A 442,456-nucleotide genomic window follows, 5' to 3' on the forward strand; every position below is an offset into this window, starting at 1 on the left:
CATCGCTGAACAGCTACAGGAACCCCAAGGCCAATGGAGCGCACTTTCTCATCGACAAGGATGGGACGATCTATCAGACGGCTGCGATTTATCAGAGGACGAATCATGTGGGGCCGTTGAAGGCGAGGTGTCTGATAACAGGCAAATGCACCCCGCGGGACTTTCCGGCAAAGGCTGGAGCCACAGCGATTCATCGCATTGAAATGCGCAAGGCGCCGCATGAGCGCTATCCAGGCAACATGGAAGCCATCGGAATCGAGATGGTTGGCAGAGCCAGGTTGCCGCCGGGCTTCAAGGATCCGGATGTCCGAGCCAACCGCCCTCTCGAAAAGCTGCGCGCAGAATTCGGCATCTTTCCCACACCGTCCGCAGCACAGAATCAATCGCTCGCGTGGCTTGTCAGCGTGCTTGAGAGTTCCATGCAGATTGCGCCGGGCGAAGTCTTTCCACATTCCGACGTCAGTTGGAAGAATCCGACAGAGGCACAGGGTGCGAACTGGAATCTGAAGGTACCAACACCATGAGCAACGCCAGCATTCTTGGCATCGCAGCCCTTGTTGCGGCCGCAACGGCATTTCCTGCTCGCGCGGCCGACAAGCGATATCCGCTCGCCGACGTGGTGAAGATAGAAATCACCGAGCCTTCAATACGGTCCGCATGGGAAAACAAGAACTTTCTTGACTGCGACGACGTTGTCCTGACCGAGGAAGATGTTCGCCATGCACTCCGGTATATGCGCAAGGTCTCGGAGAAATCCTATTTCGACGAGTACGCGGAACGAACCGGATGCCTTGGCGGTGCGCGCGTCACGTTCAAGAACGGCAAAGCTATTGCGATCGGCATCGAGCCGACGGGACGCATCAATACCTTCGAACTCAACGCCAAGCTCAAACCCACGCCCGGCCCGGAAACCTACTATGAATGCGATCCTTGCAGGGCTCGCAAGATGGAGCTCCTGAAGGACGCGCTGAATCGGGCAGACGAACGGCGACTCAAGAAACTTGAAGCGGAAGGAAAAATTCCGCCGGGTGAAGCGGAACGTCGCCTGAAGACATTGAGGGCGAGCCGCTGACCCTTGTTCTCCACCCAACCCGCTTCTGCGGGTTTTCTTTCGCCCCACTCTCCCAATCAACCGCCCGTCGGCTGGCTACCATCACCCGATGCGAATCTCCCTCGAAAGCCCCGCCCAACCCGACGTCATCCGGCTCATCGACGACCTCGACGCCTACCAGAAGCCGCTCTACCCGCCCGAGTGCCACTACGGCATCGACATTGCGGCCCTGTCGGCGCCGAACGTGCTGTTCGCAGTCGCTCGCGATGGCGAAGGCACGGCCGTCGGCTGCGGAGCCATCGTGATGGAACCCGACTTCGGTGAACTCAAGCGCATGTACGTGCGGCCGGAGAACCGGGGGCAAGGCGTCGCGGCGAAGGTGCTCGGCTTTCTCGAGGGCGAGGCGGCGGCGCGTGGCTGCGCGGTCTTCAGGCTGGAGACGGGAATCAGCCAGCCGGAGGCGCTGTCGTTCTATGCGCGCTCGGGCTATGAGCGGCGAGGGCCGTTCGGGGGCTATCCGGATGATCCGTTCAGTGTGTTCATGCAGAAGGATGCGGCTTAGCCTGGAACGCCCGAGCCGGCACGTTCGCCGGCTTGCTCGCCCGGTCAAGCATCGCTGGATCGATGCTTGAGGCCGGGGAGTTGCGAAGGCTCGTCAGCTACCAATGACCATCAACGCAGCACGCATCGCATGGGCGGTCTCGTCGACGACCTCGACGCGACGCCCCATTTCTTCATTGACCAGACGCAGAAGCGCGCTCAGCTCACTGCGGGTCGAATTGATCTGCTCCGTATCGCCTAGCTCGAGCGGCGCGATGAGCTTTTCGAGGCAAGCGTAAGCACGTAGCACCTCGCGCAGGCTGTCGGCGTCGTCGCAAGCTTGAAGAGCAAAGGCTTCGGCAGTGCCGAAGTCGATCGATATGGATGGCGTGGGCGAACAGGTAGAAGCAGCCATGAATGGCCTCCGTTGAATACGCAGAGGTGCTTCGGGACGCCAATCCCAAGCGCGTCGGACTTCGACGCGCGGGCGCAGTGTATCGCCATGAGGCTGAGCTGATCTCTTCCAGTTCACAGCCGCATCCCAAGCCAGATCACTGTCTCCGTCGAAGCCGCGACCACAGGACTCAGCACCTTTGTCCAGACGTGCTCCGCACGCACATGCGCCGCCGACTGGTCATGGTGCAACTGCTCTTCCTCGACGATCTGCGAGATCACATGAACCGCCGCCTCATCCTTGCCTGACAGCTCCCGCAACTGCGCCTTCAGATGCACCAGCACCACGCGCTCGACAGCCACAGTGGTCGCTGAAATGGCATGCCGGCCCAACAGTCCGGTGAGCAGGCCCAACAGCCACCCGCCGACGCCGCACAGCCAGTAGCTGCGGCAACGACGCAATCCCCGGCGCTGCAGCTCCGCCCAGAACAGCGCCCTGTGCCCCTCTTCGTGTGACTTGAACTCCCGCAACTCCGGCACCAGCGATGGCGCCGTCCATCTCGCCATGAGGATCTGCGCCCTGTAAATGTTGACCGCACCTTGCTCTCCGGCATGGTCGACCTTGAGGATCCGCCCGCCAAGCGCAGACCTTCGATCCATTTGCTTTCCCTCGCTGATCACAGCCCCCTTGTGAGCCGTGATTCTTGCCGGGTGGTCCACCGCTGCGGCCATATCAGGGGAAATCCCTAGAAGCCGCCTCGCGAGCCGCCTGCGCGTGGCCTCCACGAGGGAGGCAGCACATCTCTGGCCTCCTCAAAGTCCCTTCCTTCCTGGCCCGTTACTTGCAGATGTGATCAAAAATGACAGAAAATTTTCTTATCTGACTTATATTTGTAAACTGGTTTTCAAAAAACGCACACTTTCGGGCGCATCGCACCCTCTATGAGCACCACTTTCGACCCCCCAGGCACCACCGTGGCACAGCGCATCGCGCAGGCTTTGCCGCGGCTGTCGCGCTCGCACCGGCAGGTGGCCGACTACGTGCTGGAGCATCCGCTGCAGGTCGCCACGCTGCCCATCGACGAGCTCGCTGCGGTGGTGGGTGTGTCGGTGGCCACGGCCAACCGCTTTGCGCGGGCGCTGGATTTCGACGGCTACGCCACCTTCCGCGCCGAGCTCGTGCGCGGCTTCGAGCCGCTGGTGGCACCGGTGGAGCGCCTGCGGGGCAATCTGGAGCGACCGACCACGGTGGCCGAGGTGTTCGCCACCGCGCTCGACGAGAGCCGCCGCAACATCGACGCGACGCGCCAGACGCTGGACTACGCCGCCTGCGAAGCCGCAGTGGAGCGCATCGGCAAGGCGCGCTCGGTCTACATCGGCGGCTTCGGCGCTAGCGCATGGCTCGCGGGCCTGTTGCAGCACGGGCTGGACGGCAGCTGCAGCGACGTGCGCATGCTCTCCAGCGTCAGCGGTGTCACGCATGCGGCGCGCACGCTGATGCACGCAGGGCCGCAGGACGTGTTCATCGGCCTGACCTTTCCGCGCTACCTGACGGACACCATTTCGCTCGCGCAGATCGCGCGCGGTCAGGGCTGCGCCGTGATCGCCCTCACCGACCGCCCCAGCTCGCCGCTGGCGCCGCTGGCCGACGTGGCGCTGTTCTGCCAGACCGAAACCAGCTACCGCCCGAACTGCGAGACCAGCGTGCTCGCGCTGATCGAGGCGCTGACCAGCGCGGTGTCGCTGCGCGCGCCCGACCCGGTGCAGTCGGCCGGCCGCATCCTGCATGCGGTGCGACCGTGGCTGCATGGCGCCAACGGCCTGCAGCGCATCAGCGGAACCGCCGCCGCAGCCCCCCAGACACCCGATGCCCCCGCCCCCAGCGGCGCGGGCAGCAAGAAGAAGAAAGCTTCCCGATGATCCAGACCCACGTGCCCGTGATCGCCATCCATGGCGGCGCCGGCACCATCAGCGCCGCGACGACGAGCGCGGAACAGGCGCAGGCCTATCACGATGCACTGAAGAACATCGTGGCCGCCGCGCAGGCGATGCTGCTCAAGGGCGCATCCGCGCTCGACGCCACCTGCCTCGCGGTGGAGATGCTCGAGGAATGCCCGCTCTTCAACGCCGGCCACGGCGCGGTGTTCACGCATGACGAAACCCATGAGCTCGACGCCGCCGTGATGGACGGCGCCACGCTCGCCGCCGGAGCGATCGCGGGCGTGTGCCACATCCGCCGCCCGGTGCGCGCCGCGCGCGCCGTGCTCGAAGACGGCGCCCATGTGCTGCTGGCCGGCGCGGGCGCCGAGACTTTCGCACGCGAACGTGGGCTGGAAATGGTCGAGCCTTCGTTCTTCTCCACCGAGGCGCGGCGCCAGCAGCTCTACCGCGTGCGCGGCACGGGCCGCGTGGTGACGGACCATGAAGGCGCCTCGATGACCGCAGCTTCGCCGCTCGACGAGGACAAGAAGTTCGGCACCGTCGGCGCGGTCGCGCTCGACATGCACGGTCACCTGGCCGCCGCCACCTCCACCGGCGGCATGACCAACAAGCGCGTCGGCCGCATCGGCGATTCGCCGCTCATCGGCGCCGGCACCTACGCCGACGACCGCACGGCCGCCGTGTCGTGCACCGGCAGCGGCGAGATGTTCATCCGCGTGGCCGCCGCCTACGACGTGTGCGCGCGCATGGCCTACGGCGGCGCGACGCTCGAAGCCGCCACGTACGCCGTGGTGCAGCAGTCGCTGCCGGCCATCGGCGGCTCCGGCGGCCTGATCGCCGTGGACCGCCACGGCAACCTGAGCCTGGCCTTCAACAGCGAAGGCATGTACCGCGGCCACGCGCGCGGCAACGAAACGCCAAACACGGCCATCTTCGCCTGACGCCGTACGCGCGCTCGTAGCCCTCTCTTTTCCTCGCACTCCCATGTCCACCCCTGCCCTCGCCCTGCCGGACGGCCGCGTTCTCGCCGTCGACGACCTCACCGTTCGCTTCTCGACTTCCGAGCGCACGGTCGATGCCGTGAAGAAGCTGTCATTCCACGTCGACCATGGCGAAACGCTCGCGGTGGTGGGCGAATCGGGTTCGGGCAAGTCGGTGACCTCGCTGGCGCTGATGCGCCTCGTGGAGCACGGCGGCGGCCGCATCCTGAACGGCAGCATGATGTTCCGCCGCCGCAACGGCGAGGTGCTCGACCTGGCCCAGGCGCGCGACACCGCCATGCGCAACATCCGCGGCGCGGACATCGCGATGATCTTCCAGGAGCCGATGACGTCGCTGAACCCGGTGTTCACCGCCGGCGACCAGATCGCCGAGGCGATCCGCATCCACCAGGGCAAGAGCGACGCGGCAGCGCGCGCAGAGGCGCTGCGCATGCTGGAGCTGGTGCGCATTCCCGAGGCGCGCAACGTGCTCGACCGCTTCCCGCACCAGCTCTCGGGCGGCATGCGCCAGCGCGTGATGATCGCAATGGCCCTGTCGTGCAAGCCGCAGCTGCTGATTGCCGACGAGCCCACCACCGCGCTGGACGTGACGATCCAGGCGCAGATCCTCCAGCTCATCCGCGAGCTGCAGAAGGAGATGCACATGGGCGTGCTCTTCATCACGCACGACATGGGCGTGGTGGCCGAGATCGCCGACCGCGTGCTGGTGATGTACCGCGGCGACAAGGTGGAAGAAGGCGTCTCCGACAACGTGTTCGCGGCGCCGCAGCACCCCTACACCCGCGCGCTGCTGTCGGCCGTGCCCAAGCTGGGCGCGATGCAGGGCACCGACCTGCCGGCCAAGTTCGAACTGCTGCGCACCGAGGCCAGCGCCGACACCGTGGCGTCCGACCGGGCCACCCCGCAGGACACGGTGCGCGCCGACGGCGGCCCGATCCTGCGCGTGCGCGACCTCGTCACGCGCTTCGACGTGCGCAGCGGCCTCTTCGGCCGCGTCAAGCGCCGCGTGCACGCGGTGGAGAAGATCAGCTTCGACCTGTACCCCGGCGAAACGCTGGCGCTGGTCGGCGAATCGGGCTGCGGCAAGTCGACCACCGGCCGCTCGCTGCTGCGCCTGGTCGAGAGCCAGAGCGGCGCCATCGAGTTCGGCGGCCAGAACATCCGCGAGCTGCCCACGCGCGAGCTGCAGGCGCTGCGCCGCAACATCCAGTTCATCTTCCAGGACCCTTTCGCCTCGCTCGATCCGCGCGTGACGGTGGGTTTCTCGATCATGGAGCCGCTGCTCATCCACAACATCGCCAAGGGCGCAGAGGCACAGCAGCGCGTCGACTGGCTGCTGCAGAAGGTGGGCCTGCCGCCGGAGGCGGCGCAGCGCTATCCGCACGAGTTCTCCGGCGGCCAGCGGCAACGCATCGCCATCGCGCGGGCGCTGGCGCTCAACCCCAAGGTGGTGGTGGCCGACGAATCGGTGTCGGCGCTGGACGTGTCGATTCAGGCGCAGATCGTCAACCTGATGCTCGACCTGCAGCGCGAGCTGGGCGTGGCTTTTCTCTTCATCTCGCACGACATGGCGGTGGTGGAGCGCATCAGCCACCGTGTGGCCGTGATGTACCTGGGCCAGATCGTCGAGATCGGCCCGCGCCGCGCGGTGTTCGAGGCGCCGCAGCATCCCTACACCCGCAAGCTGATGGCCGCGGTGCCGGTGGCCGACCCGTCGCGCCGCCACAAGCCGCGCGCGCTGCTCGAAGGCGAAATTCCCAGCCCGATCCGCGCCGTGGGCGACGAACCCGTGGTGCCGCCGCTGGTGCAGGTCGCGCCGGGGCACTTCGTCGCTCAGCACGCCATCGGCGGCGCGTTCTGAACGGTCAATCAATTTTTTCAACCCGCAGGCCCTCCTGCTTTTTTCCACGAACCGACTGGAGTTCTTCCATGACGCAACAAGCTTCCTCCTCCCTGCGATGGGCATCCGCACTGCTGGGCCTGGCCGCGCTGGCCGCCTCGGGCACGGCACTGGCCGCGAAAGACGTGGTGCTGTCGATCGGCTACCAGCCGGAAACGCTGGACCCGTACAACACCAACACCACCATCACCACGGCCGTGACCAAGACCTTCTATGAAGGCCTGTTCCAGTTCGACAAGGACCTGAAGGTGCAGAACGTGCTCGCCGAGAGCTACGAAGTGTCGAAGGACGGACTGGTCTACACGATCAAGCTGCGCACCGGCGTGAAGTTCCATGACGGCACCGACTTCAACGCCGACGCGGTGAAGTTCACGCTCGACCGCGTGCTGAACCAGGACAACAAGCTGCTGCGCTACAACCAGTTCAACCGCGTGAGCAAGGTCGACGTGGTCAACCCCAGCACCGTGCGCATCACTCTGAAGGAGCCCTTCGGCCCCTTCATCAACTCGCTGGCCCACGCATCGGCCGCCATGATCTCGCCCACCGCGCTGAAGAAGTGGGGCAACAAGGACATCGCCTTCCACCCCGTGGGCACAGGCCCCTTCGAATTCGTCGAGTGGAAGCAGACCGAAGCCGTCAAGGCCAAGAAGTTCGACGGCTACTGGAAGAAGGGCTACCCGAAGATCGACAACGTCTCGTGGAAGCCGGTGCTCGAGAACAACACCCGCGCCGCGATGCTGCAGACCGGCGAGGCCGACTTCGCATTCCCCATTCCCTATGAGCAGGCCGACCTGCTGAAGAAGAGCGAGAAGCTCGAAGTGGTCGCCACGCCCTCGATCATCACGCGCTTCCTGGCATTCAACATGCTGCAGAAGCCCTACGACAACCCGAAGGTGCGCGAAGCCATCGGCTACGCCATCAACAAGGAAGCACTGGCCAAGGTCGCCTTCGGCGGCTATGCCTTCCCGGCGCAGGGCGTGCTGCCCCAGGGCGTGAAGTACGCCGAGAAGATGGCTCCCATTCCCTACGACCTGAAGAAGGCCAAGGAGCTGATGAAGGAAGCCGGCTACCCCGACGGCTTCGAGTCGGTGCTGTGGAGCGCCTACAACAACACGACCTCGCAGAAGACGATCCAGTTCGTTCAGCAACAGCTCGCGCAGATCGGCATCAAGCTGCAGGTGCAGGCGCTCGAAGTGGGCCAGCGCACCGAGCAGGTGGATGCATGGCCCGACCCGAAGACGGCCAAGGTCCGCATGTACTACACCGGCTGGTCGTCGTCGACCGGCGAGGCCGACTGGGGCCTGCGCCCGCTGTTCGCCTCGGAAGCCTGGGCTCCGAAGCTGAACAACATGTCGTTCTACAAGAGCGAGGTGGTCGACAGCTCGTTGGCCAAGGCGCTGGTGACCACGGACGAGAAGGAACGCGCCGCGCTGTACAAGACCGCGCAGGAAGAGATCCGCAAGGACCTGCCGCGCGTGCCGATGATCACCGAGCAGAACCTGTCGGCGCACGCCAAGCGTCTCTCGGGCGTGTTCGTGATGCCTGACGGCAACATCAACATCGACGCCATCGCCGTGTCGAACTAAGCCCTCCCCCAGGCTACGCGCACTTCGTGTCGCTACGCCAACCCCCTCGCCGGGGGCAACACCAGCGGCCCGGCAAAGCCGGTTCCGCGGTGTTCCCCGGATGAGGGTTGACTGTTTGTATGCCATGCTGAATTACTTCCTCAAACGACTGTTGGGCCTGATCCCCACGCTGCTCATCGTGGCGGTGCTGGTGTTCCTGTTCGTCCACATGCTGCCCGGCGACCCGGCGCGACTTGCCGCCGGCCAGGACGCCGACGAGCAGACCGTGGCCATGGTCCGCGCGGAGCTCGGGCTGGACAAGCCGCTGCCGCAGCAGTTCGTGAACTTCTTCACCCACATGCTGCAGGGCGACTTCGGCACCTCCATCCGCACGCGGCGGCCGGTGGCAACCGAGATCGGCGAGCGCTTCTTCCCGACGGTGATGCTGACCATCACCAGCATGGTGTGGGCGGTGATCTTCGGCATGGGCATCGGCATCGTCTCGGCCGTGTACCGCAACAAATGGCCGGACCGGCTGGGCATGACGCTTGCCGTGTCGGGCATCTCCTTTCCCGCATTTGCACTCGGCATGCTGCTGATGCAGATCTTCTCGGTCCAGCTCGGATGGCTGCCCACGGTGGGCGCCAGCAGCTGGAAGCACTACATCCTGCCCTCGATCACCCTGGGCGCGGCCGTGGCGGCCGTGATGGCGCGCTTCACGCGGGCCTCCTTCGTCGAGGTGATCCAGGAAGACTTCGTGCGCACCGCGCGCGCCAAGGGCGTGCGCGAGCGCGCCGTGATCATCAAGCACTGCCTGCGCAACGCGCTCATTCCGGTCGTGACGATGATGGGCCTGCAGTTCGGCTTCCTGCTGGGCGGCTCCATTCTTGTGGAGGCGGTGTTCAACTGGCCCGGCCTCGGCCGCCTGCTGGTCGACGCGGTGCAGATGCGCGACTACCCCGTGATCCAGACGCTGGTGCTGCTGTTCTCGCTCGAATTCATCCTGATCAACCTGGTGGTGGATGTGCTCTATGGCTACATCAACCCGACCATCCGCTACAAGTGAGCAAGCAGCCATGACGCAACAAGCTTCCGGCGTGCCTGCCGAAACCATTCCATCTCCTGCAGTGACTGCCGTGCAGACCGCCGGCAAGGTCCGCACCCCCTGGGGCGAATGCTGGCGCCGCTTCAAGAAGCAGCCCGTGGGCATCGTCGCGGCGCTCTTCGTGCTGCTGCTGGTGTTCGTTGCGGTGTTCGCGCCGTGGATCGTGCCCTTCGATCCGGAGAACTTCTTCGACTACGACATGCTGAACACCGGCCCCTCGGCCGCGCACTGGTTCGGCGTCGACCCGCTGGGCCGCGACATCTTCAGCCGCATCCTGGCCGGCGCGCGCATCTCGCTGATGGCGGGCTTCCTGTCGGTGGTGCTCGGCGGCATCATCGGCACGGCCTTCGGCCTGCTGGCGGGCTATTACGAAGGCTGGTGGGACCGCATCGTGATGCGCATCTCGGACGTGCTCTTCGCCTTCCCCGGCATCCTGCTGGCGCTGGGCGTGGTAGCCATCCTGGGCAGCAGCATGACCAACGTGGTGGTGGCGGTGTCGGTGTTCAGCGTGCCGGCCTTCGCGCGACTCGTGCGCGGCAACACGCTGGTGCTGAAGCAGCAGACCTACATCGAGGCCGAGCGCAGCATCGGCGCCTCGGACTGGACCATCATCATGCGGCACATCCTGCCGGGCACCATCTCGTCGATCGTGGTGTATTTCTCGATGCGCGTGGGTACCTCGATCATCACGGCCGCCAGCCTCTCGTTCCTGGGCATGGGCGCGCAGCCGCCGACGCCCGAGTGGGGCGCGATGCTCAGCGAGGCCCGCGCCGACATGGTGACCTCGCCGCACGTGGCGCTCTTCCCCAGCCTGGCCATCTTCTTCACCGTGCTCGCCTTCAACCTGCTGGGCGATGCACTGCGCGACGCGCTCGACCCGAAAATCGACCGCCAGTAAGTTTCTTCTTTCCTCAATGTCCTCCAGCAAGCAGCAGGCCTCCCTCCCCTTCATCGGCAATCTGCTCCAGGGCGAACGCAACGCCATCACCGACGTCGCGGGTGTCACCGTGGGCCACCGCACGCTGGCCGACGGCCCCGTGCAGACGGGCGTGACCGTCATCCGCCCCCATGCGGGCGACCTCTTCCGCGACAAGGTGCCCGCCGCCGTGGCGGTGCTCAACGGCTTCGGCAAGAGCGTCGGCCTGATGCAGGTCGAGGAGCTGGGTGTGCTGGAGACGCCCATCGCGCTGACCAACACCTTCTCGGTCGGCACGGTGGCAGCGGCGCAGATCCGCCGCTGCGTGGCCGACAACCCCGAATGCGGACGCACGCTGCCCACGGTCAATCCGCTGGTGTTCGAGTGCAACGACGGCTTTCTCAACGACATCCAGCGCATGGCCGTGAGCGAGGCCGACTACCTGCACGCGCTGGCCGATGCCGGCTGCGACTTCGAACAGGGCTCGGTCGGCGCGGGGCGCGGCATGTCGAGCTTCCAGCTCAAGGGCGGCATCGGCAGCGCCTCGCGGCGGGTGTCGGCGCGCGAGGGCCTGTGCCACACGGTGGGCGCGCTGGTGCTGGCGAACTACGGCCGCCAGCCGCAACTGCTGCTGGCCGGCCATGCGCTGGGCGAAAAGCTCGCCGCGCAGCAGGCCGAACGCAGCCTGCCGGCGGTGAACGAGGCCGAGAAGGGCTCGATCATCATCGTGGTGGCCACCGACGCACCGCTCGACGCGCGCCAGCTGCGCCGCCTCGCGCTGCGCGCCGGTGCCGGGCTGGCCCGCACGGGCTCGGTCTTCGGACACGGCAGCGGCGACATCGTGCTGGCCTTCTCCACCGCCTACACCGTGCCTGACAGCGTCGAGCGGCCGATGCCCGCCGTGGCGATGCTGCACGACGGCCTGCTCGATGGCCTCTTCCAGGCCGCGGCCGACAGCACCGAGCAGGCGATCATCCATGCCCTGTGGCACGCCACCGCCGTCACCGGGCGCGACGGCAACCACCGCGCAGCGCTGGCCGACGTGCTGCCGGCCTCCGCCATCTTCTCAACCCACGCCTGAACGCGAGCCGCTTCACCCATGAAAGTCCTGATCTCCACCGACATCGAAGGCGTCGCCGGCGTCTACCACTCCGAGCAGGTGCGCGCGGGCAACCCCGAGTACGAGCGCGCGCGGCTGCTGATGACGCACGAAGCCAACGCCGCCATCGCCGGCGCCTTCGACGCGGGCGCCACCGAAGTACTGGTGAACGACTCGCACGGCGGCTTCCGCAACATGCCGCCCGACCTGCTCGACGCGCGCGCCCGCGTGATCCAGGGCAAGCCGCGCTACCTGAGCATGGTGGCGGGCGTGGAAGAAGGCGGCGTGGACGCCGTCTGCATGGTCGGCTACCACTCGCGCGCGCAGGGGCGCGGCATCCTCGCGCACACCATCAACAGCTTCGCCTTCGCGGGCATCTCGCTCGGCGGCGAAGAGCTGGGCGAGGCCGGGCTCTACGGCGCACTGGCGGGCGAATACGGCGTGCCGGTGGTGATGGCCAGCGGCGACGACGTGTTCATCGCCGAGAACCGCCCGCTCTTTCCGCACGCGACCTTCGTCGAGACCAAGAAGGCCACGGGCTGCACCAGCGGCATTTCGCTGTCGCCCGAGCAGTCGCGCCGGGCGATTCGTGCGGGGGTGGAAGAAGCGCTGGCCGCGCGTTCGAACGCGAAACCGCTCGTTTTCAAGGGGCCGCAGACCGTGACGCTGCGCACCCAGTCAACCGCGCTGGCTGACCTTTTCTGCCAGTGGCCGGCCTTCGAGCGCGTCGACGGCGTCACGCTGCGCTTCACAGCCGATACGGTGGAAGCGGCGGTGCGCATGCTGAACTGCTGTTCGGCAATGTCTTCGATGCTGCGCTGAGGCGCCAGCCCCCTCTTCAGGCCTGCATGGCGAAGCGGATGGCCGCGCGGCCAGGAACCCGCTCGCCCATCCGGGCCTTGTCCGGTTCCTAGAATTCCCGAGTCCGGTAACTCTTTTCCGGCCATCTCGCCTTATCCGGAATAAGCATCAAACCGTCCCGCAACCCGCATGGATGCTGGCGAATAAGCTTATCCGCATAAAGCGCGAACCAAAAAATAGTTTGTTTCCATAAGGCCGGCTTTCAGAATCTCGGCTTCTTGCTGGGGCGCTGGACGCACCGCACTTCAAGACATACGCACGCACGATGTACCAATACACAGAATTCGATCGCCAGTTCGTCCACCAGCGGGCTGCCCAATTCCGCGACCAGCTGGAGCGCTGGCAGAAGGGCAAGCTCGCAGAAGACGAGTTCCGCCCCCTGCGCCTGCAAAACGGCTGGTATGTGCAGCGCTACGCACCGATGCTGCGCGTGGCCGTGCCCTACGGCGAACTGTCGAGCCGCCAGCTGCGCGTGCTGGCCCGCATCGCCCGCGAATACGACGAGCCCGAGGCGGAGGTCTACAAGAAGGCCATCGAGACGCAGGGCCTGCTCGGCAGCCACAAGCTGCCCACCCACTACGCGCACTTCTCGACGCGCCAGAACGTCCAGTACAACTGGATTCCGCTCGCCAAGTCGGCCGACGTGATGGACCTGCTGGCTTCGGTCGACATGCACGGCATTCAGACCAGCGGCAATTGCATCCGCAACATCACGAGCGATGAGCGCGCCGGCATCGCGGTCGACGAGATCGCCGATCCACGTCCCTTCGCGGAAATCATGCGCCAGTGGAGCACGCTGCACCCCGAGTTCGCGTTTTTGCCGCGCAAATTCAAGATCGCCATCACCGGCGCCACCGAAGACCGCGCCGCCACCGGCTGGCACGACGTGGGCCTGCACGTGGTGAAGAACGAGGCCGGCGAGATCGGCTTCCGCGTGCAGGTGGGCGGCGGCATGGGCCGCACGCCCATCGTGGGCACGGTGCTGCGCGAGTTCCTGCCGTGGCAGCAGATCATGAACTACCTCGAGGCCGTGATCCGCGTCTACAACCGCTATGGCCGCCGCGACAACATCTACAAGGCGCGCATCAAGATCCTGGTGAAGGCCGAGGGCCAGCGCTACATCGACGACGTCGAGGCCGAGTACAAGCAGATCCTCGAGCACGACGGCGGGCCGCACACCATCACGCAGGAAGAGTACGACCGTGTGGCCGCCTCCTTCGTGCCGCCGACGCTCGCCACCCGCGTGCTGCAGAGCGCCGAGAAGACCGACGCCGAGCTGCGCAACCACGCCGCCGACGACGTGCAGTTCGCCCGCTGGCTCGCGCGCAACGTGGCGCCGCACAAGAACCCCGCGTTGCGCGCCGTGACGCTGTCGTTCAAGCGCCTGAAGCAGGCGCCCGGCGACGCATCGGCCGACCAGCTCGACACGCTCGCCGAGCTGGCCGACCGCTTCTCGGCCGGCGAAGCCCGCGTGACGCACGACCAGAACGTGGTGCTGCCCTGGGTGCATGCCGAAGACCTGCACGCGCTGTGGCTCGCCGCCCGCGCCGCCGGCTTCGCCAGCGCCAACGTGCACCTGCTGACAGACATGATCGCCTGCCCCGGCGGCGACTTCTGCGCGCTGGCCAATGCGCGCTCCATTCCCATCGCCGAAGCCATCACCGAGCGCTACCAGGACCTCGACGAGCTCGACGACCTGGGCGAGATCGACCTGCACATCAGCGGCTGCATCAACTCCTGCGGCCACCACCACAGCGGCCACATCGGCATCCTCGGCGTCGACAAGGACGGCAAGGAGTGGTACCAGGTCACCCTCGGCGGCTCCGACGGCTCCGCGCTCAGCGGCACGCCGCAGGCAGGCAAGGTAGTAGGCCCCTCGTTCTCGGCGGCAGAAGTGCCCGGCGTGATCGAGGCCGTGCTCAGCACCTACCGCGACACCCGCGAAAGCGGAGAGAACTTCATCGACACGCTGCGTCGCGTGGGCCACGACCCATTCAAGGCCGCTGCCAACGGTGCGCGTTTCAAGGTGGAGGAAGCAGCATGAAAAAAACCTTGAACATTCTCTCGGCGGAAGAACACATCGACGACGGCGATCCGAAGGTGCTGCAGCTCGCCAATGACGCCGACCCCCTCGCCATCGAGGAATGCCTGGCGGACATCGAGCGCATCGACCTGAACTTTCCGAAGTTCACCGACGGCCGCGCCTACAGCCAGGCCTTCCTGCTGCGCCGCCGCCTGGGCTTCAAGGGCGACATCCGCGCGACCGGCGACGTGCTGATCGACCAGCTCGTGCAGATGGAGCGCACCGGCTTTTCCAGCGCCGTGCTCAAGGAAGGCGTGGACGCCTCCGACGCGCAGCGCCAGTTCGACCGCTTCGCCGCCTTCTATCAGGGCGACGCGGTGAAGGCCGCGCCGCACTTCGCGGCCGGCAACTGAACCGGAAACGCAGGGAAACACAGGACATGAGCATCGACATCGAACGCATCAACGCCGAACTCGGCCGCAACGCGCAGGGCCTGGTCGACTGGGCGCTCGGCCTGGGCCAGAGCGCCATCGTCACCACCAACTTCCGCCCCTTCGAGGCGGTGATCCTGCACATGGTCACGCAGGTGAAGCGCGACGTGCCGGTGGTGTGGATGGACAACGGCTACAACACCGAGGCCACCTACCGCTTCGCCGACGAGGTGACCAAGCAGTTGGGCCTGGACCTGCACATCTACCTGCCGCGCCGCTCGCGCGCCCACCGCGAGGCGGTGGACGGCCCGACGCCGGCGCTGGACGACCCGCGCCACGCCGCCTTCACCGAAGAAGTGAAGCTGGAGCCTTTCGCCCGCGCGCTGCGCGAGACGGCGCCGAAGGTCTGGTTCACCGCGCTGCGCGCCACCGACACGGCCGTGCGTGCGCAGATGGACCCGGTCAGCATCAACCCCGACGGCCTGATCAAGGTCGCGCCGCTGCTGCACTGGTCGTCCAAGGATCTGCACGAGTACTGCGTGAAACACGGCCTGCCCAACAACTTCGACTACGTGGACCCGACCAAGGGCGAAGACAACCGCGAGTGCGGATTGCATCTCGCGCACTGAGCTCCTGCACCGCACCGACTTACCGCATCCAGCCACATCTCCGATGAACGCACGTACCGAAACCGAACTGCTGCTGCCGCCGGCGCACCTGTCCAACACGCACCTCGACGCGCTGGAGGAAGAAACCATCTTCATCCTGCGCGAAGTGGCGGCCGCCTTCGAGCGCCCCACCCTGCTGTTCTCGGGCGGCAAGGACTCGCTGGTGCTGCTGAAGTGCGCGGAGAAGGCCTTCGGCGTCGGCCGCATTCCCTACCCGCTGCTGATGATCGACACGGGCCACAACTTCCCTGAAGTGACGGCTTATCGCGACCAGCGCGCGAAGGAACTGGGCGCCGAACTCATCGTGCGCAGCGTGGAGGACTCGATGAAGCGCGGCACCGTGCGCCTGGCCCATCCGGGCGAGTCGCGCAACGCGCACCAGTCGGTGACGCTGCTCGAAGCGATCGAAGAATTCCGCTTCGACGCGCTGATCGGCGGTGCCCGCCGCGACGAGGAAAAGGCGCGCGCCAAGGAGCGCATCTTTTCGCACCGCGACAGCTTCGGCCAGTGGCAGCCCAAGGACCAGCGCCCCGAGCTGTGGACGCTGTTCAACACGCGCCTGGCCCCGGGCGAGCACTTCCGCGTGTTCCCGATCTCGAACTGGACCGAGCTCGACGTGTGGCAGTACATCGCCCGCGAGGAAGTCGGCCTGCCCTCGATCTACTACACGCACAAGCGCGAAGTTGTGGAGCGCCGCGGCCTGCTGGTGCCGGTGACCGGGCTGACCCCGGCGCGCGACGGCGAAACGGTGCAGGTGCGCGACGTGCGCTTCCGCACCGTGGGCGACATCACCACCACCTGCCCGGTGGAAAGCCTGGCAGCCGATGCGAGCGACGTGGTGCTCGAGACGCTGTCGGTCGACGTGAGCGAGCGCGGCGCCACCCGCATGGACGACATGACGTCCGAAGCTTCGATGGAAAAACGAAAGAAAGACGGTTACTTCTGATGAGCGCGACGACGACTGCAACCCCCGTGACCACCGCCGCCGATGCGCACGGCGACACCGGCACCGCCCTTCGCTTCATCACCTGCGGCTCCGTCGACGACGGCAAGAGCACGCTCATCGGCCGCCTGCTGGTCGACAGCAAGACTGTGCTGCAGGACCAGCTCGCCGGCGTGCAGCGCGGCGGCGAGACCGACCTGGCCCTGCTGACCGATGGCCTCTCGGCCGAGCGCGAGCAAGGCATCACCATCGACGTGGCATACCGCTACTTCTCGACAGCCAAGCGCAAGTTCATCATCGGCGACGCGCCGGGCCATGAGCAGTACACGCGCAACATGGTCACGGCCGCCTCGGCCGCCGACGCGGCAGTGGTGCTGGTCGACGCGACCAAGCTGGCCTGGGCCGCAGAGGTGGAAGACGGCACCGTCGTCAAGCGCGAACTGCTGCCGCAGACGCGCCGCCACACGCTGCTTTGCAACCTGCTGCGCGTGCAGTCGATCGTGTTCGCCATCAACAAGCTGGACGCCATCGCCGACGCGGGCCTGGCCTTCGAGCGCATCTCGACCGCGCTGAACGCCTTTGCCGAGGCAGCCGGCGTGAAGGTGGCGGCCATCGTGCCGATCTCCGCGCTCAAGGGCTGGAACGTGGCCACGCGCCATGCCGACTGGGTCGGCTACGAAGGCCCGAGCCTGCTCGAGCTGCTGGAAGACCTGCCCGTCACGGCGCAGGACGAAGCCGTGCCCTTCGCCTTCCCGGTGCAGTGGGTCGAGAAGTTCTCGTCGTCTGCCGACACCTCGCAGGGCCGCCGCGTGTTCTGGGGCCGCGTCGCCTCGGGCCACGTGGAGCCGGGCCAGCGCGTGACCGTGCTGCCGAGCAACCAGACCGCCACGGTCGCGCAGGTGCTGAGCCACACGCGCCAGCCGAAGGCGGTGCATGCGGGCCACAGCGCCGGCATCGTGCTGGACCGCGAGGTCGACGTGTCTCGCGGCGACTGGCTGCTGGCGCCGGGCGCCTTCGAGCCGGTGCGCGAGATCACCGCCACCGTGGCCTGGCTCGACGACGAGCCGCTGGTCGCAGGCCGCATCTACTGGGCGCTGCAGGGCCACCGCTGGGTCAAGGCCAAGGTGGCGCGCATCGTCGATCGCGTGAACATCACGACGCTCGAATCGGAGCCGGCGACGCAGATCGAGGCCAATGCCATCGGCGACGTGGTGCTGGCACTGCAGCAGCCGCTGGCGGTGCTGCCTTTCACGCAATCGCGCGCCCTGGGCTCGCTGGTGCTGGTCGATACGGCCTCCCACAAGACCGCCGCCGCCGTGCTCGTGCAGCCCTCCGCCGCAAGGGCCTAAAATCTAGGGTTTTTCCCGACCACTTCTGACGCAAAAAGACAAATGACCCACGTCGTCTCCGAAGCCTGCATCCGTTGCAAATACACCGACTGCGTGGACGTTTGCCCCGTCGACTGCTTCCGCGAAGGTCCCAACATGCTGGTGATCGACCCGGACGAATGCATCGACTGCGCGGTGTGCATCCCCGAGTGCCCGGTCAACGCGATCTACGCCGAGGAAGACCTGCCGGCCAACCAGATCGCCTTCATCAAGATCAATGCCGAGCTGGCCCAGGCCGACGGCTGGAAGAGCATCACCAAGCGCAAGCCCGCCCTGCCCGACGCCGAGGAGTGGAAGGACAAGACGGACAAGATCGGGGAGCTGGTGCGCTGAACCAGCCCGCCGCCCCTGCCGTTTCCCCGATCGAGACCGATGCGCTGATCGTCGGTGCCGGCCCCGTGGGGCTGTTCCAGGCCTTCCAGCTGGGCCTGCTCGAAATCTCCTGCCACATCGTCGATGCATTGCCCGCCGCCGGCGGCCAGTGCGTGGCGCTGTATGGCGACAAGCCCATCTACGACATTCCAGGCACGCCCATGACCAGCGGGCGCGACCTGGCGCAGTCGCTGCTCAAGCAGGTGGCGCCGTTCAAGCCGCAATTCCATTTCGGCGAGCAGGTTTCCACCCTGGCGCGCGAGGCCGATGGTCGGCTGCTGCTGACCACGTCGGCGGGCAAGGCATTCCTGGCGAAGACGGTATTCATCGCGGCCGGCGTCGGAGCCTTCGTGCCCAAGCGCATCTCGGTCGAAGGCATCGCGCAGTTCGAGGGCTCCTCGCTCTTCTATCACCCCGATTCGCTGGACCGCTTCGCGGGGCAGGCGGTGGTGGTCAACGGCGGCGACGACATCGCGCTCGAAACCGCCCTCGCACTCACCGCCATCGCGAAGCAGGTCACGCTGGTGCACCGGCGCGACGGCTTCCAGGCCGAGGAAGCCACCGTTTCGGCCATGCGCGCCCTCGTGGCCGCGGACAAGCTGGCCTTCAAGGTCGGCCAGCCCAGCGCCTTCGACGGAAAACAGCTCCAGATCACCACGCCCGACGCGACCACGCTCGACCTGCCGCTGGACGCGCTGGTCGCCTGCCTGGGCATCTCGCCGCGGCTCGGCCCGATCGCCGACTGGGGGCTGGAGCTGGAGCGCAAGCAGGTGCCGGTGGACACCGAGAAGTACGAAACCCGCGAACGCGGCGTGTTCGCGGTGGGCGACATCAACACCTACCCGGGCAAGAAGAAGCTCATCGTCTGCGGCTTCCACGAGGCCACGCTTGCAGCCTGGGGCGCCACGGCCATCGTGTTCCCAGGCAAGGCCGTTGCGCTGCAATACACCACCACCAGCACCCGCCTGCACGAGCTGCTGGGCGTGGCCGGCTCCCGCTAACTAGTTCGCGGCGCCGGGCAGCAACGCCCGGTATTCGCCGATGAAGCTGCCGATGGCGGCCACGTAGTGGTCGATGTCCGCATCCGTCAGCGGCAGCGACAGCACGACGAATCCGCGCGGCGAGGTGTAGATGCCCTCGCTCAGCAGATGAAAGAAGAGCAGCTGGCGCAGGCGGGCATCGACCGGCGCCAGGTCATCGGTGCTGCGCACCTCGCCGCCCACGAAATGCGCGTTCATCAGCGAACCGATGCCGGTGAACTGCATCGCGACGCCCTCCCCCGCGCACAGCGCGTTGAGCCGCGTGCGCATCGCGTCGCCCCTGTCGGCCAGAGCGCCCGCAGCCTCGGGGGTGAACAGCTTCGTGAGCCCCGCGTGGCCGGCCGCCATCGTCAGCACGTTGTTGTTGAAGGTGCCCGAATGGGCCAGCGGCCCGGTGCGCGGATCGAAGAGCGCCATCACGTCGGCGCGGCCGCCGAAGGCGCCGAAGGACATGCCGCCGCCGATGTACTTGCCCAGCGTGGTCAGGTCGCAGCGGATGCCCAGCTTGTTCGCCAGCCCGTGCGGCGCGAGGCGCGAGGTCATCACCTCGTCGAAGATGAGCAGCGCGCCGGCTCGGGTCGCCGATTCGCGCAAAGCCTGCAGGAACTCCAGCCGGCCCGGAATGCAGCCGCTCGCGCCCTGCATCGGCTCCAGGAGGATGGCGGCGATCTCGGGGCCATGCTTGTCGATCTGCTCGCGTGCCGTGCGCTCGTCGTTGTAGGGCAGCACCAGGAAGTCGAAGGGCACGGTCGTCGGCAGCGGCTTGGCGCCGAAGCCCAGCACGCCGCCGTGATAGCCGCCCGAGAACACGACGAGCTTGCGGCGGCCGGTGAAGTGCAGCGCCGCCGTCAGCGCCATCAGGTTCGCCTCGGTGCCGGAATTGGTGAAGCGCAGCTGCTCGATCTGCGGAAAGCGCTCGCAAATGAGCCTGGCGAGCCGGCCTTCGAGGAGGTTGTGGCCAGTGAGGTTGATGCCGCCCTTCATCGCCTCGGCGACGGCCTCGCGGATCTCGGGCGCCGAATGGCCGTAGACGCCGGCCGTGTACTCGGCGATGAAGTCGGCATAGCGATGGCCGTCGGCGTCCCAGAGCGTAGCGCCCTCGCCCCTGGCGATGGTCAGCGGGAACGGCGCGTAGAACAGCACCGAGCGGCTGTTGGCGCCGGGCATGTAGCGCGCCTGTTCCTCGAACTGGCGCAGGCTGGCGGGGTTGCTTTCGGTGAAGCGGCGGTGTGCGGCCGCGAGGGCCTGGTCGATGTCCGCATGGGGCATGGCGATGTCCTTCCGGGGTGGCGCGCCGATCGCGTGCAGCGCGGTTTATTGATCGATGCTCAATTTATTTTGTTTATACAGTCAACCCGACTGCCGCACAATGGCTGCAACCATGACGAAGACCCCGTCCTCCTCGCCCCCAAAGCCCCCCCAGCCCCCGAAACCCCGCACTGCCGGCCGCCCCTCCGGCGGCGGTGGCCTGACGAAGCAGCGCATCGCCGAAGAGGCGCTCGCGCAGATCGACGAATTCGGCCTCGGCGCCTTCAGCATGCGCGAGGTGGCGGCCCGGCTCGACGTCTACCCCGCCACGGTGCACTGGCACGTGAGCACGCGCGAGGCGCTCCTGGCCGAGGTGGCCGCGCTTGTCATGGCCGAGGTCGCGCCGCCGTCCGGCAAACTCGTCTGGAAGGACTGGATCGCCGAACTCTTCCGCCGCTGCCGTGCCGCCGTGCGGCGCCATCCGAACGTGGCGCAGCTGCTGGGGGCGCAGCTGGTGTCCAACGGCAGCCTGCCGATGGAGCTGGTCGAGGGCATCCTGGCCACGCTGACCGATGCCGGCTTCGAGGGCGAGCCGCTGCTGGAGGCCTACAACTGCGTGGTCGCCGCGATGCTGGGCTTCCTGACGATGGAGTTCTCGCCCCTGCCCGCCGACAACACCCAGGCCTGGGCCGAGGAGCTGCGCGAACGCGTGCACACGATCCGCCCGCTCGACCACCCGGTGCTCACACGCAACCTCTCGCAGCTGGCCAACAAGGCGTTCATCCTGCGCTGGGACAACGGCACGACGGTGCCGCTGGACAGCAGCTTCGAGCGCCACGTCCAGATCACCATCGACGGACTCGAAGCCTTCGCGCGCCGGGTCAAGCAGGCTTAGGTCCCAGCACCTCGTAGAGCACCATGCGCGTCTGCCGGCCGCGCAGCTCCGCGAGCTCCTCGATGCGGCGCGTGGCGAGCCGGCCGCCCAGCCCCTCGAAGGTGGCCTCGGAGATCAGCGTGCGCGTGCCCAGCTCCTTGTTGGCGCCCTCGATGCGGCTTGCCGCGTTGATTGCATCGCCGATGGCGGTGTACGACAGGCGATTGCTCGAGCCGAGCACGCCCGCGATCACGTGGCCGGTGTGGATGCCCACGCGCGTGCGGAACTCCTGCAGGCCCTCGGCGCGCCACTTCTCGTTGAGCGCGTTCATCTCGGCATGCAGCTCGATCGCCGCCACGCAGGCGCGGTACTCCGCGTCTTCGAGTTCGGTGGGTGCGCCCCACAGCACCATGATGCCGTCGCCCATGAACTTGTCGATCACGCCGCCGTGGCGCGCGAAGATGCCCGCGGCGAGGTTGAAGTACTCGGTCAGCTGGCGCACGAGCACGTCGGCCGGCATCGACTCCGAGATGCCGGTGAAGCCTTCCACGTCGGTGAACATCGCGGTGATGCGCCGCGGCGATCCGCTCGGCCCCAGCGCATGCCCTTCCGCGACGAGCTGCCGGATGATGTCGACCGGCACGAACTTGCTGAAGGCCTTGAGGCTGCGCGCCGACTCGTCCAGCGCCTGGTTGAGATGCTGCACTTCGAGCACCCGGCTCGGCTCGATCGGCAGGTCGTCGAGCTCCAGCCGACCGATGCGGCGCGCGACGCGCGAGAGGTTTTCGATGGGCCCGGTCACCAGCTTCGACAGCCGCAGCGAGATGAAGAGCGACAGTGCCAGAAAGCTGGCCGTCAGCAGCAACGACCAGAGCACCGAGCGATGCAGGCCACCGAGCAGCAGATCCTCGGGCTCCCAGCTCACAAGCTGCCAGCGGGTGTGCGGCAGGTGCGAGGTCTGCACGAGGTAGCGGCGCCCTTCGTACTCGATGGAGAAGGCGACGTCGTCGGCGCCACCTGCCGTGCTGGCCGCGAGCATGTGTGCGTGGATGGCACCGAGCACGCCGCTGTCGGGCGACTCGAGCTTGCGTACCGGCTCGGGGTGGTCGCTGCGCGCGATCACGTGATGGTCGGAGCTGAGCAGTGCGCTCTCGCCGCTGCCCAGCGCGCCGGAGACGCGTATCAGCTTCGACAGATGTCCCAGCGACACATTGACGTCGACCACGAGCCCGCGCTTGTGGCCCTCGTCGTCGACGCGCCCCGCAGGCCGCGCATGGCCGATGGCAAGCTCCTGCGCGTCGCTCATCAGGAAGGGCTGGGTCCACACTGGGCCCTTCGCCTTCATGGCCTCCAGGTACCAGGTGCGCTTCTCGGGATCGAAATCGCTGCGGTAGGCCGAGATCGAGGTCGTCGCGAAGCGCTGCTTCGCATCGCCGCCGTCCAAGTCCGGCGAGTCCTTGTAGTGCCAGGTCTCGGTGCTGAAATCGGGCCCGCGCAGCACCTGCCGGATGGCCGGCACAGGGTAGCGCACAGCCATCAGCACGTGACCATGATCGGTGGCCACGTTGATGCTGTCGAGCTCGGGGGTCTGCTCCAGCATGGTCCAGAGCATCTCGGCGGTCTGCTCGCCGTCCTCGCCGCAGACATGGACGCTGGGCGAATCCGCTATGGAGCGGATGACGCCTTCCGTCTTGGCGAGGAAGGCAAGCACGTTGTCCTCCACCCGGTCGTGGTTGATCTTGTGCGCGGTGGTGCCCACCTTGGACACCAGCTTCTCGGCCGCCCAGTAGCCGAAGGCCACCAGCAGCAGCGACTGCACCATCGCGACGGCGCAGATGATGGTGCCTACGTCGACCCTGAATCGTCGCAGGCGGGGGGCCTTGAAATCGTTATCGGCCATGCAAGTTCCTCTCCATTTCCTCTTCTGCATGCTTATCGGCATGCGCTCCCGTTTCTTCTGCTGTCGTTACTTCTTTGGCAGCGATTCTCGCGCGGTGCGCTGGTGCTCCAAGGGTTTTCCCTGCCTGCAAAGGCACGCCCGCCGTTGCGGCTTCCCGGCAGCGGATAAACTTCGGCCCGCGCCGCGGGTTCTCCCGGGGCGTACTTGCTAGGGGTGTTGGGCGGCTTGCCGTCCGGCTGAGAAAGTCCCTTTGAACCTGATTGAGGTAATCCTCGCGCAGGGAAGCTGGTCCGGTGGCCTCTCACGCCTTCTCGCGTGAAAGCCGCGCCACTGGGGCCTCGCCCACCTGCCAAACCTTTTGCACTGGAGCAAACGGATGGCACACGACGAAAAGAGCAACGACAGCACGGTCGTCTCGAACGAGGCGCTGACGCCCCTGCCCGCCTCGCAGCGCGTGTTCGGCTGGCACGACCATGCCTCGCTCTGGTTCAGCCTCGGCGTGGGCCTGCTGGTAATGCAGATCGGCGCCTACCTGGTGCCGGCGGTGGGCACGCGCGACGCGGCGATCGCCATCGTGCTCGGCTCGTGCATCGGCGCGGGCCTGCTGGCCTGGACCGCGCGGCTGGGCTGCCAGAGCGGCTTGGCGAGCGCCGGCCTCATGCACGCAACCTACGGCAGCGCCTTCGCGCGGCTGCCGGTGCTGCTCAACATCGTGCAGCTGGTGGGCTGGACCACCTTCGAGCTCGTGGTGATGCGGGAAGGCACGCAGGCCATCGGCCAGACGGTGGTGGGTCCGGCGCTGGGCTCCTTCTGGGGCGGCGTGCTGACGACGCTGCTGTGGGGCGCGGTGCTGCTGGCGCTGCTCGCTGGCTCGATGGTGAGGCTGGTGCGGCGCTTCGTGAGCCGATTCGGGCTGCCGCTGGTGGTGCTGTCGCTGCTCTGGCTCACCTGGCAGTTCGCGACGCAACTGCAGGCCAAAGGGCTGGATGCCTTCTGGGCACGCCCCGGCGACGGCACGATGGGCATGTTCAGTGCGCTCGACCTGGTGATCGCGATGCCTGTGTCGTGGCTGCCGCTGGTGGCCGACTATGCACGGCACGGCAAGCGCAGCTCAGGCGGACTCGGCGGCGCATTCGGTGGCACCTGGATCGGCTATGCGGTCGCGAACGTCTGGTGCTACGCGCTGGGCGTGATGGTGGTGAGCGTGGCCGAGCCGGGCACGGGCCTCGTCACCGCGCTGCTGCTGGCCCAGGGTGGCCTGGTGGCGCTGGGCCTGATCCTGATCGACGAGCTCGACAACGCCTACGGCGACGTGTACTCGGGTTCGGTCTCCACGCACAGCCTGCTGCCGCGCTGGAGCGTGAAGCGCTGGGGCCTGCTGCTGGCGGCCCTGTGCATCGCGCTGGCGCTGGTGCTGCCGATGCACACGCTGGAGCCTTTCCTGCTGCTGCTGAGTTCGGTGTTCGTGCCGCTGTACGGCGTGATCATCGGCCGGCTGGGCAGCGGCGAGACGGTTTCGCCGCATGGCGCGCGGCGCAAGGTCGACTTCGGTGCGGCGCTGATCTGGATCGCGGGCATCGCCGCGTATCACGCGCTTGCCAAGTGGGCGCCGCAGTTCGGCTCCGCGCTGCCGACGCTGGCCGCGACCTTCGCGCTGGCCTGGCTCAGCCGGCCTTCAACGGCAGCCGGTGCGTCGGCACTGGCGCAAAGCCGTGGTTGAGGGGGCCATGACCCGCGCCGATCTTCACGTTCGCTGCGGCGGCCATCGCGCCGAGGATGTAGGCGCGCGCGCGTTCGACCGCCTCGGGCAGCGTCGCGCCCAGTGCAAGGTGCGCTGCGATGGCGGACGACAGCGTGCATCCGGTGCCGTGCAGGTTGCGGCTTTCGATGCGGCCGGAGGCAAGTCGCCTGCGTTCGCCGCCGGCCTGCAGCAGCACGTCGACCACTTCGTTGCCCGGCAGGTGGCCGCCCTTGAGCAGCACGGCCTTCGCTCCGAGCGCCAGCAGTTCGTCGGCCGCGCCGTCGAGCGCGTCCACGCCTTCGATGGCATGGCCGATCAGCAAGGCGGCCTCGTCGAGATTGGGCGTGACGACCACGGCGCGCGGGAACAGCTCGCGCACCAGCACCTGCACCGTCTCGGCGGCGATCAGGCGATCGCCGCTGGTGGCGACCATCACCGGGTCGAGCACCACGTTCTTCAGCTGGTAGCGGTCGATGGCCCAGGCCACCACGTCGACCACCTCGGGCGCATGCAGCATGCCGAGCTTGACGGCATCGACGCCGATGTCTTCGACCACGGCCTGGATCTGCGCCTTGAGGAAATCGGGCGGCACGCCGTGGATGCCCGAGACGCCGAGCGTGTTCTGCGCGGTGAGCGCGGTGATGGCCGTCATGCCGTAGCAGCCCAGGGCGGCGAAGGTCTTGAGATCGGCTTGGATGCCGGCGCCGCCGCCGCTGTCGGAACCAGCGATGGAAAGCACGCGTGCGTAGCGCTGAGTGGGCTCTTGGATGGTGCCTTGGGTCATGCCGAAAATTATCGGCGACGCGAAGGAGCCCTGGCATGAGCCTTCCTTTCGACTCGGTAGCCATCCTCGGCGCGGGCCTCATGGGCCGGCTGATGGCTATAACGCTCGCGCAGGCCGGATGCAAGGTCGATGTGTTCGAGGCTGGCAGCGCCGAGGCCGAAGGCGCTGCCGCGCGCGTGGCCGCCGCCATGCTGGCGCCGCTGGCCGAATCGGCGGTGGCGCCGGTGTCTGTCGTGCGCATGGGGCAGCACGCGCTGTCGCGCTGGCCGGAGCTTCTCGCGCCGCTGGCACAGCCCGTGTTCTTCCAGCGCGAAGGCACGCTGGTGCTCTGGCACCGGCAGGATGCCGCCGAGGCCACGCGGCTCGCGCGCGTGCTCGCGAACACCGGTGCGCAGGTGCCCGAGCTGGCGCCGATGCAGTCCGTCGACGCCCGCGCGATCGCCACGCTGGAACCTTCGCTGGGCCAGCGCTTCGCGCAGGGCCTGTTCCTTCCGGGCGAAGGCCAGCTCGACAATCGCGCGTTGCTGGCCTCGCTGCGGGCCACGCTCGAGAGCAGCTCTCGCGTAACGCTGCACTGGCAATCGCCACGTGCGCCTTCGGACTTCTCGCCTGGCACGGCCGGCCAGCCCGACTGGGTGATCGACTGCCGCGGCCTCGGTGCCCGCCCGCAGTGGAACGCCCTGCGCGGCGTGCGCGGCGAGGTGATCCGCGTGCATGCGCCCGAGGTGCGCCTGCAGCGCCCCACGCGCCTCGTGCATCCGCGCTACCCGCTTTACATCGCGCCCAAGCCGGGCAACCTGTTCGTGATCGGCGCGACGGAGATCGAGTCGGACGACATGTCGCCCGCCAGCGTGCGCTCCACGCTGGAACTGCTGAGCGCCGCCTATGCCGTGCACAGCGGCTTCGCCGAGGCGCGCATCGTCGAGATCGCGACGCAGTGCCGGCCCGCGCTGCCCGACAACCTCCCCGCCCTGCGCCTGCCGCAGCCGCGCGTGCTGCAGATCAACGGCCTGTACCGCCACGGTTTCATGATCGCGCCCGCGATGCTCGACGCGGCGATGGAGATGCTGACGCAGGGCCGCTCGCCCCTCGCGAAGAGCTTCGGCATGGAGACCCGAGACACATGACGATGAACATCCTGATCAACGACAAGCCCTTCACCCTGCCCGACCAGGCGACGTTGACCGACGCGCTGGCTGCGCTGGAGGCCACTCCCCCCTTCGCGGTAGCCGTGAACCGCGAATTCGTGCCGCGCTCGGCCTACGCGTCGCGTGCGCTGCAGCCCGATGACCGAGTCGAAGTGATCCGCCCCGTGACGGGCGGCTGATTGATGGAGACAACAGAAATGACGACCACGAACGACCCCTTGGTGCTCTACGGCGAGACCTTCCAGAGCCGCCTGCTGCTGGGCACCGCGCGCTATCCCTCCCCTGATCTGCTCGAAGCCGCCGTGAAGCGCGCGAAGCCGGCGATGCTGACCGCCTCGCTGCGCCGGCAGACGGCCAACCAGGGCTCGGGCAACAGCGAGCTCGGCAACGGCTTCTGGGAGCTGCTGCGCAAGCTCGCGGTGCCGGTGCTGCCCAACACCGCCGGCTGCCACAGCATTCAGGAGGTGGTCGCCACCGCGCAGATGGCGCGCGAGCTGTTCGACACGCCGTGGATCAAGCTTGAGCTGATCGGCGACGACTACACGCTGCAGCCCGACACGCTGAACCTCGTCGAAGCGGCTTCGCAGCTGATCCGAGAGGGCTTCAAGGTGCTGCCCTACTGCACCGAGGACCTGGTGCTGTGCCAGCGGCTGGTCGACGTCGGCTGCCAGGCGGTGATGCCGTGGGCCGCGCCCATCGGCACCGGCCGGGGGCCCGTCAACCCGTATGCGCTGCAGGTGCTGCGCGACCGGCTCAAGGTGCCGATGCTGGTGGATGCGGGCCTGGGCCTGCCATCGCATGCCTGCCAGGTCATGGAATGGGGATACGACGGCGTGCTGCTGAACACCGCTGTCGCGCTGGCGCAGGACCCGGTCGCGATGGCCGGCGCCTTTGCCGACGCGGTGCAGGCCGGGCGCGATGCGCATCGAGCCGGCGCCATGGCCGCGCAGGACGCCGCGCAGCCGAGCACGCCCGTGCTGGGCACGCCTTTCTGGCATCACGAATCATGAGCGGCGCACTCGATTCGGGCGCCATCGCGCAGGCCATCGTCGCGGCGCACGGGTTGCGCTTCGGCGCCATCACGTCGGCGCCGGTGAGCGCGCCGAGCTTTTCCTCGGACGACCCCGTCTACCGTGGCGCCAAGCGCGCCTGCTGCGCACTCGGCTTCATCGAGATCGACGCCGAGTGCCTTGCCCACGCCTGGCGCGCCCAGACGCAGCGCCTGAGCAGCTTCGACGCCACGCTATGGCCCGACGCGCCGGAAGACTTCGGCATGCGCTCCTTTCCTCCCTCCGCGCGCGAGGACGCATTTCCGCACTGCCCCGAACGGCTCGGACTCTATGCCGTGCTGCCGGACGCGCAGTGGGTTGGCCGCATGGCACGCGCAGGTGTGCCGACGGTGCAACTGCGATTCAAGTCGGACGACGGCGCGGCCGTAGAGCGCGAAGTGCAGGCGGCCGTCGAGGCGGTGCAAGGCACTGGCGCGCTGCTCTTCATCAACGACCACTGGCGGGTGGCCATCGCGGCCGGCGCCTATGGCATCCACCTGGGCCAGGAGGATCTCGACGCGCTCTCGCCCGAAGACCTTGCCCGGCTGCGCGCTTCGGGCCTGCGGCTCGGCGTCAGCACGCATGGCTATGCGGAGATGGTCCGCGCCGACAAGGTGAGCCCGAGCTACATCGCCATGGGTGCCGTGTACCCCACCACGCTCAAGAAGATGGCGACCGCGCCGCAGGGCGTGGCGCGGCTGGGCGCCTATGCGCGGCTGCTGCGCGGCTATCCGCAGGTCGGCATCGGCGGCATCGACGCGGTGCGGCTGCCGGAAGTGCTGACGACCGGCGTGGGCTCCGTCGCCGTGGTGCGTGCGCTTGTCGCGGCCGACGACCCGGAGGCCACGGCCGCGCAATGGATCGCGGCCATCGATGCCGCCACCGGCAAATGAACAGAATGAAAAAGACCGAGCTCCCTTCCACTTTCTCCCGCCGACATCGGCTCTCGCCTGTTTCGCGTGCTCTCTGCACCGCGGCATGCTCATCGCATGCGCAGCAGCAGTCCGCGCTGCCCGAGATCACAGTCAGCGAGGGCACGACCGCGCCGCAGGCCGACGTGAGCGGATTCGGCGACGTGCCGCTGCGCGAGCTGCCGATCTCGGCCACGGTGATCGACAGCAAGCAGTTGCAGGCCAGCGGCGCGCGCCGGCTCGCCGATCTGACGCAGTTCGACGCCTCGGTGACCGACGCCTACAACTCCGCGGGCTACTGGGACTACCTCACGGTGCGCGGCTTCGTGCTCGACAACCGCTTCAACTACCGGCGCGAGGGCCTGCCGATCAGCGCCGAGACATCGATTCCGCTCGACAACAAGGAGCGCGTCGAGATCCTGCGCGGCACCAGCGGCATACAGGCCGGCACCAGCGCGCCGGGCGGGCTGGTCAACTACGTGGTGAAGCGGCCCACCGAGCAGGACCTGCGCACGGTGCGCATCGAGACCACGAGCCGCGGCAGCGTGCTCGGTGCCGTCGACCTCGGCGGGCGCTTCGGCGAGAACCGGCAGTTCGGCTACCGGCTCAACGTGGCGAGCGAAAACCTCAAGCCGCTGACGCACAACCTCGACGGCAACCGCAACCTGTTCTCGCTTGCTGCCGACTGGCGCATCACGCGCGACTCGGTGCTGGAGTTCGAGATCGAGCAAAGCCGCAAGACGCAGCCCAGCCAGAACGGCTACAGCCTGCTGGGCAGCATGCTGCCGGCACCGGTCGATCCGCGCATCAACCTCAACAGCCAGCCGTGGTCGCAGCCCTCGGTGTTCAAGGCGCTGACGGGCACGCTGCGCTTCAGCCAGGCGCTGAACGCCGACTGGCGCTGGAGCGCTCAGATCGGCCAGCAGCGACTGAAGAGCGACGACCGCCTGGCTTACGCCTTCGGCTGCGGCACCGAGGGCAACTACGACCGCTACTGCTCCGACGGCACCTTCGACGTCTACGACTTCCGCAGCGACAACGAGCGCCGCACGTTGACGGCCGGCAGCCTGAATCTCAAGGGCAACGTGATGACGGGCAGCGTTCGGCACGAACTCGGCTTCGGGCTGCTGCAAAGCCGCGTGCGCAACCGTTTCGACAACCAGGCCTACAACTACGCGGGCACCGGCAACATCTGGGGCACGGCCATCGTGCCGCCGGCTCCGGATGCCACCACGCCGCAGACCAATCGCGACGAGCGATCGACCGAGTTCTCGGTGCAGGACGCGATCCGCTGGAACGACCGCTTCACCACCTGGCTCGGCGCGCGCCACACGCGGCTCGACCGCAGCAGCATCGGCAACGACGGCTCGAGCCCGACCGGCTACAAGCAGGACGTGACCACGCCGTGGATCGCGGCGAGCTACGCCATCCAGCCGGGGCTGCTGGCTTATGCGAGCTGGGGACGTGGTGTCGAATCACAGGTTGTGCCGAACAGGGTCTCGCAGTACAGCAATGCGGGGCAGGCACTGCCCGCGCTGCGCTCGCGGCAGTGGGAGCTGGGTATCAAGGGCGGCAACGACGTCTTCAACTGGCAGCTCGCATGGTTCGACATTTCGCGGCCGCTGACCAACATGGACCTGTGCAGCGGCTTGTGCGAGGTGCGCAACGACGGCAAGGCGGTGCATCGCGGTCTCGAAGCTGGGGCACAGTGGAACCAGGAACCATGGCGCATCGGCGGCGGCGTGACGCTGATCGATGCCAAGCGGCGCGGGAGCACGGCCAATCCGGCGCTCAACGGGCAGTCGCCGACCAACGTGCCCAAGCAGGTGCTGCGCGCGCAGACGGCGTATCGCTTCGCGTCGGTGCCGGGACTCGAGGTGGCGGGGCAGCTGTCGTACGAAGGCCGCCGCAACGTCCTGCCCGATGGCTCGATCACCCTGCCCTCGTGGACGCGCGTGGACGCCGTGCTGCGCTACGACACGAAGCTGCGCGGCGCGAACGCGAGCTGGACGCTGTCGGTCGACAACCTGTTCGACCGCCGCTACTGGAAGGAATCGCCCTACCAGTTCGGCCATGTCTACCTGTTCCCCGGCGCGCCGCGCACGCTGCGTCTGGGGCTGAGCGTCGCGCTTTGAGAGTGTTGTCGGGAAGCCGCAAAAATAACGCTATAATCTAAGGCTTGTTCCTCGATAGCTCAGTCGGTAGAGCGCCGGACTGTTAATCCGTAGGTCCCTGGTTCGAGCCCAGGTCGAGGAGCCACTACAAAGCCGCAAGGCCTCTGGATGCCCCGCTACTCACAAGGTAGCGGGGCATTTCATTTGTGGTGTTGCACGGTGTTAGTTGCAGGCAATCGTCGCATCGATGCAAAAAATGCAGTCGGGCGGCCGAGATCGGCAAATCCATTGCATATAATTTAAGGCTTGTTCCTCGATAGCTCAGTCGGTAGAGCGCCGGACTGTTAATCCGTAGGTCCCTGGTTCGAGCCCAGGTCGAGGAGCCACCATCAAGCCGCAAGGCCTCTGAAGAGCCCGCTGTCTTTCCGGACAGCGGGCTTTTTCTTTTGGCCGGTCTGCTGCGCCGCGATCTGCGCAAAGTCGGCTAAGTGGCACTGGCACTCGCACGAAAGGCGCACACTCGCGCGCATGGAAAGCAGCCGCTGCATCGAGCAGGACTACCGCGCCCGCGTGGCGCGCGCCGTCGCGGCCATCGTTGCCGATCCGATGGCCGAGCACCGGCTCGAAGACCTCGCGCGGCTCGCGCACTTCTCGCCCTTCCACTTCCACCGCGTCTACGCGAGCGTGGCCGGGGAAACGGTGGCGGCCACGGTCCGCCGCGTGCGGCTGGCGCTCGCCACCCGGCTGCTGGAAGCCGGCGACCAGAGCATCACCCAGGTCGCGCTGGCCGTGGGCTACGAAAGCCCGCAGGCCTTCACGCGCGCCTTCGGCCAGTTCACCGGACAGTCGCCGCGTGCATTCCAGCAAAAGATGGTGCGGGCGATCCTAGACGTCGATGCATTGCCGCAACCCGACGACAGCATCGCCGCGCCGGCCGTGCGTATCGTCGAATGCCCGACGCGGCGGCTGCATGCGCTGCGGCACCAGGGGCCGTTCTCGACCATCCCCCACACCCACCGGCGATTGCGCCAGCACGCAGGCATGGCCCGGATCACGGATCGCTGGGGAGCGTCTTTCGACGAGCCGGAAGGCAGCATCGGCTTCAGGTACTACGCCGCCGTCGACTCCCCCGATCCCTGGCCGGACGCGCCCGAAGTCGAGATGCTCGACATTCCCGGCGGCTGCTACGCGGCGCATCGCCTCGCGGGCCCGTACTCGCAGATCAACGCCGCCGTACGCGCCCTCTATATCCGGTGGCTGCCTGCCAGCGGGTACGAACCCGATGACCGGCCCACGCTGGAGCACTACTTGAACTCGCCGCGGCAGGTCTCTCAGGCAGAGCTGCGCACCGACCTGCTGATCCCCATCCGCCGTACGGGCACGCGGTGAGAACGGCTACTGCGGCTGGAACGCGATGAGCCCCATGCCCGCCAGGCAAACCGCCACGCCCGCCACATCCCACCCCGTCGGCCTGATGCCGTCAACAGCCCAGAGCCAGGCAATCGCCACGCCGATGTACACGCCGCCATACGCTGCATAGACGCGCCCCGCCGCCGTCCCGTGCAGCGTGAGCAGCCAAGCGAACAGGGCCAGGCTGATCGCCGCGGGCACCAGCAGCCATGCGGAGCGGTCCTGCTTGAGCCAGAGGTACGGCAGATAGCACCCGACGATTTCCGCGAGCGCCGTCGCGACATAGAGAAGAAAGGTCCGCATCCGTCGATTGTGCGGCGCAGTCCGCGCCGCGCTTACCGGCAGGACACGCGGGGCCATTGCTTGATGGGCCCGTGGTGCATCCCTACACTCGCACGCATGGCCCGTTCGTTCCACTCCCGCAAACACGCTGCGCTCGAAGCAGCGCGTGCCGGTGTCGTGGCGACCATGGCCGCCTACCGACGCACCTGCGCACTTTCATGAGCCCGGCGGTCCGCTACCCTTCCTACTGATGCGCGAACCATTGACCGCCGGGCACCCGCCGCGCGGCCGCGTCGCCGTTCATTTCCTTCGTTCCTGACGGCGCCGCACTCAATTGGAGTGCCTCATGCTTGCAACCATTCACGGGGAGCGCACGCTCACCGAACTCGACTTCGTCCGCCTCGGCAAGCTGGCGGACCACCAGCTTCCTCCCGCGCTCGCCGAACTGCTCGACGCGGCGGACGTGCTGCCCTCGCGCGAAGTCCCGCCGGACCTCGTGACGATGAATTCCCAGGTCGAGATCGAAGACCCGGCCACGGGCCAGCGCCAGCAGATCACCCTCTGCTACCCCGGCGACTCGCAGCCGGGCGCGGGTTTCGTCTCGGTGCTGTCGCCCGTCGGCATCGGACTGCTGGGCATGAAGACCGGCGCGCTCGCCTGCTGGCGGATGCCCAACGGCGTCGAGCGTTCCGCGCGTGTGGTGGCGGTGCTCTTCCAGCCGGAAGCCAGCGGCGACTACACGCGCTGAGGCGGGTCGTTTCGCTCAGTGCTTGATCACCGCGTTGGTACGGTCCTTGGCGCTGTCGATGGTCGCGCTCACGGAGCTCGTGTTGATCGCCAGGGCCACCAGGATGGAGCCCACGAAAGCCGGGTCAGCGGGGCTGTTGAAGTTCGAAGCACCCGCAATGGCCAGGGCCTGCTGCACCTGCTGGCGGGTCAGTTCCGCGGCTGCTTCTCCAACGACGTTCTTCTTGGTTGCCATCTGAAACTCCTGGAAGTGAAGGCACGACTGTAACTTTCGGGACAGCGCATCCGCGGCCGTTTCCCTCGTGAGCCCACTGGTGCGAAAGCGCCCGTTGTTTCACGGTGTTCCGAAAAGTTTCCAGAGTAATAGAATCGCCGCGCTCCACCCGCCCCGTCCCCCAAGCGCAGTGCGCCTGCCCGACGTCGCGGCCAGGGCAATCGAGGACACGGGCTGCCGCAGCCCCCACCTCCCCCACTTCGGACTCCGGCCGATGCACCACCCGCGCGGTGGAAAGCGAACGGCCGGGTCGCGCGAGCGGTGCACATGACTTTCGGCACTGGTGTGCCTGAATCTCGGGTCGTATCGTCGCGCGGTCGCCGGCGGCGCGTCGAATCGGGAGGTCGTACAGGCCGGGGCAAATCCATCTTCGATCTTGACAAGTGACGTCCGCAACGGGCGCCGCATTCTTTTTCACTTGACTGATCCGGACATGGCTTTTTCCAAACTCTCTCTCGCAAGCGCACTCGCCGGCCTGCTGGCCCTTTCGGGCTGCCAGACCATGGACATGCAAATGGGCAGCCAGTCGGCCAAGACCGTGGCCACCGGCAGCGCAGCCGGCAGTGCCACCGCCGGCGAAAGCAGCCAGCTCGAACGCTGCGATTCGCCTCTGGGCACGGTCTCGCTGATCGAGAACGTGAACGCGGGCTGGTACACCATCCTCACCGGCGAATACAAGCTGCCTCCCACCGCCAACCTGCTGCGCCTGCTGGTGCAGCAGTCGAACTGCTTCGTGGTGGTCGAGCGCGGCGCGGCCGGCATGAACGCGATGACGCGCGAACGTGCGCTGATGCAGTCGGGCGAAATGCGCGGCGGCAGCAACTTCGGCCGCGGCCAGATGGTGGCCTCCGACTACGGCCTGTCGCCCGAGATCGTGTTCAGCAACAGCGATGCCGGCGGCCTGGGCGGCGCGCTCGGCGGCCTGGTGGGCGGCGGCCGTGGCCGTGCCATCGCCAACCTGGGCGCGAGCCTGCAGACCAAGGAAGCCAGCGCGCTCCTGACACTGATCGACAACCGCTCGGGCGTGCAGGTCGCGGCGGCCGAAGGCAGCGCCTCCAAGACCGACTTCGCGGGCTTCGCCGGCCTGGGCGGCCTCTCCGCCGCCGGTGGCATTGGCGGCTACACCCGCACGCCGCAGGGCAAGGTGATCGCGGCAGCCTTCATGGACGCCTTCAACCAGATGGTCCGTTCGCTGCGCAACTACAAGGCGCAGACGGTGCGCGGCCAGGGCCTCGGCGGCGGCGGCCGCCTGGGCGTGGACGGCGGCGCCGCTCCTTCGCAGACCTCGGCACCGGGCGCTGCTCCGGCAACCCGCCGCCGCAAGTAAGGCAGCAACCCGCCTGCCGGCCGACCGTCCTCGCTCAGAGGTAGCGCGTCTCGGCCGGCGCTTCGAACCAGTTGTTGTTGCGCCCGTCCATGTACCGGACGGGTGCCGTCGACAGTTCCTCCAGCGTCACGTCGTCCAGGCAGTTCACCGCGACGCTCACGTAGGCGCCACCGATCTCGGGCACGTTGCCGCGCCCGAACGAACGCACACCGCAGCTTCTGCAGAACAGCCACTCGGTGCTGTGGGAGTTGAACTGGTACAGCGACAGCTCTTCCTCCCCCGACAGCAGCGTGAAGGCATCCGGCTTCACGATCGCACCCCATGCGCGGGTCTTGGTGCAGATCGAGCAGTTGCACTTGCCCGTGCCCTCGGCAAGGTCGATCAGGGCCTGGAAGCGGACCTTGCCGCAATGGCAGCTGCCGTTGTACGTCTTCTTCATGGATCTTCGTCCTGTGTTCCGCTGTGCGGAGGTGGTTGAGAGAAGACCCGAGGCTACGATCCATTGCGGACAGATCCTGTCCTCGATTGCAGGCATGATGCACACATGCTGTCAGCCTCCGCACGCCTGATCCGGCTTCTTTCGCTGTTCCAGGCGCAACGCTCCTGGACGGGCGCCGACCTCGCCGCCCGGCTCGAGATCACCGAGCGCACATTGCGCCGCGACGTCGACCGCCTGCGCAGCCTTGGCTACACGGTCGACTCCACCTCCGGCGTGGCCGGCGGCTACCGGCTGGGCGCAGGCACCGCGATGCCGCCGCTGCTGCTGGAGGACGAGGAGGCCATCGCCGTCGCGCTCGGCCTGGGCAACCCCGTAGGCGCCTCGGGCGACATCGAGAACGCCTCGATGCGCGCGCTGGCCAAGCTCGAGCAACTGATGCCGCCGCGCCTGCGCCGCCGGCTCGACAGCGTCCGTTCGTCGGTGGTGCCGGTGATGCACGACAAGTCGCCGGTGCGCCTGAAGGCCGTGACCTTCCTTGCCGAAGCCTGCACCGACCGGCTCGAACTGCGCTTCGGCTACCGCGACCACCACGATGCACTTACCGAGCGCACCGCGCAGCCGCATCGCGTGGTGCAGACAGGACGGCGCTGGTACCTGCTGGCCTGGGACGTGGCGCGCGAGGACTGGCGCACCTTCCGCCTCGACCGCATCGTCGAGCCCTCGCCCACCGGCGAGCGCTTCACGCCGCGCCGGCTGCCCCACGGCGATGTGGCGGCCTACATGGAGCATGCGCTGAAGGTGTCACCCTACCTGCACCATGCGCAGATCGTGGTGCACGCGCCCGTCAAGGCGCTGGAGCCCTACCTCGGCTGGGTCGGCGGCACGCCGCAGGCCATCGGAGACAGGTCCACGCGCATCGCCACCGCCGCCAATTCGCTCGACGCGCTGGCCGTCTGGCTGGGCTGCCTGCCGCACGATTTCGAGGTCGAGTCGCCGCAGGAACTGGTCGAGCACATCGCGCTCGTGGCCGGGCGGCTCGGCAAGGCCGCATCCCATAGGCCACCGAAAGCGGTGGGCCGCCTCCCCCGTATATAGGATGGGCAGCGAGCGGGCAGCCCCCTACCCTTTGCGGCATCAGAAACCCAGGCCTTTCTCCCCATGCGCCTCATCACAACGTCATGCATGAGCGCATGCAGCTTCCCTACGGGCCCGGTTCACGCATGACCGCTGAAACACAGGTCGCCCTCGTCGAAGACGACACCGGCATGCGCGAGCGCATCTCGCGCGTGGTCGATGCCGACCCCTCCCTGAGCCTGGCCTACAGCGCTTCCAACGCCAGCGACATCCTGCATTGGCTGGTCGACAACCCGGTCGACGTGCTGCTGGTGGACCTCGGCCTGCCCGACCGCCCCGGGCTGCAGGTGATCAGCCAGTGCCGCAACATGCAGCCGGCCTGCGCGGTGATGGTCCTGTCGATCTTCGGCGACGAGGCCAACATGGTCCAGGCCTTCGAGGCCGGCGCCAGCGGCTACCTGCTGAAGGACGGCACCGAGGCCGACCTCGCCACCCACATCCGCCACCTGCGCGCCGGCGGCTCGCCGATGTCGCCGGTCATCGCGCGCAAGCTGCTGCGCCGCTGGCAGGCGCACTCGGGCGGCGCGCCCAGGGAACAGGCCGCGGCCAAGGCTGCCGGCACTCCGACGGTCGCGCCCGAGCGCCTGTCGCCGCGCGAGTTCGAAGTGCTCGACCTGGTCTCTCGTGGTTTCACCTATGTCGAAGTCGGGGTGCAAATGGGAGTCTCGGCCTCGACTGTCCAAACCCATATCCGCAATATCTACGGCAAGCTGGATGTGCACAACAAATCGGAAGCTGTGTTCGAGGCCCGCAACCTCGGCTGGCTTCCCTAGCGTGACCGCCGGCGGCCTGCGCCGCCTGCTGCTCGCCGCCCTGTGCCTGTGGCTCGCCCTGGCGTCGGCGGCCCCCCGCGCCGACGCGGCGGAAGCGTCCGACGCCTTCGATGTGGCCACGGCCGAGGCGGTGCTCGAACCCGACGGCCTGCCGGCGCAGCAGCGCCGCGTGGAACTGCCCTTCCGCTGGGACCACGAGTTCCCCGGCCGCGGCGGCAAGGCCACCTACCGCATCGAACTGCCCGCTTCTGCGGTGGCGGCCGGCAAACCTGCGGCCCTGCTGCTCTCGGGCGCGGGCAACCAGGTCGCAATCTCGTTCAACGACGCACTGGTGGCCAGCTACGGCACGCTGGGCGTGCCGAACTACGACGCGTCCAAGAGCAACCTGCTGGTGCCGGTGCCGGCCGTGCTGCATCAGGCAGGCCAGCCGCAGTCGCTGATGGTGCGCACCACCATCCAGCGCCAGCGCGGCGCGGGGCTGGCCAGCATCGACTACGGCCCCGAGGCGTCGCTGGCGGCGGTCTACCGTGCACGGCAGAACTGGCGCAACACCTCGGCCATCGTCTACGCGGTCAGCCTGCTGCTGATGGGCGGCATCGCCGGCGGGCTGTGGCTGCGCCAGCGCGACGCGCTCTACGGCTGCTTCGCGCTGGCCGCGCTCTCGGGCGTGGCGCGCAACCTCGACCGCGTGTGGCCCGACGTGGCCATTCCCTGGCCGCTGTGGGGCGCCATCGTGGCGGTCTGCTATGCCTGCCACATCGGGCTGATCGCGCGCTTCGTGCTGCTGGTGCTGGAGCGCAATCCGCCGTGGCTGGTGCGCTCCATCTACGCCGCGCTCGCGCTGTCGGTCACGCTGGCCTGCGCCTCCTTCGCCTTCGCGCAGCCGCTGCTGTGGACCGGCGGCCTCGTCATCCTGCAGTTCATCAGCATCATCTGCCTGCCCTACGTGGTGTACGGGGCGCTGGTGGACCGGCGGCGCATCGCGGGCGTGCTGATGGCGGCGGGCACGCTGGCCATCCTGGCCGGCGCGCACGATCTGCTGCTGGTGCGCATGGGCCTCTTCGGCGGCGCCTACTACACGCTGACGGCGCACGCGATGTTCTTCTTCGTGATGATCCTGGCGGGCCTGGTGGTGGAGCGCTACAGCCGCACCGTGGCCGACTACCGCGCGCTCAACGCCAACCTCGCGGCCCGCGTGGCCGAGCGCGAGGACCAGCTGCGCGGCGCCTTCGAGACCGTGCGCCAGCAGCAGCAGGAACAGGCCGTGCTGCTGGAGCGCCAGCGCATCATGCGGGAGATCCACGACGGCGTGGGCTCGCAGCTGGTGGGCCTGCTCAACGTGGTGACGCAGGCCCGACCCGACCGCGCGGTGATCGAGGAGCATGTGAAGCTCGCGCTCGACGAAATGCGCATGGCCGTCGATTCGCTGCAGCCCACGCACGACGACCTGGCGACCGTGCTGGCCACGCTGCGCTATCGACTGCAGCCGAGGCTCGACGCGGCCGGCATCGAACTGGTGTGGGACGTGGAAGTGATTCCGCAGCTGGAGCCCTTCGCCGCGCAGGCGGCCCTGCAGCTGCAGCGCATCCTGCTGGAGGCCTTCACCAACGTGCTCAAGCACGCGGGCGCCACGCGCATCGTGATGCATGCGAGCTGGCATGGAGAAGAGACGCCTTCGCTGGTGCGCATCATGCTCACGGACAACGGGCGCGGCCTGCCTTCGGCGCCGGTCAACGGCGGGCGAACGGGCCACGGCATCGCCAACATGCGGGCACGCGCCCAGTCCATCGGCGCGCGGCTGCAGATCGAAACGGTAGACCCGGCAGCGGGCGGCACGCGCATGCAGCTCGACTGGCCCTGCGCGCCTGCCTGAGCCCCTGATCCGTCAGCGCAAGGCAAAGGCCAGCGTCACGGCGCCCAGCGCCAGCAGCGCGAGCCCGGCGATGAAGACCATTTCGCCCCAGGACTCCAGCCGCGCACCCGAGCTGCGCGAGCGCATCGAGATGAAAGACAGCAACGCGCTGGCCAGGAAGACCAGCGCGTCGACGGCGAGCAGGCGGTCGATCAGCAAGCGCATGTCGTCGCGCGGCCCCAGGTGCCCGATGGACATCACCGTCATGCACACGCCGATCATGGTGGCCGACGTGGGCAGGATGTGCGCCGAGAGGCTCTGGGCGGGCGACGTCATGCCTGCAGCGCGAACTCAGCCGATGCGGACAGGGACGAAGATCTTGTCTTCACCGCGCTGGATCAAGAGCGCCACCGACTTGTTGCTGGCCTTCGCCACCACCTCGCGCACCTGCTCCACGCTCTGCGCCGGCGTACCGTTGATGGCCAGGAGTACGTCGCCCGCCTGCACCCCGGCCTGGGCCGAGGGACCGGCCGCATCCTCGATCAGCAAGCCGTTGTCGACGGAGGCTTCGCGCTTTTCCTGCGGCTGCAGCGGACGCAGCGCCAGGCCCAGCTTGCCCTGCCCCACGTCGGCGTCGGCCTTCGCGACCTTGGCGGGCTTGTCGCTCGCATCGCCGAGCTTGGCCTGCAGCTCCTGACGTTCGCCCTGGCGCCACACTTCGAGCGTGACCTTCTTGCCCGGCATCTGCTGGCCGATGACCGCGGGCAGGTCGCCCGAAGACACGATGGGCTGGCCGTCGACCTTGCGGATCACGTCGCCCGCCTTCAGGCCGGCCTTGTCGCCGGGGCCGCCCTTCTCGATGTTCGAGACCAGCGCGCCTTCGGGCCTGTCGAGCTTGAACGAATCGGCAAAAGCCTGGTTCACTTCCTGCACCGCGATGCCCAGGCGCGCGTGCTGCGCCTTGCCGGTGGCGACGATCTGGTCCTTCACCTGGATCGCAACGTCGATCGGGATCGCGAACGACACCCCCTGGTAGCCGCCGCTGCGGCTGTAGATCTGCGAGTTGATGCCGACCACCTCGCCGCGCGTGTTCAGCAGCGGGCCGCCGGAGTTGCCGGGGTTCACCGCCACGTCGGTCTGGATGAAGGGCACGTAGCTGTCGTCGGGCAGCGAGCGGCCCTTGGCGCTCACCACGCCGGCCGTGACGGTGTTCTCGAAGCCGAAGGGCGAGCCGATGGCCAGCACCCATTCGCCGACCTTCAGGTCCTTGGTGTTGCCCAGCGCGAGCACCGGCAGGTTCTTCGCGTCGATCTTCAGCACCGCGATGTCGGTCTTGGCGTCGGCGCCCAGCACCTTCGCGCGGTATTCGCGGCGGTCGGTGAGCTTGACAGTGACTTCCTTCGCGTCCTTCACCACGTGGGCGTTGGTGATGATGATGCCGCTGGGGTCGACGATGAAGCCCGAGCCCTGCGCGCGCACCGGCACCTCGCGCTGCTGTTGCTGGCCCCGCGGATTCATCTGGCCCTGGAAGCGGCGGAAGAACTGGAACATCGGATCGTCGGGGTCGATGCCCTGGATCTCTGCTGCGGCCTCGTCGTCGGAGGCCTTCATGGTGCCGGTCACGCTGATGTTGACCACGGCCGGGCCGTCGCGCGAGGTGATGGTCGAGAAATCAGGCAGCGTGACCATGGCCGCGGGCGCGGTGGCGACGGCGTTCGTGGTCGGAGCGCCCACGGCGCGGGCGCTGGTGTAGGCGCCGGCACCGACGGCACCGATCACGCCCGCGCTCGCCAGGGCAATCACCAGGGCGCGGGGCGAAGTCAGACGGGAGTTCATTTGTCGGTTCCTTTCTAGGCGTATGGACGCAAAACGATGAAAGGAATGTCGCGGGTCTGACTTAAGCGCCGCTTAAACGGCGCGGCCCCGGCCCAGGCTCAGGCGCGCGCCGGAAAGCGCACCATCACGCGCAGCCCGCCGAGGCTGGGCGACTGTTCCAGCGCCACCGTGGCCCCGTGCAGGTCGGCGATCGACTTGACGATGGCCAGCCCCAGGCCGCTGCCGGGCGCCTGGGATTCGCCCGAGCGGTAGAACCTGTCGAGCACCCGCTCCCGCTCCTCGGGCGGCAGGCCCGGCCCGCTGTCGTCCACGGTGAGTTCGGCCGTGTCGCCTTTGCGTGCGATGCCGATGTCGACTCGGCCCTCGACCGGCGTGTACTTGATCGCGTTCTCCAGCAGGTTGCGCAACAGCATGCGCAGGGCCTCGGACTGGCCATGGACCACCGCCGCTTCGTCGGCATGTGCGATGCCGATGTCGATGCCGCGCGCCTGCGCGGCCGCCACCGCGTCGGACACCGCGAGCCGCGCGACCTCGGACAGGTCCACCGGCTCAGGCTTCGCGCCTGCCGCCATGCTGGCTTCATGACGGGCCAGCGCGAGCATCTGCTCGACCAGCCGCGTCGCCCGGTCGATGCCCGCCACCAGCCGGCTCACCGCCAGCTCGCGCGAGGCATCGTCGGGCGCGCGCTGCAGGCCCTGCACCTGCAGCTTGAGCGCAGCCAGCGGCGAGCGCAGCTCGTGCGCGGCATCGGCGACGAAGTGCTTCTGCGCATCGAAGGCATGGCGCACGCGGTCGAAGAGCAGGTTCAGCTCCTGCACCAGCGGGCGAACCTCCTCGGGCAGGTTCTCCTCGCTCACCGGAGAGAGATCGTCGGCCTGGCGCGAGGCCACCTGCTTTCGCACCCGTGCCACCGGCGCGAGCGACTGGCTCACAACCCACCAAACGACTAGCATCAGGAGCGGCGCCATCAGCGCCACCGGCGCGATGGTGCGCAGCGCCAGCGTGCCGGCCATGTGGCGCCGCGCCGCCATGTCCTGCGCCACCTGGATGACCAGCCCGCGCGTCTGCATCGAGAACACGCGGTAGGTGGTGCCGCGCGCGTTCACGTCGGCGAAGCCCAGCACCGCGAGCTGCGGCAGCGCGGCCTGCTCGGCGGATTCGAAGATGCGCACGCCGTCGGCCGTCCACACCTGCACGACGAAATCGAAGTTCTGCTCGGTGGGCCCGAGCCCGCCCACCGCCGCGCTGGGCGGCAGGCCGGCGCGCAGCGACAGCGCCATCTGCTGCATGTGGTAGTCGAAGATGTCATCGGCCTCCGCAAGCACCGTGCGGTAGGCCACCAGCGCCTGCGCCCCTGCGGCCAGCACGATGGCTGCGAGCAGGAACCACAGCAGCCGGGCGCGCAGGGAGCCTGTGAGCGAACCAATGACTCTGCTCATGCACGCCCCCTTCGCGGGACGACACGGAACCGGCTTTGCCGGGCCGTAGGCGTCGCCCCCGGAAGGGGGTTGGCGAAGCGACACGAAGTGCGCGAAGCCTGGGGGCGAGTCATAGTTTCGGCACCATGTAGCCGACGCCTCGCACGTTGCGGATGAGTTCGGCGCCCAGCTTCTTGCGCAGGCCGTGCACGTAGACCTCGACGGCGTTGCTGCTGATCTCGTCCTTCCAGCTGTAGAGCTTCTCCTCGAGCTGGGCACGCGACAGCACCATGCCGGGCCGGGCCAGCAGGGGCTCCAGCACGGCCCATTCACGGGCCGACAGCACCACGGGCTGGCCGGCCACCGTGACCTCGCGCGTGGCCGGGTTGATGCTCACGCCCATGTGCTCGTACACCGGTTCCGCACGCCCCGCCGCGCGGCGCAGCAGGGCCCGGATGCGCGCCAGCAGCTCGTCGAGGTCGTAGGGCTTGAGCACGTAGTCGTCGGCACCGGCGTCCAGGCCTTCGATGCGCTGCTGCACCGAGTCGCGCGCCGTGGCGATCAGCACCGGCATGCGCTGCTTGCGCGCACGCAGGTTGCGCAGCACCTCGAGGCCGTCGCGCCTGGGCACGCCGAGGTCGAGCATCACGAGGTCGTATTGCTGGGTGCGCAGGGCCGATTCGGCGGCCTCGCCGTCTTTCACCCAGTCCACTGCGTATTGCTCGGCGCGCAGCAGGTCGAGCACCGCTTCGCCGATCATCACGTCGTCTTCGAGGAGTAGGAGTCGCATGGTCGTGTCCGTTTCGGGGATTCGAGGCGCGGGCCGCTGCCAAAGTTCAGATCAGAGAAGCGAACGGACTTCTCGTGCGGCCTCGAAGAGTAGCGGCAGCATCTCGCGCTGCAGCGTCTCTTCCTGGTAGCGCGTGCCCGAGAGCACCACGTTGAGCGCAGCCACCGTATGGCCCTGCATGTCGCGCAGCGGCACCGCCAGTGCTTGCACGCCAAGCTCGTGCTCCTCGCTGGCAAAGCAGTAGTCGTCCTTGCGCGCGCGGGCGATCAGCTGACGCAGGCCGCGCGCCTGCGTCACCGTGCGGGGCGTGAGCCGTGCGAGGTGCCGGCCCTTGAGCCATTGCGTGAACTGCGTCGGCGCCATCGCCGCGAGCAGAACGCGGCCGGTGGAGGTGGCATGCGCGGGCAGCCGCGCGCCCAGGTGCAGGCCGTAGGCCAGCACGCGCGTCGGCGTGCCATAGCTGCCGCTGCGCGCGACGATGACCACCTCTTCCCCATCGAGCACCACGGCCGAGAACGACTCGCCGGTCTGCGCCGCGAGCCGGTTCAGCGTGGGCTGCAGCGCGCGCGGCAGGCGGGAAGACGCGAGATAGCTGCCCGAGAAGCGCAGCACCTTCGGAGCCATCCAGAAATAGCTGCCGTCGGTTTCCAGGTAGCCCAGATGGGCCAGCGTCAGCAGGTGGCGGCGGGCGGCCGCGCGCGTGAGGCCGGCGCGCTCGGCGGCCAGCGTGGCGTTCAGGCGCTGGCGCTCGGTGTCGAAGCTTTCGAGCACGGCCATGCCCTTGGCGATGCCCTCGATGAAGTCGGCCTTGGCGATGCTCATTCTTCGGTGCGGTTCGTCGTCTGTGGAAGTGTTGCGCGATGATCGCGCACGCATTCGCATGATCGCACACAGCCGCACGGGCGGCTTCCACGGAAAGCCCCGTGCGCCCTACGCTCCGTGAAACCCTCTCGGAGACACGAACATGCGCACCCAGGTCGCCATCATCGGAGCCGGCCCCGCCGGCCTGCTGCTCGGACAGCTTCTGTACAAGGCCGGCATCGACAACGTCATCGTCGAACGCCAGAGCGGCGACTACGTGCTCGGCCGCATCCGCGCCGGCGTGCTGGAACAGGTCACGATGGACCTGCTGGCGCGTGCCGGCGTCGAGACCCGCGCCAAGGCCGAGGGGCTGCCGCACGAAGGCATCGAACTGCTCTTCAAGGGCGCGCGCCACCGCATCGACATGCACGGCCTCACGGGCGGCAAGCAGGTGACGGTGTACGGCCAGACCGAAGTGACGCGCGACCTGATGGAAGCGCGCGCGGCCGAAGGGCTCGCCACCATCTACAGCGCGGCGAACGTGAGCCTGCACGACTTCCAGTCGGGCAAGCCGCGCGTGCGCTACGAGAAGGACGGCCAGACGCACGAGATCGAATGCGACTTCATCGCCGGCTGCGACGGCTACCACGGCGTGAGCCGCGCCAGCGTGCCGGCCGACGCGATCCAGACCTACGAGAAGATCTACCCCTTCGGCTGGCTCGGCGTGCTGGCCGACGTGCCGCCGGTCTCGCACGAACTCATCTATGCCAACACCGGGCGCGGCTTCGCGCTGTGCAGCATGCGCAGCGCCACGCGCAGCCGCTACTACGTGCAGGTGCCCACCGAGGAGCGCGTGGAAAACTGGAGCGACGAGGCCTTCTGGAACGAGCTTCGCGAGCGCCTCGACCCCGAGGCGCGCGAGCGGCTGGTGACCGGCCCTTCGCTGGAAAAGAGCATCGCGCCGCTGCGCAGCTTCGTCGCCGAGCCGATGCGCTTCGGCTCCCTGTTCCTGGCGGGCGACGCGGCGCACATCGTGCCGCCGACAGGCGCCAAGGGGCTGAACCTCGCCACGGCCGACGTGGGGTATCTCTCGCGCGCTTTCGAGATCTACTACGGCGAGAAGTCGGCCTCGGCACTCGACCGCTACTCCGACCTGTGCCTGCGCCGCGTCTGGAAGGCCGAGCGCTTCTCGTGGTGGTTCACCTCGCTGATGCACCGCTTTCCGGAGACGGGTGCCTTCGGTCAGAAGATCCAGGAAGCCGAGCTCGACTACCTGGTGCACTCGACCGCCGCCTCCACCGCGCTGGCGGAAAACTACGTCGGGCTGCCGCTCGAAGACTTCTAGGCGGCACCAACCGGCGCGGGAGCCGGCCGGCCTTCCAGCGCGGCCTTCATGGCCGCTCCGCCCTGCTCCATCATCGGCGCGATGTAGGCCGCCATGGCATCGGGCAGCACGTCGGTGATCCAGACGAAGCGCGAGCGGCCTTCGCCCTCGGCGAACACCTGCGCCGTCGCGTGGTGATGCCAGGCCTGCCCGCCGGTGACGGTGTAGGCCAGCCGGCGATGGGCTTCGTCGATGCCCACCAGCACCTCGCGCGCGACAAGGCCGTTGGCGAAGGTCAGGATGCGCGCGCCTTCCGCGTCGATCGTGCAGGCCGTGAGAAAGCCGGGCGCCAGTCGCGTGTGCACTGCTTTGAAGTCGCGCAGCGCGTCCCAGACCTGCGCCGCATCGGCCTCGACGATGAATTCCTTGTAGACCGTGGCCATGGCGATGAACCTCGCTTCAGGGGCAGACCGCCTCGACGTTGTTGCCGTCGGGATCGATCAGGAAGGCTGCGTAGTAGGTCGGGCTGTAGTCCGGCCTCGGGCCCGCGCCGCCGTTGTCGGTGCCGCCGGCTTTCAGGCCGGCCTTGTGGAACGCGGCCACGGCCTCGTGGTTCGGCGCGCGAAAGGCGATGTGCGTGCCCAGGCCCTTCGCGCCCTTGGCGGCGTAGAGCCATAGCGCGGGCTCGTCGGCAGGCCCGATGCCGGCGTAGCTGTCGTCGCTCGGGCCTGGCACATGCCCGAGCGGTGCGAGTGCGGCTTCGTAGAAGCGGCGGCTCGCGGCGAGGTCTTTGACTTTCAGTCCGATGTGGTCGTACATGATGGCTTCCTGCTCGATGGGTTGATCAGGAGTCCATCATCGAAGAGCGCCGCGATGCGATCTTGGAGAATCTTGCGGTCGCCTTTCGCCGCCTTGCGGAAGCCGCCCGGCGACACGCCCGCTGCCCGATGGAAGGTGCGCACGAAGTTGCTGAGATCGGCAAAGCCCACGTCCAGCGCCACCTCGGTTACAGGCCGGGTGTCGTCGTCGGCCAGCAGGCGCGCGGCATGCCGCAGGCGCGAGCGCACGAGGTACTGGTGCGGCGTGACGCCCAGCACCTGCGAGAACAGCCGCAGGAAATGGAAGGAGCTCAGGCCGGCTTCGGCCGCGGCGCCGTCCAGGCCGATGTCGTGCCGCGAATTGGCGTCGATCCACATCGCCGCATCGACCGCGCGGCGGCGGTCGCGTGAGATCGCCAACGAAGGTGCAGTGGGCATCGACCGGCCGGAGACGACGTCCACGAAGCGGCTCGCGAACCACATGCCCAGTTCGTCCAGCCCCATGTCGCTCCGCCCGTCGGCAGCGGCCTGGGCCAGCTCGCCGATGACCACCAGCTCGGCCAGTGGCGGCACGCCGCCGGTGCGCCAGGTCTTGCGGTCACCGCCGATCAGATCGACGAAGCCCGGCGAGAGGTGGAAGGCCAGGCACTCGTCGCCGCAGACATGGTGGTCGTGCGTGCAGACGTACTCGTCGCCGGGGCAGCCGACCAGCACGGAGCCAGCGACCAGTTCATAGGCATTGCCGCGCGTGCGGTAGCCGAAACTGCCCTTGCGCACGTACGAGACCGAATAGCCTTCGTGCAGCTCGGTGAAGGGCTGCGCGTCGGGGCCCGCGTCGCAGCGGTAGCTGGCGATGCGGATCGCATCGGTCTGGACCTCGGTGGTGACAAGCATGGCCGGTGCCCTTCTGCCCCACGGAAACGATTGCTCAATCGACGGTTTGCATCGCCTGCCAGACACGCGCAGGGCTCAGCGGCATGTGAAGCCGCGGTGCGCACGTGGCGAAACCGTTGCGCGCGAAGGCGTCGGCCACCGCGTTCACGATGGCCGGCGTGGCGCCGATGGTGCCGAGCTCGCCCACGCCCTTCACGCCCAGCGGGTTGTTCTTGCAGGGCGTCGACTCGTCCATTTCCATGTTGAACATGGTGTCGACGATGTCGGCGCGCGGGGCGGCGTAGTCCATCAGGCTGCCGGTGACGGGCTGGCCGGTCTCGTGGTCGTACACCACCTGCTCGTAAAGCGCCTGCCCGATGCCCTGCACCGCGCCGCCTTCGAGCTGGCCGCGCACGATCATCGGATTGATGACGCGGCCCACGTCGTTGACCGAGCTGTAGGCCACCACGCTGATCTCGCCGGTGGGCGGATCGATCTCGATCTCGCAGATGTGGCAGCCGTTGGGCCAGGTGGGGCCCGCCACGGTGCTGGTGGAGTCGACGAAGATCTCGCGCCCCGGCTGCTTCGCCGCGAGCGTGAAGAGGTCGAGTTCGAGGTCGGTGCCGGCCACGTTGAAGACGCCGCGGCTGTAGACGATGTCGTCGATGGAGGCTTCGAATTCCTGCGCGGCCAGCTCGCGCGCCTTGTCGATGGTGCGCTCGGCGCCGATGCGAACGGCCGAGCCGCCCGTGAAGAGCGAACGCGAGCCGGCGCTGCCGAAGCCGTCGCCGCGGTCGGTGTCGCCGAGCACCACGCGCACCTTCTCGATGGGCACGCCGAAGGCATCCACGGCCAGTTGGGCGAGCGAGGTGGCGATGCCCTGCCCCATGGCGTTGACGGCCGAGAAAACCTCGATCACGCCGTCGGCCTGCACCGAGACAGTGACGCGCTCCTCGAACACGTTGCCGCCGGTCCATTCGAGGAAGGTGGCGATGCCCAGGCCGCGGTGCTTGCCCCGGCCGGCCGACTCGGCGGCGCGGCCCTCGAAGCCCTGCCAGTCGGCGAGCGTGAGCGCCTGGTCCATCACGGACTCGAAATTGCCGGTGTCGTAGGTCTGCGCCATCGGGTTCTTGTATGGCATCTGCTCGGGGCGGATGAAGTTGCGGCGGCGCAGCACGACGCGGTCGATGCCGGTCTGGCGCGCGGCCTCGTCCATGAGCCGCTCGATGGTGAAGATGGCCTCGGGGCGCCCCGCGCCACGATAGGCGCCGGTGGGAGCGGTGTTGGTGAGCACCGCCTTGAAATGAAAGTCGATGGTCTGGATGTCGTAGACGCTGGTCTGCACCCAGGGGCCGATGAGCAGCTGGATCGCGACGCCGGTGCCGGTGGCGTAGGCGCCGACGTTGGCCAGCGTCTTGATGCGCAGCGCGAGGATCTTGCCGTCGGCGTCGAGCGCCATCTCGGCGCGCGCCTCGATGTCGCGCCCGTGCGCGCTCGAGAGGAATTCTTCGCTGCGGTCGGCAACCCATTTCACCGGCCGGTTCACCTGCAGCGCCGCGAAGGCGACGGCGATGTCCTCGGGGTAGGCGCCGGTCTTCATGCCGAAGCCGCCGCCGACGTCACCCACCACCACGCGCACCTTTTCCTTCGGCAGGCCGATGGCGGCGCAGATGGAATCGCGCACGCCGGAGGGCATCTGGGTGCTCATGCGGATCGTGAGGCGGCCGGTTTCGGCGTCGCGCGCCGCAAGCACCGAACGCGGCTCGATCGTCAGGGCGACCACGCGCTGGTTGTTCACGTCGAGCGCGACCACGTGGCTGGCCCTGGCGAAGGCTGCCGTGGCGGCCTCGCTGCTGCCGTGGCGCATTTCGGCGGAGATGTTGCCGGTGGCTTCCTCGCACAGCAGCGGCGCGCCGTCGGCAGTGGCGCTGGCGAGGTCGACCACCATGGGCAGGTCTTCGTACTCGACCATGATGGCTTCGGCCGCGTCGCGCGCCTGTTGCACGGTGTCGGCCACCACGGCGGCCACCACTTCGCCGACGAAGCGGGTGCGCTCGTGGGCGATGGCACGGCGCGGCGGGCTGGCGCTGTCACTGCCATCGGCGCGCTTGAAGCCCGCGGCGCCCGGCAGGGGCTTGACGCCGGCCTCGACCATCTCGGCACCGGTGATCACGCGCAGCACGCCGGGCATGGCAGCGGCGGCGCTGGTGTCAATGGAGACGATGCGCGCGTGCGGGTAGGAAGACCGGAGGAAGACGAGGTGCGCCTGCTCGGGGAGCGTGACGTCGTCGGTGTAACGGCCGGCGCCCGATAGCAGGCTTTCATCTTCCAGGCGACGCACTGCCTGGCCGCTGCCGAAGCGTGTGGGGTTGGGTTCGGTGGTCAACGTTGTCCTCTTGTACTTATCCCCGGCGCGTGCTCGGGCCTGCCTGATCTATTCGTGGGTGCTGCGGATGCAAGCTGTGCACTATAGGGTTTCCAGCGGGTCTTGTGGTGCCGTGGCGTGTGGGCCGAACGCTGGTGGCGATGTCGGCGACTCGCGATTTTCGCCCACTGGATTGGTGTTTGCGAAGCCGTGTATACCTACGCCCATGCGACAACTGCCTTGGCTAGAACCCGGAGATGCCCTGCCCGACCCCGCCTCGGCCTGGGGCACGGCCGACCCGGTGCCCGGTCTGCTGGCCGCCGGCGGTGCGCTCGACGTCGATACTCTGATGCAGGCTTACGGCAACTGCGTCTTCCCCTGGTTCAGCGAAGACCAGCCGATCCTGTGGTGGAGCCCCGACCCGCGCATGGTGCTGCAGGTGGCCGAATTCAAGCTGCACCGCTCGCTGCGCAAGACCTTGTCGCGCTTCGTGGAGACGCCCGGCTGCGAGGTGCGCATCGACCATGATTTCAAGGCCGTCATCAAGGCCTGTTCGAGCTCGCCTCGGGTGGGTCAGTCGGGCACCTGGATCGTTCCGGACATGGTGGCCGCCTATACGGATTTGCACCGTGCGGGCCACGCCCACAGCGTCGAAACCTGGATCGACGGCGAGCTGGCGGGCGGCCTGTACTGCGTTTCTCTGGGCCGCGCGGTGTTCGGCGAGTCGATGTTCACCCGCCGGCCGGACGCATCGAAGATCGCGCTGGCCGCGCTGGTGTCGCTGTGCCGCCACTTTGGCGTGCGGATGATCGACTGCCAGCAGAACACCGCCCACCTCGCGAGCCTGGGCGCCCGCGAAATGGCCCGCAAGCGCTTCGTCGCGCACGTGGCGGGGGCACGGCAGCAAGAGGGCCCACGGTGGCGATTCGAGCCCGTATACTGGTCCGAACTCCTTTCAGCGCGACCTCCTTCCCTGACGTGACGCACCTCAAGGACCTCCCGCTTCACACGCTGCAGTTCTACGCGACTGCGCCCTACCCCTGCAGCTACCTGCCCGACCGGCAGGCCCGCTCGCAAGTGGCCACGCCCAGCCACCTGATCCACAACGACGCCTACTCCGACCTGGTGCTCAGCGGCTTCCGGCGCAGCGGCATGTTCACCTACCGGCCGTACTGCGACGGCTGCCGGGCCTGCATTCCGCTGCGCGTGCTGGCCAACTCCTTCCGCCCCACCCGCAGCCAGCGCCGCGCCCTGAAGCAGCACGCCGACCTGCAGGCGCGCGTGCTCAAGCTGTGCTTCATGCCGGAGCACTACCAGCTCTACCTGCGCTACCAGAACGGCCGCCACGCGGGCGGCGGCATGGACCACGACAGCATCGACCAGTACACCCAGTTCCTGCTGCAGAGCCGGGTCAACTCGCGGCTGGTGGAATTCCGCGAAACCCTGCCCGACGGCAGCGCGGGTGCGCTGCGGATGGTGTCGATCCTCGACGTGTTGAACGATGGCATCTCGGCCGTCTACACCTTCTATGAGCCCGATTCGAGCGCCGGCTACGGCACGTACAGCGTGCTCTGGCAGATCGAGCAGGCCCGCAAACTCGGGCTGCCACATGTCTACCTCGGCTACTGGATCGAGCACAGCCCCAAGATGAACTACAAGGCGCGCTTTTCCCCGCATGAAGTGTTGTTGGATGGCCGCTGGCAGGCACCAGGCGATTTCACAAGGTAAAATGGCGCCCGGTCTTCACCGCAAAGCGCCATGAGAAAAAACCAATCCGACATTCCCGCCGTTCCCGTGATCCAGGTGATCGAGCGCATGTTTGCGCTGATCGACGTCCTGGCATCGCGCGAGGACGCAATTTCGCTGAAGGAGATCAGCGAAAAGACGGGGCTCCACCCGTCGACGACGCACCGCATCCTCAACGACCTGGCAGTCGGCCGTTTCGTCGACCGTCCCGAGGCCGGCAGCTACCGGCTCGGCATGCGCCTGCTGGAGCTGGGCAACCTGGTCAAGGGCCGGCTCAACGTGCGCGACGCCGCCCTCGGCCCGATGCGCGAGCTGCACAAGCTGACGCAGCAGCCCGTCAACCTCAGCATGCGCCAGGGCGACGAGATCGTGTACATCGAGCGCTCCTACAGCGAGCGCTCTGGCATGCAGGTGGTGCGCGCCATCGGCGGCCGCGCTGCGCTGCACCTGACTTCGACCGGCAAGCTGTTCCTGGCGGCGGACGATCCGCAACGGGTGCGCAGCTACGCCACCCGCACCGGCCTGGCTGGTCACACGCGCAACAGCATCACCCAGCTGCCGGCGCTGGAGCGCGAACTGTCGAAGGCGCGCCAGTACGGCATTGCCCGCGACAACGAAGAACTGGAACTGGGCGTGCGCTGCATGGCCGCAGGCATCTACGACGACCAAGGCAAGCTGGTGGCGGGTCTGTCGATCTCTGCGCCGGCCGACCGGCTGGACGAGGGCTGGCTGCCCAAGCTGCAGGCCACGGCCAATGAAATCTCGGGGGCGCTGGGGTTCAAGGAAGGCATGTCGGCCACGCCGTCGCCTTCGGGTGGTTCCTCTTCTTCGGCTGGCGTCTGACCGGCGCCAGAACGGTCTCCCAAACAAAACAGGCCCGCGAGGGCCTGTTTTTCGTTGGGGAACTGGATTGCTTTACCGGATCGATCAGCCCGCCACCTGGTACGCCGCATTGCGCGACGAAGCTGCTGGCGAGCCCACCGAGTGCGTGGCTTCCACCCAGCGGCGGACGCGCTCCGCATCGGCGATACGGCTGAACTTGCCGGCCGAATCCAGGAACACCATGATCAGCTTGCGGCCGGCCACCCGAGCCTGCATCACGAGGCACTGGCCGGCTTCGGAGATATAGCCGGTCTTCTGCACGCCGATTTCCCAATCGGGGCTCTTCACGAGGCGGTTGGTGGTGTTGAACTGCAGCACGCGGTTGCCGACTTCGACCTGGTATTCAGGCGAGGTGGACAGCGAACGCACGGTCGCATCGGCATAGGCGGCGTTGACCAGCAGCGCCAGGTCTTGCGCGCTCGACTGGTTGCGGCTCGACAGGCCGGTGGGCTCCACGTAACGCGTGTCCTTCATGCCGAGCATCTTGGCCTTGGCGTTCATGATGCTCACGAAGGTCGTCAGGCCACCCGGGTAGGTGCGGCCCAACGCGTGCGCGGCGCGGTTTTCGCTCGACATCAGCGCCAGGTGCAGCAGTTCGCCGCGCGAGAGCGTGGTACCGACCGTCAGGCGCGAACTGCTGCGCTTTTCGGTGTCGACGTCGTCCTGGGTGATGGTGATGAGCTCGTCGTTCGGCAGATGGGCCTCGCTGATGAGCAGGCCGGTCATGAGCTTGGTGAGCGAGGCGATCGGCAGCACGGCGTGGTCGTTCTTGCTGAACAGCACTTCGTGGGTGTCCTGGTCGATGACCAGGGCGACGCTCGACTTCAGGTCGAGAGCGTCTTCGGTTCCATGCAGGCCGGCCATCTGGCCGAAGGATTGGCGCGCGGGCGCCTCGACGACGCGAACCACCGAGCGGCGCTGCACGGCCACCACGGTCTTGCCGTTCTTCTTGTGGATGGTGGCGACGACGTTGCGGCCACCGCGAACCACCTTCTCGGCGCGCTCGGCCTTTTCGGCACGGCCGCCGCGCTTGGCGACAGTGGCGGTCTTGGAGGAAGCGGCGTTGCGCTTGACTTCAACCGGCACTGGCCCCTTCGCCTTCTTGGAGGCGACGGCGGTCTTGGCGGCGGCGGGCTTTTCCTTCTTTGCGGCCTGGGCACCAGGCAGCAAAAACGCCGTGGCGCAGAGCGCGACGGCGAGGGCTTTGAAAGCGGGCAGGAACCGCTGGCTGGAAACTCGGCTTAGGCGGGCTTCAGGCATTAAAAAATCTCCAGCGGCGACAAACGAGGACCGCAGTGTATCGAAATCAAAAAAGACACGCAATATCAGTTACTTGCATCCTCTTCTTCATTCGAATATCAAGGATCGCCCGAAAACCTAACCTTGTGCCGCAACTCTCTCAGCTTGGCTCTGTAACTTGTTGAGCGCACTCAAATAAGCCTTAGCCGAAGCGACAACGATGTCCGGATCCGCACCCACACCGTTGACCACCCGCCCTGCGTTTTGTAACCGGACTGTAACTTCTCCCTGGCTTTCCGTCGAGCCGCTGATGGCATTTACAGAGTAAAGAACCATCTCGGCACCGCTCTTGACATGCGACTCGATGGCCTTCAGGGAAGCATCAACCGGGCCATTTCCATCGGATTCGCCGGTGACTTCCTTGCCCTGGACGGTGAACACGATTTTCGCCTGGGGGCGTTCACCGGTTTCGCTGTGCTGGGAGAGAGAGACGAAAGCAAACTGCTCACCAACGTTCGACACCTCTTCGGCGCTGACGAGCGCAAGGATGTCCTCGTCGAAAATCTCGGACTTCCGGTCGGCCAGCTCCTTGAAGCGCAGGAAGGCGGCGTTGATCTCGCCCTCGCTGTCCATGGCCACGCCCAGCTCCTGCAGGCGCTGCTTGAAGGCGTTGCGGCCGCTGAGCTTGCCCAGGACGATCTTGTTGGCGGTCCAGCCCACGTCCTCCGCGCGCATGATCTCGTAGGTGTCGCGCGCCTTGAGCACGCCGTCCTGGTGGATGCCCGAGGCGTGCGCGAAGGCATTGGCGCCCACCACCGCCTTGTTGGGCTGCACCACGAAGCCCGTGGTCTGGCTGACCATGCGGCTGGCGGCCACGATGTGCTGGGTGTCGATGCGCAGGTCGAGCCCGAAGTAGTCCTTGCGGGTCTTCACCGCCATGACGACTTCCTCGAGCGAGCAATTGCCCGCGCGCTCGCCCAGGCCGTTGATGGTGCACTCCACCTGGCGCGCGCCGCCGATCTTCACGCCGGCCAGCGAGTTCGCCACGGCCATGCCCAGGTCGTTGTGGCAATGCACCGACCAGATCGCCTTGTCGCTGTTGGGGATGCGCTCGCGCAGCATCTTGATGAAGTTGCCGTAGAGCTCGGGAATGGCGTAGCCGACGGTGTCGGGCACGTTGATGGTGGTGGCGCCCTCGTTGATCACGGTTTCGAGCACGCGGCACAGGAAGTCGGGGTCGCTGCGGTAGCCGTCTTCGGGGCTGAACTCCACGTCGCCGATCTGGTTGCGCGCGAAGCGCACGGCCAGCTTGGCCTGCTCATGCACCTCGTCGGGCGACATGCGCAGCTTCTTTTCCATGTGAAGCGGCGAGGTGGCGATGAAGGTGTGGATCCGCCCGCGGGCCGCGCCCTTCAGGGCCTCGGCCGCGCGCCCGATGTCGCGGTCGTTGGCGCGCGAGAGGCCGCACACCGTCGAATCCTTGATCGCGTTGGCAATCGCCTTCACCGCCTCGAAATCGCCGTTCGAACTGGCCGGAAAACCGGCCTCGATGACATCGACCTTCAGCCGCTCCAGCAGCTTGGCGATGCGCAGCTTCTCGTCGCGCGTCATCGAGGCGCCCGGCGATTGCTCGCCGTCGCGCAGGGTGGTATCGAAAATGATCAGCTGGTCGGTCATCGTGGTTCTCCTTCGTACGCGCCCTTCCTGCGCGTCCGGACCGGACCAGCGCTTCAGCGTCAGGCGACTTCAACCACCGATTGTGCGCTGTGTGCGCCCCGGGCACGCGCACGCTGCACGCCCGAGACGATCGCCTTCAGCGAGGCCGTGACCACGTTCGCGTCCATGCCCACGCCGAAAAGCGTCTGGCTCTCGTCCACGCGCAGCTCCAGGTAGGCCACGGCCTTCGCATCGGCGCCTGCGCCAATGGCGTGCTGGTGGTAATCCATCACTCGAACGGTGTGGCCGGTGGCCTTGCTCAGCGCCTGGGTAAAGGCGTCGATGGGTCCATTGCCGCGACCCTCGATGGCGCGAACTTCACCGTCCCAGACCAGGTCGCCGCGCAGAACCACGGAAGCGTCGGCGCCCTCGCCCTCTTCCTCGATCACGCGCTGCTGGAGGGCTTGCGCCGTTTCGATGCCGTATTCGCGCACGAACAGCTGCCAGAGGTCGGCGGCCGTGAGCTCCTTGCCGGCCACGTCCATCACGCGCTGCACCGACTGCATGAACTCCATCTGCAGGCGGCGCGGCATCTCGATGCCGTATTCGCTCTCGAGCAGGTAGGCCATGCCGCCCTTGCCCGACTGGCTGTTCACGCGGATCACGGCTTCATAGCTGCGGCCCACGTCCTTCGGGTCGATGGGGAGGTACGGAATCTCCCAGATGTCGCCGTCCTTGCGCGCGGCGAAAGCCTTCTTGATCGCGTCCTGGTGCGAGCCCGAGAACGAGGTGTAGACCAGGTCGCCCACGTACGGATGGCGCGGGTGCACCGGGATCTGGTTGCAATGCTCGACCGTGGCGCGGATCTCGTCGATGTTCGAGAAATCGAGCTCTGGCGAGACGCCCTGGGTGTAGAGGTTGAGCGCGACGTTCACGAGGTCGAGGTTGCCGGTACGCTCGCCGTTGCCGAAGAGGCAGCCTTCGATGCGCTCGGCACCGGCCATCAGGGCCAGCTCTCCCGCCGCCGTACCGGTGCCGCGGTCATTGTGCGGATGCACGCACAGCACGATGGAGTCGCGGCGAGCGAGGTTGCGGTGCATCCACTCGATCATGTCGGCGAAGATGTTCGGCGTGGAGTGTTCGACCGTGGTGGGCAGGTTGACGATGCACTTGCGCTCGGGCGTCGGCGCCCAGACTTCGGTCACCGCATCGACCACGCGCTTCGAGAAGTGGACGTCGGTGCCCGAGAACATTTCGGGCGAGTACTGGAAGGTCCACTGCGTGTTCGGCTGCTTGGCGGCCAACGCGTTGAACATGCGGGCGTGGCTGCTGGCGAGCTCGACGATCTGGTCCTCGTCCATGCCGAGCACCACGCGGCGCATCACGGGGGCGACAGCGTTGTAGAGGTGCACGATGGCGCGCGGGGCGCCCTGCAGCGATTCGAAGGTGCGGGCGATGAGATGGTCGCGCGCCTGCGTCAGCACCTGGATCGTCACGTCGTCGGGAATACGGTCTTCCTCGATGAGCTTGCGCACGAAATCGAATTCGATCTGCGAGGCCGAGGGAAAGCCGACTTCGATTTCCTTGAAGCCGATGGCCACGAGAGTTTCGAACATGCGCATCTTGCGCGCGATGTCCATGGGCTCGACCAGGGCCTGGTTGCCATCGCGCAGATCGGTCGACAGCCAGATCGGCGCCTTGGTCAGCACGGCATCGGGCCAGGTACGGTCCTTGAGGCCGATCGGGGCGAATGCGCGATATTTGCTTTGAGGTTGCTTGAGCATGTCGATTTCTCTTAGATGGTTGGTAATCGACCAGCAACCCCAAAAAACAAACGGCCCGTTGCTGGTGCGAACGGGCCGTGGTGAGGGATTTGCGCGTGCGCTACCGTCTCCGCCCGTGAGGGAGGGCTAGTAGGGCCAGCAGCGAAATCTTGGTCATGAGGCTGACGAATGTAGCACAAGCCACGCTCAGTTATGCAAGCCCCGCTCGTCGGGCTCTTCCGTCGAAGTGCTGATCACACTGGCCGGCTGGCCCTTGGCCTTGCGCCACGCATAGACCACGTAGCCGCTCAGGCCATAGACGACGAAGAGCCCGAACAGCACGGTCGGCGGATGGATGTTGATGACGGCGATGCCCAGCGCGATCAGCACGATCACCGCGAAAGGCACGCTCTTCTTCATCTGGATGTCCTTGAAGCTGTAGAACGGCGCGTTGGTGACCATCGTGAGGCCCGCATACAGAGTGAAGGCGAAGGTGACCCAGGTGATCTGCGTCCACGAGAGATAGAGCACCTCGCCGCCGCGCTTGCCCCACTCGTTGACGAGCCAGATGAAGCCCGCCACGAGCGCCGCGGCCGCGGGCGACGGCAGGCCCTGGAACCAGCGCTTGTCGACCACGCCGGTGTTGACGTTGAAGCGCGCGAGCCGCAGCGCCGCGCAGGCGCAGTACACGAAGGCCGCGATCCAGCCCCAGCGGCCCAACCCCTTGAGCGACCATTCGTAGGCGATGAGCGCCGGCGCCGCGCCGAACGACACCATGTCGGACAGCGAATCCATCTGCTCGCCGAACGCGCTCTGCGTGTTGGTCATGCGCGCGACGCGGCCGTCGAGGCTGTCGAGGATCATCGCGGCGAACACGCCGAGCGCCGCAAGGTCGAAGCGCGCGTTCATGGCCATCACGACCGAATAGAAGCCGCCGAACAGCGCCGCCAGCGTGAACAGGTTCGGCAGGATGTAGATGCCCTTGCGGCGCTTGCGCGGCTGCACATCGTCGGGGAGCGTGTCGTCATGCATTGAATTTGCCTCCGTCCCTCATGGGCACTGCGCTGGCAGCTATCCATTCGATAGCATCTTGATCTTTGAGTCGCATGGTTCGCAGTGTAGTTCAGGGGCCGTGGAGCCCCTCGTCAAACAAAAGGGCCACCGCAACGGGTGGCCCTCGGGAAACGGGCGCCGAAGCGCCCTCCTGGCTCGCAGATCAGTTGCGGGTCTGGTCGACCAGCTTGTTCTTCTTGATCCAGGGCATCATCGCACGCAGCTTTTCGCCGACGACTTCGATCTGGTGCTCTGCATTCAGGCGACGGCGGCTGATCAGCGTGGGAGCGCCAGCGGCGTTTTCCAGCACGAAGCTCTTGGCGTATTCGCCGGTCTGGATGTCCTTCAGGACCTGCTTCATGACCTTCTTGGTCTCTTCCGTCACGACGCGCGGGCCGGTGACGTACTCGCCGTACTCGGCATTGTTCGAGATCGAGTAGTTCATGTTGGCGATGCCGCCTTCATAGATCAGGTCGACGATCAGCTTCAGCTCGTGCAGGCATTCGAAGTACGCCATTTCGGGCGCGTAGCCGGCTTCCACCAGCGTTTCGAAGCCGGCCTTGATCAGCTCGACCGTGCCGCCGCACAGAACCGCTTGTTCGCCGAACAGGTCGGTCTCGGTTTCTTCGCGGAAGTTGGTCTCGATGATGCCGGCCTTGCCGCCGCCGTTGGCGGTGGCGTAGCTCAGCGCGAGGTCACGCGCCTTGCCGGTCTTGTCCTGGTGCACGGCCACGAGGTGGGGCACGCCGCCACCCTGGGTGTACGTGCTGCGCACGGTGTGGCCCGGGGCCTTGGGAGCGACCATCCACACGTCGAGGTCGGCGCGCGGCTGCACGAAGCCGTAGTGCACGTTGAAGCCGTGCGCGAACACCAGCGAAGCGCCTTCCTTGATGTTGGGGGCGACGTCGTTCTTGTAGACGTTGGCGATCTGCTCGTCGGGCAGCAGGATCATCACGACGTCGGCGGCCTTCACGGCGTCGGCGACTTCGGCGACCTTCAGGCCGGCCTTCTCGACCTTGGGCCACGAAGCGCCGCCCTTGCGCAGGCCGACCACGACCTTGACGCCGCTGTCGTTCAGGTTCTGCGCGTGCGCATGGCCTTGCGAGCCGTAACCGATGATTGCAACCGTCTTGCCCTTGATGAGGCTCAGGTCAGCGTCCTTGTCGTAATAAACCTTCATGTGTATCTCTCCTAAAAAATCTCGAGCATCCGCGCGAGGATGCACTTCACTCAAAGGCCGGAGGAATTCCGGTCCTTCATTTGCTGGTTGATGGACACGAGGCTGTCGTGGATGCGAAACAGCACGATGAGCAGCTCGCTGTAGATGCGAACGCCGATGGCGCCGAAGATCAGGACCGTGAAGGCCGGCAGGTACTGCCGCTGGTACAGCGCGGCCACCGCCAGCACGAGCACGCCCAGCAGGCCGAGAAAGTAGAGCACCCGGACGATCGCCGGGGTCACCATCCTGTCGAAACCGAGCAGACCTCGCATCACTCTTGCCTCATGTGTGGATGAACGTATGAACTGAGGGCGCCTTCACCCTCCTACACGCGCAGGATGCGCTCGCCGCGCCCGATGCCGCTGGCACCGGTGCGGACAGTCTCGAGGATAGCGCTACGCTCGATCGCTTCCAGGAAAGCGTCGTTCTTGCCATGGTCGCCGGTGAGTTCGATGGTGTAGCTCTTGTCGGTCACGTCGATGATGCGGCCGCGGAAGATTTCCGCCATGCGCATCATCTCCTCGCGCTCCTTGCCAACCGCGCGCACCTTCACCATCATGAGCTCGCGCTCGGTGTAGGCGCCTTCGGTCAGGTCGACGACCTTCACCACTTCGATCAGCCGGTTCAGGTGCTTGGTGATCTGCTCGATCACGTCGTCCGAACCGGTGGTGACGATGGTCATGCGCGAGAGGCTCGCGTCCTCCGTGGGCGCCACCGTGAGCGATTCGATGTTGTAGCCGCGGGCCGAGAACAGGCCCACCACGCGGGAAAGAGCACCCGGCTCGTTTTCCAGCAGCACTGCGATGATGTGTTTCATGTTTGCGTGACTCCTCTTTTCGCCGCCCTCCCCCGTGCACGGTAATGCGCGGGCTTGGCGGGCAATAGATTCGTCAGTAGTAAAGAGTTGAGCGAATGTCCGTTCCGTCGATCGGTCAGAGATCTTCGGAACCCAGCAGCATCTCGGTGATGCCCATGCCGGCCTTCACCATCGGGAACACGTTTTCGGTCGGGTCGGTGCGGAAGTCCATGAACACCGTGCGATCCTTGAGCTTGCGCGCCTCGCGAAGCGCCGGCTCCACGTCTTGTGGACGCTCGATCAGCATGCCGACGTGGCCATAGGCCTCGGCGAGCTTCACGAAGTTGGGCAGCGCATCCATATAGCTGTGGCTGTAGCGGCCGGAGTATTCGATCTCCTGCCACTGGCGCACCATGCCCAGGTAGCGGTTGTTGAGCGAGCAGATCTTGATCGGCGTGTTGTACTGCAGGCAGGTTGAGAGTTCCTGGATGCACATCTGCACCGAGCCTTCGCCGGTGATGGTGAACACTTCCGAATCCGGCTTCGCGAGCTTGATGCCCATGGCGTAGGGAATGCCCACGCCCATGGTGCCCAGGCCGCCAGAATTGATCCAGCGGCGCGGCTCGTCGAAGCGGTAGTACTGGGCCGCCCACATCTGGTGCTGGCCGACGTCCGACGTGATGTACGTGTCGGCGTCCTTGGTCATGTTCCAGAGGGTCTCGACCACGTACTGCGGCTTGATCACGTCCTTGTTGCCGCGGTCGTACTTCAGGCAGTCGCGCGAGCGCCAGGCCTCGATGGTCTTCCACCAGTCGGCCAGAGCACCTGCGTCCGGCTTGGCGGTGCTCTCGCGGATCATCGAGATCAGTTCGGTGAGCACGTCCTTCACGTCGCCGACGATCGGGATGTCGACCTTCACGCGCTTGGAGATGCTCGACGGGTCGATGTCGACGTGGATGATCTTGCGTTCGTTCTGCGCGAAGTGCTTGGGGTTGCCGATCACGCGGTCGTCGAAGCGCGCGCCCACGGCCAGCAGCACGTCGCAGTTCTGCATCGCGTTGTTGGCCTCGATGGTGCCGTGCATGCCCAGCATGCCCAGGAACTTGCGATCGCTCGCCGGATAGGCACCCAGGCCCATCAGCGTGTTGGTGACCGGGTAGCCCAGCATGTCGACCAGCGTGCGCAGTTCGTTGCAGGCGTTGCCCAGCAGCACGCCGCCACCGGTGTAGATGTAGGGGCGCTTGGCGGCCAGCAGGAGCTGCAGCGCCTTGCGGATCTGCCCGCCGTGGCCCTTGCGCACCGGGTTGTACGAGCGCATCTCGACCTTGTCGGGATAGCCTGCGTACGGGACCTTCTTGAACGAGACGTCCTTGGGCACGTCCACCACCACCGGGCCCGGACGGCCACTGCGAGCGATGTGGAAGGCCTTCTTCATCGTCATGGCCAGATCCTTGGGATCCTTGACGAGGAAGTTGTGCTTGACGATGGGGCGGGTGATGCCGACCGTGTCGCATTCCTGGAAGGCGTCGAGGCCGATGGCCGCCGTCGGCACCTGGCCGGAGATGATCACCATCGGGATCGAGTCCATGTACGCCGTCGCGATGCCAGTGACCGCATTGGTCAGGCCGGGACCGGAGGTGACCAGCGCCACGCCGACTTCGCCGGTTGCGCGCGCATAGCCGTCGGCAGCATGAACGGCGGCCTGCTCATGGCGCACCAGCACATGCTGGATGGTGTCCTGCTTGTAGAACGCGTCGTAGATGTAGAGAACCGCGCCGCCCGGATAGCCCCAGACGTACTGGACGCCTTCGGCCTGCAGTGCCTTGACCAGCACTTCGGCGCCCATGAGTTCTTGAGTCGAGTTGCCGGCGCCAGCGGACGCAGCGGCTGCGGAGACGATTTCCGCCTTGGAGATTTCCATGATCAACCTTTGTTTATTTCGGGAACGAAATACCTTGGGTGCCCCTTGCCAACCCTTGTGAGGTCGCGCCAGGACTTGAGGCCAAAGCCATGAGCGGACTGATGTTCCGCCGGACCGTGACCCGTTTGCCTTTTGACTTGCGACCTGGATTATGACATTTCCGGGCGTTCATATTCGCTTCAGCTGCCTTGTAAAGCTACAAAGGCATAATCCGCGGCGATAAACGTAGCGATCGCTAGACCCCATTCCCACGCGGCGCGCCCTGCGCGCCCCCTCTCGCTTGGCCACTGAACAAGAACTCTCCGACTTCCTGAAAAGCGTCGAACGACGCGCTTTCAAGCGCTCGGTCTATCACGTGCGGGATGAAGAAGCGGCCCTCGATATCGTGCAAGACAGCATGATGAAGCTGGCCCAGCACTACGGCGACAAGCCCGCGGCCGAGCTGCCGATGCTGTTCCAGCGCATCCTGTCGAACTGCACGCTCGACTGGTTTCGCCGCCAGAAAACCAGGCGCGCCCTGTTCTCCAATCTCAGCGATTTCGAGTCGGTCGACGAAGACGGAGATTTCGACCTCCTGGAGAACTTCGTCTCGCCCGCCGACTCTAGGGAGTCGGAGAGCGCCGAAGACACGACCCGCCGCGCCCAGATCTTCCGGGAAATCGAGGAGCAGATCGCAGCATTGCCGGGCCGTCAACGCGAGGCTTTCCTGATGCGTTACTGGGAGGAAATGGACGTCGCAGAGACGGCCGCCGCGATGGGCTGCTCCGAGGGCAGCGTCAAAACCCATTGCTCGCGAGCCGTCCACGCTCTGAGCAAGGCGCTCAAGGCCAAGGGAATATCGCTATGAACACTAAGGTTCCAACCTCGATCAACACCGTCGCCGAAGACCAGTTCGGCCAGCGTCTGGCTGCCCGCCTTTCGGCCGGCAATCGCGAGCTGCCGCACGACATCAGCGAACGGCTGCGCGTGGCGCGCGCGCAAGCCGTGGCGGCGCGCAAACAGGCGCCGCAGTTGAGGACCGCGCCTGTGGTGGTGCAGTCGGGCCATACGCTCACCATGGGCGGTGGCTGGTGGACCCGTATTGGCTCGGTAGTGCCATTGATCGCCCTCGTCGCAGGTCTGATCACCATCAGCGTGATGCAGGACGATGACCGCGCCAGCGAACTGGCCGAAGTGGATTCCGCGCTGCTGACGGGCGATCTCCCGCCCGCCGCCTATACCGACCCCGGTTTTGCTCAATTCCTCAAGGCCGAAAACGCCTCCGACTGAATTTCATCGATCGAATGCGACGCCGTTCCACTTCCAGCGCGAACAGCCCCCGCCCGTTGCGCCCGCTTCCGGCGGGCGCAGTCGTTTGGGCAGGTGCGTTCGCTGTCGCGGCCTTCAGCCTGACGCTTGCCTGCGCCCAGCCTCACTCCGAGGCAGCCTCGAAGGCGACCGGAAGCTCCGCCTCGGCCAGCAGCTCGGCGGCGGCCACCAGCCCCAAGGCGGTGTCCACGACCAAGCCGCTCTGGAGCGAACTCACGGCCGAGCAGCAGCAGGCCCTGAAGCCGCTGAATCCCCACTGGAACACGCTGAACGTCGGACAGAAAAGGAAGTGGCTGGCGCTCTCCCGCAATTTCGAGAGCATGTCGGCGGACGACCAGTCCACCCTGCACAGCCGCATGATCGAATGGGCAGCCCTGAGCAACCAGCAGCGCGCCCAGGCTCGCCTGAACTTCGCGGAAGTCAAGCGCATTCCGGCCGATGAGCGCAAGGTCAAGTGGGAGCAGTATCAGGCGCTGAGCGAGGAAGAAAAGCGCAAGCTCGCCGAACGCGCTCCGGCGAAACCACGCGGCGCCGCAATTCCCGCGCGACCGATCTCGTCCCAGAAGCTCGTGCCGGTGCCTGCAATCACTCCCGGCGGGCAACACACCCCCCGCATCCTGCTGGCTCCGCCTCCCACACCTGCCACCACGCCAGCCACGACCGTACTTGTGGCGTCGCCGCCGGAACGTGCTCCTGCAGCGGCAACGACAACGCCGGCGGTTTCCATAGTGCCGATCGCACCCGCCCCATCCAGCGCCGCGGTTCCGCCGGTTCCCGCCGAAGCCCAGGTGCCGGCGCCGTCGTCGGCAGCCGAGCAGCCGTCCTCCTCTGCTCCCTGACCGCAAGGCTTCGATGGTTTCCAGCTCTCCCGAAGCCTCGGGCTCCGACCAGCCCGCCTTGCCCACTTCTGCTGCAACCAGTGCTCCTGTTTCGATAGTGCCCGGCCTCTGGCGCCGCATGGCCTGCTGGCTCTACGAGGGCATGCTGCTGTTCGCGGTGGTGTTCGTCTCGGGCTGGCTCTTCAGTACGCTGGGCCAGATGCGCGACGCCATGGATTCGCGGCGCCATCTGTTCCAGGCTTTTCTTTTCGTGGTTTTCGGCGTGTACTTCGTCTGGTTCTGGGCCAAGGGCCAGACCCTCGCCATGAAAACCTGGAACATCCGCATCGTCGACGTGCACGGCCAGCCCATCAGCCAGCGCCGGGCGCTCGCGCGCTATCTGCTGAGCTGGGTCTGGTTCCTGCCGCCGCTGGCCGCCATTGCGCCCTTCAAGCTGTCGGGCGGCGAATCGACCGTGCTGATCTTCGGCTGGGTGGCCGTCTGGGCCCTGCTGGCACGCTTTCACCCCGACCGCCAGTTCTGGCACGACGCCTGGGCCGGTACACGGCTCATCACCTCCAAACCGATGAGCCGCCGATGAGTGCCGTGCCAAAGCTTCCCGATCCCGCCGTCAACCCACAGAAGGCCCGCAAGGGCTTCGAGCGCGTCTGGCACGCCACGCTGATTTCGCTGCACGGCCTGCGTGCCGGCTGGAGCGAGCCCGCGTTCCGGCAGGAAGCCATCCTGTCGATCGCGATGATTCCGGCCTCCTTCTGGCTGGGGCGCAGCTGGGTCGAAGTGGCACTGCTCGCGGGCAGCGCCATCCTCGTGATGATCGTGGAGCTGCTCAACACCGCCGTGGAAGCCGCCATCGACCGCATCGGACCCGAATGGCACGACCTCTCCAAGCGCGCCAAGGACATGGGCAGCGCCGCCGTGCTGCTGTCGCTCACGCTGTGCGGTGGCATCTGGGTGGCTGCGCTATGGCAGCGCTTCATGTCATGAGAAGGCCCACCGCCTGCGGCATGATGGCGGGATGACTCCTGAATTTTCGATCTGTGTGTACTGCGGCTCGCGTCCCGGCGAGCGCCCTGAATTCACTCAAGCCGCGCAGGCGGTCGGCCAATGGATCGGCCAGCGTCGCGGCCAATTGGTCTACGGCGGCGGCCGCACCGGGCTGATGGGCACGGTGGCCGAGGCCACCCGCCAGGCCGGCGGCCGCGTCGTCGGCATCATTCCCAAGGCGCTGGTCGACAAGGAACTGGCCAACCCCCTGTGCGACGAGCTGCATGTGGTCGACACCATGCACGAGCGCAAGGCCATGATGGGCGAGCGCGCCGACGCCTTCATCGCCCTTGCAGGCGGCATCGGCACCTTCGAGGAACTGTTCGAGATCTGGACCTGGCGCCAGCTCGGCTACCACGACAAGCCCACCGGCATCCTCAACACCGCCGGCTACTACGACGGCCTGCTGAGCTTCCTGGCGCACAGCGTGCGCGAGGGCTTCATGGGCGAGTGGCAGATGGGCCTGATCCGCACCGGCACCGACGTGCCCGAACTGCTCACCGCGCTGCGCGCCGAGGTGCCGCTGCACCCGCGCGAGGACAGGCTCTCGGAAAACCTCTGATACGCCCCAATGAAAGCCCCGCAAGCGGGGCTTTCCTGCGCTTAGACAGCGTTTTCGTTCTCTTCGCCGGTACGGATGCGCACGATGCGCTCCACGCCGGTTACGAAGATCTTCCCGTCGCCGATCTTCCCGGTGCGCGCGGAATTGACGATGGCCTCGATGCAGCGCTCCACGTCAGCCTCGTTGACGACCACTTCGACCTTCATCTTGGGCAGGAAGTCGACCACGTACTCGGCACCACGGTAGAGCTCGGTATGCCCCTTCTGGCGGCCGAAGCCCTTGACTTCGGTCACGGTCAGGCCGGTGACGCCCACTTCGGCCAAGGCCTCGCGCACGTCCTCGAGCTTGAAGGGTTTGACGATGGCGGTGATCTGCTTCATGGTTTTTGTGCTCCGGCGGTTTCGTTGAATTTGCTGGTGATAGGGTAACGCCAATCCTTGCCGAAGCTTCGATGGGTGACCCGGATGCCTACGGGCGCCTGGCGCCGCTTGTATTCGTTGATCTTGATCAGCCGCGCGACCCGCTCGACCACCGCGCGCTCGTAGCCGGCCGAAATGATCTCGTCGATGCCCTCGTCGTCCTGCATGTAGCGTGCCAGGATTCCATCGAGGATGTCGTAGGGCGGGAGGCTGTCCTGATCGGTCTGGTCGGGCCGAAGCTCGGCGCTCGGGGGCCGCGTGATGATCCGCTCGGGAATCGGCTCGCTGCCCGTGCCGTACGGATCGTGGGCGTTGCGCCAGCGCGCCAGCGCGAACACCGTGGTCTTGAGCAGGTCCTTGATGACCGCGAAGCCGCCCGCCATGTCGCCGTACAGCGTGCAGTAGCCGGTGGCCATCTCGCTCTTGTTGCCGGTGGTGAGCACGATGGAGCCGAACTTGTTCGACAGCCCCATCAGCAGCGTGCCGCGGATGCGGGCCTGGATGTTCTCCTCGGCCGTGTCCTCGGGCCGGCCCTTGAACTCCTCGGCCAGCGCACCCTTGAAAGACTCGAAGGTATGCCTGATGGAAATCTCGTCGTAGCGCACGCCCAGCCGGGCAGCCATGTCGCGCGCGTCGATCCAGCTGATGTCGGCGGTGTAAGGCGAAGGCATCATCACCGCGCGGACCTTGTCCTTGCCAAGCGCATCGACCGCGATGGCGAGCACCAAGGCGGAATCGATGCCGCCCGAAAGCCCCAGGATGGCGCCCGGAAAGCCGTTCTTGCCGATGTAGTCGCGCACGCCGAGCACCAGCGCGTCCCAGAGCTGGGCTTCGGCGTCGCGCGGCGGCGCCACGGCAGCCGGATCGGCCACGAAGCTCACGCCGCCCTGCGACTTGCGCTCAAGCTGCGCGAAAACCAGCTTCTCGCGGAAGCTCTCGGCCTGCATCGCGGTGGATCCGTCGGCCTGCAGCGCGAAGGAGGCACCGTCGAACACCACCTCGTCCTGCCCGCCGACCAGATGCGCATAGACCAGCGGCAGCCCCACCGCGCGCGCCCGGTCGGCCATGCGCGCGACGCGCTCGCCTTCCTTGCCCACGTGATAGGGCGAGGCATTGATCACCGCCACCACCTCCGCACCACTTTCGCGCGCAAGTTCGGCCGGCTGGTCGAACCAGGCGTCCTCGCAGATCAGCAGGCCGACCGAGACGCCCTCCACGTCGAACACGCAGGTGCCCTGCCCCGGCGTGAAGTAGCGGCGCTCGTCGAACACCTGGTAGTTGGGCAGCTCGCGCTTGGCGTAGGTTTCGAGAATGCGGCCTTCCTTGATGACGCTGGCCGCGTTGTGGCGCATCTGCACCGCCACCGAACGGCTGCGCAGGCTGCCGCCGGTCGGATGCCCCACCACCACGACCATGTCTTTGAGGTCGGCCAGAGCGGCGGCAATGCCTTTCACGGCATCATCACAGGCTTCGGTGAAGGCGGGGCGCAGGAACAGGTCCTCGGCCGCGTAGCCGGCAATCGAGAGTTCGGGCGTCAGCAAGAGGCGCGCACCCTGGGCATGGGCATCGCGTGCGGCATCGACGATCTTTTTCGCGTTGCCGGCGAGGTCGCCCACCACAAAATTGAGTTGCGCGATGGCGAGCTTGAGCGTCATACAGAAGGAAGAAAAAGGCTTGAACGATTATGTCATTCGGGTTCTGCCGTCTCCGTCGGACGTGAGCCCGGAAGCATGGAATGCGCTGCTGGCCGCCGAGGCCGAGCCATCGCCCTTCATGCGCCACGAATACCTCTCGGCCCTGAGCGACAGCCGCAGCGCCACGCCCGAGAGCGGCTGGATGCCGCAGTTCGTCACGCTGTGGCAAGGCGAGCAGTTGCAGGCAGCGTGCCCGCTCTACGTCAAGGACCATTCCTACGGCGAATACGTCTTCGACTGGGCCTGGGCCAACGCCTATGAGCAGCATGGGCTCGCGTACTACCCGAAGGCGGTGGTGGCGGTGCCCTTCACGCCAGTGCCCGGCGCACGGCTGCTGGCGCGCGACGCGGAAAGCCGCACTCTGCTGGTGCAGGGCCTCGTCGCGCTGTGCAAGCAGCTGGAGCTGTCGTCGCTGCACCTTCTTTTCGGGGCGGATGCGGACATCGCCGCATGCACCGAGTCCGGTCTCATGCTGCGCAATACCGTCCAGTTCCATTGGACCAACGCCCAGTACGCCGACTTCGACGCCTTCCTCGCCAGCCTCTCCCACGACAAGCGCAAGAAGATCCGCCAGGAGCGCCGCAAGGTCACCGATGCCGGCGTGAGCTTCCGCTGGTCGCGCGGCGCGGACATCAGCAAGGCCGACTGGGACTTCTTCTACCGCTGCTACGAGCGCACCTACCGCGAGCACGGCAACCCGCCCTACCTCACGCGCGACTTCTTCCGGCGCATGGCCGACACGATGCCCGAGGCCTGGCTGCTCTTCATCGCCGAGCGCGGCGGCAAGCCCATGGCGAGCAGCCTGATCGCGCTCTCGACGGAGCCCGACAGGCCACTGGTGGCCTACGGCCGCTACTGGGGCGCTATGGAGCGCGTCGACTGCCTGCACTTCGAGGCCTGCTACTACCAGCCGCTGGCCTGGTGCATCGAGCATGGCGCGCAGCGCTTCGAGGGCGGCGCACAGGGCGAGCACAAGATGGCACGCGCGCTGATGCCGGTGAAGACCACCAGCGCCCACTGGCTGGCGCATCCGTCCTTCGCCGACGCGGTGGAGCGCTTTCTCGAACGCGAGGGCGCGGGCATCGAGAACTACATGGACCACCTGGGCGAGCGCAGCCCCTTCAAGTCAGTCTGAGTGCCATTCGGGACTGCTATAAAAGCGCCCGACATCCACAACAACTCAGAGAGAAATCGATGCCATTCCTGGGACTGGGCCTGCACGTCCTCATTGCGCTGTTCTTCGCCGTGCATGCGATGCGCCACGGCAAGCAGATGTACTGGCTGCTCATCCTCTTCAGCTTTCCGCTGCTCGGCAGCATCGTGTACTTCGTGGTCGAGTACCTGCCCGCCTCGCGCATGCAGCGCACCGCCGGCAAGGTGGCGAACGCGGCCATCGGCTTCATCGACCCCGAGCGCGAGTACCGCGCCGCTTCCGAAGCCTACGACCTCGCTCCCACCGCCCAGAACAAGCTGCGCCTCGCCAAGGCCGCGCTCGACAAGGGCCAGGCCGCCGATGCCGTCGGCCACTACCGCGATGCACTGAAGGGCCCGCTGGCCTCCGACCCCGAGCTGCAGTTCGGCCTGGCCAGCGCCCTGCTCGCCGCAGGCGGAGCCACGGCCGGGAGCGACGCCCTGCAGGCGCTGCAGACGCTGCGCTCCACGCGCGATGACTATCGCAAGGACGAAGTGGCAGTGCTCACCGCACGCGCCCTCGCCGCCAACGGCCAGCAGGCCGAAGCACGCGCAGCCTTCGAAGACGCGCTCAGCCGCTACAACACCGTCGAGGCCCGCGCCCGCTACATCGCATGGCTCGCCCAGCAAGGCGATGCCGCCGGCGCGCAGCGCCAGTGGGACGAGCTCCAGCAGGCCGCGCGCCACTGGAACTCGCACGCACGCTCGGTCAATCGCGAATGGATGCGGCTGGCCGGCGACGCGGTTCGCGGCTGACACGCTTGCCTCTCTGCCCAAGGGCATATCGCCCTTGTCCTTTTGGCACATCGACGGCGCTCCGCGTCTCTCCTAGCATCGGCTTCGAGGAGAGAACCCAGCATGCAGACATTCACACGCCAGGCCGTCGCGGCACTGTGCTTCATGGCGGCCGGCCCGTGGGCCATGGCCGCCAGCTTCGACTGCGCCAAGGCCGGCAATGCCACCGAGAAGGCCATCTGCGCCGACCCCGGCCTGTCGCGGCAGGACGAAGCAATGGCGGCTCTCTACAAGCGGCAGGTCGAGATGCCCGGCACCGGCCAGTGGCCCACCCTCCTGAAACGCGACCAGCGCGACTGGATCGCGGTTCGCAACCGCGAATGCAAGGGCAACGCCGAGTGCCTGAAGCAGGATTACGAACGGCGCATCAGCTACCTGAGCCACCCTCTGCTGCAATGGATGGGCCGTTACGTGGAGGGCCGGTGCCCGAAGGACGGCCGCTTCCTCGATGTGACGCCCGGTTCGAGCGGCATGCTTGATATCGAGCTCTACATCTGCCCCGATCCACGCGGCAACATGCTGCTGCAGGGCAAGAACGTGCTCGACGGGCAGCGGCGCCTCGTGGTACGGGAGGCCGGGGGCTGCACCCGCACGCTCCAGTTCGACACCGACCGCGTCACCGTCTCCGACGGGCCGGGCTGCGCGCCGTCGCTCGCCGGCAGCTTCGCGCGCGACCCGCGGCGCTCGCCCTTCCTGAACGAATAGGCGAGCTTCTTACTTCCGGATTCCTACTTCTTGTAGTTGGCGACGCCGTCCAGGATTTCCTTCTTCGCCGAATCGATGCCTTCCCAGCCCAGCACCTTGACCCACTTGCCGGCTTCCAGGTCCTTGTAGTGCTCGAAGAAGTGGCTGATGGCCTTCAGGCGCATCGGGTTCACGTCGTCCACCGACTTCCAGTGGCTGTAGATGGGCAGCACCTTGTCGGTGGGCACGGCGAGCACCTTGCCGTCGACGCCGGCTTCGTCTTCCATCATCAGGATGCCCAGGGGGCGGCACGGCACCACCACGCCCGGCAGCAGGGGGTACGGCGCGATCACCAGCACGTCGACCGGGTCGCCGTCGCCCGACAGGGTCTGCGGCACGTAGCCGTAGTTGGCGGGGTAGTACATGGCCGTCGTCATGAAGCGGTCGACGAAGATCGCGCCCGATTCCTTGTCCACCTCGTACTTGATCGGGTCGGCGTTCATCGGGATTTCGATCACGACGTTGAAGGCATCGGGCAGGTTCTTGCCGGGGGAAACTTTGTCGAAGGACATGACGTTTTTCGAGTAGTTGAAAAGTATGAGAGGGACGGGGACAAACCCTGAGTTTACTTTCCGTGTCACCGGCCGGTCGCACATGCATCTGTTTTTGCCTGTAAATTGCAACCGTTGGCCAATCGGCTCCTCACCCCCGGTGCAGCGAGCTTCGAGGAAGCAACGCGGCGGAAAACATGGTCCCGTACGCGTTGCACGCAAAGGGCCCGTGCTGTCCGTCTCCACTAGTCACAACGAACGAATGGAGAAGCAAAGCATGATCGGCAACACCCCCCTGATACTGGCCATCGTCTGCGGTCTCGTGGCCGTGGCCTACGGTTTCTGGGCCCGAAGTTGGATTCTCGCGAAGGACGCGGGCAACGCCCGCATGCAGGAGATCGCGGCGGCCATCCAGGCCGGCGCATCGGCCTACCTTGCCAAGCAGTACAGCACCATCGCCATCGTGGGCGTGGTGCTCGCCATCCTGATCGCCGTGTTCCTCGACCTCACCACCGCGGTCGGCTTCATCGTGGGCGCGGTGCTCTCCGGCGCCTGCGGCTTCATCGGCATGAACGTCTCGGTGCGCGCCAACGTGCGCACCGCGCAGGCGGCCACGCATGGCATCGGCCCGGCGCTGGACGTCGCGTTCCGCGGCGGCGCCATCACCGGCATGCTGGTGGTGGGCCTGGGCCTGCTGGGCGTGTCGGCCTTCTACTGGGTCTTGATCGGCAGCAGCACGCCGGCAGCGGGCCACAGCCTCGCTGCCACCCTCAATCCGCTGATCGGCTTCGCCTTCGGCTCCTCGCTGATCTCGATCTTCGCGCGGCTGGGCGGCGGCATCTTCACCAAGGGCGCCGACGTCGGCGCCGACCTGGTGGGCAAGGTGGAAGCCGGCATCCCGGAGGACGATCCGCGCAACCCCGCCGTGATCGCCGACAACGTGGGCGACAACGTCGGCGACTGCGCCGGCATGGCGGCCGACCTGTTCGAAACCTACGCCGTGACGCTCATCGCCACCATGGTGCTGGGCGCGCTGATGGTCGCGGCGGCGCCCACCAACGCGGTGCTGTATCCGCTCGCGCTGGGCGGCGTGTCGATCATCGCGTCGATCATCGGCTGCTTCTTCGTGAAGGCCTCGCCGGGCATGGTCAACGTGATGCCGGCGCTCTACAAGGGGCTGGCGGTGTCGGGCATCCTGTCGCTGATCGCCTTCTGGTTCGTCACCAACTGGCTGATTCCCGACAACGCCATCGCCGCCAGCGGCAGCCAGTTGAAGCTCTTCGGCGCCTGCTTCGTCGGCCTCGCGCTGACGGCCGCACTGGTGTGGATCACCGAGTACTACACCGGCACGCAGTACAAGCCCGTGCAGCACATCGCGCAGGCCTCGACCACCGGCCACGGCACCAACATCATCGCGGGCCTGGGCGTGTCGATGCGCTCCACCGCCTGGCCGGTGATCTTCGTCTGTATCGCGATCCTGGCCGCCTACTCGCTGGCTGGCCTGTATGGCATCGCCGTGGCCGCCACGTCGATGCTGAGCATGGCCGGCATCGTGGTGGCGCTGGACGCCTACGGCCCCATCACCGACAACGCCGGCGGCATCGCCGAGATGAGCGAGCTGCCCGACAGCGTGCGCGCCGTGACCGACCCGCTCGACGCGGTGGGCAACACCACCAAGGCGGTGACCAAGGGCTACGCCATCGGCTCGGCGGGCCTTGCGTCGCTGGTGCTCTTCGCCGACTACACGCACAAGCTGGAGAGCTTCGGGCTGAACATCAGCTTCAACCTGAGCGACCCGATGGTGATCGTCGGCCTCTTCATCGGGGGGCTGATTCCCTACCTGTTCGGCGCGATGGCCATGGAGGCCGTGGGCCGCGCGGCCGGCGCGGTGGTGGAGGAAGTGCGGCGCCAGTTCCGCGACATCCCCGGCATCATGGAAGGCACCGGCAAGCCCGAGTACGGCAAGGCCGTTGGCATGCTGACCGGCGCGGCCATCAAGGAAATGATGATCCCCTCGCTGCTGCCGGTGCTGGTGCCGATCGTCGTCGGCCTGGTGCTGGGGCCCAAGGCGCTGGGCGGGCTGCTGATGGGCACCATCGTCACCGGCCTGTTCGTCGCCATCAGCATGTGCACGGGCGGCGGCGCCTGGGACAACGCCAAGAAGTACATCGAGGACGGCCACTTCGGCGGCAAGGGCAGCGAGACGCACAAGGCCGCCGTCACCGGCGACACCGTGGGCGACCCCTACAAGGACACGGCCGGCCCGGCGGTGAACCCGCTGATCAAGATCATCAACATCGTGGCGCTGCTCATCGTGCCGCTGGTGGTGAAGTTCCATGCGGGCGATGCGGCTGCCGCAGCTCCGGCGAAGGTCGAGACACCGCCCGCCGCGGTGGCGCCGGCGGCCACGGCTCCAACGACGCCTGCCGCGGTGGTTGCATCGGGCGCGGTATCGGCCGCCGAGGCCGCCGCGGTGAAGGTGGAGAACGGCGTCGTGAAGTTCTACTTCGCGAGCGCCAGCTCCGAAGTGGCGCCGAACGCCAAGGAGGCCCTGGCCGACGTCATCAAGGCCGTGCAGAGCGGCAGCACCGTGCTCGTAAGCGGCTACCACGACGCCAGCGGCGATCCGGCGAGAAACGCCGAACTCGCCAAGCAGCGCGCGATGGCCGTGAGCGATGCGCTCAAGGCAGCCGGCGCTCCCGCCGACAAGATCGAGCTGGCCAAGCCCGAGCAGTCGCAGGCCGACGGCCCTGCTGCGGAGGCACGCCGCGTCGAAGTCAAAGTAAAGTCCTGAGAATGCCCACACCCGAACGACTCGAATCATTCATCGCCGCCGTCGAAGGCGGCGCGCATGCCAAGGCCATCGAGGACTACTACACCGAAGATGCCACCATGCGCGAGAACCAGGCCGAGCCCCGGCGCGGCCGCAGCACGCTGGTGGCGCAGGAAACCGCCGTGCTCGACCGCACCGAAACGGTGGTCTCCACCTGCGTGCGGCCGGTGCTGGTGAACGGCGACCACGTGGCGATCCACTGGATCTTCGAGTTCACGTTCAAGGGCGGCGGCAGGATGCGCATGGAAGAAATCGCCTGGCAGCGCTGGGAAGGCGACCGCATCGCCGAAGAGCAGTTCTTCTACGACCCCGCGCAGCGAAAGCCGGGCTGACCAGCGCTTTCTTCGCGCGACCCACCGCCATGGCGCTGCTGGCAGCCTCCTAGCCCCATGCGATACCTCCAGGCACTGTTCGCCGGCACCTGGGCCATCGCCCGGGCCGAGCTGGCGATCGTGCAGCGCTTTCCGCGCATCCTGCTGGCCGTGGTGGCGGTCGGCGTGGTGCCTGCGATCTATGCGCTGATCTATCTCTCAAGCGTGTGGGATCCGGCCGGCCACACGGCCGACCTGCCCGCCGCCATCGTCAACCAGGACCAGGGCGTGACCTACATGTCGCGCACGGTCAACGTGGGCGACGAGCTCACGCACACCCTGCTCGACAAGCGCGCCTTCGGCTTCCGCACGATGACCGACGCCGAGGCCGCGCGCGCCGAGGTGCGGCGCGGCACGCTGGCCTTCGCGCTGCTGATCCCGCCCGACTTCAGCGCCAACGCGGTGCCCGGCACGCAGCGCGGCGCGGGGCAGATCGTGGTCTACACCTCCGAGGGCAACAACTACAGCTCGGCCGGCCTGGCGCGGCGCTTCGCGGGCGAGCTGGGGCACCAGGTCAACGAGATGCTCAACGAGCAGCGCTGGGGGCTGGTGCTTAGCGCAGCGTCCGGCTCGCAGGCGCGGCTCGACAAGCTCAAGCAAGCCCTGCTGGAACTGCGCGACGGCAGCCAGACGCTGGCCAGTGGCGCCGCCCAGTACAGTGCGGCCGCGCAGCAGCTGGGCAGCGGATTCAAGCAGCTCAACGGCGGCATCCGCACCATCGAGTCGAAGCTGCCGGCCGATGCCGACCTGCGAGCGCTCAAGGCCGGCTCGCAGCAGCTCGCGTCGGGCCAGCGCGAACTTGGCAGCGGGCTCGCGCAGATCGGCGACGGGCTCGAGCAGCTCGAAGGCGGCGCCGGCCAGCTAGGCGACGGCGCGCGCAGGATGCAGAAGGACACCGCCGACATCCCCTTCGTGGGCGATCGCATCGCCAAGGGCGCGGGCGAGCTCGCCGCCGGCGCCGACAAGCTTCGCGGCGGCATCGAGCAGGCGCAGGCCGCCATGACGAAGGCGCAGGACGGCAGCCACAAGCTCGCGACCGGCGCGACGGCCCTCGACGGCGGCGTGGGCAAGCTCACCGACGGCATGACGGCGCTCGCCGCCGGCATCCACACCATGTCCGGCAAGCTGCCGCCCGACCGCAAGCTCGACGAATTCGTGCAGGGCGGCGCGCAGCTCGCCCAGGGCGCGGAGCGCCTGTCGACCGGCGTGCGCACCATCGAGGCCGCCCTGCCCGCTTCGATCACCCGCATCCAGGGCAGCGCCTCGGGGCTGGCCGACTCGGTCGAGCCCAAGGTGGAAGTGGTGGCGCCGGTGGCCAACAACGGCAGCGCCTTCGTGCCCAACATGGTGTCGGTGGCGCTGTGGATCGGCGCGGTGATGGCGGGCTACCTGTTCAACATCCGCATCGTGCTGTCGGAGCACAGCCACTATCCGAAGCTCGCGAAGACGCTGGGCAAGATCACCATGCCGGCGCTCATCGTGCTGCTGCAGGTGGCGCTGGTACTGGCGACGCTGGTCGGCGTGCTGCAGGTGCAGGCGCCCGACGTACCCGCGCTGGCGTTGACGATGGCGCTGGCCTCGCTGGTGTTCCTGGTGGTGCTGTTCGCGATCCTGCATGTGTTCGGCGACTTCGGCCGCATCCTCACCGTGCTGCTGCTCACGCTGCAGCTGTCGGCCGGCGGCGGAGTGCTGCCGGTAGAGCTTTCGGCCGGCTTTTTCCGCGACGTGCACGGCTGGCTGCCCTTCAGCTGGGTGGTGCAGGCCTTCCGCGCCGTGATGTTCGGCGCGTTCGACAACGGCTGGGCGCATGCCTGCGGGGCTGTGCTGCTGTCGGGTGCGGTGGCCGTCGGGCTGATGGCGCTCTTCGGCAAGTGGAACGAAGTGCTGCCGGCGGACTACAAGCCGACGATCCAGGTCTAGGCACGGCCATGTGACATCGATGATGTAACATTCAATCCGTCACATGAACACGCCAGCCGTCACCGATGCCGCCGAGGAACTCTCCATCGAGGAGCTGGCGGCGCGCACCGGCGTGACGGTGCGCAACATCCGCGCCTACACCACCGCCGGCCTGCTGCCGCCGCCCAGGCTGCGCGGCCGGCTCGGCCTGTACGGCGAAGAGCATGCACAGCGCCTCGCGCTGATCCGCGAACTGCGCGACCAGGGTTTCGGCATCGAGGCCATCCGCCGCATCTTCGGCCGCGCGCCGGCCTCCGCCTGGCGCGACCTGGTGGCCGTGGCCCGCTCCGTTTCGGGCAGCCTCTTCGCCGAAGAAACACCGGTGGTGGTCTCGGCCGACGCGCTGGCCGCCAAGTGGAAGGGCCAGATGACGCCCGCCCTGCTTGCCCGCGCCACCAAGGCCGGCCTCATGCGCGAGCTGCCCGACGGCCAGGTGCAGATGCTCAGCCCCGCGCTCGGCCAGATCGCCGAACAGCTCGCCGCGCTCGGCCTTCCGCTGGAGGAAGCGATCAGCATGCAGGAAACCATGGCCCGCACGCTGCGCACCGTGGCGCGCCACTGGCTGCGCACGCTGGCCGACAACCTGCTGAGCGGCGACGCCATCGAGGCCGGGCGAACCGCCCAACTGCTCGAACAGGCCCGAGGGCTCGCCACCGGCGCGGTGCAGGCCGCGTTCCCCGTGATCCTGCAGCAGGAGCTCGACGCCCTGCTGCGCCGCAAGGCCAGCTGAAACGATGACGACACGAACCCGCCACGCCACTCGCCCCTTCCTGCCGAGCCTGCTGCCGGCGCTGCCGGCGCTGCTGGTGCTGTGCAGCCCGGCCTTCGCACAGACCCAGCCGCAAGCCGGCCGCGACGACGCTCTCTCCCTCAGCTTCGACGCCGCGCGCGCCCGCATGATCGACCGCTCCGACAAGCTGGCCGCCGCCCGCGCGGCCGTCGACGCCAAGGAACTGCAGAGCCAGGGCCTCAAGGGCCTGGGCGGCCCGTCGATCAGCGTCTCGGGGCTGGCCTATGCCTACAACGCAAACCTGAATCTCGACCTCGACCCGCTCAACCAGAAGCTCGGGCAACTCGGCTCCTCGCTGCCGACCTCCATCCAGAGCGTGATCGCGCGGGTGCCGATTCCGCAGCTGCCCAACAGCTACACGCTCAACCGCCACGACACCGGCGCCAACGCGTCGATCTCGGCCGTGTGGCCGCTCTACGTGGGCGGCGCGACGGACGCGGTGCGCGGCTTCGTATCGGCCCAGACGCGCGAGGCGCAGGCCGATGCCGAACAGGCCGGTCACGAGGTCGATACCCTGCTCGTGCAGCGCTACTTCGGCGCGCAGCTCGCACGCCGCGCTGCCGCCCTGCGCCTGCAGGCCGAGCGCACCATCGCCCAGCACGACTCGGCGGCGCAGAAGATGCTGGCGGCCGGCGTGATCTCGCGCGTCGAGCGGCTGCAGGCGAGCGCCGCGTATGAAGAAGCGCGCCGCAACGCGCGCAAGGCCGAGAACGACGCAGCGCTCGCGTCCGTCGCGCTGGCCCGCACGGTGCGCGCCGACGGCAGCGTGGCGCCCCAGACGCCGCTCTTTCTCATCAGCACGCCGATCGAGCCGCTGAACTACTTCATCGACTCGGCGCTCACGCGGCACCCGGGTCTCGACAAGGTCGCGGCCAAGAAATCGCAGGCCGAGCAGTTGCACGAAGGCGAAGAGGCGCTGCGCCGGCCGCAGGTGATCGCCTTCGGCACGCGCGAGCTCAAGAGCGGCAATGCGGACTGGGTTGCCGGCGTCGGCGTGCGCTGGACGCTGTACGACTCAGTCGACCGCGACAAGCTCTCGGCCGCCTCGCTCAAGCAGGTAGAACAGGCCGAACGCACCGACGCGCAGGCGCGCAGCGACATCTCGCTGCTGGTCGAGCGCAACTGGCGCGCACTGGAGAACGCGCGGCGCCAGTACCTGGAGATGAAGGCTTCGGTCGAGCTGGCCCAGGAGGTCGTGAAGCTGCGCACCGCCGGCCTGCGCGAGGGCACGAGCACCACGCTCGACCTGATCGACGCCGAGACCAACCAGGCCAAGGTGCTGACCGAACGCGCGCAAGCCGCCAACGACTACGTGCAGGCGCTCGCGCAGCTGCTCGAGAGCGCGGGGCTTTCCGAGAAGTTTTCCGACTACATCGCGCGTGCCGACGTGAAGGTGAATTGATGATGAGTGCCAAGACCCGAAAACTGATCGCGATCTTTGCCGCCCTGCTCGTGCTGGCGCTGCTCGTCTGGGGTTTCTGGCGCGCGTCGCGGCCCGCGCCGGAAGTGTTCCAGGGCCAGATGGAGGCGCGCGAGACCGACGTCGCCGGCAAGGTGACGGCGCGCATCGCCGAGGTGCCGGTGAAGGAAGGCGACCGCATCCAGGCCGGCACCGTGCTGGTGCGAATGGACAGCCCCGAGGTGCGTGCCAAGCTCGCACAGGCCACCGCCGCCGAACAGGCCGCGCAGGCCGTCGCCGAGAAGGCGCAGAACGGCGCCCGCCCGCAGGAAGTGGAAATGGCGCGCATGCAGTGGCAGCGCGCCGAAACCGCTGCGCAGCTCGCGCAAACCTCGTTCCGCCGCGTCGACGGACTGGCGCGCGACGGCCTGGTGGCCGACCAGAAGCGCGACGAAGCCGAGGCCAACTGGAAGGCTTCGCGCGACGCAGCCATCGCGGCCAAGGCGCAGTACGACATGGCGCGCACCGGCGCCCGCCCCGAGGACAAGGCCGCAGCCAGCGCGCAGGCCCGCCAGGTCGCCGGCGTGGTGGCCGAGGCCGAAGCCGCCAAGGCCGAGACCGAGCTGCGCAGCCCCGTGGCTGGCGAAGTGGCCAAGGTGCTGGCGAAGGTCGGCGAGCTTTCGCCGCAGGGCGTGGCGGTGGTCACGGTGGTCGACCTGAGCGACCAATGGGTGGTGCTGAACGTGCGCGAAGACCGGCTCTCCCGCTTCGCGCTGGGCGACGAGTTCGACGCGCACCTGCCCGCGCTGCCCGAGGGCAAGCGCACGGCCCGCTTCAAGGTCTACTACAGCGCCGTGCTGCCCGACTTCGCGACGTGGCGCGCCACGCGCGGCGGCACCGGCTTCGACGTGCGCACCTTCGAGGTCCGCGCGCGGCCGCTCAAGCCCATCGACGGCGCGCGGCCCGGCATGAGCGTGCTGGTGGACTGACGCGGTTGCACGGATTTCCGCGATGAGCCTCCGCGGCTTCTCCACCGCCAGCGCCAGGCGCGAGTTCGCGCTGCTGCGCACGCGCCCGTGGGACCTCGCGATGATCTCGTGGGTGCCGCTGCTCGGGGTGTTCCTGATCTGGTGGATCTTCTCGGCCGGCCTGCCCGAGCGACTGCCGATCGGCGTGCTCGACCAGGACCACTCCTCGCTCTCGCGGCAGGTGGTGCGTTTTCTCGACGCCACGCCCGGCCTGCGCGTGGCGCAGCGCTACAGCGACGAAGGCGAGATGGCGCGCGCACTGACCAGCGGCGCCGTCGACGCGGCAGTGCAGCTGCCGCGCGAGCTGAGCCGCGACGTGAAGCAAGGCCGTGCCGGGCAGGTCGTGCTGCTGCACAACGCGCAGCTGGGCACGCATTCGAGCCTGATCCAGCGCGACGTGCGCACCGCCGTGGGCACCGTCTCGGGCGGGGTCGAGCTCACTGTGCGCAACAAGCGCGGCGAGTCGATGAAGGCGGCGCGCGTGAGCATGGAGCCGATCAAGGCGAGCATGGTGGCGCTCTTCAACACGTCGACCGACTACGAGCAGTTCCTCGGGGCCGCGCTGATTCCGGCGCTGCTGCACATCCTTGCGATGACGGCCGGCGCCTGGGCCGTGGGACGCGAGCTGCGCGACCGCAGCATCGGCGAATGGCTGGGTGCCGCGCCCCGGTGGCACGAGGTGCTGGCCGCACTGGCGGGCAAGCTGGTGCTGCCGTTCGCGAGCCTGTCGGTGGTGGCGCTGGCGGCGATGCTGTGGATCACCGCGGGCCGGGGCTGGCACCCGGTCGGCTCGCTCGGGTGGACGCTCTTCGCGCTGCTGGTCTTCCTGGCGCTGTCGATCGCGCTGGGGGCCTTCGTGGCGGCGCTCACGCGCTCGCTGCGCACCGCCCTGTCGGCCACGGGCTTCATCACCGCGCCTGCCTTTGCGTTCGGCGGCGTGGGCTTTCCGCTGGTGGCGATGCCGCTGCTGGCGCAGCTCTGGGCCAACCTGCTGCCCTACACGCACTACATCCGCGTGCAGATGGAGCAGCTGCAGATGGGCGCGCCGGTGGCGTACTCGGTGGCGACACCGCTGTGGATGGTGCTGGGCACGGGCGTGCTGATGGCAGCATGCGCCGGGGCGCTGGTGAAGGCCGCCAAGGCGCCCGAGAGCTGGGGTGGACGCTGATGGCTGACGAAGGCCTCCGCTTCGGCTCCGCATGGCGCGAAACCGCGCTCGCGGTGCTGCGCGACAAGGGTGTGCTGCTGATCATGCTGCTCGCCCCCATCATCTACGGCTTCTTCTATCCGTGGCCCTACGGCACGCAGGCCGTGACGCGCGTGCCGGTGGCGGTGGTCGACCAGGACCACACCGGCCTGTCGAGGCAGATCGCGCGCTTCGCCATGGCCAACCCACGTCTGGACGTGCGCATGGTCACCGGGGACGTGGGCGAGGCGCAGCAAGCGCTGTGGCGCGGCGAAATCGAGGGCTATGCGCTGCTGCCGGCCGACCTGAAGCGCAACGTGCTGCGCGGCACCTCGGCCGTGGTCACCATCGAGGGCAACGGCGCCTATGCGCTGCTCAACAAGGCGGTGCTGTACGGCTTCTCGGAGGCCGTGGGCACGGTGTCGGCGGGCGTCGAGATCCGCAAGCTGCAGGCCGGCGGCCAGAGCGCGGTGCAGGCGGCACGCAGCCGCAGTCCGCTCAACACGCAACTCATCGCGCTGTTCAACCCCACCGAGGGCTACGGCAGCTACGTGGTGCCGGCGGTGGCCTTGCTGATCCTGCAGCAGACGCTGCTGATGGGCGTGGCGATGCTGGCCGGCACCTGGGCCGAGGCTGGGCGGCTGCGGGCCTCGATGGGCGCCTGGCTGGGACGGCTGGGAGCGCTCTCGGCGTTCGGCTTCCTGAGCGGCCTCTTCTACTTCGGCTGGGTGTTCTTCCTGCAGGACTACCCGCGCGGCGGCAACCCCTTGGGCGCGCTGGTGCTGCTGGCGTTCTACGTGCCGGCGATCTGCACGGTGGGGCTGCTGCTGGGCTGCTGGTTCCGCGACCGCGAGCGGGCCTTGCAGGTGCTGCTGTTCACGGCGCTTCCGATGGCGTTTCTCTCGGGCTTCTCGTGGCCCGTGGAGGCCTTGCCGGAGCCATTGCGGGCGTTGCGCTGGCTCTTTCCGAGCACATCGGGCATCCAGGCCTCGCTGCGGCTCAACCAGATGGGCGCGCCGCTGCATGACGTGCTGCCCTATCTGGGCGCGCTGCTGGCGTTGACCGTGGCGGGGCTTCTGACGCTCCGGCTCGTGGCCACAACGCCGAAGCAGGCCTAGCGTCGGCTCTCTGCGGCCACGGCGCGCACCAGCCGAGTGGCAGGCGCCACCAGTTCGCGCAGGTCGCCCGCGCGGTTCTGCTCGATGGCCTGCAGCACCAGTTCGTTGATGCCGCCCACCACCGTCATCGCCATCTCACTCGTGAGATGCACAGCGGGGCCTTCCGCGTCGCCGTTGCCGCTGCTGTTGATGGCGGCCTGGATGAAGTTGGCGATCTCGTCGTTCACCCGTCGCCGCACCACGAGCCCCGGCATTCCGAGGCCCAGGATTTCCACGAACAGCGTGCGCAGCAGCACCGGGTCTTGCGCGAGGTAATCGAAATACGCCGTCATCGCCTGCTCGACCTGCGCATGCCACGGCTGCGCCGGATCGAAGGCCTCGCTCACCGCCTGCAGCGCCAGCCGGCTGGCGGTTTCATAGAGCGCGATCAGGCACTCGGTCTTGGTGCTGAAGTGCTCGTAGAAAGTGCGGCGCGACACCGCGGCCTCGCGCACGATGTCGGCAATGGTGGTCTCGGCATAGCCCTTGGCCGCCACGGCATGCGCCATGCCCTGCAGCAGGCGCGCGTAGTGCTCGCTCCCGGGGCCCTCCGCGGACTTGGAGGGAGCCGGTCTTTCGATGGTTTCGCTCATGGAGGACACATTTTCCTACGCCCGGGTACTTGACAGTACCAATTCACAATTGCAACATGGCAGCACGCGGTACGCAGATGTACCAACAGACCCGCCCCACGCAATCCATGCTTTTCCAAGGCTTGTTCCCATGACCGACCTCGTTGTACGCCGCCTGCTGATCGACCTGCAACCGCCCTTCGCGCGCAACTGGTGCGGCGGCGACGCATTCTCGACCGCTTTCTTCAACGCCCTTTCGATGAGTTTCCCCTTCGGCGAGCAATTCTTCATCGACGCGGTGCGCGACGCCGTCGCCACGCTGCCGCCCGAGACGCAGGAGCAGCACAAGGCCGACGTGCGCGGCTTCATCGGACAGGAGGCCACGCACCGGCGCATTCATTCGCTCTTCAACAACCATCTGGAGAACCAGGGGCTGGTCGACCGCTGGACGGCCCGCGCCAGCAAGCGCATGGAGCTGATGGAAGGCGCCGACCCGCGCCACGCGCTGGCGGTGACTGCGGCCACCGAGCACTTCACGGCCATGTTCGCCGAGTGGCTGCTGGCCCATCCCGGCATCCTCGACGGCGCCGAGCCCCGGCTGCGCACCATGTGGCTGTGGCACAGCGCCGAAGAGCTGGAGCACAAGAGCGTGGCCTTCGACATCTACAAGGCCGCGGGCGGCTCCGACGAATGGCGCACGCGCTGGTTCCGCCGCGTCACGATGATGTTTCTGGGCGACCTGATGCGCCAGACCATCGACAACCTGCGCCACGAAAAGCAGCTGTGGAAATGGTCGACCTGGAAGAGCGCCGCGCGCATCCTGCTGAGCCGCGACGGCCTGCTGCGCGGCAACATCGCCGGCTGGCGCAGCTACCTGCGCACCGATTTCCATCCGATGCAGCAGGACAGCAGCCTCTCGGAGCGCTGGCTCGCGGACAACCGCGCGCAATACACGCCGGTGGGCGTAGCGCCTGAGGCGGCGGCCGCGCGCTGACGGCGCCGGCCCGCGCTCAATCGCTCAGAAGAAGGTCGCGCGGGTCGTCGTGTTGCCGCCGGCCTGCTGGTGCTCGGGGCGCATCTGCAGATCGTGCAGGGTGTCGAAGTCGGACGGGGCGTCCGGCACGCGCATCACCACTTCCAGCTCGTGCATCGACGCGACCCAGCGGCCGGCCGGCGATTCGGCCGGTTCGTCGTTGGCGAACACGCCGTCGCGGATGTAGAGCGTTTCGCCCTCGGGGCGCTCCGCGTGCAGCTCGATCAGGCGCGCGATCGAGAAGTTGTATGTGACGAGCTTCTCGCGCGTCTTGCGGTCCTTGCCGCCGCAGTTGAACGAGCCCTCGGCGGCGATGACGATGCAGGAGCCGTCCACGCCGCCATCCATCTCGATCTCGTTGCCCGAGCGCCAGATGGCGTTGGGCAGGCGCACGCGCACCTTGTCGATGACCAGGTCGCGCTGCTTGTTGAGGCTGCCCAGCGGCGGCACCAGGGAACGCAGCTGGCGCAGCCGCTCGGCGAAGTTGTCGTCCATCAGGAACTCGACATGGTGCGTGGCGCTGCCGGAGGAGCGCCTGACCACCTGCATGACCACGTGGCGCGACTTAGCCATGGCAGAGCCCCTCAGCAAAGGTTGAATTCCGTGGCCCGCACGGGGCGTGGACGGCTTGGCAGCAATTCATTGGAAATCGGCGACTGAATGGATTTTTGATTACATGCAATTACATGCATCATTTGTGTCCAACTGTATAGCGATTACCGGGAATGTGGAAGGCCATTCCGTGACTTATGCACGAGGAAATGTCGCCAAAATGCCTCGTCGATGTGCTAGCAGCTCGCCCGCACCAGAGGCAGAAAGCCCTTATTCGAGGGCTTCGTCGAGCGCCTTGCACGAAGGCGCGCAGACGGTCTGCGACTTGCCCAGCACCTGGCGGGTTCGCAGCTGCGAGCGCACGCGGTGCTTGCCGCACATGAAGCACGACATGGTCGCCCCGCTGAAGGAGGCCGAGGCGCGGAATGGCGAACCCGGCGCCTTCGACTTGTAGCGCAGGCCGTCCGCCACCACTGCCGTCTTCACTTCACCCTTCGCCATGCATTTAGTCCTTGCTGTTTGGTTCGGCACGGCGCATCGCGCGTGCAATGGCTTCCCGGGCACCGATTTCGGCCGCCAGGGAAGCGTCCAACGCCGAGCGGCAAAGCCCGGCGTGCTGGTAGTTGAGGTTCTCGTACACCTCGGCCGCGGCCGGATAGGCATCGAGCAGGCGACCGAGTTCGGCGCCCTGCTCTATGTCCTCGAACTCGTGCACGAGGTGTTCGACCACGGAGCGGTACTGCTCCGCACCCACGGGTACGGGGCTGTGCTCGAGCTTTTCCAGCAGTTGCGCCAAAACATGGGTCACCGCCAGATCGGCCTTGGGAGACGGATTATCGGTCGTGTTCATGATCGGCATCTGGGGGCAGCATACGCCTATGCAAGTGGCTGCTCGTACAGGGTTGTCTCCGGCGGGTCGGCAGTTGCGGCCTTTCCGGCCTTCTGCTGGGCCGCCTGCATCCGCTGCAGCAGGCTGTGAAGCATTTCAGTGGACAGCCCGTGGATCACCAGCCGGTGCCCCGCTCGCAGGGTCGACAGCGGCACCAGCGGGTGCTTGTTGTTGACCAGAATCAGGTGCTCCGGCGCGTTCAGGATCGTCGCCGCGTAGATGCCGATGGTTTCATCGAGCTGCAGGGAATTGGCTGCCCGCCAGAAATCGTTGTCCGTGAGCATCAACTGGTACAGCGGCGTGAAGAGTTCGATGGCGCTTTGCAGATCCAGAAAGTTGAGCCTGCCCTGCGGCATGTCTTCCAGCCGCAGCCCTGGCTCCTTGATCATCGAGAAATCGACTTTTTCCGCCTTGCCCAGCGCCAACCCCTTGTCGCGCAGCGCGGTGTTCAGCCTGATCACGAAGTTGAAGAGGTTCAGGTCGTGCTTCAGGAACATCTCGTCCTTCAGCGCGTCGATGTCGGCCGGCTCCAGAGGGCTGGTGGCCACCGGCGCCGGCGAATTGCGCCCGATGAAGGCCAGGATCTGCGAGCCCAGGTGGAAGTGCCGCAGGATCAGCCAGTTGGCCTCCGGCGACACGAAGCGCTTGAGCCCCCAGGCCAGCAGCCGGTGCAGCAGGAGCGAATGCGACCAGTTGCGCGGCACGAACACCTTGGCGATCTGGATCAGGATGATGGTCAGCCGCGCGATCGGCCGCAAAAAAGGCAGCAGGTACTGGCGCGAACCCGAGCTCGAATCGGCCAGCCAGGCGGACTTGACGTCGTCCGGCAGCGGTGTGCTCTGGTCGAGGTAGAGCGCCAGCCAGGGGCTGGGGTCGCGCTCGTCGTGGGCTTGCTTCAGAAATTCAGGCGTTCGATCCATGGGGCATCCGCTGCGTGATGTGTTGGAACTGCATCAGGTACAGCGCGGCCGTGTGGCGCGCCGTCTCGACGATCTGGCTGGCGGCGCGCGGCTGCCCTTCCACCGCCATCACCATTTCCACCGCCGTGAGCCAGCGGCTCAGGTGGTTCTCGTCGTTGTGGCCGTGGTACTCCAGGAAGCGGAAGGCGTCCGGCGGCAGCTTCAGGCTCGCCTTGAGCAGCGGCAGCAGCGCCGGCACGATGCGCTGGCCCGTGCCTTCGATGATGTAGATCGCGCCCAGCAGGCCGATCGGGTCGCGCGTGGCGGCAAGGCCGTGCAGGTAGGCGTTGAGGGCCTCGCCGCCGGGGTTGCGGCGCAGGTCCTCGATGTTCTCGACCGTGCCACCCGCCTTGCGGTAGTCGCTGAAAAGGATGTTGAAGTCGTTCTGCTCCTCGCCCGCGTGCACACCGATCAGCGAGGCCAGCACCTGGTACGGCTCGCTCAGCGAGGCAGCGCCTTCGCGCATCCACTTGCTGCCTTCGCGCACCTGCGGCACCCATTGCTCCATCCAGTTCAGGTAGTCGGGCACGGCAAAACGGCGCTCGCGGATCTGGCGGATCAGCGGCGTGCGCCACACGCGCGAGCGGTAGTCGTGCCAGATGGCGGCCAGCTCGGTCAGCAGCGCGCCCAGCCCTTCGGGCGCGGCGGCGGGGTCGTGCGGGGGCGCTATCACGAGATCGTCGTCCGACACGGCCGCGGCGCGTGGCGCCACCGCGACGGGCGCCGCATCGACGGCCTCCACCTCCCACAGCATGTACGCCGCCATGAAGCGTCCCGATTCCGGCACGTAGCAGAAGATCTGCTCGCCCGGTTTCAGCGCCTTGGTGTGCAGGAACTCCGCCAGCATCACCAGGATCGACGCCGCCCCCGTATTGCCGCGCCACGCGAGGTTGCTCCACCAGCGCTCGCGCGGGATCGACAGGTCGGCCTTGGCCATCAGGTCCTCGACCACCGGGATGAATTTTTCCGACGAGTAGTGGCACAGGAAGTGATCGACCCGCTTCGGATCGACCCAGCCGTCGCGAACCAGCCCCGCGTACTCGTGGATGCCGATGTCGAACAGGTGCGGCAGCAGCCGGATGTCCTGCCGCAGCGACAGCGCCCCCGCCGCTTCGGCCTCCGCCCAGGAGCCGAAGTCGAGATGCCCGCGCGCCCGATCCTCGGTGAGCCCCAGCTGCATGCAGACCGGGTAGTCGCCCGAGAACGCGCGCTGGTGCACCCACTTCAGCTTCAGCCGCAAGCCCGGCGAGCCTGCCAGGACCGATGCGCCATCAGACAGCATCAAGGCCCCTGCCCCATCGGACAGCATCCAGCGCAGGAAGTGCGAGTCGAAGTCGGTCTCGTAGCCGCGGGCCGCGAAGCGCGAACGCTTGAAAAGGCGCGATGGCATCTCGCTGGCAACCGCCATCGCCGAGCGGTGCGCGCCCAGCTCGATGCCCTGCGCAGCGGTCTGGATCGCCGACACGCCCGCGGCGCAGATGCCGTGCACCGAATGTGTTTCCATCGGCTGCGCCGCCAGTTCGCCCTGGATCATGTTGGCGAAGCCCGGCATCAGCGTGTCGCCGCCGGAGGAGCCGCTGGCCAGCAGCGACACCCGCGAGAGCTCCGCCCCGCCGCGCCGCAGGCAGTCGCGGATCGCGCCGGCCGCCATCTGCGCGTTGGTGTGCCGGGTCATGCCCTCGGCGTCAATGGCGTAGTGCCGCGTGAGGATGCCGTTCTCCGCCAGGATGCGCCGCTTGATGCGCTCCGACATGCGGTTGAGCGGCGCGATGTACGCGTCCATGTGGTCGTTGGAGACGGGCTCGCCCGGCATGAAATAGCCGGCGCTTTCGAGGTACACGCGTTGGAATGGGACAGGCATGGTTCAGTGGGTTGATGGATCGCGGGGCATCAGCGGGCGGCTGCGAAAACGCGGCCACACGGCCCCCAGCACGAAGACGCGCACCATGTAGGGCACCAGCCCGCCCTCGTTGAGCACAGGGTCCACCCGCGCGCGGTAATGCGCGCGATGCAGGCGGGTGAGCTCGGACCAGTGGGCATGCGGGTTCTCATGGTGTGCGGTGTGCAGGCCGATGTTGAACAGCAAGGGGTTCACCAGCCCTTCGAAATTGCGCGCGTAGTTCAACCGGCTACCCGCGGTATCGCGCGGCGCCTCCTTCCGCGCGGGTTTGCGGCCGTCGGCGTGCGCGTGCTGCAGGTAGTTGGTCGCCAGCAGCCAGTGCAGGCCGTGCAGCTGCGGCACGATCACGAACAGCAGGGCCTTGCGCCAGTCGATCGCCAGCAGCACCGCCCAGCTCGCCAGCCACAGCGCGTACTGCGCCATGCAGTAGCGCCAGGCGCCCCGCCGGTGCCGCCGCAGCCGGCCGAGCCACGCGAAGAACAGCGGCATCAGCACCCAGACGGCCTGGAACGGATGCAGCAGGTACCCCCACAGGTGATTGGTGTCGCCGCCGAAGCGGTAGGTGCGCGCCACGTCCTTCGGCCCGTGGCGGTGGCGATGGTGGTTGGCGACGTGCGCGGGCCAGAACACGAAGGTCGGATGGCCCTGCAGCAGCGTGATCCAGAAGTCCGTGATCCGGTTCATGCGCCGGCTGCGCCACATGCGCAGGTGCACATGGTTGTGGTGGATCACGCCGACGCCCAGCGTCAGGAACAGCATCAGCCCGTACAGCACCACGTTGAAGCCATGGAACCACTGCCACGCCGCCAGCGCGGGCAAGGCGACGAGATAGGCAAGGCTCTGCCAGTCGCGCCAGTGACGCAATCTCGGCAGGCGGCGGCTCACCTCAGGCCGTGGTCGCGCCATGCTTCTTGCGGAAAGCCTGAAGAACCGGTTCGGCCGCATCGGCCGCCACGCGCGTGCCGAACAGCCGGTCCATGAAGGTGAACTGGAAGCCGTAGTTGCCGTTGTGCACCGCGTGGTGCAGGTGGTGCCGGCGGCTCGCCGCGAACCAGTGGCTGTACGACACGCCCGTGAAGAAGTCGTAGTTCGAGTGCCCGACGCAGTTGAAGAACAGGCTGAACACCGGCACCGCCGCCAGCGACCAGAAGCTGAAGTCGTGCACCACCATCGGCAGCAGGATCACGTTGCCCAGCATCAGCGCCTCGATGGGGTGGAAGCTGTAGGTCGACCACGGCGTGGTCACGAAGGAGCGGTGGTGCGGCCCGTGGAAGCGCCGCAGCCAGCGCGTGTGCAGCAGCCGGTGGTTGATCCAGAAGTGCACGTCGTTCCAGATTGCCAGCACGACGATCTCCACCGCGATCTGCCGCCAGCCCGCATCGGGATCGAGCCGCGCCCAGCCCAGCTGCAGCAGCCCCCAGGGAAACACCATGCCCAGCCCGAAGATCAGCACCGACACGCCCGACTGCGTCAGCTCGCGCCGAAGCTGCCCCGGCTGCAGCGGCCGCGGATCGAGCACCCGCCCGATGCCCAGCGCCGGCAGCACGCGCCTGGTGAGCAGCCAGGTGGCCGCGCCGAAGCAGAGATAGATGCCGCCGAAGAAAAGCAGTCCCCACAGCATGACCTGCGGGGCGGACAACGAAGTGAAAGTCTGCGCCATCCCCCGAGGCTACAACAGCATCTCGGGGACGATCGGCGCGATCAGCATGTTGTAGAAGCGCTGGAAGAAACCCGACTCGGGCTCCGAGGTCAGGATCATCTCCTTCTCGCCGTCGTTGGTCAGCCATTGCAGCGTGCCGGTGTCCTTGGCCAGCCGCAGCCGGTAGGAGTTCTGCAGCTTGCTGATGTTGATCACCCGCAGCATCTCGCGCGCCAGCTGCGGGCTGTCGACCACCACCCCCATCTCGGTGTTCTGGCTGGCCGAGCGCGGATCGAGGTTCATCGAGCCGATGAAGATGCGCGTCTTGTCGATGGCCGCCGTCTTCGCGTGCAGCCGCCCGAGCGACTTGCCGAACATGCCGAAGCGCTCGCCCGCGCTGGTGCGCTGCGGGCTCAGCTCGTACACGTCAGCGCCGCTTCGCAGCAGCCGTTCGCGGTAGCGCGCGTAGCCGGTGTGCACCAGCGGCTCGTCGTTGGCCGCCAGCGAGTTGGTCAGCAGCGTGAGCTTGACCTTGCGCCGCGTCAGGTCCTGGAAGGCCTCCATGCCGCGCTCGCCCGGCACGAGGTAGGGCGAGGTCAGGTCGACCTCCGTCTTGGCGTCCATCAACAGCCCCCAGACCTTCATCGTGACGCTGGTGGCGATGGCCTCGTCGGCCGTCATGGTCGTGGGCTTGGTGGGTGGATCAGCGATCGCGCGGGCCTCGCCCCACAGGAGCCCCATGCGGCCGGCGTCGAGCTCCTCCGCTATGGGGCCGTAGCCGAGGATGTCGGACGGCGGCAGCACGATCTTCGGCGGCGGCGCGGCCATGCCAACCCAGCCATCGAAGTCGGCGCCGGTCGGCTTGCGGCCACCCTCGCCCGTCACGATGTCGGCGATGGGCCAGACCTGCTCGCTGTTCCAGTAGGCATCGAAGATCGATTCGAGCTGCGGCACCACCTTGCCGACCACCAGCGCGTCCATGTCGATGAAGTTCTGCGCCTCGCTCAGCACGAAATATTCCTCGGCGATGTTGCGCCCGCCCACCACCGCCATCACGCCGTCGGCGATGAAGAGCTTGTTGTGCATGCGGTGGTTGAGCCGCGAGATCTCCCAAGGCGAGGCCGCGAAGCGCGACAGGAAGCCGTTGCGCCCGCAGCAGAACGGGTTGAAGAGGCGCACGTCCACGTTGGGCGTCTCCGACAGCGCCAGCAGCAGCTGCTGGCTTTTCACGGTGTACAGGTCGTCCACCAGCACCCGCACCTTCACGCCGCGCATCGCCGCCTCGCGCAGCGTGCGCAGCAGCAGCCGGCCGACGGGGTCGTTCTCGAGCTGGTAGTACTGCACCACCAGCGAGCGCTGGGCCCGCTGGGCGAGCTGGATGCGCGCGTCGAGCGAGTACACGCCCAGCGGCATCAGCCGGAATCCCGAGTGCTCGTCGGGCGGCGTGGAGGCGGAGGCAATCTTGGCGAGCGTGGTCGAGGGATCGGCGGATGCGGCGAATTCGGCGGGCCGCTCGCGGACGGGTGGCAGCGAGCCGCAGGCGCCAAGCAACGCCATCAGCGCACCCGCGAGCGCGACGCGCAGAAATGATTGGAGCCAGGCGTTCATGATCGTGTTTCCATGAGGTCGTGTTCTTGTGGTTTTCTGTCCTTGTTCCTGCAGTACGCCGGCCGGTCCGCTCCGGTTTCAAGGCGCTTTTTAGCCTCCTTTTCGGGAAGGCTCCGGCCTAGAATTCGATCCACACCGCTGCGGAGTTACATCATGGCCCGTTCACTCCCCCACCGCATCGCCTGCCTCGCCTTTTTTGCGGCTCTTACGAATACAACCTGGGCCGCCCTCGACATCGGCGACCCGGTGCCCAAGTTCACCGCCAACGCCGCCCTCGGCGGCAAGACCTTCCGCTACTCGCTGGCCGACGCGCTCGCCAAAGGCCCGGTGGTCGTCTATTTCTTCCCTGCGGCCGACTCCAACGACTGCTCCATCGAGGCCCACGCCTTCGCCGAGGCCATCGACCAGTTCGCCGCGCTGGGCGCCAGCGTGATCGGCGTTTCGGCGGACGACATAGGTACCCTGTCGAAGTTCTCGGTCAAGTCATGCCAGAGCCGCTTCCCGGTCGCCTCGGATGAAGGCAAGACCGTGATCCAGGGCTTCGACGCCCTGATGCAGACCCGCCCCGACTTCGCCAACCGCCTGTCGTACGTGATCGCGCCGGACGGCAAGGTCGCCTACTACTACCAGAACCTGAATCCGGACAAGCATGTGGAGCGGATGCTGAATGCGGTGAAGGCGCTGCCGAAGGCGAGCGCGGCCAAGTAGCGCCCGGGGTCTGAGTCCCGCCGGGCCGCGGGTTTGGAATGCTTCGCGCAAAATCCAGCCCCATGCAGCTCAACTACATCGCCAACGCGGACGTCCCGTCCTCCTCCGGCCGCACCCTGCCGGTCATCGACCCTTCCGACGGCCAGCCCTTCGACGAAATCCAGCGCAGCAATGCCGCCGACATCGACTCCGCCGTGCGCGCCGCGCGCGACTGCTTCGAGGGCGTGTGGCACAAGGTCAGCGCCGCCGACCGCGGCCGCCTGCTTTTCAAGCTCTCGCAGAAGATCGCCGAGCACGTCGACGAGCTCGCGCTGATCGAGCAGCGCGACTGCGGCAAGCCGGTCAAGCAGGCCCGCGCCGATGCGGTGGCGCTGGTGCGCTACTTCGAGTTCTATGCCGGCGCCTGCGACAAGCTGCACGGCGAGACCATTCCCTACCAGGACGGCTACAGCGTCTTCACCTGGCGCGAGCCGCACGGCGTCACCGGCCACATCATTCCCTGGAACTACCCGATGCAGATCTTCGGGCGCAGCGTGGGCGGCGCCCTGGCGGCTGGCAACGTGTGCGTGGTGAAGCCGGCGGAAGATGCCTGCCTCTCGCTGATCCGCGTGGCGCAGCTGGCGGCCGAGGTCGGGTTCCCGGCCGGCGCACTGAACATCGTGACGGGCTACGGCCACGAGGTGGGCGACGCGCTCGCGCGGCACGCGGGCATCGACCACATCAGCTTCACCGGCAGCCCGAAGATCGGCACGCTGATCCAGCAGGTGGCGGCCGAGCGGCATTGCCCGGTCACGCTGGAACTGGGCGGCAAGAGCCCGCAGATCATCTTTGCGGACGCCGACCTGGACGCGGCCATTCCGGTGGTCATCAACGCCATCGTGCAGAACGCCGGCCAGACCTGCTCGGCCGGCTCGCGTGTGCTGATCCAGCGCGACATCTACGAGCCGCTGCTCGAGCGCCTGGGCCACGCCTTCGAGGCGCTGCGCGTCGGCCCCGCGGCCATGGATCTCGACGTAGGCCCGCTGATCCGCCAGACGCAGCAGCAGCGCGTGTGGGACTTCCTGAGCGACGCCCAGCACGCCGGCATCCCGATGGTGGCGCAGGGCATCGTGGTCGAGGAAGCGCCCGAGACCGGCTTCTACCAGGCCCCCACCCTGCTGCGCGACGTGCCGGTGAGCCATCGTCTCGCGCAGGAAGAAGTGTTTGGCCCGGTGCTGGCCGCGATGCAGTTCGCCGACGAGGACGAGGCTGTCGCACTGGCCAACGCCACGCAGTTCGGCCTTGTTGCCGGCGTGTGGACGACTGACGGCGCACGCCAGTTCCGCATGGCCAAGCGCGTGAAGAGCGGCCAGGTGTTCATCAACAACTACGGCGCCGGCGGCGGCGTCGAGCTGCCCTTCGGGGGCGTGAAGTCGTCGGGCTATGGCCGCGAAAAGGGCTTCGAGGCGCTGTACGGCTTCACCACCCTGAAGACCGTTGCCGTCAAGCACGGCTGAGCCCCTTGGCGCGCCGCGCGGGCAGGCGCGTCAGCCTAGCGCTGTGTCGAGCAGCATCATCAGCACGAAGCCAATCATCAGCCCGCTCGTGGCGAAGGCTTCGTGCCCCTTGCGGTGCGACTCGGGAATGATCTCGTGGCTGATCACGAACAGCATCGCGCCCGCCGCGAAGCCCAGCCCCCAGGGCAGCAGCATCGCCGAGTGGCCGACCACGGCCGCGCCCAGCACGGCACCCAGCGGCTCGACCAACCCCGAGAGCATGCCAATGAGCACGGCGAACCCACGGCCGTAGCCCGCGGCCAGCAGCGCCACCGCGACGACCAGGCCCTCCGGCACATCCTGGATCGCGATGCCGGTGGCCAGCGCGTCGGCGCGCAGCCCGTTGTTGGCGGCGTAGCCGACGCCGATGGCCAGGCCCTCGGGCACGTTGTGCAGCGCGATCGCAAACACGAAGAGCCAGGTGCGGCGCAGTTGCTTGGCCACGTTGCCTTCGCGGCCCTTGATGAAGTGCTCGTGCGGCAGCACGCGATCCATCAGCATCAGCGCGAGTCCCCCGAGCAGGATGGCGGAGCCGATCACCCCGCCCGCCGCCCAGCTTCCGCCGCCGAAGGTGCCTGCGTTCTTCGCGGCCTCCAGGCCCGGAATGATCAGCGAGAAGGCGCTCGCCGCGAGCATCACGCCGGCGCCGAAGCCGAAGAGCGTGTCCTGCAGCCGCTCGGGCAGCTTCTGCGAGAACAGCACCGGCAGCGTGCCGAGCGCCGTCGCCAGCGCCGCGACCGAGCCGCCGAGCAAGGCGTTCCACACCAGCGGATCGGATCGCACGAACTGCCAGAACTGCAGGGCGCCTACCAGCACGCCGGCCGCGACGATGGCGAAGCCGATCCGCTCACGCACTGGCCGCACCGGCCGCCCGGGCCTCGGCTGCAGCGCCTGCGCCACCGTTCCCTGTTGCGGCTCGTTCATGCCTCTGCCCCTCAGCCGCCTGTGGCGGCAGCGTGGCGCCGGGCCACTTCGGCCCAGTTCACGACGTTGTAGAAGGCCGCGATGTACTCGGGGCGGCGGTTCTGGTACTTGAGGTAGTAGGCGTGCTCCCAGACGTCGAGCCCGAGGATCGGCATGTTGCCCGAGCCGATGCCGCGCATCAGCGGGCTGTCCTGGTTGCCGCTGCTTTCCACGGCGAGCTTGCCGCCGGGGCCCACCGAGAGCCACGCCCAACCGCTGCCGAAGCGTGTGAGGGCGGCCTTGGTGAATGCGTCCTTGAAGGCGTCGAAGCCTCCCAGGTCGGCGTCGATGGCCTTGGCAAGCGCCCCGGTGGGTACCCCGCCGCCGCCCTGCCCGACGGGCGCCATCACGGTCCAGAACAGGGTGTGGTTTGCATGCCCGCCGCCGTTGTTGCGCACCGGCGCGCGCAGCGCCCCGGGCAATTGCTCGAGGCCGGCGATCAGATCTTCGACCGGCGTTCCCTCGTGCAGCGTGTCTTTCAGCGCCGCGTTGAGGTTGCTCACATAGGTCTGGTGGTGCTTGCCATGGTGGATTTCCATCGTCTGCGCGTCGATGTGGGGTTCGAGCGCATCGAAGGCATAGGGCAAGGCTGGCAGGGTGTACGGCACGGTCGGGAAGCTCCTTGGTTGAAAGAGCCCTTTGCGTTGTCGACGTGTGCGTACTCAGGCGCTCAAATGATAGGAATTCTCATTGTCCATGTCAAGACAACCATGGCACGGATGACGCAAATCAGCCAATTCCGGAAGCTTTCGGCAACGATCGATACACTGCCCTACGGCATGTTTTCCGGGAGATCTCCAACGATGAAGCTCGCACGATCCATCCTTCTTCCCCTTGCACTGCTCCTTGTCACCGGCCTCGCCGTCGCGCAGAACGCCACGACGCCGCCAGCAGGCGACTACATCTACGAAGGCGGCAGCGGCTCGCTGCGCATCAAGCCCAACGGCCACTTCGACATCACCACCATCGGCGCCAACGCCCACACCTGCGCGCTCGACGGCACCATCGCGCGCGGCAAGGCCAAGCTCGACGACACCGGCTGCGTGGTGAACTTCGCGGCCAATGCCGACAAGCTGCAGGTCACGACCAACGGCTCGGACGAGTGCCGCGGCTACTGCGGCATGCGCGCGGCTTTCGAAGGCACCTACATCCGCCCCATTCCCTCCTGCACCGACAAGGCCGTGGCCGGCTCGCGCAAGACCTTCAAACGCCAGTACGACGCCAAGGACTACGCCGCCGCGCAGACCACCCTCGCGCCCGTGCTCTCGGACTGCGACAAGACACTCGACTGGATCACCAAGGCCTGGTTGCGCAACGACCTCGCCCTCACGCAGTACAAGCTGAACGACCGCGCCGCCTGCCTCAAGACCCTGCAGCCGCTGGCCGAGGACGCCGCGCGCACCGACGACGGCATCAAGGAAAACTACCCGCCGGCCGACGCCGACATCTACCTGCCTGTAGTCCGCGCTACGCGCACGAATCTGAAGCTCTGCCGCGGATAGCGCCGGGCGGTTCAGGCACGGACAGCGCCGGGACCGCCGTGCACGGTTTTCGTTTTTTCACTCACCACAACAAGACGGAGACGACACCATGAGATTCCTGAAACGCAAGCTGCGCGCCGCCGTGCTCGGCCTGGGCCTGGCCCTTCCCCTGCTTGCGGCGGCGCAGCAATTGCCTACCGCCAGGCCGGAGCAGGTAAGCCTCTCGACCGAGCGGCTGCAGATGCTCGGCGACGTGCTCAAGGCCGACGTGGCTGCCGGCAAGATCCCCGGCGCGGTGCTCTTGGTGGCGCGCCAAGGCAAAGTGGCGTGGTTCGAGCCGGTCGGCAAGCTCGACAGCGCCGCCGGCACGCCGATGCCGCGCGACGGCATCTTCCGCATCTACTCGATGAGCAAGCCCATCACCACGGTGGCCGCGATGATGCTCGTGGAAGACGGCCGCCTGAAGCTCGACGACCCCGTCTCGGCCTACCTGCCCGAGTTCGCCAACATGACCGTCGGCGTCGAGAAACCCGGCGCCGACGGCAAGCCGGTGCTCGAGACCGTGCCCGCACGCCGCCCGATCACCGTGCAGGACCTGATGCGCCACACCTCGGGCCTGACCTACGGCTTCTTCGGCCCGGGCCTCGTGAAGCAGGCCTACAACGCCGCCGACCTGGGCGCCGGCGACCCCACGCTGGCCGAGTTCTCCCAGCGCCTGGCCAAGCTGCCGCTGGCCTACCAGCCCGGCACGACCTGGGACTACAGCCAGTCGACCGACATCCTCGGGCGCGTGATCGAGGTGGTTTCGGGCCAGTCGCTCTACCAGTTCGAGAAAACCCGGCTCTTCGACCCGCTGGGCATGAAGGACACCACCTATTACGTACCCGAGCCGGCCCGCCAGGCGCGCATCGCCGAGCCGCTGCCCAGCGACCGCAGCTTCGGCGTGGGCGCCGAGTTCAACGACCCGCGCATCGTGCGCAAGTACGAGTCGGGCGGCGGCGGCCTGGTGTCGACCGCGAACGACTACGCCCGCTTCCTGCAGATGCTGATCAACGGCGGCTCGCTCGACGGCAGGCGCTACCTGGGCCCGCGCACCATCGCGCTGATGACCGCCGACCACTCCAACGCAGGCGCCGGTATCGTGCCCGGACCGCTCTACCTGCCAGGGCCGGGCTACGGCTTCGGCCTGGGCTTCGCGGTGCGCCGCAACGACGGCGAGGCGCCCTACCCCTCGGCCGGCGGCGAATACAACTGGGGCGGTGCGGGCGGCACCTACATGTGGGTCGACCCGAAGAACGAGATGTTCGTGGTGCTGATGCTTCAGTCGCCGAAATTCAGGACACATTACAGAACATTGACCCGGGACATGATTTATGCGGCCGTGATCAAGTAGCCTGCGTTCCGCTGGGCTCTTGGAGCCTGGCGCAAAATCAGGCCCCGCCTCATGAAGCCATGAAGAACAGCAGCAGCACCGTCATTCCGATCTCCAGCATCGGCCGAGCACGCCCCGCGGTGGCCGTGCCGGAGGTCGCCGTGCCCGCCACGGGTATGCTGCTCGACCGGCTGGGCCGGCCCCTGACCGACCTGCGCATCAGCGTGACCGACCGCTGCAACTTCCGCTGCAGCTACTGCATGCCCAAGGACGTGTTCGACAAGGACTACAAGTACCTGCCGCACAGCGCCTTGCTGAGCTTCGAGGAAATGACGCGGCTGGCCCGCCTCTTCGCCGCGCACGGCGTGCGCAAGATCCGGCTGACCGGCGGCGAGCCGCTGCTGCGCAAGAACATCGAGGGCCTGATCGAGCAACTCGCCGAGATCCGCACGCCCACCGGCGAGCCTCTGGCGCTGACGCTGACCACCAACGGCTCGCTGCTCGCACGCAAGGCCGACCAGCTGCACGCCGCCGGCCTGCAGCGCGTGACCGTGAGCCTCGATAGCCTCGACGACGCGGTCTTCCGCCACATGAACGACGTCGACTTCCCGGTGGCCGACGTGCTCGCGGGCATCGACGCGGCGCTGGCCGCGGGCCTGGGGCCCGTCAAGGTCAACATGGTGGTCAAGCGCGGCACCAACGAGCAGGAAATACTGCCGATGGCGCGCTACTTCCGTACGCACCACGGCGGCAAGGTGGTGCTGCGCTTCATCGAATACATGGACGTGGGCGCCACCAACGGCTGGCGCATGGACGAAGTGCTGCCCTCGGCCGAGGTCGTCGCGCGCATCCATTCCGAATTTCCGCTGGTGCCGCTCGGGGCGACATCGCCCGGCGAAACCGCCAAGCGCTGGGCCTATGCCGATGGCGGCGGCGAGATCGGCGTCATCAGCAGCGTCACGCAGGCTTTCTGCCACGACTGCAGCCGCGCGCGCCTGTCCACCGAGGGCAAGCTGTACCTGTGCCTCTTCGCGAGCGCCGGCCACGACCTGCGCCCGCTGCTGCGCGGCAACGCCAGCGACGAAGACATCGCCTCGGCCATCGGCCACATCTGGCAGGGGCGCGCCGACCGCTACTCCGAACTGCGCGCCCTGCGCGGGCCCGAAGGCGACAGCGACAGCGGCAACCGCGACGCCGGCTCCAAGGGTCCGCGCCGCGTCGAGATGAGCTACATCGGCGGATGAGGCAGGCGCCTGCCATGCCCGCGCACGCCAGCATCGCGTCAGCCGACATCACGGGGCTGCTGCTGGCCGGCGGCCGAGGCTCGCGCATGGGCGGTGTCGACAAGGGGCTGCAGCCCTTCAATGGCCAGCCGCTGGCGCTGCATGCGATGCACCGGCTGGCGCCGCAGGTCGGCGCGCTCATGGTCAATGCCAACCGCAATCTCGCGCAGTACGAAGCCTTCGGCGCGCCGGTGTGGCCCGACAGCCTCGCCGACTACTCCGGGCCGCTGGCGGGCTTCCTGGCCGGGCTGGAGCACTGCGCCACGCCCTGGCTGCTGACCGTGCCCTGCGACACGCCCCTCTTCCCGCTGGACCTCGCCGCCCGCCTCGCCGAAGCGGCGGCAGCCGGCCAGGCCGACATCGCCATGGCCGTCGCGCCCGAGCCCGCCGAGGACGGCGGCTCGCCGGTGCTGCGCCCCCAGCCCGTCTTCTGCCTGCTGCGCGCCAGCCTGCGCGACAGCCTGCTTCGCTACACAGCTGCCGGCGGCCGCAAGGTCCACACATGGATCGCGCAGCACCGCAACGTGCAAGTGCCCTTCGACCGACCCGGCGACGCGCCCGACGCGTTCTTCAACGCCAACACCCTCGCCGAACTGCACGCCCTCGAAAACCGATGAGATGAGCCGCATCGCAGAACTCGCTTCCGCCCTCGCGGGCCATGACGACGCCGACCTGAGCGTCGAGGCCGTCCACGCCTTTCTTTCCCAGCTGACGGCCACGGCCGTCGTCACCGGGCGCGAGAGCGTCCCGCTGTCCGAAGCGCTCGGCCGTGTGCTCGCCGAAGACATCGTCTCGCCAGTCAGCGTGCCGCCGCACGACAACTCCGCCATGGACGGCTACGCCTTCGATGGCGCCGTCCTGCCCGACAACGCGCCCAGCGATGCATCCATCACGCTGCGCGTGGTGGGCACGGCGCTCGCCGGAGCCGCATGGCGCGGCGCTCTGGGGCCGGGTGATGCGGTGCGCATCATGACCGGCGCGATGATGCCGGCGGGCCTCGATACCGTCATTCCGCAGGAGTTCTGCAAGGTCGATGGCGACCGCGTGTGCTTCCCCGCCAGGGTGCTGCGCCGCGGCGACAACCGGCGCTTCGCCGGCGAGGACCTCATGAAGGGCCAGCCCGCGCTGCGCAAGGGCGAGCGCCTTTCGCCCGCCGCGCTAGGCATGGTCGCGAGCCTCGGCCTGCCGGGCGTGCCCGCGCTGCGGCGGCTGCGGGTGGCCTGCTTCTCGACCGGCGACGAAATCCTGGGTCTCGGCGACGCCCCCCGCGAAGGCGCCGTCTACGACAGCAACCGATACACCGTGATCGGCCTGCTCACGCGGCTGGGCTGCGAGGTGCTCGACCTCGGCCTCGTGCGCGACGATCCGGCCACGCTCGCCGCCACGCTGCGGCGCGCGGCGCGCGAGGCCGATGCCATCGTCACCAGCGGCGGCGTGAGCGCGGGTGCGGCCGACCACACGCGCGCCGTGATGCAGCAACTGGGCGACATGGCCTTCTGGCGCGTGGCCATGCGGCCGGGCCGGCCGCTGGCGGTTGGGCTGATTCCGCGCGAGGAAGCATCCTCGGACCAGCCGGCCGTGCTGTTCGGCCTGCCGGGCAATCCGGTGGCGGTGATGGTGACCTTCCTGGCCTTCGTGCGGCCTGCGCTGCTGCGCATGATGGGCTGCCATGAGGCGGCGGCCGCACCGCCGCCTCTGTTGCGCGCCCACAGCAAGGGCCCGATCCGCAAGAAGCCGGGCCGCACCGAATATCAACGCGGCTTCGTGAAGGCCGTTCCGGGCGCGCTGCCCGAGGTGTGCGTGGCAGCCAACCAGGGTTCGGGGGTGCTGAGCTCGATGCTCGAGGCCAATGGGCTCGTGGTGCTGCACCACGACCAGGGCAGCGTGGGCCCCGGCGAAGAAGTCGACGTAATGATGTTCGACGGCGTGATCTAGCCGCCGAAGAACGGGCCCAGGGTCAGATCCGGCCCAGCGCCTTGTCCACGCCCTTGTTGGCCAGCATGTCCGCGCGCTCGTTGCCCGGGTCGCCCGAGTGGCCCTTGACCCAGCGCCACTCGATCTGGTGGCCTCCTTCGTTCACCAGCGTATCGAGCCGCTTCCAGAGCTCGACGTTCTTCACCGGCTCCTTGCTCGCGGTGACCCAGCCCTTGGCCTTCCAGCCGCGGATCCATTCGGTGATGCCCTTGCGCACGTACTGGCTGTCGAGGTACAGCAGCACCTTGCAGGGCCGCTTGAGCGCGGCCAGGCCTTCGATGACGGCGGTCAGCTCCATGCGGTTGTTGGTGGTGTTGAGTTCGCCGCCGAACAGGTCTTTCTCGGTGGCACCCGACTTCAGCCACGCGCCCCAGCCGCCAGGGCCGGGATTACCCTTGCATGCGCCATCGGTGTAGATCACGACTTCGTTCAAGCTGCGGTTTCCTTCTTCTTCATTCGATTCCAATCAATCTTCATTTCTTCCAATTCTTGCCGGCCCCGTCGCGGTGCACCTTGCCGGCGATGGGCACGGGCGCCGTGGCGCGGGCACCGGCACGGCGCCAGTCGGCGCTGAGCATGCGCATGCCGCGCACCCGCTTCACCGCGACCAGGAAGTAGGCCGCGCCGAAGATCGGCCACCAGCGCTCGCCGACGGTGTCCATCCAGCGCAGGCGCTCCAGCCAGGCCTCGCTGCGCACTGCCGGCCGGTAGATGCCGAAGCGGCCCGACTCCACCTCGAAGCTCAGCAGGCGCAGCCAGTCGCGCATGCGCCAGTAGCCGATGAACTCGCCTCCCTCGGGCAGGTAGAGATCGCCGATGCCCAGCCTGCGGTAGACGTGCGCGCGGCGTTGCCGCATGCCCCAGAGGCTGGTCGGGTTGAGCCCGCAGATCACCACGCGGCCCTCGGGCACCAGCACCCGCTCGACCTCGCGCAACGTGGCGTGCGGGTCGGGGCTCAGCTCGAGCGCGTGCGGGAGCACCACCAGGTCGAGGCTGTTGGCCGCGAAGGGCAAGGCGGCGAAGTCCGTGAGCAGCGTCGCCTTGCCGCCGTGGGCCGGGTCGTCCAGCGCCACCCAGCGGTGCGGCATGCGGTTGGCGCGCAGGCCGTCGACCTCGGCGGCGCCGAGCTGGAGCGCGTGATAGCCGAATACATCGGCCACCGCCTGATCGAACTGGGCCTGCTCCCAAGCCAGCAGGTACCGCCCCGGGGGGGTCGCGAACCAATCCTGCAAACCTATAATTTGACCGCTCATGACCCTTGTTCCGCTGCCCGCCTTCGCTGACAACTACATCTGGATGCTGCACGACGGGTCCCACGCCATCGTGGTGGATCCGGGAGATGCCCAACCGGTGTTCGACGCGCTGGCGCGCGACAAGCTGCAACTGGCCGCGATTCTAGTCACGCACCATCACCCCGATCACACGGGTGGCGTGGCCGCGCTGCACGCAGCCACCGGGGCCAAGGTATGGGGTCCCGCGCGCGAGCGCATCCCCGAGCCCTTCACGCCGCTGGCGCAAGGCGAGGTTGCCGAGGCGCTCGGACTGCGCTTCGAGGTCATCGACGTGCCGGGCCATACCGCCGGGCACATCGCGTACTTCCTGCCCGCCGCACAGACTTCGCACAACAGTGCGCCGCTGCTCTTCTGTGGCGACACGCTCTTCTCCGGCGGCTGCGGGCGCCTCTTCGAGGGCACGCCCGCGCAGATGCTGGCCTCGCTCGACGCGCTCGCCGCATTGCCTGGCGACACGCGCGTGTGCTGCGCGCACGAGTACACACTTTCTAACCTGCGTTTCGCACAGGCGGTGGAACCGGCCAACACCGAGCTGACTCACTACAACGCGCGCTGCGAAAGCCTGCGCGCGAAAGGGCAGCCCACGCTGCCGTCGCAACTGGCGCTCGAACGCCAGATCAACCCCTTTCTTCGCAGCCGCGAAGCCACTGTCCTCAGAGCGGTGCGTGCCCACGCCGAGCTTGCTGCCGATGCGGCGGAGGCCGACGTATTCGCCGCACTGCGCCAATGGAAAAACGACTTCCGATGAAACTTATCGCTGCCACCTGCATTGCAGGTTCACTGGTGCTCGCGGGCTGCGCGGGCACGAACAACAACAGCTCGTCTCCCTCCTCTTCTTCCTCGTCGTCGCAGGCCGGCGGCACCGGCTCCAGGGTTGCCGGCAGCGCAGCCCCCATCTATCCGCGCGACGCCCTCTCCCCGCTGGCCAGCGGCCAGGCCCATTCGCAGAGCGTCGTCACGCTCGCGCCACCGGTCGACATGTGGGACCGCATCCGCCGCGGTTTCAAGATGCCGGACCTGGACAACGACCTGGTGCGCGACCGCGAGCAGTGGTACGCCAGCAGGCCCGACTACATCCAGCGCATGACGGAGCGCTCGAACAAGTACATCTTCCACATCGTCGAGGAACTCGAGCGGCGCAACATGCCGACCGAGCTGGCGCTGCTGCCCTACATCGAGAGCGCGTTCAATCCGCAGGCCATCTCCAGCGCACGCGCGGCCGGCATGTGGCAGTTCATGCCGGCCACCGGCAACGACTTCGACCTGAAGCAGAACATCTTCCGCGACGACCGCCGCGACGTGGTGGCCTCCACCCGCGCAGCGCTCGACTACCTGCAGAAGCTCTACGGCATGTTCGGCGACTGGCAGCTCGCGCTGGCCGCCTACAACTGGGGTGAAGGCAGCGTGAGCCGCGCCATCGCCAAGAACCAGCGCCTGGGCCTGCCCACCACCTACAGCGACCTCACCATGCCCGCCGAGACGCGCATGTACGTGCCCAAGCTGCAGGCGGTCAAGAACATTGTGGCGAATCCGCAGGCCTTCAACACCGAGCTGCCGCTGATCGCCAACCACCCCTACTTCCAGACCGTCACGCTCACGCGCGACCTCGACGTCGAACTCGCCGCCAAGCTGGCCGACGTGCGCCTCGAAGACTTCCGCGCGCTCAACCCCGCCGCCCACAAGCCGGTGCTGATCGCCGCCGGCACGCCGCAGATCCTGCTGCCCTGGGACAACGCCGCGGTGTTCCAGCGCAACTTCGACGCCTACGCCCAGGGCCAGTACGCCAGCTGGACCGCCTGGGTCGTGCCCAACACCATGACGGTGGCCGACGCCGCCCAGCGCTCGGGCATGAGCGAGAACGACCTGCGCTCCATCAACAACATCCCGCCGCGCATGCTCATCAAGGCGGGCTCGACGCTGATCGTGCCGCGCGGCGCCCGCGTGAAGGAAGACGTGGCTGCCGTGGTCGCCGACGGCGGCCACCTGAGCTTCCAGCCCGAGATCGTCACGCGCCGCACGACCGTGAAGGCCGGGCGCGCCGACAACGTCGCGAGCATCGCGCGCCGCTACAACCTCAAGCCCGCCAACGTGGCCGAGTGGAACGACGTGAAGCCGAACCACGCCTTCAAGCGCGGCTACAGCGTGGTGGTGTACCTGCCCGTTCGCGCAACGGTGGCTGCCCGCGCGGGCAGCGGCATCCGCGCCACCTCGCACGTCGCGGCCGCACCGGCGCGCCGTGGCGGGGCTCCCGCGAAGTCGGCCGCCCCGCGTGGCGCCGGCAGCGTGGTCAAGGTGCCCGCCAGCAGCAAGCAGCAGGTGGTGCGCGAGAAACGCGGCGGCACGCCTTCCAAGAAGAAGCGCTGAGCCGCTGAAGATGAGGACGAAGGCTCAGTGAGCCTTCGCGGCCTGCTGCGCCCTTCGGCGTACGATGGCCTCCATCGTCGCGACGCCGATCATGATGACGGTGGTGAGCGTTCCCACCACCAGCACCGTCAGGTGCGACGCAAACACCGCGAGCACCGCTAGGAAGCCCAGCCCGAAGAGATGCGACTGCGGCAGGAAGCCGCGCACCACGCGCTTGAAGAGCGCGTTGCCGAACAGGTAGATCGCCGGGCCGCCGATCAGCGCGCCCAGGTACTTGAGTTCGGCATGGTGCGAGCCCTCGCCGATCGTCAGCTCGTCCGCCACGGCGCACACGATGATGCCGGCCACCAGGATCACATGCGTGTAGTGGAACTTCGCGCCGATGGCGCCCGGGTCCCGCGCATGCTCGATGACGTGCGTCGCCTCCCTGGCGCTGGTGTCGAAGTACATCCACCACATCGCCAGGCTGCCCGCGAAGCCCACGAGCAGCGCGAACAGGTCGATGCCGTGCCATTCGACGTGGTGCCCGAAGGCGATGCCGGTGGCCAGCACCGACTCGCCCAGCGCGACGATCACGAAGAGCTGGCAGCGCTCGGCGAGATGGCCGCCGTCGATGGTCCAGTCGCTGGTCAGCGAGCGGCCCAGGCCCGGAAAGCGCAAGCCGATCATCGGCGCGATGTACTCGCACAGCACGCCGCCGAACCACAGCGCGAGACGCGCCTGCCCCTCGGCGAAGCCGCCGGCGATCCAGAACACGCCGGCCACGCAGTTCCAGGCCAGCAGGCGGCGGAAGTTCGGCGTGAGCGGATCGTTCGGGCCGATGGCGATCAGCATGCAGAAGGTACGCCCCGCCTGGATGCCCACGAAGCACAGCGCAAACACCAGCCCGCGCTCGGCAAAGGCGCCCGGCAGCGCCGAGGCCATCACCATCGCCAGCAGCATGATCGCGAACAGCACGCCGCGGATGCGCAGCGTGCCGGGGTTGAACCAGTTGGTGGTCCAGGCCGTGTACTGCCAGCCCAGCCAGACGGCGAACCACATGACCAGCGTCTGCAGCGCCCCCATGAGCGTGAGGTGGTCGAGCAGGTAGTGGGAAAGCTGTGTGACGGAGAAGGCGTAGACCAGGTCGAAGAACAGCTCTTCGTTGGAGACCCGTGCCGCCTCGCCGCGCGAGCGCAGGGTCGTGGCCCGCTTGTGGTTGTTGTCGTGGCTCATTGTTCGTTACCCCCGTGAATCGTTGCGGCCCGCCCTGCGGCGCCGCGCGCGATCATCGCACGGGGGCAACTAGAGCTTCTCGGTCTCGCCGGTCTTCGGCTGCCACTTCATCAGGCGCCTTTCGATGACGCCGACGATCCCGTCCAGCGCCAGCGCGAAGGCCGTCAGCACCACGATGCCGGCGAACACGGTATTGACGTCGAAGGTGCCCTCGGCCTGCAGGATCAGGTAGCCCACGCCGCGCGCCGAGCCCAGGTACTCGCCCACCACCGCGCCCACGAAGGCCAGCCCCACCGAGGTGTGCAGGCTGGAGAACACCCAGCTGGTCGCGCTCGGCAGATACACCGTGCGCAGCAGCTGCCGCTGGTTGGCGCCCAGCATCTTCGCGTTGGCCAGCACCACCGGGCTCACCTCGCGCACGCCCTGGTAGACGTTGAAGAACACGATGAAGAACACCAGCGTCACCGCCAGCGCCACCTTGCTCCAGATGCCCAGCCCGAACCACAGCGCGAAGATGGGCGCGAGGATCACGCGCGGCATCGAGTTGGCGGCCTTGATGTACGGATCGAGAATCAGGCTCGCCGTGGGCGCGAGCGCCAGCCACAGCCCGCAGGCCAACCCGAGCACGGTGCCGATGCCGAAGGCCAGCACCGTCTCGAGCAGCGTGGTGCCCAGGTGCTGGTAGATGTCGGCGTTGCCCTTGAGCCCATCGGGAAAGAGCGCGTTGGCCGGCACCTCGAAGGGCAGGAACCAGCTCCAGATGCGCCCCGCCACCTGGATCGGCTCGCCGAGGAAGAAGGCGATCTGCTGGTTGCGCGAGGCGACATGCCACGCCACCAGAATCACCGCCAGCAGTGCCAGCTGCCAGAAGCGCGCGTTGCGTTCGTTCAAACCGAGCCGCGCCATCACGCGGCCTTCCTGAGCTGCTGCGCATAGCCCTTGAGCACCTCGTCGCGCAGCACTTCCCAGATCTGGGTGTGCAGCTCGACGAAGCGCGGCTGCGTGCGCACCTCGGCCACGTCGCGCGGACGCGGAAGATCGATGACGAACTCGCCGATGGGATGCGTGGCCGGGCCTGCCGACAGCACCACCACGCGATCACTCATCGCAATGGCTTCGTCGAGGTCGTGCGTGATGAAGAGCACCGCCTTCTTCTTCGCGCTCCAGAGCTCCAGCACCTCGTTCTCCATCAGCTGGCGCGTCTGGATGTCGAGCGCGCTGAAGGGCTCGTCCATGAGGATGATGTCGGGGTCGAGCACCAGCGTCTGCGCCAGCGCCACGCGCTTGCGCATGCCGCCGGAGAGCTGGTGCGGATAGCGGTCGCCGAAGCCCGAGAGGCCCACGCGCGAGAGCCATGCCTCGGCCTGCTCACGCGCCTGAGCCTCGGGTACGCCGCGGTACTGAAGGCCGACCATCACGTTGTCGATGGCGCTGCGCCAGGGCATCAGCGCCTCGGACTGGAACATGTAGCCGGCGCGCGCGTTGATGCCCGAAAGCGTCTGGCCGAAGACCTTCACCGTGCCCGATGAAGGCTCCAGCAGGCCCGCGCCCACGTTCAGCAGCGTCGACTTGCCGCAGCCGGTGGGGCCGACCACCGAGACGAACTCCCCGGCCTTCACGCGCAGCGTGGTGTCGGCCACCGCCGTGTAGCGCTGGCCCGGATCGTCCTTCGAGAGAAAGGTGCAGCTGATGGAGAGGAGTTCGAGTGCGTGGTCGGACATGGCAGAAAAAACCCGGCCTGAGCCGGGTCGCGGGACATGCGGAGTCAGGCTTTGAACCTGTCTTTGGCGCGCCTTGCAAAATCGTTGGTGTAGGTTCTAGCGAGGTCGATCTTGTCGGCCTTCACGGTGGTGTCGAAGCTCGCGATCGCGTTCAGCGCGGTCTTGGGGCCATCGGCGGGCACCAAGCCGTCGGTGGCGATGGACTCGCGCACCTTGTCGAACGAAGCGAGGTACAGCGCGCGGTCGCCGAGCAGGTAGGTCTCGGGCACCGTCTTGATGATGTCGCCCGGCCCGGCCGTCTGCAGCCACTTGAGCCCGTGCACGATGGCATTCGCCAGCGCCTGGCAGGTGTTGGGATTCTTCTGGACGAAGTCGGACGACGCATAGAGGCAGGCCGCCGGCATCGTGCCGCCGAACACCTGCTGCGTGCCCTTGAGCGTGCGCGTGTCGCTGATGATCTTCACGTCGCCCTTCTGCTCCAGCATTGTCATCACAGGGTCGGTGTTGCTGATGGCGTCGATCTGGCCCGAGCGCAGCGCGGTGAGTGCGCCGGCCGCCACGCCCACGCCGATGAAGCTCACGTCGCTGGCCTTGAGCCCGCCGCGCGACAGCACGAGGTTGGCCACCATGTTGGTCGACGAGCCCGGAGCCGAGACGCCGATCTTCTTCCCCTTGAGATCCTGGATGCCGGTGTAGCCGGCCATGTTCTTGGTCGACACGCCCACCGCGATCTGCGGCGCGCGGCCCTGCAGCACGAAGGCCTGGAAGAACTGGTTCTTGGCCTGCAGGTTGATGGTGTGCTCGTAGGCGCCCGAGCACACGTCGGCCGAGCCGCCGACAACCGCCTGCAGTGCGCGAGCGCCGCCGGCGAAATCGGAAATCTCCACGTCGAGCCCTTCGGCCTTGAAGTAGCCGAGCTGCTCGGAAATGGTGAGCGGCAGGTAGTAGAACGCCGCCTTGCCACCCACCGCGATGGATATCTTGGTCTTCTCCAGTTTGGCCTGCTGCGCAAAGACACGCGGCAACGCGATGGTTGCGGCGGCGATGGCGGAAGCAGAAATGAGAGTGCGGCGATGAAGCATGAAAACTGCCTGGAACTGAGGCCTGAAGCTGTTGCCTGAACTGTTGCTTTTGGGCTCTGTGATTCGTAAGAAACTGAATCGAGCTTAGGGGGCGCAACAGGCAACTGCATCGGGGTCATCCCGTGCGGGTTTTCACGTAAGCGTGAAGGCCTCGCCGAGAAGCCTTCGCCAAGGCTTCAGCGAGCCAGAAAAAGTATCGCGATATTGACCAGAAAGGCGAGCGCCCAGACTGCGCTGCGCGCGCTGCCGATGCCCTTGATGTAGAGCGCGAGATAGATCGCGCGCAGCACCACGTAGGCCACCGCGAGCATGTCGAGGCGCGCCTGCGCCGCGCCGAGCTGGTGCGCGATGATCACCGCGCCGATGAAGAACGGCAGGCCCTCGAAGCTGTTGGCCTGCGCGCTGTTGGCGCGTGCCCGCCAGCCGCTCTGCTTCGCGGCCCATTCGCGCGGATGCTGGTTGTCGCGCGGACCGAAGCTGCCTGCCTTGGCGATCCATGCCGAGAGATACGGCAGCACGCAGGCGACGAGCACGCACCAGTAGGCGACGGTGAGCAACGAGAGAGTCATGCGTCGTTGTTCTACCTGCGATCCACCAGCGCGTGCGCGATGGTGCCGAGATCGACGTATTCGAGCTCGCTGCCGGCCGGCACGCCGCGCGCGAGGCGCGTCACCTTGAGGCCGCGTTGCTTCAGCCCTTCACCGATCACATGCGCGGTGGCCTCGCCTTCGGCCGTGAAGTTCGTGGCGAGGATGACCTCGCTCACCGTGCCGTCGCGCGCGCGGTCGAAGAGCTTCTGCAGCCCGATGTCCTTCGGACCTACGCCGTCGAGCGGACTGAGCTTGCCCATCAGCACGAAGTAATAGCCGCGGAACGCGCCCGTGCGTTCGAGCGCAGCCTGGTCGGCCGGCGTCTCGACCACGCAGAGCTTGGTCGCATCGCGCCGCGTGTCGAGACAGACGCTGCAGATCGGCGCTTCGGTGAAGGTGTTGCAGCGCTCGCAGTGCCGCACCTGTCCGGCCGCCTGCTGCAGGGCGCGCGCAAGCAGCTGCGCGCCCTCGCGGTCGTGCTGCAGCAGGTGGAACGCCATGCGCGAAGCCGACTTGACGCCGACACCGGGCAGGCGGCGCAGCGCATCGACCAGGGCGTCGAGCGAACTGGCGTCTGCCATCTATGCCTGCAGCCTGTTCAGAACGGCAGCTTCATGCCTGGGGGAAGACCCGGCATGCCGGCCGTGAGCTTGCCCATCTTCTGCTCGCTGGTTTCCTCTGCCTTGCGCACGGCGGCGTTGAAGGCGGCAGCCACGAGGTCTTCGAGCATGTCCTTGTCGTCCGCCAGCAGGCTGGGGTCGATGGTGATGCGCTTGACGTCGTGCTTGCAGGTCATGACGACCTTGACGAGGCCTGCGCCGGATTCGCCTTCGACCTCGATGGTGGCCAGTTCTTCCTGGGCCTTCTTGAGGTTGTCCTGCATTGCCTGCGCCTGCTTCATGAGGCCGGCCAGTTGTCCTTTGTTGAACATCGTTGGTCCTGATCTGTCTGGTTGGAAAGTGGGTGAAGGATACGGGAGACGCGAACTCAGGCCGGCTTGAGCGTGCCGGGGACGATCTTCGCGTCGAAATCGCGCATCAGCGCCTGTACTTCGGGGTCGCTCATGATGGCTTCCTCGGCCAGGCGCTGCCGCTCGTCGGCCGCCTGCTTGTTGCGGCGCGCGGGGCTGTCGACCACGCCGCCGACCTCGATGGCGAGCTTGACGTTGTGGCCGGCGCTGTTCAGCGCGACGGTGAGCTTTTCGCGGGCGGACGGCTGGTTGAGCGTCTCGCGCTCGATGCGCAGCAGCCATTGGTCGGTGTCGCGGCCCACCATCTGCGACTGCAGGGCGAGCTCCCGCGCCAGCGCGGTGATGGCCTCGGCCGCGACCAGCTGCGTGACCGTGGCGTACCAGAAGTCGCCGTCCTCGCTGGTCGGAATCGGCGTGAAGGTGCTGCGCGGTTCGTCGGGGCGCGGGGTGTCGCGGGCGCTCGGCGGCGGCTGCACGCGGATCGGCACGCCGACGACCTTGGCGGGAGCATCGCCGGCGCTGCCGGGCCGGGGCTCGGCCTGCCGGGGTTCGTCGACCACGGCGAGGCGGTGGCCTGCGGGAACCGGTGCCGATTGCGTTGGGGCCGATGCAACCGGCGACTCCAACGCAGGCCTGGCAGCCATGGGAGCAACAGGAGCCGGGGCTGGCGCAGGTGGCGCAACGCGCACCGCAGGAGCCTGCGGCGGCGCGGCCGCAGCTTCATTCAGAGTTTTTTTTTCCGGGGTAGCCGTCGAAGCGGCCGCGCTGGAAGGCTTGAAGGCCAGCAACCGCAGCAGCACCATGGTCAGCGCGGCGTACTCGTCGGGGGCCAGGCCCAGCTCGCCACGGCCGTGCAGGCACAGGCTGTAGAGCAGCTGGGTTTCGTCGGCCGGCATCAGCGCGGCGAGGCGCGCGGTGTCGGCTGCGTCGGGGTCGGTGGCGGCATCGGCCGATTCCGCGCGCGAAGGCACGGCCTGCAGCACCGCCATGGCCTGCAGCACGGCCGTCATTTCTTCCAGCGTGGAGGCGGCGGACATGCCGTCGACGCGCAGCGCTTCGGAAGTCTCGACCACCGTCTTGCCGTCGCCCTGCGCCAGCGCCTCGATCAGGCGGAACACATGGCCGCGATCGACGCTGCCGAGCATCTGGCGCACGCCGGCTTCAACGAGCTCGCCGTTGCCGAAGGCGATGGCCTGGTCGGTGAGCGAGAGCGCGTCGCGCATCGAGCCGCGCGCCGCGCGCGCCAGCAGGCGCAGCGCCTGCGGCTCGGCCGGCACGCTTTCGGTCTGCAACACGGCAGTGAGGTGTTCGAGCACCGTCTCGGGCGCCATCGGCCTCAGGTTGAACTGCAGGCAACGCGACAGCACCGTCACAGGCACCTTCTGCGGGTCGGTCGTGGCCAGCACGAACTTGAGGTACTCGGGCGGCTCCTCGAGCGTCTTGAGCATCGCGTTGAACGCGGTGTTCGTGAGCATGTGCACTTCGTCGATCATGAAGACCTTGAAGCGCCCCTGCACCGGCTTGTAGACCGCCTGTTCGAGCAGCGACTGCACCTCGTCCACGCCGCGGTTGGAGGCCGCGTCGAGCTCGGTGTAGTCCACGAAGCGGCCCGCGTCGATGTCGCGGCAGGCCTGGCAGACGCCGCACGGCGTGGCCGTGATGCCGCCCTGCCCGTCCGGCCCCTGGCAGTTGAGCGACTTCGCAAGAATGCGCGAAACCGTGGTCTTGCCGACACCCCGGGTGCCGGTGAAGAGATAAGCGTGATGCAGGCGCTGCGTGGTCAGCGCGTTCTCGAGCGCCTGAACCACATGCCCCTGGCCGACCATCTCACCGAAGGTTTTCGGACGGAACTTGCGGGCGAGCACGAGATAAGACATTGCGGGCATTCTAAAAGGCGCGAGGAGCCCCTCCCGATACCTCGGCAGGGCCTTTCGCGGGACACCGAGGATCCGGCTCCGCCGGTCCTCCGGTGTCGCCCCCAGCAGGGGGGTGGCGAAGCGACACGAAGTGCGCGCAGCCTGGGGGGTTACAATACGCGCTGACGGGCCTCCCTGCATGGTGAAGTGGCCAACCGGGTCAGGTGGGGAACCAAGCAGCCCTAACTGCGTAGTCAGTGCCAGGGGTAAGGCTCGTCAACTTCTTCAGCGGTTTCGTTTCATTCCATGCGAAATGAAACGGGGCCTGCAAAAATCTCCGGCGACAGAAAGTCCAGCGATGCGAGGCCTCAAAGGCCCAGCCGCCGGATTGCGCCGCGCGCCGCCGCCGCGCCGCTGGCCATCGAGGCCGTCAGCAGATAGCCGCCGGTCGGAGCCTCCCAGTCGAGCATTTCCCCCGCCACGAACACGCCCTGCAGCGCCTTCGACATGAGCTGCGCGTCCAGCGCATCGAAGCGCACGCCGCCCGCCGTGCTGATGGCTTCGTCGATCGGCCGCGCCGCGACGAGCTTCAAGGGCACGGCCTTGATGGTCGCGGCGAGCTGCTCCGGGTCGTGCATCGCCTCACGACTCAGCGCCTCGTGCAGCACGCCGGCCTTGATGCCTTCCAGGCCGAGCCTGCTCTTGAGATGGCTGCTGAGCGACCGCGCCCCGCGCGGATGCTTCACCGCGGCCAGCACCTGCTCGGCGCTGCGATCCGGCAGCAGATCGAGCAGCAGCGTCGCGCTTCCCTTTTCGGCGATCTCGTCGCGCAGCAACGCCGAGGCTGCATAGATCAGGCTGCCTTCGATGCCGGTCGCGGTCGCGACGAACTCGCCCTTGCGCGCGAAATGCCGTCCGTGGCTGTCGGTGAACGAAATCGCGACCGACTTGAAGGGCTGGCCTGCGAAACGACTGGAGAAATGCTCGCTCCAGCCCGAGCCGTCGAAGCCGCAGTTGGCCGGCTGCAGCGGCGCGACGTCCACGCCCTTCGCCTCCAGCCAAGGCGCCCACGCACCATCCGAACCGAGCCGCGCCCAGCTCGCCCCGCCCAGCGCCAGCACGACGGCATCGGCGCTGGCCGTGGCCTCGCCGGCCGGCGTCGCGAATCGCAGCGATGCCGGGTCGAAGACTCCCTCGCCCACCCAGCGATGCCGCATGTGGAACTGCACACCCGCCGCGCGCAGCCGGTGCAGCCACGCACGCAGCAGCGGCGCGGCCTTCATGTCGGTCGGGAACACACGCCCCGACGTCCCCACGAAGGTCTCGATGCCCAGGCCGCTCGCCCATGCACGCACCTGCTGCGGCCCGAACAGCGCGAGCATCGGCTCCAACTGCGCGCGGCGCTCGCCGAAGCGGCTCACGAACGCATCGAAGGGCTCGGAGTGCGTGAGGTTCAGCCCGCCGCGGCCGGCCAGCAGGAACTTGCGGCCCACCGAGGGCATTGCGTCGTAGACGTGCACTTGCGCGCCGGACGCGCTCAGAACTTCAGCCGCCATCAGGCCGGCGGGTCCGCCGCCGATGACGGCGACGGTGGGGGAAACAGTCATTCGAGATTCACCAATTCGCCCTGCCCGGTGAGGAACGCGACACGCACGGTGGCACCGGGATAGGCATGTTGCACTGCCGCGCGATAACGCTGCATCTGTGCGATCAGCGCGGCGTCCTTTTCGGGGCGCGCCGCGGATTTGTAGTCGAGCACCCACCAGACACCGCTGTCGCGCTCGCGCACCAGCCGGTCGATGCGCAGGGTCTCGCCTTCGTGCACCAGCGTGACTTCATTGCCATGCCAGTCGACCCTGCGATCGTCCCACACCCAGGCCCCCTCGCCCGCGCGGATGCGCTGGGCCAGCGCGGCGGCACCACGCGCCTGCTGCGCATCGAGCAGGAATTCGCGGGCGGCGGCCCGCACATGGGCGGCCGGCAGCGGTTCGCCCGGCACGGCCCATTCGAGCAGCCGGTGCATGGCCTGCCCGAAGGCGGCGGCACGCGCGTCCACCGTGGTGGCGGCCGTCTTCTTCGCGGACGGCTGCTCGGCAGGCTCGGGCGCCTCCGGCATGCGTTTCATTGCAAAGCTGCCCGCACCGGCTTCGGTCGGCAGCGCCACCAGCGGCTCGTCGGCCTCGGTGGGCTCGCACAGCGGCTGCAGTCGCGACCACCAGCTGCCTTCGTTGGCACGCGCCGGCTTCACCGACGAAAGCACCAGCCGCTCTCGCGCCCGCGTGACGGCGACGTAGAGGCCGTTGAGCTCCTCGCGATGGCGCGCGCGCTGCTCCTCCTCGAGCAGCGCAACGGCACAGGCCGGCGGTGCCTTCTCGCTCGCGAGGAATACGAAGCGCGTCGGCGCGCTGTCGCTGCCCTTCCACTCGACCAGCACGCCCATGGTCTGGGCCCGCGGCGCAGGAGCGTCGCAGTCGAGCATGAGCACCGTATCGGCCTCCAGCCCCTTGGCGCCGTGCACGGTCAGCAGTTGCACGGCCTCGGGCGCGGTCACGGTCGGTGCCCGCACGCCGCCTGCGCGCAGCGCGCGCACCAGCGCATAGGGCGTTGCGAAGCGCGCGCCGTCGATGTCCAGCGACGCCGACAGCACGCCCCGCAGGTTGGCCAATGCACTCTGACGCATCGCGGCCGGCACGGCGGCGCCGAACTTCGCGAGCAGGTCGCCGTCGTGGAAGATCGCGTCGAGCGCGTCGTGGGGCGGCAGCGTCATCAGCCAGCGCTGCCAACGCTTGAGCCTGACGCCGGCCTCGACAAGCACCGGCGGCAGGCTCTCGTCCTTCTGGATCAGCGAGAACCAGCTCACGGGGCCGCGCTCGCGCTGGCGCAACGCGAGCTGCACCAGGGCCTCGTCGTCGATGCCGAACACCGGTGACTTCAGCGCCCTGGCCAGAGAAAGATCGTGCGCGGGCGACACCAGCGCGTCGATCAGCGCAACCACGTCCTGCACCTCGGGTGCGTCGTGGAGGTCGTTTTTTTCGGGCTGCTGCACGGGAATGTGGCGCTGGCGCAGCGCGTCCTGCATGGCCGAGAGCCGGCTGCGCCTGCGCGCCAGCACCATGATGCGGCTGGGCTGGGTGCCGTCGGCGATGCGCTGCGCCACCCATCGGGCGGCCTGCTCGCATTCCTTCTGCAGCAGCTGCTCCTCGGGCAGCACGCGCGGCGTGACGAGGCTGTCGCGCCAGTGCAGCATGCCGTCGTCGGCGGGAGCGGCTTCGGCCGTGCCGCCGCCGACCGCGTCGCGGTCGATGGCCGGCAGCCGCAGCAGTTCGCCATCGTCGCGACGCTCGGTGGTGTGGGCGCGGTAGCCATCGAACTCGCCGGCCTCCTGCGCGGCAAGCATCGCCGCGTTGACCAGCCCGACCACCGACTGCGCGTTGCGGTGCGTGTGGTCGCAGTTCAGCAGCTCGCCATCGAGCCCTTCGCGAACGAACTTCTTCGCGGCGATGAACACCTGCGGCTCGGCGCGGCGGAAGCGGTAGATGCTCTGCTTCGGGTCGCCCACGATGAACACGCGCGGCGCACGGCCCTGCGCGCCGGTATATGCACTGAGCCAGCCATAGAGCGCCTGCCACTGCAGCGGGTTGGTGTCCTGGAACTCGTCGATCAGCAGGTGCGCGATGCGCGCGTCCAGCCGCTCCTGCACCCAGCCAGAGAGGGCCGACTGGCCCAGCAGCAGCTGCGCCGCCTGCTCGACGTCGTTCATGTCGACCCAGCCGTGCGCACGCTTCACGTCGGCGAAGGCAGCGATCAGCAGGCGCGTGAGGCGCGTCATGCGCTGCTGGTAGAGCCAGGCGGCGTGCTGGGCCTGCGCGGCGCACAGCACCTGCAGCTCGGCCTCGGCCTCCTGCGCGGCGGGGAACTTCTGCAGGTTCTTGTTGAGGCGGTCTTCCGTCGCCACGAAGAAGTTCTTGCGCAGGTGGGCAAGTGCGGCGACCAGCGCATCGCCGGCCGGCTCGCCCGAGCCGAACACGTCGATGATCGCTTCGGCCGCCTTCTGCGGCGTCTTGTTGCTCTCGCGGCCCAGCGCGGCGGCCCGGTCGAGCCAGCGGCGGCGGACCGGTTCGCCGCGCAAGGCTTCGGTCGGCTCGTCCAGCCCTTCGAGCGTCGGGTGGAGCGCGCTGAAATGCTGGACCGCGTTCTCCGCGTCGGCCAGCGAGAACTCCACGCGCTTCGACAGCGCCTCGCCCAGCGCCTTGGCCGTCTGCGAGCGGCCGTGCGTGGCGACGACGGCGTAGTAGTCGGCCAGCGCCTCCTTGCTGGCTGTCACGGCCTCGAAGAAAGGCCGCCAGGTGTGGCCCCGCGCCTCCGCGTCGTCTTCGAGCAGCTCGTAGTTCGACGGCAGGCCCAGTTCGCGCAGCACCGCGAGCGGCGCGTTGCGCAGCAGGCCCGCGAACCAGGCGTGGAAGGTGCGGAACTGCACCGGCCTGCCGCCTTCGAGCAGGCGCCGGTAGAGCCCCTTGAGGCGCGGTACCGCGGCCGAGGCCGCAACCGGCTCCATGCCGCGCATCACCAGCTGGGCGACCAGCTCTTCCTGCGGGCGCTCAGCGAAATCTTCCAGCCACTGGTCGAGGCGCTCGCGCATCTCGCCGGCAGCCTTTTTCGTGAAGGTAATGGCCAGGATCTCGTGCGGCTCGCAGGCGGTGTCGCCCTCTTCGAGCAGCGCGCGCAGGATGCGCGAGACCAGCATCCAGGTCTTGCCCGCGCCGGCGCAGGCCTCGACCGCGACCGAGCGACGTGGATCGCAGGCGACGGTGTAGAAGACCTCGCGCGTGACGTGCCGGCCGTTGTGTTCGTAGGCTGCGCCGCTCATTGCGTGTCGCCTCCAGTGACTTCGACGCCCGGCGGCGGGGCCGCCTCGTCCCAGAAGTCCTTGCGGCACAGGCCCCGCGCGGCGCAGTAGTCGCAGACGGCACCCTCGCCCAGCGGCGGCAGCGCCGCGCCCTGCGCGATGCGCCTGAAGTCTTCGATGATGCCGGCCACCAGCGCGTCGCGCGCCTCGACCACCGCAGGCTGCTCGACGGTCTGCGTGCCGGCGGCCTTCTCGCCCACGTTGACGTATGCCGCGCGCAGGGTGTCGTCGGCCACCAGCGCGGCGTAGAAGGCCAACTGCGTGTCTTCGGTGGGGTCCTTCACGCGCTCCTTGCTGACGGTGGCGGACTCGGTCTTGTAGTCGATCACGAAGGCCTGGCCATCGGGCATGCGGTCGATGCGATCGAGCCGGCCGATCAGGCGCAAGTCGCCCAGCGCCTGCTCCTTCCAGGGCTCGGACTCGGCGAAGACAGCACCGGCCGCCTCGTGCCCTGTGAGCCAGGTAAGGTAGCCGTCGCGCACGGCGGGCCATGCGGCGGCGAAGGGCAGGAACTCGGCATCGGAGAGTCCGAGTTCCTGCGTGGAGCGACGGGCCGCCTCCTCGATGAAGGCGGTGCGCTGCTGCGCATCCTGTGTCGGTGCTTCGGCCAGCGCCTCGTGGAAGTGGCCGAGCACCGCATGCAGCCAGTTACCGAAGTCGCGTTTGTCGACCTCGGCATCGAGCTCGTCGGCGCTGCGCAGGCCCAGCTGGCGCAGCGCGAAGAAACGATAGGGGCAGCGGCGCAGGTCTTCGTAGACGCTGGTGGAAATGTTCTGCAGCGGCAGGAGCGCGCCGGAGGGTGTCGGGTAGCCGGTCGGCTTGATGGCCACTTCGCGCGGCGTGCGCGGGTCGGCCGAGGGCTGCAGCGCATGGTCGAGCTGCAGCGCCTGTACCAGCGGGCTCGGCCGCACGGGCTCGCCGCTGGCGTCTGATTGGCGCCAGATGAGCTCGCACGAGGGGTTGTGCAGGGCCGCGGCCCAGGCCGCGCGCTGGGCGGCTTCGAGCGCCTCGCGCGACGGCAGGCCCAGCTCGAGGCGCTGGGCGGCGCTCCAGTTGCCGGGCGGTTCGGGCGATGCGGGCAGGCGCCGGTCGTCGCAGCCGGGGACGACCACTGCGCCGAAGGATCGGCCCAGCAGCTGGTAGAGCGGCAGCACCACGACCCGGGGAGCCTGGTCGCCTGCGGGGGGCACGAAGCTCGCGTCTTCGAGCACGTCGCGGACCCAGGCGGTGAACTCGGCCAGGGTGTGGCGGCCGCCGGGGAACTCGTCCTCGTCGTCGCCGTGCGCGCCCGCGTCGAGCCACAGCGCGCCGATCACCTTGCCGCCGGCCAGGTCCTCGTCGAGCAAGGCCCATTGACCGCTGGCCTCCAGCAGTTCGCGCAGCGCGCGCAGCCATTCGGCCAACGAGCGCGAGCGGGCCATGGGCGCGCGGCGCGCCTCGATGGCCTCGGTGAAAACGAGCAGCGCGGTGTCCTTGGACTTCTCGCTGCGGGTCATCAGGGCGCACCAGGTCGACCAGTCGCGCATGGCCTCCTGGCGCAGGCGGGCTTCGAGCGACTGGACGGCGGGCGCATCGCCGTCGGCTCCGCTCTTGAGCCATTCGAGCACCTGGTCGCTGGTGGCGTCGTGGGCGCAGGCGCGCAGCGCGCTCATCAGCGTGGCGGCGGCGCGGGTGGTCGAGAGCTTCCAGCCTGTTTCGTCGTGCGTGACGACACCCTGTGCACTCAGCTGCGCGCTGATGCGGCGGGTGAGCGCGCGATCGGTCGCCACCAGCGCGACGGGCGCGCGGCCGTCGGCGAGGTGGCGCAGCACGCAGGCGGCGGCAAGCTCGGCCTCGTCCTCGGGGTCGAGGGCAACGTGGGAGGCGCAGACCTGCGTGGGCGCGCCCGAAGGCACGAGTGAGAGATGAAGCGCGTGGTCGCCCCAAAGCTTGCAGAGAGACTGGGTGAGCGGATCGGCCTGGAAGCCTTCGAGCACGATCAGCGCGTCGACTTGGGCCCGCGTGGATTCGCGCTGCAGCACGTCGGTGGCATAGCCCGAGGTGGAGGTCCACGCGACGGCGATGCGGATCAGCGCGCTTTCGATGCGGAACCATTCCGACTCGCTGCCGGCATCGGCCACGCTCGCCGCGCGCCGGGCCCATTCGCCGCCGCGCTCTTCCGGTGTCACCGCGGCCGCAAGGGGGCCGAGCTGGTAGGCAAGCTCGACGACGCGGCCGGCCAGGGCGAAGCGCTCGGCATGGAAGCCCGCCTGCGACAGCAGGGCCTGGGCCGTGACCAGGTCGCGCGCCATGTCGTGGGCGATGTCGTAGCCCGTCGGCACGAAGCCGCCCGCGCTGCGGGCCCAGTTGTGGGTGGTTTCGAAGCGCGGCACGAAGCCGGGGCTTCCGCAGCGCGCCCACATGGCGCGCGCCACGCCCATCAGCTGCGCATAGGGCACCAGCACCACGGTGCGGGCGGCATGCAGCTGGCGTTCGGCGAGCGCGCGGACGATCCGCGCGACGACGCCGTCGGCTGGATCGCACCACAGGGCCTGCACGGGGTGGCCTTCGTTCATTCAGTTCTATCGAGGGGTTGGAGAGCGCATCGCGCAAGGGCTTTGGCTATCGCCGCCATAGCGTGTCCGCACGGAACGCCACCCCTTGGTTTCTGTCACAATGACCAGCACTTTAGCTGCACCGAAACTCTCTGCGCACAAGGATTCACACATGGCCAGCGAACTCATCAAACACATCTCCGATTCCTCCTTCGAGGCCGACGTGCTCAAGTCCAGCCAGCCCGTTCTGGTCGACTACTGGGCCGAATGGTGCGGCCCCTGCAAGATGATCGCCCCCATCCTGGACGAAGTGTCGGCTGCATACGAGGGCAAGCTGCAGATCGCCAAGCTGAATGTGGACGAGAACCGCGACATCCCCGCCAAGTTCGGCATCCGCGGCATCCCCACCCTGATGCTGTTCAAGGACGGCCAACTGGCCGCCACGAAGGTCGGTGCGATGAGCAAGGCTCAGCTCACGGCCTTCATCGACCAGCAGCTCGCCTGAGCGACATTTCAACCGGCCAGCGCGCAATGCGTTGGCCGGCGCGTTTTTCCTGTCATAATCTCCCCCAGATCACCGGTCCTTTCCTCTAGAGGCAACTGGTTCGAGTTCCCCGGTTGGTGAGGCAGTTCTCGCTTCACGTTCAACCTCCCCCCGTTTTCCGTTCGATTGCCCCATCAGGGGTCATTCCATGCACTTAAACGAACTCAAGGCACTCCACGTGTCTGAAGTCCTCAAGCAGGCTGAAGCGCTTGAGATCGAAAACGTCGGCCGCATGCGCAAGCAGGAGCTGATGTTCGCGATCATCAAGAAGCGCGCCAAGGCCGGCGAACAGGTCTTTGCCGACGGCGTGCTCGAAATACTGCCCGACGGCTTCGGCTTCCTGCGCAGCCCCGACACCAGCTTCACGGCCAGCACGGACGACATCTACATCTCGCCCAGCCAGGTGCGCCGCTTCAACCTGCACACCGGCGACATGATCGAAGGCGAGGTGCGCACGCCCAAGGACGGCGAGCGCTACTTCGCGCTGACCAAGCTCGACAAGGTCAACAATGGCCCGCCGGAGCAGAACAAGCACAAGGTGATGTTCGAGAACCTGACGCCGCTGTTCCCCAAGGAGCAGATGAAGCTCGAACGCGACGGCATCAAGGGCGACGAGAACATCACGGGCCGCATCATCGACATCATCGCCCCCATCGGCAAAGGCCAGCGCGCCCTGCTCGTGGCGCCGCCCAAGAGCGGCAAGACGGTGATGATGCAGCACATCGCCCACGCCATCAGCGCCAACTACCCCGACGTCCACATGATGGTGCTGCTCGTCGACGAGCGCCCTGAAGAAGTGACCGAAATGCAGCGCACGGTGAAGGGCGAGGTCATTGCCTCGACCTTCGACGAGCCCGCTGCGCGCCACGTGCACGTGGCCGAAATGGTGATCGAGCGCGCCAAGCGCCTGGTCGAGCTCAAGAAGGACGTGGTGATCCTGCTCGACTCCATCACCCGCCTGGCCCGTGCCTACAACAACGTCGTGCCTTCGTCGGGCAAGGTGCTGACCGGCGGTGTCGACTCCAACGCGCTGCAGCGTCCCAAGCGCTTCCTGGGCGCCGCGCGCAACGTGGAAGAAGGCGGCTCGCTGACCATCATCGGCACCGCGCTGATCGACACCGGCAGCCGCATGGACGAAGTGATCTTCGAAGAGTTCAAGGGCACCGGCAACTCCGAAATCCACCTCGACCGCCGCCTGTACGAAAAGCGCGTATTCCCTTCGATCCAGCTCAACCGCAGCGGCACGCGTCGCGAAGAACTGCTGCTGGCGCCCGAGATCCTGCAGAAGACCCGCATCCTGCGCCAGCTCATGTACAACATGGACGAGATCGAGTCGATGGAGCTGATGCTCAAGAACATGAAGGCGACGAAGACCAATGTCGAGTTCTTCGACATGATGCGTCGCGGCGGCTGAGCACCACGCTCTTGCGCAAAAGCGCGTTGGCCCTTGCGGGTCAACGCGCTTTTTTCATGGGCGCCGTGTGGGCAAGGCGCGGCCTTCGAGTGCGCTTTGCCGGCCGAGGTCGAGCAGCTCCATCAGCTCGACAGCCTGTTCGGGCGGCACCGGATTCGGGCCGCGGCCGAGGATGGCGTCGCGCACTGCGGCGTAGTAGTCGACATAGTTGCCGGGGTGCGTGGGAACGCTGCGCTTGGCAGGCACCCCGTTGCTGTCGATCAGCGTGAGTTCGCCATCCAGCGGATCGGCGCCCCAACCTTCCGTCGGCGGCCTCTGCCCTGCGCGCAGCGCATCTTCCTGGGTATCGACGCCATGCTTGACGTAGCTTCCGCGCGTGCCGTGCACGATGTAGCGTGGCGCGGCATGCGCCGCCAGCGTCGTCGAATGCAGTACCACGCGCAGCGGCGCGTGCGGCCCGGACTCGTACCGCAGCACGGCATGGAAGTAGTCCTCGACCACGGCGCCGTCGCGCAGGACCGCAGTGTCGAGCTGGATCGTGTCGGGACGACCGAAAAGCTGCACCGCCTGGTCGACCAGATGGGAGCCCAGGTCGACCCAGAGGCCCGAGCCAGGCACCGCCTGTTCGCGCCAGCGCTCCTTCACCTCGGGGCGGAAACGGTCGAAGTGCGACTCCAGGTACACGGGGCGGCCCAGTTCGCCAGAGGCGAGAAGCTGCTTGAGGGTCAGGAAATCGGAATCGAAGCGCCGGTTCTGGTAGACCGCCAGGATCCGATTGTTGCGTGCAGACAACAACTCAAGCTCCCTCGCCTCGGCCACGTCGAGGGTGAAGGGTTTGTCCACGACCACGTGCTTGCCGGCCTCCAGCGCCGCCTTGGCAACCGGGTGATGCTGGGCATTGGGTGTGGCGACCACGATCAGGTCGATGTCGGAACGGGCCACCAGCGCGGTCACGTCGGGCACCACAGCCACGCCAGGCCAATCGGCATGCACTTTGTGTGGCTGCGAGCTCGCCACGGCCGCCAACTCCAGCCCCGGAACGGCCGAAAGCACGGGCGCATGAAAGGTCTGGCCTGCAAAACCGTAGCCGACCAGGCCTGCGCGAAGGGGGTTGGAGGTCATGCGAGGGCCTTGGTTTGCTCGAAAATGGGGCAGTATGCGATAATCGTGGGCTCCGCGAAAAGTGCGGCCGGGCAGCTTGGCCCGGCTTTCCGGGCTCCTCCGGGTCCGGGATAGTGCGCCAGATGACTGGCGCGATAGTGGCTCTCGCATCGACCGCGCATTGATTCCAAAAGCGCAAAAGGAAACACCATGGCAAAAGAAGGCATCCACCCGAATTACCGCGAAGTCCTGTTCGTCGACATGTCGAACGGCTTCAAGTTCGTGACCCGTTCGTGCGCGAACACCAAGGAAATGGGCAAAACCGACGACGGCCGCGAACTGCCGCTGTTCAAGCTCGATACCACGAGCGAATCGCACCCGTTCTACACCGGCACGCAGAAGTCGGTCGACAACATGGGCGGCCGCGTCGAGAAGTTCCGCAACCGCTTCGGCAAGACCACCGGCGCCGCCTCGAAGTAAGGTACGCGCTTTTGCGTCGAGGGCAGCCCGGTTTACCGCGCTGCCCTTTTTCTTTCCGAATCCCGTCTTCTCCCACCACTTGAACCAGCCCACCCCCGCGATCGTTGCCCAGAGCGCCGTGCGCCGGCTGCCGCGCATCGCATTGCTGCTGCTGTGCGCGGCTTACCTGCTGCCCGGGCTGGTCGGCCGGGGCCCCTGGAAGAGCGCCGACATCACGGCCTTCGGCTACATGGCCGAGTTGGCCCGCAGCACCGAAGGCATCGCACGCTGGTTCGATCCGATGCTGCTGGGCCTGCGCCCCGAAACGCCCGCGCTGGTTCCCTACTGGATCGGCGCCCTGGCGATCAAGATCGCCCCCGCGTGGCTGAACCCCGACCTGGCCGTCCGCGTCGCGTTCGCGTTCCTGCTCTGGGGCACCTTCACGGCCACCTGGTACGCCGTGTACTACCTGGCCCGCACCGCACGCGCCCAGCCCGTGGCCTTTGCCTTCGGCGGGGAAGCCCGGCCGACCGACTACGCGCGCGCCATCGCTGACGGCGGCCTGCTGGCGCTGATTGCCTGCCTCGGCCTCGCCCAGCTCGGCCACGAGACCACGCCCGCGCTGGCCCAGCTCTTCTTCGCCTCGCATCTTTTCTACGGCGTGGCCGCGCTGCCCTACCGTCGCGCTGGCCCGGTGATCGCGCTGGCCGTGGGCACCATCGGCATCACGCTGAGCGGCGCGCCCACCGTCGGGCTTGCGCTGGCAATCGGCAGCGTGCTGTACATCGCCTATGAGCGCAGGCTTGCCGCGAAGTCCGAGAGCGAAGACATCGGCACCGAAGACGATGGCCCCGGCTATACGCGAGGTGCCCTGCTCACGACGATCGGCATCACCGCGCTCGCGGCGGTGCTGGTCTTCAGCCTGAAGTTGCCGACATGGAAGATCACCGTGGCCGGCAATACCCTGATGAGCGACGTGCGCGGCCAGGCCAAGCTGCTGGTCTGGTTCACATGGCCCGTCTGGCCGCTCGCCATCTGGACGCTCTGGCGCTGGCGGCGGCAGCTCACGGCGCGCCATGTCGCTCTGCCCTTCTGGTTCGCCCTGGTGCCCCTGGCCGCCACCTGGACCACCGACTACTCCGACCGATCGCTGCTGCTGGCACTGCCCGCCTTCGCCACGCTCGCGGCATTCGCACTGCCCACTTTCCGACGCAGTGCCGCCGCGCTGATCGACTGGTTCAACGTGCTGTTCTTCAGCGGCCTCGCCGTGCTGGGCTGGATCTACTGGATCGCCATGCAGACCGGCGTGCCGCCCAAGCCCGCAGCCAGCGTGGCACGGCTGGTGCCCGGCTTCGTGCCCGAGTTCTCGCCGATCGCCGTGGCGCTCGCCATTGCCGCGACCATGGCATGGTGCTGGCTGGTGCGCTGGCGCACGGGGCGTCACCGCGCCGCACTCTGGAAGACGCTGGTGCTGCCGGCCGGCGGCACCGCCTTGTGCTGGATGCTGCTGATGACCCTGTGGCTGCCGCCCATCGACTACGCGCGCAGCTACGTCCCGCAGATCCGCGCCGTGGCCGAGCGCGTCGGCCAGCCGCGCTGCATCGCGGAGCTTGCGCTGAGCCGCCCGCACATCGCGGCGCTGCGCCATCACGGCAACTTCAACCTGCAGCCGCTGCTGCTGGGTACCGACTGCCCGTGGCTTCTGGTCAGCCCCGACACGATCGAGCGCCTGCACACCATCATCCCCTTCGACCAGTGGCGCTTCGCCGGTACGCTGCGCCGTCCCAGCAGCCCGGCTGACGACCTCCTGCTCTACCAGAAGATCCCGCCGCAGTGAGGAGCGAACGGGCTCTGATCGCGCGGCATGCGGGCACGGTGCTCGTCGGCCAGTTGGCCGTGATGGCCTTCGGCGTGACCGACACCATCATCGCGGGCCGCTACTCCGAGCATGCATTGGCCGCGCTGTCTGTCGGCGCCGCGGTCTTCGTCAGCGTCTACGTTTCCCTGATGGGTGTCCTGCAGGCGCTGCTGCCTGTCTGGGCCGAACTGCACGGCGGCGGACGCGGCGACGAGGTGGGCCGGTCGGTGCGGCAATCGCTGTACCTCGCGGCCATCGCCATCGTGGCCGGCATGGTGATCCTGCTGCTGCCGGGATCGGTCCTGCAATGGACCCAGGTGCCGGCGGAGATGCGCGGCGAGGTCGAGGCCTACCTCGCCGTGCTGGCCTTCGCGCTGGCGCCCGCCCTGCTCTTTCGCCTCTTCAGCACGCTCAACCAGAGCCTGGGCAGGCCGCAGCTCGTGACGTGGCTGCAGCTGGGTTCGCTGGTCGTGAAACTCCCCCTGTCCATCTGGTTCACCTTCGGCGGCGCGGGCCTGCCGGCCATGGGCCTCGTGGGCTGCGGCTGGGCCACGCTGTGCGTGAACTGGACCATGCTCGGCTGCGCCATCTGGCTGCTGCGCAATCAGCCTTTCTATGGCGACTACGGACTCTGGAAGCGCATCGAGGCGCCCGACTGGCAACAGATCCGCAAGTTCGCGCGGCTCGGTGTGCCGGGCGGCCTGGCGGTGCTGGTCGAAGTCACGTCATTCACGCTGATGGCGCTGTTCATCGCCCGGCTTGGCACTGCTGCCGCGGCGGCGCACCAGATCGCATCGAACCTGCTGGCCGTGGCCTACATGACGCCGCTGTCGCTGGCCATCGCGACCAGTGCCCGCGTAAGCTTCTGGCTCGGCGCCAGAGATGCGGCCAAGGCGCGGCACGCCTGCCGCCTGGGCTTTGAGCTGACCGCCTTGTGCGCCCTCTTCTACGCCGCCGTCATGGCCCTGCTGCGCAACGAGCTGGCGAACGTGTACTCCGACAATCCGGCCGTCATCGCGATGGCCGGCGCGCTGCTGCTGGCCGTGGCGCTGTACCACTTCGCCGATGCCGTGCAGACCTTCTGTGTGTTCGTTCTGCGCTGCTACCGGGTCACGCTGGCACCGCTGGTGATCTACTGCGCGATGCTTTGGGGAGTGGGCCTGGGCGGCAGCTATCTGCTCGCATACCGTGGCCTCGGCCCGTGGGCGGCCATGCAGTCGCCGCTGGCGTTCTGGATCATGAGTGCCGCCGCGCTCGCCCTGACCGCCCTGCTCTTCGGCGTGCTGCTGCGCTGGACGATGCGCCAGCGCGCGAGATAAAGAGAAAGAAGAGAAAAGGCCCGAAGGCCTACTTCGCCATCACGCGCGCTTCCCGCACGCGCGCCGCCGGGAACACCAGCGCGAAGCGGGAGCCCTTGCCCACCGTGCTTTCGATGCGCAGTTCCGCGCCATGCCGCTGCGCGATGTGCTTGACGATCGCCAGCCCCAGCCCGGTGCCTCCGGTTTCGCGAGAGCGGCTGCGATCGATGCGGTAGAAGCGCTCGGTCAGCCGCGGAATGTGCTCGGCGGCGATGCCCGGGCCGGTATCTTTCACGGCATATTCGCCTCGCCCGTCCGGCAGCACGCGCCAGCTAACGGCCACCTCGCCACCTCCGGGCGTGTAGCGGATGGCATTGCTCAGCAGGTTGGACATCGCACTCTGCAGCTCGGTCGGCGCGCCCGACACTTCGGATTCGGCATCGACGGTGAACGACAGCCGGTGTCCTTGCGGCGTCAGGCGCCCCGAAAGGCCACGCCCCTCGTCCTCGCACTGCGCAAACAGCGCGCGGATGCGAATCCACTGGCTGCCGGAGGGCGGCGCGCTGCCTTCCAGCCGCGACAGCGTCAGCAGGTCGTTCACCAGCGTTTCCATGCGGTGCGATTGCTGCCCCATCAGCGACAGGTAGCGCGTGCGCTCGTCCGCATCGAGCGGCAGGTTCTGAAGGGTCTCGACGAAGCCCGCCAGTACCGTAAGCGGCGTGCGGATCTCGTGCGACACATTCGCCACGAAATCTCGCCGCATCGCCTCGGCCTGCTCGAGCGCGGTGATGTCGCGCGTGAGCAGCATGCGACGGTTGCCGGCATAGGGATGCACCTGCACCGACAGCCGCACCGGGTGGCTGCGCTGGTGGCCGTGAGCGAGCCCGGAGGCATCGATGATCACGTCGCGGCTGTAGTTCCAGGACGCGAGGTAAGCCACAAAGGCCGGGTCACGCACGAGGTTCGCCAGGTGCTGCGCCAGATCGCGCTCGGCGTCGATGCCGAACTGGCTCGCCGCCGTCTGGTTGCACCACTCGATGCGGCCCTGCTCATCGAGCAGCACCACGCCATTGGGAGACGCCTGGATTGCCGCGAGGAACTCCTGCAGACGATCCTCGGCTTGGCGGGTCTGCTGCTCGCGGTCGCGCAGCAGCTTGCGGATGCGTTCGGACAGTTCGCCCCAAACACCCGGCCCACGCGACGGCAGCCCGCTGGCATCGTTGCGCAACACCCGCAGCAGGCGGTCGGCACGCCAGGCGTCGAACCCCAGCCAGAGCACCGCACCGAGCCAGGCGCCCAGCCAACCGAATTTCCAGCCAAAAATGGCAACAGCGCCCGCCCCCAATACGAGGGACGCTATTAAAAAAGTAGCAATTCGAAAAGGCATGGCGGGCGATTATCCGCGCCCGCGGCCAAGGGAAGCCACGGCGGTCAAACCGTGACTTGGGCGGTCAGGCGATAGCCCGCTCCGCGGACGGTTTCGACCATCGGCGCCGCCGCGCCCAGCGATTCGCGCAGGCGCTTGACGTGCACGTCGACCGTGCGCTCCTCGATGTAGACGTGGTCGCCCCACACCTTGTCGAGCAACTGCGCACGGCTGTGCACGCGCTCGGCATGCTGCATCAGATAGGCCAGCAGCTTGAATTCGGTGGGGCCGACCTTCAGCGCGCCGCCCTGCCAGGTCACGCGATGGGTGGAGGTATCGAGGGCCAATTCGCCGATCTCGACGCGCTCGGTGACCACTTCCGGCGCCCGGCGTCGCAGCACCGCACGGATGCGGGCCAGCATTTCCTGGGTGGAGAACGGCTTGGTGATGTAGTCGTCGGCACCGGCATCGAGGCCGGCAACCTTGTCGGGTTCGTCGCCACGCGCGGTCAGCATCAGGATCGGGATGGCCTTGGTGCGCGGGTCCTTGCGCCACTGGCGCGCGAGCTGCAGGCCGCTCTGGCCCGGCAGCATCCAGTCGAGCAGGATCAGATCCGGCAGGAAGGCGTCGATCTCGCGCTGGGCCGCGGCGCCATCTTCCGACCAGATCGGCTCGAAGCCGTTGTGGCGCAGGTTGACGGCGATCAGCTCGGCGATCGAGGACTCGTCTTCGACGATCAGGACTCGGGGTTTCTTCATGCTTGCTTGGGAGTCTTGCCGCGGTTGTTACTGCAGCGCGGACTCGATTTCCTGCATCGAAGTGTGCCGCACATCGGCACCCTTGACGATGTAGATGATGAACTCGGCGATGTTCTTCGCGTGATCGCCGATACGTTCGATGGCCTTGGCCAGGAACAGCAGGTCCAGGCTGGCCGAGATGGTGCGCGGGTCTTCCATCATGTAGGTGACCAGCTTGCGGACGAAACCGTCGAACTCCTTGTCGATCAGGTCGTCGTCCTTCAGGATCGACAGCGCCGCGGCGGTGTCGAGCCGTGCGAAGGCGTCGAGCGCCTTGCGCAGCAGGCCCGCAGCGAGGTCGGCGGCAATGCGCAGTTCGGTCGTGGGCAACTGCCGGGCTGCCCCGCTCTCGATGATCGACTTGACCATGCGAGCGATCTTGTTGGCTTCGTCGCCCACGCGCTCGAGGTTGGCGGTGGTCTTGCTGATGGCGATCAGCAGGCGCAGGTCGCGTGCGGTCGGCTGGCGGCGCGCGATGATCGACGACAGCTCGCGGTCGATGTCGATTTCCATCGCGTTGACGCGGTGCTCGGTTTCCATCACGCGGTTGGCCGCTTCGGAGTCGAACTGCAGCAGCGCGTACACGGCCTGGTTGATCTGCGATTCGACCATGCCGCCGAGCTCCATCACGCGCGACGAAACGCCGTTGAGCTCGCTGTCGAACTGGCTGGAGAGATGTTTCTCGGTCATGTTGTCTCCTTTGACTTCAACCGAAACGGCCGGTGATGTAGTCCTCGGTCTCCTTGCGCTGCGGCTTGAAGAACATCTGTTCGGTAGCGCCGAACTCGATCAGGTCACCGAGGTACATGTAGGCGGTGTAGTCGCTGCAGCGGGCGGCCTGCTGCATGTTGTGCGTCACGATGACCACCGTGTATTCGTTCTTGAGCTCGGCGATCAGTTCCTCGATCTTCGCGGTCGAGATCGGGTCGAGCGCCGAGCAGGGCTCGTCGAGCAGCAGCACTTCGGGCTTGATCGCGATGCCGCGCGCGATGCACAGACGCTGCTGCTGGCCGCCGGAGAGGCCCGAGCCGCTTTGCTGCAGCTTGTCGCGCACTTCGGTCCACAGCGCGGCCTTCTTCAGGGCCCATTCGACGCGGTCGTCCATTTCACTGGCCGAGAGGTTCTCGAACAGCTTCACGCCGAATGCGATGTTGTCGTAGATCGACATCGGGAACGGCGTGGGCTTCTGGAACACCATGCCGACCTTGGCGCGGATCAGCGCCACGTCCTGCGTCGAGGTCAGCAGGTTCTCGCCGTCGAGGGCGATGGTGCCTTCGGCGCGCTGCTCCGGATAGAGCTCGAACATGCGATTGAAGGTACGCAGCAGGGTCGACTTGCCGCAGCCCGAGGGGCCGATGAAGGCCGTGACCTTGTTCTCGGGAATTTCGAGATTGATGCCCTTGAGCGCGTGGAACTTGCCGTAGTAGAAGTTCAGGTCCTTGACCGAGATCTTCGAGCGCGACGGTTGTGCAACGGTATTTGGCATGTTGTTGTCTTCTTCCGGGTTCAATGTTTGTTGCGCGTCAGTACCCGCGCCAGGATGTTGAGGGCAAGCACGGCAATCGTGATCAGGAACACGCCGGCCCATGCCAGCTGTTGCCAGTTCTCGTACGGGCTCATCGCGAACTTGAAGATCGTGACCGGCAGGCTGGCCATCGGCTGGCTCACGTCGGCGGTCCAGAACTGGTTGTTCAGGGCAGTGAAGAGCAGCGGCGCGGTTTCGCCCGCGATGCGCGCCACGGCCAGCAGCACACCGGTGACCACACCCGCGCGGGCGGCGCGCAGCGTGATGCTGATGATGACCTTCCACTTCGGCGTACCAAGTGCGTAGGCCGCTTCACGCAGGCCTGGGGGCACCAGCTGCAGCATGTTCTCGGTAGTGCGGATCACCACCGGAATCACGATCAGCGCCAGCGCGATCGCGCCGGCCAGGCCCGAGAAGGTCTTGAAGTAGGCCACCACCACGGCATAGACGAACAGACCGATCACGATCGACGGTGCCGACAGCAGGATGTCGTTGACGAAACGCGTGACGGAGGCGAGCCAACCCTTGGGGTTGTACTCGGCCAGATAGATGCCGGCCATGATGCCGATGGGCGTGCCCACGAAGGTGGCCAGCATCACCATCACGAACGAGCCGAAGATCGCATTCGCGATACCACCCACTTCGTTTGGCGGCGGCGTCATCTGGGTGAAGGTGGCGATGGCGAGGCCGCCCACGCCCTGGCGCAGCGTTTCCCAGAGGATCCAGATCAGCCAGAACACGCCGAAGGCCATTGCGGCGAGCGACAGCGTGAGCGCGATCTTGTTGACGCGGTTGCGCGCGGCGAACTTGGCTTGGCGCGTTTCGGCCAATGCCTTGGCCACGAGAAGATTCTGAGCGGTGCTCACGACTTGGTTCCTTCGCTCTTCTTCATCTTGGCCAGCAGCACCTTGGAGAGCGACAGCACGATGAAAGTGATGAAGAACAGCACGAGGCCGAGGTACATCAACGCGGCCTGGTGCAGGCCCGCGCCGGCTTCGGCGAATTCGTTGGCGAGTGCCGAGGTGATGCTGTTTGCAGCCTCGAACACGGAAAGGGAGTTGAGCTGGTTCATGTTGCCGATCACGAACGTGACCGCCATCGTTTCACCCAGCGCCCGGCCGAGGCCGAGCATGATGCCGCCGATGACACCAGCCTTCGTGTAGGGCAGCACCACCTTGGAGACGACCTCCCAGGTGGTCGAGCCGAGGCCATACGCCGATTCCTTCAGCAGCGGCGGCGTCACCTCGAACACGTCGCGCATCACCGAGGCGATGAACGGGATGATCATGATCGCGAGGATGATGCCGGCCGACAGAATGCCGATACCCACGGGCGGACCGGACACCAGAGCGCCGAGGTACGGCACACCGGAAAGCAGCTTCTGCAACGGCTGCTGCACCCAGGTCGACAGGATCGGCCCGAACACCAGCAGGCCCCACATGCCGTACACGATGGAAGGCACAGCCGCCAGCAGCTCGATGGCCGTACCCAGCGGGCGCTTGAGCCAGCTGGGCGAAAGTTCGGTAAGGAAGAGCGCAATGCCGAAGCTCACCGGCACAGCGATCACCAGCGCGATGATCGAGGTGGCCAGCGTGCCGTAGATCATGACCAGTCCGCCGTACTCGTCCTTGACCGGGTCCCACACGCTGCTCGTGAGGAAGCCAAGGCCGTACTTCGAAATGGCGGGCCAGGCGCCAGCAACCAGCGACAGCAGGATGCCGATGAGCATCGCGAGCGTCAGCAAGGCGGCGCCCTTGGCGGCCCAGCCGAACAACCGGTCGGCCATCGGGCCGGAGCGCGGGGCCTTCACAGGCGGCGGAGGTGCGGTTGCACGACCGCGCTCGGCCGCGAGGTCGAGAGAGGTGGTGGCGGCGGGAAATGTGGATGACACGGGTCGCTCCGGCAAAGACGAAAGCGGCGCGTCCTCGAGCGGAGAATTGCTCATGGGCGCGCCGTCCTGGACTGATGGGTAGGTTTACTTGAACGCGACGGCCTTGCCCGACGAGTCCTTCACCTCACCCCATGCCTTCGCAATGGTGGCCTTCACGGCGTCGGGCATCGGCACGTAGTCGAGTTCGTCGGCCGTCTTGTCGCCGCTCTTGTAGGCCCAGTCGAAGAACTTGAGCACGGTGGTCGCGTTGGCGGGCTTGTCCTGCACCTTGTGCATCAGGATGAAGGTGGCGCCGGTGATGGGCCATGCATCCTTGCCGGCCTGGTTGGTCAGCACCTGATAGAAGCTCTTGTTCCATTCGGCGCCGGCTGCGGCGGCCTTGAATGCCGAATCGTCGGGCGACACGAAGGTGCCGGCGGCGTTCTGCATCTGGGCGTACGTCATCTTGTTCTGCTTGACGTAGGCGTATTCGACATAGCCGATCGAGTTCGGCAGGCGGTTCACGAAAGCGGCGACGCCTTCATTGCCCTTGCCGCCCGCGCCGGTGGGCCAGTTCACGGCCGTGCCTTCGCCGACCTTGGTCTTCCACTCGGCATTGACCTTGCTCAGGTAGTTGGTGAACAGGAAGCTGGTGCCCGAACCGTCGGCGCGGCGAACCGGGGCGATGGCGGCGTCGGGCAGATTCAGCGAACCGTTCAGGGCCTTGATGGCGGGGTCGTTCCACTTGGTGATCTTGCCCAGATAGATGTCGCCCAGGACCTGGCCGTTGAGCTTCAGCTCGCCGGGCTTCACGCCCTGGATGTTGACCACGGGAATCACGCCGCCGATGACGGTGGGGAATTGCATCAGGCCCTTGGCCTGGAGTTCGTCGTCCTTCAGGGGAGCGTCCGAAGCGCCGAAATCGACAGTCTTGGCCTCGATCTGCTTGATGCCGGCGCCCGAACCGACCGACTGGTAGTTGATCTTGACGCCGGTGGCCTTGTTGAAGTCGGAAGCCCACTTGGCGTACAGAGGAGCCGGGAAGCTGGCGCCGGCGCCGGTCACGTCTTGTGCGAAGGCAGGAATGGAGAACACCGCGGCCACGAGACCGGCTGTTGCAAATTTGAACGTCGTTTTCATGAAGCTTCCTTGTAGAAGTAAGAAGTAGTCCCTTCCGGGCTTGGGACGGACTCTAGAAAGCTTCTGTGACATCAATATGACACCCCTCTGTCGAGGGAAAATGCCTTTGTTTCGCTGGTGTTGCGTGTGACGCTGTCACATAACCGTCATGCGATCCGCCTAGCCTTCCAGGACTCGCCATCGCGCGATCCAGAAGGCGGCGCGCCCTGTCACAGCGCTACGATCAAACACAAAGACACCGCCCTCTTTTCAAAATCACATGCAAAACGGCACTCGCCTCGCAGCAGTCGACCTGGGGTCGAACAGTTTCCGGCTCGAAATCGGACAGGTCGACCACGGCCAGATCCACCGTACCGAATATCTCAAGGAGACGGTACGACAGGGCAACGGCCTGGACAGCGCCCGCAACCTCACGACCGAAGCCATGCAGCGCGGGTGGGACGCCCTCGCGCGTTTCGGCGAGCGCCTGGCAGGCTTCAAGCGCTCGCAGGTGCGGGCCGTGGCCACGCAAACGCTGCGCGAGGCGCGCAACCGGGAAGAATTCCTGTTGCGGGCACGCACCATTCTGGGGTTCGGCATCGACGTGATCCCAGGGCGGGAAGAAGCCCGCCTTATCTATCAGGGCGTGGCGCACATGCTGCCGCACAACGACGCGTCCGATCGCGAACGCCGGCTGGTGATCGACATCGGAGGGCGCTCAACCGAAATGATCATCGGCCGCGCCCTGGTCGCCGACCGGATGGAGTCCTACCGCGTGGGCAGCGTCGCGTGGTCCATGAAGCACTTCGGCGAAGGCCTCTTCACGCAGGGAGCCTTCCGCGCGGCTGAAGTCGCCGCCAAGGCCGTGCTCGACGACGCGCTCGGCAGCTACGCGCGCGACCAGTGGGATGTGGCCTACGGCGCCTCGGGCACGATCGGTGCGGTCGGCGACGTGCTGGCGGCCGCCGGCGGCGACCCCGGCCTGGTCACCCGAGCGGGCCTCGACTGGCTTCTCGACCGCCTGCTCAAGGCCGGAAGCGCCGACAAGCTGCGCATCGACGGCATGCGCGAAGACCGCAAGGCGGTCATCGGCGGCGGCCTGAGCGTTCTGCGTGCGGTGTTCGATCTCCTGTCCATCGACGAAATGAAGGTTGCGCAGGGCGCGCTGCGCCATGGCGTGCTCTACGAGCTGCTGGAGCGCGACGAAAGCGTCGCCGACATGCGCACCACCACCGTGGCGCGGCTGGCCGCCCGGTTCGCGGTGGATCCGGAGCAGGCCCGGCGCGTGGGCGAAACGGCCGCAGCCCTTTTCGTGCAGCTGGCACCGGCCGCGCGCGGCGGCAGCACCACCAACCGGGCCGGCCGCGCGCTGCGCAAGCTCGGATGGGCCGCGCAACTGCACGAGATCGGCGCGCTCGTATCGCACAGCGACTACCACAAGCACGGCGCCTACATCCTCGACAACACCGATGCGCCGGGTTTCGCGGTCAACGAACTCCACGCCTTGGCCCAGCTGGTGCTGGGCCAGCGCGGCAAGCTACGCAAGCTCGAGGCATCGCTGGACGACGAAACCTTCGTGATGCAGCTGCTGGCGCTGCGGCTCGCGGTGATCCTGTGCCATGCGCGGCGCGACCCCGATCCGCAGGCGCTTCATCTTGCGGCGCTCGGTGCACGCGCCTTCACCATCGCCTGCGCCCCCGATTGGGCGGAGGCATATCCGCAATCGGCGCACCTGCTGCGCGAGGAAGTGCTGGCCTGGCAGAAGACCAGCAGCTGGCGGGTCGAACTCAGCGGCTGCTGAGCCCTGCCCGCCGTTCGATCCAACCGATCAGAGCAATTCAGGCGACTGCACCGTCACCACGACGGTCTGCACGTCGCCGTCGCGCTCGCGCGTGCGGATCCACCACAGCGCCCCCTTGCGCACGGGGCAGCTGTCCTGCTTCAGGCCCAGCAGCAGCGAGATCGCCTGCCCCACCGACGGCTGGTGGCCGATCATCAACACCACCGATTTGCCATTGGGCCAGCCGGCTGCGCCGAGCAGCGCCTCGGCAGTGGTGTCCGGAGCGAGTTCCGATCGCAGCTTGTACTTGCGGCCCAGCGCCAGCGCCGTCTGTTCGCAGCGCCGCGCCGGGCTGCAGATGATGCGCGTGCCGTCCGGCAGCTGGCGGTCGAGCCATGCCGCCATCCGCTTGGCCTGCTTTTCGCCGCGCGCGGTGAGCGAGCGCTGCATGTCGTCGCACCCCTCGGTCCAGTCCTCGGCTTCGGCGTGACGCCAGAAGATCAAGTCCATGGTCATCGTCTTTCGATCTTCAGTTGCTGGATGCATCTCTGAGATGCCCTCGTGAAGCGTAGCGGTTCATGAGCGCCGCCTGCGCACCATGGGCCTCGACAGCGGGCGATGAACCCGCTTCGCCCGAATGCGTATCGTGGTCGACGCGCGTGTAGGTGCCGTCCGCGCCCAGGTCCCAGGCGTCGCGGCCATCGTGCAGATAGGCCACCAGGCATTCGTCGATCAGCCGCTGGCGCAGCCCGGGGTCCGTCACGGGCCATGCGAGCTCGACGCGCCGCATCATGTTGCGGTTCATCCAGTCGGCGCTCGACAGATACAACGATTCGTCCTCGCCGTTGCGGAAGTAGAAGACCCGCGAATGCTCCAGGAAGCGGCCGATCACCGAGCGCACCCGGATGTTGTCGGTGACGCCCGGCACCTGTGCGGGCAAAGTGCACGCGCCACGCACGATCAGATCGATCTTGACGCCCTTCTGGCCAGCGCGAACCAGCGAGGCAATGATTTCGTCATCGGTCAGCGCATTCATCTTGGCAACGATGCGCGTCGGCTGCCCGGCCGCGGCGGCCAAGCCCAAGGCATCGATCTGGGCGATGACGTTCTTGTGCAGGTCGAACGGCGCCAGCCAGATGCGGTTGAGCTTCGGCAGGCGGCTCTGGCTTGCCAGGTGCACGAAGACGGCCTCCATGTCCGCCGTCAGCAGCGGATCGGCCGTGAGGTGGCTGATGTCGGTGTAGAGCCTGGCGGTGCGCGGGTTGTAGTTGCCCGTCGAGAGATGGCCGTAGCGGCGCAACTGCTTGCCCTCGCGCCGCGTCACCAGCAGCATCTTGGCGTGGGTCTTGAGGCCGACCACGCCGTACACCACCTGCGCACCGATCGACTCGAGCATCTCGGCCCAGTTGATGTTGGCTTCTTCGTCGAAGCGAGCCTTCAGCTCCACGACCACCGTGACTTCCTTGCCGCGGCGAACGGCTTCGCGCAGCAGGTCCATCATTTCCGAGTCGGCGCCCGTGCGGTAGATGGTCTGCTTGATCGCCAGCACCTGCGGGTCTTGCACCGCCTCGCGCAGGAAGGCCAGCACGCCCTCGAAGCTCTCGAAGGGCTGGTGGATCAGCACGTCGCCGCGCTGCAGTTGCTCGAAGAACGACTGGCCGGACGACAAAGTGACGGGATAGGACGCGCGATACGGCGGAAAACGCAGTTGCGGCTCGTCGAGCAGGTCGGCCAGCTGCGTGAGCCGGGCCAGATTGACCGGACCATGCACCCGGTACAGCGCCTCGGGCGGCAGATTGAACTGGGCAAGCAGGAAACTTGCGAGCGATTCGGCACAGCTCGCCGAGACTTCGAGGCGCACGGCCTGACCGTAATGCCGGTGCTGCAGGCCCTGGCGCAGCGCAGTGCGCAAGTTCTTGACGTCTTCCTCGTCCACAGCGAGGTCGGAATGCCGCGTGACACGGAACTGCGAGAAGTCGCCCACCTCGCGCCCCGGGAACATGCTGCCCAGATGCGCACGCACCACGCTGGAAAGCGCCACGAAAAGCGTCTTGCCCTCCGACACCTTGGCCGGCATCTTGATCAGACGCGGCAGCACGCGCGGCAGCTTGACGATCTGGATCGGGTTTTCACGCCCGAAAGCATCTTTACCACCCAGCCTGACGATGAAGTTGAGCGATTTGTTCGCAACCTGCGGGAACGGATGCGCCGGATCGAGGCCGACCGGAATCAGCAGCGGGCGCACCTCGCGCTCGAAATACTCGCTGACCCATTTGCGCTGCGCCGGATTGCGCTCGCCGTGCGAAATGATGCGGATGCCGTGCGTCGCGAAGGTCGGCATCAGCTCGTCGTTGTACAGCGCGTACTGGCGTGCCACCAGCTTGTGAGCCGCCTCGGCCAGCCGCTGGAACGATTCGACTGTGTAGGTGCCCTTGTGGTCGCCGGCGCTGCCCGCAATCAGATGCGGGGCGGCGCGGACCTCGAAGAACTCGTCGAGATTCGACGAAACGATGCACAGGTAGCGCAGCCGCTCGATCAGCGGCACCTCTTTGCGGTGCGCCCAGTCGAGCACGCGCTCGTTGAACGAAAGAATGCTGTGGTCGCGGTCCAGCAATGTGAACTCGGGGGCCGCAACGTCGGGGGACGGGTTTGCGGGGGCGGGTGACATGGACACTGATTCTGAAGCAGGCGACACAGGAGGAAACACAGGCTGAAATATGACAGTGTCAGCCCCTCTTGTGACAGTTCCATGACTATTCGGTGACGCCTCAGGCCCGGCAGGTTGCTGGCCAAGGGCACCAGGTGTAGAAGCGAGCGACCCGGTTTCGGGCCGGTCGGCCGCCGGCTTCATGCGCCCAGGAAATGCTTGCGGTAACGCGCCGGCAGGTCGTCGATGCGCATCAGCATCGGCAGGTCGGCTGCGTTGAAGTCCGGGTCCCAGGCCGGCGCGCCGAGCACTTTCGCACCCAGGCGCAGGTAGCCCTTGATGAGCGCCGGGGGCTCCACGTCGAGCGTGCTGTCGAGACGCTCGACCGGTAGCGGCAGGCGCGGCTGCACCTGATATTGGATGGGTGCCATGTGCTTGGCCGAAACCTGGCGCCAGATGCTGGCGGCGGCATCGCCATTCGTGACACCGTTATGTGACATCGGAATGCTCGCGCAGCCGATCATCGTGTCCAGCTTGTTGCGGTGCATGAAGCCGGCCAGAGCGCCCCAGAGCGCGAGGATCACGCCGCCTTGACGATGATCAGGGTGCACGCAGCTGCGGCCAAGCTCGACCATGCGCTCGCGCAGGTCGCGCAGGCGGGTGAGGTCGAATTCAGTATCGCTGTAGGTGCTGCCGACCCGGCGGGCCTGGGCCGGCGTGAGCACGCGGTAGGTGCCGATGACTTGCTGGGTCAGCTCATCGCGCACCAGAAGGTGCTCACAGAAGTCGTCGAACAGGTCGATGTCGTGGCCGGCCAGCGGCGAGGAAACCCGGGCACCCATTTCACCGACGAAAACGTCGTAGCGAAGACGCTGGGCAGCGCGCACGTCGTCGACATGACGGGCCCAGCCGACTGTGATGCCTTGCTTGGACTCGACGGCCTGCGGCAGGATGACCGCCGGCGCCTGGGGCACCGACGTACGGGCGGCAACGGTGGAAGCACCGGCTGCGGGAGCGGGCCACAAGGCCGCGCGAAGCCCGATCTGCGAGAGCGGAAACGTCGGGTTGGGCAGTTCTTTCATGGGGAACCCTTTCTGCCGAGGGAGTCTCCGTACCTGCGATGAAGCGGGCATGTCAGGAACATTGCAGGCGCGTGACGCCGTTACAGCCCAAGCCACCCGTAAAACGGCTGCGAACCACTTGGGCCCGCTTCGTCGTCTAATGCGGTGGATTCGCGAAATGGAGTTCCACCCATGGTCACAACCGCCGCCAACGGCACTGACAACAGCCGCCTCCACCAGACATTCCCAGTCCTCAGTGACACCGAGATTGCGCGCATTGCGCGCTTCGGCACCGTGCAGCAGTTCGCGCGCGGCACCCGGCTGTTCACCGCAGGCGAAACAGGCCCCGGCATGTTCGTGCTGCTGAAAGGCGTCGTGGCTGTCACGCAACGCGACGGGCTCGGTCATGTGGTGCCGATCGTGCGGCAGGGGCCGGGCGAATTCCTCGCCGAGGTCGGCCAGTTGAGCGGCCGCCCTGCCCTCGTCGATGGCCACGCCGACGAGGATGTGGAAGCGCTGCTGGTGTCGCCCGCGCAGCTGCGTGCGCTGCTGGTGGCCGAGGCCGACCTCGGCGAGCGCATCACCCGCGCGCTGATCCTGCGGCGAGTGGCGCTGATCGAATCCGGCGCCAGCGGGCCGGTTCTCATCGGCCAGCCTCAGTCGCCCGACATGGCGCGGCTTGAAAACTTCCTGCGCCGCAACGGCTATCCATATCACCTGGTCGACGCTGCCCAGGACCCCGACGCCGCTGCGCTGCTTGCCCAGTACGGCGCCTGCAAGCTGCTGGCGGTATGCCCGGACGGCTCGGTGCTGGTCAACCCGAGCGACGATGCGCTGGCACGCTGCCTCGGCATGGTCGACACGGCCGAGCGCAAGGAGCTGTACGACGTGGCCGTCGTCGGTGCCGGGCCCGCCGGGCTGGCGACGGCGGTATACGCGGCCTCCGAAGGGCTGCGCGTGATCGTGCTCGACTGCCGCGCGTTCGGCGGCCAGGCCGGTGCCAGCGCGCGCATCGAGAACTACCTGGGCTTTCCAACCGGCATCTCCGGACAGGCGCTGGCGGGCCGCGCGTTCGTGCAGGCTCAGAAATTCGGCGTGGAGATGCTGATCCCGGCCAAGGTCGTGTCGCTCGACTGCTCGCGCGAGAACGCGCTCGAGAGCCTGGCCGTCGCGCTGGCCGATGGCCGCACGATCCATGCGCGTACGGTGGTCATCGCCAGTGGCGCTCGCTACCGCCGCCCTGATGTTCCGAGGCTTGCCGAATTCGAAGGCCGAGGCGTCTGGTATTGGGCCTCGGCGATCGAGGCGAAGATCTGCGCGCACCAAGAGGTCGCCCTGGTCGGCGGCGGCAACTCGGCCGGCCAGGCCGCAGTGTTCCTGTCGCGCCATGCGGCCAAGGTCAACGTGCTGGTGCGTGGGCCGTCGCTCGCCGCCAGCATGTCGCGCTACCTGATCGACCGGATCGAGGCCACGCCCAATATCTCGCTGCAGCCGCACACCGAGCTCGTTCGTCTGCATGGCGGCTCCGACGAAGGCCTCACGGGCGCGACATGGCGCTGTCACACCTCCGGCAACGAGCATGACTGCGCTGCGCGCAACATCTTTCTCTTCGTCGGCGCGGAGCCGGAAACCTCATGGCTCGAAGGCTGTGGCGTGGCGGTCGACAAGCATGGCTTCGTGCTGACCGGGGACGCCGCCAGCCGCGGCTTTCCAGCGCGGCCGTCCGCGACGCTCGAATCGAGCGTGCCGGGCGTGTTCGCCGTCGGCGACGTGCGCTCGGGATCGGTCAAGCGCGTAGGCGGCGCCATCGGCGAAGGCGCGGCCGCGGTCGCGCTGATTCACCAGCACCTGTCGCAGGCCTCGGCCGTGGCCTGAACGGCGCATCAGCTCAAACCAGAAGGAGTCCGAAGTTGCCCATCAAACCCTGTGAGCACGTGCCTGCCGAAATCGCCCAGCCCCACGCCCAGCAACAGCGCGGCTGCGAAGACTGCCTGAAGACCGGCGACACCTGGGTCCACCTGCGCCTGTGCGTGCATTGCGGGCACATCGGCTGCTGCGATTCTTCGAAGAACCGTCATGCGACGCGGCACTCGCACGCCGAAGGCCACCCCGTCATCCGGTCGCTCGAACCCGGCGAGAGCTGGATGTGGTGCAACGTACACGAGAAGCAAGTCGGCTGAGATTTCGCTGAATTTCGCCAGCCAGACCGCGAATTCCCGCGCCAGCACGCGTTTGAATTCGCACGTATATGCTGCCGGGCTCGCATCAAACACATCCCATCACCGGAGTGCCAGACAACATGCCCGCATCGCCCATCGAGGTCTATTCATGGCCCACGCCGAATGGCCACAAGATTCACATCATGCTGGAGGAGTGCGGGCTGCCCTATCACGCGCACCCTGTGAACATCGGCAAGGGCGACCAGTTCGCGCCTGACTTCCTGCAGATCAGCCCCAACAACAAGATCCCCGCCATCACCGACCCCGATGGTCCGGACGGCAAGCCGATCTCGCTCTTCGAATCGGGCGCCATCCTCGTCTATCTCGCGGGCAAGACCGGCAAGTTCCTGCCCACCGGCGACCGCGAGCGCTACGACGTGCTGCAGTGGCTGATGTTCCAGATGGGCGGCGTAGGCCCCATGCTTGGCCAGGCGCACCACTTCCGGCTGTACGCGCCCGAGAAGATCGCCTATGCCATCGACCGCTACAGCAACGAAGCCAAGCGCCTCTACGGCGTGATCGACAAGCAGCTGTCGAAGAACAAGTTCATCGCCGGCAAGAGCTACTCGATCGCCGACATCGCCATCTTTCCGTGGCTGCGCAGCTGGGAAAACCAGGGCATCACCCTCACCGACTTCCCCCATCTGAAGGACTGGTTCGACGGCATCGCCGCGCGGCCGGCCGTGCAGCGCGGCGTGAAAGTGCTGGCCGATCTGCGCCAGCCGATCACCGGCGACAAGGAGCGGGAGATTCTTTTCGGCAAGACTCAGTACGAGAAACGCTGAAGGCCCTTTTATCCGGGCTAGAATAGAAGGCTTGTCGGGGTGTAGCGCAGCCTGGTAGCGCATCTGGTTTGGGACCAGAGGGTCGAAGGTTCGAATCCTTTCGCCCCGACCACAAAAATCGAAAGGCACACAGTCACTTGCGGGCTGTGTGCTTTTTCGTTTGGTCTCATGGCGCTCACGTTGGAACTGCTCTCGCACGACGATTCCTGATTCGGAACTCGGTAGAATCCGCCGCTGTTGCTTCAGAGCAGCAATCGCGCTCAAGTCATTGATTTTCCTGGCGTCTCTTCAGCCCGGAATCTGCCCGTAGCTCAGTTGGATAGAGCACCTGCCTTCTAAGCAGGTTGTCGGGGGTTCGATCCCCTCCGGGCAGGCCAATAGTGCACTTCACGAAGCCCCGCAAGTGGGACTTCTCCTCGCTTTCTGACGTCGCTCCGTTAGCTCCGTTAGTCCTGGGCTTCATCGGTCCGACGCGGTCCCGGGTTGGATTGCACCCTCCTGGGCGACGAGGATGAGTTGAACTCTTCGCCTTCATCCCCTTCCGGCAGGCATTTTTCGACGCTTCCTTGCCAGTGGCCTGGCGGGTCAGCAATTCAATGCGCACGGACTTCGTGCTCGATGCCTTGGAGCAAGCGATGTACGACCGTCAACCCGAGCGCGATGGCAGCTTGATTTGCCACTCGGATCGACTATGTCGGCAGCGTTGTCAGGCCTTCTTCGCCCAGGCGCTGCACCAGCCCTTCGCGCTGACCTGCTCGCCCGCGAACAAGGCGCAGTTGCCCTGCGCATCCGCCGGCTTCGATTGCCAGAGCGCGCAGCCGTTGCAAAGCTGGGCGTTGTCATGCTTGGGAAACTTCTTCGCGTCGGCCTTGGCCGAATCGGCGACGTATCCCAGGGCTGCGGCCTGAGGGTCTTTTTCATCGAGGCGGGCCTGCGCGAACGAGCGCGTGACACAGGCACCGGCCCCGGTAGCGGCGAGGGTCAGCATGAAGATGCGGCGGTTGGATTTCATCGTGGTTCTTTCATCGTGTACGAGACATGCGCCAGGCCGTCCAGCGCGGCATTGCGCTCGTTCAGCCCCGCCAGCACGAGGACGCCCGTGGCCAGCAGCGATGCGATGCAGAACCCGACGACTTGCAGGGCTGCGTTCGATGCGACGTTCATGGGGCGACCTCGTGATGGTTTTGCGGAAACGGCCTGCGGTCATTCTTGGGCGGCCGGCTGCGCGCGGGTTTGCGCAGGATCAACTGCGCGAAAGCCGTGCGGCCCGGGCGCAACATCGACCGCCCCCACTTCGTAGAGCAACTGCCCGTGTATGCCCGCCAGCGACAACGCCTGCGTCAGCACCGCGACGAGGCTGGGCGCGCAGAACTGCGGCAACTGCTCGAAGCTGGCCCAGCGGAACGCGTCCATCTCGGGACGCCGCCGTCCATGGCGGTCGGTGTAGAAGCTGGAGCACACGCAGCTCTTCGCCTCGAAGTGCCGCACCAGCACCGCGAAGAGCCGGAGATCCTTGCCCTTGCGATAGGGGAAGAGCCCCAGTTCCCGCAGTTGCTCCGGTGGCAGCCGGAGACCGCATTCCTCGGCCGCCTCGCGCGCAGCCGCCTGCGCGCCCTGCTCCGGCCCTTCGGCGGCGCCCTTGGGAATGTCCCAGTAGCGGCTGTCGCTCGCGTGGCACAGCAGCAACTGCCCTGCCGTATCGAACACCAGAACGCCGCAGCTGGTCGTCTTTTCCATCGCGAAAGCCTCAGGGAACAGGCGCGGCCGCCTCGCCGGCGTGCCGCGCCACCGGAGCGCGCGCGGCGCTGCGCGGGAGGATGGGCACATAGCTGCGAGCCGAGCCGCGCATGACGAGCAGCGCGACCGTGTCGCTCTCCGCGACGGAGCGGATCGCCGCGTCGAAGTCCGCCAGGCTGGCCACCTCCACGTCGTTGACCGCGATCAGCATGTCGCCGTATCGCAGCCCCGCCATCTGGGCCGAGCCGGAGACCGATTGCACGTAGAGGCCCGGAGACGGCAGGCTGATGCCCAGCACGCCCTTGCGCTCGGTGAGTTCCAGCCCGAAGCGGGTTTCCTGCTGCGCGGCGGCGCGCGCGGCCGGACGGGGCGAGGCATCGGGCGGGTTCTCGACCACGCTGACCTGCACCGTCAATGGCGCCTTGTGGCGCCAGATCTTCAGCGCGATCCGGCTGCCCGTGCGGGCCGCGGCCACGCGGTTCTGTATGTCGGCGTAGCTCATCGCGGTGTCGCCACCGACGGCCAGCACCACGTCGCCGCTGCGAAGCCCTGCCTCCGCGGCCGGGCTGTCCGGGTCGACCCGCACGATCAGCGCTCCCTGCGTGGACGCAAGGCCGAAGGCCGGCGCCAGCTCGGCCGTCAGGGGCTGCGTGCGGGCGCCGATGTGCCCCCGCCTCACGTGCCCGGTCGCGCGGAGTTCGTCCGCCACACGCATCGCGGTATCGATGGGCAGGCTGAACGACATGCCGAAATATCCGCCGCCGGGCGAATAGATCATCGAGTTCATTCCCACCACCTCGCCGCGCTCGTCGAACAGCGGACCGCCCGAGTTGCCCGGGTTGAGCGCCACGTCGCTCTGGATCAGCGGAACGCCGCTTCCTCCAGGCATGTAGCGCGGATTGGCGCTCACCACGCCGGCGGTCACGCTGCGCTCGAAGCCGAACGGGGCGCCCATGGCGGCAACGCGCTCGCCGGGGCACAGCTCGCTGCCGCGGCGCGGAACGACGACCGGCAGGCCGGAAGCCGCGACCTTCAGCAGCGCGACATCGCTGAGGCGGTCGACGCCCACCACTTCGGCGTCGAAACGGCGCTGGTCGGCGATGAGGATGGAGATCGCCCGGGCGCCGGTCACCGCATGGGCGCTGGTCAGGATGTATCCGTCGCCGCCGATGATGAAGCCCGAGGCGAAGCCGCGCGCCCACGTCCGATCCCATGGCATGGAGGGTCGCATGTCGCCGATGGCGGGCCGGTCGCCGCTGCCTTCCGTGACCATGATGCTCACCACCGCGGGCGACTGCCGCGCGGCGGCAGCCGCGAAGTCGACGGCCTGCGATGCCGGAGGGCTGCGCTCCAGGCAGGAGCGCGCCTGTGGCCACGCATTCGTTCCGCCCGCGAGCGCGAACGCACCGAGGGCCAGTGCGGCCAGGCCTCGCGCGAAGGCGGCTGCTTTCATCAGCGCACCAGCAGGACCGGCACCGTGCACGCGGCCAGCACCTTGTTGGCCACCGAGCCCAGCACCAGGTTCGTCAGGGCGCCGTGGCCCCTCGAGCCCATGATCACCAGGTCGAACTGCCCCTTCTGCGCGAACGCGGCTATCTCCTCGGCGGGATGGCCGATGCGGTGTTCGAAGCGCGCCTCGATGCCGTTCCTGGCGAGCAGGCTGCGCACCGGTTCGAGCACCATCCGCGCATCGTCCTCGTAGTAGCCGTGCACGATCTCCGGTCCCGCGAAAGCCGCGGCGCGATGCGGCACGGGCAGCACCACGTGGAAGACGGTGAAGTCGTGGCCCGCGCCCGACCATTCCTTGTGCGCGGTCAGGTAGGACAGCATGCGGTCCGTGTAGTCGCTGCCGTCGACGGCAAGCAGGATTTTCATGATGGTTCCTTCAGCCGGGGCACATCCCCGATGCAAGGATGGTCGCCGCGCGCACCGCGCCTGCCCTTGATGCAGCGCAAGGCATCAGGCCCGCCCGCTGCCTACATTGGGCTTCCATGAACGCAGCAGAGGCAAGCATGAACAACGTCCTGGTGATCGTCTATTCCTACACGGGCACTTCCCGCCGCGTCGCGGAGTTGCTGTGCAGCCAGCAGAACTGGCAGCTCGCGAACATCACCGAGACGCGGCCTCGCGCGGGCGGCTTGGGCAGCCTGCGCTGCGTGATCGACTCCCTGCTGCGCCGCGAGCCAGCCATCCGCTACGACGGCCCGCCGCCGGGCGACTTCGACGCCGTGGTGCTGGTATCGCCGATCTGGCTGCTGCAGCTCGCCGGCCCCATGCGCAGCTTCGTCGCGCGCCAGCGCGCCAGGCTTCCCGACGTCGCCGTGCTCTCGGTGATGGGCGGACAGGGAGCGCCGAACGCGGCCGCCGAGATCGGCAGGATCCTCGGCCGCGCGCCGATCCTGAGTTCATCCGTCACGATGCGCGAAGTGGACGACGGCAGCTGCGCGGCCCGGCTGCAGGCCTTCGGCAACGCCGTGCGCGAAGTCGAGAGTTCACACGCCGTGGTTCGCCCGGTCACGCTGTCGCCGCAATCGAGCTGAAGCCCCGGCGCCGGATCGACGTGACCACGCCTTCCATTTGCGCGGACGCGGTGCCGCGCGCCGTCCGGCTCGCCTGGGCGCTTGCAGCCGGCACCGCGTTGCTTTGCGCCTGCGCGGCGCCGATGCTCGCGCCTTCGCCTGAGCCGGTGTCTCCGGCTCCCGCCGCCGCACAGGCCGCCCCGGCACGCCCCGAAGCGGCGGCGGGAGCCGGCGACTTCTCGTCGCTGGTCGCCAGCCGCAGCAGGTCGGTGGTCGACATCAGCACCCTGCGCATCGGGCGCGACCTGAACCCGGAAGGCATCGAACTCGAAATCGCTCCCGAGCATGATTTCGCCGACCGCCTGGCCTGGCCCTTGCCCGCGAGCGCGCGCATCAGCCAGATCCGCGACCTCGCTTCGGGCCTGATCATCCGCAGCGACGGCCTGATCCTCACCAGCGCGCATGTCGTTACCAACATCGACGAAGTCCAGGTCCAGCTGGACGACGGCCGCCGCTTCACGGCGCGCGTGGCCGGCGTGGACCGGCGCACCGATGTCGCGCTGCTGAAGATCGATGCCACCGGCCTGCCCGTGGCCGTCATCGGCGATTCCTCGGCGCTTGCGCCCGGCGACTGGGTGGCCGCGATCAGTTCGCCCTTCGGCTTCCACGGCAGCGTGACGGCCGGCGTGGTGAGCGCGGTCGGGCGCGTCATGGCGGGCGCGGGCGAGATCCCGTTCATTCAGACCGACGTTGCGATCAACCCGGGCAGCTCGGGCAGTCCCCTGTTCAACAGCCGTGCGGAGGTAGTGGGCATCAACTCGATGATCTACAGCGGCAGCGGCGGGTACATGGGCCTGTCCTTCGCCGTGCCGATCAACCTGTCGATGCGCATTGCCGGCGAACTGCAGGAGCATGGCAGCGTGCGCCGCGCCTACCTGGGCGCCGAGTTCCAGGAAATGACACCCGCGCTGGCCCAGTCCTTCGGGCTTGCGGCCACGACCGGCGCCCTGGTGGTCCGCGTCGAGCCCGGCAGCCCGGCGCAAGCCGCCGGCCTCGCGCAGGGCGACGCCCTGCTCGCGCTCGACGGAAAGCCTGTCGAGCGCTTCGCGGACCTTCCGCAGCGGATCACGCAGCGCCCGCCCGGCAGCCGGGTCCAGCTGGAGGTGTGGCGGCACGGCGCGCCGCAGGTGCTGCGGGCGACCCTGGCCGTACAGCCGGCCACCGCCGGCACATCCTTCACGGCCGCGCCCCTCGAATGGAACGACGGCCTGGGGCTGAGCCTGGGAGAGATCTCTTCCGCCCAGCGGCTGCAGCTGAACATCGATAGCGGCCTGATGGTGCGCGAGGCCGGCGGCCTCGCCCGCAGCGAAGGCATACGCGCGGGCGACGTGGTCGTGGCGGTGAACACGACGAAGCTCTATAGCGTCGAGGACCTCGGGCAGGCCCTCGCCCGGATTCCGGCCGGGAACACGGTCGCGCTGCTGGTCATGCGCGACCGCCGGCTCGCCTACGTGGCGGTGCGCCTTCCAGCCTCGCGCCGAGGCCGCTCATGACCACCCGCGACCGCCGCGCCGGCGTCGCAGAAAGCCCATCCGCAGTTCATTCATCGCAAGGACAAACGACCATGAAACACCTCGATGCCACCGATCACCGCACTCTCCATCGGCAACTGGAGATGATGAAGCGGCAGGTTCTGGACGAACTCCGCGCCTCGTCGCCCACGGCCGAACTCCTGTCCGCCGGGGACGCGCGCGAAGTGACGACCCATGCCGACGAAGCCGAAGCGGAGCGCGCGGCCGACGTTCACCTGGCCGAGATCGAGATCGACCGCACCAGGCTAGAGGAGATCGAACAGGCGCTCGCGCGGGTGTCCGACGGCCGCTATGGCGTCTGCGAAGACTGCCGCGCCGAGATTCCGCGCGCCCGCCTGTTCGCGCAGCCCACCGCCATCCGGTGCGCAGCGTGCCAGTCGGCGGTCGAAGCGCACCAGCGCCGCTGAGGCGACGCAGGGGGCGGTCGCTTCACTGCTCGCCGCCTTGTCGCGCGCGTAGCTCACGACCCGATAAACCGGGCGATCGGCTGCGCCGCTGCCCATGCTGCAGATCACGGTGTCGTTGCCGCCCTCTCGATGGTCGTTTCGATCCGGCATTCGTGGCGTGGTCGGACTGGGCCTTTCATTTCGCGAGCCAGCCCGGCCGCGGCGCCGGACTGGCGCTGCACCAGGCCCTGCCCTGCGCCGATCCGCGGGCGCACGACCCGCGGCTGACAGCGGACGACTGGGCGGCCTGGCCCTTCTGCGTGTACCGCGACGCCTTCGAGGCCGGCGGGCGGCGGCTGCTCGAACGGGTCCGCGACGTTCCCGGCGTCGACCGGCACCACGAGCAGCTTGTCGCCTTCACCATGCGGCAATGGCTCGAGATGGTTTCGCCCGCCAACTTCCCAGCGACCAATCCGCAGGTTCTGAAGAAGACCGCCGCCACTGGCGGCATGAACCTGCTCACCGGTGCCCTCCAGGGGGCGGAAGACATCTTCCGTGCCGCCCTCGGCGCGCCTCCGTTCGGCGCCGAGGCTTTCAGGCCGGGGCACGAGGTGGCGCTCACGCCGGGCAAGGTCATCATGCGCAACGAACTCGTCGAGCTCATCCAGTACGCGCCTTCGACGCCGACGGTGCATGCCGAGCCGGTGCTGATCATCAGCGCCTGGATCATGAAGTACTACGTGCTGGATCTCTGCCCGCACAACTCGCTGATCCGCTACCTGGTCGGCCAGGGCCACACGGTGTTCGCCGTTTCCTGGAAGAACCCCGGCACCTGCGACGCCGGCTTCGGCATGGACGACTACCTGCGGCTGGGCATCCGCGCCAGCCTCGACGCCGTCGAGGCCGTGCTGCCCGGGCGCCGCGTGCATGCGGTCGGCTACTGCCTCGGCGGCACGCTGATGGCCATCGCGGCGGCGGCGATGGCGCGCGAGCGTGACGACCGCCTCGCCTCGCTCTCGCTGCTGGCCGCGCAGACCGATTTCACCGAGCCCGGAGAGATCGGCCTGTTCATCGACGAAAGCCAGCTCGCCTTCCTCGAGGACATCATGGCGTACCAGGGATTCCTCGGCGCGGCGCAGATGGCGGCCGCCTTCCAGTCCTTGCGGCCCGGCGAGCTGATCTGGGCACCGCTGGTGCGCACCTGGCTGCTCGGCGAACGCCCCGCGCTGAACGACCTGATGGCGTGGAACGCGGACGGCACGCGCATGCCCTACCGCATGCACGCCGACTACCTGCGCAGCCTCTTCCTCGACAACGCACTGGCCGAAGGCCACTACCTCGTCGACGGGCGGCCGGTTTCGCTGGGCGACATCGACGTACCGGTGTTCCTGCTCGGCACGCGGACGGATCACGTGGCGCCCTGGCGCTCCGTCTACAAGTTCAGCCTGCTGTGCGATGCCGACGTGAGCTTCGTGCTCACCGAAGGCGGCCACAACGCGGGCATCGTGAGCGAGCCCGGGCATGCGCACCGCGGCTACCGCATGTTGCGCCGGCGCAGGCATGGCGCGTACGTCGCGCCCGAAGAGTTCCTCGACGCGTCGAGCGAAGTCGAGGGGTCGTGGTGGCCCGCGTTCCAGCAATGGCTCGCGGCGCATTCGGGGCCCAGGCGCCGCCCGCCCGCCATGGGCGCGCCGCGGCGCGGGCTGCCTCCGCTTTGCGAAGCACCAGGCACCTACGTGCTGATGCGCTGAGCGGGAAGCGGGAGAGGCAGCAAGGAAGAGCCGGCCCTACAGCGCCGGCCCCAGCCCGATGGGCGCGGGAACGATGTTGACGATGCGCGTGAAGAGCGCGTTGTATTCGAGATCGGGCACGTGCCCTGTCATCGGGTCGCGGTTCTGCGAGAAGGCGTCGTCCAGGTCGCGCCAGTCGTCCTCGGTCAGCACCCGCTCGGCCAGCGGCAGGATCTCGCGCTCCTCCAGCGCCATGTGGTCGAGATAGAAATCGACGTACTCGCCGACGGTTTTCTCGAATTCCTCGCGCCGCAGCTCGCCCAGCATCTCGAAGGCCAGCAGCGCGTGCTCCACGTTGCGGATCCGGCGTTCGCCCTTGGCATGGTCGCCGTCGAGCCTGTCGAGCAGCTCGCGCGAGATCGGCGTGCGGGCGCGCAGCTTGGGAAACAGCAGCTCGGTCTCCTTGCGGTGGTGGCGCTTCTCGGGGAATTCGTCCACGTAGAAGAGCATGGCCCTGAGCGTTGCGAAGTCGGGCAGCGTGCCCTTCCTGCGGTGCTGTTCGAGCAGCATGACGATGGACCGGAGCATGGCGGCGAGCGCGGCGTGCTCCTGGCGGATGATGCGGACGGTGGCGTGGGGCATGAGAGTCTTGTGCATGCCTCGAGGGTCGCGCTTTCGCCGCGCGCGGGCTTGTTCCAGATCAAATCCCGCCCGAGGCGGGCCTCGCCCTTGATCGATGTCAAGCCGCGCCGCGCGCGCATCCGGATACTGGAGCGATCCCAATCACCAAGCCCGGAGTCGTGCCATGTACCAACGAATTCTTGTTCCCATCGACGGCAGTTCCACTTCCAGCCTCGGGCTGGACGAAGCCATCCAGCTGGCCAGGCTCTCGGGTGGACGCCTGCGCCTGGCGCATGTGATCGACGAACTCTCGTTCTCGCTGGCCATGGATGCCTACGCTGGCTATGCCGGCAACTGGCTGGAGGAGCTGCGCGCCAACGCGCAGAAGCTGCTCGCGGACGGGTGCGCCAGGGCCGCCAAGGACGGCGTCGAGGCCGACAGCGTGCTGCTCGACAGCTTCAAGGGCAGCGTCCACGACCAGGTCATCGCCGCCGCGCAGGCGTGGAAAGCCGAGCTGATCGTCATCGGCACCCACGGCCGCCGTGGGCTAGGCCGCTGGGTCATGGGCAGCAGCGCGGAGCACATCCTGCGCATGGCGCCCGTTCCGGTGCTGCTGGTCCGCGCGCCCGAGAGCGCGAAGACCGAGCACGAACGCTTCACGCTGCCCAGCGGAGAGCTCGCCAGCCAGTGAGGGTTCAGCGCTCGAAGCGCGCCGAGCACCATCGCGCCCGCAGCTGCGCGATGTCGACGGCGCCTTCGGTGGACACCTCGATGGCAGCCCTGCGCTCTTCCGCATCCAGCGGTTCGTGCGTGGCCAGTTGGCGCTCCAGCACGGCCAGCCCGGCTTCCGATGCATCGGTACCCGCCGCGTCGCGCTCGGCCACGCGGCGGCGCAGCGTGGCCGGCGCGGCGCTGCAGTCCAGTATCGAGAAAGGCACGCGCAGCTCCGTGGCCAGCGCCTCGAAGCCGTGCCGCTCGGCGCGCCGCAGGAAGGCCGCATCCACGATCACCGGGTGGCCCGCCAGCAGGGCATCGCGGGCGCAGGCGCGCAGCCTCTCGAAGGTCCGGCGGGTCGCCTCCGCGCCGTAGATGTCCAGGCCGGCGGCGGCGGAGCGCTCCAGCGGAGCGAGACCGAACAGGCGCTTGCGCTCCACATCGGAGCGCACGCGCACGGCGCCGGCGGCACACAGCAGCTGCAGGGCGATGCTGGACTTTCCGGAGCCCGAGAGGCCGTGCGCGATCATCAGCCGCGCTCCCTGCGCCCCCTGTGCCCCCTCTTCCGGCTGCGCCACCAGCCGCCGCGCGCATGCCAGGTAGTCCGGCCCCTGCTGCTTCTTCCCGCCCGGCTCGCCCGGCGCCATGCCCGAAGCCATGGCCCGCACCAGAGCCCTGTAGACCTCGTAGAAGCGCAGTACCTGCAGCCCCGTGTAGTCGCCGCTGTGCTGCAGCCAGCCATCGAGGAAGCGGAACGCGAGCTCCCCATGGCCGTGCGCCTTCAGGTCCATGGTGAGGAAGGCGACGTCGCTCATGACGTCGATCCAGCGCAGGGCCGGATCGAACTCGATGCAGTCGAAGGGCGTGAGCGCGCCGTCGACCAGCACCACGTTGGCCAGGTGCAGGTCGCCATGGCATTCGCGCACGGCACCGGCCTGCTGGCGGGCGATCCAGGCCATGCGCAGTGCCTGCCCCTGCTCCTCGATCCACGCGCCGATCCCGGCAAGCGAAGCGGCACGGCCGCCTTCACCCTCGCCCTCTTGCAGCTGGCCACGCAGGGAGGCCAGCACGTCGTTCGCCGCGCGGACGACCGCGTCGGGCGCTCCGAAGCCGGAAACCGGCGCCGCGCGCGGCGCCTCTCCATGCAGTCCGGCCAGCCGCTGCGCGAAGCCATCGAGCAGCCGGGGCTCCAGCGCATTCGCCGCCACCAGGTTGCGCAGCAGCGTGGATTCGTCGAAGCGCCGCATGCGCACCACGTGGTCGACCGGCGTGCCGCCACCGCCGATGCGGGGCGACTCGCGCGTGCCGCAGACGGGCGCCACGTCGATGTAGAGCGATGGTGCGAAGCGCCGGTTCAGGCGCAGTTCTTCCTCGCAGAAGTGCCTGCGCGACTCGACGGTGCCGAAGTCGAGGAACGGCAGCCGCACCGGCTTCTTGAGCTTCAAGGCCTGCGTCGGAGTCAGCAGCACCCAGGAGATGTGCGTCTCGACCAGCGCCACAGGGTGCCCGGTCTCGTGCTGGAGCTGCGCGCGCAAGGCGTCGATCAGTGTGGTGTCCATGGTGCGGGTTCGGATCGAGGTCCGAGATGGATGACGGGAATGCAGGCGCCGCAAGCGGCGCAGGCACCCGCGGCGCTCAGTGCGCCATCAGCACGGGCACGGTCATCTGCGCCAGTATCTGCCGCGTCACGCCGCCCAGTATCCGCTCGCGCAAGCGCGAATGGCTGTAGGCGCCCATCACGAGAAGGTCGGCGCCGAGGTCGGACACCCGCGAAAGCAGCGCGTCCGCAATGCCGATCTCGGTCACCTCGGACTCGGCGCGCGCCTGCACGCCGTGGCGCAGCAGGAACTGGATCATGTCGTGCATCAGCAGGCGCTGCGCGTCGTCCCCGTCGCGCGGGTGGCGCAGCGACAGCAGCGTGACGCGCGCGCCGCGCAGGGCGGGCAGCGACGCGTGGAGGGCCACGGCCGCCTCGCGTGAGCCGTCCCAGGCCACCACGATGTTCTTCGGCACGCCCGAGAACTCGCCGGCCGAAGGAACCACGAGCACTGGCCGGCCGACTTCCATCAGCACATGCCCGGCAAGGCCGTGCACCGTGGTGTCCCGCCCGGCCGATTCGTCGCTCTGCCCCACCACGACGAGATCGCTCGCATGCCCGTACCGCACCACGGCGTCCTCCGTGACGCCGTCGACCAGCTGCACCTCGTACGACAGCGGCCCCGAGGCGGCGATGTCCTGCCTGAACTCGCGCGCGATGGCCTCGGCGCGGCGCCGCAGGTAGTCGGCCGATTCGGCGATGTAGTCGGTCATGCCGGTGGCGATGGCGTCGGCGGGAATCACGCCGTCGTACAGGCCGGTGGGAATCAGCGCCGTCAGATGGCTCTCGTGCGAATGCGCCCACCGGGCTGCCAAAGCTGCGCGCACCGGGCTGCGGCCGGATCGGTCCAGGTGGACGAGGATGGTTCTGAAATTCATGTCTGCCCCGCAAGGTGGTGCGCCGGCTCGCGACGCGGAAATAGGAAGAAATGCCGGAAGAGACTGCAGGCATCTCATGCGCATGTTCGCGCCCGCTGCGGGCATGGAGGTTGACGGCGATCAAGCCGGCGCCGGTTCGGCGCTCCAGCACGCACTTTCTCTTGCAGGCGCCGCGCGTCCGCGGAGCGCCTCCCGATCAACCCGCCTCCATGGGCTCGGCCATGCCCTCGTGCACCGAGAAATAAGCGGGAAAGGAATGGCGAAGCCGGCGTCAAGGCCCGACGCGCTACGTCTCGATGAGCACCTTCAGCGCATGCGTCTCGGCCGCGCGCGCGAAGGTGTCGTAGGCATCGATGACCTGGTCCAGCCTGAACCGGTGCGTGATCAGCCGGGCCGGGTCCACCTTGCGGGCCTGCACCGTCTTCAGCAGCATGGGCGTCGAGACCGTGTCGACCAGCCGCGTGGTGATCGCGATGTTCTGCGACCACAGGCGCTCCAGGTGAAGGTCGGCCGCATGCCCGTGCACGCCGATGTTCGCGATGGTGCCGCCGGGCGCCACGATGTCCTGGCACAGCACGAAGGTGGCCGGTATGCCCACGGCCTCGATGGATACGTCCACACCGCGTCCGCCGGTGAGCGCGAGGACCGCCTCGGCCGCGTTGCCGCCGGTGCTGTTGATCGTGTGCGTGGCGCCGAAGCGGCGCGCGACCTCCAGCCTGCCCTCGTCCAGGTCGATGAGGATGATCTGCGAGGGCGAGTAGAACTGGGCCGTGAGCAGCGTGGCCAGCCCGATCGGGCCCGCGCCGACGATGGCCACCGTGCTGCCGGGCGCCACCTTGCCGTTGAGCACGCCGCATTCGAAGCCGGTGGGCAGGATGTCGCTGAGCATCACCAGCGCTTCCTCGTCCACGCCGGGCGGCACGGGGTAGAGGCTGGTGTCGGCGTGCGGAATGCGCACGTACTCGGCCTGCGTGCCGTCGATGGTGTTGCCCAGGATCCAGCCGCCGGTGGCGCAGTGCGAATACATGCCGCGGCGGCAGTTCTCGCACTTGCCGCACGACGAGATGCACGAGATCAGCACGTGGTCGCCGGGGTGGAACGCGGTCACGCCGGCGCCCACGGTCTCGACCACGCCCACGCCCTCGTGCCCGAGGATGCGCCCCGGCGTGCAGCTGGGCACGTCGCCCTTGAGGATGTGCAGGTCGGTGCCGCAGATGGTGGTCTTGAGGATCCGGACGATGGCGTCGCCCGGCGCCTGGATCTCCGGCTTCGGACGGTCTTCGAGCGACTTCAGGCCGGGGCCCTGGTATACGAGTGCTTTCATGCCCCGCACGTTATGCCCCCGGTGGCGCAGCCGGCTTGATCCAGCGCAAGGAACTCCGGCGCGCACGCCTTGACGCGGCCCGGCGGCCGGAGAGACTGCGTGCATGAACCTCCCCAGTCCTTCGGCCGCGATCGTCGGACTCGCCGTGGCCCTGGGCATCGGCCTCGTGATCGGCATCGAGCGCGAGCGCCGCAAGGGCGACGGCGAGCGCCGCGCGGCTGCGGGACTGCGCACCTTCGCCATCGTGGCGCTGGCGGGTGCCATCGCGCAGATCCTGCCCGTCGCGGCGCTGGTGCCCATCGGTGGCGCGCTCGTCGCCGCGCTGGCTGCGATGTCGCACTGGAAGAGCCGTTCGCCGGACCCCGGCATGACCACCGAGATCGCCCTCTTCGCGACCTACCTGATCGGCGTGCTGTGCGTTCTCCAGCCGGGGCTGGGCGCAGCCTGCGGGATGGGCCTGGCGCTGCTGCTCGCGGCACGCCGGAGGCTGCACCTGTTCGCCACGCAGCTGCTGAGCGAGCAGGAGCTGCACGATGGCGTCCTGCTGGCGGCGCTCGCCCTGATCGCACTGCCGCTCATACCCTCGCGGCCCATCGAGATGCTCGGCGGCATCAACCCCCGGCCGCTGGCCTCGATGGTGCTGCTGATCATGGCGATGCAGGCCGCCGGACAGGCGGCGGTGCGATGGCTCGGCGTGCGCGGCGGCCTGCTGGGTGCCGGCTTCGCGTCGGGCTTCGTCTCCAGCACCGCCACGGTGGCCTCGTTCGGCCATCGCGCGCGGGAGCAGCCGCTGCACACGGGTCTTCTGGCGGGCGCCGCGGCACTGTCGGCCGTGGCCACCTGGGTGCTGGCGCTCGCGATGGCCGGCGCACTCTCTCCGCAGGCGGGCGCCGCCCTGCTGCCCGTGGCGCTCGCCGGTGCGGCGGGTGCCGTGGCCGTCGGCCTGCTGCCGCTGCTGACTTCACGCGACGCGGTGGCGGTCGAGCCGCCCGCCACGCAGCGCAGCGCCTTGCGTCCGCGCGAAGCGCTCGCCGTCGCGCTCGCCCTGGCGCTCGTCGCGCTGATGGTGGGCTCGGCGCAGCGGCACTTCGGCGAGGCCGGCCTGCAGGTCGGCATCGCGCTCGCGGCGCTGGTCGATGCGCATGCCCCCGTGGCCTCGCTCGCATCGCTGCACGCGGCCGGCACATTGCAGACCGACCATTTCATCCGGGGCGTGCTGGTGGCCGTCGGAACCAACACGCTCACGCGCTGCGCGGTGGCCCTGGGCGCCGGCGGCAAGGCCTATGCGCTGCGCGTGGGTGCCGCGCTCATGGCCAGCCTGGGCTGCGCCTGCATCGCGGCCATCTGGCTGCGGAGCTGATCTCCATCGGGCGTGGATCAGGCCGGGCTCAGCCCGAGGCCACCGGGGCCGCGCACCCGCTGCACGCCGGCCGCACGCTGGCTTCCAGCACCGAGCCTCGCAGCGGATTGGGCCTGTACGTGGCCAGGCCCTTGAGCCCCAGCCGCCAGGCCTGCATGTAGAGATCCTTGAAGTCCTCGTACGGGCAGTCCTCGGGCACATTGACCGTCTTGGAGATGGCCGCGTCGACGTAGGGCGCCACCGCCGCCACCATCTCCACGTGCGCCGCGGGGCTCATCTCCAGCGCCGTGACGAAGGCAGGCCCGAGCGCTGCCCGCGGGCCCCTGTACAGCCGGTACAGCCTCAGCGCGTGGTCCTCGACCTCGTACTCACGCGTTCCGCCGTCCGGCAGCCGCTTGCGCCGCGCGAAGGTCCAGGCGAAGGCCGGCTCGATGCCGTTGCTCGCGTTGTCCGAGAAGGCCAGGCTGATGGTGCCCGTGGGCGCGATCGACAGCAGGTGCGAGTTGCGCATGCCCCAGGTGGAGATGCGCGTCTTCATCGGCTCGGGCAGCCGTGACGCGAAGCTGCCCCGCCCGAGGTAGTGGGCGGCATGGAACAGAGGGAATGCTCCGCGCTCGCGGGCCAGCGCGCACGAAGCGGCATAGGCCGCGTCGCGCAGCAGCCGCGCGATGCGCCGGGCGGCGGCGCGGCCCGGTGGCGCGTCGTAGCGCAGGTTGAGCATGACCAGCGCGTCCCCCAGGCCGGTGAAGCCCAGGCCGATGCGCCGCTTCAGCATCGCCTCGCGGCCCTGGCGTTCGAGCGGCCAGGCGGTGATGTCCAGCACGTTGTCGAGCATGCGCACCGCCAGTCCGGCGAGGCGGGAGAAGGCTTCCTCGTCGAAGCGCGCGGCGGGCTCGAAGGGGTCCTTCACGAAACGCGTCAGGTCGATCGATCCCAGGCAGCAGCTGCCGTAGGGCGGCAGGGGCTGCTCGCCGCACGGGTTCGTGGCGTCGAGCGTCTCGCAGTTGGAGAGGTTGTTGTCGGCGTTGATGCGGTCCAGGAAGAGCGCGCCGGGTTCGCCGTGCGCATAGGCCGATCGCATGATGCGGTCCCACAGCACCCGCGCCGGCCGGCGGGCATATACCCACAGTCCGTCGTCGCGCCGGTGCTGTTGTTCGCTGCGGATGCGGGGGCCGGGTTCGGCCCGATGCACCAGATCGACCTCCCTGTCGTCGAGCACGGCCAGCATGAAGGCATCGGTCAGCCCCACCGACAGGTTGAAGTTGCTCAGCTCGCCGTCGTCCTTCGCGCCCACGAAGGCCTCGATGTCGGGATGGTCGCAGAGCAGCACGCCCATCTGCGCGCCCCGCCGCGCCCCGGCCGACTCCAACGTGCGGCAGGAGCAGTCGAAGACGCGCATGAACGGCACCGGCCCCGAAGCGCTGGAACGGGTGCCTGCCACCCAGGCCCCATGCGGGCGGATGCGCGAGAAGTCGTAGCCGACGCCGCCGCCCATGCGCATGGTCTCGGCGGCCTCCGCCAGCGCGGCATAGATGCCCGGATAGCCCTCATCGTCGCCGGTGATCGAGTCGCCCACGGGCTGAACGAAGCAGTTGATCAGGGTGGCCGTCAGCGCCGTGCCCGCCGCCGACTGGATGCGCCCCGCGGGCACGAAGCCGTCGCGCAATCCCTGCAGGAAGCGCGCCTCCCAGGCTTCGCGCTCACCGGCTTTCTCGGCCTGTGCCAGGGCCCGCGCCACCCGGCGGTGGATGTCGTCGATGCCGTGCTCGCCGTCCTGCGCGTACTTCTCCATCAGCACGTCGCGGCAGATCGGCTGGACGGGCAGTTCGGGAAGTCTCGGGCTGTCGACGGTGAAGCTTGTCATGGCCATCGGCGGAAGGTCGGGCACCCATGATGGGTGCGCGCCCCGCCGCGGCCTTGATCCATCGCAAGGCCGTGGCCGCTTCGAACTCCTAGAGTGAATCGGACCCCGCACACACGGACACATCCACTCAGAGGAGAAGCAAACCCATGCCACGTCACTACCGGCTTGCCGACATCACGGTCCGGATTCCCTTCGGGACCAGGGAGCAGGGGCGCATCGCCTTGCTCGAGGCCGCGGGCGTTCCCGTGGATGCGGGCGGCGAGCTCGCAAGGGGCTTCCTGCACGAGCGGGCGCCCTTGAGGTTCGGCGCCGATTCGATCTGCCGCTGGTTCGACACCGACGGCACCGACCTCATGCCGGTCATGCCGTCCATGGCGGCCGCCGACCACTCATCCGCCGCGCGCGCAGCCTGACATGAGCACGCTTCGTTCGATCCTCGTCCATCTCGACGGCACGGACCGCGCCGAGGTGCGCCTGCGCCTGGCGCACCGCCTCGCGGCCCTGCACGAGTCGGCCTTGACCGCGCTCTTCGCGGTGTCGCCGTCCGTGCTGGCGGTGCTGCCGATGATCGGCGGCCTGCCTCCCATGCCGATGGCCGGAGACATAGACCCCGACCACCGCGCCCACGCCGCAGCGGTGTTCGAGCGCCTGCTGCAGGACCACGCCAGCCGCAGCGACTGGCGCGAGCTGCGCGGCGAGCCCGTCGTCGAGAGCTTCGTGCAGCATGCGCTGACCAGCGATCTCATGGTGCTCGGGCAGCGCGATCCGCGCGACAAGGCCGGCTTCGACGTGCCGGCCGATTTCGTCGAGGCGGTGGTGCTCGCCAGCGGCAAGCCGGCCCTGGTCGTCCCATTCGCGGGCAGGGTGTCCCCGAACCCCGCAAAGGTGCTGGTCGCGTGGCGCGGCGTGCGCGAGTCCGCCCGCGCGCTGGAAACCGCCCTGCCCATGCTGCGCTCGGCACAGGAGGTCCACCTCGTGGCTTCGGCCAGCGGCTCGGATCCCGAGCCCGGGATGGCGATGTCGAGGCTGCGCGACTACCTTCGCCTGCACGGCGTCAGGCGGACGCAGGAGCACAGGGCGCCCGCTGAAGACAGGCGTGCCGGCGAGGCGCTGCTGTCGCTGGCGCAGGAGACCGGCGCCGGCCTGATCGTCATGGGTGCGTATGGTCACAGCCCCGCGCGCGAACTCGTGCTCGGGGGCGCCACGCGCACGGTGCTGGAATGGGCCGCGGTTCCGGTCTGGATGGCGCACTGAAGGGCGGCCCCACCTGCCCCCCACCTGCCCCCACCTGCCCTCACCCGCCGGAGCTGCTCATCCGGCTTCCTTCCACATCCAGGCCAGGGATTCGGGCGCCTGCTCTTCCGGCACCTCGAAGCGGATCGCCGGGCGCGGCATGGTGGTCGAAGTAGCGCACGTGCGCGCCCTCATCGAGCAGGCGCAGGAGACCGGCACGGTTGCGCAGCATCGAGATGTCGAACACGTTGACTTCGTCGCCGGCCCTTGCCGGGACGCCCTGCAGCAGCGCGATGCTGCGCTTGAGGCCCGTCACCAGCCGGACGGCGCCAGGCCGGTGCAGCCGCCATTGCACGGCCGCGCAAAGACCGTCGGCGTCGCCGTTGCAGACATCGAACCTCGTGGCCATCGTCCAGCCCTGCCCGGGTGCCTCAGGCGGGAATGCGCCAGGAGCCGTCGCTCTGGCGGCATGCGCTGCCGCCGATGCCGTCGGGACGGCCGCCCACCGTCACTTCGAGCCGGAATTCGCGGCAGCGGACGCCGCCGCGGTCGAAACTGCGCGTGGGCGTGAAGACGAAGCTGTCGCCGGTATCGCGATTGCGCCAGGCCGAAGACTCGCCGTTCGGAAGGGTCTCGAGCGCGCTCGCCACACGGCGGCGGTCGCCGTCGTCCATCGACCTTGCCGCCACGCTGCCGGGTGCGGAAGCCGCGAGCGAGCCGGTGAGCATGGCGCCGCCCGGCGCGGCCGGCGGAAAACCGCCGCAGGCTGCCACGAGGGCTGCGGCCACGATGGAAACCGAAAGTGCCGCAACAGGCTTCATCCGCAACTCCTCGGCGCCGGTGCTTTCGAGTGCGTTCAGGCGTATGAACGCAGTCGGCGCGAAAAATCCGCCAGTGGCGCGATGCCGCTCGCCTCGGCGCGCTGGCACCAGTCCTGCAGTTGCCTGGCGAGCTGCTCGCCCGTGGCGGTGGAACGGCTCCACAACGCGGTCAGCTCGCCGCGCATCGAATACATCGTAGCCAGCGCCTGGGAGGCCTTCAACGCCTGCATCACCTGCTGCTGCCGCGAGGGCCCGAGCAGGCCCTGGTCCTTGCCGAGCCAGGGCTTGACGGCCTTCAGGGCTCGCGCGGCCTCCGGCGAAATGCCGCGCAGGCGGCCGAGCTCGGCCACGCAGGCTTTCTTGAGCGAGCGCGTGTAGTTCGACAGCACGTCGTAGTGGCAGCGGACGATCGCCTGCACCGTGGCCAGGTCGACGTTCGCCTTGGGCGCAACCAGGCGCGGCGTGGGCGCCACGTGCTTCACGCGGGCCAGGCCCAGCGCCTGCAGCGTGCGGATGTAGAGCCAGCCGATGTCGAACTCGAACCACTTGCTCGAAAGCTTCGCCGAGGCCGGAAAGGCATGGTGGTTGTTGTGCAGTTCCTCCCCGCCGATCAGGATGCCGACGGGAAAGATGTTCGTGCTGGCGTCGCGGGCCGGCCAGTTGCGGTAGCCCCAGTAGTGGCCGATGCCGTTGACCACGCCGGCCGCCCAGAACGGAATCCACGCGATCTGCGTGAGCAGCACCAGCGCGCCCGGCACGACGCCGAAGAGCGCCATGTCCACGACGCCCATCAGCACGATGCCCAGGGTCTTGTGCCGCGAGTAGAGATGCCGCTCCAGCCAGTCGTCGGGCGTGCCCTGGCCGTAGCGTTCCAGGGTCTCGGCGTGCCGCGCCTCGCGCATGTAGAGAAGCACGCCGCCCCACAGCACACGGTTGAGCCCGTGCACCTGCGGGCTGTGCGGGTCTTCGGGGGTTTCGCACTTGGCGTGGTGCTTGCGGTGCACCGCGGCCCACTCGCGGGTCACCATGCCGGTGGTCAGCCAGAGCCAGAAGCGGAAGAAGTGGCTCGCCGCGGGGTGCAGGTCGAGCGCGCGGTGCGCCTGGTGGCGGTGCAGGAAGATGGTCACGGAAGCGATGGTGACGTGCGTGAGCGCGAGCGCGGCCAGCAGCACGCCCCACCACGGAAGATCCAGGACGCCGGAGTAAAGCAGGGATTGCATTCGTACCTCTTGAACAGTGCCGGCGATTCTGCGGACCGCCGCGGCGCGGACCTTGATGCAGGTCAACACCCGTCGTCCGTTTTTCCGGCCTGCGAGACCACCCGCCGGAACTTGCCGCTGCGCCCGCACTTCGTGCTCTCGCCCGCGCGGCACTGGATGCGCACGCCCCTCGCGCCCTGTGCTTCGAGGAACGCCGCGAGCGCCTCGCGGGCCTTGTGCAGGGTCCGCTGCGCCTTCTCTCCCTCGCCACGGGTTTTCAGCAGCAGGTCGCGCGGCCCCTGCTGCACCAGCTGGGAGTCGAACAGGCCGGCCTCCTCCTCGAGCACCGTGCTCACCGCCAGCGGCACCACCTTCACCGCCGGCATGCCGGCGCCGCCGGGCAGGCACAGCGTATCGTCGTCGCGGCCGTGCACCTCGATGGCCGGCAGGTGCGATCCGCATCCGCAGGGCTCTGCCAGCACCCTGACCCGGTCGCCCAGGTCGTAGCGGATCAGCGGCTGCAGGTGGTTGGCCAGGTTGGTCAGCAGGGTCGTGCTTCCTGCGTGGCCGGACGGCACCGCCCGGCCGTGCGCGTCGACCGGCTCCAGGATCGCCCAGTCGCTGTTCAGGTGCAGCACGCCCCGCGAGCATTCGAAGGCCAGCGACAGGAACTCCGACGCGCCGTAGCTGTTGGCCACCGGGCAGGCGAACGCCTCCCTCAGGAAGGCGCGGCCTGCCTCGGAGAGCGTTTCGCCGCCGGTCCAGATTTCGCGCGGCGCGGCTTTCAGCCGGCCGGCCTCCCGCTCCTGCGCGAGCACGATGGCGGCGCTGGGATAGGTGGCCACCACCGTGGGGCTGAACGCATCGAGCTCGGCGCACAGCCTGTCCAGCGGCTGCAGGAAGGAAATGCCGCGCAAGCGCGGCGCGAGGCCGGACTGCAGGCGGCGCAGCCGCTCGACCGATACGGTGCTCGCGAAATGCCCGCCGGTCGCGCCCACGAAGGCGATGCGCTCGGTCAGGCTCCATGGGTCGAACAACCGGTCGAGGGGCCGCAGCAGCGGACGGCGCAGCGCCTCCAGCGCGTCGTACACGGCCATCGCGCGCGCGTCCTGCACGAAGATCGCGGGCTCGCCGGTGCTGCCCGAGCTTTCCCATGCCGTGTAGGGCCCGAGGCAGTCGGCCGCGATGTTCGCCGGCTCGGCGACGAAGCGGCGCAGTGCCGGCAGCGAGAGCGCCGGGTCGCAGACCCAGTCGGCGAAGTCGCGCATCAGTTCCGCCTTGCGGGACACCGGCAGTTCTTCCAGCCGCACGGTGGCCGGATCGCAGCCCGCCAGCGGGCGCCGGTACCGCGGCGAATGTGCCGCCGCGGCCGCGACCAGTTCCGCCAGCCGCTGCGAGCGCAGCGCTGCGAGCGCCCCCGCGCCCGCGTTCGTGGCCATCGAGACCTCGGCCGCGATTACGTACGCCTGCCACGGATCAAATATCGGCGGCATCGGGCGCGGCTCCAGACAAACGGGTATCCATGGCGGACTCCTTGCTGACGGAGCTTGCGCCGTTGTCCGCGCGACGGGTTGACATGCATCAAGCCGGCGGGCCGTTCGGCCTTGCACGATGGGCGCCCCGCCACACAGCCATCAACGCCATGAGCATCCGACATCTGGACCGCCTGCTGTCGCCGGTCTCCGTCGCCGTGTTCGGCGCTTCCAACCGGCCCGCCAGCGTCGGCGCCACGGTGTGGCGCAACCTGCGTGCAGGCGGCTTCACTGGCACGGTGCACGGGGTGAACCCGAAACACGCCTCGCTCGACGGCGTGCCCGTCTTCCCCGACGCGGCGCACCTGCCCGCCGCGCCCGACCTGGCGCTGATCTGCACGCCCCCGGCCACCGTGGCGCCGCTGATCGCCGAGCTGGGCGCGCTGGGCACCCGCGCGGCGGTGATCATCACCGCCGGCCTGGACCCGAGGCAGAAACAGGCGGCGCTGGATGCGGCCCGCCCCTTTACCCTGCGGCTGCTGGGCCCCAACTGCCTGGGCCTGCTGAGCCCCCACATCGGCCTGAACGCCAGCTTCGCGCACACCGACGCGCTGGCGGGCGACGTGGCCTTCGTCTCGCAGTCGGGCGCGCTGGTCACGGCCGTGCTCGACTGGACGCGCAGCCGCGGCGTGGGTCTGTCGCACCTGGTCTCGCTGGGCGAGCACTGCGACGTCGACTTCGGCGACCTGCTCGACCACCTGGCCAGCGATGCGCGCACGCGATCGATCCTGCTGTACGTGGAGTCCATCGAATCGCCGCGCAAGTTCATGTCGGCCGCGCGCGCGGCGGCCCGCAACAAGCCGGTGATCGTGCTGAAGGCCGGCCGCGCCGGCCACGGAATTGCCGCCGCTGCCTCGCACACGGGCGCGCTGGCGGGCTCCGACGCGGTCTACGACGCCGCGCTGCGGCGCGCCGGAAAGCTGCGCGTCGACACGCTGCAGGAGCTCTTCGTCGCCGCGCAAACCCTGTCGCGCTTCCGGGGCAACGGCCACGGCGGGCTCACGGTCATGACCAATGGCGGAGGCGCCGGCGTGATGGCGGCCGACGCGGCCGCGCGCGAAGGCGTGGCGCTGGCCGACCCCGGCTGCGCCCTGCTCGCCCGCCTCGACGCGCTGCTTCCGGCGAACTGGTCGCGCGCCAACCCCATCGACATCATCGGCGACGCGCCGGCCGAACGCTATGCCGAGACGCTCGGCGCGCTGCTGGCCGACGCGTCGGCCGGCGCGGTGCTCTTCATGCATGCGCCCACGGCCATCGTGCGCAGCGAGGACATCGCGCGCGCCTGCCTGCCGCTGGTGCGCGGCCACGCCTCGCGCGTGATGAGCGCCTGGCTCGGCGACGATGCGGTGGCCCAGGCGCGCAGGCTCTTCGAGGATGCCGGCGTGGCCGACTACGCCACGCCCGAAGAGGCGGTGCACGCCTTCGCGATGCTGCAGACCTACAGGCGCAACCAGGAGATCCTGATGGAGACGCCGGGCACCGGCCATGGCGCCGTGCCGGACGCCGCCGCGGTGCGCGCCACGCTGGGCTCGGCGCTGGCCGAGCAGCGCGAATGGCTCGACGAACAGGAGGCCAAGTCGCTCCTGCAGGCCTACGGCATCGAGACGGTACCCACCGTCGCCGTCGCGCCGACGGCCGAGGCGGCCGTCGAGGCTGCCAAGGGGCTGGGATACCCGGTGGCGCTGAAGATCCTCTCGCGCGACATCACGCACAAGTCGGACGTCGGCGGCGTGCGGCTGGGCCTTTGCGACGAAGCCGCGCTGCGCAGCGCGGCCGGCGAGATGCTCGACGCGGTGAGGAACGCCAGGCCGCTGGCGCGGATCGACGGCTTCACCGTGCAGCACTCGGTGCACCGCCCGCATGCGCAGGAGATCATCGTCGGCGCCAGCGTCGATCCGGTCTTCGGCCCCGTGATCCTCTTCGGCCAGGGCGGCACGGCGGTCGAGGTCGCAGGCGACACGGCCATCGCGCTGCCGCCGCTGAACCGCGCGCTCGCCGCGGAGCTGGTGTCGCGCACGCGCGTGTCACGCCTGCTGGCGGGCTATCGCGACCATCCGCCGGCCCGGCTCGATGCGCTGCACGACGTGCTCGTCGCGGTCTCGCGGATGCTGGCCGACCTGCCGCAACTGGCGGAGCTGGACATCAACCCGCTGTGGGTCGACGAGAACGGGGCACTGGCGCTCGACGCGCGCATGCGGGTGTCGCGCATGCCGGCGCACGGCACCGGGCGCTTCGCGATACTGCCCTACCCCGACCAGTGGGTGCGCACGCAGAAATGGAACGGGCGCGAGATCGTGGTCAGGCCGATCAGGCCCGAGGACGAGCCGCAGCACCGGCGCTTCCTGGAGTCGCTGGACGCGGAGGACATGCGCATGCGGTTCTTCTCGGTGCGCAAGGAAATGGCCCGCAGCGAGCTCGCGCGGCTGACCCAGATCGACTACGACCGCGAGATGGCCTTCATCGCCGAGGACATCGATGCGCAGGGCAACGCCCACACGCTCGGCGTGGCCCGCACGGTGAGCGACCCCGACAACGTCGAGGCCGAGTTCGCCATCGTCGTGCGCTCCGAGCTCAAGGGCCAGGGGCTGGGCGCGATCCTGTTCGATCGGCTGATCGAACATGCGCGCAGCCGCGGCACCGCACGGCTGGTGGGCGTCGTGCTGCGCGAGAACACCCGGATGCTGAAGCTCGCGGCCGCGATGGGCTTCAAGGCCGATCCGGCGGAGCCGCCCTCGTCGGGCCTGCGGCGGATGGTGCTGCAGCTGAGGGCTTGAGCAGGCTGGTCGCGCTCGGCGGCGTGAAGCCGTAGAAGCGGTCGTTCAGGTAGCGGGCGACTTCCATGATGTCCTGGTCGCGCCAGCCCAGCGAGGAGGCCTGCTGCCAGCGCCGCACCTGCTCCTCGAGGCTGTCCCAGTCGTTGACCAGCTTCCTGCCGCGCCAGTGCATCTTCTCGTTGTGGCAGGCGACGCAGTTGGTGTTGTAGAGCAGTTCGCCCCGGGACTGGGCCGAGGCGGTGCCGCCGAGCAGGCCCGCACAGGCCGCCAGTGCGAGCGCGACGGCCGGCATGGTCCGGCCGGCCGCGCGGCGGGCTTCGGACAGGAAGGGAATCCGGCGCATGGGGCTCTCCTTTTCGAATGTGGACGATGGATCGCATCCTCTCGCGGCAACCGCCGACGCGCTTGATCCAGCGCAACGGAACTCCTGCGGCGAGCGCCTAGATTGAAGCTCCCTCAACCCACTCATGGAGCAAAGCGCATGAACACCGCACTGTCCCGCCTGGACCGCATCGAAAACCTCTTTCCCGACATGATGCGCCGCTGGGCGCGTCCCCTGCAGCTGATCGACGAGGCCGAACTGCCGGCCGACATCCGGCTCGACATCAACGAGAACGACAAGGAATACCTCGTCACCGCCGAGATCCCCGGCGCCAGGAAGGAAGACGTGCGCGTCTCCATCGACGGCAGCTACGTCTCCATCTCGGCCGAGATCAGGAAGGACGAGGAAAAGAAGCAGGGCCGCTCCATCGTCCGCGAGACCTATCGCGGCAGCATGTCGCGCGGCTTCTCGCTGGCCAGCGAAGTCGACGACAAGACCGCCGTGGCGAAGCTCGAGGACGGCGTGCTGCACCTCACGCTGCCCAAGCGCGAAGGCTCGGCCCGCACCACGCTGAAGATCCAGTAGCCGTCACGCGACCGGCACCGCCGGCAGCGGGCTCCCCGCGAGGGCCGCCCGGCTTTCGAAGAAGCAAGGAGCCCGCATGCTGAGCGCCTACATCACCCACGCAGACTGCGCGCGCCACGACATGGGCGCGGGCCATCCGGAAAGCCCGCAGCGGCTTTCCGCCATCCACGACCGTCTGCTGATCGCGGGCCTGCTCGACTACATGGCCCCGTACGACGCCCCGCTTGCCACGCATGCCCAGCTGGCACGCGCGCACACGATGTCGCATGTGCGCGAACTCGTCGCGATGGCGCCCGTCGAGGGGCACCGCTTCGTTGACCCCGACACCCTGATGAACCCGCACACCCTGCAGGCCGCGCTGCGCGCCGCCGGGGCTGCGGTGCTGGCCACCGACCTGGTGCTGGCCGGCGAGGCGCCCACGGCCTTCTGCAACGTGCGCCCGCCGGGCCATCACGCCACGCGCGACGCGGCCATGGGCTTTTGCTTCTTCAACAACGTGGCGGTGGGCATCCGCCACGCGCTGGACGTTCACGGCCTGAAGCGCGTGGCCCTGATCGACTTCGACGTGCACCACGGCAACGGCAGCGCGGACATCTTCCGCGACGACGAGCGCGTGCTCATGTGCTCCATCTTCGAGAAGGGCATCTACCCTTTCGCGGGCGAGGGCGACAACGGCCCGCGGATGGTGAACATCGGGCTGCCCTCGCACTCGGGCGGCGATGCGTTCAGGGCGGCCGTCACCGGGCACTGGCTGCCGGCGCTCGAAGCCTTCGCGCCGCAGCTCGTGTATGTCTCGGCGGGCTTCGACGGGCACAGGGAGGACGACATGGGCAACCTCGGCCTGGTGGAGAACGACTACGCCTGGGTCACCCGGCAGATCATGGAGGTGGCGCAGCGGCATTGCCGCGGCCGCGTCATCTCTTGCCTCGAAGGCGGCTACGCGCTCAGCGCGCTCGCCCGCAGCGCCGCCGCGCACGTCAAGGTGCTGATCGGCGCCGACTGACCGCGGCGCCGGGCCGCGGCCAGCACGCGGCCTCGTTCAGTGCCCGCTCGCGCCATGCGCGCCAATGCCTGTCTCGGAGCGCACCTGCTGCGCGAGGAAACCGCCCCGGTCCACCTGCGCTCGCGCGCTGCGGTCGAGCACCGAGAACAGCCAGATGCCCACGAAGGCGATGCTCATCGAGAACAGGCACGGCGAGGTGTACGGGAACAGCGAGGAGCCGGGCGGGTTGCCGAAGGTGGCCTCCCACACAGAGGGCGACACCACCGTGAGCGCCACCGAGGAAACCAGCCCGAGGAAACCGCCGATCACCGCCCCGCGCGTGGTGCAGCCCTTCCAGAGCACCGACATGAAGAGCACCGGGAAGTTGGCCGAGGCCGCGATTGCGAAGGCCAGCGACACCATGAAGGCGATGTTCTGCTTCTCGAAAACGATGCCCAGCAGCACCGCCAGCGCACCGAGCGCCAGCGTGGTGATCCTGGACACCCGCAGCTCGGCCGCGCTGCCCGCGTCGCCCTTCTTGATGACGGTGGCGTACAGGTCGTGCGAGACGGCCGAGGCGCCCGAGAGCGTGAGGCCCGCCACCACGGCCAGGATGGTGGCGAAGGCCACCGCCGAGATGAAGCCGAGGAACACGTTGCCGCCCACCGCATTGGCGAGGTGGATCGCCGCCATGTTGCCGCCGCCCTTGAGCAGGCCCTTGGCATCGAGGAAGTCCGGATTCGTCAGCACGAAGGTGATGGCGCCGAAGCCGATGATGAAGGTCAGCAGGTAGAAGTAGCCGATCCAGCCGGTCGCCCACATGACCGACTTGCGCGCCTCCTTGGCGCTGGGCACGGTGAAGAAGCGCATCAGGATGTGCGGCAGGCCGGCCGTGCCGAACATGAGCGCCATGCCGAAGGAGATGGCGGAGATCGGGTCCTTCACGAAATTGCCCGGCCCCATGATCGACTGCCCGATGCTCGCGGCCACCTCGGCGGTCTTGCCGTCCTTCAGCGCCAGGTCGGTCTTGACCTTGACCGCGCCAGCGAACATCGCCTCGGGGCTGAAACCGAAGTGCCAGAGCACCGAGATCGCCATGAAGCTCGCGCCGCCCAGCAGCAGGCCGGCCTTGATGATCTGCACCCAGGTCGTGGCCGTCATGCCGCCGAAGAGCACGTACACCATCATGAGCGAGCCCACGATGACCACCGCGACCCAGTACTCGAGGCCGAACAGCAGCTTGATGAGCTGCCCCGCGCCCACCATCTGCGCGATGAGATAGAACGCCACCACCACCAGCGTGCCGGAGGCCGCGAAGATGCGCACCGGCGTCTGCCTGAACCTGAAGGCCGCGACGTCGGCGAAGGTGAACTTGCCGAGGTTGCGCAGCCGCTCCGCCATCAGGAAGGTGATGACCGGCCAGCCGACGAGGAAGCCGATGGAGTAGATCAGCCCGTCGTAGCCGGAAGCCATCACCGCCGCCGAGATGCCGAGGAACGATGCCGCCGACATGTAGTCGCCGGCGATGGCGAGCCCGTTCTGGAAGCCCGTGATGCCGCCGCCGGCCGTGTAGAAGTCGGACGCCGAGCGGGTACGTGCCGCGGCCCACTTGGTGATGAAGAGCGTTCCCACCACGAAGAGGCCGAACATGCCGATGGCGGTCCAGTTGGTGGCCTGCTTCTGCAGCTGGCCCAGGTCGGCGCCAGCCGCAAGAGCGCCCGCCGAGACCGCGCCCAAGGCAAGAAGGACGGCGGCGGATCGCATGCGCAGGAGATGTGCGTTCATGGCTTGGCCACCTTTTGCACGGCCTCGACCACGGCGTCGGAGAGGGTGTCGAACTCCGCGTTCGCACGGCGCACGTAGTAGCCGGTGATGGCCACGGTGAAGACGATCACGCCGAAGCCGATCGGCATGCCAAGGGTCATGACGCCTTCGCCCATGCGTCGCGCCAGGAACTCCTTGTCGAAGGCCACCAGCAGCACGAAGCCGTAGTAGGCGGCGAGCATCAGCACCGCCAGCGTCCAGCCGAAGCGGTCGCGCCGGCGCTTGAGTTGCTTGTACTGCGGATTCGCGGCAATGCGCGCGACCAGATCGTCTTCCATGGAGTCTCCTTGTGTGCGATGGCCCCATTAGGAGTGCACGCGCCGCATCGAAGCTTGCGCTGGCGCAAGGTTTTCTCCTTCACCGTCGGCAAGATCGCGCCACCACCCCCACGAAAGACACGAGACATGAACGCTCCCGACCTCCCGTCCCGTCTTCCGGTCTATGCGCCCCCGGAAGCACTCTCCCGCACCGCGCATATCGCCGGTCGCGCCGCATACGACGCCCTTGTGGCCGAGGCCGATGCCGACCACGAGGGCTACTGGGCTCGCCTTGCGCGCGAATTCATCGGCTGGAAAACGCCGTTCACCAAGACGCTCGACAGCAGCGATGCGCCCTACTACCGCTGGTTCGAGGACGGCACCCTCAACGTCTCGTGGAACTGCCTCGACCGCCAGGTGGAGGCCGGCAAGGGCAGCAAGGTGGCGATCATCTTCGAGTCGGACGACGGCAAGGTCACTCGCACAACCTATTCGCAACTGCTCGCGCAGACCTGCCGCATGGCCAACGCGCTGAAAGCGCGCGGCGTGAAGAAAGGCGACCGCGTCGTCATCTACATGCCGATGTCGGTCGAAGGCGTGGTCGCGATGCAGGCCTGCGCGCGGCTGGGCGCGGTGCACTCGGTGGTGTTCGGCGGCTTCTCGGCGCACGCGCTGCGCGACCGCATCGCGGACACCGGCGCCGCCGTGGTCATCACAGCCGACCAGCAGGTGCGCGCGGGCAAGCAACTGCCGCTCAAGGCAATGGTCGACGAGGCGCTCGCACTGGGCGGCTGCGAGGCGGTGGAGTCGGTCATCGTCTACCGCCGCACCGGCGGGCCCATTGCATGGACGCCGCGCGATCTGTGGATGCACGAGATCACTGAAGCACAGGGCGACAGCTGCGAACCCGAATGGGTAGGCGCCGAGCACCCGCTGTTCCTGCTCTACACATCGGGCTCGACCGGCAAGCCGAAGGGCGTGCAGCACTGCAGCGGCGGCTACCTGCTGCATGCGGCACTCACCACGAAGTGGACCTTCGACATTCACGATGACGACGTGTTCTGGTGCACGGCCGACATCGGCTGGGTCACGGGTCACACCTACATCGCCTACGGTCCGCTGGCCATCGGTGCGACGGAGGTGGTGTTCGAGGGCGTGCCCACCTTCCCCGACGCGGGGCGCTTCTGGCAGATGATCGAGCGGCACGGCGTCACGGTCTTCTACACCGCGCCAACGGCTATCCGCTCGCTCATCAAGGCAGCCGAAGGCAACTCCGCCGTTCACCCCGATCGCTACGACCTGCGCAGCCTGCGTGTGCTCGGCTCGGTCGGCGAGCCGATCAACCCGGCCGCGTGGGAGTGGTATCGCAAGCACGTGGGCGGCGGCCGCTGCCCGGTGCTCGACACCTGGTGGCAGACCGAGACCGGCGGCCACATGATCACGCCGCTGCCGGGCGCCACCGATCTCGTGCCGGGATCGTGCACCCTGCCCTTCCCGGGCATCGCGGCGGCCATCGTCGACGAGACCGGCAACGACGTGCCCGACGGCGAGAGCGGCCTGCTGGTCATCAAGAAGCCCTGGCCGAGCATGATCCGCGCGGTGTGGGGCGACGACGCGCGCTACCGTTCGAGCTACTACCCGCCGGAGCTGCGCGGCTACTACCTGGCGGGCGACGGCGCCGCTCGCGATGCGCTCACGGGCTACTTCACCATCGGCGGGCGCATCGACGACGTGCTGAACGTCAGCGGCCACCGCATGGGCACCATGGAAATCGAATCGGCGCTCGTGGCCTGCACGGCGCTGGTGGCCGAGGCTGCGGTGGTGGGCCGTCCCGACGAGACCACGGGCGAGGCGATCTGCGCCTTCGTGGTGCTCAAGCAGCCGCGCCCCGTGGGCAAGGAAGGAGACCGCCTGGCCGCCGAATTGCGCGCATGGATCGGCAAGGAGATCGGCCCCATCGCCAAGCCCAGGGAGATCCGCTTCGCCGACAACCTGCCCAAGACGCGCAGCGGCAAGATCATGCGGCGCCTGCTGCGCTCGGTGGCCAAGGGCGAGGCGATCGCGCAGGACGTGTCGACGCTGGAGAACCCGGCGATCCTCGATCAGCTGACCGAGACGCACTGAGCCAACTGGCTACCCGCCCGCCGGATGCCGGTGCACGGCAAGCGCATCCACCGGGATGCGCAGGTACGCGACGCCGTTGTCGTCGGCCGGCGGCAGCCGTCCGCCGCGCACGTTCACCTGGATCGAAGGCAGGATCAGCGTGGGCACGTCCAGCCTCGCGTCGCGGGCGGTTCGCATCGCCACGAACTCGTCGGCGCCGATGCCGTCGCGCACATGGATGTTGTGGGTTCAGTCTCCATGCACGGGTGCCGGGCGGCTTGACACACATCAAGCCGCCGGCGCCGCCGTGGCGATGTTGATGTGGCGCAAGCCCGGCCGCGGGGGGCGAGGAAAGAATCTGGCTGCCCGTCGCGCCGGGGCCGGCGGCGGGCACCCGTTGAAAGCGGCCCGAGGAGAAACCCATGTCCGTCTACAAGCACGTGCTGGTTCCGCTGGATGGCAGCCCCACGGCCGACTGCGGCCTGCAGGAAGCCATCCGCCTGGCCGGCGAACTCGGAAGCAGGCTGCGCCTGCTCCACGTGGTCGACGACTTCCCGATGCTGATGGAGATGTCGAGCGTCTCCAGCTTCGAGGCCGGCCTGCAGAAGGCGCGCGAATACGGCGAATCGATCCTCGCGCGCGCCCAGGCCAGGGCGACGGCCGCCGGGGTCGAGGCCGAGACCGTGCTGCGCGAAGTCACGCAGGAGCGGATCGCCGAGGTCGTGACCGAAGAAGCCACGAAGGCCGCCTGCGACCTGATCGTGATGGGAACCCATGGCCGGCGCGGCCTCAGCCGGCTGGCGCTCGGCAGCGACGCCGACCGCGTGGCGCGAAGCAGCCCCGTGCCCGTGTTGCTGGTGCGCGCGAAGACGACGCCAGGCTGAAGGCACATCACCGAACACACCACCACGACAACAACCCACAGGAAGAAGCATGACCTCAGACACACTGCGCAACCTGCTGGCGTCCGCGGCCCTCGCCGCCGGCGCCTGCGCATTCGCCGCCGACTACACAGCGCCCGGGCAGCTCAGTCCACCGGAGAGCGCGATGCAGAAAGCGGGTGACGCGACGCGCGCGGAAGCCGGCCGGGCCGCACGCGACGCGGAAAAGGCTGCCCGCCAGGCAATGAATGCCGCCAGGTCGGCCGCGGACAAGAGCAAGGCCACCGCCGGCAAGGTGTCGAAGGCCCTGGCCGAAGGCATCCGCCAGGCCGCGCGAAAGGCGGCCGAAGCGGCAACGCGCCTGGAAGAAAAGACCGCGGCATCGGCGGCCAAGGCGGTCGACGAAGGCAAGGACGCCGCGCGTGCGGCCCAGGAAGAAAGCGGCAAGGCTGCCCAGGCATCGAGGGAAGCCCTCGCCCGGGCGGAGGAATCGGTGAACCGGTCCGCGCAGGCCGGCAAGGAAGAAGCCGAGAAGGCAGCGCAGGCCACGCGCGAGGCGCTCGACAAGGCTGAAGAAGCCATGCGCTCGGCCGCCAAGGCTGTCGCCGACGCCTCGGCGCACACGCTCGAAGCGGCGAAGCGCAAGGCCCGTCCCGCGGGCACCGAAGGAAAGTGACGCCCGTGCCAGATCGCCGGAAAGGACGACCATGAATCCCGACATCCAACTCAGGCACGACGTCTTCGCCCAACTCAACTGGGACCCCGCCGTCAACGGCTGCGACGTCGACGTGTTCGTCAAGGACGGCGTCGTGACCCTGCGCGGCCAAGTGGCCGACGAGGCCCGGCGCGCCGCCGTGGAGCGGGCCGCGCGCCGCACCGAAGGACTGACGACGCTGCTGAACAGGCTCGTCGTGCTGCCGCCGAGGCAGACGGCGCCGGAGTCCGGCCCGGCCGGCGCGTATCCGACCTGAGTCCGCAGCGGCGGCGGCAGGCAGCGGCGCAAGGCGCGCCCCTCGTGCCGCCAGCTCTGCGAGGCAAGGCGCCGTCAGTGCGCCATCAGCAGGGGGACGCCCGAGCGCATCAGCACTTCGCGGGTCACGCCGCCCAGCAACTGCTGCTGCACGCGGGCATGGCCGTAGCCTCCCATCACGAGCAGATCGCTGGCGAGCACCCCGGCGCGGTCGAGCAGCGCTTCGGCGATGCGCAGCGATGTCACCAGTCGCTCGACGCTGGCCTGGACGCCGTGGCGCAGCAGCCAGCCGCTCAGGTCCTCGGGGTCGGGCGCCGGCGGCGAGGCTGCGGCCGGCTCCCTGCGCAAGGACAGCAGCGTGACATGCGTGGCGCTGCGCAGCAGCGGCAGCGCGCCGCGCAGCGACATGGCGGCTTCCCTGCTGCCGTCCCAGGCCACGAGGATCCTGTCGAGGCTCGCCGAGGCGAAGCGCACCGCGCTCGGAACGATGAGAACCGGCCGCCCCGCATTCAGCATCACGTCCTCGGGCAGCCGGTTCGCCGCTTCGCACACTGCCGCGGCCTCGTCGGCCTGCCCGACGACGATCAGGTCGCTGGCCCGGCCGTGGTGGACCACGGCCTGCACCGGATCGCCGTCCACAAGCCGTGCATCGCTGGAGGACGCAGCAGGCCGTATCCGGCTGTGGAACACATGGGCGACGGTTTCGGCCCTCCTGCGCAAGTACAGCGAGGCCTCGACGATCGTGCGGTCCAGATCTCCTGAACCACGCGGCGCCGGGCCTGTTCCGGCCGGGGCCCAGGTGGGCACGATGCCCATCAGATGGCTGCCGTGCAGCCTCGCGAGCCGTGCCGCCAGGCGGGTGCGGACCTCGCAGCACTCGGTATGGTCGAGGTGCACCGAGATGGTCGAAAGCGTCATGCCCGCCGCCTTGCCGTGGCGGCCTTGCGGCCTGCGTTCACCCGGTGCTCGGAAGGCGCGGACGCCAGGGCACCGTGCAGCGTGCGCAGTGCTTCGCTCACCACGGCCTTTCGCGAAGGCTGGGCTTGCGCGGCCTGGTGGGCGGCCGCCGCGGGCACATGCGCAGGTCGATCCGGCTCCCGAGGCCGCAGCACCCGCATCGGCGCCATGGCCAGCGCGGGCCAGTCCTCGGCGCGCATGACCGCATCCGTCTCGGCGCGGGTCAGCGCGATGCAGTCCTGCAGCACCCGCGATCCGATCGTCTCGAACATCGAAAGGGCGTGCAGCCAGATGCCGTACTGGGCCTTGCACAGCGCCAGCGGGAAGGTGAAGTCGGTGCTCATGGCGTGTTCTCCTGGCCCGAGGGGCCTTGCACGAATGCTGGCGCCGCACGGCCTTGCCGGGTTTGCGCGGGATCAAGGCAACACAAAGCCGCGCTTCCTGTATCGGTTGTTACGGGTTTGACCGACATCAACCCGATGCGCGCCCATGTGCCCATACTGGAGCGTCGATCCATCCTCCCGGGAACTTCGACATGCCCTCTTCTTCCCCGAACCGGCGGCTCCGGACGACTTCGCGCTGCTCGACGCCTGGTGGCGCGCCGCCAACTACCTGTCGGTGGGCCAGATCTACCTGATGGACAACCCGCTGCTGCGCGAAAAGCTCGCGCTCCAGCACATCAAGCCGCGCCTGCTGGGGCACTGGGGCACGACGCCGGGCCTCAACTTCGTCTACGCGCACATGAACCGCGCCATCAACGCGCGGGACCTCGACGCGATCTTCATCGCGGGCCCTGGCCACGGCGGCCCGGGCGTGGTCGCCAACACATGGCTCGAAGGCAGCTACAGCGAGGTCTATCCGGAGGTGGGGCGGGACGCCGCGGGCCTGCGGCGGCTGTTCACCCAGTTCTCCTTTCCGGGCGGCATTCCGAGCCACGCGGCGCCCGAGACCCCAGGCTCCATCCACGAAGGCGGCGAGCTGGGCTACTCGCTGCTGCATGCGTACGGCGCCGTGTTCGACAACCCGTCGCTGCTCGCCTGCTGCGTGGTGGGCGATGGCGAGGCCGAGACCGGCGCACTGGCGGCGAGCTGGCACTCCAACAAGTTCCTGAACCCCGAGCGCGACGGTGCGGTGCTGCCGGTGCTGCACCTCAACGGCTACAAGATCGCCGGCCCGACCGTGCTGGCGCGCATCGGCGAGGACGAGCTGACACAGCTGCTGCGCGGCTACGGCCACGAACCCTACTTCGTGGTGGGCGACGAGCCCGCCGACATGCACAGGCAGATGGCGGCGGCGCTGGACACGGCGCTGGATGGCATCCGCGCCATTCAGGCCAATGCCCGCGCCAACGGCTTCCGCGTGCGCCCCCGCTGGCCGATGATCGTGCTGCGCTCCCCCAAGGGCTGGACCGGACCGCGCCAGGTGGACGGCGTGCGGATCGAGGGCACCTTCCGCGCGCACCAGGTGCCGCTGGCCGATTTCTCCACGAAGCCGGCGCACGTCGAACTGCTGGAGCGGTGGCTGCACAGCTATCGCCCGGAAGAACTCTTCGATGCGGACGGCGCGCTTCGCCCCGAGATCGCCGCGATCGCGCCCAGGGGCAATCGCCGCATGAGCGCCAATCCGCACGCCAACGGCGGACTGCTGCTCAGGGACCTGGCGCTGCCGCCCTTTCGCGCGCACGCGGTGCCCGTGGCGGCGCCGGGCGCGACCGACGCCGAGGCCACGCGCGTCGCGGGCGCCTTCCTGCGCGAGGTCATGCGCGCCAGCGAACGGGAGCGCAACTTCCGCGTGATGGGGCCGGACGAGACCGCCTCGAACCGGCTCTCGGCCCTGTTCGAGGTGACCGGGCGAACCACGGCCGCGCAGGTGTGGCCGGGCGACGAGAACCTCTCGCCCGACGGCCGCGTGATGGAGGTGCTGAGCGAGCACCTTTGCCAGGGCTGGCTCGAGGGCTACCTGCTGACGGGGCGGCACGGCTTCTTCTCGTGCTACGAGGCCTTCATCCACATCGTCGACTCGATGTTCAACCAGCACGCCAAGTGGCTCAAGGTGACGCGCGGCATCGGCTGGCGCCGGCCGATCGCGTCGCTGAACTACCTGCTCACCAGCCACGTCTGGCGCCAGGACCACAACGGCTTCAGCCACCAGGACCCGGGCTTCCTCGATCACGTCGCCAGCAAGAAGGCGGAAGTGGTGCGCGTGTACCTGCCGCCCGACGCCAACACCCTGCTGTCGGTGGTCGACCACTGCCTGCGCAGCCGCGACTACGTGAACGTCATCGTGGCCGGCAAGCAGCCCGCGCCCCAGTGGCTGGACATCGAGTCGGCCATCCGCCACTGCACCACCGGCCTGGGCATCTGGGAATGGGCGAGCAACGACGAAGGCGGCGCGCCCGACGTGGTGATGGCCTGCGCCGGCGACGTGCCGACGCTGGAGACGATGGCGGCGGTCGACCTGCTGCGCGAGAAGCTGCCGTCACTGAAGGTGCGCGTGGTGAACGTGGTCGACCTGATGGCGCTGCAGTCTCCGGAAGCTCACCCGCACGGGCTGCCCGATGCGGACTTCGACGCCATCTTCACCGCCGACAGGCCCGTGATCTTCGCGTTCCACGGATATCCGGCGCTGATCCACCGGCTGATCTACAAGCGGCGCAACCATCCCGGCTTCCACGTGCACGGCTACTGCGAGGAAGGCACCACCACCACGCCCTTCGACATGACGGTGCTCAACCGGCTGGACCGCTTCCACCTCGCCGCCGACGCGATCGCCCGCGTACCGGGCCTGTGCGACAGCGCCGGCCACGTGCAGCAGCACCTGCGCGACAGGCTGCTGGAGCACAGGGCCTACATCACCCGCCACGGCAAGGACATGCCGGAGATCGAGGACTGGCGCTGGACCAGATAGCCCCGGCGCCGGATGCGCCTTCCGGCTGGGCCTCTAAGACGGGAGGCCCGCGCGGACAGGAAAACGCGGCGGATACGGCTTGCGGGCACCGTCCAGGGCACCCAGGTACGGGATGCCTCGGCACGGCGTGCGTGCTACGCTCAGCTCAGACCGGAACATCCAGGAAATTCGTGCTGTATTTCCTCGTCAGCGCATGAAAAACAACTCCCACATCGCGGTTCTCGACGACGAACCCGACATCACCGAACTGCTGGCCGACTACCTGCAGGGACATGGTTTCCGCGTCAGCCAGGTGCACGAGGGGCGGGCCCTGATGGCGCTCATGGAAACCGACCCGGTCGACCTCGTGCTGCTCGACCTCGGACTGCCCGGCGAAGACGGATTCGCCATCGCCCGCCGCATGCGCGAGAGCTGGCGCTGCGGCCTCATCATCGTCACCGGGCGCGGCGACGCGGTCGACAAGGTGGTGGGCCTGGAGGTGGGAGCGGACGACTACGTCACCAAGCCTTTCGACCTGCGCGAGCTGGTAGCCCGCGTGAAGGCCGTGCTCAGGCGGCTGGCGCCCGCCACGCCGGCACCGGCGGCTGCGGCACAGCCAGCGCCCCCCGACAAGCTGCGCTTCGCAGGCTGGCAACTGGACACGGGCTCGCGCAGCCTTCGCAACCCGCAGGGCGAGCGCGTGGTGCTGACCGGCGGCGAGTTCGACCTGCTGCACGTCTTCACGCTGCACCCGGGCCGCGTGCTTTCGCGCGACTTCCTGCTGGAGCACACGCGCGGACGCGAGGCCACGCCCTTCGACCGCACGATCGACGTGCAGGTCGGCCGGCTGCGCAAGAAGATCGAGGCGGACGCGGACGATCCGCAGCTCATCAGGTCGGTGCGAGGCGCGGGCTACATGCTGGTGCCGCCGGTTTCCCATGGCTGACCCTTCGGACAGCCCCCCTGTCCTGCCCCAGGCGCCCGGCGCGCCCATCCGGCGCCTGCCCTCGGGCATCGACGAAGGCAGTGTCTTCCGCTCGCTCTTCGTGGCCTATCCCGATTCGCTGCTGCTCGTGGACCAGTCCGGCAGCATCATGCTCGCCAACCCCTCGGCGGCGGCGCTGCTTGGCTACGCGGAGGAGGAACTGCTCGGGCTGAACGTCGAGGCGCTGGTGCCCGACAGCATCCGCCCGCGCCACGCTTCCTACCGCGAGGCGTATGGCCGCGCGCCCCGCCCTCGCCCCATGGGCACGCACATGGAACTGGTGGCCAAGCGCAAGGACGGCAGCGAAGTGATGGTCGAGATCGCGCTCAGCCCCCTGCAGAGCCACGGCCTGCCCTTCGTCGTGGCCGCCATCCGCGACATCGGCGCCTACCCGCGCGTCAAGCAGGCGCTGCAGCGCGCGCGCTACAGCGAGCACCTGGCCCAGCTCGGGCGACTGGCGGTCGATACGCGTGACCTGCAGGCGGTGCTGCAGCAGGTGCCCGAGATCATCACCCGTGCCCTGGAGGTCGAGGTGGCGATGGTCTGGCTGCTCGATGGCAACCGTCTCGAGTTCCGGGTGGCCAGCGGTGTCGGGCTGGTGCCGGGCGAGGAGATCGGCGCGCACGTCGCCAACCGCCCGGACACTCCGCCGGGCTTCGTCCTCTCGCAGGGCCGGCCCGTCGTGGTGCCCGACTACGCCGACGAGGCGCGCTTTCGCGTGCCTGCGGCCTACATCGACGCCGGCCTGGTCAGCGCGCTCGCCGTGCCGCTGTCCGACCGGGGGCGCGTGATCGGCATGCTGTCGGTGCGCTCCAGGGAGTCCAAGCGCTTCGGCGACGAGGAGGTGCGCTTTCTCGAGTCGCTGTCCAGCCTGCTCGCCACCAGCCTGCAGCGCGTGCAGACGGAAGAGGAGCTCAACCATGCGCAGCGGCTCGAGAGCGTCGGCCAGCTCACGGGCGGAATCGCGCACGACTTCAACAACCTGCTGACCGTCATCCAGGGCAACCTGCAGGTCCTCGAGGAACTGCCGGAGCTGGCGCACAGCAGCCATGCGCAGCGGCTGCTGGCCGCCGCCACCCGGGCGTCGCGCCGGGGCGCCGAGCTCACCGGCAAGCTGCTGGCGTTTTCGCGTCGCCAGGTGCTGCAACCCGTTGCCATCGACACGCATGCGCTGCTGCACTCGCTGGCCGACATGCTGCGCCGGACGCTGGACCAGCGCATCCGCATCGAGATCGACACCGCGCCCGGCCACCCGCTGGTGATGGCCGACCCGGGCCAGTTGGAGTCGGCGCTGCTCAACATCGCGATCAACGCGCGCGACGCCATGCCCGAGGGCGGCACGCTGCGCTTTCGCACCGAAATCTGCGAGACGCTACCGACGGGCCTGCGCAACGAGCGGAACAACCCCGGCAACAACGGCACCACGCATTTCGTCGCGATCTCCATCGCCGACAGCGGCACGGGCATGCCCGACGACGTGAAGGAACGCGCCTTCGAGCCCTTCTTCACAACCAAGGAAGCCGGGCGCGGCACGGGGCTTGGCCTGAGCACGGTGTACGGCTTCGTCACCCAGTCGCGCGGCGCCGTGTCGATCGACAGCAAGGTGGGCCAGGGCACCACGGTCACGCTCTACCTGCCGCAGCAGCAGGAGGAGATGGAAGAAGAATCTGATGCGCCCGCCGCCATGGAAGAGCCTCCGGGCAGCGAAGCGCTCCCCTCCGGACTGCGGGTGATGCTGGTCGAGGACGACTCCGAAGTCCGCAAGGTGGTCGAAGCCTTCCTGGCCGCGCTGGGCTGCGAAGTGGTCTCGGCCGCCACTGCCGACCAGGCCTTGTCCGTCCTGGATGCGGGAGCGGGCCCCTTCGACCTGCTGCTGAGCGACATCGCGCTGGGCGCGGGCATGCGCGGCACGCGGCTGGCGGCGGAAGTGCAGCAGCGCTTTCCGCAGATGGCGGTGCTGCTGATGTCGGGGTTCTCCTCGGAACTGCTGGACGCCGATCGCGAGGTGCCGCAAAGCTGGGAGCTGCTGCGCAAGCCGTATACGCGCTCCGACCTGGCGCGGGCCATGGCGAAGGTGCTGGCCGGGCGCATCTGACGCCCGGTCTCGGCGCTCGTCCTACTGCAGCATGGCCGGCACGGGCGCGAGGCAGCGCTGCACGAAGGCGCTCAGCGCGCCCACGTCGGGAATCTGCACGTCGCGGCGCCCCTTGGTCGCGAAGCCGATCACGTTGTCCCTCGCCAGCCGCGACAGCGCGCGGCTCACGCTCTCGAGCGTCATGCCCAGGTAGTTGCCGATCTCGGCGCGCGTCATGCGCAGCGTGATTTCGTCGCCGCGCATCCCGCGCTCGGTCAGGGTTTCGGCCCAGTAGCGCAGGAAATCGGCGACGCGGGCATCGGCCGGCAGCGTGCACACGGACATCAGCGAGTCCCTGTCGTGCGCGATCTCGCGGCTCATCGCGGCATGCAGCACCTGCAGCAGATCCGGATGCGCGGCACAGGTCGCCAGCAGGACTTCGTAGGGCACCACCCAGATCTCGCCGGTGTCCATGGCCACCGCGTCGCATGCGTAGCGTCCGCCGGCGATGCCGTCGAAGCCCAGCCAGTCGCCGCGGAACTTCAGGCCCACCACCTGCTCGCGCCCGTCGGCCGAGAGGTTCACGATCTTGAAGAAGCCCGAATTCAGGATGTAGAGATTGCCGAAGCGCTCGCCCGCCTGGTAGATCGTGTCGCCCGTGTGCACCACGCGCCGCTGCGGCTTGAGCTGCGCGCCCAGCAGCTTCAGCGTGTCCATGGTGTTGCGGCCCGCGCATTCCTGGCCGCCGGCGGGCAAGGTCGGGTTCGGGGAAAACTGCGCGGTGTTCGTGGGCGTGGTGTTGAGCATCGAGACTCCTTGGTGGGCTGTCGCGTTTGGATGAATCGATGCTAGGGAGCCATCGAAAATGCAATAGCAATGGCTTGAGTCCCGGCGTGACACTTGGTCAATGCAATGTGTCCGGCTTGTATCAGCGGCACGTGGCGAGACCTCTGTCACGCCGAAGCGGTCCGATGCCTTGACCTGAATCAAATGCGGTGCCGCCCGCATGCCTAACCTTGGCAAGTCACACATGACCCTTGCCATGCCCCCTTCCAACATCGCCCGCAGTCCGGAGGTCGAGCCACAGCTCTCGCCGCTGAGCGTGGCCAGCCTGCTGTCCCGGGCGCGCATCCTGCAGCGCGCCGCGCTCGGCGGGACCACCCGCCCGCAGCTGCGCGGCAAGAACCTGGGACTTCTCTGCGAGACACCGCCCGACGAAGCGCAAGTGCTGTTCCGCCGCGCCGCGGAAGAGCTCGGCGCACACGTGGCCGTGATGCGCTCGAGCCTCTCTGTGGCGAGTTCCCCGCAGGAAGTGCAGCACACCGCCCGCATGCTCGGCCGGCTCTACGAAGCCGTGGAATGCCAGGGGCTGGACCCCGTGCTCGTTCAGCGCATCGCGCAACACGCCGGCATTCCGGTCTTCGAGGGCGCCGCGATGAAAGACCATCCTGCCGACCGGCTCGCCGAATTGCTCGGGGACACGACCCCGCAGGCCGACAACCGCCGCTTCGTCCTCCAGGCGATGCTGCTGGAAGCCATCGGCTGAACGCCGCGGCGCCCGCCGCACCTGCGCTTGATCCAGCGCAATACGCGCTCCTCCACCCCTTCCTACAGTGGACTCCACGGCCGCCACGGCTGCGCCAGGACGACCGGCTCCGATCCATCCACAGCAAGGAATCCCTCATGAAGACCGATACCCAATTGCGCGACGACATCCAGGCCGAGCTGACCTGGGCCCCCGACGTCAAGTCCTCCGACATCGGCGTGATCGTCAAGGACGGCGTGGTCACGCTCACCGGCCATCTCTCCAGCTACGCCGAAAAGTACGCGGTCGAGCGCGCCGCACAACGCGTGTACGGCGTGAAGGCGCTGGCGATCGAACTCACGGTGAAGCTGCCTTTCGACAACCAGCGCACCGACGCCGACATCGCCCAGGCGGCCGAACGCGCGCTCGAATGGAACGTGCTCGTGCCCGACGGCAAGATCCACCCGATGGTCGAGAAGGGCTGGCTCAGCCTGAACGGCGAAGTCGAATGGGACTACCAGCGCAACGCCGCCGAGGTCGCCGTGCGCGACCTGATGGGCGTGACCGGCGTGTCGAACCTCGTGAAGGTCAAGCCCAGGGTGAGCCCCGCCGACGTCGAGAAGAAGATCCACGAGGCGCTCTCGCGCCAGGCCGACCGCGAGGCCCGCAAGCTCTCCATCTCGGTGGACGGCTCGCACGTCACGCTGCGCGGCACCGTCCACTCCTGGACCGAGCGCGACGCGGTGCAAGGCGCCGCATGGGCCACGCCGGGCGTCACGGTGGTGGTGAACGACCTGCTCGTGGACGCCTGAGATGCGCGTCGCGCTCGTCACCGGCGGGACCTCGGGCATCGGGGCGGCCACGGCCGAGGCCCTGCAGGCAGCGGGCTACCGCGTGGCGGTGAACTTCGCGAACCGCGCGCAGGCCGCGCAGGCCTTCGCCGCACGCACCGGCATTCCGGCCTTCTGCTGGAACGTGGCGGATCACGCCGCCTGCCAGGCCGGCGTCGCGCACGTGGAGTCCGAACTCGGCCCCATCGACGTGCTGGTCAACAACGCCGGCATCACGCGCGACACGATGCTGCACAAGATGAGCCTGGAGCAGTGGCGCGAGGTGCTCGATGTGAACCTGGGCGGCTGCTTCAGCATGTGCCGCGCCGTCATCGGCGGCATGCGCGAGCGCCGCTTCGGCCGCATCGTGAACATGGGCTCGGTCAACGGCCTGTCCGGGCAGGCGGGCCAGGTGAACTACGCGGCCACGAAGGCCGGGCTCGTGGGCTTCACCAAGTCGCTCGCGCTGGAAGGCGCCTCGCGCAACATCACCGCCAACGTGGTCGCGCCGGGCTACACCGACACCCCCATGGTGGAGGCGGTCGCGCCCGAGACGATGGCGAGGATCCTGTCGGACATTCCGGCCGGCCGCCTCGCCACGGCCGCCGAGATCGCGCGCGGCGTGGTGTTCCTCGTCGCGGACGAGTCGGCGTTCATCAACGGCATCACGCTGTCGATCAACGGCGGCAAGTACATGGCCTGAGGCGGCGACGCCCCTGCCTTCATCCTTTCCGGCGAGCCTGCCATGCACACCACGTCCCAGGCACACTCCGTCGACCCCGCCGAACGGCTCGCGCCGACCATGCGCGCCATGGTGCTGAACGCGGCCCTGCTGCCGCTGGAGCTCGAGCGGCGCAACATTCCGCAGCCCGGCCCGGGCGAACTGCGGCTGCGCGTGCTGGCATGCGCGGTCTGCCGCACCGACCTGCACGTGGTCGACGGCGAGTTGCCTCTGCCCGTGCTGCCCATCGTGCCGGGGCACGAGATCGTGGGCGTGGTCGAGGCCCTCGGGGCGGGCGTCGAGAGCCACCGCGCCGGCGACCGCGTGGGCGTGCCGTGGCTGGGCCACAGCTGCGGCTGCTGCGCCTTCTGCGCCGACGGCCGCGAGAACCTCTGCGACACACCGCGCTTCACCGGCTATCACCGCGACGGCGGCTTCGCGAGCCATGTGATCGCCGAAGCGGCGTTCTGCCTGCCGCTTTCCATGCCCGAAACCGACGCGGCCCGCATTGCCCCCCTGCTCTGCGCGGGCCTGATCGGCTGGCGCAGCCTCAAGGCCGCGGGCGACGGCGCGCGCCGGCTGGGCATCTTCGGCTTCGGCGCCGCGGCGCACCTCGTGGCGCAGGCCGCCGTCGCGCAGGGCCGCCAGGTCTATGCATTCACGCGGCCCGCGGACAAGGCGACGCAAGCCTTCGCGCGCAGCCTCGGCGCCGCCTGGGCCGGCGGCTCCAACGAAGTGCCGGCCGAAGCCCTGGATGCGGCCATCATCTTCGCGCCCGCCGGCGAGCTGGTGCCGGCGGCGCTGCGGGTCGTGCGCAAGGGTGGTCGGGTGGTCTGCGGCGGCATCCACATGAGCGACATTCCCGCCTTCCCGTACCGGCTGCTGTGGGAGGAGCGCAGCGTGGTCTCGGTGGCGAACCTCACGCGCGCGGACGCCCGGGAGTTCCTCGATTTCGCGCAGACGCACCCGCTGCAGGTTCATGTCAGGACCTACCCGCTCGCGCAGGCCAACGAAGCGCTGGCCGATCTGCGCGCGGGCCGCATCGAGGGTGCCGCGGTGCTCGTGCCCTGAACCTGCGGCACGGGTCGAAGCTTCGGTTCAGAGCTCCCGCGAGTCGCGGTACTCGGGCACGGTGCACGGCCAGCCGTGGCGCTCCTCGATGGCCAGCCGCAGCGCATCGGCAGCCACCGGCTCCCCGTGGGTCACGAACACCCGTCGCGGCGCACGCTGGCCATCGAGCCAGGCGAGCAGTTCGTCGTGGTCGGCATGGGCGGACAGCGTCTCCAGGTTCGCGACCTCCGCGCGCACCGGCACGTAGGCACCATGGATCTTGACCGCGTCGGCACCCGCCACCATGGCGGCGCCTCGCGTGCCGGCCGCCTGGAAGCCCGCGAAGAGGATGGTGTTGCGGGCGTCGGGCGCGTAGGCCTTCAGGTGGTGCAGCACCCGCCCGCCGGAGGCCATGCCGCTGGCGGACACGATGATCGACGGAAAGCCCAGCGTGTTCAGCCGTATCGACTCCTCGATCGTGTTGACGACGATGGTCTTCCCCAGCATCGTCGCGCACTGCTGCGCGCTCAGCCGGTGCTCGTCGCAGTGCTTCCTGTAGATGCGCGTGGCGTCGGTCGCCATCGGGCTGTTCAGGTACACCGGCATGTCCGGAATGCGATGCGCCTCCTTGAGCAGATGGATGCAGTGCAGCAGCGTCTGCGCCCGGCCGACGGCGAAGGCCGGTATCACCACGATGCCGCCGCGCGCGGCCGTGCGGTTGATCACGCCCGCCAGCTCTGCGAGCGTGTCGGTCGCCGGATGCCTGCGGCCTCCGTAGGTGGACTCCACCACCACGTAGTCCGCCGGGCTGGCGGCTTCGGGCGGACGCATCAGCAGGTCTTCGCCGCGCCCCAAATCGCCCGAGAAAAGAATGCTCGAACCGTCCCAGCCGACCCGCAGGCTGCCGGCGCCGAGTATGTGGCCGGCCCTGGACATCTGCCAGGACCAGCCGGGCCATGGCGAACACTCCTGGCCGAAGGGAACGGTCTCGAAGCGCCCGAGCGCGGTGCGCGCCTCCTGCTCGGTGTACAGCGGCAGCGCGGGCTTGTGCTTCGAGTGGCCGTGGCGGTTGGCATAGTCGGCGTCCTCCTCCTGCAGGCGGCCCGAATCCGGCAGCAGCAGCTTGCAGAGCTCCAGGGTGGCCTTGGTGCAGTAGACGGCGCCCTTGAAGCCGAGCCGGACCAGCGCCGGAACGAAGCCGCTGTGGTCGAGGTGCGCATGGGTCAACACCACCGCGTCGATGCTGGCGGGATCGACCGGCAGCACGTCCCAGTTGCGCAGGCGCAGCTGCTTGAGCCCCTGGAAGAGCCCGCAATCGACCAGCAGCCGCCGGCCGCCATGGCTCAGCAGGTACTTCGAGCCGGTGACGGTGCCGGTGCCGCCGAGGAAGTCGATGCGCATGAGGGCCTCAGTGGGACATCAGCACCGGCAGCGTCATCCACTGCAGCATGGACAGCGTGGCGCCGCCCATCACCCATTCGCGCGCCCTGTTGTGGCCGTAGCAGCCCATCACCAGCAGGTCGGAACTGAGGTCGGAGGCGAGGGACAGCAGCTTGTTGCCCACGTCGTCGTCCTTGTCGCCACCGGGATGCAGCCGGATGTCGTCGACGCCCTGCATCCGCAGGTAGGCCTGCAGGCTCTGCAGCGATTCGTTCGCGCCCTCGCCGTACGCGACGACGTCCACACGATCCGCCTTGCGCAGCCATGGCAGCGAGGCGCTCACGGCACGCGCGGATTCGCGCGTCTCCTTCCAGGCCACCAGCACGTTGCGGCCGATGTGGCCTATCGACCCCGCGTAGGGCAGCACCAGCGCAGGACGGCCGCTTTGCACCAGCACGCTGGGCAGGAAGTCGCCGGGGAGTTCGCCATCCATCGGGTCGTTGCGGTCGCGCTGCCCGAGGATCAGCAGGTCGGCGTACAGGGCACGCCGGCCGAAGCTCCACGGGCCGTCGCTCTCCGCCTCTGTCCAGTGCAGGCGCGGCGAGCCCGCGCCGTGCTCCATGAAGGTGGCGTGCATCCTGTCGCGCGCGTCCTTGTCGATCTCCTGCATGATCGCGACCGCCTCCGCGGCCGCCTCGATGGCGTACGGATAGCGCATGAGCGCGGACAGGGTGCACGGTTGCGCCGTGACCTCGGCCTCGAAGGTCTCGGCAAGCTCGCGGGCCAGCTTGATGCGCTCCACCGTGCGGGCCGAGCCGTCGAGGTGAAGCAGGATGGATTTCGGGGTATGCATGAGGAATCTCCTTGGGCTGGCGGATGTGATGCTCCAACCTTAGGTCCCCGCGTCACGGACGGTCTTGCGCTGCGTCAACCTCGCGCGACTCACTACCCTGCACCCGGAACTTGATCCATCTCAACGCCTACCGCCGATCGGGCGCGCAAGATTCCTCTCCAACCAACCTGGGAGACAGCCAAATGCCTTTCCTGTCAAAAAATATCGGAGTCCTCGACCGCGCCCTGCGCGTCGGCGTGGGCGTGCTGCTGATCGCGCTGGCAGTGGGAGGAACCATCGGCTTCTGGGGTTATATCGGTGTGGTGCCGCTGCTGACAGGCGTGGTCGGCAACTGTCCGGTCTACTCTTTCTTCGGCCTCAGCACCTGCCCGCGCAGCGGGCGCTGAGGGGCAGATGCGCCCGCATGGCCGTCTGATGAGGAATCGGGTGTCCGTCCATCTGCGGCTTCTCATCGTGCTGTGCGCGGCGCTCGGCATCGCCGCCGTTTGGCTCGCGCTTCAACTTTTGATCAAGTGGATCACTCTGGACTGAGCTTCGTGGAGATGGCGCGATGTGCATCAACCTGCAACGGAGATTCGCCACCACGCAGTTGCCGTACACGGAAGCCGATCTCGCAACGATCGACAAGCTTCGCATCCTCGAGGCCCCCGGCTACGTCGAGATGCTGTTTCCTGCTGCCCACGCGAACTTCGATGTCATCGCGCAGGCTCGGGCTGAGCGGCAGTGTCTAGGTGATGCTCAGGCAGCGGGTGGGTCGACTTTGCATCTCTTCGCTTCCCTCTGCCTGTTCCAGAAGCCGCTGCCGGAGAACTCCTACGAAGGGCCGGCATCCAGCAGCCTCGCGCGCAGCATGCCCTCGCGCAACGCCCTCGCAACATCGGAAGGCATGTGGGGCCTTGGATCGAAGTTGGTTGCTTCGCCTTCGCCGGATCGCGCGACGATGATGTCCTGCACGCCAGGCGGCAAGACATCCTCGGTCAACCGGGGAGCACCTACCGGCATCCATTCCACGCGCTGAAGATACAAATCGAAGCGCCCATGAAAGCCGAGCGGGAGCAATTCGCCGCGAATCTGCCGGACGGTTTGCCGATGACGCGGCCCGGGGTAGAAAGCCGATGTCCAGTGAAGGGTCACACGCGTGTCGTCAATGGAGGTCACGCGGGCACCAACGAAGACCGCGCCATCGGCGAACATGCGGAACTCCCCAAGCGCTTCGAAGTACCGGAACTGGCGATCGATGCGGTCCTGAACGCAGGCGATCGTGTAGCCGATCGACTTCGGCACAAGCGGCGTTTGGCAGGCGGTCCTCACACGCGCGCCGAGCGTTGTGCCCGCTGCGACTTCATTGGGCGCAGTCACGCTCCAATCGTGGAACACTGCCGTCACTGCCCGCGCTCGGCGGCAACCAATGGCGAGCCGATCTTCTCCAGCACATGCAAAGCGCTGGCCGATGCAGCTGAAAGAGGAGAGCGCAAGCGGATGTGCGTTGCACTGCTCTCGTGGGAAGGAAACGCCGCAGCCATGCGACGGCCGTTCTCCGTGACCTGCAGCACGGTCGCCATGACAGCCCTGCCTCTGGTGGCTGGCGTCGAGCCGAAAAGCACAGTCGCTCGCACGAGGCCGCCGAGAGCCAGAACTTCAATCTTCTCGATTTCATCGGGCGAGAAGGTATTGACCGGGAATGAACAGCCGATCAGGCGATGCAGCAACAGCATGGGCATGGGATTCCTCCCCAAACTGCCAGCGAAGACTGATTGTTGAGCGAGCCGACAGCAAACTCATCCTAAGACTGCGAAAGCATTAAAACTACGATAGAAATTTCTTCCAGTAGAGAAAAAGCTATCAAAGCTTCACGTCGGGGGGAGGCAGCGATGGTTTTACGAGGGCTCGATCGCACACGATCCACGCAATGCATCCGGTCACAAATTCCATCTGACATAACCCATGGCTCGATGATGGAAGAGCTATCCTCGATTTTCTTTCTATCTGAAACAGCGCCTACCCTAGGGCTGTGAATAGCCGTCAACTAATTCGCGAAGGACGCAAGCGCCTCCAGATGAGCGAGCAGCAATTTGCTGACGCGCTGGGGGTGAGCCGTGGCGCAGTACAGCAATGGGAAAAACAAGGCGGCACAGCTCCCAAGCGAGCCAACCAGGCACGTGTGGCCAAGCTGCTTGGGATTTCCGTTGCCGAACTGGTCTCAGGCGTGTCTGCGGGCGCACGAGGGGCCGACGTGCGCGCTGAAGTTCCCCTGGTTTCCGAGGTCGAGGCGGGCAACTACACCGTCATCGACAACTACAAGCCTACGACGCAGTTCGACTCGATTCCAGTGAGCGTGCCGGTCAAGAGGCATACCTACGCGCTGCGGGTTCATGGCGACAGCATGGTGAGCGAAGCCGGCGACTCTTTTCCCGCCGGCTCCATACTGATCGTCGAACCGGAGATGGAAGCTGTCCCGGGCGACTACGTCATCGCGGTGAACGAATCCAACGAGACAACGTTCAAGCAGCTCGTGAAAGACGGCGGAGACCTTTATCTCAAGCCGTTGAACAGCCGATACCCCCTCAAGCCGCTGGGCAGCGCCCGGGTCATCGGCGTGGTGCGCGAGTTCACCAAGCGTTTTCGATAAACCTCGCCAGAAAAGCACCGTGTTGTAGATAGATTTCCTGCACACGGATATATTTTTCATCCTGACGCAGCGATGCCCCCAGCTCATTCGGGCAAGGCATGGGCCGCGGTGAAAGGATCGAAGCATGGTTCCCCCGCGGCTGCCCCTGACGGGCACTGGTTCTGAGCGACCGGGAAATCTCGCAGGAAACCAGGAATCGGGACTGTCCCGCTCATCGCGCAAGCCGGCGGGAATGAAGCTGGTCCTGCCGCAGCAGTACCAGAATCGATTTGAATTCGTGTTCTACGTCGAGCAGTGTCTCGATGGCCAGACAGTCGTTTGCAGGGCCGAAATCTTCGAGCACTCCGTCCTCAAGGCCGTCTTGCAGGTCGTGGACACGAAGCGCACACGCCCGGAAGTCTTCGATTTGGTCCTGGCCCGCTGCATTCGTTGGGCGGACCTCCGGATTCACGGCGCAGCACGTTCCTGACTCACCCGAGAACCGCAGCCCTCGGGCTTGCCCCCCGCTACCACCCGACTCAATGGCACCAGGCGTCGATCTGGCGAACGAGGTCCGACCACAGGGCCTGCACCGCCACGGAGGCCAGCAGCACGCCGGCCACCCTTGCCCCCCAAGTCTGGCGCCCCTCGACACCGGCCAGCCGCAAACGCCGCCAGAGCCACGGCCCGATCACCAGCGAAAGGCCGCTCCCGACGGCGAACAGCCCCATCAGCGCCGCTCCCTCGACGGCCCCGTTTCCCAGGCCTGCCAGCATCAAGGCCGAATAGAGCAGCCCGCAAGGCAGCGCCACCCAGAGCAGCCCGGTGGCAAGCACGCCCAGCCCGGTGCCGCCCGCATGCGGACGAAGGCGCGATTCGAGCGAGCGGCCGATGCGCCGCGCCCACAGCGGCTGCCGCCCCGTGACGGCCAGCATCGCGCCCCAGGCGAACACGAAGACGTGCAGCAGCACCCACAGCGGCCGCAGTGCGGCGACCTGCGCACTGGCCAGTGCCAGGCTGTCGACGCTGGCGGCCGCGACGGCACCCGCCGCCGCGTAGCTCGCGATGCGGCCGACATGGAAGGCACCGGGCGCGGCGAGCGCCGGCATGGCGCCCTGCCCCGCGGCCGGGAGCGGCACGATCCGTATCACGGCCGACGAGGCGGCGCCGCACATCGCCACGCAGTGCGGCCCGCCGGCAAGGCCCATGAGCAGTGCGGCACCGGCGAGCGCGAGTTGCATGTTCAGACCACGCGGGAGAAACGCGTGCGGTTGGAGCGGCAGTGCCGATCGAACACCATCGCGACCGCGCGCACGAGGAACCAGCCCTCTTCGGTCACCACGAGGTCGTGGTCGCTCAGGCGCACCAGGCCGTTGGCGACCAGCGTTCCGAGCGCCGCGAACTCGGTGGCGAAGTAGCGGCGGAAGTCGACCGCGAAGGCTTCGCCCATGGCATCGAAGTCGATCCGGCCCCGGCACATCAGCGCCATGATCACCTCGCGGCGCAGCTGGTCGTCGCGCGAAAGCGCAAGGCCTCGCACCACCGGCAGGCGTCCCTGGTCGAGCAGGTCGCGGTACTCGTCCAGGCTCTTGGCGTTCTGGCTGTAGGTGGCGCCCACGCGCCCGATGCCCGATACGCCGAGCGCGATCAGGTCGCCCTCGGGCCGGGTGCCGTAGCCCTGGAAGTCGCGGTGCAAACGCCCTTCCCGCTTCGCGACGGCGAGCGGATCGCCGGGCAGCGCGAAGTGGTCCATGCCGATGTAGACATAGCCCGCATCGGCGAGCCTGGTGATCGCGTTCGCGAGCATGCGCACGCGCGCCGAGGCGTCCGGCAGCTCGTCGGCGGCAATGCGCCGCTGCGGCTTGAAGCGCTCCGGCAGGTGCGCGTAGGCGTAGAGCGCGATGCGGTCGGGCCGCAGCTCGCAGACCTGCGCGAGCGTGCGCTCGAAGGAGGCGTCGTTCTGCCGCGGCAGGCCGTAGATCAGGTCCACGTTGATCGATTCGAAGCCCAGCGAGCGCGCGTCGTCCATCAGCGCGAAGACCTGCGATGCGGGCTGGATGCGGTGCACCGCCTGCTGCACGGCCGGATCGAAGTCCTGCACGCCGAAGCTCAGGCGGTTGAAGCCCAGCGTCGCGAGGTTCGCGAGCCTTTGCCTGTCGACCGTGCGCGGATCGATCTCGATGGAACGCTCGCCGCCGGGCACGAAGGTGAAAGACCGATGCAGCAGCGCCATGAGCTCGCCGAGCTCCACATCGTCGAGGAATGTCGGGGAGCCGCCGCCCAGGTGCAGCTGGGCCACGGTGGCGTTCCGACCGAGCTGCGCGACCTGCAGTTCCACCTCGCGCGCCAGATACGCCAGGTATTGCCGGCCCCATTCGTGGTGCCGGGTGACGATCTTGTTGCAGGCGCAGTAGTAGCAAAGCGACTCGCAGAACGGAATGTGCACGTACAGCGACAGCGGCGAAGCCCCGGAACCGGCCTCACGGCGATGCCGCAGCGCCTGCACGTAGTCGTCGGCGCCGAAGGCTTCGACGAAGCGGTCGGCGGTGGGATACGAGGTGTAGCGCGGCCCGGGCACGTCGTACTGCCGCAGCAGGTCGAGGGGCAGCGGTGCATGCGCGGGCCCGGGGGCGAGAGCGATGGAAGTCATGGGGAAGGTGTGCGTACAGGCGCGTCGGGTTCTCCGGGCACGGCCGGTCCGGCGAGCAGCACCGTGCAGGCGCTGGACGCCGCCGCCATCAGCCAGAAGACGAAGAAGGCACCCGTGTAGATGCCCTGGCGCGACATGCGCAACGCGTCGGCGCCGCAGAAGGTGTTGATGGGATCGATCAGCGCGAACACCAGCACCTCCATGCCGCAGGCCACGAGGAAGGATGGCCACAGGATGCCGGCGACCAGCCGCATCGCGCTCATGGCGCGGCCTTCCGGCCCACGGGGGGCATGTCGTCCGCGGGCGTCATCGCGTGGTTGCGGCCGGTCAGCGCTGGAAGATGCTTCTTCGCGGCCAGGGTCTTGTTGATCTCGACGCCTTCGCGGTAGTAGTCCTGCGACACCAGCGCATCGGGGCTTCGCCAGGCCAGCCAGAAGGTCACGAAGCTGGCGATCATCACGGCCACCGGGCCGCCGATCACCATCCACAGCAGCGGATGGCGCCACCAGGGCTTGTCCGCCTCGGCCGCCAATGCGTTCATCGTCGAATCGGTTGCTGCGTTCATTCCAGACCTTTCAGCGCGGCACCAGGAAGGCCGCTTTCTCGGAAACCTGCGCCCCGCCGCCCTCCTCGCGGATGCTGAAGTGCACCGTGTGCGAGCCGGGCGGCGCGGAGCCGTAGGGCACCTGCAGCCGCACGGCGACCCAGCGCGACTGGGCCGCATCGACGCTCACCGGCTGCTCCGGCGACACGCTCAGGCCCTCCAGCCCGCTGGCCGAAATGAGGTAGTGCCGCGGCTGCTCGGTGGCGTTCATGATCTGCAGCCGGTAGACGTTCTCGAGCTTTCCGCCCTCGGCGAAGCGCGCCAGCGAGGCACGGTCGCGCACCACGTCGACCTTCAGCGGCGTGCGCACCACCAGGCTGGCCAGCAGGCCGGCCACCAGCAGCGCCAGGATCGCCGTGTAGACCAGCACGCGCGGACGCAGCACGCGCCGCAGCAGCTGCCGGCGCGACCAGCCGGCCTCCATGCCGTTTTGCGTGTCGTAGCGGATCAGCCCCGGCGCGTAGGCCATCTTCTGCATGACCGTGTCGCAGGCATCCACGCAGAGGCCGCAGCCGATGCACTCGTATTGCAGGCCCTTGCGGATGTCGATGCCGGTGGGGCACACCTGCACGCACAGGCCGCAGTCGATGCAGTCGCCCAGCGCCATCGTGCGCGGATCGGGCCCCTTGCGGCGCGGCGCGCGCGGCTCGCCGCGCCCGGGGTCGTAGGTGACGATCAGGGTGTCGCGGTCGAACATCGCGCTCTGGAAGCGCGCGTAAGGGCACATGTACTTGCAGACCTGCTCGCGCATGAAGCCTGCGTTGCCGTAGGTCGCGAAGCCGTAGAAGAACACCCAGAAGACTTCCCACGAGCCCATCTGCGTCTGCAGGAAGGCCAGGCCGAGCTCGCGGATGGGCGTGAAGTAGCCCACGAAGGTGAAGCCGGTCCACATCGCGATGCCGACCCACACGATGTGCTTGAACCACTTCTTCACCAACTTCTCGAGCGACATCGGCTCGGCGTCCAGCCGCATGCGCGCGACCCGGTTGCCTTCGATCTTCTGCTCGACCCACATGAAGATCTCGGTGTAGACCGTCTGCGGGCAGGCATAGCCGCACCACAGCCGCCCCGCCACGGCGGTGAAGAGAAAGAGCGACAGCGCGCTGATGACCAGCAGCCCCGAGAGATAGATCAGGTCCTGCGGATAGAGCACCAGCCCGAAGATGTAGAAGCGCCGCGCCGCGAGGTCGAACAGCACCATCTGCCGCCCGCCCCACTCCACCCAAGGCATGCCGTAGAACACCAGCTGGGTGAGAAAGACCATGGCCCAGCGCCAGCGCGCGAACATGCCGCGCACGGTGCGGGGGTAGATCTTCTTCGTGGCCTCGTAGAGGCCGACTTCCTCGCCGCCGCCCGCGTTCGCACTCGTGCTCGTGTTCGCGATGGGAATGATCTTCCGGGTCATGGCGGGCGCCGGTTTCAGGGCGTGGCCGCGGCCGCGCTGTTGGAGAGCCCCCAGACGTAGGACGCGACCATCCGGATCTGCGCCTCGGTGAGGCGGCCTTCCTGCGCGGGCATCTCGTTGTGCTTGCCCGAGTTGATCATCTGGATGATGGCGGCCTCGCCGTAGCCATGGAGCCAGATCCTGTCGCTGAGGTTGGGCGCGCCCAGGGCCTGGTTGCCGACACCGCCGATGCCATGGCAGGCAGCGCAGGCCGTGAACTTCGACTTTCCGAGTCCGGCGCGCACCGAGTCGTGCGGCTCGCCCGACAGGCTCAGCACGTAGTTGGCGAGGTTTTTCACCTCGTCGGGCGTGCCGACGGCGGCGGCCATGGGCGGCATCACGCCCACGCGGCCCTTGGTAATGCTCTCGATGATCTTCTCGGGCGTGCCGCCATGCAGCCAATCCTTGTCCGTCAGGTTGGGAAAGCCCTTGCTGCCGCGTGCATCGGAACCATGGCACTGCGCGCAGTTGCCCATGAAGAGCCGCTCGCCGATGGCATGGGCCTGCGGGTCCCGCGAGATTTCCTCGACAGGCGTCGCGGCGTACTTCGCATAGACGGGCGCGAGCTCCTGCGTGGCCCTGGCGACTTCCGCGTCGTACTCGCCGCGCGAGGTCCAGTCGGACTGGCCGCGAAAGCTGCCGAGGCCCGGAAAGACAGCCAGGTAGCCCAGCCCGAAGACGATGGTCAGCACGAACAGGCCGACCCACCACATGGGCAGCGGGTTGTTGGCCTCGCGCAGGTCCTCGTCCCAGACGTGGCCGGTGGTGTTGTCGGCGCTGGGGGCGACGCGCTTGCGGGCGGTGAGCCACAGCAGGATCACGCAGCCGAGGATGCTCAGCAGCGAGACCACGGCCACGTAGTCCGACCAGAAACGGCTGATGAAATCGCTCATCGTGCTTCTCCCTTCAGTCCTGCTCGAACGGCAGGCGCGCCGCTTCCTGGAAGCCGGGCGCGTTGCGGCGCGAATATGCCCAGATCACGATGCCGATGAAGAGCGCGAAGCAGACGACGGTCGCGGCGATGCGCAGGGTAGTGAGGTCGATCATGGTTTGTGTCCTTTGCCGTCTTGCTTACTTGAGCGCCAGGCCCAGCGACTGCAGGTAGGCCACCGTGGCCTCCATCTCCGTCTTGCCCCGGGCTTCTTCCGCGGCACCGGCGATCTCGGCGTCGGTGTAGGGCACGCCGACGCGGCGCAGCGCGCGCATGTGGGCAGGCAGCGCCTCGGCATCGACCGGCGTCTTCTCCAGCCAGGTGTAGGCCGGCATGTTCGACTCGGGCACGACGTCGCGCGGGTTGTTCAGGTGGATGCGGTGCCACTCGTCGCTGTACTTGCCGCCCACGCGATGCAGGTCGGGGCCGGTGCGCTTGCTGCCCCACTGGAAGGGGTGGTCGTAGACGAACTCGCCGGCCACCGAGTAGTGGCCGTAGCGCAGCGTCTCCGAGCGGAAGGGCCGGATCATCTGCGAGTGGCAGTTGTAGCAACCCTCGCGCAGGTAGACGTCGCGCCCGGCCAGTTGCAGCGGCGTGAGCGGCTTGACGCCCTGCACCGCCTCGGTGGTCGACTTCTGGAAGAAGAGCGGCACGATCTCGACAAGGCCGCCGACGGCCACCACCACGAGGATCAGCACGATCATCAGCAGGTTGTTGGTCTCGATCTTCTCGTGCGTGAAGCCGCCGGAGCTGGAACTCGAGCTGGAGGTGTTCTGGTTCATCGTGCGTCCTCAGGCGTGGGCCATGGCGGTGGGCGGGATCTCGGCGCGCACCGCGCGGCCGGAGATGACGGTCATCCAGACGTTCCAGGCCATCAGCAGCATTCCGCTGAGGTAGAGAACGCCGCCGATCACGCGCACCAGGTAGAACGGGAAGGTGGCCTTCACGCTCTCCACAAAGGTGTAGGTGAGCGTGCCGTCGGGGTTGATGGAGCGCCACATCAGGCCCTGCATCACGCCGGCGATCCACATCGCCGCGATGTACAGCACGATGCCGATGGTGGCGATCCAGAAATGCGCCTCGATGGCCTTCACGCTGTACATGGCGGTGCGGCCGTACATGCGCGGAATCAGGTAGTAGAGCGAGCCCATGGTGATGAAGCCCACCCAGCCGAGCGCGCCGGAGTGCACGTGGCCGATGGTCCAGTCGGTGTAGTGGCTCAGGGCGTTGACGGTCTTGATCGACATCATCGGCCCCTCGAAGGTCGACATGCCGTAGAACGACAGCGCCACGATCAGGAAGCGCAGGATCGGGTCGGTGCGCAGCTTGTGCCAGGCGCCCGAGAGCGTCATCACGCCGTTGATCATGCCGCCCCAGCTCGGCGCCAGCAGGATCAGCGAGAACACCATGCCCAGCGACTGCGTCCAGTCCGGCAGCGCCGTGTAGTGCAGGTGGTGCGGGCCCGCCCACATGTAGGTGAAGATCAGCGCCCAGAAGTGGACGATGGACAGCCGGTACGAATACACCGGCCGGCCCGCCTGCTTGGGGATGTAGTAGTACATCATCCCGAGGAAGCCGGCCGTGAGGAAGAAGCCGACGGCGTTGTGGCCGTACCACCACTGCACCATCGCGTCCTGCACGCCGGCATAGGCCGAGTAGCTCTTCATCCAGCCCGCCGGGATCTCGGCGCTGTTCACGATGTGCAGCAGCGCCACCGCGATGATGAAGGAGCCGAAGAACCAGTTCGCCACGTAGATGTGGCGCACGCGGCGCATGCCGATGGTGCCGAAGAACACGATGGCGTAGGCCACCCAGACCACGGCGATCAGCAGGTCGATGGGCCATTCCAGCTCGGCGTATTCCTTGCCGCTGGTGTAGCCCATCGGCAGGCTGATGGCGGCAGCCACGATCACCGCCTGCCAGCCCCAGAAGACGAAGGACGCGAGCCTCGGTGCGAAGAGCCTCACCTGGCAGGTGCGCTGGACCACGTGGAAGCTGGTGGCCATCAGCGCGCAGCCGCCGAACGCGAAGATCACCGCGTTGGTGTGCAGCGGCCGCAGCCTTCCGTAGCTGAGCCATGGAATGCCGAGGTTGAGCTCGGGCCACGTCAGCTGGGAGGCGATGACCACGCCGACCAGCATGCCGACCACGCCCCAGACCACGGACATGAGCGCGAATTGCCGCACGACGGCGTCGTCGTATTCCGCGGCGGGTGGGTTCGGTGGTTGCATCGTGGTGCCCTTGATTGAGTTGCGGGCAGTTTCCGTGGGCCCCCTTCCCTGCGGGTTGATGCAGATCAATCGCCGTGCAGGATGCGCTCGCCCTCGGCGTCGACGTCGTCGAACTGGCCGCGCTCGATGGCCCACCACAGACCGCCGAGGATCGCGAGGACCAGCATCACGGACAGCGGAACGAGCAGGAAGAGGATGTCCATCAGCGCGCTCCTTCTCCACCGCGCGAGAGCCGCGCCGCGTTGAGCACCACCACGAGCGAGCTCGCGGCCATGCCGAGGCCGGCGAGCCATGCCGGCAGCCAGCCGGCGATGGCCAGCGGCACGCACAGCGCGTTGTAGCCCGCGGCCCAGAAGAGGTTCTGGCGCACCACGCGCAGCGTCCTGCGCGCCTGCGCGATCGCCTGTGGAATGCTGGCGAGCCTGTCGCCGAGCACCACGAAATCGGCATGCGCGCGCGACAGCGGCACCGAGCGCCCGAAGGCGAACGAGGCATTGGCGCGCGCCAGCGACGGGCCGTCGTTGAGGCCGTCGCCCACCATCGCGATCCGCCGGCCCTCGGCCTGAAGGCGCCACAGCACGTCGAGCTTGACTTCCGGCGTGCAGCTGCCCTGCGCGAAGTCGATGCCGCAGCGCGCGGCGATTTCCCGCGCGGCCGCCTCCCTGTCGCCCGAGAGCAGCCGCACCGTGACTCCTTCCGCGCGCAACGCCGCCACGGCGTCGGCGGCATCGGCGCGAAGCTCCTCGGCCAAGACGAAGCTCGCGAGCCAGCCCTGCTCGTCGGCCAGGTGGACCTGCGCGGCGTCGACCTCCAGCGCAGCCACATCGCAGAAGCCCGCGGAGCCCAGACGCACGCGCTGGCCTGTGTCCGCAGGCGCACGCACCCGGTGCATGCGCCCCTCGATGCCCTGGCCTGCCGTCTCGGCGACCTGCTGCGCCACCCAGCCGGGCGCCGAGCGGAACTGCGCATGCCATGCATTCACCAGCGCCTGCGCCACGGGATGAAGCGACTGCGCCGCGAGCGCGGCCGCCACTTCGAGCGCGTCGCCGGGCCGCAGGCCCTGGCGGCAGTAGATGCGCTCCAGGCGCGGAACCTCGCCCGTCAGCGTGCCCGTCTTGTCGAACACCACGGTGTCGACCGATGCCAGCGCTTCCAGCGCCTGCAGGTTCGACGTCATCACCCCGCCGCGCGCCAGCGTGCCGGCGCTGGCGAGCATGGCTGCCGGCGTCGCGAGCGAGAGCGCGCACGGACAGGTCACGATGAGCACCGCGACCGCCACCATCAGCGCCCTGCCCGGGTCCGTCGGCCACCAGAACGCTGCGGCCACGGCCGCCGACACCAGCACTGCGGCGAGGAAGGGGCGCGCCACGCGGTCCGCCAGCAGCGCCAGGCGCGGCTTGCGCGAGGCGGCGCTTTCCATCAACCGGACGATCTGCGCGAAGCGCGTGCCCTCGCCCACCGATTCGATGCGCACCCGCACCGACGCCGACAGGTTGTGGCTGCCGGCGAGCACGCGGTCGCCGCAGGGGCGAGGCACGGGTCGGGATTCGCCGGTCAGCAGGGCCTCGTCGGCGCTGGTGTCGCCTTCGATCACCACGCCGTCGGCCGGAAAGGCCTCGCCCGGCCGCACCCGCACCACGTCTCCCACGGCAAGCCGGCGCACGGCCACCCGCTTCCAGCCGCCGTCGGCGGCGAGGCGGTCGATGCCATCGGGCAGACGGTTCATCAGCGCATCGAGGGAACCGGCGGTGCGCTCGCGCAGCCGTGACTCCAGCCATCGGCCGGTGAGCAGGAAGAAGACGAACATCGTCAGCGAGTCGAAGTAGACCTCGCTGCCCAGCGGACCACCGGCATCGAAGGTGGCGGCGCTGCTCACCGCGAAGGTCGCGAGCACGCCGAAGGCCACCGGCAGGTCCATGCCGATGCGGCCCATGCGCAGGTCGCGCCAGGCGCTGCGGAAGAAAGGTCCGCAGGAGAAGAGCACCACAGGCAGCGTCAGCACCCAGGAAGCCCAGCGCAGCAGCTGCGCCGAATCGGCGCCCATGTCGCCGGGCCGCGCGACGTACGCCGGGTAGGCGTACATCATCACCTGCATCATGCAGAAGCCGGAGACCAGCCAGCGCCACAGGGCCAGCCGCGATTCGCGCCGGCGTAGTTCCCTGACGGAGCGATCGCTGCCCGGCAGCAGCCGGTAGCCGGCCTTCGCGCTGGCTTCGAACCACTGCGAAGGCCGCGTCTGAGAAGGCGACCAGACCACGCGCGCGCGCCGGCTCGCCGCATTGACCTGCGCCTCGCGCACGCCGGGCACCTGCCTCAGCGCGGCCTCGACGGTGAAGGCACAGGCCGCGCAGTGCATGCCCTCGACCGCCACCTGAGACTCCCAGTTGCCACCATCGGCGGCATCCAGTTCACGGCCGAAGGCGGGCCATTCGGCCGGGTCGTCCAGCACCTGCCACGCCTCTTCGCTGGCTGCAGCTGCTGCGGTGGGGAGTGCGGGGATCGCGACGCGATCGGATGCGAGCGTGGCATTCATCGGCCGAGCCTAAGAGGCGGCCCCGTCGAGGCGCTTGATCTGAATCAAGCCGCACGGCCCGGGGCATGCCTAAGCTCGGCCGCCGTACACCCTGTGACCCTGTGGAGATCCTCATGTTCAAACGCATCCTCGTCGCCACCGATGGCACCGCCCTGTCGAAGAAGGCCGTCGACAGCGCCATCTCGCTGGCGGTGCAGAACGACTCGGACCTGGTCGCCCTGACCGTCGTCCCCCGCTACCCGAAGAGCTATTTCGAAGGCTCGATGACCTTCTCGGCCGAAGATGTCGGCCGCATCGAGAAGCAGTGGGCCGAGAAGGCACAGGCCATGCTCGACAAGGTGCGCGACCGCGCGCGGGAGCGCGGCGTGCGGATCAAGACGGCGCAGGCCAGCTCGGACCTGGTCGCCGAATCGATCATCGCGGCGGCGAAGAAGCACAGGAGCGACCTGATCGTGATGGCCTCGCACGGACGCAAGGGCCTCAAGCGCCTCCTGCTGGGAAGCGAGACGCAGCAGGTGCTGGTGCGCTCTTCGCTGCCGGTTCTGGTGCTGCGGTAACGAATGATCCGGCTTGGATGCCGTGCGAACTGCAACTGCACACGGCGTCACTGCACCGACGCCGCCTACAGCGGCATCGGACCGGTCGAGATCCGGCGCACGCCCGCCTGATACAATCGCGCCACGCTCGGAACATCTGAGCAGTGCCTGGCCAGGCAAGCTGAATCTCATGCCAGCGCGTCGAAGTCACTACGACGAGAAAAACAATAATGACTTCATGCAAAAGAATTTGCCGTAGCGTGGACCGCGTAAGAGTTCACGACCACATTCACAAAGCCGCCCTCGAGGCGGCTTTTTCATGCCCGCTGCTGTCGTAGTCGGGCGAGTTCTGCTCGCCCGAGCGGCGTGATGCGCAAGATCAAGGCAGAGCGCTTGAGGCGTTCGCCAGGATCAGGAAGTCTTGCTTCAATGAAGTTGGCTGCAGCCAGAACGGCTGCACACTGGATGTCGGCCTCTTCAAGGACGGCCAAGGGGAAGGATGCCTCCTCGATGCGACGCAGAAAATCCATGGGCATTGCAATTCCTCGCGAGATGTCGCTCTCTCTCTTTTGTGATATTGCTCCCTGCCGGCATCATGACCTGCCACGAGCATGCTGATCGTAGGCCAGCGCCTACGGCTACGATCAGCCAATGACCACCCTCTACCTGCAGATGACCGAGAAGCTGATTGCACACTGGAAGGGCAACAGCTACGCCTACCCTCAGAGGTACGTGCTGTCGCCAGCCCTGCGCGACGAGTACGTGCGCTGCCTGAATCTCATGACCATCCCGGGCGACCGCGACATGAGCGCCACGAAACACATGGGCGTGCCGATCGAAGTCGACGAAGCCTCGCCAGGCGTGATGGTGGCCGCCGACGGAACAGAGGTCGCGCTGCAATGAGCGCCGCCGTGCGTCACTGCTGACCACACGCAAAAAGCGCGTGCAGCCATCGCAGCTGCACGCGCATCCGCTCAAGTCACTGCGACATTGATCCGCCTGGGTTTCGCATGCTCCGCCTTGGGAATCCGCAGCTTCAGGACACCCTGCGCGAGCTCCGCCGACACCTTTTCAGTGTCCAGTTCCTTGCTGAGCGTGAAGACGCGGCGGAATCGCCCCAACCCGACCTCCGTATGGCTGGTCTTCAGGCCATCAGGCACCGTCAGATTCGACTCGGCCTCGATGGTCAGGGTCGCAGCCTCGACGTGAAGGGAAAGGTTCTCGCGCGCGACGCCAGGGAGATCCGCGTAGAGCGTGATACCGCCTGCGTCCTCGATCACGTCCACCGGCGGCGTCAACGCCGCACTGCCATAGCGCGGCGCCTTCGCTTCAGTGCTCTCGGGGACGCCAGTCGAACGGGTCTGGATGTCGTTGCTCATGGTGGTCATCTCCTTTTGTCTCATTGAACCGCGATGCGGCGAGGCTGGGCTGACGCGCGTCGGCGAATGGTGATGCGCAGCACACCGTCAGCGAGCTTTGCATCGACCGCGTCCGGGTCTGCATCGTCCGGCAGCGTGAGCATGCGGCGAAACGCCCCTTCGAAGCGCTCGTTGATGTGCACCGCCGCCTTCGCATCCCCCTCGGGCAGCACGCTCGCGCGTTTGCCTGCGATGGTCAGGAGGCCACGTTCGAGCTGGACCTCCAATGTGGCCGGATCGACACCCGGTGCGAATGCATAGATTTCCACCGCCTGCGGCGTGGCGCCGACGTTCAGCGCAGGAAAACCGTTGCTGCCGAAACCGCGGATCGTGGGTGCCAGATCGAACGCTTGCTGCATATCTCGCTGCAAGCGGTCCATCTCGGCAAGCATGTCTCGTGGGAAGAATGTTCTGTACATGGCTGAGCCTCCAAGAATCTGGAACGAATGGAACCTGAGAGTGGACCGAAGTCCCTACTGGGGCAGATGGCGCGCGCTGCTGCTCGGCTGCGAAGGGCCGCTCGCATAGGAGCGGGGCCGTGCAGTGAAGCGCGGCGAGCGGTTTCGCCAGCGCGGAGGTCGTGATTCCGGATAGTTGAATTTCGCCAGTTCCTCGCGCCCCTTCTGGGTGACGGCCAGGACCTGCGCGGCCGCGGCGGCACCAGACATGGACAGCGGATCCGAGGGCGATGGCACCAGGGCGACGACCAGCCCGGCGGCCCGCAGTATCCGGACCTGATCGATGTCCTCGCTGCGATAGAACGTGACAGGTAGGCGAGAGCCGGCGATTTGCTTGAGCAAGTTCATGGTCATTGCAATACCTCCTTTTCGGTTGACCAATTTCCGACGGAGGAAAAGATAGGCCGGCTGCCGCCGATTTCAAGAGGGATTTTCTTGACTGCCTCGCGCGCCCTGGCGTCCCCAAAAGCCCGGCTCTCAAGGCCGGGCACAGTCACTTCGCCGGGATTCGGCAAACGCCTGCAGCAGATTGGATCGATCGCTTGCGCAACACACTGTCACCTTCTGGCAGTCCACGGATGAAAACAAAAGGGCTACACTGCACCCGGGGCAGCCAATCTCTCCCTCTACCCTCCTCCTATGGCTGCCCATTTAGCCCGCTTCGGCGGGTTTTCTTTTTGCTGGATGGGCTCACGGCGTCAGCGCCCTGAGCGCCTTGAGCGCTATTGATTCAACCGAGGTTCACCTCAAAGCCATCAAGCTCGCTCTCCCGCAGCCACGAACCGCCGCCCCCGCATCCACTTCGTCATGACCCACTTCTCCCCCCGCGCCACCGCCGCACTCGCATGCAGAGACCGCGCATCGACGCGCCCGCGGTCGTCGCAGTACTCGAAGTAGCAGGCATTGCCGCGAATCGGCGAAACCGCGAGGCCGAGTTGAGGAAAAACAGTCTGCCCGCCCTCAGGCACGTCGTTGAGATAGGTCACCAGCGTGCTCACACGCTGCCCGCTTCGTGCGATGGATTCGCGGTTGGCGGCGTTGGTGGGCGCCAGGTAGTCGTAGTGGGGCTCGCTGCCCGCGCCCGTCGGGTAGTGCAGCACCTGCAGCCCCTCGCCGTTTTCCAGCGGAAGGTTCATCAGCGCCGAGAGCCGTCGATCGAGGCGAGCGACAAGGTCGTTCTCGCCCAGCCGAAAGAACATGCCCCAGCTTGCGCGCTTGTCGCTCACCACGTCGCGGCCGGTCGTCGGGTCGACCAGGGTGGAGGGCTCCAGCCGCGGCCGCGCCATCTCGATGATGGCCTTGCATTCGTGGGCGTCCACCACGTTGCCGAGCGCGGCAAAGACCGGGTCTTCGCCGCGCGAGTGCACGACGATTTCGCGATCGGCGGCCGGGATCCGGGTGCCCGGCGCGAGCCGGGCCATCGGCCTGGACGGGGCCTCTTCCGGCAGCTCGACAACGCCGTCAGGCATCGCCCCACCCCGCCGCCGCGCATCGACATACGCGGCAACGATGGCATGCGCGGTCCGTTCGTTCATTCCCTGCTGCAGCATCGTGGCCACCACCGCCTGTGGCGCCAGGCCGGCATCGAGGTTGTGCGTGAGCCAGCGGCCCAGGTCAGGCGAGAAGCGGACGACGGTGCTCATGGGCGCTCGGGAATTCGATGCACAGCGAATCAGACCGGCCCCATCTGGGCAACCCAGCCCTTGTCGTCACGCCTGAAGCCCTGGCGCAGCTGCAGCGGGCCACCCGCGCCGTTCATGATGCGCGTGATCATCGGGAACACGCGCTGCGCGTCGGCGTTCTGCATCCATGGCGCCGACTCGACCTGGTAGGTGTAGCTGACCACCGCCAGCGGATGCCGTGCGTCGGAGGTGTCGACCTTGACGTCGACGATCTTCTCGCGCTTGAGGTGCGCCACGCAGAAGTCGCTGGCATGTTCGGTGCCGCGGCTCGCGTACGGATGCGGCTTGTAGAACTTGCGGCCGGCGTCGGTCAGATCGAATCGCTTGGTTGCGCCGTCGGGGTTTTCCTTGCTCTTCGGTGCAGCGACGATGGTGCTCTGCACCAGCCCCAGTTGCTCCATCACCGGAAACTGGACTGCATGGCGCGCGCCGGAGCCGGCCTCGGCCTCGGTCAGATCGATAGGCCAGTCGAACATGGCCAGGCAGATGTCGCCGCGCTGGGCCAGGTAGTCATCCAGCGGGGCTGCGAGATTCTCGGCGGTGGGTGCATTGGCATCTCGGCCGGCGCTGCAAGCGGCCAGTGCGCAGATGACGGCGATGCCCGCCAAAGTCTTGAGCGAATTGAGGGGACGTCGGCTCGGGCTGATGAAGCGGGGATTCATGGGGTTTCTGGTTGGTTTTCTTGAATGCCGGTGGCGGATCGCGAACTCAGTGCTCATCGAGCTCGTCGGCCACCCAGCCGTGCCGCGTCAGGTGAACGCCAAGGCGCACCTGCATCGTTCCCTCGCGCTGGATGGCGCGCGCCAGCAGCGGAAAGGCTTGCAGCACTTCGGGCGTCGAGGCCCAGGGCTCGGGTGCGATGCGGTAGGTGAAGAGCAGCGAGGTCGCGGTACGGCCATCGCGCGTTTGCGGCGGGTCCCAGCCGATCAGGCGATCAAGGCTCAGGGTGGCCGCGCAGAAGTCGCCCGGGTGCGTGACCGTCTGCGTCGTGGTGCGTATCACCACGGGCACCTGCAGATAGAACTTGCGCCCCGTCTCGGTCAGCGCGTATTCGCGGGCTGGCGGCTGTGCGGCGGCGACATCCTTGCCGACTACCAATCCGAGTTTCTCCAGCACCGGCATCTGGTGCGCGTCGGGCTCGCGCGATCCGGCCACCACCGTGATCGGCCAGGCGTACTTGGCCAGGCACACATGGCCGCGCTGTGCGAGGTAGTCGCTGGTCGTCGCCGTGAAGTTGTCGCGGTTCGGAAAGCGCGCCTCTTCGTTGTCGCAACCGGCCAGGGAAGCCACGAGCATCAGCACCAAGGCCGCGATGCCGCCGACGCTCCACATCGATCGTTGACCGGTCGTCACTTCGCGCACCTGTCGGTGGTCGATGGTTTGGCGGGAGCCTGATAGCCATCGCTCAGCGTGCCCAGGAAGCAGACCAGGTCGGCGACCTGCTGCGGCGTCATGGCCGGCGCGGAGCCCGGCGGGCGTGGCCGTGTGCCGCTGGCCAGGGTCTTGTCTCCGCCCTCACCCGTGCCCAGCGGCACTTCCTCGTCCAGGCTGCCTTGCTGCGACCGCGGCAGGTCGTTGTACTTGTTGACCGTCGCACCCGGCACATGCGTGGGCTGCAGCGCCCAGGCCGGGTTGGCCTGCGGCGCGCCGCTGCCGTCGTTGTTGGCGGGGTACCAGTATTCCGGGTTGGTGTCCCGCGTGTTGTAGAAGTTGACGACCTGCTCCAGCGAGTGGAACACGCCGTTGTGGAAGAAGACACCCCGCGACGCCACGTTGCGCAGCACCGGCACCTTGAACATGCCGCAGTACGGGTTCGCGGTTTCCGGCGTGGCGGGCATGTGGTCGGTGCGGAAGGGGCCGCACAGCCCCATGTCGAAATACTTCGGGTCGTCGTTGGCCGGAATGGGGTCCGGATTGTTCGGAATCGACCTGTCGTTGCGCGGCGCACCGAGGGCCTGGTAGGTGAAGTCCGTCATCAGGCCGGTGTTGCCGTTGAAGTTGGCACCGGTGTAGTGGCAGCCCGAGCAGTTGGCGACGGCGCTGCTGTGGAACAGGAGCTCGCCGCGCCGTTCGGCCGGCGTCAGCGTGCCGCCGACCTTGTTGAAGACATACAGGTCGTACTTGCTGCTGTACGGATGGAAGCTCAGATCTTCCGTCTCGAGCGCCTGTATTGCGGTGCCAAGGGCGTCGAAAGCCGCATCGGTGTCGTTGAACACATCGGCACCGAAAGCCTGCTTGAACAAGCCCGCATAGGTGCTGGCCTGAACCACCTTCACGACCGCTTCCTTCGAGGTGTTGTTCATCTCCACCGGATTGAGCAGCGGCATCCCGGCCTGTGTCGCCAGTGTCGCCGCGCGGCCGTCCCACATGAGGCCGCCGCCCGGCGAGCTGGATGTCACTCCGTCGGGGTTGGGTGCGTCATCGCCGTAGGGCGGCGTCGCCGAGCTGTAGCGCAGCGAAGGCACGGCACGTGCGCCGACTTTTGTGACATCGGAGCCCAGTTGCACCGAAATGCTGTTCGGCGGGCCGTAGGCGTATTGCGGGTCGTGGCAGCTTGCGCACGACATGTTCCTGCCGCCCGACAGGTTCTTGTCGAAGAAGGCCAGTTGCCCCACCTGGGCCGCCGGGCTCAGTGCAGGCGCGCGCGGGACGGTGTTGCCCGCCATCGCCGCGCCCATGTCGTCACAGGCCACGAGACACCACAGCGCAACCGAGAGCGCCATGGCGAGCGGGACCACTTTTTCCATTGCCGGATTCATCATTCGCTGTTGTTCCCCAAGAGCGGCAAGTCGCGCCGGACCTGCCCGCCTTGCGGGATTCGAGGAGCCTGCGGGACGGCGGAAGAAATCTCTTCCAACCGTCCCCCGGCTTGCCGCCGCTATCCGGCTACCTGGTCGCCCAGACGTTGTTCTGGCTCGCGTCTGCACCGGTCTGCGGGGTGATCTGGCCTTCCAGCTTGCCCGTGAGGGCGTCCTGAACGCCGACGATGTCGTTCGCGTACAGCTTCTGGGTGTAGTTGGCCGGGATCACGTAGGCATGGTTGATCGGCCGCACGGAGTCGAAGTGCGTGTCCGCGCTGCCCTGGTATTCCGGCAATGCAAGGATGTTGGCCGTGATGAACGCTTCCGTGTATTTGGTGCGGTTCAGGTACGACGCATCCACGGCCGGGTCGGCGATCTGGAACATGTCCTGCAGGGTGCGCAGGAAGGAGAAGTGGCTGTACGAGTCGCTGTCCGCGACCTGCTTCTTCGCCGTGCCCACGTCCTGCTGGTTGGTCATGATGCCGAAGATCGAGTTGCCGTGGCCGAAGTTGCCCCCCGCGTAGTTGGGCGGCGGCGTGGTGGCCGTCGCCTTGCCGCTCGCATCCACGGTCACCGGTGCCGCGCCCGAATTCGGGCCACCCGCATTCCAGCCGCAGCAGGAACCGTTGCTTCCGCCTTCGCCTTCGTCGTACATCACGACGATGGCGACGCGCTTCTGCGGGTTCTTCCACAGGGCCGAACTCCGGATCTTGTTGATCACCATGCCGAGATATATGTCGGCGCGCACGGTGCCGGCGGCCTGGCCGTCGTTGTTGGTGTTCGCACAGCTGGTGTCCTTGCCAACGCCGTGCATGTCGTCGCACTGGTCCGGAACGATGAAGTTGATGTTGCCCACGTCGCCGACGTCCAGGTCCTTGCTGAACTGGTCGTAGATCCAGCCTTTCGGAATCGGGTAGATCGACGAATTGAGCCAGTCCGCTTCCTGGTACTGCGTGCCGAAGATGGTGCGGTTGTTGGCCACGAAATCGGGCAGGCTGCGCGCGCCCTGGAAGGCGATCGAGGGACCGTGCTTGACCTTGTAGAGGCCGCCTTGTGCGATGAAGTTAGGCGAACCGACCAGGGCGGGTGGCGCCGAGCCGTCGAGGTTGGTTGCGCCCTTGAGCTTGCTCGAGTCGTAGGTGGCGGTGACGGAGTTGTCCTGGATGCTGTCGGCGCGCACGTCCTGGCCGGGGTTCATCGACTCGCTGTAGGTGCGGATGGTGAGGCCCGCCTTGGACATCGCCGTGAACAGGTTGCTGCCCGGGACGTTGTGCACGGTGCCCCCGGTCGGGTGGTCGCCGCAGATCAGGTCGTTCGGATCGCTGTAGCCGGAACGAGCCTTGCTGTTCGCCGGCGGAAGTGCGCCCTGCGTGGGCATGACCTGGCCGTCGGAGGCCGTTCCGCCGGCGAATGCAACGTCCTTGATGTCGTAGGGGGCGGCGGCGCCACAGCCGAACCAGTTGTCGTCGTGGATGCCGAAGTCGTCGCCGCCGCCCAGCGCGGTGTAGTTGGGCTCGGACGGATTGCCGGTCGAGTAGTACGTCTTCAGCTGGTTGTAGTTGTTCAGGATGTAGTTGATGTTCGCCGCGCGCGGGTTGCCGACGATCACGTCGGTTGACTTGTTTTCCTCGACGATGATGAAGATGTTGTCGTAGGCCGGAACGCCTTCCACGTTGAATGCCGCCTGCTGTGCCTGCGCGAACGTGATGGGCGCCTGCTTCTGCGAGGGCACCGTGGGAGTGGCCTGGCTGCCGTCCCTGTTGGTGAGCGTCACGCCCGACAGGCCGACGAGGCGCGGGTCGCCGCCCGCGACGGCCAGGTTGTCGGGGAACAGGTCCTTGCGGTCGAGCTTGGCCGTCGCGTAGGTGTAGCGGTTGGTCAGCTGGTTGTCCTCATACAGCGCCGCGTACTGGTCGGCACCGCTCAGAGTGTTGACGTCCGCCAGCGGATCGGTGAGCGCGGCCGTACCGAGGTTGAAGGCCGGCCCGTTGAGGCGAGCGATGAGATTGGCCTTCTCCGCCTTGTAGCTGCTGCCGTTGGCCTCCACCAGGCGCTGCGCTTCGCTGGACAACGGGCTGATGACGATGTGGCTCGCGCCCTGGTCGGCGATCTGGTCTGCCGAAGCACGCAGGATCAGGTGGCTGGCCACGGCGGCACCGGTTGCGGTGTTGGTCGCGGAAGTGCCGATGTCGGCCACCAGTTGTCCGGTCTGGCTGGTCGTCAGCGTGAACTTGCCGCTGGCATCGGTGACGGCAGACGCTTCGCCGCTGTCGAGCACGCCGTTGCCGTTGGCATCGACGAAGACCGTTGCCTTCTGGTAGTAGCCGGCCTTCAGCGTCGGATTGCCCGTGCTGCTGCCCGGCACGTAGCCGCTGGCCGCCACCACGCCGCTGAAGGTCGTGCCGGTGGAGCTGGTGGGCGGAGTGGTGATCGGGAAGAAGCCGCTGCTTCCGCCGCCGCCCCCACCACAAGCGGCAAGCACGCAGGCCGCAACCGTCGTCAAGGACGTGAGCAGGATTTTCTTGTCGAATATCGTCATATCTTGGGGCAGTGAGTTATTGATGGTTTTGAGCAAGCCGCGAGAAAAACCCGGAGATGCTGCTTTCTGATTAAGAAAGCACGGATTGGGGAGGAATGTAGAAATGGCCGATGACACTTGTGTGTCAATTGCATCCAGCCCGCCATCAATACCTTGAAAACCGAATCAATCACCCTTCAATTCAAATAAACCTGACCACATGCTGACTTCAGAATTAGAAGAACATTAGAAATACCGATTGAAAGAATTTTGAAAGCAAACCTGGACAACGCAGTCCGGGCGACTGCGCCTGGCGCCGTGCGCAAGCCCGGTCCGACCAGATCTGGTGCACAGCGGTCGGATGCATCGATGCCACGTTGCGAATCCGACGGGCCTCTAGAACTTTCAGGCAATCCGCAAAATTGATTGCCTTATTTATCGATGCAATGAAGAGCCAATATCTGCATTTTTCGCGGTAATAAATTCACGAAAACATCATATTCAATCAATAGAGTCTGCGCCTTCTGGAGTTGCCGGCAATTTCAGAAAAAGAATTTGATTGATCGCGAATTCAAATACCATGAAAAAGCAGACTTACCTCAACGAAGAAAACATCAACCTGAACCAATTGGCTTCGGTCCCGGAAAACAGGCGCCGGGAATTGTTGAAGCTGATGCTGGCGGGCTCCGTCACGGGGCTCGCGGTTGCGCTGCCCGGGTGCGGTGGTGGCAGTGGCTCCGGTGCAGGAGCGTTTCCGGTGACGGGAACGAGCGGGCCTTCGACAAGCGGATCGCCCCCCGACGCGTCGCCGCCGGCGAGCCCGGGCGCTGCCTCTCAAAAAATATCGAGCTTCACGATCTCGGTGCTTCCCGATACCCAGTTCTATCCACGCTACGCGTCGGAAAAGATGGGCGAGCTCTACCAGAAGCTCTACTCGGGCATCGACCCGAAATACGACAACCCGTTCAAGACCCAGACGCAGTGGATTGCCCAGAATGCAAAGCTGCTGAAGATGCCGTTCACCATCCACCTGGGCGACATCGTCGACCAGTCGTGGTACTACACATCAGAGGGCTCGTCGCCCTGGAGCGCCTCCACCGATCTCGTGGGCAATGGCCAGCTCGGCAACGGCCAGGTCACGAAGGAATGGGAGCTCGCGAGCCAGGCGATGCAGGTGCTCGAGGCCGCCGGGTGCCCCTACTCCATCTGCGCCGGCAACCACGACGTAGCGGCCGACATAAATAACGTTACGCAATGGGGCCCCGACTGGGGTGTCGGCGTCACGGGCTTTGCCAATGACGACGGCTATCAGGACGGCGGCAGCCACCGTGCCGGGTTGCTTGAGCCTTACCTGCACGTGTTTCCGCCAGAACGCGCGAAGCAGCAGTCGACCTTCGGAGGGCGGCACTCATCCGGGTTTCACGAGTACCACGTCTTCACAGCCGAAGGAAACAGGTTCCTCGTGCTGTCGATGTCGTGGAGAGCGTCGGACGACGCGATCAGCTGGGCGAACGGCGTGATCCAGGCGAACAAGACGATCCCCGTCATCCTCGTCAATCACCAGCTGGTCGGCATCGGCAGCGACGGGAAGACCGCGGCGGACACCGCCTACTCGAACTACCTGTGGGACAAGCTGATCAGGGACAACGACCAGATCTTCATGGCGGTCAGCGGCCATTACCACGGCTCGTGCATCAGCACGAAGAAGAACTCCCGCGGCAACGACGTTCACCTGATGGTGGTGGACTACCAGATGGCCTACATGGGCGGCAACGGCCTCATGCGCATGTTCGAGTTCGACCTGACCAACAAGAAGATCATCGCCAGCTCGTTCTCTCCGTGGGTGCCCCTGAAGCCGGCCGCCACGCTCAACGAGTTCGACGCCGCCTGGCTGTCGGATTCGAACCAGTCCTTCGCTCTGGACATCGACTTCGTCAAGAGATTCTCCTCTTTCAACCCGAACTTTTCCGTGCCCGACGGAACGTCGAACACCGGCCTGACGGACGCGGCGAAGAAGCTCATCCTGACGAACTACAGCCAACCTCCGCAGAAAGCACCAGCTCTTCCGTCAGGCCCCGACGACTACCCGAAGGTCGACAACACGCTCGCGCACTGGCGCTTCTTCAATGCGACGGCCGCTGAGGGAGATCTCTTTCCCTATCAGCCGGGACAGCAGATCCAGGACATCGCGCCCGGAGGCAAGAACCCCGTCTCGGTGAACACGTGGGCGGGGCAATCCGGTGACCTGGTCTGGTCGAAGAGCCACCACCCGCTGTCGGCCGCGCCCGGAAGCCTTCGCTTCCTGAACGCCACGAAAACCAGGTTCTCCTACTTCACGACCGACAAGAGCTCGGCACTGAACGTGGAGACCTTCGCCAAGGGCTACACCATCGAGGCCTTCGTGTACATCGACGCCGGCTTCGACGCGACGAAGAACGGCTGGATGGGCATCCTGTACCGCCTGGGCGCACGGTCGAACCTGCCGGGCTTCGCGTCGGACGATGGCGACTGCGCCCTGATGTTCGCCTTCTCGAACCTGATGGAATTCCAGTGGGAGGTCGCTCCGGTGAACCAGGCAACCAATCTCACCTGCTGGTCGGGCGGCGTGTCGGCCGGCCAATGGCTGCACGTTGCCATCGTCAACGACCCCGCGGCTTCGTATGCGACCACCATGTACGTGGAGGGAGCGCCTGTCCTGCGGAACAACACGAACATGCAGGGCATCCAGTACGTCGCACCCACTCAGCAGCTTGCCATCGGTTGCGGGCAGTGGGCCGGGAACATGTCGACGGGCTTTCTGGGAAGCATCGGCGAGATCCGCATCGTCGGCGTGCCGCTGAGCTCCGACAAGTGGCTGACGGCTCGGGCGTCCTGAGCTACTCGAAGGGGATCAGCCCCCTGCAGGCTGCTGCGGTTCGCCGAGCGACAGCATCAACCGGTTCGCCCAGTTGAAGAACGCCGCGCCATGGACGACATCCGCAATCGCAAGATCGTCCAGCCCCTGCGCCCGCAGTTGCGCCACATGCTCCGCCCCGAACACCGACGGCGTGGCCGACAGCGCAACCGAAGCCTCCACGATCGCATTCCAGCGCTCGCCCAAATCGGCCTTCACGCCGTCATCGAGCAGCCGCTGCACATCCTCCGTGCGCTGCGAGAAATGCGAGGCGAAGCGCGCATGCACCGATGCGCAATAGATACAGCCGTTGTAGCGCGAGGCCGCGGCGGCCGATAGCTCGCGCTCGGCGCGCGGCAGGCCGGCTTCGGGGTTGTAGAAGATGTCCTTGTCGGTGCGCGTGCGCGCGCCGAGGATGTCCGGGTCGCGCGCCAGCAGGCGGAAGTACGGCGACTTCGCGCGCGATGCGTCGACCAGCCCTTCGAAGTGCCGCTCGGTCAGCTCGGCCTCGGGCAGCGGCTCCAGCCAGGGCAGCCATTCGAGCTGCGCCTGCGTGAAGGCGTTCGGATGAATGTTCCCGGGGTGGCTCAATACGGATTTGGCGCTCATGACTGTTTCTCGCTCTCTCTCTTCTCTCTCTGCTCAATCGACAAGGGTGACGGGGCGCTGCGCCAGCGCCCGCAGGCCGGCGACGACGCGGATCTGGAACGCGAGAAAGGCCACGAGCTGCGACAGCGTCACGATCTCGGTGCTGGTCCATCCCGCATCCAGCAGCGACTGCAGCGCGGCGGCGCTCGCATCGCGCGGATGGAAGACGAGCAGGTGCGCATGCGCGAGCGCGGCCGAGAGCCGTTCTCCGAGCACCGCGCGCCGGGCATCGCTCACTGCGTATGAAGGGCCGCTTGCGTCCTCGACGCTGAGCGGCCCGGCGGGATAGCGGCCATAGGGGCTTTGCGCGGCACCTCGCTGCGTTTCAATGGCGATCGCATCCGCCACGCCCGCACGAGCGCCCTGCGCCACCAACGCGTCCGCATAGAAGCGCGCCACATCCGCATGCCCGTGCAGCCCGGCGACGAACGCCGCGACGGCGAACCTGTCCGCGATCTCGAAATTTCCGAACACGGGCGGCGTCGGTGCGAACAGCGCGAGGTAGCTCTGCTGCGCATGGGTGCGCGCCTGTTCGCGATGCGCGCGGATGCGATCGAGATGGCTGCCGGGCTCGATGCCGACAAGCCGGTCGATGACGTCGGGCACCACAGATGCGAAAGGAGAAGAGACGATGGCGTTCATGGCAAGAAGGAAAAAAGAAGGAATGCGTCTACAGAAGCGCAAGCGATCGAAGGTCCGACGCGCCCGCCCCGCTCGTCCAGCCCAGGGCCGGTGCGACCACGGTGGCGGTCAGCTCGATGGAGCGCAGGATCGCCTCGTGCGGCGGATCGACGGAGTGCACCTGGCAGACGAGATCGGTCACGCGCGAGAGCGTGCTGTCGGCGCGCAGCGAGGCGATCACGTCGTCGGGCGAGCCGACGTGCACGTCGTAGGCGGCAATCAGTTGCTCGAGCGGCGCATCGGGCCCGGCGCGGTCGGCGAGGCCGGCCTGGCCTGAAGCTGCGAAGCGCGCGGCCGAGCGGCGCAGGCCGGTGTCGGCCAGGCGCAGCGCTTCCTTGCGCGTATCCGCCACGAAGACGCTGCGCGAACCCACGATGCGCGGCGCATGACCTGGAGGCAGCGCGGCGAGGTAGGCATCGACGATGGGGTTCTGGATTTCGGCAAGCGATGCGTGCGGCGCGTGCTCCGGGCGCGGCTGGGTGCGCGAGAGCATCAGCCCGTCGCCGGCCTCACCTGCACGCGTGCCGCCGCTCACCGAGAACGTCGCCTGCCAGACGCGGCCGAGCAGTTGTTCGCCCGAGGGATACAGCGTGTCGCCGCCCGCCAGCGGCCGGCCGGCCCAGGCCGAGCGCACCGCGGCGAGCTGCCTGGCAAAGATGGCCGAGCGGTCGTTGCCGTCCAGCCCGAAGGCCGCGAAGGACTCGGGCGTGCCGCCGGTTCCCACGCCCACCTCGAGCCGGCCGCCCGAAAGCAGATCGAGCACGATCGCGTCTTCGGCCACGCGCACGGCGTTTTCCAGCGGCAGCGTGACGATGCCGGTGCCCAGGCGGATGCGCCGCGTGCGCGAGGCCACGTAGGCCAGGAAGACGAATGGCGACGGCAGGCCGCCCTCGTGCTCGTGAAAGTGATGCTGCGCCACCCAGGCCGAATCGAAGCCGAAGGCCTCGGCATGAGCGATCTGCGCCGCGACGAGGCGGTAGCGTTCTGCTGCGGGTGCGTCGTCGAGCAGGCGGCTGAAGAAGCCGAGGCGAAGCAGGCGCGGTGGTTTGCGGGGAGTGCCGGGCATCCGGAAGAGAAGGCTGTGTTGTGACTGGCCTTCGAGTCTTGTCCGGGATGCCGCCGGAGGGAAATCCGGTTATCGCGCTTGCTTATGCGCTTTGCGTGTATCGGCTGTTCATTCGGCCATTCAGTCGGCCATTCAGTCGGACGGACGGTCGGTGGCCGTGCATACGCGGTTGCGGCCTGCCATCTTGGCCGCGTAGAGGGCCCTGTCCGCGGCCTGTATCAGTTCCTTCGGCGGTTGCCGGGTGTCGGCAGGGCTCAGGGCATCGACGCCGGCGCTCAGCGTGACGAAGCCATCGGGCGCGCCGGCGTGCACGATCTCCAGGTCGCGCACCGCGCTGCGGATCTTTTCCGCAAGGACGGCAGCATCGGCCACGTCGGTGTTCGGCAGCAGCACGGCCAGTTCTTCGCCGCCGTACCTCGCGGCAAGGTCGCCCGGTCGCCGGGCCGCAACGTCCGCGATGGTGCGGCCGATCGTCTGCAGACACTCGTCGCCGGCCGTGTGGCCGTAGATGTCGTTGTACTGCTTGAAGCAGTCGACATCGAGCAGGATCAACGCCAGCGTGCTCGCGTCGCGCATGGCGCGGCTGAATTCGCTGTCGAGCGTCACGTCGAACTGCCGGCGATTCGCCAGGCCGGTGAGGCCGTCTTCCATGGCGAGAGTGTTCAGCGTCTTGTTGAGCTTTTCCAGCGCGTCGCGCGCGCGCCGCAGCTCGGCCTCGGTCTTGTTCTGCAGCTCCATCTGCCTCACCAGCCGCCAGCCGACGAAGCCGAGGATCGACACCAGGAGAATGACGCCCCCGGTGTGCCAGAGCGTCTCGCTCCACCAGGCGGCCAGGATCTCGTCCTTGGAAAGAGCCGCCCCGACGAAGAGCGGGTAGTTGGCAAGCCGCCTGAAGCTGTTCAGGCGCGTGATGCCGTCCTGCGCCGACTTGATCTCGGCCGTGCCGACCGGCCCCAGGTTCTTGTAGGCGGAGTAGAGCCCGGTGTTCAGCATGCTCCTTCCGACCATGTCGGTGCTGAATGGCCGGCGCGTCATCATCGTGCCGCTGTCGAGAATGAGCGCGACGGCACCACCCTGGCCTATGTCGAGGCTGTCGTAGAACTGGGTGAAGAAGTCGACGTCGATGGTTGCCAGCGCCACGCCGCCGAAGCTGCCGTCCGCGTTGTCGATACGCCGCGAGACCGGGACGAGCAGCTTGCCGTTGGTGCGGCTTTTCACCGGTATGCCGATGTGCGGTCCGCGGTCTTCGTGCTCACGATGGAAGATGAAGTATTCGCGCTCGGCGTTGTTCAGGTTCTGCGGCCGCACCTGCCGCGAGTTCACGACCCAGTTGCCGTCCTTGTCGTAGACGTGGATCGCGTCGAGCTGCGGGAGTTCGGCCACCCGCATGGCGAGCACCTTGTGAAGCCGCTCGATGGCCGCGGGCCCGGTGCCGTCATATTCGACGCGCTCGACGACGCCGACAAGGGCGGTGTCGGTCTCCTTGATCGTGTCGTCCGCCTGCTGCGCCATCGCGCGCGCCAGGTTCGCCGTGGCAACGCCCATCTGCCTGAGCTGGACCGCGCGCGACTGCCAGCTGTTCCAGCAGTCGAGCGCGACGATGGCGAGACAGACGACGGCGACGAAGGCCGTGGTCCGGAAGGTGATGGAAGGTCGACGAAACACGATCTGCTTTCGAGGCATTGATGTCTGGAACGCCTCGCCGACTTTGACACATCTGCGGCCGGATAGGCAGCAACCCGGCACGGCTGCCAGTGCTGCGGCCTGCAGGCAGCTTCCCGGTTCAGACCGGCCGAACGTCGAAGAACGCCTCGTCGGTGTCGCCCAGGTCGCGAAAGCCCGCGGTGCGCGCCGTGTCGTAGGCCTTGGCCCAGCGCTTGGCCAGCGCGATCTCCGCCCTCGACAGATCGCTCTCGCTCGACTCGCTCGCGTTCTGGAATGCCCGCAGCGCCTCGACCACGTCGCCGCCCAGCTGCCGGTCGATTTCGCGTCGGAAGCGCTGCTCGGCCACCTTCACGGCGTCGGCCGCCGGGTGCGAATAGTCCGCAAGCCTCACGGTGTACGCGACCCGCTCCTCGACTTCGACGTCCTCGAAGCGAAACGGCTCATCGGGCTCCGCGCGTGAAAACGACGGCTCCGGCAACAGCACCGGCGTATGCGGCTGCGACAAGGCGATGGGCAAGGCGGCTGCCGCTGCTGCGGCAGCACCCCGCGGGAAGAAAAGCTCGAACTGGTTCATGGTTCATCGCCCCGGCGCGCAAGTACGCGCCGATCCGGGCTCGTGGCCAAAGACTGGATGAATATACAGTCTTTGGCCACTGTTAACCAGCCCGAGATGGGCTGACACCGCCGATCCGCTCAACGGCGGTCGTAGATCGTCCGCCAGACATTGCACCCGTTCGAGCACGCGGGCCCCACCTGGCTCGGGTTCGGCTGCACAGCCGCAACGGGTGATGTGAAGGGGGAAAGATCTGCAGGGTCGCTGCCCGGCGAAGGAGCGCCGCCGACGACGATGGCAGTCACGCTGACCGCCACCACTTTTGTAACCATCAACATGATCGTCTCCAGCAGTTGGTCACAAATTCAAGATAGACCTGCCGAAGACAAAAATCGCGGGGATTTACCCTCGATGCGACTGCGCGCCGCGTCGGTGTCCAGCTACTCCCCGGTGGAAGGCCTCGTATCGTCGTCAGGTCCGAGAGGCGGTTCCGCCGCCTCCCCCGCCTCCACATAGTTCAGCTCGATCGGATGAACGATGGACACCGTCGGCTCGCCATCGAAGCGCACGAGCAGATATTCGCCGCTGGCGCCGGTGATGGCTCCGAACCTTCCGCGAAGCTCGACCCGGCCGCCGCGCCGTGCCGGCACCTTGAATCGCATTCGGATGTACGGAAGGCCCACCCGGAAATACTCGACCATGCGAACTCCCTGACTCGTTTGTCGTCGTTCGATCGAGGGCCTTGCGGCCAGTTCAATGACCATGCAACGCCGGCGACCGTTCGCCGCAATTTCGTCGGAGCCACGTCGGATGCGTGTCAGCCGGATTCGCCCCATGCTGACAGCCGCCGGGCATCGGGCGGGCGCGCCGGAGCCGCTCAGCGGGCGTTTTCCTCTTCTGTCGCGATCACGTCATCGACCTCCTCCCGAGGTCCGACGTTCAAGTCTTCCGAAAGCCCCTTCAGCACGACGTAGCCCGCCTGCAGCGCCTCGGCATAGGTGTGGAAACCCTTGGCCGCCTCCATCAGCGGTTCGAACTCCATGGAGTTGTCGAAGGATTCCAGCAGCACCCAGAAATAGTGGCCCTCGTCGTGTTGGTCGACGGTCAGGGCGATGGAGATAAGTTGACCAGCCATGCCGCGCATGCTGGCGCGCTCAAATGACAGGCCCAAGAAGTAAACATGAACGTTCGGCTTCGTGTTCGACTGCTCGAAAGCACTACACCCTTTCACGCAAGAGGCCTTCACGGCGTCATGCGCTATCGGCGATGCTCGGGGCATGCCGATTGCGAATTCACGTCCACCAGCGCGCTCCGGATGGCGCGTCGCCGCACTGATCTACACGGTCGCCGGCGTCGTCTGCATCCTGGCCTGCGCGGTCGCGCCCGGCAGCGACGTGAGCCTGTTGATCGCCATCGCGGGCGGACTGCCGTGGTCGCTGAGCCTGCTGACGCTGGGCCTGTCGCCCGGCGTGGCCGACACGGCGCTGCTGATGCTGGCCGCGAGCTGGTCGGTCAATGCTGCGCTGCTGTGGTGGCTGGCGCTGCGCCGGCCCGGGCCGCACGGTCCTTCGCACCCGGCCTGAGCCGCTCCAGCGCGAATCGGTGCGATCATCTCGCCCCGAAACACCGGGCGCCCGGCGCCTGCCCCACAACAAGAACCGAGACAAAGGCTTTTCCCCGATGCCCCAAGACCTGCAGCAAGTCAACGCGCCGCTGATCGGCGTTCCCGGCGGCCGCCATCTGCTCGACACCCCCGCCCTGCTGATCGACCTGCCCGCGATGACGCGCAACATCGAGCGCATGGCCGCCTTCTCCAGGTCGCGCGGCGTGAACCTTCGCCCGCACGTGAAGACGCACAAGTCGGTCGAGATCGCGCGCCGCCAGGTGGCCGCCGGCGCCATCGGCGTGAGCTGCGTCACGCTGGGCGAGGCGGAAGTGATGGTCCAGGGCGGGATTCCGGGCGTGCTCATCACCTCGCCGGCGGTCACGCCGAGCAAGATCGCGCGGCTCATCAGGCTGGCGCAGCGGGCCCGCCCGGGCGACGTGATGGTGGTGGTCGACAACCCGCAGAACCTCGCCGAGCTGGCGCGCGCCGCCAGCGAGCTCACGCATCCGCTGGACGTGCTGGTGGACTACGGCGCTGGCTACAACCGCACCGGCGCCGCCACGCAGGCCAAGGTGCTCGAGCTGGCCGCGCTGGCCGCCGCAGAGCCGCGCCTTCGGCTGCGCGGGCTGCAGGCCTATGCGGGCAACCTGCAGCACATCGTGGCGCGCGAGGAGCGCAGCGCGGCAGCCGCCGGCCTGCGCGAGACCGTGGCGGGCATCGTCGCGGCGGCGCGGCGCCAGGGCCTGAACTTCGACATCGTCACCGGCGCTGGCACAGGCACGCACGACCTCGATTCGCAGGAAAACGCCTTCACCGAGCTGCAGGCCGGCTCGTACGTGTTCATGGACGCCGAGTACAGCCGCGTGCTGGCCGACGGCGACAAGGCCTCGCCCTTCGAGACATCGCTCTTCGTGCAGACGGCGGTGGTCAGCACGAACGCGGCCGACTGGGTGACGGTGGATGGCGGCACCAAGTGCTTCTCCACCGACAGCGGCGTTCCGCTGGTGGCGAAAGGCGCCGACGCCGCGAGCCGCTACGCCTTCTTCGGCGACGAGCACGGCAAGCTGATGCCGCCAGTCGGCTCGCAGGCGCCAAAGCCCCCGCTGGGCGCCCGGGTGGAGTTCGTCACCCCGCACTGCGATCCGACGGTGAACCTGCACGATGCGTATCACGTGGTCGAAGGCGGCACGCTGGTCGCCATCTGGCCGGTGGACGCGCGCGGCAGGCGATAGCGGAATAAGAAAACTCGAAAAGCGTATTTCACAAGCGCCGCGCGGCGGGGGACAGTCGGGCGCTGTCCTTCTTCTCCAGGGCGGCGCCTTCGGGGCCGCCCCGCCTCCATGGAATCCATCCAAGCAACGACGCGCCCCGCGGCGCCGGGCGCACAGGCGCCATCCTTCCAGCAGCTCGCCGCCCGCTTCCGTCCCGTCTTCCAGCGCATCGCCGAACGCGCGGCCCAGCGCGAGAACGAACGCGAGCTAGCCTACGAGCCCGTGGCCTGGCTCAACGCCGAGCGCTTCGGCGCGCTGCGCGTGCCCGTCGAGCACGGCGGCCTGGGCGGTTCGGTGGAGCAGCTCTACGACCTGCTGATCGAGCTCGGCGAGGCCGACTCCAACCTGCCGCAGATCCTGCGCGCGCACTTCGGCTTCATCGAACGGCTCTTCGCCGAGATCGACCCCGCGCTGCACGGCCCGTGGATGCGCCTGGCGGCCGAGGGCGTGATCTTCGGCAACGCCACCACCGAGCTCGGCGAAGGCCCGCTCGGCGAGCTGCAGACCACGCTGCGTCGCGACGGCGATGCCTGGCGGCTCGACGGCGACAAGTTCTACAGCACCGGCACGCTGTACGCCGACTGGATCTCGGTCTCGGCCCAGCGCCTGAACGCCGACGGCAGCAGCGACCGCGTGATCGCGCTCGTGCCGGCCGAGGCGCAGGGCGTGGAGCGCGTGGACGACTGGCGCGGCTTCGGCCAGCGGCTGAGTGCATCGGGCACCACGCGTTTTCGCAACGTCCGTGTGAAGCCCGAGAACGTGCTGCTGTACGTGCGCGACCAGCCCACCCCGCTGACAGCGCATTTCCAGCTCACGCACCTTGCAACGCTCGCCGGCATCGCGCGCGCCATCGTGCGCGACGCGGTGGCCTTCGTGCAGCCGCGCAAGCGCATCTACAGCCACGGCAGCGGCGACACGCCGCGCGAAGACCCGCTGGTCCAGCAGGTCGTCGGCCAGCTCGCGAGCACAGCCTTCATCGCTGCATCGACCGTGCAGGCGGTGGCACGCGGCCTGGGCGAGGTCGACCGCTTCCGCCAGCGCGGCGAGGCAGTGCCCGAGAGCCTGCTGTTCGAGGTGGAGCTGAACACCGCCAAGGCACAGGCCGGCGTCGTCGACGCGGTGCTGCAGGCGGGCACGCGGCTCTTCGACGTGGGCGGCGCTTCTGCGCTGCAGGAAGACCGGCGGCTCGACCGCCACTGGCGCAACGCGCGCACGCTCGCCTCGCACAACCCGACCATCTACAAAGGGCGCGTGGTGGGCAACCACCTGCTCAACGGAGCGAGGCCGACTTTCTACTGGGCGGTGGGGAGCGCTTAAAGTCGCGGGTTCTCCAACGGACCCGTTTCTCTTTCATGCGCCGCCTGCTGCCAGCCCTTCTCCCATTCCTCATCGTCAGCTGCGCAACGCCGCAAACCGGAGTGCAGCGTCTCAACGACGGCGTATTCAGGGCTGCAAGCCAGCAGGAGGCGCAGGCCTACTGCCGCATCGACGGGAACCCGATCCGGTTCCTGACTCAGGCCGACGCGCCGACCACGCCGACCACGCCGGGCAGCGGCGTGCTCTTCAGGTGCGACTGAAGAAGGATTGAAGGAATTGAAGTGTCGGCGGCGTCTTCAGACGCGCGGAAGCGCCGCAAGGAAGGTGGACACGACGATCGCCGCGGCCCGGTCGAGCTGCAGGATGTCCGCGACGTCGAAGGCGTGCGGCGCCGTGCGTCCACTCGAGCCGAGCGGCTTGCGGATCTCGACAAGAACTTCGGCCGCCAGCTCGCGGTCGCTGCGCGGCCGGCCGTCGGAGTGCATCACCCATTCATCGACTTGATCGAACGGAATGCTGCGGAAGACCCCCACGATGGGGATGTACTTGTAGCGATCCTCGCCCACCAGGATGGGCACGCTGAGGTTACAGAAAAACGTGGTCGTCGACATGCAGGATCGCCGTCGCTAAGCAAAGCTTTTGATTGTTAATGAGTGAGCTGTCTGGAGCCATCCTCCGCAGGAGCTATCAGGGGAAGAGACGTGACCTTCTGCACACAAATTGCCTCCATCCTCATGGTTTTGCCCCATAAAACAACCACTTTATTCTTACATAAAGATACACCGAGTGGGATTTTTGATGTTTTCGGCTGTTCCGGCCCGAATTGAAGGGCTGGCCGAACGGCGGACGCAGATGTAACCGCACCCGCATGAAACGGGGGATGCGAGGTTGCGCGAAGAATGGCGGCGGCGGGCTGGGACATACCCGCCCGCGCGTTCACCTGGCAACGATTGATTTCATCGGGGACATCGCCATGCAGGCGCCCCGGCGGCCGTCAGGCCGGCGCGCTGAAGCGCGGCGCGCGCCGCTCGATGTTGGCCTTCACCGCCTCGACCTGGTTCGGGCTGCCGATCAGCGCCTTCTGCTCCACCGACTCCGCCAGCAGCAGCTCGGCCGCGCTCTGCGAGAGCGATGCGTTCAGGAGGCGCTTGCCCGCGCGGATCGCGTCGGGGCTCTTGCCGGCGATCTCGTGCGCCATCTGCAGCGCCTCGGCCAGCGGATCTGCCGAGACACGGGTGGCGAAGCCCAGGCGCAGCGCTTCTTCGCCCGAGAAGATGCGCCCCGTGAAGGTGAGTTCGCGCACCACGTCGCTGCGCGCGAGCTCGCGCATCAGCACCATGCCGGCCATGTCGGGCACCAGGCCCCACTTGATCTCCATCACCGAGAGCCTGGTGTCGGGCGCGACGATGCGGATGTCCGCCCCCAGCGCCACCTGCAGGCCGCCGCCGAAGGCCACGCCGTGCACTGCTGCAATGACGGGCACCGGCACCTCGCGCCAGACCATTGCGACCTGCTGCGCGGCATTCGAGATGCCGTGCGTGCGCACCACCAGGTCGGCACCGGCGGCGCCTTCGCCCAGCACACCGGCACCCGCGTCCTGCTGCTGCATGCGCTCGAACGAAGCCATGTCGAGCCCCGCGCAGAAGGCCTTGCCGCGCCCCGAGATCACCACCGCGCGCGCCGCCTTGTCTTCGCGCAGCGCCTCGCCGGCCTCGATGAGCGCATCGAACATCGCCGGGTCGAGCGCGTTCATCTTGTCGGCGCGCGAGAGCTGCAGTTCCACCACGCCGTCGGCGTGGCGGGTCCATTCGATGCGGTCGGTCATTCGATGTCTCCGGGGCGGTTTGCCGAGCCAGTATCGCCGGGCACGGGCTCAGGCGATGATGGCGCCTGTCGCCAACACAACACCACAACCATGCCCCTGGACCGCCGCCACTTTCTCATTCAATCGGGTTCGGCCGCCGCCGTGGTCGCGCTGTTCGGGCAGGGCTGCGCCTCACCGTCCACCGCCCCTGCCACGCGCCCTGGCGAGCTGCTGGGCTTCACCGGCGTGCCGGCCTCCCTGCATGACGGCATCGTCGTGCCGCCCGAGTACGAGTGGCAGCTGCTCTACCCCTGGGGCACACCCACCGGCATCGCGAACAGCATGCCGCCCTTCGCGCCCGACGCAAGCAACGGCGCCGACGACCAGGCCGTGCAGGCCGGCATGCACCACGACGGCATGCACTTCTTCGCGCTCGATGCGGGCGGCGAGCGCGGCCTGCTCGTGATGAACCACGAGTACACCGACGAGCAGCTGCTGCACACCGACGGCGTGAAGGAATGGACCGCCGTGAAGGTCCGCAAGTCGCTGCACGCCATGGGCGTCTCGGTGATCGAGATCCGGCGCACCGGCAAGGGCTGGCAGCAGGTACTGCCCTCGCCCTTCGCGCGCCGCGTGCACGGAAACACGCCGATGCGCATCGCCGGCCCCGCGGCCGGCACGCCGTTGATGCGCACCGCGGCCAATCCGGCGGGCGACTCGGTCTTCGGCACCTTCGCCAATTGCGCCATGGGCGTCACGCCGTGGGGCACCTACCTGACCTGCGAGGAGAACTTCCACGGCTACTTCGGCGGCCCGAAGGACGCGGCCCGCAACGCGACGCCGGCCCAGCGCCGCTACGGCACGGTGGCCGGCTCGCAGTGGGTCGAGTACTGGCGCTTCGACGAGCGCTTCGACGTGAGCCGCCATCCCAACGAGCCGCACCGCTTCGGCTGGGTGGTCGAGATCGATCCGTTCGACCCCACGGCCACACCCATCAAGCGCACCGCGCTGGGCCGCAAGCGCCAGGAAAGCGCCACTTGCACCGTCGCGAAGGACGGCCGCCTGGTGGTCTACATGGGCGACGACTCGCGCTTCGAGTACATCTACAAGTTCATCAGCCGCGACAAGGTGCGCCCCGGCACCGACGCCGCCGCGCGCGCCGCCAACCGCCACCTGCTCGACGAGGGCACGCTCTACGCCGCCCGCTACGACGCCGGCGGACGCGGCCAGTGGCTCGAACTCACGCACGGGCGCAACGGGCTCGATGCGGCGAACGGCTTCGCCGACCAGGCGGAGGTGCTGATCCACGCGCGGCTGGCCGGCGACCATGTCGGCGCCACGAAGATGGACCGCCCCGAATGGATCGCCATCCACCCGCAAAGCGGCGAGGTCTACGTCACCCTCACCAACAACAGCCAGCGCGGCGACGCCGGCAAGCCCGCCCCGGACGCGGCCAACCCGCGCGCCAACAACCTCTTCGGCGGCATCCTGCGCTGGCGCGAGGACGCGGGCGATGCCGCCGCCACCGGCTTCGCCTGGGACCACTTCGCGCTGGCGGGCGACCCGGCGCAGCCCGGCAGCGGCGCGCGCTATCCCTCCGCCGAGGCCGACGCCTTCGGTGCGCCCGACGGCCTGCACTTCGACCGTGGCGGCCTGCTCTGGATCCAGACCGACATGAGCGGCCAGGTGATCGGCAAGCCGCCCTACACCGCGCTGGGCAACAACCAGATGCTGTGCGCCGACCCGGCCTCGGGCCGCATCAAGCGCTTTTTGACGGGGCCCAACGGCTGCGAGATCACCGGCTGCGTGGTCACGCCCGACCGGCGCACGCTGTTCGTCAACATCCAGCACCCAGGCGAAGCGCGCGACGACGGCGACACCAGGCCCAACAGCGCCTGGCCCGACGGTGCCACGCCGGGCAGCGCACGGCCGCGCTCGGCGACGCTGGCCATCCGCCGGCGCGATGGCGGTATCGTCGGCACCTGAGACAAGCACAAGCAGAGAAAAAGGGAAACCCACCATGAGCATCCGCATCGTCCGCCTCGGCACACCGCGCGCGCCCGACGAGGGCCTGCGCGTAGGCACCGTGCGCCGTCCGCCGCGCGGCGTTCCGAAGACCGAGTTCGCCTCGCAGGACTGGTACGACGTGTGGTATCCGAACCTGGCGCCTTCCGTCGAGACGATGAAGCAGGCGCAGGAGGCCCAGAAAGAGGCATCGCCCGCGCAGTGGAACGCCTTCGTGCGCAAGTTCAAGTCCGAGATGGCCGAGCCCGACGCGAGCCGCAGCCTCGACCTGCTGGCCGCGCTCTCGCACGGCGCATCGCTGTCGGTGGGCTGCTACTGCGAGGACGAATCGCGCTGCCACCGCTCCGTGCTGCGCAGCCTGCTGGCCGAGCGCGGCGCGAAGATCGTCGACTGAGCGACGTACCTCTTCAGACCATCGGCGCTGCGAGGAACACGGGCAGGCTCTCGGCCTGCGCGGAAAAAGCGGCCAGCGCCGGAAAGTCGCGCGGCGAAACCGCATCGGGCGTCAGCAGCTGCGTGAAGGCCCAGGCCACGGCCGTCGAGATGCCGGCCTGAGTCATCGTCTCTTCGCTGGCTGGCAGCGGCTCGGCAACGAGCTCGCGCTCGAGCGCCGAATACGCGGCGACGAGCTGGCCCTGCACGCGGTCCATCCACGGCTGGTGCAGCTTCTCGGCCGGACGCAGCTTGCGCTCGTAGACGATCTGCACCGTCTTCTCGCAGGCCGCGAGCGCGAGCCCCGTGAGGCGCAGCTCGCGCAGCCGCCGCGCCGGGTCTGCCGGCAGCAGGCTGCGCCCGCTGAGCGACTGCGCGTAATCGACGATCAGCGTCGAATCCATCAGCACCGAGCCGTCGTCGCAGACCAGCGTGGGCGCCTTCACCACCGGGTTGATGGCGCTGAACTGCTCGAAGGTGCTGAAGACGGAGATCGAGCGGTGCTCGAAAGGAACGCCGAGCAGGCGCAAAGAGATGGCGGCGCGCCGCACGTAGGGTGAGTCGAGCATGCCGACGAGTTGCATGGATGGTTTCTCCTGGAAGACCGGCCCACGATACCGGCAACATCGCCTGCGCCGAATGGCAATCCATCGAAAATCAGGGCCGCAAACCGATCAACCATCGGCGGCCATGCGCCCCCTCCGCTCCTCATGAACATCGACAAGAAAGACCGCCTGATCCTCGAAGCGCTGCAGACCGACGCGCGCCAGAGCCTGGCCGCCATCGGCAAGCGCATCGGCCTGTCGCAGCCGGCCATGAGCGAGCGCGTGCGCAAGCTGGAAGAAGCGGGCGTGATCGAGGGCTACGGCGCGCGCGTCAACCTGCGCGCGCTGGGCGTGGGGCTGCAGGCCATCATCCGCATCGACACCACGCATGCGGGTATCGCCAGATACCTGAAGCTGTTCGAGGCCATGCCCGAGGTGCTGAGCGCCGATCGCGTGACCGGCGAAGACTGCTTCTTCGTGCGCTGCGCGATCGCCGAGCCGGCCGACCTGGAGCGCGTGGTGGACGCGCTGGCGGTCGATGGCTCGGTGACGACCTCGCTGGTGCTGTCCAGCCCGGTGAAGAAGTGGGTCACCGTGCACGCGGCCAGGTTGCCGAAGAAATGAAGGGGCGCAGCCCTCAGCGCTGCGCCTTGTCCTTCTGGTTCTGCGCCTCGATGCGCTCGCGCGCGGCCAGCCAGTCGGCATCGCTCCACTGGCGCAGTTCGTAGAAGTTGCCGCCGGTGGCCAGTGCGTTGCCGCCGTCCATCATGATGCTCTGGCCGGTGAGCCAGTCGCACTGGCCCGGCGCCATCAGGAAGGAAGCGAGGTTCTGCAGCTCGCTCATGCGGCCGGTGCGCGCCATCGGGTTGTTCTGCTTGCTGCGCGCGCCGGGCTCCTCGCCGGGGTTCAGGCGCTTGCTCATGCCCTCGGTCGGAATCTCGCCGGGGCCGACGGCGTTCAGGCGGATGCCGTGGCGCGCCCACTCGACCGCGAGCGACTTGGTCATGACCTCGATGCCGGCCTTGCTCATGGCCGAGGGCACCACGTAGGGGCTGCCGTTGTCGACCCAGGTGACGATGATGCTCATCACACTGCGGAAAGCATCGCCTGGCTTCCACTCGCCCGACTTGGCCTGCGCCACCCAGCGCTTGCCCACCGCCTGAGTCACGTAGAAGCTGCCATGGAAGACGATGTTGGCGATGGCATCGAAGGCGCGCGGCGAGAGAGCCTCGGTGGGCGAGACGAAGTTGCCCGCCGCGTTGTTCACCAGCCCCGTGAGGCCGCCGCTCTGGAACAGGCTCTCGACCATCTCGTCGACCTGCTGCGCGATGCGGATGTCCACGCCGAAGGTATCGATGCGCCGCTGCGGAAACTGCTTGCGCCATTCGGCCGCCGTCTCCTCGCAGACCGACTGGCGCCGGCCGCAGATCGCCACGTCGGCGCCGAGGCTCAGGAAGCGCTCGGCCATCGCGCGGCCGAGGCCGGTGCCGCCGCCGGTCACCAGGATGCGCTGGCCGCTCATGAGGGAAGCTTCAAACATGGGTCGTCTCCTTGATCGATGGGAGGGCGGCATGAAGAAAGGAAGGGGAAGCTGGCGCCGCCACCGGCACATGCTACGCGCGCCGTGCTTTCGCGGCTTGCGGGAAGTGGCTCCGCCCCTCGGGCGAGAATGCGCGAAACGATTCTTCCGGAGACCAGGACCGATGCCGAGCCCCGCCGACGATCAAGCCTTCGCACCGCTGGAGGGCGTTCGCGTCCTCAGCCTCGCGCTCAACCTGCCCGGCCCCGCCGCGCTGCTGCGTTGCCGCCGCATGGGCGCCACCTGCCTGAAGCTGGAGCCGCCGGCCGGCGACCCGATGGGGCTCTACAACCGCCCGGCCTACACCGCGCTGCACGAGGGCATCGAGATCCGCACCCTCGACCTGAAGTCCGAGGCCGGCCAGCAGCAGCTGCACGCCGAGCTCGCGGCCACCGACGTGCTGCTCACTTCGTTCCGCCCCTCGGCGCTCGCCAAGCTGAAGCTCGACTGGGCCACGCTGCAGGCGCGCCATCCTTCGCTGTCGCAGGTAGCCATCGTCGGCGCACCAGGCGAGCGCGCCGAGGAGCCGGGCCACGACCTGACCTACCTCGCCGAAAGCGGCCTCGTCACCGGCACCGAACTGCCTCCCACGCTCTACGCCGACATGGGCGGCGCCCTGCTCGCCAGCGAGGCGGTGCTGAAAGCCATGCTGCTGCGCTCGCGCAAGGCGGGCGGTGTTTATCTGGAAGTGGCGCTGAACGCCTCGGCCGACTGGCTCGCTCTGCCCCGCACCTGGGGCCTGACGCAGCCTTCGGGCACGGTCGGCGGCGCGCACGCCGGCTACCGCGTCTATCCCTGCGCCGATGGCCGCGTGGCGGTGGCGGCGCTGGAGCCGCATTTCGCCGACCGGCTCTGCGAGGCCGCGCAGATCGCCTCGCGCGACATGCTGGCGCCGGCCACGCGCGAGGCACTGGCCGCCTGGCTGCTGACGCGCACACGCGCCGAACTCGACGCCATGAGCCGCGAGCGCGACGTGCCGCTGCTGACGCTGGCCGACTGATCCGGCTCAGCGGCTGTAGCCGTCGCGCTGCCGATCTTCCCGCTTGAGCGCGAGATACTTGTCCAGATCGATCTCGTGCAGCTGGCGCGGGTACTGCTCGGCCCCCGCGAACCAGCGACGCTGGCGGCGCTCGGCCTGGTCCGGCCCCGGCGCCGAGAGATACGCATCCAGCGTCAGGAAGTAGCGCATCGCGTTGCGCTCCACGAGTCCGCGCAGGCCGCGGATGTAGTCGGGCTGGCCCTCGGGCGTCTTGCCGATCACGGTGAAGCCCACCTTGTCGCTGCCGAAGGTCGCCAGATAGGCCATGGTGCCCAGGCGCACCATCGTGTTGTGGTCGTAGCTGTAGCTGAAGTGCAGGAAGCTCTTGCGCTCGTCGAGCGCCACGGCCTCGAGCGTCACCCGGTAGTTGCTGGTGCCCAGCGGGCCGCTCTCGGCCGACAGCTCCACCAGCAGGTGCTCGGGCGAACTGCCGGCGACGCGGTAGACGAAAGGCAGCTCGAAGGCCTGGTCGATCGGCTTGTCGTAGCGGCGCACCACGTAGAGCGTGAGCATCTCGCTCCCCTGAGGGCCGCTGCCGGTGCGGCAGCGCCGGTTGTTGACGTGCAGGGTCAGCACGTCGCACCAGTGGGCCGGGTCCTTGAGCGCGGTGGCGATCTCGGGGAGCGGGTGCTCGACCACGGCATAGACGTCGCCCTGCAGGCCATCGGCCGTTTCCATGGAGTCGAGCTGCACAGCCCGGCCGAAGCTGCTGTGGTTGAGCTTGTCGCTCATCCGCTGGTGGACGGCGCGCAGCGCCTGCGCGGGAGAGCTCTCCGGCGCGGCCGCGAGGGCCGGCACCGAGAAAACCGCCAGCGACAGCGCTGCCGCCAGGATGCGCATCCACGAAACCGGCGAATGGGGCGAGCTGCTCATGGGGCCACACCATACAACGGAGTGCCCCGCCCTTGGCTTCAGTCGGACTGCGCCTGCTTGCTGCGCCGCACCAACATCAGCATCGCGCCAGCCAGCAGCAAGGCCCCTGCCCACTGGCGCGACGTCATGGGCTGCGAGAACAGCGCAGCGGCCAGCAAGCCGGCCACCAGCGGCTCGATCAGCGTGCCGACCACCGCCGCCGTCGGCGACAGGCGCCGCGCGCCCCAGGCGAAGGCCAGGTAGGCCACCGAGGTCGTCACCACGCCCGTGTAGCCCACGCCCAGCCATTGGGCGCCGCCGGCTGGCCAGGTGATGCCCGAAGGCAGCGCCACGGCCAGCATGCACAGCGCCGCTGCCGTCATCCCCCAGGCCGAGGCCGTGACAGCCGGCACCCGCGCCGGCATGCGCGCGTTGCCCAGCACCACCATCGCGTAGCAGAAGGCCGAGCCCAGCGACCAGGCCACGCCAGCCGCATGCCCCGAGGCCAGCGGGCCCCATCCTCCGGCGGGCATCACCAGCAGCAGCACGCCGGCCAGCGCGAGCAGCAGGCCGGCGATCAGCCTGGGGCCGAGATGCTCATAGCCGCGCAGCACCGAAACCAGCGTGACGATCACCGGGGCGCAGCAGATCGAGATGACGGTCGGCAGCGCCGCGCCCAGGTGCACGATGCCGGCGAACCAGCAGCTCACGTTGAGCGCCATTGCAGCGCCTGTAGCCAGCATCTGCGACCGCTCCCGGCTGCTCAGATCGGCCCAGCCGGCACCGGGGATCGCCGGCGCCCGCCAGTGCAGCCACCACAGCAGCGGCAGCCCGAGGGCGAAGCGCGCCAGCGACAGGCTCTGCGGCGCGATGCCGCCATCGATCAGGAATTGCGCCACCAGCGCACCACCGCCCCAGAGGGCGCCAGCCAGCAACACGCCGCCCCAGGCCAGGGCGGCAGACGTTCTTGCGTTCATTGATGAAAGTTCTTTCTCCATGACGCCCGCCATGGCCGATCGCTTCAGGACCGGGGCTCAGGCAGCGGGCGTGACCATCCGAGCCGCCGGCCGGCCAAAGGGGGACGACTGGCGGCAACCGCGTGGGTCTGAGCGCGAAGCGCGCTTCAGCTGCGGACGACGGAGGGGGGAGAAAGATGGCGGGCCATGTCGCGTATCTTATGCGTCCAAGACTTTTTCGAGGAACGGCATATGCCACTGGTGCGAATCGATCTTTCCAGCGACACCCCCGAAACCCTGGGCCCGGCCATCGGCGACCTGGTCTACCAGGCCATGCGGGACACCATCAACGTGCCGGAGCACGACAAGTTCCAGGTCATCACGCGGCACGCCCCGCATGAGCTGGTGCATCCGGCGAGCTACCTCGGCGTCGCGTATTCGCCGGGCTTCGTGCTGATCCAGATCACGCTGAACCAGGGGCGCACCACCGAGATGAAGAAGGCCTTCTACAGGCGCGTGGCCGACGACCTGCACGGCCGGCTGGGCATACGGCGCGAGGACGTGTTCATCAACCTCGTCGAGGTGGCGAAGGAGAACTGGTCGTTCGGCAACGGGGAGATGCAGTACGCATAGCAGCGAGAATCCCGGCGATGAAACGCCAGGGCACGCTCGTTCGATGGGAGAAGGACCGGGGATTCGGCTTCATCCGCTGTCCCGAAATCTCCGCCGATGTATTCGTGCACCTGCGCGACTTCACCGACCGGGGCACCGCGCCGCAAGTCGGCATGAGGGTGAACTTCGAGGAGATCCATGTGGGCGGCAAGGGGCCACGTGCGATGTCGGTGCAGGTAGCCGGTGCGGCGCGGCAGCCGCAATCACAACCGCAGCGGAGGTCCGCGCCGCCTCGCCGGCAACCTGATCGCTCGGTGCGTTCCTCGGCCTCTTCTTCGTCCCCTTTGCCGATGGTTCTTCTGCTCGTGGCATACGGCGCGCTGCTCGGCTATGGCGTGTGGACAGCACGCCTTCCGCCGATCGCGCTCGGCGTATTGGCGCTGCTCAGCCTGCTGACTTTCTTCATCTACGGCTTCGACAAGAACGCAGCCGAAACAGGCCGCTGGCGCACCGCGGAGAGCACGCTGCACCTGCTCTCGCTGATCGGGGGTTGGCCGGGCGCCTGGGTCGCGCAGCGGTTGTTCCGCCACAAGGTGCGCAAGGCGAGCTTCATGGCGGGCTACTGGGCCACGGTGCTGGCACACATGGCGGCCGTGGGCGCCTGGGTAGGCAAGCTGCTGCCAGCGGGACTGCTGGCGTTCTGAAACTCAGCGCGGCTTGCGGATGCTGCCGCGCACCGGGCCGGCAGCCTTGCGCGGCGCCGCGGCCGAACCGTTGTCGCGCGGCGGCAGGCCGGTATGCTGCGTGAGGATGCGGCCCTTGGAGGGCTTCACCGGTGCCAGTTTGACCGGCGCGGACTTGTTGACCGCCGGAGCGACGGTCGAGTTCTTGCGGCGCGCGCTGGTGTAGCCGCCATCGGTCAGCGGTTGCCAGGTCGGAATGAGATGGTGCTTGCCGTTGCCGATCAGGTCGGCGCGGCCCATCGCCTTGAGCGCCTCGCGCAGCAGCGGCCAGTTGTTGGCGTCGTGGTAGCGCAGGAAGGCCTTGTGCAGGCGGCGGCGCTTGTCTCCGCGAACGATGTCCACCGTCTCGCTCTCGCGCGTGATCTTGCGCAGCGGGTTGCGGTTGGAGTGGTACATCGCGGTGGCCGTGGCCATCGGGCTCGGATAGAAGGTCTGCACCTGGTCGGCGCGGAAGCCGTTCTTCTTGAGCCAGATCGCGAGGTTCATCATGTCCTCGTCGCTGGTGCCCGGATGCGCGGCGATGAAGTACGGAATGAGGTACTGCTTCTTGCCAGCCTCGGCCGAGTACTTCTCGAACATCTGCTTGAACTTGTCGTAGCTGCCGATGCCGGGCTTCATCATCTTCGTGAGCGGGCCCTGCTCGGTGTGCTCGGGCGCGATCTTGAGATAGCCGCCCACGTGGTGCTGCACCAGTTCCTTCACGTACTCGGGCGACTGCACGGCCAGGTCGTAGCGCAGGCCGGAGCCGATCAGGATCTTCTTGATGCCCTTCAACGCACGCGCTCGGCGGTAGATCTTGATGAGCGGATCGTGATTGGTGTTGAGGTTCTGGCAGATGCCCGGATACACGCAGCTGGGCTTGCGGCAGGCGGCCTCGATCTCGGGCGACTTGCAGCCGATGCGGTACATGTTGGCGGTGGGGCCGCCGAGGTCGGAGATGGTGCCGGTGAAGCCCTTCACCGAGTCGCGGATGGCCTCGACCTCCTTGATGATCGAGTCTTCCGAGCGGCTCTGGATGATGCGGCCCTCGTGCTCGGTGATCGAGCAGAAGGTGCAGCCGCCGAAGCAGCCGCGCATGATGTTCACGCTGAAGCGGATCATTTCCCACGCGGGGATCTTGGTCGCGCCGTCGTGGCTGCCGTTCTCGTCGGCGTAGCGCGGGTGCGGGCTGCGCGCGTAGGGCAGGTCGAACACGTGGTCCATCTCGGCCGTGGTGAGCGGAATGGGCGGCGGGTTGATCCACACGTCGCGCGCCGTGGTGCCCTCGCCGTGCGCCTGCACCAGCGCGCGGGCGTTGCCGGGGTTGGTCTCCAGGTGCAGCACGCGGTTGGCGTGCGCGTAGAGCACAGGGTCGCTGCGCACCTGCTCGTAGGCCGGCAGGCGGATCACCGAGCGCTCGCGCGGCGGCACCTTGGTCTTGCCCTTGCCTTGCAGCGCGGGGTTGGGCACGAAGTTCAGCGGCTTGATGGCGAGGTTGACGGCAGTCGAGCCCGCGGCTTCGGCGGCCTTGGCCACCGCCTCGGCCTCGTCTTCCTTCGCGCAGGTGGCGCCGTTGGCCTTCGCCTGGTCGGACACCATCAGGTACGGGTTGACGTGCGCCTCGACGCGGCCGGGTTCGTCGACGCTGGTGGAGTCGATCTCGAACCAGCCCTCGGGGGTTTCACGGCGTACGAAGGCGGTGCCGCGCACGTCGGTGATCTGCTGCACCGGCTCCTTGGCGGCGAGGCGGTGGGCGATCTCGACGATGGCGCGCTCGGCGTTGCCGTACAGCAGCAGGTCGCACTTGGCGTCGACCACGATGGAGCGGCGCACCTTGTCCGACCAGTAGTCGTAGTGGGCGATGCGGCGCAGGCTGCCTTCGATGCCGCCGAGGATGATCGGCACGTCGCTCCAGGCTTCCTTGCAGCGCTGCGAATACACGATGGCCGCGCGGTCGGGGCGCGAACCGCCGACGTCGCCGGGGGTGTAGGCATCGTCGCTGCGGATCTTCCGGTCGGCCGTGTAGCGGTTGATCATCGAATCCATGTTGCCGGCGGTGACGCCGAAGAACAGGTTCGGTTTGCCCAGCGCCTTGAAGGGCTCCGCGCTGTGCCAGTCGGGCTGCGCGATGATGCCCACGCGGAAGCCCTGGGCCTCCAGCATGCGGCCGATCACCGACATGCCGAAGCTGGGGTGGTCGACGTAGGCGTCGCCCGTGACCACGATGATGTCGCAGCTGTCCCAGCCGAGCGCCTCCATTTCCTTGCGCGAGGTCGGCAGGAACTTCGCCGTGCCGAAACGGGCCGCCCAGTACTTGCGGTAGCTGGTCAGCGGCTTGGCGGCACGCGCGAAAAAGGAGACGTCGACGGGGGCGTTCATCGGTGGGATCGGACAGCGCCGGGGCGCCGCCGTTGTGGGCAACCCTAGATTTTAGGGTTTTCCATCATTCTTGTCGCTTCATGACATCCCGGAGCCAAGTTCTCTCGCCAGCCAATTGATTGCCAAAGTCAAGCATATAAATGACAATGGCAACCATGCTAGAGCTTTCACCCCCAATCGACACCGCCGCCGTCAAGGCGATCCGGCAGTTCAACCGCTTCTACACACGCCGCATCGGCGCCCTGGACCCCTACCTCGGCAGCGCCATGTCGCTGACCGACGTGCGCGTGCTCTACGAACTGGCGCACCGCGAAATGGCCGTCGCGAGCGAGATCGGGCGCGACCTCGGGCTCGACGCCGGCTACCTGAGCCGCATCCTCCGCCGCTTCGAGAACGAGGGCTGGCTGGTGCGCGAGCCGCATCCGCGCGATGCGCGCCAGAGCGTGCTGCGCCTGACCGACGCGGGCCATGCCGCGTTCGCGCCGCTGCAGCAGAAATCACGCGAAGAGGCTGCCGCCCTGCTCGCCTCGCTGGCGCCGGCGCAGCGCCAGCAGCTGGTGCGCGCCATGGGCACGGTGCAGTCGCTGCTCGACCCCGAAGCGCCGCCCGCGAAGCCGCAGGCGGCCGTCCTGCGCGGCCCGGCTCCGGGCGACATCGGCTGGGTGGTGCAGCAGCACGGCGAGATCTATGCGCGGGAATACGGCTGGAACAGCACCTTCGAGGCGCTGGTAGCCGGCATCGCGGGCGAGTTCCTGCTCAAGTTCCAGCCCGAATGGGAGCGCTGCTGGATCGCCGAGCTCAACGGCGAGCGTGTGGGCTCGATCTTCGTGGTGCGCAAGTCGGCCACGGTCGCGCAGCTGCGCCTGTTGATCCTCACGCCCGGCGCGCGCGGGCTGGGGCTGGGCGGCAAGCTGGTCGACGAATGCATCGCCTTCGCCCGCCTCAAGGGCTACCGGAAGATGGTGCTGTGGACCAACAGCTGCCTGACGGCCGCTCGCGGCATCTATGCCAGCCGCGGCTTCCAGCTCACAGGTTCCGAGCCGCACGAGGGCTACGGCACCCCGCTCGAGGGCGAGACCTGGGAATTGAAGCTGTAGTGCCAGGAACACCGCGGAACCGGCTTTGCCGGGCCGCTGGTGTTGCCCCCGGCAGGGGGTTGGCGAAGCGACACGAAGTGCGCGCAGCCTGGGGGCGAGCAACAGTTACTGCATGAACCAGCCGTGGCTCACCACGAGCGACTGGCCGGTGAGCGCATTCGTCGGGAAGCCCGCGAACAGCAGCGCCACGCGCGCCACGTCTTCCGTGGTCGTGAACTCGCCGTCGACGGTCTCCTTCAGCATCACATTCTTGATGACTTCCTGCTCCGTGATGCCCAGCGTCTTGGCCTGCTCGGGAATCTGCTTCTCGACGAGCGGCGTGCGTACGAAGCCCGGGCAGATCACGTTGGCTCGCACGCCGTGCTTGGCGCCTTCCTTGGCGACCGTCTTGGCCAGGCCGATGAGTCCGTGCTTGGCCGTCACGTAGGGCGCCTTCAGCAGCGAGGCCTCCTTGGAGTGCACGGAGCCCATGTAGATCACGCTGCCGCCGCGGCCCTGCGCGTACATGTGCTTCAGGCAGGCCTTGGTGGTGAGGAAGGCGCCGTCGAGGTGGATCGCCAGCATCTTCTTCCAGTCGGCGAAGCTGAATTCCTCCACCGGGTGCACGATCTGGATGCCGGCGTTGCTGATGAGGATGTCGATGCCGCCGAAGGCAGCCGCGCCCTCTTCCACCGAGGCGTTGACCTGGTCTTCGTTCGTCACGTCCACGCCCACGCCGATGGCCTGCGCACCCGTGGCCTTGAGCTCGGCCGCGGTGGCGTCGGCCGCTTCCTTGTTGAGGTCGGCAATGATGATCTTCGCGCCTTCCTGCGCGAACAGGATGGCGATTTCCTTGCCGATGCCGCTGGCCGAGCCGGTGATGTAGGCGACCTTGTCCTTGAGTTGCATGGTGATGTTCCTTGAGGGTTGGGGTTGGAAAGCTGGCGGCGTGAAAACCGAAGCCGCCAGCAAGAATCAGGCGAGGTAGTCGTGCTCGACCGTGCCGAGCGCGAGCGTCATGTCGGCGATGTAGTGCACCGCCGACTCGACCTTTCGCACCGGCAGATCGGCCACCGGCGCCAGCGCGTGCGGGTGCAGTTCGAGCGAACCGGGCCCGCCCCACGCGCCGTGCAGCGTCACGTCGACCATGTGATAGCGCACCAGCTCGCAGATGCGGGCCGTTCCGTCGACGTGCGGAATGATCTTGAGCAGGAAGTTCGGCTGCGCGATGCCCGCGAGGATGGGCGCCGGGTCGAGCGTGCGGTGCTTGAAGCCCATGGTGGCCTTGGCCACGCGGACCTTGCCGTAGTCGAGGGTGCCGACGACCACGTCGGTCTCGTAGTCGAGCACCGGCGAGGCCAGCTTCTTCGGAAAGCCCCAGAGCTCGCGCCCGCCGGCAATGGGCGGATGGTCGTTCAGGTACATCGCATGCACGTACGCGCCCTTCTCCACGCCCCTGGCGGTGCGCAGCTGCACCGGAATGACCTGGCCCGACTCGGTGTAGTCGCCGAAGCCGGTGGAATCGGGCATGCGGATGAATTCGTACTTGACCAGCGGCTCGACCACTTCGAGCGGCTCGGGCACCACGGCGCGCAGAGCGTCCATGTCGGTGCGGTACGTGATGATCAGGAACTCGCGCCTGATGAAACGGTAAGGCCCTGGCGGAAAGGCCGGACTGGTCAGCGGCATCGCGAATGCCGTTCGTCGCACGTCTTCAATGTTCATGATGCAAACATTTCCTCCTGGTGAAGCTGGAACGGTGAAGTGACGGCCCAGTCTCGCGCTGGTTTCTTAGCCGGGGCTGAATCGCCGGTCGCCCCTGAAGCTCATCGCGAAAGCCCCGGCCGCTTGACGCGCCCGGAGCCATGCTCGCCGAGGTCGAAGGTGGTCACGCCATTGACCGTGGCGTCGGCGCGCAGCGTCTCCGGATGGGCCAGCGTCACGCGCATGTCGCGCGCGCCGGCTTCCCAATGCTCTTCCACCGCGGCGCGCGAGAACTCGTAGTCCTTCGACTCCAGCTCGTAGGGCTTGTCACGGTAGATCAGGTGGAAGATGTCGATGGGCTCGTGCGTGAGCTGCGACTGCACCTCGTGCACGCTGGGGTCGTTGCGCAGGTTGGCGGGCAGCTTGGAGATCAGGTCGGCAATCGCCTGCTGCAGGTTCATGTTGGCGGCCAGCGCGTCGGTATTCATGCGCGTGCGGCTCGAGTAGGTGATGTCCTTCTGCCGTTCGAGCACGCCCGCCATGGTGCGGGGCATCTCGCCGCGCGCGTTGAACAGGTCGACCTGCAGCACCACCAGCGGCTCGTTGCGTGGATGCATGTCGAGCACGTACTGCAGCGGCGTGTTCGACACGATGCCGCCGTCCCAGTAGTCGTCGCCGTCGATGCTCACCGGCGCGAAGCCCGGCGGCAGCGCGCCGCTGGCCATGATGTGCTCGGGCCCGATGCGCTGGCGCGTGTTGTCGAAGTACACCGAATTGCCGGTGCGCACATTCACCGCGCCCACGCTGAAGCGGGCCTCGCAGGCGTTGATGCGGTCGAAATCGACGAGCCGCTCCAGCGTGGACTTCAGCGGCGAGGTGTCGTAGTAGCTCAGCAGCGGCGCGGCGCCGCCCATCAGGAAGGCCGGCGAGTAGCGCGGCTCGAAGAAGCCCGGAATGCCCACCAGCGAGGCCATCGTGGCGCTGTACTGGTTCTGCGTGGCCCGGTCGCCCAGCCACGAAGGCAGGCGCTGCGAAGGCCCGGAAGACACGAGGTGCCAGAACTCGCGCAGCCGGTCGACGCGCTTTTCCTGGGTGTTGCCCGCGATCAGCGCGGCATTGATGGCGCCGATGGAAACGCCCGCGATCCAGTGCGGCTGCAACTCGGTTTCGCTGAGCGCCGCATACACGCCGGCCTGGTAGGCGCCGAGCGCGCCCCCGCCCTGCAGCACCAGCGCCTTGCGGGCGGTGCGCATGTCCTCGCGGCGCGAGGCGAAGGGGTCAAGGGGCTTCCTGGAAGCGGTGGAGGCGGCACGGGTTTTCTTCTTCGCTGGTGTCGTCGTCATGCGTTCATTTGACACCAGCCCCGAGACACAAACCTGACCAGGGGCTCTTGCCCCTGGAACGATTTCACATCTTCGGCAGCATCTGCCCGCGGATCTCGCCACCGGGGTTGGCGGCCGTGTGGATGTTGGCGTACCACTTGCCCGCCGACAGGTCGGCCGCCTGCGCCGGAGTGAGTGTGGCCTGTCCCTCGATCGGACTCGCCGGGTTGGCAAAGGGCAGCACCACGCCCGCATTGGCTCCCGCCGCGGCCGGGCCGTGGAAGTGCGCCATGGTGGCCGGTCCGCTCAGGCCGGTGTAGGTGATCTTGTACCTGAGCACGTTGGTGTCGCGGTCGAGCCAGGCCTCGGCCATGCCGCTGCCGCGCGTCATGTTGGGCGGGACTTCGCTCGCCGCGTTCATCGCGCCGCTGAAGCTCGCGACGTTCGATTTCGACATCATTCCGCAGCCGGCCAGCGCGGCACTGGCAACGCCAGTGACGAGGGCTGCGCGCAAGAGGGCGCCATATTTGGTCATGAGCTTTATCTCCTGGTTGTGAAAGCGTCCACAGCATAGGCAGCTCGACGGGCGCTTTCCTGTCGGCCATCGCCCCGACTTGGCCCGGCGCACACAACCTGAAAGAGAATGTGTCGATGACTTCATCAGCCCCTGCCGCCCCTGCAGTCCCTTCAGCCCGCGACGTGGTCGGTTTCTGGAGCGAAGCCGGCCCCGAGCGCTGGTTCGCCAAGAACGACGCCTTCGACGCCGACTTCATCTCCCGCTTCGCCGAAGCCCATCAGGCCGCGGCCCGCGGCGAGCTCGACCATTGGGCGGCCGATGCCCAGGGCGCGCTGGCCCTGCTCGTGCTGCTCGACCAGTTCCCGCGCAACGCCTGGCGCGGCAACCCGCACATGCTGGCCACCGATGGCCAGGCACTGGCCGTGGCCAAGCAGGCAGTCGAGGCGGGCTTCGACCGGCAATGCGAGCCCGTGCTGCAACGTTTCTTCTACCTGCCCTTCATGCACTCCGAGGTGCTGGCCGAGCAGGAGCGCTCGGTGGAACTCAACGCCGTGCTCGACGACAACACCCAGCGCTATGCCGTGCTGCACCGCGACATCGTCGCGCGCTTCGGCCGCTTTCCGCACCGCAATCGGATGCTCGGACGCACCAGCACGGCGGAAGAACAGAAGTTCCTGGACGAAGGCGGCTTCGCAGGCTGAGCCGCCAACAAGACAGTGCCGCTCAGTCGTCGTTGTGCGGCAGCGGCACCTCGCGCGTGGGCGACGGGTTCAACTCGGCGATGCCCTTCGCGTCCTTCATCGAACCGTAGGTGCGCGCATAGACCCAGGTGAACTCCGCGCCCAGCAGGAAAATCTGCGCCGAGTAGTACACCCACACCAGCACCACCACCAGCGAGCCCGCCGCGCCGTAGCCCGAGGCCACGCTGCTCTTGCCGATGTACAGGCCGATCAGGTGCTTGCCCACGGTGAAGAGCAGCGCCGTCGCCGCGGCGCCCACCCACACGTCGCGCCACTGCACCTTCACGCGCGGCATGATCTTGTAGATCATCGCGAAGATCACCGTCACCATCGCGAAGCTGAAGACGAAGTTGACGACCTGCGCCGTCGTCTCCCACGCGCCGAACATCGGCGACCACCACTTGCCCAGTGCCGCGAGCGCCGCGCTCGCCACCAGCGACACCATGAGCAGGAAGCCGATGCCCATGATCATGCTGAACGACAGCAGCCGCACCCGCAGCATGTTGAACAGGCCCTTGTTCTTGGTGCGCGCCGGCGCGCGCCAGATGCGGTCGAGCGCATCCTGCAGCTCGCCGAAGACGGTGGTGGCGCCCACCACCAGCAGCCCGATGCCGACCACCGTGGCCACGATGCCCTCGGCCGGCTTGTTGACCGCCTTCAGCATGCCCTGCACCGCCGCCGCGCCCTGCTCGCCCATCAGGCCCGAGAGCTGGGCGAAGATCTCGCCTCGCGCCGCCTCCTGCCCGAAGACCAGGCCCGCCACCGCGATCACGATCAAGAGCAGCGGCGCGATCGAGAACACCGTGTAGTAGGCCAGCGCAGCGCCCATGCTCGGGGCGTAGTCGTTGGACCACGAATTGAAGGCCCGGCGGCAGAGATCGAAGAGCGCGCGCAGTTGCGTGACCATGCTGGAATGTCCTCCGTGAAACGCGTGAAGCAGCCGGATGCCGCGCTGTCGCAGCGGCGCCCGGCAAATCGAATGCCCGCCTACGATAATCGCTCGACATGCAACCGTCTCCCCCCGCAGCCCACCCGCAGTCGCCGCGCGACCTTTTTGTTTCGTTCACCTGGCTCGCGCTGCAGGGCTTCGGCGGAGTTCTCGCCATCGTCCAGCGCGAGATGGTCGAGAAGAAGAAATGGCTCACGCCGGAGCAGTTCCTCGAGGACTGGGCCGTCGCGCAGGTGATGCCGGGGCCCAACGTGATCAACCTCGCGCTGATGATCGGCGACCGCTACTTCGGCCTGCGCGGCGCGCTGGCGGCGGTGGCGGGCATGCTGACCATTCCGCTGGTCGTGATCCTCGCGCTGGCCGTGCTGTACGCGCACTACGCAGGCAACCCGCAGGTGGCGGCCGCGCTGCGGGGCATGGGAGCGGTGTCGGGCGGGCTGATCGCCGCCACCGGCATCAAGCTGGTGCCGCAGCTGCGCAAGCACCCGCTGGGCTTCGCGACCTGCCTGGTCTTCATGGCGGTGGTCTTCGTGGCCATCGCGGTGCTGAAGATTCCCCTGGGCTGGGTGCTGCTGGTGGTCGGCGGTGTGGCCTGCATCTGGACCTGGAAGAGGATCGCCCCATGACCATCGCGATGCAATGGCACGACTGGCTGGCCCTCCTCGGGCAGTACATGCTGCTGTCGCTGCTGTCGATCAGCGGCGCCATCACCACGGTGCCCGACATGCACCGCTACCTCGTCACGCAGCACGGATGGCTCAGCGATGCGCAGTTCAGTTCCTCGGTCGCCATCGCGCAGGCGGCTCCCGGGCCCAACGTGCTGTTCGTGGCGCTGATGGGCTGGAACGTGGGGCTCAACGCGGGCGGCGGCATCGGTGCAGGGCCGCATGCCTGGGTGCTCGGCCTCTTCGGACTGCTGGTCACGATGCTGGGCATCATGCTGCCGAGCACCACCCTCACCTACTTCGCGACCCGCTGGGGCCACCGCAACCGCACGCGCCGCGAGGTTCGCGCCTTCAAGCAAGGCATGGCACCCGTGGTGGTGGGCCTGCTGATCGCCACCGGCTGGGTGCTGGCGGCAGGAAACCATGCCGGCGATGCGCCCGCATGGCACCTGTGGCTGCTGACCGGCGCCGCCGCGCTTATCGTCTGGCGCACGCGCATCCACCTACTCTGGCTGCTCGGCGCCGGCGCGGTGCTGGGCGCCGTGGGCTTCGTCTGACCGTTCTTCCCTCCCTTTATCAGGAACACATCGCCATGTCGCAACTTCGTCCGCTCGGCCGATCCGGCCTCCAGGTTTCCCCGCTCGCCTTCGGCGGCAACGTGTTCGGCTGGACCGTCGACGAGGCAGCCTCCTTCAAGCTGCTCGATGCCTGGCTGGACGCCGGCTTCAACTTCGTCGACACCGCGGACGTGTATTCGGCCTGGGTGCCGGGCCACACCGGCGGCGAGTCCGAGACCATCATCGGCAAGTGGCTCAAGCAAAGTGGCAAGCGCAACCGCGTAGTGCTGGCTACCAAGGTCGGCAAGCCGATGGGCGAAGGCAAGGTGGGCCTCGCGCCCAAGTACATCCGTGAGGCCGTGGAGGCTTCGCTGAAGCGCCTGCAGACGGACTACATCGATCTCTACCAGTCGCACGACGACGACGCCAACACGCCGCTGGAAGAAACGCTCGGCGCCTTCGACAAGCTGATCAAGGAAGGCAAGGTGCGCGCCATCGGCGCGTCGAACTACACCGCGCCGCGCCTGGCCGAGGCGCTCGACGTGTCGGAGCGCCTGGGCATCGCCCGCTACGAGAGTCTGCAGCCGCTGTACAACCTGTACGACCGCGCCGTGTTCGAGGACGCGTTGGAGCCGCTGTGCATCAAGCGCGAGGTGGGCGTGATCAACTTCTACGCGCTGGCCGCCGGCTTTCTCACGGGCAAATACCGCACCGAGGCAGATGCGACCAAGAGTGCGCGCGGCGCCAACACCACCAAGAAATACCTCAACGAGCGCGGCCTGCGCATCCTCGACGCGCTCGACAAGGTGGCCCAGCAGTACAACGCCAAGCCGGGCCAGGTCGCCATCGCATGGCAGATCGCGCGCCCGGGCGTGACGGCGCCGATCGCCAGCGCCACGTCCATCGGCCAGCTGGAGGAGTTGGTCGTCGCGACGCAGCTGAAGCTGGACGCGGGCACCATCGAGATGCTCGACCGCGCCAGCGCCGAAAACGCAGCGCCCGCCGCCTGATGAGCCTCTTCGACACCATCGCCGCGCCCACGCTGGAGCACTTCGCCGACCTGCGCATCGAGGTGGGCACGCCGCAAGTGCTGGGCAACAGCCCGCGCGGATTGCGCCGCGTGGTGCCGATCACCGGCGGCGAAGCCATCGGCCACGGCTGGCGGGCACGCGTGCTGCCGGGCGGCAGCGACTTCCAGCTGATCGTGAGCGACACGCTCTCGGAGCTCGACGCGCGCTACGGCCTGGAGACCGATGCGGGCGACCTGGTCTACGTGCACAACAGCGCAATGCGCAGTGCCTCGCCCGAGGTGATGGCCAGGCTGCTGCGCGGCGAGCCGGTCGACCCGTCGCAGGTGTACTTCCGCTGCAGTCCGCGCTTCGAGACTGCCTCGGCTTCGCTGAAGTGGATCAACGAGCGCATGTTCACCGGAGCCGGCGTGCGCCATCCGGCCGAGGTGGTGATGCGCTTCTTCGCGCTGAACTAGCCGTCGACGGGGTTCAGCGGCGTCGACAGGATGCGCTGGTAGAAGGCCACGTCGAGCCAGCGCCCGAACTTGAAACCCGCCTGACGCACCGTGCCCGAGTGCTCGAAGCCCAGGCGCTCGTGCAGCGCGATGCTGCCCGCGTTGGCGGCGTCGATGGCGCCGACCATCACATGCACGTCGCGCGCCACCGCCTCGGCAATGATTGCTTCCATCAGCGTGCGGCCCAGGCCCTTGCCGCGCTGGGTGCTGTCGACGTAGACCGAGTGCTCCACCGTGTACTTGTAGGCGGGAAAGGCGCGGAAGCTGCCGTAGCTCGCGAAGCCCAGCAGCTTGCCGCTCTCGTCCTCGGCCCCGATCACCGGGAAGCCGTTGGCGCGCTTGGCGGCGAACCACGTGAGCATGTTCTCGGGCGTGCGCGGCTTGTAGTCGTACAGCGCGGTGGAGGTGACGATGGCCTCGTTGAGGATGGCCAGGATCGCGGCGGAGTGGGCTTCTTCGGTGCAGGAGATGAGACGCATGGTGCGGTCCTCGTTCGGGTCGCGTTGAAATTTCGTTCAATATAGGAGAATAATAATCTCATATGAGAAACGATTCATCTCCTGATCCATCCCCTGCCGACGTTTCCGGCCAGAACATCGACCTGCTCATTGCCACCCGGCTGCTGGCCCTGCGCCAGTCGCAGGGGCTGAGCCTCGCGGACCTGGCCGAACGCTCGGGCGTGAGCAAGGCCATGATTTCCAAGGTGGAGCGCGCCCAGAGCAGCCCCACCGCCGTGCTGCTGGGCAAGCTGGCCGCCGGGCTGGGCGTGCCGCTGGCGCAGCTGCTTACCGAGGAGAAGGGGCAGCCGAAGCGGCTGCGCACGCGCGCCGAGCAGGAGGTGTGGCGCGACCCTCAGGCCGGCTACCTGCGGCGACAGGTAGCCGAGCGCCAGGCGGGCAACGGCGTCGAGATGGTCGAGATCGAACTGCCGCGCTCGGCGCAGGTCGACTACCCGCGTTGGAGCGGCAAGCCGTACCGGCAGTGCCTGTGGATGCTCGAAGGCGAACTGCGGGTGGACTACGGCGACGAGCGCTTCGAGCTCGCGCCGGGCGACTGCCTGGACTTCGGCGTGGACCGGCCGCTGGTCTTCAAGGCGCTGGGGCGCGGCGCCTGCCGCTATCTGCTGGTGACAAGCCCTGAGTAGGCCGCACGAGCAAGGGAACGTCGTACCCACGAGGTAGGCACGCTCCCACATGCACATCCGGCGCTTGCCGGTGCTGCGGGCAGCCTCGCCCTGAATACTGCAAGGCATCCAGACTTCCGGAGGAACGACGATGTCATTCGCGCTCTACATGATCGGTTTCCTGATTTTCCTGGCCGGCGTCGCATGGGGCGCCTCGGTGGCCGGCGTGCCCACGCTCTACATCGGCATCGGCGCGGTGATCCTGCTGGGCATCGGCATCTTCAGTGCGGTGGGCCGAACGCGCGGCAAGGACCCCTCCTGAGTTCACGCGGGCTTCACGCCGCCCGCACAGAGGGTCGCTAACTTCGCAGCGCGCATCGCGGCACGCGGTGCGCATTGCTTCAAGTCAGCGGCCCCATGCATACATCACCAAGCTTCTTCTCCCCGCTTCTCCCCTCCGCCTCCTCGACGGCCCCCGCTCCGGCCCCTTCGGCCGGCAGCGGCATGGGCAACATCAAGGTCGACCTGCTCGTCGTCGGCGCGAGCTTCGCGGGCCTCGCCTGCGCCCGTGCTGCGGCGCTCGCGGGCCTCAGCGTGATGGTGCTGGAGAAGAAGGCCGCCGCCGGCGCCAAGCTGCACACCACCGGCATCATCGTCAAGGACGCGGTCGACAGCGTGCCCTGGCTGGCCGAGGTGCCGCCCGCGCTGGTGCGACGCATCGAGGGCGTGCGACTCTATGCCCCCGACATGCACCACGTCGACCTGCACGCGCCGGGCTACTGGTTCTGGGCCACCGATGCGCCCGCCCTGCTCGACTGGATGGTGGACTCGGCCCGGGCCTGCGGCGTCGACGTGCAACTCGGCACGCTGTTCGAGCAGGCGCTGTGGCTCAACGGCCGCTGGGAAGTGCCGCTGACGCACGGCCCCTGCATCACGGCCACGTATCTCGTCGGCGCCGACGGCCCGCACTCGCGCGTCGCCAAGGCGCTGGGCCTGTCGCGCAACACGCGCTTTCTCTACGGCGTGGAGCACGAATACCAGGGCGCGAAGATGGCGCCCGACCTGCTGCATTGCTTCATCGATCGCAAGCTGGCGCCCGGCTACATCGGCTGGGCGCTCGAAGGCGTGGGCGTGAGCCAGATCGGGCTGGCGCGCCGCGTGGGGCACGGCGATGCGGGCGCGCTGAAGCTCGATCCGCTGCTGCGCAAGATCGCCCCGGTAGTCACGCCCGGCGATGCGCCGCCGGTCGCGGTGCGCGCGGGGATGATCCCCTGCGGCGGCGTGCTGCCGGTGGTTGCGCGCGAACGGGCGCTGCTGGTGGGTGACGCGGCGGGCATGGTGTCGCCGGTGACCGCAGGCGGCATCCACACCGCCCTGCTGCACGGCCAGCGCGCGGGCGAGGCGGTGGCACGCTTCATTCGCGGCGAAGTGGGCGACCCGGCCATCTGGTTCGTCCGCGGCTACCCGGGCTTCAGGCTCAAGCGCGCGCTGCGCTGGGCCTTCGACCACTTCCAGAACGACTGGATGTTCAACCGCCTGCTGGGCACGCCGCAGATGCGGCGGGTCGCGGAACTCGTCTACTTCCACCGCAAGGGTGGATCGCTGCCGAAGGTCTAGCCGCCGCGCTGCCGCATTGCCTCGTAGAGGCACACGCCGCTGGCCACCGAGACGTTCAGGCTCTCGACCGCGCCGGCCATCGGGATACTCACCAGTTCGTCGCAGGTCTTGCGCGTGAGCTGGCGCATGCCCTCGCCCTCGGCGCCCAGCACCAGCGCCAGCGGACGCTTGAAGTCGCTCTGGTAGATGGTGCCGGGCGCGTCGTCGCTGGTGCCCACGCACCAGATGTTGCGCTCCTTGAGCTCGTTCAGCGTGCGCGCGAGGTTGGTGACCATGAAGTACGGCACCGTCTCGGCCGCACCGCTCGCCACCTTGGCGACGGTGGCGTTGATGCCGGCCGCATGGTCCTTGGGCGCGATAACCGCGTGCGCGCCGGCACCGTCGGCCACGCGCAGGCAGGCGCCAAGGTTGTGCGGGTCGGTCACGCCGTCGAGCACCAGCAGCAGCGGCACGGTGCCGGCCTCTTCGAGGCCTTCGAGCAGTTCGTCGAGGGAGCGGACCTGGGCCACGGGCTCGACCCGCGCCGCCACGCCCTGGTGGCCGTGGCTGCCGCTGAGCTTGGAAAGCCGCGCGCCGTCAGCCTCGATGAGCCGTACGCCGCTTTCCTGCGCGCGGGCGAGGAACTGTTTCATGCGCGCATCGCGCCGGCTGGCGTCGAACAGCACTTCGAGCACCGACTTCGGCGCGGTCTTGAGGCGCACGCCCACGGCATGGAAGCCGAAGATCACTTTGGGGGAAGACATCCGTGGATTATCCCTGCCCCCTCGGGGCCGCCCCCGCCCCGTGCTCAGGCCAGCGGCAGGCCGCTGAGCGCACGGGTGCGCTCGTCGTGCAGCTCCTGCACCGCCAGTGCGCTCGGATGCACCTTCGCGGCGTTGCCCACGCTCTCCAGGTACTGGCAGGCGGCGTGGCCCTCGGCGGCCTTTTCGTAGCGGGCGATCCAGGCGTCGCGCGCGGGCAGCTTGTCGGGCGACACGGGCCACACGCCTGGACGGGGCCGCATGTGGTCGCCGATGCCGACGCGCCAAGGCTTGGCGCTCACGCGGGCGCGAAAACAGTTCTGGTTGCGGCACATGCGCGCGTAGACCTTGTCGACGCCCAGCGCATGGAAGCAATCGGCCACGGCCGTATCGGAGGGGTTGAACACGTCGTGCATCGCCAGCAGGCGGAAGCCGGCCGGCGTGCGGTAGATGCGCAGGTTCCAGTCGGGATGCTGCTGCATGAAGCGCGCGATGCGCTCCGCGGCCCGCTTCTCGGGCGCGGGGTTACCGCTGTGCTCGCCGCGCTTCTTGCGCTGGCCGATGACCCAGGCCACGACGAACACCACGATGCCCGCGACCAGCCCGCCCAGCCAGGTTCTGGCGGCCCAGCCTCCGACCACGCCCGCGATCAGCGCCGGCACCAGCGCGAAGCCGAACACGCTGCCGCGCAGGGGCTCCTCGAAGTCGATGTCGACGAACAGCACGTCGGGCGTGTTGAGGCAGCGCGCGCCGTAGGTGTTGCGGGTGACGACGGTGTCGCCGTGCCGTTCGACGATCTCCTCGCGGATCGGCACGCCCTCGGCACCGTTGTAGGCCAGCTTGCGCTCGCGGCGCTCGAGCTTTTCGCCCTTGTGGGCGATGCGATCGAAAGCGTCGCGGGTGCGCTGGTCGGCATGCGCCTGCGCGGCCACGGGGCTCTCGTCGGACCAGCCGTAGCGGCGCACGGTGATCTGCTTGCCGGCCACGCGCTCCTGGATGCGGCCTTCGGCCCAGAACTGGGGAACGATCATCGGTTTTCTTTGTTTTGCCTTGTCTTGTCTTTTCCTGGCTTACGCCTTCTGCCCGAACAGCAGCCAGACCAGGACCGCCGCCAGCAGGATGGTGAGCGCCGGCAGCCACTTGTAGCCGGCGCCGTGCACGCGGCCCGGCGCGTCCATCGGGCGGCGGGGCATATGCCGGGTCAGGGGGCCGAAGCCGCCCAGGGTGGGGTCGTCATGGTTGTCGACCAGCCGCTTGGCAGCCGCCAGGCTCAGCCCGGTGGCCTCGCGCGTAAGGCGTATGGCCTCGATCTTGTTGCCTTGCGCCAGCGCCGTGAGCGCGGTGGAGGGCATCGATGCGAAGCCGCGATCCTGCCTTGCCGCTGCCGGTACGCAGCGCCCGCCCGCGCCGTTGTCGCTGTCGTCGTCTCCCGCATCCTGCCGATCGGCGAAACGATCGACGGCTTCCTTGGCCGACTTGAGGTCCATGCCCGTGCGGTGGCGCACGATCTTGATGGCCTCGATCACCCTTCCCCGCTGAAGCGCCAGGACGGCGTCGGGCGGAAGTTCCTCCATGAACATCTCCTCGAATGTGGCTTGCTATTCATTTGGTAGCTTATTGCTCTTGTCAGGCGGGCGCCAGAGCCACTTTTTCATTAAGCGCGACACGTCCGGCCTCGATGGTGATGCGTCGTTCGCAACGCGCCGCGATGCCACGGTCATGGGTGACGAGCACGAGCGTGGTGCCGAGCTCGCGGTTGAGGTCGAACATCAGCTGCATGACCTGCTCGCCGGTGGCGAAGTCGAGGCTGCCGGTGGGCTCGTCGGCCAGCAGCAGCGCGGGCTGCACGACGAAGGCGCGGGCCAGCGCAACGCGCTGCTGCTCGCCGCCCGAAAGCACCTTCGGATAGTGGCCCAGCCGCTGGCCGAGGCCGACGCGGCCGAGCATTTCGGTGGCAGCCTTGCGTGCGTCCTTGCGGTTGGCCAGCTCCAGCGGGAGCATCACGTTCTCCAGCGCGCTCAGGTTGCCCAGCAACTGGAAGCTCTGGAACACGAAACCCACGCGCTGTGCGCGAACGGCGGCGCGCTCGTCCTCGTCGATGGCGAAGATGTCCTGCCCCGCGAGCCTCACCGTACCGCGCGTCGGCGTATCCAGCCCCGCGATGATCGACAGCAGCGTGCTCTTTCCGGAACCCGAGGCGCCGACGATGGCGGCGGTTTCCCGCGCGCCGAGGGTGAAATCGATGTCCTGCAGAATGTCCAGCGTGCCGGTCGAATCGGTGACGGACTTGAACACATGCTCGACGGCGACAATGGCATCAGACGGGGGTTGGGACATGGAAAGGCTCTGGTTTTGAATCGACGTGACTTTATCTTGACCACCACCGCGCTCGGCAGCGCGGGGATATCGGCAATTTGGGCGACCGCGGCGCAAGCCCAGGCTCCGGCTTCGGGCAAGCCGGTGATCCTGGTGCTCGGCGATTCGCTGAGCGCAGAGTACGGCCTCAAGCGCGGCGAAGGCTGGGTACCCTTGCTCGAAAAAAGGCTTGCGCAGCAGAAGATCGCCGCCACCGTGGTCAACGCCAGCATCAGCGGCGACACCAGCTCCGGCGGACGCGCCCGCTTCGCGCCGCTGCTCGCCCAGCACAAGCCCAGCCTGGTGGTGCTCGAACTCGGCGCCAACGACGCGCTGCGCGGCCTGCCTCTCGCGGACACCGAAAGCAACCTTATGCAGATCACCAAGGCCGCGCAGGCCGCGGGCGCGAAGGTGCTGATCGTCGGCATCCAGGTGCCGCCCAACTATGGCGGCGACTACACGCGGCGCTTCGAGGCGGTGTTCTCCAAGGTGGCCGGCGCGACCAAGTCGGCGCTCGTGCCCTTCCTGCTCAAGGGCGTGGCGGATGCGCCGGACGCGCTCTCGCTGTTCCAGGCCGACCGCATCCACCCGACGGCGGCCGCGCAGCCCCAGCTGCTGGACAACGTCTGGGCCGAGCTGCGCAAGCTCCTGCCCAAGCAATGAAAAAAGCCGCCGCGGGCATCAGCCCGCGGCGGCTTTTCTTGATGGATTGGCAAGCCCGAAAGCGGATCAGCCGTTCTTGGTGGGCAACTCCGGCACCGTGGGTGGATCGTGCTCGAGCGAAGCCACGTCGGTTTCAGGATCTCCGGGAGCCAGCCCGTCGCTGCTCGGATTGAGCTTGCGGTTTGCCTTCTCGCGAAGCTTCTCTTCCTTCTTCTTCTTCTTGGCCAGCTCCTTCTGTCGCTTTTCGTAGCCGTAATTGGGTGTTGCCACTGCTTCTCCTTGAGGCAAGGCAGTCGGGCTGACTGCCGTGGCCTACTGTAAGCGATAACGGTGCAGTCTCAAGGAGGTACCCCATGACGCGCCCGAGGCGACAGGTGCGGGCGAAAGGATGCGATTTCTTACATCCGCGCCAGCGCCTGCTGAAGGTCGGCGCGCAGGTCTTCCACGTCTTCGAGGCCGATGGAAAAACGCACGAGCGTGCCCTTGTAAGGCCAGCGCGCCACGCTGGCGTCGCGCATCAGGCCGATGTCGTAGGGCACCACGAGGCTGATCGGCCCACCCCACGAGTAGCCGAGCCGGAAGAGCTGCAGGCTGTCGCAGAAGCGGTCGACCTGCTCGGTGCTGTAGCGCTCGTCGAACACCACCGAGAACAGGCCGGCGGCCAGGTTGGTTTCGCCGCACAGCGCGCGCCAGTGGGCGTGGCCGGGCGAATCTTCCAGCGCGGGGTGCAGCACCTGTGCGATCTCTTCGCAGCCGTTGAGCCAGCCGGCCAGTTCGCGCGCCGCGCGGTCGTGCGCCGCATAGCGCAGCGCGATGCTGGGCAGCGAGCGCAGCAGCGTCTCGACGTCACCCACGCCGATGCCGAAGCCCATGCGCATGTGCGTGAGCTTGAGTGCGCGGTGCAGGCGCTCGTCGCGCGTGGTCACGCTGCCCATGAGCACATCGCCGCCGCCGCTGGGGTACTTGGTGAGGGCGTGCACCGAGATGTCGACGCCCTGCCCGCTTCCGTTGAAATCGAAGGGCGCGAAAGCCAGGCCCGCGCCCCAGGTGTTGTCGAGCACGGTCATCACGCCGCGCGCGCGGCAGATGTTGACGAGCGCGGGCAGGTCGGGAAACTCCATGGTCACCGAGCCCGCCGCCTCCACCCACACCAGCCGCGTGCGCTCCGAGAGCTTGGCCGCAAGGTCGGCCGGATTCATCGCGTCGTACATGCGGTGCGTGATGCCGAAGTTCGCCAGTTCGCCGGTGGCCAGCGCCTTGTTCGGGCCGTAGGCGTTGTCGGGAATCAGCACCTCGTCGCCGGTCTTCAGGAAGGCGAACGAGACCAGCGAGATCGCCGCCAGACCGCTGGGCACGAGCAGGCATTCGGTGCCGCCTTCGAGCGTGGCCAGGCGCTCTTCCAGCGTGAAGGTGGTGGGCGTGCCGTGCAGGCCGTAGGTGTAGCCGGCCTTGGTGCGCCAGTCGCGCGCGCGCATCGCGGCGACGTCGGCGAAGAACACGGTGGATGCCTTGAACACGCCGGGCTGCGGCGCGGCGAAGGTGGCGGGCGGAACGTAGGGGTGGTGGATCAGGGTCGTGGAAGGCTTGCTCATGGGTGCATGCTAGCGCGACCCGCCCCGGGGGCCCTCGGGGGCTTTTCCTGCGGACGTTCCATCGCACAATGCGCGGACCGGCCGGAGTCCCATGTCGTCCCCGTTCCATGGAAGAAGCCCGAGACAGTGCAGCTGACGCGCCTTGCCCCTCCCCACCTGCGGCCCTTCGTGCGGCTGATGTGGGCTTCGTCGCCTGAAGGCACTCCTGATGAGCAGCCGGGCGCGCGCGAGCATGTTCTGCCCACGGGCGGCATGCACCTGGTCTTCAGGCTCTCGGGGCCGTCGTTGCGCCTCTTCCGCGACGATGCCGATGCACAGGGGTTCACGGTGGGCTACGCGATGGTGGGAGGAACCCGCTCGGCCTTCTTCGTGCGCGACGTGTCGGTGACGACGCGCTCGGTCGGCGTCATGCTGCAGCCGGGAGCGGCCCGGGCCTTGTTCGGCGCGCCCGAAGACGCCCTGGCCGAGCGGCACACGCCGCTAGAAGCGCTCTGGGGCACGGACGCGAACTTCGCGCTCGAACAACTGCACGGCACCGATTCGCTGCAGCGGCAGCTCGCCATCGTCGTTGCGCTCCTCGAAGCGCGCCTTGCCTCGTCTTCGATGCGCGGACTGCACCCCGCGGTGGCGCAGGCATTGGCCCGCATGTCCGGCGCGAGTGTCAACGACGACGACGGACAGGCCGGCGCCATCGGCCAGCTCGTCAAGCAAAGCGGCTACAGCCACCGACGCTTCATCGCGCTCTTTCGCGGCATGACCGGCCTGGCGCCCAAGCAGTACGCGCGCATGCTGCGCTTCGATCATGTGCTCGGGCAGTTCGCCATCCAGCCTGACCGCCCCTGGGTCGAGCTGGCGCTGGAGGCCGGCTACAGCGATCAGGCGCATTTCAACCGCGACTTCCAGGCCGTTGCCGGCATGTCGCCGCAGGCCTACCGGCGAGCGGCGCCGGCTTCTTCGAGGCATGTGCGTATCTGAGCGCCGGGCCGGGTGCCGCGGAGCAGGTCAAATTTGTTCAAGACGACGCGAGCGGCGAGCACCAGAATCGCGCCCATCACAACCCGAAGGGACAACCAGGCCATGGCCATCCACGAACTGTTTCCGTACCTCTGCGTCCACGATGCCGGCGCAGCCATCGAGTTCTATTGCAAGGTCTTCGAGGTGAAGGAGATCTTTCGCCTGACCGAGCCCAGCGGGCGCATCGGCCATGCGGAGCTGGACTTCCACAACGGCGCGATCCTGATGATTTCGGACGAGTTCGCCGAGTTCAACATCCACAGCGCGAAGACGCTGGGCGGCACGGCCGTCACGCTGCACCTGCATGTGGACGACGCCGATGCCGTGGTGGCGCGCGCCGTCGAGGCCGGCGCCACGCTCGACATGGCACCGCAGGATCAGTTCTACGGGGAACGCTCAGGCGTCTTTCGCGACCCCTTCGGCCATCGCTGGAACGTGGGGCACAGCATCGAGAAGCTGACGCCGGAGGAAATGCAGCGGCGCTACACCGCGATGCTCACCGACGCCGGGCAGTAGGCCGGCGCCGGCGGTCTGTTCAGATCAGACCGACCACTTCTCGAGCAGCTTCTCGGCGCCCATGGAGTCGTAGCCTTCGAAGGGCTGATGGATCCACGGGTTGGTGGCCAGGAATTCCACCTGGTAGTCGGGCGTGAAGGTGGACAGCGCCTTGGTCCAGATCACGGCGCTGCGCAGCTCGGTGATGGGTGGATAGTTGTTGCGCAGCATGTCCATCACCGCGTGCAGCGTATGGCCCGAGTCGGCCAGGTCGTCCACCAGCAGCACCTTGCCGGCGATCTCGCCTTTGGGCGTGGTGATGTAGCGGGCGATGTCGAGATGGCCCTGCACCGTGCCGGCGTCGGCGCGGTACGAGCTGGTCGACATGATCGCCAGCGGCTTGTCGAAGATGCGCGAGAGCACGTCGCCCGGGCGCATGCCGCCGCGCGCCAGGCACAGGATGGTGTCGAACTGCCAGCCCGACTGGTGCACCTTGATCGCGAGCTTCTCGATCAGGTTGTGGTACTCGTCGTAGCTGACGTAGAGATGCTTGCCGTCTTCGGTCAACATGGTTCTTCTTTTCCTCTGTTTTCAGTCGGCCAGGTAGGGGTGGCGCATCATGATCGTGTGGTCGCGATCGGGACTGGTCGACACCATGTGGATCGGCACGCCCGTGACCTGCTCGATGCGCTGCAGGTACAGCCGCGCGTTGATCGGCAGCTTGTCGTACTGCGTGACGCCGACCGTGCTTTCGCTCCAGCCTTCAAGGGTCTCGTAGATCGGCGTGCAGCGCTCGATCTCGTCAGCGCCCATGGGAAGGATGTCGGTGGTTTCGCCGTCGAGCTCGTAGCCGGTGCACAGCTCGAGCTTTTCGAGGCCGTCCAGCACGTCGAGCTTGGTGATGCACAGGCCCGACAGGCCGTTGACCTGCGCCGAGCGCTTGAGCAGCGCGGCGTCGAACCAGCCGCAGCGGCGGCTGCGGCCGGTGGTCACGCCCTTTTCGGCGCCCACGGTGCTCATGTGATAGCCGGGCGTGCCGGGCGTGGCCCAGTCGAGTTCGGTGGGGAACGGACCGCCGCCCACGCGCGTGCAGTAGGCCTTGGTAATGCCCAGGATGTAGTGCAGCATGCCCGGGCCCACGCCCGAACCGGCGGCGGCATTGCCGGCCACGCAGTTGCTGGAGGTGACGTACGGGTAGGTGCCGTGGTCCACGTCCAGCAGCGTGCCCTGCGCGCCTTCGAACAGCAGGTTGGCGCCGTCGCGGTTGGCGTCGTTCAGCTCGCGCGAAACGTCGGCCATCATGGGCTTGAGCAGCTCGGCGTGCTTCATCGCCTCGTTGAAGACTTCGTCGAAGTCGATGGCGGGCGCGCCCAGCACCTGGGTCAGCACGTGGTTGTGCAGCTCGAGCAGCACGCGCAGCTTGGCGGCGAAGCGCTCGGGGTGCTTCAGGTCCTGCACGCGCAGTGCGCGGCGGGCGATCTTGTCCTCGTAGGCCGGGCCGATGCCGCGGCCGGTGGTGCCGATCTTCTCGATGCCGCCCTTTTCGCGGTAGGCCTCGCGCGCGATGTCCAGCGCGGCGTGGAACGGCAGGATCAGCGGGCAGGCCTCGCTGATGCGCAGGCGCGAACGGACTTCGACGCCGGCCTTCTCCAGCCCCTCGATTTCCTCGAAGAGCTTGGCGGCCGACAGCACCACGCCGTTGCCGATGTAGCACTTGACGCCGGGCCGCATGATGCCGCTCGGGATCAGGTGCAACGCGGTTTTCACCCCGTTGATGACCAGCGTGTGGCCCGCGTTGTGGCCGCCCTGGAAGCGGACCACGCCCTGGGCGCTTTCCGTCAGCCAGTCGACCAGCTTGCCTTTGCCCTCGTCGCCCCACTGGGTGCCGACGACGACCACGTTTCTTCCGGTGGTTACGCTCATGCTCGTTCCATTACTTCAAAAAATCAGATCGCTCGGACACTCCACTGGCCGGCTTGCTCGACGAGCTCGCGGTCGCAGTGGAATTCATCGATTTCGCTGCCATGGCCCGGCAGCACGCAGACTACCGTTTCACCGGACTTGCGCAATTGGGCAATGGCCTGACGCAGGCCGGCCGCATCGCTCCATGGTGCGCGGATGGCGGCACGCAGCGGACGGGCCGGCAGCACGCCGACCAGTTCACGCACGTCGAGGCTGAAGCCGACGGCCGGGCGGTTGCGGCCGAACACGGCGCCCACCTCGTCGTAGCGGCCGCCGCGCACCAGCGAATCGGCCGCGCCGGGCACGTAGATGCCGAAGCGCATGCCGCTGTAGTACGCATAGCCGCGCAGGTCGGCCAGGTCGAAGCTGATCTGGCGCCCCGCCACGCCTTGCAAGCCAGCGGCGAGTTGCTTCAGGTCGGCCAGCGCAGCGGCAACGGCGGGCGTGCCCTTCAGGGCCTTGGCGGCCTCGTCGAGCACCGCTTCGTCGCCGTAGAGCTGGATCAGCGCGCGCAGGCCGTCGCGCGAGGCGGCGGGGAAGCTCTTGGTGAGCGATTCGAGTTCGCTGGCATCCTTGGCGGCCAGCGCGGCGTGCACCAGGGCCAGGGTGGCGCCTTCGACCGGCACGCCGGCGAACAGGGCACGCACGATGCGGGCATCCGCCAGGTCGACGATCACGCCCTCGCGCAGGCCGGCGGCGTCGAGGCAGTCGAGCGCCAGCAGCAGGGTTTCGGTGTCGGCCTCGAGGCCGGCGTGGCCGTAGATCTCGGCACCGAACTGCAGCGGCTCACGGGTGGCATGCGGCCGGTCGGGGCGGGTATGGAGCACCGGGCCGCAGTAGCACAGGCGGGCCACGCCGTCGCGGTTCAGCAGGTGGGCATCGATGCGCGCCACCTGGGGGGTGGTGTCGGCACGAAGGCCCATGCTGCGGCCGGAAAGCTGGTCGACGAGCTTGAAGGTCTGGAGGTCGAGCGCCTCGCCGGTGCCCGAAAGCAGCGACTCCAGGTGCTCGAGCAGCGGCGGCATCACCAGCTCGTAGCCATAGCCACGGGCGGTATCGAGCAGCTGGCGTCGAAGTTCTTCGATGTGGCGCGCCTCGGAGGGCAGCACATCGGCAATGTGATCCGGGAGGACCCAGGCGGACATGGGGATCGGGGGCGTGGTTAAAACGGGATTCTACCGGCACCGGGCTCCCGGTCCCGCGCGGGCGTCAATCGGCAGGCCGGCCTAGGCCAGGATCCAGAGCAGAACCAGACCCAGGAGGATGCTGCAGAGCCCGAAGAAGCGAAGCTGGCCATCGCGCAGCTGCATGAGCTGCCCGAAGCCGCGCCGCCACCCTCCCGGCGACACGAAAGGCAGGATGCCCTCGATCACCAGGACGAGCGCCAGCGCGCTCCAGAAAGTGTCGGCGCTCACGGCTCCAGAAGACGGCTGCAGCCGGAAGTCATCAACGGCGAGGTGCGTTGGTGGTCGAGCCCGAGCCGTGCATGGCGCGGAAGAAGTCCGACGACGGATCGAGCACCATCACGTCGCTCTTCTTGTTGAAGCTCTGCTTGTAGGCCTCGAGGCTTCGGTAGAACTGGGCGAACTGCGGGTCGCGCCCGAATGCCTCGCTGTAGGTGGCGGCGGCCTGGGCATCGCCCTCGCCCTTGATCTTCTGGGCATCGCGGTAGGCGTTCGCCACGATCACTTCGCGCTGGCGGTCGGCGTCGGCGCGGATCTTCTCGCCCTCGGCCGTACCGGTGGAACGCAGCTCGTTGGCCACGCGCTTGCGCTCGGCCTCCATGCGGCGATAGACCGACTCGGTGATGGCTTCCACGTAGTCGACGCGGGTGATGCGCACGTCCACCACGTCCACGCCCCAGGGCTTGGCGCCCTTCACCACCGACAGCACCTCGCGCTGCACGTCGGCCATCAGGGCCTCGCGGCGCACCGAGATCAGGTCGCGCACTGTGCGCTTGTTGATGTTTTCCTGGAAGGCGTTGCGCACCACGCGGTTGAGCTGCATGGCGCCCGCGTTCTCGTCGAGGCCGACGTTGCGGATATAGGCCTGCGGGTCGCTGATACGCCAGCGCACGTACCAGTCGATCACCACGCGCTGCTTCTCGGCGGTAAGCATGGGTTCGGTGTCTACGCTGGAGAGCGTCAGAAGGCGCTTGTCGATGTACGACACGTTCTGGAACGGGGGCGGCAGCTTGAAGTTGAGGCCGGGCTCGGTGATGACCTGCTTGATCTGGCCGAGTGCGTAGACCACGCCGAACTGGCGCTGGTCGACCACGAAGAGGGTCGAGCTTGCCAGCACGAGCAGCACGAGGATCGAGGTAGCGATGAATCCGATTCTGTTCATGTTCTTCCGGGCCTTTCTCAACGCACGTCGCGGTCACGCGAGCGGCCGTCGCGGCCACGCACGTCGTTCGTGGCGGGAGCCACCGGGATGACCGAGGACTGTGCCGGCGCGGTGCCGGCGACGCTGGGGCTGGCCGCGTCGACCGGCGTGGTCGTGTTGCCGCTGCCGCTGAGCTGCATGAGCTTGTCGAGCGGCAGGTACAGCAGGTTCGAACCCTGCTTGCTGTCGACCAGCACCTTGGTGGTGCTGGAGTAGATCTGCTGCATCGCGTCGGTGTACATGCGATCGCGCGTCACCTGCGGGGCTTTCTGGTACTCCGACAGCACCGAGCTGAAGCGCCCTGCATCACCCTGTGCCTGCGCCACGATCCGCGCCTTGTAGGCCTCGGACTCTTCCTTCAGGCGCGAAGCCGTACCGGTGGCCAGAGGCACCACGTTGTTGGCGTAGGCCTGCGCATCGTTCTTGGTGCGCTCACGCTCCTGGCCGGCCTTGAGCACGTCGTCGAAGGCGGCCTGCACCTGCTCGGGCGGACGCACGCCGCCCTGCTGCAGGTTGATGCCGACGACTTCGACGCCGATCTTGTAGCGGTCGAGGATGGTCTGCATCAGCGCGCGAACGCGCGGCGCGATCTGGTCGCGCTCTTCGGCGAGCGCGGCGTCCATCTTCATCTTGCCCACCACTTCGCGCACGGAGGTCTCGGCCACCTGCACGACGGTGTCGGCGGGCGCCTTGCTCTCGTAGAGCCAGGCGCGCGGGTCGCTCAGGCGGTACTGCACGGCGAACTTGATCTCGACGATGTTCTCGTCTTCCGTCAGCATGGCCGACTCGCGCAGGCCCGTGGAACGCACGATGGCGTCGCGGCCCACGTCGGCTGAGCGGATCTGCGTGGTCACCACGACTTCGTGGCGCTGGATGGGGTACGGCAGGCGCCAGTTGAAGCCCGCGCCCACGGTGCTCTTGTAGCTGCCGAACTGGGTGATGACGGCCTGCTGGCCTTCGTTCACGATGAAGAAGCCGGTGCCGAGCCAGATCAGGACCGCCACGCCGGCCACGAGGCCGATGCCGAAGCCGGCGTTCTTCATGTCGGGCTTGTAACCGTTGCCGCCGCCGCTGCCACCGCCGTTCGGGCGATTGCCGCCGCCCTTGCCGCCGAAGAAACCACCGAGCTTGCGGTTGAGGTCGCGCCAGAGCTCATCAAGGTCGGGCGGGCCTTGGTTCGGGCCTTGTCCACGGGGACGGTTGTCATTGCTGTTGTTGCCCTGGGGCGGGGGCGTGGGGCCGCCGGGGGGATTGGCATCGGGGGGGCGGTTGCCGGCCGGGCGGTCGCCGTTGGAGGAAGACGGCTCGTCGCCGCGCCCCCATCGGCCGTCGTTCAGGTTGAACATGCCCAGAAACCCTCTCCGCGCTGGCTTTGAATTCATTCGCTTCGTTCTCTTGTCAGTGGCGGGATTGTGCCCAATCCATCGGTGGCATCGTGCAATTCAGCGTCTGCCGCAGGGGTCATCGTATCGGCTGCGGAGCCCGACTGCCGGGCGAGTTCGGCACGCAGCAGCGGCACGCCCTCGCCGGTCTTCGCGCTGAGGAAGATGCGGGGAACCTGCACGCCGTCGATTTCCATCTCGTCCTGCAGATGCAGCGGATGCTGCGTGCTTTCAAGGGCATCGAGCTTGTTGAAGACCAGAAGCTGCGGCACGGTGTCCGCGCCAATCTCGCGCAGCACCGACTGCACCTCGGCCATCTGCTCGGGATAGTGCGGGTTGGAGGCGTCGACCAGGTGCAGCAGCAGGTCGGCATCGACCGCCTCCTGCAGCGTGGCCTTGAAGGCATCGACCAACCCGTGCGGCAGGTCGCGGATGAAACCCACCGTGTCGGAGATCGACACCTGCCGCCGTGCATCGCCCAGGTAGAGATGGCGCGTGGTGGTGTCGAGGGTGGCGAACAGCTGGTCGGCCGCGTAGGCGCGCGCCTTGACCAGCGCATTGAAAAGCGACGACTTGCCCGCGTTGGTGTAGCCCACCAGCGAGATGTTGAAGGTCTCACGACGCTCACGTTGGCGGCGCTGCGTGCCGCGCTGCTTCTGCACCTTGGCGAGGCGCTCGCGCGTGCGCTTGATCGACTCGCTGATCATCCGGCGGTCGAGTTCGATCTGCTTTTCGCCCGGGCCGCCGCGCACACCCGCGCCACCGGTCTGGCGCTCGAGGTGGGACCAGCGACGCACCAGGCGCGTGCTGAGATACTGCAGGCGAGCGAGCTCGACCTGCAGCTTGCCTTCGTGCGAACGCGCGCGCTGGGCGAAGATTTCGAGAATGAGGAAGGTGCGGTCGTAGACCGCGACATCGAGCTGGCGCTCGAGGTTGCGCTGCTGCGCGGGGCTCAGGGCCTGGTCGAAGATGACCTCGCTCGCCCTGTACAGGGCAGCCAGCTCCTTGATTTCTTCGGCCTTGCCGCTGCCAACGAACAATGCCGCATCGGGCGCCTTGCGCTTGCACGCGAGGCGGGCGACGGGTGTGAGGCCCGCGGTCTGCGCGAGCAGGCCGAGTTCCTCGAGTTCGCTGTCGAAATGGGGCAGCCCGAAATCGACGCCGACGAGAACGGCGGCGCCTTCCTGGCGGGAAGTCAGTTCAGACAAGCGGGATCAGAAATTGGGAAAAAGCGCGGCAGCGGTGCCGCCGCGCTCCGCGCGATCAGGCTGCAGCGTCGTCGTTCTCGGTAGCCGAGAAGTTGACGGCACGGCCTGGCACGATGGTGGAAATGGCGTGCTTGTAGACCATTTGCGTCACCGTGTTGCGAAGCAACACGACGTACTGGTCAAAAGACTCGATCTGGCCTTGCAGCTTGATGCCGTTCACCAAATAAATGGAGACCGGCACATGCTCGCGACGCAAGGTGTTCAGAAACGGGTCTTGTAGAAGTTGCCCTTTATTGCTCACGATATTCTCCGTGTTCAAGAGTAGTTGTTGGAGGAGAAGACCTTAACACAGGGTTTCCGCGCCGCAGCAATCGCGCTCAAAAGCCTTTGAAAAATAACGTCTCTCAAAAACCGGAACTTCCACCCTGGCCGGGACTCATCGGCGGCCATCCGCCGCCAAATACGGCTCAGTCGTCCTTGTCGGCGAAAGGATTGTGGGAGCTCTTGAACTCGATGCGCAAGGGGGTACCCACAAGATCGAATTCCTTGCGGAAGCGCCCCTCCAGGAAGCGCTTGTAAGCATCGGTCACATGTTCGAGCGAATTCCCGTGGATCACGATCACCGGCGGATTCATCCCCCCTTGGTGCGCATAGCGCAACTTGGGACGGAACATGCCGCCGCGTTTCGGCGCCTGGAACTGCACCGCCTCCAGCAACAGCCGTGTAAGCACCGGCGTCGACATCTTGCGCGTGGCCGACTTGTGGGCCTGCGCGATGGCCTGCCACACCGGGCCCAGGCCCTGGCGCTTGATGGCCGAGATGAAATGCAGCGCCGCGAACTTCAGGAACGGCAGCCGAGTTTCGATCTGCCGCTGGATCTGCTCGCGCTGGTAGCTGTCGACCGCGTCCCACTTGTTGATGGCGATCACCACGGCGCGGCCACTCTCGAGGATGTAGCCCGCGATGTGCGCGTCCTGGTCGGTCACGCCCTGCGTGGCATCGAGCAGCAGCAGCACGACGTTGGCCGACTCGATGGCCTGCAGCGTCTTGACCACCGAGAACTTCTCGATCGCCTCGAACACCCTGCCCTTGCGGCGCAGGCCGGCGGTATCGATCAGCTCGAAGCGCTGGCCGTTGCGCTCGAAGGGCACGGAGATGGCATCGCGCGTCGTACCCGGCATGTCGAAGGCCACCAGGCGCTCTTCGCCCAGCCAGGTGTTGATCAGCGTCGACTTGCCCACGTTGGGACGCCCCGCCACAGCCAGCTTGATCGGCTTGTTGACGTCGTCCTCTTCCTCCTCGTCGTCGGGATCGGGAAGATTCAGGGGCTCCAGCGCCAGCTCGATCAGGCCACGCATGCCCTGCCCGTGCGCAGCAGACACACCATGTACCTCGCCCAGGCCCAGTTCGTAGAAGTCCACCAGCTTGGTGCCGTCGTGCATGCCTTCGGCCTTGTTGGCCACCAGCAGGCAGGGCTTGCCGATGCGGCGCAACTCGTTGGCGATGTCGTGGTCCTGCGCGGAAATTCCCTCGCGCGCATCGACCACGAAGATCACGACGTCGGCCTCGGCCACGGCCTGGCGCGTCTGCTTGGCCATCTCCTTGTAGATGCCGCTGCCCGCGTCGGGCTCGAAGCCGCCTGTGTCGATGACGATGAACTCGCGCTTGCCCAGGCGGCCGTTGCCGTAGTGGCGGTCGCGCGTGAGGCCCGCGAAGTCGGCGACGATGGCGTCGCGCGTCTGCGTCAGTCTGTTGAAGAGGGTCGACTTGCCGACATTCGGCCGCCCGACCAGGGCCACGACCGGCTTCATGGCCGGCCTTTCGAGGGCGCGGTTTTCATGGTCGGGCCTTGGAAAGAGAAGAAGTGAGAAAAAAGAAGAGCGTTATTCGGGACGATAGCCAAACACGCCACCCTTGGCGGTCACCACGATCACCGTGTTGCCAGCCAGCACCGGCGCAACCGTGATGGCCGAGCCGTCCGGTGTGATGCGGTTGAGCAGCGCACCATCTTCACGCGACACGAAATGAAGCGTGCCGGTGTTCTCGCCGATGATGAGCGAGCGGCCCACGGCCAGCGGCGAGGTCAGCACGCGATTCTTCAGGCGGGACATCTGCCAGGCGCGCTCGCCGTCGGCACGGCGCCAGGCCACGACGCTGCCGTCGGACTCGGTGCCATAGACGAAGCTCTCGTTGCCGCTGACGCCGTCGGCGCCCGAGGCAGGCTTGCTCCAGACCAGCGAGCCGCGCACGGTCTCGACGCAGCCGACGCTGGCGTAGTAGGCGCGCGCGCAGATCGTGTCGCCGAATCGGCTCACGCTGCCGGTCAGGTCGACCAGGCGCTCCACATCGTTGGTGCCGCGGGGCGCCGCAATGGGCGATTCCCAGCGCGAAGTGCCGTTGGCGGGGTTGATGCCCACCAGCCGGCCGCCGATGCCGGCCACCAGCGTGTCGCCCACGGCGAGGAGCACGCCCGACTTGCGCAGCACGAGGTTTTCGCCCGCGCGCTGCTGGATCCACAAGCGGCGGCCGCTCTGGCCGTCCCAGGCGCTGATGCTGCGGTCGGCGGTCTGCACGAACACGCGGCGGCCAGCAACCAGCGGCGCGGTGAAGGCCTGGGCCGAGAGCTTCTGCTTCCACAGCACCTTGCCGTTTTCGAGAGCGACCAGTTCGTTGCCGGTGGTGACGACTGCCGCCACCGATCCGTCGCTACCCACGCCGGCCGCCAGCGGGGCACCAGCGCTGGCGCGCCAGACTTCACGGCCTGCGCGCGCATCGATCGCAACCACCGTGCCGTCGCTGCCGGCCACGGTGATCGTGTCGCCGCTGACGTCGGTGGTCAGCGGGAACTGCACTTCGGGGATGCGCACGGTCCAGGCCTGGCGCACGCCCACCAGGGCCGGATTGGCGGGAAGCTCGTCCGGCTTCGGCTTGGACGAACCCGAGCAGGCGGCAAGGAACGCTACCAAAACGAGAGCTGATCCCGCACGCAGGGCGGACGATTCAGGCATGAGGCGCTTGAAATTCATGATGCGGTCAGGGAGTCTTGGGGGCTGCGGGAGTGACGGTGACCACGGGAGCCAGGCTCTTGGGGTCGACGCCGACCGCGTTGAGCTTGATCTCCACCAGGCGGCGGTAGTCGGAAGTGGCACCAAGGCCGGTCCAGGCCTTGCGGTATTCGGTCTGAGCCTCTGCGCGCTTGCCCTGGGCCAGGTAGATGTCGCCCTTGCGGTCGGCCACCAGCGGCTCGAATTCCTTGGGCACGCTGCCATCGAGCTGCTTGAGGGCGTCGTCGTAGGACTTGCCGTCGAGCAGTTCAGCCGCCAGCCTCAGGCGGGCAACGGCCTTGTAGCCGGGGTCGATGGCGTTCTGGGCCACCCATTCGAGCTCGGCGCGAGAACCCGCGGCGTTGCCCTTCTCGTACAACGTCTTGGCGACCAGCAGGCCGGCCTGCTGCGCATAGGTGGTGCCCGCGAAGCGCTTCTTCATGTCGTCGAGCACGAGCGCGATGCGCGCCGGGTCACCCGCCTGCGCCGTCTTCTCGATCTCGTCGTAGAGCGACGAGGCCTGCGCTGCCTTGTTGCGGCCATACCATTGCCAGCCGTTCCAGGCCACGAAGGCGCCGGCAACGAGCAGCACGATCGAGGTGATCAGGGTGCCGTAGGTATTCCAGAAATGCTTGAGCTGGTCGAGCTGTTCCTGTTCTTCGAGATCGAGATGGGTTGCCATGCGTGTCAGGTATTGGGAGCCGGCGATTGTAGGGTGGCGGCCCAGGCGGCCACTTCGGAAAGAGACCGGGCGATCTGGGCGCCGCCTGCGTCACGCAGCGGTTTGATGGTGACCTCGCCGCGCGACAGCTCGTCTTCGCCGAAGATCAGCGCGTAGCGCGCACCGCTCGCGTCGGCCTTCCTGAACTGCGCCTTCATGTTGCCGCCGCCTGCGTGCTGAAGCACGCTGACGCCCGCGGCACGCAATTGCTCGAGCGCCACCATGACCTGCGGCAGCACCGCGGCCGAGGGCACGATGGCATAGGCCGCGGGCGCCGCGGACGGCGCTGGCAGGCCCAGTTCCTGGATCAGCAGCAGCAGCCGCTCGATGCCGAGGCCGAAGCCCACGGCCGGCGCCGGCTTGCCGCCCATCTGCCCGATGAGTCCGTCGTAGCGCCCGCCTCCGCAGACGGTGCCTTGCGAGCCGAGCTGGTCCGTGACCCACTCGAAAACGGTGAGGTTGTAGTAGTCCATGCCGCGCACCAGGCGCGGATTCACGCGATAGGCCAGGCCCGCGGCGTCGAGCACGGCGCGAACGGCGTCGAAGTGCGCGCGCGATTCCTCGCCGAGAAAGTCCATCAGCTGGGGCGCGGCTTCAACGACGGCCTGCATCGCGGGGTTCTTCGTGTCGAGGATGCGCAGCGGGTTGCTGTGCAGGCGCCGCTTCGCGTCGGCATCGAGCGCGTCGGCATGCGCCTCGAAATGGCGGATCAGCGCGTCGCGGTGCGCCTGGCGCTCCGCCGGCTGCCCGAGGCTGTTGATCTCGAGGCGCACATGCTCGCCCTCGACGAGGCCGAGCTCGCGCCAGAGCGCGCGCACCATGAGGATCAGTTCCGCGTCCACGTCCGGGCCCGGGAAGCCGAGCGCCTCCACGTCGAGCTGGTGGAACTGGCGATAGCGTCCCTTCTGCGGCTTCTCGTGGCGGAACATCGCGCCCATGGTCCACAGGCGCAGCGGGCCGTTGTAGAGCGCGTTGTGCTCGACCATCGCGCGCACGATGCCGGCAGTGGCCTCGGGACGCAGCGTGAGCCTGTCGCCGTTCATCGAGTCGGTGAAGGAGTACATCTCCTTCTCGACGATGTCCGTGACCTCGCCAAGGCCGCGCACGAACAGCGCCGTCGGTTCGACCACGGGCGTCACGATGTAGTGATAGCCGTAGCGGGCCAGCAGCTGCCGCACCTTCTGCTCGAACCACGACCACAGCGCCGAATCGGGCAGGCGGTCGGTGCGCGGCACGCTCGCCGGCAATATGTCGTTCATGCCTTTGACGGCATTGATCTTTTCAGCCATAGGAGAAAGCGGTCAGGCGACGTCGGCAGCCTGGGGCTGGCCGAAGCGCTTTTCAATGTAGTTTTCGACGAGTTGATGGAACTCGTGGGCGATATTGTCGCCGCGCAGCGTGAGGGCCTTTTCGCCATCGATGAAGACGGGCGCCGCGGGCGCCTCGCCGGTGCCGGGCAGGCTGATGCCGATGTCGGCATGCTTGCTCTCGCCGGGGCCGTTGACGATGCAGCCCATGACGGCCACCTTCAGCGTCTCCACACCCGGATATTTCTTGCGCCAGACCGGCATCTGCATGCGCAGGTAGTCGTCGATCTGCTTGGCCAGTTCCTGGAAGGTGGTGCTGGTGGTGCGGCCGCAGCCCGGGCATGCCGTGACGCTCGGCACGAACACGCGCAGACCCAGCGCCTGCAGGATCTCAGAGGCGATCACCACCTCCTGCGTGCGCGACTCGCCCGGCTGCGGCGTGAGCGACACGCGAATCGTGTCGCCGATGCCCTCTTGCAGCAGGATCGACAGCGCCGCGGCCGACGCCACGGTGCCCTTGGTGCCCATGCCGGCCTCGGTGAGGCCCAGGTGCAGCGGATAGTCGCAGCGGCGGGCCAACTCGCGGTAGACCGAGATCAGGTCCTGCACGCCGCTCACCTTGCACGACAGGATGATCTGGTTGCCGGCCATGCCCATCGACTCGGCCAGCTTCGCGGACTCGATGGCCGAGGTGATGAGCGCCTCGTACATCACCTGCTTGGCATCCCAGGGCTCGGCGCGCTGGCTGTTGACGTCCATCAGGCTGGCGAGCAGTTCCTGGTCGAGGCTGCCCCAGTTGACGCCGATGCGCACGGGCTTGTTCCAGCGCATGGCGGCATCGATCATCTGGCCGAACTGCTTGTCCTTCTTGTCGCCCTTGCCCACGTTGCCGGGGTTGATGCGGTACTTGCTCAGCGCCTCGGCGCAGGCCGGATATTCGGTCAGCAGGCGGTGGCCGTTGTAATGAAAGTCGCCCACCAGCGGCACGTCGATGCCCATGCGGTCGAGCTGCTCGCGGATGTAGGGCACCTGCGCAGCGGCCTCGGGCGTGTTGACCGTGATGCGGACCATCTCGGAGCCGGCCTGGGCCAGCTCCTTAACCTGGATCGCCGTGCCGATGGCATCGACGGTGTCGGTGTTGGTCATGGACTGCACGCGCACCGGGGCATCGCCGCCCACGGTGACCACACGAGGCCCCCAGACCACGCTGGCCTGACGCGAACGGCGGGCCTTGGGAGCCGCGGCCTCGATCGGAACGGGAAGGCAATTGCCAGTGGAGGTCACGACTTCACCTCGAAACGCGCCACTCCACCACCCTTGGTGAAGGGCTTCAGGTCAAAGGGCTGGCCGCGGACCTGCACGTCGACGCTCGAAGCGCGGCCGACCACGACCGACAGCGGCAGCGTGCCGGACAGGCCCACCGTTTCGCCGGCCTGCAGGCTGCGGCGCAGCAGCTGCTTGCCACCGGCTTCGGTGACGGTGATCCAGCATTCCTCGCGAGCCACGAAGACGAGCTGCTGGCTGCTGGATGCGGCCGCCACGGGCGTGGCAGCGGGCGCTGCGGCGGTTACCGGCGCGGTAGCGGCAGGCGCACTGGGAGCAGGCGCTGCCGCAGGAGTCTCTCCAGCCACCGGACCGCTCGGCGCCACGGCCTGCGTGGGCACGGTCTCGGCCACGGAACCACCGGCCGAGGCCGGGCCGCTGGCGGACGCCGATTCCGCACTGGTGTCGCCACGCGCCGTCAGACGCGAAACGGAAGCGCTCAACTGATCGAACACCGACTGCGGCAGCCAGAACAGCGCACCGGCGCCGATCAGAAGCAGCAGCACGACGATCAGGAGCGGCCTCGAGGGCAGCCCGCCGGAGCGGCCATTGCCGTTCCAGCGCGGCGTGCCCGAGCTGATGTTGGAGCGAAGGGTGCGGTCGGTTTCGGCCAGCGACACCTTCTGGGTGCTGGGCAGCTTCGCGAGCACGGGAGCCGGATCGATGCGCAGGGCGCGGCAGACGCTGCTGGCCAGCGCGCGGGCGAAGACCGGGTCGGGCAGCGAGGCGATGTCGTCCGCTTCGAGCGCCATGAGCTTCTGCGGCGGCACCTTCAGCGCGGCGGCCACCATCTCGATGTGCAGGCCATGGGCCTCGCGCGCCTCGCGCAGCAGATCACCGGCCGTCTTGTTCGCAATATCGCCAGATTCCAGTGGCAATGCTGCGGAAGTGCCGAACTCCGAAACCCGATCAGTCATTGAAATTCCCGCGCTCGTACGCTGTTGCCTCCCGCGACTGGGGGAAGCGTCGTTGCAGTTGGCCTCCCAACTGCGCGACTGCCTCGCGGTTGTTCAGCTTACGTTCGATCTTGATGCCGAGCCAGAGCGTTTCGGCGCTGGCCGCGGCGCTGTTGTTGACGCGGCGGATGTAGAACTGCGCGCGCGACCATTCCTCGCGCTGCGCCAGCACGGAAGCCAGGTTGAAGGCGACCACGGGGTTGCTGGCGTCGATCTCGTAGGCCTGCATGAGGGTGCGCTCTGCCTTTTCGCGCTGACCGGCCTTGAGCTCGCACACGCCCTGCGTCATGAGCGTCTTGGCGCGGTCGGTGTAGGTCGGCACGGCCAGGGCCTCGCCGAACTGCGCGGCCGCGTCGCCATAGCGGCTCTGCTGGCACAGCAGCCAGCCGTAGTTGTGGCGCGTGTTCGGGTCGCGCGGATTGATCGCGATGGCGCGGCGGAAGCTGTCTTCGGCCAGGCCGGCATCGTCGAGCCGCATGTAGACCAGGCCGCGCAGGTTGTAGGCGTCGGCGTTGTTGGGGTCGGCGGCCAGCGCCTGCTTGATTTCGTCGAGCGCAACGGTGGTCTGGCCGTGCTCGAAATAGCCGGCGGCCAGTTCCATGCGAAGGCGCGCGCGGCGCTGGCGGCTGGACTCGTCGGACTCGGTGACGATCTCGGTGCCCTTGGACGAGTTGCTGCTGTCGGCCAGGCTGGTGGTGGTGGTGCGCGTGTTCACGCAGCCCCCGAGCAGCAGCGACACGGCGACGCCCGCGAAACCCGCAGTCAGCATCCGCTGCACGTTCGCGGTCGTCATCGAAATGGCCATGCTCATCGGTTCAGTGCTCCTGGGAGACGGTCTTGGTCTTGCGGACCGGATGCAAAACGACGGGGCGCTGCTCCGCCGCGCGGCGCTGTGCCATGCGCTCGGCCGCGCGGGTGCGGTCTTTGACGTCGCCGGCGAGTTGGCCGCAGGCGGCATCGATGTCGTCGCCGCGCGTCTTGCGCACGGTGGTCACGAGGCCGGCTTCGCTCAGCGTCCTGGCGAACGCCAGCACGCGCGGCTGCGGCGAGCGCAGCAGGCCCGAGGCCGGAAACGGGTTGAACGGGATCAGGTTGAACTTGCACGAGATGCCGTGCTTGCGAACCAGCTCGACGAGCTGCCGCGCATGCTCGGGCTGGTCGTTCACGCCGTCGAGCATGCAGTACTCGAAGGTGATGAAGTCGCGCGGCGCATGGGCCAGGTAGCGCTTGCAGGCCTCGATGAGTTCGTCGATCGGGTACTTGCGATTGAGCGGCACGAGGTCGTCGCGCAGCGGATCGTTGGGCGCATGCAGCGAAACTGCGAGGGCCACGGCGCAATCGGCGCCCAGGCGGTCGATCATCGGCACCACGCCGGAGGTCGACACCGTCACGCGGCGGCGCGACAGCCCGTAGGCGTTGTCGTCGAGCATGGTGCGCAGCGCGGGCACCAGCGCCGAGTAGTTCTGCAAGGGCTCGCCCATGCCCATCATCACCACGTTGGAGATGACGCGCTCGTCGCGCTTGAGGTGCTTGCGAAGGAAGTGTTCGGCAAACCAGAGCTGGGCGACGATTTCGCCCGTGCTCAGGTTGCGGCTGAAGCCCTGATGCCCCGTCGAGCAGAAGCGGCAACCGACCGCACAGCCGGCCTGGGACGACACGCAAAGAGTGCCGCGGTCGTCCTCGGGAATGAATACGGCTTCGACGGCATTGCCGTCACCGACATCGAACAGCCACTTGATCGTGCCGTCCCTGGATTCGTGCTGCGTGATGACCGGCAGGGCCTCCACGCGAGCGGTGGTCGCGAGCTTCTCGCGCAGCGACTTCGCCAGATCGGTCATCTGGGTGAAGTCGCTGGCGCCACGCTGGTGGATCCAGCGGAACAGCTGCGTGGCGCGGAATTTCTTCTCGCCGAGTTTTTCGCAGAACGCAGCCAACCCCTCGAGATCGAAATCGAGCAGGTTGGCCGTGGTCATGGAATCGGGGCGAGATCCGGTTTCAGCGTGCGTAGACGTTGAGGCCGGCGAAGAAGAAGGCGACTTCGTTCGCGGCGGTTTCGGGAGCGTCCGAACCGTGAACGGCGTTGGCGTCGATGCTGTCGGCGAAGTCGGCGCGGATGGTGCCTGCGGCTGCCTTCTTGGGGTCCGTGGCGCCCATCAGGTCACGGTTCTTGGCGATGGCGTTCTCGCCTTCGAGCACTTGCACGAACACGGGGCCCGAGATCATGAACTCGACGAGGTCCTTGAAGAAGGGACGCTCCTTGTGCACGGCGTAGAACTGCTCGGCTTCGTTGCGCGACAGGTGCACCAGCTTGGCGGCGACGATCTTCAGGCCGGCGGCCTCGAAGCGGGAAACGATCTTGCCGATGACGTTCTTGGCAACTGCGTCGGGCTTGATGATGGAGAGGGTACGTTCGATAGCCATTGAAATGCTTCCTGGAGCTTTGATTTTGAAGTGTTTTGTCACAACTGCAACGAGTTTATTGCGTCACATGTCGACAAAGCCTCTGATTTTAACCGGCGCGGACTTGCGGATTGGTGAAAACCCCGCGAAAGGCCGCGCTGCGACGGCAGACTTTCAGCGCCCGCGGCGGCGTCCGCCGCCCTGGCCGCCGAAGCCGCCACCACCGCCTCCGCCACCACCACGGCGTTGGCCTCCGCGCTGCTCCTTGCGCTGGCGCGAGAAGCTGTCGGCACCGATGTAGCCCAGCGAGGTCTTCATCGGATCGGGCTGATTGCCGCCGCCCTGCTGCTGGCGATCGCCGCCCTGGCGGTTGCCATTGCCATTGCCGTTGCCGCGACGTCCCTGGCCCTGGGGCTGGCCGCCACCATTGCCGCCGCCACCACGGTTGGAACGCCCTCCCCGATCGCCGCGCGGCGGACGGCCGTCGCCCAGCGGATTCGGGATCGGCGCTTCGCGCCCGCCGTCGTCGCGTGCATCGCGCATCTCGCGCGGCTGCTGCTGGCCGCCACCGCCGCCATTGCGGTTGCCCCGGCGCTTCTTGTTGCGGCCGCCGCGGCCATTGCCACCGCCCCCCTCCTGCCCCGGGCCGCGCTGCTGCTGGCCCGGACGGGCAGCCACGCCACCCGAAGCCTGGAACAGGGCGCGGATGTCGCGCTCGTCGAGCTCCATCCAGGCGCCGCGCTTCAGGCCGCGCGGCAACACCATGGCGCCGTAGCGGATACGGATCAGCCGGCTGACCGCATGGCCCACCGACTCGAACAGCCGGCGCACCTCGCGGTTGCGGCCTTCGGAAATGGTCACGCGATACCAGCAGTTGGAGCCTTCGCCGCCACCGTCTTCGATGGCACCGAACTGCGCCATGCCGTCGTCGAGGCGCACGCCGTCGAGCAGCTTCTGCTTCTCTTCGCCGGTGAGCGCGCCCAGCACGCGCACCGCGTACTCGCGCTCCAGGCCGAAACGCGGGTGCATGAGTTGGTTGGCCAGATCACCGGAGCTGCTGAACAGCAGCAGCCCTTCGGTGTTCAGGTCGAGGCGCCCCACCGACTGCCACTTGCCCTGCTGCAGGCGCGGCAGCTTGCGGAACACGGTCGGACGGTTCTGCGGATCGTCGTGCGTGACCACCTCGCCCACGGGCTTGTGGTACGCGATCACGCGCGGCGGCGGAGGCGCGATCCGGTAACGGATCGGCTTGCCGTTGATCTTGACCTGGTCGCCGTACTGGATGCGCTGGCCGATATGAGCCGGCTCGTTGTTGACGGAAATGCGGCCCTGGAGAATCAGCTGCTCCATCTCGAGCCGCGAGCCGAGACCGGCCTGCGCCAGCACCTTGTGCAGCTTGGGCGAATCGGCCTCCGGCAGCAGCACGCGCTTGAGCGGCGGGACTTCGGGGCTTTCCTCGTCGGCGTCGAACTGGCCGGAGATGACGTCCGCGAAGCGGATCGGCTCGGGCGGCGGCGCATTGCGCTGTTCGCGCTCGGCGGCGCGGCGGGCGCGATCGAGGTCGTCTTCTTCCTCGTCGGGCTCTTCGTCTTCCTCGTCTTCATCCTGATCTTCGTCGTCGCGGTCTTCGAAGCGCTCGGCCTGTCCGGGCTGGAGTGCCTCGACGGGCGCAGGATCACTGGCCGCCTCGGCGACCGCAGCAGGGACCTCTTCGACGGCGGCAGCAACAGCTTGCGGCTCGATTACTTCCTGGGGCGCCACCACAACGGGTGCGGCCACCGCCTCGCCTTCCGCAACGGCCTGCTCGACCACCTTCTTCTTGCGGGGTGCGCGCGGCTTCTTCGGCGCCTCGGGCTCCGGCGGCGCTACTGTTTCAATAGCATCAACCGCAGCCTTCTTGGCCGTGGTCGCCCTTTTCTTTTTCTTGACTTCGGGCTCGACCGGCAGCATCGCTGCGTCTTCGGTGTCGGTTGTGCTCATGAGGTTTTTCCGGGAGAGGGAGCGTGAGGATCGGCCTCGTCCTCGGACGGGGCATCGGATTTCGACGCGGGTTCTTGTTCTGGTTCGGCGGGAGCGGATTCGGCGCCCGCTTCGTTCTCGGCGAACTGCGCCTGGGCGGCTTCGATCGCTTCGGCCGCTTCAGCGGGCTCGGCGACTTCGGGCTCGATGTCGGCGACGGCGGGTTCCTGTGCCTGCGCTTGCGGCTCTTCAGCCGGCTCTGCCTCAGCCGCTTCGCCTTGCTGCGAAGCAGCAATCTCGGCATCGGGCCCCGATGTGTCGGCTGCGGAGAACTCCAGCTCCGCCATTCCGGACGCGTCGGCATCGCCCTCGACGAGCGCTTCGGTCTCTGGAGCCGCGTCGATGGGCAGCCCTTGCTGCTCGCCGGAGGCCTGCTCGAGCGCATCGACCAGGGCCGCCTGCTGCGCCGGCGTCTCGATCAGCGGCAGCTGGTCGAGCGAGGCCAGGCCCAGGTCGTCGAGGAACTGGCGCGTGGTCGCGTAGAGCGCCGGGCGGCCGACCGTTTCGCGGTGGCCGATGACCTCGACCCAGCCGCGATCCTCCAGCTGCTTGAGGATCAGCGAGTTGATCGTTACGCCGCGGATGTCTTCCATGTCGCCGCGCGTGGCAGGCTGGCGGTAGGCAATGATGGCCAGCGTCTCGAGCGCGGCGCGGGTGTAGCGCGGGGGCTTCTCGGGGTGCAGGCGATCGAGGTGGTCGCGCATTTCCGGCCGGCTCTGGAAGCGCCAGCCGCTGCCGACGCTCACCAGTTCCAGGCCACGCTGCGCCCAGTCTTCCTGCAGTTCGAGCAGCAGCGCCTTGATGGTGTCCGCACCCAGCTCGTCGTCGAACAGCACGCGCATATCGCGCACCGGCAACGGCTGGCTCGAACAGATCAAGGCGGTTTCGAGAATGCGCTTGGCATCCGCCGTATTCATGGTTCGCGTTATCCGGGAAAAGGCGCCTGGGGGCGCTTGTTCAGATGGATGGAAGGAGTAGGCGTTGCAGGCACGCGGCAAATGCAACGCAAGGCCGGTCTCGGGCGACCGGCGCGGCCCTCGGGCCGTCAGGCGCGATTGTAATCCAGCCCCCAGGCCTGCGAAGCCTGGACGAGGTCTGCCGGCAACGGCGAGTGGAACTCCAGTGGCGCCTGCGTGACGGGATGCACGAAGGCCAGCCTGAATGCATGCAGCGCCTGGCGCGACAGCCCCGCGGCCGGCGCGCCGCCGTAGAGGGCGTCGCCCACCAGCGGATGGCCGATGGACGCCATGTGCACACGGATCTGGTGGGTGCGCCCGGTCTCGAGCGTGCAGCGCACGGCGCAGCCTTCGGCGGTGCTGTCGAGCCGCTCGATCAGCGTGCGGGCGGTCTTGCCCGCATGGCGCTCGAGATCGACCACCGCCATGCGCAGCCGGTTGCGCGGGTCCCGGCCGATGGGGGCGTCGACATGGCGCGCCGACGCGCCCTCCCACTGCCTGTGGCCGATGGCCAGGTACTGCCGCTTGACGTCCCGCGAGGCGATCAACACCACCATCGCGTCCATGGCGGCACGGGTGCGCGCCACAACCATCAGGCCGCTGGTGTCGCGGTCGAGCCGGTGCACGATGCCGGCGCGCGGCAGCAGCATGGCCTTGGGGTCGAGCGCCAGCAGGCCGTTCAGCAGCGTGCCGCTCCAATGGCCCGGTGCAGGGTGCACCACGAGGCCGGCGGGCTTGTCGACGATGCGCAGGTGCTCGTCCTCGTACACGGTGACGATATCCATCGCCTCGGGCCGGAAGGCCTGGCTCTGGGGCGTGGGGCGCAGCTCGATGCGGCCGGCCTGCCCCGCCTTGACGGGGGCCGAGGCCTTGGTGATAGTGCGGCCCTGCAGCTCGACGACGCCGGCTTCGATCAGCTGCTGCAGATAGCTCCGGGAAAACTCGGGCACCAGCGCCGCCAGCGCCCGATCAAGCCGCTGGCCGTGCTGGGCCGGGTCGATGACGAAGGGCCGCTGCTCGCTGGCCTCGACCGGGTCCGCGCCCTCTTCGTGCTCGGCCACCTCCGGGCTGTCGGGGATATTGCCCAGAGGGTCGGTCGATATAATTGAAGGCAACTGTTTCACGAAAGCCGTATGTGATGATTCGCGCCAAATTATCGGTCCCCGCCTGGATCGCGCTCAGCGCGGCGGCTCTGCTGGCAGCAGGCTGCTCGTCGACCCCCTCCGCCGACAAGACCGCCACCTGGAGCCCCAACCGCATCTACTCGGAAGCCAAGGACGAGGCCGGATCGGGCGCCTACGACAAGGCCATTCCGCTCTACGAGAAGCTCGAAGGCCGCGCGGCCGGCACTCCGCTGGCGCAGCAGGCACAGCTGGAAAAGGCCTACGCCCAGTACAAGTCCGGCGAAAAGGCAGCCGCCATCGCCACCGTCGACCGCTTCATGAAGCTGCACCCGGCGAGCCCGGCCATGGACTATGCGCTCTACCTCAAGGGCGTGATCAACTTCAACGACGACCTCGGCATGTTCGCGTTCCTGACGCGCCAGGACTTGTCGGAGCGCGACCAGAAGGCCGCCAAGGAGTCGTTCGAGGCGTTCAAGGACCTGGCCACCCGCTTCCCCGACTCGCGCTATGCACCCGACGCGCGCCAGCGCATGAACTACATCGTGAACTCGCTCGCGCAGTATGAAGTTCACGTGGCGCGCTACTACTACTCGCGCGGCGCCTACCTGGCGGCCATCAACCGCGCCCAGGTTGCGCTCGCCGACTACCGCGAAGTGCCGGCGCTCGAAGAAGCCCTGTACATCATGGTCAAGTCGTACGACGCCCTCGGCATGAAGGACCTGCGCGACGATGCCCAGCGCGTGCTGACCACCAACTATCCGCAGAGCACCTATCTCGCGAACGGCTTCAAGAGCAAGGAAGATCCCTGGTGGAAGGTCTGGTAAGCCAGACAACCGCAGCACCACCAGACCGGTAGAGCCGCAAGCGCTCTACCGGAGCCTCCCGGTCAGTTCCTGAGCGCCTCCAGCGCGGCATCGAAATCGGCTTCGCTTTCGAGCCGTCGCATCGGAGGCAAGGCCGCCAGCAGCCTGCGGCCATAGCCCATCGCCACCAGCCGCGTATCGCAGATCGCCAGCACGCCGCTGTCGGTTTCCCGCCGGATCAGACGCCCCGCCCCCTGCTTGAGCGCCACCGCCGCCTCGGGCAGCGAATAGTCGGCGAACGAGCTCCGCCCCTGCGACTCCAGACGCTGCGAGCGCGCCTCGACCAGCGGATCGTTGGGCGGCGGAAACGGCAGCTTGTCGATCACCACCAGCTGCAGCACGTCTCCCGGCGCATCGAAACCCTCCCAGAACGAGGCCGACGCCACCAGCACGCAGCCTGCTCGCCCGGCGCTCGAGCCTTCGCGGAAGCGGTCCATCAGCACCCGCTTGGGCAGTTCGCCCTGCACGAGCACTTCGGGGCGCAGTTGCCCGTCGAGCAGCTCGAATCGCTGCCTCATCTCGTCGCCGATGGTACGCAGCGCGCGCAGCGTGGTCGTCAGCACCAGCGTGCGGCCGCCGAGCTCCGCCGCCCCGCGCGCCGCCAGTTGCGCGACGCGCTGGCTGTGCGACGGATCGTTGGGCTTGGGAAAGGCGCGCGGTACGTAGATCGCGGCCTGCGAGGCGTAGTCGAAGGGGCTCTGCACGCGCAGCACTTCGGCGTCCTGCAGGCCGCAGGGCTCCGTGAACCAGCGCAGCGTGGGCTCGTCGCCCAGCGTGGCCGAGGTGAAGACCCAGGCGCGGCGGCCCTCTTCCTGCGCCGCGCCCGAACGCCCTGGCTGCTCGCCGTAGGCATCGAGGCCATCCTCTTCGTCGTCCCCATCGACATCGGCCTCATCAGCCTCGTCGGCGATCTTGAGCACCCGCTTGCGCATCGCATCCGCGATATCCAGCGGCGATTCGATGAGCCGCAGCTGCGTTCCCACATCCACCCAGCGCACGGAATCGAGCTCGCACGGCAGGGCGAAGCGCGCGGTGCGTTTCGCAAGCTGACGGGCCCGCTCGTGCAGCCGCACGAAGTCGGGGGAGATTTCGCTGACCGTGTCCAACCCGTCCGCAGCCGCCCGGAATGCATCCAGCAACTCGTCGAGCGCGCCCTGCCACGCGGCAGGGTCGATGCCCTCGGGCGACGCGCCCAGCCAGCGCAGCTTGGCGCCCGGCCATTGCTTGCCGACCACCAGCCGCAACTCGCGCGCGGCGCGCTCGGTCGCGGACACCAATTGCTGCCAGTCGACCAGGCCACGCGCATGCTGCAGGCCTGCGGCCAGCATGTCGTGCGCGAAGTCGAGCGCCTGTCCGGTTCCGAGCTGCGCGCCCAGGAACTGCACGCCGGTCTCGTTGAGCTGATGGGCCTCGTCGAACACCACCACGCTCACCGTCGGCAGCAGCTCCGCCATGCCGGTCTCGCGCACCGCGAGGTCGGCAAAGAAAAGATGGTGGTTGATGACCACGATGTCGGCCGCCAGCGCCTCGCGCCGCGCCAGGTTGACGTGGCAGGGCTTGAACTGCGGGCATTGCGCGCCCAGGCAGTTCTCGCGCGTGGAAGTGATCAGCGGGATGAGCGGCGAACGCTCGTCGAGCCCCGGCAGCTCGGCCAGGTCGCCGGTGCGCGTCGCCTTCGACCATTGCTCGATCTTGGCGAGCGTGCGCAGGCTGCCGCGCTCCGGCAGGGAGGCATCGTGGCGCGCCATGTCCAGCCGGTGCAGGCACAGGTAGCTGGCGCGCCCCTTGAGCAGCGCCGTGCGTACCGGCAGGCCGAAGGCTTCGACGAGGCGCGGCAGGTCGCGGCCGAAGAGCTGGTCTTGCAGCGTCTTGGTAGCGGTGGACAGCAGCACGCGCTCGCCGCTCAGGAGCGCCGGCACGAGGTATGAAAAGGTCTTGCCCACGCCGGTGCCAGCCTCGACCACCAGCACGCCGCCCTTGTCGATGGTGCGGGCGACGGCCATCGCCATCTCGGTCTGGCCCGAGCGTTCGCGGAACTGTTCCGCCGCGCGCGACAGCCCTCCGTCCTGCGCGAAGGCGTCGCGCACCTTGTCTTCGAGCGAACCCGTCACGCCGGTTCTTTCGGATCGAGGATGTTTTCCAGGCGCGCGATCTGGTCGCGCAGCGCGAGGCGGCGCTTCTTCAGGCGCCGCAGCAGCAGCTCGTCCTGCGGCGAGCCTTCGGCCAGACGGTCGATGGTGGCGTCGAGGTCTGCGTGCTCGATGCGCAGTTCGATCAGCTGGCGGGAAAGGGAGTGAAGATTGGAGTCCAACGGTGGGGAGCGCACGCCTGGTTTTCGTGTCGCATGTTCATTCGATAATACGTCCTGACACGAATCTCCGAGAAGACAGGAACTCGCGCTTCAGGCGCCTATTGCTTCATGACCCAAGGCTTTCGACTCGCAGCGGCCACCGGACTCCACAAGGGAGACCGTCCGTACCAGCAGGACCAGGTGCTGCTGATGAGCCATCCGCGCGTGCTCGGCTGCGTGCTGGGCGTGGTGGCGGACGGCATGGGCGGACGCAGCGGCGGGCGCAAGGCTTCCGACCAGGTGCTCATGACGGCGCGCCAGCTCTTCACGCGCTACCAGCCCGGCAAGGAAGACCCCGAAGCCCTGCTCAAGCAGATCCTCGAAGACTCGCACACGGTCATCAAGCTCACCGCCGCTTCCGCCGAACAGGAGCCGCACAGCACGATCGCGGCTTTCCTCATGAACCCGAAGGGCGACTGCGCCTGGATCCATGCCGGCGACTCGCGCATCTATCACTTCCACGACGGCGAGTTGCTCAAGCGCACGCGCGACCACTCGTACGTGCAGGTGCTGATCGATCGCGGCCAGATCACCGAGGCCGAGGCCAACATCCATCCGCAGGGCAACATCCTGCTGGGCTGCCTGGGCATGACGACCACGCCGCCGCCCATCGACCCCTACTACATCCCGAAAATGGCGCCGGGCGACCTGCTGATGGCCTGCAGCGACGGGCTCTGGCACTACTTCAGTCCCGAGGAGCTGGCGAGCGTGCTCTATGCGCAGCCGCCGCGCGACGCGGTGGAAATCCTGGTGGGTGAAGCGCGCCGCCGGGCCAGGGGTACGGGCGACAACATATCGATCGCCGTTCTGAAGCTCGACCCGCTGCCGGCTGCCGCCGCCTGAGCACAGGCGGCAAGGCGAGCGCCCTTTCCTATCTTGTTCAGGGCTTGGCCGGCTCGGCAGGCGGCGGGGGCAGTGGCGCCCCACGCGGCTTGTCGCGCTGGGCATTGCGCCGCTCGCGATCGGCCTTGTGCTCGGCCGCGCGGCGCTGCTTCTCCTCGAAACGCCTGACGGCTTCGGGCGCCTCGGCGCGACGCTGGGCGGCCTTGGCCTGTTCGTCGGCGTGCGCCTGCTGCTTGGACTGGAACTGGCGCTCGCGCTCCGCAGCCTCGGCCGCCGTGGAGGCACGGCTGGCCGCGTGGTCGGCGGCGCGCTGTTCGCGGTCCTTCTGGTTCTGGATGGATTGCTGCTGCTTCTCGGGCGTGTCCGCCGAGCGCTGCGTGCCCGCCTTTTCGTCGAGCTTCTTCAGCTCGGCCGCGCCGCTGCGCTGGCGCTGGATGTCGTTGATGGCGGTTTCCTGCCGCTTGATGTTGTCGGTTTCCTTGCGGCGCCGGCTGCGGCTTTCCTGCAGGCAGTCTTCCACCGCGAACTTCTTGTAGCAGGCTGCCCGCTCCTCGACGAAGCGTTTCTCGATGACCTCGCGCTCGGCCGACAGGCGGCGCTTCTCGGCGTCGAGGTCGGCATTGCCCGCCGCGGCGTTGGACTGCGCCCAAAGCGGCAGGCTAGCCAGCGCCATGAGCAGGGCAAGAGCTATTTTTTTCATGTAAGTCGGGTATCGACGATGCGGCGTTCCAGGGCAAGGAACTCGCTCGATTGCATTTCGGTGAGCCGGGAGACCGTGCGCGGAAATTCGTGCGACAGCGGACCCTCGGTGTACAACGCCTCGGGCGGAACCTCAGCCGACATGATGAGCTTGCATCGCCGGTCGTACAAGACGTCGACCAGCCATGTGAAACGGCGTGCTTCGGAAGCCATGCGCACCGGCATGTGCGGCACGTCGGACAGCAGCACGGTGTGGAACTGGCTCGCGATCTCGAGGTAGTCGTTCTGCGAGCGCGGGCCGCCGCACAGCGTCTTGAAGTCGAACCAGACCACGCCGCCGGCCTTGCGCAGCGCGCGGATCTCGCGCTGCTCGATGTGCAGGACCGGGTTTTCGTCGGCCGTCTCGGCCAGCTTGTCGAAGGCCTTGCGCATTTCCTTCTCGGCCGCCGCATCGTTGGGCGTGAGGTACATGCGCAGCTGCTCCAGCGTGCGGCGCCGGTAGTCGGTGCCGTTGTCCACGCTCAGCACTTCCAGCTTCTCGTTCAACAGCTCGATGGCGGGCAGGATGCGGTCGCGGTGCAGGCCGCCCGGATACAGATCGTCAGGCTTGAAGTTCGAGGTGGTCACGAACCCCACGCCGTTGTCGAACAGCGACACCAGCAGCCGATGAAGAATCATCGCGTCGGTGATGTCCGCCACGTGGAACTCGTCGAAGCAGATCAGCTTGTAGCGCTTCGAGATGCGCAGCCCCAATTCGTCGAGCGGGTTGACCGTGCCCTGCAGCTCGCGCAGCTCGCGGTGCACTTCGCGCATGAACTCGTGAAAGTGCAGGCGCGTCTTGCGCCGCAGCGGCACGGCGTTGAAGAACAGGTCCATCAGGAAGCTCTTGCCCCGCCCGACGCCACCGTACATGTAGACGCCGCGCGGAAGCTCCGGCCGGTTGATGAACTTCTTCAGCGCATTCGAGCGCTGGGCCTTGTAGGCGGCCCATTCGTTGGCGCAGCGATCCAGCGCCTCCACGGCGCGCAGCTGCGCGGGATCGCTCCTGAACCCGCGCGCAGCGAGTTCCGCCTCATAGGCCTGTTTGACGCTGGTCAAAAGATCGGCGGGATCAGAAGTTCAGCGTGCGCTTGTCCACGGCGAGTGCAGCTTCCTTCGTGGCTTCCGACAGCGACGGGTGCGCGTGGCAGATCCGCGCGATGTCTTCCGCGCTGGCCTTGAACTCCATCGCCACCACGGCTTCGGAGATCAGCTCGCTGGCCTGCGGGCCCACGATGTGCACGCCAAGGATCTCGTCGGTCGCGGCGTCGGCCAGGAACTTGACCATGCCGGTCGTGTCGCCCAGCGCGCGTGCGCGGCCGTTCGCGAGGAACGGGAAGGTGCCGGCCTTGTAGGCGCGGCCCGAGGCCTTGAGCTGCTGCTCGGTCTGGCCGACCCACGCGATCTCGGGGCTGGTGTAGATCACCCACGGAATCGTGTTGAAGTTGACGTGACCGTGCTGGCCGGCAATGCGCTCGGCCACGGCAACACCCTCTTCCTCGGCCTTGTGCGCCAGCATCGGGCCGCGCACCACGTCGCCGATGGCCCAGACGTTGGGCAGGCTGGTCTTGCACTCGTCGTCCACGGCAATGGCGCCGCGCTCGTCGAGCTTCAGGCCCACGGCTTCGGCGTTCAGGCCGATGGTGTTGGGCACGCGGCCGATCGACACGATCAGCTTGTCGACTTCCAGCGTCTGGGCTTCGCCCTTGGCATTGGTCCAGGCAACGCTCACGCCCTTCTTCGACGACTTGATCTCGCCGACCTTCACGCCGAGTTCGATCTTGAGCTTCTGCTTGTCGAAGGCCTTCTTGGCTTCCTTGGCGATCTGCTCGTCCACCGCGCCAAGGAAGGTCGGCAGTGCTTCGAGCACCGTGACTTCCGCGCCGAGGCGACGCCACACCGAGCCCATTTCGAGGCCGATGACGCCCGAGCCGATCAGGCCCAGCTTCTTCGGCACCGCGCCGATGCGCAACGCGCCGTCGTTCGAGAGGATGTTTTCCTCGTCGAACGGCGTGCCCGGCAGCGCGCGGGCGTTGGAGCCCGTGGCCACGATGATGTGCTTGCCGACGATCGACTCTTCGGCGGCGCCCGTCACCTTGATCTCGTAGCCGGCCTCGTCGGCCTTCACGAACGAGCCGCGGCCATGGAAGAAGCTGATCTTGTTCTTCTTGAACAGGTACAGGATGCCGTCGTTGTTCTGCTTCACGACCTGGTCCTTGCGGGCCAGCATCTTGTCGATGTCCAGGCCCAGGCCTTCGACCTTGATGCCGTGGTCGGCGAAGTGGTGGCCGGCCTGCTCGAAGTGCTCCGACGATTGCAGCAGCGCCTTCGAGGGAATGCAGCCCACGTTGGTGCAGGTGCCGCCCGGTGCGGGGCCGCCCTTGCCGTTCTTCCACTCGTCGATGCAAGCGACGTTGAAACCGAGTTGCGCGGCGCGAATGGCCGCGATGTAGCCGCCGGGGCCACCGCCGATGACGACGACGTCGAATTGTTTGCTCATTGGGTTTCCGTTTCAGTTGTCCATCGCGCTGCGTAAATCAGTGTTCCTTCGCGAACACCGCGGAACCGGCTTTACCGGGCCGCAGGTGTTGCCCCCGCGAGGGGGTTGGCGAAGCGACACGAAGTGCGCGAAGACTGGGGGTGGATCAGATGTCGAACAGCAGGCGCGACGGGTCTTCCAGCGCTTCCTTCATGGCGACCAGGCCCAGCACGGCTTCGCGGCCGTCGATGATTCGGTGGTCATAGCTCATGGCCAGGTAGTTCATCGGACGGACCACGATCTGGCCGTTCTCGACCACGGCACGGTCCTTGGTGGCGTGCACGCCGAGGATGGCCGACTGGGGCGGGTTGATGATCGGGGTCGAGAGCATCGAGCCGAAGGTGCCGCCGTTGGAGATGGAGAACGTGCCGCCGGTCATCTCTTCGATGCCCAGCTTGCCGTCCTGTGCCTTCTTGCCGTATTCGGCGATCTTCTTCTCGATGTCGGCGAAGCTCATCTGGTCGGCATTGCGCAGGATCGGCACCACCAGGCCGCGCGGCGAACCGACGGCGATACCGATGTCGAAGTAGCCGTGGTACAGGATGTCGTTGCCGTCCACCGAGGCGTTGAGCACCGGGTACTTCTTGAGGGCGTGCACGGCGGCCTTCACGAAGAAGGACATGAAGCCGAGCTTCACGCCATGTTCCTTCGTGAAGCTGTCCTGGAAGCGCTTGCGCAGTTCCATGACGGGCGCCATGTTGACTTCGTTGAAGGTCGTCAGGATGGCGTTGGTCGACTGCGACTGGATCAGGCGCTCGGCGATGCGGGCGCGCAGGCGGCTCATCGGCACGCGCTGCTCGGGGCGCTCGCCCAGGTCGGGGGCGCTGGTCGGTGCGGCGACCTGCGGCAGCGCGGGCTTGCCGGCCGGCACCGCCACGGTGGCTGCAACGGCTGCCGCGGGCTTGGCGCCCGAGGCAACGGCGGCGAGCACGTCGCCCTTGGTCACGCGGCCGTCCTTGCCGGTGCCGGCAACGTCGCCGGTCTTCAGGTTGTTGTCGGCCAGCAGCTTGGCGGCGGCGGGCATGGCCACGTCGGCCTTCGAGCCGCCGGTGGCGGCAGCCGCGGCTGCCGGAGCAGCTGCGGGCGCGGGGGCTGCTGCCGCGGCGGGTGCCGCAGCAGGAGCGGCCGCGCCGGCCTTGCCTTCGGTGTCGATCTTGGCGATCAGCTGGTCGGCCACCACGGTGGCGCCATCGGGCTGCACGATTTCGGCCAGCACGCCAGCCGAGGGCGCGGGCACTTCAAGCACGACCTTGTCGGTCTCGATCTCGATCAGGATTTCATCGACGGCGACGGCTTCGCCGGCCTTCTTCTTCCACGTGAGCATGGTGGCTTCGGCCACGGATTCGGAAAGCTGGGGGACTTTGACTTCAACGATAGACATTTGGAGTGGGCTCCGATTTGTTCTTCAGGGTATTCGTGTGAAAGAGGACTGGTTTTACTTGGTCAGCACGAAGCCCTTGAGCTTGCCAAACGCGCCATCGACGAGCGCCTTCTGCTGTTCCTGGTGCAGGTGCGAGTAGCCCACCGCCGGCGATGCCGAAGCGGCACGGCCGGAGTAGCCGAGCTTCTGGCCTTCCTGCATGTTTTCGTGGATGTAGTGCTGCACGAAGAACCAGGCGCCCTGGTTCTGCGGCTCGTCCTGGCACCAGACCACGTCGACGAGATTGGGGTACTTCTTAATCTCGGCGGCGAATGCCTTGTGCGGGAACGGATAGAGCTGCTCGACGCGGATGATCGCCACGTCTTCGTCGCCGCGCTCCTCGCGCTTCTTGGCCAGGTCGTAGTAGACCTTGCCAGAGCAGGCGATCAGGCGCTTGACCTTCTCGGCCTTCAGGGCCTTGCTTTCCGGAATCACGGTCTGGAAGCTGCCCTTCGTGAACTCGGACAGCGGCGACGTGGCGTCCTTGTTGCGCAGCAGCGACTTGGGCGTGAGGATGATCAGCGGCTTGCGCAGGTTGCGCACCATCTGGCGGCGCAGCACGTGGAAGATCTGGCTGGCCGTGGTCGGCTGAACCACCTGCATGTTGGTGTCTGCGCTGAGCTGCATGAAGCGCTCCAGGCGCGCCGAGCTGTGCTCCGGGCCCTGGCCTTCGTAGCCGTGCGGCAGCATCATCGTCAGGCCGTTGATGCGGCCCCACTTCACTTCGCCCGAGGCGATGAACTGGTCGATCACCACCTGCGCGCCGTTCACGAAGTCGCCGAACTGGGCTTCCCAGATGACGAGCGTGTTCGGGTCGTTCGAGGCGTAGCCGTATTCGAACGCGAGCACAGCTTCTTCCGACAGGATCGAGTCGATCACGACGAACGGAGCCTGGTTTTCGGCGACGTTCTGCAGCGGGGTGTAGGTGCCTTCGTCGAACTTCTCGCGGTTCTGGTCGTGCAGCACGGCGTGGCGGTGCGTGAACGTGCCGCGGCCCGAGTCTTCGCCCGACAGGCGCACCGGGTAGCCGCTGGCCACCAGCGAGGCGAATGCCATGTGCTCGCCCATGCCCCAGTCGATGTTGACGTCGCCACGGCCCATGGCCGCGCGGTCGTCCAGCACCTTCTTCACGAGCGGGTGCACCGTGAAGCCCTGCGGCACGGTGGTGATCTTCTCGGCCAGGCGCTTCCATTCGGTGGACGGAATGGCGGTGTCGCCGGCGTCGGTCCACTTCTTGTTGAGGTACGGGCTCCAGTCGACGGCGTACTTGCTCTTGAAGTTGGTGAGCACGGGGTCGACGGTGTTCTTGCCTTCGTCGAAGGCGGCGCGCTGCGCCTTGACCATGTCGTCGCCCAGCGTGTCGCCCAGGCCTTGAGCGGCCAGCTTGTCGGCGTACAGCTTGCGCGTGCCGGGGTGCTGGGCGATCTTCTTGTACATCAGCGGCTGGGTGAGCGAGGGGGTGTCCTGCTCGTTGTGGCCCAGCTTGCGGAAGCAGATGATGTCGACGACGACGTCCTTCTGGAACTCCATGCGGAATTCGAGCGCGATCTGGGTGGCGAGCACCACGGCTTCGGGGTCGTCGCCGTTCACGTGCAGCACCGGCGCCTCGATCATCTTGACGATGTCCGAGCAGTACAGCGTCGAGCGGCTGTCGCGCGGGTCGCTGGTGGTGAAGCCGATCTGGTTGTTGATGACGATGTGCACCGTGCCGCCGGTGGAATAGCCACGGGTCTCGGCCAGCGCCAGCGTTTCCATCACGACGCCCTGGCCTGCGAAGGCGGCGTCGCCGTGCACGATCACGGGCAGCACCTGCTTGCCCAGCGGGTCGCCGCGGCGGTCCATGCGCGCGCGCACCGAGCCTTCGACCACGGGGTTCACGATCTCGAGGTGCGAGGGGTTGAACGCGAGGCTCAGGTGCACCGGGCCGCCGGGGGTGGTCACGTCCGAGCTGAAGCCCTGGTGGTACTTGACGTCGCCGCTGGGCAGGTCTTCGGGAGCGGTGTGGTCGAACTCGGCGAACAGGTCGGCCGGCATCTTGCCGAGCGAGTTGACCAGCACGTTCAGGCGGCCGCGGTGGGCCATGCCGATCACGATTTCCTGCACGCCCTTGGCGCCGGCCTGGTTGATCAGCTCGTCCATGGCGACGATGAAGCTTTCGCCGCCTTCGAGCGAGAAGCGCTTCTGGCCGACGTACTTGGTGTGCAGGAAGCGCTCGAGGCCTTCGGCCGCGGTCAGGCGGTTCAGCACGTGCTTCTTCTGCTCGGCGCTCAGCTTGGGATTGGTGCGGGCGCTTTCGAGCCGCTGCTGCCACCAGCGCTTGTGGTTCTGGTCGGTGGTGTACATGTACTCGGCACCTATCGTGCCGCAGTACGTTTCGCGCAAGGCGTTGAGCAGGTCGCGCAGCGACATGGTCTCCTTGCCGAAGAAGGTGTTGCTGGTGTTGAACACCGTCTCGAGGTCCGCGTCGGAGAAGCCGTAGAACGAGGGTTCGAGTTCGGGAATGGCGGGACGCTCGGCGCGCTTGAGCGGATCGAGGTCGGCCCAGCGGGCGCCGACGTTGCGGTAGGCGGCGATCAGCTGCTGGACCGCGGTGCGCTTGCGGCCGAGTTCGGAATCTGCGCCGCTGGCCTGCACGACCCTGGTCGTGCCCTGCTTCGCGAGTTCGGCGAAGGCGTTGATGACCGGCTGGTGGGCAACGTCACGGTTGTTGGAACCGTCGGCGGCCGGCACGTTCTGCAGCGCGTCGAAGTACGAACGCCAGTTGTCGGGCACGCTGCCGGGGTTGGAGAGGTAGTTCTCGTACATCTCCTCGACATACGGCGCGTTGCCGCCGAAGAGGTACGTGTTGCCTTGATAGGCGGTATACGCCGTGGGCGTAGAGGAATCGCTCATGATCCGCTGACCTTCGCTTCCCTGAGGGAAGCACTAGTTGGTTTGAGAAACCTTCCGCGACACGGCTGAACCGATTGGCGGATGCGACTGTGGCTGGGGAAGGGCCTGAGTACCTTGGCATTGTGCCACGTCAACCATATGACGGTCCAACCGAGGTTCGCAACCCCTTCCTGTTGCTCATTCCCCGCTCATTCGGCTCAAGAGAGTAACTGTTTGATCTGCTGCAGCGTGGCGGGGTCGTCGATGGTGGTCAGGTCGCCGGGATCGCGCTGCTCGCAGACGGCCTGGATGGCCCGGCGCAGCAGCTTGCCGCTGCGCGTTTTCGGCAGGCCGGAGACGAAGCGCACGCGGGCCGGCCGGGCCAGGGCGCCGAGCTGGTCGGCCACCACCTTCATGATCTCGCCTTCCAGCTTGAGGGCCGCGTCGGCATCGGTCACGGCCTTGCCGTCCCTGGGCACCACGAAGGCCATCGCGACCTGTCCCTTCAGGGCATCGGCCACGCCGACCACCGCCACTTCGGCCACGTTGGAATGGCCCGAGATGCTTTCCTCGATCTCGCGCGTGCCCAGGCGATGGCCTGCCACGTTGATCACGTCGTCGGTGCGCCCGAGGATATAGAAATAGCCGTCCTCGTCGCGGATGCCCCAGTCGAAGGTCGAATAGACCATCTTGCCGGGCACGCTCTTCCAGTAGGTGTTGACGAAACGCGCGTCGTCCTTCCACACGGTCTGCATGAAGCCCGGCGGGGTCGGCCCCTCGACCACGACCACGCCCTTCTCGTTCGCGCCGGTCAGCTCTTCGCCGGTGGACTCGTGCACGATCCTGATGCGGTAGCCGTACATCGGCACGCCCGGGCTGCCGAACTTGCTGGGCTTGGGCTCGACGCCGTTGGCGATGGTGATCATCGGCCAGCCCGATTCGGTCTGCCAGTAGTTGTCGATGATCGGCACGCCCAAGCCCTCGCTGATCCAGCGCGCGGTCGGCTCGTCCAGCGGCTCGCCGGCCAGGAACAGCGCGCGAAGGGTCGAGAGGTCGTATTTCTTCAGCAGCGCCGGGTCCTGCTTCTTGAGCACGCGCACGGCCGTGGGCGCGCTGAACATCACCGTGACCTTGTACTTCTCGACGAGGCGCCACCAGATGCCGCCGTCGGGCTGCCGGTCGATGCCCTGCGTGGGCAGGCCCTCGTACATGATCGTCGCCATGCCGGCGATCAGCGGTCCGTAGACGATGTAGCTGTGGCCCACCACCCAGCCGATGTCGCTGGTGGAGAAGTAGGTTTCGCCGGCGCGGCCGTCGAAGATGTGCTTCATGCTCGCCGCCAGCGCGACCGCGTAGCCGCCCACGTCGCGCTGCACGCCCTTGGGCTTGCCGGTGGTGCCGCTGGTGTAGATGGTGTAGCTGATGTCGGTGGAGGCCAGCCAGGTGCAGGGCACCTTGGTGTCGAGGTGCTTGCGGCGCAGTTCGGCGGCAAGGTGGTCGCGCCCGGGCGTCAGGTCCATCGGCGCCAGGCCCCGGTCGGTCAGCAGCACGCCCGAGGGCTTGTGCTTCGACAGCCGGATCGCCTCGTCGAGCAGCGGCTTGTACGCGATGACCTTGTTGCCACGCGAGCCCGCGTCGGCGCTCACGATCACCTTGGGCTCGGCGTCCTCGATGCGCGTGGCCAGCGAACCGCTGGCGAAACCGCCGAACACCACGCAGTGGATGGCGCCGATGCGCGCGCAGGCCAGCATCGCGAAGGCGGCCTCCGGAATCATCGGCATGTAGATGAGCACGCGGTCGCCCTTGCCCACGCCCAGCTCGACGAGGCTGGCGGCGGTGCGCTGCACCTCGGCGTGCAGTTCGGCGAAGCTGTAGCTCTTCTCGATGCCGGTCTCGGTGGACACGAAGATCAGCGCCGGCTGGTCGCCCCGCTGCGCCAGATGCCGGTCGATGGCGTTGTGGCAGAGGTTGGTGGTGCCGCCCACGAACCAGCGCGCGAACGGCGGCTGGCTCGCGTCGAGGATCTGTTGTGCGGGCGTCTGCCAGTCGATCAGCTTCGCCTGCTCGGCCCAGAAGGCCTCGGGCGCGTCGACGGATTGGCGATAGAACTCTTCGTAGCGGCTCATCTCGGTTTGTCTCCTGTTATTCGTCCAGTCCTGGCAGGCGCCAAAACTGAATTCATAATTATGGAGACCGATCTTGCAGCAAGCTGACAGCCGGGACAACCCGGCTGTCTCGCCCCCAGCCGCCCCCTGCTCTTCCGATCAGCGGATGAGCGAGAGCACCTCGGAAAACGCAGGATGCTCCGCCGTGCGCAGCCACTCGAAGCCGACCATCTCGGTCGTCACCAGCTCGGCGCCGGCACCGGCCAGCCGGTCGAAGGCCGCATCGCGGTTGCGCTCGGTGCGCGAGCCGCAGGCGTCGGTCACGACCCAGACCTCGAACTCGTCTTCCAGCAGGTCGAGCGCCGTCTGCAGCAGGCAGACGTGCGCTTCGCAGCCGGCGATCATGATGCTGTTGCGCTCCTCGACGGGCGCCGCGGGCTTCTGCAGGTGCTTGGGCAGGCTGCGCGCGTTGCCCTGCGGCGCCTTGGCCGGCACTCGCAGCCATTCGCCCAAGCCCTCCTCCACGCCGCTGAAATGCATCTTCGACATGGTGCGCTGGCACTGCGCGCGAATGTCGGGCAGGTTCTGGCCCAGCTTGGAGGGGTTGTGCTCGGTGCCCCACACCGGCACCTGGAGCAGCTTCGCCATCTTGCCGAGCCGCACCGCGTTCTGCGCAACCGCTTCTCCCTCGAAGATCGCCGGCATCAGGCGCGCCTGGTAGTCGACCAGGACGAGTTGGGATTGCGAGGCGTCGAGCAGCATGAACGGGTTCTTTCTTTTCAGGAATCGGTTGAATCGGGCTGAACCGTACCACCGAAAAGACCGGGTTGGCGCGCGCCGCCGGCAACACGCGCCACGAGCTGTGCCACATAGGCCTTGAACAGCGCATCGGCCGACTGCCTGAACATGCGGATGCGCCCCGTATGCTGCATCAGCAGCAGGCCCACGCCGTGCGCGAACAGCGCGGTGTTCTCGCGCAGGGCGGCGTCGGCATCGAGCCCCATTTCCTGCAGCGCCTCTTCGCAGGGGCACAGGGCCTGGTAGAGATGGTCGTTCAGCTCATGGTCGAGCTCGCTGGTCAGGCCGCGCGGGCGCATGCCCTGCACCAGATAAAAGCCCAGGTCGAGTTCGCGCGGATTCGCGGCGTAGAAGTCGAACCAGGCTTGGGCCCTCGCGGCGAGCGCCTGGCCGGGGCCGTCCTGCGACACCGGGGCGTCGGCCACGGCGGCCTGCAGCCGCTGGATCGATTCGTCGAGCAAGGCTGCGTAGATGGCCTCCTTGCTCTCGAAATACGAATAGATGGCGCCCGGCGTGTAGCCGGCCTTCCTGGCGATTTCCCGGACGCTCGCCCCTTCGATGCCGGCTTCGAGAAAGACCGCGCGGGCGGCATCGAGCACGAGCGTACGACGGGCATCGCTGAGCGCCTGGCGGCGCTGGATCTTGGCTTCCATGGGCGGGACTATAGCCCTCGATTGATCACCACTCCAATTTTCTGATCGTTGATTGAAAAATTGAACAGTGTTTAAATCCTGGCAAAACCCACCCGATCAGGAGACAGACACGATGAACGCCCCGCTCCCCGGCACCTCCCTCATGTCCGGCGCCGACTACCGCGAATCGCTGCGCCGCTACAAACCCACCGTGTTCGTCGACGGCCGCCGCGTCGACAGCGTGGCCGACGAAGCCGCCTTCCAGCCCGGCATCAATGCCATCGCCCTCACCTACGACTACGCGCTCAGGAACGAGCACGCGCCGCTGATGACCGCCGTGCAGCACACCAGCGGCAAGCGGGTCAATCGCCTCTCCCACATCAACACCGGCGCGGGCGACCTGCTCAACAAGCTCGAAGCCGTGCGGCTGGTCTGCCAGGAGACCGGCTGCGCCCAGCGCTACCTGACGCACGACGCGCTCAACGCCATCGCCCAGGTGTCGGCCCGCATCGACGACGCCCGCGGCAGCACCGAGCACACCTCCCGCTTCCACGAGTACCTGCACCGCATACAGGACCAGGACCTGACGCTGGGCGTGGCCATGACCGACGCCAAGGGCGACCGCAGCCGCCGGCCGCACGAGCAGGCCAACGTCGACAGCTACCTGCACGTGGTGGAGCGCAACGCGCGCGGCATCGTCATCTCAGGCACCAAGGCCATCGTGACCGGCGCGCCCTACGTGCACGAGCTGCTGGTCATGCCCTGCCGCAACATGGGCCGGGAAGACGCCGACTTCGCCGTCTGCTGCGCCGTGCCGCTCGATGCGCCCGGCCTCACCATCGTCGCGCGACCGGCGGGCCGGCCCGGCGAGAAGCTGGAGCACGGCGATGCCCTCTTCAGCCGCAAGTACGGCCAAAGCACCGGCGTGTGCATGTTCGACAGGGTCTTCGTGCCATGGGAGCGCGTGTTCTATGCGGGCGAGTGGGAGCACTCCGGCCACCTGACCTACAGCTACGCCACGCACCACCGCCACAGCTGCATCGGCGCGCGCGCCGGCTTCGGCGACCTGCTGATCGGCGCGGGCGCGCTGATGTGCGAGGCCAACGGATTCGACCCCGGCAAGGAAAGCCACCTGCGCGAGCAGATGGTGGAGCTCATCACCATTACCGAGAGCTTCTTCGCCTGCGGCGTGGCGGCCAGCGTCTATGGCAAGGCCGACGAGCACTGCGAGGTTTTCATGCCCGACCCGGTATTCAGCAACATCGGCAAGCTGCTGCTGGCCACGAAGATCTACGACATGCACCGCATCGCGCACTACGTGAGCGGCGGCCTGATCGTCACCCTGCCCGGCCCCGACGAAGACCACAACCCCGAGACCGCGGCCCGCCTGTCCGACGTGCTGCGGGCCAACCCGGCCATTCCCTACGAGCAGCGCATCGAGACGGCCCGTTTCATCGAGGACCTGACGGCCGGCTACCAGGGCGGTTGGTACAGCGTGATCAGCCTGCACGGCGGCGGCTCGCCCGCTGCGATGAAGCAGGAGATCTGGCGCAACTACCCGGTCGGCTCCAAGGTCGAGTTGGTGGAGCGCATCCTCGAACGCGGCATCGCGGCCGACGGCTCGCCCGCCGCCGCGCCGCACGACCCGGCCCGCGCCATCACCCGCAACCGCCAGCCCGGCAAGTGCTGCGACACCGGATGCACCACGCCGGGTCAGGCCGTGATGGTCGACCTGCCCGTCTCGCGGCGCGCCTAGACTCCGGCGGATGAAGAAGCTCTTCTCGAAACGGTTTTGCCTCGCCGCACTGGGCATCGGCGCCGCCCTCCTCGCCACGGCCTGCGGCGGCGTGCGCAAGGCCACGGTGCCGATGGCGACCTCGCTCGAAAAGAGCAGTTGCGCGCGCGGCAATGTCGACACCCTGCTGGTCATGCTGCCGGGCGCCTATTCGACGCCCGACGAATTCGAGCGCGAGGGCTTCGTGCGCGCGGTCAGCGAGAACCGCGTCGCGGCGGACGTGATGCTGGTCGACTCCCATCTCGGCTACTTCAACGACAAGAGCATCCTCGAGCGCCTCGGTGCCGACGTGGTGGCGCCCGCGCGCAGCCAGGGCTACCGCCACATCTGGTTCATCGGCATTTCCCTCGGCGGCTTCGGCGGAATGCTCTATGCGCAGACGCACCCCGGCGACCTCGCGGGGCTGGTGACTCTCGCGCCCTACCTCGGCGAACGCACGCTCGGCACGGACATCGCCAACGCCGGCGGCCTCGCCAGGTGGAACGGGCCGCTGGTCGACCCGGCCGCCGCGGCTCCGCGAACACCCGATGAAACGCAGCTCTGGCAATGGCTGCGCGGCTACGCGGGCTTCACGAACACCGCGGGCGCACGGCCACCGCTCTACCTGGGCTACGCACTGAACGACCGTTTCGCATTCAGCCACCGCCTGCTCGCGGGCGTGCTGCCGCCGGAGCGCGTCTTCACGACCGAAGGCGGCCACGACTGGCCCGAGTGGAACCGGCTCTGGCGCCGGATGCTGCCGACCTTGCCGCTGCCGGGCTGCCCCGGCTGAAAGTCGGCACCGGGCCGGCTCAGTTCGGCCGCAGGCGCAGCAGCTTGCCGTCGGCTTCGTCGGTCAGCACGTAGAGCAATCCGTCCGGCCCTTGCTTCACGTCGCGGATGCGGGCGCGGCCCTCGGCCAACAGCTTGTGCTCGGCGACCACCTTGCCGCCCTTGAGCTCGATGCGATCCAGATAGCCGAACTTGAGCGAGCCCACGAACAGGTTGCCCTTCCAGGCCGCGCCGTAGCGGTCGCTGGTCAGGAAGGCCATGCCCGACGGCGCGATCGACGGCACCCAGTAGTGCAGCGGCTGTTCCATGCCCTCCTTGGCCGTGATGCCGTCGCCGATCTTTCCGCCGCCGTAGTTCTCGCCGTAGGTGATCACCGGCCAGCCGTAGTTGCGGCCGGCCTGCGGAATGTTGATTTCGTCGCCGCCCTGCGGGCCATGCTCGGTCATCCAGAGGCGGCCGTCGGGCGCAAGCGTGGCGCCCTGCCCGTTGCGGTGGCCGTAGCTCCATATCTCAGGCAGCGCGCCGGCCTTGCCGACGAAGGGGTTGTCCTTGGGCACCGTGCCGTCCTTGCCGATGCGCACGATCTTGCCCAGGTGGTTGTCGAGCTTCTGCGCGTCTTCCTTGCGGCTGAAGCGGTCGCCCAGCGTGAGGAACAGCGTGCCGTCGCGGGCCTCGACGATGCGGCAGCCGAAGTGGTTGCGGCTCGCCACCTTGGGCTGCTGGCTGAAGATGATCTTCAGCTCCTCGAGCTTCGTGCCGTCGGCCGACAGGCTGGCGCGCGCCAGCGCGGTGCTGTTGGCCGAGCCGCCGGCATCGGGTTCGGAGAAGCAGAAATACAGCGTGCGGTTCTTCTCGAAGCCGGAGTCGGCCAGCACGTCGAGCAGGCCGCCCTGCCCGCCCGCTGCGATAGGCGGCAAACCCGCGATGGGCGCGCCGATCTTCCCGTCGGGGCCGACCAGCCGGAGGCGGCCGGGCCGCTCGGTCACAAGGAAACGGCCACCCGGAAGGAAGGTGACGCCCCACGGGTTTTCGAGCCCCGTCGCCACGGCTTCAGGCCGCGTCTGCGCGGCGGCGAGGCCGCAGAAACCGATGACTGTGACAAATGTCCAGCGGCCAAGGGATGTCGAAAGAGGCAGGCGCGGCAAATTCATGATTTTTCTCTGACGTTGGATTCATCTTGACGAGAAATAGCAACTGAATCCAGCATGAACCCCGATCCACCCGAGGTCTGAAGGCCTTTCGACCGTCAACCGTTTATGGACCATAAACGTTCGCCGTTACATTTTTTCTTTGGCCGAATCGAAATTTTTCATGTAAATCAATGACTTACAGAGGGATCCGCTAATTCTGTTTAAATTGACATAACCGCGCGTCATCAATATCCTACGCGCCATGCGTTTTTTCGTCCTACCCGCATCCCTCCTCTTTGCCGTTGCAGTACATGCAGCCCCCCAACAGGAAAAAACCGATGACGAGCTGGCACGAATGCTTGCCGACAAAGGCCTGATCGGACAACTCAAGCAGGTTCGCCAAACTGTCACCGAACGCACTTCCGACCTGGTCGTCACCGCCATCGGATTCCTGGGCGTCCCCTACCGCCGTGGCGGCAACACCGCCGAATCGGGTTTCGACTGCAGCGGCTTCGTCCGCGCCATGTACAACCAGACTGTCGGCCACGTGCTTCCGCGCCGCGCCGAAGAGCAGGCCGCCGCCACCGAGAAGATCGACGCCAGCCAGCTCAAGCCCGGCGACCTCGTGTTCTTCAACACCATGCGCCGCGCCTTCAGCCATGTCGGCATCTACGTCGGCGAAGGCAAGTTCATCCACTCGCCCCGCTCCGGCGCCCAGGTTCGCGTCGAAGACATGAACGGCAGCTACTGGCAGCGCCGCTTCGACGGCGCCCGCCGCGTGCTCGGCGGCCCGACGGATGAAGTGAAGGCTGCGGCCGTCGCCAATACCGGCAACTGAGCCTCCCCCGAATTCAGAACAAAAAAATCCCGCCTCGGCGGGATTTTTCATGGGCGCTCGATCAGCAGCGCCCTTCCGTTCTGTCTTGTCAGCCTTTCTTCGCTGGCGGCAGATCGGTACACGTGCCGTGCGCTACTTCCGCCGCCATGCCGATGCTTTCGCCCAGCGTCGGGTGCGGATGGATCGTCTTGCCGATGTCGATCTCGTCCGCGCCCATCTCGATGGCCAGCGCGATCTCGCCCAGCATGTCGCCTGCATGCGTGCCGACGATGCCGCCGCCCAGGATGCGATGGGTCTCGGCGTCGAACAGCAGCTTGGTGAAGCCTTCGTCGCGGCCGTTGGCAATCGCACGGCCCGAGGCCGTCCAGGGGAAGTGGCCCTTCTTGACCTTGATGCCTTCGGCCTTCGCCTGGTCTTCCGTCAGGCCGACCCAAGCCACTTCGGGGTCGGTGTAGGCCACGCTCGGAATCACGCGGGCGTTGAAGGCCGCGCTCGAAAGCTCCTTGTCGCCCTTCAGCTCGCCGGCGATGACTTCGGCCGCCACGTGCGCCTCATGCACCGCCTTGTGCGCCAGCATGGGCTGGCCCACGATGTCGCCGATGGCGAAGATGTGCGGCACGTTGGTGCGCATCTGGATGTCGACCGGGATGAAGCCGCGGTCGCTGACCGTCACGCCGGCCTTCTCCGCGCTGATCTTCTTGCCGTTGGGGCTGCGGCCCACGGCCTGCAGCACCAGGTCGTACACCTGCGGTTCCTTCGGGGCGTTCTCGCCCTCGAAGGTAACCTTGATGCCCTCCTTCGTGGCTTCGGCGCCGACCGTCTTGGTCTTGAGCATGATGTTGTCGAAGCGCGGCGCGTTCATCTTCTGCCAGACCTTCACCAGGTCGCGGTCGGCGCCCTGCATCAGGCCGTCGAGCATTTCGACCACGTCGAGGCGCGCGCCCAGCGTGGAATACACCGTGCCCATTTCGAGGCCGATGATGCCGCCGCCCAGGATCAGCATGCGCTTGGGGTCGGTGCCCATTTCCAGCGCGCCGGTCGAGTCGACCACGCGCGGGTCCTTCGGCATGAAGGGCAGGCTCACGGCCTGCGAGCCGGCCGCGATGATCGCGCTGCGGAACTTGACGGTCTGCTTGCTGCCCGTGGTGTCCCAGCTGGTGCCGGAGGTTTCCTCGACCTCGATGTGGTGTGGGTCGATGAAGTTGCCGACGCCGCGCAGCACGGTCACCTTGCGCATCTTGGCCATGGCCGTGAGGCCGCCGGTGAGCTTGCCCACCACCTTGTTCTTGTGGCCGAGCAGCTTGGCGCGGTCGACCGTCGGCGCGGCGAAGCTCACGCCGAGGTCGGCGAAGTGCTTGACCTCGTCCATGACGGAAGCCACGTGCAGCAGCGCCTTCGACGGGATGCAGCCGACATTCAGGCACACGCCGCCGAGGGTGGCGTAGCGCTCGATCAGCACGACCTTCAGGCCGAGGTCGGCGGCGCGGAAGGCGGCCGAGTAGCCGCCGGGGCCCGCGCCGAGCACGATCACGTCGCACTCGACGTCGACCTTGCCGCCGTAGCTGGACACGGCCACGGCCGGCGCAGCGGGGGCCGGCGCGGGAGCGGTGGCCTTCGGTGCGGGTGCTGCAGCAGCCGAGGCAGGCGCAGCCGCAGCGGGCGCGGGTGCCGCGGCACCATCGACTTCCAGCGTCAGCACCACCGAGCCTTCGCTGACCTTGTCGCCCACCTTCACCGCGAGCGCCTTCACCACGCCGGCGGCGGACGACGGGATCTCCATCGACGCCTTGTCCGATTCGACCGTGATCAGCGACTGCTCGGCCTTGACCGTGTCTCCGACGTTGACCAGCACCTCGATCACTGCCACTTCGTCGAAGTCGCCGATGTCGGGCACCTTGATTTGTTGTTCGCTCATTTGGACACTTTCAGTTTGAGTGTGAGAACGTCGACCGGTGGGGCCGAATTGCGATCGAATTCGCAGGCGGCGGCGATGCCCGCCTCCGCCACGTCGCGCGAGCTGCGCGACTTGATGTCATAGGCCGCGTGCATGGCGCCGAGTGCGAAGCTGCGCCCCGAGCCGATGGCCCAGAACTCCTTGAACTCGAACACCTCGCGGTAGCTGTAGATGCCATAGATGCCGCTCTGGTTGGCCATCAGCATCGTGAACTGGCTCGACTCGTAGGGCTCGTGGTCGTCTTCCTTGGTCTGCATGAAGAACGAGTCCTTCAGCACCGGATGCAGCATCGTGAAGGTGCGGAAGATCTCGTGCTTGCTGCCGAACAGCAGCTGCTCGCGCGGTTGCGCGGCCAGCGCATGCTGCAGCACCAGGAAGTGCGCGGCGGCGCCGGCCATCGCGAACAGGCTCTGTCCCGCCGCGTCCTCGACGGTGAATATCTTCTGGTTCGCCTCGGCGCGATGCGAAAGCCGCGTGTCGCCGAAGGTCACCAGAGAATCGGCTGCCATCGTGACCTGGCCACCCTTGCGGACGGCCACTACGGTGGTCATAGCAGGATTCGACGGTAGTCCGCGAGCACCTGGCCCAGGTAGGCGTTGAAACGCGCAGCCAGGGCGCCGTCGATCACGCGGTGGTCATAAGACAGCGACATCGGCAGCGTCAGGCGCGGCACGAACTGCTTGCCGTCCCACACCGGCTTCATCGCACTCTTCGACAGGCCGAGGATGGCCACTTCCGGAGCGTTGATGATGGGCGTGAAGTGCGTGCCGCCGATGCCGCCGAGCGAGCTGATCGAGAAGCAGCCGCCCTGCATGTCGGCCGAGCCGAGCTTGCCGTCGCGCGCCTTCTTGGCGAGCTCGCCCATCTCGGCGCTGATCTGCAGGATGCCCTTCTTGTCGGCATCCTTCAGCACCGGCACCACGAGGCCGTTGGGCGTGTCCGCCGCGAAGCCGATGTTGTAGTACTGCTTGTAGACGAGCTGGTCGCCGTCCAGGCTGGTGTTGAACTCGGGGAATTTCTTCAGCGCCGCGACCACCGCCTTGATGACGAAGGCCAGCATCGTCACCTTCACGCCCGACTTCTCGTTCTCCTTGTTGGTGGAGACGCGGAAGGCTTCGAGCTCGGTGATGTCGGCTTCGTCGTTGTTGGTGACGTGCGGGATCATCACCCAGTTGCGGTGCAGGTTCGCGCCGCTGAGCTTCTTGATGCGAGACAGGTCCTTGCGCTCGACCGTGCCGAACTTGGTGAAGTCGACCTTGGGCCACGGGATGAGACCCAGCGCGGCGCCGTCGGCGCCGCCACCACCGGCCGGCGCCTTGGCCGCCGAGGCCTTGGTGCTGGTCTGGCCGCTCATCACGGCCTTGGCGAAGCTCTGGATGTCTTCCTGCGTGATGCGGCCCTTGGGACCGGAGCCCTTGACCTCTTCGAGCGGCACGCCGAGTTCGCGGGCGAACTTGCGCACCGAGGGCGATGCGTGCGGCAGGTTGCCGCTGGGGGCAACCGTCGGGTTGTGGGCCGGGGCTGCTGCAGCTGGAGCGAGCGCAGGCGCCGGGGCTGCCGCTGCGGGAGCGCTTGCCGTGGCGGCTGCAGGAGCCGCTGCGGCTGCTGCCTGCGCGGGCGCCGGAGCGGCTGCACCGGCCGCACCTTCGAGCACGGCGATCAGGTCACCGATGTTGACCGTGTCGCCGACCTTGACCTTGAGCTCCTTGAGCACGCCGGCGGCCGACGACGGAATCTCCATCGATGCCTTGTCCGACTCGACCGTGATCAGCGACTGCTCGGCCTTGATCGTGTCGCCCACCTTCACCAGTACTTCGATGACGGCGACGTCCTTGAAGTCGCCGATGTCCGGCACCTTGACCTCGACCGAGCCCGAAGCCGCCGGGGCTGCCGCGGGAGCAGCCGGCGCAGGGGCCGCAGCGGCCGGCGCAGGCGCGGCGGCCGGCGCAGCCGCGGCGGGCGCCGGTGCTGCTGCGGCACCCACTCCCTCGGCTTCGAGCACGAGCACCACCGAGCCTTCCTTGACCTTGCTGCCGACTTCGACCTTCAGTTCCTTGACCACACCGGCGGTCGACGACGGGATTTCCATCGACGCCTTGTCCGATTCGACCGTGATGAGCGACTGCTCGGCCTTCACCGTGTCGCCCACCTTCACGAGCACCTCGATCACCGCGACTTCGTCGAAATCGCCGATGTCCGGCACCTTCACTTCCACTGCTGCCATATCGTTGTCTCCCGCCGTAAGGCGCCGTTCGTTCGTTGGTTGTTGATTAGGGGTTCAGGCGTAGAGCGGGTTGACCTTGTCGACATTGATGCCGTACTTCTTGATCGCTTCCACCACCTTGGCCACGGGCACGGTGCCATCTTCGCTCAGCGCCTTGAGCGCCGCCACCACGATGTAGTGGCGGTTGACCTCGAAGTGCTCGCGCAGCTTGTTGCGGAAGTCGCTGCGGCCGAAGCCGTCGGTGCCCAGCACCTTGTAGTTGCGGCCCTTCGGAATAAAGGGGCGGATCTGCTCGGCGTAGGCCTTCATGTAGTCGGTCGATGCGACCACCGGGCCGGTCGAGGCCGCGAGCTGCTCGGCCACGAAGGGCACGCGCGGGGTCTGGTCGGGGTGCAGCAGGTTCCAGCGGTCGGCGTCCTGGCCGTCGCGGGTCAGCTCGTTGAAGCTCGGGCAGCTCCACACGGAAGCCGACACGCCCCAGTCCTTTTCGAGCAGCTCTTGCGCAGCAAAGCTTTCGCGCAGGATCGTGCCGCTGCCCAGCAGTTGCACCGTGGGTGCCTTGGCCTTCAGCGCGGGGCCTTGCTTCGACAGGTACATGCCCTTGATGATCTGCTCTTCGGTGCCGGGCTGGAGGCCGGGCATCGCGTAGTTCTCGTTGAGCAGCGTCAGGTAGTAGTAGACGTTGTCCTGCTTCTCGACCATGCGCTTCAAGCCATGGTGCAGGATCACGCCGACTTCGTGCGCGAAGGTCGGGTCGTAGCTCACGCAGTTCGGAATGGTGTTGGCCAGGATGTGGCTGTGGCCGTCTTCGTGCTGCAGGCCTTCGCCGTTCAGCGTGGTGCGCCCCGAGGTGCCGCCCAGCAGGAAGCCGCGCGCCTGCATGTCGCCGGCCGCCCATGCCAGGTCGCCGATGCGCTGGAAGCCGAACATCGAGTAGTACACGTAGAACGGCACCATGATGCGGTTGTTCGTGCTGTACGAGGTGGCGGCGGCGATCCAGCTCGACATGCCGCCGGCTTCGTTGATGCCTTCCTGCAGGATCTGGCCGGCCTTGTCTTCCTTGTAGTACATGACCTGATCCTTGTCGACCGGGGTGTACTGCTGACCGTGCGGGTTGTAGATGCCGACCTGGCGGAACAGGCCTTCCATGCCGAAGGTGCGGGCTTCGTCGACCAGGATGGGCACCACGCGCGGGCCGAGCGCCTTGTCGCGCAGCAGCTGCGTGAGGAAGCGCACGTAGGCCTGCGTGGTCGAGATCTCGCGGCCTTCGGCCGTGGGTTCGAGCACCGCCTTGAAGGTGTCGAGCGCGGGAACGGTGAAGCTCTCGTCGCTCTTCACGCGGCGGTGCGGCAGATAGCCGCCCAGGGCCTTGCGGCGCTCGTGCAGGTACTTCATTTCCGGCGTGTCGTCGGCCGGCTTGTAGAACGGCAGCTCGGCGATCTGGCTGTCGGGAATCGGGATGTTGAAGCGGTCGCGGAAGGCCTTGATATCCTCGTCGCCGAGCTTCTTGGTCTGGTGGACCGTGTTCTTGCCTTCGCCGATCTTGCCCATGCCGAAGCCCTTGACGGTCTTCACGAGCAGGACTGTCGGCTGGCCCTTGTGGTTCTGGGCGGCATGGAAGGCGGCGTACACCTTCTGCGAGTCGTGGCCGCCGCGCTGGAGGTTCCAGATCTCGTCGTCGGTCATGTGCTCGACCATCTTCAGCGTACGCGGATCGCGGCCGAAGAAGTTCTTGCGGACGTAGGCGCCGTCGTTGGCCTTGAACGACTGGTAGTCGCCGTCGTTGCACTCCATCATGATCTTGCGCAGCGCGCCGTCGTGGTCCTTCTCGAGCAGGGCGTCCCAGCCCTTGCCCCAGACCAGCTTGACGACGTTCCAGTTGGCGCCGCGGAACTCGCCCTCGAGCTCCTGGATGATCTTGCCGTTGCCGCGCACCGGGCCGTCCAGGCGCTGCAGGTTGCAGTTGATGACGAAGATCAGATTGTCGAGGTTCTCGCGCGCCGCCAGGCCGATGGCGCCCAGCGATTCGACTTCGTCCATTTCACCGTCGCCGCAGAAGACCCAGACCTTGCGGTTCTCGGTGTTGGCGATGCCGCGTGCGTGCAGGTACTTGAGGAAGCGCGCCTGGTAGATCGCCATCAGCGGGCCCAGGCCCATCGACACGGTCGGGAACTGCCAGAACTCCGGCATCAGCTTGGGGTGGGGGTAGCTGGAGAGGCCCTTGCCGTCGACTTCCTGGCGGAAGTTCAGCAGTTGCTCTTCGGAGAGGCGGCCTTCGAGGTAGGCGCGGGCGTAGATGCCGGGAGAGACGTGGCCCTGGATGTAGAGCAGGTCGCCGCCGTGGTTCTCGCTCTCGGCGTGCCAGAAGTGGTTGAAGCCGGCGCCGAACATGCTGGCCAGCGAGGCGAAGGAGCCGATGTGGCCGCCCAGGTCGCCGCCTTCGGCCGGGTGGTGGCGGTTGGCCTTGACCACCATGGCCATCGCGTTCCAGCGCATGTAGGCGCGCAGGCGCTGTTCGATCTCGAGGTTGCCGGGGCTGCGGGCTTCCTGCGAGGGCTCGATGGTGTTGACGTAGCCGGTGTTGGCCGAGAACGGCATGTCGACCGTGTTCTGGCGGGCATGTTCGAGCAGCTGCTCGAGAAGGAAGTGAGCCCGCTCAGGCCCCTCGCTCTGGATGACGGAAGACAGTGCATCCATCCATTCACGGGTCTCCTGGGCGTCCGCGTCGTTAGCGGCCGAGCCGAACAGGTTCTCGGGATTTGCCGACATGCTTGTGTCTCCTTTTAGGGCTGTGGCTGTAATTTAAGTGCGCTGTGCAGCGAACGCGGCGGAGTTTCGCATAGAAACATCGCAATTTCAAATAGTGCTTTTTGATTTTTCAATGTGAAATTTTCAAGACAATCCAGCCAGGGGCGAGGACCCGCACAAGGCATGGCAACACGAGGGGGCAAGCCTAGAATCCGCCCATGCCTCTCTCCTCTCCGCTGGCGGTTGCCCGCAGTGCCGTGAACGCCTCGCCGCTGTCCTGGTGGCGCAGGTGGTGGCGACGCCAGACACCGGTGCTGCAGGACGCGGTCGCCATGCTCGCCCCGATGGCGGCCGTGCTGCTGTTCCTTGCCGCCATCGTTTCCGCCTTCTGGTATCTGCGCACCGAGGAAGTCGAACGCGAGCAGGAGTCGGTGCGCCGCGACGTCGAGTACGCACAGCAGCGCATGCGCCTGCGGCTGCTGGAACGGCAGGAGCAGCTGATGCGCATCGCGCGCGATGCCTCCAACCGCGAGATCGACCCGATCGAATTCACCAGCCGCGCAGAATCGCTGGTGAGCCAGTTCCCCGAACTGCAGACCATCACCTGGATCGACGACCGCCGCCGCTTCAAGGCCGGCTATGCGGCGCCCAGCGTGCACCCGGCGCAGCAGCACCTGATCGGCGACGTGCTGCGCCCCGGCGACATCGAGAGCAACTATGCGCTGGCGCGCGAATTGCGCCAGCCGGTGTATTCGCAGCCCGTGGCCGGCGGCGATCCGCCGGCGATGCTGCAGCTGCACATTCCCCTTTTCGACCAGGGCCTGTTCGCGGGCGTGGTGCTGGGCGAGTTCTCGGTCGACGGGCTGCTGCGCTACGGCATGCCCTCCGAGGTGCAGGCGCGCTATGCGGTGTCGCTGCTCGACGCCAAGGGCCATGTGATCGCCGGCAACACGACGAATCTGAAGGAAAGCGGCACGCGCCTGCTGCCTTGGTCCGAGCGGACCAACGAATATGAAGTGCCGGTGTCGCCCGTGGGCAATGCGCTGGTGCTGCGGGCGCAGGCATACCGCACCTCCCAGGGCGTGGTCGGCAACGGCCTTTTCTGGCTGGTCTGCGCGCTCAGCGTGCTCACCAGCTGGATGCTGATCGGCACCTGGCGCCACACGCGGCGGCGGCTGCAGGCGCAGCAGCGGCTGGTGGCCGAGACCAACTTCCGCCGCGCGATGGAAAACTCCATGCTGACCGGCATGCGCGTGCTCGACCTGCAGGGCCGCATCACCTACGTCAACGCCGCCTTCTGCGCGATGACCGGCTGGAGCGAGGAAGAACTGGTCGGCCAGTCTCCGCCCTTCCCCTACTGGCTCGAATCCGACCGCGAGGTGATGAACGAGCGGCTCGAAGAAGAGCTGCACGGCCGCGCCCTGCCCGGCGGCTTCCAGGTGCGGGTGAAGCGCAAGAACGGCAGCGTGTTCAACGCCCGCCTCTACGTGTCGCCGCTGATCGACGCGCGCGGCCACCAGACCGGCTGGATGACGTCGATGACCGACATCACCGAGCCCACGCGCATCCGCGAGCAGCTGTCGGCATCCTACGAGCGCTTCACCACGGTGCTCGAAGCGCTCGACGCGGCCGTGTCGGTGGCCCCCATCGGCAGCGAGGAGCTGCTGTTCGCCAACAAGCTGTACCGGCTCTGGTTCGGCTCCGACACCGTGGGCCACCTGGGCATGGTCGCGCAGGCGGGCGTGCCGGCGTCGAACGCGCACGACGAGGGCCTCGACGACGTGGACCCGTACGCCGGCCTGCCGATCGACACCCTCACCGCCGCGCAGACAGCCAACAACGAGATCTTCGTGCCCCACCTCGGCAAATGGCTCGAAGTGCGCTCGCGCTACCTGACCTGGGTGGACGGCCGCCTCGCGCAGCTCGTCATCGCCACCGACATCACGCCGCGCCGCGACGCCGAAGAGCAGGCCGCCGCGCAGGCCGACAAGGCCCAGGCCGCCAGCCGCCTCATCACCATGGGCGAGATGGCCTCCAGCGTGGCGCACGAGCTCAACCAGCCTCTGACCGCCATCACCAATTACTGCAACGGGATGATGTCGCGCATCAAGGGCCAGTCGATCGACAACGACGCCCTGCTCGCCGCGCTTGAAAAGACTTCCAAGCAGGCGCAGCGCGCGGGCCAGATCATCCAGCGCATTCGTTCCTTCGTGAAGCGCAGCGAGCCCAACCGCACGCCGGCCGACGTCGCCACCATGGTGAGCGAAGCGGTCGAGCTTGCCGGCATCGAGCTGCGCCGGCGCAACGTGCGCCTGAACCACTACGTGGCGGCGCGGCTGCCGGTGGTGCGGGTCGACCCGATCCTCATCGAGCAGGTGATGGTCAACCTGCTGAAGAACGCCGCCGAATCCATCGATCTCGCCGACCGCCCCTTGGCGCGCCGCAGCGTCGAACTGCGCGTGCTGCCCAAGGTGATCGAGGGCCACAACGCCATCGAGTTCTCGGTGCAGGACACCGGCAAGGGCCTGGCCCCGGAGGTGATGGACCGGCTATACGAGGCCTTCTTCTCCACCAAGCCCGAGGGCATGGGCATCGGCCTGAACCTGTGCCGCACCATCGTCGAGTCGCATCGCGGCCGGATGCAGGCGGAGAACATCTACAATGGTCCGGATGTGATCGGATGCCGTTTTTCCTTCTGGATTCCGGTGTTGGACGCTATCAGTTCCGTAGCTAGCGACGAGGCAAAGGTACCTGCATGAGTTTGATTCCGAAGAAGGGCACGGTCTATGTCGTCGACGACGACGAAGCCGTACGCGATTCGCTGCAATGGCTGCTCGAAGGCAAGGACTACAGAGTCCGCTGTTTCGATTCCGCCGAATCCTTTCTCTCCCGATACGACCCGCGCGAAGTCGCCTGTCTGATCGTCGACATCCGCATGGCGGGCATGACCGGCCTTGAACTACAGGACCGGCTCATCGAACGGCGCTCCCCGCTGCCGATCGTGGTCATCACCGGCCACGGCGACGTGCCGATGGCGGTCGACAGCATGAAAAAGGGCGCCATGGATTTCATCCAGAAGCCCTTCAACGACGAGGAACTCGTCACGCTGGTCGAGCGCATGCTCGAACACGCACGCGGCGCCTTCACGCAGCACCAGCAATCGGCCAGCCGCGACGCGCTGCTGTCCAAGCTCACGGGCCGCGAGGCACAGGTGCTCGAACGCATCGTCGCCGGCCGCCTGAACAAGCAGATCGCCGACGACCTGGGCATCAGCATCAAGACGGTCGAGGCGCATCGCGCCAACATCATGGAAAAGCTCAACGCCAACACCGTGGCCGATCTGCTCAAGATCGCGCTGGGGCAGGCGGCGCCAGCGGCCAAGGCCTAGAAACAGCTATCCGCCCGATAGCGACGTATGACCCCCACGCCTGCGCAAGCGGGCGTTTTTACTTGGAAAATCGAAACCGATGACCGCCCAACTGATCGACGGCAACGCCCTCGCCAAAACCATCCGCGCCGAGGTGTCCGGCCGCACCGCCGCACTCAAGGCGCGTGGCGTGAACCCCGCCCTTTCCATCATCCTCGTGGGCGAAGACCCGGCCAGCCAGGTCTATACCAAGCACAAGGTCAACGACAGCGCCCAGACCGGCCTCGACGCCACGCTCGAGACCTACCCTGCAGACATGAGCGAGGCCGACCTGCTGGCCCGCATCCGCACGCTCAACGAAGACCCGAAGGTGCACGGCATCCTGGTGCAGCTGCCGCTGCCCAAGCACATGGACAGCCAGAAGGTCATCGAGACCATCTCGCCCGCCAAGGACGTCGACGGCTTCCACGTCGCCAGCGCCGGCGCGCTGATGACCGGAGCCCCCGGCTTCTGGCCCTGCACGCCGCACGGCTGCATGAAGATGCTCGAATCCATCGGCTACGACCTGCGCGGCAAGCATGCCGTGGTCATCGGCCGCAGCAACATCGTCGGCAAGCCGATGGCGATGATGCTGCTCGCCAAGAGCGCCACCGTGACCATCTGCCACAGCGCCACCAAGGACCTGGGCGCCATCACGCGCCAGGCCGATGTGATCGTCGCGGCGGTGGGCAAGCTCAATCTCCTGACCGCAGACATGGTGAAGCCGGGCGCGGTCGTCATCGACGTGGGCATGAACCGCAAGGAAGACGGCAAGCTGGCCGGCGACGTCGATTTCGACGGCGTGAAGGAAGTGGCCGGCTGGATCACGCCCGTGCCCGGTGGCGTCGGCCCCATGACGCGCGCCATGCTGCTGGTCAACACCCTTGAAGCGGCCGAGCGCGTCGCAACATGAGAACCACCCCGTTGCGCGCTCACCGCGTCTAGCCGCCTCCGACGGCGGCCCGGCAAAGCCGGTTCCGCGGTGGCTCCCGAAATGGTCTCGTCAGCTCGAACAGGATTTCTCACATGACCACCAACCCGCTTCTCGATTTCACCGATCTCCCTCTGTTCGACCGGATCAGGCCCGAGCACGTATCGCCCGCGGTCGACGCGCTGCTGGCCGACGCCGAGGCAGCGCTGCAGACCGTGACGGCACCGGAGTTCCCCGCCGACTGGAATGCGATCTCCAAGGTGCTCGACGTGGCTTCCGAGCGCTTCAGCCGCGCCTGGGGCGCCGTCGGCCACCTCAACGCCGTGGCCGACACGCCCGAGCTGCGCGCCGCCTACAACGAAGCCATGCCGCGCGTCACCGCCTTCTGGACCCGTCTGGGCTCCGACGAACGGCTGTACGCCAAGTACAAGGCCATCGACGTCGCCACGCTCAATGCCGAGCAGCGCCAGGCGCACAGCAATGCCGTGCGCAACTTCATGCTGGGCGGCGCCGAGTTGCAGGGCGAGGCCAAGAAGCGCTTCGCCGACATCCAGGAGCGCCTGGCCGAGCTGAGCCAGAAGTTCAGCGAGAACGCGCTCGACGCGACCGACGCCTTCGCCTACTACGCTGCCCTAGGCGAACTCGAAGGCGTGCCCGAGGACGTGGTGAGCGCCGCGCGCGCGGCCGCCGAAGCCGACGGCAAGGAAGGCTACAAGCTCACGCTGAAGATGCCGTGCTACCTGCCGGTGATGCAGTTCGCAAAGAGCAGCGCGCTGCGCGAGAAGCTCTACCGCGCCTACGTCACGCGGGCCAGCGAGTTCGGCGACGCGGCCTTCGACAACACCTCCCTCATCACCGAAATCCTCGCGCTGCGCGAGGAAGAAGCCGGGCTGCTGGGCTACCGGAACTACGGCGAGCTGTCGGTCGTGCCGAAGATGGCCGAGTCGCCCGAGCAGGTGGTGAAGTTCCTGCGCGACCTCGCGGCCAAGGCCAAGCCCTACGGCGAGCGCGACCTTGCCGACCTGCGCGTCTTCGCCGCCGAACAGTTGAACATCAACGATCCGCAGCCCTGGGACTGGAGCTACATCGGCGAGAAGCTCAAGGAAGCGCGCTACGCCTTCAGCGAGCAGGAGGTGAAGCAGTACTTCCCGGCGCCGAAGGTCATGGCCGGCCTGTTCAAGATCGTCGAGACGCTCTTCGAAGTGTCGATCCGCCGCGATTCGGCGCCCACCTGGCATCCGAGCGTCGAGTTCTACCGCATCGAGCGGGCCGGCCAGAAGGTCGGCCAGTTCTACCTCGACCCCTCCGCCCGCGCCGCCAAGCGCGGCGGCGCCTGGATGGACGACGTGCGCGCCCGCTGGCTGCGCCCCGACAACGGCGTGCTGCAGACGCCCGTGGCGCAACTTGTGTGCAACTTCGCCAGCGGCGTCGACGGCAAGCCGCCGCTGCTCACGCATGACGACGTGACCACCCTCTTCCACGAGTTCGGCCACGGCCTTCACCACATGCTGACGCAGGTGAACGAGCGCGACGTCTCGGGCATCAGCGGGGTCGAGTGGGACGCGGTCGAGCTTCCCAGCCAGTTCATGGAGAACTTCTGCTGGGAGTGGGACGTGCTCAAGCACATGACGGCCCACGTCGACACCGGCGAGCCTCTGCCACGCGCGCTCTTCGACAAGATGACCGCCGCGAAGAACTTCCAGAGCGGCATGCAGACGCTGCGCCAGATCGAGTTCTCGCTGTTCGACATGCTGCTGCACACCGAATACCACGCCGCCACCGCCAAGCCCGGCGAGGTGATGGCGCTGCTGGGCCGCGTGCGCGACGAGGTGGCGGTGATGCCGTCGCCGCCGTTCAGCCGCACGCCGAATACTTTCAGCCACATCTTCTCGGGAGGCTATGCGGCCGGCTACTACAGCTACAAGTGGGCCGAGGTGCTGAGCGCCGACGCCTACGCGGCCTTCGAGGAAACCGTGGGCGCCGACGGCGAGCCGAACATCGAGACCGGCCGCAAGTACCGCCAGGCCATCCTGGAGGCCGGCGGCAGCCGCAGCGCGATGGACTCGTTCAAGGCCTTCCGCGGCCGCGAGCCCCAGCTTGATGCGCTGCTGCGACACCAGGGCATGGCGCAGGCCCAGCCCGCTTGATGCGGCGCTGAAGCTTGCGATACTCGGGCGATGCATACGATTTACAAAATCTCACCATTGCATCGCCTGACCGGCCTTGCCCTCGTGCTCGTTGCCTCGGGCGCGATGGCGCAACCCATCTACCGCCAGGTGGACAAGAACGGCAAGGTCACTTTCTCCGACCGCGCCCCGAGCGCGAGCACTGAGCCTGCGGGCCAGCAAGGCGCAGCGCCCCCTTCCGGCGCCAACACCGCCGGCCTGCCTTATGAATTGCGCCAGGTGGCGCAACGCTATCCCGTCACCCTCTACAGCGGGGACGAATGCGGCCCCTGCGGAGCGGCGCGCACGCTGCTCACGACGCGCGGCATTCCGTTCGAGGAACGCACTGTCAAGAGCAACGCAGACATCGAAGCCCTGCAGCGCCTGAGCAACCAGAATGCGTTGCCGCTGCTGACGATCGGTTCGCAACAGCTCAAGGGTTTCTCGGACGTGGAATGGTCGCAGTACCTCGACGCGGCCGGCTACCCCAAGAGCAACAGCCTGCCTGCGGGCTATCGCAATGGCCCGGTCCGGCCGCTGGTGGCCCAGCAGGCGACACCAGCGCCTCGCGCGGCCGAAGCGCCCGCACCGCCCGTCGCGCCGCCACCCGCATCGAGCGAGCCGACGCCGAGCAACCCGGCCGGCATCAAATTCTAAGCAGCCATCGGCCTGGGGCTGAACCTCCTCAGGCCCCGAACTCCATCGTCTTCACACCGGTCGCGGTGCCCAGCAGGCACACGTCGGCCTTCTGGTGCGCGAAGACGCCGACCGTCACCACGCCGGGCCATTGGCTCACCGTCGACTCGAAAGCCAGCGGGTCGGTGATGCGAAGCCCCGTCACGTCGACGATGTGCTGGCCGTTGTCGGTGACCAGCGGCAGGCCATCCTTCTCGCGCACCTGGGCGATGCCGCCCATGGCTTCGAACTGGCGCATCACGCGGCGCGCGGCCATCGGAATCACTTCCAGCGGCAGCGGGAACGCGCCCAGCACTTCCACCAGCTTCGACTCGTCGGCGATGCAGACGAACTTGCGCGACTGCGCCGCGACGATCTTCTCGCGCGTGAGCGCGGCGCCGCCACCCTTGACCATGAAGCCGCGGTGATCGATCTCGTCGGCGCCGTCGATGTAGACCGACAGTTCCTCCACCTCATTGCTGTCGAACACCGGAATGCCCAGCGCGCGCAGGCGCTCGGTCGAGGCGACCGAGCTGGAGACGGCGCCCTTGATCTCGTCCTTGATCGTGGCCAGCGCGTCGATGAACTTGTTTACCGTCGATCCGGTGCCGACGCCGACGATTTCGCCCTTGACCACGTAGGCCAGCGCGGCGCGGCCGACCTGGGCCTTGAGTTCGTCCTGGGAAAGCGGTTTGGAGGGGGTTGGGGAGGCGGGTGCGGTCATCACGGACAATCCTTGGCTCATTGAAGCCCCGAATTATCCGATGCCCCTGCTGATGCCCTCCTCGCTCTACGGCCTGGCCCGCCCCTTCCTGTTCGGCTTCGACCCCGAACACGCCCATGAAATCACGCTGGACGGGCTGGCGCGCACCCAGAACACGCCCCTGGCCTGCGCCTATTCGGCGCCACGCATCGACGACCCGGTCCAGCTCGCCGGCCTGACCTTTCCCAACCGCGTGGGCCTGGCGGCCGGCCTGGACAAGAACGCCCGCTGCATCGACGCTTTTTCCGCCATGGGCTTCGGCTTCGTCGAGGTCGGCACCGTCACCCCGAAGGCCCAGCCGGGCAACCCGAAGCCGCGCATGTTCCGGCTGCCGCAGCGTGACGCGCTGATCAACCGGCTCGGCTTCAACAACGAGGGGCTGGACGCCTTTCTGGCCAACGTGCAGAAGGCGCGCTTCCGCAAGAACGGCAGTGGCGCGAAGTCGCCGATGCTGCTGGGCCTCAACATCGGCAAGAACGCCGCCACGCCCATCGAGCGCGCGGTGGACGACTACCTGGTCTGCCTCGACGGCGTGTACCCGCATGCCGACTACGTGACGATCAACATCTCCAGCCCCAACACCGCCAACCTGCGCTCGCTGCAGAGCGACGAAGCGCTCGACGCCCTGCTCGGCGCGGTGGCCGAGCGGCGCGAGACCCTGACCACGCGCCACGGCGGCAAGCGCTCGCCACTCTTCGTGAAGATCGCGCCCGACCTCGACGAAGCCCAGGTCGCGGTGATCGCCGCCACGCTCAAGCGCCACGGCATGGACGGCGTGATCGCCACCAACACCACGCTGGCGCGCGACGCGGTCAAGGGGCTGCCTCATGCGGAAGAAGCGGGGGGCCTTTCGGGCGCGCCGGTGCGCGAGGCCAGCAACCGCGTGGTCGCGCAGCTGCGCGCGGCGCTGGGCGCGGGCTTTCCGATCATCGGCGTGGGGGGCATCCTCAGCGGCGCTGATGCCAAGGCCAAGATCGCCGCAGGCGCGGACGTGGTGCAGATCTACACCGGCCTGATCTATCGCGGCCCGGCGCTGGTCCGCGAAGCGGCCCAGGCACTGCTGCGCGATCGCGGCAGCAAGGCCTGAGCGCCTTTCTCTTCAGTCTCTCAGCGCATGCGCCACAGCACTGGCGCAATGACTGCCGCCCAGCGCAGCAGGCGCTTCGGCCGGATCACCACCACGGCAGCCGCCGCGACGACGCCCGCGGCCACCGGATGTGCACGCGCGATGCGCAGCGCCGCGGCAGCAGCCGACTCGTTGGGCGGCGGGGCATCCGCCTCGGGCGCGGGCTGAGTCTCGCGGCCACCCTGCATCGTCGCAATGCGCTGGCGCTGGATTTCCATGCGCGCCAGCAGTTCTTCGCGCGTGACCGGACGGCGGACGCGGCGCGGTGCTTCCTCGTCCTCCCCGGGTCCTTGCCAAGGCCGAAGCGCTCCTGGGCCCAGGCCCAGTCGCGCTCGAACTCCTGGCGCGCAGGAACGAAGCTGTTGGATGCATTGCGCATGGTCAGCAGCAAGCCGATGGCCGCTGCCAGCCAGAGCGCGATCCAAACGCCAGCCACCGACCAGGCGGCGGTGACGCGGTGCGGCGTGTCCCAGAAATTGACCACCACCGCCACGGACAGCAAGGCCACCGTGACCGTGGTCAGCCCCAGCACGGCCAACCCGAGAAGGAGCATCAGCTTGAGCCGCTGCTTCTCGTCCTCCCAGGCCATGCGCAGCAGTTGCACCCGGTCCTCCGCCGCCAGGGCGCCTTCGGCCGCGGCGATGCGCAGCCTGCGGATGCGGGCGTTCAGTCCGAACAAGGAGAGCAGCCTCATGGGCCGGCCCCCGTCATGCCCGGATGAACGATGCTATTGCTGCTGCCGTGCGCTACCAGGTCAGCGGCGGCCAAGCAGCAGGCCCACCAGCACGCCGACGGCCAATGCGGCACCGGCGATCTGCCATGGTTCGTCGTGGGCGTAGGCGTTGGCCGAGCTGGCCGCTTCGCGGGCCTTCTTGGCGGCGAGCTTGCTCTTCTCGGCCGCGAGTTCGCGTGCGATGGCCAGCTTGGTGTCGATGCGCTGGCGCAGCGCCTTGATGTGGGGAACCGAATCCAGGTCCTTGCTTGCCAGCACGCCGCGCACGTCGCTTGCAATGTCTTCGGCTGCTGCTTCAAGATTTTGGGATGCACTCATTGGAAACTTTCCTCCGTGATGACACCGGCACCGCGCCGGCGGCTTCGCGCCAGCAAGTGGCGTGCTGTCATGTTACAGGCTCAAAAGACCCTCAGGCGCTACAGATGTGCAGACTTTGACGCGAGATGCCACTTCCTGACGCGCAAAACGCGCTTCACGCATCCGCCAGCAAGCCGGCCACGTGACGCCCGATGGCCAGGCTGCTGGTGAGACCCGGCGATTCGATGCCGAAGAGATTCACCAACCCGGGCACGCCGTGCGATGCGGGCCCGTCGATCATGAAGTCGGCTGCCGGCTCGCCCGGCCCCGAAATCTTGGGCCGCATGCCCGCATAGCCCGGAATCAGCGCGCCATCGGGCAGCGCGGGCCAGTACTTGCGGACCTCGGCGTAGAAACCCTCGCCCCGTGAGGGGTCCACCACCAGTTCGTCGGGCGAGGACACCCATTGCACATCGGGCCCGAACTTGGCCTGGCCGCCCAGGTCGATCGTGAGGTGCACGCCCAGCCCGCCCGGCTCGGGCACGGGGTAGATGAGGCGCCCGAACGGTGCCCGCCCCGACAGGGTGAAGTAGTTGCCCTTGGCGAAGTACTCCTTCGGCACCGCCGACGGCGGCAGGCCCTCGAAGCGCCGGGCCAGCGCAGGAGCCCCGAGGCCCGCAGCGTTGACCACGCTGCGGCAGCGCAGCGCGGTGCCGTCTTCGGCCATCAGCACGATGGCTTCGCCACCGCACTCGGCGCGCGTGATGGGCGATTTGAGCGCCAGCACGCCGCCGGCGTTTTCGAGATCGCCCAGCAGGCTCAGCATCAGCGCATGGCTGTCGACGATGCCGGTGCTCGGCGAATGCAGCGCCGCCACGCAATGCAGCTGTGGCTCCATGGCAATGGCCTGCGGCCCGGTGATCAGGGCAAGGTCGTCGACGCCGTTCGCGGCCGCCTTCTTCTGGATGGCCTCGAGCTGGCCGGCCTGCTCGGGCGATGTCGCCACGATGAGCTTGCCGCAGCGCTGGTGCGGCACGCCGCGCTCGGCCGCGTAGGCGTACAGCATCTGCCGGCCTTCGACGCAGAGCTTCGCCTTGAGCGAACCCTGCGGGTAGTAGATGCCGGCATGAATGACCTCGCTGTTGCGCGAACTCGTTCCCGTGCCGATGGCACCTTCGGATTCGAGCACCAGCACCTCCCGGCCCGCGAGCGCCAAGGCGCGCGCCACTGCCAGCCCCACCACACCACCGCCGATGACGGCGCAATCGATTTCATCCATCGCGCGAGCTTAGCGCGGCTACGCGTGGCGGCTTCGCTATCTCAGTGCACGGACGGGGGTGGTTCGGGATCGGTGGGCTCGTCGGGCGGCGTCTCGGGCCCTTCGTCGGGCTCGACGGGCAAGTCCGGCGCGACAGGCGGCGGAACATCGGGATGAGTGGCCATGGCAGCGCTCCTTTCCCTCTGGTTCTAGGCCACCGGCGCGAAAAATTCGAGGGCGCGTGGCTGCACTTGCCGTCGGTGCCGGCCGACAAGCCTGCATGCTCAGCCGGTGAAAGCGCCGAGTTCGATCCGGGGCAGCCGCGCCGTATCGGCGATGGCATCGATCGCGACGATCTTCCCTTGCGACACCGTGACCTGCAGCACCAGGAAGAGTCGGCCCACCGGCGCCACCACGACGCCGACGCGGCCGTCCACCGGAGCCGCGCCTCCGCCTTGCTCATCGACGGGCGGCCCGGGCGCGTCGTCGTCGTCCAGCGAGTCCTCGCGCCGCGACTTGCGCGTGCACAGCATGTCGAGGCACACGCGCCCCACCACCGTCGTCAGCCAGCCGCCGAGATTGGCGATGTCGCCCGCCTCCGAGCGCTCGAGGCGCAGCCAGGCTTCCTGCACGGCGTCTTCGGCCTCGCCGAGCGAACCGAGCATGCGGTAGGCCACGCCGCGCGGCACTACGACGAAAGTGCGCTCGCCGCACTGATCACGACCACCGGCGCGATCAACATCTGGAACCGCTTCAACGTGACGGTGAAGCAGGTTGCGGGCGCACGCTGGGATTGAAGCCACGCGTTACCCGTTACTACTTCCTGCGACTTGGGGATCGATGGTGGATGTGTTGTACTGACCCGCACTGTCGGAGCCCGGCAGACAAGCGTCATCGCGTCACATTCTTCAGGGAGAGAAATGTCCACCATCGATGCAAACGGGATGCTGATCGACCCCAAGGTGATCCTGCGACGATCACCGGGAATCGAACACGGCACCCTCCCCAGCGTGCTCGCCATCGTCGTCCACCAGACCGACTCGGGCACCGCCGAATCCAGCCTCAACGGCTACCAGGTGGGCGGCAACGGCGCCCACTTCCTCATCGACAAGAACGGCCAGAACTACCAGACGGCGAGCGTTCTCGCGCGCTGCTATCACGTCGGCAAGCTGATCAAGTCGAAGTGCCTGACCATCAACAAGAGCAGCTGCGACACGGGCGCGATGGCGAAGATGCTGGCGATGTCGTGGGTCAACCAGATCAACGCCATCGACGCGCATGAGCGCGCGAAGCCGTATCCGGACCGCTATCCGGTGAACGGCGATTCGATCGGCATCGAGCTGGTCGGCATGCACATCGACGACAAGAGCTACGAGGCCGTGACCGCGGCGCAGAACAGCTCCCTGCAATGGCTGATCGAGGTGCTGTACGCGCAGTTCAGCCTCAAGCCGGAGGATGTCTACCGGCATCCGACGGTGTCGTACAAGAATCCCGGTGAAGCGAGCTCGGCGATATGGAAGTGAGACTGCGCGCGATGTGCCTCGCGGTCGGGGCCATGCTCATCGCCTCCTGCGCGACGACGCGCGATACCGGGTTCACCAACGTCTACGTCGCCGACTTCCATTCCGACTCGCCGGCCACCTGCCGCAGTTCCGACGTGCCGCGCAATCATGGACAGGCGCGCGAGTTCTTCTCGAAGGCCCGCCAGGTCGACTACAAGACGCTGCACGACAACTACGAACTGGCGCCCTGCTACGCCGAAGGCACGCTGCTGCGCCAGGGCAAGTCGTGCGACTGGCAGATCCGCGCGGGCGCGACGGGTTCGGTGCAATGCGGCGAGCAGAAGCTGTACTTCGCGTGCGACAACTGCGGCGACCTGTTCGGCATCACGAAGTAGACAAAGACGAGAAGAGAAAGCGAAGACGGGCTGAAGACAAGCCCGGCGCACAAAACAAAAAAGCGACCTGGAGATCCAGGTCGCTTTTTGATTTGGTGGGCGGTGGAGGCTTCGAACCTCCGACCCCAGCAGTGTGAATGCTGTGCTCTACCCCTGAGCTAACCGCCCTGAGCGCTGCTGTTTACCTGCAGCGCCTTGAAAACGTATCGCGTTCTGCGAAGCCTCAGATTATGCCATAGCTTTTCAGCCGCCTTCAAGAAACTCCGACGTTTTCTCGAAACAGCGTCCGGCCGCCACTCGATTTATCGAGCTGGGCCAGCACGGCCTCGTGCGCGGTCAGCTCGTGCTCGGCCGCCATGATCACCGGCAGCTCGAACTGGCTGAGGTCGACGGCCACCACGGTCGTGCCCTGCACAGGCTCTGCGGCGGCCACGTCGATGAGCAGCGCGTCCTGCCCGCGCGTGAGGTTGATGTAGACGTCGGCCAGCAGTTGCGCATCGAGCTTGGCGCCGTGGAAGGTGCGGTTCGAACGGTCGACGCCGAAGCGGTCGCACAGCGCGTCGAGCGAATTGCGCTTGCCCGGGTACACCTGCTTGGCCATGGCCAGCGTGTCGGTCACTTCGCTCACGAAGGTGCGCAGCGGCGGCAGGCCGGCGCGCTCGAATTCCTTGTTGAGGAAGCCGACGTCGAAGGCCGCGTTGTGAATGATCAGCTCGGCATCGCGCAGGTATTCGACGATGTCGTTGGCCAACGTGCCGAACTTGGGCTTGTCGCGCAGGAAATCGGTCGTCAGGCCGTGGACCTTGAGCGCGTCCTCGTGGCTCTCGCGCTCGGGGTTGAAGTAGATGTGCAGGTCGTTGCCGGTGAGCTTTCGGTTGAACAGCTCCACGCACCCGAGTTCGATGACCCGGTCGCCGTTCTCGGCCGAGAGCCCTGTGGTTTCGGTATCGAGGACGATCTGGCGCGACATCAGTGGTTTTCCTTGGCGTGGTTGATCGAGTACTTGGGAATCTCGATCGTCACATTCTCCTGCGCCAGGATCGCCTGGCAGCTCAGGCGAGACTGCGGCTCCAGGCCCCAGGCGCGGTCGAGCAGGTCTTCTTCGCCCTCTTCCGCCTCGTTCAGCGAATTGAAGCCCTCGCGCACGATCACGTGGCAGGTGGTGCAGGCGCAGCTCATCTCGCAGGCATGCTCGATGTCGATGTGGTTGTCGAGCAGCGCCTCGCAGATTGAGGTGCCGGCGGGCGCGGTGATTTCTGCGCCTTCGGGGCAGTACTCGGGATGCGGGTAGATCTTGATCGTGGGCATGCTGTTGTTCTAGAGAGATTCGACCTTGCGCCCGGCAAGTGCGCGCGCGATGCCCGCGTTCATGCGCTGTGCGGCGAAGGCCTCGGTGTCGTCGGCCAGCTTCTTGGTGGCGGCCTCGATGGCCGCGGCTTCGCTGCTGCCCTTGGCGGCTTCGCGCAGTTTCGCCATCGATGCATCGATGGCGGTGCGCTCTTCGTCGTTCAGCAGGTCGCCGTCGGCATCGAGCGCGCTCTGCGTGGCCAGCAGCATGCGATCGGCATCGACGCGCGCCTCGACCAGCGCACGCGCCTGCATGTCCTGCTGCGCGGTGGAGAAGCTCTCCTGCAGCATGGTCGCGATCTGGTCGTCCGACAGGCCGTACGAGGGCTTGACCGCCACGCTCGCCTCGACGCCGCTGCCCTGTTCCTTTGCGCTCACGCTCAGCAGGCCGTCTGCGTCGACGGTGAAGGTCACGCGGATGCGCGCCGCGCCGGCCGCCATCGGCGGAATGCCGCGCAGCGTGAAGCGCGCGAGGCTGCGGCAGTCGGAGACGAGGTCGCGCTCGCCCTGCACCACGTGCAGCGCCAGCGCGGTCTGGCCGTCCTGGTAGGTCGTGAAGTCCTGCGCCATGGCGGTCGGGATGGTCTGGTTGCGCGGCACGATGCGCTCGACGAGGCCGCCCATGGTCTCGATGCCGAGCGACAGCGGGATCACGTCGAGCAGCAGCAACTCGCCCGCGCCGTTGTTGCCGGCGAGCTGATTCGCCTGGATGGCGGCGCCCAGCGCCACGACTTCATCGGGATTCAGGTTGACCAGCGGCTCGCGGCCGAAGAAATCGGCCACTGCGCGGCGGACTTGCGGCATGCGGGTGGAGCCGCCCACGAGAACGATGCCCTGCAGCTCGTCGGCCTTGAGCTTCGCGTCGCGCAGTGCCTTGCGCACGGCGGCGATGGTCCGCTCGGTGAGCGGCTGGGTCGCGGCGTGAAACTGCTCGCGCGTCAGGTCGAACGAAACTGTCTTGCCTGCAACCTCGGCCTTGAACACGACCGCCGCCGAATCGGTCAGGGCTTCCTTCGCCGCACGGGCGGCCACGAGCAACGCGGCCTTGTCGGCATCGCTGCCGGCCCGCAGGTCTGTCTGCGCGAGCACGAAGTCGGCCAGCGCGTGGTCGTAGTCGTCGCCGCCGAGCGCCGAATCGCCGCCGGTCGCGATGACTTCGAACACGCCCTGCGTGAGCCGCAGGATGGAGATGTCGAAAGTGCCGCCGCCCAGGTCGTAGACCGCATAGACACCTTCGCTCGCGTTGTCGAGACCGTAGGCGATGGCGGCAGCCGTGGGTTCGCTGATCAGGCGCAGCACGTTGAGGCCGGCGAGCTGCGCGGCGTCCTTGGTCGCCTGGCGCTGGCCTTCGTCGAAGTACGCGGGCACGGTGATGACGGCGCCGTAAAGCTCGTCGTCGAAGGTGTCCTCGGCGCGGAAGCGCAGCGTGGCGAGGATCTCGGCGCTGATCTCGACCGGCGACTTCTCGCCCGCCAGCGTCTGCACCTTGACCATGCCGCCGTCGCCGCTGGCGATGCGGTAAGACATCGATTCACGGTTCGCGATGTCGGCCAGGCCTCGGCCCATGAGCCGCTTCACTGAAGTGATGGTGTTGGCCGGGTCTTGCGCGCGGGCGGCAAGAGCGTCGAACCCGATCTGGCGGCGATCGCCTTCCAGGTAGCGCACGGCCGAGGGCAGCAGCAGGCGCCCCTGATCGTCTGGCAGGCATTCGGCCACGCCGTTGCGCACCGAGGCCACCAGCGAATGCGTGGTGCCGAGGTCGATGCCCACGGCAATACGGCGCTGATGCGGGTCGGGCGCCTGACCGGGTTCTGAAATCTGGAGGAGAGCCATGCCGTTATTGTCCCAACTGATCGAACTTGGCTTCGACGTCCTGCGCGAAGCGCTCAATGAACATGAGGGCTCTCACCTGTTTGGCTGCAGCCGGGTAGTCGCCCTTCTCGTCGATCAGCCAGTCGAGCGACGACAGCGCGCGCGTGCGGCCGGCCTCGACCTCGGTGTTGAGCTTCTCGAGCGAAGCGATGTCGGCGACGTCGTCGAGCGTCTCGCGCCATTCCATCTGCTGCATGAGGAAATCGGGCGGCATCGCCGTGTTGTTCTCGGCGTCGAGCGGCGCACCGTTCAGCTCGCAGATGTAGCTGGCGCGGCGGATCGGGTCCTTCAGGCGCTGGTAAGCCTCGTTGATGCGCACCGACCACTGCATGGCCACGCGCTGCGCCGCAGCGCCCTGCGCGGCGAAGCGGTCCGGGTGGACCTCGCGCTGCAGCTCCTTCCAGCGCGCGTCGAGCACTGTGCGGTCCTGCGCGAAAGTCGCCGGGACGGCGAACAGTTGAAAGTCGGTGTCGTTCAGGTTCATGGCAAGAAAAAACCGCCAGCACATGACATGTTGGCGGCTGTGGTCGCAGTCAGCGACGGCGCATCAGTTCAGATGCGGAAGCTTTCGCCGCAACCGCAGCGGTCGCGCTCGTTGGGGTTGATGAACTTGAAGCCCTCGTTCAGACCTTCGCGCACGAAGTCGAGCTGCGTGCCGTCGATGTAGGCCAGGCTCTTCGGATCGACCAGCACCTTCACGCCGTGGTCTTCGAACACCACGTCCTCGGGCGTCAGCTCGTCCACGTACTCCAGCTTGTAGGCCAGGCCGGAGCAGCCCGTGGTCTTCACGCCCAGCCGTACGCCCAGCCCCTTGCCCCTCTTGCCGAGGTAGCGGGTGACGTGTCGGGCAGCGGCTTCGGTCAGCGTGACGGCCATGTCAGTGGACAGCTTCGGCGGCAGCGGATTCGGTCTTGACGCCGTGCTTGGCCTTGTAGTCGTTCACGGCTGCCTTGATGGCGTCTTCGGCCAGGATGGAGCAGTGGATCTTCACCGGCGGCAGCGCCAGTTCTTCGGCGATCTGCGCGTTCTTGAGCGCAGCCGCTTCGTCGAGCGTCTTGCCCTTGACCCATTCGGTCACGAGCGACGACGAGGCGATGGCCGAGCCACAGCCGTAGGTCTTGAAGCGCGCATCTTCGATCACGCCGGTTTCGGGGTTGACCTTGATCTGCAGCTTCATCACGTCGCCGCAGGCCGGTGCGCCGACCATGCCGGTGCCGACGGAGTCGTCGCCCTTTTCGAAGGAGCCGACGTTGCGCGGGTTTTCGTAGTGGTCGATGACCTTGGAAGAATATGCCATGGTGTACCTCTCAAACTTTGTTCAATCGTGGTGCCTGCCTGGTGCGGACCTGACCTGCGTCAGTGGGCCGACCACTGGATCGTGCTGATGTCGACGCCGTCCTGGAACATCTCCCACAGGGGACTCAGCTCGCGCAGCTTGGCAACGTTGTGCTTGATGGTCGAAATGGCGTAGTCGATCTCTTCTTCGGTCGTGAAACGGCCGATGGTCATGCGAAGGCTGCTGTGGGCCAGCTCGTCGCTGCGGCCCAGGGCGCGCAGCACGTAGCTGGGTTCCAGGCTGGCCGAGGTGCAGGCCGAACCCGACGACACCGCCAGGCCCTTGATGCCCATGATCAGCGACTCGCCTTCGACGTAGTTGAAGCTCATGTTCAGGTTGTGCGGCACGCGATGCTCGAGGTCGCCGTTGATGAACACCTGTTCGACGTCCTTCAGGCCATCGAGCAGACGCTTCTGCAGCCGGCGCGCGTGCTCGATGTCCTTGTGCATCTCGAGCTTGGCGATGCGGTAGGCCTCGCCCATGCCGACGATCTGGTGCGTGGGCAGCGTACCCGAGCGCATGCCGCGCTCATGGCCGCCACCGTGCATCTGCGCCTCGAGGCGCACGCGCGGCTTGCGGCGCACGTACAGCGCGCCGATGCCCTTGGGGCCGTAGGTCTTGTGCGAAGCCAGGCTCATCAGGTCGACAGGCAGCTTCGTGATGTCGATGTCGATCTTGCCGGTGGCCTGGGCCGAATCGACGTGGAAGACGATGCCCTTCTCACGGCAGATGTTGCCGATGGAGACCACGTCCTGGATCACGCCGATTTCGTTGTTCACGAAGAGCACGCTGACGAGGATGGTGTCAGGGCGGATCGCGGCCTTGAACTTTTCCAGGTCGACGAGGCCGTTTTCCTCGACGTCGAGGTAGGTGACCTCGAAGCCCTGGCGCTCCAGTTCGCGCATGGTGTCGAGCACGGCCTTGTGCTCGGTCTTCAGGGTGATGAGGTGCTTGCCCTTGCCCTTGTAGAAATTGGCCGCGCCTTTGATCGCGAGGTTGATCGACTCGGTTGCTCCCGAGGTCCAGACGATCTCGCGCGGGTCGGCGTTGATCAGCTCCGCCACCTGGCCGCGTGCTTTCTCGACTGCCTCCTCAGCTTCCCAGCCCCATGCGTGGCTGCGCGACGCCGGGTTGCCGAAGTGCTCGCGCAACCAGGGAATCATGGCGTCGACCACGCGCGGGTCGACCGGCGTGGTCGCGCCGTAGTCGAGATAGATCGGGAAATGAGGAGTTACGTCCATGGCTGGCTCGTGCTGGCGTGGGGGTTGTTCTTTGATCTGGGCTGCTCAGGCTGGCGCCCGAAGGCGCCGCCGGGACTCTGACTCAGGGCTTTCAGGACTTGGCGAAAGCGTTTCCGAGTGCGAACACCGAATTCGGCGCGTTCACGCGAATCGGCTTGACCACCGGCTGCGCGGAAATCGCGCGCTTGACGACCGGCTTGTTCTCGATCTGCACGCCCTTGGCGATCTGGTCGTCGACCAGTTTCTGCAGGGTGACGGAGTCGAGGAACTCGACCATGCGCTGATTCAGCGAGGCCCAGAGTTCATGGGTCATGCAACGGCCGGCTTCGCCGAGGCAGTTTTCCTTGCCGCCGCACTGGGTGGCGTCGATGGGCTCATCGACGGAAACGATGATGTCGGCCACGGTGATGTCCGCTGCCTTGCGGCCGAGGCTGTAGCCGCCGCCGGGGCCACGGGTCGACTCGACCAGCTCGTGGCGGCGCAGCTTGCCGAACAGCTGTTCGAGGTACGACAGCGAGATCTGCTGCCGCTGGCTGATCGCGGCCAGCGTGACCGGACCGGTGTTCTGACGCAACGCCAGATCGATCATGGCTGTGACCGCAAAACGGCCTTTGGTAGTGAGACGCATCGCAAGCTCCTTCAAGTGCTTACCGTTGAAACGACACCATGGTCTGGGACCGCGGTGACCTCGTCTCCGCCCTGCCCGACCCCTGACGCTGGTGAACCAGTCGGTAGGAGTCGGTCCTTCATCGCGAAGTTCTTCTGGTTGTTGTTGAGTATTTCGCTCAAGTATAACAGAAGGCCCTGAGGTCTGCTCGGGTAAACCCCAGCGCCGCCCGATGCGGGATTGCGAACGTTCGGTTTATTGCGCAAGGCCGGCGATGTTGTCGCCCCCGGACGCCCCGAACGCCTGCTCCCGAAGCAGAGCCAGCTGATCGCGCACCCGGGCCGCCTTCTCGAATTCGAGGTTGCGGGCGTGCTCCAGCATCTGCTTTTCGAGCCGCTTGATTTCCCGGGCGATGTCCTTCTCGCTCATGTCCTCGACCTTGGCGCGTTCCAGGTCGAGCTTGGCCGCCTCCTTGCCGCTCTTCTCGCTGTAGACGCCATCGATCAGGTCGCGCACCTGCTTGACGATGCTGCGCGGCGTGATGCCGTTGGCCTCGTTGTAGGCGATCTGCCGGGCGCGGCGGCGCTCGGTTTCGCCGATGGCTTTCTTCATCGAGTCGGTCATCCTGTCGGCATACAGGATGGCCTTGCCGTTCAGGTTCCGCGCCGCGCGGCCGATGGTCTGGATCAGCGAGCGCTCCGCGCGCAGGAAGCCTTCCTTGTCGGCGTCGAGGATCGCCACCAGCGACACCTCCGGAATGTCCAGCCCTTCGCGCAGCAGGTTGATGCCCACCAGCACATCGAAAGTGCCCAGGCGCAGGTCGCGCAGGATTTCCACCCGCTCCACCGTGTCGACGTCGCTGTGCAGATAGCGCACCTTCACGCCGTTGTCGCCCAGGTAGTCGGTCAGCTGCTCGGCCATGCGCTTGGTCAGCGTGGTGATCAGCACCCGCTCGTTCTTCTCGACACGCGTGCGGATCTCGCCCAGCACGTCGTCCACCTGATGCGTGGCGGGCCGCACCTCGACTTCGGGGTCGATCAGCCCGGTGGGCCGCACCAGTTGCTCGACGACGTTGCCCGCGTGGTCCTTCTCGTACTGTGCCGGCGTGGCCGACACGAAGATGCACTGGCGCACCCGCGCTTCGAACTCCTCCAGCTTGAGCGGCCGGTTGTCCAGCGCGCTCGGCAGGCGGAAGCCGTACTCGACCAGCGTGACCTTGCGCGCCCTGTCCCCGTTGTACATGCCGCCGAGCTGGCCGACCATCTGGTGGCTCTCGTCGAGGAACATCAGCGCGTCCTTCGGCAGGTAGTCGGTGAGCGTGGGCGGCGGATCGCCCGGGGCGGCGCCCGAGAGGTGACGCGTGTAGTTCTCGATGCCCTTGCAGTGGCCGATTTCCGACAGCATTTCCAGGTCGAAGCGCGTGCGCTGCTCCAGCCGCTGGGCTTCCACCAGCTTGCCGGCGCCGACCAGTTCCTTGAGCCGGTCGGCCAGCTCGGTCTTGATGGTTTCCACCGCCGCCAAGACCTTGTCGCGCGGCGTGACGTAATGGCTCGACGGATACACCGTGAAGCGCGGCACCTTCTGCCGGATGCGCCCGGTCAGCGGGTCGAAGAGCTGCAGCGACTCGATCTCGTCGTCGAACAGCTCGAAGCGGATCGCCAGCTCGCTGTGCTCGGCCGGAAACACGTCGATGGTGTCGCCGCGCACCCGGAACGTGCCGCGCGCGAAGTCCTGCTCGTTGCGCGTGTACTGCATGCGGATGAGCCTGGCGATCAGGTCGCGCTGGCCGACCTTGTCGCCCACGCGGGCGATCAGCCGCATCTCCATGTAGTCCTCCGGCGTGCCGATGCCGTAGATGGCGCTCACCGTGGCCACGATGACCGTGTCGCGCCGCTCCAGCACGCTCTTGGTGGCCGAAAGGCGCATCTGCTCGATGTGCTCGTTGATCGACGAGTCCTTCTCGATGAACAGGTCGCGCTGCGGCACGTAGGCCTCGGGCTGGTAGTAGTCGTAGTAGCTGACGAAGTACTCGACGGCGTTCTTCGGGAAGAACTCGCGGAATTCGCTGTATAGCTGCGCCGCCAGTGTCTTGTTTGGCGCAAACACGATGGCCGGGCGGCCCATCCGGGCGATCACGTTGGCCATGGTGAAGGTCTTGCCCGAGCCCGTCACGCCCAGCAGGGTCTGGTAGACCTCGCCGTCGTTCACGCCCTCGACCAGCCCCTGGATGGCCGTCGGCTGGTCGCCCGCCGGCGGATAGGGCTGGAAAAGCTCGAAAGGCGAGCCAGGGAACCTGACGAATTCGCCCTGCTTCGCCGGCCCGATCGGGTCGAGTTTCTTCAGGTCTGCTATGGCTTCGTTGTTCTCTGGCATGGCTGTTCCCGACAGGTGGCGCTCGCGCCGGTAAAATTCAAGGCAACCGGAAAGCATAAAGCCTCATCCGGTTGCAGCGCAGCTTTCATCCCAAAGGACCTTTTCATGTCTATGTTCACCGCGGTCGAAATGGCACCGCGCGACCCGATCCTCGGCCTCAACGAACAATTCGCGGCCGATACCAACCCCAACAAGGTCAATCTCGGCGTCGGCGTCTATTACGACGACAACGGCAAACTGCCCCTGCTGCAGTGCGTGCAGGCCGCCGAGCAGAACATGATGAAAGCGCCCACGGCACGCGGCTACCTCCCCATCGACGGCATCGCCGCCTACGACAACGCTGTCAAGGCACTCGTTTTCGGTGCCGACAGCGAACCCGTCACCTCGGGCCGCGTCGCCACGATCCAGGCCATCGGCGGCACCGGCGGCCTGAAGGTCGGCGCGGACTTCCTGAAGAAGCTCAACCCCAACGCCAAGGTGCTCATCAGCGACCCGAGCTGGGAAAACCACCGCGCCCTCTTCACCAACGCCGGTTTCGAGGTCGAAAGCTACCCCTACTACGACGCCGCCAAGCGCGGCATCAACTTCGACGGCATGCTGGCCGCGCTCAACGCGGCCCCGGCCGGCACCATCGTCGTGCTGCACGCCTGCTGCCACAACCCGACCGGCTACGACATCACCGCGGCCCAGTGGGACCAGGTGGTCGCCGCCGTCAAGGCCAAGGGCCTGGTGCCCTTCCTCGACATGGCCTACCAGGGCTTCGGCTACGGCCTGAAGGAAGACGGCGCCGCCGTCGCCAAGTTCGTCGAAGCCGGCCTGACCTTCTTCGTCTCGACCTCCTTCTCCAAGAGCTTCAGCCTGTACGGCGAACGCGTCGGCGCCCTGTCGGTGCTGTGCGAGAACAAGGAAGAAGCAGCCCGCGTGCTCTCGCAGCTCAAGATCGCCATCCGCACCAACTACAGCAACCCGCCCACGCACGGCGGCGCCGTGGTGGCCGCGGTGCTCGGCAACCCCGAGCTGCGCGCCCTCTGGGAGAAGGAACTGGGCGAGATGCGCGTGCGCATCAAGGCCATGCGCCAGGCGCTGGTCGAGGGCCTGAAGGCCGCGGGCGTGAAGGAAGACATGAGCTTCATCACCACGCAGATCGGCATGTTCAGCTATTCGGGCCTGACCAAGGACCAGATGGTCCGCCTGCGCAATGAATTCGGCGTGTACGGCACAGACACCGGCCGCATGTGCGTGGCCGCGCTCAACAGCAAGAACATCGGCCACGTCTGCGCGTCGATCGCCAAAGTCATCTAGGTGACAGCAATGTGTGAGGGAATCCGCCCCGGGCGACGATTCCTTCACACTCCCTCCCGGAAGAGCCCCGGCGGCGGTTGGATGTAGGGGTTAGGCCTCCTGCAGTACAGCGGATGCGCTGATATATTGCGCCGCAACATTCCACTCCAAGACCACCGATGCTCTATCAACTCTACGAAGCCCAGCGTTCCCTGATGGAGCCGTTTGCGGACTTCGCACAGGCGGCCTCCAAGCTCTACAGCCCCGGTGCCGTGTGGGGCCAGTTGCCCATCTCCCAGCGCATGGCCGCGAGCTACGACCTGCTCTACCGGCTGGGCAAGGACTACGAGAAGCCCGAGTTCAACATCAAGTCCGTCAAGGTCGACGGCGAAGAGGTCGTGATCCAGGAGGCCGTGGAGCTCGACAAGCCCTTCTGCGAGCTGCGCCGCTTCAAGCGCTTCACCGACGAGCCGCACATCCTGAAGACGCTCAAGAGCCAGCCCGTGGTGCTGATCGTGGCCCCCCTGTCGGGCCACTACGCCACGCTGCTGCGCGACACCGTGCGCACCATGCTGCAGGACCACAAGGTCTACATCACCGACTGGAAGAACGCTCGCCTCGTGCCGCTGTCCGAAGGCGAGTTCCATCTCGACGACTACATCAACTACGTGCAGGAGTTCATTCGCCGCCTGCAGGCCGAATACGGCAACTGCCACGTGGTGAGCGTGTGCCAGCCGACCGTGCCCGTGCTCGCGGCCGTGTCGCTCATGGCCAGCCGAGGCGAGCCGCTGCCGCTCACCATGACCATGATGGGAGGCCCCATCGACGCTCGCAAGTCGCCTACCGCGGTGAACAACCTCGCGATGAACAAGAGCTTCGAGTGGTTCGAGAACAACGTGATCTACCGCGTGCCGCAGGGCTTCCCCGGCGCGGGCCGCAAGGTCTACCCCGGCTTCCTGCAGCACACCGGCTTCGTGGCGATGAACCCCGACCGCCACGCGAGCAGCCACTACGACTACTTCAAGGACCTCATCAAGGGCGACGACGCCAGCGCCGAGGCCCACCGCAAGTTCTACGACGAGTACAACGCCGTGCTCGACATGGACGCCGATTACTACCTCGAGACCATCCGCACGGTGTTCCAGGAATTCGACCTGGTCAACGGCACCTGGGACGTGCGCAACCCCAAGGGCCAGGTGGAGCGCGTGCGCCCGCAGGACATCCACTCCACCGCCCTGCTGACGGTCGAGGGCGAGCTCGACGACATCTCCGGCTCGGGCCAGACCGAGGCCGCGCACAGCCTGTGCACCGGCATCGCCGACGACAAGCGCGAGCACTACGAGGTCAAGGGTGCCGGTCACTACGGCATCTTCAGCGGCCGCCGCTGGCGCGAACTGGTCTACCCGAAGGTGCTGAAGTTCATTGCGGCCAACGACCAGCCTCAAAGCCGCGCCAGCAGCCGCGGCGGCCTTGGCGCCGAAGACACGATCAAGCCCGGCCGCAAGGTCCCCGCTTCCGTAGCCGCCAAGAAGGTGCCGGCGAAGAAGACCGCCACCGTGGCGGCTAAAAAGCGCGCCGCACGCTGAAGCGTGCTGCGCGTAGATTGCAGCCAGGTGAACGGGCTAGCCGCACGCATCAATGACGCACTGCCTCAAACGCAGTGCACACGTTGCGGCTACCCGGATTGCGCAGGCTACGCGCAGGCCGTGGCCGAAGGCGAAGCCGGCATCAACCAGTGCCCACCCGGCGGCGCGGAAGGTATCGAGCGACTCGCCCGCCTGACCGGCCGCCCTGCCCTGCCCCTCGATCCGCAGTTCGGCACAGAGGCCCCGCGCGCCATGGCCGTCATCGACGAGGCTTGGTGCATCGGCTGCACGCTGTGCCTCGACGCCTGCCCGACCGATGCCATCGTCGGCATCAACAAGCGCATGCACACGGTGATCGAAGCCCACTGCACGGGCTGCGAGCTGTGTATTCCGGTCTGCCCGGTCGACTGCATCTCGCTCGAGGTCGAGACGCCGGGCCTCAGCGGCTGGCAAGCCTGGTCGGCCGAACAGGCCCGCAGCGCGCGCAGCCGCTACGAGGTGCACGGCAGGCACCGCAACACCGACGCCCGGCTGGCCGAAAACGCCCCCGAGCCCGAAAATGCCCCGCAAGACGCCGACGCCCGCAAGCGCTCCGTCGTCGAAGCCGCCCTGGCGCGTGCCCGCGCCGCCTCCCAACAACGACGCCCTCCAACTGCCAAACCATGACGCTCGACACCCTGCTCATCTACGTGGTCGCTTCGCTCGCGCTGGCCCTGATTCCGGGGCCGACGATGCTGCTGGCGCTGTCCAACGGCATCGAAGGCGGCATGCGCCGCGCGAGCTGGGGCATTGCCGGCGCGTCGCTGGGCAGCATCACGCTGATCGCGGTCGTGGCGCTCGGACTGGGTTCGCTGCTGGCGGCCTCGGAATGGCTCTTCAATGCCATCCGCGTGGCCGGCGTCGCCTACCTCGTGTGGCTGGGCATCAAGCTTTGGCGCAGCGAGGCGACCGACCTGCGCACCGCGCTGGCCAAGTCGCCGATCGAAATGCGGCCGAAGGGGCGCATCGCCCTCATGCGCAGCCTCGCGGTGGCGCTGTCGAATCCGAAGACGGTGCTGTTCTTCGCGGCCTTCCTGCCGCAGTTCGTCGACATCACGAAGCCGCAGGGCCCGCAATACCTGCTGCTGGGGGCCGTGTTCGTGGTGCTCGACACCTGCGTGATGCTGGCCTACGCAGGCGCCGGCACGCAGGCCGTGCGCTTCCTCTCGCAGCGCGGCATCAGGATGATGAACCGCGGCTGCGCGGCCGGCATGTGGCTGCTGGCCGCTACCCTTGCTGTGTGGCGCCGCCCCGGCGCGTAGCGAGGTTCTCCCCCAGGCTTCGCGCACTTCGTGTCGCTTCGCCAACCCCCTTCCGGGGGCAACACCTGCGGCCCGGCGGAGCCGGTTCCGCGGTGTTTCTGGCGATACCGGGTCAATCTCTTCGCTTCAAGAGCATGAGCAGCACGCCGGCCAGCACCACGGCCACGGCGTACCACTCGAAGCGCGTCACTGCCTCGTCGGCGATCCACACGCCCAGCAGCATCGCGATCACCGGGTTGACGAAGGTGTAGCTCGCGGCGAGCGCGGCCGGCGCCCTGGCCAGCAGCACCATGTAGGCGTTGAAGGCGATCAGCGAGCCGAACACCACCAGGTAGACCCAGGCGGCGAGCGCCTCGGGCTGCGGCGGCCAGCTCATGGTTTCGCCGGACACGGCCGCGAGCCCCATCAGCACCATGCCGCCGCAGAGCATCTCGCTCGCGAAGCCCATCGCACCGGGCGCGAGCGGCAGGCTGCGCTGGCTCAGCACGCTGCCCAGCGACCAGCAGGCGGTGGCAATGCAGATCGCGACCAGCCCCCCGGGCGACGAGCGGAAGCCGCTGCCCTGCGTGAGCATCAGCACGCCGACGAGGCCCAGCGCGATGCCGGCAGCCTCCAGCTTCGACGGCTTCACGCCCCAGATCAGGTTGAGCAGCGCGATCAGCAGCGGAATCACCGCGATGAACGCCACCACCAGCCCCGAGCCGATCGACACCTCGGCATGCGCCGTACCGCCCATGCCGCCGCCCAGCATCAGCGCGCCGACGATCAGCGCGTTGCGCCACTGCACAAGCGAGGGCCAGGGCGCCCCGCGCCAGCGCATCCAGGCCGCGAGCAGCACGCCCGCGACCAGGAAGCGCGAGCCCATCTGCAGGAAGGGCGGAAAGCTGATCAGCGCGTACTTGATCGCGAGATAGGTGGAGCCCCACACCAGCCACGTGGCGGCGAGGCAGAGCCACAGCAGCGGCGGCAGTCCGGGGCGGGCGGTGCCGTGTGCGGCTTGAGCGGGAGAAGCGAGAGTCGGCATCGAGGGTGTCTCTTCTTGTCTTGAGTTCTGGCGCCCGATGTCAGAGTGGTTTCAGGGCGCCCGTCATGGTATGAAAGCCGCCTCGCCGCAGCCATGCAAATTTCATGGTTCTGCGCCCTCCACACCGTCGATTTGAAGGAGTTGCATGGACTTTTCCTTGAACCCCGCCCTGGACGCCCACGACACCCGAATCCTCGCCGAGCTGCAGGCCGATGCGCGCCTGACCATGGCCGAACTGGGCCGCCGCGTGCACCTGAGCCAGCCGGCCGTGACCGAGCGCGTGAAGAAACTGGAGGCGGCCGGCGTCATCAGCGGCTACCGCGCCACCGTCAACCTCGGCAAGCTGGGCTACGGCATCCGCGCCATCATCCGCGTCGGCCGCGCCGACTACGACCTGGTCGTGAAGCTGGTGCAGGAGACACCCGAATGCGTCAATGCCTACAACGTGACCGGCGAGGACAGCTGGATCCTCGAGATCGCGGTGATCGATGTGAGCCACCTCGACGCGGTGGTCACCAAGTTCTGCATCCTCACCGAGACGGCGACCTCGATCATCCTGAACCCGGCGCGCGAGCACCAGCCGATGCTGCCGCCGCGCAGTTCGGACGTGAAGCCGCCGATCAGGAAAGTGCTCAACGCGTAGCGGCAAGCGCGCTGAAAGCCGCCACCACCTCGGGCGGCGCCTGCACCATCTCGATCAGCACGCCCTCGCCCGCGATCGGAAACTCGTCGTTCGCCTTCGGGTGCAGGAAGCAGATGTCGAAGCCGGCCGCGCCCTTGCGGATGCCGCCGGGCGCGAAGCGCACGCCCTGCGCGGTGAGCCATTCGACGGCCTTCGGCAGGTCGTCGATCCACAGGCCGACGTGGTTCAGCGGCGTGGCGTGCACCGCCGGTTTCTTCTCGGGGTCCAGCGGCTGCATCAGGTCGACCTCGACCTTGAAGGGCCCGGCGCCCATCGCGCAGATGTCTTCATCCACGTTCTCGCGCTCGCTCTTGAACGTGCCGGTGACCTCGAGCCCCAGCATGTCGACCCACAGCTTCTGCAGCCGCAGCTTGTCGGGTCCGCCGATGGCGATCTGCTGGATGCCCAGCACCTTGAAGGGACGCGCGTCGGCGGTCATGCTGCGCACCCTTCTTCCGCCTGCTCCTGCACCTGGCGCGAATTCAGCCCCAGCTTGCGCAGCAGCACCGTGTCGGCCTCGACGTCGGGGTTGCCGGTGACCAGCAGCTTGTCGCCGTAGAAGATCGAGTTCGCGCCGGCCATGAAGCACAGCGCCTGCACCGCGTCGCCCATCTGCTGTCGGCCGGCCGACAACCGCACGCGCGCGGTCGGCATGGTGATGCGCGCCACCGCGATCATGCGCACGAAGTCGAACGGGTCGACCGGCTCCGAGTCGGCCAGCGGCGTGCCGGGCACGCGCACCAGGCTGTTGATCGGCACCGATTCCGGGTACGGATTCAGGTTGGCCAGTTGCGCGATCAGCCCCGCACGGTGCACCGGCTGCTCGCCCATGCCGACGATGCCGCCGCAGCACACGCTGATGCCGGCGCTGCGCACGTTGGCCAGCGTGTCGAGCCGGTCCTGGTAGGTGCGGGTGTCGACCACGTCGGTGTAGTACTCGGGCGCGGTGTCGAGGTTGTGGTTGTAGTAATCGAGGCCGGCGGCCTTGAGCTGGTGCGCATGGTGCGGCTCCAGCATGCCGAGCGTGGCGCAGGTCTGCATGCCCAGCCCCTTCACGGCCTCGACCAGCACGGCCACCTTCTCCACGTCGCGGTCCTTCGGGGCGCGCCATGCGGCGCCCATGCAGAAGCGCGTGGCGCCGGCGTCCTTGGCGGCCTGCGCGGCGCGCACCACCTCCTCGACCTCCATGAGCTTCTGCGCCTTCACGCCGGTGTCGAACTCGGCCGACTGCGGGCAGTAGCCGCAGTTCTCGGGGCAGCCGCCGGTCTTGACCGACAGCAGCGTTGCCAGCTCGATGTCGCCTTCGGGGAAATGCTGGCGGTGCACGGTCTGTGCCTCGAACAGCAGGTCCATCAGCGGCTTGTCGAGCAGCGCCTGGATCGCCTCCACGGACCAGGGGCCCTGCGGCGCCGCGACCTTGGCCGGGCGATGCAGTGTGACCGCCTGTTGAAAGTCGTTGGCACCCATCAGTTGAACTCCAGAATGATCTGATCAACGGCGAGCGATTCGCCCTTGTTCGCCGAAATCTTGCCCACCACGCCGTCCTGCGCGGCGAACAGCACGTTCTCCATCTTCATCGCCTCGATCACGGCCAGTTTTTCGCCAGCGCGCACCTGCTGCCCCGGCTGCACCGACACCTCCACGAGCAGGCCCGGCATCGGCGACATCAGGAACTTGCTCAGGTCCGGCGGCGCCTTGTAGGGCATGAGTTCGAGCAGGCGCGCGCCCAGCGGCGACATCACCATCGCCTCGATCTGCGTGCCGTCGTGCGACACGCGCAGCGCCAGCGGGCTCTTGCCCGCGCCGCGCTCCACCTGGGCGGTGAAGGGCCTGTCGTTGACAGTGCCCTGCACCCGGATCGAGCCCAGCGCGAGGCTGCTGTCGATCTTGTAGCTCTTGCCGCCCACGGTCACAGAACTCGCGCCGGTCTTGCCGTGGAAATCGGTGACCGAGACCGGGTGATGCACATGCTTGCCCTCGTGCCCCAGCTCGACCACCACGAACTGCTCGCCCACCTTCACGCCGTGGCCTTCGAGCTGCCCGCTGATGCCGGAAGCCCGCGCGCGGTAGCGGCGATGCACATACGCCGCCAGCGCGATCAGAAACGAAGGATCGGTGTGCGGCACGTCTTCCGCGTGGAAGCCCTTGCCGTAGTGCTCGGCGATGAAGCCGGTGTTGAAGTCGCCCGCCACGAACTTCGGATGCGCCAGCAGCGCCGCCTGGAACGGGATGTTGCTGCTGATGCCTCGGATCACGAAGCCGTTGAGCGCCTCGCGCATGCGGGCGATCGCGTGCTGGCGGTCCTTTCCGTGCACGATGAGCTTGGCGATCATCGAGTCGTAGTACATCGGGATCTCGCCGCCCTCGTACACGCCGGTGTCCACGCGCACGCCGTTCAGGCGCTGCGTGTCGCTCGCGAACATGGTTTCGCCCGGCGGCTGGAACTTCACCAGCCGGCCGGTGGACGGCAGGAAGTTGCGGAACGGGTCTTCCGCGTTGATGCGGCACTCGATGGCCCAGCCGTCGCGCTTCACCTGCTCCTGCGTGAGCGGCAGCTTCTCGCCGGCGGCCACGCGGATCATCAGCTCCACCAGGTCGAGGCCGGTGATGCACTCCGTCACCGGGTGCTCCACCTGCAGGCGGGTGTTCATCTCGAGGAAGTAGAAGCTCTGATCCTTGCCGACCACGAACTCCACCGTGCCCGCGCTCTGGTACTTCACGGCCTTGGCCAGCGCCACGGCCTGCTCGCCCATCGCCTTGCGCGTGGCGTCGGAGATGAAGGGCGACGGCGCCTCCTCGATCACCTTCTGGTGGCGGCGCTGGATCGAGCATTCGCGCTCGTTCAGGTAGATGACGTTGCCGTGCGAATCGCCCAGCACCTGGATCTCGATGTGGCGCGGCTCCTCCACGAACTTCTCGATGAACACGCGGTCGTCGCCGAAGCTGTTGCGCGCCTCGTTGCGGCACGAGGTGAAGCCCTCGAAGGCCTCCTTGTCGTTGAAGGCCACGCGCAGACCCTTGCCGCCGCCGCCGGCCGAGGCCTTGATCATCACCGGGTAGCCGATGTCCTTGGCGATCTCGACGGCGCGCTCGGCCGTCTCGATGGCGTCGTTCCAGCCCGGAATGGTGTTGACCTGGGCCTCGTTCGCGAGCTTCTTGGAGGCGATCTTGTCGCCCATGGCCGCGATCGAATAGTGCTTGGGCCCGATGAAGGCGATGCCCTCTTCCTCGACCTGCCGCGCGAAGGCTTCGTTCTCAGAGAGGAAGCCGTAGCCCGGGTGCACGGCCTCAGCGCCGGTCTTCTTGCAGGCCGCGATGATGCGGTCGGCCTGCAGGTAGCTCTCGCGGCTGGGCGCGGCGCCGATGTGCACGGCCTCGTCGGCCAGCTCGACGTGGCGGGCTTCCTTGTCGGCGTCGGAATAGACGGCGACGGTCAGGATGCCCATCTTCTTGGCCGTTTGAATGACGCGGCAGGCGATTTCGCCACGGTTCGCAATCAGGATCTTCTTGAACATGTTCTTCTTCTCCGTGCCCGTCACAGGGGGATGTTGCCGTGCTTGCGCCACGGGTTCTCGAGCTTCTTCTCGCGCAGCATCACCAGCGAGCGGCAGATGCGCTTGCGGGTCTCGTGCGGCAGGATCACGTCGTCGATGTAGCCGCGCGCGCCCGCCACATACGGGTTGGCAAAGCGGGCCTTGTACTCGGCCTCGCGGGCGGCGAGCTTCTCCGGATCGTTCTTGTCCTCGCGGAAGATGATTTCCACCGCGCCCTTGGCGCCCATCACCGCGATCTCGGCGCGCGGCCAGGCGAGGTTGACGTCGCCGCGCAGGTGCTTGGAGGCCATCACGTCGTAGGCGCCGCCGTAGGCCTTGCGGGTGATGACGGTGATCTTCGGCACCGTGCATTCGGCGTACGCGTAGAGCAGTTTGGCGCCGTGCTTGATGATGCCGCCGTACTCCTGGCCGGTGCCGGGCATGAAGCCGGGCACGTCGACGAAGGTGACCACGGGAATGTTGAAGGCGTCGCAGAAGCGCACGAAGCGCGCGGCCTTGATGCTGCTCTTGATGTCGAGGCAGCCCGCGAGCACCAGCGGCTGGTTGGCGACGATGCCGATGGTCTGGCCTTCCATGCGGGCGAAGCCGATCACGATGTTCTTCGCGTAGTCGGGCTGCAGCTCGAAGAAGTCGCCGTCGTCCACCACCTTCAGGATCAGTTCCTTGATGTCGTAGGGCTTGTTCGGGTTGTCGGGCACCAGCGTGTCGAGCGAGTAGTCGAGCCGGTCGGCCGGGTCGCCCAGGCCGTTGTTGCCCAGGCGCACCGGGGGCTTCTCGCGGTTGTTCAGCGGCAGGTAGTTGTAGAGGCGGCGCAGCATCATCAGCGCCTCCACGTCGTTCTCGAAGGCCATGTCGGCCACGCCGCTGCGGGTGGTGTGGGTGATGGCGCCGCCGAGCTCCTCGGCCGTGACGCTCTCGTGCGTGACGGTCTTCACCACCTCGGGGCCGGTGACGAACATGTAGCTGGAGTCCTTCACCATGAAGATGAAGTCGGTCATGGCCGGCGAGTACACGGCGCCGCCGGCGCAGGGGCCCATGATCATGCTGATCTGCGGCACCACGCCCGAGGCCATCACGTTGCGCTGGAACACGTCGGCATAGCCGCCGAGCGAGGCCACGCCTTCCTGGATGCGCGCGCCGCCCGAGTCGTTCAGGCCGATGACCGGTGCGCCGACCTTCATGGCCTGGTCCATCACCTTGCAAATCTTCTCGGCGTGGGCTTCGCTGAGCGCGCCGCCGAAGACGGTGAAGTCCTGGCTGAACACGAACACCAGGCGGCCATTGATCATCCCGTAGCCGGTGACCACGCCGTCGCCCGGCACCTTCTGCTCCGCCATGCCGAAGTCGACCGAGCGGTGCTCGACGAACATGTCCCACTCTTCGAAGGTGTTGTCGTCGAGCAGCAGCTCGATGCGCTCGCGCGCCGTGAGCTTGCCCTTGGCATGCTGCGCGTCGATGCGCTTCTGCCCGCCGCCGAGACGCGCCTGGGCGCGACGCTTTTCGAGTTGTTCGATCAGTTCTTGCATGGTGTGCTTTCGAAGCTGTGGTCCTGGATTGCGTGTCTTGTCTTCATGGTCTGGCCGCGATGGCGGCCGCGGCGAGCAGGTTGCGCGCGGCCGTGGAGGCCGGCAGCGTGCCCTGCGCCACTTGCTGCGTGAGCTGCGGCAGCAGTTCGCGCACCTGGGGGTGATGCCTGAAGGCCTGCTTGAGGCCGGCGTCGATGCGCTCCCACATCCACGCGGTGGCCTGCTTCTCGCGGCGCTTCGCAAGCCTGCCGTTGGCGGTCTGCAGCTGCCTGAACTGCGTGACTGCCTCCCAGAAGGCGTCGACGCCCGTGTTGGCCAGCGCGCTGAGCTGCAGCACCTTGGGCAGCCAGAAGCGCACCTCGGCGCCGCTGTGCGCGTCGTGCGCGGCATGCGCGTGCTCGGGGTTGCCCTGGTGGCCGAAGAGCCGCAGCGCCGAGGTGATCTGCGCCTGGGCGCGGGTGGCAGCGTCCTTGTCGAGGTCGGCCTTGTTGATGACGACGAGGTCGGCCAGTTCCATCACACCCTTCTTGATGGCCTGCAGGTCGTCGCCCGCGTTGGGCAGTTGCAGCAGCACGAACATGTCGGTCATGCCGGCCACCGCGGTTTCGCTCTGGCCCACGCCGACCGTCTCGACGATCACGATGTCGTAGCCGGCCGCTTCGCAAACCAGCATGGCCTCGCGCGTCTTCTCGGCCACGCCACCCAACGTGCCGCTCGACGGACTCGGGCGGATGTAGGCGCGCTCGTTCACCGAGAGCCGCTCCATGCGCGTCTTGTCGCCGAGGATGGAGCCGCCCGAGACGGTGGACGAAGGGTCGATGGTGAGCACGGCGACGCGGTGCCCCTTGCCGATCAGCAGCAGGCCCAGCGTCTCGATGAAGGTCGATTTGCCGACGCCGGGCACGCCAGAAATGCCGAGCCGGAAGGAATTGCCGGTGCGCGGCAGGAGCGCCGTGAGCAACTCGTCGGCCTGCGCGCGGTGGTCGCCGCGCGTCGATTCGAGCAGCGTGATGGCCTTGGCGATGGCGCGCCGCTGCGGCATGCCTTCGGTGCCGGCAATCGCGCTTTCGAGGGCCTGTGCCTTGTCGCTCAGCACGCAGCCTCCGACGCCACGCGCCAGCGGTAATGCAGGTCGACGCCCTCGCCGCCTTCGAGCACGAAGCCGTGGCGCAGGTAGAAGCGGTTGGCGTCGCTCTTCACGAGCGCGGTGAGCTTGATGTCCAGCCGCTGCTCGCGCGCCTGCGACTTGGCCCATTCGAGCACCCATTCGCCGATGCCCAGGCCCTGGAAGCCGGTGCGCAGGTAGAGATGGTCGAGGCGCAGCGCGTCGCTGTCCTCGGGCTTGAGCGTGACGAAGCCGATGCGCTGGTCGCCGTCGAGCACGATGTGGTGCATGTAGGGCACCACGAAGCCCGCGCTTAGGCGCTCGCGCGAGCGGGCCACGTCGAAGCGGCCCACGCGCTCCAGGCTGGGGCGCATCGCGTCGATGCGCAGGGCCAGCATGGCCTCGAAATCGCTGGAATCGACCGGCTGCAGCGACAGCCGCGACAAGAGATCGCTCACGACGGCGCGCCTCAGGCCGTGACCGCCGCGCGAATCTGCTCCAGCACGTCCTTGGCGCTGGCCGGAATGGGCGTGCCCGGTCCGTAGATGCCCTTGACGCCGGCCTCGTAGAGAAAGTCGTAGTCCTGCCGCGGAATCACGCCGCCGACGAACACGATAATGTCGTCCGCGCCCTGCTTCTTGAGCTCATTGATGATGGCCGGCACAAGAGTCTTGTGGCCGGCTGCGAGCGTGCTCACGCCCACTGCATGCACGTCGTTCTCGATGGCCTGGCGCGCGCATTCCTCGGGCGTCTGGAAGAGCGGCCCCATGTCCACGTCGAAACCCAGGTCGGCAAATGCCGTGGCCACCACCTTCGCGCCGCGGTCGTGGCCGTCCTGCCCGAGCTTGGAGATCATCACGCGCGGACGGCGGCCCTGCTCCTCCGCGAAGGCGTTGATTTCGGTCTTGAGGGCTTCCCAGCCTTCGGCGGAGTCATAGGCAGCTGCGTACACGCCGGTCACCTTCTGTGTGTCGGCGCGGTGGCGGCCGAAGGACTTTTCGAGCGCGTCGGAAATCTCGCCCACCGTGGCGCGCAGGCGCACGGCGTCGATGCTCAGCGCCAGCAGGTTGCCGGTGTTGCTCTCGGCGGCCTCGGTGAGCGCGTCGAGCGCGGCCTGCACCTTGGCACCGTCGCGCGAGGCGCGGATCTTCTGCAGGCGCGCGACCTGCTGTTCGCGCACCTTCACGTTGTCGATCGAGAGGCTGTCGATCGCGTCTTCGTTCTTGAGCTTGTACTTGTTGACGCCGACGATCACGTCCTTGCCCGAGTCGATGCGCGCCTGCTTCTCGGCGGCGGCCGCCTCGATCTTGAGCTTGGCCCAGCCGCTGTCGACAGCCTTGGTCATGCCGCCCATGGCCTCGACTTCCTCGATGATGGCCCAGGCCGCATCGGCCATGTCCTGCGTGAGCTTCTCCATCATGTAGCTGCCGGCCCAGGGGTCGATCACGTTGGTGATGTGCGTCTCTTCCTGGATGATGAGCTGCGTGTTGCGCGCGATGCGGGCGCTGAATTCGGTGGGCAGCGCGATGGCTTCGTCGAGCGCGTTGGTGTGCAGGCTCTGCGTGCCGCCGAACACCGCCGCCATCGCCTCGATGGTGGTGCGCACCACGTTGTTGTACGGGTCCTGCTCGGTGAGGCTCCAGCCGGAGGTCTGGCAGTGGGTGCGCAGCATCAGGCTCTTGGGGTTCTTGGGCTCGAACTCCTTCATGATGCGACACCACAGCAGGCGCGCGGCGCGCATCTTGGCGACTTCGAGATAGAAGTTCATGCCGATGGCCCAGAAGAAGCTCAGGCGGCCGGCGAAGCCGTCGACGTCCAGGCCCTTGGCCAGCGCGGTCTTCACGTATTCCTTGCCGTCAGCCAGCGTGAAGGCGAGCTCCAGCGCCTGGTTGGCGCCGGCTTCCTGCATGTGGTAGCCGCTGATCGAGATCGAGTTGAACTTCGGCATCTTCTGCGCCGTGTACTCGATGATGTCGCCGATGATCCGCATGCTCGGCGCTGGCGGAAAGATGTACGTGTTGCGGACCATGAACTCCTTGAGGATGTCGTTCTGGATGGTTCCGCTGAGCTGGTCCTGCGCCACGCCCTGCTCCTCGGCCGCAACCACGTAGCCCGCGAGAACCGGCAGCACGGCGCCGTTCATCGTCATGGACACGCTCACCTTGTCGAGCGGGATCTGGTCGAACAGGATCTTCATGTCCTCGACCGAGTCGATGGCCACGCCGGCCTTGCCGACGTCGCCGGTCACACGCGGGTGGTCGCTGTCGTAGCCGCGATGCGTGGCGAGGTCGAAGGCCACGCTCACGCCCTGCCCGCCGGCGGCCAGCGCCTTGCGGTAGAAGGCGTTCGACTCTTCTGCGGTCGAGAAGCCGGCGTACTGGCGGATGGTCCAGGGGCGCACCGCGTACATGGTGGCCTGCGGGCCGCGCAGGTAGGGCTCGAAGCCGGGCAGCGTGTCGGTGTACTTCAGGCCCTGCAGGTCGGCGGCGGTGTACAGCGGCTTCACCGTGATGCCGTCGGGCGTGATCCAGTTCAGCGCGCTCACGTCGCCGCCGGGTGCGGACTTGGCTGCGGCCTTGGCCCAGGCTTCGAGGTCGGCTTGCTTGAAAGAGGGTTCGGGTTTGCTGCTCATGAAGGGGCCGTTCGCAGAGTCTTGCAGGGTGTTCGCAAATTCGCCTGCAGGGATTTGCAAGCCGGCCGCGAGTCTAACCGATCCATAATTATTAATTCAAACGCCATTTTTGAAGTACAGTCCGGCCCATGTCCGCCGTCACCCTCACCCCCCGCGCCCTCTATGAAGAGGTCGCCGAACTGCTGCGCCAGCGGATCTTTCGCCGCGAGCTGGAGCCCGGCAGCTGGATCGACGAACTCAAGCTGGCCGAGGAATACGGCATCAGCCGCACCCCGCTGCGCGAGGCGCTGAAGGTGCTGGCGGCCGAGGGGCTGGTGACGATGAAGGTGCGGCGCGGCGCGTACGTGACCGAGGTGTCGGAGCAGGACCTGACCGACGTGTACCACCTGCTCTCGCTGCTGGAGAGCGACGCCGCCGGTGTGGTGGCCGAGCGCGCCACCGACGCGCAGCGCGCCGAGCTGAAGGCGCTGCACGCCGAGCTGGAAGCAGCAGCCTCACCCGAGAACCGGGAGCACTTCTTCGCCCTGAACGAGCGCTTTCACATGCGGCTGCTGGCCATCGCCAACAACAAGTGGCGCGACCAGATGGTGGCCGACCTGCGCAAGGTGATGAAGCTCAACCGGCACAACTCGCTGCTGAAGGCCGGCCGCATCGGTGAGTCGCTGGCCGAGCACCGCTCGGTGATGGCCGCCATCGAAGCGCGCGACGCGGAAGCGGCCATGGCCCGGATGCGGGAGCACTTCAAGAACGGGCTGGAAGCGGCGAACTAGGTCCGCCCCCAGGCTTGCGCACTTCGTGTCGTTTCCACACCCGGACAGGGTCCAGGTCAATCTATGTTGAGGGTGCCGGTTTCGTTGGCCAGGTGTTGGGCGGTTTCCAGCAGCATGGGGGCGATGCGAGTGACCATCGTGTCCTTGGGCAGCAGGTAGGCGGGGCCGCCGCAGCTCACGGAGTAGCGTTCGCCGCGCGGGCCTTCCAGCGCGAAGCCGATGGCGTGGAGGTGGGGGTTCCACTCGCCGAAGGAGCCGCAGTAGCCGAGGCGGGCGTACTCGTCGAGGCCAGCCATCAGGCTCGACTCGATGGCCTTCCAGTTCTCCCCGCTCTCGGCGCGGATCTGGTCGAGCAGCTCGGCCTGCTCGGCCGGGGGCAATGCCGCCAGATAGGCGCGGCCGCCGGCCGAGGTGGCGATGGCCATGCGCGTGCCAACCTCGATGCGGGAGCTGATGACCATGGAGCGCGGCCGCAGCGAATCGATGACCAGCATGTCGAGCTCGTCGCGCACGCCAAGGTGCACGCTCACGCCGGCCGCCTCCGAGAGCGCCGCCAGATGCGGCCGCGCCACGGTGCGCAGGTCGAAATGGCGCAGGTAGCGGCTGCTCATGTCGAGCAGCGCAGGACCAAGGCTGAAGCGCTCGCTGTCCTGCGACTGTCGCAAATACCCCGCACTCACCAGGGTTGCGGTGAGTCTCGACACCGTGGCCTTGGGAATGCCGGTGGTGTCTGCCAGTTCGCGATTGCCTATCGGTGCCGAGGCCATGCCAATGACTCTCAGGAGAGCCAGTCCTCTGGCGAGCGCACTTACTTCTTCTTTGCCGCCAATCGCGTCACTCATGTATCCAAACCTTTTTATGTCCCTGATGTCCTCATTTTTCAGCAAAAAACGGTTGACGCGCCACTTATCGTGAAGTAGCGTTTTTCGGAACAACGTTTCAGGAAAGGCTTGGTGAACGATCGCGGCTCCTGAGGCCGGATCGGAAGAGGCGCGCCCGGCGCCCCGATTCAGGCCGCGTGAGCAGCCGCAGGCTCGCGTGCCAGCGCCATGACTTCGTGCGCGGGCAGCGTCTTGAGCCGATGGTCGCTCCAGACCTGCCGCCAGCGGCGCGCACCCGGCAGGCCGTTGCGCAAACCCAGCATGTGCCGGGCGATCGGCCACCAGTGCGTGCCGTGCCCGGCCGCCTCGCGGGCCATGTAGTCGCACATCAGCGACTCGACCTCTTCGCGCGTCAGCGTCTGCTCGCCGGCGCCGAAGAACTCGGCGTCCCACTCGGCCAGCCACCAGGGGTTGTGATACGCCTCGCGCCCCACCATCACGCCGTCGAGCAGGCGCAGATGCTCGTGCACCTGTGCGTTGACCGTGATGCCGCCGTTGATGGCGATGTGCAGGTCGGGAAACTCGTGCTTCAGCCGGTGCACCAGCTCGTAGCGCAGCGGCGGAATCTCGCGGTTCTGCTTCGGGCTCAGCCCCTGCAGCCACGCATTGCGCGCGTGCACGATGAAGGTTCTGCAGCCAGCCTCGCTCACCTGGCCGACGAAGTCGCGCACGAATTCGTAGCTCTCGATCTTGTCGATGCCGATGCGGTGCTTGACAGTCACCGGAATGCCGACCACGTCGACCATCGCCTTCACGCAGTCGGCCACCAACTGCGGCTCGTTCATGAGGCAGGCACCGAAGGCACCGCGCTGCACGCGCTCGCTGGGGCAGCCGCAATTCAGGTTGATCTCGTCGTAGCCCCACTCCTCGCCCAGCTTCGCACAATGCGCCAGGTCGGCCGGCTCGCTACCGCCCAACTGCAGCGCGACGGGATGCTCCTCGGTGTTGAAGCGCAGGTGGCGCGGCACGTCGCCGTGCATCAATGCGCCGGTCGTGACCATCTCGGTGTAGAGCAGCGCGTGGCGCGAGAGCAGGCGATGGAGGTAACGACAGTGCCTGTCGGTCCAGTCCATCATAGGTGCAACGGAGACGACCTTCTCTTCCAAAACGCGGGATTCCTGTGGTTGGCGGCGGGGCCCAAGCCTCGATCGGGCCGGGCTGGCAAGCCCGCTAGTTTCTCACGCGCCCCTTTCCACGCGCTCCCGCCCGGCCATGTAGTTCCCCGGCGTCACTCCGAAGCAGCGGCGGAACCAGCGCGAGAAGTGCGCCTGGTCGGTGAAGCCGCATTGCGCCGCCGCCTCGGCCGCCGCGTGGCCTTCGCGCAGCAGCGCCTTGGCGCGGCCGATGCGTGCGAGCCGCGCATAGTGGGCCGGCGTCATGCCCACGGCCATCCGGAACAGGCGATGGAAATGCTCTCGCGACACGCCCAGCCGCTGCGCCAGCCCGGCCGGATCGATGCGGCAGGCGTCCTGCGTCGCCAGCGCCTCGCAGACGGCTTCGACGCGCGCATCGCCCGCGCGGCGCTCGACCGGCACCAGTTCGCCATCGGCCTGCGCGCGAAGAATGCTTTCCAGCAGCCGGCCGACCTGTGCACCGTCTTCCGCCTGCGCGGCGGATGCCAGCGCCTCGGCCATGGCCGCGTCGTGCCACACGCCCCGTCGCAGAGTGCCTCGCAGGCCCGCTGGCCACCCGAGGCACCCGCTCGCCCAGGCGTGCGGCACGTAGAGCATCACCATGCGAAAGCCCTGCGCGCTCACGCCGGCGGTATGCAGCATGAAGGGCGCCATCAGCACGATGTCGCCGGCCTGCGCCTCCTGCCGCTCGCCGGCGCAGGTGAATTCGCAGCGGCCCTCGAGAATGGCGCCCACGCTCCACTCCGCGTGCCAGTGCAGCTCGAAGCGCGCCTTGGGGTCGGCTGCGAACATGGCTTCGATCTGCGCTCCGCCTTCCATCGGCAGGCCGATCACGTGCGAAGCCGGCGGGTTCGAGGGCAAGGTGCGGGTCATCCCGCGAAGGGTAGCGCGGACGGCCGCGTCACACGGCGATGGCACCGCGCACGGTGATGCCCATCCAGCCGGCGCTGGCGGCTGTGGCCTCCACGGGACCGAGCGATGCCAGCTCCTCGACCGGATGTTCGTGGAACTGCAGCGTCGCGCTGCCGGCCGTCCAGCCGGGCTCGACGCGGTCGATGATGTCGGCGCGCAGGTAGCGCGGCACCGCCGCGATGCCCGGCTGCGTCAGGTCGGGCCAGCCGGTGGCGCCCACGGTCGGCGCGGACAGAAAACCCAGCCGCCCCGTCTGCTCGCCCGACAGCGTGACCGTCGCATCCACCAGCCTGCGTTCCTTCACGCTGAGGCTCGCGCCGAGCTGGGTCCCCGCCGCGAGCGGCGCAGCCGCCGGATGGATCAGCGGCATGCTGCGCGTGAGCCAGGTCTGGCCGATCTTCTTGGGCCAGCCCTGCAGCCAGCCGCGCAGCAGCGAGATGTCCTGGTCGACGTAGATCAGCGGGCAATAGAAAGAACGGGCATTGCCGCCGCGCTTCTTCTGCTCGATTTCGAGCACCACGATGGTCTCGCGGTACTGCGCGTACACCGGGTCGAGAAGCTCACGGCCGTCGTCGCCGCAGAACTGCCAGTCCGCGAAATGGACGCAGCCCTTGCCGGTGGCCGAGCCCAGCTCGGCCGGCACCAGCACGTCACCGCGCGCGGCGTCGAACTCGAAGGCGACGTTGACGAGCCAGCCCGCGTAGTGCCAGGGCGGCGCCTGCACCAGCGCGCTGCGGCCGGAGGATGTGAAAGGAGGCGTAAAAGATTGCGGCATGGCCATACGGTGCGGGCGGAGTCGTGTTGATGAAGACCGCTCCACGATATGGCCGCCCATGCCGCCGCGTCTTGTACGCCAGTGATCCCGCAAGCGCAGCGTTCTACGGCAGATGAAGGCGTTGTCCGACTCGACACGCCGCCCCGGCAGGGACAATGCCCGCATCGGCCCGAGACAAGCCGGCAAGAGCAACGAAGACAGCACAGAACGAGAAGCACCGACTGCGAACAATGACCCGCATCTACCTGATTGAAGACAACCCCCTGATCGCCACCACGCTGACCGACGGCCTGCAGGAGTTTTCCGACTGCGACGTGATCGGCACCGCCACCACATCGGTCGGCGCCATCGACTGGCTCAGGAAGAACCCCGAGGAATGGGACGCGGCGGTCATCGACATCTTCCTGGCCGAGGGCAACGGGCTCACCGTTGCGCAGTACCTGCAGGAGCACAAGTCGCCGGCGCAGCGCACGGTGGTGCTCATGAACCACGCCACGTCCGAAGTACGCGAAGGCGCTCTTTCCGCGGGCGTGGACGCTGTGTTCGACAAGTCGCTGGAGCTCGAAGCCTTCTACGACTTCTGCAGGGCGCTGAACATCTCGCCGCGCCGCAAGCTGAACGCCGCAGCAGGGTAAGTCAGTCGCCCAGCACGCCCGTCACCCGCTGTTCGACCAGGTCGCTGGCGCGGCTCAGGTGCCGGCGCATGTGCCCGGCGGCGGCTTCCAGGTCGCCACGCTCCACCGCATCGAGGATTTCCAGGTGCTCGTGGCAGGACTTGTGCAGCAGGTCGATGTTCACCAGCGGATAGTCCGACAGGTCGGACATGCGCCGCAGCCGGTTCTGCTGCTGCACCGCGTCGAGAAAGAAGCGGTTGCCCGAGGCACTGGCCAGCAGTTCGTGGAACTGCGCGTTGGCCTCGAAGAAATCCATCCATGAATGGCGCGAGGCTTGCGCGAGCAGTCCCTGCTGGCGCTCGCGGCAGGCGCGCAGCCGCTGCAGGTCGGCTTTGAAGCCCGGCTCGCGCAGCCCGGCGCATTCGACGGTCAGGCGAAACCGGTAGCTCTCGCGCTCGCTCTCGACCGAGTCCAGCGTCTCGGTGAACTCCCAGCGCTGGTAGTGGCGCCCGCGCAGCACACCGTCCTGCAGCAGCGTGGTGAGCACGGTGCGCAGCAGCGGGCGCGGCACGGCGTAGGCCTGCGCCAGTTCCAGTTCGTTGACGCGCGTGGGCAGCTTGCCGGCCAGGCGGTCGCGCAGCAGGCGGTAGTAGAGCGTCTTCTCCTCGTCCTCGGGCATCTCGCGCCGGGCCTTGGTCAGTGCCTGCCGATCGGCGACCAGGGTATAGCCGCGGTTCGGCGTGTGCGCCAGCAATGCCCGCTCGTGCAGGAAGCGCAGCGCCGCCCGCACCGGCGTGCGCGAGATGCCGAGCCTGCCGGCGAGCTCGGCCTCGGTGAGGTGGCTGCCGTTCTCGTAGCCGCCGGCCAGCGCCTGGTCGAGCACGTAGCGGCTCACGCGCTGGACGAGCGGAGCGACCGACGCAATGGGCGATGCAGGGGTCTTGTCGTCCTTCTGGTATGCCATCCAGGGGTTCTCCGGAATCGCGGGGCTTGGGCGCCGATCATCGCCCGGGTTTTGTATTTTTGGTCCTGAAAAACCATGTACATCTCGCACCAAAAATACAATTTGAGTTTCAAGATCGGCCCCACGACGACCCGAGAGCCGGGTCGCTTCCCAACGGAGAACCATCTCGTGGCCCTTGCCGACACCCTCGCCTCCCCCGCGTCGCTCGACGCGTTCTGGATGCCCTTCACCCCCAACCGCAAGTTCAAGCAGTCGCCGCGCCTCATCGTCGGCAGCGAAGGCCTTTATTACGACCTGGCCGATGGCCGCCGCGTGCTCGACGCCATCGCGGGTCTGTGGTGCGTGAACGCCGGGCATCGCCACCCGCGCGTCAGCGCCGCGATGAAGGCGCAGATCGACGTGCTCGACTACGCCTCCAGCTTCCAGATCGGCCACCCAGCCGCCTTCGTGCTCGCGCAGCGCCTGGCCGAAATGGCGCCAGCCGGCATGAACCACGTGTTCTTCACCAACTCGGGCTCCGAGTCGGTCGACACGGCACTGAAGATCGCGCTGGCCTATCACCGCGCACGCGGCGACGCGGGCCGCTACCGGCTCATCGGCCGCGAGCGCGCCTATCACGGCGTGGGCTTCGGCGGCATCTCGGTGGGCGGCATCGGCCGCCAGCGCAGCACCTTCGGCCCGCTGCTCAACGGCGTGGACCACCTGCCGCACACGCACGACCTGGCGCGCAACGCCTTTTCGCGCGGTGAACCGGCGCACGGCATCGACAAGGCCGACGCGCTGGAGGCCATGCTCGCGCTGCACGACGCCTCGACCGTGGCCGCCGTCATCGTCGAGCCCGTGGCCGGCTCCACCGGCGTGCTGCCGCCGCCGCGCGGCTACCTCAAGCGCCTGCGCGAGATCTGCGACAGGCATGGCGTGCTGCTGATCTTCGACGAGGTCATCACCGGCTTCGGCCGGCTGGGCACCAACTTCGCGGCCGACCTGTTCGGCGTGACGCCCGACCTCGTCACCACCGCCAAGGGCCTGACCAACGGCGCGGTGCCCATGGGTGCGGTGCTGATGCGCGACGAGGTGCACGACGCCTTCATGCAGGGCAGCGTGAGCGGCATCGAGCTCTCGCACGGCTACACCTACTCGGGCCACCCGCTGGCCTGCGCGGCGGCGATGGCCACGCTCGACGCCTACACGCAGGACGGCCTGATCGCCCAAGCGGCGGCCACCGCGCCCTACTTCGAGGAATGCCTGCACACGCTGCGCGGTCTGCCGGGCGTGATCGACGTGCGCAACGTCGGCCTGCTCGCCGGCGTCGAGCTGCAGCCCTGGGCCGAGGGCGCGGGCACCCACGCGCAGGCGGTGGCCCAGCACTGCGTGGGCCAGGGCGGCGTGCTGGTGCGCTCGGTGGGCGACACCATTGCGCTGTCGCCGCCCTTCACGCTGGAGCGCCGGCACGTCGACCAGATCGTCGACAGCCTGCGCGCAGCCATCGCTCAGACCGCCCGGCCCACCGACGCCCCGGCCTGAAGCACACAAGCACCATACACCGAACAAGGAAAGCACCGGACCGACATGGACATCGAATCGTTCCCCCTCTACGACATCGAAGGCGACGCCCGCCAGTGCGGCCAGCAGTACGGCCGCGCGGCAGGCGAGCGCATCGACCTGAGCCTGCGCACCTACCGCGCCGCCTTCGAGCGCGTGGGCCTGAGCTGGGACCGCACCCGCGCGCTGGCGCGCCGCTTCATGCCGGTGATCGAGAACTTCGACGCCGGCATGCTGCGCGAGATCGAGGGCGTGGCCGAAGGCGCAGGCGTGCCGCCCGAAGACATCGTGGCGCTGAACGCGCGCAGCGAGATGCTCTACGCCTTCCAGCAGCTCGAAGCCACCGAGCCGCCCGACGGCTGCACCGGCGTGGTGGTCATGCCCTCGGCCTCGCGAGAGGGCCGGCTCATCCACGCGCAGAACTGGGACTGGCGCGTGGAAAGCCTGGAGCTGGGCATCGTGCTGCGCATCCAGCCCGCCAAGGGCCCGTCGATGCTGACCTTCGCCGAGGCCGGCACGCTGGCGCGCGCCGGCCTCAACAGCGTGGGCATCGCCGTCACCGGCAACTTCATCAAGGCCGACAGCGACGGCAGGCAGCAGGGCGTGCCGCTGGCGCTGATCCGCCGCGGCATCCTGCAGTCGGAGCTGTATGCCAACGCGCTGGGCGTGGTGTGCCGCACCGCGCGCTCCATCTCCAACAACATGATCGTCACCCACGCCGAGGGCGAGGCCGTGAGCCTGGAGACCTGCCCCGAGCAGGTGTTCTGGCAGCAGCCCGAGGGCGGCATCCTGGTCCATGCCAATCACTTCAAGACGCCGGCTGCGCTCGCGCGCGTGGTGGACCGCAGCCTGGAGACCACGCCCGACTCGCTCTACCGCGACCGCCGCGTGACCGAGGCACTGCACAACCGGCGCGCCGCCGGCCTGCTCGGCGAGCAGGACGTGATCGACGCGCTGCAGGACCGCTTCGGCGCGCCGCGCGCCGTGTGCCGCAGCCCCAGCGCGGGCCCCGGCGGCGCCTCGTCGGCCACGGTGGCGACCATCGTCATGGACCCGGCGGCACGGAAGATGCGCATTGCACCGGCACCCTTCAAGGAACACCGCTTCACCGAATATTCCCTCTGAGTCCGACCGCTCTATCGACCGCCCAGCCCATGCCAGGAGTGTTGCCATGAAAGTCCCCGTTCCCCCTTCCCGCCCACCTTCCGCATCGACCGCATCGAGATTTGCCGCCCTGGCGCTGGGCCTGGCTGCCGCGGCCGGCGCATCGGCCCAACCCGCCGTGGGCGCGGGCCAGACGCTGCGCATCCAGATCAACTCCGACATCCGCAGCACCGACCCCGGCGGCAACCGCGACGACAACACCGACAACGTGCTGCTGCACGTGGCCGAAGGGTTGGTCGCACTGCGCGAGGACACCTCGGTGGGCCCGATGCTGGCGAGCAAGATCGACACCTCGGCCGACGGCCTGACCTACACCTTCACGCTGCGCGACGGCGTGAAGTTCCAGAACGGCGCCACGCTCACGGGCGACGACGTGGTCTGGAACTGGCAGCGCTACCTCAAGCCCACGAGCGGCTGGCGCTGCCTGCCCGAGTTCGATGGGAAAGGCATGACCAAGGTGCTCTCGGTGGAGGCGCCGAACCCGAAGACGGTGGTGTTCAAGCTGGAACGCGCAAGCGCCCTCTTCCTCACGATGATGGCCCGGCCCGACTGCGGCGGCGCCGCCATCCTGCACCGCAGCTCGGTCGGCCCCGACGGCCAGTGGAAGGAGCCCGTGGGCACCGGCCCCTACAAGCTCAAGGAATGGAAGCGCGGCCAGTACGTGGAGCTCACGCGCTTCGACGGCTACACCCCCCGCGCCGAACCGCGCGACGGGCTGGCCGGCGGCAAGAAGGCCGAGATCGAGAACCTGCGCTTCGTCGTCATTCCCGATTCCGCCGCCGCCAAGGCCGCGCTCTACAGCGGCGGCATCGACGCATTCGTCAACCCCAGTCCGGCCGACGTAGTCGAGATGCGCAAGCGCTCCGACGTTCTGGTCGACACCACGCCGGTGATGTCGATGGTCGCGCTGCTGCTGCAGACCAACGACCCGGTGCTGAAGGACGTGCGCATCCGCCGCGCGCTGGCGCTGTCGCTCGACACGCCCGAGATCGCGCGCTCCGTCACCGAGGGCCTCTCGCCAGTCAACAACTCGGTGGTGCCTTCTTCCAGCCCCTACTACGACGCGGTGCAGGCCGGTGGCTTCAAGCGCGACATCGCCGCCGCGAAGAAGCTGCTGGCCGAGGCCGGCTACCGCAACCAGCCGATCCGCATGATCGCCAACAAGCGCTACGAGGCGCTGTACTCGGCCGCCGTGCTGGTGCAGGCCATGGCCTCCGAGGCGGGCATCAACATCGAACTGGAGGTGCTCGACTGGGCCACCCAGCTCGACCGCTACACCAAGGGCCAGTACCAGAGCATGGCCTTCATCTACTCGGCGCGCATCGATCCCTCGCTCAACTTCGAGATGGTGTCGGGCGACAAGGCCGCGCAGCCGCGCAAGGTCTGGGACAGCGCCTACGGCCAGGCGCGGCTGGCCGAATCGATGGTCACGCGCGACAAGGCGCGCCGCCAGGTGCTGTTCGACGAGATGCACAGGCAGATGCTGCAGGACGTGCCGATGATCGTGCTCTTCAACGCCAGCGACGCCACCGCCATGCGCAAGAGCGTGACCGGCTTCAAGGGCTGGGCGCCGGCCAAGCCCAGGTTCTGGAACGTGCGGCTGGCCGCCGCCGGCTGAACGGAGCCGCGCAAGCAATGCCCGCCTACCTCCTGCGGCGGATCGCGATGACGATCCCGACGCTGCTCCTGGTTTCCATCGCGGTCTTCACCCTGATGCGGCTGATTCCGGGCGACCCGGTGCTGCTCATGCTGGGCGAAGGCGCCGACCCTGCGCAGCTGGCGCTCATGCGCCATCAGATGGGGCTGGACCAGCCCCTGCCCGTGCAGTACCTCGTGTGGCTGAAGCACGCGCTGGCCGGCGACCTGGGCGTATCGACCACCAACGGGCTGCCGGTGCTGCCGCTGATCTGGGAGCGCTTTCACGTCAGCGCGGTCATCGTGCTGGTCGCGGTGGCGCTGGCCTCGCTGATCGCCGTGCCCGCCGGCCTGGTCGCCGCCTGGCGCAAGGACAAGCCCACCGACCTCGCCATCATCGGCGCGGCCACGCTGATGCTGTCGGTGCCCAGCTTCTGGCTGGGCCTGCTGCTGCTGATGTTCTTCGGCCAGTACCTGGGCTGGCTGCCGGTGGTGGGCTACGTGCCGATGTCGGAGAGCTTCTCGCAGGGCGTGCTCTACGTCATCTTGCCGGTGGCAACGCTGCTGCTGGTGGAGACCGGCGTGCTCACGCGCATGTCGCGCGCCAGCACCATCGAGATACTGCGGCTCGAATACGTGACGCATGCGCGCGCCAAGGGCGTGCCCGAGTCGCAGGTGCTGCGCCGCCACGTGCTGCCCAATGCCTTCAACCCGACGCTCACCATGATCGGGCTGATCCTCGGGCACCTGCTCAGCGGCATCGCGGTGCTGGAGACGGTGTTCACGCTGCCGGGCCTGGGGCGGCTGATGATCGACTCGATCTTCGCGCGCGACTACCCGGTGCTGCAGGGCTGCCTGCTGTTCACCGCCTGCATCTACGTCGTGATCAACCTGATCGTCGACATGTGCTACCCCCTCTTCGACCCGCGGGTGACTGTGCAGTGAAGACGAAGTTCAAGACCCATACCCTCATCGGCGGCGTGCTCATCGCGGTGCTCCTGGCCGTTGCCGTGGCCGCCGCGCTGTGGACGCCCTACAGCCCGCTGGGCATCGACTTGCGCTCCAAGCTGCAGCCGCCCTCGGCCGCCCACTGGCTGGGCACCGACGAGTTCGGCCGCGACGTGGCCAGCCGCGCGATGCAGGGTGCGTCCACCAGCTGCCTGGTCGCGCTGCTCACCGTGACGCTGGCCACCGCCATGGGCCTGGTGGTCGGCGTGGTGGCGGGCTTCGTGCGCGGCTGGACCGACCGCGTGCTGATGGCCTTCAACGACACGCTGCTGGCCTTTCCGGGCCTGCTGCTGGCGCTGGGCGTGATGGTGATCGTCGGCGCCAACAAATGGGGCATCGTGCTGGCGCTGAGCATGGCCTACGGGCCCTCGGTGGTGCGGGTGGTGCGCGGCACGGTGCTGTCGCTGCGCGAGCGCGAGTACGTGGAGGCCTCGCGCATGATCGGCAACGGCGAGCTCTACACCATGTGGCGCCACGTGCTGCCCAACTGCATGGCGCCGGTGGCGGTGCTGGCGACCAGCATGTTCGGCTGGGTGCTGCTGTCGGAAAGCGCGCTGAGCTTCCTGGGCCTGGGCGTGCCGCCGCCCGCGCCCACCTGGGGCAACATGCTCGCGAGCGCGCGTCCCTACATGGCCTCGGCCGTGTGGCTGTGCCTGGTGCCGGGGCTGTGCATCGCGCTCACGCTGCTGGGCATCAACCTGCTGGGCGAATCGCTGCGCGACCGGCTCGATCCGCGGACGGAGAAGTCATGAACGCCGTGAACCTTGCAGCGAAGCAGACCGTGCTCTCGGTCGAGCACCTCAGAATCGAACTGCGCAATGGCGCCCAGCCGCTGGTGCACGACCTGTCTTTCGAAGTGAAGGCCGGCGAGTTCCTCGCGGTGGTCGGCGAATCGGGCAGCGGCAAGACGATGGCCGCGCGCGCCATCCTTCAGTTGCTGCCGCCGGGCATCTCGCAGACCGGCGGGCGCATCGTGTTCGACGGCCAGGACCTGGCCGCGCACGATGCGAAGGCCATGCGTCCCATCCGCGGTCCGGGCATCGGCATGGTGTTCCAGGAGCCGATGGTCTCGCTCAACCCGGTGCACCGCATCGGCGAGCAGATGGCCGAGGGGCTGCGCATGCACACGCAGCTGCCGGCGGCGGAGATCCGCGCGCGCATCGTCGACATGCTGCGACGCGTGCAGATCGCCGACCCCGAGCGCTGCATGCACGCCTATCCGCACGAGTTCTCCGGCGGCATGCGCCAGCGCATCATGCTGGCGAGCGTGATGCTGCTGAAGCCGCGCCTGCTGATCGCCGACGAGCCCACCACCGCGCTCGACACGCTGAGCCAGCGCGAGGTGCTCGACCTGATGGTGGGCCTGGCGCGCGACAACGGCACTGCCGTGCTGCTCATCACGCACAACCTCGGGCTGGTGGGGCGCTATGCGCAACGCGCCATCGTGCTGGAGAAGGGCCGGCTGGTCGAGACCGGCGAGGTGCCGGACATCCTGCTGGACCCGAAGCAGCCCTACACCCGCAAGCTGGTCGACGCGCTGCCGCGCCGGCAGGCGGCCAAGGCCGAACCCGCGGCGCAGCGGCAGCCGCTGGTGCAGGTGCGAGGCCTGTGCGTGAGCTACGACGGCGCGCGCGCCGGCTTCTTCAAGCGCCACGCGCCGGTTCGCGTGATCGACTCGCTCGATCTCGACATCCACCCGGGCGAGATGGTCGCACTGGTGGGCGGCAGCGGCTCGGGCAAGACCACGCTGGGCCGCGCCATCCTGCGGCTCGCGCCTTCGCAGGCGGGGCAGATCCTGTTCCGCGGCGAGGACGTGCGCAGCGCCGGCCGCGCCGCGCTGCACCGCTTCAGGCTGGCATGCCAGCTGGTGTTCCAGGACCCGTTCTCCTCGCTGGACCCGCGCATGCGCGTGCAGGAGATCGTGGCCGAGCCGCTGCGCCACCTGCCCGAGCTCGACGCGGCGGCGCGCACCCGGCGCGTGAAGGAAACCCTGGACGAGGTCGGCCTGGACGGCCTCGGCGCGCGCTACCCGCACGAGCTTTCGGGCGGCCAGCGCCAGCGCGTGGCGATCGCCCGCGCACTGGTGCGGCGCCCTGCCTTCGTGGTGGCCGACGAGCCGGTGTCGGCGCTCGACATGACGATCCAGGCGCAAGTGCTCAAGCTGTTCCAGAGCCTGCAGCAGCATCACGGCTTCGCATGCCTTTTCATCAGCCACGACCTCGCGGCCGTGGAGCAGATCGCCGACCGCGTGATCGTGATGGAGCGCGGACGCATCGTGGAGCAAGGCGCGCGCGACGCGGTGTTCGACGATCCGCGACATGCGTACACGCAGGCGCTGCTCGCGGCCACGCCGCGGCCGCTGGCGGCGCTGGATGCGGCCGAGGCAATGCCCGAAACGGCCCGGGCCTTCGCGTGACCGGGGGCGGCACGGCGGCACAATCGCCGGCGTGCCGCTCATCCGACATCACCTGCCCGCCGCCCTCCTCGCACTGACGCTCGCGTCCGCCGTACCCGCAGCGCACGCGACGGAGCCGGTGCTGCTCGTCACCTCGCCCGCCGCGCTGCAGGCGGCCGAGAAATCCGGCGCCGGCTTCGCGCGCTGGATGAATGCCGAATCGGCGCATTCCGCCGATGGCGTCACCGCCAACGAGGCGCTGATGCGCACCCCGGCCTGGCGCTCCATCACCGAACCGCTGGGCGCCAGCCTTTCCGGCATCCAGCGGCGCGACAAGCAGGCGGGCGTGGGCATCTCGCGCTATCCGCACCGGCTGTTCGACGCACGCTGGCTCGCGAGCCCCGATGCCTTCTTCGAACTGGTCGGCGTGGCCAACCGCATGGACCGCCGGCCCTTCCAGAACGGCGCCTGCGGCGAGACGCGGCTGGTGTATCGGCTGGCCTACCGCACAGCGGCAATGCAGTCGCGCCTGCCGATGACGGTCAACGTCGAGCTGCGCGGCGACGCACCCGATGCCGACGGAAGCTGCGCCGCTGTTGCGAAGCGCTGGCAGCCGCCGCAGGCCGCGATGGCCGACGGGGCGCTGGGCCGCTGGCTGACTTCGGCCGATGGCCCGCTGGCGCCGAAACGGCTGGAGCATGCGCGCATCGCGCAGCTCACGACCAACCTGCAGAGCGTGCGCTGGCCCTCGGCGGTGCGGCCCGACCTGGGCGGCCATGCCGAATACATGCTGCGCGCCTTCCGCTGGAACGCGGGCGCCGGGCGCTTCGACGTCGCGCCGCTGGAGAACACGCCCGACGTCGCCAGGCTCAAGGCCAGTGCGCCGCTGCGCAAGGAGCTGCAGCAGTGGCTGCAGCAGCCTGCGAACCTGCGCGCGCTGGACGAGGCCGCGCTGCAGATTCCCGACAGGTTCCTCGCCACCGAAGCCATCTCGGTCGCGCCGCGCGGACTCGAACGGCTGGCCAACCGGCCCTTCGCGCAGGTCTTCACGCCCGGCGAATGGCAGGCCGTGCCCGGCAGCCGCACGCTGCAGTCGCCGCAGGCCGTGCTGCGCCGCCTCGACGACCTGAGCTGCATGGGCTGCCACCAGAGCCGCGCGGTCGCAGGCTTCCACCTGCTGGGCGTCGACCGCCGCGGCGCCTCGCGGACCTTCACCACCGGCAACGCGCTGGCCGTGCCGCACTCGCCGCACGTGCAGGACGAGCTGGTGCGGCGCGAAAGCTATGTGCGGGCCGCGCTCTCCACGCCACGGCCCGATCCGTTCCGGCCCCTGGCCGAGCCGATGGAAGCCAATGCCGCCGCCGAACGCGCGACGGTCGGCGCGCGCTGCGAGCCCACGCGCATCACGCAGTCGGCCAACGCATGGCTCGATCGCGCCGAGAAGCTGCCGCCGGTTTCCTGTGAAGGCGCGGCATCGGTGTGCGAAAAGACATCGGTCGGCTTTCCGGGCGGCATGTGCTCCGGCCCCTGCGACCCCAGGGACCCGAACGGCACCTGCGGCGGCATCGCGATCCTCAGCGACTTCAACAGCTGTCTCGCCGCGAAGAAGCCTTTCGGCGAATGCCTGGCGAAGCACACGCGGCCCGGCAACCTGCGCAGTTGCTCGGCGCAGCAGGCCTGCCGCGACGACTACATCTGCGCACAGGCCGATGGCAAACCCGAGGGGCAAGGCGCCTGCATTCCGCCCTACTTCCTGTTCCAGATGCGGGTGGACGGGCACTCCTGAGGGCGGCCGCTCGAGGGGGTTCGGACTCGGCGGCCGAGAAATATTGCTTGCCATTAAATCGCATGCGATCTAATATCCGCCCATGCCTGCGAAGCGCACCACAGCCGAAGCCTCCGGGAGCAATGCGTTGGCACTCGACGAGCAGCTCTGCTTTGCCGTCTACTCGACGATGCTGAGCCTCAACAAGGTGTACCGCGGCCTGCTGCGCGATCTCGATCTCACCTACCTGCAGTACCTCGTCATGCTGGTGCTGTGGGAGAAGGATCAGATCAACGTCTCCGAGATCTGCACGCGCCTTTCGCTGGAGACGACCACCCTCACCCCCTTGCTCAAGCGGCTCGAAGCGCGCGGACTCATTCAGCGCGTGCGCTCGCCCAAGGATGAGCGGCAGGTCATCGTGTCGCTCACCGCAGATGGCCGCGCATTGCGCACCAAGGCACAGGGGCTGCCGGGCTGCGTGGCGCAGGCGATGGAACTCTCCCCCGACCAGATCGGCGAACTGCGCACCCAGTTGCTGGGTCTGCGTGCCAGCCTCGACAGGAACGCGTGATGCACAGCCGCTTCGCGCTCCTGTCTTTTCAAGGCAAATACATCGCATGCGATATTAATTCATACGATATTTATCGCGCCGCGCCACTTCACCACTCGACCCGCCAGCAAAAGGAAAGCACCATGACCGCACCACGCACCCAGACCATCGACTCCACCGCTCCAACCCGCCGCAGCCTGCTGCTGGGTGGAGCCTCCGTCGCAGCCGGCGCCCTCGTGGGCACCGGCTTCTCCAGCGCGGCATCCGCCGCATCCGCCGCCGAGCCCGCATCGGGAGCGGCCCACGCCTCTTCGAAAGGAAAGCAAACCATGAGCAAGAACATCATCGTCACCAAGGACGGCACCGAGCTCTACTACAAGGACTGGGGCCCCAGCACCGGCCAGCCCGTCGTGTTCAGCCACGGCTGGCCGCTGAACTCCGACAGCTGGGAATCGCAGATGCTCTTCCTCGCATCGCAGGGCTTTCGCACCGTGGCGCACGACCGCCGCGGCCACGGCCGCTCCAGCCAGCCGTGGAACGGCAACGAGATGGACACCTACGCCGACGACCTCGCCACCGTCATCGAGACGCTGGACCTGAAGAACGCGATCCTGGTCGGCTTCTCGACCGGCGGCGGCGAGGTGGCGCGCTACATCGGCCGCCACGGCACGAAGCGCGTGGCCAAGGCGGCGCTGATCTCCGCCGTGCCGCCGCTGATGCTGAAGACCGCCGCCAACCCCGGCGGCCTGCCGATCGAAGTGTTCGACGGCCTGCGCGCCGCGCAGCTCGCGAACCGCTCGCAGTTCTACAAGGACGTGCCCTCGGGCCCCTTCTTCGGCTTCAACCGCCCCGGCGCGAAGGTGTCGCAGGGCCTCATCGACTCGTGGTGGGCGCAGGGCATGATGGGCGGCCACAAGAACACCTACGACTCGATCAAGGCCTTCTCGGAAACCGACTTCACCGAGGACCTGAAGAAGTTCGACGTGCCCACGCTCATCGTGCACGGCGACGACGACCAGATCGTGCCGATCGGCGCCGCCGGCCTGGCCTCGGCCAAGCTGGTGAAGAACAACAAGCTGATCGTCTACCCCGGCGCTCCGCACGGCCTGACCGACACGCACAAGGACAAGTTCAACGCCGACCTGCTGGCGTTCGTCAAGTCCTGACGCGCTGATGCGTTGACGAAGAAGGGGCCCGCGCGGGCCCCTTTTTCTTTGCCGGGCGCAAGGCCCCGACCTCTTAGTATTCGGGGCAAACAACACCAAGACCGAGGCCCCGATGGACGTCTTCGAGAACGTGCTCGTCATGCTGATCGCCGCCTGCCTGCTGCTGCAGCTCTCGCGGCGCCTGGCACTGCCCTACCCGTCGATGCTGGCGCTGGCTGGCGTGTGCCTGGGCGCCATGCCCTGGGTGCCGCACGTGAGCCTCGATCCGCACCTGGCGCTGGCGCTCTTCATCGCGCCCGCCCTGCTCGACTCGGCCTTCGACACCTCCCCGCGCGAGCTGCGGCGCAACTGGATGTCGCTGGTCTCGCTGGTTCTGGTGGCGGTGCTGCTGACCACGGCCGTGGTCGCATGGGCCGGCTGGGCTTTCGCGGGGCTGCCGCTGGCCGCGGCGATCACGCTCGGCGCCATCGTCGCGCCGCCCGACGCGGTGGCTGCGGCGGCGGTGATGCAGCAGTTTCGCATTCCACGGCGCACGCTGTCGATCATCAACGGCGAGAGCCTGCTCAACGACGCGGTGGCGCTGCTGGTCTTCGGCGTGGCGGTGTCGGCGGCCGGCGCCGCGCACGTGCCGATGACGAGTTCGCTGCCGATGCTGCTGGTGGCAGTGCCCGGCGGCGCGCTGGTGGGCTTCGCCTTCGCCAAGCTCAATCTCCACTTTGGCGCGCCGCTCTTCGCGGGCACGCGCTCGGCCATCATCTTCCAGTTCGTGATGACCTTCGGCGCGTGGATCGTGGCCGAACGGCTGCACCTGTCACCCATCATCTCGGTGGTGGCCTTCGGCATGACGCTGGGCCAGTTCGCGCCGAAGCGCCATGCGCCGCGCGACCGCGTGCATTCCTACGCGGTGTGGGGCGCGGTGGTGTTCACGCTCAACGTGCTGGCCTTCTTCCTCATGGGGCTGCAGGCGCGCGGCATCCTCACGCGGCTGTCGGGTCCGCAGCTGGCGCATGCGCTGGAGTTCGCGGGCCTCGTGCTGGTGCTGGTGATCGCGGTGCGGGTGGCGTGGGTGCTGATCTATGGCGCGGCCATGCGCCGGTACAAGCTGCGGCTGATCGCGCGCGGGCGCAAGGTTCCGCTGCCTTCGAGGCGCATCAGCGTGCTGGTCGGATGGTCGGGCATGCGCGGACTGGTCACGCTGGCCACAGCCTTCGCGCTGCCGGCGGATTTTCCGGGGCGCGACCTCATCGTGCTCAGCGCATTCGCGGTGGTGCTGGGCACGCTGGTGATCCAGGGCTTCACCATCGGGCCGCTGATCAGGGCGCTGAAGATCGAGCCCGACGATTCGCTGGACAAGGAACTCTCGCTCGCCCGTACCGCGATGATGGACGCGGCGCTCGCAGCCATCGAAGCGGAAGACAGCCGCGAAGCCGATGCCGTGCGCGACGAGTACCGCGCGGCCCGCGCCCTGGCGCAGGACCAGCGCCAGCCGCAGGCCAAGACCGCGCACGACCAATTGCGCGCCGTGGCCATCCGCGCGCAGCGGCAGGCACTCGACTCGCTGCGCCGCGCCGGCGAGATCGAGGACGACGCCTACCACCAGCTCGAGGAAGAAATGGACTGGGCCGAACTCAGCGCCATTCCGGCGAACGACGTGCGGCTGCAGAGCGTCTGATCTGCATGGCTCCCTCTCCCCTCGGGGAGAGGGTTGGGGTGAGGGCCTCGGCCTCAACGTCAAGGCCGCGCCTCATCGACGGCACAGAGCCCTCACCCTGGCCCTCTCCCAGAGGGAGAGGGAACAAGACCTTCAGACCTCCTCGTACCACCGGTCCTTCGCCAGCATCACCCGATGGTGCCCATGCCCCGAGGGCATCATCGGAAAGCAGTTCTCCTGCGCTTCGACCTGCACGTCGAGGAAGAACGGTCCCTCGCTCGCGAGGCACTCGGCCAGCGCGTCTTCCAGCTCCGCGGGGTCGCACACCCGCCGCGCGCCCCAGCCGAAGGCCTTGGCCAGCGCCACGAAGTCGGGCAGCGCCTCGTTCCAGCTGTGGCTCAGGCGGTTGCCGTGGTTCAGCTCCTGCCACTGGCGCACCATGCCCATGTAGCCGTTGTTGCTCAGCACCAGCTTCACCGGCACGCGGTGCTGCACCGCCGTGGAGAGTTCCTGGATGTTCATCAGCACCGAGGCGTCGCCGCTCACGCACACGGTCAGCGCGCCGGGGTGGCCGATCTGCGCGCCGATGGCGGCGGGCAGCCCGTAGCCCATGGTGCCGGCACCGCCCGAGGTCAGCCAGCGGCGCGGGCTGTCGAAGCGCAGGTACTGCGCGGCCCACATCTGGTGCTGGCCCACGTCGGTCGACACGATGGCGTCGCGCCCGGCAATGGCGCGCTGCAGCGAGGACATCAGCTGCTGCGGCAGGATCGAACCGGCCTTCGGCTCGAAGGCCAGGCAGTCGACGGCGCGCCAGCGCTCTATGCGCTCCCACCACGGCGCCAGCCGCCCGGGCGCGAAGCCCTCGGCGGGCAGCAGGGACAGCAGGCTATCGAGGATCGCCGCGCAGTCGCCCACCATCGGCACGTCCACGCGCACCACCTTGTTGATGCTGCCGGGGTCGATGTCGATGTGGATCTTGCGGGCGTGCGGGCAGAACTCGTCGAGCTTGCCGGTCACGCGGTCGTCGAAGCGCGCGCCGACGCACACCACCAGGTCGGCCTCGTGCATCGCGAGGTTGGCTTCGAGCATGCCGTGCATGCCCAGCATGCCGATGAACTTCGGGTCCGACGCCGGAAACGCGCCCAGCCCCATCAGCGTGAGCGTGCACGGCGCGTGCATCAGGTTCACCAGCTTCGTGAAGGTCTCGCAGGCCGCCGGCCCCGAGTTGACCAGCCCGCCGCCGCCGTAGATGACGGGCCGGCGCGCGGTGGAAAGCAGATCGGCGGCGCGCTGCATCATGGCCTTCGGCGGCAACGCGGTACGGCTGGTGCGCAGCGCGCGCAACGGCGCGGGCTCGGCGGCATGGCCCAGGCGCTGAAGCTGGATGTCCTTCGGCACGTCGAGCAGCACGGGGCCGGGGCGGCCGGTCGATGCGATCTCCAGCGCGCGGCGCACCAGCGCGGGCATGTCGTCGGCTGCGCGCACCTGGCGGTTCCACTTCGTCACCGGGCGCGACATGCCCAGCGCGTCGCTCTCCTGGAACGCCTGCGTACCGATGACGGCGGTGGCGACCTGCCCGCTGATGCACAGCACCGGTACCGAATCGCTCATCGCGTCCAGCAGCCCGGTGATGGTGTTGCCCACGCCCGGCCCCGAGGTGACCAGCACCACGCCCACGCGGCCGGTGCTGCGCGCATAGCCCTCGGCCGCATGCACGGCCGCCTGCTCGTGGCGCACCAGCACGTGGCGCAGCCGGGGTTCACCGTGCAGCGCGTCGTACAGCGGCAGCGCCGCACCGCCGGGGTAGCCGAAGATGGTGTCCACGCCGCACTCGACCAGGGTGTCGAGCAGGGCTTCAGCGCCGTTGCGGATGCGCACCGGCTTCGCATCAGGGTGGAGAGACGGGGAGGACGTGGGGGGTAGGTCGAGCAGTCGCATGCCGTCAATTCTTCCGTTTCGGGCGCAGAATATGCATCTTTCTTTTGGCCCTTTAAGCTCGATTCATGAAAACCAATCGGCAAACCCCGAATGACAGCGAAGGATCTTTCGACAAGACCGACCTGGCGATCCTGCGGGTGCTCCTGCTGGATTCGCGCAAGACCCTGCAGGAGATCGGCAACGAGGTCGGCCTGTCGCCCACCAGCTGCTGGACGCGCATCAAGAAACTGGAGGCCACGGGCGTCATCAAGCGCTACACGGTGGACGTCGACCCGGCCAAGCTGGGCTACCACGACTCGGTGATCGTGCAGGTCACGCTCGAGAGCCACACCGACGAGACCCTCTACGACTTCGGCCGCACGCTCGCCACCATTCCGGAGATCCAGGAGGCCTACCTGGTCTCGGGCGACTACGACTACTACATCCGCATCGCCGTGCGCGACACGCGCGACTACGAGCGGCTGCTGCGCGAGAAGCTCTACAAGATCCCGGGCATCCGCCACAGCAAGTCGCACTTCGTGCTGCGGGTGCTGAAGGAAGCGAGCGTGCCCATCATCTGAGGCGCGCTGCCATGGCCGGGCTCAGAGCCGGATCAGCTCAACGCGCCGGTTCTTCGCCCGCCCCGCCTCGCTGTCGTTGGGCGCCACCGGCTCCGAGGCGCCCGCCCCGCGCGTGGTGAAGCGGCGCGGGTCCACGCCGGCTTTCACCAGTACCGCGATCACCGCCAGTGCCCGCCGCTTCGACAGATCGTCGTTGTGCTTCGCGTCGCCCTGCGCGTCGGTGTGGCCCACCACCGACAGCTTCAGCGGCGGGTTGCCGCGCATCAGCTTGGTCATTTCGTCGAGCGTGGGCTGCGACTCGGGACGGATCACGTCCTTGTCGAGATCGAACAGGATGCCGTAGAGATTGACCCGCCCCGTCTCCGCCAGGCTCTTCTGCATGGCCGTGGCGTCGAGGAACACGATCTTGTTCTCCTCCATCGCCTTGCTCTCCACCACGCGCACGAAGGCGTGGTTGCCGACGTCGGCGTTGTGCTCGGCCAGCGCGATGCTGGCGTAGACGGTGCCGCCCGGGCCGGTCTTCCTCGCGAGCAGGTAGCGCCCGCTCACCGCGAAGTAGTTGCGCGCGTAGTCGCCGCGGCTGCCCAGGCGCGGCCACTCGGGCTCGTCGAAGGCCAGCGCGAAGTCGTAGGGCGTAGTGCTGTCCACGCTGCCGGGGCGCGGCTTGTAGCAAGAGGCGTTGGAAGTCGCACAGCTGAACAGCAGCTCGAAGCCCTTGGCCTTGAGGCTGGACTCGTAGTTGCGCTGCACCTCGAGCAGCGAGCGCTCCTTGGGCAACCTGTACAGATAGAGCGTGACCTTGCCCTCCACCTTGAGCAGCTCGGGCTTGCCGCCGCCCCAGTTCTGGAAGGGCTCCTTGATGAGGCCGACCTCGTCGTAGGCAGCGGCCTTGTAGCCGTCGAGAACCGAGCCCTCATAGCGGCCGACCAGGGGATGGTCCTTGCCGGGTTCGGCGGCGAAGGTGCTGGCGGCCATCGGCAGCAGCACCCCTGCCGCCAGGCGGGCGAGGACGACCATGAAAGCAGTCTGTTTCATCGACAAGTCCGGAAGCGAAATAAGACAGGGAAGAGAAAGAAGGGAAAAGAGCGGGTTGCCCATGCTAGGGAATGCCGCCGCCGCTGTGCATTCGACGGACGGCCTATGCCGCGCCCGGCCCTCTTCCGCGCCCGCGTCGCCGGCGTGTTAGCAGGCGTAATCGAATGAGTATTTGCCCGGGAACATAATTGCGCCGGCTCGCGAGGGCGAGGCCCGGACTCCGCAGTACGGAGCCGTACCGCAACGGCTTCAGGCTGCTGCAAACCACCAAGAAGCGACTTCCAAGGCAAAAGCGATCTATGAGGCTGGGCAGCAAGGGCTGTTGGCGAATCGGCAGGTGGATCGCAAAGCTTTTGCTGGCCGCCGCGCCAGTACTCCTGTTTCCCACGAACGCCGCCGAGCAGCCGGCGCGGCAAGCACCGCAGAGCGACGAAGCCACTCACGTCACCCGGGCCGAGCTGCTATCCGTCACCGGCAACGGCTACACCGCGCCGCCGCGCAACGCGCAAGAGGCCGCGCTGCCTGAGAAGGGCTGGCGAAACGTCAACCTCCCTCACACGGTCGGGCGCGAGCTGGTGCCCGATGAAGCCAGCGGCGCGCGCACCGTCACCGACTGGTACCGCGTCGATCTCTCCGGCATGCCGCCGTCGCGCGAGCCGCAGCTGCTCTACCTCCCGCGCTGGAAGGCGCTGGGCCACATCGCGGTGTATGGCGACGGAGCACTGCTCTACCAGTCGCACGGCAGCCCCATCCACAACGGCTACAACCATCCGCTGCTGCTGCCGCTGAACCCGACGGCCGGCACGCCGCCGCCCAGGACCGTGCTGATCCGCGTGGACCGCCTGCGCAACAGCGGCAGCGGTTTCTCCACCCTCTGGGTGGGCGACGTGGAATCGCTGAGTTGGCGCTACCAGATCCGCCAGCTGCTGCAGGTGCAGCTGCCCTTCATGGGCAGCGCGGCCTTCCTGGCGGTCGGCGCCTTCGCCTTCGCCGTGTGGCTGGGCCGGCGGCGCGAACTGCTCTACCTGCTGTTCTTCGCCATCTCCGCGCTCGCCTTCTTCAGGACGCTGCACTACTACGCGGGCGGCAGCTACATACCCATCTCGGACGAGTGGTTCGAATGGATGACCGTCTCCAGCCTGCTCTGGCTGGTCATCCTCATCCATCTGTTCCTGCAGCGCCTGCACCAGCAGCCCTCGGTGTGGCTCACCCGCATCGCGGTGACGCTGGCACTGGCCTGCAGCATTTCGACGCTGCCGCACCTCTCGACGAAGATCGTCAGTCTTTATCTGTTCACGCCGCTGCTCAACCTCGCCGTGCTGCCGGTGGCGGTGCTGATCTTCGCCGTGAACCTGCGCAAGTCGCTGCGCACCCAGCAGGCCGAAGGCCGGCTGGTGGCGGGCTGGACGGTGTTCGCGCTCGCGCTGACCTCCTACGACGGCCTGCTGCAGAACAACCTGGTGAGCCCGGAGAGCGTGTACATGTCGCCCTACGCCATCATCAGCCTGTTCTTCGTCTTCTCGTACATCATGTTCCAGCGCTACACCGGCGCGTTCGCCGAGGTCGGCCGCCTGAACATGGGGCTGGCCCTGCGCCTGCGGGAGCGCGAGGCCGAGCTGGAGCAGAGCTACCAGCGGCTGCGCGTGAGCGAGAACCAGCACATGCTCAGCGCCGAGCGCCGCCGCCTCATGCAGGACATGCACGACGGGCTGGGCTCCTCGCTCATCAGCGCGATCCGCTCGGTGGAACGCGGCGCCATGACCGAGGCCGAGATCTCCCGCGTGCTCAAGGGCTGCATGGAAGACCTGCGGCTGGTGATCGACTCCATGGAAAGCGTCGACGCCGACCTGCTGCTGCTGCTTGCGACCATGCGCTTTCGCCTCGCGCCGCGCATCGAGAGCGCCGGCATCACGCTCCAGTGGGAAGTGCAGCCCGTGCCCGCCCTCGCCTGGCTGGATCCGGACGGCGCGCTGCACATCCTGCGCATCGTCCAGGAGTGCGTGGCCAACGTGCTGCGCCATACGCGCGCCACCACCATCTGCGTGAGCACCGCGATGGCGGACGAAGGCGTGTGCGTGATCGTCGAGGACAACGGCGGCGGCTTCGACGTGAACGAGGCCCTGCGGCGCGGCGGCCGCGGCCTGCGCAACCAGCAGCGGCGCGCGCAGGAAATCGGCGGCAGCGTGAGCTGGGAAGCCGGCGCCGCCGGAACGCGCTTCGTGCTGTGGCTTCCGCTGGAACGCACCGCCGGGGCCGGCAAGGTCCTCGGCGTGGCCTGACGGTTCAGAGGCTCGCCGCGATCTGTTCGCGCAGCCACCTGTGCGCCGGATCGCGATGCCGGCGCTCGTGCCAGAGCATCGCCATCTCGTAGCCCGGCACCTCCAGCGGCGCCTCCACCACGCTCAGCCCTGCCGCGTTGCGCGCCAGCCGCTCCGGCAGCATCGCGACCATGTCCGTGCCTGCCACCGCCGACATCATGAAAAGAAAGTGCGGCACCGACAGCACCACGCGGCGCGTCAGGCCCTTCTCCGCCAGCGCCTCGTCGGTAGGCCCCGCGAAGCCGCCGCCGCCCAGCGACACCACCACGTGCTCCAGTGCGCAGAACTGCGCGAGCGTCGGCCGGCGCTTCAGGCGCGGATGACCGGCGCGCCCGACGAGCACATAGCGTTCGTTGAACAGCACCCGCGCATGCAGGCCCGGCGGCGCGCCCACGCTGGTGTGGAAGAACAGATCGATCTCGCCGCTTTCCAGCTGCCGCGCCATGCGCGAAGGCACCGCCTCCACCACCGCCAGCCGCGTGTTCGGCGCAGCGGCACGCAGCCCGGCCAGCGCAGGCAGCAGGATGGCCGACTCGGCGTAGTCGGCCGCGGCAACACGCCAGGTGGTGCTGGCCTCGGCCGGCTCGAAGGGCCGCGTCGGCGCCACCGCGCGGCCCAGCGCTCCGAGCGCCTCGCGCAACGGCTCGCGCAGCTCATCAGCCCGCGCGGTGGGACGCATGCCGCGCTGCGCGGGCAGCAGCAGCGGATCGTTGAACACCTCCCGCAGCTTGGCGAGCTGCACGCTCACCGAGGGCTGCGACAGATTCAGCCGCTCGGCCGCGCGCGTGACGTTGCGCTCGGCCAGCAGGGTGTCGAGCGTGACCAGTAGATTCAGGTCGAGGCGGCTGAAATTGTTCATGGCAATTCCTGGAATTCATACTATTCATTTCCAATATATCGCCAGCGTACCTAACCTGAGGGCATCTCCACTCGAAACCTCAAGAAATCATGAATGTCCTTCTGGTCCTCGCCCATCCCGAACCCGCTTCGCTCAACGGCTCGCTGCACCGCTTCATGGTCGATCGTCTCACGGCCGCCGGCCATTCCGTGCGCGTGTCCGACCTCTACGCCATGCGCTGGAAGCCTGCGCTCGATGCCGACGACTTCCCGGCACGCGACGCCGCCACGCCGTTCGATCCGATCCTCGACTCGCAGCGGGCCTTCGAAACCGGCACGCAGGCAGCCGACGTCGCCGCCGAGCAGGAAAAGCTGCTCTGGGCCGACGCGGTGATCCTTCAGTTCCCGCTCTGGTGGTACTCGATGCCCGCCATCCTCAAGGGCTGGGTCGAGCGCATCTACGCTTACGGCTTCGCCTACGGCGTGGGCGAGCATTCAGACCGGCACTGGGGCGACCGCTTCGGCGAAGGCGTCATGGCGGGCAAGCGCGCGATGCTGGTGGTGACCGCCGGCGGCTGGGCCTCGCACTACGCGCCGCGCGGCGTCAACGGGCCGATGGAAGAACTGCTCTTTCCGATCCAGCACGGCATCCTCTACTACCCCGGCTTCGACGTGCTGCCGCCCTACGTCGCGTATCGCACCGACAAGGTCGACGAGCCCGCGTATGCGCGCATCACGCGGGAGCTGGGCGAGCGGCTCGACACGCTCTTCAGCACCGAGCCGATTCCTTTCCGCCGCCAGAACGGAGGCGATTACGAGATTCCCGCGCTCACCCTGCGCGAACACATCGCGCCGGGCAAGACGGGCGTCGCGGTGCACACCGCGGATTGACGCAGGCTCAGGGCAGCACCGGGTTCGCCGCCGCGTTGGCAATAGCCGCGTCGGCATCCACCCGCAGCATGAAGCGCTTCGCCACCAGGTCGTTGGCGGCTGCGGTCACTGCCGCCACGTAGCCTGTCTGGTCGATGTAGCGCTCCTGCAGCGAGGGGCGCGGATCGGCGCCACGCAGCGCGGCTGTCTTCGCGAACGGGAAGTACGAGCCGAACAGGCCCGCCTGGTCGATGCGGCCGGGCACGCTCGTGTAGTTCCAGCCGGTGTTCGTGCCCAGCGGCACGGCCACGTCGAGGCTGCGGATGCCGGCGACGTCGTTGCCGTCGGCGTCCACCTGCGGCACCAGGATCGCGTAGTCGCGGCCCAGGTAGGCCGGCGGCACCTGCGTGGCGATGCCGCTCTCGTCCTGCGGACGGTAGCTGGGGCCCCAGTCGAGCAGCGAGTAGTTGTTGACCAGGCCGGTGTAGCTCACGCCCGGAATGGCCGGGAACTTGACCTGCAGCGGCCGCACCAGCGTGGCGTCGGCGATCTTCGGCACCTGGCTGTCGGGCGGCGTCGTGCCATTGACGACCCAGTCCTCCAGGTTCTGGTAGAGCGCGCGCACCACCGGAATCACGCCGGCATTGCCGTTGGTCGCATAGAGCGCGCCGGCGCTCGCGCCCGGCAGCGATGCAAGGCCCAGCAGATGGTGCGTGCTCGCGTAGTAATAAACGCGGGCGTTGGCTGGCTGCACGAGGTCGGTCGTGCCCCAGGCGTCGGTCAGGAGCGGCGAGCCCTGCAGAACGTAGAACTCGGTGCCGCTGAAGCCGATGAAGAGCTTGGGGCATGTACCGCTGGCCTCGCAGCGCGACAGGATGCCGCCGCGCCGCTGTGCCACGTCGTCCACGTAGTCTTTCGAAAGGCCGCGCGTGCCTGCCTGACCGAAGGCCGTGTGGTCGGCGCGCACGCCGCCACCGCCGCCCGGAATGGAGAAGCGCATGTTGATGTTGGTCTGCCGCGCCGCGATCTGTGCGAACACGCCGTCGAACACCTTCTGGCCCGCGCGGTCCTCGTTGAAGCCCAGGTGCACGAAGGTCTTCATGAAGTTGCCGCACTGCGAGACGCCCGAGGCGATGGTGTTCTTTATCGCCCCGGCCACCGGATTGGCCGTGCCGGCCGAGTCGCTCGCATCGCGGTGGAAGAAGCTGATCATGTCGCGCAGCGCCGCGAGGCCCAGGCCCATGACCTTCGGGTCCTTCGCGACGTAGACCAGCTCATAAAGGTAGGCCGGGTCCCACTTGTCCTTCAGGCACACGTTCGTCTCGTCGGGCGTGCCCGGAAACGGCGTGGCGGTGCTGCACTTGGCGAACTTCCATTCGCTCGCGGGAATCAGCTGGCGCGCGTCGCCCTCGTTGATGCGGCGCGTGAGCACGTAGCCGGGCTTCGTGTTGTCGAGGCTCGCGGTCGGGTAAGCCTGCATCGCCGCGTTGAACGGACCGCCGGGCAGCGGCAGCGAATCGTTGGTGGCGGCGGTGGGCAGCAGTTCGGCCCGGTAGGTACCGGTGATGCTGCTGCCGTCGGCGTTCTTCGCGACCGGCACCTTCAGCGTGAGTTTGCCGGCAGCCGCCGGCACGTCGCCCTGCCATGCGGCCGTGAGGAACACGTAGCCGCGCGAGGCGAAGTACGGATCGAGGTTCACGATGTTGCCGCGATTCGGCGCGTCGTAGCGCAGCACGCCGCTGGCCTTGCTCATGTCCTTGGGCTTGAAGAGCACGAATTCGGAGGTGTACTCGACCTTGCCGTTGGCGTTGAGCGGTGCGAGCTGCAGGTCCTGGATGATCGCGTTGCGCGCGTCCTTCGGGTCGACCTCGCCGGTGAAGGTGCCGGTGATCTTCTGGTAGGCGCCGACGCTGCCGAAGGTGCCCGGCACGTCTTCGGTCGCCGTGATGGCGAGCTTGTATTTCGGTGCCGCGGCGGCTGCAGGCGGCGTGATGGCAGGCGGCGTGGTGACGGGCGGCAGCAGCAGTCCGCCCCCTCCTCCACCACTTCCGCCGCAGGCGCTCAGAAGAAAAAGGGCGGCCGAAGCCACCGTGGCAGCCCTGAGGCTCCAGCGTTTCACGGTTTGTCTCCTTCGTTGTGTGTCTTTGTCTGCGTGCGGCGCCGATCCCCGCTACGGCGCGCGAGGTCTTACTCGGCCTCGATGCCGGCGGCCTTCACGATGCGGCCCCACTTCTGCGACTCGCCGGCCTGGAACTTCGCCAGCTCCTCGGGCGAGCTGGTGAACACCTCGGTGCCGGTCGGCTCGTAGAAGGCGGTCTTCGCGGCCTCGCTCCTGGCGGCCTTCACCAGCAGTTCGTTGAGGCGCTTGACCACGGCCGGCGGCGTCTTCGCGGGCGCGTAGGCGGCGAACCAGTAGCCCATCTCGTAGCCTTTCACGCCGGCTTCGGCGATGGTGGGAACGTCGGGTGCGAGCGCCGAGCGCGTGGAGCTGGAGAAGCCCAGCGCGCGCAGCTTGCCGGCCTTGACCTGCGGCAGGCCGGTGGCGGTGTCGGTGATCATCATGTTGATCTGCCCGCCCAGCAGGTCGGTCACCGCGAGGGTGTTGCTCTTGTAGGGCACATGCAGCAGCTTGATGTCGGCCATCTGCTGCAGCAGCTCGCCCGCCATGCGGCTCGAAGAGCTGCCGCTGCCGAAGCTGTACTTGCCCGGCTCCTTCTTCGCGAGCGCGATGAACTCGGCCACGCTCTTCGCGGGGAAGCTGGGGTTCACCACCATGATCTGGCCGCCCTTGCCGAGCGCGGCGACGGGCGAGAAGTCCTTCACCGGGTCGTAGGGCAGCTTCTTGTACAGATGCTCGTTGGCCGCATGCGTGGTGTTCGTGGTAATGAGCACCGTGTAGCCATCGGCCGGCGCCTTGGCCACGCTCTGCGAGGCGATGAAGCCGCTGGCGCCCGCCTTGTTGTCGATGACCACGGCCTGCTTCGTCTCGGCGGTGATCTGGGTGCCGAGCGCACGCGCGATCTGGTCGGTGGCGGTGCCCGCCGCGAAGGGCACGACGAAGGTGATGGGCTTCTCGGGAAAGACCTGCGCTTGGGCCAGCAGCGGCGCCACGGCGATGGCGGCGGTCAGCGCGGCGAGGGGGAACAGCTTCATTGTTTTGTCTCCGTATGGGTCAGATGAAAAAAGAAAGAGAAAAGGTCTCCGCTACGGCCCCGCCAGCAGCGGCTCGAGCTCGCGCGGCACGCGCACCGGCATGTCGAGCAACAGGAAGGAAAGCGCCTTGCCGTGAGCGTCGAGGTTCAGCGCGTCGTTGACGCCGCCGTCGAGCACAGCGTCGAGCACGAAGTTCATCGCGTGCAGCTTCGGCAGCAGGAAGCGCTGCACCTGCGAGGGCGCGCGGTGGTGGAACTGCGCTGCCACGCGCTCAGGCGTGAGCTGCTCGACCAGCACCGGATAGAGCTGCGCATGCCAGGCGATGACGCTGATGTTGGAGCGGTCGCCCTTGTCGCCGGTGCGGCCGTGGGCGGCGCGGTACAGCGGCACTTCGACAATGTCTGCCGTGTTCTTCATGCCAGTTCCTCCTGCGAGAGCAGCTCGAAGCGCACCGGGATCGCCTCGCGCGGCAGCAGGCACGACAGCGTGTTGAGCCTGGGCGTGAGCGCGGTGCGCACGCCGCCGCCGCCCGCCGGGCCGCAGGTGTACAGCGCCATCACCTCGCGCGCCAGCCGCTCGGCCTGCGCGCGCTCGGTGTGCGAGGCGGCGACGCGCAGGCGCACGTCGCGCAGGCCGGCATCGGGTGTATCCGCCAGCGCGCGGCCGGCGTCGTCGCCGAAGATGCTCAGCGCGCCGATCAGGTCCACTCGCAATGAAAGGCCGTCCAGGCGCTTCCTCAGGACATCCGCCGCGAGCCGCGCACGGGCCTCGGCACGCGGGCCGGCATAGGAGATCTCGCCCTCGGCGAGCCAGCCGCCTTCGTGGCACACGTTGACCTTGTAGCGGTCAGGCCGTGCGTGGCCGCGCACGCCTGAAAGCGCCACCCGGTCGGCGCCGTCGAGCGCCTGCACCTCGGCCTCGGAAATGTCGGCGACAACGTCGGGCGTCAGGTAGGCGGCCGGGTCGTGCACTTCATAAAGCAACTGTTCCTTCACCGTCGCCTCGCTCACCAGGCCGCCCGTGCCGTCGGCCTTGCCGATGGCGCAGCGGCCTTCGGCGTCGATCTCGGCAATGGGGAAACCCACGGATTCCAGCCCCGGCACGTCCTTGTAGCCCGGGTCGGCGAAGTAGCCGCCGCACACCTGCGCGCCGCATTCGAGCAGATGGCCCGCCATGGTCGCGCGGGCCAGCCTGTTCCAATCGTCGGCGCGCCAGCCGAAGTGCGACATCGCCGGGCCGACGGTCAGCGACGGGTCGGCCACGCGGCCGCACACCACGATCTGCGCGCCTGCGTCGAGCGCGGCGGCGATGGGCTCGGCGCCGATGTAGGCATTGGCGCTCACCACGCGCAGGCCTTCCATCTGCGCGCCGAGCGCCTCCTGCAGCATCGCGCGGTGTTCGGGCCCCGACAGGTCGTCGCCCTCCACCACCGCGATGCGCGGCGCGCTCGCGCCAAGTTCGCGGGCCATGCGCGCGATGTGCCTGGCGGCTGCGCGCGGGTTGGCCGCGCCGAAGTTGCTGACGATGCGGATGCCGTGCGCCAGGCAGCGCGCGAGCACGGGCCGCAGCATGGCGTCGAGCAACGGTTCATAGCCCGCCTCGGGGTTGTCGCGTCGGCGCAGCTGGGCCAGCGCGAGCGTGCGTTCGGCCAGCGTTTCGAAGATCAGGAAGGCGCGCCGGCCTTCAGGCCCCGCGGCCAGCCGCGCGATCAGCGTGTCGACCGCCGGCCCGGCGGCGTCGGTGCGGTCGCCCGAGAAGCCGGCGGCGCAGCCGATCAACAGCGTTGGCGTGTCTATGGGATTCATCGCCGTGCACTGTAGGCAGCGTGTTCTCATCCGTAAAATCGAAAATACGGATCGATTGATCCGCTTTTCAAATAAGAAGCCAGCTACTGGCACCGGAGACAGGACAGACATGAGAAAGACGCCCGATCTCTCCACGCGGCAGCTGCGCGCCTTTCTCGCGCTGGCCGAGCACCGCAACTTCACGCGTGCTGCGCAGGGCAGCCATCTCTCGCAGCCGGCCTTCAGCGCACTGATCCGCACGCTAGAGGATGCCGTCGGCACGCGCCTGTTCGACCGCGACACGCGCAGCGTGCAGCTCACACCCGAAGGCCGGCTGTTCGAGGGCTCGGCGCGCCGGCTGCTCGACGACATGGGCAGCGCCATGGGCGACCTCGCCGATCACGTGGAGCGCCGCAAGGGCCGCGTGCGCGTAGCCGCCCTGCCCTCGCTCGCGGCCGGCTGGCTGCCCGCCGTCTTCGCCGAGTTCATGCAGGCGTGGCCCGGCATCCGCGTCGACCTGGACGACGCGTTGTCGGATGCCTGCATCGCGCTCGTGCGCAGCGGCCAGGCCGACTTCGCCCTCGCCGCCTCGGGGGCCGGCGGCACGGCCGACAGCGACCTGCGCGCGAGCAAGCTGTGCACCGACCGCTTCCACCTCGTCTGCCGCGCCGACCATCCGCTCGCGCGCGAGCCGCGCCTGACGCTCAAGAAGATCGCGCCGCACCCGTTCATCCAGATGACGCGCAACAGCAGCGTGCGGCAGGCGCTCGACGCGGCGCTGCATCCGCAGCGGCTGAACTCGGTGTTCGAGGTGGAGCATCTCGCCACGGTGATGGGGCTCATCGAAGCCGGACTGGGCATCAGCGTGGTGCCCGCGCTCACGCTCTTCCACTTCCAGCGAGAGACGCTGGTGACGCGGCCGCTGCCGCTTCCCTCGCTCACGCGCACGCTCTACCTGGTGCAGCGGCGCGAGGGCAGCCTGTCGGTGGCCGCGCAGACGCTGCACGACCTGATCGTCGAGCGGCTCGGGTCACTGCGGCTGGACTGAGGGCTGGCCCGTGCCGCGCGTCGCGCTTCCATGCGGACGTGTGGAAGCGGCGCGCATCGCCTCAGGACTGCTCGGGCGACGGTTCAGGCAGGTTCTGCGCCCGCTTCAGTCCCGGTGCCTGCCGCCTTGCCCGTTGCCTTTTCGGTCGCCGCCACCGCCTCCACTGCGGCTTCCACCACCGATTCCACCGCAGCCTCCGCCTGAGCCTTCATCGCGGCGAGCGCGGTCGGGTTCGGCGTGGGCTCGCCGATCTTGCGCATGGTGTTGCGGTCGGTGTGGCTGAAGGGCTCCGGCTTGCCGAGCACCTCGAGCACCGTCTCGAGCTCGTAGGACCAGCTGCCGTCGTCGTGCACCGTCACGTCGATGCTGTAGCGCAGCGTCTTGAACGCATGCTCGAGGAACGGGTTGGCGACGATGCCGTTGGTCTCGCCGCCGCGCACGGCCTCGAGCCTGAAGCTGCGGTCGCCGGCCGCGGCGCGGCCGGTGGCCATGGCGGTGAGGCCGCGCGGGATGGTCAGTGTCTGGATCAGCGCGCCGGTGGCGGGCTCCCAGAGCCAGTAGCCGACCTGGTCGTGGAAGGTTTCCACGTCATCGGGCTTGACGATGCGCAGGTGGTAGCGCAGGCCGTAGAAGATCTGCGGGCCGTTGGTCTGCGCGTCGATGGGCTGGAATTCGGCATGCTCGATGTAGGCCTCGGCTTCGGGGCCGTCTTCCTTCGGGCTCACGTCGTGGCCGGCAGTGCCAGTCCAGATGCCGGCCAGCGCGGCGAGCGGGCCCAGGTTGGCGAGCGTGTGCGGATCGGGCTCCGGCTCGGTGTAGATGTCGCTGGGGAATTGCGTCGTGGGCTGCTGTTCCATGTTCTTCTCTTCCTTCCTCGATGGATCTTCCGGTGTGGGGGCCGGAGCTTCGCTCATCGGCCTTCCACTTCCCTGACTCGCCGCCTCACTGGTCGAGCCGGATGCCGACCTTGGCGATGATCGCGCCCCACTTGCGGCCTTCGGCATCGATGAAGGTCTTGAATTCCTCGGGCGAGCCGCCGCCCGCCACCAGCCCCTGGTTGGCCAGCAGCTCGCGCACCGCCGGCTCCTGCAGCACGGCATTGACGTCGGCGTTGATGCGATGCACCACTTCGGGCGGCGTACCGGCGGCGGTGAAAAGACCGTTCCAGGCCAGCGCTTCGAAGCCGGGGTAGCCAGACTCGGCCACGGTCGGCAGGTCCTTCATGAGCTCGGAGCGCTTCGCGCTGGTGATGGCGATGAGCTTCACCCGCTGCCCCTGGATCAGCGGCAGCAGCGCGGGCGCCACCGTGAACAGCGCCTGCGTATCGCCGGCCGCCAGCGAAAGCCCCGCGGGCGGCGAGCCCGAGTACGGCACGTGCACCGCCTCGATGTGCGTCACGCTGCGAAAGAGTTCCATCGTGAGATGCGACGAACTGCCCGCGCCCACCGACGCATAGCTGAACCCGTTGCCGCGCTTCTTCGCCCATTCGACGAACTCGGGCAACGAACGTGTTCGCGGGGTTGTCGGCCTGCACCGCGAGCACGTTGGGCTGCGAGGTGGTGAGCACGATCGGCATGAGGTCGCGCGCAGGCGCATAGGGCATACGGGCGTACATGTAGGGGCCGAAGGCGATCGGGCCGTTGAAGCCGATGCCCAGGGTGTAGCCATCATGCGGCGCCTTGGCGACGGCCTCCATGCCGATCAGGCCGCCGGCACCGGCCTTGGTCTCGATCACCACGGGCTGCTTCCACATCACGCGCAGGCGGTCGGCGAGCGTGCGGACGATCAGGTCGAGCGAACTGCCGGCCGGCGCCGGCACGATCACGCGCACCGGTTTCGAAGGCCATGCTTGCTGCTGCGCCCATGCGCCTGCGGAAAACAGGCAGGCGGCAACGCAGACGGCAAGGGTCGCGAGCGGGTTCTTCATCTTCACTTTCTCGCCTCCTCTCGCGCGGCATCGATCTGCGCATGATGGGCCTCGGCCCAGCGGTCGACCGCGATCAGCGTCCTGCTCAATGAGAGGCCCAGCGGGCTCAGCCTGTACTCGACATGCGGCGGCACCGTCTGGTGGTCTTCGCGCAGCACCAGTCCGTTGAGCTCCAGGTCGCGCAGCGTCTGCGTGAGCATCTTCTGCGAGATGCCGCCCACCTTGCGCAGCAGCTCGTTGTTGCGCTGCGGCTTGCCGCGCAGCAGCGGAATGAGCAGCAGCGCCCATTTGTTGGCGATGAGTTCCAACACGCGGCGCGAGGGGCAATCTGCGCTCCACACGTCGGCGGGAGCTGCTTCGGCCTCTGTCACATCCTCGGTCTTCCTCGACGGCATCGTTGAATTTCCCATGGTTACCAGAAGGTGCGTACTTGTTGATCGGTGCCCGGGCCGGAATTATCCGATTCCTCTTTTCCGTAACGAACGACAACGAAGGAGTTTTTCATGGGCTGGATATTTCTGCTGGCGGCCGGGCTGGTCGAGATCGCGATGGCAGCCGCGCTCAAGCAATCGGAAGACTGGTCGCGGCTCATGCCGTCGGTGGTCGGCGTGCTGACCGCGCTGCTCAGCATCTACCTTCTGGCGCGGGCGCTGCGCTATCTGCCGTTGGGACCGGCCTACGCGATCTGGACCGGCATCGGCTCGGTGGGCGTGGTGCTGATGGGCGTGCTCTTCTTCGGCGAGGCGCTCTCGGCGGCGCGGCTGGCGTGCATTGCGATGGTGATCGGCGGCACCGTGGGTCTTCGGTTCGTCGAAGGTTGATGCGCAAAGAACACACAAACGTGACGACACGCATCTGGCGCATCGAAGATATGGAACTTCGGTATTCCCTTCGGGCCAAATCGTCGTCCGAATGGCTTCCAGAGCCATTCTTTTCGGTTCCCGGCCTTTAACCATGTCGCGAGCGGGCTGATTCCCGGGCGACTTCAAATCGCCATCGCGACGCGGCAAGATGCGCATCCGCCGATTCTTGCGTCAACCCAGATTGATCGAAGGAGCTTGTTCATGTTCGCCACCGCAGAGCGCACCATCAAGACCCCTGGCCCCGACCACCCGATCACCATCGCACCCAACCCGCTTCGCGTTGTGGTGTCGGTCGACGGCCGCGTCATTGCCGATACGCGCGAAGCGCTGACGCTGCGCGAAGCGCATTTCGGAACCGTGCATTACATCCCCCGCAAGGACGTGAAGATGTCGCTGCTGGAGCGCACGTCGCACGCAACCTACTGTCCGTACAAGGGCGAGTGCAACTACTACAGCATCCCGGCCGGCGGCGAACGCTCGGTGAATGCGGTGTGGACCTACGAGTCGCCGTACGAACCGGTCTCGCAGATCAAGGACTACGTGGCCTTCTATCCCGATCGCGTGGGCCCGATCGAAGAGCGCGTCTACTGACCGCGCAGGCAAACAAAAAGCCGGGCCCCGCTCACGCGGGCCCGGCTTTTTCATTGGGCGCTGGCGCTGTTACCGACTAGACGATCACAGCGGCAGTGCGTCGCCACGTGCGGCGGCACGGGCAGCCGCACGTACGGTGGAGCGATCGAGGCCGCTGGCCAGGACCGGCGCGACACGCGAGGTCACGCCTTCTGCATACGGGTTCTCGCTGTGGGCTGCAGCCACTGCTTCAGCGCGAACGGCGGCGCGGCTGGTGGTCGAGGCGATCAGCTGCACGGGGCCCTGGTTGGCACCGTCTGCATACGGATTGCCGCTGCGCGCGGCGACCACGGCCTGGCTGGCAACGTCGGCGCGGCTTGCGGCCGAGGTCAGCTGATGCACGCCGTCATAGCTTTCGGCATGGGCGGCACCGGCGGCGGCCAGCAGGGCGATGGAGATGGCGGAGAGGAGCTTCGAGGCGGTCATTTGGATTTCCTTCAGTTCAGTTCTTTGCATACGGGATGGTTTCGAACCGGTCTTGGGTGGGGCGCCGTCCCTTTCGGGGGCAGCCACCTCGCTCGGGGCCTGTTCATCCAGACTGGCTTGCTTGTTTGTTTTGGGCTGGTCTGTGAGATGAATTGTGAGCCTGCGGATAGGTAAAAACCCGAGGCAAAAAGAACCGCGGTGTTCATGCGGTGGAAACAATTGCCTCGCCAGAAGGCGCCTTCATCAACCCCAGGTCAACGGGTCCAGGCGCAGATAGAAGTCGAGGCGCGCGTCGTCGGGCTCGCCGATTTCCAGGGTGTCGAACAGGCTCCTGCGCGCGGCAAGCTCGTCGTCGGGTCCGCGCCAGCTGTCGCGGGCGTTCGCAAGAAAGAGCGACAGATCCACATACCGGTCGGCGGTGCCGAGCCGGCCGAGGTCGATGAGCCCCGTGCAGCGCAGCGTCTGCGGGTCGACCATGAAGTTCGGCATGCATGCATCGCCGTGGCATACGACGCGGCCGAGCGCCTCCTGCGCGAGGCGCTGCGACATCTGCAAGCGCACGGCCTCCAGGAGCTGCGACGGCGGAATGTCCTGCTGGTCCGGGGTCCAGGAACTCCTTGTTGACCGCGTTGCGGGCGACCACATCGACGGCGCGATCGAACATCGCCGAGAGGGGCGCGCGAAGGGGCAATCCGCTACGGGAACCTCGTGCAGCAGCCTGAGCCGCCGCGCCATGGAAGGCCACGCCTGCAGCAGCTTTTCGGCCGGAAGCTCGCTGGCGGGCACGCCCGGCACGGCGCTTAGAACGAGGCACGCGCCCTCCTGCGACGCATGCCAGTCGAGCACCTTCGCAGACCCGAGGTCGAAAGGCGCGAGCCACTCGGTGCGAAGCCGCTCGCCGGTCAGCGATTCCATGTCACCGACGGAGACCTTGGCGAACACCGTGCCATCGCTGCGGCGATAGACGCTGTCGCCCGACTCTCCGTGATTCACGGGGAGCCATTCCATGCCGGCCGGCAATGGGGGAAGAAAGCGGCGGGGATCCGGAAGGGCCGATGTGGACAGACTCATGCGGAGGAGCCTATCCAGTTCCGCCGACCAGACGCCCAATTCCCCTATGCCACCAACTTACTGGCCGGCCTGCGCCACGTTCACCACGCCCTTCATGCCGGCGTCGTAGTGCCCTGGCTGCAGGCAGCCGAAATCGACTTTCCCTGCTTTCGTGAACTGCCAGACGACTTCACCCGTCTTGCCCGGCGCCAGCGTCACCATGTTCGGCTCGGCATGCTCCATTTCCGGGTTCTTCATCATCGCGGCGTAGTGCGACTTCAGTTCCTGCTGGGTGCCCAGCACCAGCTCGTGCTTCAGCTTGCCCGAGTTCCTGACGACGAAGCGCACGGTCTCGCCCTTCTTCACACTGATGTCGGCGGGCGTGAAGCGCATGCCGTCCGTCATGTCGACCTCGACCGTGCGGGTCGCCTTGGCGGCCACGCCGGGCTTGCCGATGGCGTCGCTGTGCGAGCCCGAGGCCGACGCGCCGGTGGCCGACACGGCCAGCAGCGTTGCGAGAGCCGAAGTGCCGAGGAATGCGTGTTTCATGATTCGATGCTCCTTGAGGTGGCGATGGGCGAAATGGCGATGAATAAGAAAGAAGTCAGACCGACGCATCGGATTCTGGAAAGCCCATCCGGCCACCGCCTTTCGCGCGGATTACAAGGGCGTAATTCGCACACCCGCCCGTAAGATGGCGCCCGCCCCCTCCCGGGGCCATCCTGGAGCGAAGAAGAAAAAGATGTCCCACCCCGTCTACCTTTCCAGCTCGAAGCTGCCGCGCATGCCCGAAGGCAGCCGCAACGAGTGGCGCGGCTTCTTCGGCCATGGAGGGGAGCTCGAGGCCAACGCCTTCTTCCCGCTGTTCTGGCGGGCGCTCTTCAGCGAAGGCGACATCCGCCACGCACGCTTCGTCGAGGCCTACGACGTCGATGACGAAGACGGCGCCATCGAGCGCGAGGAGTGCCTCGAGGACTACGGCCCCGAAGCCGCATACCCCTACCTCGTCACCGACAAGGCCACGGCACTTTCACGGCTCGTCGCGCGGCGCGAAGCCATCGTCGCGGCCATCGGCGAGCGCTACCGGCCCCTCTACGAAGGCTTCGAAGCCTGGACCGCGCAAGGCTTCTCGGATCACATCCTGCTGCGCACCGAAGGCCTGCCAGATGCCGCCGATGCCGAGCCATGGCTGCGCGCCGAACTGGCCCTCGTCGACAACCTGGACGACACCGGCGCGCTCGCCAGCCTCATCTCTGACCTCTTGCGCCATGACACCGATCCGGTCTGGCAGCTGACGGGCGTCGGCGCCTCGCCGGACAACCCCTGGCCCACGCCGGCGGTGAGAGCGGTCTTTCCCGACCCGAGGCAGCGAGCGCCGCGCAAGCAAGGAAGCGCCGGACAGGCCGGGGGGCGCAAGAGCAAGCCCAAGAGCTGGATCGACCCAGTGCTCGAATGGCTGGCCGTCGCGCTGTCTGCAGGCGCGGCGCTGGGCACCTATGCGTTCACCCGCTCGATCTGGCTGACCCTGCTCGCTTTTCTTTGCGCAGCCATCGCAATGGGCTTCGGCGTCGCCAGATTGCGCGGCCCGAGGTCCTGATGAAGGCAAGTGAAACTATCGGGGCCGACCACGGTCCCAGCCTGCACAAGGAGCCCATCCACACCATGCGCACATTCGCCGCAAGCGCTCTCTTCTGTCTTGTCGCCCTCATGCACGCCAACGGCGCATCGGCCCAGTCGCTGAGCTGCGGCGGCACGCTTTCCGGAGTGGGCGACTCCAAGTTCTCGGTGGTGCAGAAATGCGGCGAGCCGATGTCGAAGGAATTCGTCTGCGTGCCCCGCCCGCAGGTGGCCTGGGTGCTCTCGCCGTACCCGGGCGGTCCAGCGCAGCAGGTGGTGACGCAGCAGTGCGTGCCGATGGAAGACTGGGTGTATCACCGCGGCCAGGGCAACTTCCTCGGCATCGTCCGGTTCTACAACGGCGCTGTCGAATCGGTGCGCGATGGCGAGAAGATGCGCTAGCCGGCAGCCACACCATCACGATGAACATCACGATCAGAAACGAAGCCGTCTCCGACGCGCCGGCCGTCGAGGCCGTGACGGCCGCGGCCTTTCTCGAAGCCGAGCATTCGAGCCACACGGAGCAGTTCATCGTCAATGCGTTGCGGCGTGCCGGCGAGCTTTCGGTCTCGCTGGTCGCCGAGGACGATGGCGGGCAAATCGTCGGCCACGTCGCCGTCTCGCCGGTACGCATCTCGGACGGCTCGGCCGGCTGGTACGGGCTCGGTCCGGTTTCGGTCGCGCCCGAGCACCATGGGCGAAGCATCGGCACGCAGCTCGTGAACAAGGCGATGGCCGCATTGCGTGAGCTGGGCGCGGCCGGCTGCGTGGTGCTGGGCGACCCTGCTTACTACGGCCGCTTCGGCTTCGCGGCCACGCCTGCGCTGGCCTACCCCGGCGTACCGCCGCAGTATTTCCAGGCCCTGCTCCTGGGCGGCGCGATGCCATCGGGCACCGTCTCGTATCACGCGGCCTTCGAAGCGACCGCCTGATCAGGGCGGCAGCACCAGCGGGCCGCAGTTCTCCTCGGTCACGAACATCGACACCAGCTTCGCGGGCTTTACCGGATCGGGGTTCTCCGCGAACAGATGCAGCGTGCCTGGCGGCTCGAAGAAAGTCTCGCCGGCCTTGTAGTCGCCCACCGGGCCGCCGGCCAGTTGCGAGCGTACCGTGCCCTCGAGAATGATGGCCGTCACCGAGCCCGGGTGCCGATGCGCGGGCGAGTAAGCCATCGGCGGAAAGTCGACGATGGCGGTGGTCACCGATTTGCCGGGCACATGGGGCAGTGCCTCGCAGGAAATCACTTTCACCGAGGTGCGGGGCCGCGCGGCAGCGGTGGAACCTTCGGGCGCGGGCGCCGACGAGAACATCGGGCGGCTCACGGTGCTGCAGATGTCGTCGATGAGCCGCACCGTCGACTGTTTGCTCGCATGCGGCAGCAAGGCCCAGCCCGCCGCCGCGAACGCCAGCGCGGCAAAGCCGATGCCCGCGCGGCGCTGCACGAAAAGCGGCAGCGCGTTCACAGCGTGGCTCCCAGCCGCGCATCGGCGCGCCAGCCCAGCGCCTGCTTCGCCTTCTCGCTGCTGACTTCGTTGCCGTCTTCCGCGATGTTGAAGATGCCGCCCGTGGAACGCTGCAACGCCAGCAAGGCAGCCCGCGCGGCGGCCTCCACGTGCAGCGGGCTCGGGCCCTTGGGTGTCTCGGTCGAAGTGTTCGGCCCGTAGAGCTGGCCGTAGCGCAGCACCGTGGCGGTCATGCCCTGCGCGCCCATCACGCTCTGCTCCAGCGCGGCCACGCCACCCACGCTGATGCGGCGCGCGCCTTCGGCCTTGATGTCCAGCGGCCGCGTTTCGGTGAAGGGCTTCGGCCCCGGCGCATAGGCCCAGGCGATGCTCTGCGCCACCAGCCGCTTCGCGCCCGCAGCCTGCGCCGCGGCCACGAGGTTGCGCGTGCCCTCGGTGCGCACCCGCGCATTGAGCACCGCGGCCTCGGCCATGCGGGCCGGGTCCAGGTCCTTGGGCAGGTCGGTGAGCTGGTGGATCACGCCCCATGGCGCGATACGCACCAGCGCCTCGCGCAGGGCCGCCGCATCGAACACGTCGACGACGACCGGGTGCACGCCCATCGCCTCCAGCGCGCCCGCTCGGTCTGCGCGCCGGGTGCTGCCGTGCACGGTGTAGCCCGCCTCGATCAGCATCGGGATCAGCGCGACGCCCACCGCGCCGGTGGCCCCCGCCAGAAATACCTTCTCGCTCATTGCATTCTTCCTTCCAGGCTGTTCATGGGGGCCAGCTTAGGTCTACGATGCCCCATTCAAAAGAGCCAAGAATCATCAAAATGACCAGGCCATGATGCCGCAGCCCCAAACACCGAAGGACGTCCCCGAGCTCGACCGGGCGAAGAAGACGCCGCTGTTTCGCCAGATCTACGAGCGCTACCGCAGCGCCATCGAGCAAGGCACGCTGCGCCCCGGCGACCGCGTCGCCTCGGCGCGCAGCCTCGCGGCCGAGCTCGGCGTGGCCCGCGGCACCATCGAGGCCGCCTACAACCAGCTGACCGGAGAAGGCTATTTCTCCTCTCGCGGACAAGCTGGCACGGTGGTGTCGCCATCGCTGCCGCCGCATCGGCCGGCAAAGCGCGAACAGCCTCGCCGCACGGACAAGCCAGCGCCCGACGCGCTCAAGCAGCCGGGCGAGCCGCCGCTCATGCAGTTGGGCATTCCGGCACTCGACGCATTTCCGCGCAAGCTGTGGTCACGCCTCGCCGCTCGCCGCGCGCGGGCCATGAGCGCGGCCGACATGTTCTACGGCGACCCCTGCGGCTACTCGCCGCTGCGCGAAGCCATCGCGGCCTACCTGCTGGTGTCGCGCGGCGTCTCGTGTCATGCCTCGCAGGTGCTGGTGACGGGCGGCTACCGCGCCTCTCTCGCGCTTGTCGCGCGCACGCTGCTGAAGAAGGACGAGCGCGTGTGGATCGAGGATCCCGGCTTTCCTCCTACGCAGGAGGTGCTGCGCGCCGCCGGCCATCGCGCGGTGCCGGTGCCCGTGGACGAAGACGGCCTCGTCGTCGCGCGTGGGCTGCGCAAGGCGCCTCAGGCGCGCATGGCCGTGGTCACGCCGTCGCACCAGGCGCCGCTGGGTGTGTCGATGACGCTCCCGCGCCGCCTCCAACTGCTCGACTGGGCATCGAAGGCCGGCGCCTGGATCGTCGAGGACGACTACGACGGCGAATACCGCTACGCCGGCGCGCCGCTGCCCGCGCTCAAGAGCCTGGACGGCCATGACCGCGTGCTGTACGCCGGCAGCTTCTCGAAGGTGCTCTTTCCGGGGCTGGCGCTCGGTTACCTGGTCGTTCCCGAATCGCTGTGCTCGCGCTTCGAGGAAGCGGCACGCATCTGGTCGAACGGCAGCCCGCAGAGCACGCAGGCTGTGGTGGCCGACTTCATGCGCGAGGGGCACTTCCCGCGTCACCTGAAGAAGATGCGCTTGCTCTACGCGCGCCGCCGCGCGATGCTGGTGGCCGGACTGCAGAAGGCTTTCGGCGATTCGATGCACGTCGACCTGCGCAGCGGCGGCATGCACCTCATCGCGCGCTTCGACGGGCGCAAGGAAGACGACGTGACGCTGGCCCGTCGCGCGCAGCAGGCCGGGCTCAATTGCCAGCCGCTGTCGGCACGCGGCGTCTCCGGGCCCGGCGCGCAGGGCCTGCTGATGGGCTTCACCAACATCGCGACCGCCGCCGAGGCCAACCGGCTCGCGGCAAGGTTGCGCACGGCGCTGGGTTGAACAGTCCGCCTCAGGCGACTTCGTCGTCGCCGACCGCGCTTCGGTCCTTGATGCGCGTGACCTGCGACAGCACCGCGTCTTCCGCGGTCATGTCCGGCCGCTGCCCCTTGTAGACCGGCTGCTCGAACTTGCCGCCGGCATAGCGATAGAGATAGCGCACCTCCACCAGCGTGCCCACGGCCGGCAGCGCCTCGTTGGGCGGCACCGTCACGTTGCCCAGGTCGACCATCGCGCCTGCCTCGTCGCGCAGCCCCACGGCCACCGAACGCTGGGCATTCACGCGGATCACTTCGCAGGTCGCGCTCTGGTTGAACTTGAACTTCAGGCTGCTCGCGCTGCGGCCCGCGGCGAAGGGCGCGTCGAGCGCCTTGAGCACATAGCCTTCGCCGTGCGCGGCCAGCAGTTCGGCTGCGCGGCGGCGCTTGCCCTCGGCGGTGAGCTCGAGTTCGAGCAGGCTGATCCACGAAATGGACAGCGCCACGGTGCGCAGATGGCCGAAGCGCTCGATGAAAGGCGCGCCGCGCAGGTCCTCGCCGTGGAGCTCCAGCAGGTCGAAGGCCATGAAGGCATCACCCACGTGCTCGCCGGCGATCACGGTGCGCCCCGGCTTTGCGGCAGTCGCTCCGACCCAGGCCTGCGGAATATCGACGAACAGCCCGCGCCGGTTGGTGCCGCGCACCGTCTCGCCCTCGATCAGCAGGATGCGGTTTTCTCCATCGGCCTTTTCCTGCAGGCCCCAGCCCGGGTCATCGAAGTAGCGCGCGGCCTGCTCCTCGAGGATCAGCGTGGGCAGTTGCGGCAGCTCCCCGCTGACTCGGCCGGCGAGATCGGTGGAGGTGTAGAGCGCGCCGGACTGGTCGGTCGTGTAGCCCTTGGAGGTCTTTTCCTTGACGACCTTGTCGTAGATCTTCAGCGCGGCCTCGTAGGCGACCGGGCTGCTGGTCTTGGTGCCGGTGGAAAGCGTGCCGCCGCGCCGGCCGTTGCCGTAGTCGACCACCCAGCCGTCGTCCTTGGGACGCAGGTGCACCTGGTAGACCTTGTCCGAGCCTGCGCCCGTGAAGTAGAGGAAGCTCGACTGCGGAGTCTGCGCGGTGTTCGACATCTGGAAAATCGCTGCGTGGTTGCCGGAGCGCGCATGCTACACAGGCACGACCGCCGTGATCGCCATGATCGCCGTGAGCGCAGCAAACGCCCGCTAAGATGCGCGGCGACACAAGAAAGCAGCACAAGCACCAACCGAAGGCAGGGGAGGCCTCCGCGTGAAGCGCATTCGCTCAGAAAAATTGATCCGCACGAAGCCCGGCGTGGCAGGCGCCGCCGGCTTCAGCACCGTGGAACTGTTCGCCCTGCCGGAAGCCCCCGGCCATGTGGTGCACGTGAGCACCAGCCGCGACGGGCTGCAGTGGAAGGAAACGGTCTACACCCCGTCGCCGCTGCCCTTCGAGGCCGCCAGCACCGCCTTCGAGCATGCCGTTGCCGCGCAGATCGCCCAGGGCTATGTGCTCGAAGGCTCCGCCGTACCGGCTCCGGCGGCAACTCAACCCACCGCCGCCATCGCGCACCCCGGAGACGCCGTGCTGCTGGCAGCCATCCGTCCCGACGCATGGCGCCTGCTGCCCCCGGTGCGCCGCACCCGCGTGGTGTGGCGCATCGGCGAACGCCGGCTCGCGGCCGCCGTGCCGCAGCTCATCGACCACATCGAGACCGGCGAGCCGATGCTCGACTACTGCATCGCCTGGGCCATCGGCCGCTGCGGCGACGCTGGTGCCTTCGAGGCGATGCGCGAGCTGTCGAAGCGCGGCCGCACGCCGGTGGTCACGCGCGCCGCGCGCTGGGCCGCACTCGCACTCTGGCCGCAAGAGCAGCGCGCGGCCGAGGCGGCGCGCATCGTCGACGACTGGCCCGCGCCGCTGCGGCGCGCCTGGGCCGCGATGGGCGCAGTGCCCGTCGCGCAGGCCATGCCGCTGCTGCAGCAGCATCTGGCCGACCCGGCGCTATGGAACGGATTGAAGTACGCCGTCTGGGTCGAGCAGCTCTTCGACCTGTCGCTGCTCGAAGGCCGCTGCGCCGACGGGCTCGCGCATGCCGCGCTGCTCCAGATCGCGCCGACGCTGCAGCTCGCGGCCGGCAGCTTCCGCGCTTGGCGGCGCCTGTACAAGGGCGCGGAGTTCGCGGGTGACTACGCCCTGCTCGGCGTGCTGCACCAACGCCTGGAGACGCAGCGCGCAGCCTTCCGCACCGGCGGGCGCTGGGCGCAGGTCAACGGCCGCTATGTCGAGATCGCGAAGGAAATCGTGCGGCCCGACAGCCGCCTCGCCTACAGCCAGCGCACGCGCGACTACCTGCGCCGGCGCACGTGGCGCAACCTGCGCAGGCTCGCGCTGGCCGGCGCGGCCGACGAAGCCGACTGGCTGCGGCTCGCCATGGGCGTGCTGCTCGCGGCCGACGACGCCGAAGCCGGCACCGCAGGCCAGCAGCGCGAATCGCGCTGGACGCCCGAGCCCCGCAGCTGGCACACCGGCCCCTACAGCCGCTGGCTGGTGCTGATGCAGCTGCTGCACCGCCACGACCCCGAATGGGAAGCGCAGCGCGGCGGCCTGCAGTGGCGCCGCGGCACGCCGCTGCCCACGCAGCGCCTGAACCGCACCGAAGCCTGGCCCGAGCGCTGGGACCGCCATCCGCAGGCGCTGCTGCAGCTGATGCAGCAGGGCCGATGCGCGGCGGTGCATGCCTTCGCCGCCCGCGCGCTGCAGGACAACAAGCCCTTCTGCGAAGCGCTCGAAGCGCCGACGGTCTGGCGCCTGCTGGCCAGCACCTGGGACGACACGGCGCGCTTCGCGCTCGGCATCGCGCGCCAGCGCATCGCCGCGGGCGAAGCCGCCCTGCCCTGGCTGCCCGCGCTGCTGGGCTCGCCGCTGGCCGAGGCGCGCACGCTCGCGCTCGAATACATCGGGCAGGACCCGGGCCTCTACAGCCAGCAGGTCAACCTGCTGCTGATGCTGCTGACCTCGGCGCATGCCGAAGTGCGCCGCGCCTCGCGCCTGCTGCTGCAGGCCGCCGCGCCGAATCCTTCGACGCTCGATGCGCTGGCCTTGGAACTGCTCTCGTGGCTGTCGGCCTGCGATGCCGCGCAGCCCCAGCTCGACGCCATCTGCGAGAACCTGCAGTGGGCGCTGCAGGGCCTGTTGCGCACGGCTGCGGCCAAGGCGCCGCTCGACAGGCTGCTGGCGCTTTTCGATCATGCGAGCCCCGACGTCGTGCGCACCGCCGCCGAATGGCTACTGCTGCATCCGGCCTCGGTGCAGGGCCTGCCGGTGAGCGTGCTCACGCGGCTGCTGCAGTCCGACGACGAGCGGCTGCGCGGCGCCGGCGTGAGGCTCTTCACCTCGCTGCCCGACGAGTCGCTGGTCACCCAGCCCGAACTCTTCGCCGCCTTCTGCAGCAGCCCGATGCCGGTCGTGCGCGCCGCAGTCGCGCCGCGCCTGGCGCAACTGCTGCCCGCGCACCCGGCCTTCGCCGCCGCGCTGATGCCGCTGCTGCGCGACGAACTGTTCCGCGCCGAAGCCGCCGAGGGCGTGTTCGATTCGCTGCTGCAATGGCTGTGCGGCCCGCTGGCCGAGCACACGCGCCGTGGCGAGCCCGCCGTGACGCTGCGCCTGCTCGAAGCGCGCAGCAAGGGGGCGCAGCGCCTGGGCGCATGGCTGCTGCCGCAACAGGATGCGCTCGGCTTCAGCGTGCTGCAGACCGCGAGCCTCGGCTTGGTCGACACCGCCGCCGCGCGCCAGTGGGCCACCGAACAACTGGCCGCCAGGCCGGAACGCACGCTCGCCGAGCTCGGCGACGCGCTGCGCATCTTCGACAGCCGCTGGGACGACGCGCGCGACTGGGCGCGCCAGTGGTTCGGCGCCCAGGGCGAATCCAGCCTGTGGACGCCCGCGCTGCTCGTGCGCCTGTGCGACCACAAGGACGCGGGCGCCCAGCGCCTTGGCCGCGAACTGCTCACCACGCATTTCGACGTGACCGACGTCACCACCTACATGCTGCAGCTCAGCCAGCATCCCTCGCCGGGCATGCAGCTCTTCGTGACCAACTGGCTGGCCTCGGCCGCGAGCCGCAACGCCGACGTGCTCGCGCGGCTGGAGCCCTATTTCCTCAGCGTGCTCTCGCAGGCCAACCGGGGCCGGCTGGCCAAGGCGCGCGTCATGGAGTTCCTGGCCGCGCAGGCGATGCACTCGGAGGACATCGCACGCATCGTCGCGCGCGTATTCGCGCGGCAGGCCGTCACCGGCGCGATCACCGAGCGCGCCCAATACGTGGCCGGGCTGCGCAGCATCCAGGCCGCCTTCCCCGGGCTGGACAACCCCTTGCAGACCGCGCCGGTGCGTGCCGTTGCGCCGCGCCGCGCGCCGCCGCCCTCTTCCTCCGCCCTGACCGGAGGGCCCGCCGCATGAGATTCCAGTACCGCTACTTCGGCCATTCGGGCGCACAGCACACGGCCAACAGCACCGCGCTGCAGTTCGCGCCCGATACGCTGCGCGCGCCGGTGCACTTCGTCGCCGACATCAACCGCCACCTGCCGTTCCGCGAAGGCATGTCGGCGCTGCACGACGTGGTGGTGGGCGACCTGCGCTTCAAGCCGCGCGACAAGAGCGCGTACCTCGAGTGGCTGGCCGGGCAGGAAGGTGAGCTGCTCGCGCAGTTCATGGCGCGCAGCGACGCGCTGAAGGCGCAGATGGAGCCCATCAGCAAGGAGCTGGCCGAGCTGCGCAAGCGCAAGCAGACGCTGCTGCAGCCCTTCATGAGCGCGCAGAAGCGCTACTTCGACCACCTCTACAAGGTCAACCGCGAGGCGTGGTTCGTGCTCGACCCGGTCATCACGGTGCACCCCGACCGCGTGTTCTTCGAGTGCTTCAGCCAGGACGAGTCGAGCTACGGCATGTTCTCGTGCAGCCACGACATCTTCGACCGGGTGAGCGACCACGCCTATGGCACCACCAACGTCGACTATTCGGAGTCGCTGTACGACGAGTTCCAGAAGATCCGCGACTACAAGACGACCCGGCTGGCCATCGACCCCGGCGGCTTCCAGGTTCAGAGCGACAACGACCCGGCCTTCCACGAGCCCAAGATCGACGTGCCCGACAGCTGGGTGCGCGGCTTCCTGCAGGTGAGCAGCGCGATGCTGCTGCCCGCGCAGCGGCTGCAGCTTCACCCGATGGACATCCACAACATCTGCCTGGTGCTGCGCCGGCGCAAGGAACGCGTGGGGCCGCGCTCGCTGCGCTTCGTGCTGCGGCCGGGGCAGCCGGTGCGCATCGTGTTCGAGCCCTGGGACCACGAGCTGGTGTGTCCGCGCTCCACGCACAGCGCCACCTCCGACATCGACATCCGCGTGTGGGGCCGGCGCCGCCTGCTGCAGCTCGAGCGGCTGGTGCCGGTGGCGCAGGGCTTCACCGTGCACCTGCTGGGCACGGGCATGCCCAGCTTCTGGGTCGCGCAGATGCCCGACATGGAATTCACGCTCGGCCTCTCGGGCTGGACCGCCAACGACTGGTCGCGCAACGGCCACTTCGAGCTGCTGCAGCCGCGCCACACCGTCGACCAGGACAGCCTGCTGCGCGTGTTCGCGGCGCTGGGCGAGCGCTGGCGCGCCACCACGGCAGAGCTGGCTGCCGCCACCGGGCTTTCGACGCTCACGGTCGATGCCGCGCTCGGCGGCTACGTGCAGGCGGGCCGCGTGGTGTACGACATCGCGCACGGCGTGTGGCGGCTGCGCGAGCTCAGCCGCGAGCCACTGCCCATGGACAAGCTGCGCTACGCCAGCCCCGAGGAGGAAGCCGCGGCCGAGCTGGTGCGCGCGCGCCGCATCGTCAACGTGAAGACGCAGGCGCGCTCCGACGGCGGCCTCTCGCTCAGCGGCAAGAGCAAGGGCGCCTCCGGGCAACGCGAATGCATCGTGAGCCTGCAGCTCGACGCAGACCAGCGCGTGGCCTCGGGCGAATGCCAGTGCAGCCATTTCATTCGCCACCGCATGACCAAGGGGCCGTGCGAGCACATGCTCGCGCTGCGCCTGTCGGCCAACCCGGCAGCGACATCGACCGATCAGGAAAGGACCACCGCCCACATCGGCTGATACACTGCTTTTTGCGAACGGAGCGGGAAGGCTCTTGCAATCCGGTCGGCGTATCGCCGCCCTCGCACACAGCACTTCCCAAGCGTCACTGGACGTCTCTTCACTGTGCCGGATGGCCATGGTGACGCGACAACAGTGCGGCTTCCTCGAAGCTCATCGGCGTCACCATGGCCATCCGGCGTCGAGTGGAGCCCTCCAGTCCCGAGGCTCTTCGACGAGATTCCCGCTTCGTTCGCATCTTTCTCCCGCAGCAGTGCATCGGCCGGTGGCGCAGCGCCATGACCATGCAGTCTCCCGCCTCTTCTTCATCCTCCATTCCCGACTCGGCGCTCACCCGCGAGGAGCTGTACGAGCGCATCCGCAAGAGTTCCAAGCAGGAAGTCGTCCTCGAGGAAATGCAGCGCCTGGGCTTCTGGCCGCACGACACGGCGCAGCCCACGGTCGAGGAACAGCTGATCCGCCGCGAAGGCGAGCTGCAGACGGCGCTCTCCAGGCTCGGCGATGAGCTGCGCGGCATCGAGGACCGCGACCGGGCCCTGAAGACCATGCGCAAGGAGCGCATGGCCCGTGCCCGCGAGCGCCGCGAGGAAACCCGCCAGCGCGCCGCACAGGGCCGCCATGCGCGCGCCCTGGCATGGCATGAGCGGCGCCAGCGCGAGCTGCTGTACGTGGGCGACGGCGTCTCGGGCGGCCTCAACGAGGCGCACAGCGACAGCCAGGCGCTGGCGCGCAATGCCCTGCCCGTGCTGGACCACGCCGGCGATCTCGCGCAGGCCATGGGCATCGGCCTGGGCGAGCTGCGCTTTCTGGCTTGGCACCGCGAGGTGTCGAGCGTGAGCCACTACCAGCGCTTCACCATGCCCAAGAAGAGCGGCGGCGAGCGCCACATCTCCGCGCCCATGCCGCGGCTGAAGCGCGCGCAGTACTGGGTGCTCGACAACATCCTCGCGAAGATGCCGGTGCACGAGGCCGCGCATGGCTTCATGCCGGGCCGCTCGATCCTCACCAACGCCGCGCCGCACGTGGGTCGCGACGTGGTCATCAACCTCGACCTGAAGGACTTCTTCCCCTCCATCGGCATGCGCCGCGTGCGCGGCGTGTTCCGCCAGCTCGGCTATTCGTCGCAGGTGGCGAGCCTGCTGGCGCTGGTGTGCACCGAGGCGCCGACCGACGAGGTGCAGCTCGACGGCAGCCGCTACTTCGTCGCGCACGGTGAGCGCGTGCTGCCGCAGGGCGCGCCCACCAGCCCGATGATCACCAACCTGCTGTGCCGCCGGCTCGACGCACGACTGGCTGCGAGCGCGGCGAAGCTGGGCTTCCGCTACACGCGCTACGCGGACGACCTGACCTTTTCCGCCGGCCCCGAGCACAGCCGCGACACCGCCAAGCTGCTGTGGCGCGTGAAGCAGATCGTGGCCAGCGAGGGCCTCACGCTGCACCCCGACAAGCAACAGGTGATGCGCAAGCACCGCCAGCAGCATGTGACGGGCATCGTCGTCAACGACAAGCTCTCGGTCGACCGCGACACCCTGCGGCGCTTCCGCGCGGTGCTGCACCAGGCCGAGCGCCACGGTCCGCAGGGCCTGCAATGGAACGGCAACAGCGACGTGATCGGCGCGCTGCGGGGCTATGCGAACTTCATTGCGATGACCGACGCGGCGCGCGGCGAGCCGTATCTGCAGCGTGTTCGCGCGCTGGCGGCGAAGCACGAAGGCAGCGCCGCGCCGAAGACGCAGACGTCACAACGCAAACTTGGTGCGGGCGAATTCCGCAAGCAGTCCGCCGCAGGCAAGGCGCCCTGGCCGGCGTGGTGGCAGCCGGCAGAGGCGGCCGCACCGGTGCTGGAGAAAACCGCCGAGCAGATCGCGGAAGAAAAGAAGGCGCAGCGCGAAGCGGCACGCCCGCAACCGGTAGCGGCCAGCCCGGCGCCGGCGCGCGCACCCGCCGCGGCGCAGCCTGCAGCCGGGCCGGCGGCCCCGGCTGCGAAACAGGCACCGGGCGCCCTCTCTCAGATCGGCTGGGTCGCCAGCATGATGCTGCAGGCCCTCTACGTCGTCAGCGTCTTCCTCTCGGGAACCAGCCCGCTGATCTGGCTGATGACGGGCGGCGTCGCCATCGGCAACTTCGTGCAGCGCAAGTCGGGCTGGCTGCGCTTCATCGTGGCGATCTTCATATCGTCGGCGCTGGCCTCCCTCGTCCACAGCATGAAGAACTGAGGGCATGTCCAGGGCCGACGCACCGATCACGCTGCGCCGGCTCCTGCGTGCCGACTTCGCGATGCTGTCGCGCTGGCTCAGTGAGCCGCACGTGGCACGCTGGTGGAACCACGAGACATCGCAGGAAGCCATCGAGCGCGACTTCGGCCCGTCGGTGGACGGGACCGATCCGGCCGAGATCTACATCGCCTCCGCCGAAGGCCGCGACTTCGGCCTCGTGCAGCGCTACACCTTCGAGGACAACCCCGGCTACATCGACGAGCTCTCGCCGCTCGCGGAAGTGCCGGGCCCGGCGCTGAGCATCGACTACTTCGTCGGCGAGCCCGATGCGCTGCGGCGTGGCCTGGGCGCGGCGATGATCCGCACGCTGGTCGATGCCACATGGCGCGACTACCCCGCTGCACCCTGCATCGTGGTGCCTGTGTCGGCCGCCAATGCAGCCTCTTCTCGCGTGCTGGAGCGCGCCGGTTTCCATCGCGTGGCCGAAGGTCCGCTCACGCCCGACAACCCGATCGACGGCACCGCGCATTTCGTCTATCGCATCGATCGCCCCCGCATCGCGCGATGACCGGCGCGTTCGCCAGAACCACGCGGCACTTCACAGCACGCGACAAGCCCGCTACATTCGTCGCTTCGACAACCACGCAGCAAAGGAGGTACGAGATGGAAAACGCCGTAATTCATGCCCCCCATATCGTGCGGTTTGTCGGGCCTCATCTGAACTGATCGTTCAACAGCAAGCGCCGACCGCCTGGCCGGTCGGCCCTGGCGGCCACCCTCACCGGCCGCAGCGCCCCCGAACCGCCCCGATTCAATCAAGACGCCGCCGCAGGCACGCCAGTGCCTGCGGTGCCCCGTTCATTTGTCGAATCAAGGCAGCAACCATGCTTGAAAACCGTGCCGCGAACGCGCGGCATACCGTGACAACAGTGTTCGATCCCCAGCGCGCGAGCGAAGCCGACTGGGCCAACTTCCTCCGCTACTGGCGAGTGCGCGCCGAGGAAGACTTTCCCGGCGACCCCGTCGCCCCCGATGCCGATACCCGGCACAACGTGCTGCGCTTCAATCCGCTGTACGAGTTCCACCGTGTGCTGGCCTTGGGCGCGGATGGCGAGTTCATCGGCAGCCTCAGCGCGAGCTTCCGCCGCGAGGGCACGCCCGAGCACGAGGCCTTCGCGCCCTTCCTCGAAACCTGGGGCGGCGTGCTGCGCCCGCACCGGCGTCAGGGCGTGGCGAGCGCCCTGCTTCACGCGCTGCTGCAGTTGATGGAGGCGCGTGGCAAGACCGTCGCGACCGTCAAGACCCACCTGCCCGAGGGCCACGCCTTCCTGCAGGCCATCGGCGCCGCGCAGAAGCACCGCAGCATCGAGAACCGCATGTACTTCGCGGATCTCGACTGGCGCGAGCTCGCCCGCTGGCAGGCCGAAGGCTTCGCGCCCGCCCACGGACTGCGCGCTGAGGTGCATGCGGGCCGTGTGCCGATGGAGCGCCTGGCGACGCTGATGGCGCCGCTCTCCACGCTGCTGAGCGATGCGCCCACCACGCTGCTCGACCGCCCACCGCTGCGCTACGAGCTGGAAGACTTCCCACACTGGTACGCCGACATGGACCGGCGCGGCGGCGATCACTTCCTGGTTCTGCTGCTCGACGGCGAAGAAGTGATCGCGGTGTGCGATGCCGCCTGGAACTGGCAATTCCCCGACCGCATGCACCAGCGGCTCACCGCCGTCGACAGACGATGGCGCGGCAAGGGCCTCGCCAAGGGCGTGAAGGCCGCGATGCTGCGGCTCGTGCAAGAGCGTCACCCCGAAGTGACGATGGCCTACACCCACAACGCCGAGGTCAACGCGCCGATGCTTTCCATCAACCACCGGCTCGGCTACACGGAGTACAGGCGCGACGGCTTCTACCAGCTGGGCACCGGGACCTTGCGGACCTATCTCTCCGGCCGGGAGGTGCGCCCATGAAGGTGCCCGAACGGCTCCAGGCGCTGGTCGATGAAGGCCTGATCGACTCCGTGGTGCGCCAGCTCATGAGCGGCAAGGAAGCCATGGTCTACGTCGTGCGCTGCGGCGAGGAGACGCGCTGTGCCAAGGTCTACAAGGAGGCCGACAAGCGCAGCTTCCGCCAGGCCGTGGACTACACCGAGAACCGGCGCGTGAAGAACAGCCGCGAGACGCGCGCCATGGCCAAGGGCACGCGCTTCGGCCGGCGCGTGACCGAAGCCATATGGCAGAGCGCCGAGGTCGATGCGCTCTACCGCCTCGCTGCCGCCGGCGTGCGCGTGCCCGCGCCGCACAACTTCCTCGAAGGCGTGCTGCTGATGGATCTGGTGACGGACGCCCAAGGTGACGCCGCCCCGCGCCTGGGCGACGTGGCCTTCCCGCCCCGCGACGCGCTGCGCCACCACGCCAGCCTGCTGAGGGAGGTGGTGCGGATGCTGTGCGCCGGCATCGTGCACGGCGACCTCTCGGAATTCAACGTGCTGCTGGCAGAAGACGGGCCCGTGATCATCGACCTGCCGCAAGCGGTGGACGCGGCTGGCAACAACCACGCCCAGCGCATGCTGCTGCGCGACGTGGCCAACCTGCGCAACTTCTTCGGCCGCTTCGCGCCCGCGCTGCTGGAGACGAACTACGGCGAGGAGATCTGGCACCTCTACGAGCGCGGCCAGTTGCGCCCCGAGACGGAGCTGACAGGCCGCTTCGCGCAGGCGAGCGGCCCGGTGGACATGCGCGGCCTGATGCGCGAGGTGTACGACGCGCGCGCCGAAGAAGAAGCGGCGCGGCGCTTCCGCCTGCGCACGCCGCGACGACAATAGCCGGCGCGCCGACGATGCCCGTTCTGTTCCGTTCCGATGAACTCCTCCACCCTGCAGCCGCCCCCGTTTTTCCCCTCCATCACCGCCCGCCAGGTCGCGAAGGCCGCCGCCTTCGTGGCCCTGGGCCTCGGCGCCGCGGCATCTCACGGCGCCGGCATCCGGCTGGAGGACGACCGCGGCACCACGGTCGAGCTGCAGGCGCCGGCAAAGCGCATCGTGTCGCTGATGCCCTCGCTGACCGAGACCGTCTGCGCCCTCGACGCCTGCGACCGGCTGGTGGGCATCGACCGCCATGCCAACTGGCCGGCCTCGGTGAAGGGGCTGCCGCAGGTGGGAGGCATCGACGACGCGAACGTCGAACGCATCCTCGCGCTCAAGCCCGACCTGGTGCTGCTGCGTCCGCGCAGCCGCGCCGCAGAGCCGCTGGAGCGCCTGGGCCTGAAGGTGCTGGCGCTCGACGCCAAGACCCACGCCGACATGCGCCGCGTGATGGAGACCGTGGCCCGCGCCACCGGCCGCCCCGGCGCAGGCGAAGCCTACTGGCGCAAGCTCGACGCCGGGCTGGATGCAGCCAGGGCCCGCGTGCCGGCCGCCTGGCAGGGTCGGCGCGTGTACTTCGAAGTGCATGGCGGCATGGCCGCGGCCAGCGAAAGCTCCTTCATCGGCGAGACGCTGGCCCGCCTCGGGCTCGGCAATGCCGTGCCGGGCACGCTGGGCCCCTTCCCGAAGATGAGCCCCGAGTTCGTGGTGCGTGCCAACCCCGACGTGCTGATGGTCTCGGCCCTCGGCGAAATATCCGCCATGGCCTCGCGGCCCGGCTGGTCGGCCATGTCCGCCATCCAGCGTGGCCGGGTGTGCAGCTTCGCCTCGGCGCGCTTCGACCTGATGATGCGCCCCGGCCCACGGCTCGACGAGGCGGCCGATGCGATCGTGGGCTGCCTGGCGTCCCTTGGCGAACCCAAGCCCTGAACAGATGCCTGTCATCCGCCGGATCGAAACAGCGTTGACACTCCAGCGGCAAGACAACGCCAACAACAACGCGCCAGACGGCCCCTCCTCCCCTCCATGAAGCACCACAAGCGAACCTCGTCCACTCCCTTCGTCCGTGTCGGCCCCAGCGGCGTGCACGGCCTCGGCGCCTTCGCCACGCGCGACCTGCCGCCCGAAGCCTTCCTCGGCCTCTACGAAGGCCGCCGCTACACCAAGGCCGAGATCGCCACCAAGGTCTGGGACGACCAGCTCACCTACCTGTTCACGCTGTCGAATCACGAAACCATCGACGGCGCCAAGGGCGGCAACGCCACCCGCCATCTGAATCACTCGTGCGAGCCGAACTGCGAGGCGGTGGAGGAATACGACGAGGGCGGCGAGCTGGTGCTCAAGTTCCAGACGCTGGTGGCGGTGGACGCGGGCGACGAGCTGTTCATCGACTATTCGCTCACCGCGGACGATGGCTCGCCGCCGTCGAAGTACCCCTGCCATTGCGGCTCGCCGAACTGCAGGGGGACGATGCTGGCGCCGCCTGAGGAAGCGCCAGCCGAAGCAGCACCGGCTGACGTGCAGCCCGCCTGGGCGCCATCCGCCGCGAGATAGCGCGCATCCCAGCTTTCGGCCAGCCGCCTCGCGCGGTGCAACGGCAATCGCGCCGCCTCGAAATCGACCACGCACACCACATCGGCCGACTCGGGCCGCTCGGGGCTTTCGCTGCTGCGGCCATCGGTCAGCAGCCACAGCCAGTTCTGCCGGGTTCCGCTCTTCGCAAGCAGTTGGTCGGCGCGCCGCACGCCCAGCGCCAACGGCGTGCCTCCGCCGGCCGCGATCGGAGCGATCCAGTCGTCGTTCCAGGCGCTGGCGCGGCGTGGCGGCAGGCGCAATTCGGCGATTTCACCGGCGAAGCACAGCAGCGCGACATGGTCGCGGCGCTGATAGGCCTCCTGCATGAGTGCCAGCAGCAGGCCCTTGGCGCGGGCAAGGTTGCCGTCGTTGCGCATCGAGGCCGAGCAGTCGAGCAGGAAGCAATGGAGCACGCCGCTGCGAGCTTCCCGAGGACGATTGCGCAGATGCTCGGCGCGCAGCCGGTCGGCGCCGCGCGCGGCAAAGGTGCGCGGCCAGTCGAAGGCCGAGCCCTGCGTCGCGGTCCCATGCCATGCGTCCCTTTGCGAGCCCTGCCTCCGGTCGCCCTGGCGTGCGCCAGCGGGCGGTGTGGCGTGCCGGAGGCTCAGGCTTTTTTTGGGGCGGCCTGCTGCTGCTGGCGCGAGTCGATCAGCGGGCGCAGCGGCTTCACGCGCTCGATGCCGACGGGCTCGGGGGGCATGGCGCCCCAATCGCCGTCGTCCGCGCTGCTTTGCCCACCCGCATCGCCACCGGTCTTGCTACCCGCGTCGGACGGCGCAGTCCGAGGAGCGGGTGCGTCGGCCTCAGGCTTGCGCCGGTGCAACAGCACGGCCTCCGCCACCCGCTTTACGTGGTCCGGCGTCATGGCCGCAACACCTTCCCAGGCCGCGAGGGCGCGGGCCGAGCGCAGCATCACGAGGTCGGCACGCAGCCCGTCGACGGCTGCGGCGATGCACATTTCGCTCACCGCTTCGTGCACCGCATCGGTATACGGCAGCGCCGACGCATCGGCCACGAGCGCGCGTGCGCGGACCAGCGCCGACGAAAGCTCACCCTGCGCCCGCGCATGCCTGTCGCGAAAACCCTGCGGATCGGCATCGAAAGCCAGCCGCGCGCGGACGATGGCCTGCCGCTCGGCCGGGTCGTCGATGTTGCGCAGCTGCACGCACAGGCCGAAGCGGTCGAGCAGCTGCGGGCGCAGCGTGCCCTCTTCCGGATTCATGGTGCCCACGAGCACGAAGCGCGCGGCATGGCGGTGCGAGATGCCGTCGCGCTCCACCACGTTGACGCCGCTGGCAGCGGCGTCGAGCAGCGAATCGATCAGTGCGTCGGGCAGCAGATTGATCTCGTCCACGTAGAGCACGCCGCCGTGCGCGCGCGCCAGCAGGCCGGGTGCGAACTGGAGTTCGTGGCCCGCCATCGCGCGGCCCAGGTCCAGCGTGCCGACCAGGCTTTCGAGGCTCGCGCCCAGCGGCAGCGTGACGAAGGGCGCGTCGGGCAGCAGCTCGGCGAGCGCGCGCGCCGCGGTGGTCTTGGCTGTGCCGCGCGGTCCTTCGATCAGCACGCCGCCCAGGCCGGGATCGACAGCGGCAAGCAGCAGCGCCTGCCGCAGATGCGGCTGCCCCGCTATCGCGGAAAAAGGAAAAGGCGCCGGCATGGCGGCGGCGGTGGTCGTCATCGGAGGCTTCCTTCCATCCGCTGCTCGTGGTCGAGCAGCAGGTTTTCGAGCCGGGCGCGGTAGTCGCCGGGCGATTGCCAGAGGCCGCGCTGCATGGCCTCGAGCAGGCGGCTGAGCATGTCGTGCAGCGCGCGCGGGTTGTGTTCATTCACGAAGTCGCGGGTGGCGTCGTCGAGCACGTAGGCATCGGCCACCATCGCGTACTGGTGGTCGCCGACCACGCGCGCGGTGGCGTCGAAGCCGAACAGGTAGTCCACCGTCGCGGCCATCTCGAAGGCGCCCTTGTAGCCGTGGCGCTTCACGCCGTCGATCCACTTGGGGTTGACCACGCGCGAGCGCACCACGCGGCCGATTTCTTCCTTCAGCGTGCGCACGCGCGGCGCCTGCGGGTTGCCGTGGTCGCCGTGGTACATGGCGGGCTGGCGGCCGCTCAGGTGGCGCACGGCGGCGGCCATGCCGCCCTGGAACTGGTAGTAGTCGTTGGAGTCGAGCAGGTCGTGCTCGCGGCTGTCCTGGTTCTGCATGACGACGGTCATCGCGCGCAGCCGGCGCTTCAGCGCGTCGGCCGCCGGCACGCCGTCGCTGCCCTGCCCGTAGGCATGGGCGCTGCCACCGACGTAGGCCTTCGACAGGTCGTCGTCGGTCTGCCAGCTGCCATGGTCGAAGAGCGGCTGCAGGCCGCTGCCGTAGCTGCCGGGCGCCGAGCCGAACACGCGCCAGCCGGCCTGCGTGCGTGCTGCCTCGGGCGCCATGCCCTGCGCCTGCAGCGCGGCGGCCTCGCGCAGGATGCGCGCGCGGATCGGGTTGCGCTCGGCGTCTTCGTCTTCCTGCGCGGCCACGGCCTGCACGGCAGCATCGAACATCTGCACGGCGTTCGGAAAGGCATCGCGGAAGAAGCCCGAGATGCGCAGCGTGACGTCGATGCGCGGACGCCCGAGCCCGACCGTGGGCAGCACCTCGAAATCGACCACGCGCTGGCTGCCCGGCGCCCATTTCGGCCGTACGCCGATCAGCGCGAAAGCCTGCGCCAGGTCGTCGCCGCCGGTGCGCATGGTGGCGGTGCCCCAGACCGACAGGCCCATCGCCGCCGGATAGTCGCCGTGCTCCTGCAGATGCCGCTCGACCAGTTGCGCGGCCGACTTGAGGCCCAGCATCCAGGCCGTGGGCGTGGGAATGGCGCGGGTGTCGACGGCATAGAAGTTGCGGCCGGTGGGCAGCACGTCGGGCCGGCCGCGCGAGGGAGAACCGCTCGGCCCCGGCGGCACGAAGCGGCCCTGCAGGGCGCGGGAGAGCTGGTGCAGCTCCTGCGCGCCGCAGGCGTCGAGCGCGGGGGCCAGGCTTTGTGCGATGCGGCTCATCACGGCTGCTGTCTTCGGCAACCCGGGCGGACATTCGCCCGCTTCGAGCAGGCGCTGCGCGAGCAGCTCCAGCCGCTCGCGTGTGTCGCCCTGGTGCCGCCATGCCTCGGTGCTCACCGACTGCAGCAGCGCGGGGCGCGCGCCCTGCCATGGGCGGGCCGCGTCGATGTCGAGCGGATCGAAGGCGTCGTCGGGCAGCAGGTCTTGCGAGAGCGCTCCGAGCAGCCCGGCATTCGCGCCCGCGCCGTCGGCGGCCGGATAGCGCGCCAGCGCCAGCAGCGTGTCGCGGCGCAACCGCCCGTCCGGCGAAGCGCCGAACACGTGCAGCCCGTCGCGGATCTGCGTTTCCTTCAGTTCGCAGAGGTAGGCGTCCACGCGCGCGAGCACGGCGTCGTCTTCCTCCGGGCCGGGCATGCCCAGCTCCTCGACCAGATGCTGGGCGCGAACGGCAGCAAGGATCTGCGCGCGCAGCACCTTCGCACGGCGTGCGTCGACCAGCAGCGCGTCGTAGTACTCGTCGACCTGCCGCTCCAGGTCCTGCATCGGGCCGTGGTTCTCTGCGCGCGTGAGCGGCGGCATCAGGTGGTCGACGATGACCGCCTGCGTGCGCCGCTTGGCCTGCGCGCCCTCGCCCGGGTCGTTGACGATGAACGGGTACACGTTCGGCAGCGGCCCGAGGATCGCGTCGGGCCAGCAGGCCTGCGACAGCGCGATGCTCTTTCCCGGCAGCCATTCGAGGTTGCCGTGCTTGCCCACGTGCACCACCGCATCGATCGCGAAAGCCTCGCGCAGCCAGAAATAGAAGGCCAGGTAGCTGTGCGGCGGCACCAGCTCGGCGTCGTGATAGCTCGCGTAGTCGGCGGCGCCCAGGCTGCCGAGCGCACGCGCGGGCTGGATGCCGACGAACACGCGGCCCAGGCGCAGGCCCGCGATCATGAAGCGGCCGTTGCGCAGCATCGGGTCCTGCTCGGGCGTGCCCCAGCGGGCATCGATGGCGGCCGCCATGCCCTCGGGCAGGCGCGTCAGGCACGCCCGGTAGTCGGCCAGCGCGAAGCTCTGCCACGCAGGACGCGCGGCCCACTGCGACGGGTCGTTGGCGATGCCTTCCTGCAGCCTGCGCATCAGCGCATCGCCATCGGCGGGCATCGCGCCGGGATCGCCCAGCGCATAGCCGTCGGCTGCCATGGCGTGCAGGATCGCCATCACCGAGGCCGGCGTGTCCAGCCCCACGCCGCTGCCGATGCGGCCTTCACTGCCGGGGTAGTTGGCGAGGATCAGCGCGATGCGTTTCTCGTCCGCGCGCAGGCTGCGCAGCCTGCACCAGCGCCGCGCCAGTTCGGCCACGAAAGCGATGCGGTCGGGCTCGGGCTGGTAGTTGACGACCTCGGTCTGCGTGAGCTCGCAGCGGTGCGACAGGCCCTTGAAGCTCACGGCCCGCGTGACGATGCGGCCGTCCATCTCGGGCAGCGCGATCTGCATCGCGATGTCGCGCGGGCGCAGGCCCTGGCTGTCGGCCAGCCAGTCCTCGCGGTTGCCACCGCTCACGATCACTTGGAGGACGGGGGCGTCGCCGGCCAACTCCACATCCTCGCCCTGGCCGCCCTGCCCCAGCGCCGCGAAGGCCGTGGTGTTGAGCACGAGCTGCACGTCGTGCTCCGCGCACAGCTCGCGCAGCGTGGACAGGCACAGCAGGTCCTTGAGCGAATCGAGCGCGACAGGCAGCGGGTTCAGACCGTGCGCGGTCAGCGCCGCCGCCAGCGCATCGAAGGCCGCCGTATTGCCCGACAGCAGGTGCGACCGGTAGAACACCAGCGCCACCACCGGCGCGCCCGCATGCCAGCCGGCGCGCAGGTCGTCGATGCCGGCCACCGTGTGCGCCGCTCCCACGCCGCCCGGCACGTGCAGCGCCACCTGCGGCAGGCTGCGCGGCGGCAGCGGGGCTTCGCCGTGGCCCAGGCCGTGGAAGGCGACCGCGCGCAGGAACTGCATCGCATTGCCCGCCCCGCCGCTGCGCATGTACTGCCAGAGCTGGCGACTCACCGCGCGCGACAACGTGCCGCGCGCGAGCAGGTCTTCGTCTTCCTGCAGATCGCCGGAAAACATCGCGAGCTGCTGGCCCTTGCGCCTGGCCAGTTTTTCGAGCTGCTGCAGCCCGTAGGCCCAGGCCGATTCGGCGCCCAGGTGGTCGACCACCACCACGCGCGCATGCTGCAGCACTTCGTCGACGTAGAGGTCGAGCGATGCCGGCTGGCGCAGGTACATGAGGTTGGCCAGCCGCAGCGACGGATAGCCGGGGTCGATGGCCGCCAGTGCCGTGCGCGCGGCGGCGAGCAGCGCGAGCGTGGTGTCGGCCGAGCTGAGCACCACGATGTCGCCCGGCGTCTGGTCGAGACGGGTGACGACGCTGTCGTCCTCGACGAAGCGTCCGGGCTGGGTGCTCAGCAGGTGCATGCGCTCAGGGCGTCAGGCCGTGGCGACGGCGCCCGCCTCTTCGAGCGCCTTGCGCAGCGCGCTTTCGTCCAGGTCTTCGCCGATGAACACCAGCCGCGTGCGCTGCGCCTCGCCGTCGCGCCAGCGGCGGTCGAAGTGGTGGTCGAAGCGGCGGCCCACGCCCTGCACCAGCAGGCGCATCGGCTTGCCCGGAACGGCGACGAAGCCCTTCACCCGGTAGATGGTGTGCTGCTCGACCAGCTTGCCGAGCACGGCCAGGAGGCTGTCGCGGTCCACGGGCGGCAGCTCGATCACGAGCGAGTCGAACTCGTCGTGGTCGTGGTCTTCCTCGTGGTCGTGATGGCTCTCGCGCAGGTGGATGGTGGCCTCGGCCGCGCGGCCCTGGCCCAGCAGCAGCGCGAGCGGCAGCTTGCCCTCGCTGGCGGCGACGATCTTCACCTCTGGCGGAAGCTCCTCGCGCACCAGCGCCTCGACCCTGGCGCGCGCCGCGTCGTCCATCAGGTCGGTCTTGTTGAGCACCACGAGGTCGGCGGCCGAGAGCTGGTCTTCGAAGAGCTCGTGCAGCGGCGACTCGTGGTCGAGGTTGGGGTCGGCACGGCGGGCTTCGTCGACGGCCTGCGGGTTCTCGGCGAACTGGCCCGAGGCGGCGGCCGGGCCGTCGACCACGGTGATGACCGAATCGACGGTGAAGATGTTGGCGATGTCCGGCCACTGGAAGGCCTGCACCAGCGGCTTGGGCAGCGCGAGGCCGGAGGTTTCGATGAGCACCGCGTCGAGTTCGCCGCGCCGTTCGGCCAGTTGCAGCATCACCGGCAGGAACTCTTCCTGCACGGTGCAGCAGACGCAGCCGTTGGCCAGCTCGTACAGCGCGCCCTCGCGCTCGTTGCCCTCGTCGTCGCAGCCGATGCCGCAGCCGCGCAGGATCTCCCCGTCGATGCCGAGCTCGCCGAACTCGTTGACGATCACCGCGATGCGGCGGCCCTCGGCATGGCCGAGGATGTGGCGCAGCAGCGTGGTCTTGCCGCTGCCGAGGAAGCCCGTGACGATGGTGACGGGGATCTTGGCGTTGCTTGCTTGTGTCATGGGAGAAGGTCTTTCAGGCGCCGCCGGCGATGGCGGCGCGATGGATGAGCGGCAGACGGGCGCCCGGCGGCGCACTGTCGAAGTGGGCCGCGGCGCTCTCGGGGAAAAGGAAGCGCGTGCGAGAAGCGTGGATCAGACGCCGCCGTACAGGCGACGCTCGACGAGGGCGGTGCCCTGCAGACGGCGCCATGCCTTCGCGGCAGCCAGCACGCCGAGGTCGACCAGCGGCTCGACCAGCACGACCGTCATGTAGGCGGCGCCGAAGCTGGCGATCTGGCCCAGGTTCTCTACGCCGCTGCCGCGGCCGTACAGCGCCCAGAAGCCGACCCACACCACGATGCCGCCCTGGTAGGCCAGCGAGAGCTTGAAGGCCTGCTGGTAGCCGATATCCACATAGGCCAGCTTCTCGGGAATGATCCTGCGCGCCAGCACTGCCGTGGCGAACAGCGGCACCAGCAGCGTGGTGACGTTCATGCCGTACTGCGGGATGTCCTGCGGCTCGAAGAAGAGGCCCTGTATGAGCAGCCCGCCCGCCAGCCCGATGGCCGCCGGCGCGAGCCCGAACACCAGCAACAGCGTGGTGCCCAGGATCAGGTGCACCTCGGACACGCCCACCGGATGGTGCGGGAACACTTCGAAGAAGCAGAACACCAGCGCCACGGCGATGGCGGAGCGAAGCACCAGCGCGGCGGGCCCGTCCTTCATGAGCATCTGGAACGCGACCTTGCCGGTGTAGGCAAGCGCGGCTGCCGCCGTCGCGTAGCTGAGGAATATCTTGGATCCGTCGACTAGACCTGGTTCGATGTGCATCGAGCACCTCCTGAAATGCACCGCGGTGCGAAAGTTGATTGTTGGTGGATAGGCAGGCTCACGCAAGCCCCGTTCATGAACGCCGCGGCTCATGCCACGCGCCCGGCACGGCCGCCGGCTTCGGCTTTCGCCGCAGCCGGCGCCAGCCGATCACGACGCCGCTGGCCGAGGCCACGGCGCCGACAATGGAAAGCAGCCACACCACGAGATCCCAGGCCGGCCGGTATTGGATGAGCCAGGGAAAGTCGAGGCTGTGCGCCGCGTTGAAGAGCCAGCGGCGCAGGCGCGAATTGCCGTCGTTGCTGCCGGCCACCTGGCCGCTGGCCGGGTCGATGTAGATCCGGCTGCGCGCCGGGTCGTCGAACTGCAGGCGCCACACGGGCACGATGCGCTCGCGGTGGTGGCCGTACCAGTGGAAGTCTTCCCGGGTCTGGAGCACGGCTTCGGTGATGTTCGAGCCAGGGCGCAGGCGGGCGGCAGCGCGCAGGATGTCGTCCTGCGCGACGGTAGCCGGTTCGCCGGTGACTGCATCGATCACGCGCACCCGCGCTTTCGCATCACGCAGCTGCAGCAGCGGCCTGCCGTCGAACCACAGCAGCGCGGCCTCGCGCGGCGCATCGGCACCCTCGCCTGCCGGCAGCGCTGCCGGCGGCCAGGGGAACGGCGACTTGCCGGCGCCCGTGTAGCTCGCCGTCGCTGCCGCATCGCCCGCGCCGCGCTGGAACCAGCCATTGGGGTTCATCGACAGCCAGCCGCTGACGATCCAGGTCAGCACGAAGAAGCCGCCGATCAGCCCCGCGATGTGGTGCCATGCCATCCAGCCGCTGTAGGGCGTGACCGCGCCGTTGCGGAAGCGCCGCCTCAGGCGCACCCGCAGGATCCCGATGACGATGCCCGTCACCGCCGAGACGATGCAGGCGGCCGACAGCCACACCACCACGTCGTGCCACAGCGGCGGATCGGCGCGCAGCGGCGTGAAGTAGATCCAGTGCGGCACCGAGCCCAGCCAGTTCCAGAAGCGCTCGGAACGCGTGGTGTCGCGCACCACCTCGCCGTTGCGCTGCGACACGTAGAGCTCGGTGCCCGCCGCGTCGCCGACCTCGATGCGGTGCAGCGGACGCAGCGGGTTCAGGCCCTGAGGCACGGTCCACTGGTCGCGCTCCAGCGTCTCGGCCCAGCGGGCGCCGGCATGGCCGGAGAAGTCGCGCGCGATGGCCTCGGCCTGCGCGGCATCGACCGGGCCGGGTACGCGGCCGTCGCGCGCCGAGACCGTGTGCCGACCGCCGCGCGCATCGACGATGCGCCAGACGGGGCCGGCGTTGTTTCCGCCCTGCATCTCCAGCACCATGCGCCGCGGAGGCTGGGCGCGCGCCTCCTTCGGCAGTGCTTCGAGCGCGGCCGACGGCGACACCACCGCCTGCCCGAAGCGCAGCGGCGAGAGCCCCGCGAGGCGCTCCTCGTCCGTGAGGTTCGGATACCCCACGTACATCATCACCACGCCCGAGACGAACCACATGACGAACAGCAGGCAGCCGCCGATGCCCAGCCACCGGTGCGTCCAGTAGAGCCAGTGGCGGATGCGCGGCCAGGCGCGGCGCCATGCGGAGGTCATGCGTTCGTCCTGCCCGCGTTCATCAGAAGCTGACCAGCGCCGACAGCTCGAAGGAGCGCGGACGCCCCAGCAGCCACTGGTTGCCGCCGTTCGAGAACGACACCGGGTAGCGCCGGTCGGCCAGGTTGTAGGCGCGCAGCGCGAGCTTGAGCGACGGGTTCGCCTGCCAGCTCACGCCCGCATCGGCCACGGTGTAGGAGCCGATCTTGCGCGAGTTGGCCGAGTCGACCTGGCGCGGGCCCACGTAGCGCAGGCCGACATCGGCCTCCCACTGCGGCAGGAAGCGCCAGGTGAGCCAGAGGTTGGCGGCCTCCTCGGGCACGCCGGTGGGCGTGTTGCCCGCGCGCGAGACCAGCTTGCCGCTGACCACTTCGTTGAAGTCGTCATAGCGCGCGCGCAGCTTGGCGACATTGGCTTCCAGCCGCAGCGTGGAGGTCAGCGCCAGATCCAGCGTGGCCTCGATGCCTTCCGAAGACTGCCTGCCGACCTGCTGGGTGACGGTGGGATCGATGGCGTCGCGCGAGAGCAGCTTGTTCTTCTCGATGCGGTAGGCCGCCACTGTCCATGCGCCGCGGTTGTCCGCGAGCTGGCGCTTGTAGCCGACCTCGACCTGCCTGCCGGTGCTCAGGTCGAAGGCCGCCTGCGAGGCCGAGGTGGTCACCAGCGAGCCCAGCGGATCGGCCGCGCGCGCCACCTGCGCATAGAACGACTGCGAGGCATCGGGCGCGTAGACCACGCCGAGGCGGCCGGTGGCGTATTCGAAGGTCTTGCCGAAGTTGTTGGCGGCGTTCTGCAGGTCTGCGCGCGCGATCTTCGCGTGGTCCCAGCGCAGGCTGCCCACCAGCGACCACTGCTGGTTGAAGGCCAGCTTGTCCTCGGCGAAGAAGGCGTAGGTGCTGGTCTTGGTCTTGTAGCGCGGCGTATAGGCCACCGGGGAGACGTAGTAGCCGGGGCTGAAGACGAAGGGATCGACCACCGAACGGCCGCCGTAGGGCGAGTCGTTGGTGTGCAAGAAGTCGATGCGGTTCACGTCGAAGCCCACCAGCACCTGGTTGGCGAGGCCGAACATTCCGTGCCTGAAGGTGGCGTCGGTGCGGTTGCCGATCTGCTCCTGGTCGTGGCCGATCTCCAGGTAGTCGCCGCGCGTCACGCGCCGGGTGGTGGCGCTGTAGCTGTAGGTTTCGCTGTTGCGCCAGTGGCGTTTGCTCTCCAGCCGGTAGAGCTGGTTGCGCACCGTCACGGCGTCGCTGGGCGTCCACTGGGCATCGAGGCGGGTCCACTTGTCGCGGTACTTGATCTCGGCGTCGTCCACGTTGTAGTTCTGGCGCAGGGTCTGGCTGCCGAGGCGGCCGTCGATCAGCGGCACGCCGTAGTAGCGCTGTGGCGACTGGCGGCCCTCGTCGTGCGAGAGCGTGAACTGCAGCTGCGGCGACACGTCCAGGCGCACTGCCGCGCTCACGGCCAGGCTCTCGGCCTCGCCGCGCTGCATGAAGCCGTCGGTGTTGCGCTGGCTGATGTCGAAGCGGTAGGAGAGCCTGTCGTTGATCGCCCCGCCGCTGCCGAAGGCGACCTGGCGGGTGGCGTCGGAGCCGGCGGAAACCAGCGCCTCGTTGCGGATCGGGCCGCGCGTGGGCTTCTTGGGCACCACGTTGATCGCGCCGCCGATGGCGCCCTCGCCGTACATCACCGAGGCCGCGCCGCGCAGCACCTCGATGCGGTCGGCCGACCAGGTGTCGAAGGGAAAGGTGACGGTGCCAGCGCCGGCGTACAGGCGCGTGCCGTCGAAGAGCTGCATCACCGAGCCGTGGCCGAGGAAGCCGCGCGCCGCCAGCGCGGTGCCGCCGTTGCCCGGGCCGGGCGAGCCGGTGATGCCGGTGGTGCGGGTGACGGCGTCGATCACCGAGACATCGCCGCGCGCGCGGATGGTGTCGCCCGTCAGCACCTCGACGCTGGCCGGCGTCTCAAGCGGCGTGAGGCCGAGGCGGCTGCCGGTCTGCGTGGGCTCGTCGATGGCCAGCGGCGCGTGCCGCCCGGCGTCGACCTGGATCGGCTTGAGCGTCTGGCCGTCGGGCGTCTGCGCGAAGACCGTCGCACAGGGGCCCAGGGCGAGCCCCCAACCCAGTGAAAGACTCGAAAGACCCGAAAACCGCGCCCAGCGCCTCAGCCGCTGCGGCGACGCTCTCCTGCGATCGCTCCCTTGCGATGCATGCCCCATGAAACTTCTCCTCCGGCCTGCGTCCCCGCAGGCTCCTGCTCGATGAAGGACGCGGCGGGAGGGGCGAAAGGGCTGCGGCGGCCCGCGGCGGGCGCGGTAGGCGGCTGGCCCGGACACGCACTCCCGCAGCGTCCGAAGGCGGTTGCGAAGGCCGGTATCCGGGCTTGCGGAGTGCCGCTGCGTGTTCTGTCTTGAATCACGCCGTGGCGGAAGCCCTCGCCTTCCCACGCCGAAGCGCAGTGGCTGCCCGTGCCGATGGAGGAGGCACGAGCCCGAGGGTTTCCAGATCCGCTGACCGTTGCGGGGGCAGCGCAGGAATCGACGCGTCCATCGATCTCCAGAGAGGAGAACGACGGCGCGGCTCACCTGCTTCCCGTTTAACCCCGTCGCCATCGATGAGATGGCGTGCGGGGCACCTTCGAACCGTGTTGTCCGGCGCCGCGATCAATGAAAACTGCCGCGCCGCAACGGCGGGATTATAGGTAGCGCCCCTTGAGAGCCCTGGCCGGGAGGCCTTGCGCCGGGCCTCAGGAGCCCGGCTTGCCGTCGGGCCCGAACAGCCGCCGCATCATGGCCACGCCCGCCACCAGCGCGTTCGAGTAGGTGGCATAGGGCTCGTGGGCCGCCTCCAGCGGCACGTAGACATGGGTGGTGTCGCCGGGGGCGCCGTCCACGGCCTCCATCAGCACCCAGTAGAACTCGCCCGCCTCCAGCTCGTGGACGGTGAGTGCGATGTTCCTGGGAGAAGGCATGAGGCGAGGATGACGGTGCTTGCTGACTGCTGAATGATTGAACAGGCGACGGAGGCGGGCGGTTGACAGAGCTTTAGGGGTTCTCCTACAGAGCAGCGCCCAGGCGCAACCTAATGTTGTATTCAGGGACTTCCACAAGAACAGGAGGCAGCATGAAGCATTTCACTCTTGAACCCCGCATGCGCTCGAGCATCGGTGGCGCCTTCTACCCGACCGGCTACTCGCTGGTGATGTTCCCGAGCGCGGAGGACGCGGACCGCATCGGCCACCGGCTGATCGAAAAGGGCGTGAGCGGCGACGAGGTCTACCTGCTCCCCGCCGAAACCGTGCTCAGCGAAATCGTGCCCACGGTGAAGATCGCCGACGATCCGCTGCCGTCCGCCGGCACCGACGCGGCCACCGTGCGCGCCTTCGCCAAGCTGGCGCGCGAGGGCCACACGGGCCTGCTGGTCAGGACCAAGGACGGCGCCGCGGCCGAACAGATGATGGAGCTGGTGCGCACCGTGCCCTACTCCATCGCCCAGCGCTACCGCACGCTGGTGATCGAGGATCTCTGAGCCGGGCCTCCCGGTCCGGACTTTCAGGCCGGCACCGCCATCGACACCGCGCGCTGCACCACGTCGCGGGCCATGGCCTGGGCAAGCTCGTGCTCGCCGAGGAACACGGTGGCGGAGGTTTCCTGCGTGAGCAGCCGGGCCTCCTGCTCGTTGTGGCTGCGGATCACCGTCTGGATGGCCGGATTGAGTGTGTGCGCGGTTTCCATCATCTGGCGCACGTTCATGGCGTCGGGCGTGGCGACCACCAGCACGCGGGCGCGCGCGATGTGCGCCTGGATCAGCACCGCCGGGTCGGCCGCGTCGCCCCACACCGCCGGCGTGCCGGCCTCGCGCAGCTTCTCGACCAGCTCGCGGTTCTGCTCGGCCACCACATAGGGGATGTCGTTCGCGTCGAGCTCGGCCGCGATGCGCCGCCCGACGCGCCCGTAACCCACCAGCACCACCTGCCGCGAGAGGTACCTGGCCTCTGTGGTCATGGGCAGCTCGGCCAGCGGGTCGTCGCGCATCTCCAGCCCGCGCGCGAAGGAGGAATGGGCGTGCAGCCATTTCTGCATCGGCGCGATCAGGCTGAACCACAGCGGATTGGTGGCGATGGAAATCAGCGCCCCGGCCAGCACCAGGCTCTGCCCCTCCACCGGCAGCAAGCCCAGCGACACGCCCAGCCCGGCCAGGATGAAAGAGAACTCGCCGATCTGCGCCAGGCTCGCGCTCACCGTGAGCGCCGTGCCCAGCGGATAGCGGAACACCAGCACCAGCGCGCAGGCCGCGACCGACTTGCCCACCACGATCACCAGCACCACCGCCAGCACCTGCAGCGGCCGCTCGAGCAGCACCGAGGGGTCGAACAGCATGCCGACCGACACGAAGAACAGCACGGCGAAGGCATCGCGCAGCGGCAGCGATTCCTGCGCGGCTCGGTGGGCGAACTGCGACTCGCGCATCACCATGCCGGCAAAGAAGGCGCCCAGCGCGAAGGACACGCCGAAGAGCGCCGCCGACGCATAGGCGATGCTCACGGCCGCCGCCACCACGCACAGCGTGAACAGCTCTCGCGAACCGGTGCGCGTGACCTGCCAGAGGATCCACGGGAACACCCGCCGCCCCACCACCAGCATCAGCGCCACGAAGCCGCCCACCTGCAGCAGCGTGAGGCCCAGCGTCTGCCACAGCGGATCGGCACCGCCCCCTCCGCCCCCTCCGCCCGTCGCGCCCGTCGCGCCCTGCCCGCCGAGCGTGCCCGCCAGCGGCGGCATGAGCACCAGCACCAGCACCATCGCCAGGTCTTCCACCACCAGCCAGCCGACCGCGATGCGGCCGGTGAAGGAATCGAGGATGCCCAGGCTTTCGAGCGCGCGCAGCAGCACCACCGTGCTCGCCACCGACAGCGCCAGCCCGAACACCAGCGCCGCGCCGAGGCTCCAGCCCCACCACATGGCCAGCCCGCCGCCCAGCAGCGTGGCCACCACGATCTGCGCCAACGCGCCGGGCAGCGCGATCTTGCGCACGGCCAGCAGGTCGTCGAGGGAGAAATGAAGGCCCACGCCGAACATCAGCAGCATCACGCCGATTTCGGCGAGCTGGGCCGCGATGCCCGCATCGGCCACGAAGCCAGGGGTGAAGGGGCCGATGATCACGCCCGCCAGCAGGTAGCCCACCAGCGCCGGCAATCGCAGCCTGGCCGCCAGGAAGCCGAGGATGAGCGCCAGCCCCAGGCCGGCGGCGATCGTGTTGATGAGGGAGACGCTGTGGGGCATCGCTCCATTTTGCAGGAACGATGCCCGGCCTTTTGTTTCAGGAGGCCATCCTGGACGGCAGGCTCAACCGGATATTTCAGCCAGCCATCTTGCTGGTGCGCGCGGCGTCCAGCGCCTCGGGCTCCTGCGCCTCCACCCAGCTCTCGTTGTTGAGGGCGGCCTGCAGCCGGGCGTCGTCGAGCTCGTTGGTCCACTTGGCGACCACGATGGTGGCGACACCGTTGCCGATCAGGTTGGTGAGCGCGCGGGCTTCCGACATGAAGCGGTCGATGCCAAGAATGAGCGCCAGCCCCGCCACCGGCACGTGCCCCACCGCCGACAGCGTGGCCGCCAGCACGATGAAGCCGCTGCCCGTGACGCCCGCCGCCCCCTTCGAGGTGAGCAACAGCACGGCGAGCAGCGTGATCTCCTGCGTGAGCGTCATCGGCGTGTTGGTCGCCTGCGCGATGAACACCGCCGCCATCGTCAGGTAGATGGAGGTGCCGTCGAGGTTGAACGAGTAGCCTGTCGGGATGACGAGGCCCACGCAGGTCTTGTTGGCACCCAGGTTCTCCATCTTCTCCATCATGCGCGGCAGCACCGATTCGCTGGACGACGTGCCCAGCACGATCAGCAGCTCTTCCTTGATGTACTTGATGAACTTCCAGATGCTGAAGCCGTGGAAGCGCGCGATCAGCCCCAGCACCACGAAGATGAACAGCAGGCAGGTCAGGTAGAAGGTGCCCATCAGCTTGCCCAGCGAGAACAGGCTGCCGAGCCCGTACTTGCCGATGGTGAAGGCCATGGCTCCGAAGGCGCCGATGGGCGCCAGCTTCATGATGTAGTTGACGATGCCGAAGAGCACGTGCGAGCCCTTCTCGATCACGTCGAACACCAGCGTGCCGCGCCCGCCGAAGCGGTGCAGCGCAAAGCCGAACAGCACGGCGATCAGCAGCACCTGCAGGATCTCGCCCTTGGCGAAGGCGTCGACGATGGTGTTCGGGATGATGTTCAGGATGAAGTCGACCGTGCCGGTCATCTTGCCCGGGCCGGTGTAGGCGGCAATGCCCTTGGTGTCGAGCGTGGCCGGGTCAACGTTCATGCCCGCGCCCGGCTTGAGCACGTTCACAAGCACCAGCCCCACGATGAGCGCGATGCTGCTCACCACCTCGAAGTACAGCAGCGCCAGCCCGCCGGTCTTGCCGACCTTCTTCATGTCTTCCATGCCGGCGATGCCGACCACCACCGTGCAGAAAATGATCGGCGCGATGATCATCTTGATCAGCTTGATGAAGCCGTCGCCCAGCGGCTTCATCGCCTCGCCGGCCGCCGGGTAGAAGTGGCCGAGCAGCACGCCGATGATCACCGCGGTGATCACCTGCACGTACAGGGAGCGGTAGATCGGGAGCTTTCTAGGGGGAGTGCTTGTTGTGCTTTCCATGTTTGCCTCCGGAGGGTTGAAAACTGTAGGACGCCTGTTCGCGGTTTTCTATCCGTGGAACCCGTATCGATGAAATGAAAAGACCCGCCGAAGCGGGTCTTTCGATCAGGTGTAAGTCAGCATGCTTAATGCATGTGCAGGCCGCCGTTGACGGAGAAGTCGGCGCCGGTGCTGTAGCCGCCTTCGTCCGTGGCCAGCCACGAGATGATGGAGGCGATCTCACTGGGCTCGCCCAGGCGCTTGACCGGGATGGTGGCCACGATCTTGTCGAGCACTTCCTGGCGGATGGCCTTGACCATGTCGGTGCCGATGTAGCCCGGGCTCACGGTGTTGACCGTCACGCCCTTGTTGGCCAGCTCCTGCGCCAGCGCCATGGTGAAGCCGTGCATGCCGGCCTTGGCCGCCGAGTAGTTGGTCTGGCCCGCCTGGCCCTTGGCGCCGTTGACCGAGCTGATGTTGATGATGCGGCCCCAGCCCTTTTCCACCATGTCGCCCACCACCTGCTTGGTGACGTTGAACATGCTGTTGAGGTTGGTCTCGATCACCGCGCTCCAGTCCTCGGGCGTCATCTTGAGGAACATGCGGTCCCGCGTGATGCCGGCGTTGTTGACCAGCACGTCGATGGGGCCGTGCGCGGCCTTGGCGGCGGAGAAGGCTTCGACGGTGGATTGCCAGTCGCCGACATTGCCGACCGACGCATGGAACTCGAAGCCTGCGGCTTTCTGTTCGGCCAGCCACTTGGCGTAGTCGCGCGTGGGGCCGCAACCTGCGACCACGGTGAACCCGTCCTTGTGCAGACGCTGGCAGATGGCTGTTCCGATGCCACCCATGCCCCCGGTGACATATGCAACTTTCTTGCTCATGAGATTTCCTTTGTGTAATGGCAAAAGCCTGAACGGCCGCCTTCACTCTAGCGAGTTTCAAGCCACGAGCCCTCTGAGGAAAACACTGAGCCAAGCTTGCAACCAGCTGTCACGAAGATTGTCATGAGGCGGCCTTCGTGCTCACCCTCTATCCTCGCATCCGTGCGTGTCCGCACAGGCAAAAAACCCAAGGAGTTCCAAAGTATGAATTTCGGGATCATCGTCTTCCCCGACGTCGAGGAACTCGACTTCGTCGGCCCCTGGGAAATGCTCACCATGTGGAGCAAGCTGGCCGGCGGCCCCGAGCACTGCCTGATCGTGGCCGAAAAGCGCGAGCCGGTGGCTTGCGCCAAGGGCCTCTCGATCAACCCCCACGTTTCCTTCGCCGACTGCCCCCAGCTCGACTGCCTGCTCGTTCCCGGCGGCATGGGCACGCGGCGCGAGGTCGACAACCCCGCCATGACCCGCTTCCTCGCCGACCAGGCGCCCGGATGCACCACGCTGATGTCGGTGTGCACCGGCGCCTTCGTGCTGCACGCGGCCGGGCTGCTTTCTGGCAAGACCGCCACCACGCACTGGGGATCGCTCGACCGCCTGCGCGCGCTGGGCGACGTGAAGGTGGTGGAGCAGCGCTTCGTGCAGGACGGCAACGTCTGGACCTCGGCCGGGGTATCGGCCGGTACCGACCTGATGCTGGCCTACATCGCCTACAGCGCAGGCGAGGAAGCCGCCGCCAAGGTGCAGCTGCAGGCCGAGTACTACCCGGCGGACACCGTCTACGGAAACACCGCGAGCCATGAGCGCGCACCGGCCTACGTGAAGCGGCCCGGTCCGCGCTTCCAGGTCCGATGACCACGCCCTCCCTGCCCGAATCCTTGCCCGTGCTCGCGGCGCGCGTAGGCGAAGCGCTGCGTGCGCGGGGCCAGACGGTGGCGGTGGTCGAGTCCTCGGCGGGCGGGCTGGTGTCGGCCGCCCTGCTCGCCATCGCGGGTGCCTCGGCCTACTTCAAGGGCGGCGCGGTCGTCTATTCGAGGCGCGCCGGCCGCGCGCTGCTGAACCTGACCGCCGAGGACATGGCCGGCATGCGTGGCGAGACCGAGCCCTACGCCCGGCTCATCGCCCACCGGGTGCGCGACACCCACCACTCGACCTGGGGCATCGCCGAGAGCGGAGCGGCCGGGCCGTCGCCCAGCCCCTACGGCGACGTGCCGGGGCGCGTGTGCCTGGCACTCGCCGGCCCGGTCACCGTGAGCCGCACCATCGAGACCGGCAATGCCGACCGCCCGGCGAACATGGACCTGTTCGCGCGGCATTTGCTCGCGCTGTTCGACGAGACGCTGCGCGCGCAGTCCATCGACTGAAGAAGATCAGTCCGCCTGCACGCCGGCGGCGCGGATCACCTTGCCCCACTTGCCCACCTCCGCCGCAAGGTGCGTGCGCAGGCTCTCGGGCGTCTGCTTCTCCACCGGCACGATCTCGGAGCTGAGCTCGGCCAGGCGGTGCTTCACCATGTCGTCCTGCAGCGCCGCGCGCAGGGCGACGTTGAGCTTCTCGATCACCGGCTGCGGCGTGCCCTTGGGCGCATAGATGCCGTGCCACACCCGCACGTCGAAGCCCTTGAGCCCCTGCTCGTCCAGCGTCGGGATGTTCGGCATGCTCGACAGCCGCTGCGGCGTGGTCACGCCGAACACCTTCACGCGGTTGCCGTCCTTGATGACCGGCGCGGTCTGCGTGGTCTGGTCGCACAGCAGGTCGACCTGCCCGCCCATCAGGTCGTTGAGCGCCGGGCCCGCCCCCTTGTAGGGCACGGTCGTGAGCTGCACGCCGATCTGGTTCATGAAGAGCAGGCCGCACAGCTGCGACACCGCGCCCACGCCCGCGTTGGCCAGCGTGACCTTGTCCTTGTTGGCCTTCACGTAGGCCAGCAGTTCCTGGTAGTTGTTGGCCGGAAAGTCCTTGCGCGACAGCAGCGTCATCGGCACGTCCAGCACCTGCCCGACGTACTCGAAATCCTTCAGCGGGTCGTAGTTGAGCTTCTTGTAGAGCGCGGGCGCGGTGGCCATGCCCATGTGGTGGATCAGGATGGTGTAGCCGTTGGGCGCCGCCTTGGCCACACGCGTTGGCGCGATGGTGCCGCCCGCGCCGACGGTGTTCTCGACGATCACCGGCTGGCCCAGCGACTTGCCCATCGGGATGGCCAGCATGCGCGCCACCACGTCGGTCGGGCCGCCGGCCGAGTACGGCACGACCATCGTCACCGGCTTGTCGGGCCATGCGGCCTGCGCCGATGCCGGCGCCTGGAAAGCCAGCAGGCATGCGCCCGCCGAGGCGGCGATCAGGGTCCTGAATTTCCAGTTCTTTCTTGTTGCTCTCGTCACTTGCTTGTCTCCTTTATGGGTTGTCTGCTCAGGGGTGTCTCAGGGTTGCGGTTCTTCGAGCGCGAGCAGGCGTTCGGCCAGCCGCACGACAGGCGCATCGACCATGCGCCCGTCGAGGCTGACGACGCCGCCGCCGGCCGTGCGCACGGCCTCGACCACGCGGCGGGCCCACGCCAGCTCCTGTGCCGTGGGGCCGAGCGCGGCGTGCACCGGCGCGACCTGGTCGGGGTGGATGCACAGCTTGGCGCCGAAGCCGCCGCGCCGCGCGCGCGCGGTGTCGGCCGCCAGCCGGACCGCGTCGCGCCAGTCGGGCGTCACGCCGTCGATGGGTGCTGGCAGTCCGGCGCGGCGCGACGCCAGCAGCAGCGCGAGGCGCACCGGCACCAGCTCCGCCTCGTCGGCGTCGCAGGCAAGGCCCAGGTCGGCCTGGAAATCCAGGTTGCCGAAGGCCAGGCGCAGCACCTGAGGGCCGGTGGCGAGTTCGCCGACCGCGGCGAGGCCGGCGGCCGACTCGATCAGCGGCACCAGCGCGGCCGACGGGCCTGCCGCCTCGGCCAGCCGCGAGAGATCGGCCGCGCGCTCCGCCTTGGGCAGCACGATGCCGGCGATCAGCCCCTGCGCGGCGAGCGCTCCGATCTGCGCGCGGTCGTCGTCATGCCAAGGCGTGCCGGCCGCGTTGATGCGCACCAGCAGCCGTCGCCGGTCTCCGGCGGGCAGCGCTGCGAACGAGGCCGCGAGCTGCTCGCGCGCCTGCACCTTGCGCTCGGGAGCCACGGCGTCTTCGAGGTCGACGATCACGCCGCCCGCTCCCGTCGCCAGCGCACGCGCATGGCGCTCGGGCCGGTCGGCGGGCACGAAGAGAAAGGCGCGCGCCAGGGAAAGCGGCGGCGCGCTCACACCGCCCTCGCCTCGCGCAGCGCTGCGATCTCCGCCTCGCTGCGCCCGAGGCTGCGCAGGATGGCGTCGGTGTGCTCGCCGACCGCCGGGATCGGGTCCATGCGGTAGTCGAAGGCGCTCTGGCGCCCGGCCGGCAGCAGGGCCGGGATGTCGCCGGCCGGCGAGCCCACCTGCCGCCAGCGCTCGCGCGCCTGCAGTTGCGGATGGGCCCAGAGCCCGGCCATGTCGTTCATGCGGGCGTTGGCGATCTGCGCGGTGTCCAGCCGCTCCAGCACCTGCGCCGTGCTCAGCGCGCCGAAGGTCTCCACGATGATCGCGCGCAGCGCCTCGCGGTTCTCGTTGCGGCGCGCGTTGCTGTCGAAGCGCGGGTCGGCGGCCAGCCCGGTCTGCAGCAGCACCTTCTCGCAGAAGGTGCGCCACTCGCGCTCGTTCTGCAGGCCCAGCATCACGGTGCCGCCGTCGCCCGCCGGGAAGGGGCCGTAGGGATAGATGGTCGCGTGCGAGGCGGCGCTGCGCGGCGGCGGCGGCGCGCCGTCGTATGCGTAGTACATCGGGTAGCCCATCCACTCGGCCAGCGCCTCGAGCATCGACACGTCGATGTGCGAGCCCTTGCCGGTCTTGCCGCGCTGGAGCAGTGCCGCGAGGATGCCGGTGTAGGCATACATGCCGGCCGCTATGTCAGCGATGGAATTGCCCGACTTGCAGGGCTCGTCGGGCGTGCCCGTCACCGAGAGAAAACCGGCCTCGCTCTGGATCAGCAGGTCGTAGGCCTTCTTGTCGCGGTACGGGCCGTCCTCGCCGTAGCCGGAGATGTCGCAGACGATGAGCCTCGGGTGCTTTTCCTGCAGCGCCTGGGCGCCCAGCCCCATGCGCGCGGCGGCGCCGGGCGCGAGGTTCTGCACCAGCACGTCGGCATCGGCCAGCAGTTCCTGCAGCACCGCGAGCGCGGCGGGCTGCTTGAGGTCGAGCGTGAGGCTTTCCTTCGAGCGGTTCACCCACACGAAATGCGAGGCCTCGCCGCCCACCCGGGCGTCGTAGGCGCGCGCGAAGTCGCCCACCTCGGGACGCTCCACCTTGATGACGCGCGCGCCGAGGTCGGCGAGCTGGCGGGTGCAGAACGGCGCGGCGATGGCGTGCTCGAGCGAGATGACGGTGATGCCGTCCAGGGGTCTTGTCATGTGCTTTCTTCCTCCCGCTCAGGCCAGCACGGCCGTGGCCTGCATCGTGAGCCAGCCGTCGGCGTCCTCGCCCCACAGGTTGAATGTCTTTGCGTCGCCGCCCGGCTTGCCGTGCACGCGGAACGGCGCGATGTCGAAGGTCGGGCGCACCGCGCGGAACTCGAAGCGCGCCAGCTGCGCGCCCGGCACGTTGCGGCGCAGCAGGTCGACCAGCAGCGTCGCGATCAGCGGACCGTGCACGATGAGGCCCGGGTAGCCCTCGACCTGGGTGACGTAGCGGCGGTCGTAGTGGATGCGGTGGCCGTTGAAGGTGAGCGCCGAGTAGCGGAAGAGCAGCACGTCGTCGGGCACGAGGTCGCGGCTGAAGGCGGCGTCCTTCGGCGCGGGCGTGGGCGGCGGGCCGGCCTCACCGGGTTGTGCTGCGGCGCGGTAGACGATGTCGTGCTCCTCGGTGAGCGCCAGGCCGCGTTCGTTGCACACCTCGTGGCGCACCAGCACGAACACCAGTTCGCCTGTGCGGCCCGCCTTGTGCGTGACCGAGACGATGCGCGAGGTGCGCTCCACCTTGTCGCCGACCTGCAGCGGATTGCCCGGCTCCCACGCGAGCCGTCCGCCCGCCCACATGCGGCGCGGCAGCGGCACGGGCGGCAGGAAGCCGCCGCGCCTGGCGTGGCCGTCCTCGCCGATCTCGGACTGTCGGTGGTGCGGCAGGAAGTAGAGCCAGTGCCACAGCTCGGGCAGGCGCGTGCCGGCCTGCGGCAGCGGATCGTCGCGGTCGAGCGTGGCCGAAAGAGCGCGCACGGGCGCGGCGGTGATGTCGTCGGCCAGCGTTTCGCTGCGGCCCTGCCAGGCCTGCAGCTTCGCCAGCGCTTCGCTGTCGATCGCGGGAGATGAAGTCTGTGTGTCGTTGCTCATGGATTCCTTCGTCGATTCCTGCGTCATTCAGTCGACCGCGGCACCGGAGGCCTTGACGATCCGCGCCCACTTGGCGAGGTCGTCGTGCAGCAGCGCCGAGAACTGTTCGGGGGTGGTGGGCGCGGCGATCTCCACGCCCTGCTGGTCGAGCTTGTCGCGCAGGTCCTTCGAGGCCAGCGCCTTGCGCGTGGCGTCCTGCAGCGTGGCGAGCACGTCGGGCGGCACGCCCGCGGGGGCGAACAGCCCGATCCACAGCGTGCCGTTGTAGCCCGGCACGGCCTCGGCGATGGTGGGCACGTCGGGCAGCACGGGCGAGCGCTTCTCGCCGCTCACGGCCAGCGCACGCAGCTTGCCGGCCTTGATGTGCGGCAGCGCCGAAGGCAGGCTCGCGAACACGATGGGAAGCTGCCCGCCCAGCACGTCGTTGAGCGCCGGCGCCACGCCCTTATAGGGCACATGCTGCATCGAGATGCCGGCCATGCTGTTGAGCATTTCGCCCAGCAGGTGGTTGAGCGTGCCGTTGCCGGCCGAGGCGTACTGGTAGTTGGCGCCCTTCGCCCGCGCGAGCTTCAGGAACTCGGCGAGGTTCTTCGCCGGAAACGAGGGGTTGACCAGCAGCACGTTGGGCACCGCGCCAATGAGGCCCACGGGCCTGAAGTCCTTCTCGGGGTCGAAGCCCGGGTTCTTGTAGAGCGCCGGGTTGATGGCCTGGCTGCTGCTGATGGTCATGAGCAGCGTGTAGCCGTCCTTCGGCCCCTTGGCCACCAGCTGCGTGCCGATGTTGCCGCCCGCGCCGGGGCGGTTGTCGACCACCACGCTGGCGTTGTTCATCACCTCGCCGAGCTTCTGGCCCACGAGGCGGCCGACGATGTCGTTGGTGCCGCCGGCGGCCTGGGGCACGACCAGGGTGACGGGGCGCGAGGGATAGTTTTGCGCGAGCGCGGGGCCCGCCGGAAGCACGAGCGCGGCTGCCAGCGACAGCAGCGCCCATGCGCGGAATTTCGTGTGTCTTGTCGTCTCCATGGCCCGCATCGTCGGCCGCCCCACCCTCGCGCGCAATCTGCGATTTCGGAACCCAGCCTTTTGCATTCCCGAAGGCTGGCGTCATGGCGGCGCCTACCATCGCTGCATGCTTTTCGACCTCACCGACCTCCGGCTCTTCGTGGCCACGGCCGAGCTCGGCAACCTCACGCGGGCGGCCGAGCGCCAGCACCTGTCGCTGGCAGCGGCCAGCGCGCGCATCAAGGCGCTGGAAACCCAGGCCGGCCTGCAACTGCTGCAGCGCGAGGCCCGCGGCGTACGGCTGCTGCCGCCAGGGGAAGCCTTCCTGCACCACGCCCGCCTCGTGCTGCACCAGACGGAGCAGCTGCGCGCCGACCTGCTCGAATACGGCGGCGGCCTGCGCGGCCACCTGCGCGTATTCGCCAACACCACGGCGGTGACCGACTTCCTGCCCGAGATCCTGCCCGGCTTTCTTGCGCACAACCCGCGCATCAACGTCGACCTTCAGGAAAAACCGAATGCTCAGATCCCGCGCGGCGTGCTCGACGGCCGCGCCGACATCGGCATCGTCGCGGGCCGCGTCGACACGCTGGGGCTGGAAGCCATCCACTTCAGCACCGACCGGCTGGTGCTCGCCACCTCGCGCAAGCACCGCTTCGCCAAGCGCAGGAAGATCTCCTTCGCCGAGACGCTGGACGAGGACGCCATCGGCATGCAGCAAGGCAGCACGCTGCAGACCTTTCTCTCGCAGATCACCGACAACCTCGGCAAGCGGCAGAAGCTGCGCATCCAGCTCGGCAGCTTCGACGCCATGTGCCGGATGATCGGCAACGGCGTGGGCATCGGCGTGGTGCCGGAGTCGGCGGCGCGGCGCAACCAGGAAAGCATGCAGCTCGCGCTCATCGACCTCGCCGACGCATGGTGCGTGCGGGAGCGCTACCTGCTCGTGCGCGACCGCGCGGCGCTGCCGATCTATGCACAGGCGCTGGTCGACACGCTATGCCGGCACTACGCCGGGCAGCAGGCCCCGCCGGAGAGTTGACCGGCCCGGCGCCGTAAAAACAGCAACTTGCGCGCGATTGCTGAACAACTCGCTCCCGTCCCCATTTTCTGTGGGCAACTTTGGGGGTAACTCATGAGGAGCCTTGTAAAACGAATGCAAGTCGTTGTTTTACAAGGGTATTCCTTAGTTTGCTCAAATTTTGGGCGGTGTACAACTCTGACCGCCAAAACCGCCTCGTCCAGCCCTGAAACAGCCTTTCGACTCCATTTTTCACGGTTTCCGGTGAGCGAAAAACACTATTGGATCAGCCACTTGCAGCCGGAATGTGGAAAAGCCGGCTTCTTCCCCATTTTCAGTGCACAACTTTGGGGATAACTGATGAGGAGCGTTGTAAAAGCAACGTAAGCTGTTGTTTTACAAAGGGATTAGTTAATCTGCCCAAAATTTGGGCGGTGAACAAGATGCCTTCGGGGCCAGCCGCGAGCCCCCCGCCCGGCGGCCGGCTATCAGCTATCAGTAAGGCGGCGCCTTGCGCGCCCTCTGCGCGCGTGCCGCCTCGGTCCACCAGGCCAGGTCGTCGGCGAAGCGGCCGAACGAGCGCTGCAGCGACTCGCCCGCGGGCCCCGTCGGCTTGCCTGCGGCATCCAGCGTCTGCGAGATCGGCCCGACGGCCAACGTGCTCGACACCACGACCATGCCCATCTCCGACAGGATCGAATGCCACACCGTGCCCGAGCGCACACCGGAGAAGCGCCCGGCCGAATAGCTCGCAATGGCCGCGGGGCGCCAGAACCACTCTTCCAGGAAATGGTCGGTGAGATTCTTCAGGCCCGGCTGCGGGCCCCAGTTGTATTCGCCGGTGACGAAGATGAAGGCGTCGGCCGTGCGGATCTTCCCGGCCAGCGCTTCCATCGCGGCGGGAGCGCTGCCCTTCGGGTATTCCTTGTACATGCGGTCGAGCATGGGCAGGTCGACCTGCTTCGCATCCACCAACTCCGCGTCGTCGCCGCGTTCGCGCAGGCCGGCGACGATGAAGTCGGCCAAGCGCACGCCCATGCGGTCGGAGCGGTAGGAGCCGTAGAACACCAGGATCTTGTCGCTCATCGTCGTTGCTCCTGTCGTGTCGGGTGTGGCGCGCTTGTCGCTCAGGTCGGTGCCTGCAGCTTGTCCTGCGTGCGGGTGTCGAAGTCGGCGGCGTCGTGGCGCTCGTGGAGCTGGCTGGTGGGCTGGCCCCAGGTGCGGTTGACCATGCGGCCGCGCTGCACCGCCGGGCGTTGGGCAATCTCGTCAGTCCAGCGCAGCACATTTTTGTATTCGCTCACCTGCAGGAACTCGCCCGACTCGTAGAGCTGCCCCTTGGCCAGCGTGCCGTACCAGGGCCAGACCGCCATGTCGGCGATGGTGTATTCGTCGCCCGCGAGATAACGGCTCTCGGCCAGGCGGCGGTCGAGCACGTCGAGCTGGCGCTTGGTTTCCATCGCGAAGCGGTCGATGGCGTATTCGATCTTCGTGGGCGCATAGGCATAGAAATGCCCGAAGCCGCCGCCCAGGTAGGGCGCGCTGCCCATCTGCCAGAAGAGCCACGACAGGCACTCGGCCCGCGCAGCCCGCTCGGTCGGCAAAAAGGCGTTGCCGAACTTCTCGGCCAGGTACTGCAGGATCGCGCCCGACTCGAACACGCGGATGGGCTTGGTGCCGCTGCGGTCCATCAGCGCGGGAATCTTCGAATTCGGGTTCACCGCCACGAAGCCGCTGCCGAACTGGTCGCCGTCGTTGATGCGGATCAGCCAGGCGTCGTACTCGGCACCCGCATGGCCCAGCGCCAGCAGCTCCTCGAGCATCACCGTCACTTTCACGCCGTTGGGCGTGGCGAGCGAATAGAGTTGCAGCGGATGCTTGCCTACGGGCAGGTCTTTCTCGTGCGTCGCGCCCGCGATGGGGCGATTGATGTTCGCGAAGCGGCCGCCGCTTTCCTTGTTCCATGACCAGACGGTGGGCGGCGTGTAGGCTGTCGTGCCATTCATGCGATGAGTTCCTGGAGTTGAACCGACGATGATCATTCTCTACGACTGCGCCACCGCCCCCAGCCCGCGGCGCGCGCGCATCCTGCTTGCCGAGAAGGGCATTGCGCACGAGACCGTGCAGGTCGATCTTGTCCGTGGTGAGCAGATGGGCGAGGCCTACCGCGCGATCAATCCGCAGTGCACCGTGCCGGCGCTGCGCACCGACGACGAAGACGGCCTCCTGCTGACCGACAACGCGGCCATCGCCGCATGGCTGGAGGCGCGCTACCCGCAGCCCGCGCTCATGGGCATCACGCCCCGCGAAAAAGCCGAGATCGCGAGCTGGAACTGGCGCATCGAGTTCGAAGGCCTGCTCGCCATCGCCGAGACGCTGCGCAACAGCTCACCCGCCATGGCCGACCGCGCACTGCCCGGCCCGGTGAACTACGCGCAGATTCCCGAACTGGCCCAACGCGGGCTGGCACGTATCCAGAACTTCTTCGACACGCTGAATGCACGGCTGGCCGGCCGCGACTTCATCGCCACCGACCGTTTCAGCATTGCCGACATCACCGCCGTGGTGGCGGTGGATTTCGCCCGCGTAGTGCGGGTCAAGCCGGGGGAGCAGCACCCCGAACTGCTGCGCTGGCGCGCGGCCATGGCGCAGCGGCCGTCGATGGCGATGGCGCGCTGAGCCCCCAGCAACGGCGCGCCAGGCACCGTCATCGGGAGGACGACAAGACGCCGATCAGCGCTCGATCGTCAGTGCGACACCCATGCCCCCGCCGATGCACAGCGAGGCGATGCCCTTCTTGGCGTTCTGGCGCTGCATTTCGTGCAGCAGCGTCACCAGGATGCGGCAACCCGAGGCGCCGATGGGGTGGCCGATGGCGATGGCGCCGCCGTTGACGTTCACCTTGTTGACGTCCCAGCCCATTTCCTTGTTCACGGCGCAGGCCTGCGCGGCGAAGGCTTCGTTGATCTCGAGCAGGTCGAGGTCGGCGGCCTTCCAGCCGGCGCGCTGCAGCGCCTTGGTCGACGCGGGCACGGGGCCCATGCCCATGATGGCGGGGTCGAGGCCGGCGGTGGCGTAGCTGGCGATGCGGCCCAGCGGCTTCAGGCCGAGGGCCGCGGCCTTCTTGGCCGTCATGACCATCACGGCGGCGGCGCCGTCGTTCAGGCCCGAGGCGTTGCCCGCCGTCACGCCGCCGGCCTTGTCGAAGGCGGGGCGCAGGCCGGCCAGGCCTTCGGCGCTGGTCTTGCGGTTGATGAATTCGTCGGTGTTGAAGACGACGGGGTCGCCCTTCTTCTGCGGAATGCTCACGCCGACGATCTCGTCCTTGAACTTGCCGGCGTCCTGCGCGGCGGCGGCCTTGGTCTGGCTGCCCAGCGCGAGCTCGTCCTGCGCGGAGCGGTCGATGCCGTATTTCTTGGCCACGTTCTCGGCGGTGATGCCCATGTGGTACTGGTTGTAGACGTCCCACAGGCCGTCGACGATCATGGTGTCGACCAGCTTCCAGTCGCCCATGCGCTGGCCGTTGCGCGAGTTGGGCAGCACGTGCGGCGCCGCGCTCATGTTTTCCTGGCCGCCGGCGATGACGATCTCGCTGTCGCCCGTGGCAACTGCCTGCGCCGCCAGCATCACGGCCTTCAGGCCCGAGCCGCACACGGCGTTGATGGTGAGCGCCGGCGTTTCCTTGGCGCCGCCGCTCTTCAGCCACGCCTGGCGCGCGGGGTTCTGGCCCGCGCCTGCCGCCAGCACCTGGCCCATGATGGCCTCGCCGACCTGCTCCGCCGTGAGGTTGGCCCGTGCAATCACTTCCTTGATCACGATCGCACCCAGCTCCGTGGCCGGGATACCGGCGAGCGAGCCGCCGAACTTGCCGACCGCCGTGCGTGCTGCCGAAACGATGACGATGTCTTCCATGAGGTTCTCCGTTGAAGTGATTTGAAATCGAGGTGTAGCGAAGCGAAGGTCAGGCGCGAGCCTTGACGTAGCGTCCCGGCGCCGGTTCGATGGCTTTGTAAGCCTTGCCGTTGCCGTACGCCTTGGGCGCTGGAACCTGTTTGCCCGCGTGCCCCTTGAGCCATTGTGCCCAGTCGGTCCACCAGCTGCCCGGGTGCTCCTGCGCGCCGGCCAGCCATTCGGCCTGGGTCTTCGGGAACTTGCCGTCCTCGCGGATCCAGTGGCTGCGCTTTTTCTTGGCGGGCGGGTTGATCACGCCGGCGATGTGGCCCGAGGCGCCCATGACGAAGCGCTTCTTGCCGGGCAGCAGCTGCGTGGATGCATACGCACCGCCGATGGGCACGATGTGGTCCTCGCGCGAGCCGTAGATGTAAGCCGGGATGTCGATGCTGCCCAGGTCGATCTTCTCGCCGCACACGGTGAGCGCATTCGGCTTGGCCAGCTTGTTCTCGTGGTACGTGTTGCGCAGGTACCAGGCGTAGAACGGGCCCGGCAGGTTGGTGGCGTCGCTGTTCCAGTACAGCAGGTCGAAGGGCGGCGGGGTCTCTCCCTTGAGGTAATTGCCGACCACGTAGTTCCACACCAGGTCGTTGGGCCGCAGGAAGCTGAAGGTCGAGGCCAGGTCGCCGCCGGGCAGCAGGCCGCCTTTGCCCAGCTGCATCTCGCGGTACTGCACCATCTGCTCGTCCACGAAGATGTCGAGGATGCCAGTGTCGCTGAAGTCGAGGAACGTGGTGAGCAGCGTGACCGAGGCGGCCGGCTTCTCGCCGCGCGCCGCGAGCACGGCCAGCGCGGTACTCAGGATGGTGCCGCCCACGCAGAAGCCCAGCGCGTTGATCTGCTTGCTCCCGCTGATCTCCTGCACCGTGTGGATCGCCTTGATGGCGGCGTTCTCGATGTAGTCGTCCCAGGTGGCCTTGCCCATCGACTCGTCGGGGTTGCGCCAGCTCACCACGAACACGCGGTGGCCCTGCTCGTTCGCATAGCGGATCAGCGAGTTCTCGGGCTGCAGGTCGAGGATGTAGAACTTGTTGATGCAAGGCGGCACCAGGAGGAAGGGCCGCTCGTACACCTTGGGCGTGAGCGGCTTGTATTCGAGCAGCTGGAAGAACTCGTTCTCGAACACCACGGCGCCCTCGGTGGTGGCCACGTTGCGCCCCACTTCGAAGGCGCTCTCGTCGGTCATGCTGAGGTGGCCTTGCTTCACGTCGTTCAGCAGGTTGCGGATGCCCTTGGCGATGCTCTCGCCCTGGGTGTCGATGGCCTTCTTCTGCGCCTCGGCATTGAAGGCCAGCGAGTTGCTGGGCGCCGAGGCGGCCATCCACTGCTCGACCGCGAAGCGCAGGCGCGCCTTGGTCTTTTCGTCGGCCTCGATGGCCTCGGCCATGCTCAGCATGGTGCGGCCGTTGAGCAGGTACACGGCCGCCGAGAAGGCCGACAGCGGACTATGGGTCCAGGCTTCGCCCGCGAATCGCTTGTCGCCCTCGGGCTTGGCACCGAAGCCCTGGCGCCAGAGCTCGGTGGCCTCGGCAAGGTACTGCTGCTGGATGGACTGGAGCTTCTCGGGGTCGATGGAAAACCGGGGCAGCTCGGGCATCTGGGGCATTTGCGGCATCTTCGGCAACTGCCATAGCGGCGTGCCGCCGATGTCGAAGGCGGAGCCGGCCTGCGCGGTGGACTGCCGGAAAGATTCCAGCGCCTGGGTCCATCCTTGTGAAAGAGCCTGCTGGAAGGGCGCGAACGCATCGGCCCCCGTGGCTTGTTGCTTCATCATGTCTCCTGGTCCTCGCCTGAAACGGTACGGATGGCTTGCGTGATTTGAGTATGCTGCATTCAAAGGGCCCTCACAACGCCGCCCCCTTCACTTACCAACTGAAACTTCTCGTGTTTGTCCATCTGATCGTCATCGGTTGGTTGTATGTCGCCTTGATGATGGCCGTGGCCGAAGCCACCAACACCACCGGCACCGTGCTGGGCGCCATCTTCACATTTCTTTTGTACGGTTTGGCGCCGGTCGCACTGGTGGTTTACCTGATGGGCACTCCCGCGCGGCGACGTGCCATCAGGCAGCGCGAACTCGAGGCGCAGGAAGCGGCGCGGCGTGCGGCCGCCGAAGAAGCAAGCCGGCCGGGCGGAACGGCGGACTCAAACCTTCCAGACCAGCGCGGCGAAGCGCCCGCTGATGCCGTCGCGCCGGTGCGAAAAGAACCGTGACGGGTTGCCGACGGTGCACCAGGGGTCGCTGCCGTCGTTGCCGTGGATCGATTCGATGCCCGCCGCGCGCAGCCGCTGGCGCGCCAGTCCGGGCAGGTCCGCCAGCCATTTGCCGGACGCGGGCGCAGGCCGGAAGCAGGACGCCGCTTCGGGCGCATGCGCCTCGAAGGCGGTCTTGACCTCCGCCCCCACTTCGAAGGCTTTGGGACCGATACAAGGGCCCAGCCAGGCGATGACTCCCGAAGCGCCATCGAATGCCCTCGCAGTCTGCTCAAGCACTCCGCCTGCAAGCCCGCGCCAGCCGGCATGTGCGGCGGCCACGCGATGGCCGGCCTCGTCGGTGAAGACTACCGGCAGGCAATCGGCCACCATGATGGTGCAGGCCAACCCGGCCACAGTGGCCGTACAGCCGTCGGCGGCCGTGCCATCGCGCACGATGCTCTGCGCGGCATCGAGTTCGACCACGCCGGTGCCATGCACCTGCTGGAGAAAGACCGGGCGCGCCCCGATCGAAGCGCGCAAACGGTTGCGGTTGTCCGCCACATGCGCGGGCTCGTCGCCCACGTGGTCGCCGAGGTTCAGGCTTTCGTAGCGCCCCAGCGAGACGCCGCCCTCGCGCGTGGTGCACACGGCCCGCACGTTGGGCGGCGCGGGCCACTCGGGCACGAGCCAGCGAGCATCCATCGGCTTCAGGCTTCCGCGTCGGGTGCCTGCGAGGGCTGCGCGCGCTGGAAGGCGTCGAGCTCCATGCAGGCCTCGAAGGCGGCCATGGTGCGCGGCAGGCCGCTGAAGTCGCAGTCGAAGCGGCGGCCGTTGAAGATCTGCGGCACCAGGCAGCAGTCGGCCATGGTGGGCGTGTTGCCCCAGCAGTAGATGCCGGCGGGGTACTGCGCGAGCTGGCGCTCGAAGGCCTGCAGGCCATCGCGCACCCAGTGGCGGTACCAGGCGTTCTTGGCTTCCTCGTCGAGCTTCAGGTCCTTCACGAGGTACTTGAGCACGCGCAGGTTGTTGAGCGGGTGGATCTCGCAGGCGATCGACTGCGCCAGTGCGCGCACATGGGCACGGCCCACGGGGTCGCGCGGCAGCAGCGCGGGCTCGGGATGCACTTCGTCGAGGTACTCGATGATGGCCATCGATTGCGAGAAGCGCTCGCCCTCGTCTTCCAGCAGCGGCACCAGCCGGTCGGCGGAGATCGCGGCGAAGGGGCCGGTGCGGTGGTCGCCGCGCGCGATGTGCACGGGAACGTAGTCGAAGTCGAGGCCCTTGAGGTTGAGGGCGATGCGGACGCGGAACGAGGCGGAGGAGCGGAAATAGTTGTGCAGCTTCATGGTGTCGCAAGGATAGCGCTCCCTCTGGAGCGGAGTGTCGGGGCAGGTATCAGGAGCGGGGCATGCCGGCCAGCACGCAGCGGAAGTCCTGCAACGCCGCCTTCGGCGAGTTGGCGGCGATGGCGTCGCGCCACTCGCCGAGGATGCGGCGCGCAGCCTCTTCTTCCCGGGCCGCGATGCCGATGCGCCACGGCCCCAGCGTGCCGGGCGGCTCGCCGTCGCCATGGTTGTGCTGGCCCTCGCCGTAGGGCCGGCCCTCGGAGCAGGCGCGGCAGAGCATCTGCATGCTGGTGGTCCAGTTCTCGGCGCTGGCGTCGGCGGCCTCGAAGCGCTTGACCAGCGCGTCGATGTCCTCCTGCGTCGCGTCCTCCACGGTGACTTCGTAGGTCGAATACTCCGAAGGCGCGATCAACTCGAGGGCGTCGAACACCGGCACTTCTCGCTCGCCCCGCAGGCGGTAGCCGTTGGCCGCGCCGTCGTGCAGCACGAGGTCGCCATAGCGGTGGCCGCAGTCCGGCGTGGGCACGTTGCGCAGGATGGCGCGCGCCGGGTCGATGCGGTCGGCCCACACCACCTCGGTGCCCTCGTCCCCATGCACGCGGATGGGCGTGAGCCCGATGAAGAAGTCGACCGGCCCGTCGCCGTCGGGCACCTTGATGCCGTACTGCCGCCAGGCGCTGCGTGCCGTGGCCCAGTCGCCCATCGCGGTGGCGGCGATGCCGAGGTTCCAGATCGCGCCCTCGTTGCGCGGGTCGCACTGCACGGCGCGGGCGTTGGCCTGCAGCGAGGCGGCCCAGTCGCCGCGGTACTTGTGGATGAGGCCGATGTTGTACCAGGGGGCCGACCAGTTCGGCAGGATGGCGCCGGCCTGCGCGTAGGCTTCGAGCGCGCCGTCCTGGTCGCCCTCATCGTCGCGCTGGCGACCGAGTTCGTTGAGAGCATTGGCCTTGCCGGCCTTGCCGATTCGGATGGGCATGGTGGGAAACGAGGGAAATGGGAAGGGAATACGCCGCGCGGGCCGTCTATTGTGAGCCTCCCGCCTCTGGCACACTGCCGGTTTCCCGCTTGGCTTCCCTGAAAAAAGGACACGTCGCAATGGCTTCCGAGTTCGTCTTCGCCCCGCCCGCCGCCGTTTCGGTGCCGGTGGCCGGCCAGTCAGCCCGCTTTCCGGTGCACCGCATCTACTGCGTGGGCCGCAACTACGAAGATCACGCCAAGGAAATGGGCTTCACCGGCCGCGAGCCGCCCTTCTTCTTCATGAAGCCCGCCGATGCGCTGGTGGTGGTCGACGCGGGCCAGACCGGCACCATGGCCTACCCCTCGCTCACCAAGAACCTGCACCACGAGATCGAACTCGTGGTCGCCATCGGCACCGGCGGCAAGAACATTGCGGCAGCCGACGCGCACAAGCACATCTACGGCTACGCGGTCGGCCTCGACATGACCCGCCGCGACCTGCAGAACGACATGAAGAAGCAGGGTCGTCCCTGGGACATCGGCAAGGGCTTCGAGCAGAGCGCGCCCATCGGCCCGATCGTTCCCGTGGCGCAGGCCGGCGACGCCGAGAAGGCCGAGATCTCGCTGCAGGTCAACGGCACCGACCGCCAGCGCAGCAACGTGAGCAAGCTGATCTGGAACGTGGCCGAGACCATCGAGCACCTGTCGGCGGCCTGGGAGCTGCAGCCCGGCGACCTGATCTACACGGGCACGCCCGAGGGCGTGGCTGCCGTGGTGGCCGGCGACACGCTGGTGGGCGAAGTCGCGGGCCTGCCGGCGCTGACCGTCAGGATCGTCTGAAGACGGCGGCCGGATTCATTCATGCTTCTGCGCGTACCCATCAAGCATTGCAAGAACTGTGGCACCGCGGTGGTCTACCGCGTGCCGGACGACGGCGACACCAAGCAGCGCGCCGTCTGCCCGGCCTGCCACACCATCCACTACGAGAACCCGCTGAACGTGGTCGGCACCATCCCGGTCCTGGGCGACAAGGTGCTGCTGTGCAAGCGCAACATCGAGCCGCGCTGGGGCAAGTGGACGCTGCCGGCCGGCTTCATGGAACTCGAGGAAACCACGGCCCAGGGCGCAGCCCGCGAAACCGACGAGGAGGCCGGCGCGAACTTCGAGCTCGAGGGCCTGTTCTCGGTGATCAGCGTGGTGCGCGTGGGCCAGGTGCACCTGTTCTACCGCGCCCGCCTGCTGGACGACAAGTTCGACCCGGGCCACGAGACCATCGAGGCGCGGCTCTTCACCGAGGAAGAGATTCCCTGGGACGAGATCGCCTTCCGCACGGTGCGCGAGACGCTCGAACACTATTTCGCGGACCGCCGCCGCGGCAGCTTCGACCGCGTGCACGAACTCAGCATCGTTTGATGACGAAACCCATGAACAAGACACTGCGCGCCACCCTCCTGTGCAGCGCCAGCCTCGGCTTCGCGCTGGCGGCAGCGGCGGCCAGGGCGGAAGCTGTGGGCGACGTCGACACCGCCTTCAAGCTCATCGGCCCCGACCACAAGATCGTGATCGAGGCCTACGACGACCCCAAGGTCAGCGGCGTGACCTGCTATGTCTCGCGCGCCAAGACCGGCGGGCTGGCCGGCGCATTCGGCGTGGCCGAGGACAAGGCCGAAGCCTCCATCGCCTGCCGCCAGGTCGGCCCGGTGAGCATCACCCAGCCGCTGCCCAAGCGCGAGGAGGTCTACAGCGAACGGCTGTCGGTGCTCTTCAAGCGCCTGCGCGTGGTGCGCATGGTGGACGCCAAGCGCAACACGCTGGTCTACCTGACCTACTCCGACCTGCTGATCGACGGCTCGCCCAAGAACAGCGTGACGGCGGTGCCCATCGACCGCGGCACGCCCATTCCGCTCAAGTAGCGCAGCGCCAATGTCCTCCTCACAGCCGGTTGCTCTTTCGTGGTGCGCCGGCGCAGCGGTTTGCTAGCATCCCCCGCGTGGCGCGCCCGGCGCGCCGGTTTGCAGGAACCCTCCGCAACGAATCCGTTCGAACAGAGCCCCATGCACCTTCAGACTTTTGTTTTCCGTTTCGGCGCCGCGGCGCTGCTCGCCACGGGCCTCGCGGCCTGTACCACGGTCGATCTCAACACCCCCTGGCCGACGACGCCGGCGGCCAGGCCACCGGTGCAGCAGCGCCCGGCGGCCCTGTTCATCCGCCCCGCGAACGGCCCGACCATCGCCCGCTTCGACGGCGACCGCGTCAAGGGCATCGACATCGGCGGCAACCTCGGCGACCCGATCGTCGCCTCGGCCGACGGCCGCGTGGTGTACGTGGGCGGCGAACTGCCGGCCTACGGCAACATGGTCATCGTCAAGCACAACGAGACCTTCCTCACGGCCTACGCGCACGTGCAGACCATCCTCGTGAAGGAAAACGCCGTCGTCCGCCAGGGCGACAAGATCGCCGAGATGGGCCGCAGCAACGCCGACCGCGTGAAGCTGCGCTTCGAGATCCGCAAGAACGGCACCCCGGTCGACCCCGAGCCGTATCTCAGCGGCCGGCTGATGCAGTAAGCGCCGCGCTCGCCGGCATGAAAAAGCCCCCTCTCGGGGGCTTTTCGTTTTTCCGGGCGCCCGAAAGGCCGGCGCCCCTCCCTGCCTCAATCCATCACTCGGACGTCGTGGAGTCGCGCAGCACGATCTCGCGCCAGTTGCTGTCGTAGGTGCTGACGAACATGTTGCGGAAGGACACCGAGCCCTGCGCCGGCAGGTTGAAGGTCTTCGATGCCGTGCCCGTGGCCGACGGCGCGACGTCGGCAAGGTCTTGCGCCCCGGCGGAGGGGCCCGCGATCAGGTTCAGGAAGAACTGCGCGGCGAAGGCCGGGTTCAGGCCGGTGGCGCTGACGGCGAAGTCGCTGCCGCCCAGGTAGGACGACAGGGCCGGCGTTGTCGAGAAGGCCGGGTAGCTCACGGCGGCGGTTTCGGCCAGCGTCAGCGGACGGCCGTGGAAGCGGTGCTTGTAGATGATGTCGAAGCCGTTGAACTTGGCCACTGTCGTGCCGTCGCTCTCGTAGGCGGTAAAGGTGTACTCGGGCGTGGCGGGAAGTGCCGCGATCGCGCTGTCGCTCAGGCCGGCGTTCGGCAGGCCGCTGCAGTTCGACGTCAGGTAGTAGTAGTTGAAGCTCGAGCCGCCGTCGATGGCCCACGCGCCGCCGCCGGAAGGACGCAGGTGGCGCAGGCCGCCGGCGGGCAGGCCCGGGCCGGTGACGACCACCGAGGCGACGGTGCTGCTGTTGCTGGTGTTCGTGTCCTGGATCTCGAACTGCAGCGAGCTGCTCACGCACCCTGTCGCCTTCTCCTTGGTGGCATGCATGTGCGGGTTGATGTCCAGCACGCGCCCGTCGCCGCGCAGGCGCCATGCGCCGTCCGTGCCCTTGACGACCTGCATGCCCTGGTTGTTGCTGAAGGCGACGCCGTTCTTGTCCTTGTGCGTGAACTCGACGAAGGCGCGCGGGCTCGTGTTGTTCGCGTCGATGGTGTAGTTGATGCGCTGGATCACCACGTCCGTGAAGCTGGCGCCGATGAGGTTGATGTCGGTGGCCGTCTCGTTCGCGAACTGCGAGGCGTTCAGGTCGGAGGCCCTGAAGCCGTAGGTGCCGGTGACGGGGTTGCTGCCGTCGGTCATCAGAGGCAGCAGCGCGGACGGCGCGGGCAGCCCGGTGGCGAACTTGCCCACGAAGTCCGAGAACACCTTGCGGATCGCCACGACGTCGTCGGCCGCGGTGTCCATGCCGGAGCCGCTCATCGGCGTGGCGGCTGGCTCGGCCGCCGCCTTCACCGCCAGGTCGTCGGCGATCTGCTGCTGGGTGACGATGTTGGTGATGGTCGCCACGTTGGTGGCCGGGTCCACGCTCACGCGCAGCACGTCGAGCGCCTTGTCGAGCGCGCTCGAAAGCGGCGTGAAGGCCGTGCGCAGCAGGTCGATGCTGGCGTCCACGCCCATCGCCTGCAGCACCGGCAGCAGCTTGGCCTTGAGCGCGTCCGACTCGGCCTTGAGCTCGTCGGCCGAGAGCGAAGCGAACTCACCGCCGTCGAAGTACTGCGAGGCCAGCCGGCCGGCGATGTTGGCCACCACCAGGTCGGTCAGCGGCGTGATGTTGATGTTGCCGTTGACGTCGGCCGCGGTGGCGGCCGAGTGGATCACCGTGCGCTCGCCGGCCACCGTGCCTTCGGCCCGCAAGACGAAGGGCGCGGTCATGCCGCTCACGTCGACGGTGTACTTGCCGTCGACCAGCGGCACGGTCTTGCTCGCGCCCTTGGCATCCTTGACGGTGACGGTACCCACCAGCGGCAAACCGGAGGCCGCCGTGCCCGAAAACGTAACCGGCGCCGAGCTTGCCGGCGGGTCGCTGGCCGGCGGGTTGCTGCTACCGCCTCCGCTCACTGCAGTCGGAAAACCGGCGAAGCCGCCGCCTCCGCCTCCCCCGCCGCCACCACAGGCACCGAGCGAGATCAGCAGCGCCACTGCGCATGCGCAGCGCGTCGTCTTGAAGAAGGACCGGCCGGAGGCCGCGGGGGTCGCGATGTCAGTTTTCATGGATGGTCTTGTCAGGTGAAGGAGCAAACAAAAGAATCAACTCGTAACACGAGCGGTGCGATTCTTCTGGAGGCCCCTCCTGTCGACCATCCTCTGTTTTGAGGATGCGGGCAGCCCTCGCCTAAAGCAGGCTCTCGGGTACCAGCGGCGCCAGCAGTTCCAGCTTCCAGCGCGACCAGAAGTCCGTTTCGGGCTCCTGGTGGAGGATGGTGTCGGCCGCGTCGCCCGAGGCCGGGCTCACCCACTCGATGGCCCCCTTCGGCCCCAGCTGCAGCTGGTAGGCGCCGTCCAGCCGTATGAAGCCGATCAGGCTGGTGAGCTGCTGGGCGATCTGGGGGCTGAAGATGAAGATGCCGACCTCGGTGTTGTGCAGCATCGAGCGCGGATCGAAGTTCATCGAGCCGATGAAGACGATCTTGCGGTCGATCACCGCCGACTTGCCGTGCAGCCGGCCGCTGGCCGAGCCGTACATGCCGAAGCGTTTCGTCTGCTCCACCCGCTTGGGGCTCAGCTCGTACAGCTCCACGCCCAGGCGCAGCATCTGGGCGCGGTAGCGCCGGTAGCCGATGTGCACCAGCGACTCGTCGGTGGCCGCCAGCGAGTTGGTGACGATGGTGTAGCCCACGCCGTTGCCGCGCACGATGCGGATCGTCTCCATGCCGCCGCGCCCCGGGATCAGGTAGGGCGTGGTCTGCATGATCTCGTTCTCGGCGCCGCGCAGGTAGCGCTGCACGTTGTAGAGCACGCTGTCCTTCGACTCGTCGGCGGGCAGGCCGCGCGCCTCGTCGGTAGGCCCGAGCGCCTTGGCGGGCGGATCTGCGTACGCCTCGGCGCGCGCCCAGACCAGCTTGAGCTCGCCGGCGTCCAGGTCCTTGGCCAGCGGGTTGTTGCCCAGCAGGTCGGTGGAGCCCGGCTCCTCGGGGTGCAGCTCTTCGGGGCCCGTGGTGAGGCGGTCGAAGCGCTCGCGCAGCTGCTGCGGCGTCTGGCCGTCGGGCGGCACCAACGACTCGATGGGGTAGACGTACGGGCTGTTCCAGTACATGTCGAACAGCGAAGAAAGCCTGGGCACCACCTCGCCGGCCACCAGCGTGTCGATGTCGATGAAGTTCGAGCCCCCGTCGCGCAGGAAGTACTCGTTGGCCATGTTGCGCCCGCCCATCACGCCGATGGTGTTGTCCACCACGTAGAGCTTGTTGTGCATGCGGCGGTGCACGCGGTCGAAGTCCAGGATCGACCAGGCCCAGCGCGTGCCGAAGCGCTCGCGCCCGGCGGGAAAGGGGTTGAAGAAGCGCACCTCCACGTTCGGATGCGAGGCGAAGCTGGCAAAGAGCGGGTCGGCGCCCGCCGTGTAGAGGTCGTCCACCAGCAGCCGCACGCGCACGCCCCGGTCGGCCGCGTCGCGCAGGGCGCGCAGCAGGTAGCGGCCGGTCTCGTCGTTCTGCACGAGGTAGTACTGCACGTCGATGGAGCGCTGTGCGCGGCGCGCGAGCTCGATGCGCGCATGCAGCGAGAACTGCGGCATCGGCAGCAGGCGGAATCCGCTGAGCGGCTCGCCGGGCGGCGCCGAGGCCTTCACGAGGCGGCCGAGCCTGGTGTCGGCGCCATCGGAGATGGCCGTCGAGGGCTTGCGCTGCACCTCCGACGGCAGGCCGGCGCAGCCCGCCATGAACAGCGCCGCGATGCCGAGCAGCAGGCAGGCCAGCCATCGGACATGCGGTCTGTCGGCTGTCCGGCGGCGGAAATTCGGCATGGATGGCGGCGCTTGGTTTGGAGTCGGGGGCCGGGCGAGGCCCGGAAAAGGCTCGCGGTTTCTACCACGAGCCCGGCGCATGTGCTGCGCCGCCGCACGAGATTCAAGCCCCCTTCAGGAGCGGCGCGACGGCACCCATTGCCTGACGAAGTGATCGGCCCGCAGCGTGGCCCTCTCGACCGCTGCGTCCCAGGACAGCTGCTGGGTGATGACGAGCGCACAGCGCGGAATGCCGCTGAAGCTCAGTTCGGCGATGCCGGCGTAGGTGCCGCTGGGCGTACGCATGAGCTCGATCCAGCCCGTCCAGCCTTCTGGAACGCTGAGAGCGAGTCGAGCACCGTCCATGATGGATTCACCGTCACCCATTGAATGCGTATTTTTTGGAATTTAATCCCTAAGAACTACTCTTGGCCAGAGGGGTGACGAGGGTAAGGTCTGGGAAGCCGGAGGGCATCACGCGAACATGGGAGGCGCCGGCCCACCCGCCCACCTGCCACACGACGCAGCCCGCGAGGCGGCTTTGGCTTTTGGGCAAGATCGGGGCGCATGAACAGGATGACGACGAACTCCAGGAATACGGGCAGCCGCGGCCGGCCCGCGGCGGCAGCCACCCTTGCCTTGTTCGACGACCCGCCCCGGCCGGCGCGCGAGGCGCTGGGCACCGGCGCCTTCGTGCTGCCCGGCTTCGCCCTGCCCTTCGTCGACGAACTGCTGCCCGCGATTCGTGCGGTGGAGTCGGAGGCGCCCTTCCGCCATCTCGTCACGCCCGGGGGCTTCACCATGTCGGTGGCTCTGACCAACTGCGGCGCACTGGGCTGGACCAGCGACCGGCGCGGCTACCGCTACAGCGCGACCGATCCCGACAGCGGCAAGCCCTGGCCCGCCATGCCCGAGCCCCTCGCCCGGCTGGCGCGCGAGGCTGCATCGGCGGCCGGCTTCGAGGGCTTCGCGCCCGACGCCTGCCTGGTCAACCGCTACGCGCCCGGCGCGCGCCTGTCGCTGCACCAGGACAAGGACGAGCGCGACTACGGCGCGCCCATCGTCTCGGTGTCGCTGGGCATGCCGGCCGTGTTCCTCTTCGGCGGCCATGCGCGCGGCGACAAGGCGGCGCGCATACCGCTCGCGCACGGCGACGTGGTGGTCTGGGGCGGCGAGGACCGGCTGCGCTACCACGGCGTGCTGCCGCTGAAGGACGAACCGCATCCGCTGCTGGGCGCCATCCGCATCAACCTCACCTTCCGCAAGGCGGGCTGACGCGCATGCAGCAGGCAACCGCAGAAACCAGAAAGACAAGGCAGACCAGCCCCGCCGGCGCGATGCGCGAGCTGTACGCCGCGCTGTGGCATTTCGCGGCCGGCGCGCGGGCGCAGCTGCTGGCGGCCACCGCGCTGCTCGCCGCCTCGCAGCTCATTCGCCTCACGCTCCCCTACCTCGCGGGCCAGGCCATCAACGCCCTGCAGCGCGGCGAGCTGGGCACCGCCGGGCGCTGGATCGCGGCGCTGGCCGGCGTCGCCCTGGGCGCGTGGGGGCTGCACGGACCGGGCCGCATCCTGGAGCGCAACGTGGGCGTGAAGGTGCGCGAGACGCTGGCCGACCAGCTCTATGCGCGCATCGCCGCCGCGCCGCTGGCCTGGCACGACGGGCACCACTCCGGCGAGCTGCAGCACCGCGTGCACCAGGCCAGCCGGGCGCTGTCGGACTTCGCGCAGAACCAGTTCATCTGGCTCACCAACGCCGTCAACTTCGTCGGGCCGCTGGTGGCGCTGGCGCTGCTGTCGCGCACCAGCGGCATGACGGCGCTCGCGGGCTATGTGCTGATCGGCCTGGTCATCGTGCGCATCGACCGCGCGCTGATGAAGCTGGCGCGCGCCGAGAACGACGCCGACCGGCGCTACGTGGCCGCGCTGCTCGACTTCCTGGGCAACGCCTCGACCGTGATCGGCCTGCGCCTGCAGGGCGCCTCACGGCTGCTGCTGCGCCGGCGCATGGCCGCCATTTCGCTGCCGCTGAAGCGCACCGTGGTGCTGAACGAGGGCAAGTGGTTCGCGGTCGACCTGATGGGACTGCTGCTGACCTGGGGGCTGGTGGTGGTCTACGTGTGGCAGTCGCGCACGCCCGGGCAGGCCGTGATGCTGGGCGCGGTTTTCATGATCTACCAGTACGCGCAGCAGGCGGCCGGCGTCGTCACCTCGGTCGCGGCCAACTTCAGTTTTTTCGCGCGCATGCACACCGACTACGGCAGCGCCGAGCCGATCTGGCAGGCGCCTTCGAGCAAGGAGGCGCTCGGCACATCGCCCGATCAGCTGCCCGCCTCGGAGCGGATCGAGTCCGATGCGCCATGGCGGCAGCTGGAAATACAGGCGCTGCAATGGCGCTATGCGCCGCGCAACGCTCCGGCGGAAGCCGAAGCCACCGGCCCGGCACGCAGCGGCCTGCACGACGTGGCGCTCACGCTGCGCCGGGGCGAGCGCATCGCCCTCGTCGGTCCGAGCGGCGGCGGCAAGAGCACGCTGCTTCGCGTGCTGGCCGGGCTCTATCCGCCGGGCAGCGGCACGCTGCTGCTCGACGGCCAGCCCGCCGACTGGGTGCGGCTGCGCCACTTCGCCACGCTGATCCCGCAGGAAACCGAGCTCTTCGAGGCCAGCGTGCGCGAGAACCTCGCCTTCGGCCAGCCCCGCGACGACGCGTTGCTCGAAGCCGCCCTGCGCGTCAGCACCTTCGACGAAGTGCTGAAGGCCACCCACGGCGACCTGAACACGGCCGTGTCGGAGCGGGGCTTCAATCTCTCGGGCGGCCAGCGCCAGCGGCTGTGCCTCGCGCGCGGCGTGCTCGCGGCGCAGGGCAGCTCGCTGCTCCTGCTCGACGAGCCGACCAGCGCGCTCGACGCGAGCACCGAAGCCCGCGTGCTCGGGCGCATCGCCGATGCGTTTCCCGACGCCTGCGTGATCGCCTCGGTCCACCGGCTGAGCCTGCTCGACCGCTTCGACACGGTGGTGCTGATGGAGGCCGGCCATGTGCTCGACCACGGGCCATGCAAGGAGGTGCTGGCGCGGCAGCCGCTGCTGCAGCGGATGACGGCCGGCGGCGTCCCCGAGCAAGGGCGACACTGAGAATTCGCCCGCCCCGCCTGCCTTCCAACGTCGCTCCGGGCCTACAGACAAGACGACCGCGCAGGGCCATGGTGAAGCCATGACAAACCCGATCGAACTCATCATCGAAGAGCCGCTGCCGGGCGCATTTGTGTGGCAGCTGCTCGAAACCGACGACCAGGGCACGCATCCGCGCGTGCTGCGCAAGGCCTTCGACGCGGCGGAGAGCTACGAGCTGGCGCTCTCGGCCGGTCAGCGAGCCCTGCAAAGCGAGATACGGCACCGCGCGCCATCCCCATCCGCGAGCGCGTCGTAGAACACCGCGCGCGTTGCGCGCAAACCTCCACCGGAGCTTTTCGCTCCGTGGAGACGCCTGCCGTTGCAGGGTCAGGCGCGAAGCCCGAAGTCTTCGATGGTGAGCGTGATGGCTCGGCCCGCCGCGCCGCGGTAGCGCGCGACGGCCGCGGGTTCTATCGCGTCGAAGTGGTCACGGCACACATCGAGCAGTCGATCGCCGATCTCGTGCACGCCGAATTCGTCATGCAGGGTTTCCTCGGAAATCTGCGCCAGCACGCGGGGGCCGGCGGGGCCTTCGGGGTAGAAGGCGAAACGCACGCTCGCGGTATCGAAACAGTAGATGCCTTCGAAGTTCATCTCTTGTCTCCTTGGGTCTCCTTCCTGGGAGTCGGCGGGGATTGGGCTCGCACCGGGCGGCGCCGGGGAGCAGAAATCCGCTCGTGCGCGTGCAGGAGAGTTCCTACACGCCGCCAGGGGGCCCGCTTGCATCCTGAAACGGCCCCGGCCCCATTCCGGGAACGCCGGTGCGGCGAAGATCGGGGCTTCGGACCTCCTCTTTTTCCCCTCCTTCTCCTCCTTTCTCCCTGACCATCCGACGCACCCGATGACCGCAACAATCCTGCGCCCACCCCGGCTTCAGCCTTGCCTGCGGGTCGCCGCCACATCTTCAGGACTGGCGGCCGCGCTGCTGCTCAGCGCATGCGGCGGCCCCAGCGAGGCCCAGCGCCAGGCCGCTGTGACCACGGCGCCGCCCACCGACTGCACCGCCTGGGTCGGCACCGACCGCAACGCGATGATGGGCGGCTACCTGCTGCCGCAGAACCCGAAGGACAGCAGGGGCCCCAAGGTCTGCGTGCCGGTACTGATGACGGCCAACCACCCGCCCACCGGCTATGCGGGCGGCAACTACTACATCAGCGAATTCACCGACGACAAGCTCAAGGCCCGCTGGCGCGCCTGCAAGGAAGACCCGGCCTGCTTCAAGCGCATCGACGCGCAGATGCAGCGCTGGCTGCCGCCCAACAAGGAGCGCGCCACGCGCTCGACCGGCGTGGTCGACCCGTCCGGGCGCATCGACCCGGACGGCATCGTCGACCTGAAACAGATCCGCCGGCCCGCCTTCTTCGCCAAGGCGCCGTACCGCGAAGGCATCGCCGAGGCCGACGCGCGCACCTACGTGGTGGAGTTCACCGCGCCGCGCGACACCTTCGAGCGCCTCGACCTGAAGATGACCGGCGACATCAAGCTGCGCGGCTGGTACATCGAGGGCGCGGGCGTGGCCGACGCCAAGGGCAGGAAGACGCGCGCGCTGGTCGTCATGGCGCCGGGCGGCGGCGGGCAGCTCACGGCCATCCAGCATCCCGACGAGGTTTCGTACCGCATCGACCCGAAGACCGGCAAGACCGTGCCGGTGAGCTTTCCCAACGCGACCACCGAGACCATGGGCCAGCGCTGGTGGCGCGAGAACCTGTACGCGCTCAACCAGGCCGGCTTCGACGTGCTGGCCTACGACCGGCGCGGCGAGGGGCTGTCGGGCGGCTTCAGCGACACCAACACGCTGGAGCAAGGCGAGGACGTGTTCCGCGCGCTCACGGCGCTGGAGACCGGACGCGGCCTGCGCATCCTCACACCGAAGGGCGAGCTGCTGGAAGGCGAAGCCACGCGGGGCCGGCTGCTGGCGGGCATGCCGGCCAGCGAGATCCCGCTGGTGCTCGGCGGCTATTCGCGCGGCTCGATGTCCACCGCCTGGGCCATGACGAAGAACTACGTCGCGCAGTGCAGCTTCGACATGCCCCAGCCCAATTGCACGCCGCCCAAGGGGCTGCGCAACATACGCGGGGCGATATTGCTGTCGTCGTTCGCCAGCGGCGCGGGCTACGTGGGCGATTCGCCCGACCTGGCCGACCGCAATCTGTTCCTGGGCGGCATGGCGGCCGAGCACCACATCGTGTTCTATCCCAACTCGTCCACGCTCGCGGGCATGGACCGCTGGCCCGCCGCCTTCTTCGGCAAGGGCCTGTGGGACCGCGCCGAGACGCTGGAAGGCACGGTGGCGGCCTACAACCGCATCCGCGGCCTGAAGGAGATCGTGCTCGCGCGCGGGCCGCATTCCATCGAGACCTGGCCCGAGTCGGACCGCGCCTACCTGCGCGAGCGCATGGTGGTGTTCGCCAAGGGGCTGATCGTCGGCGGGCGCACCATTGCGGGCGCGCGGTCGTGGAAGGACTTCAAGTCGCTGGTGGCGACCACGCCGGACTCGTGGGAGCCATCGTCGCGGCCGAAGGCGCCCTGAGCCTCCGTCGGCGGATCAGTACTTGCGCGGGTTGTCCGGCCGGCGGTCGTAGCGGTCGGGAACGCCGTCGCCATCGCTGTCGCGGTTGCGCTCGTAGCGATCGGGAATGCCGTTGTGGTCGCGGTCCCTGTTGCGATGGCGGTCGTGGCCGCAGCCTGCCGCGAGGGTGGCGACGGCGAGCAGAAGAATGAAGTGCTTCATCAAGCTGGTTTGCCCGTGGGTATGGCTTGTTGTTCCGGGAAGCCCAGTGTCCGGTTGGCGGCTGAAGAATCGCTTAGCCGCTGCTGAAGGCTTCATGAACCGGCGCCCGCCCCTGCGACCTGTTCGCCCGGGTTGAAAAGCCCCGTCGCGCCGCCAACTTCAGCGGGTTCCGCCGACTGAAAGAAGAGGTACTCCATGGGCGCGCGCGACGAATTCATTCTTGACTCCTATTCGGCCACCGTCACGCAGGTGGCCCACACCGCCAGCGCGGCGGTCGCCCACATCAAGGTCCGAAAGCCGGCCCAGCGCGGCAATGCCGCCGCCCACGGCAGCGGCTCGGGCTTTCTCTTCACGCCAGACGGCTTCACGATCACCAACGCCCACGTGGTCGAGGGCGCGAACGAGCTGCGCGCCGCCTTCGCCGACGGCACCGAGAGCGTGGCGCGGCTGGTCGGGATCGACGCCTCCACCGACATCGCCGTGCTGCGCATCGAGTCGCACCCCAGCGCCTTCCTGCCGCTGGGCAGCTCGGCCGCGCTGCAGCCTGGCCAGCTGGCGGTGGCGGTCGGCAACCCGCTGGGCTTCGACTTCACCGTGACCGCCGGCATCGTGAGCGCGCTGGGCCGCAGCCTGCCCTCGCGCGGCGGCCGGATGATCGAGGACGTGATCCAGACCGACGTGGCGCTCAACCCCGGCAATTCGGGCGGCCCGCTGCTGGACAGCGCGGCGCGGGTCATCGGCGTGAACACGGCCGTGATCCCCTCGGCGCAGGGCCTGAGCTTCGCGGTGGCCATCGACACCGCCCGCTGGGTGGCCGGCGAGCTGATGCGCCACGGCGCCGTGCGGCGCGGCAAGCTGGGCGTGCAGTGCGCGGCTGTCGCGCTGCCCCGGCGCTGGGTGCGCGAGAACGAATGGCCGGTAGCCACCGGCGTGCGGGTGGTCGAGGTGGTGACCGGCTCGGCCGCCGCGCGCGACGGGCTGCGCAGCGGCGACATCCTCATCGGCTGCGACGGCGTGCCGCTGGCCCAGCTGTCCGACCTGCTCAAGCGGCTGGCGGGCGAAGGCTACGGAAAGCCGCTGCTGCTCAAGCTGCTTCGGCCGGTGGCCGGCACGCTGACACCCTTCTACCTGACGGTGACGCCGGGGGGCTGAACACCGGCCCGGCCGGCGCAACGACAATAGGCCCCTGCATCGAACGAAGCACCGTCAGGAGAAAACCTTGTCCACCGTCACCATCACCCCCAAAGTCGCCACCAGCAACGAGGCGCCCTTCGTCCTCTTCGGCGGCGTCAACGTCCTCGAGTCGAAGGACCTCGCCATGCGCAGCGCCGAGGAATACGTGCGCGTCACGCAGAAGCTGGGCATTCCCTATGTGTTCAAGGGCAGCTTCGACAAGGCCAACCGTTCCTCCATCCACTCCTACCGCGGCCCCGGCCTCGACGAGGGCCTGAAGATCCTGCAGGCCGTGAAGGACGGCTTCGGCGTTCCGGTGCTCACCGACGTGCATGAGATCGCCCAGGCCGCCCCTGTGGCCGAAGTGGTCGACGTGCTGCAGCTGCCGGCCTTCCTGGCGCGCCAGACCGACCTGGTGGTGGCGCTGGCCAGGACGGGCCGGGTCATCAACATCAAGAAGCCCCAGTTCCTGAGCCCCTCGCAGATGCTCAACATCGTCGAGAAGTTCAAGGAGGCCGGCAACGACAAGCTGATCCTCTGCGACCGCGGCACCTGCTTCGGCTACGACAACCTGGTGGTCGACATGCTGGGCTTCGGCGTGATGAAGAAGGTGTCGCAGAACCTGCCTATCATCTTCGACGTGACCCACGCGCTGCAGCAGCGCGAGGCCGGCGCCGCCGCATCGGGCGGCCGCCGCGAGCAGGTGGCCGACCTGGCGCGCGCCGGCATGGCGGTCGGTCTGGCGGGCCTGTTCCTCGAAGCCCACCCCGACCCGGCCCAGGCCAAGTGCGACGGCCCGAGCGCCCTGCCGCTGGACAAGCTGGAGCCCTTCCTCACGCAGATCAAGGCGCTGGATGACCTGGTGAAGTCGTTCCCGCCGCTGAACATCTGAGCCGCAGGGGCCGGCTCCCTTGAAAACTCCGCACGGAGTTTTCTAAAGTTTTCATTTGATCGACCGATAACCAACGGTGGAAGGTGGCCCGAAGGCCGCCCTCCTTCCCCTCATTTGTGGTTTCCGGAGTTCGATCATGTTCCTGAGCAACGTCTCAATCGGCAAGCGCCTGGCCATCGTGCTGGGCATCATCCTGGCGCTCTTCGTCGCCACCAGCGCCGCTGCGGTGTGGAAGCTGCAGCAGCTCAGCCGCGAGATCGACGCCATGATCGAGGACAACCTGAAGATCGAGCGCGCCGGCTCCGACTGGCTGCGCTACACCACCGCCGGCGTGCAGCGCGCCGCGGCCATCGCCAAGAGCAACGACACCAGCCTGGTGGACTATTTCGCCCCGGCCTCGGCGGCGTCGATCAAGAACACCAATGAACTGCAGAAGTTCGTCGAGGAGAAGCTGACCAAGCCCGACGAGCGCGCCCTGCTCGAGAAGATCGCCGGCCTGCGCAAGGCCTACCTGGCCGCGCGCGAGGAAGTGAGCAAGCTCAAGCTCGCCGGCGACCTCCAGGGCGCCACCCGCGTGTTCGACGCGCAGTTCCACCCCACCTCCGTCAGCTACATCGCCGGCGTGCAGCAGGTGGTGGACATGCAGCGCGAGCAGCTCGACGCCGCCGCCGTGCGCGCCAACGACCTGCGCGCGCAGACCGGCACCCTGCTGATCGTGTGCTCCGCCGTGAGCCTGGTGCTGGGCGCCCTGCTGGCCTGGATGCTGGCGCGCAGCATCACCCGGCCGCTGCGCAGCGCCGAGTCCATCGCGCAGGCGATCGCCGAGATGGACCTGACCGGCAAGCCCCAGGCCAGCTACGCCGGCGACGAGACCGGCCACCTGCTGCACGCCCTCGACCAGATGCGCACCGCCCTGCAGGGCTCGCTGGCGCAGGTGCACGGCGTGGTGGCGAACGTGTCGACCGCCAGCACGCAGATCGCCGTGGGCAACCAGGACCTGTCCTCGCGCACCGAGGAGCAGGCGAGCTCGCTGGAGCAGACTGCCGCCTCGCTGGAGGAGCTGACCTCCACCGTGAAGCAGAACGCCGACAACGCGCGCCAGGCCAACCAGCTGGCCACCTCCGCCTCGGAAGTGGCCGCGCGCGGCGGCAGCGCGGTGTTCCAGGTGGTGGAGACGATGGGCTCGATCAATGCTTCTTCACGCAAGGTGGTGGACATCATCAGCGTGATCGACGGCATCGCCTTCCAGACCAACATCCTCGCGCTGAACGCGGCCGTCGAGGCCGCCCGCGCGGGCGACCAGGGGCGCGGCTTCGCGGTGGTGGCTTCGGAGGTACGCAGCCTCGCGCAGCGCTCGGCCGCGGCGGCCAAGGAAATCAAGTCGCTGATCGGCGACTCGGTCGAGAAGGTCGAGGAAGGCAGCCGCCAGGTGGCCGACGCGGGCCGCACCATGGAAGAGATCGTCGGCAGCGTGAAGCGGGTGACGGACATCATGGGCGAAATCAGCGCCGCGAGCCAGGAGCAGACCTCGGGCATCGAGCAGATCAACCAGGCCGTCACGCAGATGGACCAGACGACGCAGCAGAACGCGGCGCTGGTCGAGCAGGCCTCGGCGGCGGCTCAGTCGCTGCAGGAGCAGGCGGGCAGCCTGTCGCGCATCGTCGGCAAGTTCAGGCTGGAGCATCGGCATCATGCAGACGCGCCCGCGGCCATAGGCCTCGATTCCTTGCAACTGATTGCATCCCGCTAGGGGAAAGAGACCGGCAAGGGCTTCCTGCCGGAGAAAGAGGCGAAACTAGGCGCCGACCTTTCTCCCCGGAGCCCAATTTGTCATCCAAAGCCGCCCGCATCGCCCTTTCCGCCTCGGCCGCCGCCATCGGCGGCATCGCCGCGTACTGGACGCTGCTCGCCATGCGCCAGGGACACATCCTCTTCAACGCCCGCAAGCTGCCGGTCGTTCCGCTGTCCGACGATTTCTCGACCTACTCCCACACCGTGCCGGGCGGCATGGTGCGCGGCTACGTCTACCACCCGCAGGGCGAAGAGGCGCTGCAGGATCTCTTCATCTACTTCGCCGGCCGGGGCGAGGACGTGCGCGCCACCGCGCAGACGCTGCACTGGCTGCCCGAGGGCTTCGGCTTCGCGGCCGTCAACTATCGCGGCGTGGCCGATTCGCAGGGCCACCCTTCCGAGATCGCGTCCGTCCAGGACGCCTGCCAGTTCGCCAGGCATCTGCGCAAGGCCTTTCCCCATGCGCGGCTGCATGTGGTGGGCCGCAGCCTCGGCACGGGCGTGGCGATCCAGCTCGTGGCACGGCAGGACTTCGCGAGCCTGCAGCTGGTGACGCCCTACGACTCGATGCTGGAAGTGGCGAAAAGACGCTTTCCGCTGGTACCGCTGTCGCTGCTGCTGCGCCACCAGTTCAACTCGCTGGAGCACTGCAAGGAAGTCGCGGCCAAGACGCAGGTGCTGCTGGCCGAGACCGACGACGTGGTGCTGCCCGAGCGATCGCAGAAGCTCATCGCGGCATGGCCCACGCCCGTGAGCGTGACGACCGTTCCGGCCTCGGACCATCACAACATCATGGGCCTGGAAGCGACCTGGCTGCACCTCGTCGACTTCGCGCTGACCTCGGTGCTGCCCGAGCTGAAGGAAGCGTAGCCAGCCGCGCGGCCGCTACCGGTAGTGGCCCGCCATGAAGTCGATGAAGGCCCGCACCGCCGGCTGAACATGCCGCGTGCGTGGATAGAGCGCCGCGTAGGTGCGCTGCCCCAGGGTGACTTCCGGCAGCACGCGGGCCAGGGCGCCCGACTGCAGATCGGCGCGCACCGTGTGCCACGTCAGCGCGGCAACGCCGAGCCCGCATTTCGCGGCCGAATACAGCGCCGTGATCGTGTCGCAGGCGAAGCGCCCTTCCGGCTTGAATGACTGCTGCCGGCCATCGGGCATGTGCAGCGTCCAGTGCGCGGGGCTTTCCGGCCCGTTGTGAAGCAGGCACTGGTGCTTCGACAGTTCATCCGCCGTTGCAGGAACGCCGTGTTCCACCAGGTAGCGCGGCGCCGCGACCAGCACCATGTCGGAGACCGCCAGCGTCCTCGCCATCATCGAAGCGTCCTCCAGACCGTCGCTGATGCGCAGCGCGACGTCGATGCCTTCGGCGACCAGCTTCGTGAAGCGGTCGGTGCAGACCACTTCCAGCCGGATGCCCGGATGGCGCGCCTGAAACGCCGGCAGCCACTCGGGCAGGTCGAGCGTCGCGATCGCCAGCGGCATGCTCACCTTCAGCGTGCCCGAGGGCGCCTTGCCATCGGCCGCGACGTCCGCCTGCGCTGCGTCGAGCCGCGAAAGGATGTCGTTGCAGGCGGCGTAGTAACGGCTGCCCGCCTCCGTCAGCGTGATGCCGCGCGTGTCGCGCCGCACCAGCTGAGCGCCCAGCGATTTCTCCAGCGCCTGCAGCTGGCGCGAGAGGCTGGAGTGCGTCGTGTCCAGCGACTGCGCGGCTGCCGAGAGGCTCTTCGCCTGCGCGATGCGCTGAAAGGCACGCATCGCCTTGACCTGATCCATGCGCCGCCCTCCCGCGGGTACTTCAGAAGCCGCGCATTTTCCGTCAGGCAACCGGCAGGGCCAGGATCTGCGAGGTGGTCAGCACGTCGCCGAAGGTGTCCTCGATTTCGGCCAGCGCCGCGCGGTGCAGGTTGTCGTGCGACACGGTGTCGCCGTTCGCGCGACGGATCGAGCGGGTGGCGGTGGCGTCGGACGCCACCACCACGTCGAAGCCCCGCGGACCAGCATCGCGTGCCGCACCGGCCACGCACGCGTGCGTCATGAGCCCGGCGATCACCAGTGTCTGCACGCCGGCCGAGCGAAGCTGCTGCGCGATGTCGGTGCTCGCGAAGACGCTCACGGTGGTCTTCTGCACGACCGTGTCGCGCTGGCGGGGCTGCATCTCGGGATGGAACGCGACCGTCTTGCCGTCCTTGGCGAAGGCGGCCGCGCCTTCGGGTGCGATGTGCTGGATCTGGAAGACCGGCATCGCATGCTGGTCGGCCCAAGCCAGCAGGCGCTTCGTCTGGGCCGCCGCGCGCAAGCCGTCGGCAATCGGCATGCGGCCGGTGAAGTACTCGTTCTGGAAGTCGATCACCAGCAGGGCCGTCGCGTTGCGGCGCAGTTGCTGCACCGGCTTCGCGCCCGACATGGCGCGGATGGTGGGCGTGGGTGCGTCCGCTGCTGTTGCCGCTGCCGCCGCGGAAGTGCCGACGATGCCGGCCGCGTACGGCGCGGCGAGTACGCCCATGAGTCCGCGGCGGGAGAGTCCTGATGAGAAAGACATGCTTGCTGTTCCTGTAGGTCCATCGAAAGTGATGGAGCAAAGTCTAGGAACGGCCCCTGTCTGCGCCTAGGTTGGCGCGGCGACAAGTGTTGTGCGGGATGCGCACGACAAACATGGGCCTTCATGGCATCCATCCACATAATCCGCCTCCATGGACTCCCTCATCGCCGCCTCCGCCCGCGCCCTTGCCGCAGGCGATGCGCTCGGCGCGCTCAAGCGGGTCGCCCTGCGCGACGACCCGCCGGCGCTGGCGCTGCGCGGCATCGCGATGGCGCAGCTCGGCGAGCACCCGCGTGCGCGCGAGTTGCTGCGGCGTGCCGCGCGCGGCTTCGGCGCGCATGAGGAGCTTTCGCGCGCCCGCTGCATCGTCGCCGAGGCCGAGGTGGCGCTGGCCATGCGCGACCTCGGCGGATCGACGCGCTCGCTGACACATGCCGCCGCCGCGCTGGAGTCGCACGAGGATCACGCCAACGCGGTGCAGGCCCGGCTGATCGCGGCGCGCCGCCTTCTGCTGCTCGGCCGGCTCGAAGAGGCCGGGGCCGTGCTCGCGCACCTCGACACGCGCGGCCTGCCGCCTTCGCTGACGGCGGTGGTCGAGCTTGCAGCGGCAGAACTGTCGCTCCGCTCCCTGCGCATCGCACCGGCACAGGCCGCGCTTG

General features: G+C 67.8%; 429 protein-coding genes, 5 tRNA genes, 1 other RNA gene, 5 pseudogenes and 2 riboswitches (2 of these 442 running past the window's edge). Of the genes and pseudogenes, 194 read left to right on the forward strand and 246 right to left on the reverse strand.

Features of this window, described 5'->3' with window-relative positions; genetic code table 11:
* From AC1VNX_RS18715 to AC1VNX_RS18725, 3 genes are all read left to right on the forward strand, one after another.
* Positions 1-524: the 3' portion of a peptidoglycan recognition protein family protein gene (locus tag AC1VNX_RS18715; protein ID WP_483158270.1), read on the forward strand. Its footprint begins 142 nt before the window's first position; 524 of the gene's 666 nt are visible here — the last part of the coding sequence; its start codon lies beyond the left edge, outside the window; it ends in the stop codon at positions 522-524.
* A complete protein-coding gene (locus AC1VNX_RS18720) occupies positions 521-1,072 on the forward strand; it encodes a hypothetical protein (protein WP_483158272.1) in 552 nt (183 codons plus the stop codon). The genes AC1VNX_RS18715 and AC1VNX_RS18720 overlap by 4 nt, the downstream gene beginning before the upstream one ends.
* An 88-nt stretch (positions 1,073-1,160) precedes the next feature.
* Entirely contained in the window at positions 1,161-1,613 is a 453-nt protein-coding gene (locus AC1VNX_RS18725; RefSeq protein WP_483158274.1) for a GNAT family N-acetyltransferase, read from the forward strand.
* Between the two features lie 93 nt (positions 1,614-1,706).
* Here the strand turns inward: AC1VNX_RS18725 and AC1VNX_RS18730 are convergent, their stop codons facing one another.
* Both AC1VNX_RS18730 and AC1VNX_RS18735 read right to left on the reverse strand, forming a co-directional pair.
* Positions 1,707-2,006 (reverse strand): hypothetical protein, encoded by a 300-nt coding sequence (locus tag AC1VNX_RS18730; protein WP_483158276.1) that lies wholly within the window; start codon positions 2,004-2,006, stop codon positions 1,707-1,709.
* Between the two features lie 113 nt (positions 2,007-2,119).
* The gene (locus tag AC1VNX_RS18735; protein WP_483158278.1) at positions 2,120-2,644 is read right to left on the reverse strand and encodes a demethoxyubiquinone hydroxylase family protein; all 525 of its coding nucleotides are present in this window, start codon (positions 2,642-2,644) and stop codon (positions 2,120-2,122) included.
* 282 nt (positions 2,645-2,926) lie between these two features.
* Between AC1VNX_RS18735 and AC1VNX_RS18740 the strand changes: the two genes are divergently transcribed.
* From AC1VNX_RS18740 to AC1VNX_RS18810, 15 genes are all read left to right on the forward strand, one after another.
* Positions 2,927-3,904: a MurR/RpiR family transcriptional regulator gene (locus tag AC1VNX_RS18740; protein WP_483158280.1), complete on the forward strand. Its 978-nt coding sequence runs from the start codon at positions 2,927-2,929 to the stop codon at positions 3,902-3,904.
* Complete coding sequence (locus AC1VNX_RS18745; protein ID WP_483158282.1) at positions 3,901-4,866, forward strand: isoaspartyl peptidase/L-asparaginase family protein; 966 nt, start codon at positions 3,901-3,903, stop codon at positions 4,864-4,866. The genes AC1VNX_RS18740 and AC1VNX_RS18745 overlap by 4 nt, the downstream gene beginning before the upstream one ends.
* A 43-nt stretch (positions 4,867-4,909) precedes the next feature.
* Entirely contained in the window at positions 4,910-6,787 is a 1,878-nt protein-coding gene (locus AC1VNX_RS18750; RefSeq protein WP_483158284.1) for a dipeptide ABC transporter ATP-binding protein, read from the forward strand.
* 68 nt (positions 6,788-6,855) lie between these two features.
* A complete protein-coding gene (gene gsiB, locus AC1VNX_RS18755) occupies positions 6,856-8,412 on the forward strand; it encodes a glutathione ABC transporter substrate-binding protein GsiB (RefSeq protein WP_483158286.1) in 1,557 nt (518 codons plus the stop codon).
* A gap of 124 nt (positions 8,413-8,536) precedes the next feature.
* Positions 8,537-9,457 (forward strand): glutathione ABC transporter permease GsiC, encoded by a 921-nt coding sequence (gene gsiC / locus AC1VNX_RS18760; RefSeq protein WP_432731598.1) that lies wholly within the window; start codon positions 8,537-8,539, stop codon positions 9,455-9,457.
* A 10-nt stretch (positions 9,458-9,467) separates the two neighbouring features.
* A complete protein-coding gene (gene gsiD / locus AC1VNX_RS18765; protein ID WP_483158288.1) occupies positions 9,468-10,394 on the forward strand; it encodes a glutathione ABC transporter permease GsiD in 927 nt (308 codons plus the stop codon).
* A 16-nt stretch (positions 10,395-10,410) separates the two neighbouring features.
* On the forward strand, positions 10,411-11,493 hold the full coding sequence (locus AC1VNX_RS18770) for a P1 family peptidase (RefSeq protein ID WP_483158290.1): 1,083 nt from the start codon (positions 10,411-10,413) through the stop codon (positions 11,491-11,493).
* A gap of 18 nt (positions 11,494-11,511) precedes the next feature.
* A complete protein-coding gene (locus tag AC1VNX_RS18775; RefSeq protein WP_483158291.1) occupies positions 11,512-12,333 on the forward strand; it encodes a M55 family metallopeptidase in 822 nt (273 codons plus the stop codon).
* A gap of 304 nt (positions 12,334-12,637) precedes the next feature.
* On the forward strand, positions 12,638-14,416 hold the full coding sequence (locus tag AC1VNX_RS18780; protein WP_483158293.1) for a nitrite/sulfite reductase: 1,779 nt from the start codon (positions 12,638-12,640) through the stop codon (positions 14,414-14,416).
* Positions 14,413-14,808: a DUF934 domain-containing protein gene (locus AC1VNX_RS18785; RefSeq protein WP_483158295.1), complete on the forward strand. Its 396-nt coding sequence runs from the start codon at positions 14,413-14,415 to the stop codon at positions 14,806-14,808. Before AC1VNX_RS18780 ends, AC1VNX_RS18785 begins: the two co-directional genes overlap by 4 nt.
* Positions 14,809-14,834: 26 nt before the next feature.
* Positions 14,835-15,455, forward strand: coding sequence for a phosphoadenosine phosphosulfate reductase domain-containing protein (locus AC1VNX_RS18790; protein ID WP_483158297.1), 621 nt, complete (start codon positions 14,835-14,837; stop codon positions 15,453-15,455).
* Positions 15,456-15,498: 43 nt separating this feature from the next.
* Complete coding sequence (gene cysD / locus AC1VNX_RS18795) at positions 15,499-16,440, forward strand: sulfate adenylyltransferase subunit CysD (protein ID WP_301505704.1); 942 nt, start codon at positions 15,499-15,501, stop codon at positions 16,438-16,440.
* Entirely contained in the window at positions 16,440-17,786 is a 1,347-nt protein-coding gene (locus AC1VNX_RS18800) for a sulfate adenylyltransferase subunit 1 (RefSeq protein WP_483158299.1), read from the forward strand. The genes cysD and AC1VNX_RS18800 overlap by 1 nt, the downstream gene beginning before the upstream one ends.
* Before the next feature lie 42 nt (positions 17,787-17,828).
* Positions 17,829-18,158, forward strand: coding sequence for a ferredoxin FdxA (gene fdxA / locus AC1VNX_RS18805; protein ID WP_126019243.1), 330 nt, complete (start codon positions 17,829-17,831; stop codon positions 18,156-18,158).
* The gene (locus AC1VNX_RS18810; protein ID WP_483158302.1) at positions 18,116-19,198 is read left to right on the forward strand and encodes an NAD(P)/FAD-dependent oxidoreductase; all 1,083 of its coding nucleotides are present in this window, start codon (positions 18,116-18,118) and stop codon (positions 19,196-19,198) included. Before fdxA ends, AC1VNX_RS18810 begins: the two co-directional genes overlap by 43 nt.
* Here the strand turns inward: AC1VNX_RS18810 and AC1VNX_RS18815 are convergent, their stop codons facing one another.
* Positions 19,199-20,506, reverse strand: coding sequence for an aspartate aminotransferase family protein (locus tag AC1VNX_RS18815; RefSeq protein ID WP_483158304.1), 1,308 nt, complete (start codon positions 20,504-20,506; stop codon positions 19,199-19,201). It abuts the gene before it with no gap.
* A gap of 112 nt (positions 20,507-20,618) precedes the next feature.
* Between AC1VNX_RS18815 and AC1VNX_RS18820 the strand changes: the two genes are divergently transcribed.
* The gene (locus AC1VNX_RS18820) at positions 20,619-21,380 is read left to right on the forward strand and encodes a TetR/AcrR family transcriptional regulator (RefSeq protein ID WP_483158306.1); all 762 of its coding nucleotides are present in this window, start codon (positions 20,619-20,621) and stop codon (positions 21,378-21,380) included.
* Here the strand turns inward: AC1VNX_RS18820 and AC1VNX_RS18825 are convergent.
* Positions 21,367-23,259 (reverse strand): adenylate/guanylate cyclase domain-containing protein, encoded by a 1,893-nt coding sequence (locus AC1VNX_RS18825; RefSeq protein ID WP_483158308.1) that lies wholly within the window; start codon positions 23,257-23,259, stop codon positions 21,367-21,369. The two genes, AC1VNX_RS18820 and AC1VNX_RS18825, sit on opposite strands and share 14 nt — an antisense overlap.
* Before the next feature lie 199 nt (positions 23,260-23,458).
* Positions 23,459-23,559, forward strand: a riboswitch (TPP riboswitch).
* A 76-nt stretch (positions 23,560-23,635) separates the two neighbouring features.
* Here AC1VNX_RS18825 and AC1VNX_RS18830 point away from each other — a divergent pair.
* Positions 23,636-24,979, forward strand: coding sequence for a purine-cytosine permease family protein (locus tag AC1VNX_RS18830; protein WP_483158310.1), 1,344 nt, complete (start codon positions 23,636-23,638; stop codon positions 24,977-24,979).
* On the opposite strand, the gene thiD is transcribed toward AC1VNX_RS18830, so the two are convergent.
* On the reverse strand, positions 24,924-25,784 hold the full coding sequence (gene thiD / locus AC1VNX_RS18835) for a bifunctional hydroxymethylpyrimidine kinase/phosphomethylpyrimidine kinase (RefSeq protein ID WP_483158312.1): 861 nt from the start codon (positions 25,782-25,784) through the stop codon (positions 24,924-24,926). The two genes, AC1VNX_RS18830 and thiD, sit on opposite strands and share 56 nt — an antisense overlap.
* 35 nt (positions 25,785-25,819) lie before the next feature.
* On the opposite strand from thiD, the gene AC1VNX_RS18840 reads away from it, so the two are divergent.
* The 8 genes from AC1VNX_RS18840 (at position 25,820) to AC1VNX_RS18875 (ending at position 32,395) form a co-directional block, all read left to right on the forward strand.
* Positions 25,820-26,911, forward strand: a complete 1,092-nt coding sequence (locus AC1VNX_RS18840; protein WP_483158314.1) for an FAD-dependent oxidoreductase — start codon at positions 25,820-25,822, stop codon at positions 26,909-26,911.
* Entirely contained in the window at positions 26,908-27,111 is a 204-nt protein-coding gene (gene thiS, locus AC1VNX_RS18845; RefSeq protein WP_483158316.1) for a sulfur carrier protein ThiS, read from the forward strand. Before AC1VNX_RS18840 ends, thiS begins: the two co-directional genes overlap by 4 nt.
* An 18-nt stretch (positions 27,112-27,129) precedes the next feature.
* Entirely contained in the window at positions 27,130-27,942 is an 813-nt protein-coding gene (locus tag AC1VNX_RS18850; RefSeq protein ID WP_301505713.1) for a thiazole synthase, read from the forward strand.
* Entirely contained in the window at positions 27,939-28,874 is a 936-nt protein-coding gene (locus AC1VNX_RS18855; protein WP_483158318.1) for a thiamine phosphate synthase, read from the forward strand. The genes AC1VNX_RS18850 and AC1VNX_RS18855 overlap by 4 nt, the downstream gene beginning before the upstream one ends.
* A 5-nt stretch (positions 28,875-28,879) precedes the next feature.
* Positions 28,880-31,027, forward strand: coding sequence for a TonB-dependent siderophore receptor (locus tag AC1VNX_RS18860; RefSeq protein WP_483158320.1), 2,148 nt, complete (start codon positions 28,880-28,882; stop codon positions 31,025-31,027).
* Positions 31,028-31,075: 48 nt separating this feature from the next.
* Positions 31,076-31,151 (forward strand) — tRNA-Asn (locus AC1VNX_RS18865).
* A 165-nt stretch (positions 31,152-31,316) separates the two neighbouring features.
* Positions 31,317-31,392 (forward strand) — tRNA-Asn (locus AC1VNX_RS18870).
* A 142-nt stretch (positions 31,393-31,534) separates the two neighbouring features.
* Entirely contained in the window at positions 31,535-32,395 is an 861-nt protein-coding gene (locus AC1VNX_RS18875) for an AraC family transcriptional regulator (protein ID WP_483158322.1), read from the forward strand.
* A 6-nt stretch (positions 32,396-32,401) separates the two neighbouring features.
* On the opposite strand, the gene AC1VNX_RS18880 is transcribed toward AC1VNX_RS18875, so the two are convergent.
* On the reverse strand, positions 32,402-32,719 hold the full coding sequence (locus AC1VNX_RS18880) for a YnfA family protein (RefSeq protein ID WP_483158324.1): 318 nt from the start codon (positions 32,717-32,719) through the stop codon (positions 32,402-32,404).
* A gap of 325 nt (positions 32,720-33,044) precedes the next feature.
* On the opposite strand from AC1VNX_RS18880, the gene AC1VNX_RS18885 reads away from it, so the two are divergent.
* Positions 33,045-33,446 carry a GreA/GreB family elongation factor gene (locus tag AC1VNX_RS18885; RefSeq protein WP_483158326.1) on the forward strand — a complete coding sequence of 134 codons (402 nt, stop codon included), beginning with the start codon at positions 33,045-33,047 and terminating at the stop codon, positions 33,444-33,446.
* Between the two features lie 15 nt (positions 33,447-33,461).
* Here AC1VNX_RS18885 and AC1VNX_RS18890 read toward each other — a convergent pair whose 3' ends face one another.
* Positions 33,462-33,680, reverse strand: a complete 219-nt coding sequence (locus AC1VNX_RS18890) for a hypothetical protein (RefSeq protein ID WP_483158328.1) — start codon at positions 33,678-33,680, stop codon at positions 33,462-33,464.
* A 472-nt stretch (positions 33,681-34,152) separates the two neighbouring features.
* Between AC1VNX_RS18890 and AC1VNX_RS18895 the strand changes: the two genes are divergently transcribed.
* Positions 34,153-35,046, forward strand: a complete 894-nt coding sequence (locus tag AC1VNX_RS18895; RefSeq protein ID WP_483158330.1) for a CsgG/HfaB family protein — start codon at positions 34,153-34,155, stop codon at positions 35,044-35,046.
* Between the two features lie 34 nt (positions 35,047-35,080).
* Here the strand turns inward: AC1VNX_RS18895 and AC1VNX_RS18900 are convergent, their stop codons facing one another.
* Positions 35,081-35,485, reverse strand: a complete 405-nt coding sequence (locus tag AC1VNX_RS18900; protein ID WP_184638346.1) for a GFA family protein — start codon at positions 35,483-35,485, stop codon at positions 35,081-35,083.
* 105 nt (positions 35,486-35,590) lie between these two features.
* On the opposite strand from AC1VNX_RS18900, the gene AC1VNX_RS18905 reads away from it, so the two are divergent.
* From AC1VNX_RS18905 to AC1VNX_RS18915, 3 genes are all read left to right on the forward strand, one after another.
* A complete protein-coding gene (locus AC1VNX_RS18905; protein ID WP_483158332.1) occupies positions 35,591-36,580 on the forward strand; it encodes a helix-turn-helix transcriptional regulator in 990 nt (329 codons plus the stop codon).
* Positions 36,581-36,705: 125 nt separating this feature from the next.
* A complete protein-coding gene (locus AC1VNX_RS18910) occupies positions 36,706-37,392 on the forward strand; it encodes a response regulator (RefSeq protein WP_483158334.1) in 687 nt (228 codons plus the stop codon).
* A gap of 1 nt (position 37,393) precedes the next feature.
* Entirely contained in the window at positions 37,394-39,265 is a 1,872-nt protein-coding gene (locus tag AC1VNX_RS18915) for a sensor histidine kinase (protein WP_483158336.1), read from the forward strand.
* A gap of 12 nt (positions 39,266-39,277) precedes the next feature.
* On the opposite strand, the gene AC1VNX_RS18920 is transcribed toward AC1VNX_RS18915, so the two are convergent.
* The 5 genes from AC1VNX_RS18920 to AC1VNX_RS18940 form a co-directional block, all read right to left on the reverse strand.
* Positions 39,278-39,580, reverse strand: coding sequence for a hypothetical protein (locus AC1VNX_RS18920; RefSeq protein WP_483158338.1), 303 nt, complete (start codon positions 39,578-39,580; stop codon positions 39,278-39,280).
* A gap of 15 nt (positions 39,581-39,595) precedes the next feature.
* Positions 39,596-41,080, reverse strand: a complete 1,485-nt coding sequence (locus tag AC1VNX_RS18925; RefSeq protein ID WP_483158340.1) for a DegQ family serine endoprotease — start codon at positions 41,078-41,080, stop codon at positions 39,596-39,598.
* A 98-nt stretch (positions 41,081-41,178) separates the two neighbouring features.
* A complete protein-coding gene (locus AC1VNX_RS18930; RefSeq protein WP_483158342.1) occupies positions 41,179-42,519 on the reverse strand; it encodes an ATP-binding protein in 1,341 nt (446 codons plus the stop codon).
* Between the two features lie 109 nt (positions 42,520-42,628).
* Entirely contained in the window at positions 42,629-43,288 is a 660-nt protein-coding gene (locus AC1VNX_RS18935; RefSeq protein WP_056518096.1) for a response regulator, read from the reverse strand.
* A gap of 51 nt (positions 43,289-43,339) precedes the next feature.
* Entirely contained in the window at positions 43,340-44,110 is a 771-nt protein-coding gene (locus AC1VNX_RS18940; protein ID WP_093195484.1) for an IclR family transcriptional regulator domain-containing protein, read from the reverse strand.
* A gap of 142 nt (positions 44,111-44,252) precedes the next feature.
* Between AC1VNX_RS18940 and pobA the strand changes: the two genes are divergently transcribed.
* Positions 44,253-45,434 carry a 4-hydroxybenzoate 3-monooxygenase gene (gene pobA, locus AC1VNX_RS18945; RefSeq protein ID WP_483158345.1) on the forward strand — a complete coding sequence of 394 codons (1,182 nt, stop codon included), beginning with the start codon at positions 44,253-44,255 and terminating at the stop codon, positions 45,432-45,434.
* On the opposite strand, the gene AC1VNX_RS18950 is transcribed toward pobA, so the two are convergent.
* The 4 genes from AC1VNX_RS18950 to AC1VNX_RS18965 are packed head-to-tail and all read right to left on the reverse strand — an operon-like array spanning position 45,431 to position 49,490.
* Positions 45,431-45,856 carry an SRPBCC family protein gene (locus AC1VNX_RS18950; RefSeq protein ID WP_483158348.1) on the reverse strand — a complete coding sequence of 142 codons (426 nt, stop codon included), beginning with the start codon at positions 45,854-45,856 and terminating at the stop codon, positions 45,431-45,433. The two genes, pobA and AC1VNX_RS18950, sit on opposite strands and share 4 nt — an antisense overlap.
* Before the next feature lie 16 nt (positions 45,857-45,872).
* A complete protein-coding gene (locus AC1VNX_RS18955; RefSeq protein WP_483158350.1) occupies positions 45,873-46,232 on the reverse strand; it encodes a VOC family protein in 360 nt (119 codons plus the stop codon).
* The gene (locus tag AC1VNX_RS18960; protein ID WP_483158352.1) at positions 46,211-47,125 is read right to left on the reverse strand and encodes a helix-turn-helix domain-containing protein; all 915 of its coding nucleotides are present in this window, start codon (positions 47,123-47,125) and stop codon (positions 46,211-46,213) included. Before AC1VNX_RS18960 ends, AC1VNX_RS18955 begins: the two co-directional genes overlap by 22 nt.
* Before the next feature lie 34 nt (positions 47,126-47,159).
* Positions 47,160-49,490, reverse strand: coding sequence for a xanthine dehydrogenase family protein molybdopterin-binding subunit (locus AC1VNX_RS18965; protein WP_483158354.1), 2,331 nt, complete (start codon positions 49,488-49,490; stop codon positions 47,160-47,162).
* A gap of 205 nt (positions 49,491-49,695) precedes the next feature.
* On the opposite strand from AC1VNX_RS18965, the gene aat reads away from it, so the two are divergent.
* Genes aat through AC1VNX_RS18980 form a run of 3 tightly spaced genes read left to right on the forward strand, consistent with a single transcriptional unit; the run spans position 49,696 to position 52,058 of the window.
* On the forward strand, positions 49,696-50,451 hold the full coding sequence (aat, locus tag AC1VNX_RS18970) for a leucyl/phenylalanyl-tRNA--protein transferase (RefSeq protein WP_483158356.1): 756 nt from the start codon (positions 49,696-49,698) through the stop codon (positions 50,449-50,451).
* The gene (locus tag AC1VNX_RS18975; RefSeq protein ID WP_418131736.1) at positions 50,448-51,197 is read left to right on the forward strand and encodes an arginyltransferase; all 750 of its coding nucleotides are present in this window, start codon (positions 50,448-50,450) and stop codon (positions 51,195-51,197) included. The genes aat and AC1VNX_RS18975 overlap by 4 nt, the downstream gene beginning before the upstream one ends.
* A gap of 30 nt (positions 51,198-51,227) precedes the next feature.
* Positions 51,228-52,058 carry an IclR family transcriptional regulator gene (locus AC1VNX_RS18980; RefSeq protein ID WP_483158358.1) on the forward strand — a complete coding sequence of 277 codons (831 nt, stop codon included), beginning with the start codon at positions 51,228-51,230 and terminating at the stop codon, positions 52,056-52,058.
* Positions 52,059-52,142: 84 nt separating this feature from the next.
* Here AC1VNX_RS18980 and AC1VNX_RS18985 read toward each other — a convergent pair whose 3' ends face one another.
* Entirely contained in the window at positions 52,143-53,183 is a 1,041-nt protein-coding gene (locus AC1VNX_RS18985; RefSeq protein ID WP_483158360.1) for a serine hydrolase, read from the reverse strand.
* Between AC1VNX_RS18985 and AC1VNX_RS18990 the strand changes: the two genes are divergently transcribed.
* Positions 53,167-53,478, forward strand: coding sequence for a hypothetical protein (locus AC1VNX_RS18990; protein ID WP_483158362.1), 312 nt, complete (start codon positions 53,167-53,169; stop codon positions 53,476-53,478). The genes AC1VNX_RS18985 and AC1VNX_RS18990 overlap by 17 nt on opposite strands.
* Here the strand turns inward: AC1VNX_RS18990 and AC1VNX_RS18995 are convergent.
* The 7 genes from AC1VNX_RS18995 to AC1VNX_RS19025 all read right to left on the reverse strand — a co-directional run bounded on the left by AC1VNX_RS18995 (position 53,475) and on the right by AC1VNX_RS19025 (position 61,744).
* A complete protein-coding gene (locus AC1VNX_RS18995) occupies positions 53,475-55,013 on the reverse strand; it encodes a 2-isopropylmalate synthase (protein WP_483158364.1) in 1,539 nt (512 codons plus the stop codon). The two genes, AC1VNX_RS18990 and AC1VNX_RS18995, sit on opposite strands and share 4 nt — an antisense overlap.
* Before the next feature lie 59 nt (positions 55,014-55,072).
* The gene (gene leuA, locus AC1VNX_RS19000; RefSeq protein ID WP_483158366.1) at positions 55,073-56,776 is read right to left on the reverse strand and encodes a 2-isopropylmalate synthase; all 1,704 of its coding nucleotides are present in this window, start codon (positions 56,774-56,776) and stop codon (positions 55,073-55,075) included.
* A 186-nt stretch (positions 56,777-56,962) separates the two neighbouring features.
* Positions 56,963-57,787 carry a CDP-diacylglycerol--serine O-phosphatidyltransferase gene (gene pssA / locus AC1VNX_RS19005; protein WP_301505738.1) on the reverse strand — a complete coding sequence of 275 codons (825 nt, stop codon included), beginning with the start codon at positions 57,785-57,787 and terminating at the stop codon, positions 56,963-56,965.
* A gap of 184 nt (positions 57,788-57,971) precedes the next feature.
* Positions 57,972-58,988, reverse strand: coding sequence for a ketol-acid reductoisomerase (gene ilvC, locus AC1VNX_RS19010; protein ID WP_081266312.1), 1,017 nt, complete (start codon positions 58,986-58,988; stop codon positions 57,972-57,974).
* A 50-nt stretch (positions 58,989-59,038) separates the two neighbouring features.
* Positions 59,039-59,299, reverse strand: coding sequence for a DUF4282 domain-containing protein (locus tag AC1VNX_RS19015; protein WP_301505739.1), 261 nt, complete (start codon positions 59,297-59,299; stop codon positions 59,039-59,041).
* A 53-nt stretch (positions 59,300-59,352) separates the two neighbouring features.
* Complete coding sequence (gene ilvN / locus AC1VNX_RS19020) at positions 59,353-59,844, reverse strand: acetolactate synthase small subunit (protein WP_007834236.1); 492 nt, start codon at positions 59,842-59,844, stop codon at positions 59,353-59,355.
* A 115-nt stretch (positions 59,845-59,959) separates the two neighbouring features.
* Positions 59,960-61,744, reverse strand: a complete 1,785-nt coding sequence (locus AC1VNX_RS19025) for an acetolactate synthase 3 catalytic subunit (RefSeq protein ID WP_483158370.1) — start codon at positions 61,742-61,744, stop codon at positions 59,960-59,962.
* Positions 61,745-62,024: 280 nt separating this feature from the next.
* On the opposite strand from AC1VNX_RS19025, the gene AC1VNX_RS19030 reads away from it, so the two are divergent.
* The 6 genes from AC1VNX_RS19030 to AC1VNX_RS19055 all read left to right on the forward strand — a co-directional run bounded on the left by AC1VNX_RS19030 (position 62,025) and on the right by AC1VNX_RS19055 (position 65,497).
* Entirely contained in the window at positions 62,025-62,591 is a 567-nt protein-coding gene (locus AC1VNX_RS19030; RefSeq protein WP_483158372.1) for an RNA polymerase sigma factor, read from the forward strand.
* On the forward strand, positions 62,588-63,013 hold the full coding sequence (locus AC1VNX_RS19035; protein ID WP_483158374.1) for a DUF3619 family protein: 426 nt from the start codon (positions 62,588-62,590) through the stop codon (positions 63,011-63,013). The genes AC1VNX_RS19030 and AC1VNX_RS19035 overlap by 4 nt, the downstream gene beginning before the upstream one ends.
* Positions 63,014-63,234: 221 nt before the next feature.
* The gene (locus AC1VNX_RS19040; protein ID WP_483158376.1) at positions 63,235-63,891 is read left to right on the forward strand and encodes a DUF3106 domain-containing protein; all 657 of its coding nucleotides are present in this window, start codon (positions 63,235-63,237) and stop codon (positions 63,889-63,891) included.
* 13 nt (positions 63,892-63,904) lie between these two features.
* The gene (locus tag AC1VNX_RS19045; protein ID WP_483158378.1) at positions 63,905-64,471 is read left to right on the forward strand and encodes an RDD family protein; all 567 of its coding nucleotides are present in this window, start codon (positions 63,905-63,907) and stop codon (positions 64,469-64,471) included.
* Positions 64,468-64,875: a diacylglycerol kinase gene (locus AC1VNX_RS19050; RefSeq protein ID WP_483158379.1), complete on the forward strand. Its 408-nt coding sequence runs from the start codon at positions 64,468-64,470 to the stop codon at positions 64,873-64,875. Before AC1VNX_RS19045 ends, AC1VNX_RS19050 begins: the two co-directional genes overlap by 4 nt.
* A gap of 31 nt (positions 64,876-64,906) precedes the next feature.
* Positions 64,907-65,497 (forward strand): LOG family protein, encoded by a 591-nt coding sequence (locus AC1VNX_RS19055; RefSeq protein ID WP_483158381.1) that lies wholly within the window; start codon positions 64,907-64,909, stop codon positions 65,495-65,497.
* 41 nt (positions 65,498-65,538) lie between these two features.
* Here AC1VNX_RS19055 and AC1VNX_RS19060 read toward each other — a convergent pair whose 3' ends face one another.
* Positions 65,539-65,877, reverse strand: a complete 339-nt coding sequence (locus AC1VNX_RS19060; RefSeq protein ID WP_056518066.1) for a P-II family nitrogen regulator — start codon at positions 65,875-65,877, stop codon at positions 65,539-65,541.
* On the reverse strand, positions 65,874-67,571 hold the full coding sequence (locus AC1VNX_RS19065; protein WP_483158383.1) for an NAD+ synthase: 1,698 nt from the start codon (positions 67,569-67,571) through the stop codon (positions 65,874-65,876). The genes AC1VNX_RS19060 and AC1VNX_RS19065 overlap by 4 nt, the downstream gene beginning before the upstream one ends.
* A 19-nt stretch (positions 67,572-67,590) precedes the next feature.
* Between AC1VNX_RS19065 and AC1VNX_RS19070 the strand changes: the two genes are divergently transcribed.
* From AC1VNX_RS19070 to AC1VNX_RS19080, 3 genes are all read left to right on the forward strand, one after another.
* The gene (locus AC1VNX_RS19070) at positions 67,591-68,745 is read left to right on the forward strand and encodes a GNAT family N-acetyltransferase (protein WP_483158385.1); all 1,155 of its coding nucleotides are present in this window, start codon (positions 67,591-67,593) and stop codon (positions 68,743-68,745) included.
* A 59-nt stretch (positions 68,746-68,804) separates the two neighbouring features.
* Complete coding sequence (locus AC1VNX_RS19075) at positions 68,805-69,557, forward strand: hypothetical protein (protein ID WP_483158387.1); 753 nt, start codon at positions 68,805-68,807, stop codon at positions 69,555-69,557.
* A 102-nt stretch (positions 69,558-69,659) separates the two neighbouring features.
* Positions 69,660-70,301, forward strand: a complete 642-nt coding sequence (locus AC1VNX_RS19080; protein ID WP_483158389.1) for a lysozyme inhibitor LprI family protein — start codon at positions 69,660-69,662, stop codon at positions 70,299-70,301.
* 23 nt (positions 70,302-70,324) lie between these two features.
* Here AC1VNX_RS19080 and ppa read toward each other — a convergent pair whose 3' ends face one another.
* Positions 70,325-70,852, reverse strand: coding sequence for an inorganic diphosphatase (ppa, locus tag AC1VNX_RS19085; RefSeq protein WP_093195507.1), 528 nt, complete (start codon positions 70,850-70,852; stop codon positions 70,325-70,327).
* A gap of 256 nt (positions 70,853-71,108) precedes the next feature.
* Here ppa and AC1VNX_RS19090 point away from each other — a divergent pair, with 256 nt between their 5' ends.
* The 8 genes from AC1VNX_RS19090 to AC1VNX_RS19125 are packed head-to-tail and all read left to right on the forward strand — an operon-like array spanning position 71,109 to position 81,515.
* The gene (locus AC1VNX_RS19090; protein WP_483158392.1) at positions 71,109-73,625 is read left to right on the forward strand and encodes a sodium-translocating pyrophosphatase; all 2,517 of its coding nucleotides are present in this window, start codon (positions 71,109-71,111) and stop codon (positions 73,623-73,625) included.
* A gap of 2 nt (positions 73,626-73,627) precedes the next feature.
* Complete coding sequence (locus AC1VNX_RS19095) at positions 73,628-73,996, forward strand: nuclear transport factor 2 family protein (RefSeq protein ID WP_301505752.1); 369 nt, start codon at positions 73,628-73,630, stop codon at positions 73,994-73,996.
* A gap of 57 nt (positions 73,997-74,053) precedes the next feature.
* The gene (locus tag AC1VNX_RS19100) at positions 74,054-75,955 is read left to right on the forward strand and encodes a YhgE/Pip family protein (protein ID WP_483158394.1); all 1,902 of its coding nucleotides are present in this window, start codon (positions 74,054-74,056) and stop codon (positions 75,953-75,955) included.
* A 43-nt stretch (positions 75,956-75,998) separates the two neighbouring features.
* Complete coding sequence (locus AC1VNX_RS19105; RefSeq protein ID WP_483158396.1) at positions 75,999-76,724, forward strand: MerR family transcriptional regulator; 726 nt, start codon at positions 75,999-76,001, stop codon at positions 76,722-76,724.
* Positions 76,725-76,728: 4 nt separating this feature from the next.
* Positions 76,729-78,186 carry a TolC family protein gene (locus tag AC1VNX_RS19110; RefSeq protein ID WP_483158399.1) on the forward strand — a complete coding sequence of 486 codons (1,458 nt, stop codon included), beginning with the start codon at positions 76,729-76,731 and terminating at the stop codon, positions 78,184-78,186.
* Positions 78,186-79,172 carry an HlyD family secretion protein gene (locus AC1VNX_RS19115; protein WP_483158401.1) on the forward strand — a complete coding sequence of 329 codons (987 nt, stop codon included), beginning with the start codon at positions 78,186-78,188 and terminating at the stop codon, positions 79,170-79,172. The genes AC1VNX_RS19110 and AC1VNX_RS19115 overlap by 1 nt, the downstream gene beginning before the upstream one ends.
* A 22-nt stretch (positions 79,173-79,194) precedes the next feature.
* Positions 79,195-80,379 carry an ABC transporter permease gene (locus tag AC1VNX_RS19120; RefSeq protein WP_483158403.1) on the forward strand — a complete coding sequence of 395 codons (1,185 nt, stop codon included), beginning with the start codon at positions 79,195-79,197 and terminating at the stop codon, positions 80,377-80,379.
* Positions 80,379-81,515 (forward strand): ABC transporter permease, encoded by a 1,137-nt coding sequence (locus tag AC1VNX_RS19125; protein WP_483158405.1) that lies wholly within the window; start codon positions 80,379-80,381, stop codon positions 81,513-81,515. Before AC1VNX_RS19120 ends, AC1VNX_RS19125 begins: the two co-directional genes overlap by 1 nt.
* Here the strand turns inward: AC1VNX_RS19125 and AC1VNX_RS19130 are convergent.
* Positions 81,512-82,147 carry a TetR/AcrR family transcriptional regulator gene (locus AC1VNX_RS19130; RefSeq protein WP_483158408.1) on the reverse strand — a complete coding sequence of 212 codons (636 nt, stop codon included), beginning with the start codon at positions 82,145-82,147 and terminating at the stop codon, positions 81,512-81,514. The two genes, AC1VNX_RS19125 and AC1VNX_RS19130, sit on opposite strands and share 4 nt — an antisense overlap.
* A gap of 130 nt (positions 82,148-82,277) precedes the next feature.
* Here AC1VNX_RS19130 and AC1VNX_RS19135 point away from each other — a divergent pair, with 130 nt between their 5' ends.
* Positions 82,278-83,120, forward strand: a complete 843-nt coding sequence (locus tag AC1VNX_RS19135; protein WP_483158410.1) for a metal-dependent hydrolase — start codon at positions 82,278-82,280, stop codon at positions 83,118-83,120.
* A gap of 24 nt (positions 83,121-83,144) precedes the next feature.
* Here the strand turns inward: AC1VNX_RS19135 and AC1VNX_RS19140 are convergent, their stop codons facing one another.
* From AC1VNX_RS19140 to AC1VNX_RS19175, 8 genes are all read right to left on the reverse strand, one after another.
* Positions 83,145-83,732 carry a hypothetical protein gene (locus AC1VNX_RS19140; protein WP_483158412.1) on the reverse strand — a complete coding sequence of 196 codons (588 nt, stop codon included), beginning with the start codon at positions 83,730-83,732 and terminating at the stop codon, positions 83,145-83,147.
* Between the two features lie 249 nt (positions 83,733-83,981).
* Positions 83,982-84,212 carry a hypothetical protein gene (locus tag AC1VNX_RS19145; RefSeq protein WP_019653008.1) on the reverse strand — a complete coding sequence of 77 codons (231 nt, stop codon included), beginning with the start codon at positions 84,210-84,212 and terminating at the stop codon, positions 83,982-83,984.
* Positions 84,213-84,216: 4 nt separating this feature from the next.
* Positions 84,217-84,561, reverse strand: coding sequence for a hypothetical protein (locus tag AC1VNX_RS19150; RefSeq protein WP_483158414.1), 345 nt, complete (start codon positions 84,559-84,561; stop codon positions 84,217-84,219).
* Positions 84,562-84,587: 26 nt separating this feature from the next.
* On the reverse strand, positions 84,588-85,520 hold the full coding sequence (locus AC1VNX_RS19155) for a DUF6999 family protein (RefSeq protein WP_483158416.1): 933 nt from the start codon (positions 85,518-85,520) through the stop codon (positions 84,588-84,590).
* On the reverse strand, positions 85,504-87,420 hold the full coding sequence (locus AC1VNX_RS19160; protein ID WP_483158418.1) for an iron-containing redox enzyme family protein: 1,917 nt from the start codon (positions 87,418-87,420) through the stop codon (positions 85,504-85,506). Before AC1VNX_RS19160 ends, AC1VNX_RS19155 begins: the two co-directional genes overlap by 17 nt.
* Before the next feature lie 3 nt (positions 87,421-87,423).
* Positions 87,424-88,365: a fatty acid desaturase family protein gene (locus AC1VNX_RS19165; RefSeq protein WP_483158420.1), complete on the reverse strand. Its 942-nt coding sequence runs from the start codon at positions 88,363-88,365 to the stop codon at positions 87,424-87,426.
* Complete coding sequence (locus AC1VNX_RS19170) at positions 88,346-89,119, reverse strand: sterol desaturase family protein (protein WP_483158422.1); 774 nt, start codon at positions 89,117-89,119, stop codon at positions 88,346-88,348. The genes AC1VNX_RS19165 and AC1VNX_RS19170 overlap by 20 nt, the downstream gene beginning before the upstream one ends.
* Before the next feature lie 9 nt (positions 89,120-89,128).
* Positions 89,129-90,706 carry a phospholipase D-like domain-containing protein gene (locus AC1VNX_RS19175; protein WP_483158424.1) on the reverse strand — a complete coding sequence of 526 codons (1,578 nt, stop codon included), beginning with the start codon at positions 90,704-90,706 and terminating at the stop codon, positions 89,129-89,131.
* Positions 90,707-90,859: 153 nt separating this feature from the next.
* Here AC1VNX_RS19175 and AC1VNX_RS19180 point away from each other — a divergent pair, with 153 nt between their 5' ends.
* Positions 90,860-91,414 (forward strand): peroxiredoxin, encoded by a 555-nt coding sequence (locus AC1VNX_RS19180; RefSeq protein ID WP_483158426.1) that lies wholly within the window; start codon positions 90,860-90,862, stop codon positions 91,412-91,414.
* A 62-nt stretch (positions 91,415-91,476) separates the two neighbouring features.
* A complete protein-coding gene (locus AC1VNX_RS19185; protein ID WP_483158428.1) occupies positions 91,477-92,910 on the forward strand; it encodes an aldehyde dehydrogenase family protein in 1,434 nt (477 codons plus the stop codon).
* 30 nt (positions 92,911-92,940) lie between these two features.
* Here the strand turns inward: AC1VNX_RS19185 and AC1VNX_RS19190 are convergent, their stop codons facing one another.
* A complete protein-coding gene (locus AC1VNX_RS19190; RefSeq protein WP_483158430.1) occupies positions 92,941-93,873 on the reverse strand; it encodes a ZIP family metal transporter in 933 nt (310 codons plus the stop codon).
* A gap of 11 nt (positions 93,874-93,884) precedes the next feature.
* Entirely contained in the window at positions 93,885-94,520 is a 636-nt protein-coding gene (locus AC1VNX_RS19195) for a superoxide dismutase (RefSeq protein WP_483158432.1), read from the reverse strand.
* A gap of 195 nt (positions 94,521-94,715) precedes the next feature.
* Here AC1VNX_RS19195 and AC1VNX_RS19200 point away from each other — a divergent pair, with 195 nt between their 5' ends.
* The 5 genes from AC1VNX_RS19200 (at position 94,716) to moeA (ending at position 99,983) form a co-directional block, all read left to right on the forward strand.
* Positions 94,716-95,414, forward strand: a complete 699-nt coding sequence (locus tag AC1VNX_RS19200; protein ID WP_483158434.1) for a hypothetical protein — start codon at positions 94,716-94,718, stop codon at positions 95,412-95,414.
* An 88-nt stretch (positions 95,415-95,502) separates the two neighbouring features.
* Positions 95,503-96,786, forward strand: coding sequence for a serine hydrolase domain-containing protein (locus AC1VNX_RS19205; RefSeq protein WP_483158436.1), 1,284 nt, complete (start codon positions 95,503-95,505; stop codon positions 96,784-96,786).
* Positions 96,787-96,845: 59 nt separating this feature from the next.
* Positions 96,846-98,009, forward strand: coding sequence for a GTP 3',8-cyclase MoaA (gene moaA / locus AC1VNX_RS19210; RefSeq protein WP_483158438.1), 1,164 nt, complete (start codon positions 96,846-96,848; stop codon positions 98,007-98,009).
* Between the two features lie 14 nt (positions 98,010-98,023).
* On the forward strand, positions 98,024-98,665 hold the full coding sequence (mobA, locus tag AC1VNX_RS19215; protein ID WP_483158440.1) for a molybdenum cofactor guanylyltransferase MobA: 642 nt from the start codon (positions 98,024-98,026) through the stop codon (positions 98,663-98,665).
* Between the two features lies 1 nt (position 98,666).
* Positions 98,667-99,983 (forward strand): molybdopterin molybdotransferase MoeA, encoded by a 1,317-nt coding sequence (moeA, locus tag AC1VNX_RS19220; protein WP_483158442.1) that lies wholly within the window; start codon positions 98,667-98,669, stop codon positions 99,981-99,983.
* Positions 99,984-100,005: 22 nt separating this feature from the next.
* Here the strand turns inward: moeA and rnhA are convergent, their stop codons facing one another.
* Positions 100,006-100,455 (reverse strand): ribonuclease HI, encoded by a 450-nt coding sequence (gene rnhA / locus AC1VNX_RS19225; protein WP_301505773.1) that lies wholly within the window; start codon positions 100,453-100,455, stop codon positions 100,006-100,008.
* Between the two features lie 40 nt (positions 100,456-100,495).
* Entirely contained in the window at positions 100,496-101,254 is a 759-nt protein-coding gene (locus AC1VNX_RS19230) for a class I SAM-dependent methyltransferase (RefSeq protein ID WP_483161983.1), read from the reverse strand.
* Positions 101,255-101,273: 19 nt separating this feature from the next.
* On the opposite strand from AC1VNX_RS19230, the gene gloB reads away from it, so the two are divergent.
* Complete coding sequence (gloB, locus tag AC1VNX_RS19235; protein WP_483158444.1) at positions 101,274-102,062, forward strand: hydroxyacylglutathione hydrolase; 789 nt, start codon at positions 101,274-101,276, stop codon at positions 102,060-102,062.
* Entirely contained in the window at positions 102,059-103,678 is a 1,620-nt protein-coding gene (locus tag AC1VNX_RS19240) for a transglycosylase SLT domain-containing protein (protein ID WP_483158446.1), read from the forward strand. Before gloB ends, AC1VNX_RS19240 begins: the two co-directional genes overlap by 4 nt.
* Before the next feature lie 24 nt (positions 103,679-103,702).
* Here AC1VNX_RS19240 and AC1VNX_RS19245 read toward each other — a convergent pair whose 3' ends face one another.
* The 8 genes from AC1VNX_RS19245 to dnaX form a co-directional block, all read right to left on the reverse strand.
* Positions 103,703-104,893, reverse strand: a complete 1,191-nt coding sequence (locus AC1VNX_RS19245; RefSeq protein WP_483158448.1) for a low temperature requirement protein A — start codon at positions 104,891-104,893, stop codon at positions 103,703-103,705.
* Between the two features lie 69 nt (positions 104,894-104,962).
* Complete coding sequence (locus AC1VNX_RS19250; RefSeq protein ID WP_483158450.1) at positions 104,963-105,799, reverse strand: ABC transporter permease; 837 nt, start codon at positions 105,797-105,799, stop codon at positions 104,963-104,965.
* On the reverse strand, positions 105,799-106,614 hold the full coding sequence (locus tag AC1VNX_RS19255) for an ABC transporter ATP-binding protein (protein ID WP_483158452.1): 816 nt from the start codon (positions 106,612-106,614) through the stop codon (positions 105,799-105,801). The genes AC1VNX_RS19250 and AC1VNX_RS19255 overlap by 1 nt, the downstream gene beginning before the upstream one ends.
* 44 nt (positions 106,615-106,658) lie before the next feature.
* Positions 106,659-107,696 carry an ABC transporter substrate-binding protein gene (locus AC1VNX_RS19260; RefSeq protein WP_483158454.1) on the reverse strand — a complete coding sequence of 346 codons (1,038 nt, stop codon included), beginning with the start codon at positions 107,694-107,696 and terminating at the stop codon, positions 106,659-106,661.
* Positions 107,697-107,872: 176 nt separating this feature from the next.
* On the reverse strand, positions 107,873-108,265 hold the full coding sequence (locus AC1VNX_RS19265; RefSeq protein ID WP_483158456.1) for an MAPEG family protein: 393 nt from the start codon (positions 108,263-108,265) through the stop codon (positions 107,873-107,875).
* Positions 108,266-108,276: 11 nt separating this feature from the next.
* Entirely contained in the window at positions 108,277-108,867 is a 591-nt protein-coding gene (gene recR / locus AC1VNX_RS19270) for a recombination mediator RecR (protein ID WP_301510657.1), read from the reverse strand.
* A gap of 17 nt (positions 108,868-108,884) precedes the next feature.
* Positions 108,885-109,217 carry a YbaB/EbfC family nucleoid-associated protein gene (locus AC1VNX_RS19275; RefSeq protein WP_012747441.1) on the reverse strand — a complete coding sequence of 111 codons (333 nt, stop codon included), beginning with the start codon at positions 109,215-109,217 and terminating at the stop codon, positions 108,885-108,887.
* 56 nt (positions 109,218-109,273) lie between these two features.
* Entirely contained in the window at positions 109,274-111,133 is a 1,860-nt protein-coding gene (dnaX, locus tag AC1VNX_RS19280; RefSeq protein ID WP_483158460.1) for a DNA polymerase III subunit gamma/tau, read from the reverse strand.
* Positions 111,134-111,296: 163 nt separating this feature from the next.
* Between dnaX and ffs the strand changes: the two genes are divergently transcribed.
* An RNA gene (gene ffs, locus AC1VNX_RS19285) (signal recognition particle sRNA small type) lies at positions 111,297-111,393 on the forward strand.
* A gap of 87 nt (positions 111,394-111,480) precedes the next feature.
* Here ffs and AC1VNX_RS19290 read toward each other — a convergent pair.
* Genes AC1VNX_RS19290 through AC1VNX_RS19300 form a run of 3 tightly spaced genes read right to left on the reverse strand, consistent with a single transcriptional unit; the run spans position 111,481 to position 118,573 of the window.
* Positions 111,481-112,719: a TIGR03862 family flavoprotein gene (locus AC1VNX_RS19290; protein ID WP_483158462.1), complete on the reverse strand. Its 1,239-nt coding sequence runs from the start codon at positions 112,717-112,719 to the stop codon at positions 111,481-111,483.
* Complete coding sequence (locus tag AC1VNX_RS19295; RefSeq protein WP_483158464.1) at positions 112,716-115,979, reverse strand: UvrD-helicase domain-containing protein; 3,264 nt, start codon at positions 115,977-115,979, stop codon at positions 112,716-112,718. The genes AC1VNX_RS19290 and AC1VNX_RS19295 overlap by 4 nt, the downstream gene beginning before the upstream one ends.
* Complete coding sequence (locus AC1VNX_RS19300) at positions 115,976-118,573, reverse strand: PD-(D/E)XK nuclease family protein (protein WP_483158466.1); 2,598 nt, start codon at positions 118,571-118,573, stop codon at positions 115,976-115,978. The genes AC1VNX_RS19295 and AC1VNX_RS19300 overlap by 4 nt, the downstream gene beginning before the upstream one ends.
* 151 nt (positions 118,574-118,724) lie before the next feature.
* Here AC1VNX_RS19300 and trxA point away from each other — a divergent pair, with 151 nt between their 5' ends.
* Entirely contained in the window at positions 118,725-119,057 is a 333-nt protein-coding gene (trxA, locus tag AC1VNX_RS19305; protein WP_093431992.1) for a thioredoxin TrxA, read from the forward strand.
* Between the two features lie 187 nt (positions 119,058-119,244).
* Complete coding sequence (gene rho, locus AC1VNX_RS19310; RefSeq protein WP_126019051.1) at positions 119,245-120,510, forward strand: transcription termination factor Rho; 1,266 nt, start codon at positions 119,245-119,247, stop codon at positions 120,508-120,510.
* Between the two features lie 54 nt (positions 120,511-120,564).
* Here the strand turns inward: rho and AC1VNX_RS19315 are convergent, their stop codons facing one another.
* Entirely contained in the window at positions 120,565-121,632 is a 1,068-nt protein-coding gene (locus tag AC1VNX_RS19315; protein WP_483158469.1) for an oxidoreductase, read from the reverse strand.
* Between the two features lie 189 nt (positions 121,633-121,821).
* Here AC1VNX_RS19315 and AC1VNX_RS19320 point away from each other — a divergent pair, with 189 nt between their 5' ends.
* The 3 genes from AC1VNX_RS19320 (at position 121,822) to AC1VNX_RS19330 (ending at position 125,247) form a co-directional block, all read left to right on the forward strand.
* Positions 121,822-122,091 carry a type B 50S ribosomal protein L31 gene (locus AC1VNX_RS19320; RefSeq protein ID WP_019653042.1) on the forward strand — a complete coding sequence of 90 codons (270 nt, stop codon included), beginning with the start codon at positions 121,822-121,824 and terminating at the stop codon, positions 122,089-122,091.
* A 79-nt stretch (positions 122,092-122,170) separates the two neighbouring features.
* Positions 122,171-123,907 (forward strand): hypothetical protein, encoded by a 1,737-nt coding sequence (locus tag AC1VNX_RS19325; protein ID WP_483158472.1) that lies wholly within the window; start codon positions 122,171-122,173, stop codon positions 123,905-123,907.
* Positions 123,904-125,247, forward strand: a complete 1,344-nt coding sequence (locus AC1VNX_RS19330) for an MATE family efflux transporter (protein ID WP_483158474.1) — start codon at positions 123,904-123,906, stop codon at positions 125,245-125,247. Before AC1VNX_RS19325 ends, AC1VNX_RS19330 begins: the two co-directional genes overlap by 4 nt.
* Before the next feature lie 28 nt (positions 125,248-125,275).
* On the opposite strand, the gene phoR is transcribed toward AC1VNX_RS19330, so the two are convergent.
* The 7 genes from phoR to pstS are packed head-to-tail and all read right to left on the reverse strand — an operon-like array spanning position 125,276 to position 131,924.
* Positions 125,276-126,613: a phosphate regulon sensor histidine kinase PhoR gene (gene phoR / locus AC1VNX_RS19335; protein ID WP_483158476.1), complete on the reverse strand. Its 1,338-nt coding sequence runs from the start codon at positions 126,611-126,613 to the stop codon at positions 125,276-125,278.
* 44 nt (positions 126,614-126,657) lie between these two features.
* Positions 126,658-127,350, reverse strand: coding sequence for a phosphate regulon transcriptional regulator PhoB (phoB, locus tag AC1VNX_RS19340; protein WP_007836652.1), 693 nt, complete (start codon positions 127,348-127,350; stop codon positions 126,658-126,660).
* 27 nt (positions 127,351-127,377) lie between these two features.
* Complete coding sequence (gene phoU / locus AC1VNX_RS19345; protein WP_126019038.1) at positions 127,378-128,079, reverse strand: phosphate signaling complex protein PhoU; 702 nt, start codon at positions 128,077-128,079, stop codon at positions 127,378-127,380.
* A gap of 16 nt (positions 128,080-128,095) precedes the next feature.
* Positions 128,096-128,875, reverse strand: a complete 780-nt coding sequence (gene pstB, locus AC1VNX_RS19350; RefSeq protein ID WP_483158479.1) for a phosphate ABC transporter ATP-binding protein PstB — start codon at positions 128,873-128,875, stop codon at positions 128,096-128,098.
* A gap of 20 nt (positions 128,876-128,895) precedes the next feature.
* Complete coding sequence (pstA, locus tag AC1VNX_RS19355) at positions 128,896-129,780, reverse strand: phosphate ABC transporter permease PstA (protein ID WP_483158481.1); 885 nt, start codon at positions 129,778-129,780, stop codon at positions 128,896-128,898.
* On the reverse strand, positions 129,777-130,859 hold the full coding sequence (gene pstC / locus AC1VNX_RS19360) for a phosphate ABC transporter permease subunit PstC (protein WP_483158483.1): 1,083 nt from the start codon (positions 130,857-130,859) through the stop codon (positions 129,777-129,779). The genes pstA and pstC overlap by 4 nt, the downstream gene beginning before the upstream one ends.
* A gap of 30 nt (positions 130,860-130,889) precedes the next feature.
* A complete protein-coding gene (gene pstS, locus AC1VNX_RS19365; protein WP_483158485.1) occupies positions 130,890-131,924 on the reverse strand; it encodes a phosphate ABC transporter substrate-binding protein PstS in 1,035 nt (344 codons plus the stop codon).
* 259 nt (positions 131,925-132,183) lie between these two features.
* Here pstS and AC1VNX_RS19370 point away from each other — a divergent pair, with 259 nt between their 5' ends.
* Complete coding sequence (locus AC1VNX_RS19370) at positions 132,184-133,704, forward strand: Ppx/GppA phosphatase family protein (RefSeq protein ID WP_483158487.1); 1,521 nt, start codon at positions 132,184-132,186, stop codon at positions 133,702-133,704.
* Between the two features lie 27 nt (positions 133,705-133,731).
* Here AC1VNX_RS19370 and AC1VNX_RS19375 read toward each other — a convergent pair whose 3' ends face one another.
* The 3 genes from AC1VNX_RS19375 to AC1VNX_RS19385 are packed head-to-tail and all read right to left on the reverse strand — an operon-like array spanning position 133,732 to position 137,412.
* Positions 133,732-134,193, reverse strand: a complete 462-nt coding sequence (locus tag AC1VNX_RS19375) for a SixA phosphatase family protein (protein WP_171022539.1) — start codon at positions 134,191-134,193, stop codon at positions 133,732-133,734.
* Between the two features lie 19 nt (positions 134,194-134,212).
* A complete protein-coding gene (ppk1, locus tag AC1VNX_RS19380; protein ID WP_483158489.1) occupies positions 134,213-136,534 on the reverse strand; it encodes a polyphosphate kinase 1 in 2,322 nt (773 codons plus the stop codon).
* The gene (locus tag AC1VNX_RS19385) at positions 136,531-137,412 is read right to left on the reverse strand and encodes a GNAT family N-acetyltransferase (protein WP_483158491.1); all 882 of its coding nucleotides are present in this window, start codon (positions 137,410-137,412) and stop codon (positions 136,531-136,533) included. Before AC1VNX_RS19385 ends, ppk1 begins: the two co-directional genes overlap by 4 nt.
* 171 nt (positions 137,413-137,583) lie before the next feature.
* Between AC1VNX_RS19385 and AC1VNX_RS19390 the strand changes: the two genes are divergently transcribed.
* From AC1VNX_RS19390 to AC1VNX_RS19410, 5 genes are all read left to right on the forward strand, one after another.
* Positions 137,584-139,266 (forward strand): FAD-dependent oxidoreductase, encoded by a 1,683-nt coding sequence (locus tag AC1VNX_RS19390; RefSeq protein WP_483158493.1) that lies wholly within the window; start codon positions 137,584-137,586, stop codon positions 139,264-139,266.
* A 35-nt stretch (positions 139,267-139,301) separates the two neighbouring features.
* A complete protein-coding gene (locus AC1VNX_RS19395; protein ID WP_483158495.1) occupies positions 139,302-139,571 on the forward strand; it encodes a UBP-type zinc finger domain-containing protein in 270 nt (89 codons plus the stop codon).
* Between the two features lie 119 nt (positions 139,572-139,690).
* Positions 139,691-140,395 (forward strand): glutathione binding-like protein, encoded by a 705-nt coding sequence (locus tag AC1VNX_RS19400; RefSeq protein WP_483158497.1) that lies wholly within the window; start codon positions 139,691-139,693, stop codon positions 140,393-140,395.
* Between the two features lie 35 nt (positions 140,396-140,430).
* Positions 140,431-140,507 (forward strand) — tRNA-Pro (locus tag AC1VNX_RS19405).
* A gap of 188 nt (positions 140,508-140,695) precedes the next feature.
* Positions 140,696-140,772: transfer RNA gene (locus AC1VNX_RS19410), tRNA-Arg, on the forward strand.
* A gap of 329 nt (positions 140,773-141,101) precedes the next feature.
* Here AC1VNX_RS19410 and AC1VNX_RS19415 read toward each other — a convergent pair.
* From AC1VNX_RS19415 to AC1VNX_RS19435, 5 genes are read right to left on the reverse strand one after another with little or no spacing between them, the layout of a single operon-like run.
* Positions 141,102-141,383, reverse strand: a complete 282-nt coding sequence (locus AC1VNX_RS19415; protein WP_483161984.1) for a high-potential iron-sulfur protein — start codon at positions 141,381-141,383, stop codon at positions 141,102-141,104.
* Between the two features lie 20 nt (positions 141,384-141,403).
* Complete coding sequence (locus tag AC1VNX_RS19420) at positions 141,404-141,559, reverse strand: hypothetical protein (RefSeq protein ID WP_483158499.1); 156 nt, start codon at positions 141,557-141,559, stop codon at positions 141,404-141,406.
* Positions 141,560-141,598: 39 nt separating this feature from the next.
* Positions 141,599-142,132 (reverse strand): NUDIX domain-containing protein, encoded by a 534-nt coding sequence (locus AC1VNX_RS19425; protein ID WP_483158501.1) that lies wholly within the window; start codon positions 142,130-142,132, stop codon positions 141,599-141,601.
* Between the two features lie 10 nt (positions 142,133-142,142).
* Complete coding sequence (locus tag AC1VNX_RS19430) at positions 142,143-143,585, reverse strand: trypsin-like peptidase domain-containing protein (RefSeq protein ID WP_483158503.1); 1,443 nt, start codon at positions 143,583-143,585, stop codon at positions 142,143-142,145.
* Positions 143,585-144,007, reverse strand: a complete 423-nt coding sequence (locus AC1VNX_RS19435; protein ID WP_483158505.1) for a universal stress protein — start codon at positions 144,005-144,007, stop codon at positions 143,585-143,587. The genes AC1VNX_RS19430 and AC1VNX_RS19435 overlap by 1 nt, the downstream gene beginning before the upstream one ends.
* A 137-nt stretch (positions 144,008-144,144) precedes the next feature.
* Between AC1VNX_RS19435 and AC1VNX_RS19440 the strand changes: the two genes are divergently transcribed.
* From AC1VNX_RS19440 to AC1VNX_RS19455, 4 genes are all read left to right on the forward strand, one after another.
* Positions 144,145-144,672: a flavodoxin family protein gene (locus tag AC1VNX_RS19440; protein WP_483158507.1), complete on the forward strand. Its 528-nt coding sequence runs from the start codon at positions 144,145-144,147 to the stop codon at positions 144,670-144,672.
* A 20-nt stretch (positions 144,673-144,692) separates the two neighbouring features.
* Complete coding sequence (locus tag AC1VNX_RS19445; RefSeq protein WP_483158509.1) at positions 144,693-146,204, forward strand: trypsin-like peptidase domain-containing protein; 1,512 nt, start codon at positions 144,693-144,695, stop codon at positions 146,202-146,204.
* Between the two features lie 71 nt (positions 146,205-146,275).
* Complete coding sequence (locus tag AC1VNX_RS19450) at positions 146,276-146,650, forward strand: TraR/DksA family transcriptional regulator (protein WP_483158511.1); 375 nt, start codon at positions 146,276-146,278, stop codon at positions 146,648-146,650.
* Positions 146,651-146,802: 152 nt separating this feature from the next.
* Positions 146,803-148,380: a PHA/PHB synthase family protein gene (locus tag AC1VNX_RS19455; protein ID WP_483158513.1), complete on the forward strand. Its 1,578-nt coding sequence runs from the start codon at positions 146,803-146,805 to the stop codon at positions 148,378-148,380.
* A gap of 36 nt (positions 148,381-148,416) precedes the next feature.
* Here AC1VNX_RS19455 and AC1VNX_RS19460 read toward each other — a convergent pair whose 3' ends face one another.
* On the reverse strand, positions 148,417-149,001 hold the full coding sequence (locus AC1VNX_RS19460) for a hemerythrin domain-containing protein (protein WP_483161986.1): 585 nt from the start codon (positions 148,999-149,001) through the stop codon (positions 148,417-148,419).
* A gap of 163 nt (positions 149,002-149,164) precedes the next feature.
* Here AC1VNX_RS19460 and AC1VNX_RS19465 point away from each other — a divergent pair, with 163 nt between their 5' ends.
* The gene (locus AC1VNX_RS19465; RefSeq protein WP_483158515.1) at positions 149,165-149,671 is read left to right on the forward strand and encodes a universal stress protein; all 507 of its coding nucleotides are present in this window, start codon (positions 149,165-149,167) and stop codon (positions 149,669-149,671) included.
* 4 nt (positions 149,672-149,675) lie between these two features.
* Here the strand turns inward: AC1VNX_RS19465 and AC1VNX_RS19470 are convergent, their stop codons facing one another.
* From AC1VNX_RS19470 to AC1VNX_RS19480, 3 genes are all read right to left on the reverse strand, one after another.
* Positions 149,676-151,253 carry a bifunctional aminoglycoside phosphotransferase/ATP-binding protein gene (locus AC1VNX_RS19470; RefSeq protein ID WP_483158517.1) on the reverse strand — a complete coding sequence of 526 codons (1,578 nt, stop codon included), beginning with the start codon at positions 151,251-151,253 and terminating at the stop codon, positions 149,676-149,678.
* Positions 151,254-151,329: 76 nt separating this feature from the next.
* Complete coding sequence (locus tag AC1VNX_RS19475; RefSeq protein ID WP_483158519.1) at positions 151,330-152,169, reverse strand: universal stress protein; 840 nt, start codon at positions 152,167-152,169, stop codon at positions 151,330-151,332.
* A gap of 286 nt (positions 152,170-152,455) precedes the next feature.
* Entirely contained in the window at positions 152,456-153,493 is a 1,038-nt protein-coding gene (locus AC1VNX_RS19480) for a zinc-dependent alcohol dehydrogenase family protein (RefSeq protein ID WP_483158521.1), read from the reverse strand.
* A 103-nt stretch (positions 153,494-153,596) separates the two neighbouring features.
* Between AC1VNX_RS19480 and AC1VNX_RS19485 the strand changes: the two genes are divergently transcribed.
* Positions 153,597-154,853: an MgtC/SapB family protein gene (locus AC1VNX_RS19485; protein WP_483158522.1), complete on the forward strand. Its 1,257-nt coding sequence runs from the start codon at positions 153,597-153,599 to the stop codon at positions 154,851-154,853.
* 46 nt (positions 154,854-154,899) lie between these two features.
* Here AC1VNX_RS19485 and AC1VNX_RS19490 read toward each other — a convergent pair.
* Positions 154,900-156,717, reverse strand: a pseudogene (locus AC1VNX_RS19490) (adenosylcobalamin-dependent ribonucleoside-diphosphate reductase); the annotation flags it as partial.
* A 146-nt stretch (positions 156,718-156,863) separates the two neighbouring features.
* Here AC1VNX_RS19490 and AC1VNX_RS19495 point away from each other — a divergent pair.
* Both AC1VNX_RS19495 and AC1VNX_RS19500 read left to right on the forward strand, forming a co-directional pair.
* Positions 156,864-157,130: a hypothetical protein gene (locus tag AC1VNX_RS19495; RefSeq protein WP_483158524.1), complete on the forward strand. Its 267-nt coding sequence runs from the start codon at positions 156,864-156,866 to the stop codon at positions 157,128-157,130.
* Between the two features lies 1 nt (position 157,131).
* Complete coding sequence (locus AC1VNX_RS19500; protein ID WP_483158526.1) at positions 157,132-157,971, forward strand: universal stress protein; 840 nt, start codon at positions 157,132-157,134, stop codon at positions 157,969-157,971.
* Positions 157,972-158,011: 40 nt separating this feature from the next.
* Here AC1VNX_RS19500 and AC1VNX_RS19505 read toward each other — a convergent pair whose 3' ends face one another.
* The 4 genes from AC1VNX_RS19505 to AC1VNX_RS19520 all read right to left on the reverse strand — a co-directional run bounded on the left by AC1VNX_RS19505 (position 158,012) and on the right by AC1VNX_RS19520 (position 161,463).
* Positions 158,012-158,359: a hypothetical protein gene (locus tag AC1VNX_RS19505; RefSeq protein ID WP_483158527.1), complete on the reverse strand. Its 348-nt coding sequence runs from the start codon at positions 158,357-158,359 to the stop codon at positions 158,012-158,014.
* Between the two features lie 22 nt (positions 158,360-158,381).
* On the reverse strand, positions 158,382-158,771 hold the full coding sequence (locus tag AC1VNX_RS19510; RefSeq protein WP_483158529.1) for an RT0821/Lpp0805 family surface protein: 390 nt from the start codon (positions 158,769-158,771) through the stop codon (positions 158,382-158,384).
* A 35-nt stretch (positions 158,772-158,806) separates the two neighbouring features.
* The gene (locus tag AC1VNX_RS19515; RefSeq protein ID WP_483158531.1) at positions 158,807-159,991 is read right to left on the reverse strand and encodes a DesA family fatty acid desaturase; all 1,185 of its coding nucleotides are present in this window, start codon (positions 159,989-159,991) and stop codon (positions 158,807-158,809) included.
* 62 nt (positions 159,992-160,053) lie between these two features.
* The gene (locus AC1VNX_RS19520) at positions 160,054-161,463 is read right to left on the reverse strand and encodes a phenylacetate--CoA ligase family protein (protein ID WP_483158533.1); all 1,410 of its coding nucleotides are present in this window, start codon (positions 161,461-161,463) and stop codon (positions 160,054-160,056) included.
* A gap of 149 nt (positions 161,464-161,612) precedes the next feature.
* On the opposite strand from AC1VNX_RS19520, the gene AC1VNX_RS19525 reads away from it, so the two are divergent.
* Positions 161,613-164,276 carry a bifunctional acetate--CoA ligase family protein/GNAT family N-acetyltransferase gene (locus AC1VNX_RS19525; RefSeq protein WP_483158535.1) on the forward strand — a complete coding sequence of 888 codons (2,664 nt, stop codon included), beginning with the start codon at positions 161,613-161,615 and terminating at the stop codon, positions 164,274-164,276.
* Here AC1VNX_RS19525 and AC1VNX_RS19530 read toward each other — a convergent pair.
* Positions 164,209-164,619: a c-type cytochrome gene (locus AC1VNX_RS19530; RefSeq protein ID WP_483158537.1), complete on the reverse strand. Its 411-nt coding sequence runs from the start codon at positions 164,617-164,619 to the stop codon at positions 164,209-164,211. The two genes, AC1VNX_RS19525 and AC1VNX_RS19530, sit on opposite strands and share 68 nt — an antisense overlap.
* Before the next feature lie 138 nt (positions 164,620-164,757).
* Here AC1VNX_RS19530 and AC1VNX_RS19535 point away from each other — a divergent pair, with 138 nt between their 5' ends.
* Positions 164,758-165,183, forward strand: coding sequence for an Hsp20/alpha crystallin family protein (locus AC1VNX_RS19535; RefSeq protein WP_483158539.1), 426 nt, complete (start codon positions 164,758-164,760; stop codon positions 165,181-165,183).
* Between the two features lie 76 nt (positions 165,184-165,259).
* The gene (locus AC1VNX_RS19540; RefSeq protein WP_483158541.1) at positions 165,260-166,186 is read left to right on the forward strand and encodes a histone deacetylase family protein; all 927 of its coding nucleotides are present in this window, start codon (positions 165,260-165,262) and stop codon (positions 166,184-166,186) included.
* A 36-nt stretch (positions 166,187-166,222) separates the two neighbouring features.
* On the opposite strand, the gene AC1VNX_RS19545 is transcribed toward AC1VNX_RS19540, so the two are convergent.
* Both AC1VNX_RS19545 and AC1VNX_RS19550 read right to left on the reverse strand, forming a co-directional pair.
* On the reverse strand, positions 166,223-167,950 hold the full coding sequence (locus AC1VNX_RS19545; RefSeq protein ID WP_483158542.1) for a cation acetate symporter: 1,728 nt from the start codon (positions 167,948-167,950) through the stop codon (positions 166,223-166,225).
* Positions 167,947-168,267: a DUF485 domain-containing protein gene (locus tag AC1VNX_RS19550; RefSeq protein ID WP_483158544.1), complete on the reverse strand. Its 321-nt coding sequence runs from the start codon at positions 168,265-168,267 to the stop codon at positions 167,947-167,949. Before AC1VNX_RS19550 ends, AC1VNX_RS19545 begins: the two co-directional genes overlap by 4 nt.
* Before the next feature lie 126 nt (positions 168,268-168,393).
* Here AC1VNX_RS19550 and acs point away from each other — a divergent pair, with 126 nt between their 5' ends.
* Positions 168,394-170,370 (forward strand): acetate--CoA ligase, encoded by a 1,977-nt coding sequence (acs, locus tag AC1VNX_RS19555; RefSeq protein ID WP_483158546.1) that lies wholly within the window; start codon positions 168,394-168,396, stop codon positions 170,368-170,370.
* A 9-nt stretch (positions 170,371-170,379) separates the two neighbouring features.
* On the opposite strand, the pseudogene AC1VNX_RS19560 reads toward acs, so the two are convergent.
* Positions 170,380-170,592, reverse strand: a pseudogene (locus AC1VNX_RS19560) (MBL fold metallo-hydrolase); the annotation flags it as partial.
* A 179-nt stretch (positions 170,593-170,771) separates the two neighbouring features.
* Between AC1VNX_RS19560 and AC1VNX_RS19565 the strand changes: the two are divergent.
* The 3 genes from AC1VNX_RS19565 to AC1VNX_RS19575 are packed head-to-tail and all read left to right on the forward strand — an operon-like array spanning position 170,772 to position 172,201.
* Positions 170,772-171,233, forward strand: coding sequence for a universal stress protein (locus AC1VNX_RS19565; protein ID WP_483158548.1), 462 nt, complete (start codon positions 170,772-170,774; stop codon positions 171,231-171,233).
* Between the two features lie 49 nt (positions 171,234-171,282).
* Complete coding sequence (locus tag AC1VNX_RS19570) at positions 171,283-171,906, forward strand: hypothetical protein (RefSeq protein ID WP_483158550.1); 624 nt, start codon at positions 171,283-171,285, stop codon at positions 171,904-171,906.
* A 31-nt stretch (positions 171,907-171,937) separates the two neighbouring features.
* Entirely contained in the window at positions 171,938-172,201 is a 264-nt protein-coding gene (locus tag AC1VNX_RS19575; RefSeq protein ID WP_483158552.1) for a BON domain-containing protein, read from the forward strand.
* Positions 172,202-172,275: 74 nt separating this feature from the next.
* Here the strand turns inward: AC1VNX_RS19575 and AC1VNX_RS19580 are convergent, their stop codons facing one another.
* Both AC1VNX_RS19580 and AC1VNX_RS19585 read right to left on the reverse strand, forming a co-directional pair.
* A complete protein-coding gene (locus AC1VNX_RS19580) occupies positions 172,276-173,118 on the reverse strand; it encodes a universal stress protein (RefSeq protein ID WP_483158554.1) in 843 nt (280 codons plus the stop codon).
* Entirely contained in the window at positions 173,115-173,501 is a 387-nt protein-coding gene (locus tag AC1VNX_RS19585; RefSeq protein ID WP_483158556.1) for a hypothetical protein, read from the reverse strand. Before AC1VNX_RS19585 ends, AC1VNX_RS19580 begins: the two co-directional genes overlap by 4 nt.
* 145 nt (positions 173,502-173,646) lie before the next feature.
* Between AC1VNX_RS19585 and AC1VNX_RS19590 the strand changes: the two genes are divergently transcribed.
* The 3 genes from AC1VNX_RS19590 to AC1VNX_RS19600 all read left to right on the forward strand — a co-directional run bounded on the left by AC1VNX_RS19590 (position 173,647) and on the right by AC1VNX_RS19600 (position 179,123).
* Complete coding sequence (locus tag AC1VNX_RS19590) at positions 173,647-176,064, forward strand: phosphoketolase family protein (protein WP_483158558.1); 2,418 nt, start codon at positions 173,647-173,649, stop codon at positions 176,062-176,064.
* Positions 176,065-176,257: 193 nt separating this feature from the next.
* Entirely contained in the window at positions 176,258-176,989 is a 732-nt protein-coding gene (locus AC1VNX_RS19595; RefSeq protein WP_483158560.1) for a response regulator, read from the forward strand.
* Entirely contained in the window at positions 176,982-179,123 is a 2,142-nt protein-coding gene (locus tag AC1VNX_RS19600) for a PAS domain S-box protein (RefSeq protein ID WP_483158562.1), read from the forward strand. The genes AC1VNX_RS19595 and AC1VNX_RS19600 overlap by 8 nt, the downstream gene beginning before the upstream one ends.
* 21 nt (positions 179,124-179,144) lie before the next feature.
* Here AC1VNX_RS19600 and AC1VNX_RS19605 read toward each other — a convergent pair whose 3' ends face one another.
* Entirely contained in the window at positions 179,145-179,909 is a 765-nt protein-coding gene (locus tag AC1VNX_RS19605; RefSeq protein WP_483158564.1) for a Crp/Fnr family transcriptional regulator, read from the reverse strand.
* 223 nt (positions 179,910-180,132) lie between these two features.
* Between AC1VNX_RS19605 and AC1VNX_RS19610 the strand changes: the two genes are divergently transcribed.
* The 4 genes from AC1VNX_RS19610 to AC1VNX_RS19625 all read left to right on the forward strand — a co-directional run bounded on the left by AC1VNX_RS19610 (position 180,133) and on the right by AC1VNX_RS19625 (position 183,249).
* A complete protein-coding gene (locus AC1VNX_RS19610; protein ID WP_483158566.1) occupies positions 180,133-180,648 on the forward strand; it encodes a Rossmann-fold NAD(P)-binding domain-containing protein in 516 nt (171 codons plus the stop codon).
* 137 nt (positions 180,649-180,785) lie between these two features.
* Positions 180,786-181,439: a BON domain-containing protein gene (locus tag AC1VNX_RS19615; RefSeq protein ID WP_483158568.1), complete on the forward strand. Its 654-nt coding sequence runs from the start codon at positions 180,786-180,788 to the stop codon at positions 181,437-181,439.
* A 1-nt stretch (position 181,440) separates the two neighbouring features.
* Positions 181,441-182,160 carry an acetoacetyl-CoA reductase gene (phbB, locus tag AC1VNX_RS19620; protein ID WP_483158570.1) on the forward strand — a complete coding sequence of 240 codons (720 nt, stop codon included), beginning with the start codon at positions 181,441-181,443 and terminating at the stop codon, positions 182,158-182,160.
* A 99-nt stretch (positions 182,161-182,259) separates the two neighbouring features.
* On the forward strand, positions 182,260-183,249 hold the full coding sequence (locus AC1VNX_RS19625) for a zinc-dependent alcohol dehydrogenase family protein (RefSeq protein ID WP_483161988.1): 990 nt from the start codon (positions 182,260-182,262) through the stop codon (positions 183,247-183,249).
* A 27-nt stretch (positions 183,250-183,276) separates the two neighbouring features.
* Here the strand turns inward: AC1VNX_RS19625 and AC1VNX_RS19630 are convergent, their stop codons facing one another.
* Complete coding sequence (locus tag AC1VNX_RS19630; RefSeq protein WP_483158572.1) at positions 183,277-184,629, reverse strand: MBL fold metallo-hydrolase RNA specificity domain-containing protein; 1,353 nt, start codon at positions 184,627-184,629, stop codon at positions 183,277-183,279.
* A gap of 7 nt (positions 184,630-184,636) precedes the next feature.
* The gene (locus AC1VNX_RS19635) at positions 184,637-185,461 is read right to left on the reverse strand and encodes a universal stress protein (RefSeq protein ID WP_483158574.1); all 825 of its coding nucleotides are present in this window, start codon (positions 185,459-185,461) and stop codon (positions 184,637-184,639) included.
* Between the two features lie 110 nt (positions 185,462-185,571).
* On the opposite strand from AC1VNX_RS19635, the gene AC1VNX_RS19640 reads away from it, so the two are divergent.
* The gene (locus tag AC1VNX_RS19640) at positions 185,572-185,847 is read left to right on the forward strand and encodes a YgaP family membrane protein (RefSeq protein WP_483158576.1); all 276 of its coding nucleotides are present in this window, start codon (positions 185,572-185,574) and stop codon (positions 185,845-185,847) included.
* Positions 185,848-186,274: 427 nt separating this feature from the next.
* On the opposite strand, the gene AC1VNX_RS19645 is transcribed toward AC1VNX_RS19640, so the two are convergent.
* Both AC1VNX_RS19645 and AC1VNX_RS19650 read right to left on the reverse strand, forming a co-directional pair.
* Positions 186,275-186,820, reverse strand: a complete 546-nt coding sequence (locus AC1VNX_RS19645) for a hypothetical protein (protein ID WP_483158578.1) — start codon at positions 186,818-186,820, stop codon at positions 186,275-186,277.
* Between the two features lie 23 nt (positions 186,821-186,843).
* Positions 186,844-187,182: a hypothetical protein gene (locus AC1VNX_RS19650; protein ID WP_483158580.1), complete on the reverse strand. Its 339-nt coding sequence runs from the start codon at positions 187,180-187,182 to the stop codon at positions 186,844-186,846.
* A gap of 290 nt (positions 187,183-187,472) precedes the next feature.
* Here AC1VNX_RS19650 and AC1VNX_RS19655 point away from each other — a divergent pair, with 290 nt between their 5' ends.
* Together AC1VNX_RS19655 and AC1VNX_RS19660 are read left to right on the forward strand one after the other, a co-directional pair.
* Entirely contained in the window at positions 187,473-188,090 is a 618-nt protein-coding gene (locus tag AC1VNX_RS19655; protein WP_483158581.1) for a LexA family protein, read from the forward strand.
* A 232-nt stretch (positions 188,091-188,322) separates the two neighbouring features.
* Positions 188,323-188,559 (forward strand): hypothetical protein, encoded by a 237-nt coding sequence (locus tag AC1VNX_RS19660; RefSeq protein ID WP_483158583.1) that lies wholly within the window; start codon positions 188,323-188,325, stop codon positions 188,557-188,559.
* A 49-nt stretch (positions 188,560-188,608) separates the two neighbouring features.
* Here the strand turns inward: AC1VNX_RS19660 and AC1VNX_RS19665 are convergent, their stop codons facing one another.
* The 11 genes from AC1VNX_RS19665 to AC1VNX_RS19715 all read right to left on the reverse strand — a co-directional run bounded on the left by AC1VNX_RS19665 (position 188,609) and on the right by AC1VNX_RS19715 (position 198,462).
* A complete protein-coding gene (locus AC1VNX_RS19665) occupies positions 188,609-189,310 on the reverse strand; it encodes a sulfite exporter TauE/SafE family protein (RefSeq protein WP_483158585.1) in 702 nt (233 codons plus the stop codon).
* 2 nt (positions 189,311-189,312) lie between these two features.
* Positions 189,313-190,719 carry an oxygen-independent coproporphyrinogen III oxidase gene (hemN, locus tag AC1VNX_RS19670; protein WP_483158587.1) on the reverse strand — a complete coding sequence of 469 codons (1,407 nt, stop codon included), beginning with the start codon at positions 190,717-190,719 and terminating at the stop codon, positions 189,313-189,315.
* The gene (locus AC1VNX_RS19675) at positions 190,716-190,982 is read right to left on the reverse strand and encodes a hypothetical protein (RefSeq protein ID WP_483158589.1); all 267 of its coding nucleotides are present in this window, start codon (positions 190,980-190,982) and stop codon (positions 190,716-190,718) included. Before AC1VNX_RS19675 ends, hemN begins: the two co-directional genes overlap by 4 nt.
* Positions 190,979-191,260 (reverse strand): FixH family protein, encoded by a 282-nt coding sequence (locus tag AC1VNX_RS19680; protein WP_483161989.1) that lies wholly within the window; start codon positions 191,258-191,260, stop codon positions 190,979-190,981. The genes AC1VNX_RS19675 and AC1VNX_RS19680 overlap by 4 nt, the downstream gene beginning before the upstream one ends.
* A gap of 34 nt (positions 191,261-191,294) precedes the next feature.
* The gene (ccoG, locus tag AC1VNX_RS19685; protein WP_483158591.1) at positions 191,295-192,728 is read right to left on the reverse strand and encodes a cytochrome c oxidase accessory protein CcoG; all 1,434 of its coding nucleotides are present in this window, start codon (positions 192,726-192,728) and stop codon (positions 191,295-191,297) included.
* Between the two features lie 14 nt (positions 192,729-192,742).
* Positions 192,743-193,660, reverse strand: coding sequence for a cytochrome-c oxidase, cbb3-type subunit III (ccoP, locus tag AC1VNX_RS19690; protein WP_483158593.1), 918 nt, complete (start codon positions 193,658-193,660; stop codon positions 192,743-192,745).
* Positions 193,661-193,673: 13 nt separating this feature from the next.
* Positions 193,674-193,814, reverse strand: a complete 141-nt coding sequence (locus AC1VNX_RS19695; RefSeq protein WP_132752802.1) for a cbb3-type cytochrome oxidase subunit 3 — start codon at positions 193,812-193,814, stop codon at positions 193,674-193,676.
* Between the two features lie 24 nt (positions 193,815-193,838).
* Complete coding sequence (gene ccoO, locus AC1VNX_RS19700; protein ID WP_483158595.1) at positions 193,839-194,480, reverse strand: cytochrome-c oxidase, cbb3-type subunit II; 642 nt, start codon at positions 194,478-194,480, stop codon at positions 193,839-193,841.
* 9 nt (positions 194,481-194,489) lie between these two features.
* A complete protein-coding gene (gene ccoN, locus AC1VNX_RS19705; RefSeq protein ID WP_483158597.1) occupies positions 194,490-195,929 on the reverse strand; it encodes a cytochrome-c oxidase, cbb3-type subunit I in 1,440 nt (479 codons plus the stop codon).
* 65 nt (positions 195,930-195,994) lie between these two features.
* A complete protein-coding gene (gene ccoS, locus AC1VNX_RS19710) occupies positions 195,995-196,132 on the reverse strand; it encodes a cbb3-type cytochrome oxidase assembly protein CcoS (RefSeq protein WP_483158599.1) in 138 nt (45 codons plus the stop codon).
* On the reverse strand, positions 196,132-198,462 hold the full coding sequence (locus tag AC1VNX_RS19715) for a heavy metal translocating P-type ATPase (RefSeq protein ID WP_483158601.1): 2,331 nt from the start codon (positions 198,460-198,462) through the stop codon (positions 196,132-196,134). The genes ccoS and AC1VNX_RS19715 overlap by 1 nt, the downstream gene beginning before the upstream one ends.
* A gap of 113 nt (positions 198,463-198,575) precedes the next feature.
* Between AC1VNX_RS19715 and AC1VNX_RS19720 the strand changes: the two genes are divergently transcribed.
* A complete protein-coding gene (locus AC1VNX_RS19720; RefSeq protein ID WP_483158603.1) occupies positions 198,576-199,019 on the forward strand; it encodes a universal stress protein in 444 nt (147 codons plus the stop codon).
* Between the two features lie 296 nt (positions 199,020-199,315).
* Here AC1VNX_RS19720 and AC1VNX_RS19725 read toward each other — a convergent pair whose 3' ends face one another.
* Positions 199,316-199,534: a hypothetical protein gene (locus AC1VNX_RS19725; RefSeq protein WP_483158605.1), complete on the reverse strand. Its 219-nt coding sequence runs from the start codon at positions 199,532-199,534 to the stop codon at positions 199,316-199,318.
* Between the two features lie 115 nt (positions 199,535-199,649).
* On the opposite strand from AC1VNX_RS19725, the gene AC1VNX_RS19730 reads away from it, so the two are divergent.
* The gene (locus AC1VNX_RS19730; protein ID WP_483158607.1) at positions 199,650-199,901 is read left to right on the forward strand and encodes a hypothetical protein; all 252 of its coding nucleotides are present in this window, start codon (positions 199,650-199,652) and stop codon (positions 199,899-199,901) included.
* A gap of 71 nt (positions 199,902-199,972) precedes the next feature.
* Here the strand turns inward: AC1VNX_RS19730 and AC1VNX_RS19735 are convergent, their stop codons facing one another.
* The 8 genes from AC1VNX_RS19735 to AC1VNX_RS19770 all read right to left on the reverse strand — a co-directional run bounded on the left by AC1VNX_RS19735 (position 199,973) and on the right by AC1VNX_RS19770 (position 207,896).
* Positions 199,973-200,377 (reverse strand): Hsp20/alpha crystallin family protein, encoded by a 405-nt coding sequence (locus AC1VNX_RS19735; RefSeq protein WP_483158609.1) that lies wholly within the window; start codon positions 200,375-200,377, stop codon positions 199,973-199,975.
* Positions 200,378-200,397: 20 nt separating this feature from the next.
* Positions 200,398-200,835 (reverse strand): Hsp20/alpha crystallin family protein, encoded by a 438-nt coding sequence (locus AC1VNX_RS19740; protein ID WP_483158611.1) that lies wholly within the window; start codon positions 200,833-200,835, stop codon positions 200,398-200,400.
* A gap of 54 nt (positions 200,836-200,889) precedes the next feature.
* Positions 200,890-201,228 carry a hypothetical protein gene (locus tag AC1VNX_RS19745; protein ID WP_483158613.1) on the reverse strand — a complete coding sequence of 113 codons (339 nt, stop codon included), beginning with the start codon at positions 201,226-201,228 and terminating at the stop codon, positions 200,890-200,892.
* A gap of 401 nt (positions 201,229-201,629) precedes the next feature.
* On the reverse strand, positions 201,630-202,517 hold the full coding sequence (locus tag AC1VNX_RS19750) for a 2OG-Fe(II) oxygenase (RefSeq protein WP_483158615.1): 888 nt from the start codon (positions 202,515-202,517) through the stop codon (positions 201,630-201,632).
* A 29-nt stretch (positions 202,518-202,546) separates the two neighbouring features.
* On the reverse strand, positions 202,547-203,218 hold the full coding sequence (locus AC1VNX_RS19755; RefSeq protein ID WP_483158617.1) for a hypothetical protein: 672 nt from the start codon (positions 203,216-203,218) through the stop codon (positions 202,547-202,549).
* A gap of 46 nt (positions 203,219-203,264) precedes the next feature.
* Positions 203,265-203,909, reverse strand: a complete 645-nt coding sequence (locus AC1VNX_RS19760) for a hypothetical protein (protein WP_483158619.1) — start codon at positions 203,907-203,909, stop codon at positions 203,265-203,267.
* Positions 203,906-205,303, reverse strand: a complete 1,398-nt coding sequence (locus AC1VNX_RS19765; RefSeq protein WP_483158621.1) for a cytochrome-c peroxidase — start codon at positions 205,301-205,303, stop codon at positions 203,906-203,908. Before AC1VNX_RS19765 ends, AC1VNX_RS19760 begins: the two co-directional genes overlap by 4 nt.
* A 139-nt stretch (positions 205,304-205,442) precedes the next feature.
* On the reverse strand, positions 205,443-207,896 hold the full coding sequence (locus tag AC1VNX_RS19770; RefSeq protein ID WP_483158623.1) for an alkaline phosphatase family protein: 2,454 nt from the start codon (positions 207,894-207,896) through the stop codon (positions 205,443-205,445).
* 841 nt (positions 207,897-208,737) lie between these two features.
* Here AC1VNX_RS19770 and AC1VNX_RS19775 point away from each other — a divergent pair.
* Positions 208,738-210,750: a LamG-like jellyroll fold domain-containing protein gene (locus AC1VNX_RS19775; RefSeq protein ID WP_483158625.1), complete on the forward strand. Its 2,013-nt coding sequence runs from the start codon at positions 208,738-208,740 to the stop codon at positions 210,748-210,750.
* A 15-nt stretch (positions 210,751-210,765) separates the two neighbouring features.
* On the opposite strand, the gene AC1VNX_RS19780 is transcribed toward AC1VNX_RS19775, so the two are convergent.
* The 8 genes from AC1VNX_RS19780 to AC1VNX_RS19815 form a co-directional block, all read right to left on the reverse strand.
* Positions 210,766-211,377 (reverse strand): alkylhydroperoxidase domain protein, encoded by a 612-nt coding sequence (locus tag AC1VNX_RS19780; protein ID WP_483158627.1) that lies wholly within the window; start codon positions 211,375-211,377, stop codon positions 210,766-210,768.
* A 33-nt stretch (positions 211,378-211,410) separates the two neighbouring features.
* Complete coding sequence (locus AC1VNX_RS19785; protein ID WP_483158629.1) at positions 211,411-212,058, reverse strand: CMD domain protein; 648 nt, start codon at positions 212,056-212,058, stop codon at positions 211,411-211,413.
* Positions 212,059-212,086: 28 nt separating this feature from the next.
* Complete coding sequence (locus AC1VNX_RS19790; protein ID WP_483158631.1) at positions 212,087-213,163, reverse strand: putative FMN-dependent luciferase-like monooxygenase; 1,077 nt, start codon at positions 213,161-213,163, stop codon at positions 212,087-212,089.
* A gap of 132 nt (positions 213,164-213,295) precedes the next feature.
* Positions 213,296-214,828 (reverse strand): GGDEF domain-containing protein, encoded by a 1,533-nt coding sequence (locus AC1VNX_RS19795; RefSeq protein ID WP_483158633.1) that lies wholly within the window; start codon positions 214,826-214,828, stop codon positions 213,296-213,298.
* 118 nt (positions 214,829-214,946) lie between these two features.
* Positions 214,947-215,402, reverse strand: a complete 456-nt coding sequence (locus tag AC1VNX_RS19800; RefSeq protein WP_483158635.1) for a hypothetical protein — start codon at positions 215,400-215,402, stop codon at positions 214,947-214,949.
* 119 nt (positions 215,403-215,521) lie between these two features.
* Complete coding sequence (locus AC1VNX_RS19805; protein ID WP_483158637.1) at positions 215,522-215,719, reverse strand: hypothetical protein; 198 nt, start codon at positions 215,717-215,719, stop codon at positions 215,522-215,524.
* A 102-nt stretch (positions 215,720-215,821) separates the two neighbouring features.
* Positions 215,822-216,082, reverse strand: a complete 261-nt coding sequence (locus AC1VNX_RS19810) for a hypothetical protein (RefSeq protein WP_483158639.1) — start codon at positions 216,080-216,082, stop codon at positions 215,822-215,824.
* Between the two features lie 176 nt (positions 216,083-216,258).
* Positions 216,259-216,660, reverse strand: coding sequence for a hypothetical protein (locus AC1VNX_RS19815; RefSeq protein WP_483158641.1), 402 nt, complete (start codon positions 216,658-216,660; stop codon positions 216,259-216,261).
* Between AC1VNX_RS19815 and AC1VNX_RS19820 the strand changes: the two genes are divergently transcribed.
* From AC1VNX_RS19820 to AC1VNX_RS19835, 4 genes are all read left to right on the forward strand, one after another.
* A complete protein-coding gene (locus AC1VNX_RS19820; RefSeq protein ID WP_483158643.1) occupies positions 216,659-216,964 on the forward strand; it encodes a hypothetical protein in 306 nt (101 codons plus the stop codon). The two genes, AC1VNX_RS19815 and AC1VNX_RS19820, sit on opposite strands and share 2 nt — an antisense overlap.
* A 97-nt stretch (positions 216,965-217,061) precedes the next feature.
* On the forward strand, positions 217,062-218,219 hold the full coding sequence (locus AC1VNX_RS19825) for a DSD1 family PLP-dependent enzyme (protein WP_483158645.1): 1,158 nt from the start codon (positions 217,062-217,064) through the stop codon (positions 218,217-218,219).
* 108 nt (positions 218,220-218,327) lie between these two features.
* Positions 218,328-219,575 (forward strand): acyl-CoA dehydrogenase family protein, encoded by a 1,248-nt coding sequence (locus tag AC1VNX_RS19830; RefSeq protein WP_483158647.1) that lies wholly within the window; start codon positions 218,328-218,330, stop codon positions 219,573-219,575.
* A 101-nt stretch (positions 219,576-219,676) separates the two neighbouring features.
* On the forward strand, positions 219,677-219,835 hold the full coding sequence (locus AC1VNX_RS19835) for a hypothetical protein (protein ID WP_483158649.1): 159 nt from the start codon (positions 219,677-219,679) through the stop codon (positions 219,833-219,835).
* Positions 219,836-219,871: 36 nt separating this feature from the next.
* Here AC1VNX_RS19835 and AC1VNX_RS19840 read toward each other — a convergent pair whose 3' ends face one another.
* Together AC1VNX_RS19840 and AC1VNX_RS19845 are read right to left on the reverse strand one after the other, a co-directional pair.
* On the reverse strand, positions 219,872-220,186 hold the full coding sequence (locus AC1VNX_RS19840) for a hypothetical protein (protein WP_483158651.1): 315 nt from the start codon (positions 220,184-220,186) through the stop codon (positions 219,872-219,874).
* Positions 220,187-220,569: 383 nt separating this feature from the next.
* A complete protein-coding gene (locus tag AC1VNX_RS19845; protein WP_483158653.1) occupies positions 220,570-221,400 on the reverse strand; it encodes a crotonase/enoyl-CoA hydratase family protein in 831 nt (276 codons plus the stop codon).
* Between the two features lie 90 nt (positions 221,401-221,490).
* On the opposite strand from AC1VNX_RS19845, the gene AC1VNX_RS19850 reads away from it, so the two are divergent.
* Both AC1VNX_RS19850 and AC1VNX_RS19855 read left to right on the forward strand, forming a co-directional pair.
* Positions 221,491-223,365, forward strand: a complete 1,875-nt coding sequence (locus tag AC1VNX_RS19850; protein WP_483158655.1) for a PhoX family protein — start codon at positions 221,491-221,493, stop codon at positions 223,363-223,365.
* Positions 223,366-223,399: 34 nt separating this feature from the next.
* Positions 223,400-223,798 carry a DUF488 domain-containing protein gene (locus tag AC1VNX_RS19855; protein WP_301511074.1) on the forward strand — a complete coding sequence of 133 codons (399 nt, stop codon included), beginning with the start codon at positions 223,400-223,402 and terminating at the stop codon, positions 223,796-223,798.
* A 13-nt stretch (positions 223,799-223,811) separates the two neighbouring features.
* On the opposite strand, the gene AC1VNX_RS19860 is transcribed toward AC1VNX_RS19855, so the two are convergent.
* Positions 223,812-224,420 carry a glutathione S-transferase gene (locus AC1VNX_RS19860; RefSeq protein ID WP_483158658.1) on the reverse strand — a complete coding sequence of 203 codons (609 nt, stop codon included), beginning with the start codon at positions 224,418-224,420 and terminating at the stop codon, positions 223,812-223,814.
* A gap of 126 nt (positions 224,421-224,546) precedes the next feature.
* Between AC1VNX_RS19860 and AC1VNX_RS19865 the strand changes: the two genes are divergently transcribed.
* Positions 224,547-225,005 (forward strand): Lrp/AsnC family transcriptional regulator, encoded by a 459-nt coding sequence (locus tag AC1VNX_RS19865; RefSeq protein WP_483158659.1) that lies wholly within the window; start codon positions 224,547-224,549, stop codon positions 225,003-225,005.
* A 13-nt stretch (positions 225,006-225,018) separates the two neighbouring features.
* Here the strand turns inward: AC1VNX_RS19865 and AC1VNX_RS19870 are convergent, their stop codons facing one another.
* The gene (locus AC1VNX_RS19870) at positions 225,019-225,921 is read right to left on the reverse strand and encodes an SDR family oxidoreductase (protein WP_184638528.1); all 903 of its coding nucleotides are present in this window, start codon (positions 225,919-225,921) and stop codon (positions 225,019-225,021) included.
* A 163-nt stretch (positions 225,922-226,084) separates the two neighbouring features.
* Between AC1VNX_RS19870 and AC1VNX_RS19875 the strand changes: the two genes are divergently transcribed.
* Complete coding sequence (locus AC1VNX_RS19875) at positions 226,085-226,960, forward strand: CoA transferase (protein WP_483158662.1); 876 nt, start codon at positions 226,085-226,087, stop codon at positions 226,958-226,960.
* A gap of 6 nt (positions 226,961-226,966) precedes the next feature.
* On the opposite strand, the gene AC1VNX_RS19880 is transcribed toward AC1VNX_RS19875, so the two are convergent.
* Positions 226,967-227,872 carry a hypothetical protein gene (locus AC1VNX_RS19880; RefSeq protein WP_483158664.1) on the reverse strand — a complete coding sequence of 302 codons (906 nt, stop codon included), beginning with the start codon at positions 227,870-227,872 and terminating at the stop codon, positions 226,967-226,969.
* A gap of 38 nt (positions 227,873-227,910) precedes the next feature.
* Positions 227,911-228,828 carry a DMT family transporter gene (locus tag AC1VNX_RS19885; protein ID WP_483158666.1) on the reverse strand — a complete coding sequence of 306 codons (918 nt, stop codon included), beginning with the start codon at positions 228,826-228,828 and terminating at the stop codon, positions 227,911-227,913.
* 231 nt (positions 228,829-229,059) lie between these two features.
* Between AC1VNX_RS19885 and AC1VNX_RS19890 the strand changes: the two genes are divergently transcribed.
* A complete protein-coding gene (locus AC1VNX_RS19890; RefSeq protein ID WP_483158668.1) occupies positions 229,060-229,440 on the forward strand; it encodes a tautomerase family protein in 381 nt (126 codons plus the stop codon).
* Positions 229,441-229,457: 17 nt separating this feature from the next.
* On the forward strand, positions 229,458-230,123 hold the full coding sequence (locus AC1VNX_RS19895; RefSeq protein WP_483158670.1) for a DUF1294 domain-containing protein: 666 nt from the start codon (positions 229,458-229,460) through the stop codon (positions 230,121-230,123).
* A gap of 3 nt (positions 230,124-230,126) precedes the next feature.
* On the opposite strand, the gene AC1VNX_RS19900 is transcribed toward AC1VNX_RS19895, so the two are convergent.
* On the reverse strand, positions 230,127-232,520 hold the full coding sequence (locus tag AC1VNX_RS19900) for a YgiQ family radical SAM protein (RefSeq protein ID WP_483158672.1): 2,394 nt from the start codon (positions 232,518-232,520) through the stop codon (positions 230,127-230,129).
* Between the two features lie 146 nt (positions 232,521-232,666).
* Between AC1VNX_RS19900 and AC1VNX_RS19905 the strand changes: the two genes are divergently transcribed.
* Complete coding sequence (locus tag AC1VNX_RS19905) at positions 232,667-233,617, forward strand: bifunctional helix-turn-helix transcriptional regulator/GNAT family N-acetyltransferase (protein ID WP_483158674.1); 951 nt, start codon at positions 232,667-232,669, stop codon at positions 233,615-233,617.
* 105 nt (positions 233,618-233,722) lie between these two features.
* Here AC1VNX_RS19905 and AC1VNX_RS19910 read toward each other — a convergent pair whose 3' ends face one another.
* The 4 genes from AC1VNX_RS19910 to AC1VNX_RS19925 all read right to left on the reverse strand — a co-directional run bounded on the left by AC1VNX_RS19910 (position 233,723) and on the right by AC1VNX_RS19925 (position 237,157).
* The gene (locus AC1VNX_RS19910; RefSeq protein ID WP_019653083.1) at positions 233,723-234,505 is read right to left on the reverse strand and encodes a 3-hydroxybutyrate dehydrogenase; all 783 of its coding nucleotides are present in this window, start codon (positions 234,503-234,505) and stop codon (positions 233,723-233,725) included.
* A 66-nt stretch (positions 234,506-234,571) separates the two neighbouring features.
* Complete coding sequence (locus tag AC1VNX_RS19915; protein ID WP_483158676.1) at positions 234,572-235,321, reverse strand: acetoacetate decarboxylase; 750 nt, start codon at positions 235,319-235,321, stop codon at positions 234,572-234,574.
* 101 nt (positions 235,322-235,422) lie between these two features.
* Complete coding sequence (locus AC1VNX_RS19920; protein WP_483158678.1) at positions 235,423-236,643, reverse strand: patatin-like phospholipase family protein; 1,221 nt, start codon at positions 236,641-236,643, stop codon at positions 235,423-235,425.
* 64 nt (positions 236,644-236,707) lie between these two features.
* Positions 236,708-237,157 (reverse strand): CHRD domain-containing protein, encoded by a 450-nt coding sequence (locus tag AC1VNX_RS19925; protein WP_483158680.1) that lies wholly within the window; start codon positions 237,155-237,157, stop codon positions 236,708-236,710.
* Between the two features lie 116 nt (positions 237,158-237,273).
* Here AC1VNX_RS19925 and AC1VNX_RS19930 point away from each other — a divergent pair, with 116 nt between their 5' ends.
* Positions 237,274-237,840 carry a DUF924 family protein gene (locus AC1VNX_RS19930; RefSeq protein WP_483158682.1) on the forward strand — a complete coding sequence of 189 codons (567 nt, stop codon included), beginning with the start codon at positions 237,274-237,276 and terminating at the stop codon, positions 237,838-237,840.
* A 22-nt stretch (positions 237,841-237,862) separates the two neighbouring features.
* Here AC1VNX_RS19930 and AC1VNX_RS19935 read toward each other — a convergent pair whose 3' ends face one another.
* Positions 237,863-238,786: a YihY/virulence factor BrkB family protein gene (locus AC1VNX_RS19935; protein ID WP_483158684.1), complete on the reverse strand. Its 924-nt coding sequence runs from the start codon at positions 238,784-238,786 to the stop codon at positions 237,863-237,865.
* A gap of 98 nt (positions 238,787-238,884) precedes the next feature.
* On the opposite strand from AC1VNX_RS19935, the gene AC1VNX_RS19940 reads away from it, so the two are divergent.
* From AC1VNX_RS19940 to AC1VNX_RS19955, 4 genes are read left to right on the forward strand one after another with little or no spacing between them, the layout of a single operon-like run.
* Complete coding sequence (locus tag AC1VNX_RS19940) at positions 238,885-239,454, forward strand: chromate transporter (RefSeq protein WP_483158686.1); 570 nt, start codon at positions 238,885-238,887, stop codon at positions 239,452-239,454.
* On the forward strand, positions 239,451-240,050 hold the full coding sequence (locus tag AC1VNX_RS19945) for a chromate transporter (protein WP_483158689.1): 600 nt from the start codon (positions 239,451-239,453) through the stop codon (positions 240,048-240,050). Before AC1VNX_RS19940 ends, AC1VNX_RS19945 begins: the two co-directional genes overlap by 4 nt.
* A gap of 35 nt (positions 240,051-240,085) precedes the next feature.
* Positions 240,086-241,060 (forward strand): aldo/keto reductase, encoded by a 975-nt coding sequence (locus AC1VNX_RS19950; protein ID WP_483158691.1) that lies wholly within the window; start codon positions 240,086-240,088, stop codon positions 241,058-241,060.
* Complete coding sequence (locus AC1VNX_RS19955) at positions 241,060-241,536, forward strand: DUF3237 domain-containing protein (RefSeq protein ID WP_483158693.1); 477 nt, start codon at positions 241,060-241,062, stop codon at positions 241,534-241,536. The genes AC1VNX_RS19950 and AC1VNX_RS19955 overlap by 1 nt, the downstream gene beginning before the upstream one ends.
* On the opposite strand, the gene AC1VNX_RS19960 is transcribed toward AC1VNX_RS19955, so the two are convergent.
* The gene (locus tag AC1VNX_RS19960; RefSeq protein ID WP_483158695.1) at positions 241,533-242,054 is read right to left on the reverse strand and encodes a GNAT family N-acetyltransferase; all 522 of its coding nucleotides are present in this window, start codon (positions 242,052-242,054) and stop codon (positions 241,533-241,535) included. The genes AC1VNX_RS19955 and AC1VNX_RS19960 overlap by 4 nt on opposite strands.
* A gap of 62 nt (positions 242,055-242,116) precedes the next feature.
* Between AC1VNX_RS19960 and AC1VNX_RS19965 the strand changes: the two genes are divergently transcribed.
* The 3 genes from AC1VNX_RS19965 to AC1VNX_RS19975 all read left to right on the forward strand — a co-directional run bounded on the left by AC1VNX_RS19965 (position 242,117) and on the right by AC1VNX_RS19975 (position 244,315).
* A complete protein-coding gene (locus AC1VNX_RS19965; RefSeq protein WP_483158697.1) occupies positions 242,117-242,719 on the forward strand; it encodes a helix-turn-helix domain-containing protein in 603 nt (200 codons plus the stop codon).
* Between the two features lie 130 nt (positions 242,720-242,849).
* Positions 242,850-243,020 (forward strand): hypothetical protein, encoded by a 171-nt coding sequence (locus AC1VNX_RS19970; RefSeq protein WP_019653095.1) that lies wholly within the window; start codon positions 242,850-242,852, stop codon positions 243,018-243,020.
* A gap of 182 nt (positions 243,021-243,202) precedes the next feature.
* Entirely contained in the window at positions 243,203-244,315 is a 1,113-nt protein-coding gene (locus AC1VNX_RS19975; RefSeq protein WP_483158700.1) for an NAD(P)/FAD-dependent oxidoreductase, read from the forward strand.
* Here AC1VNX_RS19975 and rlmB read toward each other — a convergent pair.
* From rlmB to AC1VNX_RS19995, 4 genes are read right to left on the reverse strand one after another with little or no spacing between them, the layout of a single operon-like run.
* Positions 244,312-245,058 carry a 23S rRNA (guanosine(2251)-2'-O)-methyltransferase RlmB gene (gene rlmB / locus AC1VNX_RS19980; protein WP_483158702.1) on the reverse strand — a complete coding sequence of 249 codons (747 nt, stop codon included), beginning with the start codon at positions 245,056-245,058 and terminating at the stop codon, positions 244,312-244,314. The genes AC1VNX_RS19975 and rlmB overlap by 4 nt on opposite strands.
* A gap of 44 nt (positions 245,059-245,102) precedes the next feature.
* Positions 245,103-246,086 carry a hypothetical protein gene (locus AC1VNX_RS19985; RefSeq protein ID WP_483158704.1) on the reverse strand — a complete coding sequence of 328 codons (984 nt, stop codon included), beginning with the start codon at positions 246,084-246,086 and terminating at the stop codon, positions 245,103-245,105.
* A gap of 39 nt (positions 246,087-246,125) precedes the next feature.
* On the reverse strand, positions 246,126-246,629 hold the full coding sequence (locus tag AC1VNX_RS19990) for a hypothetical protein (RefSeq protein ID WP_483158705.1): 504 nt from the start codon (positions 246,627-246,629) through the stop codon (positions 246,126-246,128).
* A gap of 52 nt (positions 246,630-246,681) precedes the next feature.
* Positions 246,682-247,392: an ABC transporter ATP-binding protein gene (locus tag AC1VNX_RS19995; protein ID WP_301510706.1), complete on the reverse strand. Its 711-nt coding sequence runs from the start codon at positions 247,390-247,392 to the stop codon at positions 246,682-246,684.
* Positions 247,393-247,428: 36 nt separating this feature from the next.
* Here AC1VNX_RS19995 and AC1VNX_RS20000 point away from each other — a divergent pair, with 36 nt between their 5' ends.
* Complete coding sequence (locus AC1VNX_RS20000; protein ID WP_483158707.1) at positions 247,429-248,073, forward strand: arylesterase; 645 nt, start codon at positions 247,429-247,431, stop codon at positions 248,071-248,073.
* A 66-nt stretch (positions 248,074-248,139) separates the two neighbouring features.
* Here AC1VNX_RS20000 and AC1VNX_RS20005 read toward each other — a convergent pair whose 3' ends face one another.
* Positions 248,140-248,343, reverse strand: a complete 204-nt coding sequence (locus AC1VNX_RS20005; protein ID WP_483158709.1) for a hypothetical protein — start codon at positions 248,341-248,343, stop codon at positions 248,140-248,142.
* Positions 248,344-248,471: 128 nt separating this feature from the next.
* Positions 248,472-249,665 carry a PLP-dependent transferase gene (locus tag AC1VNX_RS20010; protein ID WP_483158711.1) on the reverse strand — a complete coding sequence of 398 codons (1,194 nt, stop codon included), beginning with the start codon at positions 249,663-249,665 and terminating at the stop codon, positions 248,472-248,474.
* A 126-nt stretch (positions 249,666-249,791) separates the two neighbouring features.
* Here AC1VNX_RS20010 and AC1VNX_RS20015 point away from each other — a divergent pair, with 126 nt between their 5' ends.
* Both AC1VNX_RS20015 and AC1VNX_RS20020 read left to right on the forward strand, forming a co-directional pair.
* The gene (locus AC1VNX_RS20015; RefSeq protein ID WP_483158713.1) at positions 249,792-250,640 is read left to right on the forward strand and encodes a helix-turn-helix domain-containing protein; all 849 of its coding nucleotides are present in this window, start codon (positions 249,792-249,794) and stop codon (positions 250,638-250,640) included.
* Positions 250,641-250,742: 102 nt separating this feature from the next.
* A complete protein-coding gene (locus tag AC1VNX_RS20020; RefSeq protein WP_301510712.1) occupies positions 250,743-251,195 on the forward strand; it encodes a VOC family protein in 453 nt (150 codons plus the stop codon).
* Positions 251,196-251,219: 24 nt separating this feature from the next.
* Here the strand turns inward: AC1VNX_RS20020 and AC1VNX_RS20025 are convergent, their stop codons facing one another.
* From AC1VNX_RS20025 to AC1VNX_RS20120, 20 genes are all read right to left on the reverse strand, one after another.
* Positions 251,220-251,744, reverse strand: a complete 525-nt coding sequence (locus AC1VNX_RS20025) for a phosphoribosyltransferase (protein ID WP_093201538.1) — start codon at positions 251,742-251,744, stop codon at positions 251,220-251,222.
* Between the two features lie 21 nt (positions 251,745-251,765).
* Positions 251,766-253,097: an adenylosuccinate synthase gene (locus AC1VNX_RS20030; RefSeq protein ID WP_093201541.1), complete on the reverse strand. Its 1,332-nt coding sequence runs from the start codon at positions 253,095-253,097 to the stop codon at positions 251,766-251,768.
* Between the two features lie 23 nt (positions 253,098-253,120).
* A complete protein-coding gene (locus AC1VNX_RS20035; protein ID WP_483158716.1) occupies positions 253,121-254,281 on the reverse strand; it encodes an ATP phosphoribosyltransferase regulatory subunit in 1,161 nt (386 codons plus the stop codon).
* 81 nt (positions 254,282-254,362) lie between these two features.
* Positions 254,363-254,551, reverse strand: coding sequence for a DUF2065 domain-containing protein (locus tag AC1VNX_RS20040; RefSeq protein ID WP_019653109.1), 189 nt, complete (start codon positions 254,549-254,551; stop codon positions 254,363-254,365).
* Positions 254,552-254,582: 31 nt separating this feature from the next.
* Positions 254,583-255,482 carry a protease modulator HflC gene (hflC, locus tag AC1VNX_RS20045; protein WP_483158719.1) on the reverse strand — a complete coding sequence of 300 codons (900 nt, stop codon included), beginning with the start codon at positions 255,480-255,482 and terminating at the stop codon, positions 254,583-254,585.
* Positions 255,483-255,499: 17 nt separating this feature from the next.
* Positions 255,500-256,867 carry an FtsH protease activity modulator HflK gene (gene hflK, locus AC1VNX_RS20050; protein WP_483158721.1) on the reverse strand — a complete coding sequence of 456 codons (1,368 nt, stop codon included), beginning with the start codon at positions 256,865-256,867 and terminating at the stop codon, positions 255,500-255,502.
* 32 nt (positions 256,868-256,899) lie between these two features.
* Positions 256,900-258,111, reverse strand: a complete 1,212-nt coding sequence (gene hflX / locus AC1VNX_RS20055) for a GTPase HflX (protein ID WP_483158723.1) — start codon at positions 258,109-258,111, stop codon at positions 256,900-256,902.
* 55 nt (positions 258,112-258,166) lie between these two features.
* A complete protein-coding gene (gene hfq / locus AC1VNX_RS20060) occupies positions 258,167-258,412 on the reverse strand; it encodes an RNA chaperone Hfq (RefSeq protein ID WP_093201554.1) in 246 nt (81 codons plus the stop codon).
* A gap of 166 nt (positions 258,413-258,578) precedes the next feature.
* Complete coding sequence (gene der, locus AC1VNX_RS20065; protein ID WP_483158726.1) at positions 258,579-259,922, reverse strand: ribosome biogenesis GTPase Der; 1,344 nt, start codon at positions 259,920-259,922, stop codon at positions 258,579-258,581.
* A gap of 72 nt (positions 259,923-259,994) precedes the next feature.
* Positions 259,995-261,137, reverse strand: coding sequence for an outer membrane protein assembly factor BamB (gene bamB / locus AC1VNX_RS20070; RefSeq protein WP_483158728.1), 1,143 nt, complete (start codon positions 261,135-261,137; stop codon positions 259,995-259,997).
* A 7-nt stretch (positions 261,138-261,144) separates the two neighbouring features.
* Positions 261,145-261,837 (reverse strand): YfgM family protein, encoded by a 693-nt coding sequence (locus tag AC1VNX_RS20075; RefSeq protein ID WP_483158730.1) that lies wholly within the window; start codon positions 261,835-261,837, stop codon positions 261,145-261,147.
* Positions 261,838-261,842: 5 nt separating this feature from the next.
* Positions 261,843-263,165, reverse strand: coding sequence for a histidine--tRNA ligase (gene hisS, locus AC1VNX_RS20080; RefSeq protein WP_483158732.1), 1,323 nt, complete (start codon positions 263,163-263,165; stop codon positions 261,843-261,845).
* A 12-nt stretch (positions 263,166-263,177) separates the two neighbouring features.
* Entirely contained in the window at positions 263,178-264,467 is a 1,290-nt protein-coding gene (gene ispG / locus AC1VNX_RS20085; RefSeq protein WP_483158734.1) for a flavodoxin-dependent (E)-4-hydroxy-3-methylbut-2-enyl-diphosphate synthase, read from the reverse strand.
* Entirely contained in the window at positions 264,464-265,423 is a 960-nt protein-coding gene (locus AC1VNX_RS20090) for a RodZ domain-containing protein (protein ID WP_483158736.1), read from the reverse strand. The genes ispG and AC1VNX_RS20090 overlap by 4 nt, the downstream gene beginning before the upstream one ends.
* Complete coding sequence (pilW, locus tag AC1VNX_RS20095) at positions 265,416-266,273, reverse strand: type IV pilus biogenesis/stability protein PilW (protein ID WP_483158738.1); 858 nt, start codon at positions 266,271-266,273, stop codon at positions 265,416-265,418. Before pilW ends, AC1VNX_RS20090 begins: the two co-directional genes overlap by 8 nt.
* A gap of 4 nt (positions 266,274-266,277) precedes the next feature.
* On the reverse strand, positions 266,278-267,435 hold the full coding sequence (rlmN, locus tag AC1VNX_RS20100; protein WP_483158740.1) for a dual-specificity RNA methyltransferase RlmN: 1,158 nt from the start codon (positions 267,433-267,435) through the stop codon (positions 266,278-266,280).
* A gap of 22 nt (positions 267,436-267,457) precedes the next feature.
* Positions 267,458-267,883 carry a nucleoside-diphosphate kinase gene (gene ndk / locus AC1VNX_RS20105; protein ID WP_019653122.1) on the reverse strand — a complete coding sequence of 142 codons (426 nt, stop codon included), beginning with the start codon at positions 267,881-267,883 and terminating at the stop codon, positions 267,458-267,460.
* A 153-nt stretch (positions 267,884-268,036) separates the two neighbouring features.
* Positions 268,037-269,842, reverse strand: coding sequence for a pseudouridine synthase (locus tag AC1VNX_RS20110; protein WP_483158742.1), 1,806 nt, complete (start codon positions 269,840-269,842; stop codon positions 268,037-268,039).
* Positions 269,839-270,798 (reverse strand): SMC-Scp complex subunit ScpB, encoded by a 960-nt coding sequence (gene scpB, locus AC1VNX_RS20115; RefSeq protein WP_483161990.1) that lies wholly within the window; start codon positions 270,796-270,798, stop codon positions 269,839-269,841. Before scpB ends, AC1VNX_RS20110 begins: the two co-directional genes overlap by 4 nt.
* A gap of 128 nt (positions 270,799-270,926) precedes the next feature.
* On the reverse strand, positions 270,927-271,952 hold the full coding sequence (locus AC1VNX_RS20120; protein ID WP_483161991.1) for an RluA family pseudouridine synthase: 1,026 nt from the start codon (positions 271,950-271,952) through the stop codon (positions 270,927-270,929).
* A 23-nt stretch (positions 271,953-271,975) separates the two neighbouring features.
* Between AC1VNX_RS20120 and AC1VNX_RS20125 the strand changes: the two genes are divergently transcribed.
* Positions 271,976-272,785, forward strand: coding sequence for an outer membrane protein assembly factor BamD (locus AC1VNX_RS20125; RefSeq protein WP_483158744.1), 810 nt, complete (start codon positions 271,976-271,978; stop codon positions 272,783-272,785).
* A 62-nt stretch (positions 272,786-272,847) separates the two neighbouring features.
* Here AC1VNX_RS20125 and yoaA read toward each other — a convergent pair whose 3' ends face one another.
* Positions 272,848-274,935, reverse strand: a complete 2,088-nt coding sequence (gene yoaA, locus AC1VNX_RS20130) for a DNA repair helicase YoaA (protein WP_483158746.1) — start codon at positions 274,933-274,935, stop codon at positions 272,848-272,850.
* Positions 274,932-275,135, reverse strand: coding sequence for a YdcH family protein (locus AC1VNX_RS20135; protein WP_093201587.1), 204 nt, complete (start codon positions 275,133-275,135; stop codon positions 274,932-274,934). The genes yoaA and AC1VNX_RS20135 overlap by 4 nt, the downstream gene beginning before the upstream one ends.
* Positions 275,136-275,243: 108 nt before the next feature.
* Between AC1VNX_RS20135 and AC1VNX_RS20140 the strand changes: the two genes are divergently transcribed.
* Positions 275,244-276,017 (forward strand): PP2C family protein-serine/threonine phosphatase, encoded by a 774-nt coding sequence (locus AC1VNX_RS20140; RefSeq protein WP_483158749.1) that lies wholly within the window; start codon positions 275,244-275,246, stop codon positions 276,015-276,017.
* A gap of 37 nt (positions 276,018-276,054) precedes the next feature.
* Here AC1VNX_RS20140 and AC1VNX_RS20145 read toward each other — a convergent pair whose 3' ends face one another.
* From AC1VNX_RS20145 to AC1VNX_RS20180, 8 genes are all read right to left on the reverse strand, one after another.
* Complete coding sequence (locus tag AC1VNX_RS20145) at positions 276,055-276,717, reverse strand: hypothetical protein (protein WP_483158750.1); 663 nt, start codon at positions 276,715-276,717, stop codon at positions 276,055-276,057.
* Complete coding sequence (gene zapE, locus AC1VNX_RS20150) at positions 276,714-277,814, reverse strand: cell division protein ZapE (RefSeq protein ID WP_483158752.1); 1,101 nt, start codon at positions 277,812-277,814, stop codon at positions 276,714-276,716. The genes AC1VNX_RS20145 and zapE overlap by 4 nt, the downstream gene beginning before the upstream one ends.
* 13 nt (positions 277,815-277,827) lie before the next feature.
* Positions 277,828-279,255 (reverse strand): dihydrolipoyl dehydrogenase, encoded by a 1,428-nt coding sequence (lpdA, locus tag AC1VNX_RS20155; protein WP_483158754.1) that lies wholly within the window; start codon positions 279,253-279,255, stop codon positions 277,828-277,830.
* Positions 279,256-279,400: 145 nt separating this feature from the next.
* The gene (gene odhB / locus AC1VNX_RS20160; RefSeq protein ID WP_483158756.1) at positions 279,401-280,675 is read right to left on the reverse strand and encodes a 2-oxoglutarate dehydrogenase complex dihydrolipoyllysine-residue succinyltransferase; all 1,275 of its coding nucleotides are present in this window, start codon (positions 280,673-280,675) and stop codon (positions 279,401-279,403) included.
* A gap of 54 nt (positions 280,676-280,729) precedes the next feature.
* Complete coding sequence (locus tag AC1VNX_RS20165; RefSeq protein WP_483158758.1) at positions 280,730-283,606, reverse strand: 2-oxoglutarate dehydrogenase E1 component; 2,877 nt, start codon at positions 283,604-283,606, stop codon at positions 280,730-280,732.
* 197 nt (positions 283,607-283,803) lie between these two features.
* On the reverse strand, positions 283,804-285,810 hold the full coding sequence (locus AC1VNX_RS20170; RefSeq protein WP_483158760.1) for a propionate--CoA ligase: 2,007 nt from the start codon (positions 285,808-285,810) through the stop codon (positions 283,804-283,806).
* Between the two features lie 39 nt (positions 285,811-285,849).
* On the reverse strand, positions 285,850-286,452 hold the full coding sequence (locus AC1VNX_RS20175; RefSeq protein ID WP_483158762.1) for an isochorismatase family protein: 603 nt from the start codon (positions 286,450-286,452) through the stop codon (positions 285,850-285,852).
* A gap of 17 nt (positions 286,453-286,469) precedes the next feature.
* Complete coding sequence (locus AC1VNX_RS20180; protein WP_483158764.1) at positions 286,470-287,141, reverse strand: TetR/AcrR family transcriptional regulator; 672 nt, start codon at positions 287,139-287,141, stop codon at positions 286,470-286,472.
* A 112-nt stretch (positions 287,142-287,253) separates the two neighbouring features.
* On the opposite strand from AC1VNX_RS20180, the gene AC1VNX_RS20185 reads away from it, so the two are divergent.
* Together AC1VNX_RS20185 and AC1VNX_RS20190 are read left to right on the forward strand one after the other, a co-directional pair.
* Positions 287,254-288,876 carry a 4-hydroxyphenylacetate 3-hydroxylase family protein gene (locus tag AC1VNX_RS20185; RefSeq protein WP_483158766.1) on the forward strand — a complete coding sequence of 541 codons (1,623 nt, stop codon included), beginning with the start codon at positions 287,254-287,256 and terminating at the stop codon, positions 288,874-288,876.
* A gap of 10 nt (positions 288,877-288,886) precedes the next feature.
* Positions 288,887-289,687, forward strand: coding sequence for an alpha/beta fold hydrolase (locus tag AC1VNX_RS20190; protein ID WP_483158768.1), 801 nt, complete (start codon positions 288,887-288,889; stop codon positions 289,685-289,687).
* A gap of 19 nt (positions 289,688-289,706) precedes the next feature.
* Here AC1VNX_RS20190 and AC1VNX_RS20195 read toward each other — a convergent pair whose 3' ends face one another.
* Complete coding sequence (locus AC1VNX_RS20195; RefSeq protein WP_483158770.1) at positions 289,707-290,837, reverse strand: PQQ-dependent sugar dehydrogenase; 1,131 nt, start codon at positions 290,835-290,837, stop codon at positions 289,707-289,709.
* A 241-nt stretch (positions 290,838-291,078) separates the two neighbouring features.
* Between AC1VNX_RS20195 and AC1VNX_RS20200 the strand changes: the two genes are divergently transcribed.
* The gene (locus AC1VNX_RS20200) at positions 291,079-291,654 is read left to right on the forward strand and encodes a C40 family peptidase (RefSeq protein ID WP_483158772.1); all 576 of its coding nucleotides are present in this window, start codon (positions 291,079-291,081) and stop codon (positions 291,652-291,654) included.
* A gap of 88 nt (positions 291,655-291,742) precedes the next feature.
* Here the strand turns inward: AC1VNX_RS20200 and lpdA (AC1VNX_RS20205) are convergent, their stop codons facing one another.
* The 4 genes from lpdA (AC1VNX_RS20205) to aceE are packed head-to-tail and all read right to left on the reverse strand — an operon-like array spanning position 291,743 to position 298,601.
* Positions 291,743-293,569, reverse strand: coding sequence for a dihydrolipoyl dehydrogenase (gene lpdA / locus AC1VNX_RS20205; RefSeq protein ID WP_483158774.1), 1,827 nt, complete (start codon positions 293,567-293,569; stop codon positions 291,743-291,745).
* On the reverse strand, positions 293,566-294,159 hold the full coding sequence (locus tag AC1VNX_RS20210; protein WP_483158776.1) for an MFS transporter: 594 nt from the start codon (positions 294,157-294,159) through the stop codon (positions 293,566-293,568). Before AC1VNX_RS20210 ends, lpdA (AC1VNX_RS20205) begins: the two co-directional genes overlap by 4 nt.
* Positions 294,156-295,832, reverse strand: a complete 1,677-nt coding sequence (gene aceF / locus AC1VNX_RS20215; RefSeq protein ID WP_483158778.1) for a dihydrolipoyllysine-residue acetyltransferase — start codon at positions 295,830-295,832, stop codon at positions 294,156-294,158. The genes AC1VNX_RS20210 and aceF overlap by 4 nt, the downstream gene beginning before the upstream one ends.
* Before the next feature lie 54 nt (positions 295,833-295,886).
* The gene (gene aceE, locus AC1VNX_RS20220; RefSeq protein WP_483158780.1) at positions 295,887-298,601 is read right to left on the reverse strand and encodes a pyruvate dehydrogenase (acetyl-transferring), homodimeric type; all 2,715 of its coding nucleotides are present in this window, start codon (positions 298,599-298,601) and stop codon (positions 295,887-295,889) included.
* Between the two features lie 197 nt (positions 298,602-298,798).
* Here aceE and AC1VNX_RS20225 point away from each other — a divergent pair, with 197 nt between their 5' ends.
* The 5 genes from AC1VNX_RS20225 (at position 298,799) to AC1VNX_RS20245 (ending at position 305,739) form a co-directional block, all read left to right on the forward strand.
* On the forward strand, positions 298,799-301,339 hold the full coding sequence (locus AC1VNX_RS20225; protein WP_483158782.1) for a PAS domain-containing sensor histidine kinase: 2,541 nt from the start codon (positions 298,799-298,801) through the stop codon (positions 301,337-301,339).
* The gene (locus AC1VNX_RS20230) at positions 301,336-301,968 is read left to right on the forward strand and encodes a response regulator transcription factor (protein WP_012747279.1); all 633 of its coding nucleotides are present in this window, start codon (positions 301,336-301,338) and stop codon (positions 301,966-301,968) included. The genes AC1VNX_RS20225 and AC1VNX_RS20230 overlap by 4 nt, the downstream gene beginning before the upstream one ends.
* A gap of 79 nt (positions 301,969-302,047) precedes the next feature.
* Positions 302,048-302,899: a bifunctional methylenetetrahydrofolate dehydrogenase/methenyltetrahydrofolate cyclohydrolase FolD gene (folD, locus tag AC1VNX_RS20235; RefSeq protein ID WP_483158786.1), complete on the forward strand. Its 852-nt coding sequence runs from the start codon at positions 302,048-302,050 to the stop codon at positions 302,897-302,899.
* 113 nt (positions 302,900-303,012) lie between these two features.
* The gene (locus tag AC1VNX_RS20240; RefSeq protein ID WP_483158788.1) at positions 303,013-305,064 is read left to right on the forward strand and encodes a M3 family metallopeptidase; all 2,052 of its coding nucleotides are present in this window, start codon (positions 303,013-303,015) and stop codon (positions 305,062-305,064) included.
* Positions 305,065-305,094: 30 nt separating this feature from the next.
* Positions 305,095-305,739 (forward strand): glutaredoxin family protein, encoded by a 645-nt coding sequence (locus tag AC1VNX_RS20245; protein WP_483158790.1) that lies wholly within the window; start codon positions 305,095-305,097, stop codon positions 305,737-305,739.
* A 28-nt stretch (positions 305,740-305,767) separates the two neighbouring features.
* Here the strand turns inward: AC1VNX_RS20245 and rpiA are convergent, their stop codons facing one another.
* Entirely contained in the window at positions 305,768-306,481 is a 714-nt protein-coding gene (rpiA, locus tag AC1VNX_RS20250) for a ribose-5-phosphate isomerase RpiA (RefSeq protein ID WP_483158792.1), read from the reverse strand.
* Positions 306,482-306,521: 40 nt separating this feature from the next.
* Here rpiA and AC1VNX_RS20255 point away from each other — a divergent pair, with 40 nt between their 5' ends.
* Positions 306,522-307,607 (forward strand): quinone-dependent dihydroorotate dehydrogenase, encoded by a 1,086-nt coding sequence (locus AC1VNX_RS20255; protein WP_483158794.1) that lies wholly within the window; start codon positions 306,522-306,524, stop codon positions 307,605-307,607.
* 85 nt (positions 307,608-307,692) lie between these two features.
* Here the strand turns inward: AC1VNX_RS20255 and AC1VNX_RS20260 are convergent, their stop codons facing one another.
* The 5 genes from AC1VNX_RS20260 to AC1VNX_RS20280 all read right to left on the reverse strand — a co-directional run bounded on the left by AC1VNX_RS20260 (position 307,693) and on the right by AC1VNX_RS20280 (position 310,737).
* Positions 307,693-308,340, reverse strand: a complete 648-nt coding sequence (locus AC1VNX_RS20260) for a phage holin family protein (protein WP_483158796.1) — start codon at positions 308,338-308,340, stop codon at positions 307,693-307,695.
* A 60-nt stretch (positions 308,341-308,400) separates the two neighbouring features.
* Positions 308,401-308,697, reverse strand: a complete 297-nt coding sequence (locus tag AC1VNX_RS20265) for a glycine zipper domain-containing protein (protein WP_125949733.1) — start codon at positions 308,695-308,697, stop codon at positions 308,401-308,403.
* 154 nt (positions 308,698-308,851) lie between these two features.
* A complete protein-coding gene (locus AC1VNX_RS20270) occupies positions 308,852-309,955 on the reverse strand; it encodes an NAD(P)/FAD-dependent oxidoreductase (protein ID WP_483158798.1) in 1,104 nt (367 codons plus the stop codon).
* A gap of 41 nt (positions 309,956-309,996) precedes the next feature.
* The gene (locus AC1VNX_RS20275; protein ID WP_483158800.1) at positions 309,997-310,119 is read right to left on the reverse strand and encodes a stereocilin; all 123 of its coding nucleotides are present in this window, start codon (positions 310,117-310,119) and stop codon (positions 309,997-309,999) included.
* A 99-nt stretch (positions 310,120-310,218) separates the two neighbouring features.
* Entirely contained in the window at positions 310,219-310,737 is a 519-nt protein-coding gene (locus AC1VNX_RS20280; RefSeq protein ID WP_483158802.1) for a sigma factor, read from the reverse strand.
* Positions 310,738-310,854: 117 nt separating this feature from the next.
* Between AC1VNX_RS20280 and AC1VNX_RS20285 the strand changes: the two genes are divergently transcribed.
* Both AC1VNX_RS20285 and AC1VNX_RS20290 read left to right on the forward strand, forming a co-directional pair.
* Positions 310,855-311,457, forward strand: a complete 603-nt coding sequence (locus tag AC1VNX_RS20285; RefSeq protein ID WP_483158804.1) for a peptidoglycan recognition protein family protein — start codon at positions 310,855-310,857, stop codon at positions 311,455-311,457.
* A complete protein-coding gene (locus AC1VNX_RS20290) occupies positions 311,448-311,831 on the forward strand; it encodes a hypothetical protein (protein WP_483158807.1) in 384 nt (127 codons plus the stop codon). The genes AC1VNX_RS20285 and AC1VNX_RS20290 overlap by 10 nt, the downstream gene beginning before the upstream one ends.
* A gap of 93 nt (positions 311,832-311,924) precedes the next feature.
* On the opposite strand, the gene AC1VNX_RS20295 is transcribed toward AC1VNX_RS20290, so the two are convergent.
* The 10 genes from AC1VNX_RS20295 to uvrB form a co-directional block, all read right to left on the reverse strand.
* Positions 311,925-311,999, reverse strand: a tRNA-Val gene (locus tag AC1VNX_RS20295).
* 85 nt (positions 312,000-312,084) lie between these two features.
* Positions 312,085-312,801: a DNA polymerase III subunit epsilon gene (gene dnaQ, locus AC1VNX_RS20300; protein WP_483158809.1), complete on the reverse strand. Its 717-nt coding sequence runs from the start codon at positions 312,799-312,801 to the stop codon at positions 312,085-312,087.
* A complete protein-coding gene (gene fdx / locus AC1VNX_RS20305) occupies positions 312,801-313,139 on the reverse strand; it encodes an ISC system 2Fe-2S type ferredoxin (protein WP_019653159.1) in 339 nt (112 codons plus the stop codon). Before fdx ends, dnaQ begins: the two co-directional genes overlap by 1 nt.
* A 9-nt stretch (positions 313,140-313,148) precedes the next feature.
* The gene (gene hscA, locus AC1VNX_RS20310) at positions 313,149-315,011 is read right to left on the reverse strand and encodes a Fe-S protein assembly chaperone HscA (RefSeq protein ID WP_483158811.1); all 1,863 of its coding nucleotides are present in this window, start codon (positions 315,009-315,011) and stop codon (positions 313,149-313,151) included.
* 4 nt (positions 315,012-315,015) lie between these two features.
* The gene (gene hscB / locus AC1VNX_RS20315) at positions 315,016-315,534 is read right to left on the reverse strand and encodes a Fe-S protein assembly co-chaperone HscB (protein WP_483158813.1); all 519 of its coding nucleotides are present in this window, start codon (positions 315,532-315,534) and stop codon (positions 315,016-315,018) included.
* Positions 315,535-315,602: 68 nt separating this feature from the next.
* Entirely contained in the window at positions 315,603-315,926 is a 324-nt protein-coding gene (gene iscA, locus AC1VNX_RS20320; protein ID WP_301508943.1) for an iron-sulfur cluster assembly protein IscA, read from the reverse strand.
* Between the two features lies 1 nt (position 315,927).
* Complete coding sequence (iscU, locus tag AC1VNX_RS20325; protein ID WP_093201679.1) at positions 315,928-316,347, reverse strand: Fe-S cluster assembly scaffold IscU; 420 nt, start codon at positions 316,345-316,347, stop codon at positions 315,928-315,930.
* 59 nt (positions 316,348-316,406) lie between these two features.
* The gene (locus AC1VNX_RS20330; RefSeq protein ID WP_483158815.1) at positions 316,407-317,627 is read right to left on the reverse strand and encodes an IscS subfamily cysteine desulfurase; all 1,221 of its coding nucleotides are present in this window, start codon (positions 317,625-317,627) and stop codon (positions 316,407-316,409) included.
* 91 nt (positions 317,628-317,718) lie between these two features.
* On the reverse strand, positions 317,719-318,255 hold the full coding sequence (gene iscR, locus AC1VNX_RS20335; protein WP_007828186.1) for a Fe-S cluster assembly transcriptional regulator IscR: 537 nt from the start codon (positions 318,253-318,255) through the stop codon (positions 317,719-317,721).
* 234 nt (positions 318,256-318,489) lie between these two features.
* Entirely contained in the window at positions 318,490-320,607 is a 2,118-nt protein-coding gene (uvrB, locus tag AC1VNX_RS20340) for an excinuclease ABC subunit UvrB (protein ID WP_483158818.1), read from the reverse strand.
* A gap of 105 nt (positions 320,608-320,712) precedes the next feature.
* Between uvrB and AC1VNX_RS20345 the strand changes: the two genes are divergently transcribed.
* From AC1VNX_RS20345 to AC1VNX_RS20360, 4 genes are all read left to right on the forward strand, one after another.
* Positions 320,713-321,909 carry an amino acid aminotransferase gene (locus AC1VNX_RS20345; protein WP_483158820.1) on the forward strand — a complete coding sequence of 399 codons (1,197 nt, stop codon included), beginning with the start codon at positions 320,713-320,715 and terminating at the stop codon, positions 321,907-321,909.
* 158 nt (positions 321,910-322,067) lie between these two features.
* The gene (locus tag AC1VNX_RS20350; RefSeq protein WP_483158822.1) at positions 322,068-323,474 is read left to right on the forward strand and encodes a polyhydroxyalkanoate depolymerase; all 1,407 of its coding nucleotides are present in this window, start codon (positions 322,068-322,070) and stop codon (positions 323,472-323,474) included.
* Positions 323,475-323,501: 27 nt separating this feature from the next.
* Entirely contained in the window at positions 323,502-324,140 is a 639-nt protein-coding gene (locus tag AC1VNX_RS20355) for an RnfABCDGE type electron transport complex subunit B (protein WP_483158824.1), read from the forward strand.
* The gene (locus tag AC1VNX_RS20360; protein ID WP_483158826.1) at positions 324,137-324,775 is read left to right on the forward strand and encodes a LysE family translocator; all 639 of its coding nucleotides are present in this window, start codon (positions 324,137-324,139) and stop codon (positions 324,773-324,775) included. The genes AC1VNX_RS20355 and AC1VNX_RS20360 overlap by 4 nt, the downstream gene beginning before the upstream one ends.
* A gap of 112 nt (positions 324,776-324,887) precedes the next feature.
* Here the strand turns inward: AC1VNX_RS20360 and yedA are convergent, their stop codons facing one another.
* Positions 324,888-325,799, reverse strand: a complete 912-nt coding sequence (gene yedA / locus AC1VNX_RS20365) for a drug/metabolite exporter YedA (protein ID WP_483158828.1) — start codon at positions 325,797-325,799, stop codon at positions 324,888-324,890.
* 145 nt (positions 325,800-325,944) lie between these two features.
* Between yedA and AC1VNX_RS20370 the strand changes: the two genes are divergently transcribed.
* Positions 325,945-326,442: an Lrp/AsnC family transcriptional regulator gene (locus AC1VNX_RS20370; RefSeq protein ID WP_483158830.1), complete on the forward strand. Its 498-nt coding sequence runs from the start codon at positions 325,945-325,947 to the stop codon at positions 326,440-326,442.
* Here AC1VNX_RS20370 and AC1VNX_RS20375 read toward each other — a convergent pair.
* Genes AC1VNX_RS20375 through scpA form a run of 7 tightly spaced genes read right to left on the reverse strand, consistent with a single transcriptional unit; the run spans position 326,432 to position 335,298 of the window.
* Complete coding sequence (locus tag AC1VNX_RS20375; RefSeq protein ID WP_483158832.1) at positions 326,432-326,920, reverse strand: VOC family protein; 489 nt, start codon at positions 326,918-326,920, stop codon at positions 326,432-326,434. The two genes, AC1VNX_RS20370 and AC1VNX_RS20375, sit on opposite strands and share 11 nt — an antisense overlap.
* A complete protein-coding gene (gene bioB, locus AC1VNX_RS20380) occupies positions 326,917-327,948 on the reverse strand; it encodes a biotin synthase BioB (protein WP_483158834.1) in 1,032 nt (343 codons plus the stop codon). Before bioB ends, AC1VNX_RS20375 begins: the two co-directional genes overlap by 4 nt.
* Positions 327,948-329,996 carry an acetyl-CoA carboxylase biotin carboxylase subunit gene (accC, locus tag AC1VNX_RS20385; protein ID WP_483158835.1) on the reverse strand — a complete coding sequence of 683 codons (2,049 nt, stop codon included), beginning with the start codon at positions 329,994-329,996 and terminating at the stop codon, positions 327,948-327,950. Before accC ends, bioB begins: the two co-directional genes overlap by 1 nt.
* A gap of 20 nt (positions 329,997-330,016) precedes the next feature.
* Positions 330,017-331,561: an acyl-CoA carboxylase subunit beta gene (locus tag AC1VNX_RS20390; protein ID WP_019653176.1), complete on the reverse strand. Its 1,545-nt coding sequence runs from the start codon at positions 331,559-331,561 to the stop codon at positions 330,017-330,019.
* 43 nt (positions 331,562-331,604) lie between these two features.
* A complete protein-coding gene (gene meaB, locus AC1VNX_RS20395; RefSeq protein WP_483161992.1) occupies positions 331,605-332,603 on the reverse strand; it encodes a methylmalonyl Co-A mutase-associated GTPase MeaB in 999 nt (332 codons plus the stop codon).
* 47 nt (positions 332,604-332,650) lie between these two features.
* A complete protein-coding gene (locus tag AC1VNX_RS20400) occupies positions 332,651-333,124 on the reverse strand; it encodes a GNAT family N-acetyltransferase (protein WP_019653178.1) in 474 nt (157 codons plus the stop codon).
* Between the two features lie 11 nt (positions 333,125-333,135).
* Positions 333,136-335,298, reverse strand: a complete 2,163-nt coding sequence (gene scpA / locus AC1VNX_RS20405; protein ID WP_483158838.1) for a methylmalonyl-CoA mutase — start codon at positions 335,296-335,298, stop codon at positions 333,136-333,138.
* Positions 335,299-335,426: 128 nt separating this feature from the next.
* Between scpA and AC1VNX_RS20410 the strand changes: the two genes are divergently transcribed.
* Complete coding sequence (locus AC1VNX_RS20410; protein ID WP_483158840.1) at positions 335,427-336,068, forward strand: GntR family transcriptional regulator; 642 nt, start codon at positions 335,427-335,429, stop codon at positions 336,066-336,068.
* A gap of 56 nt (positions 336,069-336,124) precedes the next feature.
* Here the strand turns inward: AC1VNX_RS20410 and AC1VNX_RS20415 are convergent, their stop codons facing one another.
* The 4 genes and pseudogenes from AC1VNX_RS20415 to AC1VNX_RS20430 all read right to left on the reverse strand — a co-directional run bounded on the left by AC1VNX_RS20415 (position 336,125) and on the right by AC1VNX_RS20430 (position 339,769).
* Positions 336,125-336,910 carry an IclR family transcriptional regulator gene (locus tag AC1VNX_RS20415; RefSeq protein WP_483158842.1) on the reverse strand — a complete coding sequence of 262 codons (786 nt, stop codon included), beginning with the start codon at positions 336,908-336,910 and terminating at the stop codon, positions 336,125-336,127.
* A 167-nt stretch (positions 336,911-337,077) separates the two neighbouring features.
* Positions 337,078-338,103, reverse strand: a pseudogene (dusA, locus tag AC1VNX_RS20420) (tRNA dihydrouridine(20/20a) synthase DusA); the annotation flags it as partial.
* A gap of 24 nt (positions 338,104-338,127) precedes the next feature.
* A complete protein-coding gene (locus tag AC1VNX_RS20425; protein ID WP_483158844.1) occupies positions 338,128-338,955 on the reverse strand; it encodes an AraC family transcriptional regulator in 828 nt (275 codons plus the stop codon).
* A gap of 28 nt (positions 338,956-338,983) precedes the next feature.
* The gene (locus AC1VNX_RS20430) at positions 338,984-339,769 is read right to left on the reverse strand and encodes an acetoacetate decarboxylase family protein (protein ID WP_483158846.1); all 786 of its coding nucleotides are present in this window, start codon (positions 339,767-339,769) and stop codon (positions 338,984-338,986) included.
* Positions 339,770-339,999: 230 nt separating this feature from the next.
* On the opposite strand from AC1VNX_RS20430, the gene AC1VNX_RS20435 reads away from it, so the two are divergent.
* Positions 340,000-340,404, forward strand: a complete 405-nt coding sequence (locus AC1VNX_RS20435) for a response regulator (protein ID WP_483158848.1) — start codon at positions 340,000-340,002, stop codon at positions 340,402-340,404.
* A 1-nt stretch (position 340,405) separates the two neighbouring features.
* Here AC1VNX_RS20435 and AC1VNX_RS20440 read toward each other — a convergent pair whose 3' ends face one another.
* Positions 340,406-341,347, reverse strand: coding sequence for a GntR family transcriptional regulator (locus AC1VNX_RS20440; protein ID WP_483158850.1), 942 nt, complete (start codon positions 341,345-341,347; stop codon positions 340,406-340,408).
* A 168-nt stretch (positions 341,348-341,515) separates the two neighbouring features.
* Here AC1VNX_RS20440 and aptA point away from each other — a divergent pair, with 168 nt between their 5' ends.
* The 10 genes from aptA to AC1VNX_RS20490 all read left to right on the forward strand — a co-directional run bounded on the left by aptA (position 341,516) and on the right by AC1VNX_RS20490 (position 354,244).
* The gene (aptA, locus tag AC1VNX_RS20445) at positions 341,516-342,871 is read left to right on the forward strand and encodes an omega-aminotransferase AptA (protein ID WP_483158852.1); all 1,356 of its coding nucleotides are present in this window, start codon (positions 341,516-341,518) and stop codon (positions 342,869-342,871) included.
* 45 nt (positions 342,872-342,916) lie between these two features.
* Positions 342,917-344,014 (forward strand): C45 family autoproteolytic acyltransferase/hydrolase, encoded by a 1,098-nt coding sequence (locus tag AC1VNX_RS20450; RefSeq protein WP_483158854.1) that lies wholly within the window; start codon positions 342,917-342,919, stop codon positions 344,012-344,014.
* A 46-nt stretch (positions 344,015-344,060) separates the two neighbouring features.
* The gene (locus AC1VNX_RS20455) at positions 344,061-345,671 is read left to right on the forward strand and encodes an ABC transporter substrate-binding protein (protein ID WP_483158856.1); all 1,611 of its coding nucleotides are present in this window, start codon (positions 344,061-344,063) and stop codon (positions 345,669-345,671) included.
* A 17-nt stretch (positions 345,672-345,688) separates the two neighbouring features.
* The gene (locus AC1VNX_RS20460) at positions 345,689-346,633 is read left to right on the forward strand and encodes an ABC transporter permease (RefSeq protein ID WP_483158858.1); all 945 of its coding nucleotides are present in this window, start codon (positions 345,689-345,691) and stop codon (positions 346,631-346,633) included.
* The gene (locus AC1VNX_RS20465) at positions 346,630-347,448 is read left to right on the forward strand and encodes an ABC transporter permease (protein ID WP_483158860.1); all 819 of its coding nucleotides are present in this window, start codon (positions 346,630-346,632) and stop codon (positions 347,446-347,448) included. The genes AC1VNX_RS20460 and AC1VNX_RS20465 overlap by 4 nt, the downstream gene beginning before the upstream one ends.
* Entirely contained in the window at positions 347,445-349,112 is a 1,668-nt protein-coding gene (locus AC1VNX_RS20470; protein WP_483158862.1) for an ABC transporter ATP-binding protein, read from the forward strand. The genes AC1VNX_RS20465 and AC1VNX_RS20470 overlap by 4 nt, the downstream gene beginning before the upstream one ends.
* Positions 349,113-349,143: 31 nt before the next feature.
* Positions 349,144-350,877 carry a hypothetical protein gene (locus AC1VNX_RS20475; RefSeq protein ID WP_483158864.1) on the forward strand — a complete coding sequence of 578 codons (1,734 nt, stop codon included), beginning with the start codon at positions 349,144-349,146 and terminating at the stop codon, positions 350,875-350,877.
* Positions 350,878-350,959: 82 nt separating this feature from the next.
* Entirely contained in the window at positions 350,960-351,427 is a 468-nt protein-coding gene (locus tag AC1VNX_RS20480; protein ID WP_483158866.1) for a MarR family winged helix-turn-helix transcriptional regulator, read from the forward strand.
* Positions 351,428-351,549: 122 nt separating this feature from the next.
* Positions 351,550-352,572 carry an alpha/beta fold hydrolase gene (locus tag AC1VNX_RS20485; protein WP_483158868.1) on the forward strand — a complete coding sequence of 341 codons (1,023 nt, stop codon included), beginning with the start codon at positions 351,550-351,552 and terminating at the stop codon, positions 352,570-352,572.
* A 112-nt stretch (positions 352,573-352,684) separates the two neighbouring features.
* On the forward strand, positions 352,685-354,244 hold the full coding sequence (locus AC1VNX_RS20490) for a cation:proton antiporter (RefSeq protein ID WP_483158870.1): 1,560 nt from the start codon (positions 352,685-352,687) through the stop codon (positions 354,242-354,244).
* A gap of 132 nt (positions 354,245-354,376) precedes the next feature.
* Here the strand turns inward: AC1VNX_RS20490 and ilvB are convergent, their stop codons facing one another.
* The gene (ilvB, locus tag AC1VNX_RS20495) at positions 354,377-356,161 is read right to left on the reverse strand and encodes a biosynthetic-type acetolactate synthase large subunit (protein WP_483158872.1); all 1,785 of its coding nucleotides are present in this window, start codon (positions 356,159-356,161) and stop codon (positions 354,377-354,379) included.
* A 65-nt stretch (positions 356,162-356,226) separates the two neighbouring features.
* Here ilvB and AC1VNX_RS20500 point away from each other — a divergent pair, with 65 nt between their 5' ends.
* Positions 356,227-356,721, forward strand: a complete 495-nt coding sequence (locus tag AC1VNX_RS20500; protein ID WP_483158874.1) for an Lrp/AsnC family transcriptional regulator — start codon at positions 356,227-356,229, stop codon at positions 356,719-356,721.
* Between the two features lie 21 nt (positions 356,722-356,742).
* Here the strand turns inward: AC1VNX_RS20500 and AC1VNX_RS20505 are convergent, their stop codons facing one another.
* Positions 356,743-357,756, reverse strand: coding sequence for an OmpA family protein (locus tag AC1VNX_RS20505; protein WP_483158876.1), 1,014 nt, complete (start codon positions 357,754-357,756; stop codon positions 356,743-356,745).
* Between the two features lie 353 nt (positions 357,757-358,109).
* Here AC1VNX_RS20505 and AC1VNX_RS20510 point away from each other — a divergent pair, with 353 nt between their 5' ends.
* The gene (locus AC1VNX_RS20510) at positions 358,110-360,035 is read left to right on the forward strand and encodes a sensor histidine kinase (RefSeq protein WP_483158878.1); all 1,926 of its coding nucleotides are present in this window, start codon (positions 358,110-358,112) and stop codon (positions 360,033-360,035) included.
* Between the two features lie 4 nt (positions 360,036-360,039).
* On the opposite strand, the gene AC1VNX_RS20515 is transcribed toward AC1VNX_RS20510, so the two are convergent.
* The gene (locus AC1VNX_RS20515) at positions 360,040-360,933 is read right to left on the reverse strand and encodes a LysR family transcriptional regulator (protein WP_483158880.1); all 894 of its coding nucleotides are present in this window, start codon (positions 360,931-360,933) and stop codon (positions 360,040-360,042) included.
* Positions 360,934-361,022: 89 nt separating this feature from the next.
* Between AC1VNX_RS20515 and AC1VNX_RS20520 the strand changes: the two genes are divergently transcribed.
* Positions 361,023-361,802, forward strand: a complete 780-nt coding sequence (locus AC1VNX_RS20520) for an NAD(P)H-dependent oxidoreductase (RefSeq protein ID WP_483158882.1) — start codon at positions 361,023-361,025, stop codon at positions 361,800-361,802.
* Between the two features lie 7 nt (positions 361,803-361,809).
* Here the strand turns inward: AC1VNX_RS20520 and AC1VNX_RS20525 are convergent, their stop codons facing one another.
* From AC1VNX_RS20525 to AC1VNX_RS20540, 4 genes are all read right to left on the reverse strand, one after another.
* Positions 361,810-363,900 carry an alpha/beta hydrolase domain-containing protein gene (locus tag AC1VNX_RS20525; RefSeq protein WP_483158884.1) on the reverse strand — a complete coding sequence of 697 codons (2,091 nt, stop codon included), beginning with the start codon at positions 363,898-363,900 and terminating at the stop codon, positions 361,810-361,812.
* 68 nt (positions 363,901-363,968) lie between these two features.
* On the reverse strand, positions 363,969-364,934 hold the full coding sequence (locus AC1VNX_RS20530) for a Bug family tripartite tricarboxylate transporter substrate binding protein (RefSeq protein ID WP_483158886.1): 966 nt from the start codon (positions 364,932-364,934) through the stop codon (positions 363,969-363,971).
* 51 nt (positions 364,935-364,985) lie between these two features.
* On the reverse strand, positions 364,986-365,351 hold the full coding sequence (locus AC1VNX_RS20535) for an AtuA-related protein (protein WP_483158888.1): 366 nt from the start codon (positions 365,349-365,351) through the stop codon (positions 364,986-364,988).
* The gene (locus AC1VNX_RS20540) at positions 365,348-366,739 is read right to left on the reverse strand and encodes an acyclic terpene utilization AtuA family protein (RefSeq protein ID WP_483158890.1); all 1,392 of its coding nucleotides are present in this window, start codon (positions 366,737-366,739) and stop codon (positions 365,348-365,350) included. The genes AC1VNX_RS20535 and AC1VNX_RS20540 overlap by 4 nt, the downstream gene beginning before the upstream one ends.
* Before the next feature lie 109 nt (positions 366,740-366,848).
* Between AC1VNX_RS20540 and AC1VNX_RS20545 the strand changes: the two genes are divergently transcribed.
* Positions 366,849-367,766, forward strand: coding sequence for a LysR family transcriptional regulator (locus tag AC1VNX_RS20545; RefSeq protein ID WP_483158892.1), 918 nt, complete (start codon positions 366,849-366,851; stop codon positions 367,764-367,766).
* 83 nt (positions 367,767-367,849) lie between these two features.
* Here AC1VNX_RS20545 and AC1VNX_RS20550 read toward each other — a convergent pair whose 3' ends face one another.
* The 4 genes and pseudogenes from AC1VNX_RS20550 to AC1VNX_RS20565 form a co-directional block, all read right to left on the reverse strand.
* Complete coding sequence (locus AC1VNX_RS20550) at positions 367,850-368,623, reverse strand: FABP family protein (protein ID WP_483158894.1); 774 nt, start codon at positions 368,621-368,623, stop codon at positions 367,850-367,852.
* A gap of 85 nt (positions 368,624-368,708) precedes the next feature.
* Positions 368,709-369,269 carry a tripartite tricarboxylate transporter substrate-binding protein gene (locus AC1VNX_RS20555; RefSeq protein WP_483158896.1) on the reverse strand — a complete coding sequence of 187 codons (561 nt, stop codon included), beginning with the start codon at positions 369,267-369,269 and terminating at the stop codon, positions 368,709-368,711.
* A 55-nt stretch (positions 369,270-369,324) separates the two neighbouring features.
* Positions 369,325-369,693, reverse strand: a pseudogene (locus tag AC1VNX_RS20560) (Bug family tripartite tricarboxylate transporter substrate binding protein); the annotation flags it as partial.
* A 2-nt stretch (positions 369,694-369,695) separates the two neighbouring features.
* Entirely contained in the window at positions 369,696-370,088 is a 393-nt protein-coding gene (locus AC1VNX_RS20565) for a winged helix-turn-helix transcriptional regulator (RefSeq protein WP_483161993.1), read from the reverse strand.
* Positions 370,089-370,196: 108 nt separating this feature from the next.
* Between AC1VNX_RS20565 and AC1VNX_RS20570 the strand changes: the two genes are divergently transcribed.
* Together AC1VNX_RS20570 and AC1VNX_RS20575 are read left to right on the forward strand one after the other, a co-directional pair.
* Positions 370,197-370,514: a DMT family transporter gene (locus AC1VNX_RS20570; RefSeq protein WP_483158898.1), complete on the forward strand. Its 318-nt coding sequence runs from the start codon at positions 370,197-370,199 to the stop codon at positions 370,512-370,514.
* A gap of 243 nt (positions 370,515-370,757) precedes the next feature.
* Complete coding sequence (locus tag AC1VNX_RS20575; protein WP_301511937.1) at positions 370,758-371,147, forward strand: DUF427 domain-containing protein; 390 nt, start codon at positions 370,758-370,760, stop codon at positions 371,145-371,147.
* Positions 371,148-371,231: 84 nt separating this feature from the next.
* Here the strand turns inward: AC1VNX_RS20575 and AC1VNX_RS20580 are convergent, their stop codons facing one another.
* The 3 genes from AC1VNX_RS20580 to AC1VNX_RS20590 all read right to left on the reverse strand — a co-directional run bounded on the left by AC1VNX_RS20580 (position 371,232) and on the right by AC1VNX_RS20590 (position 373,211).
* Entirely contained in the window at positions 371,232-371,612 is a 381-nt protein-coding gene (locus tag AC1VNX_RS20580) for a helicase SNF2 (protein WP_483158900.1), read from the reverse strand.
* A gap of 243 nt (positions 371,613-371,855) precedes the next feature.
* The gene (locus AC1VNX_RS20585; RefSeq protein WP_483158902.1) at positions 371,856-372,683 is read right to left on the reverse strand and encodes a phosphotransferase; all 828 of its coding nucleotides are present in this window, start codon (positions 372,681-372,683) and stop codon (positions 371,856-371,858) included.
* A 57-nt stretch (positions 372,684-372,740) separates the two neighbouring features.
* Positions 372,741-373,211 carry a cupredoxin domain-containing protein gene (locus tag AC1VNX_RS20590; protein ID WP_483158904.1) on the reverse strand — a complete coding sequence of 157 codons (471 nt, stop codon included), beginning with the start codon at positions 373,209-373,211 and terminating at the stop codon, positions 372,741-372,743.
* Positions 373,212-373,404: 193 nt separating this feature from the next.
* On the opposite strand from AC1VNX_RS20590, the gene AC1VNX_RS20595 reads away from it, so the two are divergent.
* The 3 genes from AC1VNX_RS20595 (at position 373,405) to AC1VNX_RS20605 (ending at position 375,211) form a co-directional block, all read left to right on the forward strand.
* Positions 373,405-374,259, forward strand: a complete 855-nt coding sequence (locus tag AC1VNX_RS20595; protein WP_483158906.1) for a hypothetical protein — start codon at positions 373,405-373,407, stop codon at positions 374,257-374,259.
* A gap of 65 nt (positions 374,260-374,324) precedes the next feature.
* A complete protein-coding gene (locus AC1VNX_RS20600; protein ID WP_483158908.1) occupies positions 374,325-374,681 on the forward strand; it encodes a DUF2845 domain-containing protein in 357 nt (118 codons plus the stop codon).
* 20 nt (positions 374,682-374,701) lie between these two features.
* Positions 374,702-375,211: a GNAT family N-acetyltransferase gene (locus tag AC1VNX_RS20605; RefSeq protein WP_483158910.1), complete on the forward strand. Its 510-nt coding sequence runs from the start codon at positions 374,702-374,704 to the stop codon at positions 375,209-375,211.
* Here AC1VNX_RS20605 and AC1VNX_RS20610 read toward each other — a convergent pair whose 3' ends face one another.
* The gene (locus AC1VNX_RS20610) at positions 375,212-375,742 is read right to left on the reverse strand and encodes a cupin domain-containing protein (protein WP_483158912.1); all 531 of its coding nucleotides are present in this window, start codon (positions 375,740-375,742) and stop codon (positions 375,212-375,214) included.
* Positions 375,739-376,476, reverse strand: coding sequence for an NAD-dependent epimerase/dehydratase family protein (locus AC1VNX_RS20615; protein ID WP_483158914.1), 738 nt, complete (start codon positions 376,474-376,476; stop codon positions 375,739-375,741). The genes AC1VNX_RS20610 and AC1VNX_RS20615 overlap by 4 nt, the downstream gene beginning before the upstream one ends.
* Before the next feature lie 91 nt (positions 376,477-376,567).
* Between AC1VNX_RS20615 and pdxR the strand changes: the two genes are divergently transcribed.
* The gene (gene pdxR, locus AC1VNX_RS20620; RefSeq protein WP_483158916.1) at positions 376,568-378,004 is read left to right on the forward strand and encodes a MocR-like pyridoxine biosynthesis transcription factor PdxR; all 1,437 of its coding nucleotides are present in this window, start codon (positions 376,568-376,570) and stop codon (positions 378,002-378,004) included.
* 10 nt (positions 378,005-378,014) lie between these two features.
* Here pdxR and AC1VNX_RS20625 read toward each other — a convergent pair whose 3' ends face one another.
* Positions 378,015-379,106 (reverse strand): ATP-dependent DNA ligase, encoded by a 1,092-nt coding sequence (locus tag AC1VNX_RS20625; protein ID WP_483158918.1) that lies wholly within the window; start codon positions 379,104-379,106, stop codon positions 378,015-378,017.
* A 157-nt stretch (positions 379,107-379,263) separates the two neighbouring features.
* Between AC1VNX_RS20625 and AC1VNX_RS20630 the strand changes: the two genes are divergently transcribed.
* The 8 genes from AC1VNX_RS20630 to AC1VNX_RS20665 all read left to right on the forward strand — a co-directional run bounded on the left by AC1VNX_RS20630 (position 379,264) and on the right by AC1VNX_RS20665 (position 390,767).
* A complete protein-coding gene (locus AC1VNX_RS20630) occupies positions 379,264-382,455 on the forward strand; it encodes a hypothetical protein (protein ID WP_483158919.1) in 3,192 nt (1,063 codons plus the stop codon).
* Positions 382,452-384,137 (forward strand): SWIM zinc finger family protein, encoded by a 1,686-nt coding sequence (locus tag AC1VNX_RS20635; RefSeq protein WP_483158921.1) that lies wholly within the window; start codon positions 382,452-382,454, stop codon positions 384,135-384,137. The genes AC1VNX_RS20630 and AC1VNX_RS20635 overlap by 4 nt, the downstream gene beginning before the upstream one ends.
* Positions 384,138-384,415: 278 nt before the next feature.
* Complete coding sequence (locus tag AC1VNX_RS20640) at positions 384,416-386,353, forward strand: reverse transcriptase family protein (RefSeq protein ID WP_483158923.1); 1,938 nt, start codon at positions 384,416-384,418, stop codon at positions 386,351-386,353.
* A 4-nt stretch (positions 386,354-386,357) separates the two neighbouring features.
* Positions 386,358-386,921 carry a GNAT family N-acetyltransferase gene (locus tag AC1VNX_RS20645; protein WP_483158925.1) on the forward strand — a complete coding sequence of 188 codons (564 nt, stop codon included), beginning with the start codon at positions 386,358-386,360 and terminating at the stop codon, positions 386,919-386,921.
* 316 nt (positions 386,922-387,237) lie between these two features.
* On the forward strand, positions 387,238-388,320 hold the full coding sequence (locus AC1VNX_RS20650; protein ID WP_483158927.1) for a GNAT family N-acetyltransferase: 1,083 nt from the start codon (positions 387,238-387,240) through the stop codon (positions 388,318-388,320).
* The gene (locus tag AC1VNX_RS20655) at positions 388,317-389,174 is read left to right on the forward strand and encodes a PA4780 family RIO1-like protein kinase (protein WP_483158929.1); all 858 of its coding nucleotides are present in this window, start codon (positions 388,317-388,319) and stop codon (positions 389,172-389,174) included. Before AC1VNX_RS20650 ends, AC1VNX_RS20655 begins: the two co-directional genes overlap by 4 nt.
* 36 nt (positions 389,175-389,210) lie before the next feature.
* Entirely contained in the window at positions 389,211-390,143 is a 933-nt protein-coding gene (locus AC1VNX_RS20660) for an ABC transporter substrate-binding protein (protein WP_483158931.1), read from the forward strand.
* Between the two features lie 96 nt (positions 390,144-390,239).
* A complete protein-coding gene (locus tag AC1VNX_RS20665; protein ID WP_483158933.1) occupies positions 390,240-390,767 on the forward strand; it encodes an SET domain-containing protein in 528 nt (175 codons plus the stop codon).
* 104 nt (positions 390,768-390,871) lie between these two features.
* Here the strand turns inward: AC1VNX_RS20665 and AC1VNX_RS20670 are convergent.
* The 8 genes and pseudogenes from AC1VNX_RS20670 to AC1VNX_RS20705 form a co-directional block, all read right to left on the reverse strand.
* Positions 390,872-391,201: pseudogene (locus AC1VNX_RS20670) on the reverse strand (vWA domain-containing protein); the annotation flags it as partial.
* A gap of 191 nt (positions 391,202-391,392) precedes the next feature.
* Positions 391,393-392,466, reverse strand: a complete 1,074-nt coding sequence (locus AC1VNX_RS20675; RefSeq protein ID WP_483158935.1) for a magnesium chelatase ATPase subunit I — start codon at positions 392,464-392,466, stop codon at positions 391,393-391,395.
* Positions 392,463-396,275: a cobaltochelatase subunit CobN gene (cobN, locus tag AC1VNX_RS20680; RefSeq protein ID WP_483158937.1), complete on the reverse strand. Its 3,813-nt coding sequence runs from the start codon at positions 396,273-396,275 to the stop codon at positions 392,463-392,465. The genes AC1VNX_RS20675 and cobN overlap by 4 nt, the downstream gene beginning before the upstream one ends.
* 12 nt (positions 396,276-396,287) lie before the next feature.
* A complete protein-coding gene (gene cobW, locus AC1VNX_RS20685; RefSeq protein WP_483158939.1) occupies positions 396,288-397,358 on the reverse strand; it encodes a cobalamin biosynthesis protein CobW in 1,071 nt (356 codons plus the stop codon).
* A gap of 132 nt (positions 397,359-397,490) precedes the next feature.
* Complete coding sequence (locus AC1VNX_RS20690) at positions 397,491-398,168, reverse strand: energy-coupling factor ABC transporter permease (protein WP_483158941.1); 678 nt, start codon at positions 398,166-398,168, stop codon at positions 397,491-397,493.
* Between the two features lie 73 nt (positions 398,169-398,241).
* The gene (locus AC1VNX_RS20695; protein WP_483158943.1) at positions 398,242-399,780 is read right to left on the reverse strand and encodes a PepSY domain-containing protein; all 1,539 of its coding nucleotides are present in this window, start codon (positions 399,778-399,780) and stop codon (positions 398,242-398,244) included.
* A gap of 22 nt (positions 399,781-399,802) precedes the next feature.
* Positions 399,803-401,995, reverse strand: a complete 2,193-nt coding sequence (locus AC1VNX_RS20700; RefSeq protein WP_483158945.1) for a TonB-dependent receptor — start codon at positions 401,993-401,995, stop codon at positions 399,803-399,805.
* A 132-nt stretch (positions 401,996-402,127) separates the two neighbouring features.
* Positions 402,128-402,429: riboswitch (cobalamin riboswitch) on the reverse strand.
* Between the two features lie 93 nt (positions 402,430-402,522).
* Positions 402,523-402,747 carry a hypothetical protein gene (locus AC1VNX_RS20705; RefSeq protein WP_483158947.1) on the reverse strand — a complete coding sequence of 75 codons (225 nt, stop codon included), beginning with the start codon at positions 402,745-402,747 and terminating at the stop codon, positions 402,523-402,525.
* A gap of 152 nt (positions 402,748-402,899) precedes the next feature.
* Here AC1VNX_RS20705 and AC1VNX_RS20710 point away from each other — a divergent pair, with 152 nt between their 5' ends.
* Entirely contained in the window at positions 402,900-403,304 is a 405-nt protein-coding gene (locus AC1VNX_RS20710) for a hypothetical protein (protein WP_483158949.1), read from the forward strand.
* A 23-nt stretch (positions 403,305-403,327) separates the two neighbouring features.
* Here AC1VNX_RS20710 and AC1VNX_RS20715 read toward each other — a convergent pair whose 3' ends face one another.
* From AC1VNX_RS20715 to phbB (AC1VNX_RS20725), 3 genes are all read right to left on the reverse strand, one after another.
* The gene (locus tag AC1VNX_RS20715; RefSeq protein WP_483158951.1) at positions 403,328-405,058 is read right to left on the reverse strand and encodes a cation:proton antiporter domain-containing protein; all 1,731 of its coding nucleotides are present in this window, start codon (positions 405,056-405,058) and stop codon (positions 403,328-403,330) included.
* Positions 405,059-405,134: 76 nt separating this feature from the next.
* Complete coding sequence (locus AC1VNX_RS20720; protein ID WP_483158953.1) at positions 405,135-406,478, reverse strand: dicarboxylate/amino acid:cation symporter; 1,344 nt, start codon at positions 406,476-406,478, stop codon at positions 405,135-405,137.
* Positions 406,479-406,603: 125 nt separating this feature from the next.
* A complete protein-coding gene (gene phbB / locus AC1VNX_RS20725; protein WP_125949827.1) occupies positions 406,604-407,341 on the reverse strand; it encodes an acetoacetyl-CoA reductase in 738 nt (245 codons plus the stop codon).
* Between the two features lie 204 nt (positions 407,342-407,545).
* Here phbB (AC1VNX_RS20725) and AC1VNX_RS20730 point away from each other — a divergent pair, with 204 nt between their 5' ends.
* A complete protein-coding gene (locus tag AC1VNX_RS20730; protein ID WP_483158956.1) occupies positions 407,546-408,193 on the forward strand; it encodes a DJ-1/PfpI family protein in 648 nt (215 codons plus the stop codon).
* Positions 408,190-408,702, forward strand: a complete 513-nt coding sequence (locus tag AC1VNX_RS20735) for a CinA family protein (protein WP_483158958.1) — start codon at positions 408,190-408,192, stop codon at positions 408,700-408,702. The genes AC1VNX_RS20730 and AC1VNX_RS20735 overlap by 4 nt, the downstream gene beginning before the upstream one ends.
* A 6-nt stretch (positions 408,703-408,708) precedes the next feature.
* Here AC1VNX_RS20735 and AC1VNX_RS20740 read toward each other — a convergent pair whose 3' ends face one another.
* Genes AC1VNX_RS20740 through AC1VNX_RS20760 form a run of 5 tightly spaced genes read right to left on the reverse strand, consistent with a single transcriptional unit; the run spans position 408,709 to position 413,732 of the window.
* Positions 408,709-409,719, reverse strand: coding sequence for a tripartite tricarboxylate transporter substrate-binding protein (locus tag AC1VNX_RS20740; RefSeq protein WP_483158960.1), 1,011 nt, complete (start codon positions 409,717-409,719; stop codon positions 408,709-408,711).
* Between the two features lie 39 nt (positions 409,720-409,758).
* Complete coding sequence (locus AC1VNX_RS20745; protein ID WP_483158962.1) at positions 409,759-410,616, reverse strand: HpcH/HpaI aldolase/citrate lyase family protein; 858 nt, start codon at positions 410,614-410,616, stop codon at positions 409,759-409,761.
* On the reverse strand, positions 410,613-411,794 hold the full coding sequence (locus tag AC1VNX_RS20750; protein WP_483158964.1) for a CaiB/BaiF CoA transferase family protein: 1,182 nt from the start codon (positions 411,792-411,794) through the stop codon (positions 410,613-410,615). Before AC1VNX_RS20750 ends, AC1VNX_RS20745 begins: the two co-directional genes overlap by 4 nt.
* Positions 411,795-411,812: 18 nt before the next feature.
* On the reverse strand, positions 411,813-412,709 hold the full coding sequence (locus tag AC1VNX_RS20755) for an HTD2 family dehydratase (protein ID WP_483158966.1): 897 nt from the start codon (positions 412,707-412,709) through the stop codon (positions 411,813-411,815).
* Between the two features lie 27 nt (positions 412,710-412,736).
* On the reverse strand, positions 412,737-413,732 hold the full coding sequence (locus AC1VNX_RS20760; protein WP_483158968.1) for a tripartite tricarboxylate transporter substrate binding protein: 996 nt from the start codon (positions 413,730-413,732) through the stop codon (positions 412,737-412,739).
* 106 nt (positions 413,733-413,838) lie between these two features.
* Between AC1VNX_RS20760 and AC1VNX_RS20765 the strand changes: the two genes are divergently transcribed.
* Positions 413,839-414,753: a LysR family transcriptional regulator gene (locus AC1VNX_RS20765; RefSeq protein ID WP_483158970.1), complete on the forward strand. Its 915-nt coding sequence runs from the start codon at positions 413,839-413,841 to the stop codon at positions 414,751-414,753.
* 474 nt (positions 414,754-415,227) lie between these two features.
* Here AC1VNX_RS20765 and AC1VNX_RS20770 read toward each other — a convergent pair whose 3' ends face one another.
* Entirely contained in the window at positions 415,228-415,818 is a 591-nt protein-coding gene (locus AC1VNX_RS20770) for an NADPH-dependent FMN reductase (RefSeq protein ID WP_483158972.1), read from the reverse strand.
* Between the two features lie 41 nt (positions 415,819-415,859).
* The gene (yghU, locus tag AC1VNX_RS20775; protein ID WP_483158974.1) at positions 415,860-416,738 is read right to left on the reverse strand and encodes a glutathione-dependent disulfide-bond oxidoreductase; all 879 of its coding nucleotides are present in this window, start codon (positions 416,736-416,738) and stop codon (positions 415,860-415,862) included.
* 28 nt (positions 416,739-416,766) lie between these two features.
* On the opposite strand from yghU, the gene AC1VNX_RS20780 reads away from it, so the two are divergent.
* Complete coding sequence (locus tag AC1VNX_RS20780; RefSeq protein WP_483158976.1) at positions 416,767-417,411, forward strand: glutathione S-transferase family protein; 645 nt, start codon at positions 416,767-416,769, stop codon at positions 417,409-417,411.
* 54 nt (positions 417,412-417,465) lie between these two features.
* Here AC1VNX_RS20780 and AC1VNX_RS20785 read toward each other — a convergent pair whose 3' ends face one another.
* Together AC1VNX_RS20785 and phaC are read right to left on the reverse strand one after the other, a co-directional pair.
* Positions 417,466-418,644 carry an acetyl-CoA C-acetyltransferase gene (locus AC1VNX_RS20785; protein ID WP_483158978.1) on the reverse strand — a complete coding sequence of 393 codons (1,179 nt, stop codon included), beginning with the start codon at positions 418,642-418,644 and terminating at the stop codon, positions 417,466-417,468.
* A gap of 49 nt (positions 418,645-418,693) precedes the next feature.
* Positions 418,694-420,454 carry a class I poly(R)-hydroxyalkanoic acid synthase gene (gene phaC, locus AC1VNX_RS20790; protein WP_483161994.1) on the reverse strand — a complete coding sequence of 587 codons (1,761 nt, stop codon included), beginning with the start codon at positions 420,452-420,454 and terminating at the stop codon, positions 418,694-418,696.
* A gap of 53 nt (positions 420,455-420,507) precedes the next feature.
* Here phaC and AC1VNX_RS20795 point away from each other — a divergent pair, with 53 nt between their 5' ends.
* Positions 420,508-420,897 carry a hypothetical protein gene (locus AC1VNX_RS20795; RefSeq protein WP_483158980.1) on the forward strand — a complete coding sequence of 130 codons (390 nt, stop codon included), beginning with the start codon at positions 420,508-420,510 and terminating at the stop codon, positions 420,895-420,897.
* Here the strand turns inward: AC1VNX_RS20795 and pgeF are convergent.
* Genes pgeF through AC1VNX_RS20810 form a run of 3 tightly spaced genes read right to left on the reverse strand, consistent with a single transcriptional unit; the run spans position 420,829 to position 423,201 of the window.
* Entirely contained in the window at positions 420,829-421,581 is a 753-nt protein-coding gene (pgeF, locus tag AC1VNX_RS20800) for a peptidoglycan editing factor PgeF (protein ID WP_483158982.1), read from the reverse strand. The genes AC1VNX_RS20795 and pgeF overlap by 69 nt on opposite strands.
* A gap of 5 nt (positions 421,582-421,586) precedes the next feature.
* Positions 421,587-422,225, reverse strand: coding sequence for a maleylacetoacetate isomerase (gene maiA, locus AC1VNX_RS20805; RefSeq protein ID WP_483158984.1), 639 nt, complete (start codon positions 422,223-422,225; stop codon positions 421,587-421,589).
* Between the two features lie 49 nt (positions 422,226-422,274).
* Complete coding sequence (locus tag AC1VNX_RS20810) at positions 422,275-423,201, reverse strand: tetratricopeptide repeat protein (protein WP_483158986.1); 927 nt, start codon at positions 423,199-423,201, stop codon at positions 422,275-422,277.
* A gap of 119 nt (positions 423,202-423,320) precedes the next feature.
* Between AC1VNX_RS20810 and AC1VNX_RS20815 the strand changes: the two genes are divergently transcribed.
* The 4 genes from AC1VNX_RS20815 to AC1VNX_RS20830 all read left to right on the forward strand — a co-directional run bounded on the left by AC1VNX_RS20815 (position 423,321) and on the right by AC1VNX_RS20830 (position 425,749).
* Positions 423,321-424,022 (forward strand): fumarylacetoacetate hydrolase family protein, encoded by a 702-nt coding sequence (locus tag AC1VNX_RS20815; protein WP_483158988.1) that lies wholly within the window; start codon positions 423,321-423,323, stop codon positions 424,020-424,022.
* Between the two features lie 21 nt (positions 424,023-424,043).
* Complete coding sequence (locus AC1VNX_RS20820; protein WP_019653272.1) at positions 424,044-424,595, forward strand: NUDIX hydrolase; 552 nt, start codon at positions 424,044-424,046, stop codon at positions 424,593-424,595.
* An 11-nt stretch (positions 424,596-424,606) separates the two neighbouring features.
* The gene (locus AC1VNX_RS20825) at positions 424,607-425,095 is read left to right on the forward strand and encodes a CreA family protein (protein ID WP_483161995.1); all 489 of its coding nucleotides are present in this window, start codon (positions 424,607-424,609) and stop codon (positions 425,093-425,095) included.
* Positions 425,096-425,236: 141 nt separating this feature from the next.
* Positions 425,237-425,749 carry a murein hydrolase activator EnvC family protein gene (locus tag AC1VNX_RS20830; RefSeq protein WP_483158991.1) on the forward strand — a complete coding sequence of 171 codons (513 nt, stop codon included), beginning with the start codon at positions 425,237-425,239 and terminating at the stop codon, positions 425,747-425,749.
* 94 nt (positions 425,750-425,843) lie between these two features.
* On the opposite strand, the gene AC1VNX_RS20835 is transcribed toward AC1VNX_RS20830, so the two are convergent.
* From AC1VNX_RS20835 to AC1VNX_RS20845, 3 genes are all read right to left on the reverse strand, one after another.
* Positions 425,844-427,772 (reverse strand): hypothetical protein, encoded by a 1,929-nt coding sequence (locus tag AC1VNX_RS20835; protein WP_483158993.1) that lies wholly within the window; start codon positions 427,770-427,772, stop codon positions 425,844-425,846.
* A 121-nt stretch (positions 427,773-427,893) separates the two neighbouring features.
* On the reverse strand, positions 427,894-429,522 hold the full coding sequence (locus tag AC1VNX_RS20840; protein WP_483158995.1) for a phospholipase D family protein: 1,629 nt from the start codon (positions 429,520-429,522) through the stop codon (positions 427,894-427,896).
* Positions 429,523-429,636: 114 nt separating this feature from the next.
* Positions 429,637-429,867, reverse strand: coding sequence for a hypothetical protein (locus tag AC1VNX_RS20845; RefSeq protein WP_483158997.1), 231 nt, complete (start codon positions 429,865-429,867; stop codon positions 429,637-429,639).
* A 210-nt stretch (positions 429,868-430,077) separates the two neighbouring features.
* Between AC1VNX_RS20845 and alkB the strand changes: the two genes are divergently transcribed.
* From alkB to AC1VNX_RS20860, 3 genes are all read left to right on the forward strand, one after another.
* The gene (gene alkB, locus AC1VNX_RS20850; protein WP_483158998.1) at positions 430,078-430,776 is read left to right on the forward strand and encodes a DNA oxidative demethylase AlkB; all 699 of its coding nucleotides are present in this window, start codon (positions 430,078-430,080) and stop codon (positions 430,774-430,776) included.
* Between the two features lie 5 nt (positions 430,777-430,781).
* Positions 430,782-432,632 carry an ATP-binding cassette domain-containing protein gene (locus AC1VNX_RS20855; RefSeq protein WP_483159000.1) on the forward strand — a complete coding sequence of 617 codons (1,851 nt, stop codon included), beginning with the start codon at positions 430,782-430,784 and terminating at the stop codon, positions 432,630-432,632.
* 79 nt (positions 432,633-432,711) lie between these two features.
* Positions 432,712-432,927 (forward strand): hypothetical protein, encoded by a 216-nt coding sequence (locus AC1VNX_RS20860; RefSeq protein WP_483159002.1) that lies wholly within the window; start codon positions 432,712-432,714, stop codon positions 432,925-432,927.
* Positions 432,928-432,998: 71 nt separating this feature from the next.
* Here the strand turns inward: AC1VNX_RS20860 and AC1VNX_RS20865 are convergent, their stop codons facing one another.
* A complete protein-coding gene (locus AC1VNX_RS20865; protein WP_483159005.1) occupies positions 432,999-433,265 on the reverse strand; it encodes a hypothetical protein in 267 nt (88 codons plus the stop codon).
* Positions 433,266-433,512: 247 nt separating this feature from the next.
* On the opposite strand from AC1VNX_RS20865, the gene AC1VNX_RS20870 reads away from it, so the two are divergent.
* Positions 433,513-435,201, forward strand: coding sequence for an alpha/beta hydrolase (locus AC1VNX_RS20870; RefSeq protein ID WP_483159007.1), 1,689 nt, complete (start codon positions 433,513-433,515; stop codon positions 435,199-435,201).
* A 15-nt stretch (positions 435,202-435,216) separates the two neighbouring features.
* Here the strand turns inward: AC1VNX_RS20870 and AC1VNX_RS20875 are convergent, their stop codons facing one another.
* Positions 435,217-435,402, reverse strand: coding sequence for a hypothetical protein (locus tag AC1VNX_RS20875; RefSeq protein ID WP_483159009.1), 186 nt, complete (start codon positions 435,400-435,402; stop codon positions 435,217-435,219).
* Between the two features lie 195 nt (positions 435,403-435,597).
* On the opposite strand from AC1VNX_RS20875, the gene AC1VNX_RS20880 reads away from it, so the two are divergent.
* The 4 genes from AC1VNX_RS20880 to AC1VNX_RS20895 all read left to right on the forward strand — a co-directional run bounded on the left by AC1VNX_RS20880 (position 435,598) and on the right by AC1VNX_RS20895 (position 440,128).
* A complete protein-coding gene (locus AC1VNX_RS20880) occupies positions 435,598-436,554 on the forward strand; it encodes a S1C family serine protease (protein WP_483159011.1) in 957 nt (318 codons plus the stop codon).
* 67 nt (positions 436,555-436,621) lie between these two features.
* Positions 436,622-437,467 carry a 3-deoxy-8-phosphooctulonate synthase gene (gene kdsA, locus AC1VNX_RS20885; RefSeq protein ID WP_483159013.1) on the forward strand — a complete coding sequence of 282 codons (846 nt, stop codon included), beginning with the start codon at positions 436,622-436,624 and terminating at the stop codon, positions 437,465-437,467.
* A 136-nt stretch (positions 437,468-437,603) separates the two neighbouring features.
* Positions 437,604-439,217, forward strand: a complete 1,614-nt coding sequence (locus AC1VNX_RS20890) for a methyl-accepting chemotaxis protein (RefSeq protein ID WP_483159015.1) — start codon at positions 437,604-437,606, stop codon at positions 439,215-439,217.
* A gap of 77 nt (positions 439,218-439,294) precedes the next feature.
* Positions 439,295-440,128, forward strand: a complete 834-nt coding sequence (locus AC1VNX_RS20895; protein ID WP_483159017.1) for an alpha/beta hydrolase — start codon at positions 439,295-439,297, stop codon at positions 440,126-440,128.
* 15 nt (positions 440,129-440,143) lie between these two features.
* Here the strand turns inward: AC1VNX_RS20895 and AC1VNX_RS20900 are convergent, their stop codons facing one another.
* On the reverse strand, positions 440,144-441,031 hold the full coding sequence (locus AC1VNX_RS20900; RefSeq protein ID WP_483159019.1) for a LysR family transcriptional regulator: 888 nt from the start codon (positions 441,029-441,031) through the stop codon (positions 440,144-440,146).
* A 43-nt stretch (positions 441,032-441,074) separates the two neighbouring features.
* Positions 441,075-441,761 (reverse strand): isochorismatase family protein, encoded by a 687-nt coding sequence (locus AC1VNX_RS20905; RefSeq protein ID WP_483161996.1) that lies wholly within the window; start codon positions 441,759-441,761, stop codon positions 441,075-441,077.
* Positions 441,762-441,948: 187 nt separating this feature from the next.
* On the opposite strand from AC1VNX_RS20905, the gene AC1VNX_RS20910 reads away from it, so the two are divergent.
* A protein-coding gene (locus tag AC1VNX_RS20910) for a helix-turn-helix domain-containing protein (protein ID WP_483159021.1) crosses the window boundary here: on the forward strand, positions 441,949-442,456 show its beginning. The gene runs 713 nt beyond the window's last position; the window shows 508 of its 1,221 coding nt (coding positions 1-508); it begins with the start codon at positions 441,949-441,951; the stop codon falls past the right edge of the window.

The sequence above is a fragment of the Variovorax sp. TLI9-5A genome (genome assembly GCF_056867935.1).

Coding starts and splice junctions, on each gene's coding strand:
- cobW (WP_483158939.1), bottom strand. CDS start 397,358: ATGACACAAGCAAGCAACGCCAAGATCCCCGTCACCATCGTCACGGGC.
- AC1VNX_RS19730 (WP_483158607.1), top strand. CDS start 199,650: ATGACCACCCTCTACCTGCAGATGACCGAGAAGCTGATTGCACACTGG.
- AC1VNX_RS19075 (WP_483158387.1), top strand. CDS start 68,805: ATGCCATTCCTGGGACTGGGCCTGCACGTCCTCATTGCGCTGTTCTTC.
- AC1VNX_RS20480 (WP_483158866.1), top strand. CDS start 350,960: ATGCCTGCGAAGCGCACCACAGCCGAAGCCTCCGGGAGCAATGCGTTG.
- AC1VNX_RS20855 (WP_483159000.1), top strand. CDS start 430,782: ATGCAGCAGGCAACCGCAGAAACCAGAAAGACAAGGCAGACCAGCCCC.
- AC1VNX_RS18750 (WP_483158284.1), top strand. CDS start 4,910: ATGTCCACCCCTGCCCTCGCCCTGCCGGACGGCCGCGTTCTCGCCGTC.
- scpA (WP_483158838.1), bottom strand. CDS start 335,298: ATGAGCAGCAAACCCGAACCCTCTTTCAAGCAAGCCGACCTCGAAGCC.
- fdxA (WP_126019243.1), top strand. CDS start 17,829: ATGACCCACGTCGTCTCCGAAGCCTGCATCCGTTGCAAATACACCGAC.
- AC1VNX_RS19515 (WP_483158531.1), bottom strand. CDS start 159,991: ATGCAATCCCTGCTTTACTCCGGCGTCCTGGATCTTCCGTGGTGGGGC.
- AC1VNX_RS19440 (WP_483158507.1), top strand. CDS start 144,145: ATGAACAACGTCCTGGTGATCGTCTATTCCTACACGGGCACTTCCCGC.
- hemN (WP_483158587.1), bottom strand. CDS start 190,719: ATGACTTCCATCGCTCTCGCCCCCGGGCCCGCGCATGCACCGCTGCCC.
- AC1VNX_RS19735 (WP_483158609.1), bottom strand. CDS start 200,377: ATGAGCAACGACATCCAGACCCGTTCGACTGGCGTCCCCGAGAGCACT.
- AC1VNX_RS19990 (WP_483158705.1), bottom strand. CDS start 246,629: ATGGAGGAACTTCCGCCCGACGCCGTCCTGGCGCTTCAGCGGGGAAGG.
- ccoP (WP_483158593.1), bottom strand. CDS start 193,660: ATGAGCGATTTCATCAGCCGTTTCTGGTCGGACTACGTGGCCGTGGTC.
- AC1VNX_RS18830 (WP_483158310.1), top strand. CDS start 23,636: ATGGCACACGACGAAAAGAGCAACGACAGCACGGTCGTCTCGAACGAG.
- AC1VNX_RS19715 (WP_483158601.1), bottom strand. CDS start 198,462: ATGAATGCCACGCTCGCATCCGATCGCGTCGCGATCCCCGCACTCCCC.
- cobN (WP_483158937.1), bottom strand. CDS start 396,275: ATGCACCTGCTGAGCACCCAGCCCGGACGCTTCGTCGAGGACGACAGC.
- AC1VNX_RS20615 (WP_483158914.1), bottom strand. CDS start 376,476: ATGAGCGAGAAGGTATTTCTGGCGGGGGCCACCGGCGCGGTGGGCGTC.
- AC1VNX_RS19420 (WP_483158499.1), bottom strand. CDS start 141,559: ATGAACGTCGCATCGAACGCAGCCCTGCAAGTCGTCGGGTTCTGCATC.
- AC1VNX_RS19110 (WP_483158399.1), top strand. CDS start 76,729: ATGACGACACGAACCCGCCACGCCACTCGCCCCTTCCTGCCGAGCCTG.
- AC1VNX_RS19500 (WP_483158526.1), top strand. CDS start 157,132: ATGAGCACGCTTCGTTCGATCCTCGTCCATCTCGACGGCACGGACCGC.
- AC1VNX_RS18860 (WP_483158320.1), top strand. CDS start 28,880: ATGAAAAAGACCGAGCTCCCTTCCACTTTCTCCCGCCGACATCGGCTC.
- pobA (WP_483158345.1), top strand. CDS start 44,253: ATGCGCACCCAGGTCGCCATCATCGGAGCCGGCCCCGCCGGCCTGCTG.
- AC1VNX_RS19780 (WP_483158627.1), bottom strand. CDS start 211,377: ATGAGCGCCAAATCCGTATTGAGCCACCCCGGGAACATTCATCCGAAC.
- AC1VNX_RS20275 (WP_483158800.1), bottom strand. CDS start 310,119: ATGGCCACTCATCCCGATGTTCCGCCGCCTGTCGCGCCGGACTTGCCC.
- AC1VNX_RS20075 (WP_483158730.1), bottom strand. CDS start 261,837: ATGGCAACCCATCTCGATCTCGAAGAACAGGAACAGCTCGACCAGCTC.
- AC1VNX_RS18800 (WP_483158299.1), top strand. CDS start 16,440: ATGAGCGCGACGACGACTGCAACCCCCGTGACCACCGCCGCCGATGCG.
- AC1VNX_RS18910 (WP_483158334.1), top strand. CDS start 36,706: ATGACCGCTGAAACACAGGTCGCCCTCGTCGAAGACGACACCGGCATG.
- ccoG (WP_483158591.1), bottom strand. CDS start 192,728: ATGACCCGGAAGATCATTCCCATCGCGAACACGAGCACGAGTGCGAAC.
- AC1VNX_RS19865 (WP_483158659.1), top strand. CDS start 224,547: ATGAACATCGACAAGAAAGACCGCCTGATCCTCGAAGCGCTGCAGACC.
- dnaX (WP_483158460.1), bottom strand. CDS start 111,133: ATGTCTTATCTCGTGCTCGCCCGCAAGTTCCGTCCGAAAACCTTCGGT.
- AC1VNX_RS20665 (WP_483158933.1), top strand. CDS start 390,240: ATGAAGCACCACAAGCGAACCTCGTCCACTCCCTTCGTCCGTGTCGGC.
- AC1VNX_RS18720 (WP_483158272.1), top strand. CDS start 521: ATGAGCAACGCCAGCATTCTTGGCATCGCAGCCCTTGTTGCGGCCGCA.
- AC1VNX_RS18740 (WP_483158280.1), top strand. CDS start 2,927: ATGAGCACCACTTTCGACCCCCCAGGCACCACCGTGGCACAGCGCATC.
- AC1VNX_RS20720 (WP_483158953.1), bottom strand. CDS start 406,478: ATGGAAAGCACAACAAGCACTCCCCCTAGAAAGCTCCCGATCTACCGC.
- AC1VNX_RS19595 (WP_483158560.1), top strand. CDS start 176,258: ATGAAAAACAACTCCCACATCGCGGTTCTCGACGACGAACCCGACATC.
- AC1VNX_RS20565 (WP_483161993.1), bottom strand. CDS start 370,088: ATGCCGTCGAGGAAGACCGAGGATGTGACAGAGGCCGAAGCAGCTCCC.
- AC1VNX_RS19430 (WP_483158503.1), bottom strand. CDS start 143,585: ATGAAAGCAGCCGCCTTCGCGCGAGGCCTGGCCGCACTGGCCCTCGGT.
- ccoO (WP_483158595.1), bottom strand. CDS start 194,480: ATGAACCAGAACACCTCCAGCTCGAGTTCCAGCTCCGGCGGCTTCACG.
- AC1VNX_RS19915 (WP_483158676.1), bottom strand. CDS start 235,321: ATGAACATTGAAGACGTGCGACGAACGGCATTCGCGATGCCGCTGACC.
- AC1VNX_RS19320 (WP_019653042.1), top strand. CDS start 121,822: ATGGCAAAAGAAGGCATCCACCCGAATTACCGCGAAGTCCTGTTCGTC.
- AC1VNX_RS19820 (WP_483158643.1), top strand. CDS start 216,659: ATGCCGATTGCGAATTCACGTCCACCAGCGCGCTCCGGATGGCGCGTC.
- AC1VNX_RS18940 (WP_093195484.1), bottom strand. CDS start 44,110: ATGAGCATCGCCAAGGCCGACTTCATCGAGGGCATCGCCAAGGGCATG.
- AC1VNX_RS20460 (WP_483158858.1), top strand. CDS start 345,689: ATGCCCGCCTACCTCCTGCGGCGGATCGCGATGACGATCCCGACGCTG.
- AC1VNX_RS20575 (WP_301511937.1), top strand. CDS start 370,758: ATGTTCGCCACCGCAGAGCGCACCATCAAGACCCCTGGCCCCGACCAC.
- hflC (WP_483158719.1), bottom strand. CDS start 255,482: ATGAACAGAATCGGATTCATCGCTACCTCGATCCTCGTGCTGCTCGTG.
- AC1VNX_RS19995 (WP_301510706.1), bottom strand. CDS start 247,392: ATGTCCCAACCCCCGTCTGATGCCATTGTCGCCGTCGAGCATGTGTTC.
- AC1VNX_RS19185 (WP_483158428.1), top strand. CDS start 91,477: ATGCAGCTCAACTACATCGCCAACGCGGACGTCCCGTCCTCCTCCGGC.
- iscR (WP_007828186.1), bottom strand. CDS start 318,255: ATGCGTCTCACTACCAAAGGCCGTTTTGCGGTCACAGCCATGATCGAT.
- AC1VNX_RS19025 (WP_483158370.1), bottom strand. CDS start 61,744: ATGGAAATCTCCAAGGCGGAAATCGTCTCCGCAGCCGCTGCGTCCGCT.
- AC1VNX_RS19530 (WP_483158537.1), bottom strand. CDS start 164,619: ATGCGCCGGATTCCCTTCCTGTCCGAAGCCCGCCGCGCGGCCGGCCGG.
- AC1VNX_RS20640 (WP_483158923.1), top strand. CDS start 384,416: ATGACCATGCAGTCTCCCGCCTCTTCTTCATCCTCCATTCCCGACTCG.
- AC1VNX_RS20540 (WP_483158890.1), bottom strand. CDS start 366,739: ATGAATCCCATAGACACGCCAACGCTGTTGATCGGCTGCGCCGCCGGC.
- moaA (WP_483158438.1), top strand. CDS start 96,846: ATGAAGAACAGCAGCAGCACCGTCATTCCGATCTCCAGCATCGGCCGA.
- AC1VNX_RS18725 (WP_483158274.1), top strand. CDS start 1,161: ATGCGAATCTCCCTCGAAAGCCCCGCCCAACCCGACGTCATCCGGCTC.
- AC1VNX_RS19720 (WP_483158603.1), top strand. CDS start 198,576: ATGTTCAAACGCATCCTCGTCGCCACCGATGGCACCGCCCTGTCGAAG.
- hisS (WP_483158732.1), bottom strand. CDS start 263,165: ATGGCTGAAAAGATCAATGCCGTCAAAGGCATGAACGACATATTGCCG.
- AC1VNX_RS19460 (WP_483161986.1), bottom strand. CDS start 149,001: ATGCCCCACGCCACCGTCCGCATCATCCGCCAGGAGCACGCCGCGCTC.
- AC1VNX_RS20735 (WP_483158958.1), top strand. CDS start 408,190: ATGACCACGCCCTCCCTGCCCGAATCCTTGCCCGTGCTCGCGGCGCGC.
- AC1VNX_RS19525 (WP_483158535.1), top strand. CDS start 161,613: ATGAGCATCCGACATCTGGACCGCCTGCTGTCGCCGGTCTCCGTCGCC.
- AC1VNX_RS19985 (WP_483158704.1), bottom strand. CDS start 246,086: ATGATCGTTCCCCAGTTCTGGGCCGAAGGCCGCATCCAGGAGCGCGTG.
- hscB (WP_483158813.1), bottom strand. CDS start 315,534: ATGAACCTGAACGACACCGACTTTCAACTGTTCGCCGTCCCGGCGACT.
- AC1VNX_RS20110 (WP_483158742.1), bottom strand. CDS start 269,842: ATGAGCACAACCGACACCGAAGACGCAGCGATGCTGCCGGTCGAGCCC.
- AC1VNX_RS20240 (WP_483158788.1), top strand. CDS start 303,013: ATGACCACCAACCCGCTTCTCGATTTCACCGATCTCCCTCTGTTCGAC.
- AC1VNX_RS19245 (WP_483158448.1), bottom strand. CDS start 104,893: ATGAGCCACGACAACAACCACAAGCGGGCCACGACCCTGCGCTCGCGC.
- AC1VNX_RS19115 (WP_483158401.1), top strand. CDS start 78,186: ATGATGAGTGCCAAGACCCGAAAACTGATCGCGATCTTTGCCGCCCTG.
- AC1VNX_RS19400 (WP_483158497.1), top strand. CDS start 139,691: ATGCCCGCATCGCCCATCGAGGTCTATTCATGGCCCACGCCGAATGGC.
- ccoN (WP_483158597.1), bottom strand. CDS start 195,929: ATGCAACCACCGAACCCACCCGCCGCGGAATACGACGACGCCGTCGTG.
- AC1VNX_RS20625 (WP_483158918.1), bottom strand. CDS start 379,106: ATGTCGAACACCGCGCAGACTCCGCAGTCGAGCTTCCTCTACTTCACG.
- AC1VNX_RS18850 (WP_301505713.1), top strand. CDS start 27,130: ATGACGACCACGAACGACCCCTTGGTGCTCTACGGCGAGACCTTCCAG.
- AC1VNX_RS20090 (WP_483158736.1), bottom strand. CDS start 265,423: ATGACTGATCGGGTTTCGGAGTTCGGCACTTCCGCAGCATTGCCACTG.
- aceF (WP_483158778.1), bottom strand. CDS start 295,832: ATGGCAGCAGTGGAAGTGAAGGTGCCGGACATCGGCGATTTCGACGAA.
- AC1VNX_RS19315 (WP_483158469.1), bottom strand. CDS start 121,632: ATGACCTCCAACCCCCTTCGCGCAGGCCTGGTCGGCTACGGTTTTGCA.
- AC1VNX_RS20770 (WP_483158972.1), bottom strand. CDS start 415,818: ATGAGCGACAAGATCCTGGTGTTCTACGGCTCCTACCGCTCCGACCGC.
- AC1VNX_RS19580 (WP_483158554.1), bottom strand. CDS start 173,118: ATGACGCTTTCGACCATCTCGGTGCACCTCGACCATACCGAGTGCTGC.
- scpB (WP_483161990.1), bottom strand. CDS start 270,798: ATGAATACGGCGGATGCCAAGCGCATTCTCGAAACCGCCTTGATCTGT.
- AC1VNX_RS18825 (WP_483158308.1), bottom strand. CDS start 23,259: ATGGCCGATAACGATTTCAAGGCCCCCCGCCTGCGACGATTCAGGGTC.
- AC1VNX_RS19630 (WP_483158572.1), bottom strand. CDS start 184,629: ATGCGCATCGACTTCCTCGGCGGCACCGGCACCGTCACCGGCTCGAAG.
- AC1VNX_RS20570 (WP_483158898.1), top strand. CDS start 370,197: ATGGGCTGGATATTTCTGCTGGCGGCCGGGCTGGTCGAGATCGCGATG.
- AC1VNX_RS19975 (WP_483158700.1), top strand. CDS start 243,203: ATGGGCAACATCAAGGTCGACCTGCTCGTCGTCGGCGCGAGCTTCGCG.
- AC1VNX_RS19585 (WP_483158556.1), bottom strand. CDS start 173,501: ATGAGCACCGACTTCACCTTCCCGCTGGCGCTGTGCAAGGCCCAGTAC.
- AC1VNX_RS19805 (WP_483158637.1), bottom strand. CDS start 215,719: ATGTTGATGGTTACAAAAGTGGTGGCGGTCAGCGTGACTGCCATCGTC.
- AC1VNX_RS18780 (WP_483158293.1), top strand. CDS start 12,638: ATGTACCAATACACAGAATTCGATCGCCAGTTCGTCCACCAGCGGGCT.
- AC1VNX_RS18925 (WP_483158340.1), bottom strand. CDS start 41,080: ATGAACTCCCGTCTGACTTCGCCCCGCGCCCTGGTGATTGCCCTGGCG.
- phbB (WP_125949827.1), bottom strand. CDS start 407,341: ATGAGCAAGAAAGTTGCATATGTCACCGGGGGCATGGGTGGCATCGGA.
- AC1VNX_RS19875 (WP_483158662.1), top strand. CDS start 226,085: ATGCCGAGCCCCGCCGACGATCAAGCCTTCGCACCGCTGGAGGGCGTT.
- AC1VNX_RS19800 (WP_483158635.1), bottom strand. CDS start 215,402: ATGAACCAGTTCGAGCTTTTCTTCCCGCGGGGTGCTGCCGCAGCAGCG.
- AC1VNX_RS19135 (WP_483158410.1), top strand. CDS start 82,278: ATGACCGACCTCGTTGTACGCCGCCTGCTGATCGACCTGCAACCGCCC.
- AC1VNX_RS19900 (WP_483158672.1), bottom strand. CDS start 232,520: ATGAACGCCCCCGTCGACGTCTCCTTTTTCGCGCGTGCCGCCAAGCCG.
- AC1VNX_RS18880 (WP_483158324.1), bottom strand. CDS start 32,719: ATGCGGACCTTTCTTCTCTATGTCGCGACGGCGCTCGCGGAAATCGTC.
- AC1VNX_RS18995 (WP_483158364.1), bottom strand. CDS start 55,013: ATGACCGACCAGCTGATCATTTTCGATACCACCCTGCGCGACGGCGAG.
- AC1VNX_RS19570 (WP_483158550.1), top strand. CDS start 171,283: ATGACCTCAGACACACTGCGCAACCTGCTGGCGTCCGCGGCCCTCGCC.
- fdx (WP_019653159.1), bottom strand. CDS start 313,139: ATGCCCACGATCAAGATCTACCCGCATCCCGAGTACTGCCCCGAAGGC.
- AC1VNX_RS19415 (WP_483161984.1), bottom strand. CDS start 141,383: ATGCTGACCCTCGCCGCTACCGGGGCCGGTGCCTGTGTCACGCGCTCG.
- AC1VNX_RS20820 (WP_019653272.1), top strand. CDS start 424,044: ATGCTTCTGCGCGTACCCATCAAGCATTGCAAGAACTGTGGCACCGCG.
- AC1VNX_RS18730 (WP_483158276.1), bottom strand. CDS start 2,006: ATGGCTGCTTCTACCTGTTCGCCCACGCCATCCATATCGATCGACTTC.
- AC1VNX_RS20185 (WP_483158766.1), top strand. CDS start 287,254: ATGAACGCCCCGCTCCCCGGCACCTCCCTCATGTCCGGCGCCGACTAC.
- AC1VNX_RS18905 (WP_483158332.1), top strand. CDS start 35,591: ATGCTGTCAGCCTCCGCACGCCTGATCCGGCTTCTTTCGCTGTTCCAG.
- AC1VNX_RS19120 (WP_483158403.1), top strand. CDS start 79,195: ATGAGCCTCCGCGGCTTCTCCACCGCCAGCGCCAGGCGCGAGTTCGCG.
- AC1VNX_RS19155 (WP_483158416.1), bottom strand. CDS start 85,520: ATGGATCGAACGCCTGAATTTCTGAAGCAAGCCCACGACGAGCGCGAC.
- AC1VNX_RS20390 (WP_019653176.1), bottom strand. CDS start 331,561: ATGCAAGAACTGATCGAACAACTCGAAAAGCGTCGCGCCCAGGCGCGT.
- AC1VNX_RS19860 (WP_483158658.1), bottom strand. CDS start 224,420: ATGCAACTCGTCGGCATGCTCGACTCACCCTACGTGCGGCGCGCCGCC.
- AC1VNX_RS19510 (WP_483158529.1), bottom strand. CDS start 158,771: ATGAAGCCTGTTGCGGCACTTTCGGTTTCCATCGTGGCCGCAGCCCTC.
- AC1VNX_RS20715 (WP_483158951.1), bottom strand. CDS start 405,058: ATGCCCCACAGCGTCTCCCTCATCAACACGATCGCCGCCGGCCTGGGG.
- AC1VNX_RS20020 (WP_301510712.1), top strand. CDS start 250,743: ATGGCCATCCACGAACTGTTTCCGTACCTCTGCGTCCACGATGCCGGC.
- AC1VNX_RS18895 (WP_483158330.1), top strand. CDS start 34,153: ATGGCTTTTTCCAAACTCTCTCTCGCAAGCGCACTCGCCGGCCTGCTG.
- AC1VNX_RS18885 (WP_483158326.1), top strand. CDS start 33,045: ATGCTTGCAACCATTCACGGGGAGCGCACGCTCACCGAACTCGACTTC.
- phaC (WP_483161994.1), bottom strand. CDS start 420,454: ATGAAGCAACAAGCCACGGGGGCCGATGCGTTCGCGCCCTTCCAGCAG.
- AC1VNX_RS20600 (WP_483158908.1), top strand. CDS start 374,325: ATGCGCACATTCGCCGCAAGCGCTCTCTTCTGTCTTGTCGCCCTCATG.
- AC1VNX_RS19600 (WP_483158562.1), top strand. CDS start 176,982: ATGGCTGACCCTTCGGACAGCCCCCCTGTCCTGCCCCAGGCGCCCGGC.
- AC1VNX_RS19180 (WP_483158426.1), top strand. CDS start 90,860: ATGGCCCGTTCACTCCCCCACCGCATCGCCTGCCTCGCCTTTTTTGCG.
- AC1VNX_RS20165 (WP_483158758.1), bottom strand. CDS start 283,606: ATGAGCGATTCCTCTACGCCCACGGCGTATACCGCCTATCAAGGCAAC.
- pssA (WP_301505738.1), bottom strand. CDS start 57,787: ATGCATGACGACACGCTCCCCGACGATGTGCAGCCGCGCAAGCGCCGC.
- thiD (WP_483158312.1), bottom strand. CDS start 25,784: ATGACCCAAGGCACCATCCAAGAGCCCACTCAGCGCTACGCACGCGTG.
- hscA (WP_483158811.1), bottom strand. CDS start 315,011: ATGGCTCTCCTCCAGATTTCAGAACCCGGTCAGGCGCCCGACCCGCAT.
- pstB (WP_483158479.1), bottom strand. CDS start 128,875: ATGCCAAATACCGTTGCACAACCGTCGCGCTCGAAGATCTCGGTCAAG.
- AC1VNX_RS19960 (WP_483158695.1), bottom strand. CDS start 242,054: ATGCGTCTCATCTCCTGCACCGAAGAAGCCCACTCCGCCGCGATCCTG.
- AC1VNX_RS19615 (WP_483158568.1), top strand. CDS start 180,786: ATGAAGACCGATACCCAATTGCGCGACGACATCCAGGCCGAGCTGACC.
- AC1VNX_RS20200 (WP_483158772.1), top strand. CDS start 291,079: ATGCGTTTTTTCGTCCTACCCGCATCCCTCCTCTTTGCCGTTGCAGTA.
- AC1VNX_RS19065 (WP_483158383.1), bottom strand. CDS start 67,571: ATGACGCTCAAGCTCGCCATCGCGCAACTCAATTTTGTGGTGGGCGAC.
- AC1VNX_RS20675 (WP_483158935.1), bottom strand. CDS start 392,466: ATGACGACCACCGCCGCCGCCATGCCGGCGCCTTTTCCTTTTTCCGCG.
- AC1VNX_RS19145 (WP_019653008.1), bottom strand. CDS start 84,212: ATGGCGAAGGGTGAAGTGAAGACGGCAGTGGTGGCGGACGGCCTGCGC.
- yghU (WP_483158974.1), bottom strand. CDS start 416,738: ATGAATGGCACGACAGCCTACACGCCGCCCACCGTCTGGTCATGGAAC.
- AC1VNX_RS19910 (WP_019653083.1), bottom strand. CDS start 234,505: ATGCAACTCAAGGACAAGGTCGCCTACATCACCGGCTCGGCCAGCGGC.
- AC1VNX_RS20245 (WP_483158790.1), top strand. CDS start 305,095: ATGCATACGATTTACAAAATCTCACCATTGCATCGCCTGACCGGCCTT.
- AC1VNX_RS20415 (WP_483158842.1), bottom strand. CDS start 336,910: ATGAGTGACGCGATTGGCGGCAAAGAAGAAGTAAGTGCGCTCGCCAGA.
- AC1VNX_RS18950 (WP_483158348.1), bottom strand. CDS start 45,856: ATGGCCACGGTCTACAAGGAATTCATCGTCGAGGCCGATGCGGCGCAG.
- AC1VNX_RS20440 (WP_483158850.1), bottom strand. CDS start 341,347: ATGGCATACCAGAAGGACGACAAGACCCCTGCATCGCCCATTGCGTCG.
- AC1VNX_RS20860 (WP_483159002.1), top strand. CDS start 432,712: ATGACAAACCCGATCGAACTCATCATCGAAGAGCCGCTGCCGGGCGCA.
- AC1VNX_RS18890 (WP_483158328.1), bottom strand. CDS start 33,680: ATGGCAACCAAGAAGAACGTCGTTGGAGAAGCAGCCGCGGAACTGACC.
- AC1VNX_RS20140 (WP_483158749.1), top strand. CDS start 275,244: ATGACCCAAGGCTTTCGACTCGCAGCGGCCACCGGACTCCACAAGGGA.
- acs (WP_483158546.1), top strand. CDS start 168,394: ATGAACGCTCCCGACCTCCCGTCCCGTCTTCCGGTCTATGCGCCCCCG.
- AC1VNX_RS19140 (WP_483158412.1), bottom strand. CDS start 83,732: ATGGCTAAGTCGCGCCACGTGGTCATGCAGGTGGTCAGGCGCTCCTCC.
- AC1VNX_RS19375 (WP_171022539.1), bottom strand. CDS start 134,193: ATGGACTTGATCTTCTGGCGTCACGCCGAAGCCGAGGACTGGACCGAG.
- AC1VNX_RS19495 (WP_483158524.1), top strand. CDS start 156,864: ATGCCACGTCACTACCGGCTTGCCGACATCACGGTCCGGATTCCCTTC.
- gsiC (WP_432731598.1), top strand. CDS start 8,537: ATGCTGAATTACTTCCTCAAACGACTGTTGGGCCTGATCCCCACGCTG.
- AC1VNX_RS19695 (WP_132752802.1), bottom strand. CDS start 193,814: ATGATCGACCTCACTACCCTGCGCATCGCCGCGACCGTCGTCTGCTTC.
- AC1VNX_RS19060 (WP_056518066.1), bottom strand. CDS start 65,877: ATGAAGCAGATCACCGCCATCGTCAAACCCTTCAAGCTCGAGGACGTG.
- AC1VNX_RS19635 (WP_483158574.1), bottom strand. CDS start 185,461: ATGCATACCCCGAAATCCATCCTGCTTCACCTCGACGGCTCGGCCCGC.
- AC1VNX_RS20180 (WP_483158764.1), bottom strand. CDS start 287,141: ATGGAAGCCAAGATCCAGCGCCGCCAGGCGCTCAGCGATGCCCGTCGT.
- AC1VNX_RS19050 (WP_483158379.1), top strand. CDS start 64,468: ATGAGTGCCGTGCCAAAGCTTCCCGATCCCGCCGTCAACCCACAGAAG.
- AC1VNX_RS19955 (WP_483158693.1), top strand. CDS start 241,060: ATGAGCCTCTTCGACACCATCGCCGCGCCCACGCTGGAGCACTTCGCC.
- AC1VNX_RS20795 (WP_483158980.1), top strand. CDS start 420,508: ATGCTGCATTCAAAGGGCCCTCACAACGCCGCCCCCTTCACTTACCAA.
- AC1VNX_RS19475 (WP_483158519.1), bottom strand. CDS start 152,169: ATGAATTTCAGAACCATCCTCGTCCACCTGGACCGATCCGGCCGCAGC.
- cysD (WP_301505704.1), top strand. CDS start 15,499: ATGAACGCACGTACCGAAACCGAACTGCTGCTGCCGCCGGCGCACCTG.
- AC1VNX_RS19470 (WP_483158517.1), bottom strand. CDS start 151,253: ATGGACACCACACTGATCGACGCCTTGCGCGCGCAGCTCCAGCACGAG.
- AC1VNX_RS18840 (WP_483158314.1), top strand. CDS start 25,820: ATGAGCCTTCCTTTCGACTCGGTAGCCATCCTCGGCGCGGGCCTCATG.
- AC1VNX_RS20450 (WP_483158854.1), top strand. CDS start 342,917: ATGGACATCGAATCGTTCCCCCTCTACGACATCGAAGGCGACGCCCGC.
- AC1VNX_RS19605 (WP_483158564.1), bottom strand. CDS start 179,909: ATGCTCAACACCACGCCCACGAACACCGCGCAGTTTTCCCCGAACCCG.
- AC1VNX_RS20580 (WP_483158900.1), bottom strand. CDS start 371,612: ATGACCGCCTCGAAGCTCCTCTCCGCCATCTCCATCGCCCTGCTGGCC.
- AC1VNX_RS19105 (WP_483158396.1), top strand. CDS start 75,999: ATGAACACGCCAGCCGTCACCGATGCCGCCGAGGAACTCTCCATCGAG.
- AC1VNX_RS19740 (WP_483158611.1), bottom strand. CDS start 200,835: ATGTACAGAACATTCTTCCCACGAGACATGCTTGCCGAGATGGACCGC.
- AC1VNX_RS20360 (WP_483158826.1), top strand. CDS start 324,137: ATGACGCTCGACACCCTGCTCATCTACGTGGTCGCTTCGCTCGCGCTG.
- AC1VNX_RS19080 (WP_483158389.1), top strand. CDS start 69,660: ATGCAGACATTCACACGCCAGGCCGTCGCGGCACTGTGCTTCATGGCG.
- AC1VNX_RS20125 (WP_483158744.1), top strand. CDS start 271,976: ATGATTCGCGCCAAATTATCGGTCCCCGCCTGGATCGCGCTCAGCGCG.
- AC1VNX_RS20845 (WP_483158997.1), bottom strand. CDS start 429,867: ATGGACGGTGCTCGACTCGCTCTCAGCGTTCCAGAAGGCTGGACGGGC.
- AC1VNX_RS19550 (WP_483158544.1), bottom strand. CDS start 168,267: ATGGAAGACGATCTGGTCGCGCGCATTGCCGCGAATCCGCAGTACAAG.
- AC1VNX_RS19750 (WP_483158615.1), bottom strand. CDS start 202,517: ATGAGCACCGTCGTCCGCTTCTCGCCTGACCTGGGCCGCTGGCTCACG.
- AC1VNX_RS20905 (WP_483161996.1), bottom strand. CDS start 441,761: ATGGGCGTACTCGCCGCGCCGTACGCGGCCGGCATCGTCGGCACTTCC.
- AC1VNX_RS19725 (WP_483158605.1), bottom strand. CDS start 199,534: ATGCCCATGGATTTTCTGCGTCGCATCGAGGAGGCATCCTTCCCCTTG.
- aat (WP_483158356.1), top strand. CDS start 49,696: ATGCGACAACTGCCTTGGCTAGAACCCGGAGATGCCCTGCCCGACCCC.
- AC1VNX_RS19815 (WP_483158641.1), bottom strand. CDS start 216,660: ATGCCCCGAGCATCGCCGATAGCGCATGACGCCGTGAAGGCCTCTTGC.
- AC1VNX_RS20225 (WP_483158782.1), top strand. CDS start 298,799: ATGCCTCTCTCCTCTCCGCTGGCGGTTGCCCGCAGTGCCGTGAACGCC.
- ndk (WP_019653122.1), bottom strand. CDS start 267,883: ATGGCTATCGAACGTACCCTCTCCATCATCAAGCCCGACGCAGTTGCC.
- hflK (WP_483158721.1), bottom strand. CDS start 256,867: ATGTTCAACCTGAACGACGGCCGATGGGGGCGCGGCGACGAGCCGTCT.
- der (WP_483158726.1), bottom strand. CDS start 259,922: ATGAAGCCGGTCGTGGCCCTGGTCGGGCGGCCGAATGTCGGCAAGTCG.
- AC1VNX_RS20830 (WP_483158991.1), top strand. CDS start 425,237: ATGCACCTTCAGACTTTTGTTTTCCGTTTCGGCGCCGCGGCGCTGCTC.
- AC1VNX_RS18770 (WP_483158290.1), top strand. CDS start 10,411: ATGTCCTCCAGCAAGCAGCAGGCCTCCCTCCCCTTCATCGGCAATCTG.
- AC1VNX_RS20530 (WP_483158886.1), bottom strand. CDS start 364,934: ATGAAGCTGTTCCCCCTCGCCGCGCTGACCGCCGCCATCGCCGTGGCG.
- AC1VNX_RS18960 (WP_483158352.1), bottom strand. CDS start 47,125: ATGCTTGTCACCACCGAGGTCCAGACCGATGCGATCCGCATCGCCAGC.
- AC1VNX_RS18875 (WP_483158322.1), top strand. CDS start 31,535: ATGGAAAGCAGCCGCTGCATCGAGCAGGACTACCGCGCCCGCGTGGCG.
- AC1VNX_RS20285 (WP_483158804.1), top strand. CDS start 310,855: ATGTCCACCATCGATGCAAACGGGATGCTGATCGACCCCAAGGTGATC.
- AC1VNX_RS20145 (WP_483158750.1), bottom strand. CDS start 276,717: ATGAAAAAAATAGCTCTTGCCCTGCTCATGGCGCTGGCTAGCCTGCCG.
- AC1VNX_RS20030 (WP_093201541.1), bottom strand. CDS start 253,097: ATGAGCGTAACCACCGGAAGAAACGTGGTCGTCGTCGGCACCCAGTGG.
- AC1VNX_RS20840 (WP_483158995.1), bottom strand. CDS start 429,522: ATGCCGAATTTCCGCCGCCGGACAGCCGACAGACCGCATGTCCGATGG.
- thiS (WP_483158316.1), top strand. CDS start 26,908: ATGACGATGAACATCCTGATCAACGACAAGCCCTTCACCCTGCCCGAC.
- AC1VNX_RS19100 (WP_483158394.1), top strand. CDS start 74,054: ATGCGATACCTCCAGGCACTGTTCGCCGGCACCTGGGCCATCGCCCGG.
- AC1VNX_RS19950 (WP_483158691.1), top strand. CDS start 240,086: ATGTCGCAACTTCGTCCGCTCGGCCGATCCGGCCTCCAGGTTTCCCCG.
- AC1VNX_RS20505 (WP_483158876.1), bottom strand. CDS start 357,756: ATGAAACAGACTGCTTTCATGGTCGTCCTCGCCCGCCTGGCGGCAGGG.
- AC1VNX_RS19450 (WP_483158511.1), top strand. CDS start 146,276: ATGAAACACCTCGATGCCACCGATCACCGCACTCTCCATCGGCAACTG.
- AC1VNX_RS20650 (WP_483158927.1), top strand. CDS start 387,238: ATGCTTGAAAACCGTGCCGCGAACGCGCGGCATACCGTGACAACAGTG.
- AC1VNX_RS20750 (WP_483158964.1), bottom strand. CDS start 411,794: ATGACAAGACCCCTGGACGGCATCACCGTCATCTCGCTCGAGCACGCC.
- AC1VNX_RS18920 (WP_483158338.1), bottom strand. CDS start 39,580: ATGACGTCGCCCGCCCAGAGCCTCTCGGCGCACATCCTGCCCACGTCG.
- AC1VNX_RS20900 (WP_483159019.1), bottom strand. CDS start 441,031: ATGGATCAGGTCAAGGCGATGCGTGCCTTTCAGCGCATCGCGCAGGCG.
- AC1VNX_RS20330 (WP_483158815.1), bottom strand. CDS start 317,627: ATGGACGTAACTCCTCATTTCCCGATCTATCTCGACTACGGCGCGACC.
- pdxR (WP_483158916.1), top strand. CDS start 376,568: ATGATGCCGCAGCCCCAAACACCGAAGGACGTCCCCGAGCTCGACCGG.
- AC1VNX_RS19385 (WP_483158491.1), bottom strand. CDS start 137,412: ATGAAAGAACTGCCCAACCCGACGTTTCCGCTCTCGCAGATCGGGCTT.
- AC1VNX_RS19130 (WP_483158408.1), bottom strand. CDS start 82,147: ATGAGCGAAACCATCGAAAGACCGGCTCCCTCCAAGTCCGCGGAGGGC.
- AC1VNX_RS19930 (WP_483158682.1), top strand. CDS start 237,274: ATGACTTCATCAGCCCCTGCCGCCCCTGCAGTCCCTTCAGCCCGCGAC.
- gsiD (WP_483158288.1), top strand. CDS start 9,468: ATGACGCAACAAGCTTCCGGCGTGCCTGCCGAAACCATTCCATCTCCT.
- AC1VNX_RS20435 (WP_483158848.1), top strand. CDS start 340,000: ATGACCCGCATCTACCTGATTGAAGACAACCCCCTGATCGCCACCACG.
- rlmN (WP_483158740.1), bottom strand. CDS start 267,435: ATGACCACGGCCAACCTGCTCGATTTCGATCTCGAGGGGTTGGCTGCG.
- AC1VNX_RS20545 (WP_483158892.1), top strand. CDS start 366,849: ATGAGAAAGACGCCCGATCTCTCCACGCGGCAGCTGCGCGCCTTTCTC.
- phoU (WP_126019038.1), bottom strand. CDS start 128,079: ATGACCGAGAAACATCTCTCCAGCCAGTTCGACAGCGAGCTCAACGGC.
- AC1VNX_RS20705 (WP_483158947.1), bottom strand. CDS start 402,747: ATGCCTTCTCCCAGGAACATCGCACTCACCGTCCACGAGCTGGAGGCG.
- ccoS (WP_483158599.1), bottom strand. CDS start 196,132: ATGGACATCCTCTTCCTGCTCGTTCCGCTGTCCGTGATGCTGGTCCTC.
- AC1VNX_RS19045 (WP_483158378.1), top strand. CDS start 63,905: ATGGTTTCCAGCTCTCCCGAAGCCTCGGGCTCCGACCAGCCCGCCTTG.
- AC1VNX_RS19850 (WP_483158655.1), top strand. CDS start 221,491: ATGCCCCTGGACCGCCGCCACTTTCTCATTCAATCGGGTTCGGCCGCC.
- AC1VNX_RS19055 (WP_483158381.1), top strand. CDS start 64,907: ATGACTCCTGAATTTTCGATCTGTGTGTACTGCGGCTCGCGTCCCGGC.
- AC1VNX_RS19790 (WP_483158631.1), bottom strand. CDS start 213,163: ATGCCCGGCACTCCCCGCAAACCACCGCGCCTGCTTCGCCTCGGCTTC.
- AC1VNX_RS20710 (WP_483158949.1), top strand. CDS start 402,900: ATGAAGCATTTCACTCTTGAACCCCGCATGCGCTCGAGCATCGGTGGC.
- AC1VNX_RS20350 (WP_483158822.1), top strand. CDS start 322,068: ATGCTCTATCAACTCTACGAAGCCCAGCGTTCCCTGATGGAGCCGTTT.
- yedA (WP_483158828.1), bottom strand. CDS start 325,799: ATGCCGACTCTCGCTTCTCCCGCTCAAGCCGCACACGGCACCGCCCGC.
- AC1VNX_RS19825 (WP_483158645.1), top strand. CDS start 217,062: ATGCCCCAAGACCTGCAGCAAGTCAACGCGCCGCTGATCGGCGTTCCC.
- AC1VNX_RS20535 (WP_483158888.1), bottom strand. CDS start 365,351: ATGAAGAACACGGCAGACATTGTCGAAGTGCCGCTGTACCGCGCCGCC.
- AC1VNX_RS20700 (WP_483158945.1), bottom strand. CDS start 401,995: ATGGGGCATGCATCGCAAGGGAGCGATCGCAGGAGAGCGTCGCCGCAG.
- AC1VNX_RS20635 (WP_483158921.1), top strand. CDS start 382,452: ATGAGATTCCAGTACCGCTACTTCGGCCATTCGGGCGCACAGCACACG.
- AC1VNX_RS20590 (WP_483158904.1), bottom strand. CDS start 373,211: ATGAAACACGCATTCCTCGGCACTTCGGCTCTCGCAACGCTGCTGGCC.
- AC1VNX_RS20760 (WP_483158968.1), bottom strand. CDS start 413,732: ATGGAGACGACAAGACACACGAAATTCCGCGCATGGGCGCTGCTGTCG.
- AC1VNX_RS20755 (WP_483158966.1), bottom strand. CDS start 412,709: ATGAGCAACGACACACAGACTTCATCTCCCGCGATCGACAGCGAAGCG.
- AC1VNX_RS19925 (WP_483158680.1), bottom strand. CDS start 237,157: ATGACCAAATATGGCGCCCTCTTGCGCGCAGCCCTCGTCACTGGCGTT.
- ilvC (WP_081266312.1), bottom strand. CDS start 58,988: ATGAAGGTTTATTACGACAAGGACGCTGACCTGAGCCTCATCAAGGGC.
- AC1VNX_RS18930 (WP_483158342.1), bottom strand. CDS start 42,519: ATGAGCAGAGTCATTGGTTCGCTCACAGGCTCCCTGCGCGCCCGGCTG.
- odhB (WP_483158756.1), bottom strand. CDS start 280,675: ATGTCTATCGTTGAAGTCAAAGTCCCCCAGCTTTCCGAATCCGTGGCC.
- AC1VNX_RS18935 (WP_056518096.1), bottom strand. CDS start 43,288: ATGCGACTCCTACTCCTCGAAGACGACGTGATGATCGGCGAAGCGGTG.
- AC1VNX_RS18955 (WP_483158350.1), bottom strand. CDS start 46,232: ATGTACGACCACATCGGACTGAAAGTCAAAGACCTCGCCGCGAGCCGC.
- AC1VNX_RS19435 (WP_483158505.1), bottom strand. CDS start 144,007: ATGAAAATCCTGCTTGCCGTCGACGGCAGCGACTACACGGACCGCATG.
- AC1VNX_RS18855 (WP_483158318.1), top strand. CDS start 27,939: ATGAGCGGCGCACTCGATTCGGGCGCCATCGCGCAGGCCATCGTCGCG.
- AC1VNX_RS19785 (WP_483158629.1), bottom strand. CDS start 212,058: ATGAACGCCATCGTCTCTTCTCCTTTCGCATCTGTGGTGCCCGACGTC.
- AC1VNX_RS20485 (WP_483158868.1), top strand. CDS start 351,550: ATGACCGCACCACGCACCCAGACCATCGACTCCACCGCTCCAACCCGC.
- AC1VNX_RS18790 (WP_483158297.1), top strand. CDS start 14,835: ATGAGCATCGACATCGAACGCATCAACGCCGAACTCGGCCGCAACGCG.
- AC1VNX_RS19905 (WP_483158674.1), top strand. CDS start 232,667: ATGGCAACCATGCTAGAGCTTTCACCCCCAATCGACACCGCCGCCGTC.
- AC1VNX_RS20835 (WP_483158993.1), bottom strand. CDS start 427,772: ATGAAAACTGACATCGCGACCCCCGCGGCCTCCGGCCGGTCCTTCTTC.
- AC1VNX_RS19845 (WP_483158653.1), bottom strand. CDS start 221,400: ATGACCGACCGCATCGAATGGACCCGCCACGCCGACGGCGTGGTGGAA.
- AC1VNX_RS18775 (WP_483158291.1), top strand. CDS start 11,512: ATGAAAGTCCTGATCTCCACCGACATCGAAGGCGTCGCCGGCGTCTAC.
- trxA (WP_093431992.1), top strand. CDS start 118,725: ATGGCCAGCGAACTCATCAAACACATCTCCGATTCCTCCTTCGAGGCC.
- AC1VNX_RS19205 (WP_483158436.1), top strand. CDS start 95,503: ATGAGATTCCTGAAACGCAAGCTGCGCGCCGCCGTGCTCGGCCTGGGC.
- AC1VNX_RS19965 (WP_483158697.1), top strand. CDS start 242,117: ATGAGAAACGATTCATCTCCTGATCCATCCCCTGCCGACGTTTCCGGC.
- AC1VNX_RS20520 (WP_483158882.1), top strand. CDS start 361,023: ATGAATGTCCTTCTGGTCCTCGCCCATCCCGAACCCGCTTCGCTCAAC.
- AC1VNX_RS20230 (WP_012747279.1), top strand. CDS start 301,336: ATGAGTTTGATTCCGAAGAAGGGCACGGTCTATGTCGTCGACGACGAC.
- AC1VNX_RS19035 (WP_483158374.1), top strand. CDS start 62,588: ATGAACACTAAGGTTCCAACCTCGATCAACACCGTCGCCGAAGACCAG.
- AC1VNX_RS20255 (WP_483158794.1), top strand. CDS start 306,522: ATGCCCCTGCTGATGCCCTCCTCGCTCTACGGCCTGGCCCGCCCCTTC.
- AC1VNX_RS19770 (WP_483158623.1), bottom strand. CDS start 207,896: ATGACGATATTCGACAAGAAAATCCTGCTCACGTCCTTGACGACGGTT.
- AC1VNX_RS18745 (WP_483158282.1), top strand. CDS start 3,901: ATGATCCAGACCCACGTGCCCGTGATCGCCATCCATGGCGGCGCCGGC.
- AC1VNX_RS20210 (WP_483158776.1), bottom strand. CDS start 294,159: ATGACCACCGTAGTGGCCGTCCGCAAGGGTGGCCAGGTCACGATGGCA.
- AC1VNX_RS20260 (WP_483158796.1), bottom strand. CDS start 308,340: ATGAGGCTGCTCTCCTTGTTCGGACTGAACGCCCGCATCCGCAGGCTG.
- maiA (WP_483158984.1), bottom strand. CDS start 422,225: ATGAAGCTGCACAACTATTTCCGCTCCTCCGCCTCGTTCCGCGTCCGC.
- AC1VNX_RS19165 (WP_483158420.1), bottom strand. CDS start 88,365: ATGGCGCGACCACGGCCTGAGGTGAGCCGCCGCCTGCCGAGATTGCGT.
- AC1VNX_RS19190 (WP_483158430.1), bottom strand. CDS start 93,873: ATGAACGAGCCGCAACAGGGAACGGTGGCGCAGGCGCTGCAGCCGAGG.
- pgeF (WP_483158982.1), bottom strand. CDS start 421,581: ATGGATGCTCGCTGGCTCGTGCCCGAGTGGCCCGCGCCGCCCAACGTG.
- AC1VNX_RS19920 (WP_483158678.1), bottom strand. CDS start 236,643: ATGACGACGACACCAGCGAAGAAGAAAACCCGTGCCGCCTCCACCGCT.
- pstS (WP_483158485.1), bottom strand. CDS start 131,924: ATGAAAACGACGTTCAAATTTGCAACAGCCGGTCTCGTGGCCGCGGTG.
- AC1VNX_RS20660 (WP_483158931.1), top strand. CDS start 389,211: ATGAACTCCTCCACCCTGCAGCCGCCCCCGTTTTTCCCCTCCATCACC.
- AC1VNX_RS19015 (WP_301505739.1), bottom strand. CDS start 59,299: ATGCGAGGTCTGCTCGGTTTCGACAGGATGGTGACCCCGGCGATCGTC.
- pilW (WP_483158738.1), bottom strand. CDS start 266,273: ATGAGCATGGCCATTTCGATGACGACCGCGAACGTGCAGCGGATGCTG.
- moeA (WP_483158442.1), top strand. CDS start 98,667: ATGAGCCGCATCGCAGAACTCGCTTCCGCCCTCGCGGGCCATGACGAC.
- AC1VNX_RS20375 (WP_483158832.1), bottom strand. CDS start 326,920: ATGACCGCCGACGCGCGTCCCTTCAAGGTGCTGGGCATCCAGCAGATC.
- AC1VNX_RS19465 (WP_483158515.1), top strand. CDS start 149,165: ATGTACCAACGAATTCTTGTTCCCATCGACGGCAGTTCCACTTCCAGC.
- AC1VNX_RS18785 (WP_483158295.1), top strand. CDS start 14,413: ATGAAAAAAACCTTGAACATTCTCTCGGCGGAAGAACACATCGACGAC.
- AC1VNX_RS19745 (WP_483158613.1), bottom strand. CDS start 201,228: ATGACCATGAACTTGCTCAAGCAAATCGCCGGCTCTCGCCTACCTGTC.
- recR (WP_301510657.1), bottom strand. CDS start 108,867: ATGGCAGACGCCAGTTCGCTCGACGCCCTGGTCGATGCGCTGCGCCGC.
- AC1VNX_RS19370 (WP_483158487.1), top strand. CDS start 132,184: ATGCAAAACGGCACTCGCCTCGCAGCAGTCGACCTGGGGTCGAACAGT.
- AC1VNX_RS20195 (WP_483158770.1), bottom strand. CDS start 290,837: ATGAATTTGCCGCGCCTGCCTCTTTCGACATCCCTTGGCCGCTGGACA.
- AC1VNX_RS19535 (WP_483158539.1), top strand. CDS start 164,758: ATGAACACCGCACTGTCCCGCCTGGACCGCATCGAAAACCTCTTTCCC.
- AC1VNX_RS19175 (WP_483158424.1), bottom strand. CDS start 90,706: ATGAACGCCTGGCTCCAATCATTTCTGCGCGTCGCGCTCGCGGGTGCG.
- AC1VNX_RS20875 (WP_483159009.1), bottom strand. CDS start 435,402: ATGAAGCACTTCATTCTTCTGCTCGCCGTCGCCACCCTCGCGGCAGGC.
- AC1VNX_RS20585 (WP_483158902.1), bottom strand. CDS start 372,683: ATGAGTCTGTCCACATCGGCCCTTCCGGATCCCCGCCGCTTTCTTCCC.
- AC1VNX_RS20645 (WP_483158925.1), top strand. CDS start 386,358: ATGTCCAGGGCCGACGCACCGATCACGCTGCGCCGGCTCCTGCGTGCC.
- uvrB (WP_483158818.1), bottom strand. CDS start 320,607: ATGCCAGAGAACAACGAAGCCATAGCAGACCTGAAGAAACTCGACCCG.
- AC1VNX_RS20410 (WP_483158840.1), top strand. CDS start 335,427: ATGTCCGCCGTCACCCTCACCCCCCGCGCCCTCTATGAAGAGGTCGCC.
- AC1VNX_RS19545 (WP_483158542.1), bottom strand. CDS start 167,950: ATGAACGCACATCTCCTGCGCATGCGATCCGCCGCCGTCCTTCTTGCC.
- AC1VNX_RS19265 (WP_483158456.1), bottom strand. CDS start 108,265: ATGACTCTCTCGTTGCTCACCGTCGCCTACTGGTGCGTGCTCGTCGCC.
- folD (WP_483158786.1), top strand. CDS start 302,048: ATGACCGCCCAACTGATCGACGGCAACGCCCTCGCCAAAACCATCCGC.
- AC1VNX_RS19755 (WP_483158617.1), bottom strand. CDS start 203,218: ATGAATCCCCGCTTCATCAGCCCGAGCCGACGTCCCCTCAATTCGCTC.
- pstC (WP_483158483.1), bottom strand. CDS start 130,859: ATGAGCAATTCTCCGCTCGAGGACGCGCCGCTTTCGTCTTTGCCGGAG.
- AC1VNX_RS19660 (WP_483158583.1), top strand. CDS start 188,323: ATGAAGCTGGTCCTGCCGCAGCAGTACCAGAATCGATTTGAATTCGTG.
- AC1VNX_RS19625 (WP_483161988.1), top strand. CDS start 182,260: ATGCGCGCCATGGTGCTGAACGCGGCCCTGCTGCCGCTGGAGCTCGAG.
- ppk1 (WP_483158489.1), bottom strand. CDS start 136,534: ATGAAGCCGGCGGCCGACCGGCCCGAAACCGGGTCGCTCGCTTCTACA.
- AC1VNX_RS19150 (WP_483158414.1), bottom strand. CDS start 84,561: ATGAACACGACCGATAATCCGTCTCCCAAGGCCGATCTGGCGGTGACC.
- AC1VNX_RS20290 (WP_483158807.1), top strand. CDS start 311,448: ATGGAAGTGAGACTGCGCGCGATGTGCCTCGCGGTCGGGGCCATGCTC.
- AC1VNX_RS19240 (WP_483158446.1), top strand. CDS start 102,059: ATGAAACTTATCGCTGCCACCTGCATTGCAGGTTCACTGGTGCTCGCG.
- AC1VNX_RS20500 (WP_483158874.1), top strand. CDS start 356,227: ATGAAAACCAATCGGCAAACCCCGAATGACAGCGAAGGATCTTTCGAC.
- rlmB (WP_483158702.1), bottom strand. CDS start 245,058: ATGTCTTCCCCCAAAGTGATCTTCGGCTTCCATGCCGTGGGCGTGCGC.
- AC1VNX_RS20730 (WP_483158956.1), top strand. CDS start 407,546: ATGAATTTCGGGATCATCGTCTTCCCCGACGTCGAGGAACTCGACTTC.
- AC1VNX_RS20490 (WP_483158870.1), top strand. CDS start 352,685: ATGGACGTCTTCGAGAACGTGCTCGTCATGCTGATCGCCGCCTGCCTG.
- AC1VNX_RS19665 (WP_483158585.1), bottom strand. CDS start 189,310: ATGCAACTCGCGCTCGCCGGTGCCGCACTGCTCATGGGCCTTGCCGGC.
- AC1VNX_RS19895 (WP_483158670.1), top strand. CDS start 229,458: ATGAAACGCCAGGGCACGCTCGTTCGATGGGAGAAGGACCGGGGATTC.
- AC1VNX_RS19090 (WP_483158392.1), top strand. CDS start 71,109: ATGATCGGCAACACCCCCCTGATACTGGCCATCGTCTGCGGTCTCGTG.
- AC1VNX_RS19505 (WP_483158527.1), bottom strand. CDS start 158,359: ATGGCCACGAGGTTCGATGTCTGCAACGGCGACGCCGACGGTCTTTGC.
- AC1VNX_RS20785 (WP_483158978.1), bottom strand. CDS start 418,644: ATGGAAGACATCGTCATCGTTTCGGCAGCACGCACGGCGGTCGGCAAG.
- AC1VNX_RS19880 (WP_483158664.1), bottom strand. CDS start 227,872: ATGAGCAGCTCGCCCCATTCGCCGGTTTCGTGGATGCGCATCCTGGCG.
- AC1VNX_RS20765 (WP_483158970.1), top strand. CDS start 413,839: ATGCTTTTCGACCTCACCGACCTCCGGCTCTTCGTGGCCACGGCCGAG.
- AC1VNX_RS19290 (WP_483158462.1), bottom strand. CDS start 112,719: ATGACTGTTTCCCCCACCGTCGCCGTCATCGGCGGCGGACCCGCCGGC.
- AC1VNX_RS20025 (WP_093201538.1), bottom strand. CDS start 251,744: ATGTTGACCGAAGACGGCAAGCATCTCTACGTCAGCTACGACGAGTAC.
- AC1VNX_RS20430 (WP_483158846.1), bottom strand. CDS start 339,769: ATGCCGCAATCTTTTACGCCTCCTTTCACATCCTCCGGCCGCAGCGCG.
- AC1VNX_RS18980 (WP_483158358.1), top strand. CDS start 51,228: ATGAGAAAAAACCAATCCGACATTCCCGCCGTTCCCGTGATCCAGGTG.
- gsiB (WP_483158286.1), top strand. CDS start 6,856: ATGACGCAACAAGCTTCCTCCTCCCTGCGATGGGCATCCGCACTGCTG.
- AC1VNX_RS20825 (WP_483161995.1), top strand. CDS start 424,607: ATGAACAAGACACTGCGCGCCACCCTCCTGTGCAGCGCCAGCCTCGGC.
- AC1VNX_RS19810 (WP_483158639.1), bottom strand. CDS start 216,082: ATGGTCGAGTATTTCCGGGTGGGCCTTCCGTACATCCGAATGCGATTC.
- AC1VNX_RS20370 (WP_483158830.1), top strand. CDS start 325,945: ATGGACTTTTCCTTGAACCCCGCCCTGGACGCCCACGACACCCGAATC.
- iscU (WP_093201679.1), bottom strand. CDS start 316,347: ATGGCATATTCTTCCAAGGTCATCGACCACTACGAAAACCCGCGCAAC.
- phoR (WP_483158476.1), bottom strand. CDS start 126,613: ATGCCTTTTCGAATTGCTACTTTTTTAATAGCGTCCCTCGTATTGGGG.
- mobA (WP_483158440.1), top strand. CDS start 98,024: ATGCCCGCGCACGCCAGCATCGCGTCAGCCGACATCACGGGGCTGCTG.
- aceE (WP_483158780.1), bottom strand. CDS start 298,601: ATGTCGGCAAATCCCGAGAACCTGTTCGGCTCGGCCGCTAACGACGCG.
- AC1VNX_RS19840 (WP_483158651.1), bottom strand. CDS start 220,186: ATGTCGACGACCACGTTTTTCTGTAACCTCAGCGTGCCCATCCTGGTG.
- gloB (WP_483158444.1), top strand. CDS start 101,274: ATGACCCTTGTTCCGCTGCCCGCCTTCGCTGACAACTACATCTGGATG.
- AC1VNX_RS19885 (WP_483158666.1), bottom strand. CDS start 228,828: ATGAACGCAAGAACGTCTGCCGCCCTGGCCTGGGGCGGCGTGTTGCTG.
- ppa (WP_093195507.1), bottom strand. CDS start 70,852: ATGTCCTTCGACAAAGTTTCCCCCGGCAAGAACCTGCCCGATGCCTTC.
- rho (WP_126019051.1), top strand. CDS start 119,245: ATGCACTTAAACGAACTCAAGGCACTCCACGTGTCTGAAGTCCTCAAG.
- AC1VNX_RS18900 (WP_184638346.1), bottom strand. CDS start 35,485: ATGAAGAAGACGTACAACGGCAGCTGCCATTGCGGCAAGGTCCGCTTC.
- AC1VNX_RS19855 (WP_301511074.1), top strand. CDS start 223,400: ATGAGCATCCGCATCGTCCGCCTCGGCACACCGCGCGCGCCCGACGAG.
- bamB (WP_483158728.1), bottom strand. CDS start 261,137: ATGAATTTCAAGCGCCTCATGCCTGAATCGTCCGCCCTGCGTGCGGGA.
- AC1VNX_RS19260 (WP_483158454.1), bottom strand. CDS start 107,696: ATGCTTCATCGCCGCACTCTCATTTCTGCTTCCGCCATCGCCGCCGCA.
- AC1VNX_RS19650 (WP_483158580.1), bottom strand. CDS start 187,182: ATGCCCATGCTGTTGCTGCATCGCCTGATCGGCTGTTCATTCCCGGTC.
- AC1VNX_RS19590 (WP_483158558.1), top strand. CDS start 173,647: ATGTGCCCATACTGGAGCGTCGATCCATCCTCCCGGGAACTTCGACAT.
- meaB (WP_483161992.1), bottom strand. CDS start 332,603: ATGCCGCAGCGGCGCGCCATCGCCAAGGCCATCACGCTGCTCGAATCG.
- AC1VNX_RS19575 (WP_483158552.1), top strand. CDS start 171,938: ATGAATCCCGACATCCAACTCAGGCACGACGTCTTCGCCCAACTCAAC.
- ilvN (WP_007834236.1), bottom strand. CDS start 59,844: ATGAAACACATCATCGCAGTGCTGCTGGAAAACGAGCCGGGTGCTCTT.
- leuA (WP_483158366.1), bottom strand. CDS start 56,776: ATGCTCAAGCAACCTCAAAGCAAATATCGCGCATTCGCCCCGATCGGC.
- AC1VNX_RS19160 (WP_483158418.1), bottom strand. CDS start 87,420: ATGCCTGTCCCATTCCAACGCGTGTACCTCGAAAGCGCCGGCTATTTC.
- AC1VNX_RS20425 (WP_483158844.1), bottom strand. CDS start 338,955: ATGACCCGCACCTTGCCCTCGAACCCGCCGGCTTCGCACGTGATCGGC.
- AC1VNX_RS19890 (WP_483158668.1), top strand. CDS start 229,060: ATGCCACTGGTGCGAATCGATCTTTCCAGCGACACCCCCGAAACCCTG.
- AC1VNX_RS20190 (WP_483158768.1), top strand. CDS start 288,887: ATGAAGAAGCTCTTCTCGAAACGGTTTTGCCTCGCCGCACTGGGCATC.
- AC1VNX_RS19540 (WP_483158541.1), top strand. CDS start 165,260: ATGCTGAGCGCCTACATCACCCACGCAGACTGCGCGCGCCACGACATG.
- ilvB (WP_483158872.1), bottom strand. CDS start 356,161: ATGCGACTGCTCGACCTACCCCCCACGTCCTCCCCGTCTCTCCACCCT.
- AC1VNX_RS19945 (WP_483158689.1), top strand. CDS start 239,451: ATGACCATCGCGATGCAATGGCACGACTGGCTGGCCCTCCTCGGGCAG.
- AC1VNX_RS19250 (WP_483158450.1), bottom strand. CDS start 105,799: ATGGCGCGGCTCGGTTTGAACGAACGCAACGCGCGCTTCTGGCAGCTG.
- AC1VNX_RS19170 (WP_483158422.1), bottom strand. CDS start 89,119: ATGGCGCAGACTTTCACTTCGTTGTCCGCCCCGCAGGTCATGCTGTGG.
- AC1VNX_RS19485 (WP_483158522.1), top strand. CDS start 153,597: ATGAACCTCCCCAGTCCTTCGGCCGCGATCGTCGGACTCGCCGTGGCC.
- AC1VNX_RS19765 (WP_483158621.1), bottom strand. CDS start 205,303: ATGGAAAAAGTGGTCCCGCTCGCCATGGCGCTCTCGGTTGCGCTGTGG.
- AC1VNX_RS19870 (WP_184638528.1), bottom strand. CDS start 225,921: ATGTTTGAAGCTTCCCTCATGAGCGGCCAGCGCATCCTGGTGACCGGC.
- AC1VNX_RS19275 (WP_012747441.1), bottom strand. CDS start 109,217: ATGTTCAACAAAGGACAACTGGCCGGCCTCATGAAGCAGGCGCAGGCA.
- AC1VNX_RS20345 (WP_483158820.1), top strand. CDS start 320,713: ATGTCTATGTTCACCGCGGTCGAAATGGCACCGCGCGACCCGATCCTC.
- lpdA (WP_483158754.1), bottom strand. CDS start 279,255: ATGAGCAAACAATTCGACGTCGTCGTCATCGGCGGTGGCCCCGGCGGC.
- AC1VNX_RS20880 (WP_483159011.1), top strand. CDS start 435,598: ATGGGCGCGCGCGACGAATTCATTCTTGACTCCTATTCGGCCACCGTC.
- AC1VNX_RS19480 (WP_483158521.1), bottom strand. CDS start 153,493: ATGAAAGCACTCGTATACCAGGGCCCCGGCCTGAAGTCGCTCGAAGAC.
- AC1VNX_RS20035 (WP_483158716.1), bottom strand. CDS start 254,281: ATGTCCGCCTGGGTCCTCCCGGATCACATTGCCGATGTGCTGCCCTCC.
- AC1VNX_RS19300 (WP_483158466.1), bottom strand. CDS start 118,573: ATGAACGAAGGCCACCCCGTGCAGGCCCTGTGGTGCGATCCAGCCGAC.
- alkB (WP_483158998.1), top strand. CDS start 430,078: ATGACGACGAACTCCAGGAATACGGGCAGCCGCGGCCGGCCCGCGGCG.
- AC1VNX_RS19675 (WP_483158589.1), bottom strand. CDS start 190,982: ATGAGCGCGATGCGGCTGGTCGCCGGCATCCTGTGGCCATCCTTCCTC.
- AC1VNX_RS20605 (WP_483158910.1), top strand. CDS start 374,702: ATGAACATCACGATCAGAAACGAAGCCGTCTCCGACGCGCCGGCCGTC.
- AC1VNX_RS19940 (WP_483158686.1), top strand. CDS start 238,885: ATGCAACCGTCTCCCCCCGCAGCCCACCCGCAGTCGCCGCGCGACCTT.
- AC1VNX_RS18815 (WP_483158304.1), bottom strand. CDS start 20,506: ATGCCCCATGCGGACATCGACCAGGCCCTCGCGGCCGCACACCGCCGC.
- AC1VNX_RS19095 (WP_301505752.1), top strand. CDS start 73,628: ATGCCCACACCCGAACGACTCGAATCATTCATCGCCGCCGTCGAAGGC.
- phbB (WP_483158570.1), top strand. CDS start 181,441: ATGCGCGTCGCGCTCGTCACCGGCGGGACCTCGGGCATCGGGGCGGCC.
- AC1VNX_RS19935 (WP_483158684.1), bottom strand. CDS start 238,786: ATGGTCACGCAACTGCGCGCGCTCTTCGATCTCTGCCGCCGGGCCTTC.
- AC1VNX_RS20010 (WP_483158711.1), bottom strand. CDS start 249,665: ATGAGCAAGCCTTCCACGACCCTGATCCACCACCCCTACGTTCCGCCC.
- lpdA (WP_483158774.1), bottom strand. CDS start 293,569: ATGAGCGAACAACAAATCAAGGTGCCCGACATCGGCGACTTCGACGAA.
- AC1VNX_RS18820 (WP_483158306.1), top strand. CDS start 20,619: ATGACGAAGACCCCGTCCTCCTCGCCCCCAAAGCCCCCCCAGCCCCCG.
- bioB (WP_483158834.1), bottom strand. CDS start 327,948: ATGGGTGCCAACGACTTTCAACAGGCGGTCACACTGCATCGCCCGGCC.
- AC1VNX_RS20870 (WP_483159007.1), top strand. CDS start 433,513: ATGACCGCAACAATCCTGCGCCCACCCCGGCTTCAGCCTTGCCTGCGG.
- AC1VNX_RS19680 (WP_483161989.1), bottom strand. CDS start 191,260: ATGAACGCATTGGCGGCCGAGGCGGACAAGCCCTGGTGGCGCCATCCG.
- rpiA (WP_483158792.1), bottom strand. CDS start 306,481: ATGACCGCACCCGCCTCCCCAACCCCCTCCAAACCGCTTTCCCAGGAC.
- AC1VNX_RS19200 (WP_483158434.1), top strand. CDS start 94,716: ATGAAGCTCGCACGATCCATCCTTCTTCCCCTTGCACTGCTCCTTGTC.
- AC1VNX_RS20690 (WP_483158941.1), bottom strand. CDS start 398,168: ATGCACATCGAACCAGGTCTAGTCGACGGATCCAAGATATTCCTCAGC.
- AC1VNX_RS20865 (WP_483159005.1), bottom strand. CDS start 433,265: ATGAACTTCGAAGGCATCTACTGTTTCGATACCGCGAGCGTGCGTTTC.
- AC1VNX_RS20655 (WP_483158929.1), top strand. CDS start 388,317: ATGAAGGTGCCCGAACGGCTCCAGGCGCTGGTCGATGAAGGCCTGATC.
- AC1VNX_RS20695 (WP_483158943.1), bottom strand. CDS start 399,780: ATGACCTCCGCATGGCGCCGCGCCTGGCCGCGCATCCGCCACTGGCTC.
- dnaQ (WP_483158809.1), bottom strand. CDS start 312,801: ATGTCGCGCCAGATCGTCCTCGATACCGAAACCACAGGGCTCTCGGCC.
- AC1VNX_RS20515 (WP_483158880.1), bottom strand. CDS start 360,933: ATGAACAATTTCAGCCGCCTCGACCTGAATCTACTGGTCACGCTCGAC.
- AC1VNX_RS19520 (WP_483158533.1), bottom strand. CDS start 161,463: ATGCCGCCGATATTTGATCCGTGGCAGGCGTACGTAATCGCGGCCGAG.
- iscA (WP_301508943.1), bottom strand. CDS start 315,926: ATGGCCGTCACGCTGACCGAAGCCGCTGCCCGACACGTCACCCGCTAC.
- AC1VNX_RS20780 (WP_483158976.1), top strand. CDS start 416,767: ATGATCATTCTCTACGACTGCGCCACCGCCCCCAGCCCGCGGCGCGCG.
- AC1VNX_RS20890 (WP_483159015.1), top strand. CDS start 437,604: ATGTTCCTGAGCAACGTCTCAATCGGCAAGCGCCTGGCCATCGTGCTG.
- AC1VNX_RS20595 (WP_483158906.1), top strand. CDS start 373,405: ATGTCCCACCCCGTCTACCTTTCCAGCTCGAAGCTGCCGCGCATGCCC.
- AC1VNX_RS20470 (WP_483158862.1), top strand. CDS start 347,445: ATGAACGCCGTGAACCTTGCAGCGAAGCAGACCGTGCTCTCGGTCGAG.
- AC1VNX_RS19425 (WP_483158501.1), bottom strand. CDS start 142,132: ATGGAAAAGACGACCAGCTGCGGCGTTCTGGTGTTCGATACGGCAGGG.
- AC1VNX_RS19565 (WP_483158548.1), top strand. CDS start 170,772: ATGTCCGTCTACAAGCACGTGCTGGTTCCGCTGGATGGCAGCCCCACG.
- AC1VNX_RS20550 (WP_483158894.1), bottom strand. CDS start 368,623: ATGGAACAGCAGCCCACGACGCAATTCCCCAGCGACATCTACACCGAG.
- AC1VNX_RS20270 (WP_483158798.1), bottom strand. CDS start 309,955: ATGGATGAAATCGATTGCGCCGTCATCGGCGGTGGTGTGGTGGGGCTG.
- AC1VNX_RS19255 (WP_483158452.1), bottom strand. CDS start 106,614: ATGTCCGACCACGCACTCGAACTCCTCTCCATCAGCTGCACCTTTCTC.
- accC (WP_483158835.1), bottom strand. CDS start 329,996: ATGTTCAAGAAGATCCTGATTGCGAACCGTGGCGAAATCGCCTGCCGC.
- AC1VNX_RS20455 (WP_483158856.1), top strand. CDS start 344,061: ATGAAAGTCCCCGTTCCCCCTTCCCGCCCACCTTCCGCATCGACCGCA.
- phoB (WP_007836652.1), bottom strand. CDS start 127,350: ATGAAGAAACCCCGAGTCCTGATCGTCGAAGACGAGTCCTCGATCGCC.
- AC1VNX_RS19125 (WP_483158405.1), top strand. CDS start 80,379: ATGGCTGACGAAGGCCTCCGCTTCGGCTCCGCATGGCGCGAAACCGCG.
- AC1VNX_RS20265 (WP_125949733.1), bottom strand. CDS start 308,697: ATGAGTGCATCCCAAAATCTTGAAGCAGCAGCCGAAGACATTGCAAGC.
- AC1VNX_RS19970 (WP_019653095.1), top strand. CDS start 242,850: ATGTCATTCGCGCTCTACATGATCGGTTTCCTGATTTTCCTGGCCGGC.
- AC1VNX_RS19390 (WP_483158493.1), top strand. CDS start 137,584: ATGGTCACAACCGCCGCCAACGGCACTGACAACAGCCGCCTCCACCAG.
- AC1VNX_RS18735 (WP_483158278.1), bottom strand. CDS start 2,644: ATGGATCGAAGGTCTGCGCTTGGCGGGCGGATCCTCAAGGTCGACCAT.
- AC1VNX_RS19295 (WP_483158464.1), bottom strand. CDS start 115,979: ATGAGCGGCGCAGCCTACGAACACAACGGCCGGCACGTCACGCGCGAG.
- AC1VNX_RS20810 (WP_483158986.1), bottom strand. CDS start 423,201: ATGCCCATCCGAATCGGCAAGGCCGGCAAGGCCAATGCTCTCAACGAA.
- AC1VNX_RS20175 (WP_483158762.1), bottom strand. CDS start 286,452: ATGCTGCTCGACGCCTCGCAATCCCAACTCGTCCTGGTCGACTACCAG.
- AC1VNX_RS19830 (WP_483158647.1), top strand. CDS start 218,328: ATGGAATCCATCCAAGCAACGACGCGCCCCGCGGCGCCGGGCGCACAG.
- AC1VNX_RS19610 (WP_483158566.1), top strand. CDS start 180,133: ATGACCCTTGCCATGCCCCCTTCCAACATCGCCCGCAGTCCGGAGGTC.
- AC1VNX_RS20815 (WP_483158988.1), top strand. CDS start 423,321: ATGGCTTCCGAGTTCGTCTTCGCCCCGCCCGCCGCCGTTTCGGTGCCG.